Genomic DNA, 451,032 nt, shown 5'->3' on the forward strand with positions numbered 1-451,032 from the left:
TCGGCGTCGGCTATTGCCCGGAAGAGCGGGGCATTTTCTCCTCGCTGTCGGCCGAGGAAAACCTGCTGCTGCCGCCGGTGCTGCCGAAGGCAGGCACCGCGATGTCGCTGGACGAAATCTACGAGATGTTCCCGAACCTGTACGAGCGCCGCCACAGTCAGGGCACGCGCCTGTCGGGCGGCGAGCAGCAGATGCTGGCGGTGGCGCGCATCCTGCGCACCGGCGCGCGCTTGCTGCTGCTGGACGAAATCTCGGAAGGCCTGGCGCCCGTCATCGTGCAGAGCCTGGCGCGCATGATCACCACGCTCAAGGGCAAAGGCTACACGATCGTCATGGTCGAACAGAATTTCCGCTTCGCCGCGCCGCTGGCGGACCGGTTTCACGTGGTCGAGCACGGGCAGATCGTCGAGACGATCGCTGCCGCGGAGCTGGAAACCCGCATGCCGGTGCTGACCGAACTGCTCGGCGTCTAGACGCTTTTTCATGCGCTGTTTTTCCAGGCGCACCAGGTTCACGCTTTCACGCTTCACATACAACAACGGAGACAAGATGAAACGCACAACCCTCGCCCTCGCCACCGCCGCCGCATTCGCCGGCTTCGCCCTGCCTGCGCACGCCCAGATCAGCGGCGACACCATCAAGATCGGCATGATCACCGACCTGTCCGGCGTCTATTCCGACGTCGACGGCAACGGCGGCGCCGAAGCCGTGCGCATGGCGATCGCCGACCTGGGCGGCGCCGTCAACGGCAAGAAGATCCAGTTCATGGTCGCCGACCACCAGAACAAGCCGGACATCGCCGCCTCCAAGGCGCGCGAATGGTTCGACCAGCAGGGCGTCGACATGCTGATCGGCGGCACCAATTCCGGCGCCAGCCTGGCCATGGCGAAAGTCGCGGCCGAGAAGAAGAAGGTCTTCATCTCGATCGGCGCCGGCACCGCGCAACTGACCAACGAACAGTGCTCGCCCTACACCGTGCACTACGCCTACGACACCGTGGCGCTGGCGCGCGGCACCGGTTCGGCCGTGCTGAAGCAGGGCGGCAAGAGCTGGTATTTCCTGACCGCCGACTATGCCTTCGGCCAGTCGCTGGAAAAGGACACTTCGGACGTCATCAAGAAGAACGGCGGCACGGTGCTGGGCAGCGTCAAGCATCCGCTGTCGGCCTCGGACTTCTCGTCCTTCCTGCTGCAGGCGCAGTCCTCGAAGGCGCAGGTGCTGGGCCTGGCGAACGCCGGCGGCGACACCATCAACTCGATCAAGGCCGCCAACGAATTCGGCCTGACCAAGAAGATGAAGATCGCCGGCCTGCTGGTGTTCATCAACGACGTCCACACCCTCGGCCTGAACACCACCCAGGGCATGTACCTGACCGACGGTTGGTACTGGGACCAGAACGCCGACACCCGCGCCTGGTCGAAACGTTATTTCGCCAAGATGAAGAAGCAGCCGTCGATGCTGCAGGCGGCCGACTACTCGGCAACGACGAACTACCTGAACGCGGTGAAAGCTACCGGCACCGACGACGCGACCAAGATCATGGAGCACCTGAAGGCCACCAAGATCAACGACATGTTCGCCAAGAACGGCGTGATCCGCCCGGACGGCCGCATGGTCTACGACATGTACCTGATGCAGGTCAAAACGCCGAAGGAATCGAAGGGACCTTGGGACTACTACAAGGTCGTGGCCACGATCCCGGGCGAGCAGGCGTACACGACCAAGGCCGAGACGAAGTGCGCGGCGTGGAAGTGATTCAAGACGTTTGATTTAACCGCCGAAAATGCGGGCGTGATTTGAACGCGTGGACGGCGAAGCCGTCCACCCTACATCCCTCGCATACCAGTAGGGTGGACGGCTCTGCCGTCCACGCGTTCAACCAGTTTTCGCTTCATCGCGGCGCCATTTCTTCTCCGTCTCACCGGCGCCCGCATTACCGCCTTCCGACTTAACCCTGGTGCCTATGGAAATCTTCGGAGTCCCCCTGCAAGCCCTGATGAGCCAGCTCCTGCTGGGCCTGGTCAACGGTTCCTTCTACGCGATGCTTTCGCTCGGCCTGGCCGTCATCTTCGGCCTCCTGAACGTCATCAATTTTTCGCACGGCGCCCTGTACATGATGGGCGCCTTCATTGCCTTCATCGGCGTCAGCACATATGAACTGAACTACTGGATGATGCTGGTGCTCGCGCCGCTCGTGGTCGGCGCCTTCGGCATCGCGGTCGAGAAGACCATGCTGCGCTGGCTCTACAAGCTGGATCACCTGTACGGCCTGCTGCTGACCTTCGGCATCACGCTGCTGCTCGAAGGCGTGTTCCGCTCCTTCTTCGGCGTCTCCGGCCAGACCCTGGACGTGCCGGAACAACTGTCCGGCGCCACCGACCTCGGCTTCATGATCCTGCCGAACTACCGCGCCTGGGTCGTCGTCGCCTCGCTCATCGTCTGCCTCGGCACCTGGTTCGTCATCGAAAAGACCCGCCTCGGCGCCTACCTGCGCGCCGGCACCGAGAACCCGAAACTGGTCGAGGCCTTCGGCATCAACGTGCCGCGCATGGTCACGCTGACCTATGGTTTCGGCGTCGCGCTGGCGGGACTTGCCGGCGTGCTGGCGGCGCCCGTCATCAACGTCACGCCGCTGATGGGCTCGAACCTCATCATCGTCGTGTTCGCCGTGGTCGTGATCGGCGGCATGGGGTCGATCCTCGGTTCCATCGTCACCGGCCTGATGCTGGGCGTGATCGAAGGCCTGACGCGGGTCTACTACCCGGAAGGCTCGGAAGTCGTCGTGTTCGTGGTCATGGTCATCGTGCTGCTGCTGCGCCCGGCCGGCCTGTTCGGGAAGGAGAAGTAAGCATGAACAAGAAAATTGGTTACGGCATTGCACTCGCGCTGGCGCTGGCCGCGCCGTTCTTCGGCTATCCGGTGTTCCTGATGAAGCTGCTGTGCTTCGCCCTGTTCGCCTGCGCCTTCAACCTCCTGATCGGTTTTACGGGCCTGCTCTCGTTCGGCCATGCCGCCTTTTTCGGCAGCGCGGGTTACGTCACGGGCCACCTGCTGGCCAATATCGGGCTGCCGACCGAACTGGGGATCCTGGCCGGCGTCGCCGCCAGCGCCGTCCTCGGACTGGTGATCGGCGCGCTGGCGATCCGCCGCCAGGGCATCTATTTTTCGATGATCACCCTGGCCCTGGCCCAGATGGTGTACTTCGCCGCGCTGCGCAGCCCCTATACCCATGGCGAGGACGGCCTGCAGGGCGTGCCGCGTGGGCGCCTGTTCGGCGTGCTCGACCTGGGCAACGATCTGACCCTGTACTACGTCGTGCTGGCCATCGCCGTGCTCGGGTTTGCCCTGATCGTGCGCACCGTGCACTCGCCCTTCGGCCAGGTCCTGAAAGCCATCAAGGAAAACGAACCGCGTGCGATCTCGCTCGGCTACGACGCCGACCGCTACAAGCTGCTCGCCTTCGTCCTGTCGGCCGCGCTGACCGGGCTGGCCGGCGCCACCAAGACCGTCGTGCTCGGCTTCGAGACCCTGACCGACGTGCACTGGACCATGTCGGGCCTGGTGGTCCTGATGACGCTGGTTGGCGGCATGGGCACCATGGCCGGACCGATCATCGGCGCTTTCGTCATCGTGGCGCTGGAAAACAAGCTGGGCGACCTCGGCATGTGGCTGGCCGAGACCACCGGCATCAACTGGTTCTCGACCCTGGGCGAATCGGTCGGCATGGTGACCGGCCTGATCTTCATTGCCTGCGTGCTGCTGTTCCGCCGCGGCATCGTCGGCGAGATCGGCGCCTTGCTGGAGCGTCGCGCGCGCGCCCAGCCCGGCGCCGGCGCTAGAATGGCCGTGAACAAGGAGCGGGAGGCCGCGTGAAGGAAACATCGGCGATTCTGAGCGTCAATGGTTTGCGCATGCATGTGATGAGCGCGGGGGAGGGGCCGGCGGTCTTGCTGCTGCACGGCTTTCCCGACACCCACGTCGTCTGGCGCAAGCAGGTCGGGCCGCTGGTGCGCGCCGGCTATCGCGTGATCGCACCCGACCTGCGCGGCTATGGCCAGACCGACGCGCCGGAAGCCGTGGCGGCTTATCGCACCGAGCACCTGGTTGCCGACGTGCTGGCGCTGCTCGACGTGATGGGGATCCCGAAGGCGCGCGTCGTCGGCCACGATTGGGGCGCGCTGATCGGCTGGGTGCTGTGCATGGATGCGCCGCAGCGCGTCGAACAGTATGTCGCGCTCTCGGTCGGCCATCCTGCTGCGTTTGCCCGCGCCGGCATCATGCAGCGCCTGCGCAGCAGCTACATGCTGTGGTTCATGACGCCGGTGCTGGCCGAGAAATCCTTGATGGCTGCGGACTTCTACGCCATGCGCCACTTCACCACCGATCCGACCCAGCTGTCGCACTGGCGCCGCGACCTGCGCGAGCCCGGCCGCATGACTGCGGCCCTGAACTATTACCGCGCGAATGTGCCGCACGGCTTTCACCTGGGCGGCAAGACCGAGCCGGTGAAGGTGCCCGTAATGGGGGTGTGGAGCGAACGCGACCCGGCCCTGACGGAGGAGCAGATGCGCGCCTCTTCGCAATACGTGGCCGACACCTTCCGCTACGAGCGCATCAATGGCGCCGACCATTGGCTGCAATTGACCGCCGCCGATCAGGTCAATGCGCTGCTGCTCGATTTTTTCGCAAGCCAGCCCCAGGCCACTGCCGCAAGGGCAGAGCCGGCCTGAGCGTCTACTACAAAGCGGCGGCGTAGATCGCGCGGGCGTCCGCCCGCGTCACTTCCCTAGGATTGTTCCCGAGCAAGCGGGTCTGGAGCATGGCGTCGTCCGCCAGCCGGTCGAGATCGCTTTCCCTGATGCCGACCTGTTGCAGCGTGGTCTGGATGCCGGTGATCCGGGCCGTATGCTGCATGGCGGCGATGAGCGCCTCGGTGCGGGCCTCGGTGCTGCCGCTGGCCTGGGGCACCGCGATGGCCGCCAGTTCCGCATACAGCGGCGCGGCCTCGGGCGCATTGAAGCGCAGCACATGCGGCAGCACCAGCGAATTCGACAGCCCGTGGGCGACGTGGAAGATGCCGCCGACCGGATAGGCCAGCGCGTGCACCGCCGCCACCGGCGCGTTCGAAAAGGCCTGGCCGGCCAGGCAGGCGCCCAGCAGCATCGCCTGCCGCACCTCGAGACGGCTGCCGTTTTCGCAGGCAGGGATCAGATTGCGCGACAGCAGCTCGAGCGCCTGGCGCGCCAGCGTGTCCGAAACCGGGTTCTTTTTATGCTTGCTGGTATAGGCCTCGATCGCATGGACCATGGCGTCGATGCCCGTCGCGGCCGTCACCATTGGCGGCAGGCCGAGGGTGAGGGCGGCGTCGAGGATCGCCAGGTCGGCGTAGAGCTGGGGTGCGACCACGCCCATCTTGGTGGTCGCGCCGGTGGTGACGATCGCGATGTTGGTCACCTCGGAACCGGTGCCGGCCGTCGTCGGCACCTGTACCAGCGGCAGGCGCGTGCCCTTGACCTTGCCGATGCCGTAGATCTCGGCCAGCGGCTGTTCGCTCCCCGCCAGCACGGCGATCAGCTTGGCCACATCCATCGAGCTGCCGCCGCCCAGGCCGATGACCAGGTCGGCCTCGTTGTTGCGGGCAAAGCCCAGCGCGTCCAGCACCACGTCCTCGGGCGGATCGGCCACCACCCCGGAGTACACGCTGACGGTAAAACCGTGGCGCTTGAGGTCGAGGCAAGGCATCTCGGCCAGGCCGGTGCGGAGAAAGCCCGGGTCGGTGACGACGAGCGCGCGGCGGGAGGAGGGGAAGCGCTCGCGGATGATTTCCCCGAGGCGGCTGGCGGCGCCGGGTTCGGAAACGATGTGGGCGACGGTGCTGAAGGCAAAGGCGGTCATGTTTTTTTCCCGTGCGTTTGGACCGATAAAGAGTACACCAGAATGGCCGGGCTGCGGGAAAGTCAGCGGCTGCGTCATGGTCCGAACCTGCGTACAATTTCGTCTCTTCAATGTACCGAAAGCAGTAGATGATTGACTTCGTATGGCTCGGCGGCGCAGCCTTCCTCGCCGGCTTGGTGGACGCCGTGGTCGGCGGCGGCGGGCTGATCCAGGTTCCCGCGATTTTTTCCGTGTTACCGAAAGAAGTGCCGGCAACTCTGCTCGGCACGAACAAGCTGGCGAGCATCTTCGGCACCAGCGCGGCGGCGGTGAATTACAGCCGGCGCGTGCGGGTCGCCTGGAGCGCAGCCGCGCCGGCGGCGCTGGCGGCCTTTGCCCTGTCCTTCGTCGGCGCCTGGACCGTGACCCGGGTGCCGGGCGACTTCGTGCGCAGCCTGCTGCCGCTGATCCTGCTGGCGGTCGCCATCTATACCTTCCGCAAGAAGGACCTGGGTGCGGTCCACGCGCCGGTGCACAGCGGACTGGCCGAGCGCTGGTGGGCCATCGGCATGGGGGCGGCCATCGGTTTCTATGACGGCTTCTTCGGCCCGGGCACCGGCAGCTTCCTGATTTTCCTCTACGTGCGTTTCTTCGGTTTCGATTTTCTCAGCGCCTCGGCGGCAGCGAAGATCGTCAACGTCGCCTGCAACCTGTCGGCCCTGATGTGGTTCGGCTACAGCGGCCATCTGTTGTGGCAGCTCGGTCTGCTGATGGCCGGCTGCCAGATCGCCGGCTCGCTGGTCGGTACGCGCCTGGCGCTCAAGCATGGCAGTGCCTTTGTGCGCAAGTTGTTCCTGGTGGTGGTGTCGACCCTGATCATCAAGACGGGGTTTGATGTGATCGTCCGTTGGGCGAGTTAAGCGCGATGCGCTGTTTCACGTGAAACAAGAGCCGGGTCCGCCCGGCTTTTTTCATGCCTGCACAGTTGAGAATAGCGAAATTGTTCCACGTGGAACAGGGATAACGGCCTGATAAGGTCGCCGCGCTGCTGTGTTCCACGTGAAACAAAAACCGTCGCCTTTTCGGCTGATGGCGAGTCCACGCAGGAAAATGCTTCTATAATCGTGAATTAGTCTCCTCGCTCCACACTTCTATCATGCTATTTCCAACTGAATTCGACGTGATCGTCGTCGGTGGCGGCCATGCCGGCACCGAAGCCGCGCTCGCGTCCGCGCGCACGGGGCAGAAGACACTGCTCCTGACTCACAACATTGAAACCCTGGGCCAGATGTCGTGCAATCCGTCAATCGGCGGCATCGGCAAGGGTCACCTGGTCAAGGAAGTCGACGCCCTCGGCGGCGCGATGGCCATTGCCACCGATGAATCGGGCATCCAGTTCCGCATCCTGAACTCGTCCAAGGGCCCGGCCGTGCGCGCCACACGCGCCCAGGCCGACCGCATCCTGTACAAGCAGGCCATCCGCTCGCGCCTGGAAAACCAGCCGAATCTGTGGCTGTTCCAGCAGGCCGTCGACGACCTGATAGTGGAGGGCGACCGTGTGGTCGGTGCCGTCACCCAGATCGGCCTGCAATTCCGTGCCCGTGCCGTCGTACTGACGGCAGGCACTTTCCTGGACGGTAAGATCCACGTTGGCCTGCAGAATTACTCGGCCGGCCGCGCTGGCGACCCGCCGGCCCTGTCCCTGTCCGCGCGCCTGAAAGAACTGAAGCTGCCGCAGGGCCGCCTGAAAACCGGCACGCCGCCGCGCATCGATGGCCGCAGCATCGACTTCTCCGTGCTCACCGAGCAGCCGGGCGACCTCGATCCGGTCCCCGTGTTCTCGTACATGGGCAAGGCCAGCATGCACCCGCGCCAGGTGCCGTGCTGGGTCACGCACACCAATGCCCAGACCCACGACATCATCCGCAACGGCCTGGACCGCAGCCCGATGTACACCGGCGTCATCGAGGGTGTCGGTCCGCGCTACTGCCCCTCGATCGAAGACAAGATCCACCGTTTCGCGTCGAAAGAGTCGCACCAGATCTTCCTCGAGCCCGAAGGCCTGACGACCAACGAGTTCTACCCGAACGGGATCTCGACCAGCCTGCCGTTCGACGTGCAGCTGGCGCTGGTGCGCTCGATGAAGGGCATGGAAAACGCCTTCATCCTGCGCCCGGGCTACGCCATCGAATACGACTATTTCGACCCGCGCGGCCTGAAAGCCTCGCTGGAAACCAAGGCGATCCGCGGCCTGTTCTTTGCCGGCCAGATCAACGGCACCACCGGCTACGAGGAGGCGGCGGCCCAGGGCCTGCTCGCCGGCCTGAATGCGGCACTGCAGACCAGGGGGCAGGAAGCCTGGACCCCCGGCCGCTCGGAAGCCTATCTCGGCGTGCTGGTCGACGACCTCACCACCCAGGGCGTGGCCGAGCCCTATCGCATGTTCACCAGCCGCGCCGAATACCGCCTGTCGCTGCGCGAAGACAACGCCGACATGCGCCTGACCGAGATCGGCCGCAAGCTCGGCGTGGTCGGCGACGCGCAGTGGCAAGCGTTTGAACAGAAGCGCGAAGCCGTGGCGCGCGAGCTCGAGCGCCTGCGCTCGACCTGGGTCAATCCGCGCATCCTGGCAGCCGCCGAATCCGAGCGCGTGGTGGGCCAGGCGCTCGAACGCGAGTACAACCTGGCCGACCTGCTGCGCCGTCCGGGTGTCGACTACGACACCCTGGTGACCATGACCGGCGTCGAAGGCCAGCCCCTGGGCGGCCCCGGCGTGGAAGATCCTGCCGTGAAGGAACAGGTCGAGATCCAGCTGAAATATGCGGGTTACATCGACCGTCAGGCGCGCGAAGTGGAGCGCCATGACCACTACGAGAACCTGAAACTGCCGGAAAACCTGAACTACCTGGAGATCGCGGCGCTGTCGATCGAGGTGCGCCAGAAGCTGGATAAACAGCGTCCGGAGACCCTGGGCCAGGCCTCGCGCATCTCGGGCGTGACCCCGGCGGCCATTTCCCTGCTGCTGGTGCACCTGAAAAAACGCGGCGCCAAGGGCTTCACGTCGGCCCCGGCAGCGGACGCGGAGGCCGCGCAATGAGGGGTTTTGACCGCGAAAAACTGATGCAGGTGCTCAATGACGGCATCGACGCGCTGGACCTGCCGCTGTGGGCGGCGCAGCGCGAGCAGTTGATGGACTACCTGGCCCTGATGGCCAAGTGGAATGGGGTTTATAACCTCACCTCGCTGCGCGACCCGATGCAGATGGTGACCCACCACCTGCTCGATTCGCTGGCTGCGGTATCGGCGTTCGAGGGCGTGAAAAGCGTGCTCGACGTCGGGGCAGGAGGCGGCTTGCCGGGCCTGGTGCTGGCCATTGCCCGGCCGGACATGCAGGTGTCCCTGATCGATACCGTGCACAAGAAAACCGCCTTCCTGACCCAGGTGAAGGCGGAACTCGGCCTGGCCAACGTCACCGTGTACACGATGAAGGTGCAGGATTTGAAGGCCGGGCCGTTCGAGGTCATCACCTCGCGTGCGTTTGCCGACCTGTCGGATTTCGTCAACTGGTCCGGGCACCTGCTGGCCGAGGGCGGCAGGTTCATCGCCCTGAAAGGGACGGCGCCGGCCGAGGAGCAGCAAAGGCTGCCCCAAGAGTGGAAGGTGCAGGAATTGCGGCCTTTGCGGGTGCCCAAGCTGGAGGCGGAACGCCACCTGGTGTTCATCGAGAGGGCGGCGTAAAAAGACGCAAACGCCAGAGGCAAAATGAGAGAGGCAAAACAAAGCCGATCGAAAGCAGATGACAGGGGCCAGGAGCGCTCTTTCATCAGCTAACAATATAAACGGTTTATACTGTTTAAACTGAATAAACCGTTTATACGGTTTAAAAGGTATGAACGGTATAACCTAATGTAGTCGTGTCCGGATAAGATAGATGGCAAAGATTTTTTGCGTTGCAAACCAAAAGGGGGGAGTCGGCAAGACGACCACCAGCGTCAACCTGGCCGCGGGACTGGCCAAGCTGGACCAGCGCGTGCTGCTGGTCGACCTCGACCCGCAGGGCAATGCGACCATGGGAGCCGGCATCAACAAGGCCGAGCTGGAAAGCTCGACCTACGAGGTGTTGCTGGGCGAGGCCGAGGTAAGCGTCGCGCGCGTGCGTTCCGAAGCCGGGCGCTTCGATGTGCTGCCGGCCAACCGCGAGCTGGCCGGCGCCGAAGTCGAGATGGTCGAACTGGACAGCCGCGAGCGCCGCCTGAAGCACGCGCTGGCCAAGGTGGATGCCGACTACGACTTCATCCTGGTCGACTGTCCGCCGGCATTGTCGATGCTGACCCTGAACGGCCTGTGCGCCGCGCACGGCGTGATCATCCCGATGCAGTGCGAGTACTACGCACTGGAGGGCCTGTCCGACCTGGTCAACACGATCAAGAAGGTGCACGCCAACCTGAACACCGACCTGAAGATCATCGGCTTGCTGCGCGTAATGTTCGATCCGCGCATGACCCTGTCGCAGCAAGTCTCGAAACAGCTCGAGCAGCATTTCGGCGGCAAGGTTTTTAAAACCATCATTCCGCGCAACGTGCGCCTGGCCGAGGCGCCGTCGTATGGCGTGCCTGGCGTGACCTTCGACCCGTCCTCGAAAGGGGCGCAGGCCTACATCGCGTTCGGGGCCGAGATGGTCGAGCGCATCAAGACGATGTAATCAGGAGTTATCCACAATGGCGACGAAAAAACTCAAGGGCCTCGGCCGCGGTCTCGATGCATTGTTGGGCGGAGGTCTCGAGGATGCACCCGCTACCGCGGGCGCGCCCTCGGCCTTGCCGATCTCCCAACTGCAGGCGGGCAAATACCAGCCGCGCACCCGGATGGACGAGGGGGCACTGAATGAACTGGCCGCCTCGATCAAGAGCCAGGGGGTGATGCAGCCGGTGCTGGTGCGCCCGGTCGAGGGCGGGCGCTACGAGATCATCGCCGGCGAACGCCGCTTCCGCGCCGCCCAGCTGGCCGGACTGGACGAGATCCCGGTGCTGGTGCGCGAGGTCGACGACCAGGCCGCCGCCGCGATGGCGCTGATCGAGAACATGCAGCGCGAAGACCTGAACCCGCTGGAAGAGGCGCAGGGCATCGCGCGCCTGATCTCGGACTTCAACTTCACCCACGAGCAGGCGGCCAGTGCGGTCGGCCGTTCGAGGAGCGCGGTGTCGAACCTGCTGCGCCTGGTGAACCTGGCGCAACCCGTGCAGACCATGCTGATGGCCGGCGACATCGACATGGGCCACGCGCGCGCGCTGCTGTCCGTGGACAGCGCCAGCCAGATCGCCCTGGCCAACCAGGTGGTGGCGAAGCGCCTGTCGGTGCGCGAGACCGAGAAGCTGGTGGCGCGCGCGATCGAGGAACAGAACAGCCCGGCGGCGCAGGCGCGCCAGAAGGACAAGTCCGGCGACATCGTGCGCCTCGAAGAAGAGCTGTCGGACCGGCTGGCGACCCCGGTCGTGTTCAAGATGGGGCCGAAGGGCAGGGGACAGATGATCATCGACTTCCAGAACCTGGATGTGCTCGAGGGTGTCCTGGCCCGATTGCGCGCCTGACCGCTGACACGCAGGGATGGAGTGGGCCGGGTCGCGCAGGCCGTTTGCCGGCCGCGCGTTCAACCGGCGCCTGCGCACACGCTCCGTGCGTCTGCTTTCGCATGACGACGCACCCCCGACGCCGGTCCCGGACCAGACAACTGTCGTTATTTCCCAACAATAGTTTAGGAATGTTCTTTTTCTAACACCGGCGAGCCGGGCTCCGGCCAAATCGATTGCCCGGCGACCGGCCTTTTCTTGAACGCGTGGACGCGAACCCCGTCCACGCCGTCTCCCTGCGCCCACCTTCCGCGGCAATTCCTCATCAAAATCTTCTGCTACACATCTGCATTTCGACACGCGAACTGCATCGAAAACTGAGCTTACTGTCAATATTTATGTCACATTTCGACCCCTCCGGCCACGGTACGGAAGAGGCGGAATCGTTTGACTCAAATGCACTAACGAACTTATAATCCCGCTGATTCATGTAATTACCACACCGTAACTCGGTTCTCATGGCTAAGGCGAAAGAATAAAAATGTTGCGCCTGGTCTCCCTGCAATTGATCGCAACAGTAGTCGCTGGCCTCATCGCCGCACTGCTGGGGGGATGGCCTGCGATGTTGTCGGCGGTACTCGGTGGAATCTGTTGTGTCTTGCCCAACGGCATTATGGCGCTGCGCTTGTTCGCCGCCGCACAAAAACCGGGCGGGGCTAACCCGTTCTCGTTTTTCATTTGGGAATTTATAAAGATTGCATTAACGCTTGCCCTGCTGGGAGCAACTGCGTGGCTGTACCGCGATCTGAACTGGCTGGCGCTCCTCGCCGGGTTCATCGTGGCACTGAAGAGTTACATATTCTTATTATTTAGGCACTGAAAATGGCGACGACAACCGTAGAAGGCGCACACCACGCGCCCACCGCATCAGAGTACATCCGGCACCACCTGGGCCACCTGTCGAACACCCACCAGCAGGGTCCGGTCGACTTCAGCGTCCTCCACTACGACACCATCTTCTGGTCGATCGCAATGGGCGTCATCGGCTGCCTGATCATGTGGATGGCCGCGCGCAAGGCGACCTCGGGCGTGCCGGGCCGCTTCCAGGCTGCCGTCGAGATGCTGGTCGAGATGGTCGAGAACCAGTCGAAGACCATCGTCCACGGCGACCGCAGCTTCATCGCCCCTGCCGCGCTGACCGTGTTCGTCTGGGTCGCCCTGATGAACTCGCTGGACTTCCTGCCGGTCGACATCTTCTCCGAGGCCTTCAAGTGGTTCGGCGTCGAGCACCTGTTCCCTTACCACCGTGTGGTCCCGACCGCTGACCTGAACGGCACCATCGGCATTTCGCTGGGCGTGCTGATCCTGATGCTCTACTACGGCATCAAGATCAAGGGCTTCGGCGGCTGGCTCCACGAACTGTTCGCAGCACCGTTCGGCATCTACATGGCGCCGTTCAACCTGCTGCTGAACATCATCGAATACGCAGCAAAAATGGTGTCGCTCGGTATGCGACTGTTCGGCAACATGTTCGCCGGCGAGCTGCTGTTCCTATTGATCGCTTTGCTTGGCTCGACCGCTACCGTCTTCGGTTTCGCAGGCCAGGTGATTGCCGGCTCGATCTGGGCGATCTTCCACATCCTGATCGTGTTCCTGCAGGCATTCATCTTCATGATGCTGACGCTGGTGTACCTCGGTCAGGCTCACGAAGGCCACTGATCGGCGCCGCAAGCATCGAACAAGATAGTGGTTGTAACGAAGTTGTAGTTTTTAATCTGGTTTTTAAATTAACTTTTTGGAGTAATCATGACTGACGTTTCTTTTGTTGCACTGGCTTGCGGTTTGATCATCGGCCTCGGCGCTATCGGCGCATGTATCGGTATCGCTCTGATGGGCGGTAAGTACCTGGAAGCCTCGGCACGTCAGCCTGAACTGATGAACACCCTGCAAACCAAGATGTTCCTGCTGGCCGGTCTGATCGACGCGGCATTCCTGATCGGCGTCGGTATCGCCATGCTGTTCGCGTTCGCTAACCCGTTCACCGGCTAAGACGACGCATCTCGTTTTCAAGGGCCGAACCACTACGGTTCGGCATCCGTTTTTGTGAGAAGGGAAAAACCGTGAACCTTAACGCAACTCTGTTTGCACAGCTCGCCGTCTTCCTCGTCTTGGCGCTCTTCACGATGAAATTCGTGTGGCCGCCGCTGATGAAAGCGCTCGACGAGCGCGCCGAGAGGATCGCGAATGGTCTGGCAGCCGCCGACCGTGGCAAGGCCGACCTGGCAGCCGCCGAAAAGCGCGTGCAGGCCGAACTGGCCGGCGCCCGTGACGAAGGCCAGAAGCGCATCGCTGACGCCGAAAAGCGCGCCCAGCTGATCATCGATGAAGCCAAGAAGACCGCCGCTGAAGAAGCCGCCCGTATCGTCGCCGCCGCCAAGGCCGACGCCGAGCAGCAGGTAACGCGCGCGCGCGAAGAACTGCGTGGCCAGGTGGCCGCACTGGCAGTCCAGGGCGCCGAGCAGATCCTCAAGCGCGAAGTGAACGCAGAAGCGCACGCCGCGCTGCTGTCGCAACTGTCGACCGAGCTCTAATCATGGCTGAACTCGCAACCGTCGCCCGTCCCTACGCCGAAGCGCTGTTCCGTGTCGCCCAACAGGGCAACATGGCAGCCTGGTCCGAACTCGTGTCCGAACTGGCACAAGTCGGCGCCAACCCTGATGTGCAGGCGTTTGCCGCCAACCCGAACGTGTCCGCCGCCGATATCACCGGCGCCCTGGCCGCGCTCGTGAAGTCGCCGATGACCCCGGAAGCGTCGAACTTCCTGACGATGCTGGCCGAAAACGGCCGCGTCGCACTGCTGCCGGAAATCGGCGCGCAGTTCCAGGTGCTGAAGAACGCGCAGGCAGGTGCTGCCGACGCGACCATCTACAGCGCGTTCGACATGACCGACGCCCAGGTGGCGCAACTGGTCGCAACGCTGGAAAAGAAATTCGGCCGCAAGCTCAACCCCACGGTCACTGTGGACCCGTCGCTGATCGGTGGCGTGCGCGTGGTGGTCGGTGATGAAGTGCTCGATACCTCGGTACGCGCCAAGCTGCAACAGATGCATGTTGCGCTGGTCTCGTAAGCGAACTTCGCAGGAACTTAGCACTTCGGCCGGCATCTCACGTCCTTGCCCTACGCATCAAGAAACTATTAGGAGTTAGCACTCATGCAACTTAACCCATCTGAAATCAGCGAACTGATCAAGAGCCGGATCCAGGGCCTGGAAGGTTCGGCTGACGTTCGCAATCAAGGCACGGTGATCTCCGTCGCCGACGGTATCTGCCGCATCCATGGTCTGTCGGACGTGATGCAAGGCGAGATGCTGGAATTCCCTGGCAACACCTTCGGTCTGGCGATGAACCTCGAGCGCGACTCGGTCGGCGCCGTGATCCTGGGTGCTTACGAGCACATCTCCGAAGGCGACACCGTCAAGACCACCGGCCGCATCCTGGAAGTGCCGATCGGTCCGGAACTGCGTGGCCGCGTCGTCAACGCACTGGGTCAGCCGATCGACGGCAAGGGTCCGATCGCTACCTCCCTGACCGCGCCGATCGAAAAGATCGCGCCGGGCGTGATCGCCCGTGAATCGGTCTCGCAGCCGATGCAGACCGGTATCAAGTCGATCGACGCGATGGTGCCGATCGGCCGTGGCCAGCGTGAGCTGATCATTGGCGACCGCCAGACCGGCAAGTCGGCCGTGGCAGTCGATGCGATCATCAACCAGAAGGGCCAGGGCGTTACCTGCGTGTACGTCGCAATCGGCCAGAAGGCATCGACCATCAAGAACATCGTGCGTTCGCTGGAACAGCACGGCGCGATGGAGTACACCATCGTTGTCGCCGCTTCCGCTTCGGAATCGGCTGCGATGCAGTACATCTCGGCCTACTCGGGCTGCGCGATGGGCGAATACTTCCGCGACCGCGGCGAAGACGCGCTGATCGTGTACGACGACCTGTCGAAGCAGGCAGTTGCTTACCGCCAGATTTCGCTGCTGCTGCGCCGTCCGCCGGGCCGCGAAGCGTATCCGGGCGACGTGTTCTACCTGCACAGCCGTCTGCTCGAGCGCGCAGCACGCGTGAACGCCGACTACGTCGAGAAGTTCACCAACGGCGCCGTGACCGGCAAGACCGGCTCGCTGACCGCACTGCCGATCATCGAAACGCAAGCAGGCGACGTCTCGGCCTTCGTTCCGACCAACGTGATTTCGATTACCGACGGCCAGATCTTCCTGGAGACCTCGCTGTTCAACGCCGGTATCCGTCCTGCGATCAACGCCGGTATCTCGGTCTCGCGCGTCGGTGGCGCCGCCCAGACCAAGGTCATCAAGGGCCTGTCCGGCGGTATCCGTACCGACTTGGCGCAGTACCGTGAACTGGCTGCGTTCGCGCAGTTCGCATCGGACCTGGACGAATCGACCCGCAAGCAGCTGGACCGCGGTGCACGCGTGACCGAACTGCTGAAGCAGCCGCAGTTCTCGCCGCTGTCGACCTCGCTGATGGCCGCATCGCTGTTCGCCGTCAACAAGGGCTACCTGGACGACATCGAAGTCAAGCAAGTGCTGCCGTTCGAGCACGGCCTGCACAACTTCCTGAAGGCGAGCCACGCTTCCCTGCTGTCGAAGATCGACGAAACCAAGCAACTGGACAAGGACGGCGAAGCTGCGCTGGCCGCCGCCATTGCTGATTTCAAGAAATCCGGCGCATTCTAATAAATGAGGAAGAATCCAGCATCGCATGTGCAACATGGCGATGCTGGTGACCGGAAGGAGTAAGGACTCATGGCAGTAGGCAAAGAGATTCGTGGCAAGATCAAGAGCGTAGAAAATACGAAGAAGATCACCAAGGCGATGGAAATGGTCGCCGCATCGAAAATGCGCAAGGCGCAGGATCGCATGCGCGCCGCCCGTCCCTACAGTGAAAAGGTTCGTAACATCACCGCCAATCTTGCCGGCGCAAACCCGGAGTACACGCACGTCTTCATGGCGCAAGCCAAGCACGTGCAGGCAAAAGCTGTCGGCTTCATCGTCGTCACGACCGACAAGGGTCTGTGCGGCGGCATGAACACCAACATCCTGCGCCAGGTGACGCAGAAGTCGCGCGAACAGGAAGCGGCGGGCAACCGCATCGAGGCCGTTGCCATCGGCAACAAGGGCCTGGGCTTCCTGAACCGCATCGGCGTCAAGGTCGTGTCGCACGCCACGCAAATCGGCGACACCCCGCACCTGGAAAAGCTGATCGGCCCGATCAAGGTCATGCTCGACGCATACCAGGACGGCCAGCTGGACGCTGTGTACCTGTGCTACACCAAGTTCATCAACACGATGAAGCAGGAACCGGTCGTCGAGCAGCTGCTCCCGCTGCCGGCCAAGCACCTGGAACAGGAAACTGGCGGCATCTCGTGGGATTACATCTACGAGCCGGAAGCGCAAGTCGTGATTGACGAGCTGCTGGTGCGCTACGTCGAGGCCCTGGTGTACCAGGCCGTCGCCGAGAACCTGGCGTCCGAGCAGTCGGCGCGCATGGTGGCGATGAAGGCGGCAAGCGACAACGCAGGTAATGTCATCGGCGAACTGAAGCTGGTCTACAACAAGACCCGCCAGGCAGCGATTACCAAAGAACTCTCCGAGATCGTCGCCGGCGCGGCAGCGGTCTAAATAAAGAATTTAACTATATCTGAAGGAACGAACATGGCTGATGGCAAAATCGTTCAGTGTATCGGCGCAGTGGTTGACGTGGAATTCCCGCGTAACGCCATGCCGAAGGTTTTCGATGCACTGAAAATGGAAGGCTCCGAACTGACGCTGGAAGTGCAGCAGCAGCTCGGCGACGGCATCGTCCGTACCATTGCTCTGGGCAGCTCGGAAGGCCTGCGTCGCGGCATGACCATCCAGAACACCGGCGCACCGATCATGGTCCCGGTCGGCGTCGCGACCCTGGGTCGCATCATGGACGTGCTGGGAAACCCGATCGACGAGTGCGGTCCGGTCAGCCACGAGCGCATGGCCTCGATCCACCGCTCGGCTCCGGTGTACGACGAACTGTCGCCATCGACCGACCTGCTGGAAACCGGTATTAAAGTGATTGACCTGGTCTGCCCGTTCGCCAAAGGCGGTAAGGTCGGCCTGTTCGGCGGCGCCGGCGTCGGCAAGACCGTCAACATGATGGAACTGATCAACAACATCGCTAAAGCGCACTCGGGTCTGTCCGTGTTCGCCGGTGTTGGCGAGCGTACCCGTGAAGGCAACGACTTCTACCACGAAATGGCGGACGCCAAGGTCGTCGACCTGGAAAACCCGACCAACTCGAAAGTGGCGATGGTTTACGGCCAGATGAACGAACCGCCGGGCAACCGTCTGCGCGTCGCACTGACCGGCCTGACCATGGCCGAAGCCTTCCGTGATGAAGGCAAGGACGTTCTGTTCTTCGTCGACAACATCTACCGCTACACCCTGGCCGGTACCGAAGTGTCGGCACTGCTGGGCCGTATGCCGTCCGCGGTGGGCTACCAGCCGACCCTGGCCGAAGAAATGGGCCGCCTGCAAGAGCGTATTACCTCGACCAAGACCGGTTCGATCACCTCGATCCAGGCCGTGTACGTCCCTGCGGACGACTTGACCGACCCGTCGCCGGCAACCACCTTCGCCCACCTGGACTCGACCGTCGTTCTGTCGCGTGACATCGCTTCGCTGGGTATCTACCCGGCAGTGGACCCGCTGGACTCGACCTCGCGCCAGCTGGACCCGCTGGTCGTCGGCCAGGAACACTACGAGACCGCGCGCGCCGTGCAGGGCACCCTGCAGCGCTACAAGGAACTGCGCGACATCATCGCGATTCTGGGCATGGACGAACTGGCGCCGGAAGACAAGCTGACCGTGGCACGCGCTCGCAAGATGCAGCGTTTCCTGTCGCAGCCTTTCCACGTCGCTGAAGTGTTCACCGGTTCGCCAGGCAAGTACGTTTCGCTGAAAGACACGATCAAGGGCTTCAAGATGATCGCGTCGGGCGAACTGGACCACCTGCCGGAACAGGCGTTCTACATGGTCGGCACCATCGAAGAAGCGATCGAAAAAGCCAAGAAACTGGCTTCTTAATCGGTTTCTTCAACCTGAAGGACACACATGGCAAACACTATTCACGTTGACGTGGTATCGGCCGAAGAGCAGATCTTTTCGGGCGAAGCAACTTTCGTCGCGTTGCCGGGCGAAGCGGGTGAGCTGGGTATCTACCCGAAGCACACCCCGCTGATCACGCGGATCCGTCCGGGTGCCGTGCGCATCCAGACGACTAATGGTGGCGAGGAGTTCGTCTTCGTCGCCGGCGGTATCCTCGAGGTGCAGCCGAACGGCGTGACCGTGCTGGCCGACACCGCGATCCGTGGTGGCGACCTGGACGAAGCGAAAGCCCAGGAAGCCAAGCGCCAGGCGGAAGAGCTGATGCAGAACCAGGACTCGACGATCGACTACGCGAAAGCCCAGGCGGAACTCGCCGCGGCGATCGCGCAGCTGGCGGCGATCCAGAAGCTGCGTTCGAAGGGTCGCTGAGCCTTTCCTTCGGTAGCACACAAAAGGCAGAGCTGTGGCTCTGCCTTTTTTTATGGTTCATCACGGATTTCCGGGAAATGCGGCTTTGATCTTCAGGAAGAAGAAGTCGCTATCGCGGTAGCCGTAGGCCATCCGCTTCATGACCTTGATGCGGTTATTGATGCCTTCGAGCTGGCCGGTATGCATCGGCCAGCGCAGCCGTGCTGCAATGCCCCGCCAGTAAGGCTTGAGCTTGGCAGCGAATCTCCTGAGCGGCTCGATTCCGCTGTCGCGCGCCATCCTGAGCCAGTTCCGCCAGGCGAGAAGCCATTGCCATCCGCCTGATGTCTGCCAGAGTTCCTTAAGTGTCGTCTTCATCACGTACACCGTCATCAAAGCCTGGTTGGCGGCTAGCAGCTCATCCAGATTCGCCTGCTGCGTCGGCGGGACGTTTTCCCGGTTGCGCAGCAACAGCCAGCGGGAGCGCTTGACGACTTTACGCTGTGGACGATCGTCTCGCAGACGATTGGCCTCGTCGACGCGTACCCGGTCGATGACTTCACGGCCATACTTGGCGATGACGTGAAACAGGTCGTAGACCACGCGCGCTTTCGGACATTGCCGCCGCACTTCCAGGTCGAACGCGGTATTCATGTCCATCGCTACGGCTTCGATCCTGGCGCAGCGTTCAGGGCCGAGCCATTCGAAGAACGGCCGGATGGCCTCGCGGCTGCGGCCTTCGCCGACCCAGAGCACCTGCCGGCTGTCGGCATCGAGCACGACCGTGGCATAGCGATGGCCTTTGAACAGCGCAAACTCGTCCATGACAAGCCGGGTTGGCTGTGCTGCAGGCAAGGTAGCCAATTCACGTTCCAGCTTGGCACGCTCGATATTGCGCACCGTCTCCCAGTGCAGCTGCGCCAGCTTGCACACATGGGCTACCGGCAGCTTCTCGCACCACAAGCCTACAAATTCAGCCAAGGCGCGGGTCACTCGGGCGTGCCGGTCGAGCCAGCTCACGCGCTCAGTACGGGTGCCGCATTGACCACACCGAAGCCGTCTGAGAGGCACACGCAGCTGTAAGGGCAAAGTAGAAATGTCCGGTTTGGGCAAAGTAGAAATGTCTGCTTTTGCGCGATAGCTCATGCTGTCGACTCTGAACAGTTTGGAGTCCAGCGTGAGCAAAACCGGGAGCATGACGATGCAGGAGTGGAACCGTGCCGAGATCATCGGTGCATGCACACGCGGCGAGATAACGGTCGCCATTGCAGCTCAGCGGCTGCAGATTACGTCCCGCCAGGTACTGCGACTGCTGCGACGGTTTGCCGAGGGTGGCGCCAACGCGATGGCCGCCAGGAACAGGGGCAAGCCTAGCAATAACCAGCTCAAGGCAGACGTGGCAAAGAGAGCACTGCAGCTGATACGCGACCATTACATGGGCTTTGGCCCGACGCTGGCGTGTGAGCAATTGCAGGAGCGGCACGCGCTGACCTTGTCGAAGGAAACACTGCGCAAGCTGATGATCGGCGCGGGCCTTTGGTCCCCAAAGGGTGTGCAGCGCGCAGCGCTGCATCAGCCGCGGGAGCGACGTTCCTGCCGTGGTGAATTGGTGCAGATCGACGGCAGCCGCCACGACTGGTTTGAAGGACGCGGCGCCGTTTGTACGTTGCTGGTGTACGTCGACGACGCGACAGGAGAACTGCTGCAGCTGTATTTCGCCGACACCGAGTCAACCATCAGCTACTTTGAAGCGACCCGGCGCTACATTGCTCAGCACGGCAAACCACAGGCCTTTTACTCTGACCGTGCAGCCGTCTTTCGCTCGCCATCGGCCACCAGCGACACCTGTACCCAATTCCAGCGTGCGCTCGACCAGCTCGACATCGAACTCATCTGCGCCAAGACGCCCCAGGCCAAAGGCCGAGTGGAACGGGTCAACCGCGTTTTGCAGGACCGCCTGGTAAAGGAGCTGCGGTTGGACGGGATCGACAATATCGAGGCGGCCAACGCATGGTGCGAGCAGTATGTCCTGCGCTACAACGAACGGTTTGCCTGCGCCCCATCGAGCGAACTCGACAAGCACACGCAACTGCATGTCAGCGACGACTTGGACCTCATCCTCACTATCCGCGAGACCCGCAAGCTGAGCAAGCAACTGACGCTCAAGCACGGCAGTTGCCTGCTCGTGCTGAACGATACGCTCGATGCACGCAGCCAGGTTGGTCAACCCATCGCCATCCATACCTACGCCGATGGACGCGTCGAGCTACGGGCAAACAGACTGGTACTCGGACACACCAGCATGGCCGTATCGCGACCAAAAAACCGTATCGATACCGATGCAAAATCGCTCCATGCAACGCTCGACAAGAGGCAGCGTGCTCGTCATCATCGCGCCAACCTACCCGGCTCTGTCATTGCCCAGGGCACGACGGCAGCGAAGAAAGCGTCCGCGCAAAAACGAGTGTGACATCCAGATCGCGGACATTTTAACTTTGCCAAAAGCGGACATTTCTACTTTGCTGCTACACGCAGCCACACCGGCAAACCGAACATGGGCAGCTCGCGGATAGTGCGTAGGCCTGTTTCGTGTATCTGATGACAGTGATGGCCGCAGCCGCCGCATACCATCGGCGCCCCAGGATCGCGTCGCAGGTTGATCCACACTGCGTCAGGTCCGCGTTCCAATTTAGATGCAATGAACCCTTCCCAGAACGGGAGGTCAAGATTATGATTCGTCATGAAAGCGGTGAGTTGAGTCAGCTTTGTTGGTCGCACAACAAGTCTAGCTCTTCTTCACCGCTTTCTTGTTTTTAGCATTGCTTCCCGCTAATCCGTGAAGAACCTTTTTTATTGCATGTCCCGTCCCGATGCAGTCGACAGGGGCAGCATCGGCCAGCCGGCAGGCGCTCGTTTGCTAGTTGCCGGATGCCCCGTCCATGTCCGTCAGCTTCGCCGCGACCTGTTCGCGAAACCAGCCGCTCTGCACGTAGCGGTACAGGTTGGCGCCCGGGCAGACGGTCTTGTCGGAGTGGTCGCGGTGGCTGGCGATGCGATCGAGCGGCACATTGTATGTGTTGGCCAGCATCGCCATCAGGTCCACCACGGCGTCGAGCTGGGCCTGGTTCGGCTCGACTTCCTCGAAATTGCCGACCACTTCGATCAGGGCATGGCCCTTGGGGTCGTACTCGGTGTTGGTGTCGCCGGCAAAGGCGATGTCGCGCGCCGCGTAGATCTTCCCTTCGAGGTCGATCACGTAGTGGTAGGGGATGTCGAGCCAGCCTTTGGTCGCGCGCGACCAGGTCTGCAGATTGCGCAGGTACTGGCGCGCGTCGGTGCCGGGCCGGAAGGGCTCGCCCTGGTGGTGCAGGGTGATGTGGGTGATGTCGTGGCGCCGCGCACGGGTGGCGTCGGCCGGGGTGCCGCCCCAGTCGGCGACCGGCACGATCGCCGGCACGTTGGCTGCGGGTAGTTGCACGGCGCAGCTGGCACAGGCCAGGGCGACACAAAGGGCGGCAAGGGTGCGCGCGGCGCGGAGTCGGAAGCTCATGGATGGGTTCGCTGTGGAAAACACGCCATCTTTCCACAGGCGGACACATGGATGCAAACTGCGCGTGAACGCTTGTGCAAGCGTGCTCGCAGCACGCAATGCTTTCCTGTTAAGCTAAGTGCCACATCGTCAAATTCGGCCACCCATGAGAACCATTGCCCAGATCCTCAACGACAGCAAGACCATCGCCATCGTCGGCCTGTCGAACAAGCCGGACCGCGCCAGCTACGGCGTGGCCGAATACCTGCAGCAGCAGGGTTACCGCATCATCCCCGTGAACCCGGCCTATGACGGCCAGGAAATCCTGGGCGAACGCGTCCATCCCGACCTGCAGGCTGCCGCCGACGCGCTGGCGCCCAGCGGCACCCGCATCGACATCGTCGACTGCTTCCGCAAATCCGAGGACATTCCGCCGCTGGCGCGCGACGCGATCGCGATCCGCGCCGGCTGCCTGTGGATGCAGCTCGAGATCGAGAACCAGGCCGCCGCCGACCTCGCGCGCGCCGCCGGCCTGGACGTGGTGATGAACCACTGCCTGAAAATCGAACACCGCAAGCTCAACGCCTGACATCCCTCGCCATGCTGAAACCCGCCTTCCTGTTCTTCACCCTGGCCGCTGCCGCCGCTTCGTCCATGGCGCAAGGCCAGGCCACGCCGGCGCACGCCGCGGTCCCGGCGCCTGCCGCCGCGCCTGCTTCCTGCCCGGCCCTGCTCAACCAGAACTTCAAGCGCTTGCAGGACGAGGCGCCGCAGAACCTGTGCCAGTACGCCGGCAAGGTGGTGCTGGTGGTGAACACCGCCAGCTACTGCGGCTACACCAAGCAGTACGAGGGCCTGGAAAAGCTCTATTCGAAGTATGGCCCGCGCGGCCTGGTGGTGTTGGGTTTCCCCTCGAACGATTTCAAACAGGAAGCCGAGAACGCCAAGGAAATCGCCGACCTCTGCTACAACACCTACGGCGTGAAGTTCCCGATGTTCGCGAAAACCGTGGTGTCCGGCCCGAACGCCAATCCCCTGCACGCCAGCCTGGCGAAGCAGACCGGCAAGGAACCGAAATGGAATTTCACCAAGTACCTGATCGGGCGCGACGGCAAGGTCATCGAGCACTTCCCGAGCAAGGTGGCGCCCGAGGATCCGCAATTGGTGAGCAAGATCGAAGCGGCGCTGTAAAGCGGTATCGTCTGTCCCGATCGTTGGTGGGCGCTCCGTGCCCACCGGTCAAACGCTGCCGGCGCTTGTATCCAGCACCGCCAGCAGCGGTCCGCGCAGGGCATTGCAGACCATGATGCCCTCGGCCCGCTCCAGCATCGCGCGCGTGATGATGCGCTCGCTCGCCTTCCACGCCGGCGCGGCCAGGATCACGGCCCGCGTCACTCCCGGCAGCAGGCCGCAGGACAGGGGCGGCGTGTACCAGCGTCCGTCGATGTGCACGAACACATTGCTGCGTCCTCCCTCGGTCAATTCCCCGCGCTCGTTGAAGAACAGGGCGTCGAAGGCCCCTTGCGCCTCGGCTGCGCGCCAGGCTGCGTCGTAGCGCTGCCGCACCGAGGTCTTGTGGCGCAGGAAGATGTCGCTTGATTCGACCGGCGTGCCGGCCAATACCAAGCGTACCGGTTCGCGCAGGGGCGCGAGCGGCGCCGCCGTGATCGACAGGGCGCCATCCGCGCCGCTCGCCAGGCGCAGCCGGTGCAGGCCTGCCTGGGGCAGGGCCAGGCAGGTGTCCACCAGCAGCGCGTGCGCGGCCGCCATGTCGAAGGGGCGCCCGAAATACGCGCAGGAGGCGGCGATGCGCGCCAGGTGCGCGTCCAGGTGGCGCGGCCCGTCTTCCCACGAGGCCTTGATGGTCTCGAAGATCTCGACGTCGTTCTGCAGCCCGGTGAGAAAACGCGCCTTCAGCCGGCACTCGGCATATTCGGCCTGGGCGTCGCTGTCGAACACGATGCCTGCGCCCACGCCCAGTTCGCCGCGCCGCAGGTGCTCGCCGGGGCCCAGGGCCAGGGTGCGGATCGGCACGGACAGGCAGAAGTCGCCCACAGGTTGCCCGCCTGCGGGCGGATCGAACCAACCGATCGCGCCGGTATAGACGCCGCGCGCATCGGGCTCGAGTTCGTCGATGATTTCCATCGTGCGCCGCTTGGGCGCGCCCGTAATCGAGCCGCAGGGATACAGCGCACTAAACACCTCGGCCAGGCCGGCGTCCGGGCGCAGTTGGGCGCGCACGGTGGAGGTCATCTGCAGCACGGCGCCGAAGCGCGTCACCTCGAACAGTTTTGGCACCGCCACGCTGCCCGTCTGCGCCACGCGCCCCAGGTCGTTGCGCAGCAGGTCGACGATCATCAGGTTCTCGGCGCGGTTTTTCGGATCCTGCGCCAGCTCGGCCGCGCGCTGCGCGTCGGCCTGGGCATCGTCGCTGGCAGGCGCGGTGCCCTTCATGGGCCGCGCCAGCAGCGTACCGGCTTCATGACGCACGAACAGCTCGGGCGAGAACGAGAGCAGGGCACCGCCGTCCGGGAGCGTGATCAGGGCACCATATGGCACCGGCTGGCGTGCGCGCAGGCGTTGATAAAGCGCAAAGATCGAACCGTAGGCGTCGAAGCGCAGCCGGTAGGTGTAGTTGACCTGGTAGGTGTCGCCGGCGGCGATGTAGTCGCGGATGCGGCCGATGGCGTCCACGAACTGCGCCTCGTCGACGTTCGCCTGCACGCCGGCGATGCCGGCCGAAGAAGCATTAAGGCCGGTACCGGCGCGGGTGGCGACCCAGCGCGCGGCCTGCTCGGCCGTCATGCGCTCGCAGCGTTCGAACAGCAGCACCTGGGCCAGCGGGGCGTCCATGGGCCGGGCGTGGATGCCGAGCAGGTGGGCGCCGAGCTCGTAAGTGAGCACTGGCACCGCGTACAGGCCGCGCCTCAGCGCCGCTTCCATCTCCCGCAGCACCTCATCCCAGCCTGCAGCGTCGGTGCAGGCGAGGGTGCCGGCGTGGCCGCTGTACAGGCGCGACAAGGCCTGCGCATGACCGTCCGCGCTCGCGTCGTCGAGCAAGGCAAAGACTGCCGAGTGCATGATGAAAGCCTCAGGCTGCCAGCAGGAGCGACAATTGTACGCCCGTTCCATCCGACGGATGCTGGCGGAAACCGCTCTTGGCGTAGCGGTGCCAGCGGCCGGTGACGTAGCTCACCAGCAGGCTGGCGCGGGCGGCGACGTCGTCTTCCACGCCGTGGCCCTGGCTGACTGCCAGGCGCAGCGCGCCCTTGCAGGCCAGCTCGATGCGGTCATAAAACCCGTTCATGCGCAGTTGCAGGCGCTCGTCCTCGCCCACCAGGGCGTCGCCGATCAGCACGCGCGTCATGCCCGGGTTGTTCGCGGCAAAGGCGAGCAGCATCTGCAGGATCGCGTAGGCCTGGTCGACGCCGCGCTCTTCCTTTTCCACGATCTGGTTGATGACGCCGAACACGCTGGACTCGATGAACTCGATCAGGCCCTCGAACATTTGCGCCTTGCTGGCGAAATGCCGGTACAGCGCCGCTTCCGACACCGACAGGCGGGCCGCCAGCGCGGCGGTGGTGATCTTCTCGCCCTTGGGCTGCTCGAGCATCGAGGCCAAGGCCTGGAGGATTTGCAGCTTGCGCTGGCCTGGCTTGGTACTTGCCATTGGAGTTGTGTTTTCTAGTGATGGATGAGCTGGTGCAGCTGCTTCGGCAGTTGCCGCACGGATTTTACTTTGACATCGACATAGTTGGGGTGAATCAACATCTTCGGCCGGGCCGCGGCCAGGGTGCTGCGCTCGCCACGGCGCAGGTAGCCGGTCACCCAGACCGTGCGCAGGCCGAGCTGCTTGGCGCTTTTCAGGTTGGCCAGCGTGTCCTCGACCAGGATGCAGTCGCGCGCAGCCACGCCATGGCGGCGCAGCACGCGCTGCAGCATCAGCTTCGAGGGCTTGGGACGCAGCTGGCCGTGCACATGCATCTGCTCGATCGCGATGTGATGGGCGAAATGGCGGCCCAGGCCCAGGTGGCGCACCACTTGCGTCGAATAATCGGTGGGACCGTTGGTAAGCAGGATCTTGCGCCCCGGCAGGCGCAGCAGCAGGCGCCCGAGGCCGGTCTCGGCGCGCATCATCTGGCGCAGGTCGCCGATGTCGTGGGTCTCGCGCAGGAAGTCGGCGGCGCGCACGCCGTGGTGCCGCATCATGCCGAGCAGGGTGGCGCCGTAGCGCTTCCAGTAGCCGAGGCGCGCCGCATCGACCTGGGCCTGGCTGACCGTGCTGACACCGTCGCTGAGCACGCGCGCGATATAGGTGTTCATGTTGGCGCTGATCGCCGGAAAGATTGCGTGCGATGCGTCATGCAGCGTGTTGTCAAGATCAAACAGCCAGACGGGAGAGGAAGAGTTATGATTTGGCAAGATTTCTGACATGGAGAGAATAAATGCGACGTCCGATTATAGTGGTGTTCCTCAGCCTCTTCCTGATGGCCTTCCAGGCGTTTGCCGCCGAGCGCGGCGCGCTGTTCAAGGCAACGGGCAAGGGCAATACCTTGTACCTCTACGGCACCATCCATGCGGGCAAGCCCGATTTCTATCCGCTCGAGCCGCGCATCCGCGCGGCGATGGCGGCCGCGCCCACGCTGGCGCTGGAGGTCGACGCGGCGCGCGACCCGGGCGCCGTGATGGCGGCGTTCCAGCAACACGGCATGTTCCCGGCCGGCAGCCCCGGCATCGCGGGCCTGCCGGCCGAGCGCCGCCAGCGCATCGAGACCGCCCTCAAGAAGCAGGGCGTCGACCCTGCCGCCGTGGTCCAGATGAAGCCGTGGCTGGTGGCGACGATGCTGGCGATCGTCGATCTGGGCAAACTGGGCTACAACCCGGCCCTGGGGGTGGACGCCCACCTGGCGCACCTGGCGCGCGGCGGCAACACCCGCATCGCCGAGCTCGAATCGGCGCAGTACCAGGCGGCGCTGCTGAACCGCCTGCCCGAAGACGACCAGTGGCGCCTGCTGGAGGAAGCACTGGAGAACATGGCATCGGGCCGCCAGCTGCGCGAGGCGCGCGAGATCTTCGACGCCTATGAGCAGGCCGACCAGGCGGCGCAGGAACGGATCGCGCGCCGCATCGACGAGGACACCACGGTGACCGGCAAGTTCACGCGCGACGTGGTGCTGAACGAGCGTAACGGACCGATGGCGGACAAGGTGGCTTCACTGCTGGCGCAAGAGAACAATGCGGTGGTGGCGGTGGGCCTGCTGCATCTGCTGGGGAAAAACGGATTGCCCGAACTGCTGCGCCAGCGCGGCATCACGGTGGAGCGGGTGTATTGAGGATTTGCTGCGTGGAGGGTACTGCTGGGAAGTGGTGCCCTTGACGTGGATTGAACACGTGGCCTCTCCCTTACCAAGGGAGTGCTCTACCACTGAGCTACAAGGGCTGGTAGAAACATAAGATGACGGCGGGCGGGACCCGCCGTTACGGCAACTTCTGTCGCCGAAAATCTTAGTGCGACCGGATCATAGTGCCAAAAGCCTGTTCGGTCAAGACTTCCAGCAACAAAGAGTGCTCGATGCGGCCATCGATGATGTGCACGGTGTTCACGCCCGACTTGGCCGCGTCCAGCGCCGACGAGATCTTCGGCAGCATGCCGCCCGAGATCGTGCCGTCCGCGAACATCTCGTCGATCTCGCGCGCCGACAGGTCGGTGACCAGGTTGCCCGCCTTGTCCTGCACGCCGGCGATGTTGGTCATCATGATCAGCTTTTCGGCCTTCAGGATCTCGGCGATCTTGCCGGCGACGACGTCGGCATTGATGTTGTAGGCCTGGCCGTCCTGGCCGAAGCCGATCGGCGAGATGATCGGGATGAAGGCGTCGTCCTGCAGCGCCTTCACGACCGCCGGATTGATCGCTTCGATCTCGCCGACGAAACCGATGTCGAGGAATTCGCCCGGCTTGTCCTTGTCCGGCATGCTCATCTTGCGAGCGCGGATCAGGCCGCCGTCCTTGCCGGTGAGACCGACCGCCTGGCCGCCGTAGTGGTTGATCAGCATGACGATGTCCTGCTGCACTTCGCCGCCCAGCACCCACTCGACCACTTCCATGGTCTCTTCGTCGGTGATGCGCATGCCCTGCACGAAGGTGCCCTGCTTGCCGATTTTCTTGAGTGCGTTGTCGATCTGCGGACCGCCGCCGTGCACCACGACCGGATTCATGCCGACCAGTTTCAGCAGGATGACGTCGCGCGCGAAGCCGTGCTTCAGGCGCTCGTCGGTCATCGCATTGCCACCGTATTTGATGACGATGGTCTTGCCGTGGAAATTGCGGATGTAGGGAAGCGCCTCGGCCAGGATCTGTGCCTTGATCTGCGGCGAGACCGCAGTCAGGTCACTGGATTGGTCCTCGGTCTTCAGGCTGGTCAACTGAGCGTTCATGGAGAGTCCGAAATAAATGTGGCGGAGATTTTACAGGCAACACGCCCACCCCTGTGGGCATTATATGGCGGTCTTGTTGTATTTTACGGTGTGACCCGGCCGGGGATGGCCGCCGATGGATGCTTGGACGATATTACACATGACAAAAGAATCCTGTCGCGAGGCAGCACGATGAGTACCTGCAGCCGCTGCGGCGCCAGCTTCGGCTGCGCCATGGTCGACGGCAGCACAGGCCCTTGCTGGTGCACCGAATTGCCGCCGGCAGTGCCGGTGCCCGGAACCGACGCGAGCTGCTGGTGCCCGGCCTGCCTGCGTGCGCACATCGAAGAGCGTGCACGTACCGGCGGCCAGGCGCCTGGCGGCGGCGACCCGCTTACTTCTGGGTCCTGAAGAAGCGCATCATCTCGCGGCTCGCGTCCGGCCCCTTGCCGTCGGTATAGCTGCCTTGTGCGCTGCCGCCGGACCAGGCATGGCCGGCGCCGTGGATCAGCCAGTGCTCGGCATGCACGCGGCCATCGGCGCGCTTGTGCGTGGTGCGGGTGTAGGCGTGGCCGTTCGGCACGCGGCCCGGTTCCACCGCCATCGCCTCGGCGCTGTCGCGCGCGGGCGCCACCAGTTCGTCGCTATTGGCCGGGTGCACGGTCTTGTCCTGGTCGCCGTGGAACACGATGATCGGAATCGAACGGCCGGGCTGGTGCCGGCGCTTGAGGTCGCCCTTCATGGCCGCCAGCGCCGACGGCAAGTCGTGCGCCGAAGCGAAGGGCAGGCCCGAGTGCACGCCGACCGCCGCGTACAGGTCGGGGTAGAGCGTGCCCATGATGGTCGCCATCGCGCCGCCGGCCGACAGGCCCGCCACATACACCTGGGACGCGTCGACCGCGTACTCCTGCATGATGGAGCGGGTGATGCCGGCGATGATCGAGGGCTCGCCTTGGTCGCGCTGCTGGTCGACGTTGTTGAACCAGTTCCAGCAGCGCGAGGCGTTGGCCTGGCGCGACTGGGCCGGATACACGACCAGGCAACCCATTTCCTCGGCCAGCACGTTCATCTGCGTGCCTTTGGCGAAATCGTCCGGGTCCTGGGTGCAGCCGTGCAGCATCACGACCAGCGCCGCCGGCTTGCCGGCGCTATAGGTGCTGGGGACATACAGCTTGTAGGCGCGGGTGCCGGCTGCGTTGCTGAAGCTGCCGTCGCTGAAGCTGCCCGGCAGCAGTTGCGCCGGCTCGTTGGCGGCGACGCCGGTGCTGAAGCCGCTGCCCAAGCCCCGGCTGAGCTCGGCAAGCATGTCGTGCATGTCGGGGGCCTGCGCGCCGGGCTGGCCGCCGCTGCGCAGCTGCGACAGGTTGCGCATCTGTTCCTGGGCCGCCTGGGTCATGGCCGAGGCGTTTTTCAGCGCATCCTCGATGACTTTGCTGGTATCCACCGAAGGCCGGTGCAGCAGGTTGCGGGTCGCGGCACGCATTTGCGCCAGCAGTTTGTTGTTCAGTTTCATGTAGTTCCTTTCCGTTCGCCTTGCAGCGCTTGGCAGGCTCCTTAACGGATGCGCTCTGCCAGTGCGGCTTTCAGGGTATTGCTTGCGTGGAGCACCCCGAGCACCGTGATCGATTCGATGGTGGCCAGGGCCAGTTCGACGGACACGTCGCTGGCGATGCTGGCCATGCCGAGCACCTGGATCTGCAGGCGGTGCCCGGCCTGCTGCGCCGCTTCGAGGTCGGCGCGGGAATAGTGGTGCATCCCGAGCACGAGACTGCGGCGGGCCACGGTTTGCCGGACCACATCGGCATGTGCGTTGAGCTGGTTGCGGATTGCGGTGCGGATCAGGTCGGTGCGGTTGCTGTAAAAGCCTTCACTGACCAGGAGGTCGATCTGGCCCAGGTCGATCATGCCCAGGTTGATCGTGATTTTTTCCGTCTCCGCCACCTTCGACTTTGACTCATTGGTGCTGACAATTTGGCCGCCCATCCTTACACCATCCTTTCGTGCGATATCTATTTACCATCCCTCTACCATCCATCTGGATGGTGAGACAGGCGCCCAGTCTACGCCCCTGAGCCTGAGGGTCAAGCACAATTCGATTGAATCGGGTAATCTCTTCGCTCATGAGTCCAGAATTGCAACCCGGCCTGCGCTTCGAATGGCGCTATACCGTGCCGCCGCGCGCCACCGTGCCCGAGCTCTACCACGACACGCCTTTTTGCCGCGACATGCCCGATGTCCTCGCCACCGGCTACATGGTCGGCATGATGGAACTTGCCTGCCTGAACGGCATGCTGCCCTACCTCGACTGGCCGAACGAGCAGAGCCTGGGCACCATGGTGAGCTTCCGGCACCTGGCGCCGACGCCGCCCGGCATGACCCTTACCATCCGCGGCGAAGTGACAGAGGTGGAGGACCAGCGCGTGCGCTTCAAGGTCGAGGCCTGGGACGATCTCGAGCGCATCTGTGAGGGCACGCACGAACGTTGCGTGATCGATACGGAACGTTTCAATGCGCGGCTTGCACGCAAGCGCACGGGAGGTGCGGCATGAGCCTGGCGAACCCCGAGCTGCAGACGCCGGTGCCGTCTCCCTGCATCAACGTGTGCGAGATGGACAAGGCAAGTGGCCTGTGCCGTGGCTGCATGCGCACGATCGACGAGATCGTCGCTTGGGGCAGCGCGAGCGATGACTACAAACGCGCTGTCTGGAAGGAAATCCGCCGCCGTGAATCGGAACTGGATTTCGGCTCATGACGGTGCACCTGCCCGCCACCATGCAGGTTTTCGAGCGCGGCTGGCTGTCGTCGAACAACATACTTTTTACCGGACCCGACACCGCCCTGGTCGACAGCGGCTATGTCACGCATGCGCCACAGACGCTGGCGCTGGTCCGCCACGCCCTCGGCGGCCGTCCGCTCGATCGCCTTTTGAACACCCACCTGCATTCGGACCACTGCGGCGGCAACGCGGCCCTGCAGGCCGAATACGGCTGCCGGACGGCGATTCCGGCAGCCGAAGCGGCCAGGGTCGCGGCCTGGGATGAAGACCTGCTCAGCTACCGCGCCACCGGCCAGCAATGTCCGCGTTTCGGCGCCGATGGCGTGCTGGCGCCGGGCGATGCGCTGGAACTGGGGGGCATGCGCTGGGAGGTGCTGGGCGCGCCGGGACACGACCCGCATGCACTGCTGCTGTTCTGCCCGGACGAAGGCATCCTGATCTCGGGCGACGCCTTGTGGGAGAACGGCTTCGGGGTGATCTTCCCGGAGCTGGCGGGCGAACCGGGCTTCGACGAGGCGCGCGCGACCCTGGACCTGATCGGGACGCTCGATGCGCGGCTCGTCGTGCCGGGACACGGGCGCATGTTCACCGATGTGCCCGAGGCGCTTGCGCGGGCCTATTCGCGGCTCGACTATTTGTCGGCCGATCCGCGGCGCAATGCGGAGAACGCGGTCAAGGTGCTGGTGAAGTTTTTACTATTGGAGCGGCAGCGGATTGCATTAGCGGAGTTACCGGGCTTGCTGGCGTCGATACCCGTTGTCGCGGCTGCGCTGGAGCTGCTTGGACGCGTGGGCGGGGAACCCGCTCACCCTACGGGTCTACGCCCGCATATCGACGGCGATACCTGGACCGGTTCGCATGCATTGCAGCGTAGGGTGGACGGGTCTCCCGTCCACGCGTTCAATGCACATCTGCATACCGATACACCAACGAACGACGCCTGGCACGAGCTCGCCACCTGGGCCACCCACTCCCTGGTCCGCGCCAGGGCCGCCCGTATCGACGGCACATTCCTGGTCGACGCCTGAATTAGAGCGCAAAATCTAGCACGACCGTGCTTTTTTAACACTATAATCGACCAGCTTGTCCAATCAACCTAGCCGAGAGCCGCCCATGACGCTGCCCACCGTACTGCAAAACCTGTCCCTTCCCGTCATCGCTTCGCCGATGTTCATCGCCAGCGGTCCGGCCCTCGTCGCCGCCCAGTGCAAGGCCGGCATCGTCGGTTCCTTCCCGGCGCTCAACGCGCGCCCGGCCGAGCTGCTCGACACCTGGCTGACCGACCTGCAGCGCGAGCTGGCCGAGTACAAGGAAGCCAACCCGGACGCCATCGTCGGTCCGATCGCGGTCAACCAGATCGTCCACGCCTCCAATGTGCGCCTCGAGCAGGACGTTGCGGTCTGCGTCAAGCACCAGGTGCCGATCATCATCTCCTCGCTGCGTGCGCCGCCGAAAGAGATGCTGGACGCCGTGCACGGCTATGGCGGCATCGTGCTGCACGACGTAGTCTCGATCCGCCACGCGCAAAAGGCGCTGGAAGCGGGCGTCGACGGCCTGATCCTGGTGGCGGCCGGCGCGGGCGGCCACGCCGGCGCCCTGTCGCCATTCGCGCTGGTCGGCGAGGTCCGCAAATTCTTCAAGGGCCCGATCGCGCTGTCCGGTTCGATCGCCACCGGCGACGCCATTCTTGCCGCCCAGGCCATGGGCGCCGACTTCGCCTACATCGGCTCGCGCTGGCTGGCGACCAAGGAATCGAACGTCAGCGAGGACTATCGCAATGCCATCGTCGAGTCGAGCGCGGCCGATATCGTGTACACCAACCTGTTCACCGGCGTGCACGGCAACTACCTGAAGAAATCGATCGTCAACGCCGGCCTCGATCCGGACGCGCTGCCGGAATCGGACAAGAGCAAGATGAGCTTCGGCGACGGCAGCTCGAAAGCCAAGGCATGGCGCGACATCTGGGGCGCCGGCCAGGGCGTGGGCCTGATGGACGACGTGCCGAGCGTCGCCGAGATGGTCGAGCGCCTCAAGGCCGAGTACGGGGCGGCGCGCGCGCGCCTGGGGATTGCTGGCTGAGAAACGCAGGCGAATAGCGGGCGTCACGCGTGGGCACGGGCGCCCACCCTACGTCACGCGTCGGGCTTGGCGTCCGGCACCGGGTAGGGCGGGGCCGGTTCCACGCTCAGGTCTTGCGGACGGATCGACCACAGGCCCGGCAGGTTGCGCCAGTAGCCATAGACGTCCATGCCGAAGCCGACCACGAATTCGTTCGGCAGGGTCAGACCCGTGATGTCGGCCTGGATCGGCTTGGCGCGGCCGATATTCTTGTCGGCGAACACGACGACGATGACTTCGGCCGCGCCCATGTCGAGCAGGCGCTGCTTCACGTGGGCCAGGGTTTCGCCCTCGTCGAGGATGTCGTCGACCACGACGATGGTCTTGCCGGCTACATCCTTGCGTGGAATGACTTTCCACTGCACCTCGCCGCCGCGGTCGTCGTCGCCGTAGCGGCTCACGTGGATGTAGTCGAATTCGAGCGGGAAGCGCAGCTGCGGCAGCAGGGTGCCGGTGAAGACGACGGCGCCGCCCATCACGCCCAGCACCAGCGGGAAGCTGGGGTGGTCCGGATTGCCGAAGCGCTCGTTGAGCACATCGGCCACTTGCCGCACGGCGGCTTGCACTTCTTCGGGACTGACGATCTGGCGCGCATTGGCAAGCAGGGCGCGGGCACGGGCGTGGTGATAGTCTTGCATGGTCGTTCCGGTCAAAAAAATTTCTTGATGATTATGCGATAAAGGCAGGGGCGATGCGGTTTCAGTTGGAAACGGTTTCGCCTGCAATCTCGCGCTGCAGCTTTTTCGTGAGTTTCGCGAACACCAGCTCCCAGGAGCGGCGCAGCAATTGCGCGGCTTCCTCGTCGGAGAGGTCGGCGCTGGCGTCGACCTGCACCCATCTGGCGCGCGCGAGGTAGGGCGCCGGGATGATGCCGGGGCGGTCCGTCAATTCCAGGAAGCGCTCGTCGTCGACCTTGAAACTCATGGCCTGCGCGGGCACCGCGTTGCCGGTCACCGCGAACATTTTTTCTCCCACCGAAAACACGAGGTCGGCGCCCCATTTGATGTCTTCAGTACAGCCGGGGAAGCTGCGGCACAATGCCTTGGCGGCCTCGAAATCCATGTTGTCGTCTCCCTCGCGCCGTGTCCTTGCACGGCTTGTTCGTTGTTCGTTCCTCCGAGTTTACCGCGCCCGGGACAGGGCGGACGACTTTTGATGTTTTAACGCAAGATTCGTCTGCGCCATTGTCTCGGTTTGCGGCGTATCATACGTGGCTTGTCTAACATCCAAGCACGCCATGTCCATCAATGACTTCACGCTCCAGCGCGCCGCCCGCCTGGAACAGCTGCGCGCCGCCATGGCGCGCCACGGTATCGACGCCTTCATCGTGCCGTCGAGCGATCCGCACCTGTCCGAATACCTGCCGCGCCGCTGGCAGGGCCGCGAATGGATGTCGGGCTTCACCGGCTCGGTCGGCACCTTCATCGCCACCGCCAGCTTCGCCGGCGTCTGGACCGATGGCCGCTACTGGACCCAGGCCGAAACCGAACTGGCCGGCAGCGGGATCGCGCTGATGAAGATTCCGTCGGGCGCCAGCCTGCTGCACATCGACTGGCTGGCGGCCAACATGCAGCCGGGCCAGACGGTCGCGGTCGACGCGCGCGTGCTGGGCCTGGCCGTGGCGCGCCTGCTGGGCGATGCGCTGGGAGCGCGCGGCGTCACCCTGCGTACCGACATCGACCTGCTCGACGAGATCTGGCTTGATCGTCCCGGACTGCCGCTCGACCCGCTGTACGAGCACGAAGCGCCGTATGCGACCTTGTCGCGCGCGGATAAACTGGCCGCGACCCGCGCCGAGATGGAGAAACTGGGCGCCGAGCGCCATTTCATCTCGACCCTGGACGACATCGGCTACCTGTTCAACCTGCGCGGCTCGGACGTGAGTTTCAATCCGGTGTTCGTGGCCCATGCGCTCATCGAACGCGAGGGCGCGACCGTGTTCGTGGCCGAGGGCAAGGCATCCGATGCACTGCGCGCGCGCCTGGCTGCCGACGGCGTGCGCCTGGCCCCGTACGCCCAGGCCGCCGAAGCGCTGGCGGCCCTGCCGGCAGGCAGCACCCTGCTGGTCGACCCGCGCCGCGTCACCGCCGGCATGCGCGGCGCCGTGCCGGACACGGTGCGCGTGGTGGAAGCGATCAATCCGACGACCTTCGCCAAGTCGCGCAAGAGCGAGGCGGAAGCCGCGCACGTGCGCGCCACGATGGAACAGGACGGCGCAGCGCTGTGCGAATTCTTCGCCTGGCTGGAAGCGACGCTGGCGGACCCGAACCGTACCCCGATCACCGAGCTGACCATCGACGAGCAGATCACCGCGGCGCGTGCGCGCCGGCCCGGTTTCGTCAGCCCCAGCTTCAACACGATCGCCGGCTTCAACGCCAACGGCGCGATCATGCACTACCGCGCCAGCCAGGCTTCGCATGCGGTCATCGAGGGCGACGGCCTGCTGCTGATCGACTCGGGCGGCCAGTACCTGGGCGGCACCACCGACATCACGCGCGTGGTCCCGGTGGGGCACATCACGGCTGACCACAAGCGCGACTTCACCCTGGTGCTGAAAGGGATGATGGCGCTGTCGATGGCCCACTTCCCGCGCGGCACCCGCGGACCGATGCTGGATGCGATCGCGCGTGCCCCGATCTGGGCCGCCGGCGTGGACTACGGCCATGGTACCGGCCACGGCGTCGGCTACTTCATGAACGTGCACGAGGGCCCGCAGGTGATCTCGCCTTCGGCCTCGCCCGACCCGCACACGGCGATGGAGCCGGGCATGATCACTTCGAACGAGCCGGGCATTTATAAACCGGGCCGCTGGGGCATCCGCATCGAGAACCTGGTGCTCAACGTGCCCGCCGCCAGCGGAGAATTCGGCGAATTCCTGCGCTTCGAAACGCTGACCCTGTGCCCGATCGACACGCGTTGCCTGGACATGGCGCTGCTGCAGCCGCACGAAGTGCAGTGGCTGAACGACTACCACGCCACCGTGCGCGAGCGCCTGCTGCCGCATGTGCAGGGCGCGGCGCGCGCGTGGCTGGAATTGCGGACGAGGGCCGTCTGATGGCCTCCGCCCGTTCCACCCGCGCCAGCTCCGCCGTCGAGCGCCTCAAGAAACGCACCGGCAACACCGCCTACTCGATGGCGCGCACCGGCGACGGCCTGTTTTACCTAGCAGAGTCGCCGGGCGCGCTGCCGCTGTGTGCCCCGCTCGAGCTGGATGAATTCGTCGCCTTCGTGAACGGCCTCGGACCGCAGGAGGTCAAGCGCATCAGCAAGCATGACGCCGCCTTCGAGAAGCAGCTGGTCCGGAAGAACAAGCCCTGAGCTGCTCCGCGCAGTATTACGAAAGACTGTCATGACGACGTGGGAACTGCTGGCCCCGTACTGGTCGCCTTCCGAGATCGCCACCAACGGCGTGATCCTGCTGCACCTGGCGGGCGCGCTGTTGCTGGGCCTGCTGGTCGGCTACGAGCGCTCATACCACGGCCGCGCCGCCGGCATGCGCACCTATGGCCTGGTGTGCATGGCCTCGGCCGCGCTGACCATCGTCAGCGGCTATCCGGAGATGTGGTACGGCGGCAGTGTCGGCGCCATCGGACCGGTCGATCCGACCCGCGTCATGCAGGGCGTGGTGACCGGCATCGGCTTCCTCGGCGCCGGCGTCATCATGCGCGAAGGTTTCAATATCAGCGGATTGACCACGGCGGCCTCGATCTGGGGCTCGTCGGTGATCGGCATCCTGGTCGGCGTCGGCTTTTATCTGGCGGCGATGGGCCTGGCGTTTTTCGCGGCCATGATCATGATCTACCTGAACCGGGTGGAGGCGGTGCTGCCTTCGCGGCGCGCGGTGGCGGTCATGCTGCGCTTCAAGGAAGACTTCCTGCCGAAGGAAGACGCGCTGCGCGAAGCGGCGCTCGAGCGCGGCTACCAGATCGCCGGCAGCTCGCTGACCATCCTGGCAAGCAACGGGCGCCAGGAATGGCGTTTCGTGGCGCTGGCGCTGTCGCGCCACAACCGCGCCACGCTGACCGAACTGGCGGCCGAACTGGCCGCCTTCGAAGGCGTCGAGGGCTTCCAGCTCTCGCACGCGCGCAACTGAAAACAAACAATCAAAAAGAACCTGATGGGACACACCGATATGAAGGCGCAAGACGTACTCGATTTCTGGTTCCTGCCGCGCAATGACGCCGGCTACGGCAAGGCACGGCCCGAATGGTTCCGCAAGGACCCGGCATTTGACGCGCAGATCCGCGAGCGCTTCGGCGCGGCGATTTCGCAGGCGATCGCCGGCGGCCTGCGCGAATGGGACATCGACCACGGCGCCGAAGGCACGCTGGCGCGCATCCTCGTGCTCGACCAGTTCACCCGCAACGCCCACCGCGACACGCCCGGCGCCTTTGCCGGCGACACGCTGGCGCTGGCGGCGGCGCAGCAGCTGGTCGACAGCGGCGCCGACCGCACGCTCGATCCGCAGCAGCGTGCCTTTGCCTACATGCCCTTCGAGCACGCCGAGGACGCGCGCATGCAGCAGTGCGCGGTCGACCTGTTCACGCAACTGGCCAGCGAACACGAAGGCTTTGCCGAGATGCTCGACTATGCGCATCGCCACCGCGGCGTGATCGCGCGCTTCGGCCGTTTCCCGCACCGTAACCCGATCCTGGGCCGTGCTTCCACCCCTGACGAGCTGCAATACCTGGGCCAGCCCGGCGCCGGCTTCTGATGACGGCCACGCTGAACATCGTCGGCGCGGGGCACGTCGGCCGCACGCTGGGCCGGCTGTTCGCGGCGCACGGCGTGTTCGCCGTGCAGGACGTGCTGACGCGCTCGATCAGGAGTGCCGAGGCGGCGGTCGCCTTCATCGGCGCCGGCCGGGCGGTGGCGCAGGCAGCAAGCCTGCGCCCGGCTGCTGTCTGGATGCTCGCCGTGAGCGACGACCAGATCGCGCCGGCCTGCGCGGCGCTGGCCGCTGCCGGCCTGCTGGACGGCGCCATCGTCTTTCACTGCAGCGGCGCCAAGGCCTCCGGCGAACTGCAGGCGGCCACCCAGGCCGGTGCAAAGGTGGCGAGCGTGCACCCGGTGCGCAGCTTCGCCGATCCGGCAGCGGTGGCGGCTGCCTTTGCCGGCACCTGGTGCGGCGTCGAAGGCGACGCGCACGCGCTGGCGCGGCTGGCGCCGGCCTTCGAAGCGATCGGCGCGCAGCTGGTGACAATCGACGCCACGGCGAAAACGCTCTACCACGCCGCTTCGGTGTTCGCCTCGAACTACCTTGTCACGGTGCTCGACGCCGCGCTGCGCGCCTATACTGCCGCCGGCGTGCCGGTGGAGGTGGCGCGCGAACTGGCGCGGCCCCTGGCCGGCGAGACGCTGGCGAATGTGTTCCGGCTCGGTCCGGCGGCCGCGCTCAGCGGCCCGGTGGCGCGGGGCGACCTTGCCACCGTCGCGCGCCAGCAGGCGGCGGTGTCAAGCTGGGATGCGCCGACCGGAGGCCTGTACGAGGCCCTGGTCGAGGCCACGACCTTGCTGGCCGAACGCAAGCGGCGCGGCGAGCGCTGAACTTTTCCCCTGCGCCCGTGCGCGCATTTGCATTTACCAATTGAACGATTGAGGAGTACCGATGTACCTGAGCGCCTGGGCCACGCTGGCTGTCCTTGGAGTGTATTTCTGGACCGGCGTGGTCGCCGGCATGGCGCGCGTGCGCTATAAAGTGCCGGCGCCGTCGATGGAGGGGCCGGAAGCCTTCCAGAGCCGCCAGCGGGTGCAGGCCAACACGCTCGAGCAGTTGCCGCTGGTGCTGGCGCCGCTGTGGCTATGCGCCTGGTACCTGGGCGACACCTGGGCGGCCGCCGGCGGCCTGCTGTGGTGTGTGGCGCGGGTGCTGTATGCGCTGGGTTACTACCGCGATCCAGCCAAACGCGAACTCGGCTTTATTATTGGCATGATTGCATGCGGCGCCCTGGTGGCCGGTGCCAGCATCGGTTTATTGATGCATTGGTGATGCATTAGAGCAAGTTATCTGCATCAATACGTCGACAAAGTTCCCGAACGGCAATAAGCTTTCCTGCGGAATCCCTCATATCCCGGCGCCTGGCGCGCGTCGCGCCCGGGCCGGTTCGACGCAGGAGGCAGCATGTTGTTTTTGAAGAGTACAGCAGCGACCAAGGCCCCGGGCATCTACGAAGTCGATATCGCCGCCAAGCCGCCCGGCAAGACCTTTGCCGTGTATCTGGCGACCGACCCCGACAACCCGCCCCACTCGGTGCTGGCGGCGCTGGCCGAGCTGGGCTTCAAGGGTTCTTACCAGAAGAGTTATACGCACCGCGACGGCGGCCGCGTGCTCGACCTGCACTTCGAGAAGGACGGCACCGACCTGTTCAAGGGTTGGAAGGCCGAGGAGCGCAGCGCCAACCTGGCGGCCATCGACACGCTGTTCGGCCATGTCGGCATCGGCGTCACCCCGCGTGTGATGACGATGGCGGAAGCCTACGCCTGAGTTTCAGGCATTTATTTCGATGTGGTAGAGCGCCCAGGGGCAGGCGCCGAAGCGCTGGTTCAGCGGTAGCGCCGCCATGTCCGGCACCCGGTCGGCATCGTAGACGGCCCACAAGGGGCCCAGGCCGCCGAGCGCCATCGGCTGGCCGTCCAGGTGGGTCGCGACGATGAAACGCTGGGCCCGCGCCTGCTTCAGGGGAATCACCGCCGCGTAGCCGTCGACCGCGCGCAGCGCCAGGCGCGTGTCCGGGGCGGTGCGCGCGCCGGCCAGCGCCAGCACGTCCAGCAGCAGCGGCCCACGCAGGGCGTGCGGCTTGCCGTCGTATTCCAGCGTCGGCCGGATGGTCTGCGCCGGCAGGCGCGTGAGCGCCGCAAAGTCGAGCGCGCAGGCGCTGCTGAACGCCAGCTTGTGCTTGGCCATCATCTGGTCAAGCGCGGGGTCGAGCGCGCCGCGGTTCGGCCGCGTGATCGCTCCCGTGATGGTCAATAGCGCCGGGCCCTTGCCTGGCTGGGCCCTGGGTGCCGCCGTGGCGGGCAGGGCGGCCGTTGCCAGCGCCGCGCCGAAGAACTCGCGTTTGTTCATGCGTATTGTCCGCGTGTCGTGGATGTAGGGGAAACCGCATGATAAGCGGTAAAGTTGCTGAATGGACCTGTTTGACGCTCCCGGCACGCTGCTGCCGATTCCCATCGAAGATGGTGCGCTGGCCTTGATGGCGCGCCTGCCGCTGCCGTATTCCACCGAGGAAGTGTTCGCGCGCCTGCGCGCCGAAACGCCCTGGCGCCAGGACAGCATCGTCATGTTCGGCAAACGCCACCTGCAGCCGCGCCTGACCGCCTGGTACGGCGACGCCAGCTATACCTATTCGGGCCTGCGCCTGGATCCCTTGCCGTGGACGCCGCTGCTGGCGGAGCTGCGCACGGCGGTGGAGCAAGCCTGCGGCCGGCGCTTCAATAGCGTTCTGCTGAACTATTACCGCAATGAACGGGACAGCATGGGCATGCACAGCGACGACGAACCCGAACTGGGGCCGGAACCGGCGATCGCTTCCCTGAGTTTCGGAGCGACACGCGGCTTCGTACTGCGGCATAAACGCAACAAACGTACGGTCAAGCTCCTGCTGAACGATGGCAGCCTGTTATTGATGAGTGGAACACTGCAGAGTCACTGGCTTCATGGCATCAATAAAGCCACGCGCGCCCTAGGAGAACGCATTAATTTAACCTTCAGGTACATCGCTTAATGTGACGTCTTCACACGTCAATTTGATGGAAAAAATAACTGAACCATAAGTCATTTATGTTACGTTTGCTTACAGTTCTTACGGAATCGGCACTGCCTTATCCTTTTGACCAGTGCTATCTTGGACTCATCGCGATTCACTAAGGAATGGCGAGCCAGTCTAAAAACGTTGAAAAAGGATTCCGCAATGAAAAAGCTCATTTTTGCACTGATCGCAGGTAGCGCCCTCATGACCGCCGCCCAGGCCCAGACCACCATCACCCCGCGTGCCTATGTCGGCGTTGGTGCTTCCGGTGCCGATCGCGAGTACAACGTCCCGGGCGCCACCATGGTCGATAACGACGGCTACAAGTTTTCGGGAAAAATCTTCGGCGGCGCCGAACTGACCGACAACTTCGGCATCGAGGCCGGCTACACCGACTTCCGCAAGGCTGGCGGCACCTACAACCTGAACGGCACCACCGCCTCCACCGAGTCGGATGGCTATGGCGCCTACATCGCCGGCAAGGCACGCGCCTCGCTGAACGACAAGACCTCGGTCTACGGCAAGCTGGGCGTGACCCACACCAAGGCTGAAATGGATTCGGCTACCGCCGGCCTGAGCCGCAGCGAAAGCGACAACGGCGTCTACGGCGCGGTCGGCATGCAGTACAACGTGAACGAGCAAGTCGCCCTGATCGCCGAGTACGAGCGCTACGGCAAGAAAAAAGACTTCGGTCCGAAGCCGGACGTCTTCACCATCGGCGCGAAGTACCAGTTCTGATCGACGCGTCGCGAATGACAAAGGGCCCTGCGGGGCCTTTTGTTTTGGTATTGCACGGTGGATGCGACCGGTAGCGTAGGCGGGGTGTCCCTTGCCCACCGACCCTATGCCACCGTGGGCCACGGCTGAGGTATCAGGGGTACGCCCCCAGATGCAGCGGCGCCGCAGACGCCAGGTGCGGGCGCCGCCAGGGCGGCAGCACCAGGGCCTCGGGCGCGCCGAAGCCGGACGCGATGAAACGGTGCAGCGAGGACCAGGGCCACTCGCAGGCGCCCTGGCACAAGCCGTGGCGTACCGGATCGGTGTGCATGTAGTCGATCAGGGTCGCATATTCCTGTTCGTCCTGGATGCGGTATTGCTGGTACTGGCGCTCCCAGACGGCGCCGTCGGGCGCACCCGTCACGAGCGACTTGCGCAGGGCTTTCGAGAAGGCGATCTTCACCGCGCGCCAGCGGCTCGAGCAGTCGTGGTCGCCCGGCGGCAGCGTCCACATCGCGTGGGCATGGTCGGGCAGGACGACCCAGCCGTCGACATGGAAGGGCCGGCGCACGCGCGCCTGGCGGATCGCGTCGCCGAAGGCCGAGATATGGTCCGTCAACAGGGAACTGCCACGGTCGAGCAGCCGAACCGTGAAGAAGAAGGTCCCACCGGGGACCCGGTTGTCGCGGTAGTCTGTCATGGGCAAAGTGTGCCGATCGAGGATGGAGGCCATGTCGATTGGCGCAAATGGGAGGCGGGAACTCTCAGCCTCATCAACCGGCGATTCTACACACGCTCTGCCGTCGACCACGATCCATTTCCGCGAATAAAAAAACGCCCGGCACTGCAAGCACAGTACCAGGCGTTTCTTGTCTCTGCTCAAGCTCCCGCAGGAGCATGACAGCCGATCAGGTCGTCAGCGGCTTGTAGCGAATCCGCTTCGGCTTCGCGCCTTCCTCGCCCAGGCGCTTCTTCTTGTCGGCTTCGTATTCCTGATAGTTACCGTTGAAGAAGGTCACCTGCGAGTTGCCCTCGAAGGCCAGGATGTGGGTTGCGATACGGTCGAGGAACCAGCGGTCGTGCGAAATGACCATCACGCTGCCGGCGAATTCCAGCAGGGCGTCTTCCAGCGCGCGCAGGGTTTCCACGTCGAGGTCGTTCGACGGTTCGTCCAGCAGCAGGACGTTGCCGCCTTGCAGCAGGGTTTTCGCCAGGTGCAGGCGGCCGCGTTCGCCGCCCGACAGGTTGCCGACCACCTTCTGCTGGTCCGAACCCTTGAAGTTGAAGCGGCCGAGGTAGGCGCGCGACGGCATCTCGAAGCGGCCGACGCTGAGCATGTCGGCGCCGCCGGTAACGTCCTCGAACACGGTCTTGTTGTTCGACAGCTCGTCGCGGCTCTGGTCGACCAGCGAGATTTTTGCGGTCTGGCCGATGATGACTTCGCCGCTGTCCGGCTGTTCCTTGCCGGCGATCATCTTGAACAGGGTCGACTTACCGGCGCCGTTCGGGCCGATGATGCCGACGATCGCGCCCGGCGGAATCGTGAACGACAGGTTGTCGATCAAGAGGCGGTCGCCGAAGGCCTTGCTGACGTTCTTGAACTCGATGACGTCGTTGCCCAGGCGCTCGGCCACGGGGATGAAGATCTCCTGGGTCTCGTTGCGCTTCTGGTATTCGTATTCGGACAGTTCGTTGAAGCGGGCCAGGCGCGCCTTCGACTTGGCCTGGCGTGCCTTCGGATTCTGGCGCGCCCACTCGAGTTCCTTGGCCAGCGCCTTCTGGCGTGCCGATTCGGTCGCTTCTTCCTGCTTCAGGCGCGCTTCCTTCTGCTCCAGCCAAGACGAGTAGTTGCCCTTCCAGGGGATGCCGTGGCCGCGGTCCAGTTCCAGGATCCACTCGGCGGCGTTATCGAGGAAGTAGCGGTCGTGGGTGATGCCCACCACGGTGCCCGGGAAGCGCAGCAGGAACTGCTCCAGCCACTCGACCGATTCGGCGTCCAGGTGGTTGGTGGGTTCGTCCAGCAGCAGCATGTCCGGCTTGCTCAGCAGCAGCTTGCACAGCGCCACGCGGCGCTTTTCGCCGCCCGACAGCACGCCGATCTTCTGGTCCCAGGGCGGCAGGCGCAGCGCGTCGGCGGCCATTTCCATCTGCAGGTTCAGGTTGCCGCCATCGGCCGCGGCGATGATCGATTCCAGGCGCTCCTGCTCTTTGGCGAGGGCGTCGAAGTCCGCGTCTTCTTCCGCGTAGGCGGCGTACACGGCTTCCAGCTTGGCCTGCGCCTCGAAGGCTTCGCCCAGGCCCGATTCGACTTCCTGGCGGACCGTCTTTTCCGGGTCGAGCTGCGGTTCCTGCGGCAGGTAGCCGATGTTCAGTCCCGGCATCGGGCGCGCTTCGCCCTGGATGTCGGTGTCGATGCCCGCCATGATCTTCAGCAGGGTCGATTTACCGGAGCCGTTCAGGCCCAGCACGCCGATCTTCGCGCCCGGGAAGAACGACAGCGAGATATCCTTCAGGATCTGGCGTTTCGGCGGGACGATTTTGCCCACGCGGTTCATGGTATAGACGTAATTTGCCATCTTAAGTAACTGTTATGTAAATCAAGGTGCACAGGATACGATAGAAGGGCGCCAAAGACACCCTTTATCGCGAAATGTTCAGGCCTGGTTGCGCGTCTGCCGCGACCGGATCAACCCTTCGCCCGCAAACAGGATCAGCGCCGCCCAGATCAGCGCGAAACCGACCAGGCGGTCTGCAGTGAAGGCTTCCTTGAACAGCAGCACGCCGAGCAGGAACTGGATGGTCGGCGCCAGGTACTGCAGCAGGCCGAGGATCGACAGCGGAATCTGGCGCGCGCCGCTGGCGAACAGCAGCAGCGGGATCGCCGTGATCGGACCCGCCGCGATCAGGAGCCAGCGCGTGGCACTTGACGCGGTATTCACGAAGGCATTTTCGCCATGCAGCGTGAGCCAGCCGACATAGACGGCCGCGATCGGGAACAGGACCATGGTCTCGAAGGACAGCCCCTCGAGGGCGCCGAGCGCGGCGGTCTTGCGCAGCAGGCCGTAGGCGCCGAAAGAGGCGGCCAGGCACAGGGCGATCCAGGGCACCGAACCGGACTGCCAGGTCAGCCAGGCCACGCCCAGGGCGGCGATCCCGATCGCGATCCACTGCACGCGGCGCAGGCGTTCCTTCAGCAGCAGGTAACCGAACATGATGTTGACCAGCGGATTGATGAAATAGCCGAGGCTGGCCTCGATCACGTGGCCGTTGTTGACCGCCCAGATATACAGCAGCCAGTTCGCGCTGAGCAGCAGGGCCGAGGCGACGAAACTCCAGAACACGCGCGGCTGGCGCACCTGGTTCAGCCAGCGCCACTGGCGGCGCAGGGCGAGCACGATCAGCAGGAAGGCGAGCGACCACAGCATGCGGTGCGCCAGGATCTGCATGGCAGGTACTTCCTTGACGGCGTGAAAATATAGAGGAAACAAGCCCCAGCACAGGAAGGCCAGGGCGGCGGAAATGATGCCGGTACGCATGGGAAATGGGATGAGGAGAGTTGCCAGTGCAGCATTATCGGCGAAGTGGCGAGCTCTTGCCGGAGGCGCCCCGTTTTGGCGCAGGAAGACAAGCCCGCAGGGCTAACGCGCGACCTTCCGCGGCCTCTTCGGGCAAACTTGCAACACTTTCTGCCATGGTGCGCCGGGCCGCCGAATACTGCTTGCAATTTTCTTGTCGTTATTTTATGGTGCGCCGCACCAGAACAACAATATGGTGCAATCTTGACGTCGCAAAATAACAAAAGCAGCCTGGCGGCCATGACGCTGGCTGCCGTTGGCATCGTCTACGGCGATATCGGTACCAGCCCGCTGTACACGCTCAAGACCATCTTCGACCCCACCCACGGCCTCGCCCTCAATACTCCCAACCTGCTCGGCATCGTGTCCCTGATCTTCTGGGGGCTGACGCTGATCGTCTCGCTCAAGTACGTCACCCTGGTGCTGCGCGCCGACAACCGCGGCGAGGGCGGCATCATGGCGCTGATGGCGCTCACCCTGAATTCGGTCACGCGCACCTCGCGCTGGCACTACCCGCTGATGGTGGTGGGCGTGTTCGGCGCCACCATGTTCTACGGCGACAGCGTGATCACGCCGGCCATTTCGGTGCTCGGCGCGATCGAGGGCCTGGAAGTGGCCACGCCGGCGCTGTCGCATTACGTGGTGCCGATGGCGGTGGTCGTGCTGGTCGGCCTGTACAGCCTGCAGCGCCACGGCACGGCCGGCATCGGACGCTGGTTCGGGCCGGTCATGATCGTCTGGTTCGCAGCGCTGGCGATCATGGGCGTGATCAATATCGCCAAGGCGCCGGTGATCCTGCAGGCGCTCAACCCGCTGCACGCGGCGCGCTTCATCATGGAAAACCAGTTCGTCGCCTTCGTCGCGCTGGGCGCGGTGGTGCTGGCGCTGACCGGCGCCGAGGCGCTCTACGCCGACATGGGCCACTTCGGCAAGAAGCCGATCCGCGTGGCCTGGTTCATGATCGTGTTTCCGGCCCTCGCCCTGAACTACCTGGGCCAGGGCGGCCTGCTCATTACCGATCCGACGGCGGTGGAAAATCCCTTCTTCCACCAGCTCGGCACCTGGAGCGTGTATCCGCTGGTGGTCCTGTCGACCATGGCGGCGGTGATCGCCTCGCAAGCCACGATTTCCGGCACCTATTCGATGACCAAGCAGGCGATCATGCTGGGCCTGCTGCCGCGCATGCGCATCCTGCACACCTCGGAAAGCGAGATCGGCCAGATCTACATCCCGGCGGTGAACTGGTTGCAGCTGGTCGTGGTCCTGATCGCCGTGATCGGCTTCGGCTCCTCGGACCGCCTGGCCGGCGCCTACGGTATCGCCGTCACCGCGACCATGCTCGCCACTACGCTGCTGACCTTCTTCGTCACCCGCTACCGCTGGCACCTGCCGCTGGCGGTATGCCTGGGCGCCACCGGCTTCTTCATGCTGATGGACATTGCGCTGTTCTCGGCCAGCACCCTGAAGCTGCTGCACGGAGGCTGGTTCCCGCTGTTGCTGGGCGCGGTGCTGCTGACCGCGATGCTGACCTGGAAGCGCGGCCGCGAACTGGTGTTCGAGAACCTGGAAAAGCACGCCATCCCGCTCGACGCCTTCCTCGCGTCCCTGTTCGTGGCGCCGCCGGCGCGGGTGCCCGGCACCGCGATTTTCCTGCGCGGAGAGAGCGACGGCGTGCCGCATGCGCTGCTGCACAACCTGTCGCACAACAAGGTGCTGCACGAGCGCGTGGTGTTCCTGACCGTGCACATCCGCGAAGAGCCCTGGGTGTCCCTGCCCGAGCAGGTGCAGGTGGTCGAGCTTGGCCACAACTGCTTCCAATTGAACATCCACTACGGCTTCAAGGACGAACCGGACATCCCGGCCGTGATGGGCTACTGCGCCACGCTCGGCCTGCCTTTCGAGATGATGGAGACCTCGTTCTTCATCGCGCGCCAGACCGTGATCTCGACCCCGGGCCGCGGCATGGCGCCCTGGCGCGAGCACGTGTTCGCGACCATGTCGCGCAACGCGCGCGCTGCCGCCGACTATTACCAGATCCCGCCGAACCGCGTCATCGAGCTCGGCACGCAAGTCGAAATTTAAGTACTCGCCCGGCCAAGTACTTATACAAAAACGCTACAAAAAGCGGACAAACTCCGTTCAGCCCTCGGGGTAAGGTGCAATGTTTCCTCACATACATATGCATCTATCTGGGAGAAGAGCATGCGATTCACGTTTCCGCTGATGGCTGCCGCCTGCGCGGCCGTACTGAGCCTGACAGCCTGCGGAGGGGGCGGCGCTGACGAGCCGGAAGTCATCAGCATTCCGGCAGCCCTGAAGACCATCGACAACGTGGTCGGCACCGGCGCCGAGGCGGCCAACGGCAGGAAGCTGACCGTCAACTACACCGGCTGGCTGTACAGCACCACCGCCGCCGACAACAAGGGCGCCCAGTTCGAGACCGGCACCTATACGTTCACGCTGGGTGTCGACTCGGTGATTGCCGGCTGGACCCAGGGCCTGCCCGGCATGAAGGTCGGCGGCAAGCGCACCCTGCACATTCCGGCCAACCTCGCTTACGGCGCGAGAGGCCGCGGCCCGATTCCGCCGAACAGCGGCCTGGTGTTCGACGTCGAGCTGCTGAAGGTCGAGTAAGCCCCGGGGTCCGCCGGGCACGGGCGCCGCACGGCGTCCCGTCCTACGACGTGCCGTGCGCACCTTTCCCTTGTGTAGGATGTAATCGCGGCGCCAGCGGCGCACGCGTTCGTCGAACCAAGGAGCACAAGAGCATGTCGCAACACGTCACCCCGCATGAAATCGAAGAACTGACCCCCAGCCAACGCATCTACGCCATCGTCGGCGCATCGTCGGGCAACCTGGTCGAATGGTTCGATTTCTACATCTATTCCTTCTGCGCGCTGTACTTTTCCGCCGCCTTCTTCCCGTCGGGGAACCCGACCACCCAGCTGCTCAACACCGCCGGCATCTTCGCGGCCGGCTTCCTGATGCGTCCGATCGGCGGCTGGATGTTCGGCCGCATCGCCGACCGCTACGGCCGCAAGAACTCGATGCTGATCTCGGTGCTGATGATGTGCGGCGGCTCGCTGATGATCGCGGTGCTGCCGACCTATGCCCAGATCGGCACCGCGGCGCCGGCCCTGCTGCTGCTGGCGCGCCTGTTCCAGGGCCTGTCGGTGGGCGGCGAGTACGGCACCAGCGCCACCTACATGAGCGAAGTGGCCCAACGGGGCCGGCGCGGCTTCTTCGCGTCCTTCCAGTATGTGACCCTGATCGGCGGCCAGTTGCTGGCGCTGCTGGTGCTGGTGGTGCTGCAACAGCTGCTGACCGAGGCCGAACTGAAGGCCTGGGGCTGGCGCATCCCCTTCGTGCTGGGCGCCTGCGCGGCCCTGGTCTCGCTCTACCTGCGCCGCTCGCTGACCGAGACCACGAATGCTGCCGAGCGCAAGCGCAAGGAAGCCGGCAGCGTCGCCGCGCTGCTGAAGGACCATCGCCGCGCCTTCATCACCGTGCTCGGTTTCACCGCCGGCGGCTCGCTGATCTTCTACACCTTCACCACCTACATGCAGAAATACCTGGTCAACACGGTCGGCATGGATACCAAGACCGCCAGCGCGATCATGACCGTGGTGCTGGTGGTCTACATGTGCCTGCAGCCGGTGTTCGGCGCGCTGTCCGACCGCATCGGCCGCAAGACCTCGATGATGTGGTTCGGCGGCCTGGCCGCGATCGCCACGGTGCCGATCATGACGGCCCTGCGCGGTGTCGCCAGCCCGATCATGGCCGGCGTGTTGATCGTTTGCGCGCTGGCCATCGTCAGCCTGTACACCTCGATCAGTGGCCTGATCAAGGCCGAGATGTTCCCGGTGGAGGTGCGCGCCCTCGGCGTCGGCCTGTCGTACGCGGTGGCCAACGCCATCTTCGGCGGCTCGGCCGAATATGTGGCGCTGTGGTTCAAGCAGGCCGGGGTGGAATCGAATTTCTACTGGTACGTCAGCGCGATGTGCGCGATTTCCTTCATCGTGTCGCTGAGGATGCCCGACCCGACCAAGTCGGGCATGCTCAAATAAGGCGCTCCGGAAGCCGAAGGATGCTGCGCCTCAGCGCAGCATATCGATGTGCATGATGCCGTCTTCGTCGTAGGGGGCGGAGACGGTCTCGAAGCCGAAGCCCTGGTAGAACTTCTCCAGGCGCTGTTGGGCGCCAATACGGATGCGGTGCCCCGGGTGCAGCTGCTCGGCGTACTGGATGCCGTGCGCCACCAGCTCGCGTCCCACGCCCGAGCCGCGCACGTCATTCGTCGTGAGGATGCGCCCAAGGCTCATCTCGTCGTACTTCGCGCCCGGCGCCAGGCAGCGCAGGTAGGCGACCAGCACGCGCCGTCCGCCGATGTCGCGCCAGCCCAGCAGGTGGTGGGCGTCGAGGTCGTAGCCGTCGATGTCCGGATACAGGCAAGTCTGCTCCAGGACGAAAACCTGCTGGCGCTGGGCCAGCACTTCGTACAGCTGCGCGTTGGTCAAATCGGCGAAGCTGCACCACTGCCATTCGATCATGTGTGTTCCAATCAGGTGAAAAAGAATCAGGCCGCCGTCTCGAAACCTTCGAGCACGTTGACCGTGTTGATGCCGATATCCGGCCCCAGCCCGCCTTCGAGCACGAAGGCGGTCGGCAGGCCGAGCCAGGCGATGCGTTCGCCGATGCGCAGGAAATCCCCGCCCTGCAGGCCGAAGCCGGCATCGAAGGCGGCGCCGACGCCCAGCGAGACCACCAGCGCCTCGGGCGCGAACATGCCCAGCCTGATGCAGGCCGTCTCCAGCGCCGCCATCCACTGCTGTGCGTGCGCCGCGCGCGGCAGCGGCAGGTTCATGTTGTAGCCGAGTCCTTCGCCGCTGCCGGTTTCGTCGGCGTGGCCGAGGTAGAAGGGGTAGTCGCTGCGCGGGTCGGCGTGGAGCGAGACGAACAGCACGTCGCTGCGGCCATAGAAGATGCCCTGGGTGCCGTGGCCGTGCTGGTAGTCGATATCGAGGATCGCCACGCGTTTCAAGCCATCGTCGAGCAGGTGCTGGGCCGCCAGCGCCGCGTTATTCAGGAAGCAGCCGCCGCCGAAGAAATCGGCCCCGGCGTGGTGTCCCGGCGGGCGGGTCAGCGCAAAGCTGCCGCGCTCGCCCAGGCGCAGGGCATGGGCCGCGTTGATGGCGCAGTCGGCGCCGGTTTTCGCGGCGTTCCAGGTGCCGCTGGTGAGCGGCGTGCCGCTGTCCATCGAGTACAGGCCGAGCCGGCCGTGAAAACTGTCCGGCTCGAGGTCGGAGCGCATGCCGCGGATCGGCCAGCTCGCGGGCAGGGCGTCGGTGTCCGTATTCGCCGGATCGAGGGCCAGCCATTCGCTCCAGGCGTTACGCAGAAAGTGCAGGTAGCGCGGGCTGTGGATGCGTTCGAGCGAGACCAGCGGCACCCGGTGCGGGGTGACGATCTCGCCTAGTCCGCGCCGCTGCAGTTCGGCCAGCACCAGGTCGATGCGCTCGGGCTCTTCACGACAGGGCACCACGTCGCCGCGCCGGCTTGCGCGCCGCGCGCGGTGCTGGCCGTGGTGTTCGTTGTAAAAAGTGAGCAAGGCATCCCCTGAGGTTCCTAGTGATTACCGCACAGTGTACTGCTGTTATAGGCGGCGACGAAATCGTCGAAGCTGCCCGTGTCCGACTGTTCGATGATCGCCTGCTCGGCCAGCGAAGCGGCGGCCTGCTCGGCGAACGCGGCTTCCTCGGCCGGCATCAGCGGGCTTTCGCGGAAGTAAGCCGCGTGCAGCTGGCTCTGGCGCAAACCGAAGGCGGCGGCCGAACCGAGCGCACGCACTTCCTCGAGCACGCGCGCCGACGGCGTCTTGTCCGGGTCGGCGATCTTCGCCTTCTGCAGCGCCAGCGAGGCTTGGTGCACGCCCGGTTCGTTGTGCTCCGCATCGAGCAGCTGCGCCACCGGGCGGATGCGCTCGATGAGTTCGTCGGCCCAGGCCTGCAGCGTCACTTCCGCGCCGTCGCGCGTCAGGGTCAGGCCCGGCTTGCGGCCTTCTTTCACAGTGCGGGCGAAGTTGCGCGCATGGATCTCGCCTTCCGCGGCGCTGATCAGGGGGCTCTCGTCGAGCGCGCAGAACAGCAGGAAGGCGTCCAGGAAGCGGCCGGTCTCGATGCCGACGCCGACCGGCTCGAACGGGTCGACGTCGAGGCAGCGCACCTCGATGTACTGGACGCCGCGGTTGCACAGCGCTTGCACCGGACGCTCGCCGGTACGGATCACGCGTTTCGGGCGGATCGTCGAGTAGTACTCGTTCTCGATCTGCAGCACATTGGTCGAGAGCTGGATCCACTCGCCGTCCTTCTTGGTGCCGATCGCCTCGTACGGGGCATACGGACGGTTGACGGCGTCCATCAGGCTCGTCACATAGCTTTCCAGGCTGTTCTCGTGTGGACGCAGGCCGGACTGGGCATCGTTCTGGTAGCCCAGGTCGCTCATGCGCAGGCTGGTGGCCCAAGGCAGGTAGAGCGTGTCGGGCGACAGCTCTTCGAGCCCGTGCGCGCGGCCGCGCAGGAAGCTCTTGGTCAACGCCGGCGAGGCGCCGAACAGGTACATCAGGAGCCAGCTGTAGCGGCGGAAGTTGCGGATGGTGGCGATGTAGCTTTCGGACTGGAAGTCGCGCAGGGCGTTGCGGCGCTCTTCCTGCACGCCCTCGTTGGCCAGGATCAGCTGCCACAGTTGTTCCGGCAGCGAGTAGTTGTAGTGGATGCCGGCGATGCACTGCATGGCTTTGCCGTAGCGCAGCGCCAGGCCGCGGCGGTAGACGTGCTTGAGCATGCCGATGTGCGACTTGCCGTACCAGGCGATCTCGATCTCTTCTTCCGGCGGCAGTTCGCCCGGCATCGATTCGCTCCACAGCATCTCGTCGCCCAGCTTCGAGTAGGCGAAGCGGTGGATCGCGTCGAGGCGGTGCAGGGTCAGGCCGATGTCGTGCTCGGCCGGCGTGATGAACTCGAGCAGCGCTTCGGCGTAGTCGGTGGTGATCTGCGGGTGGGTGAGCGCCGAGCCGAGCTGGACCGGGTGGGGCGTGCGCGCGAGCTGGCCTTGGCTGTCGATGCGCAGGGTCTCGCGTTCGATGCCGCGCAGACCCTGGCCGAGCAGGCCGCGGTGCGCGTCGTCGTCCAGCAGGGCCAGGCGGCGGGTCAGTTGGTTCGACACAGTGTTTCCTTTCTTATACTGCCTATTCGATTGGTGCAGAGAGTAACCGAAAAACGGACTGCGCGTCGGCGGCCGGTCCATTTCCGGCCGGCGACATTGGCCTGCGGGGCAAACGGCCCTGGCTACCGGGACGGGCTCTTAGCCTGTGGTGCTTTCCGGCGCCGCACCGGCGCCTGCGGCCGGCCTGGCGGGCGGCGCGGCAGCAGGTGTCGAAGCGGGTTTTTTGGCGGGTGCGGCAGCTGGAGGCGTGCCGGGCGCGGCGCCTGGTTCGGCGGCCGGCTTGGCGGCTGGCTCAGTGGCTGGCTTCGTGTCCGGCTTGGTGTCCAATTCGGGCGCTGGCTGCGCCGGCGCCGGTGTGGCGGACGCGGGCGGCTGGGCTGGCGGGGCAGGCAGGAGGATGGGACCTGGCCCGGCAGGCGTGGGTGGGGTCAGCGGGAAGGGACCCGGTCCAGGAGCCGCCGGCGCCAGCTGGGCGGCCAGCCAGCGGCCCATTTCGCGCTCGAGCAGCGGCAGCGGCAGCGAACCCTTGCCCAGCAGGGCGTCATGGAAGCGGCGCAGGTCCATGCGCGGCCCGAGCGCGGTTTGCGCCTTCTCGCGCAGGGCGCGGATGCGCAACTGGCCGATCTTGTAGCTCAATGCCTGGGCCGGCTGGGCAATGTAGCGGTCGACCTCGACCTCGTTGTCGGCGCTGGCATTGGCGGTCTGCGCATTCAGGTAGTCGATCGCCTGGCGGCGCGACCAGCCCTGGGCGTGGATGCCGGTGTCGACCACCAGGCGGGCGGCGCGGAACATCTCGTCGTTCAGGTAGCCGAAGCTGGAGAACGGATCCTTGAAGAAGCCCAGTTCCGGTCCCAGGCTTTCGGCATAGGTGGCCCAGCCTTCGCCGAAGGCCTCGTCCCAGCGGTGGCGGCGAAAGGCGGGCAGGTCCGCCAGTTCGTGGGCGCGCGCCACCTGCAGGTGGTGCCCGGGCAGGGCTTCGTGCAGGGTCAGCGTCTCGACTTCCCACAGCGGCTGGGTGTCCAGGCGTGCCGTGTTGACCACCAGCGCCGCGCTGCGGCTTGGGGTGCCGGCTTCGTAATAGGCGGCGACCTGGCCGGCCGCGCCCTGCTGGCCCAGCGGCTTGACGCCGATGCTTTCCTCCGGAATGGTGCCGAACAGCGCGGGCAGGCGCGCTTCGGCGCGCGCGATGGTGCGCCGGTAGCGCGCCAGCAGGCTGTCCGCGCTGGTGGCAAACAAACGCTTGTCGCTGCGCGCGAAGACCAGGAACTGCGCCAGCGTGCCGCGAAAACCGGTGCGCTTGACCGCAGCTTCCATCGCGCTGCGGATGCGCGCCACTTCCTTCAGGCCGATCGCGTGCACCTCGGCCGGCGTCAGGTCGGTACCGGTGGCGTTCCGGACCAGGAAGGCGTAGTAGCCGGGCCCGCCCGGCAGGCTGCTGGCGGCCAGGGACTCGCGCGCGGCCGGCAGGTACTCGAGGCGGATGAAGTCTTCCAGCCTGCGCAGGGCGGGGGCAGCGCTGGACTCCAGGGCGGTATTCCCGGCGTTGAGAAGTTCCTCGCGCAGCGCGGCATCGATGGTGGCGGGAATGCGCCGCAAGGGCGCCGACAGCGGCCCGTCGGCCAGGCGTTCGCGCATGGCGCGCAGCAGGTCCGGCAGCGCGCGCACGCTGGCTTTCGGCGCGGTCCAGCCGGTGCGCATGCCTTCGCGCATCTGGGCGATCAGGCCGTCGACGTGGGCAGGCAGCGCAGTCAGGCGCGCGATGTAGTTGCGGTAGTCTTCCTCGGTCGCGAAAGGCATCTGCGCGACCAGGCGCGGCAGGCGCACGTGCAGGCCGTCCCAGGCGCTGATCGGCTGTGGATCGAAGGGGTGGAAGGCGTAGCGGGCGAGCTGGCGCTCCTTGTCGAAGACGAACAGGTCGAGCGAGAGGCGTTCCTCCGGGCTCAGGCTGGCGCGGTCGAGGGCGCGGGCGTCTTCGAGCGCCTGGCGGACGTATTCGATGTTGACCCGGCTGGCGGCCAGGCTGGTGTCGGTCAGGCGCGCATTGAAGCGACTGTCGCCGACCGTGGTGGCGTATTCGGGATAGGTCTGCAGCTGCCACTCCCAGTCGCGCTCGAACAGCGCTTTGGCTTCCTCGGACGCGCCGCGCGCCACGCCGTGGAAGAGCGCGGTGAGCAGGACGAGGAGGGAGAACAGGCGGCGCATGGGGTCAGGGTGGTGGCGGTGTGAGCATTGTAGCAATGCGTGGAAGAAGGGCGGCGCACCATGGCTTCGCGGAACATTGCGGTTTGCATGCGTTGTACCGCGTGGACACAGGTGTCCACCCTACGAAACCCTCGCCGTTGTAGGGTGGACTCCCGAGTCCACGCGGTACGACGTGTCGGAAGCCGGCGGCTGGATTCGAGCCCGCGCTCAAGAGATCGCGACCGAACCCGTTATCCGCGCCGCCCGCCGCTGACCCGCTCGATCCCCGCCAGGTCGCGCCAGCTCTGCGCTTCCAGGTACCCGGCTTCGGCCAGCAGAGCGCGCACCGCCGCCGCCTGGTCGTAGCCATGCTCGAGCAGCAGCCAGCCGCCCGGGGCCAGGTGCCGGGCCGCGCTCGCGATGATGGTGCGCAGGTCCGACAGGCCATCGGCGTGATCGGTCAGCGCGTCGACCGGTTCGAAGCGCAGGTCGCCCTGCGCCAGGTGTTCGTCGCCCGAGGCGATGTAGGGCGGGTTCGATGCGACGACGTCGAATACTTCCTCGTCTCCCAGCGCGGCGAACCAGTCGCTGCGCAGGAAGCGCACCCTGGCGCCGTTGGCGCCGGCGTTCGCGCGCGCCACCGCGAGCGCGTCCTCGCTGACGTCGAGCGCGGTGACCTGGGCGTCGGGCCGCGTATGGGCCACCGCCACGGCGATCGCGCCGCTGCCGGTGCCCATGTCGAGCAGGCGCGCGCGCGGCGCCAGGCGTTCGAGCGCCAGTTCGACGATCAGTTCGGTGTCGGGACGGGGAATGAGCACCGCCGGGCCGACCTGGAAGGGCAGGCCGAAGAATTCGCGCTGGCCGACGATGTAGGCGATCGGCTCGCCATCGAGCCGGCGCTGCACCAGGCCCGCCAGGCGCTCTGCCTCGTCGGCGCTCAGCTCGCGTTCGGACTGCGTGATCAGGCCCACGCGCGAGATGCCCAGCGCGTGGCACAGCAGGATGCGGTTTTCCAGCGGATCGAGCGGCAGGCTGGCCTGCAGCGACCCGATGCTGGCGCCGGCGGAGATAGTCATCGCGCGCGGCGCGCCAGCACCCAGACCAGGGTCAGCGTCAGCAGCACGAACCACACCGCCGACCACTGCGGGATCGACAGGCCGAACAGGCCGTCGGTGGCGTTCTCGCACAGGCCGTCGGCCTGGAACAGCCAGGGCATCAGGGTCGCCGTGGGAATTTTGTTGAGCATGGTCTCCATCGGGTCGATCCCGCAGGAGAAGCCAGGATTCGCCAGCACATATAAATGCTTGCCGACCACGCCCAGGCCGCCGAGCGCCGCCAGCAGGGCCACGCCGGCGCCCGCCTTGATCTTGCCGGCGAAGGCGCCGGCCAGGCTCGCGATGCCGACCGCCAGGAACAGGTAGCGCTGGATCACGCACAGCGGGCAGGGCAGCATGTCGTGGGCGTGCTGCAGGTACAGGGCGACCCCGATCAGCGCGAAGCTGATCGCGGCAACGATCAGGAGAACGGTACGGGAAGCGGGCATGCGGTTGGGCTCTCGTTAGTCAGGAAAAACACGGGCGATTCTCGCACGAAGGCCAGGACCGCGCACCCGTATTTTCACATTGGCAACTTAATGCAGACTTAGCCTGCTCTTAATCCCCCAGTGCCGCGAGCAGCTCGGCCTGATGCTCGGCGGCCAGCGCATTGGTCAGCTCCGTCAGGTCGCCATCCATGATGAAGTCCAGTTTATACAGCGTCAGGTTGATGCGGTGGTCGGTCAGGCGCCCCTGCGGGAAGTTGTAGGTGCGAATGCGCTCGCTGCGGTCGCCCGAGCCGATCAGGCTCTTGCGGGTGGCCGCTTCCTTCGATTGCTGTTCGCGCAGTTGCACGTCCTTGATGCGCGCGGCCAGCACCTTCATCGCCTGCGCCTTGTTCTTGTGCTGGCTGCGGTCGTCCTGGCACTCGACCACGATCCCGGTCGGCAGGTGGGTGATGCGCACCGCCGAATCGGTCTTGTTGATGTGCTGGCCGCCGGCGCCCGAGGCGCGATACGTGTCGATGCGCAGGTCGGCCGGGCTGATGTTCACGTCCTCGACCTCGTCCGCCTCCGGCATCACGGCGACAGTGCAGGCCGAGGTGTGGATGCGGCCCTGCGTCTCGGTGGCCGGCACGCGCTGCACGCGGTGGCCGCCCGACTCGAATTTCAGTTTCGAATAGGCGCCATTCCCGACCACGCGCACGATCACCTCGCGATAGCCGCCCAGGTCCGAGGGCGATTCCGACACCATCTCGACCTGCCAGCGGTTGCGCTCGGCGAAGCGGGTGTACATGCGCAGCAAATCTCCGGCGAACAGGGCCGACTCGTCGCCGCCGGTGCCGGCGCGGATCTCGAGGAAGATGTTGCGCTCGTCGTTCTCGTCCTTCGGCAGCAGCATCTTCTGCAATTCGAGATCGAGGCCGGCCAGGCGCGCCTTGGCCGATTCGATTTCATCCTGGGCGAATTCCTTCATTTCCGGGTCGGCCAGCATCTCCTGCGCCGCGGCGATGTCGCCGTTCGCTTCCTGGTACTGCTTGTACAGGGCGACCAGCGGCGAGAGCTCGGCGTGCTCGCGCGTCATCTTGCGGTAGGTGTCCATGTTGGCGGTGGCGCCTTCATGCATCAGGAGTTCGTCGAGTTCGACCAGGCGGTTCGCCAGTTGGTCGAGCTTGGCCAGCATCGATGGTTTCATGGGCTTATGCGTAAAAGAGGTGACAGGTGGCGCGAACAAGCGCCCGGAAGCGCCCATGGAGGGGCGCGCAGCGGGGACGCGCCGCTAACGGCGGCCGCGGAACAGCTGGGGCAGGAGATTGGCCAGGCGCGCGCGTTCGTCGCCCTCGGCGCGGTGCAGGGCCTGCTGCGGGCCATGCAGGAATTTCGCGGTCAGGCCTTTCGACAGCGCTTCCAGCACGGCGTCGACATCCTCGCCCTTGGCAAGCAGGCGCCGCGCGCGTTCGAGTTCGGCCAGGCGCAGGGCCTCGCTGGCTTCGTGCAGGTCCTGGATGACGGGCACCATGGCGCGGTCGCCGATCCAGTGCATGAAGGACTGGACGCGGTTCTCGATGATGGCTTCGGCCTGGGCCACGGCGGCTTGCCGGCTTTCCATCCCGGTCTGCACGACCTGCGCCAGGTCGTCGACGGTGTACAGGTACACGTCGTCCAGGCGCGCGACTTCCGGTTCGATATCGCGCGGCACGGCCAGATCCGCCATGAAGATCGGACGGTGGCGGCGCGCCTTGATGGCGCGCTCGACCAGGCCGAGGCCGATCAGCGGCAGGGTGGACGCGGTGCAGGAAACCACGATGTCGAACCGCGACAGCTGCTCAGGCAAATCGGCCAGGCGGATCGCGCGGCCGTTCAGGCGCGTGGCGAGCGATTCGCCGCGCTCCATGGTGCGGTTCGCGATCGTGATCGACTTCGGGTTCTGCGCCGCGAAGTGGGCCGCGCACAGTTCGATCATCTCGCCGGCGCCGATGAACAGCACGTGCTGGTCGGCGATGCGGTCGAAAATGCGCTGCGACAGACGCACCGCGGCGGCGGCCATGGAGACACTGTGGGCGCCGATTTCCGTGGTAGTGCGTACTTCCTTCGCCACCGCGAAGCTGCGCTGGAACAGCTGGTGCAGGTAGGTGCCGAGACCGCCGGCTTCCTCGGCGGTGCGCACGGCGTCCTTCATCTGGCCGAGGATCTGCGGTTCGCCCAGCACCATCGAGTCGAGCCCGGAGGCGACGCGGAAGGCGTGGCGCACGGCGTCGTCCTGGGGCAGCATGTACAGGTGCGGACGCAGCTCGGCGTAGTTCAGCGCGTGGTAGTGCGCCAGGAACTGGGCCGAGGCGTCGAGCGGGTCGGGCACGCCGCTGGCGGCGTACAGCTCGGTGCGGTTGCAGGTGGAGAGGATTGCGGCTTCGTCGCTGGCGCGGCGCCCGGCCTGGCCGAAGCGGCCGAACCATTCGCGCGCCGACTGCACCGCGCGGCCGAGCTGCTCCGGACCGAGCGCGAGCTGTTCGCGCAGCGCGACCGGTGCAGTCGTATGGTTCAGGCCAACGGCGAGCAGTTGCATTCTGGGAAAAGACGGTGGGAATCGTATGGGGGAATTATACCCTCATGCGCGCAGGGTTTCAGGGGACCGGCAGATCGTTAACGATGCTTCAAGGTAGGGTGGGCACTCTGTGCCCACGCGGAACGGTGAGCAGTGTTGGCAATATTTGCATCGCGCTTGACGCTCCTAGCAAGCGTGTGTGGATGATCATCAGGACACAATTGCCATGATTTGCTGTCGTGTCATCGTCCCGCGATGACGTTGTGCCGGCGTGCGCGTGGGCACAGTGTGCCCACCCTACGAGCGCCTGAAAAAATCGCCCTACCTCAAGCGCCGAGCTTTTCCAAGCGATAACCGTAGCTATACACCGGCACCAGACGGAAACCGTTCTCCGGACGCAGGCTCAGCTTGTTGCGCACGCGCGAAACGTGGGTGTCCATGGTGCGCGAGGGCACGGCGGTATCGCGTACCCAGACCGACTCGTGGATGTAGGCACGCGACAGGGGACGGCCGATATTCCGGAAGAACAGCAGGGCCAGGTAAAACTCTTTCTGGGTGACGTCGATGACGTTGCCATCCTTCAGCAGGCGGCCCGGACGCGTTTCGAACACGTAGGGACCGAACTGCAGCTGCTCGGTGCCGGTCTGCGCCGGATAGGCGCGGCGCAGCAGGGCCGAGACGCGCGCCACCAGCTCGCCGCGGCGCAGGGGCTTGACCAGGTAGTCGTCGGCGCCGGCTTCCATGCCGGCCACGATGTCGTCCTCGGCGCCGCTGCCGACCAGGAACATGACGGGCGCGTCGGGCCCCATCTTTTCCTTGGCGCGGCGCAGGATGTCGGCGGCGTCGCCGTCGCCTGCCGGCCAGTCCATGATCAGGAGATCGGCGCTGTCCTTGCGCATCTGGGTCAACAGCTCCTTGCCGCCCTCGAAGGATTGGCAGCTATGTCCGGCGGAGCTGAGCACCTGGCAAATCAGGTCTGCCTGACTACGTTCATTATCAAGGACAGCTATTCTCATGGCGGCACGCTATTGTCAAAAATAACCTGTAGGATCAATCCTACAACGTTAAACTGACTATAGCAGACTTTGACAAAATAATGCTACTCGTAAACTTCCGATTTTTTATCGAAAGGAATAGCCGGGCAAGAACGGGGACAATGTTTCACTCCTTCCTCACTCGGTAAACCCTCAATTTCGACAGTTTTACGTGTTGGCGCGAAAAAACCACAACATGCGGCGGAAACGCAACATCTTGATGCAGCGAGCACGCTGTCTGGCCGTTTTTTGGTAGCAAAAACACGCATTGGCGTGAGACCGGCGCGACAGCTGGCCAGCGTCGAACAGGCGTCGGTCTGGTTGTGCTTGGACGGCGGGAACACGCGTCCGGTTCCGGAAAGGGAGGAAAGGCGGCACGCCAGGCGTGCGGGAGAAGGAGGGGAAGCAGCCCGCCGCGCGTGCGGACGGGCTGCGCTGGCCGCTCAGGCGTCCGGCAGCACCACGTTGACGTCGAGCACTTCCAGGTTGCCCTGGCGGTCGAGCGAGATCTTGATGTCGTCGGCGTTGACCTTGGTGTACTTCGAGATCACCTCGATCAGCTCGCGGTGCAGGGCCGGCAGGAAATCCGGGCCGGTACGGTTGGTCCGCTCACGGGCGATGATGATTTGCAGCCGTTCCTTGGCCGCGTTCGCGCTCTTCTTCTTTTCGGGGAACAGGAATGAGAGCAATGCCATGTCACTTGGTCCCAAAGATGCGTTGCAACAGACCCGGCTTTTCGTAGGTCGTGAAGCGCAGCGGGCGGTCTTCGCCCAGGAAACGCGCGACCACGTCCTCGTAGGCCTCGGCCACGTCGGTGCCCTTGAAGTGGATCGCCGGATTGCCCTGGTTCGAAGCGTGCAGCACCGATTCCGATTCCGGGATGATGCCCAGCAGCGGAATGCGCAGGATTTCCTGCACGTCCTGGTAGGACAGCATTTCGTCGTTCTCGACGCGGCGCGGCGAGTAGCGGGTGATCAGGAGGTGTTCCTTGACCGGTTCGCCGCCGCTCTGGGCGCGGCGCGACTTGGCCTGCAGGATGCCCAGGATGCGGTCCGAGTCGCGCACCGACGACACTTCCGGGTTGGTCACGATCAGCGCTTCGTCGGCGAAGGTCAGCGCCATCAACGCGCCATGCTCGATGCCGGCCGGCGAATCGCAGACGATGTATTCGAAGCCCATCTTGACCAGTTCGTTGAGCACGCGCTCGACGCCTTCTTCGGTCAGGGCGTCCTTGTCGCGCGTCTGCGAGGCCGGCAGGATGAACAGGTTGTCGCAGTGCTTGTCCTTGATCAGGGCCTGGTTCAGCGTCGCTTCGCCGTTGATCACATTGACCAGGTCGTACACCACGCGGCGTTCGCAGCCCATGATCAGGTCGAGGTTACGCAGGCCGACGTCGAAGTCCAGCACCGCGGTCTTGTGGCCGCGCAGGGCAAGGCCAGTGGAGAAACTCGCGCTCGAGGTGGTTTTGCCCACGCCGCCCTTGCCGGACGTCACAACAATAATTCTTGCCACAAAAAGGTCCTTTACAGTATCTGGTCAGAGTCTGATTACGCGCGGGCCGGAGCCGGACTCAGTGATGATATATCGATCCGGTCGCCGACCAGGCGAATTTGGGCCGGCTGGCGCGCCAGCTCGGCCGGGAAACCTTCGTCGAATGTGCGGTAGACGCCGGCGATCGACACCAGCTCGGGCTGCAGCGACAGCCCGAAGATGCGCGAACTGGCATTGCCCGACGCGCCGGCCAGGGCACGCCCGTGCATCGGTGCATAGACGTGGATGCTGCCGTCGGCAATGATCTCGGCGCCGTTGTTGACGACCGCGGTGATGATCAGGTCGCAGCCGCGCGCGTAGACGCGCTGGCCGGCGCGCACCGGGGTGTCGACGATCATGGCGGGCAGCGGCGCGGCCGGGACCGGTGCGGGCGCAGGGGCCGGCGCGGGTGCCGGTGCGGGAGCGGCGGTCGCGGCCGTGGCGGCGGCGACATCCTCGCGTGCGCGGTCGGCGCCGGCGCCGTCGTCGAGCGCCAGGCCGAGCGCCTTGACGGCCTCGGCCATCTCGGGCGTGGCGCCGCGCACGGCGACCGCGTTCAGGCGGTATTTCTTCAGCAGGTCGACCAGTGCGCGCCAGTCGATATAGGCGGTCCCGGCGGCAATCGCGCCGACGTCGATGACGGCGAATTCATCCTCGAAAAAGTCCGACACCCCGCCGGTCATCTGCTTCAGCGCCGCATCGATGGCGATCGGATCGGACGAATGCAGGATCGCCGAGATCGCGACAACCGTGGAGATCTTGATTTCGATGGGCAGGCTGGACGGACTTTTCGACATAAACAGTTCTGGTTGGCTATAGCCCGTGCATTCTACTGTGAAATTTGCTGAAAAGGGCAGCGTTTCCAGCATCATTCCGAACGGCAATTTTTGATGCTTGTCTGTTCCAAAATTTGCCTTCCTTCATGGGAAAAAACTGACTTTGTACCTACTGGTCAATACAGGTTGTTTTCCGTGAATAAGCTGATAAGATTGATCTCGATCAAACGCAAACCCGGGTGCGAAATTAACATGCGAGGTTTCCGCCGGACCGTACCGGCGGCGATGCGAAGGCGCGGCCCTCTTTTTTTGCGGCCGGGTCTGCCACCGACCCGCACGCGCCCATCAACCCTGGCCCAGCCAGTTACCGGAGACAAGCATGGAAGACGTCGTCATCGTAGCAGCCGGCCGTACCCCGGTCGGCAAATTCGGCGGCTCGCTCGCCAAGATTCCCGCCGCCGAGCTCGGCGCCCACGTGATCCGCCAGTTGCTGGCGAAAACCGGCATCGATCCGGCCAGCGTCAGCGAAGTGATCATGGGGCAGGTGCTCACCGCCGGCGCCGGCCAGAACCCGGCGCGCCAGGCCGCGCTCAAGGGCGGCCTTCCCGACATGGTGCCCGCGCAAACCATCAACATGGTCTGCGGCAGCGGCTTGAAGGCCACCCACCTGGCGGCCCAGGCCATCAAGTGCGGCGACGCCCAGGTCGTCATCGCCGGCGGCCAGGAAAACATGAGCGCTTCGCCGCACGTGCTCCCGAATTCGCGCGACGGCTTCCGCATGGGCGACACCAAGCTGGTCGACACCATGATCGTTGACGGCCTGTGGGACGTGTACAACCAGTACCACATGGGCGTGACCGCCGAGAACGTGGCGCGCAAGTACGAGATCTCGCGCGCCGAGCAGGACGAATTCGCGCTGCAGTCGCAGCTCAAGGCCGAGGCCGCCGTGAAGGAAGGCCGCTTCAAGGACGAGATCCTCCCGGTGGACATCCCCTCCAAAAAGGGCGTCACCGTGTTCGACACCGACGAATACCCGAAGCACGGCAGCACCATCGAAGCGCTGGCCAGCCTGCGCCCGGCCTTCAACAAGGAAGGGACCGTGACCGCCGGCAACGCGTCCGGCATCAACGACGGCGCCGCCGCCGTCATCATGATGAGCGCCTCGAAGGCGCGCGAACTGGGCTTGCAGCCGCTGGCGCGCATCAAGGCCTATTCGTCGGCTGGCCTGGACCCGAGCATCATGGGCATGGGCCCGGTGTCGGCCTCGCGCCTGTGCCTGCAGAAGGCCGGCTGGACGCACGAGGACGTCGACCTGATGGAAATCAACGAGGCGTTTGCCGCACAGGCGATCGCCGTCAACAAGGAAATGGGCTGGGATACGTCGAAGATCAACGTCAACGGCGGTGCGATTGCGCTGGGGCACCCGATCGGCGCCTCGGGAGCACGCGTCCTGGTCACCCTGCTGCATGAAATGGTGCGCCGCGACGCCAAGCGTGGCTTGGCCAGCCTGTGCATCGGTGGGGGGATGGGGGTGGCGCTGGCGGTCGAACGCGACTGAGCGCGGCCGGGCAGCAGCTGTAGGTTCTGAAAAGTGACGGACAAAAACTAGGAGAAGACGATGGCTAGAGTAGCATTAGTGACCGGCGGCATGGGCGGCCTGGGCGAAGCGGTCTGCATCAAGCTGGCCGCTCTGGGATACACGGTCGTCACGACTCACTCGCCGGGCAACACCAAGGCCGAAAGCTGGCTGGCGGCGATGCGCGAGCAGGGTTACAACTTCAAGGCCTATCCGTGCGACGTGGCCGACTACGATTCGGCGCAAGCCTGCGTCAAGCAGGTCGAGCAGGAAGTCGGCCCGGTCGACGTGCTGGTCAACAACGCCGGCATTACGCGCGACATGACCTTCAAGAAGATGGACAAGGTCAACTGGGATGCGGTCATCAAGACCAACCTGGACTCGGTGTTCAACATGACGAAGCCCGTCTGCGACGGCATGGTCGAGCGCGGCTGGGGACGCATCATCAACATCTCCTCGGTCAACGGCCAGAAGGGCGCCTTCGGCCAGACCAATTACTCGGCCGCGAAAGCCGGCATGCACGGCTTCACGAAGGCCCTGGCCCTGGAAGTGGCGCGCAAGGGCGTGACCGTCAACACCATCTCGCCGGGCTACATCGGCACCAAGATGGTGATGGACATCCCGAGCGAAGTGCTGGAAACCAAGATCATCCCGCAGATCCCGATGGGCCGCCTGGGCAAGCCGGAAGAAGTGGCCGGCCTGGTCGCCTACCTGGCGTCGGATGAAGCCGCTTTCGTCACCGGCGCGAATATCGCGATCAATGGCGGGCAGCATATGTACTGATTGATGGTCGAGCGCCCAAGCAAAGGCGCTTGAGCTGCAACAACAGGCCCGGACGAGCAATCGTTCGGGCCTTTTTTCTGAATGCTACCGTTATCAAGCCGCCTGCTTGTCTTCAGGTTCCGGTTTAGTGAGATCCTGGCCAACCTGACCGTTGTGCAAGACAATTACCCGCTCCGCCATCTGGATCGTTTCCGGACGGTGCGCGACGATGATGCGGGTCAGTGGAATTTTTTGGATGGCCTGGTTGACGGCCTGTTCATTCCATACATCGAGGTGGCTGGTCGCTTCGTCCAGGACCAGGATTTTCGGATTCTTGTACAGTGCCCGCGCCAGCAGGATGCGCTGTTTCTGTCCACCCGACAGGCCGGTCCCGATATCGCCGATCAGCGTGTTGAAGGCCATCGGCATGGCGGCGATCTCGGGCGCGATGGCGGCGAGCTCTGCGCAGCCATAGACCCGCTGCATATCAACCATCGGATCGAAGAAACTGATGTTGTCCGCGATCGATCCGGCAAACAGGGTGTCGTCCTGCATTACCGTACCCAGCATATGGCGATAGTTCGCCAGGCCGAGCGTACCCAGGGGCATCCCACCGATACGAATTTCGCCTCCGGTTGGCGTGAGCAGGCCAAGCAGCAGCTTCATTAGGGTCGTCTTGCCACAGCCCGAAGGTCCGGTGATCGCCACGCATTGCCCGGCAGGAATGCTGAGGTTGAGCTCGCGGATGACCTCGGGCTCGCTGTCGGAATAGCGGAAACTCAGGTTGTTGATCTCGATGGAGGGCGTGATATGGCTCGCGTCGATCTCGGCTGCATCATCATCCCGTTCCGGTTCGGCCAGCACGATGTCGGCCACGCGCTCCCCATGTAGGCGCATCATCCGAAATTCGAATAGCTTGTCGATCAGGCTGGCCATGCGCTGGCTGAACTGGTCCTTGTAGCTGATGAAGGCGAACATCATCCCGACCGAGAACTCATTGCTGAGCACAGCGAGGGCTGCGAGCCAGATCACGATCACGCGCTCGCCGCCGAACAGCAGGGTGTTGGCGGTCTGGTAGGAAACCGCTAGCCTGGCGATGCGCAGCTGGGCATTGAATTCGTCGGTCAACGAGTTCATCCAGCCCGAACGGCGTTCTTCGCTGCGCCCGAACAGGCGAATACTTTGCATGCCGCGTACCGTCTCCATGAAGTGGCTCTGCTGTTTCGCGGCGTGGATGATTTCCTCGGAGTTCGCATCGCGCAGGGGACGGAATATCGCCCAGCGCAGCAGCGCGTAAAGCAACACGGCGACGCAGGCCACGGCTGCCAGCGTAGTGCTATACAGAAGCATCATGACCAAAGTGCCCAGTACCAGTACACCGTCGATAATTCCTTCGACGAATTGGGTCGTCAGGCTGGTCTGGATCTGCTGGATCGAACCGAAGCGCGACACGATGTCGCCGGTATGGCGCTTCTCGAAGTAGGGTAGCGGCAATTTCAGAAGATGAACGAAGGCATTGCCCAGCCATTGCAGGTTCAGGCTGGTGGACAGCACCGTAGTGACCCAGGAACGCACGGCGCCGATCGCAGTCTGGAGCAGTACCAGCAGCAGGAAGCCGCAACCGAGCACCGTGATCAGGTCGCGGTCCGACGCCAGCAGTGCTTCGTCCACGATCCACTGCATGTAAAAGGGAGCGATCAGGGCGCAGACCTGCAGGGCCAGGCCGAGCGCGAGCAGCTGGAACAGACCGCGGCGCAGGCCGATCACATGTCCCATGAGGGACACCAGGGAAAACTGCTGGCGTTCTTCCTTGGGCCTGAATTGCGCGGTTGGCGTCAGCTCGAGCGCAATGCCGGTAAAGTGCTTGCCGAACTCGGCCAGTGTCGTACGACGTTCGCCGACGGCAGGATCGTGTACGACGACATGGGTGGCCGAGATCGACTTGAGCACCACGAAGTGGTTCAGGTCCCAGTGCAGGATACAGGGTAGCTTCAGTTCGGGCAAATGTTGGATGTCCAGCTTGAGCGGGCGTGTTTGCAAGGACAGACCGCCTGCCATCGCCATCAGGCCCTTCAGATTTACGCCTTTCATCGACACGGAGAAGCGGCGGCGTATGCTCGGGATATCGGTCCGATGACCCCAGTAGCTGGCGATCATCGCCATGCATGCCAAGCCACATTCGGCCCCTTCAGTTTGCAGCAGGACGGGCAGCCGGCGGTTGTTCCAGAAAGCTAGCTGGGAAAGAACAGAAAGTTGCATAATTCAGTCGCCATCACAGGGTTGGGATAGCCACACGAACTAACTGCGGCCGGCGGAATGGTGAGAATCAACCCGTCTCTGCTTAGAGGCGGCCCGAGATACTGAACAGGGGTTCCAGTATCCACTCGTAGAGCTTGCGGCGCTCGAGCATGACGCTAGCGTCGACCAGCATGCCGGAGCGCAATGGCATTGCCGCGCCGTAGGCCCGGACCGTTTGCTGGTCGAGCTCTAGCCGGATACGATAGACTGGCTCTGACTGGGCCGCGCCCGGCATTGCCGCCGCTGAAGTAGGCAGCTCTTCGGGACGCACCGAAGTCGTGGCGACCTCGCGCACGCGCGCTGGGTGCTGGCCGAACTTCTGGTACGGGAAAGCCCGGTAGCGCAGCATGGCCGTCATGCCCGGCTTAATGAAGCCGACGGCATGCGACGGCACATACATTTCCGCTTCCAATTTGTGCCCTTCCGGCAGGATCGATGCCAGTGAAGTCGCGGTGCCCACGGTCTGACCGAGATTCGCGGCAATCGCCGTGATCGTCCCGCTTTGCCGTGCTCGAACAGGAATTTCACGCCGCGCCTCGTTCTCGGTCAGGTCCTGCTCGAGCGTTGACGCATTGCGGCGCAAGGCATTTTCGTCGCGCAGCGCCTGCACCGCAATATCCTGCTCCTCTGCCCGGGTACTTGCCAGCTCGCGCCGGGTCGCGGATCGGATACGTTCGATCTCGAGCAGTCGCTGGCGTTGATCGAGCAGCTCGGCTTCGCGCTCCTGCAGTTGTGCGGCCGAGATGTAATTCGTTGCTTTCAACTGCGCGAAGCGTGCCACGGTGTGCTCAGACAGGGTAATGCGCTGCTGTTGCATGAGCGCCTGATTGTCGAGTCGCCTGATTTCACTCTGTAGATCCTGCGCACGCTGCTGCAGTGCTGCCCGGCGCTGTCCGGCCTGTGCCTTTGCCTGCTGTAGCTCGGTATGAAAGCTGTCGCGACGCTGTGCCAGCAGTTCGGAAATCAGCGCTTCCGTGGAGCGCGGATCAGAAGTGCTCCGCTCGCTGGACACGACAAACAGGACTTCGCCTTCGCGCACGAATTGGCCTTCTTTGACGCGAATGTCCCTGATGACACCGACTTGGTTGGAAAAAACCCGGATCACCCCGGTCGTAGGAACTAGCATACCTTGGATCGGCGCCTTGCGGATCGTCTCGAAAAAGGCGAAGAACGCGATGAGCAACGATACCAACGTCACGAATACGCAAGTGAGAACAACATGACTGACAGGACGGGTCAGGATCACAGTCCCGTACTGGCGGACCGTTACATGGTTGATAGCCTCCTGACGAAACAAGGTTTTTGGTCTCGGATCGGAAGACTGCTTGGGAAGCATCTTTTCCGCATTCTTGTCCGATGCTGTAACGTCGTCGCGCAAGTTAATGTCTCCCAAAATCGCGTAAGAATCCTTCAATGCTACATTGTGTAGAGGAAAGGCCCCAAGGATAGGCGTAGTTATCGAAAAAAAATTGAGGTATGTTAACAATGAATCTAATAAGCGATTAGACGTTAATAACGTCGTTAGGGGGCCTTGCTTGCCGCATCAGCAATATTTGCTAAGGTATGAGCATTGGTAGTCTTGTTATAAGCCTAAAACAAATATGACCTTAGACTATCGATATGCCGCGCAGCGGCCGTTTTCGTAACATCAATTCACAATTGAGATTTCTCACATTGACAGGGGGCAAGGAGGAAATATTTCCTTGTGGACGCATGAATTTCCATCTCATATAGTGGCTACATCGGCGCTGGCCAGCAAGTCGATGAACCCAACTATATGGAAAAGGAGAAAATCATGTATGAACTCAGTCTTAATGAAATTGATCAAGTCGCGGGTGGGGAGAAAAAGTCTAAGGAAAAGACGCCCCCGAAAAGTGGGACTCTACCACGTCCTACGCGCGGCGAATCCGAAGCAGGTAGAGAGTTTAATGATTTGATGGGCATGTTAGATGCCCTTGGATCGTGGATTGGGATTAGCATCTATGATGCAGTCCACAAACAACAAAAATAAGTGAGGCGAATCTGCCATCATTGTAATGATGGCAGATTCGATTATCAATGTTAAAACCAATACGCACTTTGCTCATTGTGCTTATCTTCGCATTTGGAATGCGAAGTCTATACTCTACTTTAATTAATTTTTTTGTTCCGCTCTCGGTGCTGAGAGAAAGTGAGCTTTTATTTCGTTTTATAGGAAAGGTAATACTTTATTCTATTTTAATAATTGTTCCTATATGTCTATACCGCATAAAAAAACCCGAAGCAACCAAAATATTGGGGGGGAAGCCAAAATCATTACACGTCATAATTGCAAGCCTTTTGGGCCTATCTTTGCTTGCATTTGCATATGGTGAAGATGGAATCGAAACCTTCCTTCTGGCTCAAGTCGATGTAGACTTAGCCTATTCGTTTTGGGCGTATCCGCCAAATCTTACTAGACCGGAGTATAACTTTGCCGAGTGGCTTTTGCTGTGCTTGGGCTCCGTTATAATTGCGCCATTTGCAGAAGAATTTTTTTTTAGAGGACTTTTGCTTTCAGAGTTAAGCCGACGATTCGATAAGCGCAGCGCAGCGTTTTATAGTAGCTGTCTTTTCACTTTGCTACATTATTCGAATTTACATGTAATTAGCACAATGGTTTTCTCTCTCGCACTCTGTAGGATATACATAACAACAAGTTCTCTATGGCTCTGTGCAGTTGTCCATGGTATATTTAATTTCGGCGCTTTGTTAATTGAGAATTTTGCTTTAAACAATATTGTTCAGTCTTACGAAGAACTTCCGATTTTTTCCAATTGGAAGCTGATGTTTATTTTATTTTTGACAAGTAGCTGTATTTTAATATATGCTCGGTGCTGGGTTAAGGAGGGAGTGAAATTATTGCCTGAAGAAGACTTTCACGAATCATGAGCCGGGTTTTATGCCTATTGATAATAACTACTACCTACACGCAGGTGAGCTCCTACGCTGTTATTTATTTGCGGTCATCGACCGAGTTATATATTCTCCTCATATGGTAGGGGTTCATACATATTTATGACGACATGACCGACGAGCAGCGCCGATTCGTGCGTTGGCTTGAACCTGCATCACCTATTAAGCTTGCTAATCGCTTACTCGAAAATTGTGATGTCTCAATAGGATGCGCAAGAGCGCGTCCCATCAGCCCCGTTTTTTGTATCCTGCACCTGTCCCCACAGCCAGGCCACAAACAATGGATGCCAGCGACACCTCTTCCGTCATCGTTCTCCCCAAGCAGCTGCGCTACGAACACTTCGTACGCCGCGTCGCCGCCACCGGCGAAGTCTGGGGCCTGTACTGCGATGGCTGGGCAATCGGCAAGACCGACGACGGCGCCCTGGTCTTCCCGCTCTGGCCTTCGAGCGAGCTGGCGCAGCAGTGCGCCGTGCTCGAGTGGGAAGGCTACGAGCCGCATGCCTTTGCCTTGCAGGAGCTGCTCGATGAGTTGTTGCCCCAGCTCGAGCACGATGGCGTGCTGCCTGGTATCACGTACACGCCGGACGAATACGGCCTGACTCCGAGCCACGAGGGACTGCGCGCCGACCTCGAATGGCGGCTGAGCCAGCATCGCGCGCAAGCCGGCCATAGCGAATAACACCGACGAGACCTCCATGCATCCACTGCCGCAAGATGGGCTGGCCCTGGCCTGCCTCGATGAACAATTGTTGGTTCCGGGCGTCAAAGGTTTGCCGATTGCCGAGCCGCTGCGCCAGGGGGCGATCGCCGTGCAGGGCTGGAACGTGCTCCATGCCGACACCAGCTTCCCGGTGGCGGTACTGAAGACTTCCGCCCTGAAGCACAACCTCGACTGGATGCGCCGCTTCTGCGAGCGTCACGGCGTGGCGCTGGCGCCGCACGGCAAGACGACGATGAGTCCGCAGCTCTTCGGCGCCCAGCTCGCCAACGGTGCCTGGGGTATCACGCTCGCCAATGCGACCCAGGTGCAGGTGGCCCACCGTTTCAATGTGCGGCGCGTGTTAATGGCGAATCAGCTGGTGGCCCCGGCCGACATCAAGGCCATCCTCGCGCTGCTGCACGGCGATCCCGACTTCGAGTGCATCGTGCTGGCGGACTCCCTGGCCGGCGTCGCTCGCCTGGCCGAGGCCGTCGCCGCCCATCCTCTACGGCGCCCACTGCCGGTGCTGGTCGAGCTGGGGCTGGCGGGAAAACGCGCCGGCTGCCGCACGCCCGAGGAAGCATTGACGGTGGCGCGTGCGGTCGAGGGCGCGCCGGGCCTGCTGCTGGCCGGTTTCGAAGGCTACGAAGGCCTGCTGGTGACGGATGACCGCGAGGCCGACCTGCGCGCGGTCGACGCTTTCCTCGCCCAGCTGGTTCTACTCGTGCAGAGCGCCGACGACGAAGGCCTGTTCACGGGGCAGGAAATCCTGCTGTCGGCCGGCGGCTCGTCCTACTTCGACCTGGTCGCGCGCGGCTTCGCGAACGTTGGTGGTCTGTCGCGCCCCGTGCGCGCGGTGCTGCGCAGCGGCTGCTACCTGACGAGCGACCATGGCCTGTACCAGCGCCATCTCCGCGAGCTGAATGCGCGCGAAGACGAGGCTGACGGGCTGCTTCCGGCGCTGGAAGTGTGGTCCATGGTGCAGTCGCGTCCGGAGCCGGATCTCGCCATCCTCACCATGGGCAAGCGCGACGCATCCTACGACGCCGACCTGCCCGCGCCGCTCTGGCACCACCGTCCCGGCCCCGGGGCCCCGGGCGCGCTGCCGCCCGGCTCGACGATCGTCAAGATGAACGACCAGCACGCTTATTTGCGCCTGCCCGAGGCGCATCCGCTGTGCAGGGAACTGGCGGTGGGCGACTTGGTCGGCTGTGGCATTTCGCACCCGTGCACGACCTTCGACAAGTGGCAGCTGCTGCTGGCGGTGGACGACCATTACGTCGTGCGCGGCGCCTTCAATACCTTCTTCTGAAAGGAGGGGGCGGTAGGCTACAATTCTTGCTCGACCTTCAAGAGAGCCGCCATGCCTGCCACCCCGCCGTCGCTGTTCCCCCCGATCCAGCCCATCCGCCAGGGCATGCTTGCCGTCGATGAGCTGCACACGATCTACTGGGAGGAGGTCGGCAACCCGAACGGCATCCCGGTCCTGTTCCTGCACGGCGGCCCGGGCGCCGGCCTGTCGCCCCAGCACCGCCGCTTCTTCGACCCGCACGCCTACCGCGTGATCCTGTTCGACCAGCGCGGCGCCGGCAAGTCGACGCCGCTGGGCGAGTGGCGCAACAACACGACGCAACTGCTGATCGAGGACATCGAGCGCCTGCGCGTCATGTTCGGCATCTCGCAGTGGCTGGTGTTCGGCGGCTCCTGGGGTTCGACGCTGGCGCTGGCCTATGGCCAGGCGCACCCGGAACGCTGCCTCGGCTTCGTCCTGCGCGGGATCTTCCTGTGCACGCAAGCCGAAGTCGACTGGTTCCTGCACGGCGTGCAGTGGTTCTATCCCGAGCTGTACGAGGAATTCATCGCGCCGATTCCGCCCGCCGAGCGCGGCGAGCTGCTGCAGGCCTATGCCCGCCGCCTGCTGTGCGACGACCCGGCCGTCTACTGGCCGGCGGCGCGTGCCTGGAGCCGCTTCGAAGGCCGCCGCGTGTTCCTGCTGCCGCAGGAAGAAGAGCAGTCCTCCGATACGCTCGACCTGGGCGTGGGCCGGCTGGAGGCGCACTACATGGCCAACGGCGCCTTCCTCTCGGAAGACCAGCTGGTGCGCAATATCGGACGCATCGCCCACCTGCCGGCCGTGATCGTGCAGGGCCGCTACGACGTCATCTGTCCGCCACTGTCGGCGCACCGCCTGCACGCGTCATGGCCGGGCGCGAAGCTGCGCATGATCCCGGATGCCGGGCATGGCGCGCTGGAGACCGGCATTGCGCGCGCGCTGGTCGGCGCCACCGAACAGTTCAAGCGCCACAGGCGTTTCGATTGACGCCGGCGCGCTTTCTGCGCCGCGCGTGCGGCTGCTACACTACGCCTGACACACCCACAAAGCCAAGAAACGTGTTCTCATGAATATCCAGATTAGCGACATCGGCCACATGATCCAGCTGGCGATCGCGCCCGTGTTCCTGCTGACCGGCGTGGCGACCAAGCTGACGGTGCTGACCAATCGGCTGGCGCGCATCATCGACCGTACCCGCGTGCTGGAAGACCGGCTGCACATCGCCGCCAACGAAGAGTACACCGAGGAACTCGAAGTGCTGTACCGCCGTTCGCACCTGATCAACTACGCGATCACCTCGAGCACGGGTTGCGGCTTCCTGGTCTGCCTGGTCATTGCCATGCTGTTCCTGGGCGACTCCACCAACATCAAGCTCGACAAGTACATCGCCGCCTCCTTCGTGCTGGCGATGCTCGGCCTGATCTTCAGTTTCGTCTTTTTCCTGCGCGAGATCTTCATCTCCTCGCGCTTCATGCGCATGCGCCACGACGTCAGCCTGGCGCCGCCGGCGCGCCGCACCTAACCCAAGAATCGAGTACCCCATGCACGACTACCAGCGCCCTCCCACCCTGCACCGCTACGGCATGCGCAGCGACCTCGAGCAGGCGCTCACGGCCGGACAATTCCGGCTCGTCCCGACCGGCGGCTTCCTCACCGTCTCGTTCTCGCGCGCCTGGAACAAGACCCTGTTCGACGTGCTCGCGCCGGCCGACTGCTGCCTGGTGATCCACAACACCGAGGAATTCGGCGAGCGCTTGCACCGCGCGGTGCAGCGCGCGCTGCCCAACTGGGCCGGCATCGACGGCGCCGTCGAATACGGCAGCCGTTCGCCGCTGGGCGCTGCCTTCACCAAGAGCGCGGCCCAGGCGCGCGAACAGGAATGGCAGTTCGCCTGGCGCTCGCTGTCGCCGAACGCGAGCCTGAATCCAGTGGTGGTGCGGATCGGCAGCATCGAGCAGTTCGCGGAGTTGCGGGCGCCGGAGAGTCATCTCGTTTGATTGGTTTTTTGCGTACCGTGGTGGTTTGCCACGGTACGACCGCGTGGGCACAGGTGCCCACCCTACAAAGGCGGTTTTCGTAGGGTGGACACCTGTGTCCACGCTGTAGAGCGCCTGCATGTCGAAACGTTTGCGATCGCGGCGACCCCCACGTTTAGAACCCCCGCTCCACGATTTCACGGTTTAATGCCGTGATGACAAACACCGCCTACCCCCATCTCCTCGCACCGCTCGACCTGGGCTTCACCACGCTGAAGAACCGCGTGATCATGGGCTCGATGCACACCGGGCTCGAAGACCGCTTCTACCACTACGGCCAGCTGGCCGCCTTCTACCGCGAACGCGCGGCCGGCGGCGTCGGGCTGATCGTCACCGGCGGCATCTCGCCGAACCGCCAGGGCTGGCTGCTCCCGATGGGCGGCACCCTGAATTTTCTCGGCGACGTGCCGAACCACCGCCGCGTCACCCGCGCCGTGCACGAGGAGGGCGGCAAGATCCTGCTGCAGATCCTGCACGCCGGCCGCTACGGCTATCAGCCCTTCGTGGTTTCGGCGACCGCCACCAAGTCGCCGATCTCCCCTTTTAAACCGCGCGCGCTGACCGAGCGCGGCATCGAGGCCACCATCCGCGCCTATGCGCGCTGCGCGAAGCTGGCGAAGCTGGCCGGTTACGACGGCGTCGAGGTGATGGGCAGCGAGGGTTATCTGCTGAACCAGTTCCTGTGCGCGCGCGTGAACACGCGTACCGACCAATGGGGCGGCCCGATCGGGAACCGCATGCGCCTGGCGCTGGAAGTGGTGCGCCGCATCCGCCAGAGCGTCGGTCCCGACTTCATCATCATGTACCGCCACTCGGTGCTCGACCTGGTCGAGGGCGGCAACACCTGGGACGAAGTGGTCACCGTCGCCCGTGCACTGGAAGACGCCGGCGTGAGCATCCTGAACACCGGCTACGGCTGGCACGAGGCGCGCGTACCGACCATTGTCACCTCGGTGCCGCGCGCGGCCTTTGCCAGCGTGGCGGGGCGCCTGCGCAAGGAAGTGGGCATTCCCGTGGTGGCCTCGAACCGCATCAACATGCCGCAGGAAGCCGAGAGCCTGATCGCGCGCGGCGATGCCGACATGGTCTCGATGGCGCGGCCCTTCCTGGCCGACGCCGCTTTTGTCGCGAAAGCGGCGAGCGGACGCGTGGACGAGATCAACACCTGCATCGGCTGCAACCAGGCCTGCCTCGACCACACCTTCTCGAACAAGCGCGCCAGCTGCCTGGTCAACCCGCGCGCCTGCCACGAGACCGAACTGGTGTACGCGAAGACGAACACGCCGCGCCGCATCGCGGTCGTTGGCGCCGGCCCGGCCGGCCTGTCGGCGGCGACCGTGGCGGCCGAGCGCGGCCATCAGGTGACGCTGTTCGAAGCCTCGAGCCGCATCGGCGGCCAGTTCAACGTGGCCATGCAAATCCCGGGCAAGGAGGAATTCGCCGAGACCATCCGCTACTTCGGCCGCAAGCTGCAAACGAGCGGCGTACGGGTCGAACTGAACCGGCGCGTCACGCGCGAGGAACTGCTGGCGGCCGGCTATGACGAGGTCATCGTCGCCACCGGCGTGCGCACGAGGAAGCCTGCGATTCCCGGCATCGATCACCCGAAGGTGCTGTCCTACCTCGAGGTCCTGCGCGACAAGGCGCCGGTGGGCAAACGCGTAGCCATCATCGGCGCCGGCGGCATCGGTTTCGACACCGGCGAATTCCTGCTGCACGATCCCAAGCACCCGCTGCCCCAGCCGGTGTCCACCTGGACCGGGGAATGGGGCGTCGACCTGGAGGTCAAGACGCCTGGCGGACTGGTGCAACCCGTGCCGGCCCACCCCTACCGCCAGTTGTGGCTCCTGCAGCGCAAGACCACGCGTCCGGGCGCGGGACTGGGTAAAACCTCGGGCTGGGTGCACCGCGCGGCGCTCTCCCGTGGTGGCGTCAGGATGATGGCGGGCGTGCAGTACGACCGCATCGACGACGCCGGCCTGCACATCACGGTGGGCGGCAAGCAGCAGCTGCTGGAAGTGGACAACGTGGTGATCTGCGCAGGGCAGGAGAGCCTGGACGAGCTGACGATCGCGTCGGCAAGCGCTGCGGCTGGCGGCCCGCGCTTCCACAAGATCGGCGGCGCCGCGCTGGCGTCCGAACTCGATGCGAAACGCGCGATCCGGGAGGGCGCGGAACTGGCGGCGCGCTTGTAACGCGGTCGATGCATCAACCCGTAGGGTGGACGGGTCTCCCGTCCACGCGTTCAAATCACGTTAGAACGTGAGCGCGACACTTTCAAGCGCTGGTTGAACGCGTGGACGGCGAAGCCGTCCACCCTACGTTCCTCCGGCGCGCGTCCCGAGTACCTCAGTAGCTCAGGCGCAGGTACAAACCGCGGTGATACTCGTTGATATAACGGAGCACGAAGTACTGGAAGTAGAGGATCGAGAAGATTTCCATCGTCTCTTCCGCCGTCACCATCAGCATGAAGGCGACGTCGCGCACGCCGCCGGTCTGCGCGACATGGTGGCCCTCGATGGTTTCGAAGCCGATGGCCGCGAACACGAAGGCCGCGCCGGCCAGCGCGAAGTTGAACATGTAGACCTTCTTCAGGCGCAGCAGGAAGGGGATCATGTACAGCGCTACCGCCACCACGATTGCCGCCACCGGTATCGTCCACGCCACCGACAGCACCGGCACCGCTTCGAAGTGGGCGCCGGCCACGGACTTGACGATCTTGCTCAGGATGATGCGCAGGTCGGCGAATTCGTCGACCGACATGAACAGGAAGCCGGCCGCCAGGATGCGCCAGGCCAACACGTCCTTGTGGCCGGCCTCGCGCGCCAAGTGGGCGGTTGCGAACAGCAGGCAGGACGTGAGCAGCAGGTTCAGGGAAGAGAAGTAGGTCGGGACGTTGTGCTCCTCGTAGAAGTCGAAGAGCGGCACCAGGCCGAGCGCCATGTCGTTGCCGGCGTAGTACTTGAGCGCCATCGCCGCGCCGTGGGCCAGCACCAGCAGCAGCGCAACGAAGAGAAGCTTGCGGTGCAGGCTGTACAGGTCAGGTGGGCCGATGACGAGTTGACGCGCTTCCGCGCGTAATACCTGCGAATCGCTGATCTCTGCCATGACATTCACCTTTTATTATTGATGGAAATTTAATTTTCAGGCGGATATTAGCAGAAATAATATAAATTATTTAATGTTTCGATACCGCGGCGCAGCAGAAGTTGCGCTGTAACGACAGAGTAGACAAAAAAGAAGGGTCCGCCGAAACGGACCCCTTGTCTTGCTGCCCGATGGGCGGAAATACTTATTTTTTGCGCACCACGACGCAGCCGATCGAGTAGCCGGCGCCGAAGGAGCAGATGACGCCGTTCGCGCCTGCGGGCAGGTCGTCCTGGTACTTGTGGAAGGCGATGATCGAACCGGCCGACGAGGTGTTGGCGTAGGTGTCGAGGATCACCGGCGCCTCGTTCGGCTCGGCGTCGCGCCCGAGCAGGGTGCGTGCGATCAGGAGGTTCATGTTCAGGTTCGCCTGGTGCAGCCAGTAGCGCGACACCTGCGGGATCTCCAGGCCGGCGGCTTGCACCGTGTCGCGGATCATCTCGGCGGCCATCGGGCACACTTCCTTGAACACCTTGCGGCCCTGCTGGCGGAACAGTTTGTCCGCCTTGCCCACGCCCGACTCGTCGAAGCGGTTCATGAAGCCAAAATTGTTGCGGATGTTGTTCGAGAACTTGGTCTTCAGTTTCGAATCGAGGATCTCGAACTGGTGCTCGCTGACGGCGGTGTCGGCCGCTTCGATGACCATCGCGGTGCAGGCGTCGCCGAAGATGAAGTGGCTGTCGCGGTCGCGGAAGTTCAGGTGGGCGCTGGTGATTTCCGGGTTCAGCACCAGCACGGCGCGCGCCTGGCCGGTCTGGACGGCGGCCATCGCGGTCTGGATACCGAAGGTGGCCGAGGAGCAGGCCACGTTCATGTCGAAGCCGAAGCCTTCGATACCCAGCGCTTCCTGCACCTCGACCGCCATGGCCGGGTAGGCGCGCTGCATGTTGGAAGCGGCGACCAGCACCATGTCGATGTCGGCAGCAACGCGCCCGGCGCGCTTCAGCGCGTCGGTCGCGGCAGCGACACAAATTTCCGCCTGCAGCGACAGCTCCTCGTCGGCGCGCTCGGGAATGCGCGAGGTCATGCGCGTCGGATCGAGGATGCCTTCCTTTTCCATCACGTAGCGCGACTTGATGCCGGATGCTTTTTCGATGAAGGCGCTGCTCGACGGCTCGAGCGCGGTGACGCTGCCCTCGGCGATGGCGGCGGCGTTTTCAAGGTTGAACTGCTCGACGTAGGCATTGAACGCCGTCACCAGCTCGTCGTTGGAGATGGAATACGGAGGCGTAAACAGGCCGGTGCCGCTGATGACGACAGTTTTCATATCAGGACTTTCAAAGGAGATAAGGGGGAGCTTCCCCCGAGACTGAAGGCGATTCTACACAAACGACGAGGGCCTGGGAATTGTCGGGCTGTCTATTTTGTAGGCAGTTTCTTCGGTTCAGCGTGGCGCTTTGCCATAGCGATATTGCGTCCGTAGGGTGGGCACCCGTGCCCACGCGAAACGATGCGTCGTGTTGGCTCCTTTTCGAGCTGCGTGGTGCGCATTGAGACGCACGGTCCCGGAGCAAACCTTGACATGCAAACGAAGCCAACATGCGCTGGCGTCCGCGTGGGCGCGGGGCGCCCACCCTACGGGCGTGCAGCGACTAAACTAGCGCGCGTGCCTGGCCAGCTTCGCGCCTTCCTGCCGTTTCGACAGCTGCATCGGTTCGCCCTTCAGGTGCCTGACCGCCTGGGCCAGCTGGAAGTCGGTGGCGCTGCCGTAGGCGAGCGGCTTGCGCTGGCGTAGCGCTTCGAGCAGGGCCATCTGTTCCTCGATGTCGTCCTGGCGCGTGGCTTCCTCGGCGTCGCCCGACAGGTGGTGTTCGAGGTCGGCTTCGCGCATGCGCAGCGCGTTCAGGCCGTCGTCCTCGGCGGTTTCGTCGACGGCGAAGTCGGGCACGATGCCGCGCGCCTGGATCGAGCGCCCGGCCGGGGTGTAGTAGCGCGCCGTGGTCAGCTTGACCGCGGCGTCGCCGCCGATCGGGCGGATGGTCTGCACCGAGCCCTTGCCGAAGGTCTGGGTGCCGACGATGACGGCGCGCTTGTGGTCCTGCAGCGCGCCGGCGACGATTTCCGAGGCCGAGGCCGAGCCGGTGTTGACCAGTACCACCAGCGGCAGGGTCTTGAACTGGTGCGGCACCAGCGACAGCGGATCGCGCCCGCTGCGCAGCATGTAGTACTCGGGCCGGCCGTAGAAGCGCTGGCGCATTTCGGCCAGCTGCCCGTTGGTCGAGACGATTTCCGCACCCTCGGGCAGGAAGGCTGCCGCCACCCCGATCGCGCCCTGCAGCAGGCCTCCCGGGTCGTTGCGCAGGTCGAGCACCAGGCCCTTCAGTTGCGGCTCCGTGCGCGCCAGTTCCGCCAGCTTGGCCGCCATGTCGTCCACCGTCGGCTCCTGGAACTGGGAGATGCGCAGCCAGGCATAGCCCGGCTCGACGATCTTCGCCTTCACGCTTTTCTGCACGATTTCCTGGCGCTCGACGGTCACCACCAGCGGCTGCGGCGCGCTTGCCCGCGCAATGGTGAGCGTGACGCGGGTGCCGGGCGTGCCGCGCATGCGCTTGACCGCTTCCTCCAGGCCCAGGCCGCGCACATCAAGGCCGTCGATGCGGGTGATCAGGTCGCCGGCCTGGATGCCGGCGCGCTCGGCCGGCGAATCCTCCATCGGCGCGACGATCTCGACATAGCCCTCGTCGCTCTGGCCGATCTCGATGCCCAGGCCGACGAAGCGGCCCTCGGTGCCTTCACGCAGCTCGCGGTAGGCAGCCGGGTCGAGGTAGCCGGAATGCGGGTCGAGCGAGCCGACCATGCCGTTGATGGCCTCGGTCAGCAGCTTGCCGCCTTCCACCGGCTCGACGTAGTCGGACTGGATGACGCCGACCACCTGCGCGAGCTGGCGCAGTCCGTCGAGCGGCAGGCTCGGCTCGACCGGCTTGTAGGCGAGCGCGGAAAACTGCATCGTGACCGCGACGCCGGCGGCGACGCCGACAGCCAGCAGGCCGGTGTTCTTCAGAGTGGAGCCCATAGATCGTCGTTTGCTGCGCGTTATTTGCTGCGCGTTGTTTGCTGCGGCACGGCCGCGTAGTCACGCATGAGGTAGCGCGTGACCAGTATAAACCCGATTCGCCCGGGGACGCCGTGGCGCCGGCGCAAATGCGGTGCATCGCCTCGAAGTCCGATGTTTGTAAAGCCGTTTGGCCTTCCAGTAAGCAATTGTAAGAATCGGCGCGGCGTGCGTAGCGTGGTCTTATAGTCAATTGCAGTTTTTCTCTCTCTCCACTTTCCCCAGTGGACTTTTGCCCACGGCCCTGTCGTGGGCTTTTTTACGTCCGGCGCGTGCAGGCATGGCGGCGGGGCGCGCGACGGCGGAGCGGTTTCTGACGATGTGGCGGGCTGTTGTATCGAAAAGTAAAAAAACGGTCCCGACCGTAACGGTTTTCCCGGCAGCCGCTAGAATGGCCCGACAAGAAATGATCACGGCCGCGCCGCCAAGACGCGCGGTCCTATAAAAAATACAAGAGATGAAGACGCTGAACCCGCGCCTGCGTCGCCCTGACGGGCGCGGCGTGCAATCCTGCCCTGGCATTCGCCGGGCGCCGCCGCTTCCCTGGACACGTTTTTCTCCCCCGGCTCCCCGCGCCGGCGCCACTGCCATGCGCCGGGGATCCGTCGCCGCGCCCACGCCGCATCGGAGAAGCACATTGAACCCTGGGACGGGGCTTACCCGCCGCGTCCCGTTTTTTCGTGGCCATGCGCCGCTTTTTCCGCAACCAAGGACTTTCCTGTGAAACGCACCCTTCTGAGCACCCTGACCCTGTCCGTGCTGGCGGCTTTCGCCCATGCCGGCGACACCCCAAGCGCTACCGCCCCATCGGGCGCGCCGATCTCCGGGATCGACGTCCAGTACATCGACACCTCGGTGCGTCCGCAGGACGACTTCTTCACTTACCTGAACGGCAAGTGGCTGAAGTCGACCGAGATCCCGGCCGACAAGGCCAGCTGGGGCACCTTCATGCAGTTGCGCGACGACGCCCAGGCTCACCTGCGCGAGATCATCGAGGCGGCGCAAAAGGACACGGGCAAGAAGGCCGGCAGCGACGAGCAGAAGATCGGCGACCTGTACGCCAGCTTCATGGATGAAGCGAAGCTCGAAACCCTGGGCGTGAAGCCGCTGGCGAGCGAACTGCAGCGCATCCGCACCCTGAAGGACAAGAAGGGCGTGCCGAACCTGGTCGCCCACCTGTCGAAGATCGGCGTGGCGACCCCGTACGGCATCCGCGTCGGCCAGGATGCGCGCGCTTCCACCAAGTACGCGACCTACATCGGCCAGAGCGGCCTGGGCATGCCGGACCGTGACTACTATCTGAAGCTCGACGACAAGCGCATGGCGGAAACGCGCGCCAAGTACGAAGCGCACGTGGCCCGGATCCTGAGCCTGGCCGGCGAAAAGAACGCCGCCGAGCAGGCCAAGGCCATCGTCGCCTTCGAAACCGAACTGGCGAAGGTGCAGTGGACCAAGGTCGAGAACCGCGACCCGGTCAAGCGCTACAACAAGATGAGCGTGGCCGAGCTGGCCAAGCTGACCCCGGGCTACGACTGGAACGCGGCGCTGGCCGCTGCCGGCGTGGGCAACAAGCTGGACTACGTCATCGTCGCCCAGCCGAGCTACCTGACCGGCTTCAACGAGGTACTGGCCAAGACCGACCTGGCGACCCTGAAGTCCTACTTCGAATGGCAGCTGCTGCGCGAATACTCGCCTTACCTGTCGAAAGCCTTTGTCGACGCCAACTTCGCCTTCTACGGCACGACCCTGACTGGCGTGACCGAGAACCGTCCGCGCTGGAAGTCGGGCGTGTCGCTGGTCGAAGGCGCGCTGGGCGAAGCCGCCGGCAAGCTGTACGTGGCCAAGTACTTCCCGGCCGAGCGCAAGGCGCGCATGGAAGAGCTGGTGAAGAACGTGACCGCCGCCTACAAGGAAAGCATCGACCAGCTCGACTGGATGACCCCGGCCACCAAGGTCGAAGCCCAGGCCAAGCTGGCGAAATTCGTGCCGAAGGTCGGCTACCCGAACAAGTGGCGCGACTACTCGAAGCTGGCGATCCGCTCCGACGACCTGGTCGGCAACGTGAAGCGCGCTTCCGAGTTCGCCTACGACCGCAACATCACCAAACTGGGTAAACCGATCGACCGCGAAGAGTGGGGCATGACGCCGCAGACGGTGAACGCCTACTACAGCAGCTCGATGAACGAGATCGTGTTCCCGGCCGCGATCCTGCAGCCGCCATTCTTCGACATGCGCGCCGACGACGCCGTGAACTACGGCGCGATCGGCGCCGTGATCGGCCACGAGATCGGCCACGGCTTCGACGACAAGGGCAGCCAGTCCGACGGCGAAGGCAACCTGCGCAACTGGTGGACCAAAGAGGATCGTGATGCCTTCCAGAAGCGCACCGACATGCTGGTCAAGCAGTACAACGGCTACAGCCCGATCCCCGGCTACAACGTCAACGGCGAACTGACCCTGGGCGAGAACATCGGCGACAACTCGGGCCTGGCCATCGCCTATAAAGCCTACAAGATCTCGCTGAAGGGCAAGCCTGCTCCGGTGATCGACGGCCTGACCGGCGACCAGCGCTTCTTCATGGGCTTCGGCCAGGTGTGGCGCTCGAAGATGCGCGAAGCGCAACAGATCGTGCAGGTGAAAACCGACCCGCACTCGCCGGGCCAGTTCCGCGCCAACGGCACCGTGATGAACCATCCGGCCTTCTATGAAGCCTTCGGCGTGAAAGAAGGCGACAAAATGTACCTGGCGCCGAAAGATCGCGTCTCGATCTGGTAAAGTCGTCAGTCTGGTCATGCATAACGCCCGTACCTAAAGGACGTATGCATATGTGACCGCGTTGACAGATACGGGCCGGCGTCCTTGTGCGCCGGCCTCTTTCATTCCCACAACATCCAAGACAGTGGAGAGACAGATGAAGAAACACATGCTGAGCGCCCTGACGCTGGCCCTGATCGCCGGCTTCGCCCAGGCCGAAGGCGCTGCCGGTGCGGCTGCCAAGAACGCGAAAGCGCCGGTGCTGTCGGCCGGTATCGCAACCGAATACATCGAACCGTCGGTGCGTCCGCAGGACGACTTCTTCGAATACCTGAACGGCAAGTGGCTCAAGACCGTCGAGATTCCGGCCGATAAGTCGAGCTGGGGCTCGTTCATGAAGCTGCGCGACGACACCCTGCCGCAGCTGCGCGCGATCATCGAGCGCTCGGCCGCCGACAAGAACGCCGCCGCCGGCAGCGAAACCCGCAAGATCGGCGACTTCTACGCCAGCTTCATGGACGAAGCAAAGCTCGAGCAGCTGGGCATCACCCCCTTGAACGACGAACTGGCGAAGATCGCCGCGATCAAGGACAAGTCGGAACTGCCGGCGGTGCTGGCGCGCATGGTCAAGCTGGGCCTGGAAGTGCCGGTGGTGTTCTACATCCACCAGGACGCCAAGGACTCGACCAAGTACGTGGCCGACCTGTACCAGGCCGGCCTGGGCATGCCGGACCGCGACTACTACCTGAAGGCGGACGACGCCAAACTGGCCGACGCGCGCGCCAAGTACCAGCAGCACATGGAGAAGATGCTGGCGATGGCAGGCGACAAGAACGCCGCGGCCAACGCGAAAGCCATCCTCGATTTCGAGACCGAGATCGCACGCGTGCAGTGGACCAAGGTCGAGAACCGCAACCCGGTCAAGACCTACAACAAGGTCGAGCTGGCCAAACTCGCCGAAGTCGCGCCCGGCTTCGACTGGAAAGCCTGGCTGGAAGGCGCCGGCATCGCCGGCAAGACCTCCTACGTCATCGTCAGCCAGCCGACCTACCTGAAGGGCTTCGCCGAGGTCGCGAACAAGACCTCGCTCGAGACCTGGAAGGCCTACCTGCAGATGCACCTGATCGACGCCTACGGCAGCTACCTGTCGAAGAACTTCGCCGACCAGCGCTTCGCCTTCTACGGCACCACCCTGTCGGGCGCGCCGCAGCAGGAACCGCGCTGGAAGCGCGGCGTCGGCGCGGTCGAGCGCAGCCTGGGCGAGGCAGTCGGCAAGCTGTACGTGGCCGAACACTTCCCGGCCGAACGCAAGGCGCGCATGGAAAAGCTGGTGGCGAACCTGCTGGCCGCGTACAAGGAGTCGATCAACACCCTCGACTGGATGAGCCCGGCGACCAAGAAGGAAGCGCAGGCCAAGCTGGCCAAGTTCACCCCGAAGATCGGCTACCCGAACAAGTGGAAAGACTACACGGCGCTCACCGTCTTGCGTGACGACCTGGTCGGCAACGTGATGCGTTCGCGCGTGGTCGAAGCCGACCGCGAGCTGAACAAGCTGGGTAAGCCAATCGACCGCGAAGAGTGGGGCATGACGCCGCAGACCATCAACGCGTACTACAACCCGGAGATGAACGAAATCGTGTTCCCGGCCGCGATCCTGCAGCCGCCGTTCTTCGACGCCAACGCCGACGACGCGGTCAACTACGGCGGCATCGGCGCCGTGATCGGCCACGAGATCAGCCACGGCTTCGACGACCAGGGCGCCCAGTACGACGGCGACGGCAACCTGCGCGACTGGTGGAGCCCGTCGGACCACAAGAACTTCAAGGCCAAGACCAAGATGCTGGTCGACCAGTACAGCGCCTACGAGCCGCTGCCGGGTTACCACGTCAACGGCGAGCTGACCCTGGGCGAGAACATCGCCGACAACTCGGGTCTCGCCATCGCTGCGAAAGCCTACAAGATCTCGCTGAAGGGCAAGAAGGCGCCGGTGATCGACGGCCTGACCGGCGAACAGCGCCTGTACATGGGCTGGGCCCAGGTGTGGCGTTCGAAGATGCGCGAGCCGGCGCAGATCGCCCAGGTGAAGACCGACCCGCACTCGCCGGGGCAGTTCCGCGCCAACGGCACCCTGAAGAACCAGCCGGGCTTCTACGAAGCCTTCAAGGTGAAGCAGGGCGACAAGATGTACCTGGCGCCGAAGGACCGCGTGATTATCTGGTAAGCACCGGCTTTCCGCTGCAAAAACTGCCCCGCGCAAGCTGGGCGGTTTTTTTTCGTCCGGCGGGTCGGGGCAATAAAAAAAGGTTCATCACGGATTTCCGGGAAATGCGGCTTTGATCTTCAGGAAGAAGAAGTCGCTATCGCGGTAGCCGTAGGCCATCCGCTTCATGACCTTGATGCGGTTATTGATGCCTTCGAGCTGGCCGGTATGCATCGGCCAGCGCAGCCGTGCTGCAATGCCCCGCCAGTAAGGCTTGAGCTTGGCAGCGAATCTCCTGAGCGGCTCGATTCCGCTGTCGCGCGCCATCCTGAGCCAGTTCCGCCAGGCGAGAAGCCATTGCCATCCGCCTGATGTCTGCCAGAGTTCCTTAAGTGTCGTCTTCATCACGTACACCGTCATCAAAGCCTGGTTGGCGGCTAGCAGCTCATCCAGATTCGCCTGCTGCGTCGGCGGGACGTTTTCCCGGTTGCGCAGCAACAGCCAGCGGGAGCGCTTGACGACTTTACGCTGTGGACGATCGTCTCGCAGACGATTGGCCTCGTCGACGCGTACCCGGTCGATGACTTCACGGCCATACTTGGCGATGACGTGAAACAGGTCGTAGACCACGCGCGCTTTCGGACATTGCCGCCGCACTTCCAGGTCGAACGCGGTATTCATGTCCATCGCTACGGCTTCGATCCTGGCGCAGCGTTCAGGGCCGAGCCATTCGAAGAACGGCCGGATGGCCTCGCGGCTGCGGCCTTCGCCGACCCAGAGCACCTGCCGGCTGTCGGCATCGAGCACGACCGTGGCATAGCGATGGCCTTTGAACAGCGCAAACTCGTCCATGACAAGCCGGGTTGGCTGTGCTGCAGGCAAGGTAGCCAATTCACGTTCCAGCTTGGCACGCTCGATATTGCGCACCGTCTCCCAGTGCAGCTGCGCCAGCTTGCACACATGGGCTACCGGCAGCTTCTCGCACCACAAGCCTACAAATTCAGCCAAGGCGCGGGTCACTCGGGCGTGCCGGTCGAGCCAGCTCACGCGCTCAGTACGGGTGCCGCATTGACCACACCGAAGCCGTCTGAGAGGCACACGCAGCCACACCGGCAAACCGAACATGGGCAGCTCGCGGATAGTGCGTAGGCCTGTTTCGTGTATCTGATGACAGTGATGGCCGCAGCCGCCGCATACCATCGGCGCCCCAGGATCGCGTCGCAGGTTGATCCACACTGCGTCAGGTCCGCGTTCCAATTTAGATGCAATGAACCCTTCCCAGAACGGGAGGTCAAGATTATGATTCGTCATGAAAGCGGTGAGTTGAGTCAGCTTTGTTGGTCGCACAACAAGTCTAGCTCTTCTTCACCGCTTTCTTGTTTTTAGCATTGCTTCCCGCTAATCCGTGAAGAACCTAAAAAAACCCCGGTCACCTTGCGGTGCCGGGGGCGGGTCTGCCTGCCGCCGCTTAGCGCGGGACGATGGCGAATTGCGGGCCGGTGCCGTAGTTCGGCTTGACGCTGCGGGCCATGAACTTGGCCCAGGCGGCGGCGCCGTTGCTCAGGCGGGCATCCACGGCATACGCCAAGGCTGGCTGCATGTTCGATGGGTAGCCGATCACGGTCGACGAATAACCGGTCATCTCTCCCACCTTCAGTTTCAGGAAGGAAGCCATCTCGGCGCTGCCGCAGCTCAGCGAGCGGAAAGTGGCCGTCTCGCTGGCGTCCGCCGCCTGTGCCATGCTGGTGTAGAACGGGCTGGTGGCCGAGTCACGGATGCTCATCGAGTACAGCGCGCCGTCGATCCAGCAGATGCCGGGGTCGGTCATGCGCATTGCCGGCGACTTGGCTTTCCAGGCCAGCAGGCCGCGCGCCTGTTCGAAGCCGAGTTCCACCGCGTGGCCGATGGCCGAAGTGAAGAAGTCGTCCTGCCACGGCGCCACGCCGCGCTTGCTGTTGTAGATAACAGCGCTATTCATGTCGAGCACACCGAAGAAGTTGGCGTTCGGATTGCTCGTGTACCTCGCGTTGTACCAGTTCAGGTTGCTTGCCATGATGCGCTGGAAGTGATCCTTCAGGCGGTCGCTGTCCGGCGTGATGTAAGCCGCTTCAGCCAGCGTACGCATGCTCCATGCCTGGCCGCGCACTTGGTCGTCGGCCACCAGGCCCTGAACGTTCTTGCGCCAGCCCGGGTTCGACTGGAACACGTTGTACGAAGCCCAGAACTGCAGCTCTTCCAGGTAGTAGTAGTCACCCGTCACCAGGTAAGGCAGGTAGGCGAAGGCCGGCTGGTGCGAGGTGTCGTGCTTGTTCGGCGTCGCGCAGCTCGTGCTCGGGCAGGCCGGGAAGGCTTCGTACTGCTTTGTCACAGGATTCTTGGTGTCGCCCTTGGTGCCGAGGATGGTCATGTACGGATAGTCGATCAGGCTGATCGGACGGTCCGTGTTCTTGTCGCGGTAGTGCGCCGACCAGCTACCGGCCAGGTCGGCCGTGCCCAGCGTGACAGCCTTGGCACGCGGGTCCATGGTCAGCAGGTAGGTCGCGGCCCAGCCCGGTAACAGGCCGATGTCGTTACGGCCACCGGTGCTCGGCATGTACGGATTGGCCAAGCCCACGCCCATCGGCTCGATGGCGCTGCCGGTCCATTTCGCCTTCAGGCCGTTCAGGGTCGCTTCCGAGGTGACGATGCTCTGGTCGTAGTTCGGCACCGCGCGGCTGGCGATCAGGTAGGCGCTGTTGTGGCGTACGTGGACTTGCGGCTCGTCGCCCCACCAGAACATCTTGCGCCAGCGGCTGTGGTGCAGGTGGGTCAGGGCCGGCTTCACATACACTTCCTGGCCGCGCACCACGACCTTGGCGTCATAGGTGATGTTGCTGGGGTTCAGTTCGTAGGCCCAGTTGTTTTCCAGGGTGACGTCGACGCGCGCCTTCTTGATGCTGTCGTACCAGCGGATCGCGAAGCGCGCCGTCAGGTGCGGGTGTTCCTGGCCGCCCTCGGTGCGCAGCGGCGCCGATACCTGCCATTCGTTGGCGACAGCGCCCGACAGCCAGGTGTTGTATTTCCAGCCGCTCTTGATCATGTCGTCGGCCGACGCCTTATACTCGACGCCGTTGATGGTGGCGTGCACCGAGGAGCTGAAGCCGTTCGACAGCAGCACTGTCGGCGACAGGGTGCCCGGGGTGATCGGCGCATTGGTCTTCATCAGCGACATGGCGCGAGTCTGCGAGGCGGCCAGGCCCGGCAGGATGCCTGACACGATGGCGTGGCGTACCGAGCCGTCGGGGTGCAGCGCCTTGACGTCGAGCTGCAGCGGCACCTTGGTGCCGTCGTCGAGGCGGCCGACCAGCGAATAGCCTTGCGGCAGGTCGCCCACGGCGAATACCTGGCCGAAGGTTACTGGCGTATTGACCTGGGCCACGCTGCTGGTGTTCTGGATGCGCACATCGGTTACGACGCCGTATACGGCGTATTCGCCCACTGGCGCGATGACCTCGGGCAGGGGCACGTTCGTGGTGCCCGAGATCGGCGCGGTCGACGGACCGGCAGGGGCAGCGCTGTCCGGCGTGACGGCAACGGCAGGGCCGCCGTCAGCCGGCGGGGTGGTGCCGGGGATAGCGGGGGCCGGCGCAGAGGCGCTGCTGCTGGCCAGGTTGTTGTTCGAACCCGCGCCGCCGCCGCCGCCGCAGGCGGCCAGGGTACTGCCGAATACCGCGATTGCGGCGATTCGCATTGCATGAGTGTGGAATGGGAGAGTCATGGCCGTCTTCAAGGAAGTTACTGAGAGGCACAAATTATTGCCCCTGGGAATTCCCTGAAGGTTACGCCAAAGCAAAACTCAGGAACAGCAAAATCAAGCTGTCTGTTCAAAATTTCGCCCAAATACAACACAAAATTAGTGCTTTTTCCACGAAGATTATTCAGCTTGAAAGCTTTTCCGGCTGTATTTATATTGCTGTTGTCGAAAGCACGGCAATAAAAAAACCGCCCCATGGGGCGGTTCGGAAGCGCATCGCCTGATTTCGCTCAGGTGCTCTGGCAGCAAACTTTGCGGCCTTGTTTGTAACTGGATGTCACCTTTATAACGGCATAGCCTGCTTAGCGGGCGGCTGCGACCATGAAGTCGACCGCTGCCTTCACGTCCGCGTCCGGAGCACTGGCGCCGCCCTTCGGCGGCATCACGCCGGCCTTGCCCTGGAAGCCCTTGATAGCGTGCTCGTACAGCACGGCGTTGCCTTGCTGGATGCGTGGCGCCCAGGCTGCCTTGTCGCCCACCTTCGGTGCGCCGGCAATGCCGGCCCCATGGCAGGCAACGCAGGCGCTGTTGTAGAGGGCCTTGCCGGTGTCGGCGCTGGCCACTGCCGGGGCAGCCGCGGCAGGGGCGGCCGGCGCCGCGGCAGGGGCCGCTGCAGCCGGTGCCGGGGTCGACGGGGTGCCGGCGATCGGCGAGGCGGTCGCGGCGTTCTGCGCCGCCGGGGCGGCAGCCACTTCGGTCTGCGCACCTGCGGCCGGTGCGGCTGCCGGCGCTGCGGGCGCGGCCGGCTCCTTGAACTTGGCGCCGCTCTGGTTGGCCATGTAGACGACGGCGCGTTCCACTTCCAGGTTATCCAGGTCCGGGTTGCCACCCTTGGCCGGCATCGCGCGGATGCCTTCGATGGCGTGTTTCACCAGGGTGTCGTAGCCCTGGGCCAGGCGTGCGGTCCAGTCGCCCGCGGCGCCGACTTTCGGCGCGCCGGCGGCGCCGCTGCTGTGGCAGGCCGCGCACACGGCGGTGTAGACGGCGTCGCCCGCCTGCAGCACCTTCGGTGCGTTGGCGTCGACCAGGGTAAAACCTTCCTCGGCCACCGGGCGTAGGCGCGCCGCGACCGCCTCATCGCTCAGGCTCTGGCTACCGGCGCCTTCGAGTTTGTCGGTCGTGACGAAGGCAACCAGCAGGATGATGCCGATGACGATTACCAGGAAGAAACCAGCGACCACCGCGATGAGCTGCTTGGGCGTCCGGATAAACGATTGTTCATTGTGTGCGTCGCTCATGATTTCCTTAATACGATTAAAAAAACCTGCCATCCGGCGCTTGCGCTTGCCCATCTTGCATGCATTTTTGCAAAGGCCGCCAATCGGCGATTATAGTCCCAAAAAATGCCCTATGGCACATCGTCCGCAAGCGCACCCACACTTTCCGTGGACGGCAGGCGCGAAAGAATGTATCCTTCGCATCGCTCAGGAGTTTCCCGTGCGGCTGTAGCTCAGTGGATAGAGTATTGGCCTCCGAAGCCAAGGGTCGCTGGTTCGATCCCAGCCAGCCGCACCACCTGACGCGTCTAACTCTTCATTTTCTCTGGTGAGCTTTACGCCAACGTTACCTTCTGCCTATAGGCGCAAGGTCTAGCTGTGTCAGCGCCCGTCATACAGCAACTCTCCAGTACGCTCTTACGCGTTTCGAGGGTTCTGCTCAAGTAGACGTCGTCGGACTAGATAACCACCTCCTTTGTGTCGGCGCGCATGTCTACGGCGTAACTTAGCAGGACGGCGATAGACAAACGCTGATCCCGACATTCGAGCGAATCCTTAACGTACTCAGATGGCTGGCTGGACGCAGAAAAATTGCATTTTTAACACTTGCGTCCCGGTATCTGTTGTGCTGGTTCGATCATATGGCGCTGTTAGATCACCCATGAAAAATTTGAGTTCACAGCGAAAGATTTTCGCTGACAGCGAAAATTTTGTTGACCGATACAGCTAAGCATCGCTATAGTATTACAGTGGTTTGGTAAACAGAGATGCCTCGGATGTAGTGTTGAGCGAAAGCTCGCGGTCGGCTGCAGTACGCTGACCAACATAATGCTTCGGTCTAGTCCCGCTCGTCTCGACGATGACTGTGCATACCTGCACGCGCGAGGGTGCGCGTGCAGTCACTAATGGATGAAGGGGAGTTTGGTTGTTTTCTCTGTCCTATGGAGGACGAGGGGGGTGAAAACCCACGTTGACTAATTCTGGTCAACGTCTCCATAAGGAAAATGCAATGGAAACACAAACTACAAATCAACCAACGTGTGACAAAGAACAGACCAAGAGACCTTGGTCGCAGAAGATTAAAACCGGTTGCGTATGGGTCGTGAAAGCGGCCTTGCGTCACCTTCTCATGCGACCTGCTACCTGGCGTTGGCTTCAGGTGCACTTGCCTGAAGCATTTGCCAAGTTGGAATTTTGGGTCAAAGAGTTCATCGAATTCTGTGCAAATCTGTTCTAAGTAAACACCCCCTTCCATTTTTGAGGACTTATCATGATTAACAATGCGTTAAGGCTTATTCGCCAGTACCATAATATTAATCAAACACAGCTAGCTGCTAAACTTTCAATTTCGAGCTCATACTTATCCGAGCTCGAATCGGGTAAGAAAGAGCCCACGCTGGATATATTGCATCGCTATGCAGATTGCTTTGATGTTCCACTTTCATCCTTAGTCGTGTTTTCTGAAACATTAGATGGTTCTCAAAGTAAGAGTAAGGCACGCTCCTTTATTTCCAAGAAAATGCTAAAGATACTTGAGTGGATTGCTGACAAAGATGAAGCCACCCCTGCAGTTAGAAAAGCGGTATGAGCTAGAGCAATCGCCACTATTCAAATTATCGAGCAAGCGTAAATTAGCTGAACTTTTAAGGATTGATCTCGCTGAGCTTGGTTCTGCGAAACTGCCAAATCTTATTTCGCAATACCGGATTTTTATTGAGCCTAACTCAGCGCGATTTATTACAGAACCGGTTCGTGATCTGCTGGCGGTTCATAAACGGTTGATGAAGTTGTTGATCCGTATTGCACCGAGGGATTACGTGCATTCCGCAACAAAAAAACGGTCGTATAGAACTAACGCTGAGCAGCACCGGGAATGTAAAAACGTAGTAAAAATTGATATAAAAAAATTTTTTCCTTCGGTAAAATTTTGCTACGTACATAATTTCTTTGCTAATGTTATGTGCTGTTCCAAGGACATTGCAACAATTTTGGCAAAGCTTTGTACCGTGAAGACCCACAAACATGGGGTCCACCTTCCCACCGGAAGTTGCATTAGTCCAATTCTGTCATTCTTAGTGAATCGCGATCTCTTCGATCGAATACATAATATGTGTTCAGAACAAGGTTGTGTTTTTACCTTGTATGTCGACGATGTTACTGTGTCAGGTGATAATGCGACTCGAGCACTGCTTTCTAAGATCGCCGCAGAAATTTTCAAATCAGGCTACGGGTATCACAAAATCAAGACTTTTTATGGTAGGCCTGCTGAAGTGACCGGGATTGTTGTGCATGGGGGAAAGCTCGCCCTCCCGTATGTACGACAAAAGAAAATCCGTGACGTTTCAGAGGCGCTTGCCCTCGCAACTGGTCCGCTGAGAGAAAAGCTCTTAGCAAGTTTGGTAGGAAGATTGTCTGAAGCTGAACAAATTGACCCTTCATATCGTAAACAGCGAACAGAAGTATTAAGGCGTTACTCTAGTGAGTGGAAAGGCGTGGTGGAGCAGCGAATAGCGAAAGCAAAATCCCTAGCGTTTAAGCGACAGCGTAAGCGGATATGATAAAAAGGGTTCCAGTAGAGAATTTATTGCCACGGATTATTGATCTTGGCAGTACTGTGAGCAGTAATTTGAAGCGAATATAAACCTCGGCATGTTTTCGCATCCTTCGCCGCAGGTGGAACGGCTGAAGTCGAACTGGCGCACGTTGTTCTCGCACAGATGCGATTGGATCGCCCAATACAGCAGCATATTTGAAGCCCGTGGGTTGTAGTTGGCCAGGGTTGAGGCCCCAGAGGATCACCGCCAGCAGCGTCCAGCCGGCTTACCTTAGTGGCGTACAATGACGATGAACATGTTCCTGTAGTGGCGATGGACCGCGTCAACCCAGCGCGGCTGTGCGGCGGTCACAAGCAGCGGACGTTACGAATTTAGACGTCATAGAACTCGGCCACCGCCGCTAGCTGTGCATCAAGGCCGCTGCACTACCGGGCAGGCCGAGCAGCATGTACCTTGCGGCCTTCCAGCACCGCCTCGTCGAGCGTTTCCTATGCCGAGCAGCGCAGTTCCAATCTGGTTGCGCTGCTGGCGCTCACATCCTTGTACGCACGTGTCGTCAGCGCTTACGCGACTTTGTTAGCAGCCAAATCCCAACCTCCAACAGTGGAACCACCAGAGCCGCCACCAATCTTCTGCTGGGTGTAGCGCCACCTAATCTTGCTGTACTTCAGGCTTACGTGCTCGTCGAGGATCGTCCCGGGTTCGATACTCGGCTCGACACCGCCGATGAGTACATTTTCCAGTTCGATTTCGAAGTACTTGATCGGATTGCCTTGGCCATCTGCCCGCATGAATTCGAACTTGGCTTTTGGGATGGTTTTTCCCATCGCGCAAGTCTGCATGAGGATGGGACTCGCCAAGTCAGCAATCTTCATGAACGTTACTTCCCTGAGTTCCGCACGTTCTGCAGTATGGCCGCCGCCTGTCGACGCGGTAGCACTACGTGGCTGACGAATTCCCCAGTTAACGGATTGGCACTCAATCCAGTCCTTGTGACCGGCATCCTGGGACTCGCCTTTGATGCCTTCGATTTGCAGATACACGTCGCTAGCCATTGATTTCTCCCGCGTAAAAGGTTGAGGTAACGCTGCCGCCATCATCTCCACATGACGGCTGTGCCTGCTTGCGTGCACTCAACAGTGCGCCAACTCAGCGGAGTAAATTGATGATTTGTGTGGATTCGCAGGGAGCGACCGATGTCGGGAAAAGGACAGGCAGCTAATCAAGCGGCGGCAGGGGCCAACGACCAACTGAGCATGACCCCAGAAGCGCGAGCCAGGATGCGCAAACACGAGAAGGATGTGTTCCGCTACTACGACGACATGGGGCCGGGTAAGGGGCATTGCACTTGGGGCGCAGGGATTCTGGCGCACCGTGGACCGTGCACGAAGGAAGAGCTGGCGAAGGAGGTCAGCCAAGCCGAGGTCGACGCCGAGTTTGCTCGACGCGTCTCTGTCGCTGAGAGGGGCGTGCGGCGAAACGTTAAAAAAACAGCGCTGACTCAGGATCAGTTCGACGCGCTGGTGAGCCTCGCATACAACGCAGGTGTAGGCGGCTCAGTTCACGTGTTCAGAAAAATAGAAAAAGGCGAATTGGCTCAGGCTGCCGACAGTATCAGTCGGATGACGTCAACCACAATCAAGGGGAAAAGAGTGCTTGCTCGTGGACTTATCACACGTCGTGCCGAGGAAAGTGCGCCGTTTCGCTCGGCCGAGGCCGTGGCCAAGAAGTGACCAGGGAGAATCTATGTTTCCACATATTGCTTCAGTATTGGCTCTCGTGGTGGCGGCACACACGCCGCTTGCAGACGCCGCCCAACCGAAGAACGCTGATGTTTTAGGGACCTGGACACTGAAAAAAGTACTCGATTCGGCCGAAATCACGTCGATGGATGACCAGGAAGCTGCGCAACTCGTCGGGAAAACGGTAGTCATCCAGCCTGATAAAGTTGTCGTGGCAGGTGAAGACTGCGACAAGGCAGATTTCGAGCGACATCACGAGCCAGCTCCAGAATATGTGCGCGAAAATTATCATGCGCCGATCGGTCGCCTCGGGTTGCCAGATCCGGTCACGGTCGTGAACCTCGGCTGCACGGAGGCTTTGCTGAAGGCCAGCAACCGGATGGTCATTTTCTGGAATGGTTTTTTTTACGAAGCGACCAGGCGGCCTGTCGTGCAGCCGCGCCAGGTCAAGCATTAATCAGACATACTTCAGCAGGCCGACGGTTACATTGTCGGCCAGATCGAAAGCAGTCGATCAACTTCTAGTCTGTTGTTAGCGGGCCGATGTGCAAATGCGGCCAATGTGCCACCCTGTACGCTATTTAGCAGTCACAGCGTGATGTAGCGCCGCAACCTCGGCCCCAAGCTGTTGGTCACCGCCAGCGGCAACTTCTGCCACGCACTCTCGACCAACGGCCGCAGGCTAGCTTTCGCTCCGCCCGACGTGGCCGGCGCCACAATCGGCTCCACCCCTTGCGCATCCCACTCTTTCCAGTCGAGCGCAACCGGCACCGCCCCCCACTGCTTCTTGAATTTATATGTGCCTTCGCCGTAGGTGGAACGGCCGAAGTCGAACTGGCGCACGCCGTTCTCGCACAAGTATGATTGGATCGCCCAGTACAGCAGCATGTTCGGCGCCAGCGGGTTGTAGTCGGCCAGGGTCGAGGCCCAGGGGATGACGGCCTTGTCGCCGCACAGCAGCACCCAACCCGCGCCGACCGGTTTACCTTCATGGCGCACGATGACGATGAACATATCGCCCACCGCGCTGTAGTGGCGGTGGATCGCCTCGAACCAGCTGCGGCTGTGCGGTGGGCTGCCCAGGCGGCGCATGTTGCGGCTGTAGACCTCGTAGAACTCGGCCACTGCCGCCGCGCTGGTGACCACTTCCGAAGTGAGGCCGTTCTTTTCCGCCTTGCGTACCTGGCTGCGCAGCTTGGGCGGGTAGCTCTGCATCAGGGCCGCCGCACTGTCGGGCAGGCCGAGCAGCATGCGCACCTTGCGCCCTTCGAGCGCCGCCTCTTCTATTGTTTCCTGTGCCGAGCAGCGCAGTTCCAGTCCGGTTGCCCCATGGGCGCCGACATCCTTGCGCGCACGCGCCGCCAGCGCCTCGGCCACCTCAAGCGACACCGCCAGCGGACCGCCCAGGTCGCAGAAGGGCAGCGAAATCCAGCGCGGTTTGCCGAGTGGCCTGGCCACCGCGGACAGCGGCAGCAGGCCCGCGACCTGGCCGGCCTGGCGCGCCACCAGTACCTGGCCGGGATAGCCATAGGCGCTCGCGACGGCGCGGCGCCAGGCGGCCAGGTGGTAGGCGCTGCCGCCCGGCTGGGCGCGGACAAAGGCGTCGAGCTCGTCGTTGGCGGGGGAATCGTTGTTCAGGTAGGCGAATTCGAGGTGGTTCAAGCGCTGCTCCTGCGGTGCACACCGGCATTTGCCACCGATGCATGATTGATCGCGCCAAATTGTAAACGATTGACAACATCCTCCGTGTCGCATCCATCCAAAAGTGTGAGGCGCGCACGATTCATTTTCTGGCGGAACTTGTATTTCAGAAAATGCTAATATTGCACGGTGCCATGCAGGAAGCGTGACGGCAAGACCGCTGTCCACGCCCCATGGGAGCACGATATGAGCGTGATGTGAGCGCGGGTCATGGGCCTGTCATCATCGCGTGGCAAAAAGCAAGCAGGCCCTTCGCACATGTTGGCGGGGTCATCCGAAGCTTGCATGGAACCGAAGGCATCGGAAGCGCTCCGATGCAAATACAACATTAAATTTCTAAGCTTGTTGTTGGCGTTTCACAAACGGAGTAGCGAGATTGAGCCGCCTCCTGTTTCCATGCTATATTAAAAATTAGCATAATAGCAAAACTTTATTCGATAACGGAAGCTGATAATGAAAGCAGATCAGGTCGTCGCGGTAGTTGGACTGGGTTACGTCGGGCTGCCGCTGGCAGTGGAATTTGGCAAGAAGGTAAGGACGATCGGTTTCGATTTGTCGACCGCCAAAATCGAGAACTACAAGAAATTCATTGATCCGACCGGCGAAGTCTCCACCGAGCAGCTGCAGGCCGCGCGCCAGCTGGAAGTGACGACTGATCCAGCCATGCTGGCCCAGGCCGACTACGTCGTGGTCGCCGTGCCGACCCCGGTCGACATCGCCCACAATCCGGACTTCACCCCGCTGGCCGGCGCCAGCACCACGGTCGGCAAGCACATGAAGAAGGGCGCCATCGTCGTCTTCGAATCGACCGTGTACCCGGGCGCCACGGAGGAAGTCTGCATCCCGCTGCTGGAGCAGCACTCGGGCATGAAGTGGAAGGAAGACTTCCACGTCGGCTTCTCGCCGGAGCGCATCAATCCGGGCGACAAGGAACACACCCTGACCACGATCCTGAAGGTCGTGTCGGGCGACGACGCCGAGACCCTGGAAAGCATCGCCCAGCTGTACGAATCGGTGGTCACCGCCGGCGTGCACCGCGCCTCGAGCATCAAGGTTGCCGAAGCGGCGAAGGTCATCGAGAACACCCAGCGCGACCTGAACATTGCGCTGATGAACGAACTGGCGATCATTTTCGACAAGATCGGCATCGACACGCTGGAAGTGCTGAAAGCAGCCGGCACCAAGTGGAACTTCCTGCCCTTCCGTCCGGGCCTGGTCGGCGGCCACTGCATCGGCGTCGATCCCTATTACCTGACCCACAAGGCCGAGATGGTCGGCTACCACCCGCAGGTGATCCTGGCGGGCCGCCGCATCAACGACGGCATGGCCAAGTTTGTCGCGGAAAAGACCGTCAAATCGATGATCTCGTCGGGCTTCCAGGTGAAGGGCGCGAAGGTCAACGTCATTGGCCTGACCTTCAAGGAAAACTGCCCCGACCTGCGCAACTCGAAGGTCGCCGATATCGTCCACGAGCTGGAAAGCTACGGCGTCGATGTCCACGTCTGGGATCCGCTGGCGGAAGCCGACGAAGCCCAGCACGAGTACGGCATCAAGCTGGAATCCTGGGACAGCCTGCCGAAGGCCGACGCCCTGATCGCCGCCGTGCCGCACAAGGAAGTGCTGGCGCTGTCGCTGACCGATTTCCAGTCCAAGCTCAACGACGGCGGTTGCTTCATCGACGTCAAATCGCAATTCGATCCGGAAGCGTTGAAAGAAGCCGGCTACTGCGTCTGGCGCCTGTAAGGCGTCGACGGTCCGGGGCCGCCGCTTGCGGCGGCTTTGCCGTCCCTGGACCCACTGGTTTTTTGCATCGCGCAATCGAGAAAGTGTCCCGAAACTGTGAATAAGATTCAAGACGTAAGGCAGCATCTGGGCCAGCACAGTCATCATTGGCTGGTCACCGGCGCCGCCGGCTTCATTGGCTCGAACCTGGTCGAAGCGCTGCTCAAGCTCGGCCAGCGTGTGACTGGCCTCGACAATTTCGCGACCGGGCATCGCCGTAACCTCGAGCAGGTGAAAGAATCTGTCACGAACGATGCCTGGATGAAATTTAATTTCATCGAAGGCGATATCCGCAACGAGGCCGACTGTGCGCGTGCCTGCGCGGGTGTCGACTTCGTGCTGCACCAGGCCGCGCTCGGCTCGGTGTCGCGCTCGATCGACGATCCGATCACGACCAACGCCACCAACGTCACCGGCTTCCTGAACATGCTGGTGGCCGCGCGCGATGCGAAAGTGCGCCGCTTCGTCTACGCCGCCTCGAGCTCGACCTACGGCGACCATCCCGACCTGCCGAAGGTGGAAGCGGTGATCGGCAATCCGCTCTCGCCGTATGCGGTGACGAAGTACGTCAACGAACTGTACGCGAACGTGTTTGGCCGTACCTACGGCATGGAAACGATCGGCCTGCGCTACTTCAACGTGTTCGGCCCGCGCCAGGATCCGAACGGCGCCTATGCCGCCGTGATCCCGCAGTGGGTGGCCGCGCTGATCCGCAATGCGCCGCTGCGCATCAACGGCGACGGCGAGACCAGCCGCGACTTCTGCTACATCGACAACGTGGTCCAGGCCAACCTGCTGGCGGCGATGGCGCCGCAGGAGGCGGTGAACCAGGTCTACAACGTGGCGCTCAACGAGCGCACCAGCCTGAACCAGCTGTACGGCATGATGCGCGATCTGCTGCGCGAACGCTTCCCGCACGTGGAGGCGCACCAGCCGCAGTATGTCGATTTCCGCCGTGGCGACGTGCGCCACTCGCAGGCGGATATCGGAAAGGCCGCGACGCTGCTGGGCTATGCGCCCACGCACCGGATCGGCGAAGGCCTGCGCCAGGCCATGGACTGGTATGTCCATGACCTGCAGGGCCAGGGTTCGCATGTGGTATCCGAGTAAGAAAAAGTAAGAAGAATTCAGGAGGACTGACGTGTTTAGAATCTCTAACCACTACGTGTCGAAGATCGTTTCCGTGCTGCTGGTCGTCGAGGTGCTGGTGCTGCTCGGCGCCGCCTATGCCGGCGTGGCCCTGCGCTACATGGAGGTCGGCAATGGCGTGAGTCTCCCTCCGCTTGACCATTTCTTCACCTCGGCGATCGCGTTCGCGCTGGCCATCGTGTTCAGCATGAGCGCGATGGGCATGTACCAGCTCGATTTCGAAGATGGCCTGCGCCACCCCTTCCTGATGAAGCTTCTCCCCTCGTTCGTGATGGGCTTCCTGATCCTGACGCTGGTGTTCTACATCGCGCCGGAACTGTCCCTGGGCCGCAGCATCCTGCTGTTGGTGTTCGGGCTGTCGGCGGTCGGCATCTACGTGGCGCGCATGGTCTTCTTCAAGACGTCGGAGGCGCGCTTCCTGCAGTCGCGCATCATGTTCCTCGGCGGCGGTCCGCTGGCCAAGGAATGCAGTGACCTGGCCGAACGCGCCGCCCGTTATCACCGCTACGACGTCGCCGGCTTCATTCCGGCCGACGGCGAGGAACTGTGCGTGCCGCAGAACAGCCTGCTGAAGGTGCGCGACGGCGATTCGCTGGTCAAGCTGGCGCGCCAGTACAACGTCCAGGAAATCGTGGTGTCGGTGCAGAACCGCCGCGGCGGCTTCCCGATCAAGGAACTGCTGGACTGCAAACTGCAGGGCGTGAAGGTCACCGACGCCGCCACCTTCTTCGAGCGCGAGACCTGCCAGATCCGGGTCGACTCGATCCAGCCGAGCTGGCTGGTGTTCGGCGGCGGCTTCGACCAGAGTTTTGTCCGCACTTTCATGAAGCGCAGCTTCGACCTGGTGTGCAGCACCGCGATCCTGGTGTTCACCTTCCCGCTGATGCTGCTGGCGGCGCTGGCCATCTGGCTGGAAGACCGCGGTCCGATCTTCTATTCGCAGGAGCGCGTGGGCAAGGACGGCAAGAGCTTCTTCGTCCATAAATTCCGCAGCATGCGCACCGACGCCGAGAAGGCTGGCAAGCCGCAGTGGGCGGCGCAGAACGACCCGCGCGTCACCCGCTTCGGCAACTTCATGCGCAAGACCCGGATCGACGAACTGCCCCAGATCCTGAACGTGTTCAAGGGCGAGATGTCCTTCGTCGGCCCGCGCCCGGAGCGCCCGTATTTCGTCGAGCAGTTGATCGAGGTGGTCCCGTACTACAATGTCCGCCACAGCATCAAGCCGGGCATCACCGGCTGGGCCCAGGTGCGCTACGGCTACGGTTCCTCGGCCGAGGACGCGCTGCAGAAGCTGCAGTACGACCTGTACTACGTGAAGAACAACAGCCTGTTCCTCGACTTCCTGATCCTGATCGACACGCTCAAGGTGGTGTTGTTCCGCAGCGGCCGCTAAACGTCTTCACCGAATTGTCTTAACCGTCATTACATTGCCTGATCCTGGCCGCGGCCGGGATCAGACATTTCCCGGGCCGGCGCGCCCGGTTCAAGATCCATGGATAGTGTTCCCCTGACCAGTATCGCCGCCTACAGCTATGGGCTTGCCGCCCTCGGCTTCGTGGTGCTGGGCGTGCCCCTGCTGGCAGGCTGGCGCGGCCGCGCCTATGGGCCGGTGCTGATCCTGGCCTGCCTGGCCTCGGCGCTGTGGGCCGGCGCGCTGGCCTCGGCCGCGCTCGACCGCATGCTGTGGACCGATTTGAGCGACGCGATGGAGGTGGCGCGCAACGCCGCCTGGTCGCTGTTCCTGGTCGTGCTGCTGGGCGACTACCACAAGCCGGGCAGCCGCCTGCCGTTCGGCCTGCGCCCGGTGCTGTTCGTGGCCGCCGTGTGCTATCTGCTGTCCCTGGCCGCCGCCTTTGCCGGCCACTGGGACCTGGCCCTGCTCGACTCGGTCCTGCCGGTGACGGCGCGCGTGGCGCAGGCGGTGGGCGGCATGCTGCTGGTCGAGCAGGCTTACCGCAACAAGACCGCGCAGGAGCGCTGGGCCATCAAGTTCGTCTGCCTGGCCATCGGCGGCATGTTCGCCTACGATTTTTATCTGTACAGCCACGCGATGCTGTTCCGCGAGGTCGATCCCGACATCTGGGCCGCGCGCGGCGTCGTCAATGTGCTGACCGTGCCCCTGATCGCGGTGTCGATGACGCGCGCCAAATCCTGGAGCTCGCCGCTGGCGGTGTCGCGCCGCGTGATGTTCCATTCGGCGGCGCTGTTCGGCTCGGCCATCTACCTGCTGGCGATGGGCTCGGCCGGCTACTACCTGCGCTACTTCGGCGGCAACTGGGGCACCGTGATGCAGGTAACTTTCCTGTTCGGCGCGCTGCTGCTGCTGGCCGGGATCCTGTTCTCGGGCACCTTCCGCGCCTGGCTGAAGGTCTTCATCAGCAAGCATTTCTACAGCTACGGCTACGACTACCGCGAGGAATGGATGCGTTTTACGCGCACCCTGTCCGAAGGCGGCGACAACCTGGGCGAGCGCGCCATCCAGGCGGTGGCGGCGCTGGTCGAAAGTCCGGGCGGCGCGCTGTGGCAGCGCCGCGAGTCCGGCGTCTTCGAGCCGCTGGCCGCCTGGCAGGTGCCCGCGATCGACACCGTCGAGCCGGGCGACTCGGCCCTGTGCCGCTTCCTGGAGAGCACGCAGTGGGTGATCGACCTGGGCGAGGTCGTCACCGAGCCGGAAAAATACGACGGATTGGCGCTGCCGCAGTGGCTGCGCGAGTACCCGCGCGGCTGGCTGGTGGTGCCGCTGATGATGGGAAGCAGGCTGTTCGGCTTCGTGGTGCTGCAGACCGCGCGCAGCCCGATCAAGCTGAACTGGGAAGTGATCGACCTGCTCGACATCGCCGGCAGCCAGGCCGCCAGCTACCTGGCCCAGCAGGAGGCGGCGAATGCGCTGATGGTGGCGCGCCAGTTCGAGTCCTTCAACCGCATGTCGACCTTTGTCGTGCATGACCTGAAGAACCTGGTCTCGCAGCTGTCGCTGATGAACGCCAACGCCGAGAAGCACAAGCACAATCCCGAGTTCCAGGCCGACATGCTGGAAACGGTGTCGCTGTCGGTGCAGAAGATGAAGCTGATGCTGCAAAAGCTCAGCCGCATCGACATCGAGGAAAAGCCGGCGCCGCTGGCGGTGGACGCCGTGGTGCGCCAGGCGATGGCGCAAAAGGCCGCGTTCGAACCGCGTCCGCAGCTCGACGTACGCGACAATGGCCTGCGGGTGCTGGCCGACCGCGAGCGCCTCGAGCGCGTGGTGGGCCACCTGATCCAGAACGCGATCGAAGCCACGCCGAAGGACGGCAGCGTGAAGATCACCCTGGCGCGTGCCGGCGAAGCGGTGCGGATCGAGATCGCCGACACCGGCGAGGGCATGAGCGAGGAGTTCATCCGCGAGCGCCTGTTCAAGCCCTTCGAGTCGACCAAGTCGGCCGGCATGGGCATCGGCGTGTTCGAAAGCCGCGAATACATCAACGAGCTGGGCGGGCGCCTGGAAGTATCCAGCAGGCCCTCGCACGGCACCACTTTCAACGTCATCCTGCCCCTGTACCGGCAGGATGCGCTGCTCGTCGAACGGGCAGCCTGACGCGAGGAACACCGTGACACAGAACAAACCGAAACTCCTGATCATCGAAGACGACCCGGGCCTGCAAAAGCAGCTCAAGTGGAGCCTGGACGCCTATGAAGTCGTGGTCGCCGGCGACCGCGAAGCCGCGCTGGCGCAGATCCGTCGCCACGAGCCGGCCGTCGTCACCATGGACCTGGGCCTGCCGCCCGACCCGGACGGCTCGACCGAGGGCCTGGCGACCCTGCAGCAGATCCTGGCCCTGGCCCCGGACACGCGCGTGATCGTCCTGACCGGCAACCAGGACCATGCGAACGCCGTGAAGGCGATCGGCCTGGGCGCCTACGACTTCCACCAGAAGCCCTGCGACCCCGAGGTGCTGAACCTGGTGATCCAGCGCGCCTTCTTCCTGCACAACCTGCAGCAGGAAAACCGCCGCATGCAGAGAGAACAGGCCGACTCGCCGATGTCGGGCGTGATCTCGCGCGCGCCCTCCATGCTCAAGGTCTGCCGCAGCATCGAGAAAGTGGCGCCGACCTCGGCCTCCGTGATGCTGCTGGGCGAATCGGGCACCGGCAAGGAGGTGCTGGCGCGCGCGGTGCACGCATTGAGCCCGCGCGCCAAGGAACGCTTCATGGCGATCAACTGCGCGGCCATTCCGGAAAACCTGCTCGAATCCGAACTCTTCGGCTACGAGAAGGGCGCGTTTACCGGCGCGGCCAAGCAGACCAAGGGCAAGGTCGAACTGGCCCACGGCGGCACCTTCTTCCTCGACGAGGTGGGCGACCTGCCGATGCCGCTGCAGGCCAAGCTGCTGCGCTTCCTGCAGGAGCGCGTGATCGAGCGCATCGGCGGGCACGAGGAGATCCCGGTCGACGTGCGCATCGTCTGCGCGACCCACCAGAAGCTGAAGGAACTGTGCGCGACCGGCCGCTTCCGCGAGGACTTGTACTACCGCCTGTCCGAGATCGTGGTGACAATCCCGCCGCTGCGCGACCGCGAGGGCGACGCCGCCCTGCTGGCGCACCACTTCAAGAATAAATTCTGCGCCCAGGAGTCGCGCGGCACGCTGCACTTCGCGCCGGACGCGATCGCCGCGATCGAAGGCTACAACTGGCCGGGCAATGTGCGCGAGATGGAAAACTGCATCAAGCGCGCCGTCATCATGGCCGACGGGAACACGATTGTCGCCGACGACCTCGGCCTGCCGGGCGAGGGCCTGGAAGAAGAGCCGATCAACCTGCGCCAGGTGCGCGACGAGGCCGAGTACAAGGCCATCATCAAGGCCCTGGCCCGGGTCGATGGCAACATCGTCAAGGCCTCCGAGATCCTCGGCATCAGCCGCCCGACCATGTACGACCTGATGAGCCGCCACAACATCAAGACCGGTACGTGAGGCGTGCCGTCGGCGCGCTGGCCCTGCTGGCGCTGCTCGGGCTGGGCGCCGCCGCCGGCGGCCTCGCGTACCTGCAGTCGCAGGGAGCGACGCCGCGCGCGCTGGCGCCTTACCTCCTGCACCGCACCAGCGGGCACAACGGCCTGATCACGGGCGCGGGCCGGATCGCGGCCGACATCCTGCTGCGGCTCGACCGCCCCGAAGGCGAAGCCTACGCGCTGCCGCCGCTGGTGGTCGGCGCCCAGCCGGCGGCGGCCACCAGCGCCGGCGGCAAGGAGCGCCTGGTCGCCAGCGTTGAGGAGGCGCGCCGCGCCCTGGCCACGGCCTTGCCTGGCGACCTGATCACCTTCCTGCCCGGCAGCTATGCGGTGAAGGGCACGCTGTTCGCGAGCCGTCCCGGCCTGGAAGGCGCGCCCATCGTGGTGCGCGCCGCGCATCCGGGCACGGTGACGATTGCCTTCAACAGCGCCGAGGGCTTTACGGTGTCGGCGCCTTACTGGCGTTTCGAAAACCTCGACCTGCGCGGCGCCTGCCGCTACGACGACAGCTGCCAGCACGCCTTCCACGTGGTCGGCCGGGCACATCACTTCGTCGCCCGCAACAACACGCTCCGCGACTTCAACGCCCACTTCAAGATCAATGGCCAGAAGGGCATCTTCCCGGACCACGGCCTGATCGAAGCGAATACCCTATCCAACGGCGGCGCGCGCCGCACCGCGCGGCCGGTGACGCCGATCGACCTCGTTGGCGCCAGCGACTGGCTGATCCGCGCCAACCTGATCCGCGACTTCGTCAAGAAGGGCGGAGACGGGATCAGCTACGGCGCCTACGCCAAGGGCGGCGCCCGGCGCACCGTTTTTGAACGCAACGTGGTGCTGTGCGAGCAGGCCCTGGTCGGCGCCAGGGGCAAGCGCGTGGGCCTGTCCTTCGGCGGCGGTGGCACCGGCAAGCGCTATTGCCGCGACCGGCAATGCATCACCGAGCACGACGAGGGCGTCATGCGCGCCAACCTGATCGCCGGCTGCTCGGACGTCGGGATTTACCTGAACAGCGCGGCCGGCACGCGCATCGTGGAGAACACCATTCTCGACACCGCCGGGGTGCAGGTGCGCTTTCCCGAAAGCGGGGCGACCATCGAGGGCAACCTGATCGACGGTCCGATCCGCAGCGATGAAGGCGGCGTCCTGCGCCTGGGCGACAACCTCGCCACGCCGATCTGGCAGCTCTACCTGGGACACCATCCGCATCGCACGCTGTTTGCCGATCCGGCGCGACTGGACCTGCGCTGGCGCGACGAAGCGCCGCGCCGTGGCGGCGCCGGCATGGGGCCGGACCTGTGCGGTGCGGCGCGCGGCGCCCATGCAGCCTATGGCGCGTTCGAGGATTTTGCGGCTTGCCGGCGCGGCGGTAACGGAATCGGCGCAGGCTGACGACGCTCGCGGCGCCCGGCCCGGGCTGCAGTTGCCAGCCCGGCTCAAGATCGCTTTATGCCAGCGGCCTGGCCGCGAGCTGTTCGGGCGTCGAATAGATCGTGATGTCGTCGGCGGCCAGGCGCCGCAGGTGCTCGAAGAAGCCCTGGGCCGGGATGAACCAGGCCTGGGCCTCGCCGACCTTGCCGTTCACGCGTAGCCCGGTGCGCTCGAACTCCTCGCGAAAGTATTCGCGCAAGTCCTCGCGCGCCGCGTAGTCGATCCGGCGCGCCGCCACTTCGCGCGCGAAGGGGCGGACCGGCACGTCCCAGCGCCGGCCTTCGCGGTCCAGGCAGGGCAGGTGGTAGGTGCGCTCTTCCCAGACCGGTACCGGGAAGGCGTCGCCGAGCGCGTCTTCGAGTACGTGGTAGAAGGTCACCGGTCCCATCGACACGCCCAGTCCCAGCACCTTGGCGCCCTCGATGCCGACGAAGCGTTGCCAGGGCGAGCCTTCGCCGAAGATCGAGGGCGCCTGGTGGTGGCCCTCGGTGAGGTGGTGCGCATGACGGCCCCAGGCCGAGACCGAATGCGTCGGATGCACGCTGCGGTGGGTCGCCGCCTGGGTCAGGAAGGCTTCCGGGAGCCGGCCCATGTTGGTGCCGTGGCGGTTCGGATCGAACACATAACCCTGCATCTCGCAGGTGGCCTTGACGGTGCCGGCCGGCAGGTAATAGGTCGGCACCAGCAAGGTGCCTTCCGGCCCGACGGCATCCTGCAGCGCCCCGACCACCGCCGCCGCGCCGCCGTCCACATAGCCCAGGCTCTTGAGCGAAGAGTGAACGAAGACCGTGTCCCCGCGCACGATGCCCATCCGCGCCAGGTCACGCGCCAGCTCGGCGCGCGTGACGTGGCGGCCCGAGCGGCGGATCTGCTGCTCGTTACGGCGCCGGCGCGTGCTTTCCAGCACGGCCTTGACCATGCGCTTGAGCGGCTTAAGCATGGCCGTTGCTGCCGGCCAGATCGACGTCCATCAGGTCGGCCTCCGCCAGTTCGGCTTTGGCCAGCTGGACTTTCGGGCGCTCGACTTTCGCCAGACCGGCTGGCGCCACGTCGGCGTCCTCCAGCCCGGCTGCCGCCAGCTCGACTTCGAGCAGGTTGGCGTCGATGCAGAATTTCGCGGCCCAGTTCAGGTACTGCCACTGGCCATAGGCGCCATTGACCGGGAACGAGCCCTTGACGCCGCCGACCCTGTCGTCGTGGCCGTCGAGGCGCACGGTGCGGCGCACGAACGCGTTCAGCTTCTGGCCGGCGGCCAGGTAGCGCGCCTCGCCGGTCAGGCGGTACAACAGGAACAGGCAATGCGCGATCTGCACCGAACCGGTGAGACAGGCGTAGTCCGCGGCGGGGCCGAACTGGCGGTCCAGGCGGCCGGCCATGTAGCCGCCCGGCCCGATTGCGCCGATGAGGCCGTTGGCGGTACGGATCGCCGCCTGCAGCAGGTCGGCGCGGCCGGACAACAGGTGACCCTCGAGCACGCCGCGCAGCACATAACCGATGGTGTGGGTCAGGGGATGCTCCGCGTCGGTCAGGCAATTCGACGCGAACCAGCCGTTCGGCTGCTGCTTGGTCAGCGCCCAATCGACCTGGCGCAGGCCGGCAGCTCCGTAGCCGTGGCCGGGAGCGATGCGCTCGGCCTCGAACAGGCCCCAGGACACATGGGTTTCATAGGCCTTCTCGCCCGGTTTGGCGAAGGGCGTCGCGAACTTGCGCCAGCAGCCGTCGTCGTCCAGGCTGTCGCGCAGCCAGGAGGCGGCGCGGTGCATGGCATCCAGGTAACGCGGGTCACTGTATTCGGCGGCGCCGGCCGCGAGCCCGATCAGGATCTGGCCCGTGTTGAAGGTCACCGGCACGCGCGGCATCGCGTCGATCTTGCCGCCCTGGAAGCCACCTTCGGCGAACTGGATCGCGACGCACCAGTCCAGCATGCGCCGTGCGCGCTCGTGCAGACGGGCGTCGCCGTTGCGGTGCGCCATGGCAATCATGGTCGGGATGATGTAGCCAGTCGTTTCCGGATAGGAAGTAGCCCAGCCGTGCAGCAGGGAGAAGTCGCGCGCCACGCCGCCATCGTTCGAGGCCGACTTGTCCTGCGCCAGGCATAGCCACGTCGTACAGCTGGCGATCACGGCTTCGGGACCGGGATCGTGGGCCGGGAGGCCCCGCATGTCCGCCTTCAGCTCGTTCTTGGCGGTGCCGTTCAGCAGCCGCTGCGGAGAAAACTGGTTCTTGACCGATTTCAGTAAACGTAACACTGGCGTCCTCGCATGCAAGTTAGTGCCGTTCAGCCGGCACGGGCATCCCGAGGTCTATTTTGCCATGAATGGATTACTAAAAATCAATGCGATGGGGATATTTTTAGTTAGGGAAATAATGATTATTTGAATTGCTAAGTGTCTTTACGCGCGACGGCGCACGGGTCCGTCCGCAGCGTTGCGGCCGTGCCCGTTCCTGGTACAGGCTTACCAAGAACGCAGCCAGTCGCGCGTCCAGTGCGATACCTGGTCCTGCCAGGGACGGCGCGAGAAGGTGTGGTCGGCCTTGTCAATCTTCTGCCGGGTGAAGCGCGGCGCTCCCAGCAGGCGCTGCCAGGCGCCGGGGCGCGCGGACAGGTCGGCAAATTCCTGGGCCGTCAGGTCGGCGCCGCTGAGCACCACCAGCACGCGGCCGCCGAAACGGGTCAGCGCCGCCTGCATGCGTTCGGGCAGGGGCGCATCGCTGCCGATGGGCTCGCCAGCGCCGCCGGATGCGGGGCGCGGCCTGAAAGCCTTGCCCAGGTCCTGCCACAGCGAACGCACCGAAGCTTTCACGTCGAACTGGCCGCCGGCGATCTTCTTCCACAGGCGCGCGTCGAACAGGCGCGCGCGGTAGTAATGCTTGATGGTGGCGCGCGCCGCGCCTTCCTCGGTGCGCACCCAGGGGTTGAGCAGCACCAGTCCGGCCACGCGCGGGTCCTTCGGCGCGTACATCGCGGCCGCCGAAGCGCCGTCGCACAGGCCCCAGAGCACGACTTCGCGCAGGCCCGGGCATTCCAGGAAAAAGCGGTCGATCGCGGCGCGCAGGTCCTCGTCGACGTTCTCGAAACTGCGCAATTCTCCTTCGCTGTCGCCCATGCCGCGGTAGTCGAAGCGCATCGCGGGAATCCCGGCGGCGGCGAGGTCGCGCGCGAGCAGGGTGAACTGGCGATGGCTGCCGGCGCGGTATTGCGGGCCGCCGACGACGATCAGGACGCCGCGCGGATGGGGCGCGGCGGGCAGGCTGAGGATGCCGTACAGCCAGGCGCCGCGGCAGGCGAAGGATAAGGCGCGTTCTTCAGGCATGGGCAGGATGGGTCAGGGCGGCGGCGGTGGCCGCAAGCAGGTTGGGGCAGTCGATCGTCTCGGGAGCGGTCCAGAACTGCGGGCCTTCGGCCAGGTGCACCTCGACCCGGCTGCCCTGCAGTTTCCAGGTGTCGACCACGCGCGCGGCGGCCGGCGGCAGCGGGCGACCGGGGGCGGCGACCACTTCGCACCAGTGGATGGGGCAGCGCGGCGCCAGCGCGCGCGCATCGGCCGCGTCGATGCCCTCGGCCAGCGCCGGCGAAAGCGTATAGCCGGCGATCTCCAGAGGCTCGCCGGCTTTCAGCGCCGCGCGCAGCGCCTCGGTGCCGCCGGTGTCGCTGCCGCCGGCAAGCAGTTCGCCCGCCAGGCGCAGGCGCAGGAACTGGTTCAGGTAGCCCGAGCCCAGGGTGACGGGTTGCCACAGCAGCAGGCGTTCCGGCGGCGTGGGCGCGCGCTGGGCGTGCGCGACCGCCAGCAGGGCGCCCAGGCGCAGGCCCCACAGGCCGGCGGTGCGTCCGAGCTTTGCTTCGATCCAGGCGCGCGCTGCCGCGATGTCGCGCAGCCAGCCGTCCCACGAGGCGTCGCCGAAGTCGCCGGCGCTGTCGCCGCAGCCGTGCAGGTCGAGCAGCAGCACGCCGATGCCCTGGGCCGCGAGCGCGCGCGCCTGCAGCGCGGCCATGCGGCGCGAACGGTTCATTTCCTCGGCAAACGGATGGATGTAGACCAGCGCACCGCGGCATTCGCCGCTGGGGGCATGGAACAGGCAAAAGCGCGGGCCGTCCGCGGTATCCAGGAAAAAAGCGTCGGCGGGAGCGTGGCTGGGCGGCGTCATGGCGGCGTCGCGGCAGCCTTACTCGGCGCGCTCGGCCACGAACTGGGCCAGGCTGCCGAGCGTCGCGAAGGTACTGGCGCTGATGTCGTCGTCGTCGATGGCGATGCCGAAATGCTCGTCGAGCGCGCCGATCAGGGTGACCACGGCCATCGAGTCGAGCTCGGGCAGGCTGCCCAGCAGCGGCGAATCGGCAGTCAGGGCCTGGCCGGCCGGACCCAGGTTGAGCACATCGATCAGGAGGGTTTTGACTTCTTCAAGGTACTTCATAAGCTCGTCGTCGGTGTTGGTGCCGGGCGGGAGCGCGCATCCAGCAGCGCGTGCAGGCGGCGCAGTCCCGGCCAGCGGTAATAGTTGACATGGTACATAGTGCGTACCTCGTCCGTCCAGCGCAGGTGCCATTCCATCACGCGGCCGTAGAACTCCAGCCGCGCGAAGCGCCCCTCGTCGAACAGGCGGCGGCAGGCTTCCTCGCGCATCAGGAGCGTGGGCGACAGGTTGCCGGGCACGCTCTCGTCGTAGCTGGTCTTCAGGACCACGATGCTCTCGTTATCCTCGACGCACAGGTCCATCGCGACCAGCTGCTCGCCGAAATAATAGCGGTAAACGCTGGCGGCGTTGCGGCTTGCCAGCGCTTCGAGCATGGCGCGGTAGTAGCGGCCCTGGGCGTTCTCGGCGTGCACCGCCGTGCCTTTATTCGCTTTCCAGCCCGAGCTTTCCAGGCGGCCGTAGTCGACCACCGCCTGCGCCATCGCTTCCGGGGCGCGGTCGACCTGCAGGCGCGTCGCCACGCCTTCGCGCTCCAGGCGCGCGCGCTGCTTCTTGAGGTTGCCGCGCAAATTCTTGCCGCGTTCAGCCCAGTAATCCTCGAAGGAACCCGACAGCGTCACGCGGGCCGTGTCGATGTAGTCGAGGGTGCGGGTGCAGGGGCCGTCGGGCGGGCGCGGCATCAGCATCGGGTCCATTTGCGTCAGCGCGAAGATCAGCGGGAAGCCCGGCAGGGCGCCCAGCAGGCTGCGCGCCAGCGCTTCGGTGTCGAGGCCGGGCTGCTGCAGCCACAGGCCGAGCGGCGCCTGCGCCGGCTGGAAGGTGGCCCAGGCGCCGCGCCGGGTCGGGCGCACGATCGCCATCGCGCGCAGCGTCGCGCCTTTTGTTTCGATGGCGAGCAGGTCGCCGGCGCGTCCGAACTGTTCGACCAGGGGCGCGACGAAATCGAAGGCCAGCAGGCTCGACGCGGGCCCGTCCGCATGCAGCCGGGTCCAGGCCTCGGCGTGGCGCGGGAGTTCGCGCGCGGGAACGACGGTCCAGCTCATGCCAGCACCTCCTTGCGCACGGCTTCGACCATCCAGTCGAGTTCGTCCTCGCGCAGCTCCTGGTGGCAGGGCAGAGACAGCACCCGGCGCGACAGCATCGCCGCGTTGGGGCAGGTTCCCGCGTCCATGCCCTGCCACAGCGGATAAGCGAAGCGCGTCAGCGGCACCCCGCGCGCTTTCAGGCGCGCGAACAGGGCTTCGGGTTCGTCCGCCAGCAGCGGGAATACCCAGGGGCAGGCGCCGTCCGGCAGGCGCGGATGCAGGGCGCGCACGCCGGGCAGGCCGCGCAGGGCTTCGTCCAGGCGCTGGTAATGGCGGCGCCGCAGCGCCTGGATGCGCGCCGGCGACGCGGCTTTCAGGAGCACGCGCGAAAACAGGGACGAGCGCTTGTCGAGCCAGCGCGGGTCGAAATCGAAGCTGCTGTCGGACGAAGCGGGCGCCAGCGCCGGCTGCGGCGTCTTGCTGCCGCGCTTGAGCAGGCCCTGCTTGAGCATGCCCCACAGGGCGCTCTTGGCGCGCAGCGGCAGCCACAGGGCGGCGCGCACCGCGGGCAGGCGGCCATAGGCGAAACCCCGTTCCAGGGAATTGAGTGCAACCTTGGCCTCGAAGCCGGAACCGGCCGAGCGCAGGGTCACGTTCCTTAAATCGTGGCGGCTGGACACCAGGGCCCCGCCTTCGTAGATCGGTAAGAATTTCATGCTGCTGGCAATTGCATAATCTCCCCAGCTGCCCAGCGGGCGACCGGCGTGCTCGCCGATGAAGGCGTGGGCGCAGTCTTCGATCAGGGCCACGCCGCGCGCGTCGCACAGGGCGCGGATCGGCGCCAGGTCCTGGGCGAAGCCGAAGTAGTGGGTCACCATCACGGCGCGCGTATGCGGGCCGATGTTTGCAGCGAGGTCCTCGAGGTCGACGCGGGCGTCCGGGTCCACGCGGTAGAACACCGGCGCCGCGCCGCGCCACAGCACCGGCGGGATCATCGAGGGGCTGTGGTAAGCGGGCACCAGCACCGTGTCGCCGGCCTGGACGCCGAGCTCGCGCAGGGCCAGGGCGATGGCGACGCGTCCGCTCGTCACCAGCCGGTATGCTCCGGCGTCGAGCACGGTGCGCGCAGGCGCGGCGGCTGCGCGGCGGAACGAGGAAGCGGACAGGACCGGTGCCAGGGGAATCGCGGGACCGGCGCGAGGCGCGGTGGTCGGCGCGGTGGACGCGGTGTTGGACGAAGATGCAAGCATTGGGCCAGTATAAACCTTGTGTTGAAAAATTTGCCACGAGACATGTCGAAAACAAAATTGCGTGCTGCGGTCAAAAGCTGCAAGCTGTTAAGATTGCGGGCTGCGCCATCCACGAACCCCTTTTGCCATGGCTGACCTGATCCACGATTTTCTGTTCGATTCCGCGCGCCGCACGCCCGGCGCCGAGGCGCTCGCCTATGGCCCGGCGCGGCTCGACTACGCGGCCCTGGCCCGCGCCGTCGAGCACGCCGCCGGCGCCTTGCTCGAGGCCGGCGTGCAGCCGCGCGAGCGCGTCGCCGTGTTCCTGGAAAAGCGCATCGAGAACGTGGCCGCGATGTTCGGCGCTGCGCTGGCGGGCGCCGTGTTCGTGCCGGTGAATCCGCAACTGAAACCCGAGCAGGTCGCCCACATCCTGGCCGACTGCAACGTGCGCGTGCTGGTGACCTCCACCGAGCGCCTGGCCCAGCTGGGCGAGGCGCTGGCGGCCTGTCCCGACCTGAACACCGTGTTCGTTACCGGCGCCGCTGCGCCACAGGCGCAGTCGCCGCTGCACTACGAGGTTCGCGCCTGGGAGCCGGCGCAGGCAGCACCGGAGGCCGCCGTGCTGGCCGCGCGCCGCCCGATCGACGCCGACATGGCGGCCATCCTCTACACTTCGGGCAGCACCGGCAAGCCGAAGGGCGTGGTGCTGTCGCACCGGAACATGGTGGCCGGCGCGCGCAGCGTCGCCAGTTATCTGAACATCACGCCGCACGACCGCATCCTGTCGGTGCTGCCGCTCAGTTTCGACTATGGCCTGAGCCAGTTGACCTGCGCCTTCCTCGCCGGCGCGACCGCCGTGCTGCTGAACCACCTGTTCGCGAAAGACATCCTGAAGGCGGTGGTCGAGGAGCGCATCACGGGCCTGGCCGCGGTGCCGCCGCTGTGGTTCCAGCTGTGCACCTTGCCCTGGCCGCAGGACTGCACGCTGCGCTACCTGACCAATTCCGGCGGCGCCATGCCGAAGACGACGGTGGCCGCCCTGCGCGCGGCCCTCCCCAAAGCCGAGCTGTTCCTGATGTACGGCCTCACCGAGGCCTTCCGCTCCACTTATCTGCCGCCGGCGGAGCTGGATCGCCGTCCCGACTCGATGGGCCGTGCGATTCCGAACGCCCAGGTGATGGTGGTACGCCCGGACGGCACGCCCTGCGAACCGAACGAACCGGGCGAACTGGTGCACCGCGGCGCGCTCGTTTCCCTTGGCTACTGGAACGACCCGGCCAAGACCGCCGAGCGCTTCAGGCCGGCGCCCGGCCAGGACCCGGCCCTGCCCCTGGTCGAGATGGCCGTCTGGTCCGGCGACACCGTGCGCATGGACGAGGAGGGCTATTTGTACTTCATCGGCCGCAGCGACGACATGATCAAGGTGTCGGGCTACCGCGTCAGCCCGAACGAGGTCGAGGAAGCGGTCCACGCGACCGGGCTGGTGAGCGAAGCGGTGGCCTTCGGGGTGCCGCATCCGCAGCTGGGCCAGGCCATCGTGCTGCTGGCGCTGCCGAAGGATGGCGAGCTCGCTACCGCCGCCCTGCTAAAAGAATGCCAGCGCCGCCTGCCGGCCTGGATGGTGCCGGCCCATGTGGCGCTGAGCCGCGAACCCTTCCCACGCAACCCGAACGGCAAGATCGACCGCAAGACGCTGCGCCTTGATTACCTGACGATGTTCGAAACGATCTCCGAGAACAAGCAATGAACGCCAAGCCCGTCCACGCCGCCCAGACCCTGTTCCCGACCGTCGACGACTGCCTGCAAGTCGGCGGCATTCCGCTCACCCGCCTGGCCCAGCGCGTCGGCAGCACGCCCTTCTATGCCTACGACCGCCGCCTCCTGACTGAACGCGTGGCCCACGTGCGCGCCCACCTGCCGCGGGCGGTCGAACTGCACTTCTCGATGAAGGCCAACCCGATGCCGGCCCTGGTGCAGCACATGGCGGGGCTGGTCGACGGCATCGATGTGGCGTCAAGCGGCGAACTGAAGGTGGCCCTGGACACCGGCATGGAACCCGGCCGCATCAGCTTTGCCGGCCCCGGCAAATCGGACGCCGAGCTGACCCGTGCGGTGGCCGCCGGCGCCGTCGTGCATGCCGAGTCCGAGCGAGAAATTCGCGCGCTGGCGCGCATCGCTGAGGAACTGGGTATTGCGCCGCTGCTGGTCCTGCGCATCAACCCGGACTTCGAACTGAAGGGTTCGGGCATGCGCATGGGCGGCGGCGCCAAGCAGTTCGGCATCGACGCCGAGGAAGCGCCGCGCATGCTGGCGCTGGCCTTTGAACTCGGCCTGACGGTGCTGGGTTTCCACATCTTCAGCGGCTCGCAAAGCCTGAAGGCCGAGGCCATCGTCGAGACCCAGGCCCAGACCCTGCTGCTGGCCGAGCGCCTGGCGCAAGACGCGCGCGACCCGGTGCGCATCCTGAACATCGGCGGCGGCTTCGGCATTCCTTATTTCCCGGGCGAGGCGGCGCTCGACCTGGCGCCGATCGGCGCCGCACTCGAGGCAGCCCTGCCGCGCGTGAAGGCGAGTCTCCCCGACGCGCAGTTGTCGATCGAGCTGGGCCGCTACCTGGTCGGCGAAGCCGGCGTGTACGTGGCGCGCGTGGTCGACCGCAAGGTCTCGCGCGGCCAGGTCTTCCTCGTCACCGACGGCGGCCTGCACCACCACCTGGCCGCTTCCGGCAACTTCGGCCAGGTGATCCGCAAGAACTACCCGGTCGCCATCGGCAACCGCATGAGCGCGACCGGCGCAATGGAGACCGCCTCGGTGGTCGGCCCGCTGTGCACCCCGCTCGACCTGCTGGCCGATCGCATCGAGCTGCCGCAGGCCCAGGTGGGCGACCTGGTGGTCGTGTTCCAGTCGGGCGCCTATGGCCGCTCGGCCAGCCCGCAGGGCTTCCTCAGCCATCCGGACGCGCCCGAAGTGCTGGTCTGAACAGCTCTGGCACCCCCTCTACGGTGCTGGCCGTGCCTTGTCCCGGGGGTGTGAGGGCGCATCAGGGTTGTCGCGGTGGCGTCACAGCGGTGCCGCAAGTGTTCAATCGTGCGAGCAGGTTTATTGGATTTGCGATAAATTAATTGTTGCAGGAAAATAAACGGAGCAACATACTCCCTGCGGCGGCTCAAGGCGTTCTCGTACTGCGTGCGCCCGCCCGGAACAGCCCCGGCTGCGGCCACCCAGGACCAACACCATGCTAGCGCAACACACTTCCAGCCTTGAATCCCGCTTGTCCGACCAGTTGCAGCGCGCTCTCGCGCTGTGTGCGGTCCACTTGCCCGACGCGGGCCAGCGCGTGCATGCCTTTCTTGCGCAATTCGCCGCCCCTCCGCCGTATCGCGGCTTCAAGTCCATTCCGCCGGCTGCGCGCGCCATCTACCAGGGCGTGCTGGAGTGCGGCGAACAGGCCGGCGCCTGTTTTCTGCTTGCGGCGGTCCTGATGGGCGTACGCCAATCACTGGACAGCACGCTGCTGGCGCGCCTGCCGGCGCGGGTACGTGCGCATCAGCTGCGCCAATTTGCGCGCATCGCGAGCCATGACGAGGCTTTCTTGCCTTACTGCAGGCTCGATGCCGACGTGTATCTGAAAGAGTTTGGGCTGGCCACGCTGCGCCTGTATGCAGGTGCTTCAAGCGTGATCGATCCGCGCTCGGGCGTGGGCCGCTCGATGTTGTGGCAGGGCGGCCTGATGCAGCTGCCCGGGCGGGCGCTGCTGTTTGCGCGCGCCGGCGGTTTCAAGCCATATTTCGAGATCCACGTTAACCGGCTGTACCAGGACGAATTCAATGAAGAAGGACGCGACGAGTGCTATCGCTGCTGCGTCGATTTGTACGAGCTGCACCCGGAAGCCTTGGGCATGATTGCCGGCAGCTGGTTCTACGATCCCGTGGTCGAGATCATCAGCCCGCACCTGGCCTACCTGCGCAAGGTGCCAGAAGAGGGCGGCGCGCGCGCGCTGTTCGTTTCGCACGACGAACAGGCCGTCAGGAACGCCACGGCGACCTCGGAAAAGCGGCGCGCGCTGCATGCCGCCGGCCAGTACCGGCCGGCGTCGTGGGCGCTGGTGTGGCCGCGACGTGCGCAGATCGCATGGGCGCGGCGGCACGAGGCTCAGAATAGGGAATGATATGGGTTTGAAACACACCGTCCTGCGCGCCGCCAAGGCCGCTGGCCTGTTCGCACTGATGCGCACGCTCACGCGCAAGTATCCGCGCATCCTGTGCTACCACGGGGGCAATCTCGGCGACGAACGCCTGTACAACCCAAAGCTGTTCTGTACGCCGGGTCAATTGCGCGAACGGCTGGACTGGCTGCGCAGCAAGGGTTTCGTACCCGTGACGCTCGACCAGGTCGTCGATCCGGCCAGCCTGCCGGCGCGCGGCATCCCGGTCGCGATCACGCTCGACGACGGCTGGTATTCGTCCTGGCACGACCTGCTGCCGCTGCTGGCCGAATACGGCCACCGACCGGCGCTCTACCTGCACACCGAAGCCTATCAGGCTGGCGCGCCGATCATCGCGGTCAGCCTGCGCTACCTGTTGTGGAAGGCAGGAGCGCGCCGGGTCACCGTGTCCGGCATCGACCCCGCCGTCGACGGCAGCTTCGACCTCGCCAACGCCGCCCAGCGGGCGGGCTTGTGCGCCAGGGCCGAGAACTGGCTGGCGCGCCAGCCACGCGCCGAGGTCGCCGCCAACCTCGAGCGCCTCGGCAATGCCGTGGGTGTTCCGCCGGCGCAGCTCGACCTGGCCTCGCGCCGCTTCAGCTACATGACGACCGAGGAACTGCATGCCGCCGCCGCGGGCGGCTGCAGCATCGAACTGCATGGCCACCTGCACGAATACCTGCCGGGCGAGGACGGACGCAATCGCGCCAACATCGAACAATGCCGCGCGGTGATCGAAGCGGCCGGCCTGCCGCGCCCGACGCACTATTGTTATCCGAGCGGAGCCTTCGATGCGCGCGCGCCGGGCGTCATGCGCGCCGCCGGTGTCGCCACCGCGACCACCTGCCTGCCCGGACTGGTCGGCTGGGGCGACGAGGACGCCCGCTTCTTCCTGCCGCGCTTCCTCGATGGCGGCAACGTTTCGATGCTCGAGTTCGAAGCGGAAATGAGCGGCGTAACGCAGCTGCTGCGCTCGCTGCTACGCCCGAGCAGCCTGATGGACCATGCTTTGAAACCGCACGCGGCCTAATGTACGAAAACGACGCGGCAGGGTGCGCACAATTGTTGTAATTATTGACACATCCAGTGTGTTCAACTACGCTGCATTGCTAATTTTTCTACTAGCCAAAAATCCATGATACAAGTTCAAGAACGGATATTGGTTAGTCCCGGCCGGCGCCCAGGCGCCGCGCGCGAGCCCCGATTTCACTCGCACCGGCAGGCCTGTCTGCCGTCGCCTTAAGGTAGTTGTAGAATGTTCCATAAAAAGAATCACAGTCTCACCAGCGGCGCGGTCATCATGATCGCGATGCGTTGGATCGACCGGTTGATCGGCATCACAAGCACGTTCATCCTCGCCCGCATCCTCGTCCCGGACGACTTCGGCATTGTCGCAATGTCTTCGGTGGTGGTGGCATTTGCCGACATCATCTTCGACCTCGGCATCAATATTGCTCTCATCCAGCGCAAGAATCCGAGCCAGGCCTACTACAACACGGCCTGGACGCTGCGCATCATCCAGGTTGGTTGCGTCGCCAGCTTCCTGATGATCCTGGCGCCTTTTGCCGCCGACTACTACAAGGATCCCCGCGTCACCTCCGCCGTGCAGATTATGGCGTTGTCGCTGATGGTGTCCTCGTTCGAGAACGTCGGCATCGTCAACTTCCAGAAAGAACTGCGTTTCATCGACGACGCCAAGTATGTGTTGTTCAAGCGTCTAGTGATGTTCATGATGACGATTACCTTGACCTTGATCCTGCAGAGCTACTGGGGCATGCTGCTCGGCGCCCTGTGCGGCCGGCTGACGGCAACAATCCGGAGCTACATGGTGCATCCGATGCGCCCGCGCTTCGCGTTGTCGGAATTCCGCTCGATCTTCGGCATCTCGCAGTGGGTGATGGTCAAGAACATCAGCTCCTTCCTTGACCGTAAGCTGCACATTTTCCTGGTCGGCGGCCTGGCCAAGACCAGCGTGACCGGCGGTTATACGTTGGCCAGCGAAATTTCCGACGTGCCCGGCAGCGACCTGCTGGCGCCGATCAACCGAGTGCTGTTCCCGGCCTTCGCGCGCGCCAAGGATAACCTGCGCGAGCTGACCAACCTGCTGCTGCGTGCGCAGTCGATCCAGGTAATGGTGACGTTTCCGGCCTGCGTCGGCTTCGTGCTGACCGCGCACGAGTTCGTCCCGGTGGCGCTCGGCGAGAAGTGGAGTTTCATCGTGCCCTTCATCCAGGTGCTGGCGCTGTCGAACATCATCCAGTCGATCAACAGCAGCGCCAACTACGTGCTGACCGTGATCGGCAAGATCCGCCTGCTGGCGCTGACGAGCTGGATCCAGATCGGCGTTTTCAGTATCGGCGCCATGCTGTTGCGCACCGATCTGACGCCGGAGCGCATCGCCCAGCTGCGCTTCGGCTCGATCGTGCTGACCTTTGGCGTGTCCTACAGCCTCTTGATGCGCAATATCCCCGGGTTGTCGGTGCGCATGCTGGCGCGCGGCACCGGCCGTCCGGTGCTGGGCTGCCTGGCGATGGTGGTGGCGCTGATGCTGCTGGAGGCCGAGCTGGCGGTGCCGAACTGGCTCATGCTCGCGCTCAAGGTCGTTACCGGTGTGTTCGTTTACTGCGCGGTCGTGCTCGGCCTGTGGCACCTGGTCGGGCGTCCGGATGGCGCCGAGTCCTATTTCCTTAACAAGCTCAAACGGTCGACGCCTCCGGTCGTTGCCGCACCTAGCGAGGTCAAATGAAGATCGACCTGAACCTGATGTCGCGCCAGTTCGCCGACGTCGAGTTTTTCCTGGCCTGCGTATTCCCCGACAGCGCCCCCGAATTCAGCGGCGCCCCGACCAGCCTGGCCGTCGTCAACACGCCGCAGTTCTGGGCCGTAAGCTCGCGCTCGCCATCCAATGGTCTCGGCCTGCTGCATGAGGTGGCTGGCAGCCAGCTGGTGTTTCGCGGCTACGAGGCAGTCCTCGGCGTGCACTCGTATTCGAAGCCGGATGCGCTCGAGTGCATCGCCGGCCCGGAAGTGCTGGAAAACGGCGCCTTTGCCTACCTGAAATTCGACCCGCAACTGCAGCAGGCCACCGTCAGGAACGATGCTTTCGGCTTCGGTCCCCTGTACTACCGGCGTCACGGCGGCGCCTGGCTGTTCGCCTCGCATCCAGTGCTGATCCATTTCGCCGACGACGCACCCGACCTGCTCTCCTGGATCACCCTGATGCAGAGCGGCCATCCGATGGCCAACCGTAGCTTTTACTGCGACATCGAGCGCTTCCGATCCGGCGCCCAGATGACGATCCGGCGCGACCACGCCCAGACCGTGCAGTGGTTCGACTTCGCGCAGCTACCGCCGGGCGAAGAGATGATCGGCGACGAAGCCTTCCGCATCGTCGAGGATGCCTACCTGGCGGCGATGGAGCGCTGCCTGAAGCTCGACGCGGGCGACGTCACGCTGCCGTTCTCGAGTGGCTTCGACTCGCGCCGCTTCTTCGCCACGCTGTTCAGGAAAAAAGTGCCGTTCAAGGCCGTGACCTGCCAGACCTTCCATCGCAAGAATGGGCGCGACTACGACATCGACGCGTTCTTCGCGCCGAAAATCGCCGCCGCGTTCGGCGTCGATTGCGAACTGGTGCGCGCATCCACGCCCGCTGCGCTGGAGGCCGACACCGCGCGCCGCCAGGCCTTGATCGGGACCGAGTCCTTCATGCACGGCTGGGCGCTGCCGTTCATGCGCTGGCTGGCCAAACGGCCGCCCTCGCTGGTGCTGGACGGCCTGGCCGGCGACACCTTCGGCAACTCCGGCTACGAGATCGACGGCCTGCACGAAACCCCGGAAAAGGATACCGAACTGGTGCTCAAGCGTACATCGAATCCGAAGGCGCTGCGCTGCCTGTCGGGACTGTTTCCGCGCGTGGAGACGTTGCGCCAGCACTATCGCGACTACCTCGGGAAGTTCGCGGCGAACATGAACCGCGCCGAGATGGCTTTTCTGCAGTCGCGCACGCGGCGCTGCATCAGCCCATGGCTGACGATGATGCATCCGCCCGGCCATGTAGTCGTGTTCCCGTACTGCGACCTCGAGTTCGCGCTGGCGACGCTGCGCTACCACCCGGCCGAGAAATACCGCTACTTCTTCCAGAAGGAGTGCCTGCGCCGCTTCTATCCCGAGTTCTACGATTTCCCGGGCTCGCGCAACCTGCCGGCCGACCATCAGCCGATCGACGAGCAGACCAGCCGCGCCTACGAAGAGGTCGAACAGCGCTACGCCTACGACAACCCGGCCGCGACGCGCGCCGCGCTGACATACCTGAATTGGCCGAACCGCCTGCTGCTGCTGGCCTCGCGCATCGCGCCGAGCCTGCGCCAGCGCCGCGACTGGCTGTTCCGGCCCCTCCTGTTGCTGGTACGTACGCAGAGGGAGGCGCCGGTGTTTATCGATGCCGGTCCGGTTGCGCGCAACACGCAGCGCGCTGGCGTTACTGAATTGACCGAGGTGAAAACTGCAAAAAGGGGGATGGCATGAAAACAGTCGGATTGATGATCAGCACCAAGGAGAACGAAAAGCGCAGGGCGATGCTGCCGAAGCACATTGCACGCATCCGCAACCGCGACCAGTTGTACTTCGAAACCGGTTACGGTGCCTCGTTCGGCCACAAGGACGAGGAATACATTGCCGCCGGTGCGAACGTCGTGTCGCGCGAAGAAGCACTGAGCAAGGACGTGATCGTGGACCCGAAGATCGGCGACGCCACCTACCTGTCCGAGCTGCGCAGCGGCCAGACTGTGTTCGGCTGGGTGCACGCGGTGCAGAATCGGCCGATCACCGACAAGATCGTGGCCAAGGAAGTCACCGCGATCGCCTGGGAAGACATGTTCGAGGGCGGCCGCCACGTGTTCTGGCGTAGTAACGAACTGGCCGGCGAGGCGGCGATCATGCACGCCTTCACCCTGTACGGCAAGCTGGTCTACGAATGCAAGGTCGCGCTGATCGGGCGCGGCAACGTCGCGCGCGGCGCGCACCGCGTGCTCTCCTGCATGGGCGCGCACATCAACGTCTACGAGCGCAGGACCGAGAAGCTGCTGCGCCAGGAACTGGACAAGTACGATGTTGTCGTCAACGGCCTGCTGTGGGACGTCTACCGCAAGGACCACATCATCTACCGCGAGGACCTGCCGAAGCTGAGGAACCCGGCGATGATCATCGACATCAGCTGCGACCGCGCCGGCGCGATCGAGACCAGCCGCCCAACCACGATCGAGGACCCGGTTTACATGGTCGATGGCGTGCTGCACTATGCAGTGGACCACACGCCGGCCCTGATCGGCTATTCGGTGACCGACTGCCTGGGCGAGGAAATGGTGAAGTACCTCGACATCATCATCGAGGACCGCGCGGAAGAAGATCCGGTGCTGGCCCCGGCCATCTGCATCCGTAACGGTAACATTGTCGACCAGCGCATCATCGACTTCCAGAAGCGTTGAGCGCAGGAGCGGCCTGACCATCGGCCGCACCGCCAGGAAAGCGAAAGGATGTAAAAAACGGCGTGCATGGCACGCCGTTTTCCTATTCTGCGATCCGGCTTCAGCCGCCGGTCACGCTGTCGAATACCGTCGCCAGTTCGCTGGCGCGGTGCGCGCGCGAAGAGGCCGCCACCAGCGCTTCGCTGGCGATGTGCGCCTGCCCGCTGCGGATACGCGTGGTGAAGCCGTCGAGCACGCGCGCGACGTCGGCGCTGTCGTCCATCTGCGCCAGGTCGTGGAAGCCGCCGGCGCGCAGCACGCGCGCGGTCTCGCCGGCCGTGTCAACCAGGCCGAGGATCGGCTTGCGTGCGCGGAAGTACTCGTAGATCTTGGCCGGGATCTGGTTATTGAAAGGCGTGCCCTGGAAAATCATCAGGCCGTCGGCGCCCAGCATTTCCTTGAGCGCCTCGCTGTAGGGTACTGGCGGCGCCACCTCGACCAGGTCCTCGACGCCGTAGCGCGTCACCAGCTTGCGCGTGCCGTCCATGCTGCCGGGTGCACGCAGCACGACGCGCACCTTGCTGCTGTCGATGCGGCCGGCTTCGCGCAGCTGCGCCAGCGCCTGCAGGAAGGCCGAGGGATCTCGCCCGTTCTGGTAGAGGACGCCGCTGTGCAGCAGCGTCAGGCGCTGAGGCGCCGCGGCGGGCGCCGGCAGCGCTTCGCCGCGGAAGCCATCCTCATCGTAGCCGTTCTCGATCACGACGAATTTTTTCTGCGGCAGCTCGGGATAGCGTTCGCGGTACACCTGCATCGCGCTGTGGGTCGTGAATACGGCGCGGCTGCAGCGCTGGATCGTCTGGCGCTCGATCCAGGCGAATATTTTCCGCTGCAGTTTCTGGGTTGGGTAAGACGGCTGCAGCATCGGATCGCGGAAGTCGGCGACCCAGGGCAGGCCGGTCAGGCGGTGCAAGGTCAGTCCGATCAGGTGCGCAGTGCCGATCGGGAAGGTCGACCAGATCAGGCGCGGTTTGTGGCGGCGGATCAGCCCCAGGCCTGAAGGAACGGCAGCGAACCACCACGAGACCCAACGGTCGGGCAGCGCCAGTGCGTCCGGATAGCGGCCCTTGTAACCCATGTGCGTCTTGGCGTCGAGCGCGAAGGCGCGCTTGACCACCAGGCTGGGTGGCACGCTTGCCAGCTGTGAGGGGTTTTGTGCGGAATAGGCGCGCGGGTGGGCCGACAGGACCAGCGGCTCCCAGCCGTGCTTGCCGAGATTGCGCGAAAAACTCAGGGTGCGCTGGATGCCGCTGCTGGCCGCCTGAGGTGGAAAATGAAATGCGATCATCAGTGCACGTTTGTGCATGGTGTGTTCCTTGTTACTCATCGTGGTTGCCGGTTGCCGAGCGCCATCCAGCTCAGGAGGCGCAGGCCGAAGCGGAAGGGGATACGGTCCCAGGGCCGGCTGCGCGGCAGCTGGAACCGGTCCTGGTCGCCCGTGATTGCGCCCACGGCGGTGGTGAAAGCGGCGAAGAAGCCGGCCTGCCGCACCATATCGACATGGCGAGCGTCGAAGTCCTTGCCGACCTTCCCGTTGGGGTAGGCGAACAGACGCACTGGCTTGCCGATGAGTTTTTCCAGCTGGGCCTTGCCGGCGGAGATCTCGAAGCGTGCGCTGTCATCGTCCAGGCTGGTGAGAATCGGATGCGATACTGTATGCGCGCCGATCTCGACGCCGTTGGCATCGAGATTGGCCAGCATGTCGGGCGTGAGCATGAGCGCGTTGTGGTCGATCCCGCTCATGCGGTCGAGGCGTTCGACCAGCGCTTCGCGCGCATCGGGAGGCAGGTACTTGCCGGTCTCGATCAGGCGCGCGGTGGTCTGCTTGCGCAACTGTGGCGAGCTCAGTGGATAACGCTCCAGGCCGAGCTCCGTCAGGTCCAGCGTCCCGGCCGGTAGCGCTTGCACCGCGTGGATGATGCGGTCGTTCCACATGTTGCCGGCATCGGCGCCGACGTAGCCACTGGTGACGAACACCGTCGCCGGCAGGTTGAATTCGCGCAGGATCGGCAGCGCCAGGTCGTGCACCGAGCGGTAGCCGTCGTCGAAAGTGATGCAGACGGTGCGCGGCGGCAGCCGCCCCTCGTCGAGCGCGCGCAGCGCGTCATACAGGGGCATGACGTTGAAGCAGTCGGCCAGCAGCGCCATCTGCCAATGAAAGGTCGCGACGTCGGGCTCGCTCTCGAGCACGGGGTCGGGACGGGCCAGCACGCGGTGATAATTGACGACCGCAAGGCTGCGGTGCTTCGAGAGGCCGGCGATGACGCTGCCGGTGGCGCGCAGCAACGCCGCGCTGAGCCAGTTATGTTGTTTTGGTCGCTTCATCAGAACTGCCGCGCTCCTTCTGGGTACGGGGCCAGTGCGTCGCTCGGCCGAACAGTGCGCACCGCGGTGGGCGCTGCGGCGCGTACGGCTTGCGGCACGAAGACGGGTAGCAGGCGCGTTTCCATCACCACTATCAGGCCGAACAGCGCGAACAGCAGGTCGAAGTAGGCCAGGCTGAGCGCGGCGCCACCGACGGCGAACGCGAAAAGGCTCAGCTGCAGCATGGTGGCCGCGGTTGGCAACCAGTCCGGCGCGCCGATCTTGCGGGCACGGCGGGCAACCGATCCAGCTTTCAGGAAGCCGCCGACCAGGCAGCTCAGGTATAGCGCCAGGCCGCCGAACCCGTGGTCGCCGAGCACCTGGAAGTAGATGCTATGGGCGGCGCGGCCGACCGTGCCGTTCGGCAGCGCGTGACCGGTATAGAACCAGGGATAGGAGAAGAAATCCTTCGACAGCTGCGACCAGACCGGGAAGTACTCGAGCGACTTGAAGCCGCCCCCGAAGAATGGATGCTGCATGGCCATGATGAAGCTGAGCTTCCACGCCACCACCCGGGTCATGAAGGAGTTGTCCTCGTCGGCTGATTGGATCGTTTCCATACGAGCGGTCCAGTTGTCGGAAACCATGTACGACATGCCGATGGCGAGCAGGATGATCAGGACCGTCAGCAGCACCTTGCGGTCGCTCTTCAAGTACATGTAGCCTCCGAGCACCAGCAAGGCAATGAAGCCGCCGCGCGACTGTGTGCCGATGACACCGATGACCAGCATCGCCATGGTGCCGAGCAGACCCAGGCTGAGGATGCGGGACTGCTTGCCATACTCGGTCCAGAGGTAGTAGCAGATCGGCAGGGTCATGACAAAGGCCAGCGACAGTTCGTTGCGGTCGCCCAGGACATGACCGGGCAGTCCGACGATGTTATGGCCGCCGCCGCTGACTAGGAACTTCAGCGCTTCCAGGTCGGCATAAAAACCGACCGAGAACACGACACACCAGAGAACGAAGTCCAAGTGCAGCTTGTCCTTGATGACCATGACGATGATGACGAACAGCGCGATCATTTTCCAGAAACGTTGCCAGATCATCCACGACCAGTCGGGGTTGCCGATCGAGGTCGTGGTACTGATGGTCGCCCAGGCGAAGAACAGCAGGATGGCGGCGCCCAACCTGGTCAGTTTGATCTTCGGCTTTTCCTTCCAAGCGAGGTAGCCGAGGATGGCCACGGCTGCGAACAGCAGGTTATAGCGCGGCACTTTGGCGATGCTGTAGACCCAGGCGTTGGGAAAGAACAGCGCGGTCCAGAGCCACATGCCGACTGCGATAAAGGGCCGCTGCACCATCGCATACAGCATCGGGACCAGCACCAGGAGCATAAACACGTCACGCATGGTCGCGTTCTCCTTCCCGTTTTTCCTTCGCTTTCAATTTGTCTTTCCGGACGGCCCAGAAGCAGAGATAGACCACCGCCATCAAGTTAAGCGCCCACAGTAAGGATTCCATTGTGTTGAACCTGTCAAGTTAAGCGAGCGACGGGTGCCCGCAGGGTACGCTCAGCAGCGACTCGAACAGGCGGATCTGGCCTTCGGTCGTGTCATCCCAGCTGAAGCGCTCGGCATAGCGGCGCGTCGCCGCGCGGTCCGGGTAGTTGGCGCGGAGAAGCGTGACGGCGTCCGCCACGCCCTGGTAGCTGCGTTCGCGCATCAGCACGCCTGCTTCCGGCGCGGCCACCACTTCCGGCGTGCCGTAGACGCGGCTGGCGACCACCGGGGTGCCGCAGGCCATGGCCTCGAGCAGCACGTTGGCCCAGCCTTCGCGGCTGGACGAGAGCACCAGCGCGTCGGCGGCGCCGTAGTGGCCGCGCAGCTGGGCCTGCGGCACCGCGCCCAGGAAGGTCACGCGGTCCGTCACCTTCAGTTCGCGCGCCAGGTTTTCCAGCTTGGCGCGGTCCGGGCCGTCGCCGGCCAGCACCAGGCGCACGCCGGGCAGCAGCGGCAGGGCGCCGATGATCAGGTCCTGGGCCTTGACCGGCACCAGGTGGCCCACCGCCAGCAGCGTGAACATCGGGTTCGGGCTGCGCTCGATCGGGCGGAACAGTTGCAGGTCGACGCCGTTGCGCAGCGAGACCACGCGCTCGGCGGCTATCCCCATCGTCACCACTTCGTCGCGCAACGCATTGCAGACCGTGATGATGGCGTCGGCACGGCGCGCCGCCCACAGGATCTGGCGGCGCGGCAGGGCGTAGCTCGGGAACAGGGTGATGTCCGAGCCGCGCGCGGTGATCACCAGCGGCTTGTTGAAGTGGCGCGCCAGCATGGCGGCGGCCACGCCGTCGGGGTAGAAGTAATGGGCGTCGATCAGGTCGAAGTCGTAGCCCTCGTCGATCAGGCGCCCGATCGCCGGCTTCACGGCCTGGGCCAGCAGGAAGGGCGCGATGCTCATGCCGACCTTGGGCAGCACCGGATAGCGCGGATGGTCCACGGCGATCCCGTGGCGCACTTCATGGCGCGGCGCTTTCGCGAAGCGCGCGTAGTTGCCGAAGCGCGGATTGGTCGAGGGGAACCAGGGAATCGGCGCCACTACGCGCGATTGCACCCGGCCGCTGGCGACCAGGTGGCGCAGGCGCGTTTCGACGAAAATGCCGTGTCCGGGCTTTTCGCTGTTCGGGAACAGGGTACTGAAGGTCAGGATCTTCATGCAGCCTTCAATCCGGTGACCTGGCCGTAGATGTTCTTGTAGCGCGACACGCTTACCGGCCAGTTGCGTTCGGTTTCCACGTAGGCGCGTCCGGCCGAGCGCAGCGCCGGCCACAGCATCTGCGCGTCGAGCAGGTCGCCGACCTTGGCAGCCAGGGAGGCCGGGTCGTCCGGTGCGAACAGCACACCGGTCTTGCCATCGACGATCAGCTCACGGTGGCCGCCCACGCTCGAGGCCGCCAAAATACGGCCCTGGGCCATCGCTTCCAGGGGTTTCAGTGGGGTGACCAGGTCGGTCAGGCGCATCGACAGGCGCGGATAAACCAGCACGTCGAGCAGGTCGTAGTACCTTTGAACCTGGTCGTGCGGCACGCGGCCGGTGAACACGACCTTGTCGGCGATGCCCAGGTCTTTCGCCTGCTGGCGCAGGTTGGTGTCCTGCGGACCGCCGCCGACCAGCAGCACGCGCAGGTCGGGGTGGCGCTGGGAGAGCGCCGGCACCGCGCGCAGCAGCACGTCCAGCCCCTCGTAGGCGTAGAAGGAACCGATGAAGCCGATCAGGCGGTTCTGTTCCAGGCCGAGCTTGCGTTTGAGGTCCATGTCGGCCTGGCCGCCGACGGCAAACTTGTCGATGTCGACCGCGTTCGGGATCACCGTTACTTTTGAAGCCGGGATGCCGCGCGCGACGATGTCGCCGCGCAGGCCTTCGCAGATCGTGGTGACGGCATCGGCGCGCTTGAGGGCATAGGTTTCCAGGCCGCGCGTGAGCTTGTAGCGCAGGCCGTTCTCGGTGCTGGTGCCGTGGTCGACCGCGGCGTCTTCCCAGAAGGCGCGCACCTCGTAGACCACCGGGATGCCGAACTTGCGGCCGGCGCGCAGGGCGGCGATCGCGTTCAGGCAGGGCGAGTGAGCGTGCAGGACATCGGGCTTGATCTTGGGGATGATCTCGAGCAGGCGCTTTTCCAGGCCGCGGATGACCTCCAATTGGTTCAGCACCGGCATCTTCGCCAGCGCGCTGTTGGACCTTGGCGTGCGGTAGAAGTGCAGGCCATCGGCGGTTTCTTCGAGCAGGTCGTTGCCGCCCTGGTGCTTGGCGCCGGTGACGTGGAAGGTTTCCCAGCCCAGCGCGCGCTGCTCGCGCAGGATCGAGGCGGTACGGAAGGTATAGCCGCTGTGCAGCGGGATCGAATGGTCGAGGACGTGAAGGACACGCATGTATTGCTCCGTTATGCTGCGCTGGCGATCAGGGGGCTGGCCGCGCCGATGCTGCTGTTGGTACTGGTGGCGCCGGTGGCGCCGTTCTTGCGCAGGAAGGCTTCGAACATCAGCACGGCCCACAGCGCGGTGCTGTGGTCCTTGGTGCCGGCCAGGTGTTCGTCGACCATGCGCTGCAGGTAGTGGCGGTTGAAGATGCCGGTGTCGAGCAGCATCGGGTTCAGCACCGCGGCCTTCATGGCGTCGCGCAGCGGACCGCGCAGCCAGGAGGCAAGCGGGATCGAGAAGCCCATTTTCTTGCGGTACAGGATGTCGTGCGACAGGTAGGGCTCGAGCGCCTTCTTGAAGATGTGCTTGCCTTCGCCGTTGCGCAGCTTGGAGGACGACGGCAGGCCCGAGACCCACTCGACGAACTTGTGGTCCAGCAGCGGCACGCGCACTTCGAGCGCATGCGCCATGCTGGCGCGGTCGACCTTGGTCAGGATGTCGCCCGGCAGGTAGGTCTTCATGTCCACGTACTGGGTGATCGAGAGCGGATCGTCGGTCGGCGCATTGGCGGCGTGGCCGCGCATTACCTCGACCGCGCGATAGCCCTGCAGCTGGCTGCGGAAGGATTCCGAGAATAACTGATCCCGCACACGGTCGACCAGGATCGACACGCCGTGGAAGTAGCCGTCGACCAGGTCGCGCGCCAGCGCTTCGAATGTCGTCTTGGCGCGGAAGATGCGCGGCGCCCAGTCGGCCTTGGGATAGGCTTTGCCGAGGAAGCCGAATACGGGTTTGCGCAGCGCGAGCGGCAGCATCGAGCGTACCTGCTGCTCGCCCATCGCCATGCGGTAGCGGCGGTAGCCCGCAAAATTCTCGTCGCCGCCGTCGCCCGACAGGGCCACGGTCACGCGTTTTCTCGCCAGCTCGCACACCCGGTAGGTCGGGATCGCCGAGCTGTCGGCATAGGGTTCGTCGTACAGGCCGGCCAGCAGGTCGACCAGGCCGTAGTCGTCCTTGTCGACGGTCTCGCACTGGTGGCGGGTCTTGTACTGCTCGGCCACCTGGCGCGCATAGGTCGATTCGTCGAAGGCGGGGTCGTTGAAGGCGATCGAGCAGGTGTTCACCGGCTCTTTCGACAGGCCGGCCATCATCGCCACGATCGCGCTCGAGTCGACGCCGCCGGACAGGAAGGCGCCCAGCGGCACTTCGGCTTCCATCTGGCTCTCGACCGATTCGCGCAGGCGCACGATGAGTTCTTCTTCCATCTGCTGTTCGCTCATCGCGCCGTGCGGCGTGAACGGCACGTCCCACCAGCGCCGCGGCTTCGCGTTGGCGGCGTTGGAACCGACCTTCAGCGTCAGCGAGTAACCCGGCTCGAGTTTGAAAGCGTCCTTGAAGATGGTGCGCGGTTCCGGCACATAGCCGTAGGCAAAATATTCCTCGACAGCGCGCGGCTCGATCACGCGCGGCAGTTCCGGGAAGGACAGCAGGGCTTTCAGTTCCGAGCCGAAGATAAAGGTGCCGTCCGGCAGGAAGGCGTAGTGCAGCGGCTTGACGCCGATGTGGTCGCGCGCCACAAAAAAGACCTTCTTGTTGCGGTCCCAGATCGCAAAGGCGAACATGCCGCGCAGGTGCTTGACGCAGTCTTCTCCCCACTGCTCCCAGGCGTGCACGATGGTCTCGGTGTCCGAGTGCGTGCGGAAGGTGTGGCCCAGCGCCGTGAGCTCTTTTGTGAGTTCGCGGAAGTTGTAGATCTCGCCGTTGAACACGACGACGACCGTGTGGTCTTCGTTGAACAGCGGCTGCTGGCCGGCCGCCAGGTCGATGATCGACAGGCGGCGGTGGCCGAAGCCCACGCCCGGTTCCAAATAGACGTCGCCCTCGACCGGACCGCGGTGGAACTGGGTCTGGTTCATCCGTTCGAGGACGCCGCGGTCGAATGCGCGCGTGCCGCGCGGGTCAAAAATGCCAACTATTCCGCACATGGTTCAGTAATTCCTCTGGGGGTTGTCTTGGTGTTGCTCAGGCGGTCGTACAGCGCCGTGTAGGCACCGACCATCGCGGCAACGCTGTAATGGCGTTCGATGTTGAGACGGGCCGCCGCGCCATGCGCGCCGACGCGGGCAGGATCTGCTGCGTACAGGTCCAGCGCCTCGGCCAGCGCCTGCGGATTGCTGGCCGGGACCAGGGCGCCGTTGACGCCGTCCTGCACCACTTCCGGGATGCCGCCGACTTTCGTCGCCACCACCGGCAGGCCGCAGGCCATGGCCTCCAGCAGCGTGACCGGCGTACCCTCGGCGATCGAGGACAGGGCGAACACGTCGAAGGAGCGCATGAGTTCGGGGATGTCGTTGCGCGCGCCGGGGAACCAGGTCAGCTCAAGCACCCCGGCGTCCTGCGCTTTCTGCGCCAGCTTGTCGCGTAGCGGACCGTCGCCGACGATCGCCAGGCGCAGGCGCGCACGCTGTTCGGGACGGCGCGCGCACAGCAGCGCGAACGCTTCGATCAGCGAGGCCTGGTCCTTCACGTCCTGCAGGCGGCCGACGGTGCCGATGACGAACACATCCTCGCCGGCCCACGGCGTTGCCGCCGCCGGCAGCTGCGGTGCGAAGCGCACCGTGTCGACGCCGTTCATGATCAGTTCGGCCTTTGGCGCCGGGATTCCGACCACGTCCTTCAGCCAGCGGTGCAGGTCGTGCGAGACCGGCACGTAGCGGTCGATGAAGGGGACCAGGGCGCGGCGCAGGAAGTTGTGCTTGCGGTTGAGGCCCTGCGGGTCGCTGGCGTCGCGTCCGTGCTCGGCGTGCACGCGCACCGGCACGCCGGCCAGCCAGGCCGGCGCGGCATACTCGGCGCAGGCGAAGTTATAGGTGTGCAGCACGGCCGGGCGCAACTGGCGCAGCAGCTTGAACAGTTTGACGTGGATGCCCAGCCCCAGGCCCGGCTGCTTGTCGAGCGCATACAGTGCGACGCCCGGCCGCGTGATCTTGTCGGCAAAGTCCGTGTAGCCGGTCAGGCAGACGATGGCGTGGCGGTAGCGCTCGGGCGGCATGTGGTTGATGCAGTCGACCAGCAGGGTTTCCAGCCCGCCGAAGTCGAGCCGGTAGATCAGGTGCACGACCAGCGGAATGTCCGCCGGCCGGTTCTTCGTTACTGCCATCTTACTTACCCCGTGCCGCCTCGAGCGTTGCTTCCAGCGGCGCCAGGTTGGCGCCGAGGAAGGCGCGCAGCGCGGCGCGCGCGGTGTCCGGATGTTCGCCGACCGGGGTGGCCACCATCAGGGCCGCGCCGTCGTCGCCGTGCATCATCAGTTTGGCCTGGGCCTGCCACAGCTTGCCGATGTAGTCGTTGGCCGTGAAGCGGCCGTCGACCCAGTTCCAGTGCCAGACCAGGTAGTTGCCCTGCGGGCCCTTGACGCGGGTCTCGCGCAGTTTCAGCTGGCGGCCGCCGATCTCCTCGGTGCGCACGCTCGAAGCCACGTGCTGGAAGCCCTCCTTGCGGTTGTCGACGCGGTTCACGGAGCTGATCAGGCGCTTGTCCGGACCCTGGTTGCGGTAGTACAGCACGTTCAGCTCCACGGGGGCGCCGGCGGCCGTGTAGGCGCCCTTCAGGGTGGCGTCCGGGGCCATGTAGTTCGGGCTCCAGGTCGGCATGCCGGTCGGGCGCGACACCAGGCCCTTGCCGTCCAGTTCGACCGGCGCCGGGTTGTGGGCCGCCTTGTCGCTGAGGATGGCCAGTGCCGGCCAGGCCGCGCAGACCAGCACGGCGGCGATGGCGGCGCCCAGGACCGGGCGGGAAGGCGTGGGCGAAGTGGAAACCGCGCTGGCAGCCGCGGAGGCCGGGACCGCCGGCACTTCGTCCTCTCTCCAGTAGCTGCCGATCCAGAACATGATGAACATGACCAGGCCGAAGAACAGCCAGCCGTAGATCAGGTGGTCGACGCCGGTGGCCAGGGCCATGTCGCTGGTGTGGCCGATCATCACGATCATGTAGGCGCGCAGGCCGTTGGCGATGATCGGCACCACGATCGACAGGCCGATGAACAGGGCGCGGCGCCAGAAGGAGCGGTAGCTCAGGTAGGCGTACAGGCAGCCCAGGGTGATCGAGGAAATCAGGTAGCGCACGCCGCTGCAGGCTTCGACCACCGACCAGTTCCCGGTCGGCAGCTCGAACATGGTGCCATTGCGCAGTACCGGGATGCCGGTCGCGCGCACCGCGGCGACCGTGAAGTCGGCGGTGAAGTTGATCAGGGGCTGGACGAAGACTTCACCGAAGGGCACGGCGAACAGCAGGAACAGCAGCGGGAAGGTCAATGCGCCGGCCAGCCGGCGTCCCAGCAGGGCCAGGGCCAGCACCGGGAACATCGCGACAAAGGCATACTGCATCACGACCTGGACTTCGCCCGCGCGCGCCACCAGCCAGCCGGCGCCGCACAGGGCCAGCAGGACCAGGGCCGGCCACCAGGGCGCGACCGGGATGCGCGAGAAGACGTCGCGCCGGCGCCAGATCAGCCACAGGCTGATCGGTGCGATCGCGTAGCCGTGGGCGAAGGTTTCCGAGCTGTTCCACACCGAGACGATCGAGGCGGCAGTGCTCCAGTACAGCAGGAGCGGGGCCAGCAGGGCCGCGACGATGATGGCCACGGTCGGAACCGACATGCGCTCGCGCGCAGCGCCAGAGAGCGCCTGGGTATCGTTCATCAGCATTCGAACCTCGTTTCGATCTGGGACAAATGGGCCGGCCAGCTGTAGCGGCGCTCGACGCTGGCGCGCGCGGCGCGGCCCATGGCCGGGTGGGGCGAACGCAGCAAGCCAATCACGCTGTCGGCGTAGTCGTTCGGGGCGTCGGCCACCAGCAGCTCGCGGCCTTCGACGGCGTCGATGCCCTCGAAAGCCTGGGGAGATGCGACTACCGGCCTGGCCATCGCCATCGCTTCCAGCACCTTGTTCTGGATGCCGCGCGCGATGCGCAGCGGCGCCACCGCGACCTTGCAATGCGCGAGGTAGGGCCGCACGTCGGGCACGGTGCCGGTGACGACGATGGCGTCGCTCGCCAGCGCCTGCACTTCCGGCGCGGGACGGGCGCCGACGATGTAGAAGCGCGCCTGCGGCACGGCCTCGAGTACGCGCGGCAGCACGTTGGCGGCGAACCACTTGACGGCGTCGACGTTCGGCCAGTAATCCATCGCGCCGGTAAACACCAGCGCCTGCTCGCCTTCTTCGAAGGGGTTGTCGTAGGCGCGGTCCGGGCTGAAGTAATCGGTGTCGACGCCGTTGTTGAAGAAGCCGATCTTGGCGCGGCTTTCCGGCGCCAGGGTGCGGAACAGCTCGGCTTCCGGGTCGGACACGAACAGCGAGGCGTCGAACTGGTCGGCCACGCGGCGCTCGTAGTCGAGCAGGTGGCGCGCCTCATGGCGGTAGACCCAGCTCATCGGCCACTTCTTCTTTTCGGCGTACTGGCGCCATTTGTCCGAGTCGACGTCGCAGAAGTCGATCACGCGGCGCGCCGCCGGATAGTCTTCGGCGTATTGCGCCATCACCGACGAGAACATCATGATACGGGCGATGCCGTGCTCGCGCATGGTCTTCGCCACCCAGGCCTTCATGTCGGCGTCGCGGTAGTAGCCCAGCGACAGCGACTTGCCGCTGGCAAGCGCCTTGGCGCTGCGGATCTTGCCCTGGGTCGGATTCAGGCGCACGAAATGGCTGCTGGCGCACAGGGCCTCTACCGTCGGCACGTACTGCCAGTCGTCCTCGTCGTCCACAAAAGTGGCCAAGTGCACGCGGTACTTGCCGGCCAGGTGCTTCAGCAGGTGATACGAGCGGATCTTGTCGCCCTTGTTCGGCGGGTAGGGGATGCGGTGCACCAGCAGCAGCAGGTCCGGCTTGGCTGCCTCGGCAATCGCCGCCGCCTTCTTTTGCAGTACGCCCTCGATGATCGAATTCATGGCCGTTCCAGGAAAATGCGGTCCATGCGGTCCCACGCGAAATCGCGGGCGAGGGCGGCAATGCGCCCTTCCATGCGCTCGATGTTGATGTAGTGGCGGAAGCGCGCCTTGGCGCCGAGTCCCTCCGGACGCGGCTGGCCGGGATCGACTTCCCACGGGTGGAAGTAGAACAGGGCCGGCTCCTTATCCATCTCGTTGACGCGCTTGACCATCCAGCGCGACAGCGCGTAGGGCAGCAGGCGGAAGTAGCCGCCGCCGCCGGCCGGCAGCTTCCTGCCTTTCAGTTCCACGGTCGTGATCGGGATTTCCAGCAGGCCGTCCGGACCGTTCGGATAGAACGCGAAGCGCGGCGCGTCGGGCATGCCGTAGTGGTCGTGGCGGATCGGGTAGATGCTCGAGCTGTAGCGGTAGCCCGCTTCGGTCAGCGCTTCCAGCGCCCACAGGTTGCCGTGGCCGATCGAGAAGCTCGGCGCGCGGTAGCCGATCACTTGCTGGCCGCCGATGTCTTCCAGCAGGGCTTTCGAGGAACGGATGTCGTTGTCGAACTCGGCGCGGCTCTGGTCCGAGGCGCGCAGGTGGCCGTAGCCGTGGCTGGCCAGTTCGTGGCCGGCGGCGACGATGCGGCGCACCATCGCCGGATAACGCTCGGCGATCCAGCCGAGGGTGAAGAACGTCCCTTTTACGTCGTGCCGCTCGAACAGCGCCAGGATGCGCTCAATGTTGGCTTCGACGCGGCACTCGCGTTTCGGCCAGCTGTCGCGGCTGATGTAGGGCGCAAAGGCCGAGACCTGGAAGTAGTCCTCGACGTCGCAGGTCATGGCGTTGCGGATGCGCTCGCCCGGCTGGCGCTGCGGCCGGGCTGCGGGAGTCTGCATTCTCATTCCTGGGTATCCACGTGTTGGGCCGCCTGCGCTCCTTGCGGAGTGGCGACGATTTTTTTCAGGATCGACAGTACCGAAACGATCGATTTTTCGAGGCGCATCATGCGTTCGTCCAGCATCTCGGCGCTGTCGCGGCGCCCGGGCAGTTGGCCCAGGCCGTCGTCGCCCAAGGATCCACCCAATGAGCCCCCCAGCGTGTCGGCAGCCGGCGTGCCGACCGCGGTCGGCAGCTGGAATTCCTCGCTGATGTCGCTGATGACGGTCTTGATGTGGGCCTCGTTGAACTCGTGCAGCTCTTCCAGGTAGCCCATCAGCAGAACGCGGTCGAGCAGGGTGTTGGTCTTGCGCGGGATGCCGCCGGTGTGGGCGAAGATCGCCGCATGGGCGCCGTCGTCGAAGGCCGGGTCACCGTTCCAGCCCACCGTGTGCAGGCGGTGCTCGATGTAGGCGCGGGTTTCCTGGGCGTCCATCGGGCCCAGGTGGTAGCTGGCGATCACGCGCTGGCGCAGCTGCTGCATGGTCGGGCTATGCAGGGTGGCGCGGAACTCCGGCTGGCCGAGCAGGAAGGTCTGCAGCAGCGACTTGTCGTCGGTCTGGAAGTTCGACAGCATGCGCAGTTCCTCGACCGTCTGCGGCTTCAGGTTCTGGGCCTCGTCGATGACCAGCAGGGCGCGCTTGCCCTGGCGGTCGACCGCGCGCAGGAACTGCTCGAGACGGGTCAGGAGGTCGGTCTTGCTCGCGCCTTCGTACGGCAGGCCGAAGCCCGAGACCACCATGCGCAGGGTGTCGTCCGGATCGAGGTGGGTGTTGACGATGTGGGCGGCGACGATCTGGTCCGATGGCAGCTTGTTGAACAGGTTGCGCACCAGCGTGGTCTTGCCGGCGCCGACTTCGCCGGTGATGACGATGAAGCCTTCACCCTGCGACAGGCCGTATTCCAGGTAGGCCATGGCCCGCTTGTGGCCCTTGCTGCCGAAGAAAAAATGGGGATCGGGGCGCAGCTGGAAGGGCTTGGCCGAGAGTCCGTAATAGCTTTCGTACATCGTGTCACTCCGTATTTAGAGCTGCACCGTCAGGGTGGCTGCGACGGCGTTCTCGGTGTAGTCGCGGCGCCGCACTTCGCTGTTGCCGTCCGTGCGGCGCAGTTCGAGGGTGCCGCGCACCGAGCGGCCAAAGCTGTGCGTCAGTCCGAGTCGCAGCGAGTTCTGTTTGCTTTCGAGGTCGGTATCGATCGAGCGCGCCCGGGTCGCCGACAGCGAAACGAGCGCGTTAGAGCGCGCGCTCAGGCGGTAGGTATAGGCCGCAGTCAGGCCGTACTGGCGCACGTTGTCGTTCAGTGCGCTGAGCTGGCTGCCGAGTAGTTCGCTGTCGCTTTCCGCCGACGACAGGGCGGTACGCCCGCTGGCGTAGGCCGACAGCACGGCGTTGCTGTGACGCCAGTTGAACGCGGCCGAACCCTGCAGCAACTTCTGGCGCATGTAGCGGTTGGTCAGGTAATTGATGGTATCGGCCAGCGTCGGCGGCAGTCCGGCGGCGCGTATATAGCCCTCGATCGCCTGGCGTCGCAATACCGGATCGGGGATCGACGACGCGAACAGCGAGTCGAGCATCGATGCGGTGTCGATCGCCGCCGGCAGCGAGAACTGCGAGCGGGTAGTGGTAACGGCGTCCGAGTAGCCGAGCCGCCAGGTGCTGTGGCGGCTGCGGTGCAGGGCCATGAGCGAGCCTGTATTGCCGAGATAGTGGCGCCCGACCGACATCTGCACGCTGGTGCGCGCCGATGGCGCCCAGGCGAAGCCAGTCGACCAGCTAACGCCCGAGGTGCGTCCGCCCAGCGCCTGGTAGTCGTACTTGTCGTGGCCGACGTTGGCTGTCAAGCCCAGCGTCGGAGCCACGCGGTAGTTCAGGCCCAGCATCGCATTCTGCATCGAGGAGTCGCCGAAGCCTTCGTTGTCGATTTCCTGGCGCGCGTAATGCAGGGTCCAGCCGACATTGCGAAAGCCTGGGCCGCTGATCAGGTCGAAGGCGACGCCATCGGACGTGCTGTCGCCAAAGATGCTGCGCGAACCGGTGTCGACGCTGTCGTGGCTGTAGCGCAGCGTGCCGGAGGCGAAGCTGCCGAAACGGTGAGTCAGGTAAGGGCTGATGCGCCAGGTCTTGACGTCGGTGGTGTTGTCTTCGCTGTAGCGGTTGCCGTTGGCGTCCTCGATCAGCGGACCGAAGGCCGAGATGCTGCGTGCGCTGGCGCCCGCGCTGGCGTCCACATAGAACAATTCGTCGATCACGTTGACGCGGCCGTTCGCATCGTAGCGCTTCTCGCTGGTGCGCAGGCCGGGCACGTTTTTCTCGCTATAGTCGTAGTAGAACAGGCGCGCCTTGGCGGTGAAGTCCACCCGTGCGCTTTTCGCCTTCACGTCGATTCCCGGCACCGCTTCGGTCACCCAGGACGAGCGCTTGTTGCCGTCGTCACGCAGGTTGACGTTGTCGGTATAGGATTCGCTCAGGCTGAACGTCGGGGTGACGGTCAGTTCCGCGTGGGCGGGAAGCGCCGCCAGTAGCGCCGCCGCCATCGGTGCCAGGCACAGCGGGCGCGGCAGGCGCGAGCGCTTAGCCGTAGTGATAGTCATACGTCTCTTCGATGCCGGGGATGTCCCGGGCCTTGTTGTAGATGAGGTTGACGTTGCTGCAGCCTTCCAGCTGGCGCAACGATTCCTTGACCGCGTGCTGGGTCGTGGTCTGGGCCTCGACCACCACCACGATCTGGCCCATGTGGCCGGCCAGCACGCGCGATTCGCTGGTCAGCAGCAGCGGCGGCGAATCGAAGATGATGACGCGGTCCGGATAGCGGTGCGCGATCTCGGTGACCAGGTTGCTCATCGTCGAGCTGGCCAGCAGCTCGGTGGCGCGCGGCGTGCTGGTGCCGGCCGGCAGGATGCTGAGGGTGTCGACGTTGGTGCGCAGCATGACGTCGGCCAGGTCGAGCTTGTCGTCGAGCAGGATGTCCATCAGGCCGCGCTGGGCCGGCAGGCCGAGCGTGCGCAGCACCGAGGGACGGGCGACGTCGGCGTCGACCAGCAGCACGGTGTGGTCCAGTTCCATGGCGATGCTCATCGCCAGGTTGATCGCGCAATAGGTCTTGCCTTCGCCCGGCAGCGAACTGGTGATCATGATCAGGTTGTTCGGACGGTCCGGCGCCGAGGTTTCCCCAAAAGCACGCTTGAGCAGCGGACGCTTGATGACGCGGAAGTCCTCGAGCAGGCTGGTGCGGCCGCTGGCGGCGGTCACCATGCCGGCTTCGCGCATGCGCACCAGGTCGAGGTCGACCTTGCGCGCGTTCGGCTTCGGCGCCGCGCCGCGGGTGGCGCGTGCCTGGGCCGCAGCCTGCGTCGAGGCGGCAGGCGCGGCGGAAGCCATCGTGGGGGCTGCCGCGCCGGACGAAGTACCCGACGCAAGGGCCGCAGCCGCGGCTTCGGCCGGGGTCGGCGCGAAGGTCTCGATCGGCGCCGGACGCGGCGCTGGCGCCGGGCTGGCGTGCGGCGCAGCCTGCGGGCTCAGGGCGAGGATCTCGGCTTCGAGGTCGGCCGGGAGCTGCGCCGGGATGTTGGCCGGGGCATGCTCCGGGGTGGCCGGCGCGGTGTTGCGGGTGTGGTCAATGCGGCTTGCCGCTTTTTCGATAATGCTCACATTCGCTCCTAGAATTCTTACAGGCCCGGGCGGGCCACCATCGTCGCCACGCCGACGCCATACACGCCGATCAAGAGCAGCACGGTGGCGGCCAGGCCGTACAGGCGCTTCTTGCGGCGCACCTTCTGGTCATCGGTCCAGTGCATGTTGATGGTGCCGAGGATCGGCACGCCGGTCACTTCACGCAGGGCCGCCTGGCTCAGGAAGGTCGGGCGGAACTGGCTCATCAGGAAGGCGCTGGCCAGGCCGGCCAGCAGCGCAACGATGAAGGCGGCGGTGAACAGCACCGGACGGTTCGGACCGGTCGGCACCAGCGGCGCCGTCGGCGGCTCGATCACGCGGAAGCTCAGGATGTCGGTGGCCGAGGACAGGTCGCCCGACAGGCGCGCCTGCTCGCGGCGCTCGACCAGGCGCTGGTAGTTCTCGCGGTTGACCTGGTAGTCGCGGTTGAGCTGGGCCAGCTGGGCTTCGACTTCCGGCGCGGTGGTGCTCTGGTTGCGCAGGGTGTTGACGCGCTGCTGGTATTCGTTGACGCGGGCACGCAGCGAGGCAACACGCGATTCGGCGTCCGACAGCGACACGTTCAGCTGCTGCATCATCGGGCTGGCGGCAAGGTTCGGGTCAGGGCGGCCCTTCTTCGCGTCTTCCTTCTTGCGCTCCTCCAGCTGCTCGAGCAGGCGCTTGGTGGCGATGATGTCGGGATGCTGCTCGGTGTACTGCAGGCGCAGGGTGTCGAGGTTCTTCTGCGTGGTAGCGATGCGTTCCGCGAGTTCCGGGTCGACCGGGCCCGCGCCGTCCTTGCCGCCACCGGTCATGCGGCGGCGGATCGCATTGCGCGCCTGCTCGGCCTCGGCCAGCTCCAGGCGGGCCTGGCTCAGGGCGTCGTTGGCGCTCGCCACCTTGCTGCCGAAGTCTGCGCCTTCGCGCGGCAGCAGGCCCATGTTCTTGATCTTGAACTCTTTCAGCGTGTTCTCGGCGGCGGCCAGCTTCTCTTCATAGCTGCGGATCTGGTCGTCGATGAACTGGACAGCTTTGTCCGATTCCTGCTTCTTGCCGCCGAAGCTGCCTTCCATGAAGATGCTCAGCAGCGACTGCACCACATCCTTGCCCAGCTTGGGATCGGTCGCCTTGTAGCTGATGGTGTAGATGTCGTCGCGCTCGGTGCCGGCCAGGGTGATCTTCGACATCAGGTTGTCGATCATCTTTTCCTTTTCGTCGGCGGTGCGCGCCTTGACGTCGAGGTCGGTCATGCGCATGACCTTCTCGATGTTCGGCCGGCTGATCAGGGTCTGGCGCATGAACATCACCTGCTGGTCCAGGTTCGGCAGCGAGGTCATGCCCGACAGCAGGGGCTTGAGCATGCTCTGGGTATCGACGTAGACACGGGCGGTCGTCTCGTACTGGTTGGGCATCCTGAGCACGATTGCCCAGCCGATCAGCGCCACCACCCAGGTGATGATCACTGCGTGCCAACGGTATTTACCGATGGCCTTGAGGAAATTCAGGATAAGGGCTGTTATTTCTGCCATCTCGTCAGTCTCGCCATGAATACCCGACGCAAGCGCGCCAGGCACAACAATCAAAACAAAGAACCCGCATCATCGCTTGTTGTTTGTGCAATTGCAATTGCGTGTCGGAAAAGCGTGCTAATAAACGCGCCAAGTGGCATCGCTTACAACACAAATTCCTATCTGCAACGCATAAAAAACCGGTTTAGGGGTGCCTGACACTGTATTATTGTCGTCAAGCAAACTTCAGCGGGCTGCAAATGTTGCACTAGTTCAACCGTGAAAGTTCCGGGAAAAGTCCTATGGGTCGCTTTGCTCAACATCAAGCTGATGTATTGTAATGTTTAAAATACAAAAGGGTCTGCACGATTGATTCCTATTCGAAATAATGAAATTGCAAGCCCGGCAAGGGCTGTACGGACGCGCCGCCGCATGCTCGGCACCATGTTGCTGGGCCTGGCCGGCACGCTGGTCCTGCCATTCGCGCCGGCGCGTGCCGACGGCCTGGTGCGCACGATCGCCGCGGTCAAGCCTTCGGTAGTCGGGGTCGGCACCTTCCTCAAGACACGCAGTCCTGCGGTGATGTTTACGGGCACTGGCTTCGCCGTCGGCGACGGTCTGAGCATCGTCACGAATGCCCATGTGGTGCCGGACCGGCTCGACGGCGCCAAGATGGAGCAGCTCGGTGTAGTGGTCGGCAGCGGCCAGGAATTCAGTTTCCGCCCGGCCCAGTTGGTCGCGCTGGACCGCGAGCACGACCTGGCTCACCTGCGCCTGGAGGGCGGCCCGCCGCTGCCGGTGCTGGCGCTGGGTGACTCGCGCGCCGCCGCCGAAGGGCAGGCGCTGGCGTTCACCGGCTTCCCGCTTGGCATGGTGCTGGGCCTGAACCATGTGACCCACCGCGCCACGCTGTCGGCCATCACGCCGATCGTCATGCCCTCGCTGAGTTCGCGACGAATCGACGCGCGTGCCATTGCCCAGCTGCGCCGTGCGCCTTTCAGCATCTTCCAGCTCGACGGCACGGCCTACCCGGGCAACAGCGGCAGCCCGGTCTACAACCCTGATACAGGCGAGGTGCTGGCTGTTATTAATATGGTGTTCGTCAAGGGACTGAAGGAAACAGCGATCTCCGCCCCCAGCGGCATCACCTACGCGGTACCGGCGCAGTACGTACACGAACTCCTGCAACGGAAGTAAAAAAAGAAAAGTATTTCAATCGTGCACGCCTTTTTCAAAAGCACGATTACGATACAATACGCCGGTTTGATGGCTAAATAACAATTTTGTGGCATTCATAACAGCGGGGCGCTGTCGGTCGCTGCATGCCGGGAAAGGAATTGACGTGAGCAAGATCATGACGAATCTGACGAAACTGGCGCTGGTCGCCGCCTGTGGCCTGGCCCTGGCCGGCTGCGCAAGCAAGCCGCCGGCGCCTTCGGCCGCCGCGATGGCCCAGGCCGCACCGGCCGACTACCTGATCGGACCGGGCGATGCCGTCAACATCATCGTCTGGCGTAACCCGGAGGTGTCGATGTCGGTGCCGGTGCGCCCGGACGGCAAGATCACGACCCCGCTCGTCGAAGACCTGCCCGCTGCCGGCAAGACCTCGACCGAACTGGCGCGCGACATCGAAAAGGCGCTGGCCAAGTTCATCCAGCAGCCGGTCGTGACCGTCGTGGTCACCGGCTTCGTGGGCAATTACGGCGAGCAGATCCGCGTGATCGGCCAGGCCGCCAAGCCGCAAGCGCTGGCCTACCGCCGCGACATGTCGCTGATGGATGTGCTGATCGCCGTCGGTGGCGTCACCGAATTCGCATCGGGTAACAAAGCCAGCATCATCCGCACCATCGACGGCCGCCAGGAAAAGCTGAACGTGCGCCTGGATGACCTGATCAAGGAAGGCGATATCTCGGCCAACATGCCGATGCGCCCGGGCGACATCCTGGTGATCCCGGAAAGCTTCTTCTGATTCGCTTCTGTTGACCTGATTGATTGTCGGGTTTTCTTACAACGACGCCCTGCTGGCGTCGTTGTGTTTTGGTCCTTGCCGTTGCCTCGTCAGGCTAAGTACTTGATTCATTGTTGCATTTGGTCAATTTCACTCCGCTGGTATGGGGCTTGCTTCAACGGTAAACGAGGCGCGTCACCGGACGCGGCTATGGCATACTTTCGATGAATCAGGAAAACGTCGATATGGAACATCAAGCAGACCACAGTGTGAATCCGCCCCAGGCACATGGGCCCCACGATGTGCCGCAGCTCGACGCCCGCGGCGCGGCGCGGCGCCGCTTCACGCGTGCCGGCGTTGGTGCGGCCGGTGTCATCCTGACCCTGCACAGCCAGCCCGGCATGGCAGCGGAGCAAGTTCTCACCTGCGCGACGCCGTCCGGTTTCATGTCGATCAAGACCGCCAGCCATAATCCGCAGAATTCGTGCACCAACAACCGCTCGCACGGCTATTGGAAGAACCATGAAAGCGCCTGGATAGCGAGTGCCGGCACCAGTCCGGATACCAAGTTCGGGGATGTGCTGGCGGCGCGCGGCGATTATGTTGGCCTGGCAAGCTACACCCTGATGCAGGTCATTGCCCGTCCGAAGGAGGCGAAGGAGGTCAAGGAGATCGATCGCAACAATGTGGCGATGCAGATCGTCACTGCGCTGCTCAATGCGCGCTCCTCGGCCCGCGCCGGCATCCCGAGCGTGCTGCCGGAAGACAAGGTCGTCGCCATGTGGGACGAGTTCACCCTGACCGGCGGCTACAAGCCGACCGGCAGCGCCACCCCCTGGACCGGCGCCGAGATCGCCGGCTACCTCGAGACCACCTTCCGCTAGGATGGGCGGCCCTTCGTGACGCATGCGTAGTTCGCCAATCTGGCGCCTGGCCCCCGGGCAGCGCCTGGTGCACCGCTGCCACGGCGGCGAATGCGTGCTCTTCAATGACCTCTCGGGCGACACCCACCTGCTGGACGAGCTCACCCTCGGCCTGCTGCAGACGCTCGGCGAGGCGCCTCAGTCCGCCAGTTCCCTGGCGGGCGGCGGCGCCGATTCGCTCGACCCCGACCCCGACACCCTCGCTGAGCTCGACGAGCTGCTGGCCAGCCTCGCTGCCCTGAACCTGATCGAGGCGGTGCCATGCTGACCGTTGCCAGTCTCGGCCGCCGTGAACTCGGCGCGCGCCTGCGCGGACCTGGCCTGCGCCTGCAGACCGGTCCTTTCGTGACCTGCGTGAAAAGCGCGCTGGCGCCGCTGGCCGATGCCCTTGCCGCCATGTACGCCGACTATCCGGTGCTGGAAGAGGGCACGCTGGCCGACTTCCACGTGCGCCTGTCCGGTTCGCGCGGCCTGCGCCGCCTGGTCCGGCCCCAGGTCCACTTCCACTACGACGGCATGATGCCGTTCCAGCCGCTGCCCCTGGACCAGACTTTCCCCATGTTCGAATGGGCGATGAACTGGTGCGTGTCGAGCCAGGCCCATTCCTGGCTGGTGATCCACGCGGCCGTGATCGAGAAGGGCGGGTGCGCGGCGATCCTGCCCGCGCCGCCCGGTTCCGGCAAGAGCACCCTGTGTGCGGCCCTGGTCAACCGCGGCTGGCGCCTGCTGTCCGACGAACTGACCCTGGTGCGGCTCGACGACGGGCGGATCGATCCGCTGCCGCGCCCGGTGAGCCTGAAGAACGCTTCGATCGGCATCATCCGCGACTTTGCTCCCGCGGCCGCGTTCACGCGCCCGGTGGCCGACACCATCAAGGGCACCGTGGCCCACATGCGCGCGTCCGGCGAGAGCGTCGCGCGCGCGCTGGATCCGGCGATCCCGGCCTGGATCGTGTTTCCGCAGTGGCGCGCCGGCGCGCCGGCCACGCTGTGCGAGGTGCCGCGCGCACGCGCCCACCTGCGCCTGGCCGAGAACGCCTTTAACTATAGCCTGCTCGGCGAGGCCGGTTTCCAGGCCGTGGCGCGCCTGGTGGAACAGGTGCGCACCTTCGACTTCAGCTATGGCGTGCTGGACGACGCCGTCGCCGTCTTCGAGCGCCTGCTGGAGCAGGGCGCGTGAAGGCGCCGCTGCTGTTGCGCGCGCTGCGCGAACCGGCCGCGATGGCCGCTTTCAGCGAGCGCGACTGGGATCTGCTGCTGCGCCAGGCCAGCGCCGCCAATCTCGGCGCCACCCTTGGCCTGCTGGCCGAGGAGCACGGGGTGCTGGCGGCCTTGCCGGCGCGCGCACGGCGCCGCCTGGGTTGGGAGCGCACGGTATGGGAACGCCACCTGCGCGCGGTGCGCTTCGAGCTGCGGCAGGTGCGGCGCGCGCTGGCCACGACTGGCCTGCCGCTGATCCTGCTCAAGGGCACGGCCTACGCGGCCGCCGGTCTTCCCGCCGCCGCCGGCCGCCTGTTCTCCGACATCGACATCCTGGTGCCGAAGGAGCGCCTGGCCGATGTCGAAAGCGTCCTGATGCTGCACGGCTGGGCCGGCACCCACCACGACGAGTACGACCAGCGCTACTACCGCGAATGGATGCACGAGCTGCCGCCGCTGCAGCACATGCGGCGCAGCAGCGTGATCGACGTCCACCACGCGATCCTGCCGGAAACGGCGGCGGTGCGCCCTGACCCGGCGCGCCTGCGCGCGAGTGCGCGTCCGATTCCCGGCGCGGACGGCCTGTATACACTGGCGCCCTGCGACATGGTGCTGCACAGTGCGGCTCACCTGTTTTCCGAAGGCGAGTACCATCATGGCCTGCGCGACCTGTTTGACCTGCACCGCCTGCTGCGTCATTTCGGCGCTCAACCCGGCTTCTGGGCGACGCTGCCGGCGCGCGCCCGGGAACTGCAGCTGGCGCGTCCGCTCTTTTATGCGCTGCGCTACTGCACCGGCCTGCTCGGCACCCCGGTGCCGCAGGCGGTGCTGGAGGAAGCAAGAAGCACCAGCAATGGGGCGCCGAGCGCGCCTTTGCTGATGCTGATGGACGCGCTGTTCGGGCGCGCGCTGCTGCCGCCGCACCCAAGCTGCGCCGATGCGTTCGACGGCGCCGCCCGCGGTGCGCTCTACATCCGCGGCAACTGGCTGCGCATGCCGCCGCTGATGCTGTCGCGGCATCTGTTTCACAAGGCATTCCTGTCCCCGAAGGCCGAGCCGGCACGCTAGCGGCGCCGCCGTCGGGACGCAACCGTCGACGACGAGGTGACACATGAAAGCGGACCACGGCCTGATGCGCCTGCACGACCTGCAGCATTTCCTGTCCAGCGGTAGCCTGGAAGACAGTTTACAAGGCCAGGCCCAGCAATGCGCCCACATGCTGGAAGCGGACAGCTGCTCGATCATGCTGCTCAGCGGCGGCAGCGGCGAAGACCTGCGCCTGCGCGTGCACGCGCGCACCGGCGACCTGCCCGAGGCCGTGCTGGCGGCCGACATCGGTCGCGGCGAAGGCATCAGCGGCCAGGTATTGGCCAGCGGCGAGGCGCTGCTGGTCGAGGACATCGGCAACTCGGCCTATGCCCTGCTGGCGCGCCGGCCGCGCATGGCCGGCCGCAGCCTGATGTCGGCCCCGATCCGCATCGAAGGACGCATCGTCGGTATCGTGAATGTTGCCGGCAGCACGTTTGTGCGGGACGACCTGGTGTTGCTCGAGGTGATCTGCCTGTTCATCGGCAAGAGCATCCAGGTGGTGCAGTTGCAGAAGCTGCTCGATTCGCGCTTTGCCCAGCTAGCCCTGGCCCACGAGACCGAGGAGGCAGGGCGTACCGCCTACCGCAATCCGGAAGAGGTGGCGCGCATTTTGGCGCGATCCTTCTTCAAGGAACTAGTCAAGGCAGGTTTCGAGGCGCCCCAGATCGTCGGTGCGGCCAGCGAAATCATCGACCAGCTCAACAACAAATTGCATCAAAAAAAGTAACAATGCCTATTGACATTTTCTAAAAAGAAATGTATGTCGATATACTTTACACAATTGTTGGGGGAAGTTTAACACCTTGTGCTAAGTGGTTGATTTCAAAAGAAACACAAGAGCTGGCACGACCATTGCTAATAGATGGGTGTGTTTGCCAAAAACCGATCAACCACAGAACGAGGATACCAATCATGAAATTTCTGAAGAAACTGACCTGCGCAGCAGCTGTAGCAATGTCGATGGCTGGTGCCGCTCACGCCGGCCCGGTCCTGAATGACTGGGTGTTCAACCCGACCGGCGGTGGCTACGAAAGCGGTCAGGTCATCAACGAATACCTGGACGTCAACGGCAACGCGTTCATCGAGCTGACCCCGACCGGCGGCACCAGCTTCTCGTTCCGTGAGCACGCTGTGTTCAACATCGTCCAAGCCGACTCGAACGGCATGCTGTTCCCGCAAAACTTCGCTGGCGGCAACATCACCGCGACCTTCGAAGCTTTCGGTACCGGTAACTTCAGCGGCGCCTTCTCGTTCACCGGCGGCACCATCCGCATGTACCAGAACCCGACCGACGGCCAGTACGCCGGCACCGAAGGCTACTACGGCGCCAACCTGGGCAACCTGATCGCCGAGTTCAACGTGCTGGCTGGCGGCGGTGGCCTCGTCGATGCAAGCGGCTCGCCGGTCAACAACGGCCAGGTGACCGTCAACGCCAAGGCAATGCCGGGCATGCTGGAAGCTGGCTACTTCTTCAACGCCAACGGTGAAGACCTGTCGATGGAATCGATCCTGTCGTTCGCCTTCACCAACGCCAACACCGTCGGCGAGCCGACCAACCGCCTGGTGAGCGAAGTGGCCTGCCAGTTCGCCGGCTTCGGCGGCGCCGGCTGCAACGGCGAAGCTTACGCCAACGCTCCAGGCCAGTACTTCTTCGTCTCGAACAACGGTCAGTTCAAGCTGGCTGAAGTTCCAGAGCCGGGCTCGCTGGCACTGTTCGGCATCGCCATGCTGGGCGCCGGCGTCGCTGCACGCAAGCGCGCCAAGAAGGCCTGATTCGGGCTTTAGCGCATGAGAAAGAGCGGGCTTGCCCGCTCTTTTTCTTTTCCGCTTCCCTTTTCGCTTCTTCGCTGGTGCGGCATTGCACAAGCTGGGATCAGTGGCAGGGATAAAAAAACGGCAAGCATTGCTTGCCGTTTCTTTTGCGACTGAACTGATCGGTTCAACGCTTCATGAGTTCCGCCACCGGACGGCGCACCGAGCGCGAGGTCGGGCGCGGCCCATAGCCCATTCGTCCCATGTAGACCGGATGCCCGGCGCCGTCGAAGATCAAGGCCTCGGTCTGGCGCTGGAGGTCGCGCGCGGCCTGTTCCAGGCGCGCGTTGGACGTGAAGCGCGTGCGCTCGCGCGCATACTTGGAGAAGATCAGCGGCGTCATTTCCGGCTGCATGTACAAGCCGAGCGTCGTCATCGTCAGCCAGAAGCGCTGCAGGCTGCGGCCGGCGGCCACGTAGTCGTCGATCGATTCCGGTTGGCGTTTCGCTTTCAATACGAAGTGGGCGGCGCAGGCCATGCCGGGCGCCAGGTCCATCTGCAGTCGCGGCGCCCAGGTGCCCATCAGCGTGTTTACGGTCGACATGCGGCGCCAGCTGACCATTGCCCATTTCATGAGATGCAAGGTCATGGCGTCGACCCCGAGCGCGTTGGCCGGCACTTTGTCCGGGCTTTCGACGCGGTTCTCCCAGTCGATGATGCTGCGGTGGGTTTCAAAAGCTTCCGGCATCGTCAGGCGCAGCTTGGCGTTGTTGTACATCAGCCGGGCCGCCTGCCACTTCTGTTCGCGGCTCTCGAGCCAGGACAGGGTGTAGTCGGGCGCCACCGTCGCTTCCAGCAGGCGCTTGTGCTCGGCGCTGAGCGGCGTGGTCTTCATCGGGCGGCGTTGCACACGGCGTTCCTCGATCGCCGCCAGCAGCGGACTCGGTTTCAGTGCCGGGTCCGCATGGAAGCGCACGTCGAATTCCGGATGGGTCTCGCGTCCGGCCGGACGGCGCGTGATCTCGGCGCGCAGGCCGTGGGCGCTGGCGGCGATCGCGATGGTTTCGAGCAGCGTTCCGAAGGCGATCTGGCTCGGATGGCCGTCGAGGTCGTAGACGCAGTGGTCGCGCGTATCGTAGGCGTGCACCACCAGGTGGTCGGGCGCCGCGATCTCGAAGCGCCAGGTCTGCATGTTGTCGCCGCTGGGCGCCCAGCGCGCCAGGTCGAGGATTTTTTCAACGGTCGTGCTCATTGCTTTACTCCGGCGGCTGCCAGGTCCTTGGCCAGCTGCTTCTTGCCGATCGAGATCATCAGGCGGTGCAGGGGATTTTTGTTGCCGCCCGGGCGCCAGGTGCGCACCAGCTTGTTGCGGTAGGCGTCGAACTGCACGCCCCAGGGCGCGGCCAGCACCTTGCCGCGCCCGAGCAGGATCTTGAGCGCCTCGGTGCCCATCACGCCGGCGCACAGCTGGCAGGCCATGATGGTCGAGGGACCGCGCCGCTCGACGAAATTGACCGCTTCCGGCACTACCAGGTAGGGCCGGTGCAGGCCGGCCGGCGCCAGGCCGACCACGAAATGCACCGCCTTGTCGGTTTCCGGCAGGTCTCCCCACTGGAAGTATTCCTCGAAAGTCATTCTCCCCGGCATGAAGTTCAGCAGGGCCGCGCCCATGCCCAGCGGCGCCACCGTGCTGGCGGGAATGCCGAGCCTGGCGCACAGGGCGAAGGTCTGCTGGCGGATGTCGAAGGCGAAGAAATCGAGGGCGTCGACGTACATGTCGACGCCCTGCAGGAAGGCGTCCAGGTTGCCGGCATTGATGCCTTCGCCGAAGACCACGACCTCGCACTCGGGATTCACGTCGAGCAGCATGCGGCGGATCACCTCGGCCTTCGGCTGGCCCAGGGTCGAGACCATGGCGCCGACCTGGCGGTTGAAGTTGGGGACGTCGAAAATGTCGAAGTCGGCGATGTGGAATTTCGTCACGCCCAGGCGCGCCAGGGTCATTGCGTGCACGCCGCCGACCCCGCCGCCGCCTGCGATCGCGACACGCTTTTGCCGCAATCTTGCCTGCTCCTCCTTCGTGACCCAGCCAATATTTCGGGAAAACGCCTGCTCGTAGGGGAAAGGAGTGCTCATGTGCGGAAAAAGAATACGGCGGGAGGAAGAATGGGCGCCCATGGCGCCCGAATGGATGGAATTACGCGACCTGCTGTTCGTCGATACGGCGCAAACGGTTGATAATGCCCTGTTCCTCGCGTGGCGAGAAGAAATACGGATAGAAGGAACGCTCGTTGGTATTCGTGCTCCAGGTGCCGCCGAGATTCTTGATCTGCTCCGTTACATATTCGAGGCTGATACGCAGGAGGTAAGCCGGCGCATTCACGCGCGGATTGGTCTTCAGGTCGCCGACGCGTTCGAAACCGAGCATGTGCTCGTAAAAGCGCCGGTGGCGCGGATTGACTTCGATGACGATATCGGTGCAGTCGTGGATATCGCGCGCATAAATCACGGCCAGGTGAAACAGGTTGGCCAGCGAGGTTTTCGAGCGTACCGTCGGATCGAATGCCAGCTTGGTGAATTCACACAGCTTGGCGCCCCGGCCACGGTACACGTCGAGTTCTTCCTTGAAAATCTGGTCGGCCATCAGGCCGATCGGCGAGTCGATCCCCAGCGTCAGCGTGCCCACCACATCGCCCTTGTCGGTGGCGGTGAGGGTGATGCGGTTGGGATCGTCCGTGAACTGGTGCGTCCCCGCGTAGCCGCGCCAGGCGTACATTTTGTTGACCAGCATGCTGGCCGAATTGCGTCCTTTCGCCGTATCGGTAAGCCGGATTCCATATGAATCTTGGTTCACGATAACATCCTCTAATCCTGAGTTCGCCATATTATCGCGATCCTCGGAAACATGAGCGTTCGATAGAATTTCGACGGAAACTTCCCCGTTTTCCTTCACATCTTCGGAATTTGTCATCGCGGACACCTTCGTTTTACGGCGCCGCCGCTGCTGCGGCGAGGCCCCGTTCTGGCCCAATGCCGCGCTCCATCCGGTGCCGGAAAAAGCGCGGTCCTCTCGGTTTTTATTCGCTCAAATAGTAGAGCGTTATAGGGTTTTTAGCAACGAACGCGCTTCGTCCAGCTGGGCGAATGGCTTGTTCTGGGCGAGCAGGGTTTCCAGTTCCTTGCGTGCTCCTTTCTTGTCGCCCGATTTATGCAGGCCGACCGCCAGGTGATAACGGATTTCCGGCGCATTCGGATTGGTGCCGACCGCTTTTTGCAGCAAAGGCAGGCCGCGTTCGACATTGCCCTGTTCAATCAGCATCCAGCCCAGCGTGTCCATGACCGACGCATTGTTCGCCGCGATCTTGTAGGCCTGTTCGGCGGTCGCCAGTGCGCGCGGATCCTTTTCCTGCTGGTAGGCCCAGGCCAGGTTGTTCAGCGCCGCGCCGTTGTTCGGGTTGCGCTTGACCAGGGCCTCGAGGATGGCGATGGCCGGCTTGTACTGCTTCTCGGCCATGTGCGACTCGGCCAGGTACATCTGGACCGTCGCGTCTTCCGGGTTCTGCTTGGCCCAGGCCGCGATGCGCTGCTGCGCTTCCCTGGTCTTGCCCATCTTGCGCAGCGTCTCGGCGCTGCGCATCAGGATCGCGCCCGACTTGGTGATTGCGAGCGCCTTGTCGTAGGCGGCCACGGCCAGTTCCGGTTTCTTCAGCGCCTGCTGCAGGTCGCCCTCGAGCAGGAAGCCGACCGGCGAACCCGGGGTCTTCTGCTGCAGGTCGCGCGCCATCGCCAGCGCCTCGTCATGGCGGCCGCGGCGCATCGCCAGTTCGACCTGGGCCACGCGCGCCTGCAGCAGGTCAGGCTGCAGTGAGACCGCGCGCTTGAGCGCATCGGCGGCGGCGCTGTCGTTCTTCAGCTTGACGTGGGCGCTGGCCAGGCGCATTTGCGCCAGCGCCGATTTCGGCAGCACGTTGACCAGCTTGCTGTAGCTGTCGAGGGCGCCTTGCGCATCGTCATTGGCCAGCTGGGCCTGGCCGAGCAGGTCGAGCAGGTCGGGGTTGCTCGGGTTCGAGGCCTGGAACTTGCGCGCCAGCGTCAGCGCCTTCTGCTCCTGCTTCGTGCCGAGGTAGTGGCTGCCCAGTTTCAACACGGCCGGGATCGCATCCGGGTTCTCGGCCTGGGCCTTTTCCAGCCAGGTCGTCGCTTCGTCCGGCTTCTGCTGCAGCATGGCCAGGTCGGCCAGCGCGGCCATTGCGCCGAAGTTCTTCTTGTCCTTTTCCAGCAGCGCTTCGAAACGCTTGCGGGCGGCGTCGGGCTTCTGTTCGCGCAGGTCGAGCTGGGCCAGGTTGGCGGCGGCCGGGAAGAAGGTCGGCTGCAGCTGCAGCGCCTTCTCGAAGGCGGCGCGCGCGGCCGGCACGTCGCCCTTGGCCAGGTGCACCGAAGCCTTCAGGTTCTGGGTCTGCGGATTGTCCGGCTGCGCCTGTTCGAGCTTGGCGACGGCGGCCAGGGCCTTGTCGTAGTGCTTCAGGCCGAGTTCGGCCTGCACCAGCGCGGTCAGCGCGCGCGGGGATTTCGGATCGAGTTCGGCGGCGCGTTCGAGTTCGTCGATGGCCCTGGCGTTGTCGCCCTGGCTCAGGCGCGACAGGCCGAGCGAGGTGTGTACTACGGCGGCGTCCGGCGCCAGCTTGGCGGCCTTCTCGAACAGCGCCGTGGCCTTGCCGAAGTCGCGCGCCTGCATGTAGGACTCACCGGCCAGCGCCAGCAGCTGCGGGTCGTTCGTGTTGTCCAGGGCCGGGGCCAGCGCGGCGACCGCGTCGCCCGGCTGCGAGCCCTTGAGCAGGGCCTGGGCCAGCAGCTTGCGCGCATACAGATTGTTCGGGTCGGCCGCCAGGTATTTGCGCAGGTAGGCTTCGGCCTGGCCGTTCGCACCCAGGTTCAGTTCGACCGCGCCCGACAGCAGGATGCTCGGCAGGTGTTCCGGCGCGCTCTTGAGGATCTTCTGCAGCGATTCGCGCGCTTCCGGATACTTGCCCTCGGTGTAGTCGACCAGCGCCTGCGCGTGGAGCACGCTCAGGCTGTTCGGCGCGGCCTTGCGGCCGGCTTCGATCTCGGCACGCGCTTCGGCGTACTTGCCCTGCTCGATGCGGATATACGCCTTCTCGACGTTGGCATTGCGGTCCTGCGGACGCAGCGCCAGCACCTTGTCGAAGGCTTGCACGGCCTCGTCCGCCTTGCCGGTGGCGCGCAGCATGCCGCCGCGGAACATCCAGACTTCGGGGTTGTTCGCATCCTTGGTGGTCGCCTCGACGGCGTAGCGCTCGGCGGCTTCGCCGTCGCGGTTCACCAGCGCGTGGCGCGCCAGGCCGGTCAGTGCCGCGCCGCTGTTCGGCTGCAGCGCCAGCGCTGCCTCATACGCTTTCTTGGCGTCGGCCTGCTGGTTCTGCGCCAGCAGGGCGTCGCCGCGCAAGGCCAGCAGCGGCGCCGACTTGGCGACCAGCTCGGGCTTGAGTTCGTCGAGCGCTTCCTTGAACTTGCCTTGCATCTGCAGGGCGCGCGCCAGCTCCGGCAGCACGCGCTCGGCGGCGCCGCCCAGGCTGGCGGCCTTGCGCAATTCCTTTTCGGCCGACACCGGGTCGCCGGTCTCGACATACAGGGTGCCGAGCGCCATGCGCGCTTCGACATCTTCGGGGCTCTTCGCGACCGCGTTCTTCAGCTGGATGAGGGCGGCCTTCTGGTCGCCTTTCTGCTGGTACTGCTTGGCTTCGGCGAGCAGGGTGGCGGTCGATTCGTCGCGGCTGCAGCCACCCAGACCGGCGAGCAGCAACGCGCTCGTCACGACGGCGGTGGTGAGTTTGATCTTGGAGACTTTACGGGACATGGGTTCCTCAAGGTGTGTGCTGACGCCGTCCGGAAGCCGGTCGACGAGTTTCCTAACTATTAATAATACCTCAAGGAATGGCTTGTATCCCGCACAATGGGAATCGTGTTGCGTAAGCGCGATTTCTCCTCGGAACGAAGCGGCGTACGGCCGCGCACGCTCGGCCAGGCCAGGCGGCGCGTGCGTATGGACGGCAGAACGGGAAAAAAAGAGGCTTATTCGGACTCGCCCTTGCGCAGGCGGCTCAGCAGGGCCTCGACGTTGTCGCCGACCGGCAGGCCATGACGGCGCAGCAATTGCACATGCAGCACCAGGTTCTCCAGCACCAGCTTGGCCGACACCGCGAGCAGCGTCATCAGGCGGTCTTCGGTGCTGAAGTTTTCCATCGCCGCGGCCATCTCGCACAGATGGCTCGCCACCAGCTGGCGCAGGTCGTCCTCGGCAAAGGGCAGGTCGGCAAAGTCGATCGGGTCATCCTGTTCGACTTCGCGCATCAGTTCCGCAAGGTGTTCGGGCTTGATCGGCATGCGTGGCTCCGCAGGTGGTGGTGAGGCCATTGTAGGGGAGGCGGCGCGTCCGTGGCCACGGGACTGGTATGAATGCGCCGCGCATGCAGTGCGTGCGCAGCCGGGACGCGGGGGCGGCCGAGCATTGCGGGCGACGCAGGCAAAAAAAATCCCTCCGGACGCGCTGGCGTTGCGGAGGGATTTGAGCTGCCGGCGCGTGGCCGGCCGCACAGGTCTTCTTACATATTGCGGCGATACTGCCCGCCGACCTCGAACAGGGCAGTGGTGATCTGCCCCAGCGAGCAGACGCGCACGGCGTCCATCAGCTTCTCGAACACGTTCTGGTTATCGATCGCGGCCTGCTGCAGGGCGGCCAGGGCGGCCGGGGCCTCATTGGCGTGGCGCTGGTGGAAGTCTGCCAGGCGCTTGAGCTGCGACTGCTTTTCGTCGTCGGTCGAACGGGCCAGCTCGATCGTGGCCGGGGCGCCGGCGCCCTTCGGGTTGCGGAAGGTGTTCACGCCGATGATCGGCAGCGAGCCGTCGTGCTTCTTGTGCTCGTACAGCATCGACTCTTCCTGGATCTTGCCGCGCTGGTAGCCGGTCTCCATTGCGCCCAGCACGCCGCCGCGTTCGGCGATGCGTTCGAATTCCTGCAGCACCGCTTCCTCGACCAGGTCGGTCAATTCGTCGATGATGAAGGCGCCCTGGTTCGGGTTCTCGTTCTTGGCGAGGCCCCATTCGCGGTTGATGATCAGCTGGATCGCCAGCGCGCGGCGGACCGATTCATCGGTTGGCGTGGTGATTGCCTCGTCGTAGGCATTGGTGTGCAGCGAGTTGCAGTTGTCGTAGATCGCGATCAGCGCCTGCAGCGTGGTGCGGATGTCGTTGAAGTCGATCTCCTGCGCGTGCAGCGAGCGGCCCGAGGTCTGGACGTGGTATTTCAGTTTCTGCGAGCGGTCGTTGGCGCCGTACTTGTCGCGCATGGCCACGGCCCAGATGCGGCGCGCCACGCGGCCCAGCACCGTGTATTCCGGGTCCATGCCGTTCGAGAAGAAGAACGACAGGTTTGGCGCGAAGTCGTCGATGTGCATGCCGCGCGCCAGGTAGGCTTCGACGAACGTGAAACCGTTCGACAGCGTAAAGGCGAGCTGCGAGATCGGGTTCGCGCCGGCCTCGGCGATGTGGTAACCCGAGATCGACACGGAATAGAAGTTGCGCACCTGGTGGTGGACAAAATATTCCTGGATGTCGCCCATCACCTTCAGCGAGAACTCGGTCGAGAAGATGCAGGTATTCTGGCCCTGGTCTTCCTTCAGGATGTCGGCCTGCACCGTGCCGCGCACGTTGGCCAGCACCCATTCCTTGATTTTTGCCGCTTCGTCGGCGGTCGGCTGGCGGTGGTTATCGGCCACGAACTTGTCGATCTGCTGGTCGATCGCCGTGTTCATGAACATGGCGAGGATGGTCGGCGCCGGGCCGTTGATGGTCATCGAGACGGAGGTACTCGGGCTGCACAAATCAAAACCGTCGTACAGCACCTTCATGTCGTCCAGCGTCGCGATCGAGACGCCCGAGTTGCCCACTTTGCCGTAGATGTCCGGACGCAGCGCCGGGTCGGCGCCGTACAGGGTCACGGAGTCGAAGGCGGTCGACAGGCGCTTGGCGTCCATGCCTTGGGAGACCAGCTTGAAGCGGCGGTTGGTGCGGAAGGCGTCGCCTTCGCCGGCGAACATGCGGGTCGGGTCTTCACCCTCGCGCTTGAACGCGAACACGCCGGCCGTGAACGGGAAGGAGCCCGGCACGTTTTCCAGCATCAGGAAGCGCAGGATCTCGCCGTGGTCTTCGTACTTCGGCAGGGCGACCTTGCGGATGGTGGTGCCGGACAGGGTTTTTTGCACCAATTTGGTGCGAACTTCCTTGTCACGGATTTTGACCACGTAGTCGTCGCCGGCGTAGGCTGCCTGCATGTCCGGCCACATGGCCAACAGTTTTTTCGCGCCGCCGTCCATGGCGTTTTCGCGCTCGGTGATCAGGTCGTCCAGGATCACTTCGCGGTTGGCAGCCGCCAGCATGCGTTTCGTTTCGCTGAGCTGCTGGCGCTCGCGCGCCAGTTTGACCTGTTTCGCGGTGTTCTTGTGGTAGCCGCGCACGGTGTCGGCAATCTCGGCGAGGTAGCGTGCACGGGCCGGGGGAACGATCACGTTCTTGCCGCTCGAGTGTTTCTGCGATGGGGCAGCCAGCTTCGAGGGCTCGACTCGCAGGCCCAGCTCCGCCAGCTTCGGCAGCAGGCCGTGGTAGAGGGCGGTCACGCCGTCGTCGTTGAAGCGCGAGGCCTGGGTGCCGAACACCGGCATCTCGTCGGGCGACTTGCTCCACAGTTCGCGGTTGCGCTGGTACTGCTTCGCCACGTCGCGCAGCGCGTCCTGGGCGCCCTTGCGGTCGAACTTGTTGATCGCGATGAAGTCGGCGAAATCGAGCATGTCGATCTTTTCCAGCTGCGAGGCGGCGCCGAATTCCGGGGTCATCACGTACATCGAGGCATCGACATGCGGGACGATCGCCGCGTCACCCTGGCCGATGCCCGAGGTTTCGACGATCACGAGGTCGAAACCGGCGACTTTACACGCGGCGATCACGCTGGGAAGCGCGGCCGAGATTTCCGAGCCGGCTTCGCGGGTAGCGAGCGAGCGCATGAAGACGCGCGCCTGGCCGTTCCACGGATTGATCGCGTTCATGCGGATGCGGTCGCCCAGCAGGGCGCCGCCCGACTTGCGGCGTGACGGGTCGATCGAGATCACCGCGATGTTCAGGCGGTCGTTCTGGTCGAGGCGGATGCGGCGGATCAGTTCATCGGTCAGCGAGGACTTGCCGGCGCCGCCGGTGCCGGTAATGCCCAGCGTTGGCACCTTCATGGTGTCGGCCGCTTCCAGCACCTGCTTGCGCAGGCCTTCGTCGGCCTTGCCGTTCTCCAGCGCGGTGATGAGCTGGGCCAGCGGGCGGTGGCGTTGTTCGATGCTGCCAGCCTGCAGGACATCCAGCGAGGTGGGGGCATAGGTCGACAGGTCGATGTCGCAGGCTTCGATCATCGAGCGGATCATGCCCACCAGGCCCATGCGCTGGCCGTCTTCCGGGCTGAAGATGCGCGCCACGCCATAGGCATGCAGTTCCTCGATCTCGTGCGGGACGATGACGCCGCCGCCGCCGCCGAAGACCTTGATGTGGGCGCCGCCGCGCTGCCTCAAGAGGTCGATCATGTACTTGAAGTACTCGACGTGGCCGCCCTGGTAGCTGGAGATGGCGATGCCTTGGACGTCTTCTGCCAGCGCCGCGGTGACGACTTCGTCGACCGAGCGGTTGTGGCCAAGGTGGATGACCTCGACGCCGTTGGACTGCAGGATGCGGCGCATGATGTTGATCGAGGCGTCGTGGCCATCGAACAGGGAGGCGGCGGTGACGAAGCGCACCTTGTTGGCCAGCTTGGGCTGTTCAGGCAGATCGAGCTTGGCGGCGGGGGTGATGTCGTTCATGGTGTTCCTTCTGGAATCGGAAGCGGACAGGTTCGATTTGTACGGTATATGACGTTAACGTTAACGTCAAGCTTGAGCTGTGGGGATGCTCAACGGGACCGGTGGGCACGGGGGCGCCCACCCTACGAATTCGACCGATAACAATGGACGGATGCGTACGTAGGGTGGGCGCCCTGTGCCCACCGGTCCGTCATCAATGATCAGGCAGCGCGTTTCTTGATGTTGCCGCTGAGCAGCTCCGCTTTGCGCAGACGGAAGTTCTCGACCGCCTTCTCCTTCACGTGGCCGAAGCCGCGGATCTGCTCCGGCAGGCTGGCCAGCGCGACGGCGTCGGCGTAGGAGGCGCCGCTCAGGGTCGGCAGCAGCGCTTCGATCATCTGGCGGTACTCGACGATCAGGGCGCGCTCCATCTTGCGCTCGGCGGTGTAGCCGAACACGTCGAAGGCGCCACCGCGCAGGCCTTTCAATTTCGCCAGCAGCTTGAAGGCGCCCATCATCCACGAGCCGAACTCGGCCTTCACCAGTTCTCCCTTGGCGTTCTTCTTCGCGAACAGCGGCGGCGCCAGGTTGTACTTCAGCTTGAAGTCGCCTTCGAACTGCGATTTGACCTGCTCGAGGAAGCGGCCGTCGGTGTACAGGCGCGCCACTTCGTATTCGTCCTTGTAGGCCATCAGCTTGAAGTAGTACTTGGCTACGGCCGTCGACAGCTTGTTGCCGAGACCAGCGGCGGTTTCGGCCGCGCGCACTTTCTCGACCAGTTCGGCGTACACGCCGGCATAGGCCGCGTCCTGGTAGCCGGTCAGGAACTCGATGCGCTTCTTGATGATCGTCTCCAGGCTCTGCGGCATCTGCACCAGCACGGCCTGGGTTGGCGCAGCAAGCTTCTCGACGCGCTTGAAGTCGACGGCGGCACGGCGGCCCCACAGGAAGCTCTTCTTGTTCGATGCGACCGCAACGCCGTTCAGCTCGATGGCGCGCAGCAGGGCGGCTTCGGTCAGCGGAATGCGGCCCTTCTGCCAGGCATAGCCCATCAGGAACAGGTTGGTCGCGATCGAGTCGCCCATCAGCGCGGTGGCCAGCCTGGTGGCGTCGATGAAATCGGCGCCATCCGCGCCGCCCACGGCTTCCACGATCAGGCCGCGCACGTCCTCGGCCGGGAACTGCCAGTCGGCGTCCTGGGCAAAGGTGCCGGTCGGCTGCTCGTGCAGGTTGACGATGGCCAGCGTGCGGCCCGGACGCATTTTCGACACCGCGTCGGCAGCGCCCGTGGTCAGCATGTCGCAGCCGAGGATCAGGTCGGCCTCGCCGGTGGCGATGCGCTGCGCGCGCAGGCGCTGCGGCGACATCGCGATCTTCACGTGCGAGGTGACGGAACCGTTCTTCTGGCTCATGCCGGTCATGTCCAGCACCGAGGCGCCCTTGCCTTCGAGGTGGGCGGCCATGCCCATCAGCGCGCCGACGGTGATGACGCCGGTGCCGCCGATGCCGTTGATGAGGATGTTGTACGGGTGTTCCACGGACGGCAGCACCGGTTCGGGCAACGCGCCCCAGCCGTCGTCATCGCCCTTGCTGACGCCGGCCTTGCTCTTCTTCAGGGTGCCGCCTTCGACGGTAACAAAACTCGGGCAGAAGCCCTTGGCGCACGAGTAGTCCTTGTTGCAGGAGGACTGGTCGATCTGGCGCTTGCGGCCGAACTCGGTTTCCTTCGGCAGGATCGAGACGCAGTTCGACTGGATGCCGCAGTCGCCGCAGCCTTCGCAGACGGCTTCGTTGATCACCATGCGCTTGGGCAGGTCGGGGAACTCGCCTTTCTTCCTGCGGCGGCGCTTCTCGGCGGCGCAGGTCTGGTCGTAGATGATGACGGTCACGCCCGGCAGCTCGCGCAGTTCGCGCTGGACGTCGTCCATGTGCTTGCGGTCGTGCAGGGTGACGATGGCCGGCAGCAGCGAACGGTCTTCGTAGCGCGACAGGTCCTCGGTGACAAGCGCGATGCGTTTGACTCCCTCGGCCGCCATCTGCTGGGCGATCATCGGCACGGACGTCGTGCCGTCGACCGGCTGGCCGCCGGTCATCGCGACCGCGTCGTTGTACAGAATCTTGTAGGTGATGTTGACCTTGGCCGAGACGGCGGCGCGCACGGCCAGGTAACCCGAGTGGAAGTAGGTGCCGTCGCCCAGGTTCTGGAACACGTGCGGCACTTTCGAGAACGCGGCCTGGCCGATCCAGGGCGCGCCTTCGCCGCCCATGTGGGTGGTCAGCTTGTTCATCTCCGGGTAGATCGAGGTCGCCATCACGTGGCAGCCAATGCCGGCCAGCGCGAAGGAACCTTCCGGCACCTTGGTCGAGGTGTTGTGCGGGCAGCCGGAACAGTAGAAGGCCGGGCGGAACGGCGTGGTGATCGCCTTTTGCAGCACGGCGTCCTTCGCGTCGAGGAAGGCCAGGCGGGCCTTGATCAGGTCGCGCGTGGTGTCGTCGGTGACGAGGCGTGCAATCCGACCGGCGATCACGCGTGCGACCTGCGCAACTGAAAAATCGGCCTTGGGGGGCAGCAGCCAGTCGCCGCGCGGGGCAACCCATTCGCCCTTGTCGTCGAACTTGCCGATGATGTGGGGACGCACGTCGTCGCGCCAGTTGTAGAGCTGTTCCTTCAGCTGGTATTCGACGACCTGGCGCTTTTCCTCGACCACCAGGATTTCGTCCAGTCCCTGGGCGAATTCGCGCACGCCTTCCGGCTCCAGCGGCCAGATCATCGCGACCTTGAACAGGCGCAGGCCGACCTTCGCGGCCATGGCTTCGTCAATGCCCAGTTCTTCCAGCGCCTCCAGAACGTCGAGGTAGGATTTGCCGGACGCGATGATGCCGAGTTTCGCGTTCGGGCTGTCGATCGTGGTGTGATTCAGCTTGTTTTCACGGGCATAGGCCAGGGCTGCGTAGATTTTATAGTCCTGCATCAGCGCTTCCTGGGCGCGTGCCTGCTGACCCAGCGGGACCGAGGACAGTTTCGTGTTCAGGCCGCCTTCGGGCATGACGAAGTCCTGCGGGATCTTCACCTGCACGCGATGCGGGTTGGCGTCGACCGAGGCGCTCGATTCGACCGTGTCGGCCAGCGCTTTAAAAGCGACCGCGCAGCCCGAGAAGCGCGACATGGCCCAGCCGTGCACGCCGAGGTCCAGGTATTCCTGCACGTTGCAGGGGTAGAGCACCGGGATCATGCAAGCCGAAAAGATGTGATCCGACTGGTGCGGCAGGGTCGAGGAATACGCGCCGTGGTCGTCCCCGGCGACCAGCAGCACGCCGCCGTTCTTCGACGTGCCGGCATGGTTCATGTGTTTAAAAACGTCGCCGCAGCGGTCCACACCAGGGCCCTTGCCGTACCACATGGCGAACACGCCGTCATATTTCGTCGGGCCGATCAGGTCGACCGTCTGCGTGCCCCAGACGGCGGTCGCGGCCAGGTCCTCGTTCACGCCCGGCACGAACTGCACGTGGTTCGCTTCCAGGTGGTGCTTCGCCTTCCACAAGGTCTCGTCGAGGCCGCCCAGCGGCGAGCCGCGGTAGCCCGAGACGAAGCCGGCCGTGTTCAGGCCGGCGGCGGCGTCGCGCTCGCGCTGCATCATCGGCAGGCGCACCAGGGCCTGGATGCCGGACAGGAAGATGTTGCCGGTCTTGGCGGTGTATTTGTCGTCGAGGGTGACCGCAGTTAAAGCTGCGTTATTCAGGCGGGAAGGAAGATCCTGCGCGGGCTCGCGCGGCGCGACGGTATCGGGCATACGTGTCTCCAAGCTGGTAGTTGGTGGTTCCCGCCATCCGGACGCCGGGTAGGCGCTTGTCGTGGCGGGTTGGCGTCGCGGTGGCGACTTGGAGCGCCTAACAAAAGCTTCATGGCTGCGTTGCACCGTCTCGCCGTACAGCCGTACTGTCTTCGACGCTGCGCCTTGCCCTGAAGCTTTGTTAGACGCTCCTTATTTTTTGCTGAACAACCGCAGGGTTGTTCGGTCGCGTGGAGTGTATGGCCTTACCGGCGGAAGGGGGAAATACGGAATCGGGATGGGGGTATAAGAAAAACTGATAGCAGTTATTCAATAAGCTGAGCGCCGGGCCACTGCCCATTCGAGCACAGCATTTCGGTAACCTGGCGCACCAGGCGGCTGATCGCGGCGGCCGCGTTCGTCAGCGGGATATTGCGCGAGGCGCAGAGGGTGACGTTGCGCCGGATCGCCGGGCTGTGCACCGGCCGGGCGATCAGGGCGTTGCTGTCGATCTCGGCGCGCAGCGGCGCCAGCGGCAGCAGGGTCGCGCCCATGTCGGCCAGCAGGGCCGATTTCAGGATGGCGATCGAATTGATCTCGATGATGTTGGCGAGCGCCAGGCCCGCGCTGCCGGCGGCCTGCTCGATCAGCGGGCGCACGCCATGCTGCCGGGCCGGCAGGATCAGGGTGGTGGCCAGCGCCGCGCCCAGGGTGATGGCCGGGCCCGGCGGCACCCAGATGGAGCCGGCGCGGCAGATGTACATCAGGTCTTCCTCGACCAGTGGCGTGGTCTCGAAACCTGTCAGCTGGCCGTCGTCGAACAGCACGGCGAGATTCAGGCGCCCGGACTTGAGCTGCTCGATCAGGTTGCCCGAAATTTCCTCGGTCAGCTGCAGCGTGATCTCGGGATAGGTCGCGCGCGCAGCCGTCAACAGGGGCAGGGCGAGGGCGCCGGAAATACTGTGCGGCAGGCCGAGCGTGACGCTGCCCGAGGGCCGCGTGGTCGACTGCGTGACGGCCGATCGGGCGTCGGCCACCTGTTTCAGGATAGCCTGAGCGTGCTCATAAAAAATCTTGCCGGCGTCGGTGCTGAGCACCCCATGCGCCGAGCGGTGCAGCAACTGCGCACCGAGTTCCTCCTCCAGCTGGCGCAGCTGTTGCGTAAGCGCCGGCTGCGCCACGTGCAGCACCAGGGCGGCACGCGAGAGCGATCCATGGTCGACGATGGCCACAAAATAGCGGAGCTGGCGCAGTTCCATAAGGAATTATTTTGTGTTTAGTTGCAACATTTAATGGATGGAAAGTTTATTCGAGGAAAGTACGTTGTTATACTGCATGCTCCGTCACGGTGGCGGAGATTAACACATCGTCAGGCCCTAGCATGCTCAAGAAAATCGATTCGTCCCAGCTGCGCGTGGGCATGGCCATCCATGATCTGGACTGCGGCTGGATGGAACATCCTTTCATCCGCGCCAGGTTTGTCCTTACCAGCGGCGACGATATCCGCAAAATCCGGCATGCCGGTATTCGCAGCGTGATCATCGACTGCTCCAAGGGACTCGACGTGGCCGAGGCGCCGACTCTGGCCGAGGTCCAGGCCCAGACCGAAAAAGAGCTCGTGGAGATCGCGGCCAGGCCGGTCAGGCCAGTACGTACCTCGCTTGCAGACGAGATGCAGCGTGCGGTCAGCATCCGGCGCCAGGCCGTCGGCCTGGTGCGCACGGTGATGCAGGATGCGCGCCTGGGCAAGGCGGTCGAGCTCGAAAATGTGTCGCCGGTGGTGCAGAACATCACCGAATCGATCCTGCGCAATTCCGGCGCGCTGCTAGGGCTATTGCGCATCAAGACCAAGGACGACTACACCTTCCTGCATTCGGTGAGCGTGTGCACGCTGCTGGTGGCGTTCTGCCGCTCGCGCGGCATGGACGACGAGACGATCTACCAGGCCGGCATCGGCGGCCTGCTGCACGACACCGGCAAGGCGCTGGTGCCGGATCACATCCTGAACAAGGCCGGACGCCTCACCGACGAGGAGTTCGCACTCATCAGGAAGCACCCGCGCGACGGTTACGACATCCTGCGCCAGACGCCGGAAATAGGCCAGATCCCGCTCGACATCACGCTGCACCACCACGAGCGGCGCGACGGCAGCGGCTACCCGGACAGGCAGGCCGAAAACCAGATCAGCGACCTGGCGCAGATGGCGGCGATCGTCGATGTTTACGACGCCATCACCTCGGACCGCTGCTACCACAAGGGCATGCCGGCGGCTGATGCGCTGCGCAAGATCTACGAGTGGAGCAAATTCCACTTCAATCCTTCGCTGACCCAGGAATTCATGCGCTGCGTCGGCATCTACCCGGTCGGCACCATGGTGATGCTCGAGTCGGGCCGCCTGGGCGTGGTGGTCGAGCCGCACGAGACCAACCTCCTGACGCCCAAGGTCAACGTATTCTTCAATACCCGCACCCAGACCTATATCCGGCCGGAGCTGCTCGACCTGTCGCGCGCGCTGGGCTTCGGCGGCGGCGACAAGATCGTGCGTCACGAGTCGCCCGAGAAGTGGCGGGTCGACCCGAGCCGTTTTCTTTTGGTAACTTAAAAGAACTCGGCGGTGTCGTTCGAGGCGACGGCCTGGAGCAGGCCGCGCTCGATCAGTTCGCCGTAGTGGCAGACCTGGTTACGGCCATGGGTCTTGGCGTAGTACAGGGCCTGGTCGGCATGGCCGAGCGTGACCACCGGTGAATCGAAGGCGCTGATGCTGACGAAGCCGATGCTTACCGTCACCCGGCCCACCTGCGGGAAATCATATGCTTCAACGTTCGTGCGGAAGCGGTCGATGATACGGCGCGCATTGTCCAGCGTGCTCGAACGCAGCAGCACCACGAATTCCTCGCCGCCGAAGCGGAACACGCGATCCTGGGCCCGGAACGAGGCCTGCAGCTGGTTGGCGATCAGGATCAGCACCTCGTCGCCGTACAGGTGGCCAAAGGTGTCGTTCACCAGCTTGAAGTGGTCGACGTCGACCACGGCCAGCCATTGTTTTTCCTGTGCATGAGACTGACGCCGCTCGGGCTGGCCCGGCAGCGGCGGCTCGTGCTCGCCCGGGCACTGGAGCATGCGCGCGAGCTGGTCCTCGAAGGTCTTGCGGTTCAGCAGGCCGGTGAGCGAGTCGCGTTCGCTGTAGTCGAGCAGGTTCTGGAAATTGCGGTAGACACCGACGATGCCGGCGATCATGTGGATGGTCTGGTCCGGGAAGGGCGCGCCGCGCACGATCTCCAGGCAGGTATCGGCCTTGTCGCCAAACCAGATTGGCAGCCATAGAGTGCGCTGGCCGTCGGGAGCGATGGCTTCGGCGCTGGTCTCGCGCGCCGCCAGGCAGGCCGCCAGTTCCGGCATGCTGGATAAGGGCTGGCCTGGCGTGGCGCTGTCGAGTGCTTCGTGGACCTGGGCGCGGCCGCCGGCGTCGATGCTGGCCCGTGGGCGTACGTAATGCTGGCCGCCGAAAGTAGAGATGGATAACACCCGCGTCTGTGCGGCGGCGGCCAGTTCCTGCACTGCCGCGATCACCGAGATGTCGAGCATCGCGTGGTCGCGGTGGCCGGTCATGTCCACCATGTGTTTCAGAAGGGAATCCATGTCATTCTCAGAATGTAATCAACCCACTTGTCGCTTCTCGGCCTTTCATTGCTTCCATGGGAAGCCGAAATTTCCGAAAAGCAAGCGAAACAGCATAATCTGTTTTTGCATTTACAGCAATAATCTCGCCCAGCTTTTTAGGACTATGCGTGGCGGGTTAGCCTCACCTTTGCGCCTTCTCAAAAGTTTCACTAAGCAAATAATTCCCATGGGAAAACTTGCGTACAGTCAACTTGCCGTGCGGCATCAAAACGTATGATGAACTTACTGAAACGGAAACGACAAAGCAGAGGCAGCCGAGTCAGGGAACTCCCACCGTTTCGGGGTTGTTCTTATAAACCACCATATGGAGTTTGTCATGAAAACGATCTTTACCGCTATCCAAGCTTTCGTTGCTGACGAAGACGGTGTGACTGCCATCGAGTATGGCCTGATCGCTGCGCTGATCGGTGTCGCGATGGCAACCGCGGCAGTGACCGTGGGCCAGGAGGTGAAGGATGCTTTCACCAGGGTTGCAACGGCGCTGACCACCGCTCTGCCGGATTAACCCCAGTAATCGCGTGACCTCACCCTCTGGACTCCGGTCCGGAGGGTTTTTTTTGGGGACTACCACCATGCCTATCGCTACCTGGCTGGATTTGTTACTGCTCGTTCTCGTCGTTTCCGCCGCGGTCATCGACCTGGCGATACGAAAAATCCCGAATCGCTTGCTGCTGGGCGGGTGGTGCGCCGCGCTTGTCCTGCATTGTTACGCTGCCGCGCCGGCCACCGCTATCGGCCAGGCATTGGGCGGCGCTGCCGTCGGCTTCGCCATGTTCCTGCCCTTGTATGCACTGCGCGGCATGGCCGCCGGCGACGTCAAACTGATGGCTACCGTCGGCCTCTTCCTTGGCCCATCCGAGACTTTCCACGCCTGCATCCTGGCCTGGTGTGCCGGCGGCCTGATGGCGCTCGTCGTCTTGCTGGCAACCGGGCGCTGGCGCATCGCCTATACGAATATGCGCAACCTGTTGCTGCCCTTGTTGCTGCGCATGGCACCGATCTCGCCGGACGACGCGTCGGCACGGCCGAGTGCGGGATCCATGCCTTATGGTCTGGCCATTGCCCTCAGTACGCTCTGGCTACTGGTACAGCGCCATCACGCTTGAGCCGCCGGCTTGCTTCATCTCAAGGGTGTCCGGAGGGGCCATCGCTAGAATCAATTCAATGTCGTCAGGAAATATTTTTACTGTCTGCAAGGAGGATGCCATGATCGAAACGCTGTCGTTTGGCTCGGGCGGGCATGGCGCCGCGACGCCGGCCGGCATGGCCGGACGGATGCCGCCGCCGGGCGAGCTGGAGGTGGCGGCACTCCTGCCACGCCAGGCCAGGTCCATCGGTGACACCGGGCTCGATGCGCGTCTGCTGGTCGCGCTGACGCTCAAGACGCTGCACGCGACCGGCCGCGCGCCGTTGCCGCTGCTTGCAGGCAAACTCAAGCTGTCATTGAGCGTGCTGCGCGAAGTACTGGCCAGCCTGATGGCCGAGCAGCAGGTCGAAGTGGCCTGGTGTGGCGACTCCGACATCGACGTGCAGTACCAGCTGACCGCGATTGGCCAGCGCGCCGCGCTCGACTGCCTGGCCGAGTGCCGCTACGTCGGGCCGGCACCGGTGACGCTCGCCGCCTGGCGCGCGATGGTCGAGCGCCAGGCGCTGCGCCAACCCGGGGCCAGCCGCCCGACTGCCGCCGAGGTCGCGGCTGTGCTGGCTGACGATGGTCTGGATCCGGGCCAGCGTGCGCTGCTCGGCGCGGCCCTGCAGGCGCAGCGTGCGCTGCTCTTGCACGGTCCCAGCGGCAGCGGCAAGACCACGCTCGCGCGCAAGCTGGCACGCCTGTTGTCCGGTGCCGTCGCGGTGCCATACGCCATCCTGATCGAAGGAGGCACCATGCGCTTCTACGATCCGCTGCGCCATCCGGCGCCGCTGCCGCTGGCACGCCAGCAGGAGGAGCGGCGCAGCTGCGATACGCGCTGGGTCATCTGCCAGCGCCCGCTGGTGCATGTCGGCGCCGAGCTCGAGCCGGAAGCCCTCGAGCTGCGCTACGACGCGGACAAGGGCGTATACCAGGCGCCGCCGCAGCTGCAGGCAAATAACGGGATATTCGTCATCGACGACCTTGGCCGTCAGCGCACGCCCGTGTCCGAGCTGCTCAGGCGCTGGGCCGATATCCTCGACGGTGGCGTCGCTCGCGTCATGCTCGGCGGCCAGGCCGAGACCCTGCCTTTCGAGGCCATGCTGGTCTTCGTCACCGACCAGGCGCCGAGCAGCGTGTTCGATCCGGCCCTGCTGCGCCGCATCGGCTACCGCATCGCGCTCGGGCCCCTGGCCGAGCCGGCCTACCGCGCGCTCTGGCGGCGCCAGTGCCGGCTGCGCCGCCTCGACTGCGACGAGACCTTGCTCGATCACCTCATCGGGAGCCTGCACCGCGCCAGTGGCACGCCACTTCTGGCCTTCCACCCCCAGGAACTGCTGGGTCGCCTGCATGACTTCGCCAGCTTCGCCGGCACCGAGCCACAGTTGACGGCTGCCGCGCTGGAGCAGGCGTGGAACAGCATGGCCGCCGGCACCGGCACCTCGAACCCTGTCCCAGGAATCGCATCATGAAGAACAAGCGCGCCCTCGTCGTGATGGCCGTGGCCATCCTGTTCGGCCTGACGGCCGTGATCCTGGCTTCGCGCTGGCTGCTGCAGCAGCCGGGAGCCAGCACCGGACACATCGTGGTTGCCGCGACCGATATCAATCTCGGGCAGCGGCTCACGCCGGAAATGTTCAAGCTGGCCGAGTGGCCGGCCGACAGCGTGCCCAAGGGTTCATTCACCGATCCCCAAAAACTGGCCGGACGGGTGCTCAAGAGCAGCGTGCTGGCCGGCGAACCGGTCAGCGAAGCCAAGCTGGCCCCGAACGGGACGCTGGGCGGCCTGTCGGCCCTGATCGCCGAAGGCAAGCGCGCCATCACGGTGCGTGTCAACGATGTCATCGGGGTGGCCGGGTTCACCCTGCCGGGCAACTACGTCGACATCATCGTCAGCACCCAGAAGGAGCCGGTGCCGGGGTCGGGTGGACGCGACCAGGACATCTCGAAGATCGTGCTCGAGCGGATTCTGGTGCTGGCCGTGGCCCAGGAGGTCAACCGCGACGAAACCAAGCCGCGCGTGGTCAACGCCGTCACGCTCGAGGTCACGCCAGAGCAGGCCGAAAAGCTCGACCTGGCGCGCAGCGTCGGCACGCTGTCGCTGGCCCTGCGCAACCAGGTCGATCCGCAATCGGCCCAGACCGACGGCGCCACCAAGCTCACGCTGCTGCCGGGCACGGCGCCGCTGCCGGTGAAACCGTCGCCGGCCAAGCCGGCCGCCACGGCACGCCGTCCCGACAAGCCGGCTGTGCACCGTGTCGCCACGCCGCCGGTACGGCGCAACTGTGTCAGCGTCATCAACGGCCTGCAATCCTCGCAGGAATGCTTCTGATCCCTTTTGCGTGCCAGGTGAAACCATGAACACGAGTTCCAACAAACCCCGCCTCGCTTGCCGCGTCGCATTTGGCGGTCTGGCGCTGGCATTGGCGGGCGCCGCCCAGGCGGCCCGTCCGGCGGCGCAGTCCGAGACACCTGTCACCGCCGGCGATCGCGCCGAAGTCGGTCCGCGCTGCAAGGGCGAGGCTGCACGCCCGGCCCAGGTTGCGCTCCAGATGGGCAAGTCGACCCTGATGCGCCTGCCCGAGCCGGTGCAGAACCGCAGCGTCGGCAACCCTTCCGTGGTGCAGGCCATGCTGGTGGCGCCCGACACGATGTACATCGCCGGCGTCGACGTCGGCACCACCAACATGATCATCCAGGGCCGCAGCGGTATGTGCAGCGTGCTCGACATCACCGTGGCCATGGATCCCACCGCGTTGCAGGCCATGCTGGCGGCGGTCATGCCGGAAGAGAAGGAGATCCGCGTGCTGGCCGCGGCCGACTCGCTGGTGCTCACCGGGAGCGTTTCCGACGCCGCCGCCGCCGCCCGTGCCGCCGAGCTGGCGCTGGCCTATGTGCGCAAGCCCTTGCGGCCAATGAGCGCGGTGCCGAAAGAGCTGGCTCCCGAGCAGTCCGCAGGCGGCGCCAGCGCGGCCGCCAATGCCGCCAACCTGCGCGTTGTCAATCTGCTGAGCGTCAGCGCGCCGCAGCAGGTGCAGCTCGAGGTGAAGGTCGCGGAGGTGTCGAAGAGCCTGATCGAGCGGCTCGAGGCCGGCGCAAGCTGGACCTTCAGTCCCGGCAGCTGGGCCGCCGCCCTGGGCTCGGACTTCCTGTCCGGGAAAGCTGGCGCCCGGCTCCTTGCCGGCCGCAGCAACGACAAGGGTTTCGCCTTGGACGCCGAGACCAAGGACAGCCTGGTACGCGTGCTGGCCGAGCCGAACGTGATGGCGATCAGCGGCCAGGAGGGCAGCTTCCTGGCCGGCGGCAAATTCTATATCCCGGTTTCGCAGGACAGGGACAAGGTCACGCTCGAGGAAAAGGAATTCGGCGTCGGCCTGCGCTTTACCCCGACGGTGCTCAGCGGCGGGCGCATCAACCTGCGCGTTGCGCCCGAGGTGTCGGAACTGTCGCGCGAAGGCATCGGCATCAGTGCGACCGGTTTGACCGGCAACGCCATCCTGCCGGTGGTGACGACGCGGCGCGCCAGCACCACCGTCCAGCTATACGACGGCCAGAGCTTTGCCATTGGCGGCCTGATCAAGAACAACCTGGTCACCAACCTGAAGGGCCTGCCGTTGCTGGGTGAGGTGCCGGTGCTCGGCGCGCTGTTTCGCAGCACGGACTTCCAGCAGGACCGCACCGAGCTGGTGTTCGTGATTACCGCGCGTCTGGTGAAGCCGCTCACGGCCACCGGTTATGCGCTGCCGACCGACGGCGTCGATGCACCTTCGCGCGCTGCCCTGATGCTCGGCGGGCGGCTCGAGGCCGGCCCCAAACTGCCCAAACGTAGTGCGCCGCCGGCCCAGAGCGTCGACGGTTTCGAACTCAAATAGGAGAAAGTCATGGTTACCCACAAGACGAGCGCATGTGTCGTGCTGCTGCTGCTGGTGCAGGGATGTGCGACCACTCCGCGGTTCGACCGCCAGTTCGGCGCGTCGGTGCGCGCCAACGTGGCGGCGCAGACGATCGATCCGCGCGGTGCTGCCAATGCCAACCCGGCCACTGGCATCGACGGTCCAGCCGCGCGCGCCGCGCATGCCCGTTACGAGCGCTCGTTCGCCCAGCCGCAGACCGAGGTCTCGCCACTGATCAAGACGCTCGGCAACGGGCAGTGAGCACCGTTGTCCCGCGACCGCATCCTGCCCGCCGCGCCCTGCGCGCCCATCTTCAACAACGATAACCTGAGCCTCGACGAGGAGCGTCATGAAAGCCCTTTTGATCAGCCGCGACAGCTTGCTGTATGCCGAAATCGCCTCGCAGGGCGCGGCACGCGTGCCGCCGCTGAACGTCGCCGCCAGCCGCGTGTCGATGCGAGAAGCACTCGACCGCCCGGTGGCCGATGCGCCGGGCCTGGTGATCGTCGACGCCGCCGCCGGCGCCCCCGAAGACGGCGACCTGATCGAGCGCCTGGCCCGCCAGTATCCGGAAGCGCATTTCATGCTGCTCACGGGCGAGCACTGTCCGGAGCTCCTGATCCGCGCGATGCGCGCCGGCGTGCGTGAAGTGTTGCAGCTGCCGCTGGTGCACCGTGCCTTCCACGAGGCGATGGACCGCATCGCCACCGCCGCCGGCGTTGCCCAGCTGCGCGACGGCAAAGTGCTGGCCTTCATCGCCTGCAAAGGCGGCAGCGGCGCGACCTTCATCTCGACCAACTTCGGCTATGCGCTGGCGACGCTGGCCGAAAAGAAGGTCCTGCTGATCGATCTGCACGGCCAGTTCGGCGATGCCGCGCTGTACGTCTCGGACCAGAAGCCGACCATGACCCTGTCCGACGTGTGCGAGCAGATCGCACGCATCGACGGTCCTTTCCTCGACTCCTGCCTGGTGCACGTCACGCGCGGCTTCGGGGTGCTGGCCGCGGCCGACGATCCCTCCCAGGCGAAGGAAGCCAAGCCCGAGCACATCGATGCGATCCTGCGCGTGGCGCGCCAGCACTACGACTTCATCCTGCTCGACGTCGGACGCCAGATCGACGCGGTGTCGCTGCGCGCGCTCGACAGCACCGACACCATTTATCCGGTATTGCAGCTGGCGCTGCCCGACATCCGCGACGCCCGGCGCCTGCTCGACATCTTCCGCTCGCTCGGCTACCCGAACGAGAGCATCCGCCTGATCGTCAACCGCTACGAGAAAGGCGGGCGCCTGCGCCTGCCCGACCTGCACGCGGCGCTCGGCTGCGAAGTCGTGCACACCGTACCCAACGATTACATCGCCGTCACCGACTCGGTGAACCAGGGCGTGCCGGTGATCGAGCTGTCGCGTGCGAGCGCGGCGGCGCGCAGCCTGGCCGACCTGGTCGAGCTTGTCACTGCGCGGCGCGCGCCGGAAAGCCGCGGACTGTTCAACCGCCTGTTCGGCCGCGGCGAAAACGATTACTGAAAGGAGAAGCCATGTCGCTGCGTGAACGCCTGTCCGTATCCGATGACCAGCGCCGTTCGAGCGTGATTCCTGCCGAGGCCAGCAACAGTGCCTACCAGGAGCTCAAGAAGACGATGCACCAGATGATCCTCGACCGGATCGATCTGGAGCGCCTCAAGCGCCTGACCGCCGAACAGTTCAAGCACGAGCTGGCGCTGCTGATCCAGCGCATCATCGAGGAAGAGCGCATCGTTCTCAACCAGCACGAGCGCCACAACCTGGTGCTCGACATCCAGCACGAGATGCTCGGTTTCGGCCCGCTCGAGCCGCTCCTGAACGACCCGACCGTTTCCGACATCCTGGTCAATACCGCCAACCGTGTGTATGTCGAGCGGCGCGGCAAGCTGGAGCTGACCGAGGTGTCCTTCCACGACAACGCGCACCTGATGAAGATCATCGAGAAGATCGTCTCACGCGTGGGCCGCCGCGTCGACGAATCGAGCCCGATGGTCGACGCGCGCCTGCCGGACGGCTCGCGCGTGAACGCGATCATTCCGCCGTTGGCGGTCGACGGCCCGCTGCTGTCGATCCGCCGCTTCGGCGCGACCCCGCTGACGGTACAGAACCTGCTCGACTACAAGAGCATGACACCGCCCATGATCAAGGTGCTGGAGGGTCTGGGCATCGCCAAGATCAACATCCTGATCTCGGGCGGCACCGGCAGCGGCAAGACCACGCTGCTGAACCTGCTGTCGGGCTTCATCCCGGCCAGCGAGCGCATCGTCACCATCGAGGACGCGGCCGAGCTGCAGCTGCGCCAGCCGCACGTGGTGCGTCTGGAAACGCGCCCACCGAACATCGAGGGCAAGGGCGAAGTCACCCAGCGCGCGCTGGTGAAGAACTCGCTGCGCATGCGGCCCGACCGCATCATCCTGGGCGAAGTGCGCGGCGCGGAAGCGCTCGACATGCTGCAGGCGATGAATACCGGTCACGAAGGCTCGCTCGCCACGATTCACTCGAACACCCCGCGCGACGCGCTGGCCCGGCTCGAGAACATGGTCGGCATGGCCGGCGTGAACCTGACGCCGCGTGCGATCCGCCAGCAGATCTGCTCGGCCGTGACCGTGGTGGTGCAGGCGTCGCGCCTGATCGACGGCTGCCGCAAGGTGGTCAGCATCCAGGAAATCACCGGAATGGAAGGCGACATCATCTCGATGCAGGAAATCTTCCGCTTCGAGCAGACCGGCGTCGACCGCGACGGCAAGGTGCTCGGTCATTTCAGCGCCACCGGGGTGCGCCCGCGCTTCGCCGACCGCCTCAAGATGTACGGCGCCGACATCCCCGACAACACCTTCGACCCCGACCGTATCTACCAATGAACCCACAGGCTACGCCTGCAGTGGAGCCGCGCAATGGATGTCCTTTTCTACAGCTTCGTCGTGTTCCTGTTCGCCGCCGTGATCCTGCTGATCGAAGGCGTCTGGCTGTGGTGGTCCAGCACCTATGGCAAGGCCGCGCAGCGCGTGGCGCGCCGGCTGCAGGTGATGTCGGATGGGACCGGGCGCTCGGGCGAACGCATCTCGATCCTGAAACAGCGCCGCTTCAGCAGCCATGACGGCCTGGACCGCCTGCTGCATCGTGTTTCGGTCCTGCGGCGACTCGACACGCTGCTGGTGCAGGCCGGCAGCGTGCTATCGGTCGACCGCTTCATTGGCTGCTCGCTGGCAGCGATGCTGCTGGCCCTGCTTGCGTCGGCGCGCTGGCCCATGCCCTTGCCGGTCCGGCTGGCGATCGCGCTGCTGGCGCTGGCGTCTCCCTGGATGCTGATGCGGCGCGCCCGCACGCGGCGCCTGCGCCGCATCGAACATCAGCTGCCCGACGCCGCCGACTTCATCGCGCGCGCCCTGCGCGCCGGCCACTCGTTTACCAACGTACTGCAGATCGTCGGCAATGAGCTGCCCGAGCCGCTCAGCGGGGAATTCCGTATCGCGCGCGAGGAAATCAACTACGGCGTGCCGATGGGCGAAGCGTTGCACAACATGGCTGCCCGCATTCCGCTGACCGACCTGCGCTACCTCATCATCGCGGTGCTGATCCAGCGCGAGTCCGGCGGCAACCTGGCCGAGATCCTCGGCAATATCAGTATGATCATCCGCGGTCGCCTGAAGCTTGCGGCCCAGGTCAGGGTGCTGTCGGCCGAAGGACGCATGTCGGCCTGGATCCTCGGGCTGCTGCCGCTTGCCGTCACCCTGATACTGATGGCGGTGAATCCGACATACGTAAGCATGCTGTGGACCGATCCGGCCGGCGTGCGCCTGCTCTGGTATGCGGCCGGGATGATCCTGTTCGGGGTGGTCTGGCTGCGCAAAATCATCCGCATCCGGATTTGAGGTACCGCCATGAATGCCGCCCAACTGTCCTTTCTCCTGATCGTCTTCGGGATCGTCTGCGCCCTGGCCTGGCTGGCAATGGCCTTGTTCGCCCCGGAGACCTTGCGCACCCGGCTACGCCGCTTCATCGGCAAATCGGAAGCCAGCCAACTCGAACCGAACGGTTGGGTCGAGAAGGTGGCCAAGGTCAGCCAGCCCCTGACCAAGCTGTCGATCCCGGAAGAAGGCTGGGAAAAATCGGCGCTGCGCACCCGCTTCATGAATGCCGGCTGGCGCAATCCCGTGGCGCCGACCCTGTTCTTCGCCTCGAAGACAGTGCTGGCCCTGCTCGGGCCGGCCATCGTGGGCGTGCTGACAGCGAGCTCCGTGATCGTGCTCTCGGGGGGCAAGCTGATGTTCCTGCTGCTGCTTACCGCAACGGTCGGCTACTACATGCCGAACATGATCCTCAGTCGCATTGCGGCGCGACGCAAGCGCGAAATCTTCGAGACGATGCCCGATGCCCTGGACCTCTTGACCGTATGCGTCGAGGCCGGTCTGAGCCTCGAGCGTGCCTTCGTCAAGGTGGCCGCCGAGATTCACATCAAGAGCCTGACACTGGCGCAGGAATTGCAGATCGTGCTGATGGAGATGCGAGCCGGCTTCAGCAAGGAAAAGGCGTTGCGTAACTTCGCCCTGCGCAGCGGCGTTGACGACGTCGACACGCTCGTGGCGATGCTGATCCAGTCAGAACGTTTTGGCACCAGCGTCGGCGACTCGCTACGGGTGTATTCAGAGAACCTGCGGACCAAGCGCCGCATGCTGGCAGAAGAATGTGCCGCCAAGATCGGTCTCAAGCTGCTGTTTCCCCTCATCTTTTGCATTTTTCCGACGCTGTTGATGGTGCTGCTGGGACCGGCAGTAATGCAGATCAGCCGTACGCTGGCCGCCGTCGCCGCGCGTTGACATCACGGGAGCATGACCATGAAACCACGCATACTTCTCAAGAAAATGTCGGTACTGTGCGCCGGTGCCCTGCTGCTGGCCTGCGCCGACATCACCCGTCAGCCGGACATGCCCCCGGGACCGGATGCCGAAGCCGCCTATGGCCAGGGCCGTACGCATCACCTTGCGGGCCGCTACGACGAAGCGGTCCAGGCCTATCGCGTCGCCCTGGCGGCCGATCCGCGTCATGTGCGCGCCCGCAATGCCTTGGCCGCCGCCTTCGCGCGCCAGGGTGACTTCGTCCAGGCCATCCCGATCTGGCGTGAACTGACCAAGGACGCGACACTGGCCTCCGGTCCCGGCAGCGCCTACCTGTTCGCCAATCTCGGCTATGCCTACTTGCTGGGTGGCGACTATGTACAGGCCATCGTCGCGCTGGAAAAGGCCTGCCTGCTCGACCCCCTGAACCATCGCGCCTGGCAAAACCTGGGTGAAACGCTGCGCCGGATGGGCCAGGACGATCGCGCCGAACTGATGTTCCGCCAGGCCAGCGCGCTGCGCGAACACGATTTCCGCAGCGACTACGCGGCCGCCGGCGGCAGCGCCGTGGCGGCGATCCAGGCCGCGGTCGAAGCGCCGCGGCCCGACCCCGAATGGGCCGAGACCCAGGTGCTCACTGGCGCCGACGGCAGCCTGACGCTGCGCCGCATTCCTTCTGCGCGCGCGCTGGCCCAGCAACTGCCGGCCGGCTTGCCGCCGTCGCCGCTGCCGCCGGTGCGGCGCGGCAGCCCGGAGCCGGTGCTGCTCGAAATTCGTAATGGAAATGGAGTGACGGGCATGGCACGCGCCCTGTCGCGCCAGGTCGGCGGCAATGGATTGCGCGTCACGCGGCTGAGCAACGAACAGGGTTTCAGTGTGCGCCGCACCCGTATCGAGCATGGTGCCGACTACCGCGGCGCGGCCGAGCGCCTGGCGGCGCGTTTCGACAGTGTGGCCTTGGTGCAGGTTGCCAGCACGCGGCCTGCCGACCTGCGCCTCGTCATCGGCCAGGATTTTGCGCGCGGCAAGATTGCATTGCGTCCGGCGCCGGCTGCCGAGGCGCCGGGTGTTGCGATTGCGTCACTCGCAAAGGCGCCCTGAGGCCGCGTACGCACAGACACCTTTGTTCCGTATCAAACGCGGTCGACAACCTCACCTGAAAATGTGACGATATCGTCTCATCTCAAGGGAGCGTTGCCATGAAAATTGCACAGCGTTTCACCGCCAGTTTCACTGCCATCCTCATTGCCGCCACCACATTGTCGCTGACCGCCTGCGGATCGACCGCTCAGCACCGGGGCACCGGCGAATATGTCGACGACGCCGTCATCACCAGCAAGGTCAAGGCCGCGTTCGCAGCCGATCCCGCCGTCAAGGCCACGGAGGTACAGGTCGAGACCTACAAGGGGACGGTTCAGCTGAGCGGTTTCGTTGAATCGCGTGAAAGCGCCCAGAAGGCCGTACAGCTCGCGCGTGAAGTCAAGGGCGTGAAGGAAGTGCGCAACAACACCATCATCAGGTAAGCGCGCCCATACCCGTCTCGGCAGAAGTAACGCAGTTCTACCGAGACAGGCTTTTATCGCCAGCTGACCTTGCCGAGTCCCTCGGTCGTGGCGCTGCGCTGCGCCGGCTTGCCGTACACCGTGGCCGAACCCATGCCGCTCAGGTTCAGGTTCGCCGCCGAGCTGGCATACACGGTGGCGCCGCCGAGGCCGCTCATGTCGAGGTTCACGACGTCGGCGCGCAGCTTCTCCGCGTCGAGATTGCCCACGCCCGCCAGCGTGGCGCGCAAGGTCTTCGTTTGGCCAGACACCGCCAGCCGGCCGGCGCCGCGCAGCGCCAGGTCCATGCGCTCGGCGCGGCCGGCATCGATCGTCATGCTGCCGACGCCACCCAGGCGCGCGTCGACGTGTCGGTAATTCCCGTTGAGGGTGACCGCCCCGGCGCCGTCGAGCGCAAGCACGATGCGCTCGCCGCCGAACCCGCTGACCGTGCTCGCACCCACGCCTTCGGACACGAATTCGGCCAGGTTCGGCACGGTCAGTTCGGCGCGCAATTTCGGTTCGTTGCGCCCACGAGTGACATTGCTGCGCTTTTCGGTATCGATTTCCAGCGTCTCGCCATGCTGGCGCGTGGTCACGCGCGCCACTTCCATGCGGTCGCCGGAAATCACGAGCGAAGGCTTGGCGCCCTGGCGCAGGACCAGGTCGACCACGCCATCGAGTTTGACGCGCGTTACGCGGGCGTCGACGGTACGCGCCTCGCGGATCACGTCGGCGGCAAAGGCCGGGCTTGCGCCAAGCATCAGGATGGATGCCGCGAGGGTAGTGCCGAGCAGTCTGGTCATGGTGGTCTCCGTGCTTGTTCGAATGGCTGCACTATATGCCGCGAGAGGCGGCAGGGAGCTGCCAATGCGACAGGCTGCGCAATACGAGGACCGAAGCGTCCGAAACGCCCGCAGACCAGCTTGGGAGAGCAGTCCCGGGACTCACGGGATTGGTGCGCAAGCCTTGACTACGTCTGCCGCGTAAAATGGTGCGTCCCGATGTTGATTCACTTATCCGATTCGAGCAGTGATCTGGGCAGCTCGAGCGCGCTCAGTTGCCAGCTCCAGAAGCCCGTTCGCTTGAGGATGAATCGGCCTGCATCCTGGCCCGGCTGGGAAACGGCCACCTTGCTCCAGCTCTGGTAATTCACCGAGTAATCGAGCTTGTCTTGTGGAGTGGCTGGATCCGCCTTCGGCGTCTGCTGAGGCGCGGGCTGCACCTTGCCCGACTCCATCATGGCCAGCACACCAGCAGGCGAGACGGCTGCATCGATCAGCGGATTGATGAGCGCGACGGCCATCATTTTCCCCACGCCGGAAAACGGATTATTCGCCATCTCGGTCGAGGACATCCGCTTGTTCATCATCGTCATCATCTGGCCCTTGAAGCTTTCGCGGAGGGCCGGGAAATCGATATGCTCGGACAGCTTGTCGGCATCCTTGTCCGCGATCGCCGTTTTCATCTGGTTCAGCGTCCAGTACGGACTTGCATAGCTGGTCAGGACCAGAGTGGCGGCGACAGCGGCTGCTGCGGCAACGGCGTGGGTTTTTTTCATGGACTCAGGAATCCGGATAAGGAGATAGACCAAGTATATCCATCAAGAAACGCCAAATGCTCACAGAAAATTGCATTAGTTGATATCGGCAAAAGCGGAAAACAAAAAGCCCAGCCATGGAGGCTGGGCTTTTTGCACTGACTGCTTTTTACGGATGTTTGGTGCCGGCTGCCGGTTTCGAACTGGCCACCTGATGATTACAAATCAACTGCTCTACCAAATGAGCTAAGCCGGCGTAATCTGTACGGCTGGGATTATACCGCTATTTAATCCGCGTCAGCGTTGGGCGGCCGCCTTTTTTCGGCGGTTCGTTGTCGCCATCGTCGGGGGAATGCGACACCTGCGCCGGCTCGGTTTCGCTGGCGCTGGCGGGCACGGCGGACAGGGTCGGAGCGGCGGTTTCCTCGCTCGGCGCCGGCATGTCGGCGGCGGTCACGCTCACGTCGAAGGCCATGCCTTGGCCGTTCTCGTTGGCGTAAATCGCCAGCACGTTCTGCACCGGGACGTAGATTTCGCGCGAGACGCCGGCGAAGCGGGCGCGGAAATGGATCGCGTCGTTGTCCATCTTCAGCCCCGAGGTGGCGCCGTAGCTGATGTTAAGGATGATCTCGCCCTTCTTGACGTATTCCATCGGAACCGTCGTGGCCGAGTCGACCTTCACCGCGAGGTAGGGCGTGTAACCGCTGTCGGTGCACCATTCATAGATAGCGCGCAGCAAATAGGGCTTGGTTGAAATCTCAGGCATGTGCAAATGAATTCTGGTTTGTCCGGCAAGGCGCGTCGCATGACGCCGATTCGGGCGCCGCTTGCGGCGCAGGCAGGCACGGGCGGCGGGCGCCTTACCCGGCGTGCATGCGCGAAGCGCCAGTTTACTGCGATTCGCCAAAAGGCGGCGCAAACTGGCGTGGGGAGGGTAGAGACCGCGGGACCCGCAGGGCACACGCATGCGCCCCGCTGCAACCGTTTAACGGCGCATCACCTTTTCCGACGGGGTCAGTGCTTCGATGTAGGCAGGACGCGAGAAGATGCGCTCGGCGTACTTCATCAGCGGCGCGGCGGTCTTCGACAGCTCGATGCCGTAGTGGTCCAGGCGCCACAGCAGCGGTGCGATCGCCACGTCGAGCATCGAGAACTCGTCGCCCAGCATGTACTTGTTCTTCAGGAACAACGGCGCCAGCGTGGTGAGACGGTCGCGGATTTCGGCGCGCGCCTTGTCGTGGGCCTTCTCGTTCGTCTTGTTGCGGTCGCTTTCCAGGACGTGCACGTGGACGAACAGCTCTTTCTCGAAGTTGAACAGCATCAGGCGGGCACGCGCGCGCATCAGCGGATCGGCCGGCATCAGCTGCGGGTGTGGGAAGCGCTCGTCGATGTACTCGTTGATGATGTTCGATTCGTACAGGATCAGTTCGCGCTCGACCAGGATCGGCACCTGGCCATACGGGTTCATCGTCGAAATGTCTTCCGGCTTGTTGAACAGGTCGACGTCACGCACCTCGAAATCCATGCCCTTTTCGAACAGGACCAGGCGGCAGCGTTGGGAGAACGGGCACGTGGTGCCGGAGTAGAGAACCATCATGGTTTATAGTTCCTTAAGAAACAAAGGGGTGAAGCGCCGAGCGACTCACCCCGAAAAATGATTGCCCGTATTATAGCCAAGCGGGCAATGAAAACGAATTACTTCACATCTTTCCAGTACGAAGCGTTCAAACGCCAGGCCAGGAAGGCGAAAATCGACAGGAAAATCAGGACGATAACACCGAGTTTCTTGCGGGTTCCTTGCGCTGGCTCAGCCATCCAGCTCAGGTAGGCCACCAGGTCAGCGGTCGCGGTGTCGAACTCTTGCGGACTCATCGTGCCCGGCGTCACCTGCTCGAAGCCGGCGAACTTGTGGATCGTCTTGCCGGCTTCGTGCGGATCCGGCGCATCGACCATTTTGGCCGTACGGATGCCCTGCAGCTGCCACATTGCATGCGGCATCGCCACGTTCGGCATGACCATGTTGTTCCAGCCGGTCGGGCGGGTGTCGTCCTTGTAGAAGGTGCGCAGGTAGGTGTACAGGTAGTCCGCCCCGGTGCCGGCCGGCGATGATTTCGCGCGGGCGATCACCGACAAGTCCGGCGGCACCGCGCCGAACCAGGCTTTCGCGTCGGCCGGGCGCATCGCCGTGGTCATCATCTCGCCCACCTTGTCGGCCGAGAACAACAGGTTGTTCTTGATCTGGTCATCCGACAGGCCCAGGTCGCGCAGGCGGTTGTAGCGCATGGCGTTGGCCGAGTGGCAGTTCAGGCAGTAGTTGACGAACAGCTTGGCGCCGTTCTGCAGCGAGGCCATGTCGTGGCGTTCCGGTGCGCGGTCAAGCGGGAAGCCGCCTTCGGCCGCGAATGCCAGTCCCGGCACCAGCGCCAGGACCGCGAGCAGTTTCTTCGTGAAGTTCATGGTTGTCCTTGGCTTGTCCGTTGATCAATGCGGATGGAAGGTCACGCGCTTGGGCACCGGCTTGAACCGGCCGGCGGCGCTCCACCATGGCATCAGGAGGAAGAAGCTGAAGTACAACAGCGTGCACACCTGGGAGATGATGCCGGCCGCCGGGGTCGGCAACTGGGTGCCGAGGTAGCCCAGCGTCACGAAGGCCAGGCCGAACACGGCGTACACCCACTTGTGCCAGTTCGGACGGTAGCGGATCGACTTCACCGGCGAGTGGTCCAGCCAGGGCAGGAAGGCGAGGATCACCACCGACGAGCCGAACAGCACCACGCCCCAGAATTTCGCGTCCAGCACCTGCGGCAGCATGCCGATGATCAGGAGCAGGGCGATGACCGCGATCGCGACCTTGGCCTTGAACGACAGGCGCGACTTCATCCAGATGAACACGACGTACAGGGCGATCGCCGCCATCAGCACGTACATGAAGTCGGCGGTGGTGGCGCGCAGCACCGAGTAGAACGGCGTGAAGTACCAGGTCGGCGCGATGTGCGGCGGGGTCTTCATCGAGTCGGCCGGGATGAAGTTGTTGTACTCGAGGAAGTAGCCGCCCATCTCAGGCGCGAAGAACACGACCGCCGAGAAGATCAGCAGGAACACCGAGACGCCGAAGAAGTCCTTGGTCGTGTAGTAGGGGTGCGAGGGAATCGCGTCGAGCGGATGGCCGTCCGGGCCGATGCTGTCCTTGACTTCGATGCCGTCCGGGTTCGAGGAGCCCACTTCATGCAGGGCGATCAGGTGCGCCGCGACCAGGCCCAGCAGCACCAGCGGCAGGGCGATGACGTGGAAGGCGAAGAAGCGGTTCAGGGTCGCATCCGAGACCACGTAGTCGCCGCGGATCCACAGCGACAGGTCCGGTCCGATGACGGGGATCGCGCCGAACAGATTGACGATCACCTGGGCGCCCCAGTACGACATTTGCCCCCAGGGCAGCAGGTAGCCGAAGAAGGCCTCGGCCATCAGGCACAGGAAGATCGCGAAGCCGAACAGCCAGATCAGCTCGCGCGGCTTGCGGTAGGAGCCGTAGAGCAGGCCGCGGGTCATGTGCAGGTAGACGATGATGAAGAAGGCCGAGGCGCCGGTCGAGTGCATGTAGCGCACCAGCCAGCCCCAGGGCACTTCGCGCATGATGTACTCGACCGAGCCGAAGGCGAGATTCGCGTCCGGCTTGTAGTGCATCGTCAGGAAGATGCCGGTGACGATCTGCAGCACCAGCACCAGCATCGCCAGCGAGCCGAAGATGTACCAGACGTTGAAGTTCTTCGGGGCGTAGTAGCGGCCCCACTGTTCGTACCAGAGTTTCGACAGCGGAAAGCGGTCGTCGATCCAGGCCAGCGCGCGGTGGCCGGCCGGCGCGGTGGCCGGCAGCTTCGTTTCCTTGAATGGGCCGCCCATGTTATGCCTCCCCTTTTTCGTCTTTGCCGATCACGATCTTGTTATCGGACAGGTACATGTACGGCGGGATATCCATGTTCGTCGGCGCCGGCTTGTTCTGGAACACGCGGCCGGCCAGGTCGAAGGTGGAACCGTGGCAGGGGCAGAGGAAGCCGCCATGCCAGTTGTCCGGCAGGTTCGGCTGCGGACCTTCGGCGAAACGGGAAGAGGGCGAGCAGCCCAGGTGCGAGCAGATGCCCACGGTGACCAGGACTTCCTTGTGCTCGGGACGGGCGCGGAATTCGTTCTTCGCGTACTCCGGCATCTCGAGCTGGTAGATCTTCTCGGAGTTCGGGTCGGCAAGCAGCGGATCGTTCTTGGGGAGGCTGGCCATCATTTCCGGCGTGCGGCGCAGGATCCAGACCGGCTTGCCGCGCCATTCGACGACCTTCATTTCGCCCGGCTTGACGTCGGAAATGTCCACTTCGACCGGAGCGCCGGCCGCCTTCGCCCGCTCGGATGGCTGGAACGTGCTGACCAGGACGCCTGCCGTGGCTACACCGACGACCCCGCCCGCCGCGCATGTAGCGACGAGCAAGCCGCGCCGGCCTGTATCGACCTGCTTTTCATTACTCATACCAACCCCACTCCGTGAAATTACGAAACTTTAGAATCAATAAAGAGCTTGCAGCAACACAAAATTATATGTGAATGGCAATCTTTATTGGAGAAAAAATATTACGTGCGCGGCAATAAACGGACGGGCGTCCCGTTGGCAGCCGATGCTGCAGTGCAGTTCAGCCATCCTGCATGACGCCATGGGTGCGGAACCCGGGCGTGCGTACGGCATCCAAGGCCTTGCGGTATCATCGCATTAGCTATTTCAACAAGAACCTTAATCAAAACTGGAGGAAACGCAATGTCGATGATGGAAGAGTTTAAAAAATTTGCCATGCGCGGCAATGTGGTCGATCTGGCGGTCGGCGTGATCATCGGTGGCGCCTTCGGCCGCATCGTCGATTCGCTGGTGCAGGACGTCATCATGCCGCCTATCGGCCGCATCTTCGGCGGTCTCGATTTCGCCAGCTACTATATTCCCCTGAATGGCCAGGCATATGGGCTGGCGCTGGTGGAAGCGAAAAAAGGTGGCGCCGTCATCGCCTACGGCAACTTCATCACCATCCTCCTGAATTTCATCATCCTGGCCTTCATCATTTTCCAGATGGTGCGCCTGATGAACCGCCTGCGCCAGCGCATGGTGCCCGAGGAAGCGGCCAAGGCGCCGGCCACCCCGGAAGACATCCTCCTGCTGCGGGACATCCGCGATTCCTTGCGTAGCACACCGAAGCAGTGAAAGACATCGCCAACACATCGACCCCGAGCACGGCACGCCGGCTGTGGCTGCTGTTTGCCCAGGCGGTCACGATCGTGCTGGCGATTTATTTTGTCCTGATGGTATTCCGCCCCGACTGGCTGGGGGGCACACCGGTCCAGGTGCCGGTTGGACCCAAGGCGAGCACGGTGCCGGTGCTGCAGGCGCAGTCGGTGCCGGCCGCCGGCAGCTACCGCGAGGCGGCCGGGCGCGCCATGCCGGCGGTCGTCAACATCCTCACGAGTAAAGCGTCGCGCGAAGCGCACCCGATCCTGAAGGACCCGTTCTTCCGCCGCTTCTTCGGCGACCGCATGCCGCCCCAGGAGCAGCTCGCCAGCCTCGGCTCGGGGGTGATCGTCAGCGCCGAGGGCTACATCATCACCAACAACCACGTGGTCGAAGGCGCCGACGCGATCGAGGTGGGGCTCGCCGACGGCCGCAAGGCCGCCGCGAAGATCGTCGGCACCGATCCCGAGACCGATCTGGCCGTGATCCGCATCAAGGAGGACAAGCTGCCGGTAATGGTGCTGGGCCAGCCGGACGAAGCGCGCGTCGGCGACGTCGTGCTGGCGATCGGCAATCCCTTCGGCGTCGGCCAGACCGTCACCATGGGCATTATCTCGGCGGTGGGGCGCAACAACCTGCACATCAACCACTTCGAGAATTTCATCCAGACCGACGCCGCCATCAACTTCGGCAACTCGGGCGGCGCCCTGGTCGACACCCATGGCAACCTGCTCGGCATCAATTCGGCGATCTACTCGCAGACCGGCGGCTCGATCGGCATCGGCTTCGCCATCCCTGTTTCGACGGCGCGCACGGTGCTCGAATCGATCATCAAGCACGGCCAGGTGGTGCGCGGCTGGATCGGCATCGAATCGCAGGACATCACCCCCGAATTGGCCGACAGCTTCGGCCTGGCGCGCCAGAGCGGCGCCATCATTGCCGGCGTGGTGCGCAACGGCCCGGCCGACCGCGCCGGTGTGCGCCCGGGTGACATCCTGCTCGCGGTCGAAGGCAAGCCGGTATCCAGTACCGGCGACATGCTGAACCTGGTCGCCCAGCTCGAACCGGGCGCCAAGGCGCGCCTCACGCTGATGCGCCAGAACCGCGAGGCGACGGTAGACGTCCTTGTGGGCAAACGGCCGCGCCAGAGCGAATAAAATCCTTACACTTTTCCGGACCCTCCATGCACCTGCGTGACCTGACGCAATATCTGACCGAGCTCAAAGAGAACAACACCCGTCCCTGGTTCATCATGAACAAACCGCGCTACGACATCCTGCGCGAGGAGTTCCATGCCGTCGTCAGCGACCTGATCCGCGAACTGGCCAGGTTCGACAAACAGGTCGCCGCCTGCGACCCGAAGAAGGCGATGTTCCGCATCAATCGCGACATCCGCTTTTCCAACGACAAGACGCCTTATAAAACGCGCTTCTCGGCCGGCATCGCGCCGAACGACAAGCGCCGCCCGAGCGCAGGCGCGGGCCCGACCTATTACTTCCAGATCGAAGGCGACGGCACCCTGGGCTTCGGTGCGGGCGAATACCTGCCCCCGCCGAAGCGCCTGAAGGCGATTCGCGAGCACATCGTCAACGATGCGACAGGATTCGCGAAAATATTAAAGAATAAACACCTGCGCGCGACCTACCGCAGCCTGCTCGAAGAAGACCGCTTGCAGCGGCCGCCGAAAGGCTTCGATGTGGACCATCCGCACATCGAATACATCAAGCTGAAGAGCTTTTTTGCCTGGAACGAGGTACCGCTGGCCCTGAACAAGCCGGAGGAGCTGGTGCCGCGGCTGGCGCGCGGATTCGAGGATGCGTTTGCGCTGGTGACCTGGCTGCGCAGCGTGCCCTATACCAACGAAGAGTAGAAAGGAGGCGACATGGCCTTGCAACACGCAGCATCGGGCGAACGGATCGCCTTGCACCGCGGCGAAGATGACATCGCCAATTTCACGTCGATTGCCCTGGCCAAGACCGAGCACATGGAATTGATCCGGCTGGTCGTGCCCAAGGACAAGCCGATGCCCGAGCACCGGGTCGAAGGAGAGATGACGCTGCTGTGCCTGGAAGGAGAAATCGCTTTCGACGCCCACGGCCGCACCATCGTCCTGCGTCCGAACGAGATGGTGTATCTCGCCGGCGGCGAACCGCACGCGATCCGCGCCAACGTCGACGCGGTGGCCCTGATGACCATCCTGCTGGGTCCAGTCCGCACCGGTGGCCCGACCAGGGACCCGCGCGGGCAGGGCGGCTGAACCGGTAGTGTGTACCGAAGGGACGTAGGATGGACCGGGCCGCGCAAGGCGGCTATGCCGTCCACGCGTTCAACCCACGCTGGAGCACCCGCCAGCAATCGTTTGACGCGACGTCGACAGTAGGGTGGGCACGCTGTGCCCACGCGAAACGTCGAGCCGCGTTAGCTCAACTTTTGTTGCCGCCTTCGGTATGTCGAAACGCCTCCGAATGATCATTCGGAAGCGCTGACTTTAAACATGTAGCGCGGCGCGAATCGTGCCAACACCGCTCACGCTTTCGCGCGGGCACGGTGTGCCCACCCTACAGGTCGCCGCTGCGTCATTGAACGCGCAGCGACTGAACAATCGGCTTTACGCCAGCTCATTCCTCGGATCACGCGCCAGCAACTGCGCCACCATTTCTTTCGCGTCGTAGCCGTCGAACAGCACCGCCGCCACCGCATTGGTGATCGGCATGTCCACGCCCAACCTGGCCGCCAGGTCGCGCACCGCCTTCGAGCACGGTACGCCTTCGGCCACGTGGCCGAGCTCGGCGACGATGGTGGCTAGCGGCTTGCCCTCGGCCAGCGCCAGGCCGACACGGCGGTTGCGCGAAAGGTCGCCGGTGCAGGTCAGGATCAAGTCTCCCATGCCGGTCAGTCCCATGAAGGTGCTGGCCTGTGCGCCCAGTGCCTCGCCCAGGCGGGTGATCTCGGCCAGGCCGCGCGTGATCAACGCCGCGCGCGCATTCAGGCCCAGGCCGAGCCCGTCGGCGGCGCCGGTCGCGATCGCCAGCACATTCTTCACCGCACCGCCCACTTCCACGCCGATCAGGTCGTCGCAGGCGTAGACGCGCAGGTTGCCGCCATGGACGGCGCCGACGACACGCTCGCGCAGCGCGCCCGAGGTCGAGGCCACGGTCAGGGCGCAGGGCAGGCCGCGCGCCACTTCCTGGGCGAACGAGGGGCCCGACAGCGCCGCGCCCGGCACGGCGTCGCCCAGCACCTCGCGCACCACCTGGTGCGGCAACAGGCCGCTGCCGTACTCGAAACCCTTGCACAGCCAGACCACGTTCGGGATGGTGCGGCCTTTCAGGCTCTCGAGCAGGGGGCGCAGGCCCGCCACCGGACAGGCCGCGATCAGGAGCGGCGCCTCGTCTTCACACGCATCCGTGACGTGCGCCAGCGCCGCCTCGAAGTCCGCGGTCACGCGCAGCGATGCCGGCAGCGGCTGGCCCGGCAGGTAGGTCGTGTTCTCGCGCGCGGCTTCGGTGGCGGCCATCTGCTCGGGATTGCGGCCCCACAGCAGCACATCGTGGCGCGCGGCCACGGCGATCGCAACCGCGGTGCCCCAGGCGCCTGCGCCCAGGACGGTAATCTTGTTCATCTTCTTCATTTCTTGCATGGGATAGCCTCAGAAACCCCAGACCTCGGCGGCGCGCACATAGCCGACGATGCCGTCGCGGTGGCGTACCTGTGCCCAGCCGTTGGGGGAGGGAGCGACCAGTTCCAGCAGCACGCCCTTGTCGGCGGTCATCACGACCGTCGCGTTGTCGTCGGGCGCGGCGCGTACCCGCGCCAGGGCGGTCTTGACGACGACATTCCGGCTCGCCGCCAGGCCCTTCGCTTCGGTCCAGGCCAGCGCCCCGTCGGCATCGCGCACCTTGACCCAGTCGCCGTAGCGCGCCACGACTTCGACCAGCATGCCGCGTGGCGCGACAAACAGCTTGGTGCCGCGCGCGGACGGCGCGTCGTAGAGCACCACCGAAGGCGCACCGACGGAGCGGAAATCGAAGGCGGAAACACTGCCGCATGCCAGCATCAGCAGCAGGCTTGCGCTCAGTCGGGAACAGGTCATCGCGGGCCCCGGGTTGGTAAAACCAGACGCCAATATGGCAGGAAGGGCAGGCGCCGCGCACAGTGCGTGACGTCTGCCCGTCGAGATATTGCTTGGCAGGACAGGAACCCGCATGGGTGCCTGCCCTTGCAGCCACCCATGCGGGCGGCGCACGAACTGCTTAGTTGGCCGGTGCGGCAGCGGCGGCTTCGGCCATTGCCTGGCGGCGCTGCTGGTAGAACACCTCGAAGTTGATCTCGGCCAGGTGCACAGGCGGGAAGCCGGCACGGGTGATCACGTCGGCGATGTTGCTGCGCAGGTAAGGGTAAACGATGTTCGGGCAGCCGATGCCCAGCAGCGGATCCATCTGCTCGGCCGGGATGTTGCGGGCTTCGAAGATGCCTGCCTGCTTGCCTTCGACCAGGAAGGCAACCTTGTCCTTGACCTTGGCGGTCACGGTGATGGTGACGGTCGACTCGTAGATGCCATCGGCAATTGCTTCGGCGCCGACGTCCAGCGAGACCTCGATGGTCGGGGCTTCCTGCTCGAGGAAGATTGCCGGGGAGTTCGGTTGTTCCAGCGACATGTCTTTCAGATAGACGCGTTGGATTTGGAATACTGGTTGCAGGTTTTCGTCAGACATGGAACGCTTTCGTTATGAAGTAGAAGGGACGGCAAGCGCCGCCCCCGATGGGCTTGGAGTCAAACGCACCGGCAATTGTATCAAAATCAATTTGGATGCAATAGCTCCGGCGAGGGCCTCCGCCCGGACCCGTCAATCCGCCTTATTCGCCCTTGAGCAGCGGATCCAGGCGGCCTGCCTGGTCCAGCGCATACAGGTCGTCGAAGCCGCCGACGTGGGTTTCGCCCACGTAGATTTGCGGCACGGTGCGGCGGCCGGTCTTTTGCATCATGATCTGGCGCTGTTCCGGGTCGAGGTCGACGCGGATGCGCTCGATGTCGGTCACGCCCTTGGCTTCGAGCAGGCGCTCGGCGCGCACGCAGTAGGGGCAGCTGGCGGTGTGGTACAGGACAACATGGGCAGTCATCATTCTTCCTTCCGATTCTGGGTTACTTGGTCACCGGCAAGCCGGCTGCGGTCCAGGCGTTGATGCCGCCTTCGAGGCTGAGCACGTCTTCGAAGCCGGCCGCTTTCAGCTGGCGCACGGCCTTGTCCGAGCGGGCGCCGCTCTGGCAGACGACGACGACGGTGCGGGTTTTCGATTTTTCCAGCTCGCCGATCCGATTGCCCAAGTCTGCCAGCGGAATGTTTTTCGCGTCGCGCAGATGGCTTGCCGCGAATTCGTCGGCGCTGCGCACGTCGAGGACCAGGGTCTTGCCGCGATTGATGAGCTGGGTTACCTGCAGCGCGGTGGCGCGGCGGCCCTTCGGCGCCAGGGCTGGCCACAGCAGCGCACCACCGGAAATGGCAGCAATTGCAACAATGAAGATATTATCGAGGATGAATTTCACAAGGCTTCCAATGGTTGAAGTCAATCCGAGCATTATAAAATAGAAGCTGGACCGGATATCTCTGGGGCTTCGAGAAACCCTTTCGCAGACTTTTTCAAAGAGTAAAGAAGAGCTTATGTACAAAATCGTATTCATGCGCCACGGCGAATCCACCTGGAACCTCGAGAACCGCTTCACCGGCTGGACCGATGTCGACCTGACCGAGAAAGGCATCAACGAAGCGCGCACCGCCGGCCGCGTGCTGCGCGAAGCCGGTTTCAGGTTCGACGTGGCCTACACCTCGGTCCTGAAGCGCGCCATCCGCACCCTGTGGCTGGCATTGGACGAGATGGACCAGATGTACCTGCCGATCAAGAACGACTGGCGCCTGAACGAGCGCCACTACGGCGCCCTGCAGGGCCTGGACAAGGCAGAGACCGCCGCCAAGTTCGGCGACGAGCAGGTCCTGGTCTGGCGCCGCAGCTACGACACGCCCCCGCCCGCCCTGGACGCGTCGGACGACCGCGTCTCCTTCGACGACCCGCGCTACGCCGGCCTGGACAAGTCGCAGATCCCGCTGACCGAATGCCTGAAGGACACCGTGGCGCGCGTGATGCCGGCCTGGAACGAAGAGATCGCCCCGGCCATCCACGCCGGCAAGAACATCCTGATCTCGGCCCACGGCAACAGCCTGCGCGCCATCATCAAGATGCTCGACAACATCAGCGACACCGACATCGTCGGCCTGAACATCCCGAACGGCCAGCCGCTGGTCTATGAACTGGACGAGAACCTGAAGCCGATCCGCCACTACTACCTGGGCGACCAGGAAGCGATCAATGCCGCCATGGCAGCTGTCGCCAACCAAGGGAAGGCGAAGTAAGTCTTGCGTTTTCCAGTCAAGAAGTCGGCCGGCAGCGCCCTGCTGTGCGGCCTGCTGGCCTGCGTGCTGGCAAGCACCGCCCTGGCCGCCAAGCCCACCGAGCGCAGCCGCCAGAAAGCGGCTGCCGAGGCCAAGCGCGCCGGCATCCAGCAAAAGCTCTCCGAGCTGAAGAAAGAGATCAGCCGTACCGAGGACCAGAAGGAGGACGTCGCCGACGACCTGGCCGAGTCGGAAGCGGCGATCTCGAACGCGAACCGCGCGCTGCGCGACCTCGCTAACGAGCAGCAGGAAACCAATGCGCGCCTGCAGGACCTGGCAACCGAGCACGAGCGTCTCGAAAAAACAATTGTTGGACAGAAAAAACAATTGTCCGGCCTGCTGCGTGAGCACTATGTCGCCGGCAACGAGGACCGCATCAAGCTGCTGCTCTCGGGCGACAACCCGAACCGCATCAACCGCGACCTGCAAATGATGGCCTATGTATCGCAGGCCCAGGCGCGCCTGATCGCCTCGCTGAACGCGAACCTGGCGCAGGTGCAGGAAAACCGTGACAAGGTCGAGAACGCCAAGACCGAACTGGAAGAAATTGCACAGGAACAGCGCGATCAAAAGGCTGTCCTGGAGAAGGAAAAAGTGCGCCGTGCCGCACTCTTGAACAGCCTGTCGAGCAAGCTGGTGGCCCAGCGCAAGCAGGCGGACACCCTGCAGCGCGACGAGCAGCGCATGAGCGGCCTGGTCGATCGCCTGACGCGCCTGATCCGCGAGCAGGCCGAGGCCGAGCGCAAGCGCCAGGAAGCGCTGGCCGCCGCCCGCGCAAAGGCAGCGGCGGAAGCGAAGGCCCGGGCCGAGGCGCGCGCCGCGGCGAAAGCCGAACGCGAACGCCTGGCGCGCGAAGCGGCGAAAGCCGGCAAGCCGGCGCCGAAACCCCTGCCCGAGCCGGAAGAGCCGAAGGTGGCCGAGCAGCCGGCGCAGGAAGAACGCACGCCGGACATCTCGCTGGCGCCGGCCGCGCCACCGGGCGCCTTCGCCAAGATGAAGGGACGCCTCACGGCGCCGGTCAACGGCACCATCGCGGCGCGCTTCGGTGCCAAGCGCGGCGGCGACGGCCCAAGCTGGAAAGGCATGTTCATCAAGGCGCCGGAAGGCACCGAGGTGCGCTCGGTCGCGGTCGGCCGCGTCGTGCATTCGGGCTGGATGCGCGGCTTCGGCAACCTGATCATCATCGACCACGGCGGCGATTACCTGTCGATCTACGCGAACAACCAGACGCTGCTGAAACGCCTGGGCGACGCGGTGCGCGCTGGCGAGCCGATCGCGAGCGCGGGCAATACCGGCGGTAACGAGGAATCGGGTCTATACTTCGAGCTCAGGCATCTAGGCAAGGCTTTCGATCCGGCGAGCTGGATCAACTTCTAGGGGTAGCAATGGGCAACAAAGCAAAGAACGCGGGACTGGTCGGCCTCGGCCTGGTGGCCGGGGTGGCCTTGGCGGTGCAGGTCTCGGCCTGGGCGCAGAAGGGGGCGGACAGCCCGCTGCCGCTCGAGGAGCTGCGCCAGCTGGCCGACGTGTTCGGCCTGATCAAGAGCGACTACGTGGTGCCGGTCGAGGACAAGAAACTGCTGTCCGAAGCCATTTCCGGCATGGTCGCCTCGCTCGACCCGCACTCGGTCTACCTCGACCAGAAGGCCTACCGCGAGATGCGCGAAAGCGTGCAGGGCAAGTTCGTCGGCGTCGGCATCGAGGTCGCCAGCGAAGACGGCTACGTCAAGATCGTCTCGCCGATCGAGGATTCGCCGGCCTACCGCGCCGGCATCAAGGCGGGAGACTTGATCACCCGCATCGACAACGTCCCGGTCAAGGGCCTGTCGATCGACGACGCGGTGAAAAAAATGCGCGGCAAGCCCGGCACCAAGGTCACCCTGACCATTGCTCGCCGCGGCGACGACCGCCCCTGGGTCGTGCCCGTGATGCGCGAGGAAATCCGGGTCCAGAGCGTCAAGGCGAAAATGGTCGAACCGGATTACGCCTGGGTGCGCATCAGCCAGTTCCAGGAAGCGACCCTGGACGAACTGGCGAGCAAGACCGCCGCCCTGTACAAGGACAATCCGAACATCAAGGGCCTGGTGCTCGACCTGCGCAACGACCCGGGCGGCCTGCTGCCGGGCGCGATCGGCGTCTCGACCGCCTTCCTGCCGAAGGAAGAGCTGATCGTCTCGACCAAGGGGCAGATCGCGGACTCGAACCAGGCGTATTATGGCCGGCGCGAATTCTACGCGCCGCGCGGCGCGGACCCGCTGGCGAAGATGCCGGCGCAACTGAAGACCGTGCCGATGGTGGTGCTGGTCAACGGCGGCTCGGCCTCGGCCTCGGAAATCGTCGCCGGCGCCTTGCAGGACTACAAGCGCGCGATCATCATGGGCAGCCAGACCTTCGGCAAGGGCTCGGTCCAGACCCTGCGCCCCCTGTCCGCCGATACCGCCATCAAGCTGACCACGGCGCGCTACTACACGCCGAAGGGCCGGCCGATCCAGGCCACCGGCATCGCGCCGGACATCGCGGTGGAAGAAACCGCCGAGGGCGACGGCCTGAACGCGCTGCGCGTGCGCGAAGCCGACCTGCAGCGCCACCTCACCGGCGAGAACGAACAGCCGAACGCGGCCAAGGCGCGCGACGAAGCCGAGCAGCGCCAGAAGGCCGTGGCCGCGCTGAAGAACCGCCAGCCGCTGGAACTGGGCGGCAAGGACGATTTCCAGTTGGCGCAAGCGCTGAACCACTTCAAGGGCTTGCCCGTGAAGACGGCCAAGGCGGAAGCGGTGGAAGTCCAGGTCTCGCCCGAGGCCAAGGCCTTGCCGGGCGCGGAAACGAAACCGCCGGAGTTGAAGGGCTCGAAGAAATAAACGGCCGCTATTCCGGCCTGCTGCGTGAACCGTAGGGTGGGCACTCCGTGCCCACGCGAAAGCATATGTGGCGTTGGCTGACTTAGTACTGCAGAGCCGCCTGGCGGTAGCGCCTCCAAATGATCATCTCGGACACGTTTCGATGTGCTCCGAGATAGCGATAAAGACTGTGCCAACGCTGCTCGACATGTCGCGTGGACACAGAGTGCCCACCCTACGGTCACTGCTGATGCTACTCGGCGGCAGCGTGTAGGATATCCCCATGAACGACACCCAACTCCTGCGCTACTCGCGCCACATCCTGCTCGACGAGATCGGCATCGAAGGCCAGGAACGCCTCCTGAACGCGCACGCCCTCGTCATCGGCGCCGGCGGCCTCGGCTCGCCCGCCGCGCTCTACCTGGCCGCCAGCGGCGTCGGCCGCATCACCCTGGTCGACGACGACGAGGTCGATCTGACCAATCTGCAGCGCCAGGTCATGCACACGACCGAACGCATCGGCAGCCCGAAGGTCGAGTCCGGCCGCACGGCGCTGCAAGCGATCAATCCTGAAGTCGAGGTTCTTGCCCTGCGTGAACGCGCCGGACCCGAAAGACTACGGGAACTTGTGCGCTCGGCCACGGTCGTATTAGATTGCAGCGATAACTTTGCCACCCGTCATACCCTCAACCGCGCCTGCGTCGCAGCCGGGGTGCCCCTGGTGGCGGGCGCGGCGATCCGCTTCGACGGGCAATTGTCGGTGTTTGACATGCGTCAAGAAAATTGCCCATGCTACGCCTGCCTCTTCCCCGAAGACAGTGGTTTTGAGGACGTTGCCTGCAGTACCATGGGTGTGTTCGCCCCGCTGGTCGGCATTGTCGGCGCCATGCAGGCAGCCGAGGCGCTCAAGCTGGTCATGCATGTCGGGCAAACGCTGGCCGGGCGCCTGCTGCTGCTCGACGGCCGCGCAATGGAATGGACCAGCATCGCCGCAGCGCGCAACCCGGCCTGTCCCGTCTGCGCAGAAAGAGGCGCGCACGCTTGAGCAGCGTTTTGGCCAGCTCTGCCATACAATGCTCCACCTTGGTGTCGCACCCATGGCAAGTGGCCGCTGTCACAATTCGGCCTTATACTAAGTCGATTGTTCCGATCCACCTATCAAGATTGACTATGCAGAACGTATCGCACCGTGCAGTTGGCCGCCGTTTCGCGCGCGGCTTCACCCTCGTTGAAATCATGGTTGTCGTGGTCATCATCGGCATCCTCGGCGCGCTTGTGCTGCCGAAAGTGCTGGGCCGTACCGGCGAATCGCGCGTGGTGGCCGCCAAGACCGACATCGCCACCCTGATGCAGGCCTTGAAACTCTACAAGCTGGACAACCAGCGCTACCCGACCACCGAGCAGGGCCTGCAGGCCCTGACCACGCGCCCGACCTCGGGCCCGGCCGCCAACGGCTGGAAGGAAGGCGGCTACGTCGAACGCCTGCCGAAGGACCCGTGGGGCAACTCCTACCAGTACCTGTCGCCGGGCCTGCACGGCGAGGTCGACGTGTTCTCGTTCGGCGGCGACGGCCAGGCCGGCGGCGAGGGCGAAGACGCCGACGTCGGTTCCTGGCAGCAGTAACGTCCTGTCATGGCTGCCGTCGCGGCGCCGCGTAGAACCACCGGCTTTACGCTGGTGGAAATCCTGGTCGTGATGGTCATCATCGGCATCACGCTGGGCATGGCCTCGCTCAATGCGATCCCGAGCCCGCGCCAGGACCTGGAAAACGAAGCCAAGCGCCTGACCCTGCTCCTGCAGCTGGCGCGCGACGAGGCCATCGTGCGCAACCGCGAGGTCGCCTTCGAGGCCACGCCGGAGCGCTACCGCTTCATGGTGCGCAATGAAACTGGCTGGACCGCCATGAACCAGGACGACCTGCTGCGCGAGCGTCCTTTCCGCAATGCGCCGCTGCGCCTGCTGCTCGATCCGCCGCTCGCCGGCAGCAGCGGCAGCAGCGGTGACCTGCTGCGCGTGACCTTCGGGCGCGAGCCGGTGCATAAACCCTTCCGCCTGACGCTGGCCAGCGGCAACGTCAGCGTGGCGATCAGCGCCGACGGCGTCGGCCACTTCGTCGTCGTCGATCCATCCACGGAAAACGTCCAATGACACCCCGCCTGTCCCGCTCCCGCGGCTTTACCCTGCTCGAGGTGCTGGTGGCCCTGGTCATCGTCGGCACCGCGCTCGGCGCCGGCCTGCGCGCCGTCGGCAGCCTGGCCTCGAACAGCGCCGGCCTGCGCGCTTCGATGATGGCGACCTGGTCGGCCGAGAACCGGCTGGTACAGATCCGCCTGGGTCGCGAATTTCCCGAGATCGGCAAGCGCAGCTTCGCTTGCGGCCAGGGCGACCTGCGCCTGATGTGCCAGGAAGAAGTGCTGGTCAGCCCGAACCCCCAGCTGCGCCGGGTCGAGGTCTCGGTGTTCGACATGGACAATCCCGACCGCCGCATCCTGAAGCTGGTGCAGCTGGTATTAAGGCCGCGATGAGGAGGCCGCGATGAGAACGGTCAAGACAAGCGCGCGCGGCTTCACGCTGATCGAGCTGCTGGTGGCGATCGGCATCCTGGCGATGGTGGCCGTGCTCGGCTGGCGCGGCCTGGACGGCATCGTACGCGCCCGCACCGCCCTGACCGACCAGATGGAAGCCACGCGCGGCATGCAGCTCGCTTTTGCCCAGTTGCAAAGCGACTGCGAACACGCGGCCAACGCCAGCATCCTTGGACGCCGGCCCTTCCTGCAGCAGGAAGATGGCCGCATCACCCTGGTACGCACCGTCTTCAACGAGAACGAACCGGCGCGCCTGCAAGTGATCGCTTACCGGCTGGTCAATGGACAATTGCTGCGGCGCGAATCGATCGCCACGCGCGACCTGGCCCAGCTCGACGCGCTGTGGCAGGCCGCCATTTCCGACATGGACAGCACGCCGCCGGTGGTGCTGCAGGGCGGCATCCAGGCGATGGGCGTGCTGGTCTGGCAGAACGGCGCCTGGCGTCCCCAGGTCGAGTCGAATCCGCAGGCGCCGGTCACTACCGCGTCGGCGCTGTCCGTCACCGGCCTGCAGGTGGTGCTGCGCGCGCGCAACTATCCGCAGCCGCTGACCAAATCCTTCCTGCTGGGGAGCATCTGATGCGCCCACGCCAACCCCGTCCACCGCGCCGGCAGCGCCAGCGCGGCGTCGCCGTGATCACCGCGCTGCTCCTGACCACGCTTGCGATCTCGATCGTGGCCAGCCTGTTCTGGCAGCAGCAGGTCGAGGTGCGCTCGATGGAGAACCAGCGCCTGAACCTGCAGACGCGCTGGATCCTGCGCGGCGCGCTCGACTGGGCCTCGCTGGTGCTGCGCCAGGACGCCATCGACAACCGCGATTACACGGCGCTGAACCACGTCTGGGCCACGCCGCTGGCCGAGACCCGCCTCGACCAGTACATCGAGCGCGAACGGGTCGAGGGCGAAGTCTTCGATGCGACCCTGTCGGGCACCATCTCGGACGCCACCTCGCGTTACAATCTCAGCAACCTGGCAAGCGGAGGACAGCTCGACCTGGCGCAGGTGGACATTTTCGCGCGCCTGCTGAGCAACCTGCAGCTCAACCCGGCTCTGGCAAAGACGGCGGCGAACATGGTTGCCGCCGGCGCGCCGCCGGTGGCGACCGGGGCGGTCGATCCGGTCACCGGGCAGGAAATCGACGGGGCAGGCGGCAAGCAGGACGACCCCGGCGCCGTGCCCGGCGGCAGCAGCGTGCCGATCCAGGAAGGCGCGGACGAGGGCGGCGGCAGCGACGCTGGCGGCGTGCGCTTGCAGGCAGTGTCGCGCGAAGGCATCGGTACGCCGATCAAGTTCCTTGAAGTCGATGATTTGCTTGCCGTAAAAGGATTTACGCCAGAGATCGTGAACAAGCTGCGCCCCTTCGTAACGGTGCTGCCGGATCCGACGCCGGTGAACGTCAACACCGCGCCGCCCGAGGTGCTGGCCGCGGTGGTCCCGAATTTCTCGCTGTCGGAGGCCAATGCGCTGGTGCAGCGGCGCCGCAATGTACCCTGGCGCGGCATGCAGTACTTTATTGCCGATATCGGCGGACGCACGTTGACGGGCAATTCGCTGGACGTGCACAGCAATTATTTCATCGTGTCCAGCCGTATCCGGCTGGACCGGGCCGCCCTGAACGCCGAAGCGCTGATCAAGCGCGCCGCCACCATGGGGCCCGGCAGCATCACGGTGGTCTGGGTTCGTCAAAACTAGAAGAAAGCGAGACGGTTTGACTACACTTTATATCCGGCATCCCGCACGCGCCGAAGGCGAGGGCGCCCCATGCCGCTTTGCCGCGGTCAGCGACGCCGGCTCAATCGAGCAGCAGGGCGAAGGCGCGCTGCGCAACCTGACCGACCTGGTCGCCGCCAGCCGCCGCGTGGTGCTGCTGCTGGCTGGCGCCGACGTCAACCTGATTGCCGTGCAGGCGCCTCCGCTGGTCGGCAACAAGCTGCGCGCCGCGCTGCCGGGCCTGGTCGAGGAACATATTTTGGGCGACCCGCTCGATTGCGTGCTGGTGGCCGGCCCGCAAGGCGCTGACGGCATCCGTCCGGTGGCCGTGGTCCAGCGCGACTGGCTCGAGCCGCTGGTGCGCACCCTGCTGGCGCAAGGCGCGCGCGCCGTGGTGGCGCTGCCCTCGCAGCTGTGCCTGCCTCTGCAGCCGGGGGGCGTGTCGGCCGCGATCGGCGGCGCCGAACTGCTGCTGCGCCAGAGCCAGTACAGCGGCCTGGGCCTGGCGCTCGACGCCAATCCGGCCACCGCCCTGCAGACCGCGCGCGCGCTGGCCGGCGACGCCCCATTGACCCTCTACGTGCCGCGTGAGCAGCTTGGCGAATACCAGGTGCTGCTGGCCGAGGCCGGTCCCGGAACAGGGCTCGAAGCCGATGACTGGGCGCACTGGATCAACGGCGCCAAAAGCACGACCCTCGACCTGGTCCCGGGCCTGGGCGCGGCCGGCGCCCGCCAGCGCGACTGGCGCCGCTGGCGCGTGCCGATCGCGCTGGCCTTCCTGGCCGTGGTGGTCAACCTGGCCGGCCTGAACATCGAATGGCTGCGCCTGCGCGGCGAATCGACGGCGGTGCGCCAGCAGATGGAGCAGACCTACCGCTCGGTATATCCGAACGAGCCGGTGTCCGATCCGGTGGCGCAGATGCGCATGCACATCCAGCGCGCCCAGGCCGGCAGCGGCCAGATCGCGCCGGACGAATTCCTGTATCTGGCCGGCGCGCTCGGCGACGCAACACGAGAACTGCCGCGTCCGCCCGGGATTACATCAATGGAGTACAAGGAACGCTCGTTGCGAGTACGCGTCCAACCGGAGACGGTAGACCCCGCCGCGCTGCGGCAGCTGCAGGCGTCCTTGTCCGCACGTAACTTGAGTCTGGAAGAAACCGCGCCCGCCAACTGGACGGTGCGCAGCACGGGAGCCAAGCCATGAGTCTGGGCAGCACAATCGGGCAGGTGCGCGAGCGCGCAATAGCCTACTGGATCGCGCGGTCCGACCAGGAGCGGCGCTACCTGACGGTCGGCTTCGGCGTCGTGGTCGTGGCGCTGGTCTACATGGCGCTGGTCGAACCGGCGGTCGAGGGCCGTGCACGCCTGGAGCGTTCGCTGCCGGCCCTGCGCCAGCAGGCCGCCGAACTGTCGGGTCTCGCCGAGCAGGCGCGCGGCCTGGTGGGCCAGGCGCCGGTGCCGGTCACGCCCATGACCCAGGAAAGCCTCAGCGCTAGCCTCAACGCGCGCGGCATCAAGCCGGCCTCGCTCACGCTCACCGGCGAATATGCGCGCATGCAGGTCAACGGCACCTCGTTCGCCAACCTGCTGGTCTGGCTCGACGCCCAGCGCCGCGAGAACCGTATCGCAGTGCAGGAAGCCACGTTCACGGCCCAGGACCCGGTGGGCCAGGTCGACGCCAGCCTGACGCTGCGCCAGGACACCGGGACTGGTGCCCGATGAGGCGTGCGTTGTTGTGGGTGGGCGTCGTCGCGCTCGCGGTGGCACTGACGGTGCTCGCTTTCCTGCCGGCCAGCTGGCTCGGCAACTTCGTGGAACGCCAGACGGGCGGCCGTTTGACTCTGGGGGATGCGCAGGGTACGCTCTGGAACGGCTCAGCTTTCGTGGGTGGTGCGCCAGGCGAAGGCGGGGCGGTCACCCCGCTGCTGCCGGGACGTTTTAAATGGCGTCTGTCGCCGCTGGTGCTGTTCGGCCAGGTGAACATGACGCTGGAAAACCAGCAGGCCTTGTCGCAGCCGGTGTTGATCGAAGGCAGCTGGTCGCAGTGGCAGGTCAGCGCCGGGCAGTTGCTGCTGCCGGCCGAAGGACTGGCCGGCCTGGGCGCGCCGCTCAACACGCTGGCGCCGTCGGGAGTGATTCGCCTGAGCTGGAACCGGCTCGATCTCGTGCGCCAGGCGAACAACGTCGCGGTCACCGGACGCACGGTCCTGAGCCTGGCCGACATGGGTTCGCGCATGGCGCCGATCCGGCCGCTGGGCAGCTACGAGATGGCGATGGACTGGCGCGGCCAGCAGGCCGACCTGGTCCTTTCCACGGTGCGCGGCGCGCTGCTGTTGTCGGGAACAGGGAAATTGCAGAACGGACGCCTGCGCTTTTCGGGGCAGGCGGCGGCCGCGGACGGCTACGAAGACACGCTGGGCAACATGCTGAACCTGCTGGGGCAGCGCCGCATGGTGAACGGTAAAAACATAATCGCACTTGAGTTCAGATAATGAAAACATCCTTCCGTAGCACCCCCGAATTCCCGGCGCTGCGCCGGATCGCCGCCGGCGTCATGCTGTGCTGCGCATTCGCCACGGCGCTGCCGCCGGCGCCGGCCTTTGCCCAGGAAAATGCCGCCGCGCTGAGCTTCGTGAATGCCGACATCGAATCGGTCATCAAGGCGGTCGGCCACTATACCGGGATGACCTTCATCGTCGACCCCCGCGTCAAGGGCACGCTGACGCTGCAGTCGGAAAAGGCGCTGACCAAGTCCCAGGCCTTCGGACTGCTCACCTCGGCGCTGCGCCTGCAAGGTTATGCGGTGGTCACCACCGGCGAAGGCTATGCGAAAGTGGTGCCGGAAGCCGAGGCCAAGCTGCAATCTTCGCCAACCCAGGTCGGCACGCGCGGTTCGCGCGCCCAGGGCGACCAGATCGCCACCCAGATTTATCATTTGCAATACGAATCGGCTGCCAACCTGACGGCCGTGCTGCGCCCGCTGATCTCGCCAAATAACTCCATCATGGCGAACCCGGGCAACAACAGCCTGGTCATCACCGACTACGCCGACAACCTGCGCCGCCTGTCGCGCATCATCGCCGCGCTCGACGCGCCGGTGGCGGCCGACCTCGACGTGGTGCCGATCCGTAACGGCATTGCCAGCGACATCGCTACCCTGGTCGGGCGCCTGATGGAGCCTGCCGCCGGCGGCGACTCGGGCCGCGTCACGGTGCTGGCCGATGCCCGCACCAACTCCATCGTCGTGCGCGCGCCCTCGCAGGCACGGGCGAATCTCGCCAAGTCGCTGATCGCCAAGCTCGACCAGCCGACCTCGGAAAAAGGCAACATCCACGTCGTCTACCTGAAGAACGCCGACGCCACCCGCGTCGCGCAAACCCTGCGCGCCGTGGTGTCGCAGGACGCCTCGGCGGTGCCGGTGCAGCAGCAGGGCACCTCGGGCGGCGCGATCCAGGCCGGTACGACCGGCGGCGCCGGCGGCACCGCCGGCAACATCGGCGGCCAGCAGGGCCAGCAGAGCAGCATCGGCATGGGCGGCACCGGTAACACCTTCGCCCAGCAGGGCCAGGCGACCTCCGCCGGCGGTGGCGGCGGCCAGGGCTCCGGCTTCATCCAGGCCGACGCCTCGACCAACAGCCTGATCATCACCGCGCCGGACGCGATCTACCGCAACCTGCGCGGCGTCATCGACCAGCTCGACGTGCGCCGCGCCCAGGTCTATATCGAGGCCATGGTGGTGGAAATGAATGCGCAAAAGGCGTCGGAATTCGGCGTCCAGTGGCTCGGCCTGTCGGGCGACGATGCCAGCCGCTACCGCATCGGCGGCGTGCAATCTTTCAATTCGGGCAGTGCCAACAACCTGATCAACCTGGCCGCCGCCGCGCGCTCGGGGATAGGCGGCACGAACGGGACGGTGCCCTCACTGCCGGGCTTGACGCTGGGTATCTTCCGCCAGGTCAATGGCGAGCTGGGCCTGGGCGCGGTCGCCAGCGCCCTTGAAAACGACGGTGCCGCCAACATCTTGTCTACTCCAAACATGATCACCCTCGACAACGAGTTGGCGACGATCAAGGTGGGCCAGAACATTCCGATCATCACAGGTTCGTTCACGACCGGCACCAGCGGTGCGAACAACCCCTTCCAGACGGTGGACCGCAAGGACATCGGCCTGCTGCTGAAGGTGCGTCCGCAAATTTCCGAGGGTGGCGTGATCAAGCTGTCGGTCTACCACGAGAATTCCGGCATCGATAACTCCGTGGTCCGGAGCGAGGGCATCGTGACCACCGTGCGCGCGATCGAAAGCAATATCCTGGCCGACGATGGCCAGATCATCGTGCTTGGCGGCCTGATCCAGGATAACGAAGACCATGGAGAAGAAAAAGTCCGTGGTCTGGGCGATATCCCGGTGCTGGGCAACCTGTTCAAGTACCGCTCGCGCACGCGCAACAAGACCAACCTGATGGTGTTCCTGCGCCCGGTCGTGGTGCGCAGCAAGGAACAGAACAACAGCATTTCGCTGGACCGCTACGAATACATGCGCGCGCTTGGCGAGGTGAACCGCGCGAAGGACGACACCATCCTGCTGCGTGATCTCGGCGCGCCAGAACTGCCAGCCCTGAGCAATGGCCAGCCGGCCCCGGGCGGCACGCTGGCGACGTTGCCCCCGCCAGCGCCGGCGCCGGCGCGTCCAGGCGCCGCCACCGGTCCCGGCACCCAGCCGTCGCCATCCGCACAGCCCAACGCGGCGCCCGTGCCCGAATACCGCCCGGTGCAGCCGCAGAATCGGAATTGATGAACCATGAATAATTTGTTGCCTTACGCCTTCGCCCGCGACCACGGCGTGCTGGCGCGCGCCGGCGACGATCCGGCGCAAAGCGTCGAGGTGCTCATTTCCGGCAGCACGTCGCCGGCGGCGATTGCCGAGGTGTCGCGCCGTTTCGGCCGCATTGCACTGCGCCGCATCGACCGGGGCGAACTCGACGATGCGATCGCCAAGGCCTATGCCGGCGCCGGCGGCGACGCCTCGCAGGTGGCCGACGAGTTCGACGCCGACCTCGACCTGACCAAGCTGCTGCAGGACGTGCCGGCCATCGAAGACCTGCTCGAGTCCTCCGACGACGCCCCGGTGATCCGCATGATCAACGCGCTCCTGACGCAGTCGCTGCGCGAAGGCGCGTCCGATATCCACATCGAGCCTTTCGAGCAGACCTCGGTCGTGCGTTTCCGCATCGACGGCGCGCTGCGCGACATCGTGCGTCCCCGCAAGGGCATCCATGCCTCCCTGATCTCGCGTATCAAGATCATGTCGCAGCTCGACATCGCGGAAAAACGCCTGCCCCAGGATGGCCGCATCACGCTGCGCATCGGCGGCAAACCAGTCGACGTGCGCGTGTCCACGCTCCCGACCGGCCACGGCGAACGCGCCGTGCTGCGTCTGCTCGACAAGGAAGCCGGCCGCCTCGACCTGTCGCACCTGGGCATGAGCCCGGAGATGCTGCCGCAGTTCGACAAGCTGATCAACCAGCCGCACGGCATCGTGCTGGTCACCGGCCCGACCGGTTCGGGTAAAACCACCACGCTGTACGCCGCCCTGTCGCGCCTGAACGCCTCGACCACCAACATCATGACGGTGGAAGACCCGATCGAGTACGACCTGAACGGCGTCGGTCAGACCCAGGTCAATGCCCGTATCGACATGACCTTCGCCAAGGCCCTGCGCGCGATCCTGCGCCAGGACCCGGACGTGATCATGATCGGCGAGATCCGTGACCTGGAAACGGCGCAGATCGCCGTGCAGGCTTCGCTCACCGGCCACCTGGTGCTGGCGACCCTGCACACCAATGACGCGGCCTCGGCCGTGACCCGCCTGCTCGACATGGGCATCGAACCGTTCCTGCTGTCCTCGTCGCTGCTGGGCGTGATGGCGCAGCGCCTGGTCCGTAAACTCTGTCCGCACTGCAAGAAGAGCGATGGCGTGCAATGGCACGCGGTCGGCTGCGAACGCTGCGGCCACACTGGCTATCACGGCCGGGTCGGCGTCTACGAGCTGCTGGAAACGGACGAGCGTATCCGCGCCCAGATCCACAACCAGGCCTCGGAAGCCGAGATCCGCGACACGGCGCAGAAGAGCGGCATGAAGACGATGCGCGAAGACGGCGAGCGCTGGCTGCGCGAGGGTGTCACCACGCAGGCCGAACTGCTGCGTGTGACCAAGGACTAAACCATGCCGGCATTCCGTTACGAGGCCGTCGATGCGGGCGGCGCCACGCGCAAGGGCGTGGTCAATGCCGACAGTCCGCGCGCCGCGCGTGCCGACCTGCGCGTCCAGGGGCTGACCCCGCTCAACGTCGAGGCCATCGCGGCCCAGGTCGACGCTTCCGGCGCGACCCGTGCGCGCGGCATCGGCGAGCGCCTGTCCCAGGTCGAGCTGGCGCTGTTCACGCGCCAGCTGGCCAGCCTGCTGGAAGCCGGCCTGCCGCTGGAGCAGGCGTTTACGGCGCTGCTGGAACAGGCGGAAAAACCGTATCTGCGCGACCTGATCGCCTCGATCCGTTCCGAGGTGATGGGCGGCATGCCATTCTCGGAAGCACTGTCGCGCCACCCGCGCGATTTCGCCGAGATTTATCGGGCGCTGGTGGCCTCGGGCGAACAGATCGGCCAGCTCTCGCGCGTGCTGTCGCGCCTGGCCGACTACATCGAGCGCCGCAATGCGCTGGTGCAAAAGGTGCGCCTGGCCTTCACCTATCCGGCGATCGTCACCGTGGTCGCGTTCGCCATTGTGATCTTCCTGCTCACCTACGTGGTGCCGCAGATCGTCTCGGTGTTCGCCAACACCAAGCAGCAATTGCCTTTCCTCACCGTGGTGATGCTGGCAGTGTCGGATTTCACGCGCGCCTGGGGTATTCTCGTGGCGATCGTGCTGGTGGCGGCCTGGTTCGCCTGGCGCCGCGCGCTGCAGAATCCCGTGCTGAAACGGCGCTGGCACACCTGGCTGCTGACCGCGCCCATTTACGGCAAGTTCGAGCGCAGCCTGAACACGGCGCGCTTTGCCAGCACGCTGGCGATCACGACCGGTTCCGGCGTGCCGATCCTGCGCGCGCTCGACACCAGCCGCGAAACTTTATCGAACGTTGCGATGCGCGAGCTGGTCGAACAGGCGACGGGCAGCGTGCGCGAAGGCGTCAGCCTGGCGCGGGCCTTGTCGGCGCAAAAGCATTTCCCACCGATGCTGGTACACATGATCCGCGCCGGCGAGATCACCGGCGAACTGCCAGCAATGCTGGAGCGCGCCGCCAACTCGCAGCAGGCCGACCTCGAGCGCCGCACCCTGACCATTGCCGGCCTGCTCGAGCCGGTGCTGATCCTGGCCATGGGCCTGGTCGTGCTGCTGATCGTGCTGGCCGTCCTGATGCCGATCATTGAAATCAACCAGCTGGTGCGCTAACAAGGACATCATGAAGCGTTTGCCTCTTCTTCTCACCCTGCTTGCCCTGGTCTTCCTGGCGGTATCCGTCACCTACTGGGGCATGCAGCTGTACAAGCCGCAGCAGCGCCCGATTGCCGCTGCGCCGCCGGCCGGCATTCCCGAGCCGACAGCCGAGGCCGCCGCGACCCTGTTCGGCGGCCAGGCCGCCACCGCCGTCGTCACCAACTACCAGTTGACCGGCATCGTCGCGGCCGGCCGCGACAGCGTGGCCATCCTCGTCGCCGATGGCCAGCCGCCCAAGGCCCTGAAAGTAGGCAAGGAACTCTCCCCCGGCGTGACGATCAGCGAAGTGCATCCGCGTTATGTGATGCTGTCCGATGGCGGCGTCATGAAGCGCATCGAGCTGGCCGCCGACACCAAGCCAGCCGTGCCGCTGTCCGGCGCCGCCATGCCGCCGGCGCCGCCGCCGATGCAGGCCGCTCCGGTGGCCGAGATGCCGGCCACAGAGCCGCAAACCGCCCCAGGCGCCGTGCGCCCGCCGCCGCCGCCGGGCGAAGTCGATCCCGTGGTCGGCCCGAACGAGGAGCCGCCCCAGGAAACCCCGCCGTCGCCGGCCGCCGCCAACTATAACGGCGCCGTGCAGGGCACGCCACAGGGCAATCAGGCCCCGCCCCCGCCGGCCCAGCCGCAGATGCCGCCGCCGACCCGCGTGATGGGTGGCCCGGCCGCCGGCCAGCCGGCGACGCAATAAACACCGTACACTTCACACCGCACACGTCGCGTCATGCCTTTGCATGGCGCTATTTTTTTACCGCCGCAGCGCGGTGAACGCCGCGAACTCCCAGGACCGGAACCCCACCACCAGGCTCATCCCGTCGCGCTCTTCGGGCGGCAGGCGGCGGTCGTGCTTGTGGAGGCGCGCCAGATCGGCCGCAAGCTGGGCGATCTTCTGCGCCATTTCCGCGGCGCTGGCCGCGGACAGGCGGGCCGGCAGGCACATCAGGGTTTCGCCCGGCCCGTCGAAGCGGCCTGAAAAATAATCCGGCACCATGTGCTCGCGAAAGAAACGCTGCACCGGGCCGTCCGGCAGCCAGTGGAAGGCATGCGACACCCGCAGGCCGTAGCGGTTCAGCGGCCGCAATTCGATCAGCCCCAGCCGGTCGAGCTCGGCCAGGTAGCCGATGCATTCGGCCGTCGTGAGGCGGTAGTTCTCGACGATCTGCTCCAGGCTCCAGTGCCCCAGGCAGGAGATCGCCACCAGCAACAGGCGCGGCTTGGCGACCAGTGCGGTTTCCTGCGTCAGGGTAAGGGCGTCGGCCTGGGGCCGGGCGTCCGCCGCGCGCCGCAGCACGTCCTCGAAGGCGATCCCGGCCGCCTGGCAGATCTGCGCCAGGCGCGATAGCGGCATGTCCTTCTGGCCGAACAGGCGCTTGACGCTCGACTCGCTCATGTCGATGCGCTCGGCCAGGGTTTTATAGGTGAGATTCGCCGCGCGCAGCTCGGCGCGCAGCACGTCGACGATCAGCTCGGGTGAGCTCATGGGGCTCCTGTCAGTGGCGGTTGGCGCCGCACAATGTACAGGTGAACGGGGGAGGGGGCAAGACGGGGAACGTCGGCGAAGAAGCCTTGGGGATCAAAGGCCCGGTGCGCCGCTGCTCAAGCGATGAAACCGCGTGGGCTCGAGAGCCCACCCTACGTGAATCGGTTTTCGCAGGGTGGGCACTTGTGCCCACGCGGTCTTTCGTGTCGATGCGCACCCGACGCTAGGCAAAGAAAGTTCGGGGGCGGCCGAAACATGAAAAAGGGAGCCGCAGCTCCCTTGCTTCACTCGTCCTCGTCGGCCGTCAGCTTGGCCTTCTTGAGCAAACGCTTGGCGGCCTGGCGCTCGCTCGACAGCGGCTTGGCGTGCGGCCCGGCCGAGCGGGCCTTGGCCAATGCCGCGAACGGGTTGCGCGGCTTGCCGAAGTTTTGCGAAGGCTCGACGCGCAGGCGCATTTTCTGCCGGGTTGCGAGTGCCTTGTTCGCCATCGTTTTTCTCCTTACTCCTTACAGGACGTAGCGCGACAGGTCTTCGTTGGCCGACAATACGTCCAGGCGCGCGTTGACGTAGGCCGCGTCGATCGTCACCAGCTTGTCCTGCCTGTCGCTGGCGTCGAACGAAACTTCCTCGAGCAGCTTTTCCATCACCGTGTACAGGCGGCGCGCGCCGATGTTCTCGGTGCGCTCGTTGACGGAGAAGGCGATCTCGGCCAGGCGGTGGATGCCGTCATCAAGGAAATCGACCTTGATGCCTTCGGTCGCCAGCAGCGCTTCGTACTGGGTGGTCAGACAGGCGTCGGTGCTGGTCAGGATCCGCTTGAAGTCGTCGATCGACAGCGATTCCAGTTCGACGCGGATCGGGAAGCGGCCCTGCAGCTCGGGGATCAGGTCCGAAGGCTTCGACAGGTGGAAGGCGCCCGAGGCGATGAACAGGATGTGGTCGGTACGGATCATGCCGTATTTCGTGTTCACTGTCGTGCCCTCCACCAGCGGCAGCAGGTCGCGTTGCACGCCGGCGCGCGAGACGTCGGCGCCGCCGTGTTCGGAGCGGGTCGCGATCTTGTCGATCTCGTCGAGGAACACGATGCCGTTGTTCTCGACGTTGTGGATCGCCTTCTGCTTCATCTCGTCTTCGTTGATCAGGCGCGCCGCTTCTTCCTCGGCCAGCACCTTCATCGCGTCCTTGATCTTCATCTTGCGCGGCTTCTTGCGCGCGCCGCCGACGCCGGCGAACATCGACTTGATCTGTTCGGTCATTTCTTCCATGCCCGGCGGCGCCATGATTTCCATCTGTGGCGGGGCGTCGGCCACTTCGATCTCGATCTCGCGCTCGTCGAGCGAGCCTTCGCGCAGGCGCTTGCGGAAGGTCTGGCGCGTGCTGTCGCCTTCCTTGGCTTCGGCCGATGCGCTGACGTTGAAGCCGAAGTCGCGTGCCGGCGGCACCAGGATGTCGATGATGCGGTCTTCGGCCGCGTCCTCGGCGCGCTGGCGCACCTTCTTCATTTCGCTGGCTCTCGTCTGTTTGACGCCGATGTCGATCAAATCGCGGATGATGGTGTCGACGTCGCGGCCGACATAGCCGACCTCGGTGAACTTGGTCGCCTCGATCTTGATGAAGGGCGCGTCGGCCAGTTTCGCCAGGCGGCGCGCGATCTCGGTCTTGCCGACGCCGGTCGGGCCGATCATCAGGATGTTCTTCGGGGTGATCTCGTGGCGCAGCGGCTCGGCCACCTGCTGGCGGCGCCAGCGGTTACGCAGGGCGATGGCGACGGCGCGCTTGGCCTTGCCCTGGCCGACGACGTGCTTGTCCAGTTCCGAGACGATTTCAAGGGGTGTCATGTTCATGGTGTGCGCGCCGGATCAGTCCAGCGTTTCGATGATGTGGGACAAATTGGTGTAGATGCACAGCTCGCCGGCAATCGTCAGCGCTTTCTTGACGACCTCGGCGGGCGGCAGCTCGGTGTTTTCCTGCAGCGCCTTGGCGGCGGACTGGGCGTAGATGCCGCCCGAACCGATCGCGCCGATGCCGTCTTCCGGTTCGAGCACGTCGCCATTGCCGGTGATGATGAGGGTCGTTTCCCTGTCGGCCACCAGCAGCATTGCTTCGAGCTTGCGCAGCATGCGGTCGGTGCGCCAGTCCTTGGCCAATTCGACCGAGGAACGCAGCAAATTGCCCTGGTGCTTTTCCAGTTTCGCTTCGAAGCGGTCGAGCAGGGTGAAGGCGTCGGCGGTGGCGCCGGCGAAGCCGCACAGGACCTTGCCCTGGTAAAGCTTGCGCACCTTGCGGGCCGAGCCCTTCATGACGACGTTCCCCAGGGTGACCTGGCCATCGCCGCCCAATGCGACTTGCGAGCCGCGACGCACACTCACAATGGTGGTGCCGTGAAATTGTTCCATATCTGCCTCATGGTTAACTAGCCCTCCGCAAGTGGGGCTGTTGCACAGAATTGCAAGACAAGGCGACGCGAAAGCTCAGCAGGAAATGCAGAGCGCCTGACGATACCCATGGCGGCGTTGCGTCGTCTCGCCGTGCATGTGTACTGTCGTCGGCGACGCGCCGGGTGGCCGTATCCCTTGTCCTGCGTGTTCCTGGACGTTCTGACTAAACAGTTCAGTATTTATGTGCGTACAGGCGTGCGCAGTCGCCGTAGTTCAGCAAACGCAGCAGGGCTGCAACCATGTGGTTCAGTTCGCGCAGTTCGACCTGGCGCCCGCCCGCGGCCAGCGCGCGCAGGCGCCCGTGCAGGGCGTTGGCAGCAGCGAAGCCGATGCGCGCCAGGCGCGAGCAGTCGAGCACGATGCCCGGCGCAGCGGCTCCGGCCGTTCCAGTATCGGACGGCGTGCCCCCTACCTGGGTGGCGGTGGCATAGGCTTCGATCGCGGCCAGCAGCGGGGCGATGTCGCCGTCCACCACCGGCGGCAACAGAAAACGCTGGCCGGCGGCCCCCGGCGGGGAGGGGGGGGCGATGGCGGCTGTTGCGGCGGGAACGCTGCGCAGCGGCGCCTCGAACGAGGGTGGCGACACCTCGAAGGTGACGCAGTAGTCCATCGCGGTTTCCTCGAAATCCTTCTCGCGGTCGAGCAGTTGCAACAGTTCGAGCAGGAGCAGCCAGGGTGCTTCGCCGCTGCCGCGGTCGCCGATCGCGAGCATGGGGCGCAATACCGCCAGCAAGGCGTCGGCGCCGGCCAGGTCGACTTCGCGCTTGTCGGCGCGCAAGGCCTGCAGGCCGGCCAGCAGGGAGGCGCAGCCTTCGATGCTGGCGCTGCCCACCGCGCCGAAGTCCAGGCGTACCGGCTTGCCGGCGCTCGCCGGTGCGCGCAGGGCCTGCAGCTGGGCGGTGACGCCCGCGTCGAGCATGGCGCCGATGCGCACGGCCGGCGCCACGCCGCTAAAAGCCGGTTGCGGCGCGGCGCGCGGCAGGCGTTCGGTGTAGGCGGGTGGGGAAGCTTCGAAATGGCTGGCGTAGTCGATCGCGATGCTCTCGAAGTCCCCTTCGCGGCCCTGCGCCTGGTAGAGGTCAAACAGCATCCACCAGGGCAGGCGTTCGGTGCGGCCGAGCTCGCCCAGCGAATCGCGCAGCATCTGCTCGGCCAGGTCGGCCTGGCCATTGGCGTACAGGATCGCGCTTTCCTCGACCACCGGGGAGCTGGCCGGCGCAGCGGCCGCGTCGGGCTGGTCGGTGAGCGGGCCGATGAGCGGGCCGAGTTCGGTGTCGCCGCCGGACGCCAGCGGCATGGCGGCCGCGGCCGGGGGACGGTGGCCGCTGCCCCAGCCGCTTTCCGGGTCCTCGAACAGGTCGGTGGTCATGGCCAGTTCGATGGCATCGATCTTGGCGGCGGTGGCGCGCGCAATGTCGCGCTGGCGCTCGCGTTCGGCTTCGCTTGCCAGGCGTGACGGTTCGCCCGCGCGCAAGCGCGTCGCCGGCGCCTCGGGTGGCACTTCATTCTTTTTCTTCAAGAAAGAAAATAAGCCCACGTCGTTTCCGTCTGTCGTTTGTCCACTGTTATTGCCAGCTGCGCCGCTACGCCTGGCGGCGCTCATCCATGACGGTAGCACGGACGCCCGCTCCGCACCCTGCGCGCACATGCGCATGCGCAAACACATCGCGGGCGAGCGCTAGTGTATCTGATGGGAAAGATTTTGACGGTACGCCAGAATGGGCTGGACGTGTAAAAAAGAAAAAAGCATGCGGGAATGCATGCTTTTTTCGTTAGGGGCAGGCTGGGGATCAGTCGCCGTAGAGTTTCTGCTTCAGTTCGCGGCGCTGCTGGGCTTCCAGCGACAGGGTCGCGGTCGGGCGGGCGATCAGGCGCGGGATGCCGATCGGCTCGCCGGTTTCCTCGCACCAGCCGTATTCTCCGGCTTCGATGGCGGCCAGCGATTGCTGGACCTTCTTGAGCAGCTTGCGTTCGCGGTCGCGGGTACGCAGTTCGAGCGCGTGCTCTTCCTCGATGGTTGCACGGTCGGCCGGGTCCGGAACCAGGACGGTCTCGCGCAGGTGCTCTGTGGTCTCACCGGCGTTTTTCAGCAGCTCTTTTTCGAGCTGTTGCAGGCGGTCCTTGAAGAACGCGAGCTGGGCCGGGTTCATGTAGTCCTCGTCGCCCATCGCCCGAATTTCTTCTTCCGTCAAGAGTCGGTCTTCGGCCTGCGCGGCGGTATTCGGTTTCGTTGTTTTAGTCATGACTTCACTTACCTTCGATACGACAGAGGTTTTCATTTTATCAGCTGGCTCAGCAGCAACCCCGGATGCACCAGGGTGTGCGCTTCGCTTCGCTGCCATGACGGCCATTGCCGCTGCCGTCTTCGCTGCCGCCGGGCGGGCCGGCAGCGCTTACTCAGGTGCCTGTCACGCCGCAGGGAAGGGCGCGACGGGTACCGCAAAACCGGGATAGTTTATACCAAACACTGTTCCAATCCGCGGATAAATACGTCTTTTGGTAAATTTTTACCAATAAACACCATTTTGCTGCCGCGCGTCTCGCCGTCTTCCCACTTTGCGCCCAGGTCGCTGCCCATGATTTGATGCACGCCTTGGAATACGACTTTCCGGTCGGCGCCTTGCATGGACAGCACACCCTTGTAGCGCAGCATGTTCGGACCGAACACCTGCACCAGGCTGCCGAGGAACTGGTCAAGGCGCTCCGGGTCGAATGCGCGCTCGCTCTTGAACACGAAGGCGGCGATGTCGTCGCTGTGGTGTGCATGGTGGTGGTCGTGGGTGCAGGCTTCGCCGTGCGCATGGTCGTGACCGCAATGCGCGTGATCGTGGTCGTGATCGTGGTGTTCGTGCTCGTCGGTGCGCAGGAAGTCGGGGTCGAGCTCGAGCTTGTCGTTCAGGTTGAAGCCGCGCAGGTCGAGCACGTCGGTCAAGGGCGCGCGGCCGAAGTCCGAGGTCGAGATGGGTGCGCGCGGGTTGATGCGCGCCAGGCGCGCTTTCAGGGTCTCGACGGCGGCGGCGTCGACCAGATCCGTCTTCGAGAGCAGGATCTTGTCGGCAAAGCCGACCTGGCGCTGGGCTTCCTCGTGGCGGTCCAGCTGGTCCATCGCGTGGCGGGCGTCAACCACGGTCACCACGGCGTCGAGCAGGTAGTGAATGCCTACTTCCTCGTCCACGAAGAAGGTCTGCGCCACCGGGCCCGGATTGGCAAGGCCCGTGGTTTCGATGACGACGCGATCGAAAGCGATCTCGCCGGCCTCGCGCTTTTGCGCCAGGTTGGTCAGGGCAACGATCAGGTCGCCGCGCACGGTGCAGCAGATGCAGCCGTTGTTCATTTCGACGATCTGTTCGCCGCTGTCCTGCACCAGGATTTCGTTGTCGATATTTTCCTGGCCAAATTCGTTCTCGATAACGGCAATGCGCAGGCCGTGCTCCTCGCGCAGGATGCGGTTGAGGAGGGTGGTCTTGCCGGCGCCGAGGAAGCCGGTCAGGATGGTGGTGGGGATCAGTGACATGGTCTTTGCTGGTTCTGGTCTGCCCGGATCGGGCCCGGGGAATCGAAAGATTATGCCGTAATTTGCAATCTGCCACCATCAACCGTACGCGCCTTTGCGCCAGCTCAGGCGAAGCCTTGCTCAAGAGCCTTCCCGGCGGGAAGAAGTCGTTCTCCGGAACCCGAAGGCGCCTACTTCGCTTTCGCCCGCGGATGGGCCTTGTCGTACACCGCGGCCAGGTGCTGGAAGTCGAGCGCAGTGTAGACCTGGGTCGAGGTGATGCTGGCGTGGCCGAGCAGTTCCTGCACGGCGCGCAGGTCGCCCGAGGATTGCAGCAGGTGCGAGGCAAACGAATGGCGCAGCACGTGCGGGTGCACGTGCACCGGGGCGCCGGCCTTGATCGCATGCTGCTTGAGGCGCTGCTGGACCACGCGCGGGGTGATGCGGGCGCCGCGGCTGGACAGGAACAGGGCCGGGCTGCCGTCGGCGGCCGGCGGACGCACCGCGAGCCAGGCCGCCAGGGCCTCGCGCGCCGGGCCGCCGACCGGCACGCGGCGCCTCTTGCCGCCCTTGCCGGTGACCACGACTTCGCCCGCCTCCAGGTCGAGCCAGCCGAGCGAGTTGCCGTTCTTGCCGTCGGTATAGGCCAGGTCGAGACCGGCCAGCTCCGACACCCGCAGCCCGCTCGAATACAGCAGTTCGAACATCGCGCGGTTGCACAGTTCGGCCGGCTCCGGATGGCCGTGGCGGTTCGCTTCCAGCAGCTGGACGGCGTCGTCGACGGCCAGCGCCTTGGGTAGACTCTTGGCGCGGCGCGGCGCGCGGACACCGTCGACCGGATTGGCCGGCAGGGACATTTGCAGAGACAGCCACTGGTAGAAGCCGCGCCAGCCCGAGAGTTTGCGTGCGATCGAGCGGGGATTCTGTCCGGCCGCGTGCAGGCGCGCGGCGAAGCGGCGCATGTCGGCGTGCGACAGGCGCGCCCAGTCGCCGTGGCCGGCCAGTTCGGCCAGCTCGGCGAGGTCGCGCCTGTAGGCCGCGACCGTGTGCGGCGACAACTGGCGCTGGGTAACGAGCTCGCCCAGGTAGCGGCTGGCCCAGTCCTGCGCCGTGTTCATGTTCAGGCCCGCAGCGGCGCCAGCGCGGTGCTGGCGGACTGGCCCAGCTGGACCAGGAAATCGGTCGCCATCGCCGGGCTGAAGCGCTCATTGTCCGGCGAGCCCAGCACCAGCAGGCCGAAGGTCCTGCCCTCGGCAACCAGCGGCAGCAGCACGATCGAACGCACGGCGTCGGCATTGTCGAGCCAGCGCACGGCCTCGAACTCCTTGTTCGGACCGCAGTAGGGCGCGCGCAGGCTGGCAGCGAACAGCCGTGCATCCTCGGCGACGCCGGCGGCGAACCAGCTGTCGGCATATTCCGGCGCCACGTTCCACAGGCGCAGCGTGGCCTGCGGCACGCCGAAGTGTTGCACCAGGCCGTCGACCAGGTCGCGCGCCATCGCCGCGCCGCCTTGCGAACGCAGCAGCGCCAGATGCCAGGCGTGGAAATTGTTCAGAATCGTCGTGTTCTCGCTGGCGGTACGCAGCAGCTCGGCCATGCGCAGCTCGAGCGCCTTGTATTTGGCGCGCATCACTTCCATTTGCCGTTCCTGGAGCGAGACCGCTTTGCCGGTCAGTGGGCTGGACAGCTTGACTTCGCCCAGCAGGCCAGCGTGTTCTTCGAAAAAGCGCGGGTGGTCGGCCAGGTATTGGGCGACAGCGGCGGAGTCCAGGGTGACGGTCATTGGCTGAGCTTGCAGAAATGTGGTGTGCGCAATTTTACCCGAGCAGGGGAAGTGGGCGGACAGAAAAAAGGGCGCCCGCAGGCGCCCTTGCCGGGAAGCTCTGGCCAGTCGGACGCGCGCATCCGGCCAGCCAGCCTCTCCTCTTGCTTCAGAAACGGTGACGCACGCCGATCTGGAAGGCGCGGCCGTCTTCGCCCGGCGCGCGGGTGAAGCCGCCCGGCGAACCGGCGGTGCCCGGCGCGTACTGGCCGTCGTTCTGGTTCTTGATGAAGCCGGCGACGGTGTACAGGTCGGTGCGCTTGGACAGGAAGTAGTTGTAGCCGATCGCGAACAGGTCGGCATCGCTGTCCGAGCTGGCGATGCGGTCGTCCTGGTGCGCGTAGGAGGCCATGATGCGGCCGCTGCCGATCTTGTAGTGCAGGCCGATCTGGTAGCTGCGCGCGTCCTGCTCGGTGTTGGCGGTGATGGCGTTGACGAACACGGTGCGCAGCGCCGCCTGCTGTGCGGCAGGTACGCCCAGGCCGGTCAGGGCGGCCGGCACGGCGCCGTCCCAGCCGCCGATGTAGTCGCGCAGCAGGGCCGAGTTCTTGTTGCGTTGCGCGTGGTAACCGGCGAAGAACTTGAAGTCGTCGATCGCGTAGGAGCCACCGAGGGTGATGGTGCGCAGGCTCGGACGGCCTTCCTGGTTATAGCCGTGGTTGTAGCCGATACCGACGTCGAAGCCGTTCGCCTTGTAGGTCACGGCGCCGGCACGGAACTTGTTGTAGCGGCCGAGGTAGCCCGAACCGCGCGAGCCGTACATCAGCGAGCCGCCCCAGCCCGAGGGCAGGGCGATGCGGTACTGGATCGACTTTTGCGAGCGGATGTCCGCGCCCAGCGCGGTGAAGCCGGCGGTGCCGCCGGTGATGCCGCCCCAGGTGCCGGCAGTACCCGATTCGAACACGTCGGCCGCATTGAACACCTCGTAGCCCGGGGTGTACATGCGGCCCAGCAGGATGGCGCCGACCGGGGTCACCAGGCCGACCATCGAGGTACGGTCGAACAGGGCGCGTTCCTGGTTGACGGCCGGGGCGCCCGGCGGCTGGATCAGGCTGCGCAGGCGCGCCACGATCGGCGCCGGAATCGCTTCCATGCCGCGCGTCAGGTAGAGTCCGGGATTGTCGTTGATCAGGGTCGGCTGCTGGGTGCCGGTGTCGAGCTCGACGCGCGCTTCCAGGTTGAAGATCGCCTTGTAGCCGTTACCGATGTCTTCGGTGCCCTTGAAGCCGATGCGTGAACCGTCGGCGCCGCCGCTGATGATGCGGGTCGGGCCGCCTTTTTGCCACATGATGCCGGCATCGGCGATGCCGTAGATCTGGACACTGGATTCGGCCAGGGCCGGGGCGGCGAAGCAGGCGCCGAGCACGCCGGCGATCAAACATTTGTTCATTGTATCTCCACTATTGTTTAGGTTCGAAAGCGCATGCGTTTCGCTCTGCGAATATGCCATTGCTGCAACACGCTGTATATACGGTGAACAATTGAACCGTTAACAATGTTGAGTAAATACAACGATAGAAAGTAAAAGGCGGACACCGTTGCCGGTGCCCGCCTTCTGGCTTGCTGACGGGCCAAGGCCCGCGTCAACTTAGAACGAGTGGTTGATGCCCAGGTCGTAGTAGTTGACCGAACGCTCGTTGCGCAGGGTGTTCAGGTTCTGCGGACCCTTCTTGCGCGATGCGTCGACGTACAGGTAGGTGCGCTTCGACAGGCTGTACTCGTAGCCCAGCGACAGCTGCTTGGTCTTGACCCAGTTGTCCGGATCCTTCTGGCCGTAGCCGACCAGGAACTTGCCCGGGCCCATGGTGTAGTTGGCACCCAGCACCCATGCGTTGGTCTTCGCGCCCGGCAGCAGCAGGGCGGCGGCGGTGTTGTCCTGGTCTTGACGGGTGAACAGGGCCGTCAGCTTCAGTTCCGGGGTTGCCATGAACGAACCGGCGAGCGACCAGACCTTGGTTTCGACAGCGTTACGCTCGTAACCAGCCATCAGGGCCGCAGGGCCGTTGTTGTAGGTTGCCGAGATCGAGAACGGGTTGGCCGAAGCTTCGGCACCGGCCGCGTACTGGCCGACAGCCTGGCCGTTGGCGCCTGCACCTTCCTTGGTGGCGATAGCGGCGTTCACCTGGAAACCACCGGTGACCGGCGAGTTGTACCAGAAGGCGTTCGACCAGCGGTTGTTCGACGAACGTGCCGGCTCCAGCGGTGCCGAGTTGTAGCCAGCCACTGCCAGGTCGGTGTAGAAGCCGCCAGCGAACGGCAGTGCGTGGAACGGCTCGAAGGCGCCGATGGTTTCCTGGTACGGGGTCAGGCCGCGACCGATGCGGACCATACCGAAGTCACCCTGCAGGCCGACGCGGCTCTGGCCCTGGAACAGCGGACGCGAGCCGTTTTCGACGGTGCCGGTGTCCGGCTCGTAGCGGATTTCCAGTTGGAACAGGGCTTTCAGGCCGTTGCCCAGGTCTTCGGTGCCCTTGAAGCCCAGGGTGTTGGCGGCGCGCTTGCCGATGCTCAGGGTGTTACCGCTTTGCTTGACCAGACCGGCGTCGAGGGTGCCGTAGATCTGAACGGAGGTTTGTGCGTGGGCAACGCCGGCGAAAGCGCCAACAAGAGCGACTGCCATCAGTGACTTTTTCATTTATTCGTATCCTTCTTATGAGGTGAATCGGGATCCAGAGAGCATTGAGACTTTATTGGTTTGCTGAACACTCGGACGAGTGAACCTTAATTGCTTAATGCGTCAAGATTGCCGGATTGGTTAATTATGCGTGCTCGACTTGGTGGAAAGCCAATTTAAGCAATCGTGCTGTTGTATTTTCGAAACGTCGAGACCGCCTTTTCGCACCAACGGTGTGCTTGTTGCACTGCAATGTGGCTGAGTTCCGTTCCGTTTCGGTGCCCTTGTTCGATGTCAATCATCAGGCTGTTCGGCACGTGAGCCCTGCGGGGCTGGCTTAGACTTTCCCCGAACCGCAGCGGTGTGGGCGTGATCTTCGCAGTTCTTGTATATTGGCAACTTTGGCCGCGGCAACGTGCTGCCATCCTCCTGCCGATTCCATCGCGCCACGCTGCCCACCCCCACTAGTAAAAGATTCGACCGATGGCTAATCGTGAAGAACTGGCGATCATCCGCGGCGCCCGTGCCGGCCGCGCCGACGCCCAGCTCGCCCTGGGCAAGCGCTACCTGTTCGGCAGTGCCGGCCTGCCGCAGAGCCTGCCGACCGCGCTGCACTGGCTCGACCGCGCCGCGCACCAGGGGTGCCTGGAATCCTGCCAGCTGATCGGCAATCACGTGCCGCTCGAGCTGGCGCGCCAGCATCCGGGGCCGCTGGCGCCCTGGTACGAACGTGCCTACGATGCCGGCAACACGCGTGCCGGACTGGTGCTGGCCCAGCTGCTGCTTGCGGACGCGGGCGCGGCGCCGGCGCCGGCCCTGCGTGCGAAAGCGCTGCGCGCCCTCGAAGACGCGGCCCGGGCCGGCTTTGCCGAGGCCCAGTGGCTGCTCGCGCGCCAGCCTGAAGCGGCCGCATCCGCGTCCAGCCCGGCAGGCGCCGCCGCCGCGAGCCGCGCCGCGCCGCGCCCGGCTATCCACGGCGCCGAGGGCGCCACGACGACCCCAGGCCAGCCCTGGCTGCGCCGCGCCGCCGACAACGGCCTGCCCGAAGCGCAGTTTGCCCTGCTCGAACAGAGCTGGGAAGGCGGCCAGTGGGACGACTACCTCGAGCGCGCGCTGCCGCTCGCGCGGGCGCTCGCCGAGGACGCCGCCGCCAAGCACACCCAGCGTCTGACGCCGGGCGAAGTCGGTTTGCTGTCGCGGGTTGCGCGCCTGCTCGAACGCGGCGCCGCCGATGTCGATCCTGTCGAACTGCACACTTTCTGGGAACTGGCTGCGGCCGAGAACGACCGCCATGCCCAGCTTGCCATGGGCCTGTGGTATGCGCGCATGCAGGTCGACGGCACCCGGGTTGCGGGCGGCGCCGGCGCGGCGAATTTCAAGAAGGCGATCCGCTGGCTGCTGCTGGCCGGCGAGCAGGGCCTGGCCGAGGCCTGGTACGCGCTGTCGCGCATCTATGTGAAGCCCGAGTTCTCCCAGCGTAACGTGGCCGATGCCCAGCGCTACCTCGAACGGGCGGCGGACATGGGTTACCGGGTGGCGCAGCTCGAATGCGGCAACAATGCCTGGCGCGCCCGCCGCGAGAACGAAAACAACGACGTACGCGCGGTGTACTGGCTGCAACAGGCGGCGGCAGGCGGCTGCCCCGACGCCGCTGCGGCGCTGCACAAAATTGCGCCGCGCCTGCTTGACGCGCTGCACACCGAAACCGGGGCGCTGCTGGGTTGCGGCATCGACCTGTCGGCCCATCCGCTGCTGGCGGCCAGGCTCGAGCTGGCGGCCCTGTTCGGGCTCAGCCGCGCGGAGGCCCTGCTGCTCGACGTGCACGCGGCCGACCAGGGCCACTGCCTGGTGATCGACATTCGCGCCAGCTATGGGCGCAGCAAGCGGCGCCTGGTCATGATCGAGACCGCGCACGAGCGCCAGGCGCTCGACCGCATCGTGCAATTGTTCGAGAACGTGGATTGCGGCCCGGGTGGACCGGAAGGAAATTACCGCCAGCGTCTGTACCGCCTGCGCACGGTGGTGGCCGATATCGCCCAGCCCATCAAGCCGGCTGGGCCGCCGTCGCCGCCGCGCGGCCGCGCCTCCTACGGCCTGGCAGCCTGAGGGACGCGGGCCGTAGCCTGGCGGCGCAGGTTCACCGCATTACAGCTCGATCTCGCCTTCGAACACGGTGACGGCCGGGCCGCTCAGGTAGACCGGTTCGCCTTCGCCAGCCCAGGCAATCGACAATTCTCCGCCGCGCGCCGAGACCCGCACCGGCGAGTCGAGCAGGCCGCGCCGGATGCCGGCCACGACCGCGGCGCAGGCGCCGGTGCCGCAAGCCAGGGTTTCGCCGGCGCCGCGTTCGTACACGCGCAGCTTTACGTGCTGGCGATTCACCACCTGCATAAAGCCGGCATTCACCCGCTTCGGGAAACGCGGATGGTGTTCGACTTGCGGACCGAGTTCGGCCACCGGCGCCTTGTCGACATCCTCGACCGTCTGCACCGCATGCGGGTTGCCCATCGAAACCACCGACACCAATACAGTGTGTTCGGCGCCTGCCAGGTTCAGCGACAGCGGCCACAGCGTGTCGCGTCCCTCGGGCTGGCCAGGCAGGCCCGCGCTGTCGAAGGACACGGCGGCCGGCTCGAGCACCGGCGCCCCCATGTCGACCGTCACGCTGCCATCTTCCTCCAGGCGCGGCTCGATGATGCCGGCCATGGTCTGGACGCGGATGCTGCGTTGATCGGTCAAACCTTTCTCGCTGACGAAACGGACGAAAGCGCGCGAACCGTTGCCGCACTGCTCGACCTCGCCGCCGTCGCTATTGAAGATGCGGTAGCGGAAGTCGCAACCGGGTTCGGTCGGGCGCTCGACGACCAGGATCTGGTCGGCGCCGACGCCGAAGCGGCGGTCGCCCAGGTGGCGCCACTGCTGCGTATTGAAGTCGATCTGCTGGTTGATGGCGTCGATCACGACGAAGTCGTTGCCCGCGCCGTGCATCTTGGTGAACTTGAGTTTCATTTTATAAATCAGTCGTACAGGGAAGGCTCGCCCGGGGGACGGGTCTTGAAGCGTTTATGCGTCCAGAAGTATTCGGCCGGCGCCTCGCGCACGCGCTCCTCGATGAAGGCGTTCATGCGGCGCGTGGCCTCGACCATGTCGGTACCCGGATAATTTTCCCAGGCGGGGTAGAAGCGCACGCGCCAGCCCTGGTAGTTCGGCAGGAAGGTGGCCACCACCGGGATGACTTTCGCACCGGTCGTCGCGGCGATGCGGCCCAGGGCCGTCAACGTCGCCGCCGGCACACCGAAGAAGGGCACGAATTCGGCATCCTTCTCGCCGAAGTCCATGTCCGGCAACATGAAATAGGGCAGGCCGTCACGCAGGGCGCGCAGGATGGGCTTGATGCCTTCCTTGCGCGTGACCAGGCGCACCGGGCCATATCGCTCGCGGCCGTGGCGCAGCAGCTTGTCGAAGGCTTCGTTCTTTTGCGGCACGTACATGCTGCACACCGGAATCACGCGCGAAGCGACACCGGCCACGTCCAGGCACACGAAGTGCGGACACAGCAGGATGGTGGGGCCGGATTCCATCTCGGCTTGCGGCACCGCCGGCTCGACCTGGATCAGGCTGCGCACCCGTTCTTCCGGCGCCCACCACAGGATGGAACGCTCGAAGATGCTGCGCGAATAGCCCTGGAAATGACGGTAGGCGATGTCGCGCCTTTCCTTTTCCGACAGTTCCGGCATGCACAGGCGCAGGTTGGTGAGGGCGATCTTGCGGCGCTTGCCGAGGATCAGGAACATCAGGCTGCCGACGGCTTCGCCGAAACGCCCGAGCACGGGCAGTGGCAGCCAGTGCAGCAGCCACATGAATGCAATGGCGATCCTCATGCGACGGCCTCGGTTTGCGGCGCGTCCACGCCCTGCGGTTGCTTGTAGCGGTTGTAACTCCAGAAATACTGGGCCGGACAACGCGCAATCAATTGCTCCATCGCGCGGTTGATGCTGGCAGCCTGTTCGGCCGGGCTGCCCGCCAGTTCGCCTTCGAAAGGCACGAAACGCACGACATAGCCGCGGCCCTGCGGCAGGCGCTCGGCATAGACCAGCAGGATGTCGGCCTTGCCAAGTTGGGCCAGCTTGGCCGGCAGCGTCATGGTGTAGGCGTTGCGTCCGAACCACGGCGCCCAGACGCCTTCGCCTTCCTGCGGCACCTGGTCGGGCAGCAGGCCGATCGGCTGGCCGCTTTTCAGGGTCTTGGCCAGGATGCGCACGCCCGACAGATTGGCCGGCGCCAGGTGCAGATTGTGGCGGGCGCGAGCGCCTTCGACCAGCGGTTTGAGCGCGCTCTTGCGCGGCGGACGGTACATGACGGTGAGCGCCGTGTGCAGTGCAATCTGCTGGGCGGTCATCTCGAAACAGCCCAGGTGTGGCGTCAGGAACACAATGCCGCGTCCCGCATCGAGGACGCGTTGCACCATCTCCCAGTTCTCGACGGTGGCGTGGCGCGCCACGCGTTCTGGTTTGCCGCACCAGACGAAGGCCAGTTCGACGATGGCCTTGCCGGCCTCGGCGACGGCGGCGCGGCGGTAGGCGCTATAGCCGGCCTGGGCCAGGTTGGCGTCGAGGCGCCGGCGGTAGGAAGGGGACAGCAGGTAGACCAGCCAGCCCAGCGCGCCGCCGAGGGCGTGCAGCAGGCGCAGGGGAAATACGGAGAGAACTCTGAATAAAATAACTAGCATGCGATTGATCGGGTTCAGGAAGAGCTGGCCTGCTCTGCCAAAAATTTCTTAAAGGAGCGTAAAATACCACTTTACGCAGGATCCGCCGAGTTAATAGACAACTTGCGAAGCGGAATATAAATGTCGCTAAAGCGTCGCAGGCACATGTTGCTGCGGCAGTTTTTTGAACAGTAACAGGAGCCTTCATGTCTAACGACTACCTCTTCACTTCCGAATCCGTCTCGGAAGGCCATCCCGACAAAGTTGCCGACCAGATCTCGGACGCGATCCTCGACGCGATCCTCGAGCAGGATCCGCGCGCCCGCGTCGCCGCTGAAACCTTGTGCAACACCGGTCTGGTGGTGCTGGCCGGCGAGATCACGACCCACGCGAACGTCGATTATATCGGCGTCGCACGCAATACCATCAAGCGCATCGGCTACGACAACACCGACTTCGGCATCGACTACAAGGGTTGCGCCGTCATGGTCTGCTACGACAAGCAGTCGCCGGACATCGCCCAGGGCGTCGACGAAGGCGCCGGCCTCGACCTCGACCAGGGCGCGGGCGACCAGGGCCTGATGTTCGGCTACGCCTGCGACGAGACCGCCGAGCTGATGCCGGCCGCGATCCACTACGCGCACCGCCTGGTCGAGCGCCAGTCGCAGCTGCGCAAGGACGGCCGCCTGCCATGGCTGCGCCCGGATGCGAAATCGCAGGTCACGCTGCGCTACGTCGACGGCCGCCCGGTCGCGGTCGACACCGTGGTGCTCTCGACCCAGCACCATCCGGACGTCACCCACTCGCAGATCGAGGAAGCGGTCATCGAGGAAATCATCAAGCCGATCCTGCCGCGCGAATGGCTGCAGGGCACGAAGTACCTGGTCAACCCGACCGGCCGCTTCGTCATCGGCGGTCCACAGGGCGACTGCGGCCTGACCGGCCGCAAGATCATCGTCGACACCTACGGCGGCGCAGCCCCGCACGGCGGCGGCGCGTTCTCGGGCAAGGATCCGTCGAAAGTCGACCGTTCGGCCGCCTACGCCGCGCGTTACGTGGCCAAGAACATCGTCGCCGCGGGCCTGGCGCGCCAGTGCCAGGTGCAGGTCAGCTACGCGATCGGCGTGGCGCGCCCGATCAACATCACCGTCTACACCGAAGGCACGGGCGTGATCCCGGACGAGAAGATCGCCCAGCTGGTGATGGAACACTTCGACCTGCGCCCGAAAGGCATCGTCCAGATGCTCGACCTGCTGCGCCCGATCTACCAGAAGAGCGCTGCCTACGGCCACTTCGGCCGCGAAGAGCCGGAGTTCACCTGGGAGCGCACCGACAAGGCCGCGCTGCTGCGCGCCGAAGCGGGCCTGGCGTAAGAGGATGAAAAGCGGCCATCAGCCTGAAGGCGGATGGCCGTTCGTAGGGTGGACACCTGTGTCCACGCTGTATGGTGCTGCTGCGTATTACTAGCGTTGGCGAAAGCCGATACGTTGGACTTTCAGCTTAGAAGGCTGATGCTCCGACGACTTCGGTCATGTCCGAACGTTCAACCGTCCTATACCGCGTGGACACAGGTGTCCACCCTACGAAACCCGACGTCCATGTTGCAGGTGCAGCAAATCCAGCACCTGCGAAGCCATTCGCACCTTCAGTCGTGCTAAACTACCCCGTTCCGAGGAGCGTTGCGACGAAAAGATTCCTTTTCGCCAGGCTCGGATATCAAGCAACCGCGCTCACGTTACTTTTTTCTATTGAAAGGAGGGCGTGATGAGCGCCGTACTGAAAGAAACCCAAGACTTCCACATTGCCGACATCTCCCTGGCTGCCTGGGGCGAGAAGGAAATCCGCATCGCCGAAACCGAGATGCCGGGCCTGATGGCAATCCGCGAAGAATACGCCGCAGCGCAGCCCCTGAAGGGCGCGCGCATCGCCGGCTCGCTGCACATGACCATCCAGACCGCCGTGCTGATCCGCACGCTGGAAGCCCTCGGCGCACAGGTGCGCTGGGCGTCGTGCAACATCTACTCGACCCAGGACCACGCCGCCGCGGCCATCGCTTCGGTCGGCACCCCGGTGTTCGCCGTCAAGGGCGAGACCCTGGACGAGTACTGGGAATACACCCACCGCATCTTCGAGTGGCCGGGTGACAACCACGCCAACATGATCCTCGACGACGGCGGCGATGCGACCCTGCTGCTGCACCTGGGCACCCGCGCCGAGAAGGACATCTCGGTGCTGGCCAATCCGGGTTCGGACGAAGAAATCTGCCTGTTCAACGCCATCAAGGGCCGCCTCGCGCGCGATCCGCAGTGGTATTCGAAGCGCCTGCCGTGCATCCTCGGCGTGACCGAGGAAACCACCACCGGCGTGCACCGCCTGTACCAGATGCACCAGGAAGGCAAGCTGGCCTTCCCGGCGATCAACGTCAACGATTCCGTCACCAAGTCGAAGTTCGACAACCTGTACGGCTGCCGCGAGTCGCTGGTCGACGGCATCAAGCGCGCCACCGACGTGATGGTCGCCGGCAAGATCGCCGTCATCGCCGGTTACGGTGACGTCGGCAAGGGTTCCGCCCAAGCCATGCGCGCCCTGTCGGCGCAAGTCTGGGTGACCGAGATCGACCCGATCTGCGCACTGCAGGCGGCGATGGAAGGCTACCGCGTCGTGACCATGGACTACGCTGCCGAACACGGCGACATTTTTGTCACCTGCACCGGCAACTACCACGTCATCACCGAAGAGCACATGCTCAAGATGAAGGACCAGGCGATCGTCTGCAACATCGGCCACTTCGACAACGAGATCGAAGTCGCTGCACTCAAGAAGTACGAGTGGGAAAACATCAAGCCGCAGGTCGACCACGTGATCTTCCCGTCGGGCCGCCGCATCATCCTGCTGGCCGAAGGCCGCCTGGTGAACCTGGGCTGCGGCACCGGTCACCCGTCGTACGTGATGAGCTCGTCGTTCGCGAACCAGACCATCGCCCAGATCGAGCTGTTCGCCAACACCGACAAGTATCCGGTCGGCGTCTACACGCTGCCGAAGCACCTGGACGAGAAGGTCGCACGCCTGCAACTGAAGAAGCTCAACGCCCAGCTGACCACGCTGACCGATGAGCAGGCCGCCTACATCTCGGTGCAGAAGGAAGGCCCGTACAAGCCTGACCACTACCGCTATTAACAGGCGGTAAGCGGGCACCCAGGTGCCCACAGGCATGGGCGCTGATCGGCGTCCGTGCCGGCTCCGGCTGCGTGCGGCAATGCGCCGCAAGAGACACGCGGCCTTGCATGAACGGAGCCTTGGGAAGTACTGACTTACAGTGCTTCCCCAGCTGCGATCCAACAACAAGAAACGCACCACGAAAGAAGCTGAACATGCGCCTGCTCCTGACCTGGCTGATCAACGCCGCCGCGCTGATGGCCCTGCCTTACCTGATGCATTCCGTCGCCGTCAGCAATGTCGGCACCGCCCTGATCGCCGCGCTGGTGCTGGGCCTGGTCAACACCCTGATCCGCCCCGTGCTGGTCCTGCTGACCTTGCCTGTCACGCTGCTGTCGATGGGGCTGTTCATCCTGGTGATCAACGCCTTTCTGTTCTGGCTGGTGTCGCACTGGGTGGAGGGCTTCGAGGTGGCGGGATTCTGGTCGGCCTTCCTGGCGGCGATCCTGTACAGCGTGATTTCGTGGGCGCTTTCTACCTTGCTCCTGAAAGACGATGGAAACTCCTAATTTCAGCATCGAGTTCTTCCCGCCCAAGACGCCCGAGGGCGCGGAAAAACTGCGCGCCACGCGCCGCCAGCTGGCTGAACTTTCGCCGACGTATTTCTCGGTGACCTTCGGCGCCGGCGGCTCCACCCAGCAGGGCACGCTCGACACCGTGCTCGACATCATGGCCGACGGCCACCCGGCCGCGCCGCACCTGTCGTGCATTGGCGCCACGCGCGAGTCGATCCGCGCCCTGCTCAAGCAGTTCCAGCAGCACGGCATCCGCCGCCTGGTGGCCTTGCGCGGCGACTTGCCGAGCGGTTATGGCGGCGCCGGCGAGCTGCGCTACGCCAACGAACTGGTCGAGTTCATCCGCGCCGAAACCGGCGACTGGTTCCACATCGAAGTGGCGGCCTATCCGGAAATGCATCCGCAGGCCCGTTCGCCCCAGGACGACCTGCAGAACTTCGCGCGCAAGATCCACGCGGGCGCGAACGGTGCGATCACCCAGTACTTCTACAATGCCGACGCCTATTTCCAGTTCGTCGACAACGTGCGCAAGATGGGGATCGAGGTGCCGATCGTGGCTGGCATCATGCCGATCACGAACTACACGCAACTGATGCGTTTTTCCGACATGTGCGGCGCCGAGATTCCGCGTTGGGTACGCCTCAAACTCGCCAGCTTCGGCGACGACAGCGCCTCGATCAAGGCCTTCGGGCTGGATGTGGTGACTGGCCTGTGCGAACGCCTGCTGGCGGGCGGCGCGCCAGGGCTGCACTTCTACAGCATGAACCAGGCGGCGGCCACCACCGCCATCTGGAAACGCCTGACTGGCCAATAAGCAGTCAAAAAGCCAGCGGCGGCAACAAGAGTAAACATCCCGGCAGCGCAGGCGCGTTGCCGGGATGTTTTTTATTCCACTGTCGTTTCCTCGGTAACGATGAGGTCGAGCGGCACGTCGTGCGCATCGGCATCGAAAGCGGCTGCCTGGCAGGCGTAGGCGATGCCCAGCGTTGCCGGCCGCACGCCGCCGGCCAGGGTGCGGTCGTAGAAACCGCCGCCATAGCCGAGCCGGTAGCCGTGCTCGTTGAAGCCCAGGCAGGGAACCAGCAGGGCCGGCGGACGATCGACCGTGCGCAGGACGGCCGGTACCGCCACGCCCATCGGATCGCTCACCATGGCTTCGCCCGGCGACCAGGCGGCGAAGGCCAGCGGCGCGTGGCGCTCGAGCACCACCGGCAGCGCCAGCGCGGCGCCTTCCTGGACCAGGGCGCGGTAAGTCTCGCTCAGGTCCGGTTCGCCGCTCAGAGGCCAGTACACGGCCAGCAGCGGTGGGCGGGTGCGGCGCCACCAGGCCAGCACTTGCGCGCCGATGCGGCGGTCGCGCTCCGGTTTGCTGCCGTCGTCGAGGGCGGCGCGCTGGGCCTTGAGGTGTTTGCGCAACGCCGCCTTTGCCGCCGCGCTCACTCCTGCACCAGAGCCTGTTACGCTTGAGACGTTCTCTGGCGGCACGATTGATGCGCATGGTATTCTTGATTCGCCGGTCATGATATCGAATGAAGGGTAGAAAAGCTGTGTTGTTGTTTCCGTGGAAATTGATAGCCGGCGCAATCCTTGCCGCCACCAGCATCTCCGTCATGGCCGAGGCCCCGCAGGCGCCACCGCCCGTGCCCGGAGCCTCGTCGGTGCCAGCCGCCCCGGGCGCCACCCCGGCCGTGGACGCCGCCAGCGCCGAGGATGACACCTTTCTCCTGCTGCGCGAAGCGGCGCGCCAGAACGATGCCGCCCGCGCCAATGCGCTGGCCTCGCGCCTGCCGAACTACGCGCTGCCTGGCTACGTCGACTATTATCGTCTCAAACCGCGCCTGCGCGACGCCACGCCGGACGAGATCCGCGCCGTGCTCGGCCGTTACGAGGGCAGCGCCATCGCCGAACGCCTGCGCGCCGACTGGCTGCTCGAACTCGGGCGCCAGCGCGACTGGAACAGTTTTGAACATGAAATGCGCCTGCTGGCCGGCACCCCCGAGCTGCAGCTGCGCTGCTATGCCCTGCAGGCGCGCGCGCTGCGCGGCGAACGCGTCGCGCCCGAGGCGCGCGTCCTGCTGACCAACCCGCCGGCCTACGGCGAAGGCTGCGCCGCGCTGATGACCCAGCTCGTGCAGCTGGGCCAGCTCGGCCAGGACGACCTGCTGGTGCAGTTGCGCCTGGCCGGCGAGATGGGCGCCACCGGTCCCTCGCGCCGCATCGCCCAGCTGCTCGGGGCCTCCGATACCCGCGCGGCCCAGGCCGTGGACGTGCCGGCGGTGGCGATGGCGCGCGGCATCGGCGTGAACCGCGCCGAACACGAGATCTACCTGGTCGCGCTGGGCCGCATGGCGCGCACCAGCCTGAAGCTGGCCGTGGTCGCGCTCGAAAAGAACAGCGGCAAGCTGAACCAGGAAGAACGCGCGATCGGCTGGGCGAATATCGCCCTGGCCGCCTCGATCGCGCTGGCGCCGGAAGCCCACGACTACTGGAAGCGGGCCGAGGGCGCGCCGCTGACGAATTTCCAGCTCGAATGGAAGACCCGCATGGCGCTGCGCCGCGGCGACTGGAAGACGGTGGCCGCCACCATCGACGCGATGCCCCCCGGCCTGGCCGCCGAGTCCGGCTGGATCTACTGGCGCGGCCGCGCCTATGCGGCGCAAGGGCGCAAGGAAGACGGCGAAGCGCTGTTCCGTCGCATTGCCACCCAGAACAATTTCTACGGCCAGCTGGCGATGGAAGAGCTGGGCGAGCTGGTGACGATCCCGCCGGCGGCCGCCGCGCCCACGCCGGGCGAAGTAGCCTATGTAGCGGCGCTGCCGGCGATGCGCCAGGCGATGAAGTTCTATGCCTTGCGCCTGCGCGCCGAAGGCAATCGCGAATGGGGCTGGGCGCTGCGCGGCCTGTCGGATCGCCAGCTGATCGCCGCCGCCGAATACGCGCGCCGTAACGACCTGCTCGACCGCATGGTCGAGACCTCGCTGCGCACCCGCAACGAGCTCGATTTCAACCAGCGCTTCCCGGCCCCGCACAACGACATCCTGCATCCCACGGCGAAAGACCTGTCGCTCGACACCGCCTGGGTCTATGGCCTGATCCGCCAGGAATCGCGCTTCATTTCCGACGCCCGCTCGGGCGTGGGCGCTTCCGGCCTGATGCAGGTGATGCCGGCCACCGGCAAGTGGGTGGCGGCCAAGATCGGCCTGACCGACTTCGTCCACGAGATGCTCAATGACCTGCGCACCAACATCACGCTCGGCGCCAACTACATGAACATGGTGCTGGAAAATAATGGCGGCTCGCAGGTGCTGGCCACCGCCGCCTACAACGCCGGCCCGGCGCGCTCGCGTACCTGGCGCGGCCGGCTCGAAGCGCCGATGGAAGGGGCGGTGTTCGTCGAGTCGATCCCGTTCTCCGAGACCCGAACCTACGTGCGCAATGTGATGTCGAACGCAACGAACTACGCCGCGCTGTTCGAAAAGCGGCCGCAGTCGCTCAAGGCGCGCCTGGGCACGATCGACCCGCGCGGCGCATCGAGCGGACTCCCCTGACACCCTGTATCGAGGACCCCATGCGCGACCTGTCGGTGGTGGTATTTGGCGGTTCCGGTTTCATCGGCAGTCATTTGCTGGCGCTGCTGGCCCAGGAAAGCATTCCGGCGCTGGTGCCGACGCGCCACGCGGCGCGCGTGCGCCACCTGACGACCCTGCCCGGGGTCGACGTGGTCGAGGCCGACATTCACGATGACGCCACCCTGCGCACCTTGTTGAAAGGCCATACGGCGGCGATCAACCTGGTCGGCATCCTGCACGGCAGCCGCGCCCAGCCCTACGGTCCGGAGTTCCGGCGCGCCCATGTCGACCTGCCGCGCCGCATCGTCGAGGCCTGCGCCGTCATGGACGTCGAGCGCTACCTGCACATGAGCGCGCTCGGCGCGGACATCGAGGGGCCGTCGATGTACCAGCGCTCGAAGGCCGACGGCGAACTGGCCGCGCGCAGCCGGCCCGAGGTGGCGGCGACGATCTTCCGGCCCTCGGTCGTGTTCGGCCCGGGCGACCATTTCCTCACCGTGTTCGCGCGTTTGCAGCGGCGCTTTCCCGTCATCCCGCTGGCCTGCGCCTCGGCGGTGTTCCAGCCGGTGTATGTCGGCGACGTCGCCCAGGCCTTCGTCAATGCCTTGCACAACCCGGCATCGCGCCACCAGGTCTACCAGCTCGGCGGGCCCAACGTCTACACCCTGGCCGAACTGGTGCGCCTGGCCGGACGCTACGCCGGCTGCGAGCGGCCCATCGTCGAACTGCCGCCGCGCCTGGCCCGGCTGCAGGCGCGCCTGTTCGAGTCGCTGCCGGGCGAGCCCATCATCACCCGCGACAACCTCGACTCGATGAAGGTCGATAACGTGATCGACCCGGCCATCCAGGACTTGACAGCCGCCTCGCTGGGAATCAAGCTCACTGCGCTCGAAGCGGTGGCGCCGCACTACCTGGCGCCCGACGAGCCGCTCGACCGCCTGCGCGCCCGCGCCGGCCGCTAACCCCTCGACAGGAAGCTTATGCAGACCACGGAACTCGACCCGACCCTCTCGAATACCCTAGAGCAGGCACGCAAGCCCGGCCTTACCCTCGTCATCGGCAACAAGAACATCTCCTCGTGGTCGATGCGGCCCTGGGTGGCGGCGGTCGCGTTCAACATCCCGTTCACCGAAGTGCGCCTGCTGCTCGACCAGCCCGATACCGCCGCCAACATCGCGCGCTACTCGCACGCGGGCCGGGTGCCGGTGCTGCTGGCCGGCGAGATGACGATCTGGGACAGCCTCGCCATCTGCGAATACCTGGCCGAGCAGTTCCCCGACAAGCACATGTGGCCGCAGGACGTGGCCGCGCGCGCGCTGGCGCGCTCCATCGTGGCCGAGATGCACTCGGGCTTCCAGGCGCTGCGCAACGACATGTCGATGAATATCCAGGCCAGCCTGCCGGGCCGCGGCCGCACGCCGGGCGCCCAGGCCGACATCGGCCGCATCTGCGAGATCTGGGAAGAGTGCCTGGCGCGCTTCGGCCACCGCGAATTCCTGTTCGGCGATTTTTCCATTGCCGACGCCTTCTACGCGCCGGTGGTCACCCGCTTCAAGACCTATGGCGTGGCGCTGGCGCCGGCGCTGCAGGCCTATTGCGACCGTGTGCTGGCCCATCCGGCGGTGGCGCGCTGGGTGCAGGAAGCGATGCGCGAAACCGACCCGACCCCCTTGCACGACGCGGACCTGCCGCAGGGTTGATACTGGCGATGAGCATGAAGACCTATGTTGTCGGCGGCGCCGTGCGCGACGAGCTGCTCGGCCTGCCGGTGCAGGACCGCGACCACGTCGTGGTCGGCGCCACCCCGGACGAGATGGTCGCCGCGGGCTTCCGCGCGGTCGGCAAGGATTTCCCCGTTTTCCTGCATCCCGAGACGCAGGAGGAATACGCGCTGGCGCGCACCGAGCGCAAGACCGCGCCCGGCTACCACGGCTTCGTGTTCCATACCGCGCCCGACGTCACCCTGGAAGACGACCTGGTGCGGCGGGATTTGACCATCAATGCGATGGCGCGCGCCGACGACGGCAGCATCGTCGATCCCTACGGCGGCAGGCGCGACCTGGAAGCGCGCCTGTTCCGCCACGTGTCCGAGGCCTTCGCCGAGGACCCGGTACGCATCCTGCGCGTGGCGCGCTTTGCCGCGCGCTTTGCCGAGTTCCGCGTGGCCGAGGACACGAATGCGCTGATGCGCAAGATGGTCGAGGCCGGCGAGGTCGACGCGTTGGTGCCCGAGCGCGTCTGGCAGGAACTCTCGCGCGGCCTGATGGAACGCCGTCCCTCGCGCATGTTCGCCGTGCTGCGCGACTGCGGGGCACTGGCGCGCATCATGCCCGAGCTCGACGCCTTGTGGGGCGTGCCCCAGCCACCGCTGCACCATCCGGAAGTGGACACCGGTGTCCACATGATGCTGGTGATCGACTATGCCGCCGAACGCAATCACACGCTGGCGGTGCGCTTCGCCGCGCTGATGCACGACCTCGGCAAGGGCATCACGCCGGAAGACAAATGGCCGTCGCACCATGGCCACGAAGGCATGGGCGTGAAGCTCATCGCCAATCTGTGCAAGCGCCTGAAGGTGCCGAACGACTGCCGCGACCTGGCCATCATGACGGCGCGCGAACATGGCAACGTCAGCCGCGCCGAGATCCTGCGCGCCGCCACCATCGTCACCCTGTTCGAGCGCTGCGACGCCTTTCGCAAGCCCGAGCGTTTCGCCGACATGCTGCTGGCGGCCGAGTGCGATGCGCGCGGCCGCGGCCATGCAACCCACGAGATGCGCAGCCGCGCCTATCCCCAGGGCCCTTATCTGCTGGGCGCCCTGGCGGCGGCGCGTGCCGTCAACGCGGGCGAAGTCGCGGCCCGCTTTGCCGAGGACAAGGCGAAGATACCGGAGGCGGTGCACGCCGCCCGGGTTGGCGCTGTCCAGCGCTGGATGGCGCAGCCGCGGGCGCCGGCCTAGTCCAGTCGTTGTCGTAAATACCACGTGCGCGATCGCAGCCGCCGTTTTGATATGCTCCTGCAACTATGAGTAGATTGTTACGTTGGTCGGACAGCGTGTTTGCGGGATGGATGCGTCGTATCGAAGCCTTGCACCCGCGGCGGCGGCTGCAGTATGTCGGCGCTGCGGCGCTGCTCCTGATTGCCTTGCTGGCGGTCCTGTATACGCGCACCACCGGGGTCGATGTCGATAACCAGAACCGGGTGATGTTCGACCTGCACGAGCTGCAGCAGCTCGACGCCGAATGGGACGCGAACCTGCTGCGTGCCCACATCGGCAACGGCACGGCCGATGCGCGCCTGGCGGCGCCCGTCACCCAGATGCGCCAGCTGATGGACAGGCTGGAGGCCGCACTGCCGATGACGCGCGAGCGCGGCGCGCGCCAAGCGCATACCGAGCTGGCCGGCGCACTGCGCATGAAGACCGAGCTGGTCGCCGAGTTCCGTACCCTGAATCCTCCGCTGCGCGCGGCGCTGCAGTCGCTGCCGCCGGCGCTGGCCGACCTCAAGACCGAGCTGGGCGGCATCGAAGGGGCGCTGGCGCCGGGGCGCGTGGTGGTGCGCCTGGATGCCTTGCTGAACGACTTGTTGGCCGATACGCTGCGCTACAATCTCGCCCCGGCGCCGGCGCTGGCACGCCGTATCGAGAGCAACCTGGCCCAGATCGAAGACCAGAAATCGCGCTTCTCGCAGGCCGTGGTCGATCAGATCGACGCGCTGGCGCGCGATACCCGCATCATCCTGGCCAACCGCCCGCGCGAGAACGAGGTCGAGACCCAGATCGCCGCGCTCGGCACGGGAGAAATGATGGCGCGCCTGGGCCGCGAGTTCGACCGCTCCTTCCAGGCCGAGGTCCTCGAGCGCCAGCGCTACCGCGGCTTCCTGTTCGCCTACTCGATCCTGCTGCTGGCGCTGCTGGCCTATGCCGGCTGGCGCCTGCGCCGCAGCTACCGCATCATCAACGACGTCAACCACCGCCTGCAGGCGGCCAACGACACGCTCGAGCAGCGCGTGGCCGAGCGCACCGCCGAACTGGAAGAGCAGTCGAAGAAGCTGGCGCGCCTGGCCCAGCACGACAGCCTGACCGGGCTGGTCAACTACGGCCAGCTGACCCGCCTGCTGGAGCTGGCGCTGGTGCGCGCGGCGCGCCGCGACAGCGTGGTCGCCGCCATGTTCATCGACCTGGACGGCTTCAAGGGCGTGAACGACACCTGGGGCCATGCCACCGGCGACCTGGTGCTGCAACTGGTCGCGCGCCGCGTGCAGAAGGTACTGCGCGCCGAGGACGTGCTGGCGCGCCTGGGCGGCGACGAATTCGTCGTCATGCTCGAAGGCGTGGGCGCGCCGGAAGGGGCGCTGCGCGTGGCCAGGCTGGTCCTCGAACAGATCGAAGGCATCGTGGAAGCGGACGGCAATCCGGTGACGATCTCGGCCAGCATCGGCATCGCCAGCGCGCGCGGCCGCGCCGGCGCCGAATGGGGCGCGGCCGCCTTGCTGGCCGACGCCGACAAGGCGATGTATGCCGCCAAGCAGGCCGGCAAGGGCACCTTCATCATCAGTCCGAACGCGCAGTGGGGCAGTCCGGGGACGGAGGTGCCTGGTGCCGTGCCGGCCGGCACGGCGCCGCGCGCCCAGGACGATCCGGCCTGAGGCGTATCCACCACAGCCGGCCGCGCACGGGAGAGCAGCCCCGGCAGCCAGCGCGCGCGATCCGCTACAATATACCCATGGTGCAGTGCACAAAAACGAACAGCGAGCCCGAATCCGTATGCGCGACAATCCGCTAACCCACTGGCTTGCCAGCCTGGCCGGGAAGACCGACCGCCCGGCAGTGCTGGTCAAGGAACTGGGCAAGCGCGACCGCCGCCGCATGCTCAAGCACTTCCTGGCGCTCGACGACGGCGACCGCCTGCTGCGCTTCGGCACCGTGCTGCCGGACGAGCAGGTCCACGCCTACGTGAACAAGATCGATTTTTCGCGCGACATCGTGTTCGGCGTGTTCAGCCATGTGTTCCAGCTGGTCGGCGTCGGCCACCTGGCCTTCGCTCCCGCCGAGCCGGGGCGCGCGGCCAACACGACCAAGGAAAGAGTGGCCGAGTTCGGCGTTTCGGTCTCGAAGTCGGCGCGCGGGCAGGGTGTCGGCACCCGCCTGTTCCAGCGCGCGGCCATCCACTGCCGCAATTCCGACATCGACACCCTGTACATGCAGTGCCTGTCGACCAACCGGACCATGATGCACATCGCCAAAAAGGCCGGGATGGAGATCAAGCGCGAATACGGGGAAGCCGACGCCTACCTGCACCTGCCGCCGCCAAGCCCGGGCAGCGTGATGCGCGAAGCGCTGGAAGAACAGTTTGCCGTGATCGACTACACGGTGAAGGCGAATGCGCGCGCGGCGGTGAAGTGGTTTACGCCGCGCAAGCGGGCAAAATAAGGTCGCGCCGGATCGGGTTTCGTAGGGTGGACACCTGTGTCCACGCGGTACAACAGGTGCACATCGAAAGGTATCCCGGCAAGACAACGGAGATGCTGCTTCGCCACGCTTTTCGGCAAATCACGCGCTCTACCGCGTGGAGTCATTGAAGCTGGGGGCTTCAATGACGTGTCCACCCTACAAAACCCAAGACTACCGCGCCGCCGGCGCCTCGATCGGCAGCGCCGTGGTCTCCTTGATCCGCTGCAGTGCAAAGCTCGACTTCACGTCCAGCACGGAAGGATGGCGCAGCAGCGTGGCCATCATGAAGCGCGAGAAGTGATCCATGTCTTCCACGTGCACGCGCAGGAGGAAATCCATCTCCCCCGTCATCGCATAGCAGGCCACCACTTCCGGCCAGCCCGCCACCGCCTGCGCGAACTCGAAGCGCGGGGAAGTCGCCGGCACGCGCGAGTTGGCCGGGCCTTCGCTGTGCTTTTCCAGACGCACGTTCACATAGGCCAGCAGGCCCAGCCCGATCTTGTCGGGGTCGACCAGGGCCACGTACTGGCGGATCACGCCGGCTTCCTCCAGCCGCTTGATGCGGCGCAGGCAGGGCGAAGGCGAGAGATTCACCCGCTCGGCCACGTCCTGGTTCGACAGGCGCCCGTCGGCCTGCAGGATTTCCAGGATTTTGCGGTCGGTTTTATCCAGCTCAATCTTTGACATAAATTTCCTTACTACGGTTTGAGGCCGCAATTTTATTGCGCAATTGCCTCGGTGTGGGGAATTGATTGGTATTTAATGCCGGGTGCACAAGACTATACTGTCGCAAATCACGGAGGAGACATCTCCGTCGCGGCGTAATCAATAAAAACAAGGCGCCAACACCCTGGGACGACAAGAAATATCTGTATAGATAGTGCGGAAACGCCGCCTCACAAGGGCTGGGCTGTCCGCTGTCTTGCGTCCGGCTCAACACAACGGAGACGACAATGAACGCACCCTTGGACCGTTCCCAACTGCAACCATCGCAGCCGGAGCACGAGATCACGCTCGACGACAAATGGACGCTCGAACGTGGCCGCGCCTTCATGACCGGCACCCAGGCGCTGATCCGCCTGCCGATGCTGCAGCGCGAGCGCGACCTGAAAGCCGGCCTGAACACCGCCGGCTACATCACCGGTTACCGGGGTTCGCCCGTCACTGCCGTCGACCAGACCGCGATGAAGGCGAGGAAGCACCTCGAGGCCCACCACGTCAAATTCCACCCGGGCATGAACGAGGACCTGGCGGCGACCGCGGTCTGGGGCACCCAGCAGACGAACCTGTACAAGGATGCGAAGTACGACGGCGTGTTTGCCATGTGGTACGGCAAGGGCCCGGGCGTGGACCGCTGCGGCGACGTTTTTAAACACGGCAATAATGCCGGCTCCGCGAAACACGGCGGCGTGCTGGTGCTGGCGGGCGACGACCATGCGGCGAAATCCTCGTCCACCGCACACCAGTCCGACCACATCCTGACCCACTGCGGCATCCCGGTCCTGTACCCGTCGTCGGTGCAGGAATACATCGACTTCGGCCTGCACGCCTGGGCCATGAGCCGCTATACCGGCCTGTGGGTGTCGATGAAGTGCGTCACCGACATCATCGAGTCCGGCGCCGTGGTCGACCTCGACCCGGACCGCGTGCAGATCGTGACCCCGACCGACTTCGAGCTGCCCGAGGGCGGCCTGAACATCCGCTGGCCGGACGCCGTGCTGGACCAGGAAGTGCGGATGAGCAACTACAAGTGGTACGCCGCGCTGGCCTATGCCCGTGCCAATAAACTCAACAAGATCATCTGGGACAGCCCGCAGCCAAAGATCGGCATCATCACCGCCGGCAAGAGCTATGTCGACACGCGCCAGGCGCTGGCCGACCTCGGCATCGACGAGCAGGCGGCGCGCGACATCGGCCTGCGCCTGTACAAGGTCGGCATGACCTGGCCGCTCGAGTCCGAAGGCGTGCACGAATTCGCGCGCGGCCTGGACGAGATCCTCGTCGTGGAAGAAAAGCGCCAGGTGATGGAATACGCGCTGAAGGAAGAACTCTACAACCTGCCGGACGCGGAACGTCCGCGCGTGGTCGGCAAGTTCGACGACACCGGCGAGTGGCACAACAAGAACCGCACCGGCCACGGCGACTGGCTGCTGCCGGCCACCTACGAGCTGAACCCGGCCCAGATCGCGCGCGCGATCGCTTCGCGCATCTCGCACTACTGCTCTGGTCCTTCGGTCGATCAGCGCATCATTGAGAAAATACGGGAACGCATCGCCTTCCTCGAAGCGAAAGAGCTGGTGCTCAAGAACATCCCGGCCAAGGGCAATCCGGAAACCGACCGCATCCCCTATTTCTGCTCGGGCTGCCCGCACAACAGCTCGACCAAGGTGCCGGAAGGCTCGCGTGCGATGGCCGGCATCGGCTGCCATTACATGGTGCTGTGGATGGACCGCGAGACCTCGACCTTCACCCACATGGGCGCCGAGGGCACGACCTGGATCGGCCAGGCGCCGTTCACGAACGAAAAGCACGTGTTCGTGAACCTGGGCGACGGTACCTACTTCCACTCGGGCATCCTGGCGATCCGCGCGGCGGTGGCCGCCAAGGTGAACATCACCTATAAAATCCTCTACAACGACGCGGTCGCCATGACCGGCGGCCAGAACGTCGACGGTCCGCTCGATCCGGGCATGATCACGCGCCAGATCGCCGCCGAAGGCGTGAAACCCATCATCGTCGTCACCGACGAACCGGATAAATATCCGAGCGACTACGCATGGGCCGAAGGCGTCACCGTGCGTCACCGCTCCGAGCTGATGGACGTGCAAAAAGAGCTGCGCGAAATGCCGGGCGTGTCGGCCGTGATCTACGACCAGACCTGCGCCTCCGAGAAGCGCCGCCGTCGGAAAAAGGGCGAGTTCCCCGACCCGGCGAAACGCGCCGTCATCAACGAAGCAGTCTGCGAAGGCTGCGGCGACTGCTCGGTGCAGTCGAACTGCCTGTCGGTCGAGCCGCTGGAAACGGAACTGGGCCGCAAGCGCCAGATCAACCAGTCCTCGTGCAACAAGGATTTCTCGTGCGTCTCCGGCTTCTGCCCGAGCTTCGTCACGGTGGAGGGCGGCGGTTTGAAGAAGCCGAAGAAAGCGGCGAGCACGGAGAACGTTCCCCCGAGCCTGCCGGCGCCCGCGATTCCGGCGATCGATGCGCCCTTCGGCATCCTGGTGGCCGGCATCGGCGGTACCGGCGTCGTCACCGTTGGCCAGATCCTGGCGATGGCGGCCCACGTCGAAGGCAAGGGTGCGATCGTGCTCGACCAGTCCGGCCTGGCCCAGAAGGGCGGCCCGGTGATGTCGCACGTGCGCCTGGCCCAGCACCAATCGGACCTGCACTCGACCCGTGTCGGCACCGGCAGCGCGGATCTCGTGATCGGTTGCGACCAGATCGTCACCGCCAGCCGCGACGCCTTGAGCCGCATGGGCGAAGGACGCACCTGGGCCGCGGTGAACGGCACCGGCGCCACTACGGCGGCCTTCGTGAAAAACCCGGACTGGCAATTCCCGGCCGAAGGTTCGCGCGGCGCCATCGTGCAGGCCTGCGGCGAGGGCAAGGTCGATTTCATCGATGCCGGCCGCATCGCCACCGCCCTGATGGGCGACGCGATTGCCACCAACATGTTCATGCTCGGCTACGCCTTCCAGAAAGGCCATGTGCCTTTGCTTGAGGCGTCACTGATGAAGGCGATCGAACTCAATGGCGTCTCGGTTCCGTTCAACAAGGCGGCCTTCAACTGGGGCCGCACCGCCGCGCACGACCTGGCGTCGGTGACGAAGCTGGCCACGCCCGCCAAGGTAGTCGAGTTCAAGCGCACCCAGACGCTCGACGAGTTGATCAACCGCCGTGTCGAGCTGCTCACCGCCTATCAGAACGCCGACTACGCCGCGCAGTACAAGCGCTTCGTCGACCAGGTGCGCGCCGAGGAATCCAAGCTGGGCAAGGGTACGCGCCTGACGGAAGCCGTCGCGCGTTACTACTACAAGCTGATGGCCTACAAGGACGAGTACGAGGTCGCGCGCCTGCATACGGATCCGGCCTTCCGCGAGAAGATTGCCAACATGTTCGAAGGCGACATCAAGCTGAAATTCCACCTGGCGCCGCCGCTCCTGGCCAAGCACGACAAGGAAGGCCGCGCGCTCAAGCAGGAATACGGTCCGTGGATGCTGAAAGCCTTCGGCGTGCTGGCCAGGCTGAAGGGCCTGCGCGGCACTCCGTTCGACGTGTTCGGCTATACCGAGGAGCGCAAGATCGAGCGTGCGCTGATCCAGCAGTACCGCGACACGGTGGCCGGCCTGCTGCCGAAGCTCACGGACGAGAACCTGGCGCAGGCGGTGGCGATCGCCAGCATCCCGGAAGACATCCGCGGTTACGGTCACGTGAAGGCGCGCCACCTGAAGGCGGCGAAGGAAAAAGAGGCGAACCTGTTGTCTGCTTTCCACACCCCGGGAGGCGTCACGCGCGCCGCCTGAAGACCCTTTGTGCGGTATCTCCCGCGCCGGGACTGGCTTTGCGCCGGCCCGGCGCTTTTTTTCGCCCACAGAAGAAAACTTATCAAAAAAAAATTTAATAAATGCAATCGTGCGGGGCTTCTCAAAGTGACGAGCTTGGCATACTCTTTCCTGACAAACTTGTCCTTTATTTAACGAATGCCATGAAGACGCCAACTACTTCCAAGGGTCAGATGACCACTTCGCTCCGCTTGATCTGCGCCGCCGTCGTGGCCGCATCCGCGCTTGCCGCCTGCGGCGGTGGTGGCGGTGGCGGTGGTGGCAGCGGCCCGGTTGCAACGACGCCGCCGCCGGCGACGACGCCACCAACGACGACGCCGCCGACCGATCCGAACGCGGCGCCGGACCCTGACGTCAATACCCTGGGCGATGCCTTCGCCACTTACTGGAACCGCTGCGAAACCCCGCGCACCGGCATTGATCCCTACACCGGCAAGGCCTACCCGGACAAGCAGGGTACCCTGCGCGACGAGCTGACCTTCCTGCGCGCCTGGTCGAACCAGTACTACCTCTGGTACAACGAGATCCCGACCGATTTCAAGATGGCCGACTTCACCGATCCGGTGGCCTACTTCGAGAAACTCAAGACCAACCAGGAAATCGCCCCGGGTGTGCCGAAGGACCGTTTCCACTTCACGTATGACACGGCGGAGTGGGACAAGCTGAGCACCGAAGGCATCGAGATGGGCTATGGCGTCACCTGGTCGAGCAGCGGCCCGACCGCGCCGCGCACCTGGTATGCGACGACCGTCGAGCCCGGCTCGCCGGCCGCGCTGCAGGGACTGCGCCGTGGCGACCGTCTGACCATGGTCGATGGCGTCGACTTCGTGAACGCCACCGACGAGGCTTCGGTTGCCAAGATCAATGCCGGCCTGTTCCCGGCCGCGGCTGGCGAGCAGCACAGCTTCACCGTTACCCGCGCCGGCATTGCGGTGCCCGTGACCCTGACCGCGCAGGACGTGAAAGCGACCCCGGTCAAGAACGTGAAGACCTTCGACATCGCCGGCGGCCGCCGCGTCGGTTACCTGACCTTCGACAACCACACCGCGGTTGCCGAGCGCCAGCTGATCGATGCCTTCAGCACGCTGAAGAGCCAGAACGTCAACGACCTCGTGATCGACATGCGCTACAACGGCGGCGGCCTGCTGTACATGGCGGCCGAACTGGCCTACATGGTCGCGGGCCCGAATTCGAAGGGCAAGGTCTTCGAGCGCCTGCAATACAACGGCAAGGTCCAGCCGCCGGCGCCGGTCCTGTTCGAGTCGACCGCCTACGGCTTCGATGCGCCGAACAAGGTCCCGTCGGGCACCGCGCTGCCGACCCTGAGCCTGCCGCGCGTGACGATCCTGACCACCGAAGGCACCTGCTCGGCGAGCGAAGCGGTGATCAACGCGCTGCGTGGCGTCGACGTCCAGGTCGACATCGTCGGCAGCCAGACCTGCGGCAAGCCGTATGGCTTCACCCCGGTACCGAACTGCGGCACGACCTACTTCTCGATCGAGTTTGCAGGCGTGAACGCGAAGGGTGTGGGCGACTACGCACAAGGCTTCGCGCCGACCTGCCCCGTGGCCGACGACCTGACCCGCGAGCTGGGCGACCGCAATGAAGCCCTGCTGGCCACCGCGCTGAAGCACCGCGAAACCGGCGCCTGCCCGACCCAGCCTTCGTCGATGGCCATGTCGCTGGCGCAGCCGAAGGTCCTGGTGCGCAAGCACGTGTCGGAACTGAAGATCTACGGCCGTCCGCGCTGAGCGCCGACCGGTCGATAGATAAAGACGCCACCTTCGGGTGGCGTTTTTTTTGATGGGCTGCCGGCACGCAAACCCGACTATAATTTTCCGCTTTGCCTCTTTCCCACTGCCGGAGCTTCATCGATGATTCGTTCTGCGTTACTGCTTGCGCTGCTTGCCGCCTTGCCGCTGTCCCATGCCGCCCCTGATCTCACGACCGTGTCCGAGCGCTCGGGCTTCCAGGCCACCGGCCGCTACGACGAAGTCATCAAGCTGTGCGGCGAATTCCAGAAGGCGTACCCGAAGGACGTCAAATGCATCGAATTCGGCCGCACGCCGGAAGACCGCCCGATGCTGGCGCTGGTCGTCACCCGCGCTGGCGCTTTCACGCCGCAGGCGGCCGCGAAGAAAGGCCTGCCGGTCACGCTGATCCAGGGCGGCATCCACGCCGGCGAGATCGACGGCAAGGACGCCGGCTTCCTGGCGCTGCGCGAAATGCTGGATGGCCGCCTGGCCAAGGGCGCGCTGGACAAGCAGGTGCTGCTGTTCGTCCCGGTCTTCAACGTCGACGGCCACGAGCGCTTCCAGAAGTGGAACCGCCCGAACCAGCGCGGTCCGGTCGAGATGGGCTGGCGCACCACCGCCCAGAACTTCAACCTGAACCGCGACTACGTGAAGGCCGACGCGCCCGAGATGCAGGCCATGCTGGCGCTGGTGAACGCCTGGGACCCGCTGACCTACGTCGACCTGCACGTGACCGACGGCGCCAAGTTCCAGCACGACGTCTCGATCCAGGTCGAGCCGGTCTATTCCGCCGACCCGGACTTCCGCAAGGCCGGCCTGCAATTGCGCGACAACGTGATCGCCGACATCAGCAAACAGGGCTCGAGCCCGCAGTCCTACTACATGTCCTTCGCCAGGACCGACGACCCGATGTCGGGTTTCGTCGACGGCGTGTCGGACCCGCGCTTCTCGACCGGCTACTTCCCGCTGCGTAACCGCATGGCGATGCTGGTCGAGACCCACTCGTGGAAGGACTATCCGACCCGCGTGCGCATCACCCACAACAGCTTCGTCTCGGTGCTGGAACAGGTCGCGAAACACGGCAAGCAGTGGCAGCAGGCAGCAGCCGCCGCCGACGCGCGTGCAGCAAAGCTCGCGGGCACGCCGGTGGCGTTGACGTATAAAACCACCGAGAAGTCGAAGATGGTCGACTTCAACGGCTACGCGTACACGCGTACGCCGTCGGATGTCTCGGGCATCCTGATGACGCGCTACGACGAGACCAAGCCCCAGGTATGGCGCGTGCCGCTGCGTGACGAGGTAGTGGCCGACCTCGAGGTGGCGGCGCCGCGCGCCGGCTACATCGTGCCCGCCGCGCACGCGGCGATGGTGGCCGCCAAGCTGACCCAGCACGGCATCGCTTTCCGCAAGCTGGACAAGGCCCTGGACCGCTTCGACACCGAGACCTTCCGCGCCGACAAGGTGACGTTCGGCGCCAAGTCCTTCGAATCGCACCAGCGCCTGACGGTCGAGGGCGGCTGGAAGAGCGAGCCGCGCAGCATCGGCCGTGGCGCGCTGTTCGTGCCGATCGCACAGCCGAAGGCACGCCTGGTGATGGCGATCCTGGAACCGCAGGCGCCGGACTCGCTGCTGGCCTGGGGCATGTTCAACAATGCCTTCGAAGCCAAGGAATACATGGAGGAGTACGTCGCCGAAGACGTGGCGCGCGAGCAGATGGCCGCCGATCCGGCGATCGCCGCCGAATTCCAGCGCCGCATCGACACCGACCCGGCTTTCGCGAAGAGCGCCCACGCCCGCCTGGAATTCTTCGCGCGCCGCCACGCGTCCTGGGACGAACGCCTGAACCTGTATCCGGTACTGCGCACGAACGTGGCGCCGTAAGCCGGGTCACCGCATGTGAGAACGGCCGGGACTTCCCGGCCGTTTTTCGTAGGGTGGACACCTGTGTCCACGCTGTATGGTACCGATGTTATTCGCGGCGCGTCTCCAGACTCATCCGAAAAAATCTCCTGACTAAACGTTTCGATTACTCAACCGTGCCATACCGCGTGGGCACAGGTGCCCACCCTACAACACCAACACCGACGCACATCACGGCGCTGCACCCGTCTCCGGCAGCGACGTGAACACCACCGTCGTCACGCTCCCATTCGCCCCCGGAATCAGCTGGTACACCCGATCGAACTCGTTATCGGTAATCTCCTCCCCGGCCTGTCCGCCAAACAGGCGCACCAGCTCCGGCAGCGTGTTCGAATGCCCGACCACGAGCACCGGCCCGCTCAAGCCCTTCACCTTCGCCACCAGCGTCTGCGGCGTGCGCGGATCGTAGAGTTCGACCTTCAGCCCGCTACGATCGGCCAGCGGCTGCGCGGTCTGGCGCGCGCGCGTGGTCGGCGTGGCAAAGATGTACTGGATGCCGGCCTTGCCCAGCATCGTCGCGATGTTACGGGCGCGCTGCAAACCCTGCGCGGTCAAGGCCGGATCCTTGCCGATCGATTCTTTCTCTCCGTGGCGCACGAGGTAGATCATGGCGGGATCAGCGAGGGCGGCGCAGGGCGCCAGCATGGCAAGCACCAGGGCGCAGGCAGCGGACAGGCGGGGCAGCAGGGGCATCATGGTCTTTCATGGCGGTGGCAAGGATGGCTTCGGAAGGCCCGGATGCAAAAGTATCACAATGTTAAGGCTTGACGTAAACTACACGCACCATGTCATCGCCAGGAAGCATTGTGATCGCCCATCCTCCCGCCAGCGCACCAAGAATCGTCCTCCAGACCGAGCGGCTGCTCATCCGCCACATGACGCTTGACGATGCGGCGTTCATGCTGGAGCTACTGAACGGCGATGCCTGGCTGCGCTTCATCGGCGACCGCGGCGTCAGGACCTTGACTGACGCGCGCCGCTACATCCTCGACGGCCCGGTCGCGATGGTGGACCGGCTCGGCTTCGGCTTTTATGTCGTCGCATTGAAGGAGAACGGCTGCCCGATCGGCGTGGCCGGCCTGGCCAAGCGCGACTTCCTGGACGACGTCGATATCGGCTACGCTTTCCTGCCCGCGTATTGGGGGAAGGGCTACGCCTTCGAGGCGGCCAGCGCGGTACTGGCGCATGCGGTGGAAGAACTGGGGCTCAGGCGCATCGTCGCCACCGTGCGCGCGGAGAATGCCTCGTCGATCGGCCTGCTGAACAAGCTGGGACTGCGCTTCGAGCGTGCGATCGCGCCTCCGGACGGCACGCGCGACCTGCAGCTGTTTTCCGTCGCGTTCCCGTAAGCGGCGGAGCGGGAATGGACAGTCATTCGAAAGCCGTACTGGGTACACTGCCGGGCCCGCGCTCCCTGGCCGCGCGGCGCCCGTTTCTCACTGCATGCGCCCTGGCGCTGGGGGCCGCCATTTCGCTGGGACTGACGCGCTTTTCCTATGCGCTGCTGCTGCCGCCCATGCGCGCCGACCTGGGCTGGTCCTACCTCCTGTCCGGCGCGATGAATACGGGAAATGCCCTGGGCTATTTTCTGGGCGCCCTGGCGACACCTGCCCTGATGCGCCGCTACGGCGCACATGCGGCCCTGGTCGGCGGGGCCATTCTCGCTGGCCTGTTCATGATGCTGTCCGGCTTCGTGATCGATGCCGACCTGCTGATCGGCCAGCGTGTGCTGGCGGGAATCGCAAGCGCCTTCATCTTCATTTCCGGGGGCCTGCTGGCGGCCCGGCTGGGTCTGCTGCACCCGGAGCGCTCCGGCCTGCTGCTCGGCATTTATTACGGCGGCACCGGCCTGGGGATTGTTGCCTCCGCCCTGCTGGTGCCCCTGGCCCTGGACGCCGCCCATGCCCACGACGTGGCGCATGGCTGGCAATGGGCCTGGATCGCGCTCGGTGCGCTCTGCCTGCTGGCGACGCTGGCGATGGCCGGGCCGGCGCGCCAGGTCGATGGCGCCGCGTCAAGCGCGAACGGGCAGGGAGGCTTCCGGCCGCGGGACTTCGCCTTCGGCTTGCTGGGCTACCTGATGTTCGGCGTCGGCTATATCGGTTACATGACCTTCGTGATCGCTTTGCTCCGCGAGCAGGGGATGAGCGGCGCCACCGTTACCCTGTTCTATGCGGCGCTGGGCCTGGCCGTAATGGCCTCGTCGCGGATCTGGGCGCGCATGCTGGACCGCTACAAGGGCGGCCAGTCGATGGCCATCCTGAACGCCCTGCTGGGCGTGGCGACGATCCTGCCGGCCCTGACAGCCGCACCGCTCCTGATGTTCGTCTCGGGCCTGCTGTTCGGCGGGATTTTCCTGTCGGTCGTGGCCTCGACCACGGCCCTGGTGCGCCACAACCTGCCCCAGCACGCCTGGTCGTCCGGCATCAGCGCTTTTACCACGGTGTTCGCGCTGGGCCAGATCGTCGGGCCGTCGGTGATCGGCTGGATCGCCGACGGGCCCGGCGGCCTGCAGCGCGGGCTGGTGTATTCCGCGCTGGCGCTGTTCATCGGGGCGCTGCTCGCATCGCGCCAGCGTGCGCTGGCCCGCGCTCCGGTTTGATCAAAGCTGGGTCAACGAAATCGTGCCCGTCGCCGGCGTCGAGCACGGCTCTTCGTCGAAGGCGATGTCGCCGTTCGGATTCGGCACGCCGTCCGTCTTGAGGTCCGTAAAACCGAACAGGTCGCGGTCCATCAGGTGCGAAGGTACGACGGTCGTGAGCGACGAGAAGATGTTTTCCACGCGGCCCGGGTGTTTCTTTTCCCATTCGCGCAGCATGGCCTTGATCTGTTTCCTCTGCAGGTTTTCCTGCGAGCCGCACAGGTCGCAGGGGATGATCGGGAAACCCTTCACCTCGGCATAGCGCTCGGTATCGGCTTCCTTCACGTAGGCCAGCGGGCGGATCACCATGTGCTTGCCGTCGTCCGACACCAGTTTCGCCGGCATGCCCTTGATCTTCGCGCCGAAGAACATGTTCAGGAAGAAGGTCTCGAGGATGTCGTCGCGGTGGTGGCCGAGGGCAATCTTGTTGCAGCCGAGTTCGTCGGCAACGCGGTACAGGATGCCGCGGCGCAGGCGCGAGCACAGCGAGCAGGTGGTCTTGCCTTCCGGGATCAGGCGCTTGACGATGCTGTAGGTGTCCTGGTTCTCGATGTGGTAGGGCACGCCCAGCTTATCCAGGTAGGCCGGCAGCACCTCGGCCGGGAAGTTCGGCTGCTTCTGGTCGAGATTCACCGCGACGATGTCGAAGTGGATCGGCGCGCGCTCGCGCAGGGTCATCAAGATGTCGAGCAGGGCGTAGCTGTCCTTGCCGCCGGACAGGCAGACCATCACCTTGTCGCCGTCTTCGATCATGTTGAAGTCGCCGATCGCCTGGCCTACCAGGCGGCACAAGCGCTTGTGCAGCTTGTTGTTCTCGTGCGCGATCTTTTCAAGTTTCTTGGTGTCCGTTGCTTCTGCGGAGACCTCATTCATTACTGCACTCATGCTTCATCCTTGATCTGGAATACTTCCACGCCGACGCCTTCGCAGTCGGGATACACGTCCGGCTTCATGGTCGACACGCAGGCCGCGCGCACGCGCGGGTGCGCCAGCATGGCGCGCACGACGTCGTCGCACAGGGTTTCCTGCAGGTGCACGTGGCCTTGCGCCATGCGGCGCGCGATGGTCTCGCGCATGAAATCGTAGTCGACCACTTCATCGAGCTGGTCGGCCTTCGGGGTCGATTCGGCCAGCGGGATGTAGAGGTCGACGTTGATCAGCACGCGCTGCTCGCCCTTCTTCTCGAAGTCGTGGACGCCGATGTTGATCATCACTTCGTAATTGCGCAGGAACAGCCGGCGGCAATCGCGCAAGCTCGGGTGGGACAGGGCGGACAGCATAACAAGCCTTAATAAGTTATTTGGTAAGGAACATCACGTCGCGCGCCAGCGGCACCAGGTGCTGGCCGCCATCGACCACCAGCGTGGTGCCGGTGAGCGCGCGCGCCGAGGCCGCATATACGACGGCGTCGGCAATATCCTGCGGGGTCGAGGAGCGTCCCAGCGGCGTCACCGTGTGCGCCTGCCTGAAACCTTCCTCGCTCTGGTCGCCCGACACCATGGTGATGCCGGGCGCCACGCCAACGATGCGTAGCGTCGGCGCCAGCGCCTGGGCCAGCATCCTGGTGGCGGTATCCAGCGCCGCTTTCGACAGCGTGTACGACAAAAAATCCGGGTTGAGATTGTACAGTTTCTGGTCCAGCAGGTTGATCACCACCGCCTGGCTGTTTTCCGGCGTCGCCGCATGCAGGGCCTGGGCCAGCAGCAGGGGCGCGGCCAGGTTGGCGCTCATGTGGGCAGAAAGCAAGGCCGGCGAAAACGTGGTCGCGCTGTCGTATTCGAACAACGAAGCGTTGTTGACGATGCAAGTCACACGGCCCAGGGCCTCGGCTGCGCGGCCGGGGAGGGCGCGCACCGCCGCTTCGTCGCCCAGGTCGCAGGCGAGCAGGGCAGCGCGCCGGCCCAGCGCGCGGATGGCATCAAAGGTCTCGATCGCCTCGCGTTCCGAGTTGCGGTAGTGGACCGCGACGTCCCAGCCGGCTTGCGCCAGGCCAAGCGCGATCGCGCGGCCGAGACGGCGTCCGGCGCCGGTGACGAGCGCGACGTTTGGCTTGTCATGCGGCGGTGTGTCTTGCGTCATAACAGAATGTGAGTTGCCTGAAATTGTTGATCCCTGCCGTTCTGGCTACAATGCCGGGATGTCCCTACCCCTTCCCGACAGCGACGCGCTGGCCGCGTCCCAAGCCTTGCAGCAATTGATTGCCGCCGAAATCGAACAGCAGGGCGGCGCGATCGCGTTTTCGCGTTTCATGGAGCTGGCGCTGTATGCGCCCCGGCTCGGCTACTACAGCGGCGGCGCGGCCAAGCTGGGCAGCGACGGCGACTTCACCACCGCGCCCGAGATCACCTCCCTGTTCGGGGCGGCGCTGGCGCGTGCGGCAGCCGCTATTATCGCCCAAAGCGCGCCCAACATCATCGAATTCGGCGCCGGCACCGGCAAGCTGGCGCGCGACGTGCTGACCGCGCTGGCCGAGGAAGGCGTGCAGGTCGACAGCTATACCATCATTGAACTGTCGGGAGAATTGCGCGCCCGGCAGCAGGAAGCGCTGAAGGATTTCCCCCAGGTGCGCTGGCTCGACGGTTTTCCGGAAGCATACAGTGGCGTGGTGCTGGCCAACGAGGTGCTCGACGCCATGCCGGTCGAGCTGGTGCTCAAGACGCCGGCCGGCTGGCGGCGCCAGATGGTGACCGTCGAGGACGGCCGTTTTACTTACGTGCAGCAGGAGCTCGACGCGGCGCTGTCCGAACAGCTGGCGCGCCAGGTTCCCGCTGCCGACACGCTGCCCGAAGCTTACCTGACCGAGATCCACCCGGTCGCCTGCGGCTTCATGGCTTCGCTGGCGCGCATGTTCGAGGGGGGCAAGGGCGCGGCGCTGCTGTTCGACTACGGCTTCCCGGCCCACGAATACTATGTCGACCAGCGCACGGGCGGCACCTTGATGTGCCACTACCGCCACCATGCCCATCCCGAACCCTTCTATCTGCCGGGCCTGCAGGACATCACCGCCCACGTCGACTTCACGGCGATGGCCCTGGCCGCCCAGGATGCCGGCCTGGAAGTGCTGGGCTACATGAGCCAGGCCGGGTTCCTGCTCGGTTGCGGCATCGGCGAACTGCTGCTCAGGACCAGCCCGGAAGACGCGGTGCGCTACCTGCCGCAGTCGAAGGCGGTGCAGAAACTGGTGTCCCCCGCCGAGATGGGCGAGCTGTTCAAGGTGCTGGTGGTGGGGCGGGAGGTCGAGCTGCCGGATGCAATCGTGCGCGCGGATCGCAGTCATCGATTGTAAGATTGAAATCTTGCGCTGTGGATACAAACCCGGCTATGCTGTACCGATTGCACCGCCCGTATGGCCTGCGGGATCGGCTATTATCCAGAACAGAACAGGCGCCAGAATGAGCGATCCTCGCTGACACAGACCATGGCCAAGATCCACACCCATTATGACAACCTGAAAGTGGCGCGCGGTGCGCCGCAGGAAGTCATTCGTGCGGCCTACAAGGCTCTGAGCCAGAAGTACCACCCCGACAAGAATCCGGGCGACGAAAAGGCCGCCCGCATCATGGCGATCGTTAACACCGCCTACAACACCCTGTCCGACCCGGTGCGCCGCAAGGAGCACGACGAATGGATCGCGGCCGAGGAGTGGGAAGTCGAGTGGCTGGAAAGCAGCGGCGACGAGGGCGGGCGCACCCGCAGCGACAGCGGCTGGGAAGCGCCGCCGGCGCCGGCCCTGCCACGTCCGAGCCTGCTGCGCGATCCGAAATGGTGGCTGGGCGTCCTTGGCGGCGTGACCGCGGGCGCGGTGGCCGTGGTATTGCTGATCCAGCCGCCACGCCTGCTGCCGGCGGCCCTGGCCTTCAACGGCAAGCCGCCCGCCGCCAGGACCGAAACCCCGACGCCGGTGCGCGATGGCGAACCCGACGTCTGGGCCGGCCTGGACGGCGCGCGCATGCCGGCCAGCCAGGTCAAGGCGCTGGCCGTCACCCAGTTGGTGGTGCCGCCGCGCAAGCCCGACTGCGCTACCGACATGGCGACCCCGGCCGCGCCGAACGGCGAACCCTGGCCGGCCGACTCCGGCTACATTGCCGGCTACCCGGTCGGCAATCTGGGCAAGGAGATGTCGGTCGTGGTGGACAACGGCGCCAACGAAGCGCCGGTATTCGTCAAGATCCACGACCTCGACCGCCGCTCGAACGTGCGCCACGCCTATGTCGAGGCGCACGCCACCCTGACGATCGACCAGCTCGCCGCCGGCCGCTACGAGGTGCGCTATCAGAACATCGTCACCGACGCGGCGCGCGCCGCATGCGCGAATGTGACACCGCTGCGCCAGGCCGCCAGCTTCTAAACATCCCTCTGTCGTTTTTCCCCATCGGCGCGCCGTTTTTGCGCAAAGCCGCTATTCAATTTAAGTAATTTTTTTTCCTCGCCGTAATATACTCAAAGTGCAGCGGCCAACGTAGCCGCGCCGGTTTGCCGGCATGCGGACAGGTCACCCCGGGGCCAAAGGAAAAAAATCGCCATGAACGAATTAGACGGCCTCAGCGCATTGCTCATCGAGCCCCATTCAGGGATGCGGGCGAGCATCCACGGCATGCTCACCATGTGCGGCCTGACCCGGATCGACCATGCCAGCAGTGCCAACCAGGCCGTCAAGCAGCTCGGCCTCAAGCCTTTCGACCTGGTGCTGTGCGAGTACGACCTGGAAGGCGGGCAGGATGGCCAGCAACTGCTGGAAGACCTGCGCCACCACAAGCTCATCACGCTCTCGACCATGTTCTTCATGGTGACCGCCGAGGGCGACTACGGCAAGGTGGTCAGCGCCGCCGAGCTGGCCCCGACCGACTACATCCTCAAACCCTTCACCGCCGATCGCCTGCTCGAGCGCATCGCCCGCGCGCTGGAGCGGCGCAACGTATTGCTGCCGGTGTACCGGCTGATGGAGGCCGGCGCCCAGCACGAGGCGGTTCAGCTCTGCATCGAGGGCGAGGTGGCGCATCCGCGCTACGTCGTCGACTTCCTGCGCCTGCGTGCGGAACTGCACCTGTTCCTGGGCGAAGCCGAACGAGCCGAGCCGATCTACCGGCGCCTGTCCGAGACCCGCGCGATCGCCTGGGCGCGCCTGGGCCTGGCGAAGACGCTCTACCTGCGCGAGCAGTACGACCAGGCCGAATCCCTCCTGACCGAACTGGTGCAGACCAACACCAACTTCGTCGACGCCTACGACTGGCTGGCGCGCACCCATACGGCGATGGGCGAACTGGACAAGTCGCAGGACGTGCTGGCGAAGGCGGTGGCGGTGTCGCCGCATGCCGTACGGCGCCTGCGCACGCTGGGCGAAGTGGCGTTCGAGACCGGCGACCACGACACCGCCGAAAAAGTGTTCAAGCAGGTGGTGGCGAAGGCCAAGTATTCGGAATTTCGCGACCCCGAGGATTATGTGAAACTGGTGCGCACCCTGGTGCGCAAGGGCGACCCGGTGGCTGCCGCCGCCGTGATCCGCGAGCTGGAGCGCTCGATGGGCGGACGCCAGCACGCCGACGCCTGCAGCGCGATCTCATCGGCCCTGCTGCACGAATACACCGGCAACGAAGAGCGCCTGGCCGAAGCCTTGACCACGGCGGTGGCTGCCAGCCGGGACATCCCGGCGATGTCCGCGGATGTGAAGCTCGAACTGGCGCGCAGCTGCCTCGCGCACGACATGGCCGAGGGCGCCGTCAGCATCGTGCGCGAGGTGATGCGCAACGCCAGCGACGCCTCGAGCATGGACCGCGCCATCAGCGTGATGGCGCAGGCGGGTCACGCCGAACTGGGCGCCAGCCTGGCCCAGGAAGCGCGCCAGCACGTGGTCGACCTGGTCGCCGGCGGCGCCGAGCGCGCCAGGAGCGGCGACTACCACGGCGCCGTCACCCTGATGCAGGAAGCGGCGCAGCGCATGCCGGGCAACCCGCAGGTCGCCTTCAACGCCGCGCTGGCGCTGCTGCGCTGCCTCGAGCACACCGGCTGGGACGAGAAGCTGGGCCAGCAGGCCCTGGTCCAGCTGGCCGCGGTGCGCCGGCTCGATCCACGCAACCCCAAGCTGCCGGCGCTCACCGCGCTGCACCAGGCGGTCCTGAAAAAATACGACAAGGGCGCGCGTGCCAGGAAAGCCGGATAAGCGATGGCAGAAGCAGGAAACTCCTCTTTGACTTCGTCATCGACAAGCTCGCAGTCCGACGAGCAGGCGACGCGCCGCGTGCGCGCGGCCCTGATGCAGAAGGTGAACGGCGACGAGGAGATGTTCGCCCTCGGCAGCGCTGTCGCGCGCGTGGTCGAACTGGCCTCGTCGGACGACCAGGGCACCCACGAGCTTGCCTACTTCGTGCTGTCCGACGTCGCGCTCACCCAGCGCATCCTGCGCCTGTCGAACACGGTGCAATACCGCACCGCGGCCGGGGTCGCGGTCACCACCGTGTCGCGCGCCATCGCGCTGCTCGGCTTCGACAACGTCAGGACCACGGCCCTGGCGATGCTGCTGGTCGACACCCTGGACAACGGCACCCACGCCGGCAGCGTGCGCGTCGAGCTCGAGGCGGCCCTGTGCGCCAGCCTGGTCGGGCGCGAGATGGCGCGCCTGTCGTTCTACCAGGGCGCCGAGGAAGCGGCGATCGGGGCGCTGTTCAAGAACCTGGGCGCGCTGCTGGTGGCTTCGCACGAGCACGCACGCTACCGCGAGATCAGGCAGCTCGCCGCCGGCGGCAGGCATTCCGTCGCCCAGGCTTCGCAGATGATCCTCGGCTGCAGCTACGACACCCTGTCGGCGGCGGTGCTGGCCGAATGGAAGATCCCGGACCTGATCGTGCGCGCCCAGGTCCCGCTGCCGCCGGGCGCCCTGAAGGCCGCGGCCAACCGCGGCGAATGGATGCGCCAGGTGGCCTCGTTCAGCCTGGAGGTGGCGCGTCTGCTGGTGCGCATGCCCGAGCCCGGCGGCTCGCCTGAAGCGCGCGCGCTGCTGGCGCGCTACGGCGCCGCCTTCGAGCTCGATGCGGCGAAGCTCGACACCCTGTTCGCGAACGTCGCCGGGGGCATGCAGGCCCTGATGGAAAGCATGAAGCTGCAGCCGCTGGCGCCGCCCGAACCGGAGGATGGCGACGGCCTGCCCAACGTGCTGCTGCTGGCCACGCTCGACGCCGGCCAGGAGGACGGAGGGACCCACCCGAGCGGCAAGCCGAAGAACGCGCGCGACCTGCTGCTGGCCGGGGTGCAGGACGTGACCCAGTTGCGCGCAGGTGGCGCGCGCCTGAACGACGTGATCCTGGCGATGCTCGAGACGCTCTACCGCGCGCTCGGCTTTCGCTTCGCCACCGTGTGCCTGAAGGACGCGCGCCGGAACCAGTACCGCGCCCGCGTCTCGTTCGGCGAGGAGCACGCGCGCGTGCAGGCCGGTTTCAGCTTCCCCGTGGCGGCACACGGTCCGGGCCGCGATGTGTTCCTGCTGGCGCTGGAGAACGACGCCGACCTGATGATTTCCGATGCCGCCACCCCGAAGATCCGCGAGCTGCTGCCCGCCTGGCACCGCACGCTGCTGCCGGATGCCAGGAGTTTCATCGTCCTGCCGCTGGTCGTCGGCAAGGCCCGGCTGGGCTTCTTCTACGCCGACCGCAAGGTCACTGCGCCGGAAGGCGTGCCGCCCGACGAGACCGCGCTGATCCGCACCCTCAAGCGTCAGGTACTGTCTGCGCTTGCCGCCGGATGAACTCGCGGAACTCGGCGGCCGGCATCGGCCGCGCGAACAGGTAACCCTGGGCCTCGTCGCCGCGCTTGTCGCGCAGAAAGCCCCACTGGGCCTGGGTTTCCACGCCTTCGGCCACCACCGTCAGGCCCAGCGAGTGCGCCAGGCCGATGGTGGCGGCAACGATCACCGCGTCGTTCGGGTTGTGCTCGATGTCCTTCACGAAGCCGCGGTCGATCTTGATGCGGTCGATCGCGAACAGCTTCAGGTAAGCCAGGGATGAGTAGCCGGTACCGAAGTCGTCGATCGCCAGCTTGAAGCCGCGCGTGCGCAGCTGGCGCAGCAGCTGGCGCGTGTTTTCCGGGTCGCGCATCGCGGCCGATTCGGTGATCTCCAGTTCCAGCAGCGCCGGATCGATGCCGTAGTGCGCCACCAGCTCGTCCAGGCGTTCGATCAGGGAGCCGCCCGAGAACTGGCGCGCCGACAGGTTCACCGCCAGGCGCAGGTGGTCCAGCCCCTCGCGCTGCCATTCGGCCAGCAGGGCCATGGTGCGCGCCAGCACCCAGTCGCCCAGCGGCACGATCATCCCGCTTTCCTCGGCCACCGGAATGAAGCGGCTCGGCTCGACCGACCCCAGTTCGCTGTCGTGCCAGCGCAGCAGCACCTCGGCGCCGATCACGCGCCCGGTCTGCAGCGAGACCTGGGCCTGCAGGTGCAGCTCGAAGTCCTCGGCGCTGAGGGCGCTCCACATGCGGTTCTCCAGCAGCAGGTGCTCGTGGGTGGCCGCGTTCATCGCCGGCGAGAAGAACTGGAAATTGTTGCGCCCCTCGCGCTTGGCCGCGTACATCGCCATGTCGGCATGGCGCAGCAGGGTGCCGGCATCCTCGCCGTCGTCGGGGAACAGGGCCACGCCGATGCTGGCGCCGCTGTGCGCCGTGTGCCCGCCGAGCTGGTAGGGTTGCGACAGCGACTCGACCAGGCGCACCGCCACGCCGCTGACGCTGTCGGGCGTGAGCGGGCCGGCCAGTACGATGATGAATTCGTCGCCGCCCAGGCGCGCCAAGGTGTCGACGTCGCGCAGCAGGTCCTTCATGCGCGCGGCCGCGCCGATGAGCAGCTTGTCGCCGGCCGCATGGCCGAGCGAATCATTGATCTTCTTGAAGTGGTCGAGGTCGATGAACAGCACGGCCGCCGGCTCGTTGTGGCGGCGCGCGCTGGCCAGCTGCTGCTCGAGCCTGGCGTTCAGCGCGACCCGGTTCTCCAGCCCGGTGAGCACGTCGTGGTGGGCCAGGCGGTAGATGTGCTCCTGCGAGCGCTGCTGCTCGGTCAGGTCGCGCAGGATGCAGACGAACAGCGCCTCCTTCCCGATCTGCACCGGCGCCACCGAGACCGACAGCGGGAAGATCTCGTTGCGCGCGTTGCGGCCCTCGAGCACGCATTCGTCGGGTGCGGACTGGGACAGGCGGGTCAGCTGGGCCCTGGCGTCGCCGTCGACCCCGGCCGGCACCAGGGAGCCGAAGGGCAGGCCGACCAGGTGCTGGGCCGGGTAGCCGAACAGGCGCGCGGTGGCGGCGTTCGCGGACACCACCATGCCGTCCGCGTCGATCGTGAGGATGGCGTCGGCCGCATTGTCGAGGATGGCTTCGAGGCGCGCCTCGCGGTCGCGCAGGCGCGCGGTGCGGTCGCGCACCTGGGCTTCGATGGCGGCGCGTTCGCCGCTGACCAGGAGCAGCAGGGCGCCCAGCAGGCCAGTGAGCAGCAGGCCGGCCGAGAGCACGGTCCAGCTGGCCACGCCGCGCTCGGCGGCGGCATACGCGGCGGTGGGCTGGAAGGCGACCAGGTAGCTGCGTCCGGCGAAGGACAGGCCGATGCGGTGCTCGTCGGGATGGCGCGGGCCGAACGTGCCCACCACCGGCAGCGCGGCGCCGTCGGTGACGTCGACCAGGGCCGCCTGGAAGCCGTCGAAGCCGGCGCGCGCGATCGTCTGCTCGAGCAGGATATCGGCATCGAGCACGAACACGACCACGCCGGCGGTCGGCAGGTTCGGGTCGCCCACCGAGCGGAACAGGCTGATCCCCATGTCGCCGCTCGTCATCAGGCGAAACGGCTCGGTGGCCAGCGGCGTGCGTACGGTGAGCGAGCGGGCGGCAACCGCCGCGCGTCCGGGCGCGGTGAGGAAGTCGACTCCGCGCAGCTCGCTGTTCGAGGGCGGCCAGGTGTAGAGCACCGGCAGGTAGCGTTCGCGCATGCCGGCCGGCGCCAGGCGCAGGCTGGCGTCGATGTCCTGGATGCCGGCGAAGGGCGCGTCGAGCGTGCGCCGCACCCAGTCTTCGAAGCCGGCGCGCTCGCCGTCCAGCACCGGGACCGCCCAGTTCACGCCCTGGATCTCGGGCCGGCCGTCGACATAGCCGCTGGCGACCAGCAGGAACTTGTCGCGCGCCAGGATGTGCTCGGTGTCCGCGAGGGTACGGGCAAAGGTGCCGACGAAGCGCACGTGTTCGTTGAATTCGGCTTGCAGCATGTCGGCGGTCTGCTGCGCCTTCAGCCGGTAGGGCTGCAGGTGCTGCTCGTGCTCCCAGCCGACGGTGAACCGGTAGATGGTCAGCACTGCCGCACTGGCCAGCAGCAGGGGCAGCCCGACGATAGGGGCGCGCTGGCGCCACAGGCGACGCGGTTCGCCGCAGACGATCCAGCACAGGGGCGCGGCCAGCAACACGCCGATGGTATCGCCGGCCCACCAGGCCAGCCAGCTGCGCACAGGATCGGGATAATGCGCTGCTCCCAGGCCGTGCAGGGCCGGCACCGAGATGCTGGCGCTCATCAGGCAGACGAGCGGCGAAAGTACGAGGAAGGCGACGACGTCGCGGCCGGAATCGATGGCCGGGCGCAGCCAGCGCCGGAACTGGCGCGCGCCGAGCCAGGCCTGGAGCAGGGCGCCGAGCGCGACCGCCGCGGTCGCCAACACCGCAAGGCCGGGCGCCATCTCCGTGTTGCGCAGGTACCAGGGCAGGTTGACCACCACCACGCCGATCACGACGCCGGGCAGGACCCGCACGCCACCCACGGTTGCCAGCGCGAGCGCCACGCCGGCCGGCGGGAACAGCGGCAAGACGTAGTTTTCTCCGCGCGACAGGGCGTCCGCCGCCAGCCGCGTGCCCAGCTGGACCGCGATGATCGCCAGGTTGGCCAGCAGCAGCGACTGCCAACCCCAGCTGGGATATCCTGGCTTCCTGATCTCCATCTGCCCCGTATTTACATACACTCGAGGCGTACAGTAACCCACTACGCATGGGCGCAGCGCACCGCTTGCAAAACAACCCTTGCAGGTTTGTACGAGGTACGGTTACAATCACGCCCCGAAGCAACGCTGCTATTGAGCCAGGTTCGTAGTGATGGCAAAAATAGTTGACAGCATGTTGAGCTTGCTTCATACTCTGCGGTTCTTCGCGGTGGGGTGGCCGAGTGGTTAAAGGCAGCAGACTGTAAATCTGCCCTCTCTGAGTACGCTGGTTCGAATCCAGCCCCCACCACCAAAAGAAGAAGTCGTGAAGTCGAATTGAAGTTGTACCTCGCGGGTGTAGCTCAATGGTAGAGCTGAAGCCTTCCAAGCTTACGACGAGGGTTCGATTCCCTTCACCCGCTCCAGTTATTGTGATGCAGTCTGTGCATCGCAAACAAATAAGCCCTTGTAGCTCAGTGGTAGAGCACTCCCTTGGTAAGGGAGAGGCCACGTGTTCAATCCACGTCAAGGGCACCAGAATTTAGCACGGCAGTCCGCAGTACTCGTCCGTCAGGTGTGCCTGGTAATTCTCAAAAAATCGTTAGGATCGTTAGGAGTCTCAAATGGCAAAGGAAAAATTCGAACGGACCAAGCCGCACGTGAACGTCGGCACCATTGGTCACGTTGACCACGGCAAAACCACCCTGACGGCTGCGATCGCAACCGTTCTGTCGAAGAAGTTCGGCGGTGAAGCCAAGGCGTACGACCAGATCGACGCGGCTCCGGAAGAGAAGGCACGCGGCATTACCATCAACACCGCGCACGTCGAGTACGAAACCGCTACCCGTCACTACGCACACGTTGACTGCCCAGGCCACGCCGACTACATCAAGAACATGATTACCGGTGCTGCGCAGATGGACGGCGCGATCCTGGTGTGCTCGGCCGCTGACGGCCCGATGCCACAGACCCGCGAGCACATCCTGCTGGCGCGTCAGGTTGGCGTTCCGTACATCATCGTGTTCCTGAACAAGTGCGACCTGGTCGATGACGCTGAACTGCTGGAACTGGTCGAAATGGAAGTCCGCGAACTGCTGTCGAAGTACGAGTTCCCAGGCGACGACCTGCCAATCATCAAGGGTTCGGCACGTATGGCCCTGGAAGGCCAGCCGGGCGAGCTGGGCGAAGACTGCATCATCCGTCTGGCTGACGCACTCGATTCGTACATCCCGACCCCGGAACGCGCTGTTGACGGCACCTTCCTGATGCCAGTCGAAGACGTGTTCTCGATCTCGGGCCGTGGTACCGTCGTGACCGGTCGTGTCGAGCGTGGCGTGATCAAAGTCGGCGAAGAAATCGAAATCGTCGGTATCGTTGACACCGTGAAGACCACCTGCACCGGCGTGGAAATGTTCCGCAAGCTGCTGGACCAGGGTCAAGCTGGCGACAACGTCGGCCTGCTGCTGCGCGGCACCAAGCGTGAAGACGTCCAGCGTGGCCAGGTTCTGGCCAAGCCGGGCTCGATCAAGCCGCACAACCACTTCACCGGCGAGATCTACGTGCTGTCGAAAGACGAAGGTGGCCGTCACACCCCGTTCTTCAACAACTACCGTCCGCAGTTCTACTTCCGTACCACCGACGTGACCGGCTCGATCGAGCTGCCAGCGGACAAGGAAATGGTCATGCCAGGCGATAACGTGTCGATCACCGTCAAGCTGATCAACCCGATCGCGATGGAAGAAGGTCTGCGCTTCGCAATCCGCGAAGGCGGCCGTACCGTCGGCGCCGGCGTGGTTGCCAAGATCATCGCCTAAGCAATAAGTAGTTTGTAGTACCGAAGAGGCGAAAATGTTTCGCCTCTTCAAAAAACATTCCCCGCCATGCGCGCGCATGGTGTAGAATGTGTGATTCAGCTGAAGTCTTCGTAGGGGTGTAGCTCAATTGGCAGAGCGTCGGTCTCCAAAACCGAAGGTCGCGGGTTCGATTCCCTCCGCCCCTGCCACCGAATTCTGGTGCGCAGCACCGAAAGTAAAGAAGAATGTCTAATCAATCCGTGCAAACCGTTAGCACCTCGAATGACAAGTTCAAGGTAGCCCTGGCGGTGGTTGCTGCGATTGCAGGCGTAGTCGGGTTCTTTTACCTGAAAGGCCAGAACAAACCAGCCTTGGTCGCCGCCGGCGCCCTCGTGGCTGGTTTAGTTTTTGCTGTCCTGCTTTTGTGGACGTCCACCACCGGCCGTGAGTTCCTGAACTTCGCCAAAGAGTCCGTTCGCGAAACCAAGAAGGTTGTTTGGCCGAGCCATAAGGAAGCACGCATGATCACCATGATCGTGTTTGCCTTCGTCGTCGTGATGGCGATCTTCCTCTGGGGCACGGATAAGATTCTGGAATTCCTGTTGTACGACCTGATCCTGGGGTGGAAACAATAATGAGCGAAAACGTACAAGACAACGTGCCGGGCGATGCTCCGGCACAAGACGCTGGTGCGCCGCTGAGTGTCCCGGTCAGCAACAAGCGCTGGTACGTCGTACACGTCTACTCCGGCATGGAAAAGAGCGTCATGCGCGCTCTCACCGAGCGCATCGAGCGCGCGGGCATGCAGGAACAGTTCGGCCGCATCCTGGTCCCGACCGAAGAAGTCGTGGAAGTCAAGAATGGCAGCAAATCGGTTTCCGAGCGCCGCTTCTTCCCTGGCTACGTGCTGGTCGAGATGGAAATGACCGACGAGACCTGGCACCTGGTGAAGAACACCAGCAAGGTCACCGGCTTCATCGGCGGCAAATCGAACAAGCCGACCCCGATTCCGGCGCGCGAGATCGACAAGATCATGCAGCAGGTTCAGGAAGGCGTCGAAAAGCCAAGGCCGAAAGTGCTGTACGAAGTGGGCGAGCAAGTCCGCATCAAGGAAGGCCCGTTCACCGACTTCAACGGCAACGTCGAGGAAGTCAACTACGAAAAATCGAAGGTGCGTGTCACTGTCACCATCTTCGGCCGCGCAACTCCGGTGGAGCTGGAGTTCGGGCAGGTAGAGAAAGTCTAAAACGCTTACATCGGAGCGTCGCAGCAGCAAGGCGGAATCCGGTAAGAGGAGCCCCGCCGAGCCGCAGGTACCAGAGCGTAGCGGTGGGGCGCTACTACTCAATGCCAATCTAGGAGCCATTCATGGCAAAGAAAATTATTGGCTTTATCAAGCTGCAAGTCCCGGCTGGTAAGGCAAACCCATCCCCACCGATCGGTCCTGCACTCGGTCAGCGCGGCCTGAACATCATGGAATTCTGCAAGGCGTTCAACGCCCAGACCCAAGGTTTCGAGCCAGGCATGCCGATCCCGGTCGTGATCACCGCGTTCGCCGACAAGTCCTTCACCTTCGTGATGAAGACCCCGCCGGCAACCTACCTGATCAAGAAAGCCGCTGGCATCACCAAGGGTTCCGCCAAGCCGCACACCGACAAGGTGGGCTCGCTGACCCGTGCTCAGGCTGAAGAAATCGCAAAAACCAAGCAGCCGGACCTGACCGCCGCCGACATGGACGCCGCAGTGCGTATCATCGCTGGCTCGGCACGTTCGATGGGCATCACGGTGGAGGGTGTGTAATGGCTAAGCTGTCCAAGCGCGTCAAAGAAATGAAAGCGAAAGTCGACCGTAACAAGGTCTACGCCTTCGACAACGCAGTGTCGATCGTCAAGGAATTCGCAACCGCCAAGTTCAACGAGTCGATCGATGTCGCCGTTCAACTGGGCGTGGATCCGAAGAAGTCGGACCAGGTCGTTCGTGGTTCGGTCGTCCTGCCAGCAGGCACCGGCAAGACCGTGCGCGTCGCCGTGTTCGCTTCGGGCGACAAGGCTGAAGCTGCCCGTGCAGCAGGCGCCGACATCGTCGGTATGGAAGACCTGGCAGAGCGCGTCAAGGCCGGCGACATGCCGTTCGACGTCGTCATCGCTTCGCCGGACACCATGCGTATCGTCGGTACCCTGGGCCAGATCCTGGGCCCGCGCGGCCTGATGCCGAACCCGAAGGTTGGCACCGTGACCCCGGACGTGGCTGGCGCCGTGCGCAACGCCAAGGCCGGTCAGGTCCAGTACCGTACCGACAAGGCAGGTATCATCCACGCGACCATCGGCCGCAAGTCGTTCTCGGACGCAGATCTGAAGGCCAACCTGGCCGCTCTGATCGACGCCCTGAACAAGGCCAAGCCGGCTACCTCGAAGGGTGTGTACCTGCGCAAGGTCGCGATCTCGTCGACCATGGGCGCTGGCGTCCGTGTCGACCACGCTTCGGTCGCTGCTGCTTAATTAAGCAAAGAATCAAGTCCCCGCAGAACAGCGCGGGGCGCATCTTTGGGCTGTCGGGGCAAGAACACCGCTCCGGCAGGCAATCAAAGACCGTTGGGCCGAATGCAGAGGTTGGGCAGGAGGTTAAAAGCAAACCCAACGCAGATGGTGTACCCGAACAAGTTTTGTAGTCCACGCTGCGTGAATTCATCCGCGTTAGATTGACTTCTTAACTTCGGACGCCGTGTTCGAACCGATGTGAACATGTTGTTCGCATCATTTAAGGAGATTGACCGTGGGTCTTAATCTGAATGACAAAAAGGCCGTCGTCGAAGAGGTAAGCGCTAAAGTTGCAACCGCGCAAACCATCGTCGTGGCTGAGTACCGTGGCATCCAGGTTGCTCACTTGACCAAACTCCGTGCAGCCGCACGTGCCCAGGGCGTCTACCTGCGTGTTCTGAAGAACACGCTGGCTCGTCGCTCGGTTGAGGGCACGCAGTTTGCCTCGCTGGCTGATTCCATGACCGGTCCGCTGATCTACTCGATCTCGGACGACGCCGTTGCAGCAGCGAAAGTCATCAACGACTTCGCCAAAACCAACGACAAGCTGGTCGTGAAAGCCGGTAACTACGCTGGTAAGGCACTGGATGTCGCCGGCGTGACCGCGCTGGCAAGCATCCCGAGCCGTGAAGTCCTCATCGCCCAGCTGCTGGGCGTCATGCAGGCACCGGTGTCGGGCTTTGCACGAGTTCTGGCTGCAGTCGCAGCACAAAAAGGCGAAGGCGCCGCTGCTCCGGCAGCGGAAGCCACCGAAGCGTAATCGCTTCGCGACTTTCTGTTCAAGTAGAACCAAACCTGTACTACACACACACAATATTTGGAGTTTCAAATGGCAATTAGCAAAGAAGAGTTCCTGGACGCAGTTGGCGCAATGTCGGTCATGGAACTGAACGACCTGGTCAAGGCTTTCGAAGAGAAGTTCGGCGTGTCGGCAGCTGCAATGGCAGCACCGGCAGCTGGCGGTGCCGCTGGCGGCGCAGCTGCTGCTGAAGAGCAGACCGAGTTCAACGTTGTTCTGGCCGAAGTCGGCGCGAACAAGGTCGGCGTCATCAAGGCCGTCCGCGAAATCACCGGCCTGGGCCTGAAGGAAGCCAAGGACCTGGTCGACGGCGCACCGAAGACCGTCAAGGAAGCCCTGCCGAAAGCTGACGCTGAAGCCGCTAAGAAGAAGCTGGAAGAAGCTGGCGCCAAGGCCGAGCTCAAGTAATAAAAACGCAAAGGGCGTCAACCTGGCGCCCCGAGCCGGAGTCAAAGCTTGCACACCCCTGCCGGAAGGCGGGGGCTGCGGCTTTGGCTCTTTTGTCGTCCCTGCGGCAAACGCAATACCCCTGCAGTACCGGCGTCACGCAATACAGAATAAATCGTAACACAGCAGTACGGTTGTCCTTTTCATCTTGCAGAACAAGAAGAGACTTGAGGCCTTGTATGTGGTGACCGCCACTGGCAATCCCTGAATTCTCATCCTTTCTGTCACTCACGGAGTGTCCATGCACTACTCATTTACTGAGAAGAAACGCATTCGCAAGTCGTTCGCGAAGCGCGCCAACGTTCACAACGTTCCATATCTTCTGGCTACCCAGCTTGAATCCTACGAGAATTTCCTGCAAGCGGATGCCGTCCCCTCCGTGCGCAAGAACGAAGGCCTGCAATCGGCTTTCACCTCGATTTTCCCGATCGTGTCGCACAACGGTTTTGCGCGCCTCGAGTTCCTGTCCTACGTGCTGGGCGACCCCGCATTTGACGTCAAGGAATGCCAGCAGCGCGGCCTGACCTTCGCCTCGCCGCTGCGCGCCAAGGTGCGCCTGGTGATCCTGGACAAGGAATCGCCGACCAAGCCGGTCGTCAAGGAAATGAAAGAGCAGGAAGTGTACATGGGCGAACTGCCGCTCATGACCGCCAACGGTTCGTTCGTCATCAACGGCACCGAGCGTGTGATCGTCTCCCAGCTGCACCGTTCGCCGGGCGTGTTCTTCGAACACGACCGCGGCAAGACGCACTCGTCCGGTAAACTGCTGTTCTCGGCCCGTATCATTCCTTACCGCGGCTCGTGGCTGGACTTCGAGTTCGACCCGAAGGACATCCTGTTCTTCCGCGTCGACCGCCGCCGCAAGATGCCGGTGACGATCCTGCTGAAGGCCATCGGCATGACGCCGGAACAGATCCTGGCGAACTTCTTCGTCTTCGACAATTTCACGCTGCGCTCGGAAGGCGCCGAGCTGGAGTTCGTGTCCGAACGCCTGCGCGGCGAAGTCGCGCGCTTCGACATCGTCGATCCGAAGACCGGCAAGACCATCGTGACGAAGGATAAGCGCATCAACGCCAAGCACGTGCGCGACATCGAGGCGGCTGGCATCAAGGCCATCTCGGTACCGGAAGACTACCTGGTCGGCCGCGTGCTGGCGACCAACGTCGTCGACGGCGACACCGGCGAGATCATCGCGTCGGCCAACGACGAGCTGACCGACGAACTGCTGGGCAAGCTGCGCGACGCGAATATCGAGTCGATCCAGACCCTGTACACCAACGACCTGGACCAGGGCGCCTACATCTCGCAGACCCTGCGCACCGACGACACCGCCGACCAGATGGCCGCGCGCGTGGCGATCTACCGCATGATGCGTCCTGGCGAACCGCCGACCGAAGAATCGGTCGAAGCCCTGTTCAACGGCCTGTTCTACAGCGCCGAGCGCTACGACCTGTCGGCTGTCGGCCGCATGAAGTTCAACCGCCGTATCGGCCGTGACGAACTGACCGGCGACATGACCCTGTCGAACGACGACATCCTGGCCGTGATCAAGATCCTGGTCGAGCTGCGCAATGGCCGCGGCGAAGTCGACGACATCGACCACCTGGGTAACCGCCGCGTGCGTTGCGTCGGCGAACTGGCCGAAAACCAGTTCCGCGCCGGCCTGGTGCGCGTCGAGCGTGCAGTGAAAGAACGCCTCGGCCAGGCCGAAGCGGACAACCTGATGCCGCACGATCTGATCAACAGCAAGCCGATCTCGGCCGCGATCCGTGAATTCTTCGGTTCGTCGCAGCTGTCGCAGTTCATGGACCAGACCAACCCGCTGTCGGAAATCACGCACAAGCGTCGTGTTTCCGCCCTGGGCCCGGGCGGCCTGACCCGCGAACGCGCCGGCTTCGAGGTGCGCGACGTGCACCCGACCCACTACGGCCGCGTCTGCCCGATCGAAACGCCTGAAGGCCCGAACATTGGCCTGATCAACTCGCTGGCTCTGTACGCCCGCCTGAACGAATACGGTTTCCTGGAAACCCCGTACCGCAAGGTCGAAGGTTCGAAGGTCACCGACAAGATCGATTACCTGTCGGCAATCGAAGAGGGCCGTTACATCATCGCCCAGGCAAACGCGAAGATCAACGAAGAAGGCCAGCTGATCGACGAACTGGTGTCGGCGCGTGAAGCCGGCGAAACCATCCTGGTCTCGCCAGAGCGCATCCAGTACATGGACGTGGCCCCGGGCCAGATCGTGTCGGTCGCAGCCTCGCTGATTCCGTTCCTCGAGCACGATGACGCGAACCGTGCACTGATGGGCGCGAACATGCAGCGTCAGGCGGTTCCTTGCCTGCGTCCTGAAAAGGCCGTGGTCGGCACCGGTATCGAGCGCACCGTCGCGGTCGACTCGGGTACCACCGTGCAGGCAGTCCGTGGCGGCGTGGTGGACTACATCGATGCGGGCCGTGTGGTTATCCGTGTCAACGACGACGAGGCGCAAGCCGGTGAAGTCGGTGTGGACATCTACAACCTGATCAAGTACACCCGTTCGAACCAGAACACCAACATCAACCAGCGTCCGATCGTGCAGGTGGGTGACCGTGTCGCCCGTGGCGACGTGATCGCCGACGGCGCATCGACCGACCTGGGCGAACTGGCACTGGGCCAGAACATGCTGGTGGCCTTCATGCCGTGGAACGGCCTGAACTTCGAGGACTCGATCCTGATCTCGGAAAACGTGGTCAAGGACGATCGCTACACCTCGATCCACATCGAAGAGCTGTCGGTCGTCGCTCGCGACACCAAGCTCGGTGCGGAAGAGATCACCCGCGACATCTCGAACCTGGCAGAGAACCAGCTGGCTCGCCTGGACGAGTCGGGCATCGTCTACATCGGCGCGGAAGTGACCGCCGGCGACGTGCTGGTCGGTAAGGTGACCCCGAAGGGCGAAACCCAGCTGACGCCGGAAGAGAAGCTGCTGCGCGCAATTTTCGGTGAGAAAGCATCGGATGTAAAAGATACCTCGCTGCGCGTGCCCTCGGGCATGGTCGGCACCGTCATCGACGTGCAAGTGTTCACCCGCGAAGGCATCCAGCGCGACAAGCGCGCCCAGCAGATCATCGACGACGAGCTGAAGCGTTTCCGCCTGGACCTGAACGACCAGATGCGTATCGTGGAAGGCGACGCCTTCCAGCGTCTGGAGCGTATGCTGGTCGGTAAAGTCGTCAACGGCGGTCCGAAGAAGCTGTCGAAAGGCGCTGTCATCACCGCCGAATACCTGGCCGACCTGGACAAGTTCCACTGGTTCGACATCCGTCCGGCCGACGACGAGACCGCCAACGCACTGGAAGCGATCAAGGAGTCGATCAACGAGAAGCGTCACCAGTACGACCTGGCCTTCGAAGAGAAGCGCAAGAAGCTGACGCAAGGCGACGAGCTGCAGCCTGGCGTGCAGAAGATGGTCAAGGTCTACCTGGCCGTCAAGCGCCGCCTGCAGTCGGGCGACAAGATGGCGGGCCGCCACGGTAACAAGGGTGTGGTCTCGCGTATCGTGCCGGTGGAAGACATGCCGTTCATGGCGGACGGCCGTCCGGCAGACGTCGTGCTGAACCCGCTGGGCGTTCCGTCGCGTATGAACGTCGGTCAGATCTTGGAAACCCACCTCGGTTGGGCGGCCAAGGGCCTGGGCTGGCGCATCGGCGAAATGCTGGCGGCGCAAGCGAAGGCAGCGGATCTGCGTACCTTCCTGGGCAAGATCTACAACGAAACCGGCCGCAAGGAAGACCTGGACAGCTTCAGCGATGAAGAAATCCTGAGCCTGGCGCACAACCTCAAGAACGGCGTGCCGTTTGCGACCCCGGTGTTCGACGGCGCCCACGAAGAGGATATCCGCCGCATGCTGGACCTGGCCTTCCCGGACGACATCGCCGCCAATCTCGGCATGACCCCGTCGAAGAACCAGGTCACGATGTACGACGGCCGCACCGGCGAAGCATTCGAGCGCAAGGTCACCGTCGGCTTCATGCACATGCTGAAGCTGCACCACCTGGTCGACGACAAGATGCACGCCCGTTCGACCGGTCCGTACTCGCTGGTGACGCAGCAGCCGCTGGGCGGTAAAGCCCAGTTCGGTGGCCAGCGCTTCGGTGAGATGGAGGTGTGGGCACTGGAAGCGTACGGCGCATCGTACGTGCTGCAGGAAATGCTGACTGTCAAGTCGGACGACGTGAATGGCCGTACCAAGGTGTACGAGAACCTGGTCAAGGGTGACCACGTGATCGACGCTGGCATGCCTGAATCGTTCAACGTGCTGGTCAAGGAAATCCGCTCGCTGGGTATCGACATCGACCTCGAGCGTAACTAAGAAGCAGGACGGAGCGGCAGGGCAAAGAGCCCTTGCCATCCGGGCGGGAGCCCCAAAGTACTCCTGTCCGACTCCTGAATTGCCGCTTGGTTTGAGGCGCTTCGCAAGGAGCGCCTCGCAATGAAATTTAGTCACCTCTGGAGTGATACATGAAAGCACTGCTCGATCTATTCAAGCAAGTACAGCAAAATGAAAGTTTCGACGCCATCAAGATTGGCCTGGCGTCGCCCGAGAAAATTCGTTCGTGGTCGTTCGGTGAAGTCAAGAAGCCCGAGACCATCAACTACCGTACCTTCAAGCCGGAGCGTGACGGCCTGTTCTGCGCCAAGATCTTTGGACCGATCAAGGACTACGAGTGCCTGTGCGGCAAGTACAAGCGCCTGAAGCACCGTGGTGTCATCTGCGAAAAGTGCGGCGTCGAAGTGACGCTCGCCAAAGTGCGTCGTGAGCGCATGGGCCACATCGAGCTGGCCTCGCCGACCGCGCACATCTGGTTCTTGAAGTCGCTGCCGTCGCGTCTGGGCATGGTCCTGGACATGACCCTGCGCGACATCGAACGCGTTCTGTACTTCGAAGCATACGTCGTGACCGATCCTGGCATGACCCCGCTGAAGAAGTGCCAGATCATGTCGGAAGACGATTACGCCGCCAAGTACGAAGAGTACGGCGACGACTTCACCGCCTACATGGGCGCCGAAGGCATCCGTGAACTGCTGCGCTCGATCGACATCCACCGCGATGCCGAAGCCCTGCGCGTCGAGCTGAAGGAATCGAAGTCCGAAGCGAAGATCAAGAAATACGCCAAGCGCCTGAAAGTGCTCGAGGCGTTCCAGCGTTCGGGCATCAAGCCTGAGTGGATGATCATGGAAGTGCTCCCGGTCCTGCCGCCGGAGCTGCGTCCGCTCGTCCCGCTGGATGGTGGCCGTTTCGCCACCTCGGACCTGAACGACCTGTACCGCCGCGTCATCAACCGTAACAACCGTCTGAAGCGCCTGATGGAACTGCGCGCTCCGGAAATCATTACGCGTAACGAAAAGCGCATGCTGCAGGAAGCAGTGGACTCGCTGCTGGACAACGGCCGTCGCGGCAAGGCGATGACCGGCGCCAACAAGCGTCCGCTGAAGTCGCTGGCTGAAATGATCAAGGGTAAGGGCGGCCGTTTCCGTCAGAACCTGCTGGGCAAGCGCGTCGACTACTCGGGCCGTTCGGTCATCGTGGTCGGTCCGCAGCTGAAACTGCACCAGTGCGGCCTGCCGAAGCTGATGGCCCTGGAACTGTTCAAGCCGTTCATCTTCAACAAGCTGGAACTGATGGGTCTCGCGACCACCATCAAGGCCGCCAAGAAGCTGGTCGAAGTGCAAGAGCCGGTCGTCTGGGACATCCTGGAAGACGTCATCAAAGAACACCCGGTCATGCTGAACCGTGCACCAACCCTGCACCGTCTCGGTATCCAGGCGTTCGAGCCGGTCCTGATCGAAGGCAAGGCGATCCAGCTGCACCCGCTGGTCTGCGCGGCGTTCAACGCCGACTTCGACGGTGACCAGATGGCAGTCCACGTCCCGCTGTCGATCGAAGCGCAGATGGAAGCGCGCACCCTGATGCTGGCGTCGAACAACATCCTGTTCCCGTCGAACGGCGAACCGTCGATCGTGCCGTCGCAGGATATCGTGCTGGGTCTGTACTACGCGACCCGCGAGGCGATCAACGCCAAGGGCGAAGGCATGATGTTCCCGGACGTGTCGGAAGTCATCCGCGCGTACGACAACAAGGAAGTCGAACTCGCGACCCGCATCACCGTGCGTATCGTCGAGTACCCACGCGTTGCCGGCAGCGATGAATTCGAGCGCACCGTCACCCGCTACGAGACCACCGTCGGCCGCGCCATCCTGTCCGAGATCCTGCCGAAAGGCCTGCCGTTCTCGGTGCTGAACCGCGCGCTGAAGAAGAAGGAAATCTCGAAGCTGATCAACACGTCGTTCCGCAAGTGCGGCCTGCGTGCGACCGTCGTCTTCGCGGACAAGCTGATGCAGTCGGGCTTCCGCCTGGCGACCCGCGCCGGCATCTCGATCGCTGTCGACGACATGCTGATCCCGGACGTCAAGAAGGGCATGATCGCGACCGCCGAAGCGGAAGTGAAGCAGATCGAGCAGCAGTACGCTTCGGGTCTGGTCACCGCCGGCGAGCGTTACAACAAGGTCGTCGACATCTGGGGCAAGACCTCGGACGAAGTCGGCAAGGCGATGATGGACCAGCTGAAAGTGGAGCCGGTCACCAAGCGTGACGGCACCGAAAGCACCCAGGAATCGTTCAACGCGATTTACATGATGGCCGACTCGGGCGCCCGTGGTTCGGCAGCCCAGATCCGCCAGCTGGCCGGTATGCGCGGCCTGATGGCGAAACCGGACGGCTCGATTATCGAGACGCCGATTACCGCGAACTTCCGCGAAGGCCTGAACGTTCTGCAGTACTTCATCTCGACGCACGGCGCCCGTAAGGGTCTGGCGGATACGGCACTGAAGACCGCGAACTCGGGTTACCTGACCCGCCGTCTGGTCGACGTGACCCAGGATCTGGTCGTCACCGAAGACGATTGCGGCACCACCAACGGCACGCACATGAAGGCGATGGTCGAAGGCGGTGAAGTGATCGAGCCGCTGCGCGACCGTATCCTCGGCCGCGTTGCCGGTACCGACATCGTCAATCCGGAAACCCAGGAAACCCTGTACGAAGCCGGCACGCTGCTGGACGAAGACATGGTCGAAGAGATCGAACGCGTCGGCATCGACGAAGTCAAGGTCCGCACTCCGCTGAACTGCGACACGCGCTACGGCCTGTGCGCCAAGTGCTACGGCCGTGACCTCGGCCGCGGCATGCTGGTCAACAGCGGCGAAGCAGTCGGCGTCGTGGCAGCACAGTCGATCGGTGAGCCGGGTACCCAGCTGACCATGCGTACCTTCCACATCGGTGGTGCGGCATCGCGTGCAGCAGTGGCCTCGTCGGTGGAAGCCAAGTCGAACGGCACCATCCGCTTCACGGCAACCATGCGTTACGTGACCAACGGCAAGGGCGCCCAGATCGTCATTTCGCGTTCGGGCGAAGTGCTGATCACGGACGACCACGGCCGCGAGCGCGGGCGTCACAAGGTGCCGTACGGCGCGACCCTGATCGTCAAGGACGGCATGGCTGTGAAGGCCGGTACCGCCCTGGCAACCTGGGACCCGCTGACCCGTCCGATCATTACCGAGTACGCAGGTACCATCAAGTTCGAAAACGTGGAAGAGGGCGTCACCGTCGCTCGCCAGGTGGACGAAGTGACCGGCCTGTCGACCCTGGTGGCAATCGATCCGAAGCGCCGTGGTTCGGGCAAGGTCCTGCGTCCGCAGGTCAAGCTGCTCAACGAGCAAGGCCAGGAAGTCAAGATCGCCGGCACCGAGCACGCCGTGACGATCGGTTTCCAGGTCGGCGCGCTGATCATGGTCAAGGACGGCCAGGCAGTGTCGGTGGGTGAAGTGCTTGCACGTATCCCGACCGAATCGCAGAAGACCCGCGACATTACCGGTGGTCTGCCGCGCGTTGCCGAGCTGTTCGAAGCACGTTCGCCGAAAGACGCGGGCATGCTGGCGGAAGTCACCGGTACGGTGGCCTTCGGTAAGGAAACCAAGGGCAAGCAGCGTCTGGAAATCACGGACATGGACGGCAACAAGCACGAGTTCCTGATCACCAAGGACAAGCAAGTGCTGGTGCACGATGGCCAGGTGGTGAACAAGGGCGAGATGATTGTCGATGGTCCGGCCGATCCGCAGGACATCCTGCGCCTGCTGGGTATCGAAGCGCTGGCCCGCTACATCGTCGACGAAGTGCAGGACGTCTACCGTCTGCAGGGCGTGAAGATCAACGACAAGCACATCGAGGTGATCGTTCGCCAGATGCTGCGCCGCGTGCAGATCACCGACGCCGGCGACACCGACTACATCGTCGGCGAGCAGGTGGAGCGTTCGGAGCTGCTGGAAGAGAACGACCGCATGGCCGCTGCGAACAAGCTGCCGGCACAGTACGAAAACGTGCTGCTGGGTATTACCAAGGCATCGCTGTCGACCGACTCGTTCATCTCGGCCGCATCGTTCCAGGAAACCACCCGCGTCCTCACCGAAGCGGCGATCATGGGCAAGCGCGACGGTCTGCGCGGCCTGAAGGAAAACGTCATCGTCGGCCGCCTGATCCCTGGCGGTACCGGTCTGGCATTCCACCGCGCCCGCAAGGAAAAGGAAGTGTGGGAAGCGGAAGAGCGTCAGGCACTGCTGCAGCAGGAGAAGGCCAACATGGCTGCCGAGCTGCAGGCGATGGAAGATCAGGCGCAGGCGCAAACCACGGAGCACCACGGCGACGCCGAGTAAATCGGTTAGTTGCTAAGCTTTGCTAGCGAAAACGGCACCCCTCGGGGTGCCGTTTTTTTTTGCTGTACCAGCTCAACAACTTCCGCCAGCAATGCTTTCCCCGGTTCGGAGATTGAAACCGACGAAGCAACGATAACCCCCACTCGGCGAGTACGCGCACCACACTCGCCCCTTCCTCCGCAGGCGCTCGCCCTTCTCATCGCTGCAACTGACGCCTTGCACGTCCGGGTACAGCGACTCGAAGATATCCTTCGCTGCCTCACCAGTAATTTCGATGGCAAGTTTGCGGTCGGTTTCGGTCGGCGCCCGTTCGTCGCCGAGGCTGCCCGAATAAATCGTGTATTCGGCAGTAAGCGGCTTCGCAGGAGCAGGGTAGACCGTTTTAGCCTGACCGCTGGCACTGGAGCAGAAGACAAGCGCCGTCACAAACAGGGGAACGAAGCGTTTGCTCATTTGGTCGCCGCCCGAATGCTGACATGGAAATGATCATCGTGGCCTTCCCACGGTATCACTCCAGGTATGCCCGTGTCATTGAAGAGAATCGAGCGTACCGATGGATGAGTGCGGAAGATGGCGACCAATCTCGCTGTCGCATCCTTATCGTAGAGGTCGCGCTGGAAGATCGTGACCCCGGCCTGTGCCCCGTCACGCCGCAGGGCACGAACGTCCACCTGGAGACCATCCTTGTGGCTCTGGTGTTTTGGATACGGCGTGCCGCCAGCCAGACTGATGTTGCCGATCCCGATCTTGCGGTGGTCGATGGCTTGCCACTCCCTTTCGACAAAGAAGAGCAGCGAGAGCATCGCCGGATGCGAATAATGTCCGGCTCCTTCGCCCGGTGTGCCGTAGACGTAATAGCCCGCGCCTTCGGGCCGCTGGGGCAGCATGAAATAGCCGCGCGAGTCCTTGGGTTGAAATCCAGCCATGGGCGACCCTCTCATGCGCAACGATTGGTTGCGAGATCCCAGCCGCCCGATGTATTACCCCCGGCGCCGCCGCCGATCTTTTGCTGCGTGTACTTCCACTTCACTTTCGAGAATCGGAGTCCGATGGCGTCGTGCAGGATGGTCCCGTCGTGCACAGCCTGATCCATGCTGGCGATCAGGACGTTTTCCAGTTCGACTTCATAGTACCTCACCGGCTTGCCGTCGCTATCGGCGCGCATGAACTCGAGCTTTGCCCTAGGAATCGTCTTGCCCATGGAGCAGGTCTGCATCAGGATCGGCGAGGACAGGTCGGCGAGTTTTGTCAGTGCCAAGGTGCGATGTTCGCAGCGTTCCGCCGTATGGCCGCCGGCAGTGGAAGCGGTCGCGCTTCTTGGCTGGGTGACGCCCCAGTTTGCCGACGTGAGTTCGATCCAGCCTTGATGATTCGAGTCGGCTGATTCGCCTTTGATGCCGTCGATCTGAAGATAGACATCGATTGCCATGGTCTTGCTCTCCTTGGTAACAAAGCACAAATGCCGATTCTGGCTCGCCGCAGCCAGGACCGATTTGGCGAGGCGCAAGAAGCTGCCCGCAAGCATCGCCATTGGATCGATGTCGGCGTTGGCCGTTCACACTGAATTAATCGCGCTGCAGAGCGCGGTTCGATGCCGGACCGAATCCTGCGTCATGGACGTCGGGAAGCCCCTACAATGCCTTTCAGACTCGGGGGGAGGGCAGCATGAACGAACGTGGTCACCTCAACGTCCGGCCGCCCGCATCGGGCACGGCGGCCACATCGAATGCCCCTACCGGCCTGCAAAAGCTCGACGTCGGCAGCCGGCGCGACAGCTATATTTACGTGCCCGATCAGTACAACGCAAGCCAGCCCATGCCGCTGGTCGTGCTGCTGCACGGCGCCGGCGGCCACGCCCACGACGGGCTGCGCATCCTGCTGCACCTGGCCGACCGCGCCGGACTGATCCTGCTCGCACCAGCCTCCCACGCATCCACCTGGGACATCATCGCCCGGCGCGGCTATGGCCAGGACCTGGCCCTGGTCGACCGCGCACTCGAGCACGCGTTCGGGCAGTACGCGGTCGACACCGGCCACCTGGGGATCGGCGGCTTTTCGGACGGCGCCTCGTATGCGCTGACGCTCGGGCTGGCCAATGGCGAACTGTTCACCCATGTGCTGGGCTTCTCTCCCGGCTTCATCGGCCCGATGGAACAGCAGGGTGCGCCCGAGGTGTTCATCTCCCATGGCGATGAGGACCGGGTGCTGCCGATCGAACCCTGCGGCCGCACCATCGTCCGCCAGTTACGCGCCGCCGGATACCCGCTCACATACCAGGAATTCCACGGCGAGCATGTGATTCCGCCCGATGTCGCGGAGGCGGCCGTCAGCTGGTTCACCGGCAAACCGTAGCCGCTGTCGGGCTACGTTTACTGTCGGGGAACTTTACACATGAGCATATGCAATAAGGATTGCTGGTTGTAACTTATTGACTCACATAACTATTTACTATTAGGCATAACTATTGCTTTCTGTCCGTTGTCCAAAACAGAAAGCAATCAAATGAAAACCAAACTCATCGCAGCAGCCGCTTTCGCACTCTTCGCCAATACCGCTTCCGCCGGCGTGATCGTCAACGGCGATTTCGGCACCGGTGACTTCACCGGCTGGGAAACCGAAGGCGACGTCATGGTCACCGGCACGGTCGAGACCAAGGTCGCGGCCCTGTTCGCCGGCCGCGGCACGGGTCTCTACACGACGATTTCGCAGGCGATCGAACTCGATGCCGGTGAGGTGCTGACCGGCTATGCCGAGTTCTACGCCGTGGACTATCTGCCCTACAACGACACCAGTTTCGTGTCGATCGGCGGCGTCACGCTGTTCGCACGCGATGTGGCGAACACCGGGCAGTCGAACAGCACGGGCCCGGTGAAATTCAGCTATACCGCCGCCACCGCCGGCGTGTACCAGCTCGTGGCCGGCGTCGCCAACATCGGCGACAACGTGAACAACAGCCGCCTGAACGTGTGGGATTTCGCGATCGCCAATGCCAACCAGGTGCCGGAGCCGGGCAGCGTCGCCCTGTTCGGCCTGGGCCTGTTCGGCGCCGCCGCCGCACGCCGCAAGCTCGCCTCCAGGCGCGGCTGAGCCGCCGCTAGCGGGACGCCGCTTGCGCGTCCCGTTCGCTCTTCCGCGCCGCCTCGCGCAAGCCGCGCAGCGCCGACTGGACGGCTGCGCGCGCCCCGCCGTAGTCTGGCCGCGCCAGTTCCTGCATGGCGTGGCGCTTTCCCGCTTCCTTCGCCACCAGATAACCCAGGTAGTAATGCGCAGTCGACCGGGGACGAGCCGAACGGCCCTGTTCGGACGGATGTTCTACACTGATGCGCGTTGTCTCGTTCAATAACTTCCAAAGAAAGGGATAGGCGATGAAAGCTCAATGGATCTGCGCGGCGCTGCTGTGCTCCACCTACGCGGGGGCGGCCGTGCATGCCGCCGAGATGCGCGCGACGATGCATGCGGTGTCGGATGCCGGCGTCGGCAAGTCGACGGGCACCGTCACCATCAGCGAAACGAAATACGGCCTGGTGTTCACGCCCGCCCTGACCGGCCTGCCGCCGGGTGTGCACGGCTTCCATGTCCACGAGAACAATAGCTGCGCAACGAACCAGAAGGATGGCAAACCGGTGCCGGCCGGCGCCGCGGGTGGTCACCTGGACACGACCGGCAGCAAGAAGCACGGACTGCCCTGGGGCGACGGCCATATCGGCGATTTACCGGCGCTGTACGTCGAGAGCTCGGGGGCGGCGAACAATCCGGTGCTGGCGCCGCGCCTGAAGCTGTCCGATGTGAAGGGCAAGGCCTTGATGGTGCATGCGGGTGGGGATAATCACTCGGATCATCCGGCGCCGCTGGGTGGCGGCGGGGCGCGGATCGTGTGCGGGATTATTGAGTGAAATAAAATTTCATCGAATTGAGGTGCGTGAAATAGTATTTCATGGTGCGTAATTCCAGTCAGACGTGCGCCATCTGCATGGGCCGTACCGCGTGGGCACAGGTCCTGCGCGGCCCGGCCCACCCTACGCCAGCGCATTGGCTGTCGATCATAACGGCGCCGATAATCCACAAACAAAAAACGCCCGGCCATTCCTGACCGGGCGTTTTGTATTCAGCGCTAATTACTTACTTGGCGGCGGTACGCGCTTTGCCGAAAGGATCACCAGCCTTCCAGGCCGGCATCTTCGGCGAGTCGGCGACCATGCGGCCCAGGTTCAGCGTGAACTGCGCCTGCTGCACCATGCCCGACAGGTCCCAGCTCGGATCGTATTCGTCGTTCGCCTGGTGGTACTTGGCGCGGTAGGTCTTGGCTTTCGCGCTGTTCGCTTCGGCATCCTTGGCCCAGGTGCTGCCGGCGCCGACCGAGAAGGCCGGAACGCCGGCTTTCGCGAAGCTGAAGTGGTCGCTGCGGAAGTAGCCGCCGGCCAGGTCCGGCTTGGACGGCGCAATGGCCAGTCCCATGGACTTGGCGGTGGCGGCGGCCATGGCGCCCAGTTCGGTGCGCTCGCTGCCCGGCACGCTGACGTCCTTGACCAGGCCCACCCAGTTCAGGCTGTCCAGGTTCAGGTTGGCGGCGGTCTTCTCGATCGGCCACAGCGGTTTCGCCGCATAGGCCGCGCTGCCCAGCAGGCCTTGTTCTTCGGCCGCGACCCACAGGAACATCTGGCTGCGCTTGCTTGGCGCGCGCGCCGCTTCCTGGGCCATGGCCAGCAGGCCGGCGGTGCCCGAGGCGTTGTCGACCGCGCCGTTGAAGATGGTGTCGCCCTGGGTGCCCTGCTTGCCCATGTGGTCCCAGTGGGCCGTGTAGATGACGACTTCGTCCTTCAGCTTCGGGTCGGTGCCCGGGACGACGCCGGCCACGTTGTATTCGTTCAGGGTGCGCACGCTAGCGCGGGTTTCGCCCTTCACGCGCGCGTTCAGCGCGACCGGCTTGAAGTTTTTATCCTCGGCGGCGGCGCGCAGCTTGTCGAGGTCCTGGCCGGCGGCGGCGAACAGCTTGCGCGCCGTGCCTTCGGTGATCCAGCCCTGCATGCCGGTACCGAGGTCGGCGTCGGCCAGCTGGAAGCGTTCCGCGGCGGCCCAGCTGTTCTGCACCACGCTCCAGCCGTAGGAGGCCGAGGCGTCGGTGTGGATCAGCAGCACGCCGGCCGCGCCCTGGCGCGCCGCTTCGGCCAGTTTATAGGTCCAGCGGCCATAATAGGTCAGGCCGGCGCCGTTGAAGCGCTTCGGCTCGGCGGCGGTCGGCGCAGGGTCGTTCACCATCATGACCAGCACCTTGCCCTTGGCGTCCAGGCCCTTGAAGTCGTCCCAGCCTTCTTCCGGCGCGCTGATGCCGTAGCCCACGAAGACCAGCTCCGCGTCCATGCTGTGGTCCGGCCTGGCGTCGCCCGGACCCCAGACCCAGTCGGCGCCGAACTGCAGCGGCAGCGCCTGGCCGCCGGCGATGATGCCGACATTGCTCTGCTCGGGCAGCGCGCGCACGCCCGCGATCTTGACCTCCTGGCGGTAGCTGTTGCCGTTGGCCGGCTGCAGGCCGGCGGCCATGGCCTGGGTCTCGAGATAGGTGACGGTCAGCTCGCCGCCGCGCTGGCCGGTGCCGCGGCCCTCCAAAGCGTCGGAGGCGAGGAAAGCCAGGTGACCGCGCAGCGGCGCTTCCTTGACGGTGGCGGCTTGCGCCTTGCCGGCGGCGTGGGCGGGATAGGCCAGTGCGAGGCTGCTGGCGAGGGCGGTAACGACAACGGAGGAGACGATCTTGTGCATGGAATCCTGCTGCGATGGTTAGTGGAAACGCACTGCTGAGTGCGCGCCACATTGTAGGGCATCCCTGTCTCTAGTAGAACCACAGCGTGTCCGCAGCGATCGATGTTCCGCTCAGCGGAATCAGCGGCGTGCCATCCCCCGGCCGCGGCGGCAGCAGGTGCTCGGGCAGGCCCGGCACGACCTCCTCGACCCGCACGCCGAAGATCGGATCGCCCAATACGTCGATCCGGAAGTGCAGCAGCTCGTCCTCCATCCCGTAGGCGATGATCTTCAGGGTCTTGGCTTCGGTATCGAGCAGCACGCGGCCGTTCACCGTGGCGCGCAGCGCACGCGCGCCGATCACGTCCAGGCGGATCTCGGGCGCGCGGTTCTTCGAGACCAGCGTAAAGTCGGCATGGCGGTCGGGCGCCTTGCCGTTCTTGAGCACGCGAATGAAGGGGAACTCCAGGCCGGTGCGCGGCGCCCAGGCATACCACTGCGCGGGCCGCTCCCAGCCGAACACGCTCACGAAATGGTAGGGCCGCGTCAGGTTGGCGAACAGCCGGCGCTCCCATTCGTCGAGCGGCCCGGCGGGTTTCAGCCAGTAGGCGTCCCAGGTCGGCATGTCCTTGTAGTAGACCAGCCGGTTCACGCGCGCGCCCGGCGCCCCTGCGGTTTCCTCGGCCGCTTCTTCCGCAGTCCCGGCCAGCGCCAGCGAGCCCAGTCCCAGCAGCAGCAGGGCGCGCGCCACATAGCGCCGCGCGTGCAGGGCCAGCAGCGCCGTCGATACGCCGAGCAGCAGCGCCAGCATCGCCACCGGCAGGTTCATGCGCTGGGGCGAGAGTACCAGGAAGCTGTCGCGCAGCGCCGGCAGCACCAGCACGATGGCGGGCGCGCTGCCGGCCAGCAGCAGGGCCAGCCGCGCACCCGCAGGCCAGGCCGCCACGCGGCGCGCATGCAGGGCGGCGAAGCAGGCCAGCGCCGCCACCAGCGGCCAGGCCACCAGGTAGCTCGCGCCCGGCGCCAGCCAGCTCGCCAGCAGCAGCACGAAGCACAAGGCCACCAGCGCGGCCAGGGCCGCCGCCGTGGTGCCGGTCAGGCGCTGCACCTGGCGCTGGGCGACGATGAAGACGGCCGCCGCCAGCGCGCACACGCCGAACAGGTAGGCCAGGGCCGGGCGCGCATGCGGCGCGGCCGGGTTCCAGGCGCGGTGCAGCTCGGGCACGTGCATCCACAACTGCCAGGCGCCGATGCCCAGCGCCACCGCGAGCGCGGGCACGATGAAGGCCGCCTGCAGGAAGGGGCCGTAGCGCAGCCCGGCCCGTTGATAAGCAAGGCAGGCCGCGCCGAACAGCAGCAGGCAGGTCAGGCGCGCGACCGGCCACACCACTTCGCCGTTGTAGTGCGCCATCGCCCCGAAGGGCAGCTCGAAATGGACCTGCGCGCTGGCCAGGCGCGGGTCCAGCACCTGCATGCCGAAGTGGCGCACCAGGCGCAGCATGGCCTCGCCCGTGTGCTGGACGGTGGAGCGGTCCAGGCGCGCGACCGTGTCGAGTTCTCCCTCGCGGTCCAGCGGCAAGCCCCTGTTCGCGAAGTGCAGGACCGGCGCGTCGAGCCTATCAAGCGCGCCGATGCGCAGCGCACCCGGGGCCAGCTGGTAAATCTCGTGCATCAGCGAGGAGCCGCGCACATCGGGCGCCGCCCGGCGCCAGCCGTCAATGGCGGCGACGCCTGCGCCGCGCGTGTTGTACAGCACCAGCGGACCGCCGCTGCCACCGGCATCGAAGCGCAGCGCCAGGCCGACATCGCGCGCCCACGGATGCTGCTCGACGAAGGCCTGCATGCCCAGGCTGCCCACGCGTTCACCGTCGGCGAACAGCAGCACCACGTCGTTCGCCAGCGGCGGCCCGCTGCGCAGCGCGCGCAGCATCTCCAGCGCCGCCGCGACCGGCGCGCCGCCGCGCGCCGCGCCGAAGGTGGCGGGACCGCTGTCGTAATGCACCGCGACCAGCAGGGCGGGGCGGCGCAGCCGCTCGCCGCCGGCGCCCGGCACCCGCACCAGCACGTTGTGCACCACGCCGACGATGGCTTCGTAGTTGGCGTTGTAGTCGACGTAGTTCTTCTGCACGGTTGCACGCTGCACTTGCGGCGCCAGGCCGAGCGCCTGCAATTGCGCCACGAGGTAGCCGCGCGCGGCGCGGTTCGCCTCGCTGGCAATGGGCCGCGGCGTCTTCGCCAGCACCGCCAGGTGATCGAAGGCGCGCCCGGCCGAGAACTGCGAAGCAGGCGCATCGCGTGGCGCCGGCGGCGGTCGGGGAGAATCCTGCTGGCGCAGCGCCAGCCAGGCGAGCAGCACGACGAACACGAGGGCGGCGGCAATGCCGGCCGGCTTGCACGGCGCGGGCCGGTCTGGATCGGGAATCATGGGGTGGACCTCCTGTTCTTGTCGCGTTCTTGTCGTTATGGTGGGCGCAAAAAACCCGCCAGGCTTCAGGGTGGCGGGCAAAACGGGGGAGAAATTTTTGCTAGTCCTGGAGCTTCCAGACATAGGCGATCTGCCCCCAGCCGGCTTCCGGCACGCCGTTGTTCATGCCGGGCTTGAACTGGCACATGCTCAGGGCGTTCAGGGCAGCCTTGTCGAGGTCGCGCGAGCCGCTCGACTTCTGCACGCGGGCGTTGGCGACGCGCCCGTCGGTGCCGATCAGCAGGGCGAGCGTGACGGTGCCGCTTTCGTTGTTGCGGGCGGCGCGGGCCGGGTACTCGGGCGTCGCGCAGCCGCTCGCTTCGGCCAGGGCGATGCTGCGCATCGCGCCGCTGTTCGAAGATGTGTTCGAGGACTGAACCGGCGCCTCGGCTTGCGCCGGCTGGGCCGGCTGCGGCGCCGGGGCGACCTCGGTGGTGGTCTGCACCGGATTCTCGATCGGGGGTGGCGGCACCTCGACTTCGACTTTCGGCACCACGATCTCGGGCGGCGCGACCTGCGGCAGCGGCCGGGGCGGCTCGGGCGGAGGAAGAGGGGGCGCGGGCGGCTCGGGCGTCATGAAGACGGTGAGGTCCTCGGGCAGCCTGGGCAGCGAGATGACTTTCGCATTCATCATGTTGACGACGCCAATCGCGATCACGGCGTGCAGCCCGGCGACCAGCGCGAACTTGCCGGCCTTGCTGCCGCTGTCATGGTGCAGATGAGAGAAATGCATGGCTATCTCCTTTCTTGGTGCCCTGGAAGCCCAGCGGCCGAACGGGACTTTGACTGCGGAAAGAACAGCATGTTTCTAACTTGTAGAATCAATATATGCCAACAGATAGCAACTCGTAAAGCGTTTTCTTGGTAATCGTGCATGCCGCATCGCGCCGGCATGCGCCCTGCATCATGGAAAGTACTGGCCGCTCGCCACCCGTGCCTTTGTATGAAATAATCAAGCCCCGGAGCATGGTTATTCTGCTTATTGGTACACATCGCTTCCACCGGCAGGTAAGCGAATGCAAGAAATTCAAGGAGACCTAGCGTGCAGACAAAAGCAATCCGCGTGATGCTGGCCGACGACCATCCGATCGTCATGACCGGCTTTGCCATGTCGCTGGCGGCCGAGGGCATGGACGTGGCGGGCCAGGCGCGCACCCCGAGCGAGGCGGTGGCGCTGTATGCCGAATGCAAGCCGGATGTCGTCATCCTCGATATCCGCTTCGGCACCGAGCTGACCGGCCTGGACGCGGCCCAGAACATCCTCAAAAGCGACCCGCGCGCGAAAGTCGTCTTCCTCAGCCAGTTCGACCAGGACAGCCTGATCAAGGAGACCTACCGCATCGGCGCCCACGCCTTCGTGACCAAGGACTGCGATCCGGCGGACCTCGCCACCGCGGTGCGCCAGGCGCATGCGGGCAAGCTGTACTTCCCGCCGCAGATCGCCGAACGCCTGGCCAGCATCGCGGTGCGCGGCGACGTCTCGCCGCAGTCGCAGCTCGACGAGCGTGGACTCGAGATCTTCAAGCTGATGGCCGAAGGATTGACCAACGCCGAGATCGCCGAACGCCTGAACCTCTCGACCAAGACCATCAGCAATACCAGCCAGTCGATCAAGGAAAAGCTGGGCGTGGAGCGCCAGGCCCACATCACGCGCCTGGCCGTGAAATACGGTCTGATCGAGCCGTAAGGCCCGATGCGCTGCGCCGCGCAAGCAATGCGCCGCCTGGCAGCCGGCCTGGCCTTGTGCCTGGGCCTGGGCGCCTTCGGGGCACAGGCAGCCCCACGGGACAAGGCGCAGGGCTACCGCTTCGAGATCGTCACCGGCGACGATGGCAGCGCCGTCACCGCGCGCATCGCGGACGACCTGTACAAGCGCCTGGTGCCGACCTTCGCCGCCTTCCGCACCGAGCTGGCCCAGCGCCGTCGCATGGTCACGATCGCGGTCGGCCCGGACGCGCTGCGCAAGGTCGCCGCGCGGCGCTGCGACTGCGTGGTGATCGCGGCCTTCACTTCCAGCCAGGTGTGGCGCTCGGTGCTCAAGAAACTGCCGCCGGCGCGCGCTAGCGCGATGACGGCGGTGTATGCCGAGCCGGCGCCGCTGGACCAGCTTCAACTGGCCAGCCTGTTGTACCGGCGCCCGGTGCGGGTCGCGGCGATTCTCGGCCAGCACGGCGACTTCTTCGCGCCCGGCCTGCAGGGGCGGGTCGAGGTGGTGCAGGCCGGGCCGGAGGATGACATCAACTACCTGCTGGGGCGTCTCGGCCGCAGCGAGGTGCTGCTGGCGCTGCCCGACAGTTCGGTCTACACGCCGGAGAACGTGCGCAGCATCCTGCTCTCGACCTACCGGAGAAAACAGGCGGTGATCGGCTTCTCCGCCGACATGGTGAAGGTCGGCGCGCTCGCTTCCACCTATTCCGAGGTCGAGGACATCAATGCCCAGGTGGCGGAGATCGCGGCCAGCTTTGTCGCCACCGGCGAGCTGCCGGCGCCGCAGTTCCCGCATTACTTCCGCACCGCGATCAACGAGGGCGTGGCCTCCTCGCTCGACATCGTCGTGAGCGAGGACGCGCGCCGCTTCGCGCGGCCGCGGCCATGAACCTGCGGCGCATCCTGCAGCCCTGGCGCAGCTGGAGCATCGGCCTGCGCATGGCCTTCATCACCATGCTGCCGGTGGTGTTCCTGTTCACCTCTTTTGTGTGGTACTCGTGGTACGCGCACCGCGCCCAGGTGGCCGAGGAGCTGGCCGAGCGCGGCCGCATCCTGGCGCGGGCGCTGGCCGAGACGAGCGAATACAACGTCATCTCCGGCAACCTGACGGACCTGCGCCTGACCATCAACGGCCTGGTCCAGTCCGACAAGAGCATCTTCCGCGTCGACGTGGTGGACGCCAGCGGCAAGCGCGCAGTGCGCGTGACCTCCGAGACGGCGCAAGACGCCGAGCCGCACTACTACGAGGCGCCGATCCGCAAGCAGGTGGTGTGGATCAACCTGTTTTCCGACAACGGCATCCCCCACGTCTCGGCCTCGAGCGACACGCGTCCGCCAACGCTCACCACCGAAGTGGTGGGCGCGGTGCGCGTGACCATGTCGCCGGCGCACATGCTGGCCAAGCAGACCCGCCGCTTCCAGGTCGAGGTGGCGATCGCCGCGCTGGCGCTGGCGGCCAGCGGCGTGCTGGCCTGGGTGCTGGCGCGCTCGCTGACCCTGCCGCTGCGCGACGCGATTGGCGCCCTGCGCCAGATCCGCGGCGGGAACTACCGGGTTGAACTGCCGGTGACGACCGGCGGCGAAGTCGGGGAACTGCAGGCGTCGATCGGCGAGATGTCGGTGGCGCTCGACCAGTCCAAGCAGGACCTGGAAAACAAGGTGGCCGAGCGCACGCGCGAACTGCTCGCATCGCGCAACGAGGCGCTGCGCGCCGACGCCGACAAGCGCAAGCTGATCCAGAAGGTGAACAGCATCATCGAGGACGAGCGCAAGAGCATCGCGGTCGAGATCCACGACGAGCTGAACGCCTCGCTGATCGCGGTGCGGCTGGAAGCGCAGAGCATCGGCACGCTCACCGCGAAAGCCGGGTCCAGCCCCGAGGTGGAAGAAATCCGCGTCAAGGCGCAAGCGATCACGCGCCTGGCGCTCGATTTGTACGCCAACGGCCGCCGCCTGGTGCGCCGCCTGCGTCCCGAGGTGCTGGACATGCTCGGCCTGCACGGGGCAGTGGAGGAGATGCTGCGCCACTACGACAGCGGCTCGGGCTGCCGCTTCGCCTTCCATTCCGAGGGCGATTTTTCACGCCTCGGCAACGAGCTCGCCATCTCCGCCTACCGCATCGTGCAGGAAGCGCTGTCGAACGTGATGAAGCATGCGGGCGCCTCGAATGCCCAGGTGACCCTCGTGCTGGACGACGAACACGATGTGCTGCGCATCGCGGTCGAGGACGACGGCCAGGGCTTCGATCCGGCCGTCAGCTCGGAAGGCATCGGCATCATCGGCATGCGCGAACGCGTGTATGCGCTGCACGGCACGATGGCGGTGCGATCAAAGCCGCAGCGCGGTACCACGGTCGAGATCACGCTGCCACTCTCCGCCGCAAGTACTGTATCGTAACGTTTTGGCTCAACCTCCCTGTCGAAATCCCATGTCGAACGAATTGAAGACCCCCTACGAGCTGGGCAACCAGAACCAGACCACCACCTGGAGCGACTGCGTCGCCTGGTACGAAGAGCTGGCGCGCCGCTACCCGAGCGTGCTGCGCTTCGGCGTAATCGGCACCTCCGACGCCGGCGTGCCGATCCACGCGGGCGTGGTCAGCAGCGACGGCGTGTTCAGCCGCGAGGCGATCAAGCAGAGCGGCCGTCCGGTCTTCTTCAACAACAACGGCATCCACCCGGGCGAGCCGGAAGGCGTGGATGGCTGCATGGCGCTGGTGCGCGACTTCTGCACGCAACCATCGCGCCTGGCCGCGCTGGGCGAGACCGTGTTCATCTTCATCCCGCTCTACAACGTCGACGGCAGCCTGAACCGCGCCAACACCTCGCGCGTGAACCAGGACGGACCCGAGCAGTTCGGCTTCCGTGGCAACAGCCGCCACCTCGACCTGAACCGCGACTTCGTCAAGTGCGACACCCTGACGGCCCAGGTCTTCAACAAGTTCTTCACGTTCTGGGATCCGGACGTGATGGTCGACACCCACACCTCGAACGGCGCCGACTACAGCTACACCATGACCCTGATCCACACCCAGCCCGACAAGCTGGGCGCGGAGCTGGGCGGCTTCCTGCGCGACACCATGCTGCCGGCGATGTACGCGCAGATGGAAGCGCGCGGCTGGCCGACCTGCCCCTACGTGAATCCGGTCAAGGACAGCCCGGACCATGGCATCGCCGACTTCCTGGAGACGGCCCGCTTCTCGACCGGCTACGCGGCCCTGCACCACACCATCGGTTTCATGCCCGAGACGCACATGTTGAAACCGTTTGCGGACCGCTACGAGTCGATGCGAGCCCTGGTCGAGACCGCGCTCGATTTCACGGTGAAGCACGCCGCGCAGATCCAGTCGCTGCGCCGCGCCGCCAGGGAAGCGGGCCGCACCCGCGCCGAGTGGCCGATCCACTGGACCATGGACGAGGAAAACACGGGCAGCTTCCGCTTCAAGGGCTACGAGGCCGGCTACAAGCCGAGCGTGCTGGGCGATTATTCCCGCCTGTACTACGACCGTTCGAAACCCTGGGAACGCGACATCACCTGGTACAACCGCTTCAACGCCGACATCACCGTGCCGGCGCCGAAGGCTTACCTCATCCCGCAAGCCTGGCGCGAAGCCATCGAGCGCCTGCAACTGAACGGCGTGAAGATGGAGCGCGTGGCCGAGGACCGCATGGAGGAGGTGGGCTACTACCACATCGTGTCGGTCGCCTCGCGCCCGAACGCCTACGAAGGCCACATGTTCCACGACGACGTGCAACTGGAAAAACGCCGCGGCCAGGTGCTGCTGCGTGCCGGCGACTACATCGTCCCGCTCGACCAGGACAAGGCGCGGTACATCGTCGAGACCCTCGAGCCCCTGGCCCACGACAGCTTCTTCCGCTGGGGCTTCTTCAACAGCGTGCTGGAAAAGAAGGAAGCGTATTCCGACTACGTGTTCGAGGACGAAGCCGAGCGCCTGCTGAACGAGGAACCCGAGCTGGCCGCGAAGTTCGCCACCTGGAAGGCCGCGAATGCGTCGCTGCTGGCCAACCAGGAAGCCGTCCTCGACTTCATCTTCGCCAACTGCGCCAGGTACCGCGAACCCGAATGGCGCCGCTACCCGGTCTTCATGCTGGGCTGACCAAAAACGCCTGAACCGCCGCGTTCCAGACACGCGGCGCTTCCTTATGGAACGCGGCTTGCCATTTGATACGCGGCGCTTCCCGTAGGGTGGGCACCCCCGTGCCCACGCGGATCGAGCGCACCACGAACAGAGCAGGCAACAGCCCCGCTAGCCCCTGCACACCGAACAACACCAACACAGAACAAGATCAATGAGACACACCACCCACGCCGCCATCGCCGCCGCCTGCCTGACCCTGACCGGCCTCGCACAAGCCGCCCCAGCGACCGCAAGCGCCGGCCAAACCTACTTCAACCAGAACTGCGCCAGCTGCCACACCGTCGACAACAAACTGTCCTCGCGCGCCGGCCCCGGCCTGTTCAACGTCATCGGCCGCAAGGCCGGCGCCGTCCCCGGCTACAACTACACCGACGCGCTGAGCAAGGCCGGCGCCGCCGGCAAAACCTGGACCCGCGAAGAACTCGACGTCTTCCTGCGCGACCCGAACAAGGACGTCCCCGGCACTTCGATGCCGATCGGGATCGCCGACGCCAGGCAGCGCGCCGCCGTGATCGACTACCTGGCCACGCAAAGCGGCAAGGCCGCCGCTCCGGCCGCAGCCGCCATCACGAAAGCGGGCACCGACAAATCCGGCGCCTGGCTTGATGACAAACCCGGCGACCTGCACCACATCAAGCCGACCGAACTGGTCAAACCTTACGCCAGCGAGAGCGCCGGCAACGGTCCCAAGCTCGCGCCGCGTCCGGACGGCGTCATGCCGGCCGTCCCGCCAGGCTTCAAGGTCGGCATCTACGCCGACGGCCTGGGCAAATCGCGCCTGCCGCTGCGCGCACCAAACGGCGACATCATCCTGTCGGAAGCCGCCAAGGGCCAGATCACGGTCCTGCGTTCCAGGGATGGCGAGAAGGCCGAAACGGTCAGCGTCTACGCCACCGGTCTGTCGCGCCCCTACGGCCTGGCCCTGTGGCCGGCCGACAAGCCGCAATACCTGTACGTCGCCAACGTCAACTCGGTGGTGCGCTTCCCCTACAGCGTGGGCGACCTGAAGGCCAAGGGCGAACCGGAAGTCGTGATCGAGAAGATCAGCGACACCAGCGGCGGCCACGTCACGCGCACCATTGCCTTCTCGAAGGACGGCAAGACGATGTTCCTGTCGGTCGGCTCGGCCACCAACGTCGCCGCCAGCATCGGCTTGAGGCCGCCGCAGCCGCTGGCGCAGTGGGAAGCGAAGTACGGCGTGGGCGCCGCCTGGGGCGAAGAGACCGAACGCGCCGCCGTGCTGGCTTTCGATGCGGACGGCAAGAACCGCCGCGCCTACGCGAATGGCCTGCGCAACTGCGTCGGCATGATCGTGCACCCGACTACCGGCGACCTGTTCTGCAGCGTGAACGAGCGCGACGAACTGGGCGACAACCTGCCGCCCGACTACATCACGCGCGTGCAGCAGGGCGGCTTCTACGGCTGGCCGTGGTACTACATCGGCGCCAACGAAGACCCGCGCCTGAAGGGCATCCGCCCGGACCTGAAGGACAAGACCATCGTCCCCGACACCCTGATCCAGTCGCACTCCGCGCCGCTGGGCATGGTCGTGTACCAGGCGCCGCAAGGCGCGAAACATGCCTTCCCGAAGGAGTACGAGGGCGACATCTTCCTCGCGCTGCACGGCTCCTGGAACCGGGGCATCCGCACGGGTTACAAGGTCGTGCGCGTGTTCATGAAGAACGGCGTGCCGACCGGTCAGTACCAGGACTTCATGACCGGCATGGTGCTCAGCGACCGCGATGTGTGGGGGCGTCCGGCTGCCGTGGAGGTGGCGGCGGATGGGGCGCTGCTGGTCGTTGATGACGGCGGCGGCGTGGTGTGGCGGATCGTGCCGGCCCGCTGAGGTTCCGGGCGCAGCGCGCGGCGCCCTTGCCTGAAATTGTCCAAGTGATAATGCGTGAGTTTTCCGGGCAGTATCTCAAGGCATAATGCGCGCTCAAACGCTTGCCGGACTGCGGGAGAGGGCGAGCCGGTCCCGGCTGCCGCACTTCCGCGCTTACCTCTTTCGGAGAACATCATCGTGTGCCCACTTCGTGTCGATCGCCCGCGTACCCGCCACCGGCAGCCGTGGACGCAGCGCCTGCCGCGCATGCTGGTACTGGCCGGCGCGCTGCTTGCCGCCGGTTGCGCGGTACAACCGAACAACCGCGGTGGCCTGATGATCGGCGTCGATACGGCCGAACTCTTCGGCCGGCAGATCGGCGGCTTCCGCCTGGCCGACGGCACGCCGGGATCGCTGCGCCACGACCCTTCCACCGGCGCCTTCTCGGTCAAGATCGGCAGCTACCGGGTGGTTCCGATTCCGAATGCGGTCTCGGCGCGCATCGCCATGGTGGCCCAGGTGGAATCACGCCTGGTCGTGATTGTCGAAACCCAGGAGCGCAACTGCAACTATAAATATACGCTGATGGCCATCGAAGGCACCGACGTGCTGCAGTGGGACTTCGGGAATTGCCGCGACCGGCCCCAAGCCAGGTTGGACGAAGACGGCCGAGCGATCTATATCGACTTCCCTGAGCACAATAGCCTGAAGCGCTACAGCTACATGGACCAGCGCCTGTACTCGGGGCGTGCGCCGGCGCCGGCCGGCGTCAACCTGGCGGCACGTCCCTTCGCTGACGAGAATTTGCGCCCGGCCTTTCCAATGCCGCCGGCGCGGGGCGATGGCCGCCCCCATTCAGGCATGGCCGGGCCTGGCCGCCCGAACGTGGCCGGTAGCGGCGGGCGCGTGATTCCGGCGCCGCCGCAGCGCGCCGCTGCCCTGACCACCACCCCCCCGGCCACGCCGCGCGAAACCCCGGCTGCGCGTGAAACAGTCGCCGCGCGCGACAACCCGGCGACGCGCAAACGCAATGACGAGCTTCCGCGCGCGCGCCTGACCATTCCGGACGAGGAAATCAAGCCGGTCCGCATCGACCTGCGGAAGTAAATGACGATGCGCGCCCTCCAACTCAAGCAACTGGTCTTCCTGATCCTGCTGACGCTGATCTACCTCTGTTTCGAGCTGGGCTTCAATGCCCGCCTGCTCGACGTGGTAGGCGGGAACGCGAGCCCGGCGGATGTCGAGCACCTGGAAGTGTATGGCCGTACCCTGTCCGGCGTGGCTGCCGCGCTGGTGCTGCTGCAGGTGCTGCTGCGCCGGCGCCTGCGCAGTCAGGCCCGGCGCCCGTCGCTGCTGCGGATCGCCTTCGGCTGCCTGCTCGTGGCGGCCGCGGTGTTCGGGGCGATCAAGATCTTCGTCGACGTGCTGGTGGCCACGCGCGACGCCGAATTCCGGCGCGTCGCCTACAACACCATCCTGCTGCAGCGCTCCCTGGTCAACGGCCAGGCCGAACTCGACGGCCTGGTGGACGACAAGCTGCTGTTCGCCCAGCCCGAGGGCAAGGCTTTCCTGGCGCTGTTCCCTTTCCTGGCCTTGTCCAACGAGACCCTGGACGAGCGCATGAAAGGCATCAAGGACCAGGTCATCGGCAACATCGTGCGCAGCTCGAAGAGCGGCCAGCAGTACTACGAAGACTATCTCGAGGCGATCAAGCGTACCCACACCAGTTGGCAGAAGTATGCGCGCATCCCTTCGGCCTCGAACGACGACCTGCAGCGTGAGCAGGACAAGGCGTGGGACGACTACCTCGCTTCGCTGCGCAAGCATGGCTGGACGCCGTACACGGTGCCAGGTTACCGCCGCGCGGCCGTGGTGAAAAAGGTGCGCCAGAAGGTACCGGTGAGTTCGCGCTGGGACCCGTCCGACGAAGTCGCCTTCCGCGAAGCCGTCGAGCAGCGCTACCGCAAGTCGGTCAGCGGCATCGTCGTGGGGCGCGACCGCATTCCGCCCGGCCTGTCGTTCGCGCAGTTCGTGCTGCGTCCCGGCGTGCAGGCCCAGCTGCGCGAGGCACTGGCGCTGCCCTCCGGCGTGACGGTGGCGCACGCCTACGGCAGCGCAGCCGAATTCAAGCGCCTGTACGAGGCGATGGTCGGCAAGGCGGTGCGCGACAAGCGCGCCAGCTATGATTCGGAAGCGGCGCAGTTCGAGCACGGCGCGCGCCTGTTCGAGGACGGCAACGAGGCCGCGCGCGCCGCCATCGTGCCGCCGGTGGCGCTGGCCTTCTCCCTGCTAGGGGCGATCGGCCACTTCTCCAAGCTGCTCTACCTGGTCGCCACGCTGGTGCTGCTGCTGCGTGCGCCCGGCCAGGACACGCTCGGCCGCCGCTCCGCCTGGATCGCCACCTCGGTGCTGCTGGCCGCGTTTGCCGGCGTCTGGGCGGTCCTGACGTTCGCCGACAACCGCGTCACGCGCAGCGAGCTGTTCGCCCAGATGCTGGATCAGGTACGGGCGGTGGAAGAGGGCGACACGGGCTGGACCCGAGTCCGCAAGGCCATGATCGGCAACCTGACCCATGTCGTGGCGGTGGGGCAGGGCTACAGCTATCCCGTCAACGAAGCGATCCGCGTCAATCTTTTGCAGGACCTGAAATATGGCTATGAGAATGGCAATGAAGCACAACCGTAAATCCGCGCTCGGCGTGGGGCCGTCGCTTGTGCTGCTCGGCGCGCTGCTTGCCGGCGAGCCGGCGCTTGCGGCCTGCCTTGGCATGCAGATCCATTCGCACCGCGGCAATGGCCTGGCGCCGGAGAATTCGCTGCAGGCCTTGGGCGCAGCCTACCAGGGCGGCTTCGACGGTGTGGAAACCGACCTGCAGATGCTGGGCGACCGCGAATGGGTGGTGCACCACGACCAGGCCACCGGCCGCGTGGTGCGCACGGCAGCGCCGGTGCCGGTGAACAGCCTGCGCAGCGCCGACTGGCGCGCGGCGCGCATGACGCTGCGCGGCGCCGTCATCGACGATGCGCCGCCTTTCGCGAGCGACCTCGCCAGCCTGGCGTCGACTTACCCGCAGGCTACCCTGAACGCCGAGATCAAGACCGTGGCGGCTTGCCAGGACATCGGTGCACTGGTGCGCCAGCTGCAGGGCGAAGTCGCGCACGGCAATTGGTTCCTTACCTCGCCGCTGGAAGCCAACCTGCGCTGCGCGCGTCAGGCCGACCGCGAAGGCTACCTGGGACTGGTCGTGCTCGATCCGCGCAATGCGCAGGCGCTGGGCAATTCGCGTGCGACGCGCTTCATTGCCAGCCGCGCCCGGGCGCCGCGCCTGGACCGCAACTGGCTGAACGGGCTGCAGCAGCGTATCGGCGCGCCGGTGGGCGTACACGTCGATGCGCGTACGCTCGACGCCAACGCCAAGCTGCTCGTCGATGCGACGGCGCTGTCCATGCCGGTGTTCGTGTATGCGGTGGATGGGGACAGCGCGCTGGCGGCAGCCTTGCAACGCGCGCGCCGTGCCACCGGACTGTGGCCGAGCGGCGCCATCGTGGACGGCAGCGCCGAGGCCTTCTGTTCGAAGCTGAGATAAGGATGTGGAGTGGGCGGCAATGCCTCCCACTCCAGGCTTACATCTCGGCCAGCACGTTGCCGCGCGCATCGAGCAGCCGGACCTTCATTACCTGCAGCTTGATGCGGCGCTTGCTCGGATCGGCATCCTGGGCGAAAGCATAGGTTTCCAGGCGCAGCGGCTTGTAGGAACTCAGATAGGACTCGATTTCGCGTGCCTTTGCTTCGTCGGTCACCTTGAACGCGGCAAAATCAGCCGCGTTGGTGGTGGCCAGCGTGTATTGGCTGTTGTCGTTGAAGAAAGTGTAGCGGTCGTCCGAGAAGTCGTTGATCGCGAACGCCTTCTTGTCGAAGTCATAGCGCTGCAGAAGGCGGCTGTCCTGCTGGTCCACCACGATGTAGCGGCCGTTCCTGGCCCCGAGGATTTCCTGGTCGATGCGCGGCTGCAGCGCCTTGAGGATGTCGCGCTGCTTGAAGCTGTCGTTGGTGCGCCGGTACTCGTCCGAGTAGGTCTGGGCGATCTCTTCATAGGGCGCCGGCATGTTCGACAGCGCGTAGTACATGAACATGACCTGGTGGCCGCTGTCGACCTTGCGGTAGGCATTCAGGGGCGTGGCCGGGTCGCCTTTCGGCAGCGTGGCGGCCACTGCCTTGTTGACGGCTTCCGGATTCTGCAGGTCGGCAAGGCTGGGCGCGGCGATTGCTGCGGCAGGGACGGCGGCGGCGGGCGCGTCGTCCGGCTTTTTCGAGCAGGCGGCGAGGTTGCATGCGAGGGCGATCTGGACGGCGAGGAGAGTGGTCTTTTTCATGGGAGTGCTCACAATGGTGGAGGTAAATCAGGATTGACGGACAGCGCGCAGGCCGATCCAGGCCAGGTAGAGGGCGGCAATCAGCGAGACGTAGGCGCCGAAGCCAACGGAGACGGCTTGCATCACCTGCTTCATCATGGCGCCGATGACGTCGCCCATCTGGCTGCCGCCGAAGCTGCGCATCTGCTCGCTGGCGGCGCTGGCCATGGCATTCATCTTGACGTAGATACCAAGGGCGACTGCGGCGAGGAAGGCCAGCGGGGCGAAGTAGCCAAGCGGCGCCAGGCGGTGTTTCCACAGCGCCGGCAGGGCTGGAGCGGCCATGGCCAGAATGCACAGCAGGCCGTAGATGCCGGCGCTGCCGTCGCGGCCGAAGTCCTGCAGGCTGGCGCCCGCGTTCACCATGCGCAGCACGTCGAACATGGTGGCGCTTTGCGCCATGCCGGCCATGATCTGGACCGTTACCGCAGGAAGCCAGATCCAGCCGATCGCGATGATCGCCATGGCGACCAGCACCGGCGTGCCGATCTTCTGCACGGATGCGCGCAGCACTGGCGCGCCTTTGCCGAGGGCCTGGCGCGCAAGCTCGCCGGCAATCTCGAGTTCTTCCTTGCCGACGCCGACCGGGTTCACCGTGCGCAGCTGGCCGAGCTCGTCGAAGCCGATGTCGACCGCGCCGCCGGTCTGCGGTGGCGTGTTGCCGGTCCAATGCTCTTCGAGCGTGAAGGGGATCTTGCTCCCGTCGACCGCGAGCAGGCCGGGGCCGGCCTGGGTGTCGCGCAGGATTTTTCCGCGCACGGTGCGGGAGGAAGTCGTCAGGGTATTCATGGGTAGCTCCTTGGGTGAGAGTAGGTCGGTGTCAGCATGTCTGCCCCCGTGTATCGCCGCCGAGTTCGAAACGGTTCAATCTTTTTGAAAAATTTTCTGGAACAAAATGCGAAACCTTCCCCGCCATGAAGTGCGGATGCTGTTGAACCAGATCGCGCGTGGCGACGATACAGCGTCGGCCAGGCTGTATGCGGCCTACCAGTCCGGCTTGTATGGTTTCGTGCGTTCGCAGATATGGGACGACCCTCACGCGGTCGAGGAAATCGTCAGCGACACGCTGCTGGTGGCGTTCACGAAGACCGATGCCTACACCGGCCTGTCGGAGTTTTCGACCTGGTTGTGCGGCATCGCGCGTAACAAGGTAGCCGAATGGCGGCGCCGCAAAGGACGGCGCGAGGACGTGATCGTCGAGGACCCTGACGCCGTCGACGGCGCCGCCGCACCGGGTTGGGGCGTGCTGGAATTGGTCGAGGAGCGCGAGCGCGGCGCGGCGCTGGTCGAATGCATCGACCGGCTGCCGGACAGCCAACGGGAAGCCCTGTACTGGAGCGCGGTGGAGGAGTGCGGCCTGGACGAGGTCAGCGCGCTGGCCGGGGTGCCGGAAGGGACGGTGAAATCGCGGCTGTTCCATGCGCGGCGCCGCGTGCGCGAGTGCCTGGAGCGGGCCTTCGGTGGCGACTTCAGAGGAGGACGAAATGGATGACAAGGAACAGGCACGCGCCAGCTTCCGGGCGGCGCTGCCCTTTTATATCAACGGTACCCTGCCGCCAGGCGAGTGCGCCGAGGTCGAGGCATTCCTGGAGAGGGAGCCCGAGGCGCGGGCCGAACTGGCGTTTGCGGGGGAGCTCGCCCGCGCGGCGCGCAAGCATGTGGAAGAGCGCGAGCCGATGGCCGGTTTTGAACAGTTCCGGAAGCGCCTGGCTGGCGCGCGCGCCGAGCGGCAGAAGCCGCAGAAGCGCGGCTGGCGCGAATGGGCATCACGCTGGGGCTTCTCGCCGGCGCTGGGCTTCGTCATCGCCTTGCTGGGTCTGCAGACGGTGATGAATCTCGGAGTCATGAGGCATTCCGTCGACCAACCGGTGACCCGGTCGCTGTCGGCTTCGCAGCGCGCGGCTAACCTGAAGATCGTAGTGAGCCCCTCGGCCGAACTGGCGCAGCTGGTCGAGCTGCTGCAGCAGCAGCGCTGTCAGATCGTCTGGGGTCCGGGCAGCGGCGGCGAATTCTGGCTCGTCGTCGACGACCGCAAGCGCATCGAGGCGGTGCGCGCCGCGCTGCTGCGCTCGAAGCTGGTCGACGACGTCCTGGTACTGGAGCCGCAATGAGGCCGCGTCTCGTCGGCATGTTCCTACTGCTGCTGATGCTGAGCTGGACGCCGGCGTGGGCGCAGCTGAAGACGCAGCCACCGGCAAGCATGACGAACCGCTACGCACTGGTGATCGGCAACGGCGACTACGGCGCGAACAGCCTGCCGAACACGCGGCCCGACGCCCGGCTGATCGCCTCCAGCCTGCGCCAGGCCGGATTCGAGGTCACGCTCAAGACGGACCTCACGCGCAGTGCCATGTTCGAGGTCACGCGCAGCTTCGCCGAGCGGCTTCCGCCCGGTGCTGCGTCGGTGGTCTACTACGCCGGCCACGGCATGCAGATCAGGGGCGAAAACTATCTGCTGCCGGTCGACATGGTCGTCACCGGCGAAGAGGGAGTCCGGCAACGCGCCTTTCCGCTGCAGGCCTTGCACGAAAGGCTGGCGCTGTCGAAATCCTCGGTCAACGTCATGATCCTCGACGCCTGCCGCAACAATCCCTTCCAGCCGGTGAAGGCGGTCAGGCTGCGCAGCTTCGAGAACCTGGGCCTGGCTCCGTCCAGCGCGGCGCGCGGCACCCTGGTGGCCTATTCCACGGCGCCGGGCCAGCTGGCCGATGACGGCACGGGGCGTCGCCACAGCATCTATACGGAAACCCTGGCCAGATTGCTGACCCAGCGCGGGCTGGCTGCGGAGACGCTGTTCCGGACGCTATCTGACCAGGTGCGGCGCCAGACCCGCGAAGACCAGCAGCCCTGGTTCGAATCTTCGCTGGCCGGCGATTTCTATTTCCTGCCGCCGCCGGGCTGGCGTCCCGGCGCGGCGCCGTTGACTGCCCGTCCAGGCATCGGCAGCGGCCGTTCACGCGGCATCGGTTCGATCGGCAGTACCGGCAGCGACGCCTGGTACCGCGACATGGACGAGTCGGACTGGACCCAGTTGGATCAGGAGCTGGCGGCGCGCGCCACGGCTGCGGACGGCAAGGAGTTGGTGGCCTTGCGCCGCCAGGCCGGCAAGGGCAATGTGGTGGCGATGACCACCCTGGGCCTGGCTGCGCTGCAGGATGCGGACAGAAGCGGCCCTGAACGCCGGCAGGCCATGGCAGAGGCCAGGCAGTGGTTCCTGAAGGCCGCGCGCCTGGGCTTCCCGGTGGCGCAGACCGAACTCGGAGAGATGCTCTACGCGGACCGCACGGCACGGTCGCGCGACGAGGCGATCGGCTGGCTGGAGAAGGCCGCGCAGGCGCGCTACCCGCGTGCCCGCATCGACTTGGCCCAGCTACGCATGCAGCAAAACCCGACAACGGAGTCGGCCAAGGCACTGTGGGACACGATCATGGACAGCAACGCGACGATGATGAAGCAGGGCAAGATGGTGCCGGGGCGGTGAACCAGTCCAAAGGCGGAAGCTGGGGTCATTAGCAAGAAGCCGGGGTCAAGTCTGGCATTCGGACACGAGCTCTGCCTTAGCGCCCAATACGCGATCGGTGACATGGCTGAGGCCGTGTCCGAATGTCAGACCTGACCCCAGCTTTTCAGCTTTTGAGCTGCATGGGCAGATGATTACTTACTCGCCGCAATCCACCGATCCACCTTCGCCTCCAGCAGCGACAGCGGCAGCGTCCCTTCACCCAGCACGATGTCGTGGAACTTGCGGATGTCGAACCTGTCACCGAGCGCGCTTTCGGCGCGGCGGCGCAGTTCCATGATCTTCAGCGAACCGATCTTGTAACCCAGTGCCTGGCCCGGCCACACCATGTAGCGCTCGATCTGCGCGCGGGAATCGGCTTCGCTGTAGCCCAGCGTCTCCGAGAAGTACTTGATGCCCTGTTCGCGCGACCAGCCCTTGGTGTGCATGCCGGTGTCGACCACCAGGCGCGCAGCGCGCAGCATTTCGTCGTTCAGGTGTCCAAAGTAATCTTCAGGCTTGTCGAACAGCCCCATGTCCTTGCCCAGGGTCTCGGCGTACAGCGCCCAGCCTTCGGTGAAGGCGTTGTTGCCGCCGAACTTGCGGAAGTTCGGCAGGCCCAGTTCCTGCACCAGGGCGATGTGGAAGTGGTGGCCCGGCTGGCCTTCGTGCAGGAAGAGGGTGACCATGCCGGTGCTGCCGTATTGGCGCGGATCGTTCACGACCGACCAGAACACGCCCGGACGCGAACCATCCACCGCCGGCGGGGTGTAGTGGTCCGATGCCGTGGCGCGGCTCAGTTCGGGCTCGAGGCGCAGGTCGAGCGGGGACTTCGGCATCAGGTTGAACATCGAAGGCAGCTTGGTGCGCAGCTCGGCGTCGAGCTTGCGGTAGACGTCGATGACTTCCTGCTCGGTCTTGAACGGCTTGTATTTCGCCTGCTGAGAGACCCAGGCCGGCAGGCCGGCGGCCGGGCCGTTGTAGCCCATCTTCGGGCCGATGCGGCCGTATTCGCCCTGGATGCGCGCCACTTCCTTCAGGCCGATCTCGTGGATCTGCTCGGGCGTGAGCTTGGTCGTGGTCTGGCTCGCCACGCGCACCTTGTACCACTCGGCGCCGTTCGGCAGGGCATTCCAGCCGGTGCTGGTGCGGGCGGCCGGCAGGTATTCCTTCTCGAGGAAGGTCGACAGGCGCGCCAGCGCCGGGTTCAGCTTGCCGGCAATGGTGTCGCCATACAGCTTGGTGAGACTGCGCTTGTCGGCGTCCGAGAAAGCGGCCGGGAAGTTCTTCACCGGCGTGTAATAGATGCTTTCCTCGGTCGAGGTGGCGACCAGCTGCCTGAACTGGGGCAGGGCGGAGCTCATGACCGACTTAGGATGCACGATGCCGCGCTTGATCCCTTCGCGCATGTTGGCGATCGCCTGGTCGATCCAGGGGCCGAGCTGGGCCAGGCGGCTGGCGTAGGCGCGGTAATCCTTCACGCTGGAGAGCGGCTGGGCGCCCTGGCCGCTGGCGTAGTTCGCCAGCGTCACCGGCAGGCTGTCCATCTGGTTGATCGGCAGCAGGTGCTCGGGGAAGGGCTCGAAGCGCAGCGCCGTGCTCAGCTCGTAGTCGAGGATGTCGTAGCTGGTCTGGTCGCGGCTGTTGAGCTGATCGCGCTTGATCGCGTGCAGGCGCTTCTGGAACGATTTATACCGTGCAAACTGTTTAGCCCGTTCGCTCGGCGCGATCGACATGCCGATCTGGTCGACGAAGCGATTGTCGCCGCTTTCGCTGGCGGACACCGGGTCGAAGCGCGCCAGCGCGTCGTAGTATTCGTCGGCGAGCTTGTTGAGGGCCTTGCCGGCCTGCGGGTTCACGGCGGCCTGCTTGGCCGGCGTGCTGGCCGGCTGATCGGCGGCGAGCGCCGGGGCGCAGGCGATGAGGGTCGCTGCGGCGAGGGCGCCGAGCTTGAAAAGCGGGGTCATGTCGGTGTTTCCTTAATACTCAATAACTAGCCAGTGGCGCCAGTGCGCCGTTCTTGAAGGTGTAGACGGTGACGGTGGTCTTCTTGAGGTTGCCCTTGTCGTCGTAGCCGTAGGTGCCGACCACGCCCTGGTAGCTCTGCGTGCGCAGTTGCTGCGCCACCGCGGCCGGATCGAGGCTGTTCGCGCCCTTGATCGCCTGGGCGATGAACATGGTCTGGTCGTAGAAGGACGGGGCGTAGACGTCCGGGTCGCGCTTGAAGCGCGCCTTGTACTTGCTCAGGAAGGCCGGGCCGTTCGGCTGCCTGGCGATGATGGCGCCGGCCTGGGCGCAGCGCACGTTCTCGCCGACCGCCGGGCCGCCGAGCTTGGCCATCTCCGGGCTGCACAGGGTGTCGCCGCCGAGCAGCGGCACGTTCAGGCCGAGCGCCTTCATCTGGCGTGCCATCGGGGCGCCTTGCGGCGCATAACCGCCGAAGAAGATGGCGTCGACCTTCTTCGCGCGCAGCGAAGTCAGGATGGCGGCGAAGTCGCTAGCCTTGTCGTTGGTGAACTCGTGGCCGGCGACCTTGATGCCGGCGGCCTGCGCCTGGCGCTTGAATTCGGTGGCGATGCCGGTGCCGAAGGCGGTGCGGTCGTCGATCACGCCGACGTTCTTCAGTTTCAGTTCCTTGGCCGCGTAGTTGGCCATCGAGCCGCCCACCTGCGAGTCGCTGGCGACGATGCGGAACACCGTCTTGTAGCCGCTTTGGGTGATCTTCGGATTGGTGCCGACGGTGGACATCAGCGCGCCGGCGTCGTTGTAGACGCGCGAAGCGGGAATCGCGACGCCCGAGTTGTACGGGCCGAGCACGAACTTCACGCCGCCGTCGACCAGTTTTTGCGCCACCGTCACGCCCTGTTTCGGGTCGCCGGCGTCGTCTTCGGACTGCAGCTCGAAGCGCAGGGTTTTACCGGCCACCTTGATCTTCTGGACGTTCAGGTCTTCGACGGCGAGACGCACGCCGTTTTCGTTGTCCTTGCCGGCAAAGGCGTTGGCGCCCGACAGCGGGCCGGTCACGCCAATTTTGACGACCTGTTCCTGCGCGAGCGCAGTGCTTGAAACGCACAGCAGCGCGGCCAGCGCCAGCGGCGCCATGTTCATTTTCGATGGCATCAGCCTGTCTCCGTTAATTGCGAACGGCCGTCATCATCGCATAAATCGGCGCGCTGGTAGCCGGCAGATCAGGCTGCAGCTCAGGCCGCCAAGCCGTGCGCGATCAGCTCCAGCGGCAGGGCGGTGGTGCACTTGATCTGTTCCATCGAGAAGGCCGAGGACACGCCGGTCAGTTGCGCGGTCTTGATCAGCTTCTTGTAGAAGCGGTCGTAGCCCTCGATGTCGGTGGTGGCCACTTTCAGCAGGTAGTCGACGTCGCCGCTCATGCGGTGGAACTCGAGCACTTCGGGCAGGGCGGTGACGGCGGCCGCGAAGCGCTCGAGCCACTTTTCGTCGTGTTCCCGGGTGCGCACGCTGACGAAGACCGTGACCGGCAGGCCGACCTTGTGGCGGTTGACGATGGTGACGCGGCTTTCGATATAGCCCTCTTCCTCCAGGCGCTTGACGCGCTTCCAGCATGGGGTGCTGGACAGGCCGACCTTCTCGCTCAGGCCCGAGATCGACAGCGTCGCGTCTGCCTGCAACGCGGCGAGAATGGCGCAATCAAATTTGTCTAGTGAATTCATTCTATTTATAGCTCACTATTAGAACAAACATGCTTTGTTTTGGATTTAATAAAACGAATTTAGAACGTGTGCTTCGATGCAAATTCGTAACATATTGCTGAACAATAACACGATCCGTGCCGCATTTTTCAGTTTTCTTATGGACGAAGAAATCTACCTCGACGCCAACGCCACTTCTCCGGTCCTGCCGGCCGCCATCGAAGCGGCGCAGGCCGCATTGCAGGTCGATTTCGGCAATCCAAGCAGCAGCCACGGCGCCGGCCTGCGCGCCCGCGCCATCCTCGACGCTGCCCGGGCCAGTGCGCGCCGCGTGCTGGGCGCGGCCACGGGACGGGTGATATTCACCAGCGGCGCCACCGAGGGCATCCAGACCGCCGTGCTGTCGGCCCTGTGCGCGCTGCGCGAACGGCGCGCGGCGGGCCAGGCCTGCGGCGAGCTGCTGCTGTACGGCGCGACCGAGCACAAGGCCGTGCCGGAAAGCCTGGCGCACTGGAACCGCATCCTCGGCACCGGCTTCACCCTGCAGGCCTTGCCGGTCGACGCCACGGGACGCCACCGGCTCGACCTGCTGCGCGAACTGGCGCCGCGCGCCGCCTTCCTGTGCACGATGGCGGCCAACAACGAAAGCGGCGTGGTGTCCGACCTGGATGGCATTGCGGCCGTGCTCGAACAGACCGGCAGCCCCGCGCTGTGGATGGTCGACTGCGTGCAGGCGCTCGGCAAGCTGCCCCTGGCGCTGGAGCGCACGCGCATCGACTACGCACCCTTCTCGGGCCACAAGCTGTATGCGCCGAAGGGCATCGGTCTGCTCTACGTACGCGCGGGCGCGCCTTTCACGCCGCTGATCTGCGGCGGCGGACAGGAGGCAGGGCAGCGCTCGGGCACCGAGAACATGGCGGGCATCGCCGCGTTCGGTGCGGTGCTGCGGGCGCTGGAAGAGGGGAACGCCTTCCGTTCGCACAGTCAGTTGGCGCAAATGCGCGAACGGCTGGCGGCGGCGCTGCGCGCGGCCTTCCCGGACATCGCATTCAACACGCCCTTCGGGCACGCGCTGCCGACCACGCTCAACTTCGCCGTACCCGGCCTGTCGGGCAAGGAGCTGCTCGACCTGTTCGATGCCGCCGGCGTGCGCGTCAGCGCGGGTTCGGCCTGTTCGGCGGCGAAGTCCGCGCCCAGCCATGTGCTGCAGGCGATGGGACTGCCCGACTGGCGCTGCGCCAACGCGGTGCGCCTGTCCTTCGGGCCGCTGGCCGACGAGGGCTTCATCATCGAGGCCTGCCGGCGCATCGCAGGCTGCGCCGAAGCCCTGCGCAGGCTGCCCCTGTCGGCTTCGCGCTGCGGCGCCGGGCGTGCCGGCGTCTACCAGTTCGTCGGCGAGGGCGGCTGGCTGGTGTTCGATCCGGACCGGCGCGAATGCGTGGCGATCGACGTGGCGCCGGCCCAGGCCGGGCGCGTGAGGGCATTGATGCGCCAGCACGGCTACCGCCTGCGTGCAGCGCTCTCCACGGGGCATGACGAGGAGGGTTGCACGGCCTTGCGCGAACGCCTCGACGCCGGCGGCTGGCCGGCCTGCTGCGATGCGGTGCGCATGGACGACGGCGCGGTTGCCGAGGCGATCCGGGTGGGAGGCGAAATGCTGGTGCGCCGTGCAGGTCATCCCGGCTATCTGCTCGGCAGCCTGGAAGACGGCGTGCTGCGGCAGGTGCGGCTGGTGTTCGGCGACGTGCCCGCGCAGGCGGACGCGGTCCTGTGCCGGGCGGTGGGCATCGACGCCGGCGCCAGTGAACATCAGGAAGCGGCCGGGCTGCGCGGCGCGGAGCTGGCGGCGTTCTTCGGCCGGCATCCGGACGCGCTCCTGATCGACGTGCGCGAAGCCTGCGAGCACGAGGCGGGTACGCCGCTGCTGCACGGTCGCGCGGCCTACAGCCTGCCGCTGTCGCGCCTGGCCGATCATGCGTCCTGGCTACGCGACGAGGCGCGGCCGCTGCTGTTCTTCTGCCGCAGCGGGAACCGCAGCCTGAAGGCGGTCCAGACCCTGCAGGGGCTGGGACGCGCGCAGGTGTGGCACCTGGCCGGCGGCCTGGCGCTGTACGAGCGCTGATCAGTCGCCAGGCAACGACGGTCCACCCCCACGTCTGCGCAGCGCCGCTGCAACACCTGCGTTCGTTAGCGCACGGTCTCTCATCCGATGAGGTCTTAGCATGGCGCGAGTCGTGCATCATGCTGCGTTCCAGGCCGGGAAGGCTGCGCAGGAGCGGCATGCACGCTCATCGTCGAGGCCCTGTTGAACGAAGAACCGCATCTTTCGCCCGGCGCACGGCGTGTGGGGCACCAGCCTGTCCGCGCACCTGGCGCCGCGGACGAGGCGCCGCTGCGCGCTGAACCGTTCAGCGCCGCGCAGATGGCGGTGCATGGACGCCAGCTCGCCGCCCGCCACGAGCTGGTGCGGGACGCGCTCCCCGAACGCCTGCTGGCGCGCCTGGCCGTCAATACCGAGCTCATCCATCATGCCTGCGCTTCGCTGATGCGCGCGGCCGGGGCCGGACAGCAGCTCACGCCCGCTGCCGAATGCCTGCTCGACCATTTCCGCCTGATCGACGAGCATATCCGCATCGCGCGCCATGACCTGTCCCCGGGCGAGAGCCGCGCGCTGCCGCGCCTGGCCAACGGGACCGCGCGCATCTACCAGCTTGCGCTCGAAGCCGTGTCCCACGGCGACGGCCGCATCGAGCGGGAGAGCCTGGCGCGCTTCCTTGCCGGCTACCAGGAGGGCGCGCCTTTGACGCTGGCCGAACTCCGGGCCATCCCGGTCATGCTGCGCCTGGCGCTGGTCGAGAACCTGCGCCGCCTCGGCGCGCGCCTGGACCGGCAGCAGGTACAGCGCGCGCTGGCCAGGGACTGGGCCGGCCGCATGATCGAGACGGCCGAACAGCGTCCCGGCGACCTGGTGCTCCTGATGGCCGACGTGGCGCGCGCCGTGCAGCCGATGGACGCCTGTTTTGTCGCCGAACTGGCGCGCACCCTGGAGGGCCAGGGCGGCGCCCTGACCCAGGTGCTGCAGTGGCTGGGCACGCGCCTGGCCGACGAGGAGTCCAGCGTCGAGGCCGCCGTGCAGTCCGACAGTGCCGGCCGCGCCGCCGACCAGGTCTCGATCGGCAACAGCATCGCCAGCCTGCGCCTGCTCGCCGCGATCGACTGGCGCGACTTCCTGGAAACCATGAGCGCAGTCGAGCAGGCGCTGCGCCTCGATCCCTGCGGCGCCTACGGCCGCATGGACGCCGCCACGCGCGCGCACTACCGCCGCGCGGTCGAGCGGCTGGCGCGCCAGTCCGGCCACGGAGAGAACGAAGTAGCCGCCGAGGCGCTGGCGCTGGCCGGGGCACACGGAGCGCCGGCCGCGGCGGATGGCGACGCGCGCATGCGCCACGTCGGCCATTACCTGGTCGGCGCAGGGCTGCCGATCTTGCGCGACAAGCTGGGCACGCGCGTGTCGCCGCCCGGCGCGCTGCGCCGGGCGGCGCGGCGCAGGCCGCTGCTGTCCTGGCTGGGCGCGACCGGCGGCTTCACGCTGCTGTTCACGGCGGCGCTGCTGGTGCACGCCTGCCTGGTCGGCGCCGGCGCCCCGCTCCTGATCATCCTCGGCTTCCTGGCCGCATTCGGCGCCAGCCAGCTCGCGCAGGCGCTGGTGGCCCTGATGGCCGGGCGCCTGGTGGCGCCGCGGCCCTTGCCGCGCATGGACTTCAGCGCCGGCATTCCGGACGACGCGCGCACGCTGGTCGTGGTGTCCGCGTTGCTCGACGGCCAGGAGCAGGCCGCGGCCTTGTGCAAGACCCTGGAGGGGCACTACCTCGCCAACCGCGATCCCCAACTGCGCTTTTGCCTGCTGACCGACTTCGCCGACGCGCCCCACGAAACCATGTTCGGCGACGCCGAGCTGCTGGCCTGCGCACGCGCGGAGGTCAAGGCCCTGAACGCGCGTTATGGTCAGGAACATGGCGCCGGGCCCTTCCTGCTGCTGCATCGTCCGCGCACCTGGAGCGAGGGCGAAGGCGTGTGGATGGGGCGCGAACGCCAGCGCGGCAAGCTGGCCGACCTGAACGCTTTCCTGCGCGGCGGCGCGCGCGAGCGCTTCTCCCTGGTCGAGGGTAGCCTCGACGGCCTGGCGCCGGTCCGCTACGTGATCGCGCTCGACGCCGGCGCCCGGCTGCCGCGCGACGGCGCGCGCGCGCTGGTGGCGGCGCTGGCTCATCCGCTGAACCGTCCCGTGCTCGATGCCGCGGGCAGCCGCGTGGTTGCCGGCCACGGCCTGCTGCAGCCACGCCTGCGCGCCGCGCTGCCCCGTGAGGAGGCCTCGCGCTACCAACGCCTGTGCAGCGCCGGCCCATCCGGACGTATCGCGCCCGAACTGGAACAGGACCTGTTCGGCGACAGCGTCTTCGCAGGGCAGGGCATCTACGAGGTCGATACCTGCATGCGCGTGCTGGACCAGCGCCTGCCGGAGGGGCAGGTGCTGTCGCACGCCCTGCTGGCGGGCTGCTACCTGCGCGCCGGGCTGCTGGACGATGCGCAACTGGTGGTGGACGTCCCGGCGCGCTACAGCGACGCGGTCGCGCGCCGCCACCGCTGGATCCGCGGCGACTGGCAGCTGGCCGGCTGGCTGCGGTCGCGCATCCCGGGTATGGGCGAACAGCGCGAACCGCACCCGCTGCCGCCGCTGGCGCGCTGGCGGCTGTTCGACCGCCTGCGCCGCAGCCTGGTCGCGCCGGCCCTGCTCGGGGCGCTGCTGCTGTGCTGGGCGCTGCTGCCCGAGCCGGCCTTCTGGAGCGGCGCCGCGCTGGCGGTGTTCTTCCTGCCGGCCTTCCTCGGCATGTTCGTCCGCCTGGGCGACAAGCCGCACGACATGCTGTGGCGCCAGCACCTGGCCAACTGGTCGCGCGATGCCCGCATCGCACTCGGCCACGCGGTGCTGGACACCGCCTTCCTGCCGCACCAGGCCTGGTACAGCCTCGACGCCATCCTGCGCGCCGGCTGGCGCATGCTGGTCTCGCGCCGCAAGCTGCTGCAATGGCGCTCCACCAGGCTGGTGCGCTCGAGCACCGACGTGGAATCGAACTGGCGCAGCATGTGGTTCGCGCCCGCGCTGGCGGTGGGCACGGCGGTGCTGCTGACTTTCCTGCATCCCTTCGCCCTGTTCGCGGCGGCGCCCCTGTTGCTGCTGTGGTTCCTGTCGCCGCTGCTGGCCTGGTGGATCAGCCTGCCGCAGCCGCGCAAGGCGCCCCAACTGTCCAGCGAGCAGACACTGTTCCTCACGGCGCTGGCGCGGCGCACCTGGCGCTTTTTCGAGACCTTCGCCGGCCCGCAGGACAACTGGTTGGCGCCGGACAACCTGCAGGAGCATCCGCGCGAAGCGCTGGCCCACCGCACCTCGCCGGCCGGCATCGGCATCGGGCTCTTGAGCACCTTGAGCGCCTGGGACTTCGGCTTCATTGCGCAGTCGGCGCTGCTGGCGCGCCTGCGGGCCGCTTTCGACAGCATGGCCCTGCTCGAACGTCACCGCGGCCACTTCTACCTGGGCTACGACACGCGCACGCTCGCGCCCCTGGCGCCGCTGCGGATCGCGACGGGCGACAGCGGCAACCTGGCCGGCCACCTGCTGACCCTGGCCGCCGGCCTGGAGCAATTGGCGGACCAGCCGATCGCCGACACCCGGCCGCTGGCGGGCATACGCGCCACGCTGCACCTGGTCGAGGAACATGCGGCGCAGGCGCCGCCGGCAGTGCGCGCGGCGCTGGCGGCATGTGCCCAGGCGCTCGGCCCCGACAGCTTGCGCAACGCCGCCACGCTGCCGGGCCTGGTCGACTGCCTGCAGGCGGCCAGCACCGCCGCCACGGCGCTGCTGGAAGTCCTGCCCGAGAACGGCGATCCGGAGCTGCGCGACTGGTGCGCGCGCCTGGAAGAGGGCTGCCGTGCGGCGCATGCCGACCTGCTGGCGCTCGCGCCGTGGATGCGCGCCGTGCACGAGTACGTGCTGGACGCGAGCCTGACGCGCATCCCGACGCTGCGCGAGCTAGCCGCGTTCGCGCCGCCGGCCGGCGACGACGAATCGGCGCGCTCGCTGGCGGCGCTGGTGGAAGAGGGCGCCGCCAGCGCCCGTGCGCGCCTGGACGAGATCGCCCGGCTGGCGCAGCAGGCGCGCGCATTCGCGGAGATGGACTTCGGCCTGCTCTACAACCGCGATACGCAGCTGCTGGCAACGGGCTACGACGTTGCCGGGCACCGCCTGGACGCCGGCGCCTGCGACCAGCTCGCCTCGGAAGCGCGCCTGGCGAGTTTCATCGGGATCGCCCAGGGCCAGCTGCCGCTGGAGCACTGGTCCGCCCTGGGGCGCCAGCTGGGCATTGTCGGCGGCGAGCAGTTGCTGCTGTCGCGCGGCGGGGCCATGCATGAATACCTGATGCCGCTGCTGGTGATGCCGACCTGGCGCGGCACCCTGCTCGACCAAACGTATGCAGCGTTCATCCGGGTGCAGATGGACCATGCGCGCCGGCACGGCATTCCCTGGGGCTTCTCCGACTGCGCCTGCAATACGGTCGACGCGGACCTGCGTTACCAGACCCGCACCTTCGGTATGCCGGGCGCGGGCTTGCAACGCGGCCTGGGCGACGAGCTGGTGGTGGCTCCCTATGCAGCGATGCTCGGCCTGATGGTGGCGCCGGAAGCGGCGTGCGCCAACCTGCAGCGCATGGCGCAGATGGGCGCCGTCGGCCGCTACGGCATGTACGAGGCCATCGACTTTACCGGCGCGCGCCTGCCGCGCGGCGAGAAGCATGCCGTGGTGCGCGCCTTCATGGCCCGGCACCAGGGAATGGGCCTGCTGGCGCTGTCCGACCTGCTGAACGGGCGCCCGATGCAGCGGCGCTTCGAAGCCGACCCGCACCTGCAGGCCGCGCTCCTGCTGCTGCAGGAGCGGGTGCCGCGCGCGGGCGCGTTCGAGGTGGCCGCCATCGAGGCCGGGGCGGGGCGCGCCGCGCCGCCCGAGGCGCAGCCGGCAGCACGCGCGGCGGCACGGCCGGGCAGGTCGCAGCCTGACGTGCAGCTGCTGTCGAACGGCCGCTACCACGTGATGGTGAGCAGCGACGGCGGCGGCTACAGCCGCTGGAACGATCTCGCCCTCACGCGCTGGCGCGAGGACCCGACCAGCGGCGACGCCGGCCTGTCCTGCTACCTGCGCGACCTCGACAGCGGCGCCGTCTGGTCCGGCGCCTGGCAGCCGACCCTGGCCGAGCCCGAGCAGTACGAGGTCGCGTTCATGGAAGGACGCGTTGAGTTCCGCCGCCGTGACCACGGCATCGCGCTCGCCACCGACATCGTCGTGTCGCCCGAGGATGACATCGAGCTGCGCCGCATGCGCATCAGGAACCTGTCCGGCCGCCCGCGCACGATCGAGCTGACCAGCCATGCCGACCTGGTGCTGGCCCCGACCGCCTGCGACGCTGCTTGCGACGACACGCACCCGGCCGCGCGCAGGCAGGCGCTGCACACCGAGTTCCTGGCCGAACACGGCGCCATCCTGTGCACGCGCCGTTCGCGCGCCCAGGGCGGGTCCGCGCCTGTCCTGCTGCACCTGATGACGGTCCACGGCGGCAAGGCCGATGCCCTTTCCTTCGAGACCAGCCGCGCGCGCTTCCTCGGCCGCGGCAACGGCGCGGCGCTGCCGGCGGCGCTGCGCACCCCGGGGCCGCTGGGCGGCACGCAGGGGGAGGCGCCCGATCCGGTGGCCGCGATCCGCCGCGTGCTCACCCTCGCGCCCGACGAGGAGGCGGTGGTCGACCTGGTGCTGGGTGTGGCGGGCGAGCGCGAAGACGCCTTGGCGCTGGCCGCGACCTACCATGACCGCCTGGCCGCCGACCGCGTGTTCGAGCTGGCCTGGACCCATGGCCAGGCGCTCCTGAGCCAATTGGACGCCGCCGAGGCCGACGCCCGGCTCTACGGCCGCCTGGCCGCTCACGTGCTCTACCCGCAGCGCGGGCTGCGCGCCGACCCGGACCTGATTGCGCGCAACCGGCGCGGCCAGTCGGGCCTGTGGCCCTACGCGATCTCGGGCGACCATCCGATCGTCCTGCTGCAGCTGCGCGCCGCCGCGCATCTCGCGCTGGCGCGCCAGCTGGTGCAGGCGCATGCCTGGTGGCGCCTGAAGGGGCTGGTCGTTGACCTGGTGATCTGGTGCGAGGAGGGCGGCGAAGGCCAGGCGCTGTACGACCGGGCCGTGGAGCTGGTCGCGTCCAGCACCCGGGCGCAGGCGGTCGACCGTCCGGGCGCCGTCTACGTGCTCGCCCTGGACGAGGTGTCTTTTGATGACCGGGTGCTGATGCAGGCGGTGGCGCGCGTGATGCTGCTGGACGAACGTGGCAGCCTGTGCGAGCAGCTGCGCCGTGCGGCGGTCTCGACCCCGGCGCCGCCGGTCCCGTATCCGGATGAGCTGTCCGAGACCTGGGAGCTGGCCGCGCCCGCGTCCGCATCTGCGCCGCGCCCGCTAGTACTGGAAAACGGCATCGGCGGCTTCAGCGAGGATGGCCGCGAATACCTTATCCGCACCGGCCCCGGGCAAGCCACGCCGGCGCCCTGGTCCAACGTGCTGGCCAGCCCGGTCTTCGGTTCGGTAGTGTCGGAAAGCGGCCAGGCCGCGACCTGGAGCGAAGATGCGCAGGAAGGCCGCCTGACGCCCCCGTGCGAGGACCCGGCGGGCGACCTGGGGGGCGAAGCCTTTTACCTGCGCGACGAGCACAGCGGCCTGTTCTGGTCGCCGACGGCTCTTCCGGCGCCCTCCGGTGGCAATTACACCACGCGCCACGGCTTCGGCTACAGCGTGTTCGAGCACACGGCGCACGGCATCCAGTCCGAACTGACCAGCTTTGTCTCGCTCGACGCGCCCGTGAAATACACGGTCCTGCGGGTGCGCAACGACAGTACCGGGCCGCGGCGCCTGTCGGGCACCGGCTACGTCGAGTGGGTATTCGGCGCGTCGCGCGCCGGCGCCGCCATGCACGTGGTGACCGGGCGCGACCCGGCCAGCGGCGCGCTGTGCGCGCGCAGCGCCTGGAATGCCGGCTTCTCGGACCGCGTCGGCTTCTTCCACGTCGATGCCGAATCCGCCGCCTTCACCTGCGACCGCCTGGAATTCCTCGGCCGCGGCCGCACCCCCGCGAATCCGGCGGCGCTAGGCCGGTCCTTCCTGTCGGGTGCGCTCGGGGCAGCGCTCGACCCGTGCGCGGCGCTGCAGGTGGCGTTCGAGCTGCAGCCGGGCGAGCAGAAGGAACTGGTCTTCATGCTCGGCGTCGGGGAAGGGGAACACGGCGCCGCCGACGTGGTGCAGCGCTGCGGTGGCCTGGCTGGCGCCGGCGCCGCCCTGGAGCGGGTGCGCCAGTACTGGAACGAGACGCTGGGCGCGGTGCGCGTGACGACGCCCGATCCGGCGCTCGATGCGCTGGTCAACGGCTGGCTGCTGTACCAGGCCATCGCCTGCCGCATGTGGGCGCGCAGCAGCCATGGCCGCTCGGGCGGCGCCATGGTGTTCCGCGACGGCTTGCAGGATGCGATGGCGCTCGTGCACACCTGTCCGTCGTTGCTGCGCGAGCAGTTGCTGCTGTGCGCGGCGCGCCAGTTCGTCGAGGGCGACGTGCAGCGGTGGTGGCATCCGCCGTCCGGGCGCGGCCTGCGCACGCGCAGCGGCAGCGACATGCTGTGGCTGCCGTTCGCGGCCTGCCGCTACATCGCGGCGACCGGCGACCTGGGCGTGCTGGGCGAGCCCCTGCCTTACCTGGAAGGGCGCGTCCTTGAGCCCGGCGAGGAGTGCTGCGTCGACCAGCCGGCCGTATCGACCCGGCGTGGCGACCTGTACGAACACTGCGTGCGCGCGCTGCGCCATGGCATGCGCTTCGGGGCGCACGGCCTGCCCCTGGCCGGCGGCGAAACCGGCCGCGAGAGCGTGTGGCTGGGCTTTTTCATGGCCGACGTGCTGGGATGCTTCGCCGACCTGGCCGAGCGCCGCGCCGACTACGGCTTCGCCACCACTTGCCGCGCGACGGCCCAGGTGCTTGCCGCCCAGCTCGAAGAACACGCCTGGGACGGCGAGCGGTATCGCCACGCCTTGCCTGGCGCCGCCGCGCCCGGACCGACCGGGAACGACGCCGACCTAGCCGGCGCCACCGTGCAGAGCTGGAGCGTGCTGTCCGGCGTGGCCGGCCCCGAACGCGCGGCCGCGGCGATGGCGGCCGTGGATGTATCCGAGGATGAGGGACTGGACGTCCAGGCCGCGATCTGGGCCGCCATGGCGTATGCGCGCCTGGGGCAGGGCGAACGCGCCTGGGAACTGGCGGACCTGGTCAATCCGGTGCGCCGCGCCCTCACGCCGAAGGCCTGCGCGCGCTACGGGGCCGAGCCCTACGTGATGGCGGAACAGCTACATGCAGCTCATCCGCACGTTGGTCGCGGCGGCGGGAGCTGGTACACTGGCTCGGCTGGCTGGATGTACCGGCTGATCGTCGAAACGCTGCTCGGGATCGAGCGGCAGGGCGAGCGCCTGGTGCTGTCGCCGCAGCTGCCCTGCGGGTGGCCGGGCTTTCGCCTGGAATACCGCTACCGCAATACCCTGTACGAGATCGAGGTGCGCTTCGCCGAGGCGGGCGCGCTGCTGGTCGACGGCCGGGCTGCGGAGGGCAACCGGGTGGAACTGGTCGACGACGGCCAGCGCCACCGGGTCGAGCTGCTGGTCGCGCGCCGGCATGGGACCGCCATTGCGGCGGCGAGCGAAGAACCTCAGTCGAAGTCCATTACATGAAGAAAATCACGCTGGCGGCCAGTGCCGCCTTGTTGCTGTCCTGCGGCGCCGCACAAGCCGCCGACTGGAGCGATACCTCGGTCAGCTGGCGCTACGGCACCCGCTTCGCCGAGCCCTACAATCCGGAACACATCAAGAAGCACATCTTTGCCCTGACCCACGCCAGCGGCTACAAATACGGCAGCAACTTCTTCAACGTCGACCTGCTGCAGTCGGACAAGAACGATCCGGCCTCGCTCACCCAGTCCGAGGGCGCCCAGGAAGCCTACATCGTCTACCGCCACACGCTCGACATCGGCGCGCTGCGCGGCACCGAGATGCGCTATGGCCCGGTCAAGGGCGTGGGCGTGACCTTCGGCTTCGACTGGAACACCAAGAACGACGTCGGCTACAACTCGCGCAAGCGCATGCTGGTCGCCGGTCCCACCCTGATGTGGGACGTGCCGGGCTTCCTGAACACCAGCATCCTGCTGCTGCGCGAATCGAACGCCCCGAGCGGCGCCTTCCCGCCGATCTCGACCGTCAACGGCCGCTACACCTATGACACCCACGCCATGCTGTCGGCGACCTGGGGCATCCCGGTGGCCGAGCGCCTGTCCTTCGAGGGCTACCTGAACTTCATCGCCGCCAAGGGCCGCGACGAGGTCGGCAACGGCACCGGCGCCGAGACCAACCTCGACATGGCGCTGATGTACGACATCGGTTCCCACTTCGGCCAGCCGAAGAACCGCTTCCGCCTCGGCGTCGAGTACCAGTTCTGGAACAACAAGTTCGGCAACACGCGCAAGACCACGGGTGGGCAGGGCCAGCGCGCCAGCACGCCGATGGTGCGCGCCGAATACCACTTCTGATCCACTTCTGATCCCGCCGCTGATCCGCTGTTGATCCGTAGCCAGGATGAGGAACACGCTGCAGGGGCTTGCCGGCCCCGGCAGCGTGTTTTTTTCCGGCTATGCGAACCGTACGCTACTTGCACGCCGGAATCGAATAATATATTGGCAATTTTGCGGCCGCGCATAGGCGAGCGATGCGGCCAGCTCCTGACGCCGACGTAGACGAACACTGGATTGTGAATGCAAGTCATCAAAGACATACAGCGCGCCTGGGCGCAACTGCGCGCCGGTAAGGCGGACCAGCCTTACCTGCCGTTCTGGCGCCAGCTCGCCGAGATGAGTGCCCTGTTCCTGGTGCGCCGCATCGGCCCCGGCTACTACCTGCAGGCGCGCTGGTGGCGCACCTCGGTCCCCTTCGCCGACAAGTGGGCGCACGTCAACAAGAAGGAATACAACGAATTCATCGACCGCTGGAACCGCCGTCCCTACCAGAAGAGTTCCCAGCACAAGGTCATCGAAAAGGCGATCCTGCAACTGGTCGGCGTGCCGACCCCGGAGTTCATCGGCTTCATCCATCCCCAGCGCGGCGCGCGCGCCGACGGCCGCGCCTTGCGCAGCCTGGCCGACCTCGAGGCGCTGTGCCGCGAGCTGGCCGGTAAAAAGATCTGCTTCAAGCTGGTGGAGGGTTACGGCGGCGCCGGCTTCTTCGCGTTCCAGGTCGAGGAAAGAGAAGGGCGGCCAGTCTTCGTCCATCCCTTCAGCGGCGAAGTGACGACGCTGGCCGCATGGTGGGACAAGGCCGGCAACAACCGCGACGGCTACATCGTCGAGCACTACCTGCCGCAGCATCCGGTGCTGGCGGCGATCCACCCGAATTCGCTCAACACCCTGCGCATCTGGCTCTACCAGGCGCGCGGCGAGTGCCGCATCGCCGGCGCTTTCCTGCGCGTGGGGCGCAAGGGCAGCCTGGTCGACAACACCAGCAGCGGCGGCATCTTCTGCCCGGTCGATCTGGCGACCGGCACCCTGACGCATGCGGCCAACGCCAAGAATCCGCTCGACACGATGGACGCGCATCCGGACACCGGCGGGCGCATCAGCGGCGTGCAGTTGCCTTACTGGCGCGAATGCCAGGAAGTCGCCATGCGCGCGCTGCAGGCATTCCCGCACGTGAACGTGGCCGGGGTGGACGTGGCGATCGGCGTCGACGGCCCACGCATGATCGAGCTGAACGTGCGCCCGGACCAGATCGGCTGCGCGCGGATCAACCTGCCGCTCAAGAAAGTGGATCGGTGGATGAGTGCGGCCTGAACATTGCCCGATTGCTAAGATTGTATTTTTGTCAAATATAGTGCAATAAGTAGCGCCGGTTGTTATTGCTGGCGCAAGGGGCAGAAGTGATGCAATTGCAAAAATTGCATCATGAAAACCTCATTCCTTCCCCCATCCCTGCTCGCACTGCTCCTCCTGTCGGGTTGCGCTTCGGCGCCGGCCGCGGTCGACGAACACAGCGAGTTCGAAGCCACCCTGCACGCGCCTTACCGGGCGCCGGATCCCGCGCGCCCCGATGCGCGTACCTTCACCCTGACCTTCGACTATCCGAACGCGCGCCGCGCCCAGCTCGTCGACTGGCAGCTGGAACTCATCCACCCGGGCGGACGCGTCGTGCGGCGCTGGCAGGGTAGCACGCGCATGGACCGTGGCCCGGTCTCGGTGCCGGTCGCCTGGTCGGGCCAGGACGCCGGCCCGCTGGCGGCCGGCGTCTACCAGGTGCGCCTGCGCGCCGGCAGCCGCGACGCCGAGGCGCTGGCGCCCTCGGCCGATGTACACGAGCAAAGCTGGCAGATCGAGGTCGGTCCGGCGCAAAGCCCGGCGACGCCGCGTTTTGCACCGCTGCCCGTGGGGCGTGGAACCCTGCAGGCCGCACCGGCGACCGGGGCGCTGCCCTACACGGTTTACCTCGGCAACCTGCACAGCCAGACCAACCACAGCGACGGCGGCGCCGAGCTCGACAACTGCAAGGGCGCGCAGGATCCCTTGACGGCGAAATACGGTCCGGACGCCGCCTTCGCCTACGCCCACAAACACGGGCTGGACATCCTGGTCGCCTCGGAGCACAACCACATGTACGACGGCTCGGACGGCACCAACGCCAATGCGGACCCGGCCACGCCCAGCGCGCTCTACCGCAAGGGCCTGGAGACCGCGGCCGCCTACAATGCCGCCAATCCGGGCTTCCTCGCGCTGTACGGGATGGAGTGGGGCGTCATCAACAAGGGCGGGCACGTCAACATCTTCAACAGCGACCAGCTGCTGGGCTGGGAAAAGAACGGCAAGGGCGAGCTGCTGGCCGACATCGCCACGCCGCGCAGCGACTACGCGGCCCTCTACACCCTGATGCGCGAGCGCGGCTGGATCGGCCAGTTCAACCACCCGTCCACCAGCGGCCAGTTCGCCATCGATGGCCAGGCGCTCGGCTATACGGCCGACGGCGACGAGGCGATGGCGCTGTGCGAGGTGGCCAACAGCACCGCCTTCTCGACCAACGACCGCGAGGGCGAGACCAGGCGCAGCAACTACGAGGCGGCCTGCAACATGCTGCTGGAGGCGGGTTTTCACGTGGCCTTCAGCACCAACCAGGACAACCACTGCGCCAACTGGGGCACGGCCTATACCAACCGCACCGGCATGCTGATCCCGAACGGCGTGCCCCTGAGCCGCGGCAGCTTTGTCGAGGCATTGAGGGCGCGGCGCGTGTTCGCGACCATGGACAAGGGCTCGCAACTGGTCCTGACCGCCAACGGGCGCCTGATGGGCGAGCGCTTCACCAACAGCGGGCCCTTGACCCTGGTGGCGAATTTCGCCAGCACGGCCGGCAAGCAGGTGGCGGCGGTGGCGATCATGGAAGGCGTGCCGGGGCGGGGCGGCACGGTGACACAGTTGTCGGGCGAGGCGACGACGACTTTTACGCCGGCGCCGGGGGCGCACTTCTATTATGCGAAGGTGACGCAGTCGGACGGCAACGTGGTGTGGTCGGCGCCGGTGTGGGTGAACCAGGTAGAGGCACCGTAGTCGGTGGCCGAGACAGTAGGGTGGGCACCCCGTGCCCACGCGAATGCGTGCGCGGTGTTGACTGAAGCCGCGGTGTTAGCGGAAGCGGACCGCGACAGTACGAAATGATCGGCTGCGCATTTGCCGAAGCCGCGTTTGTGCCTGTTGTCGAGTTGGCGGCATGGCCGCTGGCCTGCATGCTTTCGCGTGGGCACGGGGTGCCCACCCTACGGTCCTTGCCGACGAGTCAGGGAGCAGACGTGAGCGCCCAAACAAAAACGGCGGGCTCATCGCCCGCCGCTTTGGCAAAACAGCAGGAGGCTTATTCGCCCATCTGGCTCTGCAGGTAATTCTGGATGCCGACCTTGACGATCAGGTCGAGCTGGGTCTCGAGCCACTCGATGTGCTCTTCGGTGTCTTCGAGGATTTCCAGCAGCAGGTCGCGCGAGACGTAGTCGGCGGCGGTTTCGCAGGCGGCGATGCCTTCCTTGACGGTCAGCTGGGCGGCGCGCTCGAGCTTCAGGTCGCATTCGAGCATTTCCTGGGTCGATTCGCCGATCAGGATCTTGTGCAGGGCCTGCAGGTTCGGCAGGCCGTCGAGCATCAGGATGCGGTCGATCAGCTTGTCGGCGTGCTTCATCTCGCCGATCGATTCGTCGTATTCCTTCTTGCCGAGCTTCTCGAAGCCCCAGTGGCGGTACATGCGCGCGTGCAGGAAGTACTGGTTGATCGCGGTGAGTTCGTTGGTCAGCTGTGCGTTGAGCAGCCGGATGACGTTGGGATCGCCCTTCATGATTGTTTACCTTGTTGTGGTGGGGTTGACGCAATCATAGCAAAGGGCGCGTCAAGACGTGCCGGAAAGCCGGCGAGTGCCGGCCCGGCAGCGGAGAGGTCCAGCTCAGGCGAGCTGGGCCGGACGGAAACTCAGTTCGGTAACGGTCGTCTTGCTGTCGATGGCTTCATGGAGCACCTCGCGGGCGTAGCTGACGCATTTGCCGCAGCAGGTGCCCAGGCCCAGTTCCTTGCGCAGCTCGGCTACCGAGGTAATGCCGAGGTCGACCGCCTGGCGGATTTCACGGTCGGAGATGTTGTTGCAGACACAGACGATCATCGAAGTTCCTTGGTACCGTATTAAGCTTGCTTGTCTAATAATGAGAATCGTTCTCATTCGTGTTCTATTTTGATGAAACTCGGCGGCGAAAGCAAGCAGATTTGTTGTGTATCGGCCCTGCAAATAGAAATAATTCGCATTTAGGTTTATGATGCTAGTATCTGTCTCATCAGCGCTACATATGGTGCGCTACATCAACGGACCCGCCATGACTCTTGCTCCCACTCTGATCACACTCGATGCCCTGAAGGTCGGGCAGAGTGCCACCGTGATCCACCTCGCGCCGACCGCGCAGGGCGGCGCCGACGTGCCGCGTCGCCTGATGGAACTGGGCTTCGTGCCGGGCGAACGCATCCGCATGCTCAAGCGCGGCCTGCCGGGCGGCCCGGTGGCGGTCAAGGTCGGCGAGTCGACCTTCGCCCTGCGCAAATTCGAGGCCGCACTCGTATCAATTCAGCCGGAATAATCGATGGGTGTCATGGAACAACAGGTGGCGACACGCGCGCCCCTGATCGCATTGCTGGGTAATCCGAACTGCGGCAAGACCGCATTGTTCAACCGTCTCACCGGCTCGCGCCAGAAGGTCGCGAACTACGCCGGCGTCACCATCGAACGCAAGGAAGGCAGCTTCACTTCGCCTGGCGGGCGGGCGCTGCGCGTGCTCGACCTCCCGGGCGCCTACAGCCTGTCGGCCCAGACGCCGGACGAAGCGATCACGCGCGACGTGGTGGCCGGCCTGCGCAAGGGCGAAAGCGCGCCCGACGCCATCGTCTGCGTGGTCAACGCCACCAACCTGCGCCTGAACCTGCGCCTGGTGCTGGAGATCCAGCGCCTCGGCCTGCCGATGGTGCTGGCCCTGAACATGGTCGACGTCGCCAGGAAGCGCGGCATCGAGATCGATACCGCGCGCTTATCAACAGAACTCGGCATGCCGGTGGTGGAAACCGTCGCCATCCAGGCCGGCGGCGAACGCGCGCTGCTCGAGGTGCTCGACCGCATCGACCTCGACGCCGGCGTCAAGCCGCAGCCGCTGGCCGCCATCGACGCGGTCCCGGTCGAACAGACCCAGCGCGAAGTGCGCCGCATCGTCGACGCCTGCGCCAGCCATGCCCACGACAAGGGCAACCTGTCCGAGCAGATCGACAACGTGGTGCTGCACCCGGTGGCCGGCCCGGTGATCCTGGCGGCGATGATGTTCGTGATCTTCCAGGCCGTGTTCAGCTGGGCCGAAGCGCCGATGGACTTCATCACCGGCACGGTCGAGGGCATCGGCCAGTGGATCGGCGCCGGCATGGCCGAAGGCCCGCTGCGCAGCCTGCTCGTGGACGGCATCATCGCCGGCGTCGGCGGGGTGCTGGTGTTCCTGCCGCAGATCCTGATCCTGTTCTTCTTCATCCTCATTTTGGAGGACATCGGCTACCTGCCGCGTGCGGCCTTCCTGCTCGACCGCATGATGGGCGGCGTTGGCCTGTCGGGGCGCGCCTTCATTCCGCTGCTGTCCTCGTTCGCCTGCGCCATTCCCGGCGTGATGGCCGCGCGCACCATCCAGAATCCGCGCGACCGCCTGGTGACGATCATGATCGCGCCCCTGATGACCTGCTCGGCGCGCCTGCCGGTGTATGCGCTGATCATCGCCGCCTTCATTCCCGACCGCGCCGTCGGCATCTTCAACCTGCAGGGCCTGGTGCTGTTCGCGCTGTACGCGCTGGGCATCGTCAGCGCGATGGGCGTGGCCTGGTACATGAAGCGCCGCAGCGGCAGCGGCCAGCATCCGCTGATGATGGAACTGCCCGCTTACCACTGGCCCCAGCTGCAGACGCTGGCGATCGGCCTGTGGGAGCGCGCCGTGATCTTCCTGCGCCGCGTCGGCACGCTGATCCTCACGCTGATGGTGCTGGTCTGGTTCCTGTCGAGCTTCCCGGGCGCGCCGGAAGGCGCAACCCAGCCGCCAATCTACTACAGCGTGGCCGGCATGCTGGGCCGCGCCCTGTCGGTGATCTTCGAGCCGATCGGCTTCGGCTGGCAGATCTGCATCGCGCTGGTGCCGGGCATGGCGGCGCGCGAAGTCGCCGTCGGCGCCCTGGGCACCGTGTACGCCCTGGCCGGCTCGGGCGACGACGTCGCCAACACCCTGGGCCCCTTGATCGCCGGTTCCTGGTCGATGGCGACCGCGCTGTCGCTGCTGGCCTGGTACGTGTACGCGCCGCAGTGCCTGTCGACCCTGTCCGTGGTGCGCCGCGAAACCGGCAGCGCCAAATATGCCTGGATGATGGCGGGCTACATGTTCGCGCTGGCCTACGTGGCGTCGTTCATCACCTACCGCGTCGCGCTGGCGCTGGGCGGGGGCTGATCATGTGGCAGGAGCTGGTCGTCGGCCTGTTCGTCCTGGTGGCGGCGGTGTACGTCGGCGCCAAGTACCTGCCGGCCGCCTGGCGCATCCGGATCGTCAACCGCCTCTCGCGCGGCGGCGCCGACTCGAAGCTGGTGCGCTGGCTCGATACCGGCGGCAGTTGCGGGAGCGGGTGCAATAGCTGCAATACCTGCGAGACCCCCGGTCCGTCGCCACGGGCCGAGCCGACGCCGCCGGCGGGCAGCAAGCATCGCGTCATCAAACTCCATAAAAAGTAGGGTGGACACCTGTGTCCACGCGGTCTCACCTGTGGCATATGTCAACATATCCGGCACGGCCCGCGCCCGTCGCATACGATTGACCCAACACCTACAACGGACACGACTGGCGGCCTACGATGCCGCACCATGTCCCGCTACCGCCGCCTCCTGACCGGTCCCACCTACTTCTTCACGGTCGTCGCTTACCGCCGCCGTCCCATCTTCTGCGACCACGCGCTACGTACAGCCTTGCGTGACGCCATCCACACGGTACGCCAAACGCGTCCGTTCTCCATCGACGCCTGGGTGCTGCTACCGGACCACATGCATTGCATCTGGACCCTGCCGGAAGACGATCATGCTTATTCGATACGTTGGGCCGAAATCAAGCGCTATGTCTCGAGCTGGTGCCGGCCGGCGCTGCGCGATCCGACGTTGTTGACGCAGGCCGCGCTACTGCGGCGGGAGTCGAGCATCTGGCAGCGCAGGTTCTGGGAGCACCAGATTCGTGATGAGCGTGATTTCGAGAAGCACATGGATTACATCCATTTCAATCCGGTCAAGCACGGGTATGTGAAACAAGTAAAGGAATGGCCGCATTCGACTTTTCATCGGCACGTACTGGATGGGATTTATCCACGGGATTGGGGCGGGTCATTGGAGATCGAGGGCCTCGACTTTGAGTAGCGGTCGGGTGTGCATGGGCATGACCGCGTGGACACAGGTGTCCACCCTACGAAAGGCCATTGCCAGGTTGATCCAAGCCCAAGGCCTCGATCAGGCGCTTCGCATCGTACGGCGCATGCACCTTGATATCGTTATCGAAGTAGCAGTACACATCCCGGCTCGCCCGTTTCGGCGGCGGTGTCGGAGACACGTTCCGGCATTCGTCCGGTTCCCCGCCCGTGCTCCAGGCCCGGATCCGTTCGGCCCAGCGTTCGATCGCATCGTCATCGTAGCCGCTGGCGTACAGTTCCTTGTCGCCGTGCAGGCGCAGGTACATGAAGTCGGCGGTCACGTCCTCGATATACGGCCACCTGCCGGCCGTGTCGGCCACCACCAGGGCGATGTTGTACTTGCGCAGCAGGGCGATGAAGCGTTCGTCGCGAAAGCTCTCGTGGCGCACTTCGACCGCGTGGCGCATCGGGCGTTTCGCATCGAGCGCCAGCGACACCTTGCCCTCCATGCGCGGCTGGTGCTGGCGCGCGCGTTCCAATGCCGCCTCCGTGTCGTGCGGCAGCAGGCTGAAGAAGTGCTCGAAGCGTTCGTGGTCGAACTTCACCATCTCGGGGAACTGCCACAGGAAGGGGCCGAGCTTCTCGCGCAGCTCGAACACGCCCGAGGCCAGCACGTTGGCCAGCGGCCCCTCGATGTCCTTCAGTTTCAGCATGTGGGTCAGGAAGCGGTTGCCCTTGACCGCGAACAGGAAGCCCGGCGGCGTGGCCGCATACCAGGCGGCGTAGCTTTCCGGACGCTGCAGCGAGTAGAAGGAGCCGTTGATCTCGATCGTCGGCAGCTGGCGCGACGCGTAGTCGAGCTCGCGCGCCTGCACCAGCCCCTTCGGATAGAACACGCCGCGCCAGGGCACGTAGCGCCAGCCGGAAATGCCAATGTAGATCGCCATGCAGCGATCATAGATGGCTTGCCTGGCCGCGCTCGGTGCGGTGCCGAACGCGGCGGGCCAGCCTGGGGCGCGGCGCGGCCGCGGCAAAAGGGGCCGATGTCTTTTTGTACTGGCGCAACAGTGCTAAGCTAGCGGTCCCTTCACACCCGGCCATCGCCATGATCACCGTCCATCACCTGAACAATTCGCGCTCGCAGCGCATCCTCTGGCTGCTGGAGGAACTGGGCCTGGAATACGAGATCAAAAAATACCAGCGCGATCCAAAGACAATGCTGGCGCCGCCGGAGCTGAAGGCCGTGCACCCGCTGGGCAAGTCGCCGGTGATCAGCGACGGCGACACCGTGGTGGCCGAATCCGGCGCCATCATCGAGTACCTTGTCGAGCGCTACGGCAATGGACGCCTGGTGCCGGCAGCCGGCACGCCGGAGAAGCTGAAGTACACCTATTTCCTGCACTTCGCGGAAGGCTCGGCCATGTCGCCGCTGTTGATGAAGCTCGTGTTCGACCGTGTCGAGAACGGCCCCATGCCTTTCTTCGTCAAGCCGGTTGCGCGCGCCATCGCGCGCAAGGTAAAGGACGGTTTCGTCAACCCGAACATCCAGGCCCAGCTCGACTACCTGGAAGCGGAGTTGGCGCAGCGTCCCTGGTTCGCGGGGCAGGAATTTTCCGCTGCCGACATCCAGATGAGTTTTCCGCTGGAGGCAGCCACCGCGCGCGGCGGCCTCGGCGCGCAGTACCCGAAGCTGCTCGGCTTCGTGCAGCGCATCCACGCGCGCCCGGCCTACCAGCGCGCCCTGGCGCGCGGCGGCAAGTACGACTACGCAAGGTAAATCGATGGGAAAGCTGCTCGCGATCGACGGACTGAACATCGTGCGCCGGGTCTACGAAGCCAGCCCGGAGCCGGACTCCGACCTGAAGGCCAGCATCGCGCTGCGCCACGCGTTTTCGTCGTTTCGCAACGTGCTCGAGGCGCACGCGCCGACCCACGTGCTGGCCGCCTTCGACTACGGCGGCCAGACCTGGCGCCATGCCTTGTACCCGCGCTACCGCGAGCACCGCGCGCCGATGCCCTCGGTGCTGCGCGAGGCGCTGCCGGAATTCCAGGAACGCCTGGTCAAGGCCGGCGTGCACGTCGCGATGCTGCCCGAGGTCGAGGCCGACGACGTGGTCGCGACCTGCGTGATGCGCTGGCTGCAGGAAAACCGGGGCGAAGCCATCGTCGCCACCACCGACAAGGACCTGCACGCCCTGATCGCGCACGGCGCCCTGGTGTGGGACCATTTCAAGAACGAGTGGCATGACGACGCCTGGGTGCGCAACAAGTTCGGCGTCGCGCCCGAGCTGCTGCACGATCTGCTGGCGCTGATGGGCGACGCCACCGACGGCGTGCCGGGCGTGTCGAAGATCGGCATGAAGACCGCGGCGCGCCTGCTCACCGCCTACGGCAGCCTGGATGCGGTGATGGCCGGCGCCGGCATCCTCAAGACACCGCTGGGCGAGCGCCTGCGCGCCGAACGCGAGATACTTTATTTGTCGCGCCAGCTGGTCGAGCTCAAGACCGACGTGCGCCTGGGCGTCACATGGAAGATGCTGGCCTACGACGCGACCTGAACGGACAAGGACAAGGAATGCTCAAGGCAGTACTGGTGGATTCGAACGCGATCTCGCGTGGACTGTTGAATACGGTGCTGACCGACGGCAGCTACGAAGTCGTCGGCCAGACCCACACCGCCCACGGCGCGCTGCTGTTGGCGACGAAGTTCCGTCCGCAACTGATCTGCATCGCGCGCGAGCAAGCCGAGGAGGGCGACGTCGTCGAGCAACTGCGCGCCGCACTGCCCAAGACCTTCATCTTCATGGTCTCCGGCACCCTCGACGCGCCAACCATCCAGGCCGCCCTGGCGCGCGGCGTGCACGGCTTCATCGTCAAGCCCTTCAAGGCCGACGCCGTCCTGAAAACCATCCGCAACACCGTCATCGCCGCCGTCAGGAAGCAGCAGGCAGGCGGCGGCGCCTGATTTCCTCCATCGCAATCTCGGCCAGCTCGCACAGGGCGCGCAGCTCGCGGTCGCGCAGCCGGCGCGGCTCGCGGTCGAGCACGCACAGTGTTCCGAGCCGGTAACCCTGGGCATCGACCAGCGGCACGCCCGCGTAGAAGCGGATGTGCGGTGCCTCCGTCACCAGCGGGTTGTCCTGGAAGCGCGGGTCCTGGCGGGCGTCGAAGACCAGCATCGGTTCGTCGCACAGGATCGCGTGGCTGCAGAAGGCCAGCTCGCGCGGGGTTTCCTCCAGAACCAGGCCGACGCGCGACTTGAACCACTGGCGGCGCTCGTCCACCAGCGTGAGCAGGGCCATCGGGCTGTCGGTGACCTGGGCCGCCAGCCAGGTCAGGCGGTCGAACACGGCCTCCGCTGCGCTGTCGAGCAGGCCCGTGGCGTCGAGCGCTGCCAGGCGCGCCGCTTCGCCTTCCGGCAGCATGCAGGGGCTGCCCTCGCCCGCGAAGGCGCCGATCGCGCTGCCCGGGAGTGCGGCCGGCGGCAGCCCGGCGCGCTCGCGCAGCAGCGCGCTCACCGCGCTCAGGCGCACGCGGCGGTGTCCGCCCGGCGTCTTCCACGCGGGCAGCAGGCCGTTTTCGATCCACTGCTGGGCCGTGCTGACCGCGATGCCGAGCAGCCCGGCCGCTTCTCGGGTGGTCAGGATCGGATCGTCCGAGGCGTCGTAGGAGGGCGCAGACATGGCAGGGATTCTTTCACGGATGAATGACGGAACGGCACTATTTTACTTTAGGAAATACAGAATATATCGGATTTGATGACTCGAGTTGCCATAAAACATCACGCATCGTCTTCGCTTCCCCACTTTCGTTAGATGTTCACGAAATTTTTGTTGACGTCTAGAAATTTGACGACCAGAATGTCTCTCATCGTCATTTTCGTCATTTGAGCTGTTGTCCGGCCCAGTTGTCAAGGAATCCACATGTCCCACCACGCCCCGTCCGCGCAGCAGGAAGCCGAACGCCTCGATGCCCTGCGCAAGCTGGAGCTGCTCGACACGCCGCCCAGCGAGGCGTTCGACCGCATCACGCGCATGGCGGCGCAGCTGTTCGACCTGCCGGTGGCAGCGGTGTCGCTGACCGATGCCGATCGCCAGTGGTTCAAGTCGCGCGTGGGCATCGAGCACAGGACGATTCCGCGCGACCGCGCGCCCTGCGCCCAGGTGGCTGAGAGCGGCGAACTGCTGGTGGTGCCGGACATGCAGGGCGACGCCTGCTTCCATGACAGCCACCTGGCCAATACCGGCGTACGCTTCTATGCCGGCGCGCCCCTGATGACGCGCGACGGCTACTGCCTGGGAGCGATGTGCGTGCTGGGACCGGAGCCGCGCCAGATTACCGACGCCGAGCGCGCCGGGCTGGCCGACCTGGCCTCGATGGTGATGGCCCAGATCGAGCTGCAGCACGCGATCGGCCGCATCGATCCGACCAGCGGGCTGCCGAACCGCAGCCAGTTCATCGAAGACCTGGCCGACCTGGCCAACGACCGTGCGCCCGGCGAAGCGCGCCTGGCAGCGCTGGTGAACCTGGCCACGCCCGAGCAGCTGAGCGACGCGGTGCGCGCGCTGGGCGCCGGTTATCTCGACGAAATCGTCGGCGAAGCGGTACGCATGCTGCGCGCCGCCATCGGGCCCTCGCGCAAGCTGTACCACGTGGCGACGACCCAGTTCGTGTTCCTGGCCGAGCCGGACGCCGACGTCCAGCGTTTCTGTGACTGGCTCGGTCGCTGGCTCGACCTGCGCGCCGACGCCATGGCGGCGCGCTTCATGACCACTACCACGATCGGCGTCGCGCCGTTCACGGTGGGCCGCAGCGGCCCGCTCGACGTGCTGCGCGACATGCACAGCGCCGCCCACGACGCGCTCGAAGGGGCGCGCCGCGTGCGCGTGTTCTCGGCCGAGCAGAACGCGGTGTTCCTGCGCCGCTTCTACCTGGTCAACGAATTCGGCGCGGCGCTCGAGAGCGACAGCCAGCTGCGCCTGGTGTTCCAGCCGAAGGTCGAGCTGGCGACCGGCCGCTGCATCGGCGCCGAGGCCCTGCTGCGCTGGAACCATCCGGTGCTGGGCGAGGTGTCGCCGGGTGAATTCTTCCCGATCATCGAGCAGACCTCGCAGGCGCGCGCGACCACGCGCTGGGTGCTGGCGCGCGCGCTGCGCCAGCTGGCGGCATGGCGCGCCGCGGGCCTGGCGCTGCAGATGGCGGTCAACGTGTCGGCCGTGAACCTGCTGGAGGCCGACTTCTGCGCCCACGTGGTCGAGCAGCTACGCCTGTACGGCCTGCCGCCCGAGGCGCTGGCGCTGGAGATCACGGAAAGCGCGCTGATGAAGAACCGCGCGCTGGCGATGAGGACGCTGCGGGACCTGGCCGGCGCCGGCGTGCACCTGGCGATCGATGACTTCGGCACCGGCTACAGCAGCCTGGCCTACCTGCAGAGCCTGCCGGCGCAGGTGGTCAAGATCGACCAGAGCTTCGTGCGCGACCTCGACGCCGACAGCCACAAGCGCTCGCTGGTGAGCACCATGATCAAGCTGTCGCACGACCTCGGGCACAAGGTGGTGGCCGAGGGTGTCGAGACCGCGGCGGTGGCGGGCTACCTGCGCGCCGCGGGCTGCGACCAGGTGCAGGGCTACCTGTATGCGCGTCCGCTGGCGGCCGAGGATTTCGAGCGCTGGATCTGTGCCGAGTGGACGCTGCCGCGGCTGCGCGCGGTCCGGCCGGCGCAGGAGATGGCGGAGCTGAGCTGCGCGTGATCGAAGGGCGTAGGGTGGCACTTGTGCCCACGCGGTGGGAACCAAGATCAGCCCCGTCAACAATCAATATGGTCGATCATGCGCACCGGGTGGATTTTTAAGGCGCATGTTGGCAAGCGATGAGACCGCGTGGGCACGAGTGCCCACCCTACGAAAAACGGCGCACCGGATTTCCCGGGGCGCCGTTTTTTTCACGTAAGGCGAAAACTCAGGCCTTGATCGCGCCGTCGATGATGCCGCCGCCCAGGCAGATGTCGCCGTCGTACAGCACGGCCGACTGGCCGGGAGTGACCGCCCATTGCGGGTCGTTGAAGTGCAGGGCGAAACGCTCCATGCCGTCGGCGATGACTTCGCAGGCGACGTCCTGCTGGCGGTAGCGCGTCTTGGCCGACAGCATGCCCGCCGGCGGTTCGCCCGCGATCCAGCTGGCCTGACCCGCTTCGAGACGGGCCGACAGCAGCCACGGATGGTCGTGGCCTTGCACGATATACAAGGTGTTGGTCGCGATGTCCTTGCGCGCGACGAACCACGGCTCGCTGGTGCCGTCGGCGTTCTTGTGCGACTTCAGGCCGCCGATGCCGATGCCCTTCCTCTGGCCCAGGGTGTAGAACGACAGGCCGATGTGTTCGCCCACCGTCTGGCCGTTGTCGAGCTTGATCGGGCCCGGCTTGTGCGAGAGGTAACGGTTCAGGAATTCGCGGAACGGGCGCTCGCCGATGAAGCAGATGCCGGTCGAGTCCTTCTTCGCCGCGTTCGGCAACTGCAGCTTCTCGGCGATCTTGCGCACTTCGGTTTTCGGGATCTCGCCCAGCGGGAACAGCGACTTCGACAGCTGCGCCTGGTTCAGGCGGTGCAGGAAGTAGCTCTGGTCCTTGGTGTGGTCGAACGCCTTCAGCAGTTCGAACTTGCCGGCTGCGTTCTCGCGTACGCGCGCGTAGTGGCCGGTCGCGATCAGGTCGGCGCCCAGCTTCATGGCGTGGTCGAGGAAGGCCTTGAACTTGATCTCGGCATTGCACAGCACGTCCGGGTTCGGCGTGCGGCCGGCCTGGTATTCGCGCAGGAACTCGGCGAACACGCGGTCCTTGTATTCGGCGGCAAAGTTCACCGCTTCGATGTCGACGCCGACCACGTCGGCCACGCTGGCCGCGTCGATCCAGTCCTGGCGCGACGAGCAGTATTCGGAGTCGTCGTCGTCTTCCCAGTTCTTCATGAACAGGCCGACCACGTCGTAGCCCTGTTCCTTCAGCATCCATGCCGCGACCGAGGAGTCGACTCCGCCCGACATCCCGATCACGACTTTTTTCTTGCTCATGTTACGTCCGTTGTTGATAGCCCGCCCTCGAACACCGAAGGGTGGGTGTGCAGCAGCGCCAGTTCGGTGCGCTTGCCCGCCAGGTAATCGTCCACGCATTGCAGCACGATCGGGCTGCGGTGGCGTTCCGGACAGGCGGCGATTTCGTCGCGCGTCATCCACAGTGTGCGCAGGATGCCGTCGTCGAGCGGCTGGTCGTACTGCCTGCCGGCCTTGCCGCAGAAGGTGAAGCGCAGATACGTGACGTCGGCATTGCGCGACTTCGAGTGGTAGCGCGACATGTACATGCCGACCAGCGCCTCGGGAATGAATTCGTGCGCCGTTTCTTCCAGGGCTTCGCGCACCACCGCCTGTTCGAGCGACTCGTGCGGGTCGAGGTGACCCGCCGGCTGGTTCAGCCTGATCCCTTCGCTTGTTTCCTCTTCGATCAGCAGGAAACGGCCATCGCGTTCGATGATTGCGGCAACGGTGACTGACGGTCTGAAGGTATGGGTCATGCGCGTCCTCGGAAATGAGCCGGTATTTTACAGTGCTGCGCAAACCGTTGCTCGCCGGTACGTGTGCAGTGCAGCAAAAAAGCGCCAATTGCGTTGATTTGATACAAAAAACCTGTGCATCGTGCCCCAGCTGTATCGTATTTACCTCGAAAATGACCGGTCGGCGGGGATTGCCATTTTTAGTAGAAAAAATCCAATGTTTACGTGTTAGATTTCATATAGAAAACAAACAACCAGGGAGGCATGCATGAGAATCGGCATACCGGCCGAGACAAGGCCCGGAGAAACCCGCGTAGCAGCAACTCCGGAAACAGTGAAGAAACTGGCGGCCCGGCACCAGGTGGTGGTGCAGGCCGGCGCCGGCATCCATGCCGCCGCCCTCGATGACGCCTACGTCGCCGCCGGCGCCATGATCGGCAGCGCGGAGGACGCCTTCGGCGCCGACATGGTGCTGAAGGTGCGCGCGCCCAGCGAAGCTGAACGCGCCCGCATGAAGCCGGGCACGGTCCTGGTCGGCATGCTCAATCCTTTCGATAGCGAGAACCTGGCCGCCATGGCCGGCGCGCGCCTGACCGCCTTTGCGCTGGAAGCGGCGCCGCGCATCACGCGCGCGCAGTCGATGGACGTGCTGTCCTCGCAGGCCAACATCGCCGGCTACAAGGCGGTCATGCTGGCGGCGAACACCTACCAGCGCTTCATGCCCATGCTGATGACCGCCGCCGGCACCGTCAAGGCCGCGCGCGTGCTGATCATGGGTGTCGGCGTGGCCGGCCTGCAGGCGATCGCCACCGCCAAGCGCCTGGGCGCCGTGATCGAGGCCTCGGACGTGCGCCCGCCGGTGAAGGAACAGGTCGAGTCGCTCGGCGCGAAGTTCATCGACGTTCCCTTCCTCACCGACGAAGAGCGAGAAATTGCGCAGGGCGTGGGGGGCTATGCGCGGCCAATGCCGGCCGACTGGATGCGGCGCCAGGCCGAACTCGTGCACGAGCGCGCGAAACTGGCAGACATCATCATCACCACCGCCCTGATCCCGGGCCGCGCGGCGCCGGTGCTGATCAGGGAAGAAACGGTGCAGGCCATGAAGCCCGGCTCGGTGATCGTCGACATGGCGATCGAGCAGGGCGGCAACTGCCCGCTGACGGAACTCGGCAGGACAGTGGTGAAACACGGCGTCCACATCATCGGCGAGCCGAACCTGGCGGCGCTGGTCGCGGCCGATGCCTCGGCCCTGTATGCGCGCAACGTGCTCGACTTCCTCAAGCTCGTGTTCGACAAGGAAGACAAATTCGTCATCGACCGCGAAGACGAGATCGTGCGCGCCACGCTGCTGTGCGCCGATGGCGAAACGCTACGCAAATGACAAGGAGAGGGCCATGGACATCAGCCACACCATCATCAACCTGATCATCTTCGTGCTGGCGATCTACGTCGGCTACCACGTCGTCTGGACCGTCACGCCGGCGCTGCACACGCCGCTGATGGCGGTGACCAACGCGATCTCCGCCATCATCATCGTCGGCGCCATGCTGGCCGCCGCCCTCACCGAAGGGGCGCTGGGCCAGGTCATGGGCACGGTCGCGGTGGCGCTCGCCGCCGTGAACGTGTTCGGCGGCTTCCTCGTCACCCAGCGCATGCTGGAGATGTTCAAGAAGAAGGAACCGAAAGCCGCAGCGAAAGCCGCGCCGGAAGCGTCAAGCACCAAGGAGGCCGCATGAACCTCATCAGCATGAACATGGTGACGCTGCTCTACCTGGTGGCGTCGGTCTGCTTCATCCAGGCCCTGAAGGGCCTGTCCTCGCCAAGCTCGGCGCGCGCCGGCAACGCCTTCGGCATGACCGGGATGGCGATCGCGGTGGTCACTACCATCGCCCTGATCTTCAAGCTGCAGGCCGAATTCGCCGAGCGTACCGGCGGCGGCATGGGTTTTACGCTGGTGCTGCTGGGTGTGGTAGTGGGCGGCGCGATCGGCGCCTACGCCGCGAAAAAGGTCGAGATGACCAAGATGCCGGAACTGGTGGCGGCCATGCACTCGCTGATCGGTCTCGCCGCGGTGTGCATCGCGATCGCCGCCGTATCCGAACCCTGGGCGTTCAATATTGCCGAACGCGGCGGCGCGCTGCCCTTCGGCAACCGGCTCGAACTCTTCCTCGGCACTTTCGTCGGCGCCGTCACCTTCTCCGGTTCGGTGATCGCCTTCGGCAAGCTGTCGGGCAAGTATAAATTCCGCCTGTTCCAGGGCGCGCCGGTGCGCTTTGGCGGCCAGCACATCCTGAACCTGGTGCTGGCGCTGGCCATCATCGCGCTCGGCCTGGTGTTCTGCTTTTCCGATGCGGTGGAGCCGGCCTGGACGCCCTTCGTCATCATGGCCGTGCTCTCGTTCGTGCTGGGCGTCCTGATCATCATCCCGATCGGCGGCGCCGACATGCCGGTGGTGGTGTCGATGCTGAACTCGTACTCGGGGTGGGCCGCGGCCGGCATCGGCTTTTCGCTGAACAACTCGATGCTGATCATCGCCGGTTCGCTGGTGGGCTCGTCGGGCGCGATCCTCTCCTACATCATGTGCAAGGCGATGAACCGCTCCTTCTTCAACGTGATCCTGGGCGGCTTCGGCGGCGAGGCAGCAGCCACCGGCGGCGCCGCGCAGGAACAGCGCCCGGTGAAGTCCGGCTCGGCCGAGGACGCGGCCTTCATCCTGCAGAATGCGGAATCGGTGATCATCGTGCCGGGCTACGGCCTGGCCGTGGCGCGCGCCCAGCACTCGGTGAAGGAACTGGTCGACAAGCTGACGGAACACGGCGTCACCGTGCGCTACGCGATCCACCCGGTGGCCGGCCGGATGCCGGGCCACATGAACGTGCTGCTGGCCGAAGCCGAGGTGCCCTACGACCAGGTGGTCGAGATGGAAGACATCAACGGCGAATTCGGCCAGACCGACGTGGTGCTGGTGCTGGGCGCGAACGACGTGGTGAACCCGGCGGCCAAGGACCCGAAGTCGCCGATCGCCGGCATGCCGATCCTCGAAGCCTATAAAGCCAAGAGCATCATCGTCAACAAGCGCTCGATGGCCTCCGGTTACGCGGGCCTGGACAACGACCTGTTCTACCAGCCGAACACGATGATGGTGTTCGGCGACGCCAAGAAGGTGATCGAGTCGATGGTCAAGGCCGTCGAATAGACCTGTAGGGTGGACGGCTTTGCCGTCCACGGTTCAAATCACATCGGCGCCAGGACTGCATTGACGTTGTGGCGAACTACACGCCGCTTTCACCAGCAACCACAGGAAACCCGTGCTCGCCATCAGCCCCATCCAGTTCCGTGTCCTCGTCATCGTCTCCGCGGTCCTGCCTTTCGTCGGCCTGCTGCTTAACGCTTTGTTCCTGCCCCAATTGCCGGTGCCGCGCAGTACGTTGCTGCCGCTCATGGGGCAGAGCATGTTCGACTTTCTGGCGGGAGCCAACCTGGTTACAGGCATTGTTGCGACGATCGGCTTATGCCTGTTCCGGCCCTGGTCGCGCTCCCTTTCCTTGCTGAGCATCGCAGTGAGCGTGCTGCTGTATGCGATGGCTGCCTATTTCGTCGATTCCGGCCCCAAGGTCGCCATCGACTGGCTGGCGACCCTGCTCGGTGGCGCCGTGCTGGCCCTCGCTTACTGCTCGCCCATCGCGCTGCGCTTCGCGCCGGCACCGGTCGCATCGCCCGCGCTTTGAAGAGAGGGCCTCAGAACACCTCGCCGCCGACCTGCTTGCCGTTGACGACGATCTTCACGCTGACCGAGAACAGGGCATAGGCAAACACCTCGACCAGGAAGGGCTTGCCGGAGGCCGGTGTGCAGGTCGCCGACAGCAGCGGCTTGTTCTTGTCGAGCGAGAACAGCGTGCGGTTTTCCGCTATCTGCTGCTCGTCGACGAAGAGCCGGATGCCGCCGTTCCAGGAATTGCGCACCAGGATCTCGTGACCCTCGTGGGCGGCCACCCATTCCTGCACGAACCACTCCTTCGATGCCGATGGCGCGAAGCGCTGCTGCGCCGCCTGCCGGGTGATCCCCATCAGTGCACCGAGCTCGGCCCAGGAACGGCCGGCGCGGCGCGCGTTCTGCACGGCTTCCTTCTGCAAGGCTTCGCAAATCTGCACGCCGGCGCTGCTCGCCGCAGCCAGGCGCAGGGCGTTGTCGGGGGCGGCGTCGGGCGTCTCGCTCAGCCCGGCGTGGGCGATGATGGCCGATTCGATCGCCTGCTGCAGGCTGGTGCGGTGTTCGGGCGAGAGCGGGCCGGGCTGGGTGGGCGTTGCGGTGTGCATGGGCTTCTCCATGGTGAGTGATATGTCAAGATTAATTGACGCTCGGGAGTGATGTCAAGAAAAATTGACGCTCATGGGAGAAGGGGTGGTGCAGGGTCAGCGTCTGTGTTCATGTGCCCAGCTCTTGCATGGAACGGTAGGGTGGGCGCCCCGAGCCCACCGAAAGCATGTTCGCCATGATCCATGCTCAGCGCGTGGGCACGGGGCGCCCACCCGACGTCAATGCCTCCGCCGCGGGCGCCTGCTGGTACGGCAACTCACGCCTGCCGGTGCGGCAGGAACGACGAGCCGCCGCGGCGGCCGTACATCATGACTTCGGCCAGCAGCGTGCGCGCCGGTTTCACGGCGTCGAGCGTGGCCAGGCCCAGGCCGAGGACCGTCTGCAGCGGACCGCTGCCGACAAAAGCGCGCGCCATGGCGTCGGTCAGGGCGATGGTGAGCTTGCGGTCCTGGGCGCGTTCGTCGAGGAAGCGGCCGATGCCTTCCGGTCCCGGGCAGCGCGCCAGCAGCCGCGCCAGCACGGCGGCGTCGCGCAGGCCGAGGTTCAGGCCCTGGCCGGCCACCGGATGCAGGGTCTGGGCCGCGTTGCCGATGGCCACCGTGCGCGTGCTGGCATGGGCCTCGGCGTTCAGGCCGAGCGGGTAGCTGGCGCGCGGCGACACTTTCGTGAAGCGTCCCAGCCGGCCGCCGAAGGCCTCGTTCAGCTCGAGCAGGAAGCGCTCTTCCTCCATCGCCTGCAGTGCCGAGGCGCGCTCCGGTTTCACGCACCAGACCAGCGCATACTGGTGCCCGTCGGCGCCTTCCTGCGGCAGCAGCGCCAGCGGTCCCTCGTCGGTGAAGCGCTCGAAGGCGCGGTGCGGGATCGGGTTGCTGCACGAGACGCGCGCGATCACGGCGCTCTGGCCATAGTCGCGCGTCTTCGCTTTGTCTTCCTGCTGGCCGAACACGCCGCCCTCGGCGCCAACCGCGACCTGGGCCGTGAGCGTGCGGCCGTCGTCGAGCGTGAGGGTGACGTGGTCGCTGCTTTCGTCCAGGCTGGCCACGCGCGCCGGGCGGATCACCTCGACGCCCGCGCGGTCCACCGCGCGCGCCAGCGCGTCGACCACCTCGCCATAGCGCGTGACGTAACCGAGCGCGTCCAGGCCGTGTTCGTCGCGGTCCATCAGGCTGCGCCCGAGGTGGCCGCGGCGCGAGACGTGGATGCTGTGGATGGGTGTGGCGGGGAAGTGTCCGGAGGCGGGCCAGGCGCCCACTTCCTCGAGCAGCATGCGGCTGCCCCAGGCCAGGGCGATCGAGCGCGGGTCGGAAATCGACTGGCCGAGCGCGCGCGCGTCGATCAGGGCGATGCGGCGGCCCTCGATGCCGCGCCGCGTCAGCAGGGCGGCCAGCGCCAGGCCGACCGGGCCGGCGCCGCAGATCGCCACGTCATAGGTGTCGTGATGCTGTTCCATCTTCAAGCTCTCATCAGGGCCTCGATCTCGGCCACCGTCTTCGGCGCCGCGCCCGTGAGCACGCGCGCGCCGCCGTTGTCACCATGGCCGACGATCACGTCGTCCTCGATGCGGATGCCGATGTTCCAGAATTGTTCGGGCACGCCCGGCGCCGGGCGCACGTAGATGCCCGGTTCCACCGTCAGCGCCATGCCGGCCAGCAGCGGCCGCGAAGGCTTGTCTTCCAGTGTCAGGTCGCGGTAGGCGCCGGCGTCGTGCACGTCCAGGCCCAGCCAGTGGCCGGTGCCGTGCATGTAGAACTGGGTGTGGGCGCGCTCGGCCAGCACGTTCTCGACGCTGCCGAATTTTGCCTTGTCGAGCAGGCCGAGTTCCAGCATGCCTTCGGCCAGCACCCTGACGGCGGCGTCATGGAAATCGCTGTAGGGGCGGCCAGGAACGATGGCGGCCAGCGCCGCGTCCTGGGCGCGCAGCACCAGTTCGTACAGGGTCTTCTGCGGCGCGCTGAAGCGGCCGTTCACCGGGAAGGTGCGGGTGATGTCGGAGGCGTAGCTGTCGAATTCGCAGCCGGCGTCGATCAGGACCAGGTCGCCGTCCTTCGTCTGCGCGTTGTTGGCGTTGTAGTGCAGGATGCAGGCGTTGGCGCCGCTCGCCACGATCGGCGTGTAGGCCGGGAACTGGGCGCCGTTACGCCGGAATTCGTAGAGCAGCTCGGCCTCGATCTCGTACTCGAACATGCCGGGTTTGGCCGCGCGCATGGCGCGCAGGTGGGCCGCGCCGGCGATGTCGGCGGACTTCGCCATCAGCGCCTGTTCGACGTCGTCCTTCAGCAGGCGCATCTCGTCGAGCAGGGGCAGCAGGTGCTCGATGCGCGCCGGCGCCACGATGCCGCTGCGCGACTGCCCCCGCACTGCCTTGATCCAGCCGGCGACCTGGGCATCGAGCGCCGCGCTGTGCGCGTTGGCGTAGTACAGGGCGGGGACGTCGGCCAGCAGGCGCGCCATCTGCGCGTCGAGTTCGCCGATCGGATAGCCCTCGTCGAAGCCGAAGGCCTCGCGCGCCGCGGCCGGGCCATGCCGGAAGCCTTCCCAGGTTTCGCGCTCGACGTTCTTCTCGCGGCAAAACAGGATCGAACGGGCAGGTGCGTCACCTTTCGCGGCAACCAGTACCAGCACGCTTTCCGGTTCGGCAAAGCCGGTCAGGTAATAAAAATAGCTGTCGTGGCGGTAGGGGTACTCGCTGTCGCCGTTGCGCAGCGTTTCCGGCGCGGTGGCCAGCACCGCCACCGCGCCCGGCGCCATGCCTGCTGCCAGGCGTGCGCGGCGGGCACAATAGGGGCTCACGCGCCGGCCCTCTTGGCCAGCGGCGCGTTCAGTTCTTCGAGCTGGCGCACGGTGCCGACGTTGACCCAGGGGCCGTTGTAGATTTCGCCGCCCACGCGTCCTTGCGCGATGAACTTGCGCATCAGCGGCCCGAACTTGACGAACTCGCCAGGAGCGATGCCGTCGAACATTTCAGGACGGTAGACGCCGATGTTCCCGAAATTCCATTTTGGATCGCCGTCGTTGGTAAGCGAGTACATGTTCATGCCGAAGTCGCCCTCCGGGTTGTGCCAGGGGTTGGGCGTCAGGTACAGCCAGGCGATGTCGCGCTTGTCCTGCGGGATCGGCTGGCCCAGCATATCCCTGTCCGGCAAGGCCTCGAATACCTGGGTGAAGTCGAAATAGGGCGCATAGATGTCGCCCGACAGCGCGACGAAAGGCTCGTCGCCCAGCAGGTGCAGCGCGTTGGCGATGCCGCCCGCCGTTTCCAGCGGGGCCGGTTCGTGCGAATAGGCGATGCGCGCGCCATACTTGCTGCCGTCGCCCAGTTCGTCCTCGATCATGTGGCCGAGGTAGGAGTGGTTGATGACGATCTCGGTAATTCCCGCACGCACCAGGTTCAGGATGTGCCAGACGATGAGCGGACGGCCGCGCACCTTGAGCAGGGGTTTCGGGCAGCTGTCCGTCAGCGGACGCATGCGCTCGCCGCGGCCGGCGGCCAGGATCATGGCTTTCATGGGCTTCTCGACAATCGGCTCAGAAGGTATAGCCGACCTGCGGCGCCTTGTCCTCGAAGGAGTCGAGCAGGCGCGCCAGGGGCTTCAGTTCGGTGTAGCGGTTGGCGGTCTTGCGCACGTAGTCCATCACGGTCGGCAGGTCGCCCATGTAGATCGGCTTGCCGTCGCGGTAGTTCAGGCGGCAGAAGATGCCCAGGATCTTCAGGTGGCGCTGCAGCGCCATGAATTCGACGTCGCGGTAGAAGCTGTCGATGTCGGGGTTGACCGGCAGGCCGACCTGCTTGGCGCTCTGCCAGTAGCGCACGACCCAGTCGAGCACGATCTCCTCGTCCCACTGGATGTAGGCGTCGCGCAGGAGCGAAGCCAGGTCGTAGGTGACCGGGCCGTAGACGGCGTCCTGGAAATCGAGCACGCCCGGGTTGCCCTGGTCGAGGAACATCAGGTTGCGCGAATGGAAATCGCGGTGCATGAACACCTGCTGCTGCGCCAGCACGTTATTGGTGATGGTCTCGAATACCTTGTCGAGCTGGGCCTGCTGGGCATCGGTCATGGTGACGCCGAGGTGGCGGCCGAGGAACCATTCCGGGAACAGGTTCATCTCGCGCAGGACGAAGGCGCGGTCGAACTCGGGCAGCACGCCGGGCTGGCTGTGCAGCTGGAACTTGATCAGGGCATCGACCGCGTCCGAATACATGAAGGCGGCGTTGTCGGAGTCCAGGCGCTGCAAATAAGTCGTGGTGCCCAGGTCCGACAGCAGCAGGAAACCGCGCTCGACGTCGCGCGCGACGATCGCCGGCACGGTGACGCCGGCTTCCTGCAGCAGGCCCTGGACGTGGATGAAGGCGGGGACGTTCTCGCGCTCGGGCGGCGCGTCCATGGCGATCAGGGTGTCACCCAGCTTCTCGCGTAGCGCCGGCACCACATCCAGGCGGAAATAGCGGCGGAAGCTGGCATCCGACGAGGCCGGGCGGCTTGACGCGACTTCCACCAGGTCGAGCGAGCCCAGCCATTCGGTGAGCAGCGCCAGGCGTGCATCCTGCTCGGCGGAAGTGGGGGTGTTTTGATACAAAGAAGACATGAAACGTCCAGGGGAAACCGGTTGAGAGAGACAATTCCCATATAATAAGGGATTCAATCCAAAAAATCGCCCTTTATGGTGCAGCCCAAGATTCCATGAGCTGGTTTACGGCCCTACCATTCCCGCAGCGGCGGGCAGTTGCCCTGTCCGCCCTCGTCACCGTGGCCTCGGGGCCTTTGCACGCGCAAGTTGCGCCAGCGCCGTCCCACGCCGACGAACAGGATCTTCCCGTTACCGTGCGCGCCGAGGAAATCGGCGGCCGACCGGACCGTGAGATCAACCTCAACCGCAACGTCGAAATCACCCGCGGCCAGACGAAAATGACGGCCGACACGGCCTGCTACCGCCTGGTCGAGGACGAGGTCACGGCCAGCGGCAATGTCAACATGTGGCGCTTCGGCGACCGCTACCAGGGCGATTCGCTGCAGCTGAACCTCGAAACCGGCCGCGGCTGGGTGCTCAACCCGCAGTACCGCCTGCAGGTGAACAATGCCCAGGGCCGCGCCGACCGCATCGACTTCCTCGGCGAGGACCAGGCCCTGGTGGTCGACGGCACCTACAGCACCTGCGAGGGGCCCGATCCCGACTGGTACCTGAAGTCGAGCACCCTGCGCCTGGATTCCGGACGCGACGTCGGCACCGCCGGCAAGACCGTCATCTATTTCAAGGACGTGCCCATCCTCGGCACACCTGCCATGTCGTTCTCGCTCTCGGGCGCGCGTCGCTCGGGCTGGCTGCCGCCCTCGATCGGCTTCGGCTCGAAGGGCAAGTCCGAGATCATGGTGCCGTACTACTTCAACATCGCCCCCAACCGCGATCTGACGGTGTTCCCGCGCATGATGTTCGACCGCGGCCTGCAGCTGGGCGCGACCGGCCGCTACATCGGCGCGACCGGGCGCGGCACCTATGGCGGCGAAACCCACTTCGAGGGACTGCGCAACGACCGCATCACCAAGACCGACCGCTGGCTGGTCGACTCGCTGCACAACCAGCAGCTGAGCCCGAACTGGTCCTACGGCTGGAACCTGCACGCGGCCTCGGACGACCAGTACCTGAGCGACTTCTCGCGTTCGGTGTCGACCAGCGCCGAGCGCCAGCTGGTGCGCGAGCTGTACACCAGCTACGGCACCCAGTACTGGAACCTGACCGCGCGCGCCCAGAACTTCCAGGTGCTGCAGGAGCCGGCGGCGGCGGCCAATCCGGCGCTGACGATCCCGAAACCGTATGCGCGCCTGCCGCAGATTAACTTCCATACGGGCCGCTTCGACGTCAACGGCTTCGACTGGGCCATCGACGCCGAGGCGACCCGCTTCTCGCACTCGACCTGGGACAGCGGCAACCGCGCGGTGATGATCTCGCAGGTGAGCTACCCGTGGGTGCGCCCGGGCTATTACATCACGCCCAAGGTGATGCTCCATGCGAGCAAGTACGACATGGACAGCAATGCCGGGCGCCGCACCAGCCTGTCGCGCACGCTGCCGATCTTCTCGCTCGACGCCGGCATGGTGTTCGAGCGCGAGACGAGCCTGTTCGGCACCGCCGCCACCCAGACGCTCGAGCCGCGCCTGTTCTACGTGCGCACGCCCTACAAGAACCAGGACGACTTCCCGATCTTCGATACCGGCGAGGCCGGCTTCAGCTACGCCCAGCTGTTCAGCGAAAACCGTTTCGTGGGCAATGACCGCGTTTCCGACGCCAACCAGCTGACCGCGGCCGTGACCTCGCGCTACATCGAGGGCAGCGGCGCCGAGCGCCTGCGCCTGGCCTTCGGCCAACGCTTCTACTTCACCGAGCCGCGCGTGCAGCTGCCGGGCCGTCCGATCCTGGACCGCAAGAACCGCTCCGACCTGCTGCTGGCGGCGTCGGGCCGCATCGTCGAGAACTGGAACATCGACGCCAGCGTACAATACGACGCGACGAGTTCGAGCGTGTACAGCCGCAACTATGGCGTGCGCTGGACCCCCGGCCTGCTGAAAGTGTTCAACGCCGAGTACCGTTACGTGCGCGACAGCTTCCGCAACGCCGACATCTCGGGCCAGTGGCCGCTGTCGAAGCGCTGGTTCGGCGTGGGCCGGGTCAGCTATTCGCTGCAGGACCACAAGGTGCTCGAGAGCCTGGTCGGGCTCGAGTACAAGGCCGACTGCTGGGTGTTCCGGATGGGCGCGCAGCGCTTCGTGACGGCGGCCCAGTCGACCTCGACGCCGGTGTTCTTCCAGCTCGAGCTCAACGGCCTGTCGCGCTTCGGCATGGGCAACCCGCTGGATTCGTTTTACAAGAGTATTCCCGGCTATACGCGGTTAAATACCAACGTTGGCCGCCCCTAGCCGGGCGCCCTTGACCAGAACCATGGATGTTTTTTGACCTGAATGAGTGCTTCCCAGATTATGCGTACTACCCGTTTGCATCACCTTAAGCTCGCAGCGGCGCTGCTGTGTGCGCTCACGGCCGGCGCCGCGTTCGGCCAGGCCACCCCGGCAAGCTCCACGCCAGCGGCCGGCACCGCCCCTGCCAATCCGGGCAGCGGCTTCCTGCCGCCCGCCTCGAGCAACGCCAACGTCGTCGACGCCATCCGTGTCGTCGTCAACGACGAGGTCATCACCCGTAACGAAGTGCGCAACCGCGTCGAACAGATCGTCCAGCGCCTGCGCGCCCAGAATACCCAGCTGCCGCCGCGGGAAGACCTCGAGCGCCAGGTGATCGAGTCGATGATCGTCGAGCGCGCCCAGGTGCAGCTGGCCAAGGAGATGGGCGTGCGCGTCGACGACCGCATGCTCGACGCCGCCATCGGCCGCATCGCCCAGGATCAGAAGATGTCGGTCCAGGAAATGCGCAACCAGATGGAAAAGGAAGGCATGGCCTTCGCCGCCTTCCGCGAAGAGATCCGCAACGAGATCATGATGCAGCGCCTGCGCGAGCATGAGGTCGACAGCAAGATCCAGGTCTCGGACGCCGAGGTCGACACCTATCTCGCCGCCGAAAAGGCGGCCGCCGCCGACCGCATCGAGGTCGACATCGCCCAGATCCTGGTCGGCATCCCGGCCAACGCCACGCCCGAGCAGATCGCTGCGCGCCGCGCCCGCGCCGACGAGGTGATGCGCCAGCTGCGCACCGGCGCCGACTTCGCCAAGATCGCCGCCACCTATTCCGACGCATCCGACGCCCTGAAGGGCGGCGCGATCGGCTGGCGCGAGGCCGACCGCCTGCCGCCGGTGTTCGCGAACGAACTGCGCAAGCTGAACCCGGGCCAGGTCACCCCTGTCATCAGGAGCAGTACCGGCTTCCACATCCTGAAGCTGAACGACAAGCGCAGCCTGGCGAAAAACACGCCGGAGCAGACCGTCATCGAGCAGACCCACGCGCGCCACATCCTCATGAAGCCGACGCCGGCCATGTCGGTCGACGAGGTCAAGCGCCGCCTGGAAGAGATGAGGGCCAAGATCGAGAGCAAGACCGCTACCTTCGAGGACCTGGCGCGCCAGAACTCGCAGGACAACAGCTCGGCCGTCAAGGGCGGCGACCTGGGCTGGCTGTATCCGGGCGACGTGATGCCGGAATTCGAGACCGCGATGGCGACCCTGAAGCCGGGCGAGGTATCGGGCGTGGTGCAGACGCCATTTGGCTTCCACCTGATCCAGGTGCTGGAGCGCAAGAGCGAAGACGTCACCCTGCAGAAGGAGCGCAACCGTGCGCGTGCCATCATCCGCGAGCGCAAGCTGGTCGAGGCCTTCGAGGACTGGGCGCGCCAGGTGCGCGACCGCGCCTACGTCGAATACCGCGAGGAGCAGTAAGGCCGTGGCCGCGCCACAGGCAGTGCGCCCGACCCTGGCGCTCACGGTCGGTGAGCCGGCCGGCATCGGCCCCGAGATCTCGATCCGCGCGGCCTGGGCGCTGCGCGAGGTCGCCAACTGCGTCCTGGTCGGCGACGCGGCCTTCCTGGCGCTCACCGCCAGCCTGGTCGATCCAAGCATCCGGCTGTCCGCCCTGTCGGTCCAGGCGCTGAAGAATGGCGGCCTGCCGCATTTCGGCAGGGACCGCATCGCGGTGGTCGACGTGCCGCTCGCCGCTCACGTCGTGCCCGGCACGCTCGACCCGGAAAACGGGCGCGCGGTGCTGGCCACGCTCGACCTGGCGGTCGCGGGCGTGCAGGCCGGCTGGTTCGACGCCATCGTCACCGCGCCATTGCAAAAGAGCACCATCAACCAGGCCGGGGTCGCGTTTTCCGGCCATACCGAATACCTCGCCGAGAAGACCGGCACGCCCCGGGTGGTCATGATGCTGGCCGGCCAGCCAAGCGGTGGCCAGCCCTACCTGCGGGTGGCGCTGGCGACCACCCACCTGCCGCTCAGGGATGTGCCCGGAGCGATCACGCAGGAAGGCCTGGGCCAGGTGCTCGACATCCTCTACCATGACCTGCGCGCGAAGTTCGGCATCGCCGCGCCGCGCATCCTGGTCACCGGCCTGAACCCGCACGCGGGCGAGAACGGCTACCTGGGACGCGAGGAAATCGAGGTCATCGAGCCGGCCCTGGCGGCAGCGCGCGCACGCGGCATCGACGCGCGTGGCCCTTACCCGGCCGATACCCTGTTCCAGCCGAAGTACCTGCAGGATGCCGACTGCGTGCTGGCGATGTACCACGACCAGGGCCTGCCGGTCCTCAAGCACGCCACCTTCGGGCGCGGCATCAATGTCACGCTCGGCCTGCCGTTGATCCGCACCTCGGTCGACCACGGCACCGCGCTCGACCTGGCGGCGCAGGGCCTCGGCCACGCCGACTGCGGCAGCATGGAAGAGGCGATCCGCGCCGCCATGCACATGGTAACGGCCAGCAAGGGCGTCAACGGCGCCAACCCCATCTAACGAAAGCACCAATGAAACACGTAGCACGCAAGCGCTTCGGCCAGAACTTCCTGACCGACGACCATGTCCTGAACAACATCATCGATGCGATCGGTCCGCGCCGCGGCCAGGCGATGGTCGAGATCGGCCCGGGCCTGGCGGCGATGACGGCGCTGCTGTTGAAGGGGCTGGACCACATGCACGTGGTTGAACTCGACCGCGACCTGGTGGCGCGCCTCGAAAAAGCCTATCCGCGTGAAAAACTCACGGTCCATTCCGGCGACGCCCTGAAGTTCGACTTCGCTTCGATTCCTGTGCCGGAAGGGCAGAAGCTGCGCGTGGTTGGCAACCTGCCATATAACATCTCGAGCCCGCTGCTGTTCCACCTGGCCGAATTCGCCCACCTGGTCGAGGACCAGCACTTCATGCTGCAGAAGGAAGTGGTCGAGCGCATGGTGGCCGAGCCCGGCACCAAGGCCTACAGCCGCCTGTCGGTGATGCTGCAGTGGCGCTACGACATGGCGATGCTGTTCATCGTGCCGCCCACCGCCTTCGATCCGCCGCCGCAGGTCGATTCGGCGATCGTGCGCATGGTGCCGACGCGCAGGAAACTCCCGGCCGACGGCCCGACCCTGGAAGCGGTGGTGCAGAAAGCCTTCTCCCAGCGCCGCAAGGTGATCCGCAACTGCGTGGCCGGCATGTTCACCGAACAGCAGCTCATCGATGCCGGCATCGATCCGGGCGCCCGTCCGGAAGCGGTCGGCCTCGAGCAGTACGTGGCGCTGGCCAACATCCTGAAACCCGTCTGATTCACCCCGGCGGCCGCCTGTGCCGCCGCCTTTGCCGTTCCCCCGGGCCGCCAGCCGCGCGGCCCCTCATCCCGCCCCGCATCTCCCTTCATCAGTCCGCTTGCGGCACCGCACAAACGCGGTATGTCGCCGCCAGGCGCGCTTCGGCGCCCACTTATTGCAGTTCGTCGCAGGCCGATGGAAGGGGGGAAGGGGGCTTGCTAAAGTACTCCCATCGAAAGCCGCAACGCAGTACGAAACGGCCCACCACTCAACCGAAGGGAGTATCAAAATGAACGTCCTCAAGCACATGGAAGCCATCTTCGTCGTCGCCGCTCTGCTCGTCGGTGTCAGCACCTACGCCAGCGCCGAGAGCTACAAGGCCGAGGTTCGCGCCGCATCGATGGTGACGGTGGGCACGGAGAAAATGGCGGTCGTGAAGGTCGTCGGCAAGCGCCTGGCCCCGGTCACCAAGCTCGGCTGAGCCGCGGCAAAAAAAAAGCCCACCGTTGCGGGTGGGCTTAAATCCAATTCTTTTCTGAGGAGAGTTGGAGGAGACAGGTAGGATTATGCTGCGCTACAACATATAAAGCCAATTTTCTTTTGGAATGATCGTCATAAGCGCAGCATATGTCTCCATCAGGTCGGATTGGCGGCGCAGTTGATTTCGATGTTGGTCACGTTGTTGTCGCCCATGGTGCCGGTACCGTTGCTGACGGTGCAGCTCACCTTGTCGGCGCTCAGGACCGTGACGCCATAGGTCTGGCCCCAGGTGACCGGCGTGCTGAAGACGAAGTTGACGTCGCCAGCGGTTTCCGGAGCGGAAATCGTGACAGAGCCGCCGGTGCTGCCGTTGATCAGCGTGACGCTGCCGACCGTCAGGCCCTTGACGACGCCGCCGATGCTCGGTGCGACCAGCGAGCAGCTGTAGTCGGCGCGGATTTCCGACAGGCGCCCGGCCGTGTCGTTGGTGCGGCCCGAGGCCACGCAGGTCTGGTGCTCCGGCATCTGGTAGATCGGGCTGTCGTCGGCATTCTTGCCGATCTGCTTCGGCAGCACGTTATAGACTTCGCCGTACTCGAGCTGCTGCGGGAAGGAATAGGACACGTCGGGGATCTGGCCGTTGACCAGCGGCTTGCCCTCGACGGTCGTTTCCATGCCGTTGGTGGTCAGGACCAGCTTGGTGCCCGGCTGCAGGCCGCTGACGACGCCGCCGATGGTGTAGTTCGAGGAACCGCCGCAGGAGGCGAGCGTCGCCACCAGGGCCAGTGCCGCGGCCGGGCGGATCAGTTTCGTTTTCTTCAAGGTGTTCTCCAGGGTACGTCGGCTCAAGGCGTGGTCGGGGTGCAGTTCACCTGCACGTTACCGATATCGGTCTTGAGCATGGTGCCCGTGCCGTTGGTAATGGTGCAGTTGCGCTCGTCCGGCTGCTTCAGGACAGTGATGCCGTAGGGCGAGTCCTCGGGAACGTCGGCCATGGCGAAGGTGGTGGCGCCGGCCGGCACTTCGACGCGATTGTTGCCGTTGACCAGCACCAGCCCCGACTTGTCGTCCAGCCCGGTGATGTTGCCCGTCAGCTTGTGGGTGTTGATCGTGCAGACCACCACGATGGTGTTGATGTTGAACGTGGCCTTGCCCTTGCCTTTGGTAACCGTGCATGCTTCTTTGCCGGCGATGTTGTCAGGCACGGAGTCGACCACGACGTTGTAGTCGGAATCGGCCTCGACGAGGTCCGGGAAGAAGAAGCTGCCTGGCTGGGTGAGCGTCACCGTGGCGCCATTGCTTTCATTCTTCAGCACCAGGTTGCCCTTGTTGATGCCGTAAACATTACCGCCCAAATAGAACTCGCCGTCGCCGCCGCCGCAGGCGGACAGGCTCAGCGCGCATGCCAGCGCGATGCCGGCACGCAGGGGGGAACGAATCATAATTTCTCCAAATAAAAGGGAACTGGACAAGACGCGCTACGGCGTCCGTGCCGCGTCGACGCTAAGAGCGCCTGAGAAAATTCCTATGGCAAGGGATGCGGCCGTCCGACGCGTCGTCGAAGACAGTACGAGCATACGGCGATACGATGCAACGCCGCCATGGGTTTTTGTCAGGTGCGTCAAGTTTGCCCATCATTTTAGAGCATTTGACAAGGCCCAGGCTCATCGCCGTTTGTATCACGGTGTAACGGCAGCGCTGCATGCCGGCGTGCGTTTGCATTTCGCCGCTGGCCTCGCTATGCTTGGCTCGCCCTCTCACCCATGCGACCCAGATGACGACCACGCCCCGCCGCCCCTGGCCCCGAGCCGTCCTGTTCGATCTCGACGACACGCTGTGGCCGATCGCCCCCGTGATCCTGCAGGCCGAACAGACCCTGTTCGCCTGGCTTGCCGACCACGCGCCGCGTGTGGCGGAACGCTTCACCATCGACAGCCTGCGCCAGGCCCGCCTGGAGCTGCTGGCCCAGCGCCCCGAATTCCAGCTCGACCTTGGTGCGCTGCGCCGCGCCGGGCTGGAGGCCGCCTTCGCGCAGGCCGGCGAAGATCTTTCCAAGGTGGAGCTGGCGATGGTCGAATTCTTCGCCGCGCGCAATGCCGTGATTCCCTACGACGACGTGCTGCCGGGCCTGTTGCGCCTGAAAGGCAAGGTGCTGATCGGTTCGATCACGAATGGCAATGCCGACCTGCAGACGATCGGCCTGGCCCACCATTTCAAGGCCTCGGTGGCGGCGCCGCAGTTCGGCCGCGCCAAGCCCGATCCGGCGATCTTCCATGCGGGCTGCGATGCCCTGGGCGTGGCGCCGCAGGAAGCCGTCTACGTCGGCGACGACCTGATCCTCGACGTGCAGGGCGCCCAGCGCGCCGGGATGCGCGCCGTCTGGATGAACCGCACCGCCAGCCGGCGCCACCTGGAAGTGGGTGTGCAGCCCGACGCCATCGTTGCCGATTTCGACGAACTGCTGGCCTGGCTCAGGCAAGAGCACGGCTGACTGCACAGCCTTCAGCCGAAGGTGCATAATAGGAGCGGAACCATTTTCCGCTTCTCCCCATGCAACTTGATACCCGTGCCCAAACCCTGCTGAAAGCCCTGGTCGAGCGCTACATCGCCGATGGCCAGCCGGTCGGGTCGCGCGCGCTGTCGAAGATTTCGGGCCTGGACCTGTCGCCGGCCACGATCCGCAACATCATGGCCGACCTCGAGGAAATGGGTTACGTCGCCAGTCCCCACACCTCGGCCGGCCGCGTGCCCACGCCGCGCGGCTACCGCCTGTTCGTCGATACCCTGCTCACCGTGCAGCACCTCGACGAGCAGGGCGTCGACGCCGAGCGCATGCGCCTGGCCGCCCAGCAGCCGCAGAAGATCATCGCCAACGCGGCGCAGATGCTGTCCTCGCTCACCCAGTTCGCCGGCGTGGTGCAAAGCCCGCGGCGCGAATCGGTATTCCAGCAGATCGAATTCCTGCGCCTGTCCGAGCGCCGCATCCTGCTCGTCATCGTCGACCCGCGCGGGGACGTGCAGAATCGCCTGCTGCTCACCGAGGTCGACTACACGCCGGCCCAGCTGGTGCAGTCGGCCAACTACCTGAACCAGAACTACGCCGGCCTGACTTTCGACGAGGTGCGCGCGCGCCTGACCGGCGAGCTGCGCCAGCTGCGCGAGGACATCGGCGGCCTGATGCAGGTTGCGGTGGAGGCCGGCAGCGAAGCGATGTCCGAAGGCGAAGACATGGTCATTGCCGGCGAGCGCAATCTGCTGTCGGTGTCGGACCTGTCGTCGAACATGAGTTCGCTGCGCCAGCTGTTCGAGATGTTCGAGCAGAAGACCGGACTGATGCAATTGCTCGACGTCTCCAGCCGCGCCGGCGGCGTGCAGATCTTCATCGGCGGCGAATCGAACCTGGTGCCGATGGACGAAATGAGCGTCGTCACCGCACCTTACGAAGTGAACGGCAAGATCGTCGGCACCCTGGGCGTGATCGGCCCCACACGCATGGCCTACGAGCGCGTGATCCCGATCGTCGACATCACGGCCAAGCTGCTGTCGAATGCGCTGAGCCATTCCTGACGGGGTGGCGGACCTTCTGCCGATGCGCTTGCATCGATATCCGTAGGGCGGGCGCCCCGTGCCCACGCGTAAACGATGAGCAGACGCAGCGCTTTATGAACGCCAACGCGACGCAGACTTCACGCGTGGGCACAGGGCGCCCACCCTACAGGTAACAACAAAAAACGGCGCCGCGGCGCCGTTCTTCATTGCAGCGGAAAATCCCGCTTCAGTTATTGCCGCGATGCGGACACGCCGTCTTGATGCAGTTGCCGTAGATTGCCAGCGCGTGCTCGGCGATCTTGAAACCGCGTTCGACGGCGATCCTGTTCTGGCGCGATTCGATCTCCTCATCGAAGAACTCTTCGACGTGGCCGCAGTCCAGACAGACGAGGTGGTCGTGGTGCGAGCCCGCGTTGAGCTCGTAGATAGCCTTGCCGGTTTCGAAGTGGTTGCGGTTCAGCAGGCCCGCCTGTTCGAACTGGGTCAGCACACGATAGACCGTCGCCAGGCCGACGTCCATGTTGTCGGCCAGGAGGATTTTGTAGACGTCTTCCGCCGTCAGGTGCCGCACTTCGCTGTTCTGGAAGATTTCCAGGATCTTGAGGCGTGGCAGGGTGGCCTTCAGGCCGCTCGCCTTCAGGTCGGTGGGTTTGTTACTCATGTTTGTTACTCGTAGATGGGCGGAGTGCTTTATGATATAGCGTTTTGGAAGCTCCCGCTAAACGTTTTGAGGTTACATATGCGCGTCACCCATGCCGTAGTTCACCGTCCCTATGCCCGGGCTGCACTCGCCGCGGGCCTCGCATGCACGCTGCTGCTGTCCGGTTGCGCATCCTGGCGCAACCAGACCAAGCCGGCCGCGCCGGCGAGCACCGACGCGGCGGCGGTGGCAGCCGATGCCGACAAGGCGGCCGCGCTGGCCAATTCGGGTGCGCAGACGACCAAGGTGACCAAGCTGCAGAAATTCCTGTGGATCTTCTCGCCCTACCGTCCGGACATCCAGCAGGGCAACTTCGTGTCGCAGGAAATGCTGAACCAGCTGAAGGTCGGCCAGACCCGCGACCAGGTCCGCTTCATCCTCGGCACGCCGATGCTGGCCGACATGTTCCATGCCGACCGCTGGGACTACCCGTTCTACCTGGCGCGCGGCAACGGCGAACTGACCACCAGCCGCGTTACCGTCTACTTCAAGGACAATGTCGTCGAACGCTTTGACGGCGGCAACCTGCCGACCGAGCGCGAGTACATCGACCGCATCGCCGGTCCGACCCAGTTCCCGTCGAAGAATGCACCGACCCGGCCGGTCGCCCCGGTGACCAACGCCGCCCCGGCCAATACCAATATCCAGTAAGACTGTCATGACGCAACTGAAAATCGCGGTCGCCGGCGCCAGCGGGCGCATGGGCCGCATGCTGATCGAGGCGATCGCCGCCTCGCCCGATACCATCCTGTCCGGCGCGCTCGACGTCGCCGGTTCGCCCTTCATCGGCACCGATGCCGGCGCCTTCTCGGGCCAGCTGACCGGTGTGATCATCCAGTCGGACCTCGACCGCGCGCTCGCGGGCGCCGACTGCCTGATCGACTTCACCCGTCCGGAAGGCACGCTCGGGCACCTGGCCTACTGCGCCGACCACGGCATCAAGATCGTGATTGGCACCACTGGCTTCGACGAAGCGGGCAAGGAGGCGATCCGCGCCGCCGCCGGGAAGATCGCGGTGGTCTTCGCTCCCAACATGAGCGTGGGCGTGAACGTCACCCTCAAGCTGCTGGAGATGGCGGCCAAGAGCTTTGCCGAAGGCTACGACATCGAGATCATCGAAGCCCACCACCGCCACAAGGTCGACGCGCCCTCCGGCACCGCCCTCAAGATGGGCGAAGTCATTGCCGACGCCCTGGGCCGCGACCTGAAGGAATGCGCCGTCTACGGCCGCGAAGGCGTGACCGGCGAACGCGATCCGTCGACCATCGGCTTTGCCACCGTGCGCGGCGGCGACATCGTCGGCGACCACACCGTGCTGTTCGCGGGCACCGGCGAGCGCATCGAGATCACGCACAAATCGAGCAGCCGCGTGACCTACGCCCACGGCGCGCTGCGCGGCGCCCGCTTCATTGCCGACAAGGCGAACGGCCTGTACGACATGCAGGACGTGCTGGGCCTGAAGGACTGACATGGCCAGCGTTCAATTGAACGGCGCCGCCATCGTCGACGAGGCGGCCTTCCACGCCGAGAGCCGCCGTGCTTTCGGCTTCCCGGATACCTACGCCAACACCATCGACGCCTGGGTCGACTGCCTCAGTTACCTGCGCGACGACGAGAACATGACCAAATTCCGCCTCAAGCCGAACGAGGTCCTGGAAATCGTCATCACGGACGGTGAAGCGCTGCAGCAGCGCCTGCCGGACCTGGTCGAGGAAATCGCCTACTGCGTCGGCGGCATCAACGAGCGCTACGAGGACTACGGCGAAAAGCCGGCCCTGAAGCTGGTGCTGCGCTAGAAAAGCGGCACCGCCTCGGGCCTTTTGCCGGCAAACGGCCCGGAACGTCACGCTTTTTGCTTGCAAACGGCCCGGAACCTCACCCGTAGGGTGGGCTCTCGAGCCAGTCCTTTAAAGGTGGGCTTCCCTGAAGCAATCGCAATAGCGTGGCACTATTATCTGCAGATTCCGTCCAAGTGGTACAGGAGGAATGTGCCATGTTGATGAACGAGGTGATAGCGCACTGCGCCAAGGGAAGTCCAGTCACGGTGATGACACGACTGGCGCTCCAGCATGCATTGGAGCCGGCTTGGCTCGACAAATTATTTAACGGCAAGCGCGGCAAGCAATATGAAAGGGAGTTGCTGTTCTCGACGACAGTAGACCTGATGTCGCTGGTAGCAGTTGGGTTACGTCCATCGCTGCATGCTGCTGCGCGAGAGTGCCCAGACTTAGGCGTGTCGGTGCAGGCACTGTACGACAAGATCAACCATACCGAGCCAAATCTGGTGCGTGCCCTGGTCACCGAAAGCGCAACGCGCCTGGACGCGGTGCTGGCGCCGATGATCATAGACGAGCCGCTCACAGTGCCGGGATACCGAGTACGGATCGTCGACGGCAGCCACCTGGCAGCGACCGAGAAGCGGCTCAAGCCATTGCGGGGTTTTGGCGGCGCACCTCTGCCGGGCCACTCCTTGGTCGTCTACGATCCGGACCGGAAACTGGTCATCGATATCGAGCCGTGCGAAGACGCTTATACACAGGAACGGGCGGTGATGACGTCGTTGCTCAAACGCGCCATGCCGGGCGAGCTATGGATCGCCGATCGCGCTTTTAGCACACGTGCCATCCTGGGCGAATGGAGCCGCCGCGGCTGCCATTTCATCGTGCGTGAGCACAGCAGCACGCCGAATCCAGCTACGCTCGGCGATCTGTCTTCTCAAGGGATTGTGGAAACGGGAGTCGTGTTCGAGCAGACAGTCGAGTTTGAGGGGGAAGCCGGGGAAACGATCGCGCTGCGGCGTATTGAACTGCGCCTGAACGGGGAGACCGACAGTGGAGAGAAAGTCATCCGGATCCTGACGAATCTGCCCAGCCAGGAATTCGAGGCTCCTGCAATAGCGCGTCTCTATCGGCAGCGCTGGAAAATCGAGACGCTGTTCCAACGCCTCGAATCTGTTTTGCACAGCGAAGTGAAGACGCTTGGTCATCCGCGCGCGGCCTTGCTCGCTTTCGGCATCGCCGTCATGGCCTACAACATCCTCAGCGTCATCCAGGCAGCCGTCTCGGCGGCGCATCATTTACGTGACAGCGGCATCGAGCTGTCGCCATTTTATGTCGCGCTCGAAGTGAGAAGCTGCTATGCAGGCATGATGCTGGCGACAACGGCAGACGCCTGGGCGCCTTACGATGCCATCGACGCCCCGCAGCTAAGCTGCCTCCTGCTGGAAATCGCCGTCCATGCACGGCTCAAGGCGCTGCGCAAGAACCCCAGTGCCCCCAAAAAACCGAAGGAGAAAACTACTGTGTCAGCTGCAGAAAAGCGCCGTCACGTATCGACGGCGCGTGTGCTCAAGGCAGGGTCCGTCAGCTGACACCTTTAAAGGACTGGCTCTCGAGCCCACGCGGATCGCGCCCACCAATAACAGGGCAGCCGCAGCTCCACATGCTACCGCATCCCCGACGAGGTAGCGCAACAACGCACACGACCATGACCGCCGACGACCTCCTGCGCATCTCCCGCTACGTCATGCCGGCCGTGCCGGCGCAGCCATCTAGCCTCGGCTTCCTGTTCGGCACCCGCCACGGCGTCGAGGAGTTCTGCCAGGAGACCTGCGCCCTCTGGCAAGCCGGCATGTTCCGCAAGCTGCTGGTCTCGGGCGGCGCCACCGCCGGCAATCCCCAGCCTGAAGCGCTCGCGATCGCCGAACGCCTGATCCAGTTGGGCGTGCCCGAATCCATCCTCATCCTCGAAACCGAAACCACCAACACCGGCGAAAACGTCATCCTTGGCCGCCGCCGCGTGGCCGACGCCATGGACGTGAACCAGGTCGACAGCGTGCTCGCGATCGGCAAGGTCTGCGCGATGCGGCGCTACCTGATGACCCTGGCGCGCCACTGGCCGGAAGTGACGGTGTCGGCCTGCGCGGTCAATTATTTCGGCCTGCCGGTCGAGCGCTGGCACGAGCACGAGGAATTCCGCGCTCGCGTGCTGGCCGAATTCGGCAAGATCCCGGACTACCTGGAGCGGGGTTTTCTTCGCGAACTCGACGGACATGCGCCTTGCCCGGTGCTTGGCGCCAGAGACTGAGGCGGCCGACTCACGCCAATTTCGTCGCGGTTCGTATTTCTTGTACACGCCGGGGACGACACATCGCCGCCTCTGACTACCGGCGAAGTGCGCAAAGCGTGGGCACGGAGTGCCCACCCTACGTGGCCGCCCATCGCTCCCGTCCCGCTTCGCCGCAGTGCAAGATGAACCAGTATAATGTCCCGTTCCACCTCCAAATTTCGTCCGCAGAACATCATGCAAGATAAATATAGTCCAGCCGAAGTTGAACAGGCCGCCCAGGCATACTGGAAGTCGATCGACGCCTATAAAGCCGTCGAGAACGACCCACGTTTCCCGAAGGGCAAGTACTACGCCTGCTCGATGCTGCCTTACCCGTCCGGCAAGCTGCACATGGGCCATGTGCGCAACTATACGATCAACGACGTGATGTACCGCTACCTGCGGATGAACGGCTACAACGTACTGATGCCGATGGGCTGGGACGCCTTCGGCATGCCCGCCGAGAACGCGGCGATGGCGAACAACGTGCCGCCGGCCGAATGGACCTATTCGAACATCGCCCACATGCGCGGCCAGATGGAGTCGATGGGCCTCGCCATCGACTGGTCGCGCGAGATGACCGCCTGCAAGCCGGAATACTACAAGTGGAACCAGTGGATGTTCCTGAAGATGCTCGAGAAGGGCATCATCTACCAGAAGACCGGCACCGTGAACTGGGACCCGGTCGACCAGACCGTGCTGGCCAACGAGCAGGTCGTGGATGGCCGCGGCTGGCGTTCGGGCGCGCTGATCGAAAAGCGCGAGATCCCGATGTACTACGTGCGCATCACCGAGTATGCCGACGAGCTGCTGGACTTCGTCGACAACAAACTGCCGGGCTGGCCCGAGCGCGTGCGCATCATGCAGTCGAACTGGATCGGCAAGTCGACCGGCGTGCGCTTCGCCTTCCCGCACGTAGTCATGGACGACGCGGGCGAACTGATCAACGACGGCAAGCTCTACGTCTTCACCACCCGCGCCGACACCATCATGGGCGTGACCTTCTGCGCCGTGGCGCCGGAACACGCGCTGGCCCAGCACGCGGCCAAGAACAATCCTGAACTCGCCGAGTTCATCGCCGAGTGCAAGAAGGGCTCGGTCATCGAAGCCGACATGGCGACGATGGAGAAGAAGGGCATGCCGACCGGCCTGACCGTGACGCACCCGGTGTCGGGCGAGCAGATCCCGGTCTGGGTCGGCAACTATGTCCTGATCACCTATGGCGACGGCGCCGTGATGGGCGTGCCTGGGCATGATGAACGCGATTTCCAATTCGCGAAGAAGTACGACCTGCCGATCAAGCAGGTGGTCGACGTGCCGGGCCAGGAATTCTCGCTCGAGGCCTGGCAGGAGTGGTACGGCGACAAGGAAAACGGCAAGGTTATCAATTCGGGCAAGTACGACGGGCTGGACTACATCGCCGCGGTGAATGCCGTCTCGGGCGACCTGGCCGCGCAAGGCCTGGGCGACAAGAAGGTCACCTTCCGCCTGCGCGACTGGGGCATCTCGCGCCAGCGCTACTGGGGCACCCCGATCCCGATGATCCACTGCGGCGACTGCGGCGCGGTGCCGGTGCCGGAAGCCGACCTGCCGGTCGTGCTGCCCGAGCACCTGGTCCCGGACGGCACCGGCAACCCGCTGAACAAGGACGAAACGTTCCTGGCCTGCTCCTGCCCGAAGTGCGGTAAACCAGCGCGCCGCGAGACCGACACCATGGACACCTTCATCGACTCGTCCTGGTACTACATGCGCTACACCTCGCCGGGCTCGAACGACAGGATGGTCGACGAGCGCAACGACTACTGGATGCCGATGGACCAGTACATCGGCGGCATCGAGCACGCTGTCATGCACCTGCTGTACGCGCGCTTCTGGACGAAAGTCATGCGCGACTTCGGCCTGGTCAAGTTCGACGAACCCTTCGTCAACCTGCTCACGCAAGGCATGGTCCTGAACGAGACCTACTACCGCGAGGACGAAGCGGGCAAGAAGACCTGGTTCAATCCGGCCGACGTGGAACTCGTCTTCGACGACAAGGGCCGTCCGCAGAGCGCGACCCTGAAGGTCGACGGCCAGCCGGTCCACATCGGCGGCACCGAGAAGATGTCGAAGTCGAAGAACAACGGCATCGACCCGCAGGCCCAGATCGAGCAGTACGGCGCCGACACCGCGCGCCTGTTCACCATGTTCGCCTCGCCGCCGGAACAGACCCTGGAGTGGTCGGACAGCGGCGTCGAGGGCGCGAGCCGCTTCCTGCGCCGCGTGTGGGCCTATGGCTACGCGCAGTCGGGCCGCATCGCCGCCGCGCTGGCCAACCAGGACGGCGCCGCGACCCTGGACGAAGCACACAAGACCCTGCGCCGCGAAGTACATAAACTGCTGCAGCAGGCCGACTACGACCTGAAGCGCATCCAGTACAACACGGTTGTCTCGGCCTGCATGAAGATGCTCAACACGCTGGAATCGAGCAAGCTGGCCGAAGGCGCGGCGGGCGACGCGGTCATCGCCGAAGGCCTGTCGATCTTCCTGCGCATGCTCAACCCGGTGGCGCCGCACATCACCCACGTGCTGTGGCAGGAACTCGGCTATGCCAAGGCCTACGGCGACATCCTCGACGTGCAGTGGCCGCAGGTGGACCCGGCCGCGCTGGAGCAGGCCGAGATCGAGATGATGATCCAGGTGAACGGCAAGCTGCGCGGATCGGTGAAAGTGCCGAAGGAAGCCGATAAGGCGGCAATCGAGGCGGCCGCGCTGGCCTCCGAGTCGGCGCAGAAGTTCATCGAAGGCACGCCGAAGAAGATCATCGTCGTGCCCGGCAAACTCATCAACATCGTGGTGTAACCCATGCGCGCCTCTTACCCCCTCATGACGCGCTTCTTCAGCGCGCTGCTGCTGGCGACCATCCTGGCCGCCTGCGGCTTCCAGCTGCGCGGATCGAACGGCTCGTACAACTTGCCGTTCAAGAGCATCTACCTGGCCTTCGGCGAGACTTCGCCGCTGGGCAATGAGCTCAAGCGCAACCTGCGCGCGATCGATAACGTCAATGTCGTGAACAAGCCGGAAGGCGCCCAGGCGCGTTTCGAGGTGGTTTCCGAGGCGCGCAACAAGGCGATCCTGTCGCTGAACAACCTGGGCCGGGTGCGCGAGTACCTGCTCAGCTACACCCTGGTGTTCCAGGTGCGCGACGCCAGCGGCAACCTGCTGCTGGGGCCGACCGAGATCACGCTGCGCCGCAACCTGACCTTCAGCGAGGAAGCGGTGCTGGCGAAAGAGGGCGAGGAAGCGCTGCTGTACCGCGACATGCAGTCCGACCTGGTGCAGCAGATCATCCGCCGCCTGGCGGCGATCAAGGCCTGATTGGCAGAGCAGGATTGAACGATGCAATTGCGGCCTGAGGCGCTCGAAGGCCACCTGGCGAAAGGCCTGGCGCCGCTGTACGTCATCACCAGCGACGAGCACCTGCTGGCGCTGGAAGCGGCCGACAGGATCCGGCGCGCCGCGCGCGCCGCTGGGCACACCGAGCGCGACGTGCTCACCGTCGAACGCAGCTTCAAGTGGGGCGAGCTGCTGGCCGCGAACCAGGCGCTGTCCCTGTTCGGCGACAAGAAGCTGATCGAGCTGCGCATCCCGAGCGGCAAGCCCGGCAAGGACGGCAGCGCCGCCCTGCAGGCCTACGCCAAGGACCTCAGTCCCGACAATCTCACCCTGATCACGCTGCCCAAGCTCGACTGGCAGACGGCCAAGGCCTCCTGGGTCGCCACGCTGCAGCAGGCGGCGGTCTACATCGAGATCCCGAACGTCGAACGCGCCCAGCTGCCGGGCTGGATCGGCATGCGGCTTGGCGCCCAGAACCAGAGCGCCGACCGCCAGAGCCTGGACTTCATCGCGGACCGCGTGGAGGGCAACCTGCTGGCGGCGCACCAGGAGATCCAGAAGCTGGGCCTGCTGTACGAGCCGGGCAAGCTCAGTTTCGAGCAGGTGCACGACGCCGTGCTGAACGTGGCGCGCTACGACGTGTTCAAGCTCTCGGAAGCCATGCTGTCCGGGGATTGCTCCCGCCTGGCGCGCATGCTCGACGGCCTGAAAGGCGAGGGCGAGGCGCTGCCGCTGGTGCTGTGGGCTGTCGGTGAAGAAATCCGCACGCTGCTAAAATTGAAGTCGGGGATGGCGCAGGGACGCCCGCTCGGCGCGCTCATGAAGGAATACCGGATCTGGGGGCCGCGCGAGCGGATGATGGAACCGGCGCTGCGGCGCGTCTCGCTGGCCACGCTGGAAGCCGCGCTGCAGGATGCGGCGCAGGTCGACAGGATGGTCAAGGGCCTGCGCGCGAAGCAGTTCGCGGGGGATGCGTGGGATGCGATGCTGCAGCTGGCGTTGAAGGTGGCGCGGTAAATCGTTCGTCGCGCGTTGGCGGTGATATTACGTAGGGTGGGCGCCCCCGTGCCCACGCGTGAACGATGAGCAGACGCGACGCCCGATAAGCGTCAACACGGCGCATGCTTTACGCGTGGGCACGGGGCGCCCACCCTACGATCCTGCCTCATCCCCTACTGTTTGAACGCAACTGGAACCAACACGATGGACATCACCGACTACATGCACACGCTGGGCCGCAATGCCCGGGCCGCGTCGCGGGCGATGGCGCGCGCCGATGGCGCGACGCGCAATCGCGCGCTGCTCCTGATCGCCGACGCCATCGAACGCGATGCCGCCGAACTCTCGGCCGCCAACGGACGCGACCTCGAGGCAGCGCGCGCCGCCGGCCTGGCGCCGGCGCTGCTCGACCGCCTGGCCTTGTCGCCCGCCGCGATCGTCACCATGGTCGACGGCCTGCGCCAGATCGCGACCCTGCCGGACCCGATCGGCGAAATCTCGAACATGAAATCGCGCCCGAGCGGCATCCAGGTCGGCCAGATGCGCGTGCCGCTGGGCGTGATCGGCATCATCTACGAGGCTCGTCCGAACGTGACGGTGGACGCCGCCGGCCTGTGCATCAAGAGCGGCAACGCGGCCATCCTGCGCGGCGGCTCGGAAGCGATCCACTGCAACCGCGCGCTGGCCAGGCTCGTCACCGAAGGCCTGACCAAGGCCGGGCTGCCGGTCGACGCCGTGCAGGTGGTGGACACGACCGACCGCGCCGCCGTCGGGACGCTCATCACGATGCCGCAATACGTCGACGTGATCGTGCCGCGCGGCGGCAAGGGCCTGATCGCGCGGCTGATCGAGGAAGCCACGGTCCCGATGATCAAGCACCTGGACGGCATCTGCCACGTCTACATCGACGGCAAGGCCGACATCGAGAAAGCATTGCGGATCGCCTTCAACGCCAAGTGCCACCGCTACGGCACCTGCAACACCATGGAGACGCTGCTGGTCGCGCGTTCGATCGCGCCGGCCGTGCTGCCGCAACTGGCGGCGCTCTACCAGGAAAAGCAGGTCGAGCTGCGCGCCGACGAGGAAGCGCGCGCGATCCTGGCCGGCTACCCGCACCTGGCGCAAGCAACGGACGAAGACTGGAGCACCGAATACCTGGCGCCCATCCTGGCCGTGAAGGTCGTGGCAGGCATCGACGAGGCCATGGACCACATCGAGCGCTATTCGTCGAAGCACACCGAGGCCATCGTCACCGAGGACTACAGCGCCGCGCTGCGCTTCCTGCGCGAGGTCGACTCGGCCTCGGTGATGGTGAACGCCTCGACGCGCTTTGCCGACGGTTTCGAATATGGCCTGGGCGCCGAGATCGGCATCTCGAACGACAAGCTGCATGCGCGCGGCCCGGTCGGACTCGAGGGGTTGACCTCGCTGAAATACGTGGTCTTCGGCCACGGCGAAGTGCGTACCTGATAACAAAGCTGACGGAACAGCAACCACAAGGACCCGCATGCTCTACCTCTGGATCAAAGCCTTCCACATCGTCTTCATCGCCTCCTGGTTCGCCGGCCTGTTCTACCTGCCGCGCATCTATGTGAACCTGGCCCAGGAAACCAACAACGTCGCCACCGCGCGCCTCCTGCTGATGGCGCGCCGCCTGTATCGCTTCACCTCGATGCTGGCGGTGCCGGCGCTGCTGCTGGGTATCTGGCTGTGGCTGGGCTTCGGGATCAAGGGCGGCTGGCTGCACGCCAAGCTGGCGCTGGTGGTGCTGACGATCGGCTACCATCATGCATGCGGTTCGCTGCTGAAGAAATTCGAGGCGGGCGTGAACAAGCGCAGCCATACCTGGTATCGCTGGTTCAACGAAGTGCCGGTGATCCTGCTGCTGCTGATCGTGATCCTGGTGGTGGTGAAGCCGTTCTGATTTTTGGCCGGCAGGTCATCCGTGGGACGCGGTCGCGCGTTGAACAGCCTGCGCGGTAGTGCGGACGGCGGTTGAACGCGTGGACGGCAGAGCCGCCTTTCGTGGCCCGGTCCACCCTACGGGTCTGCCGTTGTAGGGTGGGCACCTGTGCCCACGCGGTCTCACCGGCTGACCAGCGTTAGCCTCAAAAGAAACACCGAATCAACACGTGGCTGCAAGCGATCGGCGCTTCCAGCCACATTATTTTTTATTAACGGACAAAGGGTACCCCCATGACGTCATACTTTTGCCCATGCCCGCGCGGCATGGAAGCGGCGCTTGCCGAAGAACTCCTTGAGATCGCCCAGGCCCACAGCCCCACGCTGAAGGTGCACAACCAGGTGCCGGGCGGCGTGCACTGCTCGGGCACGCTGCTCGACTCCTACCGCATCAACCTGCACTCGCGCATTGCCTCGCGCGTGCTCATGCGCATGGGCCAGCGCAGCTACAACAACGAGAACGACATCTACGACCTGGTGCTCGAGCAGCCCTGGGAAGACTGGTTCGGCTATCACCACACGATCCGCGTCGACGTCACCGCCGTCAAGTCGCCGCTGAAGAGCCTGGAATTCACGACCCTGAAGATCAAGGATGCCGTCTGCGATCGCTTCCGCGACCAGTTCGGCAAGCGTCCGTCGGTCGATACCCGCGAGCCGGACATGCGCATCGTTGGCTTCCTCGACCAGCGCAACTTCATCATCTACCTCGACACCTCGGGCGAGGCCCTGTTCAAGCGCGGCTGGCGCGAAGAGACGGGCGACGCGCCGCTGCGCGAGAACCTGGCCGCCGGCATGCTGCGCGTGTCGGGCTGGAAGCCGGGCGTGCCGCTGTTCGACCCGATGTGCGGCTCGGGCACGATCCTGATCGAGGCGGCCCAGATGGTGCAGGGCATTCCGCCGGGCGCGCGCCGCCGCTTCGCTTTCGAGAAATTCGCCGACTTCGACCGCGAGGCCTGGCAGGAGATGAAGGCCGCGATCAAGGCCAATCCGCTGCCGAGCGAACCGACCATCTTCGGTTCCGACATCTCGGGCGACATGGTGGCCATGACCCGCCACAACCTGAAAATCGCCGGCGTCCTGTTCGAGGTGCCGCTGAAGCAGATCGAGGCCCAGCACGTCTCGCCGCCGACCACCCAGCCCGGCATCCTGCTGACCAACCCGCCCTACGGCGAGCGCATCGGCGTGCGCGGCGATTCCACCATGCCGCAGGACGAGATGGCCGTCTCCTTCTACGCGGCGCTGGGCACCACGCTCAAGCAGCGCTTCGCCGGCTGGACCGTGTTCCTGTTCACCGCCGACCTGTCGCTGCCCAAGCTGCTGCGCCTGAAGGAGGCGCGCAAGACCCCGTTCTTCAATGGCGCCCTCGAGTGCCGCCTGTTCCGCTTCGACATGGTAGCCGGCTACAACCGCCGCGAGGAAGCCAAGCCCAAGAGCGTATGAAAAAAACCTCCATGGCTGCGTTGCATCGTCTTGCCGTACATTCGTACTGTCTTCGACGACACGTCGGTGGGCCGCATCCCTTGCCCTGGAGGTTTTTTCAAACGCTCGAAACCCGACACGAAACCGGACACAGACGCTAACTGACCCATGCTGCCGCCCACAGAACCCGACGAACTTCCCAAGGACCCGGTGATCCCGGTTCCGCTCCCGGAACCGCACAAGATCACGATGCTGTCGGCCGGCGGCCTGGCCACCCTGCTGGCCGGGCTGTCGATGCTGGGGCCGTTCTCGATCGACGCCTACCTGCCGGCCTTCCCGCAGATCCAGGCGACCCTGCATGCGTCAAGCCTGGAGGTGCAGCAGACCCTGACTGCCTACATGCTGGCCTTTGCCGGCATGGTGCTGTGGCACGGCGCGCTGTCGGATGCCTTCGGGCGCCGCAACGTGATCCTGGTGGCGCTGGTGGTGTTCGCCATCGGCACCTTCGGCTGCGCCGCCGCGTCCTCGGTCCATTACCTGTGGGTGTTCCGCATCATGCAGGGCGTCTCGGCCGGCGCCGGCGTCGTGGTCGGGCGCGCGATCATCCGCGACCTGTATTCCGATACGGCGGCCGCGCGCCTGCTGTCGATGGTGACGATGATCTTCTCGATCGCGCCAGCCATCGCGCCGGTGCTGGGCGGCTGGATCGTGATCTTCTTCGGCTGGCGCGCCATCTTCCTGGCGCTGTGCCTGTTCACGCTGGTGCTGGGCTGGGTGTGCTGGCAGCACCTGCCCGAGACCGTGCCGCGCGAGCGGCGCCAGCCCTTCAATCCGCGCTTCCTGGCGGGCAGCTATGGCGCGATCTTCAGCTCCTTCCTGTTCCACATGAAGGCCGGGATCACGGCGCTGAACTTCGCCGGGCTGTTCCTCTACATCACGGCCTCGCCGGTGATGCTGCCGCAGCACCTGCACCTCGGCCCGTCGGGCTTCGCCTGGCTGTTCGTGCCGACCGTGAGCGGGATCTTCCTCGGCTCGATGGCGGCCAACCGCATGGCCGGCAAGCGGAGCTTCGTCAACCAGATCTGGATCGGCTTCGGCTTCATGCTCAGCGCGGTGGCGTTCAACGTCGGCTACCACCTGTTCCTGCCGCCGGCGCTGCCCTGGACCGTGCTGCCGATGTTCTTCTTCACCTTCGGCAGCTCGATCATCGCACCGGGCGCGACCCTGCTCGCGCTCGACCTGTTCCCGCATATCCGCGGCACCGTGGCATCCTGCCAGTCCTTCGTGTCGACCCTGCTGGGCGCGATCGTGGCGGGCCTGATCGCGCCGGCGCTGTCGCATTCGGTACTGGCGTTGGCGCTGGGGCAGGCGGGGTTTGCGCTGGCGGCGCTGGCTTGCTGGGTGATCTCGCGCCAGTATCGGCGCAGGTTGGCGCGCAACGGGGTGTAAGCCATCGGCAGCCCTCGGGCGGATACGTTCCGGGGGCTGTTGCCTGCTTCTTTCGTGGTCTTCATCATCCGCGTGGGCACAGGTGCCCACCCTACGGGATACGTTCCGGACTGCGGTCGCGGAACCCTGACCATTCCAGGAACAGCGCATAGCTCATGCGTTCAATTGCAACACGGCAATAAATAGCCGTGGAATTCAACATTCAGCCTGGAAAAACTCACACTTTTAACAGAAAGTATTGTTCCCGATCAGAAATGTATATATGCTAAGACCCTTGATCTAGCGTTGGAACAACAGTGGAAATGCTGTCCTGCTCCGACGATGCATAAATACCATGTTGTGGTAGCTCAGGAATGGAGCAGCCACCCCGCAACCCTAGTGGCGTCCTCGATCGAGAAATGCACCAACCAGACCAGGATATTCGCAATCGCCTGCTCGTTGCCCGGCTGCCGGCGATGCCACAGATTCTCGTCAAGCTGCTCGGGCACCTGCAGGCCGATGACCTGGGGATGGAGGAGCTGGCCGACCTGATCGCCAAGGACGCGGGCATGACCGGCAAGCTGCTGGCTGTCGCCAACAGCTCGGCCTACCACCGCGGCAGCCGTACGGCCAACCTGAGGCAGTCGCTGGTGTCGCTTGGCACCGACATGATCAAGACCCTGGTCATCAGCGACTCGGTATTCCAGACCTTTAACAATTTCCCCCATTCCGGCAGCACCGACCTGCGCGCGTTCTGGAAGAACTCGCTCGTCGCGGCCGTGATCGCGCGCGACGTCGCGCGCCGCATCGAGTACCCGCACCTGGAAGAGGCCTACCTCGCCGGGCTGCTGCACAACGTCGGCCGCCTGGCGCTGCTGGCGACCGCGCCCAAGGAATACGGTTTCAACTTCACCGCGCTCGACGACGAGGACCTGTGCGCGGTCGAGCAGCGCACGCTGCAGATCACCCATGCGGAAGCGGGCGCCTGGCTGATCGAGCGCTGGCAGCTCGACTCCTTCCTGGCCGACGCCGTGCTCTACCACCACGAGTCGAGCGGCCGCCTGGAGGCGGCCCATCCCCTGATCCGCATCGTGCGCCTGGCGCACCTGATGTCCGGCCACCCGGACGATACGGACGCGCTGGCCGAAGGCGCGGCGCTGTGCGGCCTGGCCCCGGGCGAGATCGGCGAGATGCTGGACGCCGCCGCGCGCCAGGTCGACAAGGCCGCCGTCCACCTGGGCATCGACCTGACGGGAGCGGAGGATATCCCGGCTCCGCCGGCCTATGCTCCGCAGGCCTACGCTCCCCCTGGCGTCGACCCGGTCCAGCAGCGACTGTCGGAAGAAGTGCGCAACCTGGTGCTGGTGTCCGAGGTCGGCCAGACCTTCGCGCGCCAACAGGGCGAGGGCGCGCTGCTCGAATCGATGACGCGCAGCGCGCGCATCCTGTTCGACTTCGACAACACCGTGGTCCTGCTCGAGAACCCGACCGGCCAGATGCTGGTTGGTGCGCCGGGCGTGGCCACGGCCCGCATCGCCGAATTCGCGATCCCGCTGTCCAAGGGCGGACCGATCGCCACCGCCGCACTGGAGCGCAAGCCGGCCTACCTGCAGCACGGCAGCGAAGCGCTGGGCCTGCCGGAAGAACAGCTGCTGCGCATGCTCGGCACCGACAGCCTGGTCTGCCTGCCGCTGGTGGCCGGCGCGCGCTGCCTGGGCGTGCTGGTGGGCGGCGTGGCGTCCTGGCAGCTGCCGGCCTGCCAGAAGCGCGAACGCTTCCTGCAGTCCTTCGGCACCCAGGCCGCGACCGCACTGGAGACCGCGCTGCTCGAGCGCGGCCAGGCGCGGCGCCAGATCGCCAGCGTCGCCGAGGAATACCGCGAGGCCTCGCGCCGCGTGCTGCACGAGGTGAACAACCCGCTGTCGATCATCAAGAACTACCTGAGTGTCCTCGACGGCAAGCTGGCGCGCCAGGAACCGGTGGCCAGCGAGATGTCGGTGCTGAACGAAGAAATCGACCGCGTCGGCCAGCTGATCGGAACGCTCGCCGACATCAAGCCGCCCGAGACCGGCCCGCGCCCGCTGGACGCCGTGAAGGTGGTCGAGGACGTGGTGCGCCTGTTCCGCGCCGGCCACTTCGTGCCGGCCAACGTACAGATCGCCACCGCCCTGCACGACGAAGCGCGCCTGGTCGCGGGCGACGCCGACGTGCTCAAGCAGATCCTGGTCAACCTGGTCAAGAACGCGGTCGAGGCCCTGGGCGGCAGCGGCGGCGGACGCATCGAGATCGCCACCCGCGGCCACGTGCACCGCGAGCGCAAGCTCTACCTGGAGCTGACGGTCTCCGACACCGGCCCCGGCCTGGCGCCCGAGGTGATGGCGAACCTGTTCTCGGCGGTGAAGAGCACCAAGGATGGCGCGCACCGCGGCCTCGGCCTGTCGATCGTGCATGGCCTGGTCAAGCAACTGAACGGCCAGATCGCCTGCCGCAGCGGCAAGGGCGGCACCGCATTTGAAATTCTGCTGCCGGCATGGTCCGGCGCCAGCGCCGCGCCGGCCCTGCCTGCGCGCGCCCTGGGTTCTGTATAAGGTATGACGAACGTGTACTCAGCCAGCGCTACTTCAGCCATGTCCCAGGGTGCGGACGCTCCGGCCGGAATGCCTGACACTCCGGCGGGGCTGCCCGGCATCGCCGACCAGCCCCGCCTGCTGCTCGTGGACGACGAGCCGCGCCTGCTGGCCTCGCTCTACGAACTGCTGCGCGACCGCGGCTACCACTTGACCACGGCCGGCTCGGGGAGCGAGGCGATCGCCCACCTGTCGACGCTGCGCTTCGACCTGGTGCTGCTCGACCTGCGCCTGCCGGACATCGGCGGCCACGAGATCATGGACTTCATCAATGCCAAGGGCATCGATGCCGACGTGATCGTGATGAGCGGCGAAGTCGGCATTGACGCTGCGATCGGCGCCCTGAAGCGCGGCGCCTACGACTACCTGCGCAAGCCCTATGCGCGCGAGGAACTCCTGACCACCGTCGGCAACGCGCTCGAACAGCGCCGCCTGGCCACGGCCAATGCGCGCATCGCCAACCAGCTGGAAAACTCGGAGAAGATGTACCGCTACCTGGTCGACAGCTCGCCGGACATCATCTACACGCTGAACCACGAAGGCCGTTTCACTTTCGTGAACGACCGCGCCTACCAGTTGCTGGGCTTCTCGCGCGACGAACTGATCGGCAAGCATTACTCGATCCTGGTGCACGACGAGGACCTGGAGCGCGCCCGCTACGTGTTCAACGAGCGCCGCGTCGACGAACGCGCCTCGCGCAACGTAGAGCTGCGCCTGAAGTGCCGCGGCGCGCGCAACAACAGCGGCGACCGCACCTTCAACAACACCCTGATGACGATCTCGCTGAACTCGATCGGCATGCACGTGCCCGACCAGGAGGTCAAGAAGCTCGAGTTCTTCGGCACCTATGGCGTGGCGCGCGACATCACCGACAGGAAGCGCGCCGAGGAAGTCATCTCCTACCAAGCCTACCACGACATCCTGACCGACCTGCCGAACCGCATCCTGTTCAAGGACAGGCTGGGACTGGCGGTGATCCAGGCCAAGCGCAAGCAGACCGAGCTGGCCGTGATGTTCATCGACCTGGACCGTTTCAAACTGGTCAACGACACGCTCGGCCATGTGAAGGGCGACGAGCTGCTGCAGCAGGTCGCGGTGCGCCTGAAGGAATGCCTGCGCAAGGGCGATACGCTGGCGCGCCAGGGCGGCGACGAATTCACCATCGTGCTGCCGGAACTGCGCGACCGCGACGACGCGCGCATGGTGGCCGACAAGTTCCTCGAATGCCTGCACAAGCCTTTTGACCTCGACGGCCACGAAGTGCATATCTCGGCCTCGATCGGCATCGCGATCTACCCGGGCGACGGCGAATCGATCGACGAGCTGCTGCGCCATGCCGACATCGCGATGTACCAGGTAAAAGCCCTGGGCAAGAACGGCCACAGCTTCTACCACGACTCGATGCTGGACGTGTCGCACCAGAAGATCGCGCTCGAGCAGGCGCTACGCCGCGCGCTCGAGCACAACGAGCTGGAGATGTACTACCAGCCGCAGATCGACGCCGCCACCGGCCGCATCGTCGGCGCCGAGGCGCTGATGCGCTGGAACCACCCGACGCGCGGCCTGCTGTCGGCCGGCGAATTCCTGCCCTTCGCGGAAGAGAACGGCCTGATGCTGCCGATCTCGGACTGGATGATCGGCGCCCTGTGCCGCGACATGCTGCAGTGGAACCTGGCCAGCGGCCAGGCGGTGCGGCTGTCGCTGAACCTGTCGCCGCAATACCTGGACCGCGGCGACTTTTTCGAGAAGATGCGCGGCGCCCTGGTGCGCTACGGGATCTCGCCCGGCCAGATCGAGGTCGAGATCACCGAGAACATCTGCATCCGCAACCCGCAGTACGCGATCGAGCAGCTGAACAAGCTGTGCCAGCTCGGCGTGTCGGTCGCGATCGACGACTTCGGCACCGGCTATTCGTCGCTCTCCTATCTGCACCGCTTCCCGATCCACACGATGAAGATCGACCAGTCCTTCGTCAAGGAGATCCACGACGAGAACGGTCACTACCCGGTGATCCTGGCGATCATCTCGATCGCGCGCGGGCTCGGGCTGCACCTGATCGCCGAAGGCGTCGAGACCGAGGTCCAGGCCAACTACCTGAAGGCCAACGGCTGCGAGACCATGCAGGGCTACCTCTACTACCGCCCGATCTCGCTGTCGAACTTCATCGGCGTGCTGCGCGCGCAGGCGCTGGCCGCCCCCCAGGGGGCGCCTGGTTCCACGGCCCAGGTGCGCGCGATCCGCGCCTGATCCCGGCGCCTCCTTCCCATGGATACCGCGACGACCGCGCCCGCAGCAGGGGAACGCCACACGGCCGAGTTCCTGCGCGTGAAGGGCCTGGCCGAGCGCGGCGTCGCCAGCGCCCAGCACAGCCTGGGCTTCATGTACGTGAACGGCCAGGGCGTGCCGCAGAACTACGAGCTGGCGGTCGCCTGGTACCGCATGGCCGCCGCCGCCGGCCTGGAGCAGGCCCAGTACAACCTCGGTGTGATGTACCAGAAGGGCCAGGGCGTGGCCCAGGACCACGAACAGGCGCTGTACTGGTACGGCTGCGCGGCCGAGCAGGGTTACGCGCCGGCCCAGTACAACCTGGGCTGGCTGTATGCCAAAGGGCAGGGCGTAGCAAGCGACGTGCACAAGGCGCTGCACTGGTTCCGGCGTGCCGCCGACCAGGGCGACGCCGGCGCCCAGCACAACCTGGGCATGATGTACGAGGGCGGCAAGGGCATCGCCCAGGACCAGGAAGAAGCCTTGGCCTGGTACCGCCGCGCCGCCGGCCAGGGCTATGCGCGCTCCCAGTTCGCTCTCGCGCTGCGCTACGACAGCGGCCAGGGCGTGGCGCGCGACCCGTCCCAGGCGCTGGACTGGCTGCGCCGCGCCGCCGAGCAGGGGCATGCGCCGGCCCAGTTCAACCTCGGCCTGCGCTACGACAAGGGCCAGGACGTCGAGCAGGACAGTGCCCAGGCGATTGCCTGGTACGAGCGCGCCGCGCGCCAGGACCACCTCAGTTCCCAGTTCAACCTCGCGCTGATCTACGACAGCGGCCATGGCGTGGCGCGCGACGAGGCGCGGGCGCTCGAATGGTACCGCCGCGCGGCCGAACAGGGCCATGCGGGCGCCCAGGACAACCTCGGCCTGCGCTACGAGCACGGCCAGGGCGTGGCGCGCGACGCCGGCCTGGCCGCGCACTGGTACCGCAAGGCCGGCGAGCAGGGCCTGCCGGCCGCGCAATACCACCTGGGCCAGCTCTACGACGCGGGGCAGGGCGTCGAGCACGACCCGGCCCAGGCGGCGGCCTGGTACCGCAAGGCGGCCGAGCAGGGCCACCTGCGCGCCCAGTTCGACCTCGGCCTGCGCCATGAGAGCGGCAACGGCGTGGCGCAGGATGCCGCGCTCGCGCTCGACTGGTACCGGCGCGCGGCGGCCCAGGAATATGCGCCGGCCCAGTACATGGTCGGCGTCCTGATCGACCGCGAGGACATGGGCGACCCGCGCGAGGCGACCGACTGGTACCGCAAGGCGGCCGAGCAGGGCCACGCGCTGGCCCAGTTCGCCCTCGGCCTGCGCTACGACAGCGCACATGGCGTCGAACGCGACTACGAGGCGGCCCACTTCTGGTACCTGTGCGCGGCGCGCCAGGGCCATGCGCGGGCCCAGTTCAACCTCGGCGTGATGTATGCGACCGGGCAGGGAACGCAGCGCGACCCGGTCGAGGCCTATGGCTGGCTGCACCGGGCGGCGGCGGGCGGGATCGCGGCTGCTGGACCCTACCTGAAGCGGCTCGCGGCGCGGATGGCGCCGGTGCAGCTGGCGCAGGCGCAGGTGTATACCGAAAACGCGTAGTGCCCGACAGCTCAGGGGGTGGTTGAACGCGTGGGGCGATTGTGACTCGCGGCGGTGTTTGCGGGCGATGCGTCGCCGCCGCAGGTTAATGCATGAACACGTAACGCGTGGGCACGGGATGTGCCCACCCTACGGTCGGCGTTCTGGCCACAATAGCGATAACACTGCATGGCTTCCTGTAGGGTGGGCACCCCGTGCCCACGCGAAACGCCGCGTTGTGACACCGTTTTTTGAAACCGACCGTACGCCATTCGCCGACGCATCGAACGGCAAACCCGCGCCTTTTCAACAACCTGTTGTCCCCCAACCTCACCCGCGCGCCGTGCAGCAAGCGACTGGTATATACTGTATGCCCATACAGCTCCACCTTTCGCGATGGAACTCACCGACAAGCTCGAAATCCTGGCGGACGCCGCCAAATACGACGCCTCCTGCGCCAGCAGCGGCGCGCCCAAGCGCGCCTCCGACGGCAGCGACGGCGGCATCGGCGCCACCACCGGCATGGGCATCTGCCACAGCTACACGCCGGACGGGCGCTGCGTGTCGCTGCTGAAGATCCTGCTCACCAACTTTTGCATCTACGACTGCCAGTACTGCGTCAACCGGCGCAGCTCGAACGTGCCGCGCGCCCGTTTTGCGGTCGAGGAAGTGGTCAAGCTCACGCACGACTTTTACCTGCGCAACTACATCGACGGTCTGTTCCTCAGCTCCGGCATCATCCGCTCGAGCGACTACACGATGGAGCAGCTGGTGGAAGTGGCGCGCCGCCTGCGCGAAGAACACAACTTCCGCGGCTACATCCACCTGAAGACCATTCCCGACGCCGACCCGGCCCTGATCGCGCAGGCCGGCCGCTATGCCGACCGCCTGTCGGTAAACATCGAGCTACCCACCCACGACAGCGTCACGCGCCTGGCGCCGGAAAAGAACGTCCACACCATCAAGCTGGCGATGGGCTCGATCCGCCGCAAGCTCGACGAAAAGGCCGAGGAACCGAAGGCGCCGAGCTTCGCGCCGGCCGGCCAGAGCACGCAGATGATCGTCGGCGCCGATGCCAGCGACGATCACACCATCCTGAACACCGCCGAAACCCTGTACGGCAGTTATAAACTCAAGCGCGTGTACTACTCGGCCTTCAGTCCGATCCCGCAAAGCCCGAAGAGCGTGCCGCTGGCCCCGCCGCCGCTGCTGCGCGAGCACCGCCTGTACCAGGCAGACTTTCTCCTGCGCGGCTATGGCTTCACGGCAGGGGAGTTGATGCCGAAGGCCGGCAATCTCGCCCTCGACGTCGACCCCAAGCTGGCCTGGGCGCTGGCCAACCGCGAACACTTCCCGATGGACCTGAACCGGGTAGACGCCGAGATGATCGCGCGCATACCCGGCATCGGCCTGCGCAACGCCAAGCGCATCGTCGAGCTGCGCCGGGTGCGGCGGGTGCGCTGGGAAGACTTGTCTCGCCTGCGCTGCAGCATGAAAAAGATCGCGCCTTTCGTCGTCACGGCCGACTACAAGCCGGCCCAGGGGCAATCCAGTTCCGACCTGCTGCGGCGCCACCTGGCCGACGCGCCCCAGCAGATGAACCTCTGGCCGGAATTGCAGGCGGCATGAGCGCGGCCGCAGCGGTTGCCGCCGGCCAGCCGCTGGCGGTCTTCAGCTTCGCCGAATGGCGCGACGCCGCGCGCGACCTCCTGATCCACGCTGTCCCGCCCGAGCTCGTTACCTGGAACCAGCCCGACGCTCCGGACCTGCTCTCGGCCGATCTGTTCTCGGGTGCGCCGGCGCCAGCCGAGCCCACGCATAATGCCTCCATCCGATTCAATGACTTGAGACCGGCGCCGCATTTGCCGCGCTCGCTGATGGACATGCTGCAGACGGCGGCCTGCTGTCGCATGCCGGACCGCTGGGCCTTCCTGTACCGCGTCATCTGGCGCTGGACCCAGGGCGAGCACGACGTGCAATCCGCCGCCGACGCCGACGGCGCGCGATTGCATGCGATGGTGAAGGCGGTGCACCGCGAGGAGCACGACATGCATGCCTACATCCGATTCCGCGAGCGTCCCGAGGCTGCCGGCCCGCCGCGTTTCGTCGCCTGGTTCGAGCCGCGTCACGACGTGCTGCCCCGGGTCGCCGAGCATTTCGTCAACCGCATGGGTAATGTGAGCTGGATGATCGCCACGCCCGAGGCCAGCGTGCTCTGGGACGGCCACACCCTGCACAACACCGGCCCCCTGATGTCCAGCGCGGCCGAACTCGACGACGCCGGCGAAGCGCTCTGGCTGACCTATTACCGCAGCATCTTCAATCCGGCGCGCCTGAACACCCAGGTCATGCAAAGCCACATCCCTTCGCGCTTCTGGAAGAACCTGCCGGAAGGGGCGATCGTGCCCGACATGGTGACCAACGCCGCGCTGGGCGCGCGCCGCACCGGCCAGGCCCAGGCGGTCGGGCGCAAGAGTGGCGCCACGATCCCGATCGCCCCGGCCGACGCCCAGCCCGAACGCCAGCAGCCCTCGAAACTCGACGAGTGCCGGCGCTGCGACCTGTGGCAGTACGCGACCCAGGCCGTGGGCGGAGAAGGCTCGAAAAAAGCGCCCATCATGCTGGTGGGCGAGCAGCCGGGCGACCAGGAAGACCTCGCCGGCCATCCCTTCGTCGGCCCGGCCGGCAAGCTGCTCGACAAAGTCTTCGACGCCGCCGGCGTCGAGCGCCGCGAGGTCTATCTCACCAACGCCGTGAAGCATTTCAAGTGGGAGCCGCGCGGCAAGCGCCGCCTGCACAAGACCCCGGCCCAGCGCGAGATCGAGGCTTGCAGCTACTGGCTGGAAAAGGAGCTGGCCGCGATCAAGCCGAAGGTCATCGTGGCGCTGGGCGCCACGGCGCTCAAATCGGTGCTGGGCAGCGGTAGCGTGACGCTGAAGGACAAGCTCGGCAAGCCGATCCGGCACGATGGGCGCTGGGTGGTGACGGTCTACCACCCCTCGTATATCTTGCGCGTGCCCGACGAAGAGGCCAAGCGGCAGGCGTTCAAGGTCATGGTCGACGGCCTGAAGCTGGCGCACGCGCTGCTGGACAGGCCGCCGGAAGAGCCGCCGGCGTGACATGGTGTTGGCTTTTGTAGGTTGGACACCTGTGTCCACGCGGTACAGCAGTGGCAAATGTACGAAGGCGATCCCGCATGCGGCGTCAGGCGTAGGGTGGGTTCTCGAACCCACCGGATACGGCATCGGCAAGCGTTTGCGGATGGTCTTGCCGATGGCTGCGCATCGCCGCGTGCCGATAAAAATGAATGTTCGACTCGGAGCCGGTGCACCGCGTGGACACAGGTGTCCACCCTACGACATCAGCGCTCCGCCCCCTTCTCCGCCGGCGCCAGCGCCACATCGAAGCGCACCAGGTCCCCCGCGCTGACCTGCTTCGCCGCGGCCGGCGGATCGATCTTCCCGATCGCGAAGCCCGGTTGCACCTGCACGATCGACACCGTGCCGAGCGGCGCTTCGACGGTGCCGAGCGGCGTCAGCGGATCGCTGCCGTAGACCTGCTGGCGCGGGTCGGCCCGGTAGACCACGAGCTGGTCGCCGGGCGCCACCGAGGAGGTGCTGCCGGCGTCGATGAAGATGCGTTCGCCCTGCACCTGCACGACTTTCGCCATGAAGGGCAGCGGCCCCAGGTCCTGGGCAATCTGGGCGGCGCCCTCGTCGAGCGCGCGCAGGATCGCGCCGCCGAACGGCGTGGCGGCGAAGCTGGCGCTGCCGAAAGGCTTGTCGCGCCCGACGCGCTGCTCGCCCACCCCTTCGGCCATAGCCGTGCGGCGCGCGATCAGGGCGCCGGACAGGCCGTCGTAGACGTAGAAGGCGATCTCGATGCGGCGCGCATCCTTCCTGATCAAACCGTAGTACGCCGGCTTGCCGAACTTGCCGGCGTCGACGATCTCGCCGGCGATGACGAACTGGGCGTCGTGCATGGAGGCGATGCGGCGCACTGCGGCAAGGTCGGTGGCCGGACCGCTGGCGCCCGGGGCGATCACGTAGGGGCTGTCCTTGCCGAGGAATTTGCCGCTGCCGGTCATGCGGCGCAGCAGTTCCTGCGGCAGGCGGGTGGCGATGTCGTCGACGTCGTCGAGTTGGGGCGAGCTGCGCACGTGGAAGGGGGTGACGACGATCTTCTTGCGGTAGGCGAGGTTGACGTTGCCGCGCGGGCGGGCCTCTTCTTCCTTGACCTGGACGCGCACGTGCAGCAGCTGGCCGGTCTGCCATTCGCGCACGATGCGGTAGCGGTCGAATTCGGCGGCCGGCTGGACGCGGCTGCTCTCGAGAAGCTTGCCGCGCGTGCTGGCGCCCGCGGCGACATCGACGCGGGCCGCGCTGCGCAGGCCGAGCTGATCGAGCGCGTCGCGAATTGCCACCTGGCGCGCGCGTTCGACGCCGCCTTCGGCCACCAGGGCCACGCCTTCGGCTTCGGCCGGCGCGGCGTGGACGCCGGCGCCGGTCAGCGCGAACAACAGCGCCAGGGCGGCGCCGCGCAGGAACCGTGCTGCCTTATTGCGCATGGTAGAACGACGCGCCATAGGCAGCGCCGGGACCGGCGTTGCCCAGCATGGTGCGGGCGTTCTTCGCCGCTGCCGGCGGTGCGCTGCTCTGGGCCTGGTACTGCGCTGCATGCGGGTCGAAATCCATCTCCACGGTCGTCTCGTAGGTGCCGTCCTCGCGCTGGGCGGTATTCGTCACGCGCGCGCCACGGATGAAGGCGTCAATATACACCTTGAAACTGTCGTCCTTGAGGGCAAGCGAGCCAACCGTGCTGCCGCCTTCGACGCGCACGCCGTACACCTGCTCGGCCATGGCGCGGTAGGCATCCAGGCGCGAGGCGCGCATTGCCAGCAGCTTGCGCTGGGCCGGCGAGACGCGGTCGCATTCGCCCTGGCAGGCGGCGGTGTTGACGGCGCCGTAGCCGGTGGCGGTGAGGGTGATGACGGCGCTCTGCGCATGCGCCGGCTGGGCGGCGGAGGTGGGCATGCGCACGGTGCCGCATGCGGTCAGCAGCGTGGAAGCGGCAAGGGCGAGGACAGCGACGAGTTTCATAACGGATCCGGTAGTGGGTACTGTGCGCAAACGGGCGCGGTATCAGACTGGATAACGGACGCTGACGCCGGATCTTGATGGATTTGGGAAATATTTGTACCGAAATGGCGCAAAAAAGCGTTGTACTTGACGGTTCGGCAAGAAAGCCCGGCGGGTCGGTGCAGGACTGGCCGGGCCGGGAATCGGGCCGAAGAAGGCTCTACCGATCAGGACGAGGACAGCACGAACTGGTTGCCGTCCGGGTCCTTCATGATGGCGAACGTGCCCCAGGGCTGCTTCTGCGGTTCGGAAATATCCACGCCGCGCGCCGACAACTGGCGATAAGTCGCCTCCACGTCGTCGCAGGCGAGCGAACCGTTGAAGGCGCTGCCGATGCGTTCTTCCTGGCCTTGCGGCGTGAACAGCACGAAGCGGGTCTCCGAGCTGCCCACGCGCAGTTCGATCCAGCGCTGCTTGCCGTCGAAAGGCTGGTCGGTGATCACGCGAAAGCCGAGCTTTTCGGTATAGAAGGCGAGGGCCGCGTCCTGGTCGCGGGTCGGGATGCTGACGAATTTGATGTGGGTGATCATGCTGTCTCCTGCGTGGTGGGTCCGGCATTCTCCCATGAGGACGGCCCCGGCTATAATCACCATGACTATATTCTTGGTGAGTACAGTGACCGCCTTCGATCCCTATGTGCTGGATGTGCTGATGCCCGACCTCGTCGGCCATGAGCGCTCGCCCGCCGCCTTCCTCATCTATGCCTACCTGTGGCACCGCATCGAGGCGAACGCCGGCCGCGCCGTGCAACTGAGCTATACGGCAATCGCGCTCGATACCGGCCTGTCGCGCGTAACCGCACAGCGCGCCATCGCCTTGCTGTTGCGCCGCCAGTTGATCAGCGCCAGCAGTGAATCGCGTACCGCCGTGCCAAAATATCTGGTGCTGCGCCCTTGGGCGGCGCGCAAGCGGCAGGAGTAAAAGCGGGCAGAGATATCAGGCATGCATATGCCTCTTGTAACAACTTGTTTCTTGCTTATATTGCTTGACGCTATGACAATGCTCCCATCAACGAAAAGAAAAGGGATGTCACGATGTTGCAACGCGCCTTGCCCGCACTGACCCTGTGTTTCCTGACCCTGCCGGCCCTGGCGCAGACCGCGCCCGCCGAGCCGGCGCAGCCCGTGGCCGACACGGCGCCGCTGGCGGCGGATGGAGAACCGCTCCCGCAGACCATCCTCGTCTCGGGCCAGCGTCCTGGCCCTGGCTTGTGGAAGGTGTCGAAGGGCGAGCACGTGATGTGGGTGTTCGGGATCCATGAACCGCTGCCGAAGGACATGGAATGGCGCTCGAAGGCCGTCGAACGCAAGATCGCGCAATCGCAGGAATACCTGGGCGCGCCGACGGCCAGCGTCAGTGTCGGCTGGGGCGGCGTGACCGCCTTGCCTTTCCTGGTCGGCATCAAGAAGAATCCGGATGGCGCCACCTTGAAGGAGGTGCTGCCGCCCGAGCTGTACGCGCGCTGGGTGCCGCTGAAGCAGAAGTATTTCGGCAAGGACGACGATATCGAGCGCGAACGTCCGGTGTTCGTGGCGCAGGAACTGTACCGCCGTGCCCTGGCCGAGGCCGGCTTGCACAAGGGCCCGGACTTGCGCCAGGTCCTCGGCAAGATGGCGAACAAGCACAAGGTCAAGTACACCTCGAACACGGTCGAGGTCGACCTCAAGGAACCGGGCAAGGCGGCGCGCGAGTTCAAGAAAGGCGCGATGGAAGACATCCCTTGCCTGGCCGCGACGATCGATCGCCTGGAAACGGACATCGAAGCGATGCGCGTGCGCGCCAACGCCTGGGCTGTCGGCGAGCTCGACGCCATCGAAAAGCTCAGTTTTGCCGACCGCGAAACGGCCTGCAACAACGCCTTCCTCAGCAGCGCCCTCACCAGGCTGCAGCCGGAGCTGCTGACCATGAAGCAGCGCGCCCTCGACGGCTGGCTCGCGGCCGCCGAGAAAGCGCTGGAAAACAACACCAGCACCTTCGCCGTCCTGGGCATGAAGGAAGTCCTGTCGCCGCAAGGTGCGCTGGCGAAGCTGAAGGCGAAAGGCTACACGGTTGAAAAGCCGAACTGAGCGGCACGGATCGGGCAAACCCGTAGGGTGGACGGCTTCGCCGTCCACGCGTTCAACAATCTTATGATTAGCAGCACCGCGCAACGGAAGCACGAAGCGACCACGATTCCGAAACCGTCCCCATCCCACCACACTTTCCCCCGCTAGCGCCCCGCAGGCCTACCGTGCACCTGAAATACTTGCCATTGCGCTATCATTGCTGACGAGGCGACATGGATTCCCGACATTGCACGCATGTCCGGGACCGCCTCGCGTCATCAGAACAACCAGTGGAAAAGGGTAGAGCATGAAGTTATCCCGTGTCGCCGAGGTCCTCTCGGATTACGCACGCGCCGAAATGTACGCGCTGTCGTCGATCCGCAAACTGTCGGACGTGCACCTGATCTGGGGACCGATCTACGCCCGCTCGGCCTATGGGATCGGCGCCAAGGACTTTTCCCTCTACCGCCTGGCCAGCACGCCGAAGAAGAGCTGGTCCGACTACCTGATCAACGAACCGCTGAAGGCGAAATACGCGGCCATCACCTCGAAGGAAGCACGCCAGATCGCCGACGACAAGTCGCGCTTTTTCGAACACTGCCATGCCCACGGCATCCGCACCATCCCGATCCTGGCGCTGGTGACGAAGCAGCCGTCGAACGGCGGCATCATTCCCCACCTGCATTCGCCCGGGGAGCTGGCGCGCGTGCTGGTGCCAGGCCAGTATTTCTTCAAGCCGAGCAATGGCTCGCACGGCAAGGGCACCTTCTCGCTGCGCGTGGACGATTTTGGCCTGCACTGGGCCGGCAACAGCGGCACCTACGCGGAATTCTTCGACTACTGCCAATCGGCCCTCGAGTACACCCGGGCGTTGATCGTGCAGCCGAAGATGTTCAACCACCAGGTGATCCGCAACATCACCCAGGCCAAGGGCCTGTCGACGGTGCGCATCTGCACGGTGAGGAAGGGCGGCGACATCAAGGTCATCGGTTCCTGCCTGCGCATCATCGTGGGCGACAGCGAAACCGACAACTTCACCCATGGCTCGAGCGGCAACCTGGTCGGCGCCATCGATTCCGACACGGGCGAATTGATCGGCGTGCGCGGCTCCCGCTCGCGCACCTGGCCGAAGATGACCGACGTGCTGGCCCATCCGCGCACGGGTAAAACCATCGTCGGCGTGCAGTTGCCCTACTGGCGGGAAGTGGTCGAACTGGTGACCAAGGCGCATCACTCGATCGAGAGCCTGCACACGGTCGGCTGGGATGTGGCGATTACCGACGACGGCCCGGTCATCGTCGAAGCGAATTGGCGCTACGACATCGACATCCTGCAGGTCGCCTACAAGAAGGGGTATCGCCAGGTCATCGCCGACAACCTCGTGGTCTGAGCGGCGTCAGCCTGAACATTTGTCAACGCGGCGCAAGCTCGCGTAGAATGCAAGGCGATGCGGGTGTAGTTCAATGGTAGAACGGAAGCTTCCCAAGCTTCATACGAGGGTTCGATTCCCTTCACCCGCTCCAGTACTCTTCCTTCCGCTGTCTTCCCCGCATTTCCACTTCTATCCAAACCGCGCCTGCCTGTCGGCGAGCACCACGCGTATCTGTTCGACCAGCTCGGCAACCAGGCCCGCGCTCTCCCAGGCATAGATGGACACGGCAATCGCCGGCTCTTCGGGAAAATGGGCATACTGCCGCACGCGGTAGCCGCCAGCCGCAGCCCTGGGCAGGAGCGACAGGCCGAGCCCGGCCTCTACTGCCACCAGGACGTTGTGCAGGCTGCTGCCCGAGAAGGCGATGTACCAGCGCAGCCTTTCATGCTCGATGCGTTCGAACATGGCTTCGCGATACAGGCCGCCCGGCGGGAAGGCGACCAGGGGTACCGGATTCGGCCAGGCCTGCGGGGCATCGGCGCTTTCGAACCAGGCCAGGGCCTCGGGGAACGTGGCGCGGCAGTCGGGACTGGCTGTCGGCTCCTTGGCGACCAGGATATCGAATTCGCCGGCGCGGTAGCTGCGCGTCAGCTCGCGGCTCAGGCCGGCCGTCACGTCGAGGTGGACTTCGCGGTGGCGCCGGGTAAAGTCATGGAAGACCTGCGCCATCGCGCTGCTGACGACGTCCTCGGGCACGCCGATGCGGATCGAGGCAGTGCCGGCCGGATCGCCCAGCGCCGCCTGCGCTTCCTCCTGCAAGGCGAGGATTCTGCGGGCATAGCCCAGCAGCCGCTCGCCCGCCGGCGTAGACCTGATCGGCCGCGCGGTGCGGTCGACCAGCACCGCGCCCAGGCTCTCTTCGAGCCGGGCAAGCTGCTGGCTGATGGTCGACTGCGTCATCGCCAGGCGCTCTGCCGCGAGCGTAAAACTGCCTGTCTCGACGATGGCGGCAAAGGAGCGGAGCAGGCGTGGGTCGAGCATGGGATCTCGCTGGGATAGACGGTAATCATGCGGGAAATGAATGAATTCTATCTGAATATTTAATTTTCAAATATCGGGCAGGCTGGCTATAGTCGACGGCATGCAGCAAGAGGAAAGGAAGAGATCATGAGCGACGAACAAACCTATCTGGGTGAAGCCATCGCCCTGGCCCGCGCGAACGTCGGCAGGGGCGGACGTCCCTTCGGCGCCCTGGTGGTGCGCGACGGCGCGGTCATCGCCACCGGCGTCAACGAGATCCATGCCACCGGCGACCCGACCGCCCACGCCGAGATGAGCGCCCTCCGCGCCGCCAGCCGCGCACTCGGCTCGCCCGACCTGGGCGGCTGCGCGGTCTACGCCAGCGGTCATCCCTGCCCGATGTGCATGGCGGCCATGCGCCTGGCCGGCGTCAGCACGGTTGCCTACGCCTATTCGAACGACGACGGCGCCCCCTTCGGCCTGTCCACGGCGGCGCTCTACGAGGAACTTGCCAGGCCGTTTGCCGAGCAAACCATGGACATCCGCTACCTGCCGGTGCGACCCGAGGGCGAGCCCGACCTGTATGCCGAGTGGGCACAGGCGCGGGCCCGGCAGGCCTGATCCGTGCAGCCGCCACGCCGCGCACCGACCCCGCTGTTGCTGGCGGCCGTCGCCCTGATCGCACTCAACCTGCGGCCCTTCATTACCGGCATCGGACCGCTGGCAGCCGATATCGGCCTGCACACCGGGCTCGATCTGCAGGGGATGGCGCTCCTGACCCTGGTGCCCATGCTGCTGATGGGGGCGGTCGCCTTTGCCGGTCCCTTCCTGCAGGCGCGCTTCGGGGCGCGGCGCTGCGTGATCGGGGCGCTGTTCCTGCTCGCCACGGGTTCCTTCCTGCGCCTGTTCAGCACCAGCGGCTGGCAACTGGTGGGCACCGCCGCCTTGCTGGGGCTGGGGGCCGCGGTGGTGCAGGCCATGCTCCCGGGCGTCATCAAGCGCCAGTTCCCGCGCCATGTGGGCGTCGTCATGGGCCTGTATTCGGCGATGCTGATGGCGGGCGGCGCGCTCGGCGCCCAGGTGGCGCCGCTGGCCGCGGCAGCCGGCGGCAATTGGCATGCCGGCCTGGCCTGGATGGTCCTGCCGGCGGCGCTGGCCCTGGCGCTGGCCGCATCCAGCCTGCCGCGCGACCCGCTCACGCAACAGAACGGGATGGCGCTGGCGGCCTGGTTGCGCCGGCCGCGCGTCTGGCTGCTGATGGCCTGTTTTGGCCTGATCAACGGCGGCTATTCGACCGTAGTGGCCTGGCTGGCGCCGTTCTACCGCGAGCACGGCTGGAGCGCCGCCGCCAGCGGCAGCCTGCTGGCGCTCCTGGCGGTGAGCCAGGCGGCGTCGGCCCTGCTGCTGCCTGCGCTGGCGGGCAACAGCAGGGACAGGCGGCCCTGGCTCTGGTTCACCCTGGCCATGCAGGCCGCCGGTTTCGGCGCACTGGCCCTGCGGCCCGACGCGGCGCCGTTCGCCTCGGCGATGCTGCTGGGCGCAGGCCTGGGCGGCTGCTTTGCATTGACGCTGATCGTCGCACTCGACCACTTGCCCGATCCGGCGCAGGCAGGCACCCTGTCCGCCCTGATGCAGGGCGGCGGCTTCCTGATCGCCGCGCTGCCGCCCTGGATCGTCGCCCTGCTGCGCGAGTCGCTGGGCGGGTTCACGGCGGGCTGGCTGCTGCACCTCGGCTGTGTGGCGGCCGTCGCGATGCTGTTCTGGCGCCTTGCCCCGGCAGGCTACGCCGGCGCGATGCGAGCGGCAACGCCGCAGCCCCGCGCCCGGATGGCGGAGCAGGAACCCTAGTACGGCAGCAACCGGCAAGGACACGGCACAGCCGGCGTGCGCTGCTTGAAGACCTGGGCAAACTGTGTTGACATGCAGGCTAGACCGGTCCACCCCTTGCTGGAGCAACGTATGCCGATGCTGTCCCCGGAACGCAGGTTCGTTTTGCAGGCCATGCTGGCGGCCGGCGGCTGCACGCTCGTCACTCCGCTCGCCGCCGCCCAGCAGCCGCTGCTCACCCGCCCGGTTCCCTCGTCCGGCGAACAGCTTCCCGTCGTCGGCCTGGGCAGCTGGATCACCTTCAACGTCGGCAAGGACCCGCAGGAACGCGCCGCCTGCACCGAAGTCGTGCGCGCCTTCTTTGCCAATGGCGGGCGCCTGATCGATTCCTCGCCCATGTACGGCTCGGCGCAATCCGTCATCGGCGAGGCGCTGGCGCGCATGAAGCATCCGACAAGCGTGTTCTCGGCCGATAAGGTCTGGACCGGCAGCCGTGGCGCGGAACAGATCGAAACCTCGCGCACATTGTGGCGCATCCCGCGCTTCGACCTGCTGCAAGTGCATAACCTGCTGGCCTGGGAAGACCATTTGCCTCTCTTGCTGCGCATGAAGGCGGAGAAACGCCTGCGCTACGTCGGCATCACCACGTCGGAAGGCCGGCGCCATGGCGAGATCGTGAAGATCATGGCAAGCCAGCCGATCGACTTCGTGCAGGTCAGCTACAACGCACTCGACCGCGAGGTGGAGAACCGCATCCTGCCGCTGGCGCGCGAGCGCCGCATCGGCGTCATCGTCAACCGGCCCTTCCGCCAGGGAGAATTGACCCAGGCGCTGGCCGGCAAAGCGCTGCCGGGATGGGCGCGTGACATCGGGTGCAGCAGCTGGGCCCAGGTGCTGTTGAAATTCATCGTGTCGCATCCGGATGTCACCTGCGCGATTCCCGCCACCTCGAAGCCGGCGCACGCGCGCGAGAACATGCTGGCCGCGCGCGGACCCTTGCCCGACGCGGCCCTGCGCAGGCGCATCGTGGCGGAAGTCCAAAAGCTGACCTGAGTGGCTGACATGAGCGAATGGTGGACCTACACCCTGTCCGACCTGCTGATGTTCTCGGCGCGGACCTATTTTCGCCAGTTCGCCCTGCTCAACGAAGCCCTCTGGCCGGCCCACATCCTGGCTGCCGCGGCGGGGCTGGTGCTGGTCGGCTGCATCGTGCGCGGTGCGGGCAAGGTGGGCCGGCTGGCGGCGGCGCTGCTGGCCGCAAGCTGGCTGTGGGTGGCCTGGGCCTACCACGCCCGGCGCTATGCGGACATCAACCTGGCGGCGCCGTATTTCGCGATCGGCTTCGCGCTGCAGGCCGTACTGCTGGCCTGGCTCGCCAGCCGGCACCGGGCGCCGTCCATTGTGTCCTACCGCAGTCTGCTGGGCGCGCTCGCATTCGCGCTCGTGCTGCTGTCGCTGCTGCTGTATCCGCTGTTCGCCCTGTTCGAGGAGCACGGCTGGAGCCAGGCCGAAGTATTCGGCATCGCGCCGGACCCGACGGTGGCGGCCACGCTGGGCATGCTGCTGCTCTGGCGCGCGTCCTGGTTCCTGTGGCCGTTGCCGCTGCTGTGGTGCGCGATCAGCGGCGCCACGCTCATGGAGCTGGGCGTGGCCCAGGCCTGGGTGCTGCCGCTGGCCGGGGTGCTGGCGCTGGCGGCAGGCATCGTTTCGCGCCTGGGCTTGCGCGACACAAGGGCCGCGCCTGCGTGAGCCGTTTTACTGGCTCAGCAGGTTACCCTTGCGGTAACCGGTCTCGCCGGCGATCTTGCAGACGTGCATGCCGCGCAGCAGGTGGCGGTGGGCCGTGCTGGCGAAGAAGATGCCGGGGCGCTTGGGCTTGACAGGCGTCACCTGGCCCGTCACCGGATTGACGATCTCGGCCACCGTTTCCTCGGCCTCGACCCGGTCGCCCAGCTTTTTCAGGAACACCAGCACGCCCGAGTGGGGCGCGGCCAGGGGCTCGACCGCGTCGAGCGGCGTCGGCTTGCAGCGCGCCGCGGGCAGCGGCTCGACCGGAATGTCGACCACGCCGGCGCGCGCCAGGTATTGCAGCAGCGCCTGGGCGTCGGGCTGGGCCAGTTCGTAGCGCACGTCGTTCTCGCCGCGCAGCTCGACGGTGACGGCGACGCAGGCCGGCGGGATCGCGACCTGCGGGCCGAAGTGCTCGGCCAGGTCCCACCACAGGCGGCTGCAGGCCTCGTCGAACGGTTCGCCGCCGGACTCGCGCGCCAGCAGCAGCACGTGGGCGTCCATCAGCGCGGCCAGCGGCTGCACCGCCTCGGCCAGCGGTTCGCCCGCATACATGTGCAGCACCGACTCGTTGTCGCAATGCAGGTCGAGCATGATGTCGGCGTCGATCGCCATCGACAGCAGGGTCTTCTTCAGCAGGCCGCCGGCGGTGGGCGGCGACCACTGCTCGAGCGAGCGGCGTGCATGTTCGCGGATCAGGGCGACGTTCGCCTCGGCGTCCTGGCCGAGCTTGCCTGCCAGCGATTCCTTCAGGTCCTCGGCCACGTGTTTATACGCGCGGTTGAAATTCACCCCGGTCGACAGGTCGTAGCGGCCGAAAGGCGTGCCGTGGATGGTCTGGGACAGGCCGATCGGATTGGCCGCCGGCACCAGGATGATCTCGCCCCGGATTTTCCCCTCGGCGTCGAGGCGGTCCAGTTCCTGGCGCAGGAAGTGGGCGACCAGCATGGCCGGCACCTCGTCGGCATGCAGCGAGGCCTGGATATAGACCTTTTTTCCGCTGCCGGGCTGGCCGTAGTGGTAGGAGGTGAGCTGGAAAGTGGCGACATTGTCTTCGATCGCAATCGGGTGTTTGGTCGCATGCATCGGTGGGCCTCGGCGATATTTGGAAAGTGAGAGTCAGGAGATTTATTATCGCGTAGATTGCCTTTCTGATCACACATTAATTCGGCGTAGCAACAGCGTTTCTGCCATGCCATGGCCAGATTGCCGCGGTAATGACGGCGGGGCGGTGAGCTATAATGGCGGCCGTTCTTTCCTCATTACCCGATTCCCATGTCCGAAGAAAAGCCAAGCAACGGCCCGGCCCGTCCGATGCTGTACGACCCTACCGAACACCGCATCCGCAGTTTCGTCACGCGCGCCGGCAGGCTGTCGACCGGCCAGGCACGCGCGCTCGAGGAACTGGGCCCCAAGTTCCTGATCGAGTACAAGAAGGAGATGCTCGACTACGAGGCCGCTTTTGGGCGCAAGGCGCCGGTCATCCTCGAGATCGGCTTCGGCATGGGCGACACCACGGCCCACATCGCGCGCCTGATGCCCGAGAAGGATTTCATCGGCGTCGAAGTGCACACGCCGGGCGTGGGTAGCCTGCTCAAGCAGATCGGCGAGCAGGAGATCCAGAATTTGCGCCTGGTCCAGCATGACGTCTTCGAAGTGCTGAACCACATGATCCCGGACGGCTCGCTGGCCGGCGTGCATGTGTTCTTCCCCGATCCCTGGCACAAGGCGCGCCACAACAAGCGCCGCCTGATCCAGGCGCCGTTCGTGAAGCTGCTGTGCCAGAAGCTGGAGACGGGCGGCTATATCCACCTCGCGACCGATTGGGAAGACTACGCGGTGCAGATGCTGGAAGTGCTGGGCGCGGAAGAGATGCTCGCGAATACCGCCGAGGGCTATGCGCCGCAGCCGGCTTATCGGCCGCTGACCAAGTTCGAGAACCGTGGCCTAAAACTCGGCCATGGGGTCTGGGACCTGGTATTTACGAAAAAATAACCGACACCGGCTTTTCGTAGGGTGGGCACTCGGTGCCCACGCGGAACGATGCCAGGTGTGGGCCTGTTGTGACCGGCCGCACGCAAAAGGAAACGCCTCCAAATGATCGTTTGGAGGCGTTTGTTTTTTTCGAATGGCCTGTCAGGAATCGGGGCAACATGACGCCGATTTCCGCGTGGGCACGGAGTGCCCACCCTACCGGAGACGTTACCTGGCCCGCGGGCGCCGCGCAAACACCCCGAAGCACAGGATGATGGCATAGCAGATGGCCGGCACGATCAGCGCCATCTTGAGGCCCATCGCATCGGCCGCGTGCCCGGTAATCAGGGGCACGATCGCGCCGCCGACGATCGCCACGCAGATCAGGCCGGAACCTTCCGCCGCGCGCTCCTTCAGGCCTTCGCAGGCCAGCGAGAAGATGGTGGGGAACATGATCGAGTTGAACAGGCCCACCGCCAGCAGCGACCAGCCCGACACCAGGCCGGTGCTGTTCGCCGACACCAGCAGCAGCGCGATCGTCATGCCGGCCGCGCAGGCCAGCACTTTACCCGGCGAGAACATGCGCAGCAGGGCCGCGCCGATGAAGCGGCCGACCATTGCGCCGCCCCAGTACAGCGGCACGTGCTTGCCGGCGTCTTCCGCGTTCAGGCCCAGCACGTTCGCTTCCATCAGGTAGTTCACGATCACCGAGCCGACCGCCACTTCCGCGCCCACGTAGAGGAAGATGCAGGCCGCGCCGAAGGCGAAGCGCGGCTGGCGCAGCAGTTCGAAGGCTTTCATCATGCTGACCTTCGGGGCCGGCGTCTCCACCAGTTTCTTGCGGTTGTGCCAGACCAGCGCCGCCACGATCACCAGCGCGATCGCCAGGCCGATATAGGTCTGCACCACCACGCGCGTCTCCTCGGCGCGGAAGGCGTCGAGCGCGGCGCCCGACAGCGTGGCCGGGTCGACGGTGGCGAGCGAACCGAGGATCAGGATCGCGCCGACATAGGGGAAGACCGTGGTGCCCAGCGAATTGAAGGCCTGGGCGAAGGTCAGGCGGCTGTGCGCCGTCTGCGGCGCGCCCAGCAGGGAAATGAGCGGGTTGGCCACCACCTGCACGATGGTGATGCCGGAAGCCAGCACGAACAGCGCGACCAGGAAAGTGGCGAACACGCCCGAGGACGAGGCCGGAATGAACAGCAGGCAGCCCGCCGTCATGGTCAAGAGGCCGACCACGGCGGTGCGCATGTAGCCGATGCGGCGCACGATGGCGGCCGCCGGAATCGAGACGATGAAGTAGGCGGCGAAGAAGGCCGACTGCACCAGCATCGCCTGCGCATAGCTGAGCGTGAACAGGTCCTTCAGCTTGGGGATGATGACGTCGTTCAGGCTGGTGATGCCGCCGAAGATGAAGAACAGCGCGAACACGAAGGTCTGCAAACTGGCGGCGTTGGCAGGCACCTGATGGGCGCTGGAGGTGGCGGTAGAGGATTCGATCTGCATGATGTAAAGCTCTTGGTGAATCGTGCCGCGGCAGGGTGCTACAGCATCTCGTTGATGATACCGACGATGTCCTCGCCGTAGGAAACCAGTTTCTTTTCGCCGACGCCGGACACGCCGCGCAGCGCGTCGAGCGAGGTCGGCTTGGTCTTGGCGATCTCGCGCAGGGTCGCGTCCTGGAACACGACATAGGCCGGCACGCCGTGCTCGCGCGCGGCGCCCATGCGCCAGGAGCGCAGGCGCTCGAAAATCGCCTGTTCGGATTTCGACAGTTCCAGCTCCTCGTAGCCCTTCGACGAAGCAAAGCTGCGCTTGGGCTTGACCGGCTTCTGGTACTGGCGCAGCTGCACCTTCTGGCCGCCCTTGAGCACGGGGCGCGCCGCTTCGGTGAGCTTGAGCGAGCTGAAGGCGTCATGGTCGACCGCGACCAGTCCCAGGGCGATCACCTGGCGCACGATCGCGCGCCATTCCTGCTCGCTGCGGTCGCTGCCGATGCCGAACACGGACAGGCTGTCGTGGTGCCACTGGCTGATGCGCTCGGTCTGCACGCCGCGCAGCACGTCGATCACGTGGCCGGCGGCGAAACGCTGGTCGACCCGGTAGATCGCCGACAGCAGCTTTTGCACCGGCACGGTGGCGTCAAACGACACCGGCGGGATCAGGCAGGTGTCGCAGTTGCCGCAGGGGCCGGAGCGCTCGCCGAAATAGTCGAGCAGGCGCATGCGCCGGCAGGACAGGGTCTCGCACAGGCCGAGCATGGCGTCGAGCTTGATCGACAGCACGCGCTTGAAGGTCTCGTCGGCTTCCGACTCGTCGATCATCCGGCGCTGCAGCACCACGTCTTGCAGGCCATAGGCCATCCAGGCGCTGGCCGGCATGCCGTCGCGCCCGGCGCGGCCGGTCTCCTGGTAATAGCCCTCGATGCTCTTCGGCAGGTCGAGGTGGCAGACGAAGCGCACGTCCGGCTTGTCGATGCCCATGCCGAAAGCGATGGTGGCGACCATCACGATGTTCTCTTCGCGCAGGAAACGCGCCTGGTTCCCCGCGCGCAGGCTGTGTTCCATGCCGGCGTGGTAGGGCAGGGCGCGGATGCCGTGCTCGTTCAGGAAGTCGGCGGTCTCCTCGACCTTTTTCCTCGACAGGCAGTAGACGATGCCCGAGTCGCCCGGGTGCTCGGTGGTGATGAAGTCGAGCAGCTGCTTGCGGCCGTTGGTCTTCTCGACGATCGCATAGCGGATGTTCGGGCGGTCGAAGGACGAGACGAACTGGCGCGCTTCTTCCAGCTGCAGGCGCTGGGCGATCTCGGCGCGGGTCTGCTGGTCGGCCGTCGCGGTCAGCGCGATGCGCGGCACGTCCGGGAAACGCTCGTGCAGGATCGACAGGCGGATGTACTCGGGGCGGAAATCATGGCCCCATTGCGACACGCAGTGCGCTTCGTCGATCGCGAACAGCGAGATGCGCGAGGACTCGAACAGGTCGAGGCAGCGCTGGGTCATCAGGCGCTCGGGCGCGACGTAGACCAGGTCGATCTCGCCGGTGCGCACCAGGCGCTCGATGCGCAGCGTCTCTTCGAAGGTCTGGGTCGAGTTCAGGAAAGCGGCACGCACGCCGACTTCTTCCAGCGCGTCGACCTGGTCCTGCATCAGCGCGATCAGCGGCGAGACGACCACGCCGACGCCCTCGCGCAGCAGCGCCGGGATCTGGTAGCACAGCGACTTGCCGCCGCCGGTCGGCATCAGGACCAGGGCGTCGCCGCCATTGGCGACGTGCTGGACGATGTCGGCCTGGTTTCCGCGGAATGCGGGATAGCCGAAGACGGTCTGCAGCACGTGCAGCGCGCGCGCTTCGGTATCCTGGCCTTCGATCTCGGTATACATGGGAGTTTCCTGGCTTATTCCGCCCACTGCACCAGGTCGTAATGTGCGGTGACGAGGACGATCACGCCGAACACGATACGGTACCAGGCGAAGATCGTGAAGTCGTGCGAACTGATATAACGCAGCAGCCAGCGCACGCAGAGGAAGGCGGAAACGAAGGCGGCCAGGCCGCCGAGGCCGAACATCGGCAGGTCGGCCATCGACAGCAGCGCGCGCTCCTTGTACACCGAATACACCGTGGCCGACAGCAGGGTCGGGATCGCGAGGAAGAAGGAGAATTCGGTCGCCGCCTTGCGCGACAGGCCGAACAGCATGCCGCCGATGATGGTCGCGCCCGAGCGGCTGGTGCCCGGGATCAGGGCAAAGGCCTGGGCGCAGCCGACCTTCAGCGCGTCGAGCAGGGTCATCTCGTCCACGGTCTCGATGCGCGAGGCGTGCGGCAGGCCCTTGGGGCGGCGCTCGACCCACAGGATCACCAGGCCGCCGACGATGAAGGCGAGCGCTACCGGCACCGGCTTGAACAGCTCGGCCTTGATGGCGTTGGCGAAGATCAGGCCCAGCAGGGCCGCAGGCAGGAAGGCGACGACCAGGTTGGCAACGAATTTCTGCTGGCGCCGTTCGGTGAACAGGCCGCCCAGTACGCGTCCGATGCGCTCGCGGTATTCCCAGATCACGGCCAGCATGGCGCCGGCCTGGATCGCGATTTCAAAGACTTTGACTTTCTCGCCGGTAAAGTTGAGCAGGCTGCCTGCAAGGATCAGGTGACCGGTGGAGGAGATCGGCAGGAATTCGGTGAAGCCCTCGACCAGGCCCATGATGATCGCCTTGATGGCGAGAAGGATATCCATGAACGTTGCTATCTATTAAAGGGGAATACGGCGCGGAGGAACTGCGCGGGCATGCCGTAGGGGGCGAAGCTTACCACGAGCAGGGCGAATACCGTTGAGTCAGCCACAACGGCGAGGAAATTTTATGCGCCGCATATTGCAGTTCTGTTACGTAAATTTGTACGAACGGCAAGGCGCGCACGATATGGTCGCGTTGTGCCCCACGGCGCATGCAACGTGCTAGACTGGTTTGCATGAGTAACGCTGTCGTCTACCCATGAGCATCCTTGTGATCCTCGCCCTGCTGGCTATTGGCTGGGCAGTGCTGACATCAGGACAATTGCCCAACCTCTTCCGCACGCGCAGCTGCCAGGGCCGCCAGTGGCGCCGCACCTTCCCCAGTGCTTCGAAGAAGCAGATCCGCGAATTCCTTTCCGTGTTCATGTCGGCCTTTGCCTTCCGCGAGACTGACATGTTCAAACTCCGTCCCGACGATCAATTGCTCAGCATTTATCGTGCCCTGTATCCGTCGAAGTGGCTGGCCGATGCCATGGAATTCGAAACCCTTGCCGACGATCTGCGCACCAGGTTCGGCGTCGTGCTCGAAGACATCTGGGACGAGCGCATGACGCTCGGTGCGCTGTTCTCTTACGTGCAGCAGGCAGGGCGCCAGGCCGCCGCGCACTGAGGCGTTCTTGGGCGGCTAGCGCTTTTACCCGCACAGGATATTTACGCGCCGCCTCTTGAATCATCGTCGCCAAAGCTCATCTATTGGCAATGATGAAACAAAAGCTCAACTGGAAGCGTCCGCTCTTCTACCTGCTGCTGCCGGTCTTTTTCATCATGGTCTTCCTCGGCTTCCCGATCCCCGTGGCGCCGCCGCCGGCCACCAAGCCTGGCCAGGAAATTTCTACCACTGTCAAGAAGAAGAAAAAGGTGAGCTTGCTGGCGCCGGGCCAGGCCGAAGCGGACGACGAGGACGAATAGGCCTTGTTGCTTACGGCGCGGTGGCCCGCTCCAGTTCGTCCAGCCAGCGGATCGCCTCTTCGCGGCTGCTCCCGCACATTTCCAGCGACGGCTGCAGGCCGGCGCAGAAGGCCGGCCGGTCCGGATGCCCGAAAATGCGGCAGCGGTTGTCGTCGGCAAGCTGCACGCAGCGCATGCCCGCCGGCTTGCCGTTGGGCATGCCAGGAATCGGACTGGTGATCGAGGGCGCGGTGCAGCAGGCACCGCAATGGTCGCGGCAGTTCATCGTGTTCCTGGGGAGGGCGGGCCGGTAATCAACACGGCCGGGGCAGCCAGTATACCCGCCTGACGGCGGCCGGCAATGGCGTCTGCTCGCGGGCGCTGCACAGTTGGCATTCCTGCTATCGTGGACACAACAGATTACGCCAACCAGGGAGCGCAGTGCATGGCAAGTTCGCTCAAACCACTCGACCAGCAAGTCATGGTCATCACCGGGGCCTCGAGCGGCATCGGCCTGGCCACCGCCCAGGACGCGGCGCGGCGCGGCGCAAAATTGGTGCTGGTTGCGCGCAGCGGCGATGTGCTGGAAGCCATCGTCGGCGGCTTGCGCGCCAGCGGTCATGAGGCCATGCACGTGGTGGCCGACGTCTCGGACCGGGCCCAGGTCGAGAACGTGGCCGCGCAGGCGATCGCGCGCTTCGGGCGCATCGATACCTGGGTCAACGACGCCGGCTGCACCATCTACGGCCGGCTCGACGAAGTCAGCGAGGCCGACAGCCGGCGCCTGTTCGACATCAATTTCTGGGGCATGGTCAACGGTTCATTGACGGCGCTGCCGCACCTGCGCATGACGGGCGGCGCCCTGATCAACGTCGGCAGCGAGGCGTCCGAGGTGGCGATCCCGCTGCAGGGCATGTATTCGGCCAGCAAGCATGCGGTAAAGGGCTTTACCGACGCGCTGCGCATCGAGATCGAACAGGTCGACGGCGCGCCGGTGTCGATCACCCTGATCGAGCCGACCGCCGTCGACACGCCCTTGCCCCAGCACGCACGCAACTACCTGCGGCGCGAACCGAAGCTGCCCGGGCCGCAGCTCGACCCGCACCAGGTGGCTGCCGCCATCCTGCAGGCGGCAACCAGGCCGACCCGCAACCTGAAGGTCGGCGCCATCGCCAGCCTCGACGTGGCGGTGGGCAAATTATTGCCGGGTGTGGCGGACGTGCTCTCGGTCTTCCAGGTGCCGCGCCAGCAGACCGACCAGCCGGCGCAGCACCGCGAGGGTTCTCTTTATCAGCCCTGTAGCGAAGGGCGGATCTACGGTTGCGGTAACGGCAAGGCAAGCTAGCTTCACGGCTATGTTGCCAGTGTTGCAGCGGCGCGTAATGACGGTAAACACGGGGCTGGTTCCTTGTGGCGGCGGGCGCGTGTGTGCTTGACTGCCCTCGGACCGGGGTCTATATTCGATGACTCTTTGAAAGTTGTCGGACAGAAGCATGGAATGCCCATTTGACACCAAGCCGCGCTGGGAGCGCCGCAAGGATGCTCGTCCGCAGGAGCTGCTGGCGGCAGCCATCGACCTGTTCGTCGAACGGGGGTTTGCCGCTACCCGGCTGGAAGACGTCGCGCGCCGCGCGGGCGTCTCGAAGGGGACGCTGTACCTCTACTTCGAAAACAAGGAGGAACTGTTCAAGGCCGTGGTGCGCACCAGTATCGTGCCGGTAATCGGCGAGGCCGAGTCCTCGGTCGCCGAGTTCGACGGCCACAGCGCCGAGCTGCTGCGCAACGTCCTGCTGGCCTGGTGGGAACGGGTCGGTGGCACCAAGGTGTCGGGCATCGCCAAGCTCGTTACCGCCGAGGCGAACAATTTCCCCGAGCTGGCCAAGTTTTACCAGGAAGAAGTGATCAACCGTGGCACGCGCATGATTTCCAGCATGCTCGAGCGCGGCATCGCGCGCGGCGAGTTCCGCACCATCGACGTCACCCAGATGACCCAGGTCCTGATCGCGCCAATGCTCATGCTCGTCACCTGGAAGCATTCGGTCGGGCCCTGCGAGCGCGGCGCCCTCGAGCCGAAAGCCTTCCTCGACACCTTCCTCGACATGGCGCTGCACGGCCTGCTGCCTGCGGCCGCCGCCGTCAGCGGCGTGTGAACGGCGGCGTGAGCGGCCGTGAATGGCCGACCTCTTCAGGACGCCTTTTTCAGGCGTTCATTCCCTCCAAACTGCAGACTGTCGCAATTTCACGCGATCTCGATGCCATCCCGATAAGATGTGCGTCCTGAGGCAGTTCAACGATAAAATATCAGATTATTTCTTTTTCCACCGAGTATTAAGATGAATATCGAACAAGCCCGCTTCAACATGATTGAACAGCAGATCCGCCCCTGGAACGTGCTGGACCAGGATGTTCTCGACCTGTTGCACGTGGTCAAGCGCGAACAGTTCGTGCCGGAGGCCTACCAGAACCTGGCATTCGCCGATGTCGAGATCCCGCTGCCGGGCGGCGAAACGATGTTCAATCCGAAAGTCGAAGCGCGCATTCTGCAGGAACTGAACCTCAAGAAGCATGAGAAGGTGCTGGAAATCGGCGCCGGCTCGGGCTACATGGCGGCGCTGATGGCGCACAAGGCCCAGCACGTGACCACGGTCGAGATCTCGCCGGAACTCAAGGCGCTGGCCGAGCAGAACCTCAGGAAGGCCGGCATCGACAACGTCACCGTGGTCGAGGGCAATGGCGCAGCAGGCTGGCAGCAGGGCGCACCTTACGACGTGATCGTCATCTCGGGCGGCCTGGACAGCCTGCCGGAAGCCTTTCTCCAGCAGGTGAAGGTGGGCGGGCGCATCGCCGCCATCGTCGGTCAGTCGCCGGCGATGACCTGCGAGATCGTGACCCGTGTCTCGGAAAACGGCATTGATACGGTCAAGCTGTTCGAGACCAACGCCAAGCCGCTGGCAGGCGCGCCGGCCAAGTCGCACTTCGTCTTCTGATCGGACGCGCGATGCAACACATTACCGCTCCCGAGTTGGCCGCCTGGCTGGCCGACCCGGCGCGCCCGCGCCCGCTGCTGCTCGACGTGCGCGAGAACTGGGAATTCGAGACCTGCCACATCGCAGGCTCGACCCAGATCCCGATGCACCTGATCCCGATCCGCGCCGGCGAGCTCGGCGACGACCAGGAGATCGTCTGCATCTGCCACCACGGTGCGCGCAGCATGCAGGTCGCCGCTTTCCTCGAACGCAACGGGTTCGAGAACGTAACGAATTTGACGGGCGGAATACACGCCTGGGCCATGCAGGTCGATCCGGCGATGCCGAAGTATTGACCTGTTTTCCTAACTTTTGATGACTCCGACGGAGACCGCAATGCAGAAACCCCTCATCGCCATGCTGCTGGCCAGCGCTTTCGTGTCCTTCGACGCGAGCGCGATCGACCTGATCCAGGTGTACCAGCAGGCACTGGCCAACGACGCCACTTACGCCAGCGCGCGCGCATCGCTCGCCGCCGGCCGTGAACGGGTGACGCAGGGGCGTGCGGGTTTGCTGCCGACCGTCGGCCTGTCGGGGTCCTATTCCAGGAGCGACAGCGACTTCACCCCATTCAACGCAGGCCAGACCGGCGCCATCGCCGGCAACGGCCCGGCGCTGCGCACCAATGAGTACGGCCTGTCGCTGACCCAGCCGCTGTTCCGCTGGGACCGCTGGCAGACCTATGAGCAGAGCAAGCTGGCCCAGGCGATCGCCGAAGCCCAGTTCGCCCAGGCCCAGCAGGACCTGATCACGCGCGTGGCCCAGGCCTATTTCGACGTGCTGGCGGCCCAGGACACGCTGGAATCGACCCGCGCCCAGAAGAGCGCCGTGACCGAACAGCTGGCCTCGGCCAAGCGCAACTTCGAGGTCGGTACCCAGACCATCACGGACACGCACGAAGCGCAGGCCGCCTACGACCTGGTGGTGGCGCAGGAGTTCGCCGCTGTCAACGACCTGGAAAACAAGCGCAGCGCGCTGCAGGCGATCATCGGCACCGAGCCGGGCACCCTCGCTCCGCTGCAGTCGGGCATCTCGCTGGCGCCGCCGCAGCCGGCCAGCGTCGACCCGTGGGTGACGTCGGCCGAAACCCAGAACTATGGCGTGACCGTGCAGCAGCTGTCCCTGGAGTCGGCCAAGCGCGACATCTCGAAGAACCGCGCCGGCCACCTGCCGACCCTGGACCTGGTTGCCAGCACCGGCCGCAGCGACGTCAGCGGACGCACCGCCAGCTCGGGCGACGGGCGCAGCAATTCCATCGGTGTGCAGTGGTCGGTGCCGATCTTCAGCGGCTTCGCCGTGACCAGCCGCGTGCGCGAAGCGATCGCGCTGGAAGACCGCGCCCGCAACGACCTCGAAGCGACCCGCCGCAATGCCGCCCTGCAGGCGCGCCAGGCCTTCCTCGGCGTGAACAGCGGCCTGGCCCAGGTCAAGGCCCTGGAAGCGGCCGAAGTGTCGAGCCAGTCGGCGCTCGAATCGAACAAGCTGGGCTACCAGGTTGGCGTGCGCATCAACATCGACGTGCTGAACGCCCAGCGCCAGCTGTACTCGACCCGCACCGACCTGGCCCGTGCGCGCTACAACACGATCCTGAACGGCCTGCGCCTGAAGGCGGCCTCGGGCTCGCTGCGCGAGGCGGACCTGGTGCCGGTGAACAACCTGCTGCAGAAGTAAGCAGGTCGTTTCGGAGCAGGTCGTCCCGGCAATATGAAAAACGGCGCCGTGGCGGATGCCGTTCAGTTAGCCGTAGTCGTAGGGTGGGCACGGAGTGCCCACCCTACATTCACTTGCGCGGCCGCAGCAGCCCCAGCCCCTGGCTGTTGGTACGCACGACGATCGCACCGTCGTCGGCCACGGCCAGCGCCGCAACCAGCGCGACATCCTGGGGCAGGTCCTTGACCCGCTCGTTCAGGTCGACCAGGCCATAGCTGCTGGCCCAGGCGATCGCTCGCTCGGCAACGAGGTTCGGGTCGAACGACGAGCCCACCACCAGTCCGGAGGCATTGACCGCGACCGCACGCGAGTCGCGGCCGCCACCCAGGGTGCCGAGTTCGTGCAGGGTGGTGCCGTCGTGCAGGAAGGCGACCGTGCGGCCGTCGGGGTAGCCGACCGAGCCGACCACGTGGCCGGCGGCATTGATCGCAGTCGCTTCCGTATGCCGGGCGCCGGGCGGCAGGCCGAGATCGAGCAAGGTGCCGCCGCCATAGCGGTAGGCGCGCAAGCTGGTCGCGTCGCGCGACAAGATGGCGACCTGGCCGGCTTCGTTGATGTCGACCGCCCGCGAGTCCCGGTCCGGCGGGCCGATGTCCAGGAGCGGCGCGCCGGTGCGCGCGTCGTACAGGAAGGCGTGATACGTGGTGTTGTCCGGATAGAAGGCGTAGCCGACGACCTGCCCCACCGAGTTGAGTGCTTCCGCGGCCGAGGTCGTGCCACCGAAGGTGCCGAGGTCGCGCATGGTCCTGCCGTCATGATAGAAGGCATGCCACGGACCGCCGGTGCTGCCGGCCCAGCCGGCCACCTTGCCGCAAGTGCTGATCGCGTTGCCGTAGGAGTCGGCGCCGCCGAGCGTGCCGAGGTCGCGCATGGTGCCGCTGCTGTAGTGGAAGGCATGCGGCTGACCGGTCGCCGTGCTGGCCCAGCCGGCGACCTGGCCACAGCGGTTGATCGAGAAGGCGCGGGCGCTGCCGCCGCCGAGGGTGCCGAGGTCGATGCTCTTCTTGCCGTCGAACAGGAAGGCCCTGGCCTCGCTCCCGACCCAGGCGGTGCCCGCCACCAGGCCGCCATTGGCGATACCCTGGCGCACGACGGCGCCCAGACTCATGCCTGGCAGGCCGATCGGCGTGAAGTCGTAGAGCGGGCCGCGTGCCACCGGGGGCGGCGGAGGGGGTGGCGAAACCACAGGCGGCGCCGGCTGGCGGTCGGGGCCGTTGCCGCCGCCGCCGCCGCAAGCGGTCAGCAGGGACGCGAGTGCAAGCGATGCCGCCAGCGCCGCGCGTCGGCCCGGGTGGACTGTGACTGGAAGGGATGTGAACATGGCTGCCTCCATAGACGAGTTCACTTCCAGTCTAGGATCAGCTTGCCTGAGTGTTCAGTAAAAGAGCGGTTTGCTTAAGCGGGGTCAAAGCACTGGCTTGAGTTGCTGCAATAAGGAAATTTAGTTCCAGAATGAAAGAATGAAGTATAAAAGACGGCGCCGTAGCGCTGATGCCGTTCAGTTAAGCCGTAGTCGTAGGGTGGGCACCCCGTGCCCACGCGTTATGCACGTGGCCGTCAGTCACATGCGGCGACATTTCGCCCGCAACGTGTGCAATGGAAGCGGGCCAGGATTGACCTTAGCGGGCGAGAAGTTCCTGGCGGCAGACGAAGGAGGCGCACGTAACGCGTGGGCACGGAGTGCCCGCCCTACGATGCCTGCCCGAACCAAGCTATTTCCAGCTTAACTGAACGGCATTAGCGCCGTAGCGCCGTCCTTTATAGTTCCGCGCTTATTTGCCTTCGCGCGCCTTGCGCCATGCGATCATCTCGGCGATGGTCAGGATGGGAAAACCGCGTTCCTCGGCGAAGCGTTCGATGTCTTCGCCGCGCATCATGGTGCCGTCCGGATTCATCAGTTCGCACAGCACCGCGGCCGGCTGCAGGCCGGCCATGGTCGCCAGGTCGACCGAGCCTTCGGTGTGGCCGGCGCGGGCCAGCACGCCGCCCGGGGTGGCGCGCAGCGGGAACACGTGGCCCGGACGCACCAGGTCTTCCGGTCTGGCATCGGCCGCGATCGCGGTACGGATCGTGGTCACCCGGTCGGCGGCCGAGACGCCGGTGGTGACGCCGTGGCGCGCCTCGATCGAGACCGTGAACGGGGTGCCGTAGCGGCTGCCGTTCTCGATCGCCATCGGCGGCAGCTCGAGCGCGCGCACCTTATCGGCGGACAGGCAGAGGCAGACGATGCCGCTGCACTCGCGGATCATCAGGGCCATCGTTTCGACCGTGAGCTTGTCGGCGGCGACGATCAGGTCGGCCTCGTTTTCGCGGTCGAAATCGTCGAGCAGGATGACGGGGACGCCGGCCTTGGTCGCGGCCAGTGCTGCTTCGATACGGCCGTCCAGGTCGGTGCTGTGAAGGGAGTAAGTGTTGACTAACATGTGAAACGCTCCTCGCGTGAAGTTGGCGAAAAACGCATCAGGGCAAGCGAATGGACGCGAATGCCTGCAGGCCGTACGGGCGAGCGGAAGCAAACGCATTGCAGCGCACATCTTCTTTCATCCGGACTATGACCGTCGGCCCTGGATTCGCACCAGATCTGCTGACCCTGCTAAACACAGCAGGCGCTCGCGGGCTTGACCTCGGGAGGTTTTACCGCCGGTGGGGAATTCCACCCCGCCCCGAAGACGTATTGATTGCCTGCTTAGCAGACCTCTCAATTTTACTGGCGAAATTGGGTTTTTGCTTGCGGAAGGAGAGTTTGTTGGCCGGCAGCGCATGCATGTTCTTGCATACGCTGCCCGTATGTAGAGCAGGCAGCGCACTTTCCAGTATAGTCACAATAATTTGCGTGCATGCTATTGGGGCGGCATTCAGTCCGGCTGTCTCACTGTTTCGAGTGTTCCCTGATACCTGCCGCTAAGCTGGTCAGCCATTTGACATTGTATTTTGCCTTGCTGCCGTCGGGTACGTCATCCAGTACCGTCAGCGTGTACATACTCTTATTGGTGACCCACATCAGTTCAGAGGACAACCATCCAGCGGGCGATCTCTTGACGGAAAAACGCGCCGGGGCATTATTTACTTTCGTGTTCATCAATTCTTTGATAATCATGACACCGCCGCCATCGCCGACATAATTCCACTCATGCAACATTACCGCGACATTATCATCACGTTTAAAAATTCGTGTGACACTGCTCCAAGGGCCCTTCTGTGATGGACCTTCCGGAACAACACCTTCAAGCGTATATTTTCCGAGTTCTCCACGAGATATATCCGCCAGCTTGAATGTCAAGTTGTTCTCTACGTCGCGCAGCGACTTAAGTTGAGTGTGATAATTTTTTCTGTAGATAATAGCGTCGTCAGATATTTCCCCAAGTTTGCGGTTGGTGCCGAACGGCTGTTCGGCTAAATCCTCCTCAACCATTTTTTTTACGGTTGGGGTTAATTTATGAATGCTGGTAACGGTAACTTTTCCAATTTGAACACCAGGCACTGGACTGCTTTGCGGTAATTTTTCGTTGGAATTGTTGGCGAAAGCTGGATGCGTAGCGAAGGCAATTAGCAGACCAACGGCTAGATATATTTTCATGGTGACCTCGTAATTCTGGTGTCAAAATTAGCGGCCCCAATTGGCCAAGTTGCAATCTACAGCTGTACTATTTCCTAAAAAACGGATGAACCCCCCGTCGCTTTTCCAATGGTATCCGACGACCCTGCCGTACCAAAACTCCGAACCGAGGTGGCCAGCATAGGAGCGCCAAGTGTTTTCCCAGCCGCTCGTGGTGCCATTGCGTGTCGTATTGATGGTGTGAAGGAAGGCTCCATTCCGGTAATGTTCCGAGGCAGTCCACAACATTGAACTTTTAAACGACCAGTCGACAGTGATACTTTCCTGTGCTCCAGCGGCCAAACATGAACGACTGACAATGCCCAATGCACTAGCATTGGTGGCTGGAAGAAGTAGCGCCATCAGCGATGCAATGATGGGTAAACGGGCAACTTTTCCTATTTCTTTCATTTTATATCCCTTAAAGTTCGGTTTTTCAAGGTGTGTAAATGAGGCAGCAAGAAATATATTCCTTCATCCGCTAGGGTCCATATACTAGGCGGTTCATTTGAGATTTCATGAATGTAGCGATGGGGATAATAAAGCAAGTTGATTAGAGAATTTTTGACGACCATTAAGCTTCTGAGGTCGATGGCTGCAGTTGTTCTATTAATCAATTTCCTTGACTCATGAATTAAGGGTTGCTGAAATGCCTTTATGCAAGCTATCGCAAAAAAAGGCCGAGCTCCTGATGGAACTCGGCCCTTTGCAGAATTTTGCTGTTAAGTGGATTTCTTATAGTTAAATCAAATTGGCGGCGCCAGTTTCAATCGCTCTTACGCACTCAGGCCGCCGCCGCCTTCGTTGTCCTTGCGCTGGATGAACTCGATCTTGTAGCCATCCGGGTCGGTAACGAAGGCGATCACGGTGCTGCCGCCCTTGACCGGGCCCGGTTCGCGGGTGATGTTGCCGCCGGCCGCGCGCACGGCGTCGCAGGTGGCGTAGATGTCTTCGGCCGAGATCGCGATGTGGCCGTAGGCGGTGCCCATGTCGTAGCTGTCGACGCCGTAGTTGTAGGTCAGCTCGAGTTCGGCGTGGTCCGGGTTGCTGCCGTAGCCGAGGAAGGCCAGCTTGTACTTGTACTCGGGGTTGTCGCTGGTGCGCAGCAGTTGCATGCCGAGGATCTTGGTGTAGAAGTCGATCGAGCGCTGCAGGTCGCCGACGCGGAGCATGGTGTGGAGGAAGCGCATGGTCTTGTCTTTCTTGATGGTTCAGAAAGGGACAATTTTATGCGTTTGAGGCGAAGCTTGCCGGAGACGGCTGTGTGGGGGACTGGCTTGTCCGGCAGGGCGAGCGGAAGTTGAATGCGGCGCCTGAGCCAGTCCGGTGGACCGGATCACGCGCCGCTCGCCCCGCCTGCTGCGGCTCAGCTTTCCAGGCGCGAGCTCAGGGTGATCTTCGCGTTCAGCAGCTTCGACACCGGGCAGTTTTCCTTGGCCGTATTCGCCGCCTTGTCGAAGGCTTCCTGGCTGGCGCCGGGGATCTTGGCGACCAGGTCGAGGTGGACGGCGGTGATGGCGAAGCCGCCTTCGACCTTCTCCATCGAGACGGTGGCGGTGGTGCGCAGTTCCTGGGCCGTCATGCCGGCCTGGCCGAGCTGGCCCGACAGCGCCATCGTGAAGCAGCCTGCATGCGCGGCGCCGATCAGTTCCTCGGGGTTGGTGCCGGGGCCGTCCTCGAAGCGGGTGTTGAAGCCGTACTGCGAATCCTTCAGCACGCCGCTGCCGGTCGAGACCGCGCCCTTGCCGTCCTTCAGGCCGCCGCTCCAGACGGCGCTGCCATTGCGTTTGATGGTCATGTGGTTTCCTTTCAGCGGTTCTTGCCCGGCAGGGGCTCGCTTGAGTCGTGATCGCGCATCGAGCGATGGCGGTCGGGTTGTGGATTGGCCTGGCCGGTGGCGCCAGGGGCAGGTTCGACGGCTTCGCTCACGCCGGGGGTGGCGCGGGCGTCGGTGTCGACCAGGCCCTGGGCCAGGTCTTCGGCCGCCTGCTTGATGACGCCGCGCGGTTCAAGGTCCTGGCCGTCGGGCGACTCGTCGCGCTCGTGCGGCTCGCGCTTGACGCCGTCGTTCTCGATCTTCGCATCGGTGTTGACGAAGCGATCTTTGGTTTCGGTAACCATTGCATTCTCCTTCTGCAGTCTCTTGCAGGAATCCTAACGCGTCGAGCCTGTGGCAGTCGCGCAATTGGATGATGCTTTTTTGCAATTAAATCGATAACATGATGCTTTTTATATTCTTGCCGGAAAGTCAGCGTGAAAAGCGAAGTCCAATTGCATCAAGCCGCCGCCCATTGCCCGAATTGCGCTACCCAACTCGGCGGCAAGTTTTGTCAGGGCTGCGGACAGCCGGCCCACCTGCACGTGCCGAGCGCACGCGAATTCCTGCACGAGTTCATCGCCCATTACGTCGCGCTTGAAGGCAAGCTGTGGAAATCGATGGCGCTGCTGCTGTTCAAGCCGGGCAAGCTGACGGTCGAATACATCCAGGGCCGCCGCGTGCGCTACGTCGAGCCGCTGCGGCTCTACCTGAGCTTCAGCATCATCTTCTTTGCGATTTTCAAGCTGAGCGGAATGACGGTCGCGAACCTCGGCGAACCCGACAAGCCGGCCATCGCCGCCGCGCAGCCGGCTGCGAACGCGGGCGGAAACGACGGCGCGATGCCTGCGCCCGAAGCGCGCGAGGAGGCGCCGGCGGCGGCCGGCGATGCATCCATTGCCGGCAAGCGGCAGCCGGCGGAAGCGCGCGGCCAGGATGGCGACGTCGATCTGAATTTCTCGCTGCGCGAAAAGCTCGCTGCCCTCCACCCCACGCTCGGCGAGAAGTATGCGCACTTCCGCGAGCAGCCCGGCGAGGTCCAGGCCACGGCCCTGCGCCGCGCCTTCTTCGCCAACGCCCCGTACGCGATCTTCGCGCTGATGCCGCTGTTCGCGTTCTTCCTGAAGGTGCTCTACCTGGGTTCGGGGCGGCGCTACGGCGAGCACGTGCTGTTCGCCCTGCACAGCAATGCCTTTGCCTTCCTGATGCTCAGCGTGATGCTGGTGACGCCCGACTTCATCCCCTTCGTCGGGCCGGCAATGTTCCTGTGGCTGGTGTTCTACCTGCCGACCGCCATGCGCCGGGTCTACGGGGGTAGCCGCACCGTGACCGCGCTGCGCTGGATCGTGCTGATGAACCTGCACATGCTGAGCATCGCGACCGCCATCGCGCTGGCGACGGCCCTGGCTCTGGCCGGCTGATCTTGCTCTTCCGGCCCCTGCGCATCTATACTGTGATTTTGTACAGTATTCGATGTGCGGCCGGGTAGCAGGCGCTGGGATTATCGGTTAATCTCGCAGCGTGTTTTCCTATCGATGCCGAGAAACCTATGCCCTCTACGCCCGCCCCGCAACAAATCATCGCGCTCGTCGTACGGCAGAACACGGCCGGGATCGAAGAGCCGGTCGCGCGCATCCTCGGCTTCCTGCAGGGCTCGGGCTACCGCGTCGTGTTCGAGGCCGACACGGCCGCCCATCTCGGTATGCCCGGCGTCGAGCCGATGAGCGTGGCCGACATCGGTGAACAGGCCGACCTCGCGGTCGTCATGGGCGGCGACGGCACCATGCTCGGCATCGCGCGCCAGCTCGCCAAGTACGACATCCCGCTGATCGGCATCAACCTCGGCCGCCTCGGCTTCATCACCGACATCCCGGTCGAGCGCATGCTGCCGGCGCTGGCCGAAATCCTGCAGGGCAAGGCCACGGCCGAGAAGCGCACCCTGCTCGAAGGCCGCGTCATGCGCGGCGGCGAGATGATCTATTGCGGCGTGGCCGTGAACGACGTGGTGGTGGCGCGCGGCAGCGGCGCCGGCATGGCGGAATTGCGCGTGGCCGTCGACGGCCAGTTCATGTACAACCAGCGCTCGGACGGCCTGATCGTCTCGACGCCGACCGGCTCCACGGCCTATGCGCTGTCGGCCGGCGGCCCGCTGCTGCACCCGAGCCTGCAGGGCATCGTGCTGGTGCCGATCGCGCCGCACGCGCTGTCGAACCGGCCGATCGCCGTGCCCGACACCAGCGAGATCGTGGTCGAAATCGTCTCGGGCCGCGACATCTCCGTGAACTTCGACATGCAGACCTTCGCCAGCCTGCAGCACGGCGACGAGATCGTCATCTCGCGCTCGCCCAACACCATCACCTTCCTGCACCCGGAAGGCTGGAGCTATTACCACACCCTGCGCGAAAAGCTGCACTGGCACGAATACCCGTCCTACGACGGCAAACTCAAATAAAGAACCGACAGGAGACCTGTTTCTTCATGCTGCGCACACTGACCATCCGCGACTTCGTCATCGTCGACGCCATCGAACTCGAATTCGCCAACGGCTTTTCGGTCTTCACCGGCGAGACCGGGGCGGGTAAATCGATCCTGATCGATGCGCTGCAGCTGGCCCTGGGCGGGCGCGGCGAGGCAAGCATGGTGCGCGAAGGCGCGGCCAAGGCCGACATCACGGCCGATTTCGCGGTGACCGAGCAGGCCGCATCCTGGCTCGAGCAGCACGAGTTCGCCCTGGATGAGGGCGGGGCGCTGCTGCGCCGCGTGATCGACAACGCCGGCCGCTCGAAAGCCTACATCAACGGCATCGCCGCCACCGCCGGCCAGCTGCGCGAGCTGGGCGAAATGCTGGTCGACATCCATGGCCAGCATGCGCACCAGAGCCTCTTGAAGGCCGACGCCCAGCGCGCCCTGCTCGATAACCAGATCGCCGTGCGCGATCCGCAGGCCGCCGCCGAGGCGCAGGAAGTGGCCGTCGCCTACCGCGCCTGGCGCGCGCTGTCGCGCCAGCGCGAGGAATACGAAACCAACGCCAAGAACGTGCTGATCGAGCGCGAGCGCCTGGAATGGCAGGTGAGCGAACTCGACAAGCTGGCGCCGAAACCGGGCGAGTGGGTCGAGATCTCGAACGAGCACAGCCGCCTGTCGCACGCCGCCAGCCTGATCGAAGGCGCGCAGGAAGCGCTGGCCGCCATCTCGGAATCGGACCACCCGATCCTGTCGCAACTGTCGTCGCTGAACACCAAGCTCGGTAAACTGGTCGACGTCGACGCCGAGCTGCAGGCCGTGCTCGACTGCATGGAACCGGCGCGCATCCAGCTGCAGGAAGCGGTGTACGCCCTGAACAACTACATCGACAAGGTCGAGCTCGACCCGGACCGCCTGCGCGAAGTCGACGCCCGCATGGACGCCCTGCACAGCGCCGCGCGCAAGTACCGCGTCACGCCGGAAGAGCTGCCCGAGGAGCACGCGGCCCTGGCCGCGAAACTGCGCCAGCTGGCCGACGCCACCGACATCGAGGGATTGAAACGCCAGGAAGAAAAAGCGGAAAGCACCTACCGCAAGGTGGCGAACCGACTCTCGGCGCGGCGCGTAGTGGCGGCGAAGGCCCTGAGCGAGCAGGTCACGCTCGCGATGCAGGAACTGAGCATGAGCGGCGGGCGTTTCGAGGTGTCGCTGAACCAGTCCGAGCCCGGAGCGCACGGTCTCGAGCAGGTCGAATTCCTGGTGGCCGGCCACGCCGGCGTGGCGCCGCGTCCGCTGGCGAAAGTCGCCTCGGGCGGCGAACTGGCGCGTATCTCACTCGCGATCTCCGTCATCACCTCGCATGCGACCACCACGCCGACCCTCATCTTCGACGAGGTCGACAGCGGCATCGGCGGCGGCGTGGCCGAAGTGGTCGGGCGCCTCCTGAAACGCCTGGGCCAGCAGCGGCAAGTGCTGTGCGTGACCCACCTGCCGCAGGTGGCGAGCCAGGCCAACCAGCACTTCCAGGTGGCCAAGGGCACGACCAGCGAAGGCCGCACCGTCTCGCGCATCGAGGTGCTGAACAACCGCGCGCGCGTCGAGGAAGTGGCGCGCATGCTGGGCGGGATCGAGATCACGGAGACGACGCGCAAGCATGCGCGGGAGTTGCTGGCTTCGTGACAGCCCCCGCGTCTGCCGGCTTATCTCTCTGCGGTGGCTGGCTTGCGACGTACGAATAACTGGGCGGTACCCGTGGTCTCGTTCAGCGAGACGGCCTTCGTTTCCAGATAGGGCTGCGCGCGCACGAGTTCGCCCAGTTTCTCGAAGCCATAGTTGCGCGCGTCAAAATCTGGATTGGTCTTCGAGATCAAGGAGCCGACGGTGGACAGGAGCGACCACCCGTCGTCGCGCATTGCCGCGCTGACCGCGCTCAATAGCACTCCCTTGATGGGCTTGGCTGCCACGGACTCGGCGGTCTTCGGCAGCGCGGATGCCGGGTCGTTGACGCGCAGGATCTCGGTATAGACGAACTTATCGCATGCTGCGACAAAAGGTTGTGGGGTCTTCTCTTCGCCAAAACCATATACCACGAGGCCGGATTCGCGGATGCGCGTGGCCAATCGGGTGAAATCGCTGTCCGACGATACCAGGCAGAAGCCGTCGACCCGCCCTGAATGAAGCAGGTCCATCGCGTCGATGATCAGGCAGGAATCGGTCGCATTCTTGCCGCTCGTATAGCTGAACTGCTGAATGGGTTGCAGCGCGTTGGCGTTCAGCGTTTCTTTCCAGCCTTTGAGATTCGGGGTGGTCCAATCGCCGTAGACGCGTTTAACGGTTGCAATTCCGTATCGGGAAATTTCCGCTAAAAGCTGCGGAACAATTGAGGACTGTGCATTGTCCGCATCCACCAGTACCGCCAGCTTCGCGTTTGCAGGGGTTGCCATGATTCTCCTTTGTCATTGCAAGCGAGCATAATCCTTGTCACTGTAGCTGCCAATCAAGTCGAATTGTTGACTTTAATCAACGGTGACATTGTTTCTTCATGATTATGCAGCTTGGCTGGCAGCGCGCGTTGTGCTCTCTGTGCTTGCTACCGCCGAGTCCTGCAGCGCTATCACGCTCGCTCCTCTGCCACAATCTCCTGCGAGCCAAAACAGGGACGTTCACATGAACATCGAAAAAGGCCTGTGCCGCGCCAGGGCCGCCTCGCAGGTCGGCCGCGAAGGCGCCTCGTGCAGCGATAACGGCGTGCTCGACGTGAAGCTGACCACGCCGAAGGAGCTGGGCGGAAGCGGCGCGACCGGCGCCAATCCTGAGTAACTGTTCGCGGCCGGCTACTCGGCCTGCTTCCTCGGCGCGCTGAAGTCGTAACGCAGCACCAGGCTTTGGATGACGCTGGCAAATGCCGACACTGCCCAATACAGGCCGACGCCGGCCGCCAGCTTCCACAGGATGAAGGCGGTCACCAGGATTTGCAGGGCCATCATCACCATCGCCGTGTCGGCCGCTGTGGACGGTGCGTAGCAGGCCGCGACGGCGGTCAGCACGAGCACGATGACGGTCAGCGCGGCGTCGGGCGAAGCCAGGTTCCTGATCCACAAAAAGCTTCCCGAACTGGCGTTGGTGATGGCCTTGTACAGCAGGCCGAACACCGGCAACTGAACCAGGGCGCCCAACAGGCTGGAGCGGTCGAGAATATGCGCACCGTTTTCCTTGTACAGCGCCGAGATCGCCGCGAACATCGCCTTCGGATCTGATGCAAGGCGCGCCTTGATGGCGTCGACCTGAGGCTGCAGGGCTTTGATTTTTTCCTGGTTCGACAGCATCCGGCGCGACAGGTGCAGGGTCAGCGGGAAAAGCGCCAGCCTGACCACGAGCGCCAGGGCCAGAATGGTCCAGCCCATATTTCCATTGAACAGGATGGAAAGCTGCGTCATGGCTGAGGCCAGAATGTCGTTCATTTTGCTCTTTCGTTAATTGTTTAGGAAATATCAAACCTCATTGTGGTTTAGAGTTTCCTTAAGAAAAACATGTATTTCCCGATGCTTTACTTCGGTTTTTTGGAAGAATTGAAGACCTTGCGCACCGGGAGGCACAGGGTATCTGTCCCCTCTCCCTAACCGAGCGCTGTCTGCTGCGACGCTCTGCCACAATCTCCCTCCAACCAAAACAAAGGAGGTTCGCATGAGCATCGAAAAAGTCCTGTACCGCGCCAAGGCCACTTCGCAGGGCGGCCGCGAAGGCACTTCGCGCAGCGATAACGGCGTGCTGGACGTCAAGCTGACGACGCCGAAGGAACTGGGCGGCAACGGCGCGACCGGCACCAACCCTGAACAACTGTTCGCGGCCGGCTACTCGGCCTGCTTCCTGGGCGCGCTGAAATTCGTCGCCGGCCAGCAGAAGGTCAGCCTGCCGCAAGACCTGACGGTGACGGGCGAGGTCGGCATCGGCCAGATCCCGACCGGCTTCGGCATCGAGGCCGACCTGACCATCCACGGTCCGGGCATGGACCAGCAGCAGTTGCAGGAACTGGTCGACAAGGCCCACATCGTCTGCCCCTACTCGAACGCGACGCGCAACAACATCGACGTACGCCTGCATGTGACGACCTGAAGCACCACGAGCGGGAGCGCGGCGCGATGGCCGCGGAGGGCTGTCAAAGCCCACGCGGTCTCGCGGTCGATCGCGGCGCCATGGCCCACGGACCGCCGCGCGTCAAGGGGCGGTGCACAACTGTTGGGCTATCGCCGCGATCAAGAATATCTTCTCGAAGGCTGGACGGCACGCACCTATAATGGAGCCCCACGCGATCCTGTCCTCTTTATGCCCTTTCGAAAAGAACCGCCCCACACCCACGGCAACGTTGCCCAAAGCGCCATCGTCCTCGTCAACCTCGGCACGCCGGATGCGCCGACCCGTGCCGCGGTCAAGCGCTACCTGAAGCAATTTCTTTCCGATCCGCGCGTGGTCGAGATCCCGCGCCTGGTGTGGTCGTTCATCCTGAAACTGGTCATCCTGCCTTTCCGTTCGGGCGCGTCGGCCAAGAAATACCAGACGATCTGGACGAAAGAGGGCTCGCCGCTGAAGGTGCATACCCAGAAGCAGGCGCAGCTGCTGCAGGCGGCGCTCGAGCAGCGCGGCCACGAAGGCGTGCAGGTGCGCATGGCGATGCGCTACGGCTCGCCCTCGCTGCCGGAAGTGCTGGACCAGCTCAAGCTAGACGGCTGCGACCGCATCGCGATCCTGCCCTCGTACCCCCAGTATTCCGGCACCACCACGGCCTCGATCTGGGACGCGGTGTTCGACCACTACAGGCAGATCCGCAACGTGCCCGAGCTGCGCCTGGTGAAGCATTACCACGACCATGAAGGCTATATCGACGCGCTGTGCGACACCGTGCAGGCGCACTGGGACGCGCACGGGCGCGGCCAGAAGCTGGTGATGAGTTTCCACGGCGTGCCCAAGCGTACGCTGCTGCTGGGCGATCCGTATTACTGCGAATGCCAGAAGACCGCGCGCCTGCTGGCTGCACGCCTGCGCCTGACGCCGGACGAGTATCTGGTGACCTTCCAGTCGCGCTTTGGCAAGGCCGAGTGGCTGCAGCCCTACACCGCGCCGACCGTAGCCGAACTGGCGCGCCAGGGCGTCGGGCGCGTGGATGTGATCTGCCCGGGTTTCACCGCCGACTGCCTGGAGACGCTGGAAGAGATCTCGATGGAAGTGAAGCACGACTTCGAAGCGGCCGGCGGCAGGGAATTCCACTACATCCCCTGCCTGAACGAATCGCCGACCTGGATCGTCGGCCTGGCCGAGATCGCCGAACAGCACCTGATCGGCTGGCCGACCATGATGAGCCCGTCGCAGCGGGAAGCGGAGCGGCGCGATGCGGAGATCGCGCGCGAGCATGCCTTGCGTCTTGGGGCGTGAAACAAGTTCGTAAGTTCGTTACCGCCGGCCCGGTCTCGGCAATTCTGAAGATAACTATCGACGCGTGGACGGCGGAGCCGTCCACCCTACGGGGCAGCGCATACGCGTAGGGTGGACGGGTTCCCCGTCCACGCGTTCAACCCAGGCCCGCACACCGCGGCCCAAAATCCTCACGCCGGGCTCCCCACGGCCCAACCTGCTAAAATGCTATGTTTTACGGCTTGGCTCACACCCCGGCGTAGCAGATGCACACCACCGCAAGGGCGGTGTACACCACGACGGCGCTGCTGATCAACGGCAATCTCATGAGTCTCTCCCACGACTGGTTCTTGTTCTGGTGACGCAGCTTTCCAGCTCGTCAGGACCCGATCTTAGAACCTGCGGTCAAGGAAAGAATCACCTCATCGGTAAATGTTGTAACAAATGTTGTCAGTTCTACTGCTAACAGATGCGCAATTCCCCTTGAAAATGTAGGAGATCGCCCCATATGCGGCGCTGTACGACAAGCAGTACTGTCCAACCATTCAGCCAAGTCCTTGATTTCAGGAGTATTTTCGATGCAAGACCAAGAAAATCCAGAGGTGATTAAACAGCCCGAAGGCGAAGCCGACACGGCAACCGCCCAGGCCGCGAACGAAGCATCGCGCGAGGCCAGCCTCGAAGAGCAACTGAGCGCGACCGAAGCCAAGCTGGCTGAAATGCATGACGCGTTCATGCGCGCCAAGGCCGAAGGCGAGAATATCCGCCGCCGCGCCCAGGAAGACGTCAGCAAGGCGCACAAGTTCGCCATCGAAAGCTTCGCCGAAGCCCTGGTGCCGGTGCGCGACAGCCTGGAAATGGCCCTGAAGGTCGAGACCCAGACCGTCGAAGCGATCCGCGAAGGCGTCGAGATGACCCTCAAGCAGCTCACTTCCGCTTTCGAGAAGAACCGCCTGGTCGAAGTGATGCCGGCGCAGGGCGAGAAGCTCGACCCGATGAAGCACCAGGCCGTCTCGATGGTGCCGGCCGACCAGGAAGCCAACACCGTGGTCAACGTATTGCAAAAAGGTTACATGATCGCCGATCGCCTGCTGCGTCCGGCCATCGTCACGGTAGCACAGCCGAAATAAGAAAAAGTAACGTGCTGCTTGGCAAAAGGCCTTGAAAGCAGTCAGGTTTTTCCCCATATCCGAAACATCAGAACATTTCAGCATTCAAAGGAAAATAAATCATGGGCAAAATTATCGGTATCGACCTGGGAACCACCAACTCCTGCGTCGCGATCATGGAAAACGGCCAGCCTAAGGTGATCGAGAACGCCGAAGGCGCGCGCACCACGCCGTCGATCATCGCTTACCAGGAAGACGGCGAGATCCTCGTCGGCGCACCTGCCAAGCGCCAGGCTGTCACCAACCCGAAGAACACCCTGTTCGCCGTCAAGCGCCTGATCGGCCGCAAGTTCGACGAGAAGGAAGTCCAGAAAGACATCTCGCTGATGCCGTACTCGATCGTCAAGGCCGACAACGGCGACGCCTGGGTCGGCGTGCGTGACAAGAAGCTGGCGCCGCCGCAGATCTCGGCTGAAGTCCTGCGCAAGATGAAGAAGACCGCCGAAGACTACCTCGGCGAAGAAGTGACCGAAGCCGTCATCACCGTGCCGGCCTACTTCAACGACTCGCAGCGCCAGGCGACCAAGGACGCCGGCCGCATCGCAGGCCTGGACGTCAAGCGCATCATCAACGAGCCGACCGCGGCCGCGCTGGCATTCGGCCTGGACAAGACCGACAAGGGCGACCGCAAGATCGCCGTGTATGACCTCGGCGGCGGCACCTTCGACGTCTCGATCATCGAGATCGCGGACGTGGACGGCGAGAAGCAGTTCGAAGTGCTGTCGACCAACGGCGACACCTTCCTGGGCGGCGAAGACTTCGACCAGCGCGTGATCGACTACATCATCGACGAGTTCAAGAAGATCAACGGCCTCGACCTGTCGAAGGACCCGATCGCCCTGCAGCGCATCAAGGCCTCGGCCGAGCGCGCGAAGATCGAACTGTCGTCGTCGCAGCAGACCGAAATCAACGAGCCGTACATCGCCATGGCGAACGGCGCGCCGGTCCACCTGAACCTGAAGATCACCCGCGCCAAGCTGGAATCGCTGGTCGAGGAACTGATCGCCAAGACCATCGAGCCGTGCCGCACCGCGATCAAGGATGCGGGCGTGAAGGTCTCGGACATCGACGACATCATCCTGGTCGGCGGCATGACCCGCATGCCGAAGGTACAAGAGAAGGTGAAGGAGTTCTTCGGCAAGGATCCGCGCAAGGACGTGAACCCGGACGAAGCCGTGGCAGTTGGCGCGGCGATCCAGGGCTCGGTGCTGGCCGGCGACCGCAAGGACCTGCTGCTGCTGGACGTGACCCCGCTGTCGCTGGGTATCGAAACCCTGGGCGGCGTGATGACCAAGATGATCCACAAGAACACCACGATCCCGACCAAGTTCTCGCAGGTGTTCTCGACCGCCGACGACAACCAGCCGGCCGTGACCATCAAGGTCTACCAGGGCGAGCGCGAGATCGCCGCTGGTAATAAAGGTCTGGGCGAGTTCAACCTGGAAGGCATCCCGCCGGCACCACGCGGCACCCCGCAGATCGAAGTGACCTTCGACATCGACGCCAACGGCATCCTGCACGTGGGCGCGAAGGACAAGGCCACCGGCAAGGAAAACAAGATCACCATCAAGGCCAACTCGGGTCTGACCGAGGAGGAAATCCAGAAGATGGTGAAGGACGCCGAACTGAACGCGGAAGAAGACAAGAAGGTCAAGGAACTGGCCGAGTCGCGCAACCAGGCCGACGCGCTGGTCCACTCGACCCGCAAGTCGCTGACCGAGTACGGCGACAAGCTGGAAGCCGGCGAGAAGGAAAAGATCGAAGCGGCGATCACCGACCTGGAAGGCTCGATCAAGTCGGGCGACAAGGCCGACATCGACGCCAAGGTCGCAGCCCTGTCGACCGCTGCCCAGAAGCTCGGCGAGAAGATGTACGCCGACATGCAGGCGCAGCAGGGCGGTGCTGATGCCGCCGCCGGTGCGCAGGCTGCTGGTGGCGCCGACGCTTCGGCCAAGGCCGACGATGTCGTCGATGCCGACTTCAAGGAAGTCAAAGACGCCAAGTAAGCAACGCGACAGGGAACTGGAGAATCCACATGCAGCAGGCCTATCCAGTTCCCCGAACCTGCCGAGCCGATGGGACCGAATGGTTCGCGGCTCGGTTTTTTTGCTCAGACAGTTTCGTTCAGTAGATAACAGCAAGGTGCCAAATGGCAAAGCGTGATTTTTACGAGATCCTCGGGGTCGCGAAGAATGCTTCGGAAGAAGAGATCAAGAAGGCCTATCGCAAGCTGGCGATGAAATACCACCCCGACCGCAACCCTGACAACAAGGAAGCGGAAGAGAAGTTCAAGGAGGTGAAGGAAGCCTACGAGATGCTGACCAACCCGGAGAAGCGCGAGGCCTACGACCGCTACGGTCATGCCGGCGTCGACCCGAACATGGGTGGCGGCGGCGGCTTTGGCGCCGGCGGTTTCGGCGACGCCTTCGGCGACATCTTCGGCGACATCTTCGGTGGCGGCCGTTCACGCAGCGCGGGCCCCCAGGTCTACCGCGGCGCCGACCTGCGCTACAACCTCGAGATCACGCTGGAACAGGCCGCCAACGGCTTCGACACCACGATCCGCGTGCCGAGCTGGGACAAGTGCGACACCTGCCACGGCAGCGGCGCCAAGCCGGGCACGCAGCCGGTCACCTGCACCACCTGCCACGGCCACGGCCAGGTGCGCATGCAGCAGGGCTTCTTCAGCATCCAGCAGACCTGCCCGAAGTGCCACGGCAGCGGCAAGATGATCCCGGAACCCTGCCCATCGTGCAGCGGCGCCGGTCGCATCAAGCGCAACAAGACGCTGGAAGTGAAGATCCCGGCCGGCATCGACAACGGCATGCGTATCCGCTCGACCGGCAACGGCGAGCCGGGCACGAATGGCGGTCCGTCGGGCGACCTGTATGTGGAAATCCACATCAAGCCGCATCCGGTGTTCCAGCGCGAAGGCGACGACCTGCATTGCGAAATGCCGATCTCGTTCTCGAAGGCGGCCCTGGGCGGCGAAATCGAGGTGCCTACGCTCACCGGCAAGGTCTCGTTCACGGTGCCGGAAGGCACCCAGACGGGCAAGACCTTCCGCCTGAAAGGCAAGGGCATCAAGGGCGTGCGTTCGGGCTACGCCGGCGACCTGTTCTGCCACGTGGTCGTCGAGACCCCGGTCAAGCTGACCGAGAAGCAGAAGGACCTGCTGCGCGAGTTCGAACGCATGACGAACGAAGGCGGCGCCAAGCACAGCCCGCAAAGCAAGGGCTGGATGGACAAGGTCAAGGACTTCTTCGAGTAAGAAGCATCCAACCGCCGGGAGCGCGAGTTCCCGGCGGTTTTTTTTCGTCTGTACGCGGCTAGGCTTACAATACGGAAAACTCACGAAAAATCACGGGCTGGCGCCGTTCGCCGCGCCGCCCGCAGCAAGGGAGAAAATCAAGATGGCAAAAACGCCAACCGGCCTGACGGCCTCCGACCTGTTCGCACGCAACCGCGAATGGGCGGCCGAGATGGTCAAGGAAGACCCGGACTTCTTCAACGACCTGGCTTCGCAACAGGCCCCGGAATACCTGTGGATCGGCTGCTCGGACAGCCGCGTGCCCGCGAATGAACTGCTGGGCATGGCGCCCGGCGAGCTCTTCGTCCACCGCAACATCGCCAACGTCGTCGTCCATTCGGACCTGAACAGCCTCTCCGTGCTGCAGTTCGCGATCGACGTGCTGAAGGTCAAGCACATCATCATCTGCGGCCACTACGGTTGCTCGGGCGTGCATGCCGCGCTCACGAATACCCGCGTCGGCCTGGCCGACAACTGGCTGGGCCACGTGCGCGACGTGCGCGACAAGCACGGCAAATACCTCGGCAACGTGGCCGGCAAGGCCGCCAGCGACCGCCTGGTCGAACTGAACGTGGCCGAGCAGGTCATCAACGTGGCGCAGACGACGATCGTGCGCGACGCCTGGGAACGCGGCCAGCCGCTGACCATCCACAGCTGGGTCTACGGCGTGCACGACGGCCTGCTGCGCGACCTGGGCATCACGGTCAGCAGCTTCGCGGAAATCGCGCCCAAGCTCGAAGTCGTGCTGCAGGGCTACCTCGAAGGACAGGCGAAGTGAACCCCGACGGCGAACTGGCCCGGCTGCGCGGGATCGTCCGCGCGTTCGTGATTGAACGCGACTGGGACCAGTTCCACACGCCGAAGAATTTGTCTTCGGCCTTGAGCGTCGAGGCGGCCGAGCTGCTGGAGCACTTCCAGTGGCTGCAGACCGGCCAGCCCGAGGAGCTCGGTCCCGAGAAGCTGGTGCAGGTGCGCCACGAGATGGCCGATGTGCTGGTCTATCTCGTGCGCCTGGCCGACAAGCTCGACGTCGACCTGATGGCGGCGGTCGAGGAGAAGATGGTGCTCAACCGGGCGAAATACCCGGCCGATAAAGTGCGCGGGGATGCGCGCAAATACTACGAGTACAAAAGCGACGAGTCCAGGGACGCCTGACGGCGGCGCCGAACTCGTAGGGTGGGCACTCCGTGCCCACGCGTTACGTGCGTATCCGTTTTCGTTGGCCGTTGCTTATCGCCACGCAGCGCCAAGCTTGCCCGGCGCGCGAGCGTGCTTTTCTGGTCAAGCCAGGGTGATTATCGCTTTGAGCGGTGATAGCATGCGTTTGCGGGCGAAGCGTCACCATTTCTGGCCAAAAATGACGCCCGTAACGCGTGGGCACGGGGTGCCCACCCTACGATCCAAGGTAGTGCTCGATGACGCCGGACCTGTCCTCCACGCCGAGAATACCCATCAGCTCGTCGAGCGCCACGCGGAAATGCTTGCGCGCGGCGCCATCCTCATCCTTCACCACCTCCAGCGAACGCTGGAACTGCTTCATCACCCAGAACTTGGTCGGATGACCTTCGATCCCTTCGAGCAGCCGACTGCGTAAGCGGTCGATCTCGGCCGACAGGCGGGCACGTTCTGCGTCCGGCAGGCCGTCAAACGTGGGGCTGAACGCCCGCAAGCCATCGAGCACCCGCGGCACGACGAACAGCGGCGCATCCGCCATCGTGTCCAGCGGGTCGCGTCCCATCAGATGCCGCCCATGCAGATGTACTTGATGACCAGGTAATCCTCGATACCGTAGGTGGAACCCTCGCGGCCCAGGCCCGACTGCTTGACGCCACCGAAGGGCGCGACCTCGGTCGAGATCAGGCCGGTGTTCACGCCGACCATGCCGGTTTCGATCTGCTCGGCCACGCGCCAGACGCGGCCGATGTCGCGCGAATAGAAATAGGACGCCAGGCCGAACTCGGTATTGTTGGCCATGGCGATCACCTCGTCCTCGGTCCGGAAGCGGAACAGCGGCGCCAGCGGGCCGAAGCTTTCTTCCCGCGCGAGCTTCATGTCGGCAGTGGCGTCGGCCACCACGGTGGGCTGGAAGAAACTGTGGCCGAGCGCGTGGCGCTGGCCGCCCAGCATCAGGCGCGCGCCTTTCGACAAGGCGTCGGCGATGTGTTCCTCGACCTTCTGCACCGCCTTTTCATCGATCAGCGGTCCCTGGTTCACGTCCGGTTCGACACCATTGCCGACCTTCAGCTTGCCGACCGCCGCCACCAGTTTTTTGGCGAACGCGTCGTAGACGCCGTCCTGCACGTAGATGCGGTTGGCGCAGACGCAGGTCTGGCCGGCGTTGCGGTATTTGGAGGCGATGGCGCCCTCGACGGCGGCGTCGATGTCGGCGTCGTCGAAGACGATGAAGGAGGCATTCCCGCCCAGCTCCAGCGACAGCTTCTTGACCGTTGGCGCGCATTGCTCCATCAGCAGGCGGCCAACTGCGGTCGAGCCGGTGAAGCTGAGTTTTCGCACGATGGGGTTGCTCGTCATTTCGCCGCCGATGGCTTTCGAGTCGCCGATGACGACGCTGAACACGCCTTTTGGCACGCCGGCGCGCTCGGCCAGCACCGCCAGCGCGAGCGCCGAATAAGGCGTCAGCTCGGCCGGTTTCAGGACGATGGGGCAGCCCGCGGCCAGGGCCGGCGCCACTTTTCTCGTGATCATCGCCGCCGGGAAGTTCCAGGGCGTGATCGCCGCGCAGACGCCAATCGGTTCCTTGGTGACCACGATGCGGCGGTCGGGCCAGGGCGACTGGATGGTGTCGCCGGCGACGCGCTTGGCTTCTTCGGCGAACCATTCGAAAAAGGAGGCGGCATAGGCCACTTCGCCTTTGGCTTCCGTCAGGGGCTTGCCCTGTTCGGCGGTCATCAGGAGCGCCAGGTCGTCGGCGTTCTCCAGCATCAGGTCGTTCCACTTGCGCAGGATGAGGCTGCGCTCGCGTGCCGTTTTTTTGCGCCATGCCGGCCAGGCGGCGTTGGCGGCCTCGATCGCGCGGCGGGTTTCCTGGGCGCCCATGTGCGGCACGCTGCCCAGCTTCTCGCCGGTGGCGGGGTTGATGACGTCGACCGTGGCGCCTTCCAGGGCGTCGCACCACGCGCCGTCGATGTAGGCCTGCTGGCGCAGCAGGGAAGGGTCTTTCAGGTTCAGCATGAGGGACCTCGTTCATGTTCGGTGAAAGCGATCCCTCATGGTAGACCTTTTGCGCTTGCCCCCTTTTTCAGTTGCCGCGGTAGGTCGAGTAGCCGAAGGGGCTCAGGAGCAGGGGGATGTGGTAGTGCTGCGCCGGATTGTCGACCTTGAACTCGACCGGGATGCGCGGGAAGAAGGTGGCCTGGCCCTGGCGCGCGAAGTGCTCGCCGGTCTTGAAGACGATGCGGTATTCGCCGGCCGCGATCGGCTTGTTCTCCGGATAGAGGGCGGCGATGCGGCCCTGCGCATTGGTGACGCCGGAAGCCAGCTCGCGCCAGCCTTCGCCGGCGCGCTGTTCCAGCGTCACCCCGATGCCGGCCGTGGGCTGGCCGCTCTGCAGGTCGAGCACGTGGACGCTGAGCGGATTGGGTGCGGCGGCGGCGATGCCCGTGGAAAGGGCGAGGGCGCCGGCCAGGATCAGGTGTTTGAAAGCTTGCATGGTGTTCTCTTTCGATTAAGGGGATGGTTGGTCGAGTTCCGGCACGGCGCTCAATGCCGCCAGTGCGCAGGCGTGATCGTTGACGGCGCCGCCGCCGCCGGCCACGCCGATGGCGCCGGCCGCCTGGCCGCGCACCGTCAGCGGCACGCCGCCGCCCAGCAGCAGCAATTCGGGCAGGCTGGCGAGGTTGCGTGCATCCAGGTCGGCAGCCGCCTTGCGCGCCAGCGCCAGCGTCGCTGTGCGCGTCGACAGGGCGGTATAGGCCTTGCGCCGGCTTGCCTCGGTGTTGTGGGGACCGACGCCGTCGGCACGCTGCAGCGCGACCAGGTTGCCGCCGCGGTCGAGGACGGACACCACGATGTCGCGTCCCTGGCGCCGGCAGGCATCGATGGCGCCGGCGGCCAGGCGGTTGGCGGCGGCGAGCGTCAGCTCCGGTGGCTGGCGCAGCTGGGCGGCGGCCGGCAGGACGGTGCAGCCTGCCAGCAGGGCGGCAATCAGTTTGTGCATGTTTGTATCGGACGGGTTGGACAAGACCCCAGCTTAGCGGGCGCAGGACGACGCCAGCCTGACCGCCAGATGACAATCCCGTCATCTTCGGCGCGGTGCGAACGGCATAGAAGGCGGTTTTGCTGACCGCAACTCCCGTGGCCATCCTGGTGATCGAAGACGAGCCGAAGACCAGCGACTACCTGCAGCGCGGCCTGGGCGAATCCGGCTTTGCCGTGCGCCTGGCGCGCAACGGGCGCGACGGCCTGTTCATCGCGCGCGAGGAAGAGATCGAGCTGGTCGTGCTCGACGTGATGCTGCCGCGCATGGATGGCTGGCAGGTGCTGGAAGCCTTGCGCGCCGATGCGGCGACCGAGCAGATCCCGGTGCTGTTCCTGACCGCGCGCGACGAGGTCGAGGACCGCGTGCGCGGCCTGGAGCTGGGCGCCGACGATTACCTGGTGAAACCCTTCGCCTTTGTCGAACTGGTGGCGCGCATCCGCACCCTGCTGCGGCGCGGTCCGGTGCGCGAGGACGATACGATCCGCATCGGCGACATGGAAATCGACGTGCTGCGCCGCCGCGTGCGCCGCGGCACCCAGGCCATTGCGCTGACGGCCCAGGAATTCGCCCTGCTGCACCTGCTGGCGCGGCGCCAGGGACAGGTGCTGTCGCGCTCGCTCATCGCCTCCCAGGTCTGGGACATGAATTTCGACAGCGACACCAACGTCATCGACGCGGCGGTGCGCCGGCTGCGGCGCAAGATCGACGACCCCTTCCCGCAAAAACTGATCCACACGCGGCGCGGCATGGGCTATGTGTGCGAGGCCGAGCCGGTGGCGGCGCCGTGAGGGCAGCGTTGCGCCACTCGCTGGCCCTGCGCGCGACCGCCATGTTCACGCTGATCGTGGCGCTGGCGGCCTCCAGCCTGGGCATCTACCTGTACCGCGCTTTCGTCGGCGAGATCGCGCGCCGCGGCGACATCCAGTTGCTGGGCAAGCTGCGCCAGGTGCAGATGCTGCTCGGGCGGCCCGGCGCGGCGGAACTGCTGCGCAGCCAGCCGGATTACTTCCGCGACACGATGAGCGGCCAGGAGAATTCGCTGGTGCGCATTGTCGCCCCAGGCGGCGCGGTGCTGGCCGACATCAACGCCCTCGGCGAACGCTACCCGCTGCCTCCTTCGGCGGGCCCCGCGCCGGCTGCGGCGGCGATCGCCGGCTGGACCACCAGCGGCGGCGCGCCGGGCCGCGTCGTGGCCGGCAGCGCGCGCCTGGGAAGGGATACGGTGACGGTGGTCGTGGCCCGCGCCTACGGCGAGCGCAGCGCCATGTTCGCCCGTTACCGGCGCCAGATCGCCGCGGCCGTGGCAGTCAGCGCGCTGGCCGCGGCCCTGCTGGCGGCCCTGATGCTGCGCCGCGGCCTGCGTCCCCTGCGCACGGTGGCGGAGCACGCCGCCCTGATGCGCCCCGGCACGCTGGCGCGGTGCCTCGACGTCGAGGATGCCCCTGCGGAGCTGCGTCCGCTGATCGACGCCTTCAACGCCATGCTGGCCAGGCTGCAGGACGGGTATGCGCGCCTGTCCGGCTTTTCCGCCGACCTGGCGCACGAATTCCGCACGCCGATCGCCAACCTGCTGGGGCAAAGCCAGGTAGTGCTGGCCCAGCCGCGCAGCGTGGCCGAATACGAGCAGGTGATCGCCTCGAATATCGAGGAACTGGAACGGCTGGCGCGCATGATCGAGAGCATGCTGTTTCTCGCCCGCGCCGGGCAGGAAGAGGTGGTGCTGGCGCGCCAGCCCCTGGCGGCGCTGGACGAGCTGCGCAAGGTGGCGGATTTCTACGAAGGGATGGCCGAGGAGCGCGGCCTGGCGCTGGAATGCACCGGCGAGGCGACCGTGCTGGCCGATGCCGCGCTGTTGCGGCGCGCGCTGGCCAATTTGCTGTCGAATGCCATGCGGCATGCCGATCCGGGCAGCTCCATCGTCCTGCATGCCGCCCAGCGCGACGGCGCCGTCGAACTCGGCGTGACCAATACCGGCGCCGCGATCGGGGCGGCGCACCTGGCCCACCTGTTCGAGCGTTTCTACCGCGCCGATCCGGCCCGCAGCGAGGCCGAGGGATCGACCGGGCTGGCCTGGCGATCGTGCGCGCCATCATGGACCTGCATGGCGGCCAGGCAAAGGTGGACACCGAAGGCGGCCGTACCACCTTCACCCTGGTGTTTCCCGCCGACTGAGCCGGGCGGCGCGTGCAATATTTCTCGACAGTATGAGAGATTGCGGAGCCGCATGCGCCAGGCTGGCGCTGCCTATTCGTGTTGGCATCGATTCGCGCTTGCCGTTAAGCTTTTGCTATGGAAATCGCGTTTTATTAGCAGATCGGCGCACGTTGCGCGCAACAATACGCACAGCGTTTGATCTGGATTAACGGCCACTCGCGCCCGGACCAGATTGCTCGTATGATGGTCCTTGTGCGCTCACGACAAGGTAGAGACCCATGCGCCCCATCGTCATCGTTCCAGCATGCACGCGTGATTTCGGCGAACACCCGTATCACGCGGCCCAGCACAAGTATTGCGACGCCGTCGTGCTCGGCGCCGATTGCGCGCCCATGATCCTGCCCTCGCTCGGGCCGGCGCTCGACCTGGAAACCATGCTGCAACTGTGCGACGGAATCATGCTCACCGGGTCCGCCTCGAATGTCCACCCCAGCTATTACTCGGAAGAAGTGCTCGACCCCTCGCTGCCGCAGGATCCCGCGCGCGACGAGACCACGCTGCCGCTGATCCGGGCGGCGGTGGGGCGCGGCATTCCGATCATCGCCATCTGCCGCGGTTTCCAGGAGATGAACGTGGCCCTGGGCGGCAGCCTGCACCAGGCGGTGCAGTCCGTGCCCGGCAAGTTCGACCACCGCGAGAACCCCGAGCTCGGCATGGACGAGCAATACGGCGATGCCCACAAGGTGTCCATCGTGCCGGGCGGCTTCCTGCACGGCATCCTGGGCGCCGACGAAATTCCCGTCAATTCGCTGCATGGCCAGGGCGTCAACGAACTGGCGCCGGGCCTGGTGGTCGAGGCGACCGCCGAGGACGGGCTGGTCGAAGCCTTCTCGGTCGGCGCCGCGCCCGGCTTCACGCTGGCGGTGCAGTGGCACCCCGAGTGGCGCATCACGCACAACCCGTATTCCATGAAGATGTTCGGCGCCTTCGGCCAGGCATGCCGCGACTACCGCGCCAGGAAACAGGGACGCTTATGACCGCCTACGAAAAATGGGCGGCCCGGGCCGTCCCATAGCTTGCCTCGCTTCTCTCCCGCACTGCACGTGCAGGCGTGAACGCACGCCTGCGTCGACTGAACAGACAAAGAGGCAATCATGGCAATCCGCGAAAATTTTTCCTACACCGACATGGACGACTGGCTCAATGCCAAGCGCGTCACCGAAATCGAATGCCTGGTCCCCGACCTGACCGGCGTTGCCCGCGGCAAGATCCTGCCGCGCGTGAAATTCACCGAAGAGCGCGGCATGCGCCTGCCCGAAGCCGTGCTGGGCATGACCGTGACCGGTAACTCTCCCACCCACGACGACGCCTACGACCGCGCCATCTCGTCCACCGACCGCGACATGATCCTGAAGGCCGACCCGACCACCATCACCATGGTGCCGTGGGCGGTCGACCCAACCGCGCAGGTGATCCACGACTGTTATTTCGCCGACGGCTCCCTGGTCGACTTCGCGCCGCGCTCGGTGCTGCGCCGTGTCCTGAAACTGTACGAGAAAAAAGGCTGGAAGCCGCTGGTCGCGCCCGAGCTCGAGTTCTATCTCACCGCCAAGAACATCGATCCCGACCTGCCGCTCACGGCCCCGATCGGGCGTAGCGGCCGCTCGGAAACCAGCCGCCAGGTCTACAGCATCGACGCGGTCAACGAATTCGACCCGCTGTTCGAGGACATCTACGACTATTGCGACCTGATGAACCTCGACGTCGACACCCTGATCCACGAGATCGGCGCCGGCCAGATGGAAATCAACTTCCAGCACGGCGATCCCCTGGGCCTGGCCGACAAGGTCTTCTACTTCAAGCGCACCCTGCGCGAGGCCGCCCTCAAGCACGACATGTACGCGACCTTCATGGCCAAGCCGATGGCTGGCGAGCCAGGCTCGGCCATGCACGTGCACCAGAGCGTGGTCGACGCCAGGACCGGCCGCAACATCTTCAGCGACGAGGACGGCTCCCCGTCGAAGCTGTTCCACCAATACATCGGTGGCCTGCAGCGCTACATGCCGTCGGCCATGGCGATCGTCGCCCCGTATGTGAATTCCTACCGCCGCATCGTGCGCCACACGGCCGCGCCCATCAACCTGCAATGGGGCGTCGACAACCGCACCGTGGGCTTCCGCGTGCCGGTCTCGGGCGCCCAGGACCGGCGCATCGAGAACCGCATCATCGGCGCCGACGCCAACCCCTATCTCGCGCTGGCGGTCACGCTGGCCTGCGGCTACCTCGGCATGGTCGAGGCGAGCGAGCCTTCGCCCATCGTCGAAGGCAGCGCCTACAACATGCCGGTCGAGCTGCCGCAAGGCCTGCCGGAAGCCCTGACCCTGCTGCGCGGCGAAGCGTCCCTGCGCGAGGTGCTGGGCGAACGCTTCATCGACGTGTATTCGGCGATCAAGGAACTCGAACACCAGGAGTTCATGACCGTCATCAGTCCGTGGGAACGCGAACACCTGCTGCTGCACGTGTAATGACTAGGGATTTCCAACCAGGAGCGCCTGGGAAAGCCTTCAGGGCAAGAAGCAGCGTCGAAGACAGTACGCGGGTACGGCGAGACGATGCGACGCAGCCATGGAGGATTTCCTAGGCGCTCCCAAAAAACGAGGTGCCATCATGGCAACCGACGAAACGGCGGTCCTTGCCGCCAGCATTGCATTTCCGCGCGTACCGGACGTGGAAGCGTTCGACACGCGCGCCCTCCAGCAACTCGACGCGGCGCACTACCTGCACCCGTTCACCGACCACGCGGCCCTGAGGGACAAGGGCGCGCGCGTGATCGTGCGCGGGCAGGGCGTGTACCTCTGGGATTCCGAGGGCCGCCAGATCATCGACGGCATGTCGGGCCTGTGGTGCGTGAACGCCGGCTACGGGCGCACGTCGATCTCGCAGGCCGTGTACCGGCAGATGGAAACCCTGCCGTTCTACAACAGCTTCTTCAACACGACCAATGTGCCCGCGGTGCGCCTGGCGGCCGAGCTGGTCGACCTGGCGCCGTCGCAGTTCAGCCACGTGTTCTTCACCGGTTCCGGCTCGGAAGCGAATGACACGGTCGTGCGCATGGTCCGCCGCTACTGGGACCTGATGGGCAAACCCGGGCGCAGCGTCATCATCAGCCGCCGCAACGCCTACCACGGCAGCACCATGGCCGGCGCCTCGCTGGGCGGCATGGCCGGCATGCATGCCCAGGGCGGACTGCCGATTCCCGACATCGTGCACATCGGCCAGCCGAACTATGCCGAGCACGGTCACGGCATGAGCGAGAACGAGTTCGGCCTGGTTGCCGCCGGCTGGCTCGAGGAACAGATCCTCGCGAGCGGCCCGGAGCGCGTGGCCGCCTTCATCGGCGAGCCGGTCCAGGGCGCCGGCGGGGTCATCATTCCGCCCCAGACCTATTGGCCGGAAGTACAGCGCATCTGCGACAAGTACGACATCCTGCTGATCGCCGACGAAGTCATTTGCGGCTTCGGTCGCCTGGGCACCTGGTTCGGTTCCGAGCTGATGGGCATGCGGCCGGACCTGATCAGCTTTGCCAAGGGCGTGACCTCGGGCTATGTGCCCCTGGGCGGCGTGCTGGTGGGCCAGCGCGTGGCCCATGCGCTGGTCGAGAAGGGCGGCGACTTCAACCACGGTTTTACCTACTCCGGCCACCCGGTGGCATGCGCGGCGGCGCTGGAAAACCTGCGCATCCTGCGCGAGGAGCGCCTGGTCGAGAAAGTGGCGCTGGAGACCGGTCCGCACCTGAAGACAGCCTTCGCGGAACTGGCAACGCACCCGCTGGTGGGGCACGCCGAGACCTGCGGCATGGTCGCGGGCCTGAACCTGGTGCGGCGCAAGGGCACGGGGGCGCACGACTGCGAGCACTTCGCGCGCGAGCTGCAGGTGGGCATGCTGTGCCGCGGTCACATGTTCGACAACGGGGTCATCATGCGCGCGGTGGGCGACCGCATGATCGTCGCGCCGCCGCTGGTCATGAGCACGAAGGAAATCGACGAGATGGCCGAGCGGATCTGGGATTGCCTGGACCTGACGCTGGCGGATGTGTACCAGCGCGGGTGGATCTAGCTGGGGCGATGGCATGCGTAGGGTGGGCGCCCCGTGCCCACGCGTGAAGCCTGAATAGTGTTGGCTCTGTATTGCACCTAAGCCAACAATGACCGTCTTCCACGCGTGGGCACAGGGGCGCCCACCCTACGCGTTCACTAAACGACATCGAGCGGTGCAATAAAAAACGGCCCCGCGGGGCCGTTTTCATCTCAACATTTGTTGGATTGACTGAACAATTGTTCAGACGCTGGCCACGATGGTCTTCGCCGGCTCGGTCCGGTTCTTGAGCACCTGCGGCGCCAGCGAACCCACGAACATGCCGGCAAACGCCGCCAGCAAACCAGCCAGCTGGCCCGGGAAGTGTTCGCCCAGGGTCGAGATCTGCGGGAAGAACACGATCCAGACGAACAGGCCGGCCGCGATCGAGACGATTGCGCCCTGGGTGGTGGCGCGCTTCCAGTACAGGCCCATGACCAGCGGAACAAAAGCCGCCACCAGGGTCACCTGGTAGGCCGAGGACACCAGCTCATAGATCGAAGTGCCTTCCATCGCGATCGCGTATACCAGCACCAGCGCCGCGAAGATCACGATGGTGATGCGCATCGCGAGCAGCTGCTGGCGGTCGTTCATGCCCGGCACCAGGTTCTTGAGGATGTTCTCGGTGAAGCTGGTCGACGGCGCCAGCAGGGTCGCCGAGGAGGTGCTCTTGATGGCCGAGAGCAGGGCGCCGAAGAACAGGATCTGCATGATCAGGGGCATCTTGGTCATGACGAAGGTCGGCAGCAGCTGCTGGTAATCGTTGCGCGCGATTTCCATGGCGTTGTTACCCATGACCACGACGGCGGCGGCGACGATGAACATCGGCACGAAGCCGAACAGGATGTAGCTGGCGCCGCCGATGACCGCGCCGTTGCGTGCGGTCGGCGCGTCCTTGGCCGACATCACGCGCTGGAACACGTCCTGCTGCGGGATGCTGCCGAACATCATGGTGATGGCCGCGCCGATGAAGAACATGATGTCGGTGAAGTTCGGTTCCGGCAGCAGGCGCCACAGGTTGGCCTGCTGGGCCATGTTCAGCACCTTGTCGGCGCCGCCGGCCAGGTCCGCCGCGAAGAAGGCGATGATCGACATGCCGACCACCAGCACGATCATCTGGATGAAGTCGGTGAGCGCGACGGCCAGGAAACCACCGACCACGACGTAGATCAGCACCGCCAGGGTGCCGATCACCATGCCCACCGCCGGCGACATGGCGCCGCCGGTCAGCACCGAGAACACCAGGCCGAGCGCGGTGATCTGGGCCGCGACCCAGCCGAGGTAGCTCAGGATGATGGCCACGGAGCAGAAAATCTCGATGCCCTTGCCGTAGCGCTGGCGGTAATAGTCGCCGATGGTCAGCAGGTTCAGTTTATATAACTTGCTCGCGAAGAAGAGGCCGACTAGGATCAGGCAGGTGCCGGCGCCGAACGGGTCCTCGATGATCGCATTCAGGCCGCCCTGCACGAAGCGCGCCGGTACGCCCATCACGGTTTCGGCGCCGAACCAGGTCGCAAAGGTCGTGGTGATGACCATGATCAAAGGCAGGCTGCGGCCGGCCACGGCAAAGTCACTGGTATTCTTGATGCGCGAGCCCGCCCAAACGCCCAGCGCCAGCGTGCCCAGCAGGTAGAGCACGACACAAGTAATCAAGGTGTAGTTCATAAGGTGTGGATGCCTTGGAGGGGCCAGAAATTATCGGGCGGAAAATCGGCGATTATAGCGGCAGAAGTTAGCCGCTGGATCAAGCTTATTCGGATTTTCGTGGAGTTTTCTTTCACTTTGGGAGGAACGCTGGCATGACAACAACACCATGGCATGAACGTGCTGCCGCACTGCGTATTGACGGCCGCGCCGTCGTCAACGGCGAGCGGGTCGATGCGGCATCAAGCGCGCGCTTCGACTGCATCTCGCCGGTGGACGGGCGCAAGCTGGCGGAAGTGGCGCGCTGCGGCGAAGCCGACGTCGACGTCGCCGTCGACAGCGCCCGCGCGGCCTTCGAGGACCGGCGCTGGGCCGGCAAGGCGCCCGCCGAGCGCAAGCGGATCCTGGTGCGCTTCGCCGACCTGATGCTGGAGCACCGCGACGAGCTGGCGCTGCTGGAAACCCTGGACATGGGTAAGCCGATCCGCTACAGCCGCAGCGTCGACGTGCAACTGGCCCAGAACTGCATCCGCTGGTACGGCGAGGCGGTCGACAAGCTCTACGACCAGGTCGCGCCTAGCCCCGAGGACAGCCTGGCCCTGATCACGCGCGAACCGGTGGGCGTGGTCGCCGCCATCATTCCCTGGAACTACCCGATGCTGATGGCGGCCTGGAAGATCGGCCCGGCCCTGGCAAGCGGCAACAGCCTGGTGCTGAAACCTTCGGAAAAGGCGCCCCTGAGCTCGCTGCGCCTGGCCGAGCTGGCGCTGGAGGCCGGCGTGCCGCCGGGCGTGTTCAACGTGCTGCCCGGCTTCGGCGATGAGGCCGGGCGCGCGCTCGGCCTGCACATGGACGTCGACTGCATCGCCTTCACCGGCTCGACCCGCACCGGCAGGCAGATCGTGCAGATGGCCGGCCAGTCGAACCTGAAGCGCGCCTGGACTGAACTGGGCGGCAAGTCGGCGAACATCGTCTGCGCCGACTGCCCGGACCTGGACGCCGCGGTCAGCGCCGCCATCGGCTCCATCTATTTCAACCAGGGTGAAAGCTGCAACGCGCCTTCGCGCCTGTTCGTCGAGGCCTCGATCAAGGATGCCTTCCTGGACAAGGCCCTGGCCATGGTGCCGCAATTTGCCCCGGGCGACCCTCTCGACGAAAGCACGGTCATGGGTGCCATCGTCGATGGAGTCCAGATGAAGACCGTGCTTGGCTACATCGCATCGGGCAAGGAAGAGGGCGCGCGCCTGCTGGCGGGCGGCGCCGCGGCGCGGGCGGAGTCGGGCGGCCTGTACGTCGAGCCGACCCTGTTCGACGGCGTCGACGCCAGCATGCGCATCGCACGCGAGGAAATCTTCGGTCCGGTCCTGTCGGTGCTGTCGTTTACCGACCTCGACGAGGCGGTGCGCCAGGCCAACGCCACGCCCTACGGCCTGGCGGCGGCGGTCTGGACGGCCGACATGAGCAAAGCGATCCGCACCGCACGCGCCCTGCGCGCCGGCACCGTGCACGTGAACCAGTACGACAACGACGACATCACGGTTCCCTTCGGCGGCTACAAACAGTCCGGCAACGGGCGCGACAAGTCGCTGCATGCGTTTGATAAATATACGGAGTTGAAGACGACTTGGATCCAGGTGTGAAGCCAGCGGCGCGCGGACGGCATGGCGGCGGTGCTATAGTGGCCGCCTTCCGGCTGCGCGGGGATGGCGATGAGCGAGGCGATGCGGGCGTTTCTGCAGGAACACCAGATTCACGAGGTGGAATGCGTCATCACGGACATGACCGGCATCGCGCGCGGCAAGATCCTGCCGAAGGACCTGTTCCTGAACGGCGAGCACATGCGCCTGCCGAAAAGCGTGCTCCTGAACACCGTCAACGGCGAGCAGCCGAACAATTTACCTTACGTCGGCGCCACCGACCCCGACATGGTCTGCGTGCCCGACGAGGCGACCTTGCGCGTCGTGCCCTGGGCGGCGGAATCGGTGGCGCTGGTGATCCACGACTGCCAGGAGTTCGACGGCAACCCGGTCGAGCTGGCCCCGCGCGCCGTGCTGCGGCGTGTGCTCGCCCAATACGCCGAGCGCGGCTGGAAGCCGGTGGTGGCGCCGGAAATGGAGTTCTACCTCGTCGCGCGCAATGTCGACCCGCACGTGCCCCTGATGCCGCCGATGGGCCGCAGCGGAATGACCGAACTCGGCCGCCAGTCCTATTCGATCGACGCGGTCAACGACTTCGATCCCTTCTTCCTGGAGTTGTCCAGCTTCTGCAAGACCCATGAGCTGGGCGTGGAAACCCTGATCCACGAGGCCGGGGCGGGCCAGATGGAAATCAATTTCGCCCACGGCGACGCGCTCGAGCTGGCCGACCGGGTCTTCCTGTTCAAGCGCGCCGTGCGCGAGACGGCGCTGCGCCACGGCATTTTTGCCACCTTCATGGCCAAGCCCATGGAAACCGAACCGGGCAGCGCCATGCACGTGCACCAGAGCGTGGTCGACGCGGCGACCGGGCGGAATATCTTCACCGCCGACGATGGCGGGCCAAGCGAACTGTTCTTCCACTTCATCGGCGGCCTGGAACGCTACGTGCCGCCGGCTTTATTGATGTTCGCCCCGCACGTGAATTCCTACCGCCGCCTGTCGCGCTTCCAGTCGGCGCCGACCAATGTGCGCTGGGGCTACGACAACCGCACCTGCGGCATCCGCGTGCCGAATTCCTCGCCCGAGAACCGTCGCGTCGAGAACCGCGTGCCGGGCGTGGACGTGAATCCCTACCTGGCCATGGCGGCCACGCTCAGCTGCGGCTTTCTCGGCATGGTCGAGGGTATCGACCCATCGGAGCCGACGCCCGACAGCGCGGAACACATCCACGACGATTTGCCGCGCAACCTCGAGGACGCGATCCTGCGCATGCGCGGCTGTGCGCCGCTATCTCGGATGCTGGGGGAATTGTTCGTGCAGGCCTACTGCGAAGTGAAGGAACTCGAATTCGCCACCTTCAGCCGCGTCATCAGTTCCTGGGAGCGCGAGCACCTGATGCTGCTCGTCTAGGAATAGGTTTCCAGCACCGTATAGCCGCCGCCATTGCCCGGCTTCGATTCGACCAGGGCATAGCCGTCGATCTTCCACACCAGCGGCTCCGCCTCGGGCGGCACGAGGGCGCCATTCGCGCGCCGGGCGAAGGTCACGTGCGGCCGGTACTTGCGCGCTTCCGGCTGCAGGCCGAGCGCGACCAGGGCGGCCGACAGGCGGGCATGCAGGTCCAGCAGCGCGGGCGGCTCGCTCGCAGGCTCCAGCACGGCAATGCCGTTGTGCCAGAGCTTTGGCGGACCGAAGGTGAGTTCGAAGGGAGTGAAGGGAAGGGCGAGGCCGCGCCGCAGCTCCGGCACGCGTTCGGTCGGCACGCCGCCGAGGAAGTGCAGGGTCACGTGCAGCTTGTCGGGATGGACGGGACTGGCGCCGCGCGGCCAGTCCCAGGCGTCGCGCCGTTCGCACAACGCGTGCCGGATGGCAGGGTCCGGCCAGAGGGCGACGAACAGGCGGGTGCTTGAAACGCTGTCCATCGCATTCTCCTTGAGCTTAGAAGCAGTGTTCCGGCGCCGGGAAGCTGCCGTCCCTGACCGCGGCGACGTAGGCGCGCACGGCGGCGTCGATGCTGGTCTGGCCTTCCATGAAGTTCTTCACGAAGCGCGCCTTGTGGCCGGGGAAGACGCCCAGCATGTCGTGCATGACCAGCACCTGGCCCGAGGTGTCGGGGCCGGCGCCGATGCCGATGGTCGGCACCTGCAGCAGCTCGGTGGTTTCCTTGCCCAGGGCCGCCGGCACGGCTTCCAGCAGCACGATCGCCGCGCCTGCCGCCTGCAGCGCCAGCGCGTCGTTCTTCAGGCGCTCGGCGCCCTCGCTGGTCTTGCCCTGGACCTTGAAGCCGCCCAGCTGGTGCACGAACTGCGGGGTCAGGCCGATGTGGGCGCAGACCGGGATGCCGCGCTCGGACAGGAAAGCGACGGTCTCGGCCAGCCAGGCGCCGCCTTCGATCTTGACCATCTGGGCGCCGGCGCGCATCAGCGCGGCCGAGCTCTCGAAGGCCATTTCCTTGGTGGCGTAGGTGCCGAACGGCAGGTCGGAGACCAGCAGCGCATTCTTGTTGCCGCGCGCGACCGACGCGGTGTGGTAGATCATGTCGTCCAGGGTCACCGGCAGCGTCGACGAGTGGCCGGCGCAGACCATGCCGAGCGAATCGCCGACCAGCAGCATGTCGACCTCGCAGCGGTCCATCAGGGACGCGAAGCTGGCGTCATAGCAGGTCAGCATGCCGATCTTGGTGCCGGCCGCGCGCATTGCGTGCAGCGCGGGAATGGTGATGGGCTTGCGCGCAGGCCTGGATGGTGGTGGGGTATCGCCGCCAGTCATTTCCTTGCCCTGCAGATAAGCGCTCATAGTCATCCTTTTGAAAAACAAATAATTCGACGGCGTAGTGTAATGCCGTCCTCAAAATCTTGCCGAAGTGGCCTTGGTCCGTCAGCTGCGGAAAATGAAATACACGGCCCCGACCAGGCACAGCGCCGCCCACACGTAGTCGAGCTTGAACGGCTGGTTCATGTAGAACATGGCAAAGGGCACGAACACGGTCAGGGTGATCGCTTCCTGCATGATCTTCAGCTGGGCCAGGCTGTACTGGGTGGCGCCGATGCGGTTCGCAGGCACCTGCAGCAGGTACTCGAACAGCGCAATGCCCCAGCTGACGAAGGCCGCGATGTACCAGGCGCGCGAGTTCAGGGTCTTCAGGTGCCCGTACCAGGCAAAGGTCATGAAGATGTTCGACAGGACCAGCAGGCCCGCGGTCTGGACGAAAACAGGAATCTGCATGTCAGTCGAGACGTTCGATGGCTTGGTCGGCCACATTGGGGAGGAAGCTCGCGGCGCGGCCGCGTCCGGGAATGTTGGCGTCGGGCGCGATTTCCAGCAGCGGCGCCAGCACGAAGGCGCGCTCGTGCATGCGCGGGTGCGGCACGATCAAGGTCGGCGTGTCGATCACGGCGTCACCGTAGAGCAGCAGGTCGAGGTCGAGCGTGCGCGGCGCGTTGCGGTAGGGGCGTTCGCGGCCGTGGGCCTGTTCGATGGCCATCAGGGCTCCGAGCAGGGCGTGGGCGTCGAGTTCGGTCTCGACGGCGGCCACGGCATTGATGTAGTCGTCGCCCGAGGAATCGATCGGCGCCGTGCGCCAGCAGCCCGAGCTTGCGGCCAGGCGGCAGCCGGGGTAGGCGGCCAGGCGCGCCAGGGCATCGGCCACGTTGGCGCGCGCGTCGCCCAGGTTGGCGCCGATGCCGACGAAAGCGATCATTCCTCGGCCGGGCCCGAGCCGGCGGCAGCCGCGGCGGCCGGAGCGTTCGCACCGGCATCGGTGTTTGCGCCTTCGCCGCTGTGCTTGCGCGGGCCGCGGCGTGGAGCGCGCTTTTTCTTCTCGCCGCCGGCAAACGGGCGCGCGTTCGCCTGCGTCACCAGGCGTTCGCGTTCGCCCGATTCGGCCTCGTAGAAGGCGCTCCACCATTCGCCGAGTTCGGCGTCGAGTTCGCCCGAGGCGCAGCGCAGCAGCAGGAAGTCGAAGCCGGCGCGGAAGCGCGGATTTTCCAGCAGCTTGTACGGCGCGCGGCCGGCGCGGCGCTCGAAGCGCGGCTGCATGGCCCAGATGTCGCGCATGTCGGTGGCGATGCGGCGCTGCAGGGCCAGGTTCTCGGTCTGCGTTTCCAGCACGTCGTCGGCGGCCAGGTGCAGCGCGGGGATCGGCGCCTCGCCGGCGGCGCGGTAGGCGGTCCACTTCTCCAGCACCTGGTGCCACAGGAGCGAGGCGAACAGGAAGCCCGGCGAGACGCCCTTGCCGGCTTTCACGCGCGCGTCGGTCGATTCCAGCGCCAGGGTCACGAACTTCATGCCGATCGGCTGCTCCAGCACGACGTCGAGCAGCGGCAGCAGGCCGTGGTGCAGGCCGGCCGAGCGCAGTTCCTTCAGGCAGGCCAGGGCGTGGCCCGACAGCAGCAGCTTGAGCATCTCGTCGAACACGCGCGCGGCCGGCACGTTGTCGATCAGCGGCGCCATCACGGGGATCGGGGCGCGCGTGGTCGGCTCGATCGTGAAGCCGAGTTTCGCCGCGAAGCGCACCACGCGCAGCATGCGCACCGGGTCTTCGCGGTAGCGCGCTTCCGGCACGCCGATGATGCGCAGGGTCTTGTCGCGGATGTCCTCGATTCCGCCGTGGTAGTCCAGCACGGTCTGGGTGGCCGGATCGTAGTACATCGCGTTGATGGTGAAGTCGCGGCGCGCTGCGTCCTCGTGCTGCGGGCCGAAGTTATTGTCGCGCAGGACGCGGCCATGCTCGTCCTTCGGCGCGTTGGCGCTGCCGGCGCCGCGGAAGGTCGTCACTTCCAGTAGTTCCTGGCCGAACATCACGTGCACGATCTGGAAGCGGCGGCCGATGATGAAGGCGCGGCGGAACAGTTTTTTCACTTGCTCCGGCGTGGCGTCGGTGGCGATGTCGAAGTCTTTCGGCTTCACGCCCAGCAGCAGGTCGCGCACGGCGCCGCCGACCACGAAGGCCTTGAAGCCGGCCTCCTGCAGGGTCTGGGTCAGCCGGATCGCGTTCGGCGAGACCAGCTTCGGGTCGATGCCGTGCTGTTCGAAGCCGAGGATGACCGGTTCGGTGGGATTGCGCCCGTCTTTCACGCCAAGGATTTTACGGATGAATTTTTTAATCATTGAAGAGATGGAGTAAAGGCCAGCCGTTGGCGTGTGCGTGTTGGGCGAGCGCCGTGCTTGGGTTGGTCGCGACCGGATCGGAAACGACCGACAGCAGCGGGATGTCGTTGTGCGAATCGCTGTAGAAGTGGCTGCGCTCGAAGGATGCGAACGGACGGCCCAGGCCTTCCAGCCAGGCGTGCATGTGCGTTATCTTGCCCGGCCCGGAAGTTGGCGTGCCGGCCAGTTTCCCGGTCAGGTTGCCGGCCGCATCATATTCCGGCATGGCGGCGATGTGGTGCTCGACGCCGAAAGCCTGGGCGATCGGGGCGGTGATGTAGTGGTTGGTGGCGGTGATGATCGCCACCAGGTCGCCCGCGTCCAGGTGGCGCTGCACCAGGTCGCGCGCGGCGGGGCGAATCGCCGGCTCGATCACTTCGGCCATGTACTGCGCGTACATGGCTTCGAGCTCGCGGCGCGGGAAACGCGCCAGCGTGCCGAGGGCAAATTCGAGGTACTCGACCGGGTCGAGCACGCCCGCCTGGTACTGGGCAAAAAAGTCGTCGTTGCGGCGTTTGTATTCGTCGGCGTCGACAGCCTTGATTCGTACCAGGAACTGGCCCCACTCGTAATCCGAGTCGATCGGCAGCAGGGTGTGGTCGAGGTCAAACAACGCAAGGTTTTTCATTCTTTGGATTCCGACTGCGGGTTTCCCTGAAGCAGCAGGTCGCGCAGCAGCGGCAGCGTGACGGGGCGCTGGGTCTCGAGCGAATACTGGTCGAGGGCGTCCAGCATCGTCGACAGGGAGCGCATGTCGCGCTTGAAATGGGACAGCAAATAGGGTAACACGCTCGCCGACAGCGTCAAACCGCGCGCCTCGGCGGCTTGCGTGAGCGCCGCGATCTTCTGGTCGTCGGACAGGCCGTGGATCAGGTAGATCAAGCCCCAGCCCATGCGCGTGCGCAGGTCTTCGCGCACCGGCAGCACGGCCGGCGGCACCGGACCGGTCGAGACCATGTAGGCGCCGTGCTCGCGGATTTGATTAAACAAGGCAAAGGCGTCGATCTGGGCCTGGGGCGACAGGCGGTCGCAGTCGTCCAGCAGGTAGAGCGTGACCTCGGGCGTGAACACGAAAGCTTCGGCGGGCGCGTCGGCGGCGATGTAGCGCGAGGCGGGCGTGGCCGCCAGGCCCTGCAGCAGGTGGGTCTTGCCGGCGCCGGTGTCGCCCCACAGGTAGGCAAAATGCTCGCGCGAAGCGCGCTGCGCGAACTGGTGCATCAGGTGCGCCAGCTCGGCATTCTCCCCGACCTGGAAGGTATCGAGGCTCTGCGCCGGATCGGCGCCTAAATCGAGCACCAGCTGTTTCATGGCGTTCGTCTCATACGGGAATAGTCATACGCATCCGCCATTATAAAAGCTGCTGCGCTGACAATGGAATTCTGGCAAGCCGTGTGGGGCTTCGGTTTTCGTAGGGTGGGCTCTCGAGCCCACGCGGCATCATGGCGTGCACCCACGCGGCCCGAGGTCTTGTAGGGTGGACACCTGTGTCCACGCGGGGTCACGGGCTGCGTCGACGCGGCATTGAACAAAATAGGCATCGCCCGCGTCCTACTGGAGCGCCAACCAGGCGTCGGCTTCTGTTCTCCAGTTGACGGAAAGAATGGCATGTTTTTGTTGTTATCTCGGTTTAGCGGGTTGGGGCCGGGCCGTTTTGCTAGAATAGCGAATTGACCAGAAACAGGTCTACGCCTTCTATTTTACCGCCTCCGCTGCTAAATACCATGAGCCAACCATCTAATGTTTCTCTGTCTTACCGCGACGCGGGTGTCGATATCGACGCCGGCGATGCCCTGGTCGAAGCGATCAAACCCTTTGCCAAGCGCACCATGCGCGAAGGCGTGCTCGGCGGTATCGGCGGTTTCGGCGGCCTGTTCGAGATCAGCAAGAAGTACAAGGAGCCTGTGCTGGTCTCGGGCACCGACGGCGTCGGCACCAAGCTCAAGCTGGCTTTCGAGCTGAACCGCCACGATACCGTCGGCATCGACCTGGTCGCCATGAGCGTCAACGACATCCTGGTGCAGGGCGCCGAACCCCTGTTCTTCCTCGATTACTTCGCCTGCGGCAAGCTCGACGTGCCGACCGCGACCGCCGTGGTCAAGGGCATCGCCCAGGGCTGCGAACAGTCCGGCTGCGCCCTGCTGGGCGGCGAAACCGCCGAGATGCCGGGCATGTACCCGGACGGCGAGTACGACCTGGCCGGCTTCGCCGTCGGCGCGGTGGAAAAGTCGCAGCTCATCGACGGCAGCAAGATCGCCCCCGGCGACGTGGTGCTGGGCCTGGCTTCGTCGGGCATCCATTCGAACGGCTACTCGCTGGTGCGCAAGATCATCTCGGTTGCCAAGCCGGACCTGGAGGCCGACTTCCACGGCCGCAAGCTGGCCGACGTCCTGATGGCGCCGACCCGCATCTATGTGAAACCGCTGCTGGCGCTGATGCAGTCCATGGAGCTGAAGGGCATGGTCCACATCACCGGCGGCGGCCTGGTCGAGAACATCCCGCGCGTGCTGGCCGACAACCTGACCGCCGTCCTCGATGCCAAGTCGTGGACCATGCCGCCGCTGTTCCAGTGGCTGCAGCAGCACGGCGGCGTCGCTGACGCCGAGATGCACCGCGTGTTCAACTGCGGCATCGGCATGACCGTCATCGTGGCCAAGGACAACGCCGACGCCGCCATGGCCCAGTTGCAGGCGGCCGGCGAGACCGTCTACCGCATCGGCGAGATCCGCGCCCGTGAGGAAGGCCAGGCGCAGACCGTGGTGGTGTAAGCAGGTCCTCAGCTCAGCAAAAGAGGCGCCCCAAGGGGCGCCTCTTTTATTGCCGGGAACGGAAACCGTAGGGGCGAAGTTAACGGCTTCCCATTCCGCTGCCGATGTTCTGGTCCAGGAATTTCTCCACCCGGGTCCAGAAATCGATGCGATTCGCTTCCCGCGTCAGGCCGTGCCCTTCGTCCGGGTATTCGACCCAATCGACCGCGCTGTTGTGCTTCTTGACGGCATCGCGGAACAGGGTGCCGTGGTAGAGCGGCACGCGATGGTCGACGCCGCCGTAGGCCAGCAGCAGCGGCGCCTTGATGCGCGCTGCCTGCTGGATGGGGGAGGTGGCCTGGAGCTGGGCCGCGTCGCGGGCCTGGTCGCCCACCAGCACTGGCAAGCCGTATTGCAGGTAGGCGTCCGAGGCGTCCGAGACCGCGCTCCAATGGCCGTCATGCAGCAAATTGATGTCGGTAACACCCATCCAGTCGATCGCGCAGCGGTACAGGCCAGGGTCATTGACTACGCCCATCAGTGCGGCATAGCCGCCATAGCTGCCGCCGGCAATGCAGATACGGCCGGCGTCGGCATAACCCTGCTGGATGGCCCAACGCGCGCCGTCGGCGATGTCGTCCTGCATGCTCAGTCCCCATTGTTTCCAGCCGGCGCGGAAGTGGGCGTGGCCGTAACCGGTGCTGCCGCGGTACTCGGGCTCAAGCACCGCATAGCCGCGCGAAGCCAGGAACTGGGCTTGCGCCTCCCAGCCCATTTCGGTGCCGCGCACGAAGGGCCCGCCATGCACCAGCAGCACCAGTGGCAGGTTCTTCGGGGCGGCGCTTGCCGGCAGCGTCAGCAGGGCCGGAATCGCACGACCGTCGCGCGCCTTGTAGCGCACGAATTGCTGACCACTCATCTCGGCCGGCTTGATCGCGGCGTGCGATTCGCCGACCTTGTTCAGCTTGCCAGTCTTGATGTCGGCCAGCCAGAACACCGGGGGCTGGACGTCGGAATACGATTCCACCAGCACGTGGGCAGCCTGCGGATTGCGCGCTACCGTGATCAGGTTGATGGTGTTCGGCAGTTGCTGGTCGATCTTTGCTTGCACGGCCTTCATGCCGGCATCGAACCAGACGTTTTCGCGAGCATCGGTGAGGAGGTTCACGCCCAGCAGCTTGTCCTTGTTCGCCACCAAACTACCTTGAAAGTCGTAACCGGGCGCGTTCAGGACCGGTGCCGGGCTGAGCTTGCCGGTGGCGGTGTCGACCGTGTAGAGCGCGCTGGTATCGTTGCCGTTGTTGGCCTCCACATACAGCAGGCCGTCCGGGCCAAAACCAAGCGGCGTAAACGCGGCGTCGTCGCGCTGGAAGGCCACGGCCTGGTAGAGCTGGCGCCAGGACTGGCTGCCCGGCGCGCGGTAGTACAGGATCAGCCTGTCGTCCCTGAGCACCGACGCCAGGCGTGGCTCGCCGTCCTGGCCAAGTCGCCACTTGCTGACCTTGCCGGGACGGTCGACTAGTTGCGAGAGCCCGGTCACGGTATTCAGGCGCAGCAGATTATTGTTCACCACACGTCCCGCGTTGTCGAATTCAGGCGCAACCACGTAGATGTATTCCGAGTCCTGGCTGCCGGGCTGGGGCAGCATGAAGGTGTTCCAGGGAAGCATGCGTTTCTGCGCCAGCGTGCTGCTCTTGGTCACGCCACGGGCCACTCGACGTGCGGCCAGCTGGAGGAAACCTTCGCCGTCCCGGTTCACCGCGAACAGGCCGGCCGCAAAGTACATGTCGCCGGGGCCGATGTTCCTGTCCATCACGTCGAAAACCAGGCGTTCGTCGTTTACCCACTGGAAATCGCGGACATCGGAGTCGGCAAAGGTGGCGGCGACTTTGACGCTGTTGTCCTGCAAGTCGACCACCATCAGACGCATGGGCTTGCCCGGTGCGCCGCTGCGCGCGGCAAGATAGCGTCCGCTCGGCGAAAGCGTGGCGCCGCCGAATTCGGCGTTACCGAAGAAGGCCTCGACTGGCGGCCTGGATGCCTTCGCCGCGGAAGCCGACGGCAGGGCGCATGCGCATGAGAGGAGGACGCCGAGTACCAGGCTCAGTGGCAGGGAGGAGGAAACACGCATGAGAATGATGTTTTCAGGAAAAAGAATGGCCCGGAGCATAACAGTGCGCGACAGGCAAAAAGCTCTCCAATTGTCACTCTGCAATAAGGCGCGCAGTCCCGCGCGCCCCAGGCAAAAAGGCGTCCCGCAGGACGCCTGTGGCCATCGGATCGACTGGCTCAGTTTGCTTTCGCCCGGCTGCCGATGTGCTTGTCGAGAAACTTCTCGACCCGGCTCCAGAAGTCGACCCGGTTCGCCGGCAGGCGCCAGCCGTGGCCCTCGTCCTGGTATTCGATCCATTCGACCTGCTGGTTGGTCGGCTTGATCGCGTCCATGAACTTGCGCCCGTGGTACATCGGCACGCGGCGGTCGACGGCGCCGTAGGCGAGCAGCAGCGGCGCCTTGATGCGCGCCGCCTGCTGGATCGGCGAGGTCGCCTTCAGCTGCTCTGCATCCTTGACCTGGTCGCCGATCATGTCGGGCATGCCGTACTGCTTCCACTGCTCGGTCATGTCGGAAGTGAAGCTCCAGTGCCCGTCGTAGAGCAGGTTGATGTCGGTGACGCCCACCCAGTTGATGCCGCACTTGTACAGGTCCGGATCGTTGACCAGGCCCATCAGGGTGGCGTAGCCGCCGTAGCTGGCGCCTGCAATGCAGATGCGCTGCGGATCGGCGTAGCCCTGGGCAATGGCCCAGCGCGCGCCGTCGGCGATGTCGTTCTGCATCGCCAGGCCCCATTGCTTCCAGCCGGCGCGGAAGTGCCTGCTGCCGTAGCCGGTGCTGCCGCGGAAGTCCGGCTCGAGCACGGCATAGCCGCGCGAGGCGAGGAACTGGGTTTCCGGATTCCAGCCCCACTCGTTGCCGCGCACATAGGGGCCGCCGTGGACCAGCACCACCATCGGCGCATTTTTTGCGCCGCCAGCCGGCAGTGTCAGCAGGGCAGGAATCTCCATGCCGTCGCGCGCCTTGTAGCGCACCGGATCCTGGCGGCCCATGCGCTTCGGATCGATGCCGGGATAGGCTTCGCCGACCGGGTTGATGGCCCCGGTCTTGATGTTGTACAGGGTGTAGCGCAGCGGCCTGGTGTCCGAGTACGACCTGACCAGCGCCCATTCGGTATGGTTCCCCGAGGGGAAGGACATCAGGTTGATCGTGCCGGGCAGGGCCGCGTCGAGCTTCTTCTGGACTTCCTGCATGGCCGGATCGAACCAGACGATCGTTTCGGCATCGGTTTGCAGTTGGATGCCCAGCAGCCTGTCGCCGCTGAGCACCAGGTCGCCCGAGAAATCGTAGCCGGGCGTGACCACCAGCGGCTCGGCACTGAGCTGGCCGGTCGCCAGGTCGACGGTGTACACGCTCTGGGTGTCCTGGCCGTTATTGGCGACCGCGTACAGGGTGCCGTCGCTGCCGAAGCCCAATGGCGTGAAGGCGCCCTTGCCGCCCTTGTAGGCGTTGAATTTCACCAGCGCGCGCCACTGGTCGTTGTTGCGCGGGTCGCGGTAATAGATCGTGACCTGGCCCTTCTCGGACGCCCTGGCCAGGCGCGGCTCGCCCTTGTGGTCGAGCATCCAGCTGCTCACCGCGGCGGGCCGCTGCACGACCTGGGAAGCGCCGGTCACGGTATTCAGGCGCAACAGGTTCACGTGGCGCAGCTCGCCGTTGCGGCTGTCGACATCGTACTCACGGCTCTCGACATAGATGGTGTCGGAATCCTGGGCGCCGCGCTGGTCGAGCATGAAGGTATGCCATGGCAGCATCCTGCTGGCGATGTGCGAGCCTGTCGTTTCCTCGGCCTCGCCGCGGCGGCTGGCCAACTGGCGCAGCTTGCCGCCGTCGCGATCGACGGCGTACAGGCCGGCAGCCAGGTACTGTCCGCCCGGGCCGACCTGGCTGTCGGTCACATTGAAGACCAGGCGGCCGTCATTGACCCATTCGAAGTCGAGGATGTCGACATTGTTATAGCCGGCAACCAGCTTGGCGGTATGCTCTTTCAGGTCGATCACGACCAGGTAGTCGCGGCGGCCGGCTGCGCCCGAGATCGCCGCCAGGTAGCGCGCACTGGGCGAGAGCTTGGCGTCGGCCAGCACCGGATTGATGAAGAAACGCTCGATCGGCGGCAAGGCGGGATCGGGTGCGGCGTGCAGGGGAGCGCAAGCGCACAGGGCCAGCGCCAGCGCGACGCCGAGCTGGCGGAGGAGGGGGGGTGAAAGCATGGTTTCCCGTTCAGGTTTGTTATCGTCGTCCGCGTCCGTGCTGCGAACACTTTTGCTCGGAAGAATATCAGCTGAGTCCCTGGAAAAGCTCTCCAATTCTCACGACTGTCCTGACCCGCTCCGCCGCCAGGAAACGCTAGCGCCCGCCTTCCCGGTGCAGCACCTTCGCCACCCTGGCCCCGCGCAGGCGGAAGGCATCCGGCATGCCCGAGCCCAGCAGGGGGCGCAGGTAGAGCCGGAAGGCATCGGTGACGTCGGTGCCGCTGGCGCTGATGAACTCGTCCTCCATCGTGCGCGTCTTGCCGGCAACGAAGTCCAGGGGCAGCAGTTCGTAGTCGACGGAATAGAAGCCGGTGCGGCGGATCGCCACCGAACCGTCGGCGTCGCCCCAGAACGCGAACTGCACCGCCTTCTCGCCGACTTCGCGCGCCTCGCGCTGGTCGACGTCCGAGACGCAGCCGATGAAGGAGCGCTGCAGGTAGCCGAAGGTGTCGCCGCGCACGCGCTTGATGCCGAGCTTTGTACGGATCTCGTCGCACAGCAGGTCGGCCAGCGCGCCGGTGCCCGAGAGCTGGACGTTGCCGTGGGCATCGCGTTCGACCTCCTTCGCCAGCAGGGTGGCAACCGGTTCGCCCGAGGCGTCGTGGATGCCTTCCGAGACCGCGATCACGCAGCGCCCGTGCCGTTCATGCATGGCTTTGACGTCGTCGAGGAAGCGCGCCAGCTCGAAGGTGCGCTCGGGCACGTAGATCAGGTGGGGGCCATCATCGGGGAACTTCTTGCCGAGTGCGGAGGCGGCGGTGAGGAAGCCCGCGTGACGCCCCATCACCACGCCGACGTAGACGCCGGGCAGCGCCGCGTTGTCGAGGTTGGCGCCGGCAAAGGCCTGGGCCACGAAGCGCGCCGCCGAAGGGAAACCGGGTGTGTGGTCGCTGCCGACCAGGTCGTTGTCGATGGTCTTCGGGATGTGGATGCTGCGCAGCGGATAGCCGGCCTGGCGCGCCTGCTCGCTGACGATGCGCACGGTGTCGGCCGAATCGTTGCCGCCGATGTAGAAGAAGTGTTCGATCTCGTGCGCGCGCAGCACCTCGAAGATGCGCCGGCAGTAGGCGATGTCGGGCTTGTCGCGGGTCGAGCCCAGGCAGGAGGAGGGCGTGGCGGCCACCAGCTCCAGGTTGTGGCTGGTTTCCTGGGTGAGGTCGAGGAACTCCTCGTCGACGATGCCGCGCACCCCGTGCAGGGCGCCGTAGACCCGGGTCACGCCCGGGAAGCGGCGTGCCTCGAGCGCCACCCCGACCATCGACTGGTTGATGACGGCGGTCGGCCCGCCTCCCTGTGCAACAAGAATTTTCCCTGACGACATACGCACTCCTTTCGTGGGACTGCAGAAAAAACCTGTGTGACGCTTGAGGCGCTCCTATTCGGGGGCCCGGATGTAGTCGACCAGTCCATTGCTCGCGCGGCTGGGCGGCGCGGTAAGCAGGCTGACCAGCACCACGGCCGCGATTCCCGCGGGTACCCCGAAGATGCCGGCAGACATGGACGCGATATCGAACCAGGCCGCATCCATCCGACCGCCCAGGGCCGGATTGGTGCGCAACATATAGTAGAGACAGGTCAGGAAGCCGGCGATCATGCCCGCGATCGCCCCGGCCTGGTTGGCGCGTTTCCAGAACACGCCCAGCACCAGCGCCGGGAACAGGGTCGAGGCCGCCAGCGAAAAGGCGGCGCCGACCAGCGACAGGATGTCGGCCGGTTTCTGCGAGGCGGCGTAGGCGGCGATGAAAGCCACGGCCAGCAGGAGCAGCTTCGAGATCGTCACCCGCTTCTGGGTCGAGGCGCCGGGATCGACCAGCTTGTAGTAGACGTCGTGCGAGAGCGCATTCGAGATCGCCAGCAGCAGGCCGTCGGCGGTGGACAGCGCCGCCGCCAGACCGCCGGCCGCGACCAGGCCGGAAATGACATAGGGCAGGCCGCCGATTTCAGGAGTCGCCAGCACCAGCACGTCGCCGTCGATGGCGATCTCGGCCAGTTGCACCAGGCCATCGCCATTGATGTCGCTCACGCTGATCAGGGGATTGACCTTGTCGACGTTGGCCCAGTAGGAAATCCAGGTCGGCAGCGAACGGAAGTCGCTCCCGACCAGGCTCGTGTAGATATCGTATTTCGCCAGCACCGCCAGCGCCGGGATGCTCAGGTAGATCAGCAGGATGAAGAACAGGGTCCAGAACACCGACACCCGCGCCTCGTGCACCGAGGGCGTGGTGTAGGAACGCATCAGGATGTGGGGCAGGGCGGCGGTGCCGAACATCAGGCAGAACACCAGGGCGAGGAAATTGTTGCGACGCGCGTTCGATTCGGCCTCGGTGGCGCCGGGGAAGGGCGCCGCGTGCGGCTGCGGCGGCCTGGCCCGCGCCAGCAGGCGGGCGCGCTGCTCGCGCCACAGGCCTTCCGCGTCTTCCGGCGTCTTCGGGTAGGCCGCCAGCGCCCGTTCGGCGTTGCGCACGTCGGCCAGCGAGGCGTTGCGCAGGCGCGCCGCGTCGAGCTGGCGCTGGGCTTCCAGGCGTCCCTGTTCCCAGGATGCCGGCAGCGCCGCCAGCCGGGCGCCGTACTCCCCGGCTTCGCGCCGGAAGCGCTCGCGCACTTCGGCTTCGCGCGGGTCGTGCGCCAGCTGGGCTTCACGCTGGGCCAGTTTCGGCAGCACCGAACCATAGGCAACCTGCGGCAGGGGATTGTCGGCGTGCTTGGCCGACAGCCACATGGTCGGGATCAGGAAGGCCACCAGGATGATGATGTACTGCGCCACCTGGGTCCAGGTGATGCCGCGCATGCCGCCCAGGAAGGAGCAGACCAGGATGCTGGCGAGGCCAAGGAAGATGCCGACCGAGAAATCGACGCCGGTGAAGCGCGAGGCGATCAGGCCCACCGCGTAGATCTGGGCCACCACGTAGATGAAGGAGGCCATGATGGTGGCGCCGACGGCGATCGCCCGCACCGGCCCGCCGCGCCCGCCCGCACCGCCGGCGTAGCGCGCCGCCAGGAAATCGGGAATCGTGTACTGGGCGAACTTGCGCAAATACGGGGCGATCAGCAGCGCGACCAGGCAATAGCCGCCGGTCCAGCCCATGATGTAGGCCAGCGCGTCGAAGCCATATAAATAGAGCCCGCCCGCCAGGCTGATGAAGCTGGCCGCCGAGATCCAGTCGGCGGCGGTGGCCATGCCGTTGAACAGGGCTGGCACGCGCCGTCCCGCGACATAGTATTCGGTGACGTTCGAGGTGCGGCTGACCACGCCGATGGTGGCGTACAGCGCGATGGTGGCGAACATGAACAGGTGGCCGATCCACAGGCGCGGCATGCCCTCTTTCTCGAGCATCGTCAGCGCCAGCAGGAAGCCGGCGAAGCAGGCGCAGAACCAGGCGTAGTAGCCGGACAGGCGGCGGAAATAGCGCTTGTTGCCGCTCACGCGGTTTCCTCCAGCGCCCGCGCATAGGCCGCGTCGAGGCGGCGCATGCGCCAGGCGTAGAAGCCGATCATGGCCAGGCAGACCAGGGCGGCTCCCTGCGCCGCCATGTAGAACGACAATGGCCAGCCGAACACGGTGATGCGCGCCAGCTCGCGTGCAAAGAACACCGTGCAAAAGCCGGTGGCGACCCACAGCACCAGCAGGACGGCGGTCAGGCGGCGCGTCCGGCGCCAGTGAAAGGCGCGGGCAGCCAGCAACTGGCGCTGGCGCCGGACGTCGGAGTCGGGCGTGGAGGTGGGGTCAGTCGGCATCGATGGGTTCGGTGTCAGGTGGCGGGAAGGTCAGGCGGAACAGGCTGCCCGGATATTTCTTCGAGTGGCTACGCGGATTGTTGAAGATGTCCACTTCGGCGCCGTGCTGCTGGGCGATCTCGCGCACGATCGCCAGGCCCAGGCCGCTGCCGGTGGCGCTCGAGCCGAGGATGCGGTAGAAGCGCTCGAACACGTGGGCGCGCTCGGCGGGTGCGATGCCCGGGCCGGTGTCCTCGACTTCGAGCAGGGCGTGTTCGCCGTCGCGCCGCACGCGCACCGTGACGCTGCCGCCGGCCGGCGTGTAGCGCAGGGCGTTGTCGATCAGGTTCGACAGCAGCTCGCGCAGCATCATGGCGTTGCCGGCGATGATGACCGGCTCGTCGTGCGGCTCGTAGCCGAGGTCGATGTCGTGGGTGAACGAGGCCTGCACCCAGTCCTGCACCACGGCGCGCGCCAGGGCCCCGAGTTCCAGTTCCTCGAAGGCCAGGCCGGCGTGCGGCTGGTTCTCCGCGCGCGCCAGGGCCAGCAACTGGTTCACCAGGCGCGTCGCCGATTCCGAGCTCTTGGCCAATTGTTCCAGCGAGCGGTGGATCTCGTCCGGATCGACCTGGCGCAGGGCGAGTTCGGACTGCATGCGCATGCCCGCGAGCGGCGTCTTCATCTGGTGCGCGGCGTCGGCAATGAAACGCTTCTGCATGTCGATGGTCTGGGCCAGGCGCCCAAGCATTTCGTTGAGCGAGCCGACCAGCGGCGAGATTTCTTCCGGCACCTGGCGCGAGTCGATGGGCGAGAGGTCGTCCGAGGAGCGCGCGCGGATTCTTTCCTGCAGCTCGGCCAGGGGCGAAAGGCCGCGCGAGAGCGCGAACCAGACCAGGGCCAGGATCACCGGCAGGATGATGAACTGGGGCAGGATCACGCCCTTGATGATTTCGTTGGCCAGCAGGGCGCGCTTTTCCAGGGTCTCGGCGACCTGCACCAGGACCTTGCGCGGAGGCGGCGGATCGGGCGGCGTCGCGGCGTCGGCGATATGCAGGGGATCGAGGTTGACGTAGAGGTAGGCCACGCGCACCGGCGTGCCGTGCACGGCGTCGTTACGAAAGTGCACGGCGCCATCCCTGTCGCTCTCCTCCTCGCGCGGGCGCGGCAGCTCGCGGTCGCCGTCGACGTGCAGGCCGCGCGCGTCGATCACCTGGAAATACACGCTGTCGACGTCGTCGGCACGCAGGATGTCGCGCGCGCTGCCGGGCAGGCGCGTGGCGATCGCGCCGTCGACTTCGCGCACCTGCTGGGCCAGCACCGTGACCCGGTCTTCCAGGGCATGGTCGAAAGGCTGGTTGGCGATCGATTTCGCCACCAGGTAAGTGATGGCGATGCTCATCGGCCACAGCAGCAGGAGCGGCGCCAGCATCCAGTCGAGGATTTCGCCGAACAGCGAATGCTGGATGCTTTCTTCGGGCTCGGGATTCGGCGGGACGTACAGCGGCTCGGGCACGGCAGCGGGCAGGTCGCTGTCGGGCGGCGCGAGGCCGGCGTCGCGGTCGTTCACTTGTGTTCGGAGGCCTGTTCGGAGCTTGCGCCGGCGCCGGCACGGGAAGCGTCGGAGAATTTTTCGAGGCAGTAGCCGAGCCCGCGCACGGTGGCGATGCGCACGCCGCCGACCTCGATCTTTTTGCGCAGCCTGTGCACGTAGACCTCGATGGCGTTGTTCGACACCTCTTCTCCCCATTCGCACAGGTGGTCGACCAGTTGCTCCTTCGACACCAGGCGTCCGGTGCGTGCCAGCAGGATCTCGAGCAGGCCCAGTTCACGCGCCGACAGGTCGAGCATCTGCTCGTTGATATAGGCGCTGCGCCCGACCTGGTCGTAGGACAGCGGGCCGTGGCGGATCACGGCCGGGCCGCCGCCGGCGCCGCGCCGGGTCAGCGCGCGCACCCGCGCTTCGAGCTCGGACAGCGCGAAGGGCTTGGCCATGTAGTCGTCGGCGCCGAGGTCCAGCCCTTCGACGCGCTGCTCGACGGAATCGGCTGCGGTCAGGATCAGCACCGGCAGCAGGGAAGAGCGCGCGCGCAGGCGGCGCAGCACTTCGAGACCGGACATCTTGGGCAAACCGAGGTCCAAGATCAGGAGGTCGAACTCCTGGGTGGAAAGGGCGGTATCGGCGTCGGCGCCGTTGCGCACGCAGTCGATCGCATAGCCGGACTGGCGCAGCGAGCGCGTCAGCCCGTCCGCGAGTACGCTATCATCTTCGGCTAGTAGAATTCGCATGTTTCACCCTGTTTTTCGATTAAACCTCGCTGCTGCCTTCATTGTGTTTGATTTAGCGCAACAATGCGAGCTTTCTCAAACCGCGGGGCCGGGAAGCACTGATTTATTCTGACGGATGGGATTGGCCATGGAAAAAAGCGGCCGGCAAGGCGCAAACCGCAGCCATACCGCGTGGTATGGCGAGGATTTGCAACGCAGCAGGACGTTTTTTCTCCAGGCCAAGGCCGCCGTCACGAATAAATCAGTACTTCCCTAGATTGCGCTTGCCAAAACCACTGGATTTTTATACAGTACTAGGTATTGAAACGCGCGATGGCGCCCACACCTTGGTTACCTCCAAGACTGAAAGAAAATTATGGACGACAAAAAATCCGCAGTAAATGCCTCCGAAAAAGGCAAGGCGCTGGCTGCCGCCCTCGCGCAAATCGAAAAGCAGTTCGGCAAGGGCTCCGTCATGCGCATGGACACCAGCGCACCGGTCGAGGAAGTGCAAACCGTGTCCACCGGCTCGCTGGGCCTGGACATCGCGCTCGGCGTCGGCGGCCTGCCGCGCGGCCGTATCGTGGAAATCTACGGTCCGGAATCGTCGGGCAAGACCACGCTGACCCTGCAGACCATCGCCCAGATGCAAAAGCTCGGCGGCACCTGCGCATTCATCGACGCCGAGCACGCACTCGACGTCACCTATGCGCAAAAGCTGGGCATCAAGCTCGACGAGCTGCTGATCTCGCAGCCCGATACCGGCGAGCAGGCACTGGAAATCACCGACGCCCTGGTGCGTTCGGGTTCGGTCGACCTCGTGGTCATCGACTCGGTGGCGGCACTGACCCCGCGCGCCGAGATCGAAGGCGACATGGGAGACTCGCTGCCGGGCCTGCAAGCCCGCCTGATGTCGCAGGCGCTGCGCAAGCTCACCGGCTCGATCAACCGTACCAACACGCTGGTCATCTTCATCAACCAGATCCGTATGAAGATCGGCGTGATGTTCGGCAGCCCGGAAACCACGACCGGCGGTAACGCGCTGAAGTTCTACGCCTCGGTGCGCATGGACATCCGCCGTACCGGCTCGATCAAGTCCGGCGACGAGGTGATCGGTAACGAAACCAAGGTCAAGGTCGTCAAGAACAAGATTGCGCCGCCGTTCAAGGAAGCCCACTTCGACATCCTGTACGGAGAAGGCACCTCGCGCGAAGGCGAAATCCTGGACCTGGGCGCCGACAACAAGATCGTCGAGAAGTCGGGTTCCTGGTACAGCTACAACGGCGAACGCATTGGCCAGGGCAAGGACAACGCCCGTCAGTTCCTGAAGGACCGTCCAGCACTGGCGCGCGAGATCGAGAACAAGGTCCGCGCGGCGCTGGGTGTGCGCGAACTGCCGCCGGTCGCCGCCGACGGCGACGACACGCCGAAGCTGAAGGCCGTTTCGGAATAAGCTTGAGCGTGCTTTGACTGCGCTTTGACTGTTCTGATAGCAGCACCATGCCCGCGCCACCCTTGAGCCTGAAGGCCCGGGCCCTGCGCTTCCTCTCCATGAGGGAGCACAGCCGGCTCGAGCTTTCGCGCAAGCTGGCGCGTCATGCCGAGGAGGGCGACGACGTCGAAGCCCTCCTCGATTTCCTCGAAAAGAACAACTGGCTGTCGCAGGAGCGTTTCGCCGAATCGCTGATTCACCGAAAAGCTTCCCGCTACGGCAACAGCCGCGTCGTGGCCGAACTGCAGAGCCACGGCGTGAACGGCGAGGCGCTCGCCGAGCTCAAGTCCGAACTGGCCGAGAGCGAAACAGCGCGCGCCGTCGAAGTCTGGCGCCGCAAGTTCGGCACCGTTGCGCAGGATGCGCACGAACGCGCGAAGCAGATGCGCTTCCTGATGGCGCGCGGCTTTTCCCAACGCGCCGTGCGCGAGGCGCTCAAGGGCGCTCCGGACGACGACGACTTTTGATGTAGGGCGTCTGCCCGAGCGTCAAAGCAAGCGCATTGTCGAAGCCCGTACACAGCGACGGCGAGACAATGCAAGGCTGCCATGCAGGTTTTGTCAGCCGCCCCAGGCGCCAGCGCGGAGCGCCATTCGCCGATATGCCTCGCATATTCCTCAACGACGAATGGCGCTGCGCGCTGGCGTTTGTACGTACAGCGACAGAAACGCCCTCCAGTCCGGGCGCCTGCCGCACCACCCCGAGCGATCGAGAAGGGACAACATGAAAGCGTTGCTCGCACTAGGACTGGCTTGCGGCCTCATCGGCTGCGCCCAGGCGCCCAGCACCCCCACCGGCGTCTATATTCTCAGCACCGCCGACATGTCCATCGTCCTCGACGTGCGTGCCGGCGGCGACTACGTCCTGCAAACCAGCGGCCCGGGCCGCAATACCGACGAGATCCGCGGCTCCTGGCGCGAGGCCAGTGGCCCGGCCTTGTCTGTTTCGTTTTCCGGCATCGTCTGGCGCGGCATCGAGCCCGAGGCGGGCGAGGGGACCTGGTCCGCGACCATCGACAGCGACGCCCAGATATGCCTCGACGGAGAAGGTCTCCACTGCTTCTTCAGGAACGACGTTTCCTGACTTCGCCCCTCGCGGCAGACCTCCCACGCCTGCCTGGACAATATTGATAGGCTTGCCATCTTTTTACGATTTCCCGCCTTCCAATATGATCAATGGGTCATGTTGCAGTGCAACCGCTATCGGCCTGTGCTAAACTTTCACGGTTTAAGCAGCGCCGCATGAGCGGTTGTTGCCGCAGAAGCTGCGGCAACGTGCATCAGCACACCGGCTGCATACATTTACCGCCGCCCTATCGGCACCGTTTTTATGCCTTTGTCTTCTCCCGCTCCGCGCCAGCTCCGGCACACGCGCGCCATTACCGTCGAAGCGTACGCGCGCGACGATGGCCTGTGGGACCTCGACGCGCGCATCCGCGACATCAAGGCACAGGACATCCCGCTCGCTTCCGGCACGCGTCCGGCCGGCACCCCGGTGCACGACCTGAGCCTGCGCATCACCATCAATCGCGACCTCGAGATCGTCGACGCCGAAGCGGCGTCCGACTCGGTGCCGTATCCCGGCTATTGCGACACCATCGGCCCGGCTTACAAGAAGCTGGTCGGGCTGTCGCTCGCCAAGCATTTCCGGCTGCACCTGAAAGACCGCCTCTCGGGCGTGCTCGGCTGCACCCATTTGACTGAACTGGCGCAGGTCCTGCCCACCGCGGCAATCCAGGCCTTCGCCGATGATGCGTTCGAGACGCGCAATGTTGCCCAAGGCGACGCTGAGCGTCCTTACGAGATCGACCGTTGCCACGCGCTGCGCGCCGACGGTCCTGCCGTGGCACGGTATTACCCTCGTTGGGCGATCAAGGCCGTACCGGGTTAAACTCCGATGTCGAAGTTTTCTAATTAACTATCCATATCAGTAACAGAAGAAGGGAAGCCAGCATGAAAATCCATGAGTATCAGGGCAAAGAAATCCTCCGAAAGTTCGGGGTGACGGTACCGCGCGGCATTCCGTGCATGTCGGTGGAAGAGGCCGTCAAGGCAGCTGAAGAGCTGGGCGGCCCGGTCTGGGTCGTCAAGGCCCAGATCCATGCTGGCGGCCGCGGCAAAGGCGGCGGCGTGAAGGTTGCCAAGTCGCTGGAACAGGTCAAGGAATACGCCGACCAGATCATGGGCATGCAGCTCGTGACCCACCAGACCGGTCCGGAAGGCCAGAAGGTGCGCCGCCTGCTGATCGAAGAAGGCGCCGACATCAAGAAAGAACTGTACGTTTCGCTGGTCACCGACCGCGTTACCCAGAAGGTCGTCCTGATGGCCTCGTCGGAAGGCGGCATGGACATCGAGGAAGTCGCGCACTCGAACCCGGAAAAGATCCACTCGATCGCCATCGATCCGGCCATCGGCCTGACCGACGCGCAAGCCGACGACATCGCCGCCAAGATCGGCGTACCGGAAGGCTCGATCGCCGACGCGCGCGCCAACCTGCAAGGCCTGTACAAGGCATACTGGGAAACCGACGCTTCGCTGGCTGAAATCAACCCGCTGATCCTGACCGGTTCGGGCAAGGTCATCGCCCTGGACGCGAAGTTCAACTTCGACTCGAACGCCCTGTTCCGTCACCCGGAAATCGTCGCCTACCGCGACCTGGACGAAGAAGATCCGGCCGAAGTCGAAGCATCGAAGTTCGACCTGGCCTACATCTCGCTGGACGGCAATATCGGCTGCCTGGTGAACGGCGCCGGCCTGGCCATGGCCACCATGGACACCATCAAGCTGTTCGGCGGCGAGCCTGCCAACTTCCTGGACGTCGGCGGCGGTGCAACCGCCGAGAAGGTCACCGAAGCCTTCAAGATCATGCTGAAGAACCCGGGCCTGAAAGCCATCCTGGTCAACATCTTCGGCGGCATCATGCGCTGCGACGTGATCGCCGAAGGCGTGATCACCGCGTCGAAGGCCGTGTCGCTGCAAGTGCCGCTGGTCGTGCGCATGAAGGGCACCAACGAAGACCTGGGCAAGAAGATGCTGGCCGACTCCGGCCTGCCGATCATCTCGGCCGATACGATGGAAGATGCAGCCAAGGCTGTTGTCGCCGCTGCCGCTGGTAAAGCCTAATTCGAAGGAATAAACAAATGTCGATCCTGATCAACAAAGATACAAAAGTTATCACCCAGGGTATCACCGGCAAGACCGGTCAGTTCCATACCCGTATGTGCCGCGACTACGCGAACGGCCGTGAAGCCTTCGTCGCAGGCGTGAACCCGAAGAAAGCCGGCGAAGACTTCGAAGGCATTCCGATCTACGCATCGGTCAAGGAAGCGAAATCCGAAACCGGCGCAACCGTCTCGGTCATCTACGTTCCGCCGGCAGGCGCAGCCGCCGCCATCTGGGAAGCTGTCGAAGCCGAACTGGAACTGGCGATCTGCATCACCGAAGGCATCCCGGTCCGTGACATGATGGAAATCAAGGACCGCATGGCCAAGGCCGGCTCCAAGACCCTGCTGCTGGGCCCGAACTGCCCAGGCCTGATCACCCCGGACGAAATCAAGATCGGCATCATGCCGGGCCACATCCACAAGAAGGGCCGCATCGGCGTCGTTTCGCGCTCGGGCACCCTGACCTATGAAGCAGTCGGTCAGCTGACCGCGCTGGGCCTGGGCCAGTCGTCGGCAGTCGGCATCGGCGGCGACCCGATCAACGGTTTGAAGCACATCGACGTGATGAAGATGTTCAACGACGATCCGGACACCGACGCAGTCATCATGATCGGCGAGATCGGCGGTCCTGACGAAGCCAACGCAGCGCGCTGGATCAAGGACAACATGAAGAAGCCGGTCGTCGGCTTCATCGCTGGCGTCACCGCGCCTCCGGGCAAGCGCATGGGCCACGCCGGCGCGCTGATCTCGGGCGGCGACGACACCGCACAAGCCAAGCTGGACATCATGGAAGAGTGCGGCATCAAGACCACCAAGAACCCGTCGGAAATGGCGCGCCTGCTGAAGGCCATGCTGTAATCCCGGACGATTCTGTCTTGAAGAGGGGAGCCTGCGGGCTCCCCTTTTTGTTTGCGCGAGCGCATGCGCTTGTCGAGGCTGGTACGGCATCATCCCGGCGGCCGGGCCGGCAGGAACGAGATGACAATTTTTGCGTCATGGTGCGTTGCTCGACAGAAATTGCGCATGTGCTGACAAAATTTGTCACTCATTAAGCAAGCTCTGCCGTAAAACGTCGCATTTATTTCAAAGAAAATAACGATTCCATTAGGAAATTAGCTGGCACGGCGTTTGCAATAGATGAAGCGTGGCACCAAACATTGCAGCACCAACCAAACGCAGTACCAACCAAACGCAGCACCAACCAACTACCTGACCTGGAGAGAACCACCATGAAATCGATGAAAATCGTCAAGAAAGCCCAAGCCGGCTTCACCCTGATCGAACTGATGATCGTCGTTGCGATCATCGGCATCCTGGCCGCTGTCGCCATCCCGGCCTACCAGGACTACATCGCCAAGTCGAAGGCAGCTGCTGCCTACGCCGATATCAGCGGCGGCAAGACCGGCTACGAAATGGCCGTTGTCGAAGGCAAGACCACCACGCCGGAAGCCTACACGACCGCTTCGGGCCTGGCTGAGAACACCGGTAACTGCGAGGAAATCGCAGTCGTCGCTCCGCCGGACGAAGGTGGCGCTGTAATGACCTGCACCATCCGCACCCCGGGCCGTCTGGGCGCCGGCGCGACCATCGCCCTGCACCGCTCGACCGCAGGCGCGTACAGCTGCGTCGCCACCGGTTTCACCGATGAAAAATTCCTGCCGACCGGCTGCTCGCAAGTTGGCCTTGGCGGCGATGCTGAAGGCGGCGCAGGTGGCGAAGGTGGCGAAGGCGGCGCAGGTGGCGAAGGCGGCGCAGGCGGCGAAGGCGGCGCAGGCTAATCCAGGCATCGCTAGTAACACGGGTTGGCCGCAGGACCAGCCCAACAAAAAAGACCGCCTCGGCGGTCTTTTTTTGTTTTCCGGCCCAGCTGAAACCGCAACACCGCCCGGCAGGTATCAAACCTCAGACGATCTTCTGCCGATCCGCCAACAACGCCTCATACGTCATGTTCTGCAGCAGCGTGTAATGCACCGGATCGAGCTCGAGGAACTGCACGCCATAGGTGAACACCTCGGCATCCCCCGTCTGCACCACGTTGACGTTGCGGATCGAGGCCCGCGCGCTGACCTGCACTTCCTGGTCATCCGGCGGCGCCTTCAGGACGAACTGCAGCGTGAGCGCGTCGTCGTCCTGCGGCAGGCGGCGTGTCGATTCGACCAGCGCACCCGTCACCGACAGGTTGACGATGTTGCAGGCCTGGCCAGCGTCACCGCCGGCGGCCAGCCGGGCCGGCAAATCCACCTTGACCCGCATCGCCGCGCGCAGGCTGGTGCCTTGCACCGACCTCGGGAAGGAAACGTGCACATAGAACAACGGCCGCGCGAACACCCGCTCGACGGTGCAGGCGAACGAGCACACCTTCACGCCCGAGAACACGCGGATCGTCAGGCGTTCGCCCTCGGTCAGCGCGATCGGCGCGCCGTTTTCCATCGGGACCTTGAGGATGATGTAGTCGTCCTTCACGTAACCGATCAGGCTCGAGAAATGCTGGACCGGCTTGACGCGGCGGTGCGTGATGAACTGCAGGCGGGTGCCGACCTGCAGGTTCATGGTCTCGAAATCGTATTCATCGGGTTTCAGTTCGTGTGCCTGGCCGACATGCATGGTGGTCTTCCGGATAACTGACCCTCTGGCCAGCAATGGTGGAAATGATGCCAGTCGTAGTGCTTAAAGATAAACCATCTATTGACACACGCAACAAAAAAGCCCGCTGGTCAGCGGGCTTTGCCGGAAGGCGGAGACAGGCTCAGCGCTTCAGGTAGTGGTCGAGCCAATCGATCACGGTGTGGTGCCAGAGCACCGAGTTCGCTGGCTTCAGCACCCAGTGGTTCTCGTCCGGGAATACCAGCAGCTTGCTCTCGATGCCGCGGCGCTGCAGCGCCGTGAAGGTCGACAGCGCCTGGGCTGTCGGGATGCGGAAGTCGAGGTCGCCCTGGACCGCCAGCATCGGGGTCTTCCACTTGTTCACATGGTGCACCGGGTTGAAGCGCTCGTGCTTCTCCGGCACCATGAAGTAGGGGCCGCCGTTTTCCCAGTCGGTGAACCACTGCTCCTCGGTCGAGTAGGCCATGCCGCGCGTGTCGAACACGCCGTCGTGGTTGACGATGCACTTGAAGCCGTCCGGCCAGTTACCCTCGATCCAGTTCATCATGTAGCCGCCGTAGGAGGCGCCCAGCGCGCAGCTGCGCTCGCGGTCGAGCCAGGGGAACTGCTGCACCGCTGCCGCCAGCCCTTTTTGAAGGTCCTCGAGCGGCTTGCCGCCCCAGTCGCCGCTGATGGAATCGGTGAACTTCTGGCCATAGCCGGTCGAGCCATGGAAATCGATGAACACGGTGGCGTAGCCGGCGCCGGCATACACCTGTGGATTCCAGCGGTAGCTCCAGGCATTGCCGAAGCTGCCCTGCGGACCGCCGTGCACCAGGAAGGCGATCGGATACTTTGCGCCCGGCGTGGCGTTCCAGGGCTTCATCACGTGGCCGTAGACGGTGTCGCCGTTCGCGCCCTTGAACGAGAATTGCTCGAATTCGCCGAAGCGCACGTCGGCCAGCTTGTCGGCGTTGTTGTTGGTCAGCTGTTGCGGCCTGGCATCGGTGAGCTTCATCGAATACAGCTGGGCCGGCGAGGTCAGCGAGGCCTGGGTGAAGGCGACGGTATCGCGGCGCACGTCGAAGCCGGCGATCGAACCCTTGCCGGTGAGCGCATCGACCTTGCCGCTGGCGACGTCGATACGGAACAGGCGATGCTGGCCAATGTCTTCGGCGTCGACGATCACGGCCTTGCCGTCCGCGGTCCATTGCAGGGCGCCGGCCGAGCGGTCCCAGCTTTCAGCCAGCTTGCGCTTCTGGCCGCTCGCCACGTCCATCAGCATGATCTGGTAGCGGTCGGCCTCGAAGCCCGGACGCGCCATCGCCAGGTAGGCCAGCGTCTTGCCGTCCGGCGAGAACACGGCCTTGGTGTCCCAGGCCGGATTGTCCGCGGTCAGGTTGCGCGGCGCGCCGCCCGCGGCCGGGACCGAATAGACGTCGAAGTTGGTCGACCAGGCTTCGGTCTTGCCGGCGATACGGACCGAGAACACCACGGTCTTGCCGTCCGGGCTGAAGCGGTATTCCTCGCGGTCGCCGAAAGGCTTCGAAGGCACATCGCCGTCGAGCGAGCCGGACAGGCTGACCGGCGTACCGGCGACCACGCCCTTGTCGTTCAGCGGCGCCGAGAACAGCACGGCGTTGCGGCCATCGGCCCAGGTGTCCCAGTGGCGCACGAACAGGCGGTCATAGACGCGTCCGCTCGCCTTGTTCCTGGCCTGCTCATCCATGCGTTTTTTGGTGCAGGCCAGGTCGGCGCAGTCGCGAAACACGGCCATGCTCAGGGCGATGCGGTCGCCCGTGGGCGAGACGCGGAAGTTGTCGACGTCCAGCGGCAGCTTCGTCACCTGCACCGGCGCGCCGCCGCCAACCGGCTGGCGCCAGACCTGGGCGCTGCCCGAGCGGCTGGACAGGAAGTAGACGGCGTCGCCCTTCGGCGACCATTCCGGATCGGTACTGCTGCTGTCGTGGGAAACGAAGACCTTGGGCGCCGCCTTGGCATCGCGCAGGTCGACCATCCACAGCTTGGTGTGGCCACGGTTCTTGTCCATGTCGGTGCTGCGCACCGTGTAGACGACGCGGCTGGCGTCCGGCGCCAGCGCCGGGCTGCCGACGCGTTCCAGGTTGACCAGGTCTTCCACCGTGAAACCGCGCGGCGCGGCCACGGCGCTGGAGGCGGCAACGGCCGCGCCCAGCATCAACAAGCGTAATTTCATTCGATCCTCTTCAAGCGTGTCTCGGGTGTGTTCTCGCCCGCACGGCAGAGCTCGGCCGTGGGCAAACCAGCAATTTAACACGTCAAAGAGTTTGCCGGGCTGCTGCCGGCTGTGCATCATTTATTGCCGCAGCATCTACCCGCCACCCATCTGGCGCGAGTTGGCATCGGTCCGGAACAGGAGTGGACGCGCCTGCTGCGGTTCCTCTTGCGTACGCCGCGCATGCATCACGATGGTCTGCACTTCGGCATGCCGGGGGGACTTCGCGCAGACCGGGTCGGCGTTGTCGGCGTCGCCCGTCATCGCATAGGCCTGGCAGCGGCAGCCGCCGAAATCCTTGTCCTTCTCGGCGCAACCGCTGCACGGCGCCTTCATCCATGCATCGCCACGGTAGCGATTGAATGCGCCGCTGGCATACCAGATGTCCTTCACGCTGAACTCGCGCACGTTGGGGAAGGCGATCCCCGGCAGGGAGCGGGCGGCATGGCAGGGCAGGGCGGTGCCGTTGGGTGCGATGCCGAGGAAGACCGAACCCCAGCCGTTCATGCAGGCCTTCGGCCGCTCCTCGAAATAATCGGGCACGACAAAGAGGATGCGCATCGCGTTGCCGATGCGGGCGCGGTAGTCATTGACGACCGCTTCGGCCTGCACCAGCTGCTCGCGCGTCGGCATCAGCTGCGCCCGGTTGACCAGGCCCCAGCCGTAATACTGGGTGTTCGCCAGTTCCAGGTACTCGACACCCATCTCGAGCGCCATCTCGATGATCCGGCCCACATGGTCGAGGTTAAAACGATGCAGCACGACGTTCAGCACCATCGGATAGTCGTGCTGCTTGATCAGCCGGGCGACGCGCAGCTTGAGGTCGAAGGTCTTGGTGCTCGACAGGAAATCGTTCATTTCCCGGGTCGAATCCTGGAACGACAATTGGATATGGTCCAGTCCCAGTTCCTTCATGCGGCCCAAGCGTGCCTCGGTGAGGCCGATCCCGGACGTGATCAGGTTCGTGTAGAAGCCCAGCCGGCGGCCTTCGCCGACCAGTTCCTCGAGATCGTCGCGCAGCAACGGCTCGCCACCCGAGAATCCGAGCTGGGCCGCACCGAGCTGGCGCGCCTGGCGCATCACGCCGAACCATTCCTCGGTCGTCAGTTCGACGCGGTGCTTGGTGTAGTCGACCGGGTTGTAGCAGAACGGGCAATGCAGCGGGCAGCGATAGGTCAGTTCGGCCAGCAGCCAGAGCGGCGCAGCAATCGCAGGGTGGGACAGGGCCGGGCCGGGAGTCGGAGCGTTCATGGCGACAGGCTCAGGCAATCCAGCCGCGTTCGCCGGCGGCGCGCAGGAAGTCGTCGACGTCGCCCTGCAGGCCGCTGCAGTTGAAGGCTTGCTCGAGTTCGCCCACGATGGCCTGCGCGGTATGCTGGCCGTCGCAACGCTTGAGGATCTCGGCCGCGCTCTGGTTCAGCTTGACCATCCCTTCCGGATACAGCAGCACGTAGTTGCCTTGCGCCTCTTCCCACTGCATGCGGAACAGGCGGGACAGGGCGGGTTTGTCGGGGATCGGGTTCATGGAGCACCTGTGGGTCAGGGATAGGCTTTTTCGATGGCGTCGAGCATGGACCACAGGACGTCGAGCTTGAACTGCAGGATCTCGAGCGCGCGCTGCTGCTGGTCGCGGGTCGTGAAATGGTCGAGCGTCACCTGCAGGCCGTGTTCGACATCGCGTTCGGCCAGCGAGATGCGGCTGCGGAAATACTGCAGGCCCTCCGGGTCGATCCAGCCGTAGTGGATCGGCCAGTTGGCCAGCCTGTCCTTGTGGATTTTTGGAGCGAACATCTCGGTCAGCGAGGAGCAGACGGCTTCCTGCCAGGGGACGCGGCGGGCAAAGTTGACGTAGGCATCGACGGCAAAGCGCACCCCCGGAACCACGTGACGTTGCGACCACAGGGCCTGACGATCGATGCCGACCGCCTCGCCCAGCCGCACCCAGGCTTCGATGCCGCCTTCGTTGTCTTCCCAGCCGTCGTGGTCGAGGATGCGGCGCACCCATTTGCGCCGCGTCTCGCGGTCCGGGCAATTAGCGATGATGGCGCCGTCCTTCTGGGGAATGTTGATCTGGTAGTAGAACCGGTTGGCGACCCAGCCGCGGATCTGGTCCTCGCGCAGCAGGCCTTCGTTCATCTTCACGTTGAAGGGATGGTGGATGTGGTAACCGGCTCCGCGCTCGCGCAATTGCGCTTCGAACTCGGTGCGGCTCCAGGGCGCGGCGACACTCATATTGTGATCTCCATGCCGTCGAACGCGACTTCGATGCCGTGGCGCGCCAGGATGGCGCGTTGCTCGGAGTCCTCGTCCAGGATCGGATTGGTGTTGTTGATGTGAATGAGCACCTTGCGCCGCTCGCCGATGCTGTCGAGAACGGCAATCATGCCGGCTTCGCCCGATTGCGGCAGGTGCCCCATGTCGGCCGCGCTTTTCTTCGAGAACCCGAGCGCGGTCATTTCGTCCGCGCTCCAGAAGGTGCCGTCGACCAGCACGCAATCCGCGTGGCGCAACGCGGCCGCTACCAGCGGGTCGATCGCACCGAGACCGGGCGCATAGAACACCGATTTGCCGCTGGCGACGTCCTCGATCAGCAGGCCGATGTTGTCCCCGAGCTCCGGACGTTCCCGGTGCGGAGAATACGGCGGCGCCTTGCTGCTGAGCGGCAGTGGCGTGAAGCGGATGCCCTCGATGCCGGGCACCTGCGTGGATGGCATGCGGGCGATGCCTGTCGCGTCGTCCTCCACGGGTAGTTCATGCCAGCGCACGCCGCAATAGTGGGACAGTACCGGCGCCAAAGGCAGCGCACTGTTGAGTTCGCTCCAGACCGGCGCCGTACAGTAGAGAGGCAACGGTTGTCCCTCCCGTAGCATCAGCAGGCCGGTCACGTGATCGATCTGCGCGTCCATCAGCATCACGGCGGCGATGCCGGAATCGCGCCTGGCCCGCCCTGGCTGCAGCGCCGGCGTGGCGCGGATTTGCGCGAGGATGTCCGGTGAGGCGTTGATCAGTACCCAGTCCTGGCCATCGGCGGATACCGCGATGGAGGACTGCGTGCGCGCCGTGGCGCGGATGGCGCCGCTGCGCAGCCCGCTACAGTTGCGGCAGTTGCAGTTCCACTGGGGGAAGCCGCCTCCGGCCGCCGAGCCCAATACGATGATTTTCATAGGCTGATCGGTAAGCCGGCGCCGGCGCCCGGGATAGCGGCGCCCTTGCCGGCATCAAGGCTGGGCTAGCGGTTTGCGATATACAGCGTGATTTCGAAACCAAAGCGCCAGTCGATGAATTCCGGTTTGCTCCAGGTCATGGTCGATCTCCTCACGAATATTGAATTGGCCATCTCGATGTGCGCTGGCCGGTTGGCCGGCCAGTCAAAACGAAATAGGCAATACCCATGCCACCTGCGAGCCTGTGCCGCCGTGGCGGTGTCGCTAGCGTGGAAGGAAGGGATGGCGCCTTGCTCAGGTGTGCCAAAGTTGAACAGTGGTATTGCAATACTGACACACTGTGACACAGGCGTGATCAGCCATTTCTGCTCTGTGTCGGTGCAGCAGCGGTCGATGGAGCGCTTCGGCGCGGCGAACGGGAAGGCGGTTGGGATGATGGGGCAGGCATACACGCAGGCGTGGATGGGAAGCGTGCTGCCGGCGAAATGAAGCCGGCAGTCATCCATCAGCCCGGCACGCCGTTCAGGTGCAAGGAATAATCCTGGCCGTCGGCGCCGTGCTCAAGGGCTTGAAGCCTGCCGCGGCAGCTGCCTCGGCCTGAGAAGGCGAAATTTCGAAGATGCCGATTCTGGTATCCGGAGCACCGCATACCGCCGGAGGGAACATGCCATCCGTGCCGCATGCGGCAGAGCGCACCTCGACGTTGGCCGCCGTTAGCTGTGCTTGCAGGGCGGATAACGACAGGCCCCCACCGCTACACTGCAGCGAGCCCATCGATTTAAAAACCTTGGTGCTGGCCTCTTCGTCCTCCCCTCCTCCGCAAGCGGTCAACGATGCCAAAGCTGCCAGTGTCAGAACAAGGATACGCATGGATGGACTCCCCGGTGGCTACGATTGTGCGCGACGGCGGTATTGACGTCGCCACCAGA

Annotated in this window: 406 protein-coding genes, 8 tRNA genes, 2 pseudogenes and 2 riboswitches (1 of these 418 only partly in view); of the genes and pseudogenes, 243 read left to right on the forward strand and 173 right to left on the reverse strand. The window is 65.1% G+C overall.

Annotated features, from left to right (window positions below; translation table 11 throughout):
- From ACSUZJ_RS01265 to ACSUZJ_RS01285, 5 genes are all read left to right on the forward strand, one after another.
- Positions 1–473: the 3' portion of an ABC transporter ATP-binding protein gene (locus tag ACSUZJ_RS01265; protein ID WP_499412558.1), read on the forward strand. It extends 247 nt beyond the left edge of the window; the window shows 473 of its 720 coding nt (coding positions 248–720); the start codon falls outside the window, past its left edge; the stop codon is at positions 471–473.
- A gap of 76 nt (positions 474–549) precedes the next feature.
- Positions 550–1,755, forward strand: coding sequence for an ABC transporter substrate-binding protein (locus ACSUZJ_RS01270; protein WP_499412560.1), 1,206 nt, complete (start codon positions 550–552; stop codon positions 1,753–1,755).
- A 208-nt stretch (positions 1,756–1,963) separates the two neighbouring features.
- Positions 1,964–2,848 carry a branched-chain amino acid ABC transporter permease gene (locus tag ACSUZJ_RS01275; protein ID WP_499412562.1) on the forward strand — a complete coding sequence of 295 codons (885 nt, stop codon included), beginning with the start codon at positions 1,964–1,966 and terminating at the stop codon, positions 2,846–2,848.
- A 2-nt stretch (positions 2,849–2,850) separates the two neighbouring features.
- On the forward strand, positions 2,851–3,873 hold the full coding sequence (locus ACSUZJ_RS01280) for a branched-chain amino acid ABC transporter permease (RefSeq protein ID WP_499412564.1): 1,023 nt from the start codon (positions 2,851–2,853) through the stop codon (positions 3,871–3,873).
- The gene (locus ACSUZJ_RS01285) at positions 3,870–4,730 is read left to right on the forward strand and encodes an alpha/beta fold hydrolase (protein ID WP_499412566.1); all 861 of its coding nucleotides are present in this window, start codon (positions 3,870–3,872) and stop codon (positions 4,728–4,730) included. The genes ACSUZJ_RS01280 and ACSUZJ_RS01285 overlap by 4 nt, the downstream gene beginning before the upstream one ends.
- A gap of 7 nt (positions 4,731–4,737) precedes the next feature.
- On the opposite strand, the gene ACSUZJ_RS01290 is transcribed toward ACSUZJ_RS01285, so the two are convergent.
- Positions 4,738–5,895, reverse strand: a complete 1,158-nt coding sequence (locus ACSUZJ_RS01290) for an iron-containing alcohol dehydrogenase (protein WP_499412568.1) — start codon at positions 5,893–5,895, stop codon at positions 4,738–4,740.
- Between the two features lie 128 nt (positions 5,896–6,023).
- Here ACSUZJ_RS01290 and ACSUZJ_RS01295 point away from each other — a divergent pair, with 128 nt between their 5' ends.
- The 14 genes from ACSUZJ_RS01295 (at position 6,024) to ACSUZJ_RS01360 (ending at position 19,026) form a co-directional block, all read left to right on the forward strand.
- Positions 6,024–6,794: a sulfite exporter TauE/SafE family protein gene (locus tag ACSUZJ_RS01295; protein WP_499412570.1), complete on the forward strand. Its 771-nt coding sequence runs from the start codon at positions 6,024–6,026 to the stop codon at positions 6,792–6,794.
- A 236-nt stretch (positions 6,795–7,030) separates the two neighbouring features.
- On the forward strand, positions 7,031–8,971 hold the full coding sequence (mnmG, locus tag ACSUZJ_RS01300) for a tRNA uridine-5-carboxymethylaminomethyl(34) synthesis enzyme MnmG (protein WP_499412572.1): 1,941 nt from the start codon (positions 7,031–7,033) through the stop codon (positions 8,969–8,971).
- Entirely contained in the window at positions 8,968–9,612 is a 645-nt protein-coding gene (gene rsmG / locus ACSUZJ_RS01305) for a 16S rRNA (guanine(527)-N(7))-methyltransferase RsmG (protein ID WP_499412574.1), read from the forward strand. The genes mnmG and rsmG overlap by 4 nt, the downstream gene beginning before the upstream one ends.
- 193 nt (positions 9,613–9,805) lie before the next feature.
- Positions 9,806–10,576 (forward strand): ParA family protein, encoded by a 771-nt coding sequence (locus ACSUZJ_RS01310; RefSeq protein WP_499412576.1) that lies wholly within the window; start codon positions 9,806–9,808, stop codon positions 10,574–10,576.
- 16 nt (positions 10,577–10,592) lie between these two features.
- Positions 10,593–11,462 (forward strand): ParB/RepB/Spo0J family partition protein, encoded by an 870-nt coding sequence (locus tag ACSUZJ_RS01315; RefSeq protein ID WP_499412578.1) that lies wholly within the window; start codon positions 10,593–10,595, stop codon positions 11,460–11,462.
- 520 nt (positions 11,463–11,982) lie between these two features.
- Positions 11,983–12,321, forward strand: coding sequence for an ATP synthase subunit I (locus tag ACSUZJ_RS01320; RefSeq protein WP_499412580.1), 339 nt, complete (start codon positions 11,983–11,985; stop codon positions 12,319–12,321).
- A 2-nt stretch (positions 12,322–12,323) separates the two neighbouring features.
- Complete coding sequence (gene atpB, locus ACSUZJ_RS01325; RefSeq protein ID WP_499412582.1) at positions 12,324–13,160, forward strand: F0F1 ATP synthase subunit A; 837 nt, start codon at positions 12,324–12,326, stop codon at positions 13,158–13,160.
- A gap of 87 nt (positions 13,161–13,247) precedes the next feature.
- A complete protein-coding gene (atpE, locus tag ACSUZJ_RS01330) occupies positions 13,248–13,490 on the forward strand; it encodes a F0F1 ATP synthase subunit C (RefSeq protein ID WP_078035183.1) in 243 nt (80 codons plus the stop codon).
- Between the two features lie 71 nt (positions 13,491–13,561).
- On the forward strand, positions 13,562–14,032 hold the full coding sequence (locus ACSUZJ_RS01335; RefSeq protein ID WP_499412584.1) for a F0F1 ATP synthase subunit B: 471 nt from the start codon (positions 13,562–13,564) through the stop codon (positions 14,030–14,032).
- Between the two features lie 2 nt (positions 14,033–14,034).
- On the forward strand, positions 14,035–14,568 hold the full coding sequence (locus ACSUZJ_RS01340) for a F0F1 ATP synthase subunit delta (protein WP_499412586.1): 534 nt from the start codon (positions 14,035–14,037) through the stop codon (positions 14,566–14,568).
- An 84-nt stretch (positions 14,569–14,652) separates the two neighbouring features.
- Positions 14,653–16,194 (forward strand): F0F1 ATP synthase subunit alpha, encoded by a 1,542-nt coding sequence (gene atpA / locus ACSUZJ_RS01345; protein WP_499412588.1) that lies wholly within the window; start codon positions 14,653–14,655, stop codon positions 16,192–16,194.
- 69 nt (positions 16,195–16,263) lie between these two features.
- Positions 16,264–17,139, forward strand: a complete 876-nt coding sequence (atpG, locus tag ACSUZJ_RS01350; RefSeq protein WP_499412590.1) for a F0F1 ATP synthase subunit gamma — start codon at positions 16,264–16,266, stop codon at positions 17,137–17,139.
- A gap of 33 nt (positions 17,140–17,172) precedes the next feature.
- Positions 17,173–18,576, forward strand: a complete 1,404-nt coding sequence (gene atpD, locus ACSUZJ_RS01355; RefSeq protein ID WP_499412592.1) for a F0F1 ATP synthase subunit beta — start codon at positions 17,173–17,175, stop codon at positions 18,574–18,576.
- A gap of 27 nt (positions 18,577–18,603) precedes the next feature.
- Positions 18,604–19,026 carry a F0F1 ATP synthase subunit epsilon gene (locus ACSUZJ_RS01360; RefSeq protein ID WP_499412594.1) on the forward strand — a complete coding sequence of 141 codons (423 nt, stop codon included), beginning with the start codon at positions 18,604–18,606 and terminating at the stop codon, positions 19,024–19,026.
- A 60-nt stretch (positions 19,027–19,086) separates the two neighbouring features.
- Here ACSUZJ_RS01360 and ACSUZJ_RS01365 read toward each other — a convergent pair.
- Positions 19,087–20,082, reverse strand: a pseudogene (locus ACSUZJ_RS01365) (ISL3 family transposase); the annotation flags it as partial.
- A 67-nt stretch (positions 20,083–20,149) separates the two neighbouring features.
- On the opposite strand from ACSUZJ_RS01365, the gene ACSUZJ_RS01370 reads away from it, so the two are divergent.
- Positions 20,150–21,475: an ISNCY family transposase gene (locus tag ACSUZJ_RS01370; RefSeq protein ID WP_499410806.1), complete on the forward strand. Its 1,326-nt coding sequence runs from the start codon at positions 20,150–20,152 to the stop codon at positions 21,473–21,475.
- Positions 21,476–21,922: 447 nt separating this feature from the next.
- Here the strand turns inward: ACSUZJ_RS01370 and ACSUZJ_RS01375 are convergent, their stop codons facing one another.
- Positions 21,923–22,555, reverse strand: a complete 633-nt coding sequence (locus ACSUZJ_RS01375; protein ID WP_499412596.1) for a peptidoglycan recognition protein family protein — start codon at positions 22,553–22,555, stop codon at positions 21,923–21,925.
- Between the two features lie 145 nt (positions 22,556–22,700).
- Between ACSUZJ_RS01375 and ACSUZJ_RS01380 the strand changes: the two genes are divergently transcribed.
- On the forward strand, positions 22,701–23,123 hold the full coding sequence (locus ACSUZJ_RS01380) for a CoA-binding protein (RefSeq protein ID WP_499412598.1): 423 nt from the start codon (positions 22,701–22,703) through the stop codon (positions 23,121–23,123).
- An 11-nt stretch (positions 23,124–23,134) separates the two neighbouring features.
- Entirely contained in the window at positions 23,135–23,725 is a 591-nt protein-coding gene (locus ACSUZJ_RS01385) for a glutathione peroxidase (RefSeq protein WP_499412600.1), read from the forward strand.
- Between the two features lie 48 nt (positions 23,726–23,773).
- On the opposite strand, the gene pabB is transcribed toward ACSUZJ_RS01385, so the two are convergent.
- From pabB to ACSUZJ_RS01400, 3 genes are read right to left on the reverse strand one after another with little or no spacing between them, the layout of a single operon-like run.
- Positions 23,774–25,615 carry an aminodeoxychorismate synthase component I gene (pabB, locus tag ACSUZJ_RS01390; RefSeq protein WP_499412602.1) on the reverse strand — a complete coding sequence of 614 codons (1,842 nt, stop codon included), beginning with the start codon at positions 25,613–25,615 and terminating at the stop codon, positions 23,774–23,776.
- Between the two features lie 10 nt (positions 25,616–25,625).
- On the reverse strand, positions 25,626–26,204 hold the full coding sequence (gene slmA / locus ACSUZJ_RS01395) for a nucleoid occlusion factor SlmA (protein ID WP_499412604.1): 579 nt from the start codon (positions 26,202–26,204) through the stop codon (positions 25,626–25,628).
- A 14-nt stretch (positions 26,205–26,218) separates the two neighbouring features.
- Positions 26,219–26,968, reverse strand: a complete 750-nt coding sequence (locus tag ACSUZJ_RS01400) for a pyrimidine 5'-nucleotidase (protein WP_499412606.1) — start codon at positions 26,966–26,968, stop codon at positions 26,219–26,221.
- Positions 26,969–26,979: 11 nt separating this feature from the next.
- Here ACSUZJ_RS01400 and ACSUZJ_RS01405 point away from each other — a divergent pair, with 11 nt between their 5' ends.
- Positions 26,980–27,867, forward strand: coding sequence for a TraB/GumN family protein (locus ACSUZJ_RS01405; protein ID WP_499412608.1), 888 nt, complete (start codon positions 26,980–26,982; stop codon positions 27,865–27,867).
- 32 nt (positions 27,868–27,899) lie between these two features.
- Here ACSUZJ_RS01405 and ACSUZJ_RS01410 read toward each other — a convergent pair.
- A tRNA-Thr gene (locus ACSUZJ_RS01410) sits at positions 27,900–27,974 on the reverse strand.
- A 65-nt stretch (positions 27,975–28,039) separates the two neighbouring features.
- Positions 28,040–28,969 (reverse strand): acetylglutamate kinase, encoded by a 930-nt coding sequence (gene argB / locus ACSUZJ_RS01415; RefSeq protein WP_499412610.1) that lies wholly within the window; start codon positions 28,967–28,969, stop codon positions 28,040–28,042.
- Positions 28,970–29,140: 171 nt separating this feature from the next.
- Between argB and ACSUZJ_RS01420 the strand changes: the two genes are divergently transcribed.
- Positions 29,141–29,359 (forward strand): cysteine-rich CWC family protein, encoded by a 219-nt coding sequence (locus tag ACSUZJ_RS01420; RefSeq protein WP_499412612.1) that lies wholly within the window; start codon positions 29,141–29,143, stop codon positions 29,357–29,359.
- Here the strand turns inward: ACSUZJ_RS01420 and ACSUZJ_RS01425 are convergent.
- Both ACSUZJ_RS01425 and ACSUZJ_RS01430 read right to left on the reverse strand, forming a co-directional pair.
- The gene (locus ACSUZJ_RS01425; protein ID WP_499412614.1) at positions 29,343–30,461 is read right to left on the reverse strand and encodes an extracellular catalytic domain type 1 short-chain-length polyhydroxyalkanoate depolymerase; all 1,119 of its coding nucleotides are present in this window, start codon (positions 30,459–30,461) and stop codon (positions 29,343–29,345) included. The two genes, ACSUZJ_RS01420 and ACSUZJ_RS01425, sit on opposite strands and share 17 nt — an antisense overlap.
- A 41-nt stretch (positions 30,462–30,502) precedes the next feature.
- Positions 30,503–30,931: a CopG family transcriptional regulator gene (locus ACSUZJ_RS01430; RefSeq protein ID WP_499412616.1), complete on the reverse strand. Its 429-nt coding sequence runs from the start codon at positions 30,929–30,931 to the stop codon at positions 30,503–30,505.
- A gap of 137 nt (positions 30,932–31,068) precedes the next feature.
- On the opposite strand from ACSUZJ_RS01430, the gene ACSUZJ_RS01435 reads away from it, so the two are divergent.
- The 4 genes from ACSUZJ_RS01435 (at position 31,069) to ACSUZJ_RS01450 (ending at position 33,803) form a co-directional block, all read left to right on the forward strand.
- Positions 31,069–31,497 carry a thioesterase family protein gene (locus ACSUZJ_RS01435; protein ID WP_499412618.1) on the forward strand — a complete coding sequence of 143 codons (429 nt, stop codon included), beginning with the start codon at positions 31,069–31,071 and terminating at the stop codon, positions 31,495–31,497.
- Positions 31,494–31,700, forward strand: a complete 207-nt coding sequence (locus ACSUZJ_RS01440) for a DUF1289 domain-containing protein (protein ID WP_499412620.1) — start codon at positions 31,494–31,496, stop codon at positions 31,698–31,700. Before ACSUZJ_RS01435 ends, ACSUZJ_RS01440 begins: the two co-directional genes overlap by 4 nt.
- A complete protein-coding gene (locus ACSUZJ_RS01445; RefSeq protein WP_499412622.1) occupies positions 31,697–32,752 on the forward strand; it encodes an MBL fold metallo-hydrolase in 1,056 nt (351 codons plus the stop codon). The genes ACSUZJ_RS01440 and ACSUZJ_RS01445 overlap by 4 nt, the downstream gene beginning before the upstream one ends.
- Positions 32,753–32,837: 85 nt before the next feature.
- Positions 32,838–33,803 (forward strand): NAD(P)H-dependent flavin oxidoreductase, encoded by a 966-nt coding sequence (locus ACSUZJ_RS01450; RefSeq protein WP_499412624.1) that lies wholly within the window; start codon positions 32,838–32,840, stop codon positions 33,801–33,803.
- A 53-nt stretch (positions 33,804–33,856) separates the two neighbouring features.
- On the opposite strand, the gene ACSUZJ_RS01455 is transcribed toward ACSUZJ_RS01450, so the two are convergent.
- Positions 33,857–34,480, reverse strand: coding sequence for a hypoxanthine-guanine phosphoribosyltransferase (locus tag ACSUZJ_RS01455; protein ID WP_499412626.1), 624 nt, complete (start codon positions 34,478–34,480; stop codon positions 33,857–33,859).
- Between the two features lie 61 nt (positions 34,481–34,541).
- Positions 34,542–34,904: an MmcQ/YjbR family DNA-binding protein gene (locus ACSUZJ_RS01460; protein WP_499412628.1), complete on the reverse strand. Its 363-nt coding sequence runs from the start codon at positions 34,902–34,904 to the stop codon at positions 34,542–34,544.
- A gap of 175 nt (positions 34,905–35,079) precedes the next feature.
- Here ACSUZJ_RS01460 and ACSUZJ_RS01465 point away from each other — a divergent pair, with 175 nt between their 5' ends.
- The 7 genes from ACSUZJ_RS01465 to ACSUZJ_RS01495 all read left to right on the forward strand — a co-directional run bounded on the left by ACSUZJ_RS01465 (position 35,080) and on the right by ACSUZJ_RS01495 (position 40,326).
- Positions 35,080–36,897, forward strand: coding sequence for an aminopeptidase P family protein (locus tag ACSUZJ_RS01465; RefSeq protein WP_499412630.1), 1,818 nt, complete (start codon positions 35,080–35,082; stop codon positions 36,895–36,897).
- The gene (locus ACSUZJ_RS01470; RefSeq protein ID WP_499412632.1) at positions 36,897–37,160 is read left to right on the forward strand and encodes a hypothetical protein; all 264 of its coding nucleotides are present in this window, start codon (positions 36,897–36,899) and stop codon (positions 37,158–37,160) included. Before ACSUZJ_RS01465 ends, ACSUZJ_RS01470 begins: the two co-directional genes overlap by 1 nt.
- Positions 37,161–37,191: 31 nt before the next feature.
- The gene (locus tag ACSUZJ_RS01475) at positions 37,192–37,935 is read left to right on the forward strand and encodes an MgtC/SapB family protein (RefSeq protein WP_499412634.1); all 744 of its coding nucleotides are present in this window, start codon (positions 37,192–37,194) and stop codon (positions 37,933–37,935) included.
- A gap of 24 nt (positions 37,936–37,959) precedes the next feature.
- On the forward strand, positions 37,960–38,556 hold the full coding sequence (locus ACSUZJ_RS01480) for a DUF924 family protein (protein WP_499412636.1): 597 nt from the start codon (positions 37,960–37,962) through the stop codon (positions 38,554–38,556).
- Positions 38,556–39,389, forward strand: coding sequence for a Rossmann-like and DUF2520 domain-containing protein (locus ACSUZJ_RS01485; protein ID WP_499412638.1), 834 nt, complete (start codon positions 38,556–38,558; stop codon positions 39,387–39,389). The genes ACSUZJ_RS01480 and ACSUZJ_RS01485 overlap by 1 nt, the downstream gene beginning before the upstream one ends.
- A 61-nt stretch (positions 39,390–39,450) precedes the next feature.
- Positions 39,451–39,831 (forward strand): MAPEG family protein, encoded by a 381-nt coding sequence (locus ACSUZJ_RS01490; RefSeq protein WP_499412640.1) that lies wholly within the window; start codon positions 39,451–39,453, stop codon positions 39,829–39,831.
- A gap of 132 nt (positions 39,832–39,963) precedes the next feature.
- Positions 39,964–40,326, forward strand: a complete 363-nt coding sequence (locus ACSUZJ_RS01495) for a hypothetical protein (protein WP_499412642.1) — start codon at positions 39,964–39,966, stop codon at positions 40,324–40,326.
- Positions 40,327–40,329: 3 nt separating this feature from the next.
- Here ACSUZJ_RS01495 and ACSUZJ_RS01500 read toward each other — a convergent pair whose 3' ends face one another.
- Positions 40,330–40,908 carry a putative pterin-binding protein gene (locus ACSUZJ_RS01500; protein WP_499412644.1) on the reverse strand — a complete coding sequence of 193 codons (579 nt, stop codon included), beginning with the start codon at positions 40,906–40,908 and terminating at the stop codon, positions 40,330–40,332.
- 61 nt (positions 40,909–40,969) lie between these two features.
- Between ACSUZJ_RS01500 and ACSUZJ_RS01505 the strand changes: the two genes are divergently transcribed.
- A complete protein-coding gene (locus ACSUZJ_RS01505) occupies positions 40,970–41,566 on the forward strand; it encodes an alpha-ketoglutarate-dependent dioxygenase AlkB family protein (RefSeq protein ID WP_499412646.1) in 597 nt (198 codons plus the stop codon).
- A gap of 186 nt (positions 41,567–41,752) precedes the next feature.
- Positions 41,753–42,328: a porin family protein gene (locus ACSUZJ_RS01510; protein ID WP_499412648.1), complete on the forward strand. Its 576-nt coding sequence runs from the start codon at positions 41,753–41,755 to the stop codon at positions 42,326–42,328.
- Between the two features lie 133 nt (positions 42,329–42,461).
- Here the strand turns inward: ACSUZJ_RS01510 and ACSUZJ_RS01515 are convergent, their stop codons facing one another.
- The 3 genes from ACSUZJ_RS01515 to rarD form a co-directional block, all read right to left on the reverse strand.
- Complete coding sequence (locus ACSUZJ_RS01515) at positions 42,462–43,007, reverse strand: REP-associated tyrosine transposase (protein ID WP_499412650.1); 546 nt, start codon at positions 43,005–43,007, stop codon at positions 42,462–42,464.
- A gap of 208 nt (positions 43,008–43,215) precedes the next feature.
- Positions 43,216–44,883 (reverse strand): energy-dependent translational throttle protein EttA, encoded by a 1,668-nt coding sequence (gene ettA, locus ACSUZJ_RS01520; protein WP_499412652.1) that lies wholly within the window; start codon positions 44,881–44,883, stop codon positions 43,216–43,218.
- Positions 44,884–44,961: 78 nt separating this feature from the next.
- Positions 44,962–45,843 carry an EamA family transporter RarD gene (rarD, locus tag ACSUZJ_RS01525; RefSeq protein ID WP_499412654.1) on the reverse strand — a complete coding sequence of 294 codons (882 nt, stop codon included), beginning with the start codon at positions 45,841–45,843 and terminating at the stop codon, positions 44,962–44,964.
- A gap of 243 nt (positions 45,844–46,086) precedes the next feature.
- On the opposite strand from rarD, the gene ACSUZJ_RS01530 reads away from it, so the two are divergent.
- From ACSUZJ_RS01530 to ACSUZJ_RS01540, 3 genes are all read left to right on the forward strand, one after another.
- Complete coding sequence (locus ACSUZJ_RS01530) at positions 46,087–47,964, forward strand: potassium transporter Kup (protein ID WP_499412656.1); 1,878 nt, start codon at positions 46,087–46,089, stop codon at positions 47,962–47,964.
- A gap of 120 nt (positions 47,965–48,084) precedes the next feature.
- Entirely contained in the window at positions 48,085–48,516 is a 432-nt protein-coding gene (locus ACSUZJ_RS01535; protein ID WP_499412658.1) for an FKBP-type peptidyl-prolyl cis-trans isomerase, read from the forward strand.
- A 134-nt stretch (positions 48,517–48,650) separates the two neighbouring features.
- Positions 48,651–49,949 carry an MFS family transporter gene (locus ACSUZJ_RS01540; RefSeq protein WP_499412660.1) on the forward strand — a complete coding sequence of 433 codons (1,299 nt, stop codon included), beginning with the start codon at positions 48,651–48,653 and terminating at the stop codon, positions 49,947–49,949.
- 30 nt (positions 49,950–49,979) lie between these two features.
- Here ACSUZJ_RS01540 and ACSUZJ_RS01545 read toward each other — a convergent pair whose 3' ends face one another.
- The 12 genes from ACSUZJ_RS01545 to minC all read right to left on the reverse strand — a co-directional run bounded on the left by ACSUZJ_RS01545 (position 49,980) and on the right by minC (position 62,721).
- Complete coding sequence (locus ACSUZJ_RS01545) at positions 49,980–50,432, reverse strand: GNAT family N-acetyltransferase (protein WP_499412662.1); 453 nt, start codon at positions 50,430–50,432, stop codon at positions 49,980–49,982.
- A gap of 26 nt (positions 50,433–50,458) precedes the next feature.
- On the reverse strand, positions 50,459–51,490 hold the full coding sequence (locus ACSUZJ_RS01550; protein WP_499412664.1) for a histone deacetylase family protein: 1,032 nt from the start codon (positions 51,488–51,490) through the stop codon (positions 50,459–50,461).
- A gap of 17 nt (positions 51,491–51,507) precedes the next feature.
- Positions 51,508–53,103: a glutamate--cysteine ligase gene (gshA, locus tag ACSUZJ_RS01555; protein ID WP_499412666.1), complete on the reverse strand. Its 1,596-nt coding sequence runs from the start codon at positions 53,101–53,103 to the stop codon at positions 51,508–51,510.
- A 138-nt stretch (positions 53,104–53,241) separates the two neighbouring features.
- Positions 53,242–55,305: a DUF885 domain-containing protein gene (locus ACSUZJ_RS01560; RefSeq protein ID WP_499412668.1), complete on the reverse strand. Its 2,064-nt coding sequence runs from the start codon at positions 55,303–55,305 to the stop codon at positions 53,242–53,244.
- A gap of 230 nt (positions 55,306–55,535) precedes the next feature.
- Entirely contained in the window at positions 55,536–56,360 is an 825-nt protein-coding gene (gene prmC, locus ACSUZJ_RS01565) for a peptide chain release factor N(5)-glutamine methyltransferase (protein ID WP_499412670.1), read from the reverse strand.
- Complete coding sequence (locus ACSUZJ_RS01570) at positions 56,357–56,827, reverse strand: disulfide bond formation protein B (protein WP_499412672.1); 471 nt, start codon at positions 56,825–56,827, stop codon at positions 56,357–56,359. Before ACSUZJ_RS01570 ends, prmC begins: the two co-directional genes overlap by 4 nt.
- Positions 56,828–56,936: 109 nt before the next feature.
- Positions 56,937–58,013 (reverse strand): peptide chain release factor 1, encoded by a 1,077-nt coding sequence (gene prfA, locus ACSUZJ_RS01575; protein WP_499412674.1) that lies wholly within the window; start codon positions 58,011–58,013, stop codon positions 56,937–56,939.
- Between the two features lie 84 nt (positions 58,014–58,097).
- Positions 58,098–59,381: a glutamyl-tRNA reductase gene (gene hemA / locus ACSUZJ_RS01580; protein WP_499412676.1), complete on the reverse strand. Its 1,284-nt coding sequence runs from the start codon at positions 59,379–59,381 to the stop codon at positions 58,098–58,100.
- A gap of 305 nt (positions 59,382–59,686) precedes the next feature.
- A complete protein-coding gene (locus ACSUZJ_RS01585; RefSeq protein ID WP_499412678.1) occupies positions 59,687–60,376 on the reverse strand; it encodes a response regulator transcription factor in 690 nt (229 codons plus the stop codon).
- A gap of 461 nt (positions 60,377–60,837) precedes the next feature.
- Positions 60,838–61,089, reverse strand: coding sequence for a cell division topological specificity factor MinE (gene minE / locus ACSUZJ_RS01590; protein ID WP_056340553.1), 252 nt, complete (start codon positions 61,087–61,089; stop codon positions 60,838–60,840).
- A 1-nt stretch (position 61,090) separates the two neighbouring features.
- On the reverse strand, positions 61,091–61,906 hold the full coding sequence (gene minD, locus ACSUZJ_RS01595) for a septum site-determining protein MinD (RefSeq protein WP_499412680.1): 816 nt from the start codon (positions 61,904–61,906) through the stop codon (positions 61,091–61,093).
- Between the two features lie 35 nt (positions 61,907–61,941).
- Complete coding sequence (gene minC, locus ACSUZJ_RS01600) at positions 61,942–62,721, reverse strand: septum site-determining protein MinC (protein WP_499412682.1); 780 nt, start codon at positions 62,719–62,721, stop codon at positions 61,942–61,944.
- 358 nt (positions 62,722–63,079) lie between these two features.
- On the opposite strand from minC, the gene ACSUZJ_RS01605 reads away from it, so the two are divergent.
- Positions 63,080–64,258, forward strand: a complete 1,179-nt coding sequence (locus tag ACSUZJ_RS01605; protein ID WP_499412684.1) for an acetyl-CoA C-acetyltransferase — start codon at positions 63,080–63,082, stop codon at positions 64,256–64,258.
- Between the two features lie 60 nt (positions 64,259–64,318).
- The gene (phbB, locus tag ACSUZJ_RS01610) at positions 64,319–65,059 is read left to right on the forward strand and encodes an acetoacetyl-CoA reductase (RefSeq protein ID WP_499412686.1); all 741 of its coding nucleotides are present in this window, start codon (positions 64,319–64,321) and stop codon (positions 65,057–65,059) included.
- Between the two features lie 93 nt (positions 65,060–65,152).
- On the opposite strand, the gene ACSUZJ_RS01615 is transcribed toward phbB, so the two are convergent.
- Together ACSUZJ_RS01615 and ACSUZJ_RS01620 are read right to left on the reverse strand one after the other, a co-directional pair.
- Positions 65,153–67,297 carry a peptidase domain-containing ABC transporter gene (locus tag ACSUZJ_RS01615; protein ID WP_499412688.1) on the reverse strand — a complete coding sequence of 715 codons (2,145 nt, stop codon included), beginning with the start codon at positions 67,295–67,297 and terminating at the stop codon, positions 65,153–65,155.
- 82 nt (positions 67,298–67,379) lie between these two features.
- Positions 67,380–68,714, reverse strand: coding sequence for an HlyD family secretion protein (locus ACSUZJ_RS01620; protein WP_499412690.1), 1,335 nt, complete (start codon positions 68,712–68,714; stop codon positions 67,380–67,382).
- Between the two features lie 417 nt (positions 68,715–69,131).
- Between ACSUZJ_RS01620 and ACSUZJ_RS01625 the strand changes: the two genes are divergently transcribed.
- From ACSUZJ_RS01625 to ACSUZJ_RS01660, 8 genes are all read left to right on the forward strand, one after another.
- Complete coding sequence (locus ACSUZJ_RS01625) at positions 69,132–69,347, forward strand: hypothetical protein (RefSeq protein ID WP_499412692.1); 216 nt, start codon at positions 69,132–69,134, stop codon at positions 69,345–69,347.
- A gap of 47 nt (positions 69,348–69,394) precedes the next feature.
- Positions 69,395–70,246 (forward strand): CPBP family intramembrane glutamic endopeptidase, encoded by an 852-nt coding sequence (locus ACSUZJ_RS01630; RefSeq protein ID WP_499412694.1) that lies wholly within the window; start codon positions 69,395–69,397, stop codon positions 70,244–70,246.
- A 304-nt stretch (positions 70,247–70,550) separates the two neighbouring features.
- Positions 70,551–70,952 (forward strand): DUF2750 domain-containing protein, encoded by a 402-nt coding sequence (locus ACSUZJ_RS01635; RefSeq protein ID WP_499412696.1) that lies wholly within the window; start codon positions 70,551–70,553, stop codon positions 70,950–70,952.
- Between the two features lie 16 nt (positions 70,953–70,968).
- Entirely contained in the window at positions 70,969–72,285 is a 1,317-nt protein-coding gene (locus ACSUZJ_RS01640) for an amino acid deaminase (protein ID WP_499412698.1), read from the forward strand.
- A 51-nt stretch (positions 72,286–72,336) separates the two neighbouring features.
- Positions 72,337–73,293 carry a prolyl aminopeptidase gene (pip, locus tag ACSUZJ_RS01645; protein WP_499412700.1) on the forward strand — a complete coding sequence of 319 codons (957 nt, stop codon included), beginning with the start codon at positions 72,337–72,339 and terminating at the stop codon, positions 73,291–73,293.
- Between the two features lie 79 nt (positions 73,294–73,372).
- Complete coding sequence (locus ACSUZJ_RS01650; protein WP_499412702.1) at positions 73,373–73,828, forward strand: DUF2721 domain-containing protein; 456 nt, start codon at positions 73,373–73,375, stop codon at positions 73,826–73,828.
- 19 nt (positions 73,829–73,847) lie between these two features.
- A complete protein-coding gene (locus ACSUZJ_RS01655; RefSeq protein ID WP_499412704.1) occupies positions 73,848–74,303 on the forward strand; it encodes a hypothetical protein in 456 nt (151 codons plus the stop codon).
- A gap of 194 nt (positions 74,304–74,497) precedes the next feature.
- The gene (locus ACSUZJ_RS01660; protein ID WP_499412706.1) at positions 74,498–76,537 is read left to right on the forward strand and encodes a 2,4-dienoyl-CoA reductase FMN-binding domain-containing protein; all 2,040 of its coding nucleotides are present in this window, start codon (positions 74,498–74,500) and stop codon (positions 76,535–76,537) included.
- A 154-nt stretch (positions 76,538–76,691) separates the two neighbouring features.
- On the opposite strand, the gene ACSUZJ_RS01665 is transcribed toward ACSUZJ_RS01660, so the two are convergent.
- From ACSUZJ_RS01665 to ACSUZJ_RS01675, 3 genes are all read right to left on the reverse strand, one after another.
- On the reverse strand, positions 76,692–77,450 hold the full coding sequence (locus ACSUZJ_RS01665) for a DUF8692 domain-containing protein (protein WP_499412708.1): 759 nt from the start codon (positions 77,448–77,450) through the stop codon (positions 76,692–76,694).
- A gap of 184 nt (positions 77,451–77,634) precedes the next feature.
- Positions 77,635–78,756, reverse strand: coding sequence for a beta-ketoacyl-ACP synthase III (locus ACSUZJ_RS01670; RefSeq protein ID WP_499412710.1), 1,122 nt, complete (start codon positions 78,754–78,756; stop codon positions 77,635–77,637).
- 330 nt (positions 78,757–79,086) lie between these two features.
- Positions 79,087–80,502: a S41 family peptidase gene (locus ACSUZJ_RS01675; RefSeq protein ID WP_499412712.1), complete on the reverse strand. Its 1,416-nt coding sequence runs from the start codon at positions 80,500–80,502 to the stop codon at positions 79,087–79,089.
- A 759-nt stretch (positions 80,503–81,261) separates the two neighbouring features.
- Between ACSUZJ_RS01675 and ACSUZJ_RS01680 the strand changes: the two genes are divergently transcribed.
- A complete protein-coding gene (locus ACSUZJ_RS01680) occupies positions 81,262–83,316 on the forward strand; it encodes a M13 family metallopeptidase (RefSeq protein WP_499412714.1) in 2,055 nt (684 codons plus the stop codon).
- A 136-nt stretch (positions 83,317–83,452) separates the two neighbouring features.
- On the forward strand, positions 83,453–85,516 hold the full coding sequence (locus ACSUZJ_RS01685) for a M13 family metallopeptidase (protein WP_499412716.1): 2,064 nt from the start codon (positions 83,453–83,455) through the stop codon (positions 85,514–85,516).
- Positions 85,517–85,603: 87 nt separating this feature from the next.
- On the opposite strand, the gene ACSUZJ_RS01690 is transcribed toward ACSUZJ_RS01685, so the two are convergent.
- The gene (locus ACSUZJ_RS01690) at positions 85,604–86,806 is read right to left on the reverse strand and encodes an ISL3 family transposase (protein WP_499409742.1); all 1,203 of its coding nucleotides are present in this window, start codon (positions 86,804–86,806) and stop codon (positions 85,604–85,606) included.
- 157 nt (positions 86,807–86,963) lie between these two features.
- Positions 86,964–89,225, reverse strand: coding sequence for an RIFT barrel domain-containing protein (locus ACSUZJ_RS01695; RefSeq protein WP_499412718.1), 2,262 nt, complete (start codon positions 89,223–89,225; stop codon positions 86,964–86,966).
- Positions 89,226–89,239: 14 nt separating this feature from the next.
- Between ACSUZJ_RS01695 and ACSUZJ_RS01700 the strand changes: the two genes are divergently transcribed.
- A complete protein-coding gene (locus tag ACSUZJ_RS01700) occupies positions 89,240–89,512 on the forward strand; it encodes a hypothetical protein (RefSeq protein ID WP_499412720.1) in 273 nt (90 codons plus the stop codon).
- A 78-nt stretch (positions 89,513–89,590) separates the two neighbouring features.
- Here the strand turns inward: ACSUZJ_RS01700 and ACSUZJ_RS01705 are convergent, their stop codons facing one another.
- Entirely contained in the window at positions 89,591–90,526 is a 936-nt protein-coding gene (locus ACSUZJ_RS01705; RefSeq protein ID WP_499412721.1) for a c-type cytochrome, read from the reverse strand.
- Between the two features lie 201 nt (positions 90,527–90,727).
- Between ACSUZJ_RS01705 and ACSUZJ_RS01710 the strand changes: the two genes are divergently transcribed.
- From ACSUZJ_RS01710 to ACSUZJ_RS01725, 4 genes are all read left to right on the forward strand, one after another.
- Positions 90,728–90,803: transfer RNA gene (locus ACSUZJ_RS01710), tRNA-Arg, on the forward strand.
- Positions 90,804–91,514: 711 nt separating this feature from the next.
- Positions 91,515–91,742 (forward strand): hypothetical protein, encoded by a 228-nt coding sequence (locus tag ACSUZJ_RS01715; RefSeq protein WP_499412722.1) that lies wholly within the window; start codon positions 91,515–91,517, stop codon positions 91,740–91,742.
- 33 nt (positions 91,743–91,775) lie between these two features.
- The gene (locus ACSUZJ_RS01720; RefSeq protein ID WP_499412724.1) at positions 91,776–92,093 is read left to right on the forward strand and encodes a helix-turn-helix transcriptional regulator; all 318 of its coding nucleotides are present in this window, start codon (positions 91,776–91,778) and stop codon (positions 92,091–92,093) included.
- Positions 92,059–93,063, forward strand: a complete 1,005-nt coding sequence (locus tag ACSUZJ_RS01725) for a reverse transcriptase family protein (RefSeq protein WP_499412726.1) — start codon at positions 92,059–92,061, stop codon at positions 93,061–93,063. Before ACSUZJ_RS01720 ends, ACSUZJ_RS01725 begins: the two co-directional genes overlap by 35 nt.
- Before the next feature lie 560 nt (positions 93,064–93,623).
- Here the strand turns inward: ACSUZJ_RS01725 and ACSUZJ_RS01730 are convergent.
- Positions 93,624–94,115 carry an Hcp family type VI secretion system effector gene (locus ACSUZJ_RS01730; protein ID WP_499412728.1) on the reverse strand — a complete coding sequence of 164 codons (492 nt, stop codon included), beginning with the start codon at positions 94,113–94,115 and terminating at the stop codon, positions 93,624–93,626.
- 141 nt (positions 94,116–94,256) lie between these two features.
- Between ACSUZJ_RS01730 and ACSUZJ_RS01735 the strand changes: the two genes are divergently transcribed.
- Together ACSUZJ_RS01735 and ACSUZJ_RS01740 are read left to right on the forward strand one after the other, a co-directional pair.
- Positions 94,257–94,793 (forward strand): lysozyme, encoded by a 537-nt coding sequence (locus ACSUZJ_RS01735; RefSeq protein ID WP_499412730.1) that lies wholly within the window; start codon positions 94,257–94,259, stop codon positions 94,791–94,793.
- Between the two features lie 13 nt (positions 94,794–94,806).
- Positions 94,807–95,259 (forward strand): hypothetical protein, encoded by a 453-nt coding sequence (locus ACSUZJ_RS01740; RefSeq protein ID WP_499412732.1) that lies wholly within the window; start codon positions 94,807–94,809, stop codon positions 95,257–95,259.
- A 131-nt stretch (positions 95,260–95,390) separates the two neighbouring features.
- Here ACSUZJ_RS01740 and ACSUZJ_RS01745 read toward each other — a convergent pair whose 3' ends face one another.
- A complete protein-coding gene (locus tag ACSUZJ_RS01745) occupies positions 95,391–96,464 on the reverse strand; it encodes a GNAT family N-acetyltransferase (protein ID WP_499412734.1) in 1,074 nt (357 codons plus the stop codon).
- A 492-nt stretch (positions 96,465–96,956) separates the two neighbouring features.
- Between ACSUZJ_RS01745 and ACSUZJ_RS01750 the strand changes: the two genes are divergently transcribed.
- The 6 genes from ACSUZJ_RS01750 (at position 96,957) to ACSUZJ_RS01775 (ending at position 105,816) form a co-directional block, all read left to right on the forward strand.
- Positions 96,957–98,246 (forward strand): nucleotide sugar dehydrogenase, encoded by a 1,290-nt coding sequence (locus ACSUZJ_RS01750; protein WP_499412736.1) that lies wholly within the window; start codon positions 96,957–96,959, stop codon positions 98,244–98,246.
- A 96-nt stretch (positions 98,247–98,342) separates the two neighbouring features.
- Positions 98,343–99,395: an SDR family oxidoreductase gene (locus ACSUZJ_RS01755; protein ID WP_499412738.1), complete on the forward strand. Its 1,053-nt coding sequence runs from the start codon at positions 98,343–98,345 to the stop codon at positions 99,393–99,395.
- Between the two features lie 31 nt (positions 99,396–99,426).
- A complete protein-coding gene (locus ACSUZJ_RS01760) occupies positions 99,427–100,830 on the forward strand; it encodes a TIGR03013 family XrtA/PEP-CTERM system glycosyltransferase (RefSeq protein ID WP_499412740.1) in 1,404 nt (467 codons plus the stop codon).
- Between the two features lie 99 nt (positions 100,831–100,929).
- Positions 100,930–103,011, forward strand: a complete 2,082-nt coding sequence (prsK, locus tag ACSUZJ_RS01765; RefSeq protein ID WP_499412742.1) for an XrtA/PEP-CTERM system histidine kinase PrsK — start codon at positions 100,930–100,932, stop codon at positions 103,009–103,011.
- A 13-nt stretch (positions 103,012–103,024) separates the two neighbouring features.
- Positions 103,025–104,386, forward strand: coding sequence for a PEP-CTERM-box response regulator transcription factor (prsR, locus tag ACSUZJ_RS01770; protein WP_499412744.1), 1,362 nt, complete (start codon positions 103,025–103,027; stop codon positions 104,384–104,386).
- Positions 104,383–105,816: a right-handed parallel beta-helix repeat-containing protein gene (locus ACSUZJ_RS01775; protein ID WP_499412746.1), complete on the forward strand. Its 1,434-nt coding sequence runs from the start codon at positions 104,383–104,385 to the stop codon at positions 105,814–105,816. Before prsR ends, ACSUZJ_RS01775 begins: the two co-directional genes overlap by 4 nt.
- Positions 105,817–105,871: 55 nt before the next feature.
- On the opposite strand, the gene ACSUZJ_RS01780 is transcribed toward ACSUZJ_RS01775, so the two are convergent.
- From ACSUZJ_RS01780 to ACSUZJ_RS01810, 7 genes are all read right to left on the reverse strand, one after another.
- Positions 105,872–106,795 (reverse strand): AAC(3) family N-acetyltransferase, encoded by a 924-nt coding sequence (locus ACSUZJ_RS01780; RefSeq protein ID WP_499412748.1) that lies wholly within the window; start codon positions 106,793–106,795, stop codon positions 105,872–105,874.
- Positions 106,788–108,104 carry a hypothetical protein gene (locus ACSUZJ_RS01785; RefSeq protein WP_499412750.1) on the reverse strand — a complete coding sequence of 439 codons (1,317 nt, stop codon included), beginning with the start codon at positions 108,102–108,104 and terminating at the stop codon, positions 106,788–106,790. Before ACSUZJ_RS01785 ends, ACSUZJ_RS01780 begins: the two co-directional genes overlap by 8 nt.
- Before the next feature lie 207 nt (positions 108,105–108,311).
- Positions 108,312–109,169, reverse strand: coding sequence for a hydrolase 1, exosortase A system-associated (locus ACSUZJ_RS01790; RefSeq protein WP_499412752.1), 858 nt, complete (start codon positions 109,167–109,169; stop codon positions 108,312–108,314).
- Positions 109,162–110,001: a hydrolase 2, exosortase A system-associated gene (locus tag ACSUZJ_RS01795; protein WP_499412754.1), complete on the reverse strand. Its 840-nt coding sequence runs from the start codon at positions 109,999–110,001 to the stop codon at positions 109,162–109,164. The genes ACSUZJ_RS01790 and ACSUZJ_RS01795 overlap by 8 nt, the downstream gene beginning before the upstream one ends.
- An 18-nt stretch (positions 110,002–110,019) precedes the next feature.
- On the reverse strand, positions 110,020–110,268 hold the full coding sequence (locus tag ACSUZJ_RS01800; RefSeq protein ID WP_499412756.1) for an acyl carrier protein: 249 nt from the start codon (positions 110,266–110,268) through the stop codon (positions 110,020–110,022).
- Positions 110,265–111,311 carry a GNAT family N-acetyltransferase gene (locus tag ACSUZJ_RS01805; RefSeq protein ID WP_499412758.1) on the reverse strand — a complete coding sequence of 349 codons (1,047 nt, stop codon included), beginning with the start codon at positions 111,309–111,311 and terminating at the stop codon, positions 110,265–110,267. The genes ACSUZJ_RS01800 and ACSUZJ_RS01805 overlap by 4 nt, the downstream gene beginning before the upstream one ends.
- Positions 111,308–112,543 (reverse strand): DegT/DnrJ/EryC1/StrS family aminotransferase, encoded by a 1,236-nt coding sequence (locus tag ACSUZJ_RS01810; RefSeq protein WP_499412760.1) that lies wholly within the window; start codon positions 112,541–112,543, stop codon positions 111,308–111,310. Before ACSUZJ_RS01810 ends, ACSUZJ_RS01805 begins: the two co-directional genes overlap by 4 nt.
- A gap of 127 nt (positions 112,544–112,670) precedes the next feature.
- On the opposite strand from ACSUZJ_RS01810, the gene ACSUZJ_RS01815 reads away from it, so the two are divergent.
- From ACSUZJ_RS01815 to ACSUZJ_RS01845, 7 genes are all read left to right on the forward strand, one after another.
- Positions 112,671–114,272, forward strand: a complete 1,602-nt coding sequence (locus tag ACSUZJ_RS01815; protein ID WP_499412762.1) for an acyl-CoA ligase (AMP-forming), exosortase A system-associated — start codon at positions 112,671–112,673, stop codon at positions 114,270–114,272.
- The gene (locus ACSUZJ_RS01820) at positions 114,269–115,504 is read left to right on the forward strand and encodes a pyridoxal-dependent decarboxylase, exosortase A system-associated (protein WP_499412764.1); all 1,236 of its coding nucleotides are present in this window, start codon (positions 114,269–114,271) and stop codon (positions 115,502–115,504) included. The genes ACSUZJ_RS01815 and ACSUZJ_RS01820 overlap by 4 nt, the downstream gene beginning before the upstream one ends.
- A 292-nt stretch (positions 115,505–115,796) precedes the next feature.
- Positions 115,797–116,693 carry a hypothetical protein gene (locus ACSUZJ_RS01825; protein WP_499412766.1) on the forward strand — a complete coding sequence of 299 codons (897 nt, stop codon included), beginning with the start codon at positions 115,797–115,799 and terminating at the stop codon, positions 116,691–116,693.
- Between the two features lie 7 nt (positions 116,694–116,700).
- Positions 116,701–117,759 carry a polysaccharide deacetylase family protein gene (locus tag ACSUZJ_RS01830; RefSeq protein WP_499412768.1) on the forward strand — a complete coding sequence of 353 codons (1,059 nt, stop codon included), beginning with the start codon at positions 116,701–116,703 and terminating at the stop codon, positions 117,757–117,759.
- A gap of 225 nt (positions 117,760–117,984) precedes the next feature.
- The gene (locus tag ACSUZJ_RS01835; protein ID WP_499412770.1) at positions 117,985–119,475 is read left to right on the forward strand and encodes a lipopolysaccharide biosynthesis protein; all 1,491 of its coding nucleotides are present in this window, start codon (positions 117,985–117,987) and stop codon (positions 119,473–119,475) included.
- Complete coding sequence (locus ACSUZJ_RS01840; RefSeq protein WP_499412772.1) at positions 119,472–121,253, forward strand: hypothetical protein; 1,782 nt, start codon at positions 119,472–119,474, stop codon at positions 121,251–121,253. Before ACSUZJ_RS01835 ends, ACSUZJ_RS01840 begins: the two co-directional genes overlap by 4 nt.
- Positions 121,250–122,212, forward strand: a complete 963-nt coding sequence (locus tag ACSUZJ_RS01845) for a N(5)-(carboxyethyl)ornithine synthase (RefSeq protein ID WP_499412774.1) — start codon at positions 121,250–121,252, stop codon at positions 122,210–122,212. Before ACSUZJ_RS01840 ends, ACSUZJ_RS01845 begins: the two co-directional genes overlap by 4 nt.
- Before the next feature lie 100 nt (positions 122,213–122,312).
- On the opposite strand, the gene ACSUZJ_RS01850 is transcribed toward ACSUZJ_RS01845, so the two are convergent.
- The 14 genes from ACSUZJ_RS01850 to ACSUZJ_RS01915 all read right to left on the reverse strand — a co-directional run bounded on the left by ACSUZJ_RS01850 (position 122,313) and on the right by ACSUZJ_RS01915 (position 140,444).
- Complete coding sequence (locus ACSUZJ_RS01850; protein ID WP_499412776.1) at positions 122,313–123,554, reverse strand: glycosyltransferase; 1,242 nt, start codon at positions 123,552–123,554, stop codon at positions 122,313–122,315.
- Between the two features lie 17 nt (positions 123,555–123,571).
- Positions 123,572–124,573, reverse strand: a complete 1,002-nt coding sequence (locus ACSUZJ_RS01855; RefSeq protein ID WP_499412778.1) for a polysaccharide deacetylase family protein — start codon at positions 124,571–124,573, stop codon at positions 123,572–123,574.
- Entirely contained in the window at positions 124,573–125,961 is a 1,389-nt protein-coding gene (locus ACSUZJ_RS01860; protein ID WP_499412780.1) for a putative O-glycosylation ligase, exosortase A system-associated, read from the reverse strand. Before ACSUZJ_RS01860 ends, ACSUZJ_RS01855 begins: the two co-directional genes overlap by 1 nt.
- A gap of 130 nt (positions 125,962–126,091) precedes the next feature.
- Positions 126,092–127,267, reverse strand: coding sequence for a glycosyltransferase family 4 protein (locus ACSUZJ_RS01865; protein WP_499412782.1), 1,176 nt, complete (start codon positions 127,265–127,267; stop codon positions 126,092–126,094).
- Entirely contained in the window at positions 127,264–128,481 is a 1,218-nt protein-coding gene (locus ACSUZJ_RS01870; protein ID WP_499412784.1) for a TIGR04063 family PEP-CTERM/XrtA system glycosyltransferase, read from the reverse strand. Before ACSUZJ_RS01870 ends, ACSUZJ_RS01865 begins: the two co-directional genes overlap by 4 nt.
- Before the next feature lie 11 nt (positions 128,482–128,492).
- Positions 128,493–130,454 carry an XrtA/PEP-CTERM system amidotransferase gene (locus ACSUZJ_RS01875; protein WP_499412786.1) on the reverse strand — a complete coding sequence of 654 codons (1,962 nt, stop codon included), beginning with the start codon at positions 130,452–130,454 and terminating at the stop codon, positions 128,493–128,495.
- Entirely contained in the window at positions 130,442–131,629 is a 1,188-nt protein-coding gene (locus tag ACSUZJ_RS01880) for a TIGR03088 family PEP-CTERM/XrtA system glycosyltransferase (RefSeq protein ID WP_499412788.1), read from the reverse strand. Before ACSUZJ_RS01880 ends, ACSUZJ_RS01875 begins: the two co-directional genes overlap by 13 nt.
- 1 nt (position 131,630) lies before the next feature.
- Complete coding sequence (xrtA, locus tag ACSUZJ_RS01885; protein ID WP_499412790.1) at positions 131,631–133,175, reverse strand: exosortase A; 1,545 nt, start codon at positions 133,173–133,175, stop codon at positions 131,631–131,633.
- Complete coding sequence (locus ACSUZJ_RS01890) at positions 133,169–134,416, reverse strand: TIGR03087 family PEP-CTERM/XrtA system glycosyltransferase (RefSeq protein WP_499412792.1); 1,248 nt, start codon at positions 134,414–134,416, stop codon at positions 133,169–133,171. Before ACSUZJ_RS01890 ends, xrtA begins: the two co-directional genes overlap by 7 nt.
- A complete protein-coding gene (locus tag ACSUZJ_RS01895; protein ID WP_499412794.1) occupies positions 134,413–135,297 on the reverse strand; it encodes an XrtA system polysaccharide deacetylase in 885 nt (294 codons plus the stop codon). The genes ACSUZJ_RS01890 and ACSUZJ_RS01895 overlap by 4 nt, the downstream gene beginning before the upstream one ends.
- Positions 135,294–136,340, reverse strand: a complete 1,047-nt coding sequence (locus tag ACSUZJ_RS01900) for an XrtA/PEP-CTERM system-associated ATPase (protein WP_499412796.1) — start codon at positions 136,338–136,340, stop codon at positions 135,294–135,296. The genes ACSUZJ_RS01895 and ACSUZJ_RS01900 overlap by 4 nt, the downstream gene beginning before the upstream one ends.
- Positions 136,341–136,355: 15 nt before the next feature.
- Complete coding sequence (locus tag ACSUZJ_RS01905) at positions 136,356–137,924, reverse strand: TIGR03016 family PEP-CTERM system-associated outer membrane protein (RefSeq protein ID WP_499412798.1); 1,569 nt, start codon at positions 137,922–137,924, stop codon at positions 136,356–136,358.
- Entirely contained in the window at positions 137,905–138,981 is a 1,077-nt protein-coding gene (locus tag ACSUZJ_RS01910) for an XrtA-associated tyrosine autokinase (RefSeq protein WP_499412800.1), read from the reverse strand. Before ACSUZJ_RS01910 ends, ACSUZJ_RS01905 begins: the two co-directional genes overlap by 20 nt.
- A gap of 17 nt (positions 138,982–138,998) precedes the next feature.
- Positions 138,999–140,444: an XrtA system polysaccharide chain length determinant gene (locus ACSUZJ_RS01915; protein ID WP_499412802.1), complete on the reverse strand. Its 1,446-nt coding sequence runs from the start codon at positions 140,442–140,444 to the stop codon at positions 138,999–139,001.
- 477 nt (positions 140,445–140,921) lie between these two features.
- On the opposite strand from ACSUZJ_RS01915, the gene ACSUZJ_RS01920 reads away from it, so the two are divergent.
- The 8 genes from ACSUZJ_RS01920 (at position 140,922) to pepA (ending at position 147,421) form a co-directional block, all read left to right on the forward strand.
- Entirely contained in the window at positions 140,922–141,686 is a 765-nt protein-coding gene (locus ACSUZJ_RS01920; protein ID WP_499412804.1) for a S1 family peptidase, read from the forward strand.
- A 157-nt stretch (positions 141,687–141,843) separates the two neighbouring features.
- The gene (locus tag ACSUZJ_RS01925; protein ID WP_499416673.1) at positions 141,844–142,458 is read left to right on the forward strand and encodes an XrtA/PEP-CTERM system exopolysaccharide export protein; all 615 of its coding nucleotides are present in this window, start codon (positions 141,844–141,846) and stop codon (positions 142,456–142,458) included.
- A 224-nt stretch (positions 142,459–142,682) separates the two neighbouring features.
- The gene (locus ACSUZJ_RS01930) at positions 142,683–143,321 is read left to right on the forward strand and encodes a hypothetical protein (RefSeq protein ID WP_499412806.1); all 639 of its coding nucleotides are present in this window, start codon (positions 142,683–142,685) and stop codon (positions 143,319–143,321) included.
- Positions 143,322–143,343: 22 nt separating this feature from the next.
- On the forward strand, positions 143,344–143,628 hold the full coding sequence (locus ACSUZJ_RS01935; RefSeq protein ID WP_499412808.1) for an HPr-rel-A system PqqD family peptide chaperone: 285 nt from the start codon (positions 143,344–143,346) through the stop codon (positions 143,626–143,628).
- Positions 143,622–144,539 carry an HprK-related kinase A gene (locus ACSUZJ_RS01940; protein WP_499412810.1) on the forward strand — a complete coding sequence of 306 codons (918 nt, stop codon included), beginning with the start codon at positions 143,622–143,624 and terminating at the stop codon, positions 144,537–144,539. The genes ACSUZJ_RS01935 and ACSUZJ_RS01940 overlap by 7 nt, the downstream gene beginning before the upstream one ends.
- The gene (locus tag ACSUZJ_RS01945) at positions 144,536–145,627 is read left to right on the forward strand and encodes a nucleotidyltransferase domain-containing protein (RefSeq protein WP_499412812.1); all 1,092 of its coding nucleotides are present in this window, start codon (positions 144,536–144,538) and stop codon (positions 145,625–145,627) included. Before ACSUZJ_RS01940 ends, ACSUZJ_RS01945 begins: the two co-directional genes overlap by 4 nt.
- Before the next feature lie 43 nt (positions 145,628–145,670).
- Positions 145,671–146,375: a GAF domain-containing protein gene (locus ACSUZJ_RS01950; RefSeq protein ID WP_499412814.1), complete on the forward strand. Its 705-nt coding sequence runs from the start codon at positions 145,671–145,673 to the stop codon at positions 146,373–146,375.
- A gap of 185 nt (positions 146,376–146,560) precedes the next feature.
- Complete coding sequence (pepA, locus tag ACSUZJ_RS01955; protein ID WP_499412816.1) at positions 146,561–147,421, forward strand: flocculation-associated PEP-CTERM protein PepA; 861 nt, start codon at positions 146,561–146,563, stop codon at positions 147,419–147,421.
- A 166-nt stretch (positions 147,422–147,587) separates the two neighbouring features.
- On the opposite strand, the gene ACSUZJ_RS01960 is transcribed toward pepA, so the two are convergent.
- From ACSUZJ_RS01960 to ACSUZJ_RS01995, 8 genes are all read right to left on the reverse strand, one after another.
- A complete protein-coding gene (locus ACSUZJ_RS01960) occupies positions 147,588–148,652 on the reverse strand; it encodes a nitroreductase family protein (protein WP_499412818.1) in 1,065 nt (354 codons plus the stop codon).
- Positions 148,649–149,578, reverse strand: a complete 930-nt coding sequence (locus ACSUZJ_RS01965; protein ID WP_499412820.1) for a ThiF family adenylyltransferase — start codon at positions 149,576–149,578, stop codon at positions 148,649–148,651. The genes ACSUZJ_RS01960 and ACSUZJ_RS01965 overlap by 4 nt, the downstream gene beginning before the upstream one ends.
- A 19-nt stretch (positions 149,579–149,597) precedes the next feature.
- Positions 149,598–150,254, reverse strand: a complete 657-nt coding sequence (locus ACSUZJ_RS01970; RefSeq protein WP_499412822.1) for an N-acyl amino acid synthase FeeM domain-containing protein — start codon at positions 150,252–150,254, stop codon at positions 149,598–149,600.
- Positions 150,255–150,500: 246 nt separating this feature from the next.
- Positions 150,501–153,275: an XrtA/PEP-CTERM system TPR-repeat protein PrsT gene (gene prsT, locus ACSUZJ_RS01975; protein ID WP_499412824.1), complete on the reverse strand. Its 2,775-nt coding sequence runs from the start codon at positions 153,273–153,275 to the stop codon at positions 150,501–150,503.
- Between the two features lie 215 nt (positions 153,276–153,490).
- Positions 153,491–153,802 carry a hypothetical protein gene (locus ACSUZJ_RS01980; protein WP_499412826.1) on the reverse strand — a complete coding sequence of 104 codons (312 nt, stop codon included), beginning with the start codon at positions 153,800–153,802 and terminating at the stop codon, positions 153,491–153,493.
- 218 nt (positions 153,803–154,020) lie between these two features.
- Positions 154,021–157,308, reverse strand: a complete 3,288-nt coding sequence (gene icmF, locus ACSUZJ_RS01985; protein ID WP_499412828.1) for a fused isobutyryl-CoA mutase/GTPase IcmF — start codon at positions 157,306–157,308, stop codon at positions 154,021–154,023.
- 200 nt (positions 157,309–157,508) lie between these two features.
- Positions 157,509–161,078 carry an indolepyruvate ferredoxin oxidoreductase family protein gene (locus ACSUZJ_RS01990; protein ID WP_499412830.1) on the reverse strand — a complete coding sequence of 1,190 codons (3,570 nt, stop codon included), beginning with the start codon at positions 161,076–161,078 and terminating at the stop codon, positions 157,509–157,511.
- 305 nt (positions 161,079–161,383) lie between these two features.
- On the reverse strand, positions 161,384–162,316 hold the full coding sequence (locus ACSUZJ_RS01995; RefSeq protein WP_499412832.1) for a LysR substrate-binding domain-containing protein: 933 nt from the start codon (positions 162,314–162,316) through the stop codon (positions 161,384–161,386).
- Between the two features lie 122 nt (positions 162,317–162,438).
- Between ACSUZJ_RS01995 and ACSUZJ_RS02000 the strand changes: the two genes are divergently transcribed.
- Complete coding sequence (locus ACSUZJ_RS02000) at positions 162,439–163,659, forward strand: HD-GYP domain-containing protein (protein WP_499412834.1); 1,221 nt, start codon at positions 162,439–162,441, stop codon at positions 163,657–163,659.
- On the opposite strand, the gene ACSUZJ_RS02005 is transcribed toward ACSUZJ_RS02000, so the two are convergent.
- Positions 163,656–164,696, reverse strand: coding sequence for a GGDEF domain-containing protein (locus ACSUZJ_RS02005; RefSeq protein ID WP_499412836.1), 1,041 nt, complete (start codon positions 164,694–164,696; stop codon positions 163,656–163,658). The genes ACSUZJ_RS02000 and ACSUZJ_RS02005 overlap by 4 nt on opposite strands.
- A 358-nt stretch (positions 164,697–165,054) precedes the next feature.
- Between ACSUZJ_RS02005 and ACSUZJ_RS02010 the strand changes: the two genes are divergently transcribed.
- The 12 genes from ACSUZJ_RS02010 (at position 165,055) to ACSUZJ_RS02065 (ending at position 176,140) form a co-directional block, all read left to right on the forward strand.
- Positions 165,055–165,243 carry a Flp family type IVb pilin gene (locus ACSUZJ_RS02010; RefSeq protein ID WP_499412838.1) on the forward strand — a complete coding sequence of 63 codons (189 nt, stop codon included), beginning with the start codon at positions 165,055–165,057 and terminating at the stop codon, positions 165,241–165,243.
- 67 nt (positions 165,244–165,310) lie between these two features.
- Positions 165,311–165,844, forward strand: a complete 534-nt coding sequence (locus ACSUZJ_RS02015) for an A24 family peptidase (RefSeq protein ID WP_499412840.1) — start codon at positions 165,311–165,313, stop codon at positions 165,842–165,844.
- 100 nt (positions 165,845–165,944) lie between these two features.
- The gene (locus ACSUZJ_RS02020) at positions 165,945–167,339 is read left to right on the forward strand and encodes a DUF8689 domain-containing protein (RefSeq protein ID WP_499412842.1); all 1,395 of its coding nucleotides are present in this window, start codon (positions 165,945–165,947) and stop codon (positions 167,337–167,339) included.
- Positions 167,336–168,199 carry a Flp pilus assembly protein CpaB gene (gene cpaB, locus ACSUZJ_RS02025; RefSeq protein ID WP_499412844.1) on the forward strand — a complete coding sequence of 288 codons (864 nt, stop codon included), beginning with the start codon at positions 167,336–167,338 and terminating at the stop codon, positions 168,197–168,199. The genes ACSUZJ_RS02020 and cpaB overlap by 4 nt, the downstream gene beginning before the upstream one ends.
- Before the next feature lie 25 nt (positions 168,200–168,224).
- The gene (locus ACSUZJ_RS02030; protein ID WP_499412846.1) at positions 168,225–169,739 is read left to right on the forward strand and encodes a type II and III secretion system protein family protein; all 1,515 of its coding nucleotides are present in this window, start codon (positions 168,225–168,227) and stop codon (positions 169,737–169,739) included.
- Positions 169,740–169,748: 9 nt separating this feature from the next.
- The gene (locus ACSUZJ_RS02035; RefSeq protein WP_499412848.1) at positions 169,749–170,021 is read left to right on the forward strand and encodes a hypothetical protein; all 273 of its coding nucleotides are present in this window, start codon (positions 169,749–169,751) and stop codon (positions 170,019–170,021) included.
- 88 nt (positions 170,022–170,109) lie between these two features.
- Positions 170,110–171,285 (forward strand): CpaE/TadZ family protein, encoded by a 1,176-nt coding sequence (locus ACSUZJ_RS02040; RefSeq protein WP_499412850.1) that lies wholly within the window; start codon positions 170,110–170,112, stop codon positions 171,283–171,285.
- 11 nt (positions 171,286–171,296) lie between these two features.
- Complete coding sequence (locus tag ACSUZJ_RS02045) at positions 171,297–172,643, forward strand: TadA family conjugal transfer-associated ATPase (protein WP_499412852.1); 1,347 nt, start codon at positions 171,297–171,299, stop codon at positions 172,641–172,643.
- Positions 172,644–172,676: 33 nt separating this feature from the next.
- Positions 172,677–173,654 carry a type II secretion system F family protein gene (locus ACSUZJ_RS02050; RefSeq protein WP_499412854.1) on the forward strand — a complete coding sequence of 326 codons (978 nt, stop codon included), beginning with the start codon at positions 172,677–172,679 and terminating at the stop codon, positions 173,652–173,654.
- A gap of 9 nt (positions 173,655–173,663) precedes the next feature.
- Positions 173,664–174,599 carry a type II secretion system F family protein gene (locus ACSUZJ_RS02055; protein WP_499412856.1) on the forward strand — a complete coding sequence of 312 codons (936 nt, stop codon included), beginning with the start codon at positions 173,664–173,666 and terminating at the stop codon, positions 174,597–174,599.
- An 18-nt stretch (positions 174,600–174,617) separates the two neighbouring features.
- Positions 174,618–175,718: a tetratricopeptide repeat protein gene (locus ACSUZJ_RS02060; RefSeq protein ID WP_499412858.1), complete on the forward strand. Its 1,101-nt coding sequence runs from the start codon at positions 174,618–174,620 to the stop codon at positions 175,716–175,718.
- Between the two features lie 98 nt (positions 175,719–175,816).
- Positions 175,817–176,140, forward strand: a complete 324-nt coding sequence (locus tag ACSUZJ_RS02065; protein WP_499412860.1) for a BON domain-containing protein — start codon at positions 175,817–175,819, stop codon at positions 176,138–176,140.
- A gap of 53 nt (positions 176,141–176,193) precedes the next feature.
- Here the strand turns inward: ACSUZJ_RS02065 and ACSUZJ_RS02070 are convergent, their stop codons facing one another.
- From ACSUZJ_RS02070 to petA, 8 genes are all read right to left on the reverse strand, one after another.
- Positions 176,194–176,964 carry a GIN domain-containing protein gene (locus ACSUZJ_RS02070; protein WP_499412862.1) on the reverse strand — a complete coding sequence of 257 codons (771 nt, stop codon included), beginning with the start codon at positions 176,962–176,964 and terminating at the stop codon, positions 176,194–176,196.
- Between the two features lie 206 nt (positions 176,965–177,170).
- Positions 177,171–177,719 (reverse strand): DUF2939 domain-containing protein, encoded by a 549-nt coding sequence (locus ACSUZJ_RS02075; protein ID WP_499412864.1) that lies wholly within the window; start codon positions 177,717–177,719, stop codon positions 177,171–177,173.
- A 159-nt stretch (positions 177,720–177,878) separates the two neighbouring features.
- Positions 177,879–177,954 (reverse strand) — tRNA-Thr (locus ACSUZJ_RS02080).
- Between the two features lie 27 nt (positions 177,955–177,981).
- Positions 177,982–178,464, reverse strand: a complete 483-nt coding sequence (locus ACSUZJ_RS02085; RefSeq protein ID WP_499412866.1) for a ClpXP protease specificity-enhancing factor — start codon at positions 178,462–178,464, stop codon at positions 177,982–177,984.
- A gap of 219 nt (positions 178,465–178,683) precedes the next feature.
- A complete protein-coding gene (locus ACSUZJ_RS02090; protein ID WP_056342583.1) occupies positions 178,684–179,295 on the reverse strand; it encodes a glutathione S-transferase N-terminal domain-containing protein in 612 nt (203 codons plus the stop codon).
- A 98-nt stretch (positions 179,296–179,393) separates the two neighbouring features.
- The gene (locus ACSUZJ_RS02095) at positions 179,394–180,155 is read right to left on the reverse strand and encodes a cytochrome c1 (protein WP_499412868.1); all 762 of its coding nucleotides are present in this window, start codon (positions 180,153–180,155) and stop codon (positions 179,394–179,396) included.
- 24 nt (positions 180,156–180,179) lie between these two features.
- Positions 180,180–181,595, reverse strand: a complete 1,416-nt coding sequence (locus ACSUZJ_RS02100) for a cytochrome b (protein WP_499412870.1) — start codon at positions 181,593–181,595, stop codon at positions 180,180–180,182.
- Between the two features lies 1 nt (position 181,596).
- Entirely contained in the window at positions 181,597–182,211 is a 615-nt protein-coding gene (gene petA / locus ACSUZJ_RS02105) for a ubiquinol-cytochrome c reductase iron-sulfur subunit (RefSeq protein ID WP_499412872.1), read from the reverse strand.
- A 282-nt stretch (positions 182,212–182,493) separates the two neighbouring features.
- Here petA and mscL point away from each other — a divergent pair, with 282 nt between their 5' ends.
- Genes mscL through ACSUZJ_RS02125 form a run of 4 tightly spaced genes read left to right on the forward strand, consistent with a single transcriptional unit; the run spans position 182,494 to position 185,209 of the window.
- Positions 182,494–182,928, forward strand: a complete 435-nt coding sequence (gene mscL, locus ACSUZJ_RS02110) for a large conductance mechanosensitive channel protein MscL (protein WP_499412874.1) — start codon at positions 182,494–182,496, stop codon at positions 182,926–182,928.
- Positions 182,925–184,109: a Do family serine endopeptidase gene (locus tag ACSUZJ_RS02115; RefSeq protein WP_499412876.1), complete on the forward strand. Its 1,185-nt coding sequence runs from the start codon at positions 182,925–182,927 to the stop codon at positions 184,107–184,109. Before mscL ends, ACSUZJ_RS02115 begins: the two co-directional genes overlap by 4 nt.
- A gap of 26 nt (positions 184,110–184,135) precedes the next feature.
- The gene (locus ACSUZJ_RS02120) at positions 184,136–184,822 is read left to right on the forward strand and encodes a DUF2461 domain-containing protein (protein ID WP_499412878.1); all 687 of its coding nucleotides are present in this window, start codon (positions 184,136–184,138) and stop codon (positions 184,820–184,822) included.
- 12 nt (positions 184,823–184,834) lie between these two features.
- Entirely contained in the window at positions 184,835–185,209 is a 375-nt protein-coding gene (locus ACSUZJ_RS02125) for a cupin domain-containing protein (protein ID WP_499412880.1), read from the forward strand.
- 351 nt (positions 185,210–185,560) lie between these two features.
- On the opposite strand, the gene ACSUZJ_RS02130 is transcribed toward ACSUZJ_RS02125, so the two are convergent.
- The 5 genes from ACSUZJ_RS02130 to ACSUZJ_RS02150 all read right to left on the reverse strand — a co-directional run bounded on the left by ACSUZJ_RS02130 (position 185,561) and on the right by ACSUZJ_RS02150 (position 188,497).
- Positions 185,561–186,574 carry an NAD(P)H-dependent glycerol-3-phosphate dehydrogenase gene (locus ACSUZJ_RS02130; RefSeq protein WP_499412882.1) on the reverse strand — a complete coding sequence of 338 codons (1,014 nt, stop codon included), beginning with the start codon at positions 186,572–186,574 and terminating at the stop codon, positions 185,561–185,563.
- Positions 186,575–186,601: 27 nt separating this feature from the next.
- Positions 186,602–187,045, reverse strand: coding sequence for an SH3 domain-containing protein (locus ACSUZJ_RS02135; RefSeq protein ID WP_499412884.1), 444 nt, complete (start codon positions 187,043–187,045; stop codon positions 186,602–186,604).
- Between the two features lie 160 nt (positions 187,046–187,205).
- Positions 187,206–187,667, reverse strand: a complete 462-nt coding sequence (secB, locus tag ACSUZJ_RS02140) for a protein-export chaperone SecB (protein ID WP_499412886.1) — start codon at positions 187,665–187,667, stop codon at positions 187,206–187,208.
- 142 nt (positions 187,668–187,809) lie between these two features.
- Entirely contained in the window at positions 187,810–188,073 is a 264-nt protein-coding gene (gene grxC, locus ACSUZJ_RS02145) for a glutaredoxin 3 (RefSeq protein WP_182990218.1), read from the reverse strand.
- Between the two features lie 22 nt (positions 188,074–188,095).
- Positions 188,096–188,497, reverse strand: coding sequence for a rhodanese-like domain-containing protein (locus tag ACSUZJ_RS02150; protein WP_499412888.1), 402 nt, complete (start codon positions 188,495–188,497; stop codon positions 188,096–188,098).
- A gap of 115 nt (positions 188,498–188,612) precedes the next feature.
- Between ACSUZJ_RS02150 and gpmA the strand changes: the two genes are divergently transcribed.
- The 16 genes from gpmA to ACSUZJ_RS02230 all read left to right on the forward strand — a co-directional run bounded on the left by gpmA (position 188,613) and on the right by ACSUZJ_RS02230 (position 204,710).
- Positions 188,613–189,359: a 2,3-diphosphoglycerate-dependent phosphoglycerate mutase gene (gene gpmA, locus ACSUZJ_RS02155; protein WP_499412890.1), complete on the forward strand. Its 747-nt coding sequence runs from the start codon at positions 188,613–188,615 to the stop codon at positions 189,357–189,359.
- A 3-nt stretch (positions 189,360–189,362) separates the two neighbouring features.
- Positions 189,363–190,775 (forward strand): murein hydrolase activator EnvC family protein, encoded by a 1,413-nt coding sequence (locus tag ACSUZJ_RS02160; RefSeq protein ID WP_499412892.1) that lies wholly within the window; start codon positions 189,363–189,365, stop codon positions 190,773–190,775.
- Positions 190,776–190,783: 8 nt separating this feature from the next.
- Positions 190,784–192,256 (forward strand): S41 family peptidase, encoded by a 1,473-nt coding sequence (locus tag ACSUZJ_RS02165; RefSeq protein ID WP_499412894.1) that lies wholly within the window; start codon positions 190,784–190,786, stop codon positions 192,254–192,256.
- A 262-nt stretch (positions 192,257–192,518) separates the two neighbouring features.
- Positions 192,519–193,280 (forward strand): HesA/MoeB/ThiF family protein, encoded by a 762-nt coding sequence (locus ACSUZJ_RS02170; protein ID WP_499412896.1) that lies wholly within the window; start codon positions 192,519–192,521, stop codon positions 193,278–193,280.
- Positions 193,281–193,405: 125 nt separating this feature from the next.
- Positions 193,406–193,858, forward strand: coding sequence for a type II secretion system major pseudopilin GspG (gene gspG, locus ACSUZJ_RS02175; RefSeq protein ID WP_499412898.1), 453 nt, complete (start codon positions 193,406–193,408; stop codon positions 193,856–193,858).
- 9 nt (positions 193,859–193,867) lie between these two features.
- Entirely contained in the window at positions 193,868–194,383 is a 516-nt protein-coding gene (locus tag ACSUZJ_RS02180; protein ID WP_499412900.1) for a GspH/FimT family pseudopilin, read from the forward strand.
- Entirely contained in the window at positions 194,380–194,760 is a 381-nt protein-coding gene (gspI, locus tag ACSUZJ_RS02185) for a type II secretion system minor pseudopilin GspI (protein ID WP_499412902.1), read from the forward strand. Before ACSUZJ_RS02180 ends, gspI begins: the two co-directional genes overlap by 4 nt.
- Positions 194,761–194,770: 10 nt before the next feature.
- On the forward strand, positions 194,771–195,400 hold the full coding sequence (locus tag ACSUZJ_RS02190) for a PulJ/GspJ family protein (protein WP_499412904.1): 630 nt from the start codon (positions 194,771–194,773) through the stop codon (positions 195,398–195,400).
- Positions 195,400–196,512 carry a type II secretion system minor pseudopilin GspK gene (gene gspK, locus ACSUZJ_RS02195; protein WP_499412906.1) on the forward strand — a complete coding sequence of 371 codons (1,113 nt, stop codon included), beginning with the start codon at positions 195,400–195,402 and terminating at the stop codon, positions 196,510–196,512. Before ACSUZJ_RS02190 ends, gspK begins: the two co-directional genes overlap by 1 nt.
- 16 nt (positions 196,513–196,528) lie before the next feature.
- Positions 196,529–197,737: a type II secretion system protein GspL gene (gene gspL / locus ACSUZJ_RS02200; protein ID WP_499412908.1), complete on the forward strand. Its 1,209-nt coding sequence runs from the start codon at positions 196,529–196,531 to the stop codon at positions 197,735–197,737.
- The gene (locus ACSUZJ_RS02205) at positions 197,734–198,255 is read left to right on the forward strand and encodes a type II secretion system protein M (protein WP_499412910.1); all 522 of its coding nucleotides are present in this window, start codon (positions 197,734–197,736) and stop codon (positions 198,253–198,255) included. Before gspL ends, ACSUZJ_RS02205 begins: the two co-directional genes overlap by 4 nt.
- On the forward strand, positions 198,252–199,025 hold the full coding sequence (gspN, locus tag ACSUZJ_RS02210) for a type II secretion system protein N (RefSeq protein WP_499412912.1): 774 nt from the start codon (positions 198,252–198,254) through the stop codon (positions 199,023–199,025). Before ACSUZJ_RS02205 ends, gspN begins: the two co-directional genes overlap by 4 nt.
- Positions 199,025–201,325, forward strand: a complete 2,301-nt coding sequence (gene gspD / locus ACSUZJ_RS02215; RefSeq protein ID WP_499412914.1) for a type II secretion system secretin GspD — start codon at positions 199,025–199,027, stop codon at positions 201,323–201,325. Before gspN ends, gspD begins: the two co-directional genes overlap by 1 nt.
- Before the next feature lie 6 nt (positions 201,326–201,331).
- Positions 201,332–202,753, forward strand: coding sequence for a type II secretion system ATPase GspE (gene gspE / locus ACSUZJ_RS02220; RefSeq protein ID WP_499412916.1), 1,422 nt, complete (start codon positions 201,332–201,334; stop codon positions 202,751–202,753).
- A gap of 3 nt (positions 202,754–202,756) precedes the next feature.
- Complete coding sequence (gene gspF / locus ACSUZJ_RS02225; RefSeq protein WP_499412918.1) at positions 202,757–203,977, forward strand: type II secretion system inner membrane protein GspF; 1,221 nt, start codon at positions 202,757–202,759, stop codon at positions 203,975–203,977.
- Positions 203,978–203,987: 10 nt separating this feature from the next.
- On the forward strand, positions 203,988–204,710 hold the full coding sequence (locus ACSUZJ_RS02230; protein WP_499412920.1) for a type II secretion system protein N: 723 nt from the start codon (positions 203,988–203,990) through the stop codon (positions 204,708–204,710).
- Between the two features lie 57 nt (positions 204,711–204,767).
- On the opposite strand, the gene ACSUZJ_RS02235 is transcribed toward ACSUZJ_RS02230, so the two are convergent.
- From ACSUZJ_RS02235 to ACSUZJ_RS02285, 11 genes are all read right to left on the reverse strand, one after another.
- Entirely contained in the window at positions 204,768–205,499 is a 732-nt protein-coding gene (locus ACSUZJ_RS02235; protein ID WP_499412922.1) for a helix-turn-helix domain-containing protein, read from the reverse strand.
- Positions 205,500–205,783: 284 nt separating this feature from the next.
- A complete protein-coding gene (locus tag ACSUZJ_RS02240) occupies positions 205,784–205,987 on the reverse strand; it encodes a hypothetical protein (RefSeq protein ID WP_499412924.1) in 204 nt (67 codons plus the stop codon).
- Between the two features lie 18 nt (positions 205,988–206,005).
- A complete protein-coding gene (hslU, locus tag ACSUZJ_RS02245) occupies positions 206,006–207,343 on the reverse strand; it encodes an ATP-dependent protease ATPase subunit HslU (protein ID WP_499412926.1) in 1,338 nt (445 codons plus the stop codon).
- A gap of 15 nt (positions 207,344–207,358) precedes the next feature.
- Entirely contained in the window at positions 207,359–207,895 is a 537-nt protein-coding gene (gene hslV, locus ACSUZJ_RS02250; protein ID WP_499412928.1) for an ATP-dependent protease subunit HslV, read from the reverse strand.
- 214 nt (positions 207,896–208,109) lie between these two features.
- Positions 208,110–209,456, reverse strand: a complete 1,347-nt coding sequence (locus tag ACSUZJ_RS02255; protein WP_499412930.1) for an STAS domain-containing protein — start codon at positions 209,454–209,456, stop codon at positions 208,110–208,112.
- A gap of 271 nt (positions 209,457–209,727) precedes the next feature.
- Positions 209,728–210,180, reverse strand: a complete 453-nt coding sequence (gene dksA, locus ACSUZJ_RS02260) for an RNA polymerase-binding protein DksA (protein ID WP_312553169.1) — start codon at positions 210,178–210,180, stop codon at positions 209,728–209,730.
- 212 nt (positions 210,181–210,392) lie between these two features.
- Positions 210,393–211,451, reverse strand: coding sequence for a CobW family GTP-binding protein (locus ACSUZJ_RS02265; protein ID WP_499412932.1), 1,059 nt, complete (start codon positions 211,449–211,451; stop codon positions 210,393–210,395).
- Between the two features lie 170 nt (positions 211,452–211,621).
- A complete protein-coding gene (xerC, locus tag ACSUZJ_RS02270) occupies positions 211,622–212,548 on the reverse strand; it encodes a tyrosine recombinase XerC (protein WP_499412934.1) in 927 nt (308 codons plus the stop codon).
- 2 nt (positions 212,549–212,550) lie between these two features.
- Positions 212,551–213,213, reverse strand: a complete 663-nt coding sequence (locus tag ACSUZJ_RS02275; protein ID WP_499412936.1) for a DUF484 family protein — start codon at positions 213,211–213,213, stop codon at positions 212,551–212,553.
- Positions 213,214–213,361: 148 nt separating this feature from the next.
- Positions 213,362–214,642, reverse strand: a complete 1,281-nt coding sequence (locus ACSUZJ_RS02280; protein WP_499412938.1) for a porin — start codon at positions 214,640–214,642, stop codon at positions 213,362–213,364.
- Positions 214,643–214,840: 198 nt separating this feature from the next.
- Positions 214,841–215,887, reverse strand: coding sequence for a porin (locus ACSUZJ_RS02285; protein ID WP_499412940.1), 1,047 nt, complete (start codon positions 215,885–215,887; stop codon positions 214,841–214,843).
- Between the two features lie 462 nt (positions 215,888–216,349).
- Between ACSUZJ_RS02285 and ACSUZJ_RS02290 the strand changes: the two genes are divergently transcribed.
- Entirely contained in the window at positions 216,350–217,972 is a 1,623-nt protein-coding gene (locus ACSUZJ_RS02290) for an SEL1-like repeat protein (RefSeq protein WP_499412942.1), read from the forward strand.
- Between the two features lie 39 nt (positions 217,973–218,011).
- Here the strand turns inward: ACSUZJ_RS02290 and dapF are convergent, their stop codons facing one another.
- From dapF to ACSUZJ_RS02305, 3 genes are read right to left on the reverse strand one after another with little or no spacing between them, the layout of a single operon-like run.
- Complete coding sequence (gene dapF, locus ACSUZJ_RS02295; RefSeq protein WP_499412944.1) at positions 218,012–218,875, reverse strand: diaminopimelate epimerase; 864 nt, start codon at positions 218,873–218,875, stop codon at positions 218,012–218,014.
- Positions 218,876–218,883: 8 nt separating this feature from the next.
- The gene (locus ACSUZJ_RS02300; RefSeq protein WP_499412946.1) at positions 218,884–219,747 is read right to left on the reverse strand and encodes an LpxL/LpxP family acyltransferase; all 864 of its coding nucleotides are present in this window, start codon (positions 219,745–219,747) and stop codon (positions 218,884–218,886) included.
- Positions 219,744–220,595 (reverse strand): lysophospholipid acyltransferase family protein, encoded by an 852-nt coding sequence (locus tag ACSUZJ_RS02305; RefSeq protein ID WP_499412948.1) that lies wholly within the window; start codon positions 220,593–220,595, stop codon positions 219,744–219,746. The genes ACSUZJ_RS02300 and ACSUZJ_RS02305 overlap by 4 nt, the downstream gene beginning before the upstream one ends.
- Positions 220,596–220,780: 185 nt before the next feature.
- Between ACSUZJ_RS02305 and metK the strand changes: the two genes are divergently transcribed.
- The 4 genes from metK to metF all read left to right on the forward strand — a co-directional run bounded on the left by metK (position 220,781) and on the right by metF (position 225,119).
- Positions 220,781–221,947: a methionine adenosyltransferase gene (gene metK, locus ACSUZJ_RS02310; protein ID WP_499412950.1), complete on the forward strand. Its 1,167-nt coding sequence runs from the start codon at positions 220,781–220,783 to the stop codon at positions 221,945–221,947.
- Between the two features lie 292 nt (positions 221,948–222,239).
- Positions 222,240–222,313, forward strand: a riboswitch (S-adenosyl-L-homocysteine riboswitch).
- A gap of 25 nt (positions 222,314–222,338) precedes the next feature.
- Entirely contained in the window at positions 222,339–223,751 is a 1,413-nt protein-coding gene (ahcY, locus tag ACSUZJ_RS02315) for an adenosylhomocysteinase (RefSeq protein WP_499412951.1), read from the forward strand.
- A 194-nt stretch (positions 223,752–223,945) separates the two neighbouring features.
- Entirely contained in the window at positions 223,946–224,299 is a 354-nt protein-coding gene (locus ACSUZJ_RS02320) for a phage holin family protein (protein ID WP_499412953.1), read from the forward strand.
- Entirely contained in the window at positions 224,286–225,119 is an 834-nt protein-coding gene (gene metF / locus ACSUZJ_RS02325; RefSeq protein WP_499412956.1) for a methylenetetrahydrofolate reductase [NAD(P)H], read from the forward strand. Before ACSUZJ_RS02320 ends, metF begins: the two co-directional genes overlap by 14 nt.
- Before the next feature lie 71 nt (positions 225,120–225,190).
- Here the strand turns inward: metF and ACSUZJ_RS02330 are convergent, their stop codons facing one another.
- A complete protein-coding gene (locus tag ACSUZJ_RS02330; protein ID WP_499412958.1) occupies positions 225,191–225,721 on the reverse strand; it encodes a 5-formyltetrahydrofolate cyclo-ligase in 531 nt (176 codons plus the stop codon).
- Positions 225,722–225,915: 194 nt separating this feature from the next.
- On the opposite strand from ACSUZJ_RS02330, the gene ACSUZJ_RS02335 reads away from it, so the two are divergent.
- From ACSUZJ_RS02335 to ACSUZJ_RS02360, 6 genes are all read left to right on the forward strand, one after another.
- Entirely contained in the window at positions 225,916–227,853 is a 1,938-nt protein-coding gene (locus tag ACSUZJ_RS02335) for a lytic transglycosylase domain-containing protein (protein ID WP_499412959.1), read from the forward strand.
- Between the two features lie 20 nt (positions 227,854–227,873).
- Entirely contained in the window at positions 227,874–228,836 is a 963-nt protein-coding gene (locus ACSUZJ_RS02340; RefSeq protein WP_499412960.1) for a complex I NDUFA9 subunit family protein, read from the forward strand.
- A gap of 18 nt (positions 228,837–228,854) precedes the next feature.
- The gene (locus ACSUZJ_RS02345; protein WP_499412961.1) at positions 228,855–229,574 is read left to right on the forward strand and encodes a glutathione S-transferase family protein; all 720 of its coding nucleotides are present in this window, start codon (positions 228,855–228,857) and stop codon (positions 229,572–229,574) included.
- A 14-nt stretch (positions 229,575–229,588) separates the two neighbouring features.
- Positions 229,589–230,833: a multifunctional CCA addition/repair protein gene (locus ACSUZJ_RS02350; protein WP_499412962.1), complete on the forward strand. Its 1,245-nt coding sequence runs from the start codon at positions 229,589–229,591 to the stop codon at positions 230,831–230,833.
- Between the two features lie 110 nt (positions 230,834–230,943).
- Positions 230,944–232,521 (forward strand): DAHL domain-containing protein, encoded by a 1,578-nt coding sequence (locus ACSUZJ_RS02355; RefSeq protein ID WP_499412964.1) that lies wholly within the window; start codon positions 230,944–230,946, stop codon positions 232,519–232,521.
- A 118-nt stretch (positions 232,522–232,639) separates the two neighbouring features.
- Positions 232,640–233,305, forward strand: coding sequence for a GNAT family N-acetyltransferase (locus tag ACSUZJ_RS02360; protein WP_499412965.1), 666 nt, complete (start codon positions 232,640–232,642; stop codon positions 233,303–233,305).
- A 192-nt stretch (positions 233,306–233,497) separates the two neighbouring features.
- Here ACSUZJ_RS02360 and ACSUZJ_RS02365 read toward each other — a convergent pair whose 3' ends face one another.
- The gene (locus ACSUZJ_RS02365) at positions 233,498–234,013 is read right to left on the reverse strand and encodes an Lrp/AsnC family transcriptional regulator (RefSeq protein ID WP_499412966.1); all 516 of its coding nucleotides are present in this window, start codon (positions 234,011–234,013) and stop codon (positions 233,498–233,500) included.
- Between the two features lie 266 nt (positions 234,014–234,279).
- Between ACSUZJ_RS02365 and ACSUZJ_RS02370 the strand changes: the two genes are divergently transcribed.
- From ACSUZJ_RS02370 to ACSUZJ_RS02380, 3 genes are all read left to right on the forward strand, one after another.
- Positions 234,280–237,849 (forward strand): indolepyruvate ferredoxin oxidoreductase family protein, encoded by a 3,570-nt coding sequence (locus ACSUZJ_RS02370; protein ID WP_499412967.1) that lies wholly within the window; start codon positions 234,280–234,282, stop codon positions 237,847–237,849.
- Positions 237,850–238,061: 212 nt separating this feature from the next.
- Entirely contained in the window at positions 238,062–239,639 is a 1,578-nt protein-coding gene (locus ACSUZJ_RS02375) for a S41 family peptidase (protein WP_499412969.1), read from the forward strand.
- Between the two features lie 123 nt (positions 239,640–239,762).
- On the forward strand, positions 239,763–241,523 hold the full coding sequence (locus tag ACSUZJ_RS02380) for a M14 family metallopeptidase (protein ID WP_499412970.1): 1,761 nt from the start codon (positions 239,763–239,765) through the stop codon (positions 241,521–241,523).
- 210 nt (positions 241,524–241,733) lie between these two features.
- Here ACSUZJ_RS02380 and ACSUZJ_RS02385 read toward each other — a convergent pair whose 3' ends face one another.
- Complete coding sequence (locus ACSUZJ_RS02385) at positions 241,734–242,258, reverse strand: SixA phosphatase family protein (protein WP_499412971.1); 525 nt, start codon at positions 242,256–242,258, stop codon at positions 241,734–241,736.
- Between the two features lie 110 nt (positions 242,259–242,368).
- Between ACSUZJ_RS02385 and ACSUZJ_RS02390 the strand changes: the two genes are divergently transcribed.
- Both ACSUZJ_RS02390 and ACSUZJ_RS02395 read left to right on the forward strand, forming a co-directional pair.
- Complete coding sequence (locus tag ACSUZJ_RS02390; RefSeq protein ID WP_499412972.1) at positions 242,369–242,911, forward strand: GNAT family N-acetyltransferase; 543 nt, start codon at positions 242,369–242,371, stop codon at positions 242,909–242,911.
- A gap of 14 nt (positions 242,912–242,925) precedes the next feature.
- Positions 242,926–244,164 carry a YbfB/YjiJ family MFS transporter gene (locus ACSUZJ_RS02395; protein WP_499412974.1) on the forward strand — a complete coding sequence of 413 codons (1,239 nt, stop codon included), beginning with the start codon at positions 242,926–242,928 and terminating at the stop codon, positions 244,162–244,164.
- On the opposite strand, the gene ttcA is transcribed toward ACSUZJ_RS02395, so the two are convergent.
- From ttcA to ACSUZJ_RS02410, 3 genes are read right to left on the reverse strand one after another with little or no spacing between them, the layout of a single operon-like run.
- The gene (ttcA, locus tag ACSUZJ_RS02400; protein ID WP_499412975.1) at positions 244,165–245,076 is read right to left on the reverse strand and encodes a tRNA 2-thiocytidine(32) synthetase TtcA; all 912 of its coding nucleotides are present in this window, start codon (positions 245,074–245,076) and stop codon (positions 244,165–244,167) included.
- An 8-nt stretch (positions 245,077–245,084) separates the two neighbouring features.
- Entirely contained in the window at positions 245,085–245,483 is a 399-nt protein-coding gene (locus ACSUZJ_RS02405; protein ID WP_499412977.1) for a dihydroneopterin aldolase, read from the reverse strand.
- A 16-nt stretch (positions 245,484–245,499) separates the two neighbouring features.
- Positions 245,500–246,282: an SDR family oxidoreductase gene (locus tag ACSUZJ_RS02410; protein WP_499412978.1), complete on the reverse strand. Its 783-nt coding sequence runs from the start codon at positions 246,280–246,282 to the stop codon at positions 245,500–245,502.
- A 58-nt stretch (positions 246,283–246,340) separates the two neighbouring features.
- Between ACSUZJ_RS02410 and ACSUZJ_RS02415 the strand changes: the two genes are divergently transcribed.
- The 4 genes from ACSUZJ_RS02415 (at position 246,341) to ACSUZJ_RS02430 (ending at position 251,938) form a co-directional block, all read left to right on the forward strand.
- Complete coding sequence (locus ACSUZJ_RS02415) at positions 246,341–247,489, forward strand: class I SAM-dependent methyltransferase (RefSeq protein WP_499412980.1); 1,149 nt, start codon at positions 246,341–246,343, stop codon at positions 247,487–247,489.
- 132 nt (positions 247,490–247,621) lie between these two features.
- The gene (locus ACSUZJ_RS02420; protein WP_499412981.1) at positions 247,622–248,551 is read left to right on the forward strand and encodes a J domain-containing protein; all 930 of its coding nucleotides are present in this window, start codon (positions 247,622–247,624) and stop codon (positions 248,549–248,551) included.
- 174 nt (positions 248,552–248,725) lie between these two features.
- Positions 248,726–250,360: a tetratricopeptide repeat protein gene (locus ACSUZJ_RS02425; RefSeq protein WP_499412983.1), complete on the forward strand. Its 1,635-nt coding sequence runs from the start codon at positions 248,726–248,728 to the stop codon at positions 250,358–250,360.
- 93 nt (positions 250,361–250,453) lie between these two features.
- A complete protein-coding gene (locus ACSUZJ_RS02430; RefSeq protein ID WP_499416676.1) occupies positions 250,454–251,938 on the forward strand; it encodes an HDOD domain-containing protein in 1,485 nt (494 codons plus the stop codon).
- Here the strand turns inward: ACSUZJ_RS02430 and ACSUZJ_RS02435 are convergent.
- A complete protein-coding gene (locus ACSUZJ_RS02435; RefSeq protein WP_499412984.1) occupies positions 251,901–255,155 on the reverse strand; it encodes a bifunctional diguanylate cyclase/phosphodiesterase in 3,255 nt (1,084 codons plus the stop codon). The two genes, ACSUZJ_RS02430 and ACSUZJ_RS02435, sit on opposite strands and share 38 nt — an antisense overlap.
- A 207-nt stretch (positions 255,156–255,362) precedes the next feature.
- Here ACSUZJ_RS02435 and ACSUZJ_RS02440 point away from each other — a divergent pair.
- The 13 genes from ACSUZJ_RS02440 (at position 255,363) to rpoC (ending at position 269,455) form a co-directional block, all read left to right on the forward strand.
- Positions 255,363–255,447: transfer RNA gene (locus tag ACSUZJ_RS02440), tRNA-Tyr, on the forward strand.
- 38 nt (positions 255,448–255,485) lie between these two features.
- Positions 255,486–255,559, forward strand: a tRNA-Gly gene (locus ACSUZJ_RS02445).
- Positions 255,560–255,596: 37 nt separating this feature from the next.
- Positions 255,597–255,671, forward strand: a tRNA-Thr gene (locus ACSUZJ_RS02450).
- 86 nt (positions 255,672–255,757) lie between these two features.
- Positions 255,758–256,948 carry an elongation factor Tu gene (tuf, locus tag ACSUZJ_RS02455; RefSeq protein ID WP_499411986.1) on the forward strand — a complete coding sequence of 397 codons (1,191 nt, stop codon included), beginning with the start codon at positions 255,758–255,760 and terminating at the stop codon, positions 256,946–256,948.
- A gap of 112 nt (positions 256,949–257,060) precedes the next feature.
- Positions 257,061–257,136, forward strand: a tRNA-Trp gene (locus ACSUZJ_RS02460).
- 36 nt (positions 257,137–257,172) lie between these two features.
- Positions 257,173–257,562 (forward strand): preprotein translocase subunit SecE, encoded by a 390-nt coding sequence (secE, locus tag ACSUZJ_RS02465; protein ID WP_499412986.1) that lies wholly within the window; start codon positions 257,173–257,175, stop codon positions 257,560–257,562.
- Positions 257,562–258,173 carry a transcription termination/antitermination protein NusG gene (gene nusG, locus ACSUZJ_RS02470; protein WP_499412987.1) on the forward strand — a complete coding sequence of 204 codons (612 nt, stop codon included), beginning with the start codon at positions 257,562–257,564 and terminating at the stop codon, positions 258,171–258,173. Before secE ends, nusG begins: the two co-directional genes overlap by 1 nt.
- 122 nt (positions 258,174–258,295) lie before the next feature.
- A complete protein-coding gene (gene rplK / locus ACSUZJ_RS02475; protein ID WP_313704929.1) occupies positions 258,296–258,727 on the forward strand; it encodes a 50S ribosomal protein L11 in 432 nt (143 codons plus the stop codon).
- Positions 258,727–259,425, forward strand: a complete 699-nt coding sequence (gene rplA, locus ACSUZJ_RS02480; RefSeq protein WP_499412989.1) for a 50S ribosomal protein L1 — start codon at positions 258,727–258,729, stop codon at positions 259,423–259,425. Before rplK ends, rplA begins: the two co-directional genes overlap by 1 nt.
- Before the next feature lie 274 nt (positions 259,426–259,699).
- Positions 259,700–260,224: a 50S ribosomal protein L10 gene (rplJ, locus tag ACSUZJ_RS02485; RefSeq protein WP_312550424.1), complete on the forward strand. Its 525-nt coding sequence runs from the start codon at positions 259,700–259,702 to the stop codon at positions 260,222–260,224.
- 69 nt (positions 260,225–260,293) lie between these two features.
- Complete coding sequence (rplL, locus tag ACSUZJ_RS02490; protein WP_036245558.1) at positions 260,294–260,671, forward strand: 50S ribosomal protein L7/L12; 378 nt, start codon at positions 260,294–260,296, stop codon at positions 260,669–260,671.
- Between the two features lie 280 nt (positions 260,672–260,951).
- Positions 260,952–265,061, forward strand: a complete 4,110-nt coding sequence (rpoB, locus tag ACSUZJ_RS02495; RefSeq protein ID WP_499412990.1) for a DNA-directed RNA polymerase subunit beta — start codon at positions 260,952–260,954, stop codon at positions 265,059–265,061.
- Between the two features lie 149 nt (positions 265,062–265,210).
- Complete coding sequence (rpoC, locus tag ACSUZJ_RS02500; RefSeq protein WP_499412992.1) at positions 265,211–269,455, forward strand: DNA-directed RNA polymerase subunit beta'; 4,245 nt, start codon at positions 265,211–265,213, stop codon at positions 269,453–269,455.
- Positions 269,456–269,527: 72 nt separating this feature from the next.
- Here the strand turns inward: rpoC and ACSUZJ_RS02505 are convergent, their stop codons facing one another.
- The 3 genes from ACSUZJ_RS02505 to ACSUZJ_RS02515 are packed head-to-tail and all read right to left on the reverse strand — an operon-like array spanning position 269,528 to position 270,884.
- A complete protein-coding gene (locus ACSUZJ_RS02505; protein WP_499412994.1) occupies positions 269,528–269,908 on the reverse strand; it encodes a hypothetical protein in 381 nt (126 codons plus the stop codon).
- On the reverse strand, positions 269,905–270,381 hold the full coding sequence (locus tag ACSUZJ_RS02510) for a M74 family metallopeptidase (protein ID WP_499412995.1): 477 nt from the start codon (positions 270,379–270,381) through the stop codon (positions 269,905–269,907). The genes ACSUZJ_RS02505 and ACSUZJ_RS02510 overlap by 4 nt, the downstream gene beginning before the upstream one ends.
- 11 nt (positions 270,382–270,392) lie before the next feature.
- Complete coding sequence (locus ACSUZJ_RS02515; protein WP_499412997.1) at positions 270,393–270,884, reverse strand: Hcp family type VI secretion system effector; 492 nt, start codon at positions 270,882–270,884, stop codon at positions 270,393–270,395.
- 236 nt (positions 270,885–271,120) lie between these two features.
- Here ACSUZJ_RS02515 and ACSUZJ_RS02520 point away from each other — a divergent pair, with 236 nt between their 5' ends.
- Together ACSUZJ_RS02520 and ACSUZJ_RS02525 are read left to right on the forward strand one after the other, a co-directional pair.
- Positions 271,121–271,807, forward strand: coding sequence for an alpha/beta hydrolase (locus ACSUZJ_RS02520; RefSeq protein WP_499412999.1), 687 nt, complete (start codon positions 271,121–271,123; stop codon positions 271,805–271,807).
- Between the two features lie 150 nt (positions 271,808–271,957).
- Complete coding sequence (locus ACSUZJ_RS02525) at positions 271,958–272,542, forward strand: PEP-CTERM sorting domain-containing protein (RefSeq protein ID WP_499413001.1); 585 nt, start codon at positions 271,958–271,960, stop codon at positions 272,540–272,542.
- 7 nt (positions 272,543–272,549) lie between these two features.
- Here ACSUZJ_RS02525 and ACSUZJ_RS02530 read toward each other — a convergent pair whose 3' ends face one another.
- A complete protein-coding gene (locus ACSUZJ_RS02530; protein WP_499413003.1) occupies positions 272,550–272,795 on the reverse strand; it encodes a hypothetical protein in 246 nt (81 codons plus the stop codon).
- A gap of 25 nt (positions 272,796–272,820) precedes the next feature.
- Between ACSUZJ_RS02530 and sodC the strand changes: the two genes are divergently transcribed.
- The gene (gene sodC / locus ACSUZJ_RS02535; RefSeq protein ID WP_499413005.1) at positions 272,821–273,348 is read left to right on the forward strand and encodes a superoxide dismutase [Cu-Zn] SodC; all 528 of its coding nucleotides are present in this window, start codon (positions 272,821–272,823) and stop codon (positions 273,346–273,348) included.
- Positions 273,349–273,574: 226 nt separating this feature from the next.
- On the opposite strand, the gene ACSUZJ_RS02540 is transcribed toward sodC, so the two are convergent.
- The 3 genes from ACSUZJ_RS02540 to ACSUZJ_RS02550 all read right to left on the reverse strand — a co-directional run bounded on the left by ACSUZJ_RS02540 (position 273,575) and on the right by ACSUZJ_RS02550 (position 278,385).
- On the reverse strand, positions 273,575–275,209 hold the full coding sequence (locus tag ACSUZJ_RS02540; RefSeq protein ID WP_499413007.1) for a M28 family peptidase: 1,635 nt from the start codon (positions 275,207–275,209) through the stop codon (positions 273,575–273,577).
- Positions 275,210–275,279: 70 nt separating this feature from the next.
- On the reverse strand, positions 275,280–277,613 hold the full coding sequence (locus ACSUZJ_RS02545; RefSeq protein ID WP_499413009.1) for a M28 family peptidase: 2,334 nt from the start codon (positions 277,611–277,613) through the stop codon (positions 275,280–275,282).
- 100 nt (positions 277,614–277,713) lie between these two features.
- Positions 277,714–278,385 carry an energy transducer TonB gene (locus tag ACSUZJ_RS02550; protein ID WP_499413011.1) on the reverse strand — a complete coding sequence of 224 codons (672 nt, stop codon included), beginning with the start codon at positions 278,383–278,385 and terminating at the stop codon, positions 277,714–277,716.
- 309 nt (positions 278,386–278,694) lie between these two features.
- Here ACSUZJ_RS02550 and ACSUZJ_RS02555 point away from each other — a divergent pair, with 309 nt between their 5' ends.
- From ACSUZJ_RS02555 to ACSUZJ_RS02590, 8 genes are all read left to right on the forward strand, one after another.
- Positions 278,695–279,339: a response regulator gene (locus ACSUZJ_RS02555; protein WP_499413013.1), complete on the forward strand. Its 645-nt coding sequence runs from the start codon at positions 278,695–278,697 to the stop codon at positions 279,337–279,339.
- A gap of 27 nt (positions 279,340–279,366) precedes the next feature.
- Positions 279,367–280,248 carry a hypothetical protein gene (locus tag ACSUZJ_RS02560; RefSeq protein WP_499413015.1) on the forward strand — a complete coding sequence of 294 codons (882 nt, stop codon included), beginning with the start codon at positions 279,367–279,369 and terminating at the stop codon, positions 280,246–280,248.
- Positions 280,245–281,756 (forward strand): sensor histidine kinase, encoded by a 1,512-nt coding sequence (locus ACSUZJ_RS02565; protein WP_499413017.1) that lies wholly within the window; start codon positions 280,245–280,247, stop codon positions 281,754–281,756. The genes ACSUZJ_RS02560 and ACSUZJ_RS02565 overlap by 4 nt, the downstream gene beginning before the upstream one ends.
- 31 nt (positions 281,757–281,787) lie before the next feature.
- Positions 281,788–283,476: a M14 family zinc carboxypeptidase gene (locus ACSUZJ_RS02570; protein WP_499413019.1), complete on the forward strand. Its 1,689-nt coding sequence runs from the start codon at positions 281,788–281,790 to the stop codon at positions 283,474–283,476.
- Between the two features lie 193 nt (positions 283,477–283,669).
- Positions 283,670–285,364: a PQQ-dependent sugar dehydrogenase gene (locus ACSUZJ_RS02575; protein WP_499413021.1), complete on the forward strand. Its 1,695-nt coding sequence runs from the start codon at positions 283,670–283,672 to the stop codon at positions 285,362–285,364.
- A gap of 177 nt (positions 285,365–285,541) precedes the next feature.
- The gene (locus ACSUZJ_RS02580) at positions 285,542–286,450 is read left to right on the forward strand and encodes a hypothetical protein (protein WP_499413023.1); all 909 of its coding nucleotides are present in this window, start codon (positions 285,542–285,544) and stop codon (positions 286,448–286,450) included.
- Between the two features lie 6 nt (positions 286,451–286,456).
- Positions 286,457–288,028: a hypothetical protein gene (locus ACSUZJ_RS02585; RefSeq protein ID WP_499413025.1), complete on the forward strand. Its 1,572-nt coding sequence runs from the start codon at positions 286,457–286,459 to the stop codon at positions 288,026–288,028.
- A complete protein-coding gene (locus tag ACSUZJ_RS02590; RefSeq protein ID WP_499413026.1) occupies positions 288,012–288,929 on the forward strand; it encodes a glycerophosphodiester phosphodiesterase in 918 nt (305 codons plus the stop codon). The genes ACSUZJ_RS02585 and ACSUZJ_RS02590 overlap by 17 nt, the downstream gene beginning before the upstream one ends.
- Before the next feature lie 37 nt (positions 288,930–288,966).
- Here the strand turns inward: ACSUZJ_RS02590 and ACSUZJ_RS02595 are convergent, their stop codons facing one another.
- The gene (locus ACSUZJ_RS02595; RefSeq protein WP_499413028.1) at positions 288,967–289,716 is read right to left on the reverse strand and encodes a hypothetical protein; all 750 of its coding nucleotides are present in this window, start codon (positions 289,714–289,716) and stop codon (positions 288,967–288,969) included.
- Positions 289,717–289,743: 27 nt separating this feature from the next.
- On the reverse strand, positions 289,744–290,544 hold the full coding sequence (locus tag ACSUZJ_RS02600; RefSeq protein WP_499413030.1) for a hypothetical protein: 801 nt from the start codon (positions 290,542–290,544) through the stop codon (positions 289,744–289,746).
- Positions 290,545–290,650: 106 nt separating this feature from the next.
- On the opposite strand from ACSUZJ_RS02600, the gene ACSUZJ_RS02605 reads away from it, so the two are divergent.
- Genes ACSUZJ_RS02605 through ACSUZJ_RS02615 form a run of 3 tightly spaced genes read left to right on the forward strand, consistent with a single transcriptional unit; the run spans position 290,651 to position 293,236 of the window.
- Entirely contained in the window at positions 290,651–291,247 is a 597-nt protein-coding gene (locus ACSUZJ_RS02605; RefSeq protein WP_499413032.1) for an RNA polymerase sigma factor, read from the forward strand.
- A complete protein-coding gene (locus ACSUZJ_RS02610; RefSeq protein ID WP_499413034.1) occupies positions 291,240–291,866 on the forward strand; it encodes a hypothetical protein in 627 nt (208 codons plus the stop codon). Before ACSUZJ_RS02605 ends, ACSUZJ_RS02610 begins: the two co-directional genes overlap by 8 nt.
- Positions 291,863–293,236, forward strand: coding sequence for a caspase family protein (locus tag ACSUZJ_RS02615; protein WP_499413036.1), 1,374 nt, complete (start codon positions 291,863–291,865; stop codon positions 293,234–293,236). The genes ACSUZJ_RS02610 and ACSUZJ_RS02615 overlap by 4 nt, the downstream gene beginning before the upstream one ends.
- A 173-nt stretch (positions 293,237–293,409) precedes the next feature.
- On the opposite strand, the gene ACSUZJ_RS02620 is transcribed toward ACSUZJ_RS02615, so the two are convergent.
- From ACSUZJ_RS02620 to ACSUZJ_RS02630, 3 genes are all read right to left on the reverse strand, one after another.
- The gene (locus ACSUZJ_RS02620; protein WP_499413038.1) at positions 293,410–295,221 is read right to left on the reverse strand and encodes a DUF885 domain-containing protein; all 1,812 of its coding nucleotides are present in this window, start codon (positions 295,219–295,221) and stop codon (positions 293,410–293,412) included.
- Between the two features lie 19 nt (positions 295,222–295,240).
- Positions 295,241–296,374: a branched-chain amino acid ABC transporter substrate-binding protein gene (locus tag ACSUZJ_RS02625; RefSeq protein WP_499413040.1), complete on the reverse strand. Its 1,134-nt coding sequence runs from the start codon at positions 296,372–296,374 to the stop codon at positions 295,241–295,243.
- An 80-nt stretch (positions 296,375–296,454) separates the two neighbouring features.
- A complete protein-coding gene (locus ACSUZJ_RS02630; RefSeq protein WP_499413042.1) occupies positions 296,455–296,940 on the reverse strand; it encodes an Lrp/AsnC family transcriptional regulator in 486 nt (161 codons plus the stop codon).
- A 139-nt stretch (positions 296,941–297,079) separates the two neighbouring features.
- Here ACSUZJ_RS02630 and ACSUZJ_RS02635 point away from each other — a divergent pair, with 139 nt between their 5' ends.
- From ACSUZJ_RS02635 to ACSUZJ_RS02655, 5 genes are all read left to right on the forward strand, one after another.
- Positions 297,080–299,041, forward strand: coding sequence for an aminotransferase class V-fold PLP-dependent enzyme (locus ACSUZJ_RS02635; RefSeq protein WP_499413044.1), 1,962 nt, complete (start codon positions 297,080–297,082; stop codon positions 299,039–299,041).
- Positions 299,042–299,224: 183 nt separating this feature from the next.
- Positions 299,225–307,777, forward strand: coding sequence for a glycoside hydrolase family 94 protein (locus ACSUZJ_RS02640; protein ID WP_499413046.1), 8,553 nt, complete (start codon positions 299,225–299,227; stop codon positions 307,775–307,777).
- Positions 307,774–308,628 (forward strand): outer envelope protein, encoded by an 855-nt coding sequence (locus ACSUZJ_RS02645; RefSeq protein ID WP_499413048.1) that lies wholly within the window; start codon positions 307,774–307,776, stop codon positions 308,626–308,628. The genes ACSUZJ_RS02640 and ACSUZJ_RS02645 overlap by 4 nt, the downstream gene beginning before the upstream one ends.
- Positions 308,629–308,850: 222 nt before the next feature.
- On the forward strand, positions 308,851–309,921 hold the full coding sequence (locus ACSUZJ_RS02650) for a sugar-transfer associated ATP-grasp domain-containing protein (RefSeq protein WP_499413050.1): 1,071 nt from the start codon (positions 308,851–308,853) through the stop codon (positions 309,919–309,921).
- Positions 309,922–310,032: 111 nt separating this feature from the next.
- A complete protein-coding gene (locus tag ACSUZJ_RS02655) occupies positions 310,033–311,682 on the forward strand; it encodes a CehA/McbA family metallohydrolase (protein WP_499413052.1) in 1,650 nt (549 codons plus the stop codon).
- Between the two features lie 301 nt (positions 311,683–311,983).
- On the opposite strand, the gene bfr is transcribed toward ACSUZJ_RS02655, so the two are convergent.
- On the reverse strand, positions 311,984–312,454 hold the full coding sequence (bfr, locus tag ACSUZJ_RS02660; RefSeq protein ID WP_499413054.1) for a bacterioferritin: 471 nt from the start codon (positions 312,452–312,454) through the stop codon (positions 311,984–311,986).
- 105 nt (positions 312,455–312,559) lie between these two features.
- Complete coding sequence (locus ACSUZJ_RS02665) at positions 312,560–312,772, reverse strand: bacterioferritin-associated ferredoxin (RefSeq protein ID WP_499413056.1); 213 nt, start codon at positions 312,770–312,772, stop codon at positions 312,560–312,562.
- A 208-nt stretch (positions 312,773–312,980) separates the two neighbouring features.
- On the opposite strand from ACSUZJ_RS02665, the gene ACSUZJ_RS02670 reads away from it, so the two are divergent.
- From ACSUZJ_RS02670 to ACSUZJ_RS02685, 4 genes are all read left to right on the forward strand, one after another.
- Positions 312,981–313,238 carry a FeoA family protein gene (locus tag ACSUZJ_RS02670; RefSeq protein WP_499413058.1) on the forward strand — a complete coding sequence of 86 codons (258 nt, stop codon included), beginning with the start codon at positions 312,981–312,983 and terminating at the stop codon, positions 313,236–313,238.
- 3 nt (positions 313,239–313,241) lie between these two features.
- The gene (gene feoB / locus ACSUZJ_RS02675; RefSeq protein ID WP_499413060.1) at positions 313,242–315,122 is read left to right on the forward strand and encodes a ferrous iron transporter B; all 1,881 of its coding nucleotides are present in this window, start codon (positions 313,242–313,244) and stop codon (positions 315,120–315,122) included.
- Between the two features lie 2 nt (positions 315,123–315,124).
- Complete coding sequence (locus ACSUZJ_RS02680; protein WP_499413062.1) at positions 315,125–315,400, forward strand: DUF6587 family protein; 276 nt, start codon at positions 315,125–315,127, stop codon at positions 315,398–315,400.
- Between the two features lie 129 nt (positions 315,401–315,529).
- Positions 315,530–316,069, forward strand: coding sequence for an REP-associated tyrosine transposase (locus ACSUZJ_RS02685; protein ID WP_499413064.1), 540 nt, complete (start codon positions 315,530–315,532; stop codon positions 316,067–316,069).
- Between the two features lie 46 nt (positions 316,070–316,115).
- Here ACSUZJ_RS02685 and ACSUZJ_RS02690 read toward each other — a convergent pair whose 3' ends face one another.
- Positions 316,116–317,006 (reverse strand): DUF72 domain-containing protein, encoded by an 891-nt coding sequence (locus ACSUZJ_RS02690; RefSeq protein ID WP_499413066.1) that lies wholly within the window; start codon positions 317,004–317,006, stop codon positions 316,116–316,118.
- Between the two features lie 158 nt (positions 317,007–317,164).
- Between ACSUZJ_RS02690 and ACSUZJ_RS02695 the strand changes: the two genes are divergently transcribed.
- The 3 genes from ACSUZJ_RS02695 to ACSUZJ_RS02705 are packed head-to-tail and all read left to right on the forward strand — an operon-like array spanning position 317,165 to position 319,024.
- Positions 317,165–317,836, forward strand: a complete 672-nt coding sequence (locus tag ACSUZJ_RS02695) for a glutathione S-transferase (RefSeq protein ID WP_499413068.1) — start codon at positions 317,165–317,167, stop codon at positions 317,834–317,836.
- Positions 317,837–317,840: 4 nt separating this feature from the next.
- Complete coding sequence (locus ACSUZJ_RS02700) at positions 317,841–318,617, forward strand: 5'-3' exonuclease (protein WP_499413070.1); 777 nt, start codon at positions 317,841–317,843, stop codon at positions 318,615–318,617.
- Between the two features lie 17 nt (positions 318,618–318,634).
- Complete coding sequence (locus ACSUZJ_RS02705; protein ID WP_499413072.1) at positions 318,635–319,024, forward strand: response regulator; 390 nt, start codon at positions 318,635–318,637, stop codon at positions 319,022–319,024.
- On the opposite strand, the gene ACSUZJ_RS02710 is transcribed toward ACSUZJ_RS02705, so the two are convergent.
- Entirely contained in the window at positions 318,993–319,742 is a 750-nt protein-coding gene (locus ACSUZJ_RS02710) for a GAF domain-containing protein (protein ID WP_499413074.1), read from the reverse strand. The genes ACSUZJ_RS02705 and ACSUZJ_RS02710 overlap by 32 nt on opposite strands.
- Positions 319,743–319,982: 240 nt before the next feature.
- On the opposite strand from ACSUZJ_RS02710, the gene ACSUZJ_RS02715 reads away from it, so the two are divergent.
- Positions 319,983–321,809, forward strand: coding sequence for a putative bifunctional diguanylate cyclase/phosphodiesterase (locus tag ACSUZJ_RS02715; RefSeq protein WP_499413076.1), 1,827 nt, complete (start codon positions 319,983–319,985; stop codon positions 321,807–321,809).
- Between the two features lie 208 nt (positions 321,810–322,017).
- On the opposite strand, the gene mnmA is transcribed toward ACSUZJ_RS02715, so the two are convergent.
- Together mnmA and ACSUZJ_RS02725 are read right to left on the reverse strand one after the other, a co-directional pair.
- Positions 322,018–323,121, reverse strand: coding sequence for a tRNA 2-thiouridine(34) synthase MnmA (gene mnmA / locus ACSUZJ_RS02720; protein ID WP_499413078.1), 1,104 nt, complete (start codon positions 323,119–323,121; stop codon positions 322,018–322,020).
- Positions 323,118–323,618 (reverse strand): NUDIX hydrolase, encoded by a 501-nt coding sequence (locus ACSUZJ_RS02725; protein ID WP_499413080.1) that lies wholly within the window; start codon positions 323,616–323,618, stop codon positions 323,118–323,120. The genes mnmA and ACSUZJ_RS02725 overlap by 4 nt, the downstream gene beginning before the upstream one ends.
- Positions 323,619–323,865: 247 nt before the next feature.
- Between ACSUZJ_RS02725 and ACSUZJ_RS02730 the strand changes: the two genes are divergently transcribed.
- The 4 genes from ACSUZJ_RS02730 to ACSUZJ_RS02745 all read left to right on the forward strand — a co-directional run bounded on the left by ACSUZJ_RS02730 (position 323,866) and on the right by ACSUZJ_RS02745 (position 327,325).
- Positions 323,866–324,978, forward strand: a complete 1,113-nt coding sequence (locus ACSUZJ_RS02730) for a Re/Si-specific NAD(P)(+) transhydrogenase subunit alpha (RefSeq protein ID WP_499413082.1) — start codon at positions 323,866–323,868, stop codon at positions 324,976–324,978.
- Positions 324,979–324,991: 13 nt separating this feature from the next.
- Positions 324,992–325,333 carry an NAD(P) transhydrogenase subunit alpha part 2 gene (locus ACSUZJ_RS02735; protein ID WP_499413084.1) on the forward strand — a complete coding sequence of 114 codons (342 nt, stop codon included), beginning with the start codon at positions 324,992–324,994 and terminating at the stop codon, positions 325,331–325,333.
- Positions 325,330–326,793 carry an NAD(P)(+) transhydrogenase (Re/Si-specific) subunit beta gene (locus ACSUZJ_RS02740; protein WP_499413086.1) on the forward strand — a complete coding sequence of 488 codons (1,464 nt, stop codon included), beginning with the start codon at positions 325,330–325,332 and terminating at the stop codon, positions 326,791–326,793. The genes ACSUZJ_RS02735 and ACSUZJ_RS02740 overlap by 4 nt, the downstream gene beginning before the upstream one ends.
- A 112-nt stretch (positions 326,794–326,905) precedes the next feature.
- Positions 326,906–327,325, forward strand: a complete 420-nt coding sequence (locus ACSUZJ_RS02745; protein WP_499413088.1) for a hypothetical protein — start codon at positions 326,906–326,908, stop codon at positions 327,323–327,325.
- Between the two features lie 10 nt (positions 327,326–327,335).
- Here ACSUZJ_RS02745 and ACSUZJ_RS02750 read toward each other — a convergent pair whose 3' ends face one another.
- The 5 genes from ACSUZJ_RS02750 to ACSUZJ_RS02770 all read right to left on the reverse strand — a co-directional run bounded on the left by ACSUZJ_RS02750 (position 327,336) and on the right by ACSUZJ_RS02770 (position 332,499).
- Complete coding sequence (locus ACSUZJ_RS02750; protein ID WP_499413090.1) at positions 327,336–327,914, reverse strand: hypothetical protein; 579 nt, start codon at positions 327,912–327,914, stop codon at positions 327,336–327,338.
- 257 nt (positions 327,915–328,171) lie between these two features.
- Entirely contained in the window at positions 328,172–329,365 is a 1,194-nt protein-coding gene (locus tag ACSUZJ_RS02755; protein ID WP_499413092.1) for a UbiH/UbiF/VisC/COQ6 family ubiquinone biosynthesis hydroxylase, read from the reverse strand.
- Between the two features lie 2 nt (positions 329,366–329,367).
- A complete protein-coding gene (locus ACSUZJ_RS02760; RefSeq protein ID WP_499413094.1) occupies positions 329,368–330,705 on the reverse strand; it encodes an aminopeptidase P N-terminal domain-containing protein in 1,338 nt (445 codons plus the stop codon).
- Complete coding sequence (murU, locus tag ACSUZJ_RS02765; RefSeq protein WP_499413096.1) at positions 330,702–331,421, reverse strand: N-acetylmuramate alpha-1-phosphate uridylyltransferase MurU; 720 nt, start codon at positions 331,419–331,421, stop codon at positions 330,702–330,704. The genes ACSUZJ_RS02760 and murU overlap by 4 nt, the downstream gene beginning before the upstream one ends.
- A 19-nt stretch (positions 331,422–331,440) precedes the next feature.
- The gene (locus tag ACSUZJ_RS02770) at positions 331,441–332,499 is read right to left on the reverse strand and encodes an aminoglycoside phosphotransferase family protein (RefSeq protein ID WP_499413098.1); all 1,059 of its coding nucleotides are present in this window, start codon (positions 332,497–332,499) and stop codon (positions 331,441–331,443) included.
- Between the two features lie 95 nt (positions 332,500–332,594).
- Between ACSUZJ_RS02770 and ACSUZJ_RS02775 the strand changes: the two genes are divergently transcribed.
- From ACSUZJ_RS02775 to ACSUZJ_RS02795, 5 genes are all read left to right on the forward strand, one after another.
- Positions 332,595–334,823, forward strand: coding sequence for an LPS-assembly protein LptD (locus ACSUZJ_RS02775; RefSeq protein WP_499413100.1), 2,229 nt, complete (start codon positions 332,595–332,597; stop codon positions 334,821–334,823).
- A 60-nt stretch (positions 334,824–334,883) separates the two neighbouring features.
- Positions 334,884–336,287, forward strand: a complete 1,404-nt coding sequence (locus ACSUZJ_RS02780; protein WP_499413102.1) for a peptidylprolyl isomerase — start codon at positions 334,884–334,886, stop codon at positions 336,285–336,287.
- A gap of 4 nt (positions 336,288–336,291) precedes the next feature.
- Complete coding sequence (gene pdxA / locus ACSUZJ_RS02785) at positions 336,292–337,356, forward strand: 4-hydroxythreonine-4-phosphate dehydrogenase PdxA (RefSeq protein WP_499413104.1); 1,065 nt, start codon at positions 336,292–336,294, stop codon at positions 337,354–337,356.
- Between the two features lie 11 nt (positions 337,357–337,367).
- Positions 337,368–338,144, forward strand: coding sequence for a 16S rRNA (adenine(1518)-N(6)/adenine(1519)-N(6))-dimethyltransferase RsmA (gene rsmA / locus ACSUZJ_RS02790; protein ID WP_499413106.1), 777 nt, complete (start codon positions 337,368–337,370; stop codon positions 338,142–338,144).
- Between the two features lie 271 nt (positions 338,145–338,415).
- On the forward strand, positions 338,416–338,607 hold the full coding sequence (locus ACSUZJ_RS02795) for a hypothetical protein (protein ID WP_499413108.1): 192 nt from the start codon (positions 338,416–338,418) through the stop codon (positions 338,605–338,607).
- A 155-nt stretch (positions 338,608–338,762) separates the two neighbouring features.
- On the opposite strand, the gene ACSUZJ_RS02800 is transcribed toward ACSUZJ_RS02795, so the two are convergent.
- Positions 338,763–339,428: a hypothetical protein gene (locus ACSUZJ_RS02800; RefSeq protein WP_499413110.1), complete on the reverse strand. Its 666-nt coding sequence runs from the start codon at positions 339,426–339,428 to the stop codon at positions 338,763–338,765.
- 23 nt (positions 339,429–339,451) lie between these two features.
- Positions 339,452–340,048 carry a hypothetical protein gene (locus ACSUZJ_RS02805; RefSeq protein ID WP_499413112.1) on the reverse strand — a complete coding sequence of 199 codons (597 nt, stop codon included), beginning with the start codon at positions 340,046–340,048 and terminating at the stop codon, positions 339,452–339,454.
- Between the two features lie 332 nt (positions 340,049–340,380).
- On the opposite strand from ACSUZJ_RS02805, the gene ACSUZJ_RS02810 reads away from it, so the two are divergent.
- Together ACSUZJ_RS02810 and hrcA are read left to right on the forward strand one after the other, a co-directional pair.
- Complete coding sequence (locus ACSUZJ_RS02810) at positions 340,381–341,097, forward strand: HAD family hydrolase (protein WP_499413114.1); 717 nt, start codon at positions 340,381–340,383, stop codon at positions 341,095–341,097.
- A gap of 59 nt (positions 341,098–341,156) precedes the next feature.
- Complete coding sequence (gene hrcA / locus ACSUZJ_RS02815; RefSeq protein ID WP_499413116.1) at positions 341,157–342,173, forward strand: heat-inducible transcriptional repressor HrcA; 1,017 nt, start codon at positions 341,157–341,159, stop codon at positions 342,171–342,173.
- Positions 342,174–342,381: 208 nt separating this feature from the next.
- Here the strand turns inward: hrcA and fur are convergent, their stop codons facing one another.
- Positions 342,382–342,816 carry a ferric iron uptake transcriptional regulator gene (gene fur / locus ACSUZJ_RS02820; RefSeq protein WP_499413118.1) on the reverse strand — a complete coding sequence of 145 codons (435 nt, stop codon included), beginning with the start codon at positions 342,814–342,816 and terminating at the stop codon, positions 342,382–342,384.
- Positions 342,817–342,894: 78 nt separating this feature from the next.
- Between fur and ACSUZJ_RS02825 the strand changes: the two genes are divergently transcribed.
- The 17 genes from ACSUZJ_RS02825 (at position 342,895) to ACSUZJ_RS02905 (ending at position 365,710) form a co-directional block, all read left to right on the forward strand.
- Positions 342,895–343,506, forward strand: coding sequence for an outer membrane protein assembly factor BamE (locus tag ACSUZJ_RS02825; RefSeq protein ID WP_499413120.1), 612 nt, complete (start codon positions 342,895–342,897; stop codon positions 343,504–343,506).
- A gap of 7 nt (positions 343,507–343,513) precedes the next feature.
- On the forward strand, positions 343,514–344,323 hold the full coding sequence (dapB, locus tag ACSUZJ_RS02830; protein ID WP_499413122.1) for a 4-hydroxy-tetrahydrodipicolinate reductase: 810 nt from the start codon (positions 343,514–343,516) through the stop codon (positions 344,321–344,323).
- Between the two features lies 1 nt (position 344,324).
- Positions 344,325–344,651 (forward strand): barstar family protein, encoded by a 327-nt coding sequence (locus tag ACSUZJ_RS02835; RefSeq protein WP_499413124.1) that lies wholly within the window; start codon positions 344,325–344,327, stop codon positions 344,649–344,651.
- A 251-nt stretch (positions 344,652–344,902) separates the two neighbouring features.
- Positions 344,903–346,225, forward strand: coding sequence for an IS4 family transposase (locus ACSUZJ_RS02840; RefSeq protein ID WP_499416505.1), 1,323 nt, complete (start codon positions 344,903–344,905; stop codon positions 346,223–346,225).
- Between the two features lie 116 nt (positions 346,226–346,341).
- Positions 346,342–346,941 carry a YdcF family protein gene (locus tag ACSUZJ_RS02845; protein WP_499413126.1) on the forward strand — a complete coding sequence of 200 codons (600 nt, stop codon included), beginning with the start codon at positions 346,342–346,344 and terminating at the stop codon, positions 346,939–346,941.
- A 216-nt stretch (positions 346,942–347,157) separates the two neighbouring features.
- On the forward strand, positions 347,158–349,803 hold the full coding sequence (leuS, locus tag ACSUZJ_RS02850) for a leucine--tRNA ligase (RefSeq protein ID WP_499413128.1): 2,646 nt from the start codon (positions 347,158–347,160) through the stop codon (positions 349,801–349,803).
- Between the two features lie 3 nt (positions 349,804–349,806).
- Positions 349,807–350,319, forward strand: a complete 513-nt coding sequence (locus tag ACSUZJ_RS02855; RefSeq protein ID WP_499413130.1) for an LPS-assembly lipoprotein LptE — start codon at positions 349,807–349,809, stop codon at positions 350,317–350,319.
- 21 nt (positions 350,320–350,340) lie between these two features.
- Positions 350,341–351,354, forward strand: a complete 1,014-nt coding sequence (gene holA / locus ACSUZJ_RS02860) for a DNA polymerase III subunit delta (RefSeq protein ID WP_499413132.1) — start codon at positions 350,341–350,343, stop codon at positions 351,352–351,354.
- A 186-nt stretch (positions 351,355–351,540) separates the two neighbouring features.
- Positions 351,541–352,806, forward strand: coding sequence for a glutamate-5-semialdehyde dehydrogenase (locus ACSUZJ_RS02865; RefSeq protein WP_499413134.1), 1,266 nt, complete (start codon positions 351,541–351,543; stop codon positions 352,804–352,806).
- A gap of 37 nt (positions 352,807–352,843) precedes the next feature.
- Entirely contained in the window at positions 352,844–353,260 is a 417-nt protein-coding gene (locus ACSUZJ_RS02870; RefSeq protein ID WP_499413136.1) for a CopD family protein, read from the forward strand.
- Between the two features lie 272 nt (positions 353,261–353,532).
- Positions 353,533–354,738: a THUMP domain-containing class I SAM-dependent RNA methyltransferase gene (locus ACSUZJ_RS02875; protein WP_499413138.1), complete on the forward strand. Its 1,206-nt coding sequence runs from the start codon at positions 353,533–353,535 to the stop codon at positions 354,736–354,738.
- 147 nt (positions 354,739–354,885) lie between these two features.
- Complete coding sequence (locus ACSUZJ_RS02880; RefSeq protein WP_499413140.1) at positions 354,886–356,166, forward strand: multidrug effflux MFS transporter; 1,281 nt, start codon at positions 354,886–354,888, stop codon at positions 356,164–356,166.
- A 398-nt stretch (positions 356,167–356,564) separates the two neighbouring features.
- On the forward strand, positions 356,565–358,733 hold the full coding sequence (locus tag ACSUZJ_RS02885) for an HDOD domain-containing protein (protein WP_499413142.1): 2,169 nt from the start codon (positions 356,565–356,567) through the stop codon (positions 358,731–358,733).
- Positions 358,734–358,802: 69 nt separating this feature from the next.
- Complete coding sequence (locus tag ACSUZJ_RS02890; protein ID WP_499413144.1) at positions 358,803–361,019, forward strand: EAL domain-containing response regulator; 2,217 nt, start codon at positions 358,803–358,805, stop codon at positions 361,017–361,019.
- A gap of 18 nt (positions 361,020–361,037) precedes the next feature.
- Positions 361,038–362,612: an SEL1-like repeat protein gene (locus ACSUZJ_RS02895; protein ID WP_499413146.1), complete on the forward strand. Its 1,575-nt coding sequence runs from the start codon at positions 361,038–361,040 to the stop codon at positions 362,610–362,612.
- A 375-nt stretch (positions 362,613–362,987) separates the two neighbouring features.
- Entirely contained in the window at positions 362,988–364,220 is a 1,233-nt protein-coding gene (locus ACSUZJ_RS02900) for a putative DNA modification/repair radical SAM protein (RefSeq protein ID WP_499413148.1), read from the forward strand.
- Entirely contained in the window at positions 364,217–365,710 is a 1,494-nt protein-coding gene (locus ACSUZJ_RS02905) for a UdgX family uracil-DNA binding protein (protein WP_499413150.1), read from the forward strand. Before ACSUZJ_RS02900 ends, ACSUZJ_RS02905 begins: the two co-directional genes overlap by 4 nt.
- Positions 365,711–365,952: 242 nt before the next feature.
- Here the strand turns inward: ACSUZJ_RS02905 and ACSUZJ_RS02910 are convergent, their stop codons facing one another.
- The 3 genes from ACSUZJ_RS02910 to ACSUZJ_RS02920 all read right to left on the reverse strand — a co-directional run bounded on the left by ACSUZJ_RS02910 (position 365,953) and on the right by ACSUZJ_RS02920 (position 368,259).
- On the reverse strand, positions 365,953–367,158 hold the full coding sequence (locus ACSUZJ_RS02910; RefSeq protein ID WP_499413152.1) for a flagella assembly protein FlgT middle domain-containing protein: 1,206 nt from the start codon (positions 367,156–367,158) through the stop codon (positions 365,953–365,955).
- Complete coding sequence (locus tag ACSUZJ_RS02915; protein ID WP_499413154.1) at positions 367,148–367,690, reverse strand: LPP20 family lipoprotein; 543 nt, start codon at positions 367,688–367,690, stop codon at positions 367,148–367,150. Before ACSUZJ_RS02915 ends, ACSUZJ_RS02910 begins: the two co-directional genes overlap by 11 nt.
- A gap of 206 nt (positions 367,691–367,896) precedes the next feature.
- The gene (locus ACSUZJ_RS02920; protein ID WP_499413156.1) at positions 367,897–368,259 is read right to left on the reverse strand and encodes a VOC family protein; all 363 of its coding nucleotides are present in this window, start codon (positions 368,257–368,259) and stop codon (positions 367,897–367,899) included.
- An 85-nt stretch (positions 368,260–368,344) separates the two neighbouring features.
- Between ACSUZJ_RS02920 and ACSUZJ_RS02925 the strand changes: the two genes are divergently transcribed.
- From ACSUZJ_RS02925 to ACSUZJ_RS02940, 4 genes are all read left to right on the forward strand, one after another.
- Positions 368,345–368,650, forward strand: a complete 306-nt coding sequence (locus tag ACSUZJ_RS02925) for a hypothetical protein (RefSeq protein WP_499413158.1) — start codon at positions 368,345–368,347, stop codon at positions 368,648–368,650.
- Positions 368,651–368,763: 113 nt separating this feature from the next.
- The gene (locus ACSUZJ_RS02930) at positions 368,764–369,795 is read left to right on the forward strand and encodes a TraB/GumN family protein (RefSeq protein ID WP_499413160.1); all 1,032 of its coding nucleotides are present in this window, start codon (positions 368,764–368,766) and stop codon (positions 369,793–369,795) included.
- 286 nt (positions 369,796–370,081) lie between these two features.
- Entirely contained in the window at positions 370,082–371,164 is a 1,083-nt protein-coding gene (locus ACSUZJ_RS02935; protein WP_499413162.1) for a sugar-transfer associated ATP-grasp domain-containing protein, read from the forward strand.
- Between the two features lie 59 nt (positions 371,165–371,223).
- Positions 371,224–371,297: transfer RNA gene (locus ACSUZJ_RS02940), tRNA-Gly, on the forward strand.
- Positions 371,298–371,335: 38 nt separating this feature from the next.
- On the opposite strand, the gene ACSUZJ_RS02945 is transcribed toward ACSUZJ_RS02940, so the two are convergent.
- Positions 371,336–372,187, reverse strand: a complete 852-nt coding sequence (locus tag ACSUZJ_RS02945) for a LysR family transcriptional regulator (RefSeq protein ID WP_499413164.1) — start codon at positions 372,185–372,187, stop codon at positions 371,336–371,338.
- 126 nt (positions 372,188–372,313) lie between these two features.
- Between ACSUZJ_RS02945 and ACSUZJ_RS02950 the strand changes: the two genes are divergently transcribed.
- From ACSUZJ_RS02950 to ACSUZJ_RS02965, 4 genes are all read left to right on the forward strand, one after another.
- Positions 372,314–372,787 (forward strand): nucleoside deaminase, encoded by a 474-nt coding sequence (locus tag ACSUZJ_RS02950; RefSeq protein ID WP_499413166.1) that lies wholly within the window; start codon positions 372,314–372,316, stop codon positions 372,785–372,787.
- 3 nt (positions 372,788–372,790) lie between these two features.
- Positions 372,791–374,014, forward strand: coding sequence for a cyanate transporter (locus ACSUZJ_RS02955; RefSeq protein ID WP_499413168.1), 1,224 nt, complete (start codon positions 372,791–372,793; stop codon positions 374,012–374,014).
- A gap of 111 nt (positions 374,015–374,125) precedes the next feature.
- On the forward strand, positions 374,126–375,046 hold the full coding sequence (locus ACSUZJ_RS02960; RefSeq protein ID WP_499413170.1) for an aldo/keto reductase: 921 nt from the start codon (positions 374,126–374,128) through the stop codon (positions 375,044–375,046).
- Between the two features lie 9 nt (positions 375,047–375,055).
- Positions 375,056–375,742: a DUF6064 family protein gene (locus ACSUZJ_RS02965; protein WP_499413172.1), complete on the forward strand. Its 687-nt coding sequence runs from the start codon at positions 375,056–375,058 to the stop codon at positions 375,740–375,742.
- Between the two features lie 6 nt (positions 375,743–375,748).
- On the opposite strand, the gene ACSUZJ_RS02970 is transcribed toward ACSUZJ_RS02965, so the two are convergent.
- Positions 375,749–376,867, reverse strand: a complete 1,119-nt coding sequence (locus ACSUZJ_RS02970; protein WP_499413174.1) for a succinylglutamate desuccinylase/aspartoacylase family protein — start codon at positions 376,865–376,867, stop codon at positions 375,749–375,751.
- Positions 376,868–377,095: 228 nt separating this feature from the next.
- On the opposite strand from ACSUZJ_RS02970, the gene trmB reads away from it, so the two are divergent.
- Positions 377,096–377,776, forward strand: coding sequence for a tRNA (guanosine(46)-N7)-methyltransferase TrmB (gene trmB / locus ACSUZJ_RS02975; protein ID WP_499416678.1), 681 nt, complete (start codon positions 377,096–377,098; stop codon positions 377,774–377,776).
- A 207-nt stretch (positions 377,777–377,983) separates the two neighbouring features.
- Here trmB and ACSUZJ_RS02980 read toward each other — a convergent pair whose 3' ends face one another.
- Genes ACSUZJ_RS02980 through ACSUZJ_RS02990 form a run of 3 tightly spaced genes read right to left on the reverse strand, consistent with a single transcriptional unit; the run spans position 377,984 to position 381,983 of the window.
- Complete coding sequence (locus ACSUZJ_RS02980) at positions 377,984–379,261, reverse strand: sugar MFS transporter (protein WP_499413175.1); 1,278 nt, start codon at positions 379,259–379,261, stop codon at positions 377,984–377,986.
- 38 nt (positions 379,262–379,299) lie between these two features.
- Positions 379,300–381,135, reverse strand: a complete 1,836-nt coding sequence (recQ, locus tag ACSUZJ_RS02985) for a DNA helicase RecQ (RefSeq protein WP_499413177.1) — start codon at positions 381,133–381,135, stop codon at positions 379,300–379,302.
- 14 nt (positions 381,136–381,149) lie between these two features.
- Positions 381,150–381,983 (reverse strand): undecaprenyl-diphosphate phosphatase, encoded by an 834-nt coding sequence (locus tag ACSUZJ_RS02990; RefSeq protein WP_499413179.1) that lies wholly within the window; start codon positions 381,981–381,983, stop codon positions 381,150–381,152.
- A 268-nt stretch (positions 381,984–382,251) separates the two neighbouring features.
- Between ACSUZJ_RS02990 and ACSUZJ_RS02995 the strand changes: the two genes are divergently transcribed.
- Together ACSUZJ_RS02995 and ACSUZJ_RS03000 are read left to right on the forward strand one after the other, a co-directional pair.
- Positions 382,252–382,650 (forward strand): hypothetical protein, encoded by a 399-nt coding sequence (locus ACSUZJ_RS02995; protein WP_499413181.1) that lies wholly within the window; start codon positions 382,252–382,254, stop codon positions 382,648–382,650.
- Positions 382,651–382,739: 89 nt separating this feature from the next.
- Positions 382,740–382,949 carry a hypothetical protein gene (locus ACSUZJ_RS03000; RefSeq protein ID WP_499413183.1) on the forward strand — a complete coding sequence of 70 codons (210 nt, stop codon included), beginning with the start codon at positions 382,740–382,742 and terminating at the stop codon, positions 382,947–382,949.
- A gap of 10 nt (positions 382,950–382,959) precedes the next feature.
- Here ACSUZJ_RS03000 and ACSUZJ_RS03005 read toward each other — a convergent pair whose 3' ends face one another.
- Positions 382,960–383,214, reverse strand: a complete 255-nt coding sequence (locus ACSUZJ_RS03005; RefSeq protein ID WP_499413185.1) for a YkgJ family cysteine cluster protein — start codon at positions 383,212–383,214, stop codon at positions 382,960–382,962.
- A gap of 159 nt (positions 383,215–383,373) precedes the next feature.
- Here ACSUZJ_RS03005 and ACSUZJ_RS03010 point away from each other — a divergent pair, with 159 nt between their 5' ends.
- The 5 genes from ACSUZJ_RS03010 (at position 383,374) to ACSUZJ_RS03030 (ending at position 387,625) form a co-directional block, all read left to right on the forward strand.
- Complete coding sequence (locus tag ACSUZJ_RS03010) at positions 383,374–384,273, forward strand: SDR family oxidoreductase (RefSeq protein ID WP_499413187.1); 900 nt, start codon at positions 383,374–383,376, stop codon at positions 384,271–384,273.
- Positions 384,274–384,421: 148 nt separating this feature from the next.
- Positions 384,422–385,078 (forward strand): TetR/AcrR family transcriptional regulator, encoded by a 657-nt coding sequence (locus ACSUZJ_RS03015; RefSeq protein ID WP_499413189.1) that lies wholly within the window; start codon positions 384,422–384,424, stop codon positions 385,076–385,078.
- Positions 385,079–385,261: 183 nt separating this feature from the next.
- Positions 385,262–385,915 carry a protein-L-isoaspartate O-methyltransferase family protein gene (locus ACSUZJ_RS03020; RefSeq protein WP_499413191.1) on the forward strand — a complete coding sequence of 218 codons (654 nt, stop codon included), beginning with the start codon at positions 385,262–385,264 and terminating at the stop codon, positions 385,913–385,915.
- Positions 385,916–385,926: 11 nt separating this feature from the next.
- A complete protein-coding gene (locus ACSUZJ_RS03025; RefSeq protein ID WP_499413193.1) occupies positions 385,927–386,250 on the forward strand; it encodes a rhodanese-like domain-containing protein in 324 nt (107 codons plus the stop codon).
- 40 nt (positions 386,251–386,290) lie between these two features.
- Entirely contained in the window at positions 386,291–387,625 is a 1,335-nt protein-coding gene (locus tag ACSUZJ_RS03030; RefSeq protein ID WP_499413195.1) for a TolC family outer membrane protein, read from the forward strand.
- A gap of 109 nt (positions 387,626–387,734) precedes the next feature.
- Here ACSUZJ_RS03030 and ACSUZJ_RS03035 read toward each other — a convergent pair whose 3' ends face one another.
- From ACSUZJ_RS03035 to ACSUZJ_RS03065, 7 genes are all read right to left on the reverse strand, one after another.
- Entirely contained in the window at positions 387,735–388,985 is a 1,251-nt protein-coding gene (locus ACSUZJ_RS03035) for a hypothetical protein (protein WP_499413197.1), read from the reverse strand.
- A 451-nt stretch (positions 388,986–389,436) separates the two neighbouring features.
- Positions 389,437–390,087 carry a 3,4-dihydroxy-2-butanone-4-phosphate synthase gene (gene ribB / locus ACSUZJ_RS03040; protein ID WP_499413199.1) on the reverse strand — a complete coding sequence of 217 codons (651 nt, stop codon included), beginning with the start codon at positions 390,085–390,087 and terminating at the stop codon, positions 389,437–389,439.
- 105 nt (positions 390,088–390,192) lie between these two features.
- Positions 390,193–390,339, reverse strand: a riboswitch (FMN riboswitch).
- A gap of 194 nt (positions 390,340–390,533) precedes the next feature.
- Positions 390,534–391,241, reverse strand: a complete 708-nt coding sequence (locus tag ACSUZJ_RS03045) for a hypothetical protein (protein WP_499413201.1) — start codon at positions 391,239–391,241, stop codon at positions 390,534–390,536.
- A gap of 27 nt (positions 391,242–391,268) precedes the next feature.
- The gene (locus tag ACSUZJ_RS03050) at positions 391,269–391,670 is read right to left on the reverse strand and encodes a hypothetical protein (protein ID WP_499413203.1); all 402 of its coding nucleotides are present in this window, start codon (positions 391,668–391,670) and stop codon (positions 391,269–391,271) included.
- 365 nt (positions 391,671–392,035) lie between these two features.
- Positions 392,036–392,449 carry a lactoylglutathione lyase gene (gloA, locus tag ACSUZJ_RS03055; protein ID WP_499413205.1) on the reverse strand — a complete coding sequence of 138 codons (414 nt, stop codon included), beginning with the start codon at positions 392,447–392,449 and terminating at the stop codon, positions 392,036–392,038.
- A gap of 176 nt (positions 392,450–392,625) precedes the next feature.
- The gene (locus ACSUZJ_RS03060) at positions 392,626–393,057 is read right to left on the reverse strand and encodes an OsmC family protein (RefSeq protein ID WP_499413207.1); all 432 of its coding nucleotides are present in this window, start codon (positions 393,055–393,057) and stop codon (positions 392,626–392,628) included.
- Between the two features lie 11 nt (positions 393,058–393,068).
- Positions 393,069–393,380, reverse strand: coding sequence for a hypothetical protein (locus ACSUZJ_RS03065; protein ID WP_499413209.1), 312 nt, complete (start codon positions 393,378–393,380; stop codon positions 393,069–393,071).
- A 132-nt stretch (positions 393,381–393,512) separates the two neighbouring features.
- Here ACSUZJ_RS03065 and ACSUZJ_RS03070 point away from each other — a divergent pair, with 132 nt between their 5' ends.
- The 3 genes from ACSUZJ_RS03070 to recN all read left to right on the forward strand — a co-directional run bounded on the left by ACSUZJ_RS03070 (position 393,513) and on the right by recN (position 397,218).
- Positions 393,513–394,496, forward strand: coding sequence for a DUF3667 domain-containing protein (locus tag ACSUZJ_RS03070; RefSeq protein WP_499413211.1), 984 nt, complete (start codon positions 393,513–393,515; stop codon positions 394,494–394,496).
- A gap of 128 nt (positions 394,497–394,624) precedes the next feature.
- Entirely contained in the window at positions 394,625–395,527 is a 903-nt protein-coding gene (locus ACSUZJ_RS03075) for an NAD kinase (protein ID WP_499413213.1), read from the forward strand.
- Between the two features lie 26 nt (positions 395,528–395,553).
- Complete coding sequence (recN, locus tag ACSUZJ_RS03080; RefSeq protein WP_499413215.1) at positions 395,554–397,218, forward strand: DNA repair protein RecN; 1,665 nt, start codon at positions 395,554–395,556, stop codon at positions 397,216–397,218.
- A 20-nt stretch (positions 397,219–397,238) separates the two neighbouring features.
- On the opposite strand, the gene ACSUZJ_RS03085 is transcribed toward recN, so the two are convergent.
- On the reverse strand, positions 397,239–397,982 hold the full coding sequence (locus ACSUZJ_RS03085; RefSeq protein ID WP_499413217.1) for an NYN domain-containing protein: 744 nt from the start codon (positions 397,980–397,982) through the stop codon (positions 397,239–397,241).
- A gap of 223 nt (positions 397,983–398,205) precedes the next feature.
- Here ACSUZJ_RS03085 and ACSUZJ_RS03090 point away from each other — a divergent pair.
- Positions 398,206–398,355, forward strand: a pseudogene (locus ACSUZJ_RS03090) (organic hydroperoxide resistance protein); the annotation flags it as partial.
- Between the two features lie 17 nt (positions 398,356–398,372).
- Here the strand turns inward: ACSUZJ_RS03090 and ACSUZJ_RS03095 are convergent.
- The gene (locus ACSUZJ_RS03095) at positions 398,373–398,999 is read right to left on the reverse strand and encodes a YidC/Oxa1 family membrane protein insertase (RefSeq protein WP_499413219.1); all 627 of its coding nucleotides are present in this window, start codon (positions 398,997–398,999) and stop codon (positions 398,373–398,375) included.
- Between the two features lie 223 nt (positions 399,000–399,222).
- On the opposite strand from ACSUZJ_RS03095, the gene ACSUZJ_RS03100 reads away from it, so the two are divergent.
- From ACSUZJ_RS03100 to ACSUZJ_RS03130, 7 genes are all read left to right on the forward strand, one after another.
- The gene (locus ACSUZJ_RS03100; protein WP_499413221.1) at positions 399,223–399,651 is read left to right on the forward strand and encodes an organic hydroperoxide resistance protein; all 429 of its coding nucleotides are present in this window, start codon (positions 399,223–399,225) and stop codon (positions 399,649–399,651) included.
- Between the two features lie 210 nt (positions 399,652–399,861).
- Positions 399,862–400,965 (forward strand): ferrochelatase, encoded by a 1,104-nt coding sequence (gene hemH, locus ACSUZJ_RS03105; protein ID WP_499413223.1) that lies wholly within the window; start codon positions 399,862–399,864, stop codon positions 400,963–400,965.
- Positions 400,966–401,522: 557 nt separating this feature from the next.
- On the forward strand, positions 401,523–402,074 hold the full coding sequence (grpE, locus tag ACSUZJ_RS03110; RefSeq protein WP_499413225.1) for a nucleotide exchange factor GrpE: 552 nt from the start codon (positions 401,523–401,525) through the stop codon (positions 402,072–402,074).
- Positions 402,075–402,175: 101 nt separating this feature from the next.
- A complete protein-coding gene (gene dnaK, locus ACSUZJ_RS03115) occupies positions 402,176–404,119 on the forward strand; it encodes a molecular chaperone DnaK (protein WP_499413227.1) in 1,944 nt (647 codons plus the stop codon).
- A gap of 143 nt (positions 404,120–404,262) precedes the next feature.
- A complete protein-coding gene (gene dnaJ / locus ACSUZJ_RS03120) occupies positions 404,263–405,384 on the forward strand; it encodes a molecular chaperone DnaJ (RefSeq protein WP_499413229.1) in 1,122 nt (373 codons plus the stop codon).
- A 142-nt stretch (positions 405,385–405,526) separates the two neighbouring features.
- Positions 405,527–406,201 carry a carbonate dehydratase gene (gene can, locus ACSUZJ_RS03125; RefSeq protein WP_499413230.1) on the forward strand — a complete coding sequence of 225 codons (675 nt, stop codon included), beginning with the start codon at positions 405,527–405,529 and terminating at the stop codon, positions 406,199–406,201.
- Positions 406,198–406,578 carry a nucleotide pyrophosphohydrolase gene (locus ACSUZJ_RS03130; RefSeq protein WP_499413232.1) on the forward strand — a complete coding sequence of 127 codons (381 nt, stop codon included), beginning with the start codon at positions 406,198–406,200 and terminating at the stop codon, positions 406,576–406,578. The genes can and ACSUZJ_RS03130 overlap by 4 nt, the downstream gene beginning before the upstream one ends.
- Positions 406,579–406,816: 238 nt before the next feature.
- Here the strand turns inward: ACSUZJ_RS03130 and ACSUZJ_RS03135 are convergent, their stop codons facing one another.
- The 4 genes from ACSUZJ_RS03135 to ACSUZJ_RS03150 form a co-directional block, all read right to left on the reverse strand.
- On the reverse strand, positions 406,817–407,161 hold the full coding sequence (locus ACSUZJ_RS03135) for a DUF4844 domain-containing protein (RefSeq protein WP_499413234.1): 345 nt from the start codon (positions 407,159–407,161) through the stop codon (positions 406,817–406,819).
- Positions 407,161–408,615: an NADP-dependent succinate-semialdehyde dehydrogenase gene (gabD, locus tag ACSUZJ_RS03140; protein ID WP_499413236.1), complete on the reverse strand. Its 1,455-nt coding sequence runs from the start codon at positions 408,613–408,615 to the stop codon at positions 407,161–407,163. Before gabD ends, ACSUZJ_RS03135 begins: the two co-directional genes overlap by 1 nt.
- Before the next feature lie 67 nt (positions 408,616–408,682).
- Positions 408,683–409,093 carry a hydroxyisourate hydrolase gene (gene uraH, locus ACSUZJ_RS03145; protein ID WP_499413238.1) on the reverse strand — a complete coding sequence of 137 codons (411 nt, stop codon included), beginning with the start codon at positions 409,091–409,093 and terminating at the stop codon, positions 408,683–408,685.
- Positions 409,094–409,108: 15 nt separating this feature from the next.
- A complete protein-coding gene (locus ACSUZJ_RS03150) occupies positions 409,109–409,600 on the reverse strand; it encodes a GlcG/HbpS family heme-binding protein (RefSeq protein WP_499413240.1) in 492 nt (163 codons plus the stop codon).
- A gap of 137 nt (positions 409,601–409,737) precedes the next feature.
- Between ACSUZJ_RS03150 and ACSUZJ_RS03155 the strand changes: the two genes are divergently transcribed.
- The 5 genes from ACSUZJ_RS03155 (at position 409,738) to ACSUZJ_RS03175 (ending at position 415,912) form a co-directional block, all read left to right on the forward strand.
- Entirely contained in the window at positions 409,738–410,430 is a 693-nt protein-coding gene (locus ACSUZJ_RS03155; protein WP_499416420.1) for a heavy metal response regulator transcription factor, read from the forward strand.
- Positions 410,427–411,995 (forward strand): heavy metal sensor histidine kinase, encoded by a 1,569-nt coding sequence (locus tag ACSUZJ_RS03160; protein WP_499413242.1) that lies wholly within the window; start codon positions 410,427–410,429, stop codon positions 411,993–411,995. The genes ACSUZJ_RS03155 and ACSUZJ_RS03160 overlap by 4 nt, the downstream gene beginning before the upstream one ends.
- Positions 411,996–412,074: 79 nt before the next feature.
- Positions 412,075–412,833, forward strand: a complete 759-nt coding sequence (locus ACSUZJ_RS03165; protein ID WP_499413244.1) for a gamma-glutamyl-gamma-aminobutyrate hydrolase family protein — start codon at positions 412,075–412,077, stop codon at positions 412,831–412,833.
- Between the two features lie 117 nt (positions 412,834–412,950).
- On the forward strand, positions 412,951–414,321 hold the full coding sequence (locus ACSUZJ_RS03170; RefSeq protein WP_499413246.1) for a glutamine synthetase family protein: 1,371 nt from the start codon (positions 412,951–412,953) through the stop codon (positions 414,319–414,321).
- Positions 414,322–414,463: 142 nt separating this feature from the next.
- Positions 414,464–415,912 (forward strand): aspartate aminotransferase family protein, encoded by a 1,449-nt coding sequence (locus ACSUZJ_RS03175; protein ID WP_499413248.1) that lies wholly within the window; start codon positions 414,464–414,466, stop codon positions 415,910–415,912.
- Positions 415,913–416,134: 222 nt separating this feature from the next.
- Here the strand turns inward: ACSUZJ_RS03175 and ACSUZJ_RS03180 are convergent, their stop codons facing one another.
- Entirely contained in the window at positions 416,135–417,595 is a 1,461-nt protein-coding gene (locus tag ACSUZJ_RS03180) for a high affinity choline transporter 1 (RefSeq protein ID WP_499413250.1), read from the reverse strand.
- A 134-nt stretch (positions 417,596–417,729) separates the two neighbouring features.
- On the opposite strand from ACSUZJ_RS03180, the gene ACSUZJ_RS03185 reads away from it, so the two are divergent.
- Positions 417,730–419,214, forward strand: a complete 1,485-nt coding sequence (locus ACSUZJ_RS03185) for an aldehyde dehydrogenase (protein ID WP_499413252.1) — start codon at positions 417,730–417,732, stop codon at positions 419,212–419,214.
- Between the two features lie 69 nt (positions 419,215–419,283).
- Positions 419,284–420,621, forward strand: coding sequence for a glutamine synthetase family protein (locus tag ACSUZJ_RS03190; RefSeq protein WP_499413254.1), 1,338 nt, complete (start codon positions 419,284–419,286; stop codon positions 420,619–420,621).
- Here ACSUZJ_RS03190 and thpR read toward each other — a convergent pair.
- The 7 genes from thpR to hda form a co-directional block, all read right to left on the reverse strand.
- Positions 420,618–421,133 (reverse strand): RNA 2',3'-cyclic phosphodiesterase, encoded by a 516-nt coding sequence (thpR, locus tag ACSUZJ_RS03195; RefSeq protein WP_499413256.1) that lies wholly within the window; start codon positions 421,131–421,133, stop codon positions 420,618–420,620. The genes ACSUZJ_RS03190 and thpR overlap by 4 nt on opposite strands.
- A 16-nt stretch (positions 421,134–421,149) precedes the next feature.
- The gene (gene panB / locus ACSUZJ_RS03200) at positions 421,150–422,007 is read right to left on the reverse strand and encodes a 3-methyl-2-oxobutanoate hydroxymethyltransferase (protein WP_499413258.1); all 858 of its coding nucleotides are present in this window, start codon (positions 422,005–422,007) and stop codon (positions 421,150–421,152) included.
- 81 nt (positions 422,008–422,088) lie between these two features.
- The gene (locus tag ACSUZJ_RS03205; protein WP_499413260.1) at positions 422,089–422,436 is read right to left on the reverse strand and encodes a DMT family protein; all 348 of its coding nucleotides are present in this window, start codon (positions 422,434–422,436) and stop codon (positions 422,089–422,091) included.
- 1 nt (position 422,437) lies between these two features.
- Complete coding sequence (gene folK, locus ACSUZJ_RS03210; protein WP_499413262.1) at positions 422,438–422,911, reverse strand: 2-amino-4-hydroxy-6-hydroxymethyldihydropteridine diphosphokinase; 474 nt, start codon at positions 422,909–422,911, stop codon at positions 422,438–422,440.
- Complete coding sequence (pcnB, locus tag ACSUZJ_RS03215; RefSeq protein WP_499413264.1) at positions 422,908–424,320, reverse strand: polynucleotide adenylyltransferase PcnB; 1,413 nt, start codon at positions 424,318–424,320, stop codon at positions 422,908–422,910. Before pcnB ends, folK begins: the two co-directional genes overlap by 4 nt.
- Positions 424,313–424,987, reverse strand: coding sequence for an HAD family hydrolase (locus tag ACSUZJ_RS03220; protein ID WP_499413266.1), 675 nt, complete (start codon positions 424,985–424,987; stop codon positions 424,313–424,315). Before ACSUZJ_RS03220 ends, pcnB begins: the two co-directional genes overlap by 8 nt.
- Positions 424,984–425,667: a DnaA regulatory inactivator Hda gene (gene hda / locus ACSUZJ_RS03225; RefSeq protein WP_499413268.1), complete on the reverse strand. Its 684-nt coding sequence runs from the start codon at positions 425,665–425,667 to the stop codon at positions 424,984–424,986. The genes ACSUZJ_RS03220 and hda overlap by 4 nt, the downstream gene beginning before the upstream one ends.
- A gap of 413 nt (positions 425,668–426,080) precedes the next feature.
- Here hda and purM point away from each other — a divergent pair, with 413 nt between their 5' ends.
- On the forward strand, positions 426,081–427,124 hold the full coding sequence (purM, locus tag ACSUZJ_RS03230; protein ID WP_499413270.1) for a phosphoribosylformylglycinamidine cyclo-ligase: 1,044 nt from the start codon (positions 426,081–426,083) through the stop codon (positions 427,122–427,124).
- A gap of 79 nt (positions 427,125–427,203) precedes the next feature.
- Here purM and ACSUZJ_RS03235 read toward each other — a convergent pair whose 3' ends face one another.
- The 7 genes from ACSUZJ_RS03235 to ACSUZJ_RS03265 form a co-directional block, all read right to left on the reverse strand.
- Positions 427,204–429,234 carry a S9 family peptidase gene (locus ACSUZJ_RS03235; RefSeq protein WP_499413272.1) on the reverse strand — a complete coding sequence of 677 codons (2,031 nt, stop codon included), beginning with the start codon at positions 429,232–429,234 and terminating at the stop codon, positions 427,204–427,206.
- Positions 429,235–429,392: 158 nt separating this feature from the next.
- Positions 429,393–431,426 (reverse strand): alpha/beta hydrolase family protein, encoded by a 2,034-nt coding sequence (locus ACSUZJ_RS03240; protein ID WP_499413274.1) that lies wholly within the window; start codon positions 431,424–431,426, stop codon positions 429,393–429,395.
- Positions 431,427–431,562: 136 nt separating this feature from the next.
- Positions 431,563–432,789 (reverse strand): 6-phosphofructokinase, encoded by a 1,227-nt coding sequence (locus tag ACSUZJ_RS03245; protein WP_499413276.1) that lies wholly within the window; start codon positions 432,787–432,789, stop codon positions 431,563–431,565.
- Positions 432,790–432,843: 54 nt separating this feature from the next.
- Complete coding sequence (locus ACSUZJ_RS03250; RefSeq protein ID WP_499413278.1) at positions 432,844–434,892, reverse strand: sodium:solute symporter family protein; 2,049 nt, start codon at positions 434,890–434,892, stop codon at positions 432,844–432,846.
- Complete coding sequence (locus ACSUZJ_RS03255; RefSeq protein WP_499413280.1) at positions 434,889–435,203, reverse strand: DUF4212 domain-containing protein; 315 nt, start codon at positions 435,201–435,203, stop codon at positions 434,889–434,891. The genes ACSUZJ_RS03250 and ACSUZJ_RS03255 overlap by 4 nt, the downstream gene beginning before the upstream one ends.
- Positions 435,193–436,749 carry a sensor histidine kinase gene (locus tag ACSUZJ_RS03260; protein ID WP_499413282.1) on the reverse strand — a complete coding sequence of 519 codons (1,557 nt, stop codon included), beginning with the start codon at positions 436,747–436,749 and terminating at the stop codon, positions 435,193–435,195. The genes ACSUZJ_RS03255 and ACSUZJ_RS03260 overlap by 11 nt, the downstream gene beginning before the upstream one ends.
- Positions 436,746–437,468: a response regulator gene (locus ACSUZJ_RS03265; RefSeq protein ID WP_499413284.1), complete on the reverse strand. Its 723-nt coding sequence runs from the start codon at positions 437,466–437,468 to the stop codon at positions 436,746–436,748. Before ACSUZJ_RS03265 ends, ACSUZJ_RS03260 begins: the two co-directional genes overlap by 4 nt.
- A 355-nt stretch (positions 437,469–437,823) precedes the next feature.
- Between ACSUZJ_RS03265 and recA the strand changes: the two genes are divergently transcribed.
- From recA to ACSUZJ_RS03300, 7 genes are all read left to right on the forward strand, one after another.
- Positions 437,824–438,900, forward strand: a complete 1,077-nt coding sequence (gene recA, locus ACSUZJ_RS03270; protein ID WP_499413286.1) for a recombinase RecA — start codon at positions 437,824–437,826, stop codon at positions 438,898–438,900.
- 47 nt (positions 438,901–438,947) lie between these two features.
- Positions 438,948–439,406 (forward strand): recombination regulator RecX, encoded by a 459-nt coding sequence (gene recX / locus ACSUZJ_RS03275; RefSeq protein WP_499413288.1) that lies wholly within the window; start codon positions 438,948–438,950, stop codon positions 439,404–439,406.
- Between the two features lie 256 nt (positions 439,407–439,662).
- Complete coding sequence (locus tag ACSUZJ_RS03280; protein ID WP_499413290.1) at positions 439,663–440,022, forward strand: hypothetical protein; 360 nt, start codon at positions 439,663–439,665, stop codon at positions 440,020–440,022.
- Positions 440,023–440,268: 246 nt separating this feature from the next.
- A complete protein-coding gene (locus ACSUZJ_RS03285) occupies positions 440,269–440,829 on the forward strand; it encodes a DUF2889 domain-containing protein (RefSeq protein WP_499413292.1) in 561 nt (186 codons plus the stop codon).
- Between the two features lie 62 nt (positions 440,830–440,891).
- Positions 440,892–442,061, forward strand: coding sequence for an ADP-forming succinate--CoA ligase subunit beta (gene sucC, locus ACSUZJ_RS03290; RefSeq protein WP_499413294.1), 1,170 nt, complete (start codon positions 440,892–440,894; stop codon positions 442,059–442,061).
- 17 nt (positions 442,062–442,078) lie between these two features.
- Positions 442,079–442,960 carry a succinate--CoA ligase subunit alpha gene (gene sucD / locus ACSUZJ_RS03295; protein WP_313705001.1) on the forward strand — a complete coding sequence of 294 codons (882 nt, stop codon included), beginning with the start codon at positions 442,079–442,081 and terminating at the stop codon, positions 442,958–442,960.
- 371 nt (positions 442,961–443,331) lie between these two features.
- Positions 443,332–443,880, forward strand: coding sequence for a pilin (locus ACSUZJ_RS03300; protein WP_499413296.1), 549 nt, complete (start codon positions 443,332–443,334; stop codon positions 443,878–443,880).
- Between the two features lie 124 nt (positions 443,881–444,004).
- Here ACSUZJ_RS03300 and ACSUZJ_RS03305 read toward each other — a convergent pair whose 3' ends face one another.
- The 8 genes from ACSUZJ_RS03305 to ACSUZJ_RS03340 all read right to left on the reverse strand — a co-directional run bounded on the left by ACSUZJ_RS03305 (position 444,005) and on the right by ACSUZJ_RS03340 (position 450,973).
- Positions 444,005–444,706 (reverse strand): flagellar brake protein, encoded by a 702-nt coding sequence (locus ACSUZJ_RS03305; protein ID WP_499413298.1) that lies wholly within the window; start codon positions 444,704–444,706, stop codon positions 444,005–444,007.
- 142 nt (positions 444,707–444,848) lie between these two features.
- Entirely contained in the window at positions 444,849–446,900 is a 2,052-nt protein-coding gene (locus tag ACSUZJ_RS03310) for a S9 family peptidase (RefSeq protein WP_499413300.1), read from the reverse strand.
- A 135-nt stretch (positions 446,901–447,035) separates the two neighbouring features.
- Positions 447,036–448,190 carry a pyrroloquinoline quinone biosynthesis protein PqqE gene (gene pqqE, locus ACSUZJ_RS03315; protein WP_499413302.1) on the reverse strand — a complete coding sequence of 385 codons (1,155 nt, stop codon included), beginning with the start codon at positions 448,188–448,190 and terminating at the stop codon, positions 447,036–447,038.
- A gap of 10 nt (positions 448,191–448,200) precedes the next feature.
- Positions 448,201–448,464, reverse strand: coding sequence for a pyrroloquinoline quinone biosynthesis peptide chaperone PqqD (gene pqqD, locus ACSUZJ_RS03320; protein ID WP_499413304.1), 264 nt, complete (start codon positions 448,462–448,464; stop codon positions 448,201–448,203).
- A gap of 14 nt (positions 448,465–448,478) precedes the next feature.
- Positions 448,479–449,171 carry a pyrroloquinoline-quinone synthase PqqC gene (gene pqqC, locus ACSUZJ_RS03325; protein WP_499413306.1) on the reverse strand — a complete coding sequence of 231 codons (693 nt, stop codon included), beginning with the start codon at positions 449,169–449,171 and terminating at the stop codon, positions 448,479–448,481.
- Positions 449,168–450,103 (reverse strand): pyrroloquinoline quinone biosynthesis protein PqqB, encoded by a 936-nt coding sequence (pqqB, locus tag ACSUZJ_RS03330; RefSeq protein WP_499413308.1) that lies wholly within the window; start codon positions 450,101–450,103, stop codon positions 449,168–449,170. Before pqqB ends, pqqC begins: the two co-directional genes overlap by 4 nt.
- A 65-nt stretch (positions 450,104–450,168) precedes the next feature.
- Positions 450,169–450,609, reverse strand: a complete 441-nt coding sequence (pqqA, locus tag ACSUZJ_RS03335) for a pyrroloquinoline quinone precursor peptide PqqA (protein WP_499413310.1) — start codon at positions 450,607–450,609, stop codon at positions 450,169–450,171.
- 16 nt (positions 450,610–450,625) lie between these two features.
- Entirely contained in the window at positions 450,626–450,973 is a 348-nt protein-coding gene (locus ACSUZJ_RS03340) for a hypothetical protein (RefSeq protein WP_499413312.1), read from the reverse strand.
- Positions 450,974–451,032 lie beyond the last annotated feature (59 nt).

It is taken from the genome of Telluria sp. B2 (assembly GCF_051789535.1).
Taxonomy (GTDB): Bacteria; Pseudomonadota; Gammaproteobacteria; order Burkholderiales; family Burkholderiaceae_D; genus Telluria.

Excerpts from the sequence above, each read along its gene's own strand:
- ACSUZJ_RS01270 (WP_499412560.1), top strand. The coding sequence starts at position 550 with ATGAAACGCACAACCCTCGCCCTCGCCACCGCCGCCGCATTCGCCGGC.
- ACSUZJ_RS01275 (WP_499412562.1), top strand. The coding sequence starts at position 1,964 with ATGGAAATCTTCGGAGTCCCCCTGCAAGCCCTGATGAGCCAGCTCCTG.
- ACSUZJ_RS01280 (WP_499412564.1), top strand. The coding sequence starts at position 2,851 with ATGAACAAGAAAATTGGTTACGGCATTGCACTCGCGCTGGCGCTGGCC.
- ACSUZJ_RS01290 (WP_499412568.1), bottom strand. The coding sequence starts at position 5,895 with ATGACCGCCTTTGCCTTCAGCACCGTCGCCCACATCGTTTCCGAACCC.
- ACSUZJ_RS01295 (WP_499412570.1), top strand. The coding sequence starts at position 6,024 with ATGATTGACTTCGTATGGCTCGGCGGCGCAGCCTTCCTCGCCGGCTTG.
- mnmG (WP_499412572.1), top strand. The coding sequence starts at position 7,031 with ATGCTATTTCCAACTGAATTCGACGTGATCGTCGTCGGTGGCGGCCAT.
- rsmG (WP_499412574.1), top strand. The coding sequence starts at position 8,968 with ATGAGGGGTTTTGACCGCGAAAAACTGATGCAGGTGCTCAATGACGGC.
- ACSUZJ_RS01310 (WP_499412576.1), top strand. The coding sequence starts at position 9,806 with ATGGCAAAGATTTTTTGCGTTGCAAACCAAAAGGGGGGAGTCGGCAAG.
- ACSUZJ_RS01315 (WP_499412578.1), top strand. The coding sequence starts at position 10,593 with ATGGCGACGAAAAAACTCAAGGGCCTCGGCCGCGGTCTCGATGCATTG.
- ACSUZJ_RS01320 (WP_499412580.1), top strand. The coding sequence starts at position 11,983 with ATGTTGCGCCTGGTCTCCCTGCAATTGATCGCAACAGTAGTCGCTGGC.
- atpB (WP_499412582.1), top strand. The coding sequence starts at position 12,324 with ATGGCGACGACAACCGTAGAAGGCGCACACCACGCGCCCACCGCATCA.
- atpE (WP_078035183.1), top strand. The coding sequence starts at position 13,248 with ATGACTGACGTTTCTTTTGTTGCACTGGCTTGCGGTTTGATCATCGGC.
- ACSUZJ_RS01340 (WP_499412586.1), top strand. The coding sequence starts at position 14,035 with ATGGCTGAACTCGCAACCGTCGCCCGTCCCTACGCCGAAGCGCTGTTC.
- atpA (WP_499412588.1), top strand. The coding sequence starts at position 14,653 with ATGCAACTTAACCCATCTGAAATCAGCGAACTGATCAAGAGCCGGATC.
- atpG (WP_499412590.1), top strand. The coding sequence starts at position 16,264 with ATGGCAGTAGGCAAAGAGATTCGTGGCAAGATCAAGAGCGTAGAAAAT.
- atpD (WP_499412592.1), top strand. The coding sequence starts at position 17,173 with ATGGCTGATGGCAAAATCGTTCAGTGTATCGGCGCAGTGGTTGACGTG.
- ACSUZJ_RS01360 (WP_499412594.1), top strand. The coding sequence starts at position 18,604 with ATGGCAAACACTATTCACGTTGACGTGGTATCGGCCGAAGAGCAGATC.
- ACSUZJ_RS01370 (WP_499410806.1), top strand. The coding sequence starts at position 20,150 with ATGCTGTCGACTCTGAACAGTTTGGAGTCCAGCGTGAGCAAAACCGGG.
- ACSUZJ_RS01375 (WP_499412596.1), bottom strand. The coding sequence starts at position 22,555 with ATGAGCTTCCGACTCCGCGCCGCGCGCACCCTTGCCGCCCTTTGTGTC.
- ACSUZJ_RS01380 (WP_499412598.1), top strand. The coding sequence starts at position 22,701 with ATGAGAACCATTGCCCAGATCCTCAACGACAGCAAGACCATCGCCATC.
- ACSUZJ_RS01385 (WP_499412600.1), top strand. The coding sequence starts at position 23,135 with ATGCTGAAACCCGCCTTCCTGTTCTTCACCCTGGCCGCTGCCGCCGCT.
- pabB (WP_499412602.1), bottom strand. The coding sequence starts at position 25,615 with ATGCACTCGGCAGTCTTTGCCTTGCTCGACGACGCGAGCGCGGACGGT.
- slmA (WP_499412604.1), bottom strand. The coding sequence starts at position 26,204 with ATGGCAAGTACCAAGCCAGGCCAGCGCAAGCTGCAAATCCTCCAGGCC.
- ACSUZJ_RS01400 (WP_499412606.1), bottom strand. The coding sequence starts at position 26,968 with ATGTCAGAAATCTTGCCAAATCATAACTCTTCCTCTCCCGTCTGGCTG.
- ACSUZJ_RS01405 (WP_499412608.1), top strand. The coding sequence starts at position 26,980 with ATGCGACGTCCGATTATAGTGGTGTTCCTCAGCCTCTTCCTGATGGCC.
- argB (WP_499412610.1), bottom strand. The coding sequence starts at position 28,969 with ATGAACGCTCAGTTGACCAGCCTGAAGACCGAGGACCAATCCAGTGAC.
- ACSUZJ_RS01420 (WP_499412612.1), top strand. The coding sequence starts at position 29,141 with ATGAGTACCTGCAGCCGCTGCGGCGCCAGCTTCGGCTGCGCCATGGTC.
- ACSUZJ_RS01425 (WP_499412614.1), bottom strand. The coding sequence starts at position 30,461 with ATGAAACTGAACAACAAACTGCTGGCGCAAATGCGTGCCGCGACCCGC.
- ACSUZJ_RS01430 (WP_499412616.1), bottom strand. The coding sequence starts at position 30,931 with ATGGGCGGCCAAATTGTCAGCACCAATGAGTCAAAGTCGAAGGTGGCG.
- ACSUZJ_RS01435 (WP_499412618.1), top strand. The coding sequence starts at position 31,069 with ATGAGTCCAGAATTGCAACCCGGCCTGCGCTTCGAATGGCGCTATACC.
- ACSUZJ_RS01440 (WP_499412620.1), top strand. The coding sequence starts at position 31,494 with ATGAGCCTGGCGAACCCCGAGCTGCAGACGCCGGTGCCGTCTCCCTGC.
- ACSUZJ_RS01445 (WP_499412622.1), top strand. The coding sequence starts at position 31,697 with ATGACGGTGCACCTGCCCGCCACCATGCAGGTTTTCGAGCGCGGCTGG.
- ACSUZJ_RS01450 (WP_499412624.1), top strand. The coding sequence starts at position 32,838 with ATGACGCTGCCCACCGTACTGCAAAACCTGTCCCTTCCCGTCATCGCT.
- ACSUZJ_RS01455 (WP_499412626.1), bottom strand. The coding sequence starts at position 34,480 with ATGCAAGACTATCACCACGCCCGTGCCCGCGCCCTGCTTGCCAATGCG.
- ACSUZJ_RS01460 (WP_499412628.1), bottom strand. The coding sequence starts at position 34,904 with ATGGATTTCGAGGCCGCCAAGGCATTGTGCCGCAGCTTCCCCGGCTGT.
- ACSUZJ_RS01465 (WP_499412630.1), top strand. The coding sequence starts at position 35,080 with ATGTCCATCAATGACTTCACGCTCCAGCGCGCCGCCCGCCTGGAACAG.
- ACSUZJ_RS01470 (WP_499412632.1), top strand. The coding sequence starts at position 36,897 with ATGGCCTCCGCCCGTTCCACCCGCGCCAGCTCCGCCGTCGAGCGCCTC.
- ACSUZJ_RS01475 (WP_499412634.1), top strand. The coding sequence starts at position 37,192 with ATGACGACGTGGGAACTGCTGGCCCCGTACTGGTCGCCTTCCGAGATC.
- ACSUZJ_RS01480 (WP_499412636.1), top strand. The coding sequence starts at position 37,960 with ATGGGACACACCGATATGAAGGCGCAAGACGTACTCGATTTCTGGTTC.
- ACSUZJ_RS01485 (WP_499412638.1), top strand. The coding sequence starts at position 38,556 with ATGACGGCCACGCTGAACATCGTCGGCGCGGGGCACGTCGGCCGCACG.
- ACSUZJ_RS01490 (WP_499412640.1), top strand. The coding sequence starts at position 39,451 with ATGTACCTGAGCGCCTGGGCCACGCTGGCTGTCCTTGGAGTGTATTTC.
- ACSUZJ_RS01495 (WP_499412642.1), top strand. The coding sequence starts at position 39,964 with ATGTTGTTTTTGAAGAGTACAGCAGCGACCAAGGCCCCGGGCATCTAC.
- ACSUZJ_RS01500 (WP_499412644.1), bottom strand. The coding sequence starts at position 40,908 with ATGAACAAACGCGAGTTCTTCGGCGCGGCGCTGGCAACGGCCGCCCTG.
- ACSUZJ_RS01505 (WP_499412646.1), top strand. The coding sequence starts at position 40,970 with ATGGACCTGTTTGACGCTCCCGGCACGCTGCTGCCGATTCCCATCGAA.
- ACSUZJ_RS01510 (WP_499412648.1), top strand. The coding sequence starts at position 41,753 with ATGAAAAAGCTCATTTTTGCACTGATCGCAGGTAGCGCCCTCATGACC.
- ACSUZJ_RS01515 (WP_499412650.1), bottom strand. The coding sequence starts at position 43,007 with ATGACAGACTACCGCGACAACCGGGTCCCCGGTGGGACCTTCTTCTTC.
- ettA (WP_499412652.1), bottom strand. The coding sequence starts at position 44,883 with ATGGCAAATTACGTCTATACCATGAACCGCGTGGGCAAAATCGTCCCG.
- rarD (WP_499412654.1), bottom strand. The coding sequence starts at position 45,843 with ATGCGTACCGGCATCATTTCCGCCGCCCTGGCCTTCCTGTGCTGGGGC.
- ACSUZJ_RS01535 (WP_499412658.1), top strand. The coding sequence starts at position 48,085 with ATGCGATTCACGTTTCCGCTGATGGCTGCCGCCTGCGCGGCCGTACTG.
- ACSUZJ_RS01540 (WP_499412660.1), top strand. The coding sequence starts at position 48,651 with ATGTCGCAACACGTCACCCCGCATGAAATCGAAGAACTGACCCCCAGC.
- ACSUZJ_RS01545 (WP_499412662.1), bottom strand. The coding sequence starts at position 50,432 with ATGATCGAATGGCAGTGGTGCAGCTTCGCCGATTTGACCAACGCGCAG.
- ACSUZJ_RS01560 (WP_499412668.1), bottom strand. The coding sequence starts at position 55,305 with ATGCGCCGCCTGTTCTCCCTCCTCGTCCTGCTCACCGCGCTCTTCCAC.
- prmC (WP_499412670.1), bottom strand. The coding sequence starts at position 56,360 with ATGACTATCTCCGCCGGCGCCAGCATCGGGTCGCTGCAGGCCAGCCTG.
- ACSUZJ_RS01570 (WP_499412672.1), bottom strand. The coding sequence starts at position 56,827 with ATGCCCGCTTCCCGTACCGTTCTCCTGATCGTTGCCGCGATCAGCTTC.
- prfA (WP_499412674.1), bottom strand. The coding sequence starts at position 58,013 with ATGAAACCATCGATGCTGGCCAAGCTCGACCAACTGGCGAACCGCCTG.
- hemA (WP_499412676.1), bottom strand. The coding sequence starts at position 59,381 with ATGCAACTGCTCGCCGTTGGCCTGAACCATACGACTGCACCGGTCGCG.
- ACSUZJ_RS01585 (WP_499412678.1), bottom strand. The coding sequence starts at position 60,376 with ATGAGAATAGCTGTCCTTGATAATGAACGTAGTCAGGCAGACCTGATT.
- minE (WP_056340553.1), bottom strand. The coding sequence starts at position 61,089 with ATGGCATTGCTCTCATTCCTGTTCCCCGAAAAGAAGAAGAGCGCGAAC.
- minC (WP_499412682.1), bottom strand. The coding sequence starts at position 62,721 with ATGTCGAAAAGTCCGTCCAGCCTGCCCATCGAAATCAAGATCTCCACG.
- ACSUZJ_RS01605 (WP_499412684.1), top strand. The coding sequence starts at position 63,080 with ATGGAAGACGTCGTCATCGTAGCAGCCGGCCGTACCCCGGTCGGCAAA.
- phbB (WP_499412686.1), top strand. The coding sequence starts at position 64,319 with ATGGCTAGAGTAGCATTAGTGACCGGCGGCATGGGCGGCCTGGGCGAA.
- ACSUZJ_RS01615 (WP_499412688.1), bottom strand. The coding sequence starts at position 67,297 with ATGCAACTTTCTGTTCTTTCCCAGCTAGCTTTCTGGAACAACCGCCGG.
- ACSUZJ_RS01625 (WP_499412692.1), top strand. The coding sequence starts at position 69,132 with ATGTATGAACTCAGTCTTAATGAAATTGATCAAGTCGCGGGTGGGGAG.
- ACSUZJ_RS01630 (WP_499412694.1), top strand. The coding sequence starts at position 69,395 with ATGTTAAAACCAATACGCACTTTGCTCATTGTGCTTATCTTCGCATTT.
- ACSUZJ_RS01635 (WP_499412696.1), top strand. The coding sequence starts at position 70,551 with ATGGATGCCAGCGACACCTCTTCCGTCATCGTTCTCCCCAAGCAGCTG.
- ACSUZJ_RS01640 (WP_499412698.1), top strand. The coding sequence starts at position 70,969 with ATGCATCCACTGCCGCAAGATGGGCTGGCCCTGGCCTGCCTCGATGAA.
- pip (WP_499412700.1), top strand. The coding sequence starts at position 72,337 with ATGCCTGCCACCCCGCCGTCGCTGTTCCCCCCGATCCAGCCCATCCGC.
- ACSUZJ_RS01650 (WP_499412702.1), top strand. The coding sequence starts at position 73,373 with ATGAATATCCAGATTAGCGACATCGGCCACATGATCCAGCTGGCGATC.
- ACSUZJ_RS01655 (WP_499412704.1), top strand. The coding sequence starts at position 73,848 with ATGCACGACTACCAGCGCCCTCCCACCCTGCACCGCTACGGCATGCGC.
- ACSUZJ_RS01660 (WP_499412706.1), top strand. The coding sequence starts at position 74,498 with ATGACAAACACCGCCTACCCCCATCTCCTCGCACCGCTCGACCTGGGC.
- ACSUZJ_RS01665 (WP_499412708.1), bottom strand. The coding sequence starts at position 77,450 with ATGGCAGAGATCAGCGATTCGCAGGTATTACGCGCGGAAGCGCGTCAA.
- ACSUZJ_RS01670 (WP_499412710.1), bottom strand. The coding sequence starts at position 78,756 with ATGAAAACTGTCGTCATCAGCGGCACCGGCCTGTTTACGCCTCCGTAT.
- ACSUZJ_RS01675 (WP_499412712.1), bottom strand. The coding sequence starts at position 80,502 with ATGGGCTCCACTCTGAAGAACACCGGCCTGCTGGCTGTCGGCGTCGCC.
- ACSUZJ_RS01685 (WP_499412716.1), top strand. The coding sequence starts at position 83,453 with ATGAAGAAACACATGCTGAGCGCCCTGACGCTGGCCCTGATCGCCGGC.
- ACSUZJ_RS01690 (WP_499409742.1), bottom strand. The coding sequence starts at position 86,806 with ATGACGAATCATAATCTTGACCTCCCGTTCTGGGAAGGGTTCATTGCA.
- ACSUZJ_RS01695 (WP_499412718.1), bottom strand. The coding sequence starts at position 89,225 with ATGCGAATCGCCGCAATCGCGGTATTCGGCAGTACCCTGGCCGCCTGC.
- ACSUZJ_RS01700 (WP_499412720.1), top strand. The coding sequence starts at position 89,240 with ATGGGAGAGTCATGGCCGTCTTCAAGGAAGTTACTGAGAGGCACAAAT.
- ACSUZJ_RS01705 (WP_499412721.1), bottom strand. The coding sequence starts at position 90,526 with ATGAGCGACGCACACAATGAACAATCGTTTATCCGGACGCCCAAGCAG.
- ACSUZJ_RS01715 (WP_499412722.1), top strand. The coding sequence starts at position 91,515 with ATGGAAACACAAACTACAAATCAACCAACGTGTGACAAAGAACAGACC.
- ACSUZJ_RS01720 (WP_499412724.1), top strand. The coding sequence starts at position 91,776 with ATGATTAACAATGCGTTAAGGCTTATTCGCCAGTACCATAATATTAAT.
- ACSUZJ_RS01725 (WP_499412726.1), top strand. The coding sequence starts at position 92,059 with ATGAAGCCACCCCTGCAGTTAGAAAAGCGGTATGAGCTAGAGCAATCG.
- ACSUZJ_RS01730 (WP_499412728.1), bottom strand. The coding sequence starts at position 94,115 with ATGGCTAGCGACGTGTATCTGCAAATCGAAGGCATCAAAGGCGAGTCC.
- ACSUZJ_RS01735 (WP_499412730.1), top strand. The coding sequence starts at position 94,257 with ATGTCGGGAAAAGGACAGGCAGCTAATCAAGCGGCGGCAGGGGCCAAC.
- ACSUZJ_RS01740 (WP_499412732.1), top strand. The coding sequence starts at position 94,807 with ATGTTTCCACATATTGCTTCAGTATTGGCTCTCGTGGTGGCGGCACAC.
- ACSUZJ_RS01750 (WP_499412736.1), top strand. The coding sequence starts at position 96,957 with ATGAAAGCAGATCAGGTCGTCGCGGTAGTTGGACTGGGTTACGTCGGG.
- prsK (WP_499412742.1), top strand. The coding sequence starts at position 100,930 with ATGGATAGTGTTCCCCTGACCAGTATCGCCGCCTACAGCTATGGGCTT.
- ACSUZJ_RS01780 (WP_499412748.1), bottom strand. The coding sequence starts at position 106,795 with ATGCTTAAGCCGCTCAAGCGCATGGTCAAGGCCGTGCTGGAAAGCACG.
- ACSUZJ_RS01790 (WP_499412752.1), bottom strand. The coding sequence starts at position 109,169 with ATGCCTGAAGAACGCGCCTTATCCTTCGCCTGCCGCGGCGCCTGGCTG.
- ACSUZJ_RS01795 (WP_499412754.1), bottom strand. The coding sequence starts at position 110,001 with ATGACGCCGCCCAGCCACGCTCCCGCCGACGCTTTTTTCCTGGATACC.
- ACSUZJ_RS01800 (WP_499412756.1), bottom strand. The coding sequence starts at position 110,268 with ATGAAGTACCTTGAAGAAGTCAAAACCCTCCTGATCGATGTGCTCAAC.
- ACSUZJ_RS01805 (WP_499412758.1), bottom strand. The coding sequence starts at position 111,311 with ATGAGCTGGACCGTCGTTCCCGCGCGCGAACTCCCGCGCCACGCCGAG.
- ACSUZJ_RS01810 (WP_499412760.1), bottom strand. The coding sequence starts at position 112,543 with ATGCTTGCATCTTCGTCCAACACCGCGTCCACCGCGCCGACCACCGCG.
- ACSUZJ_RS01815 (WP_499412762.1), top strand. The coding sequence starts at position 112,671 with ATGGCTGACCTGATCCACGATTTTCTGTTCGATTCCGCGCGCCGCACG.
- ACSUZJ_RS01820 (WP_499412764.1), top strand. The coding sequence starts at position 114,269 with ATGAACGCCAAGCCCGTCCACGCCGCCCAGACCCTGTTCCCGACCGTC.
- ACSUZJ_RS01835 (WP_499412770.1), top strand. The coding sequence starts at position 117,985 with ATGTTCCATAAAAAGAATCACAGTCTCACCAGCGGCGCGGTCATCATG.
- ACSUZJ_RS01840 (WP_499412772.1), top strand. The coding sequence starts at position 119,472 with ATGAAGATCGACCTGAACCTGATGTCGCGCCAGTTCGCCGACGTCGAG.
- ACSUZJ_RS01845 (WP_499412774.1), top strand. The coding sequence starts at position 121,250 with ATGAAAACAGTCGGATTGATGATCAGCACCAAGGAGAACGAAAAGCGC.
- ACSUZJ_RS01850 (WP_499412776.1), bottom strand. The coding sequence starts at position 123,554 with ATGCACAAACGTGCACTGATGATCGCATTTCATTTTCCACCTCAGGCG.
- ACSUZJ_RS01855 (WP_499412778.1), bottom strand. The coding sequence starts at position 124,573 with ATGAAGCGACCAAAACAACATAACTGGCTCAGCGCGGCGTTGCTGCGC.
- ACSUZJ_RS01860 (WP_499412780.1), bottom strand. The coding sequence starts at position 125,961 with ATGCGTGACGTGTTTATGCTCCTGGTGCTGGTCCCGATGCTGTATGCG.
- ACSUZJ_RS01865 (WP_499412782.1), bottom strand. The coding sequence starts at position 127,267 with ATGAAGATCCTGACCTTCAGTACCCTGTTCCCGAACAGCGAAAAGCCC.
- ACSUZJ_RS01870 (WP_499412784.1), bottom strand. The coding sequence starts at position 128,481 with ATGCGTGTCCTTCACGTCCTCGACCATTCGATCCCGCTGCACAGCGGC.
- ACSUZJ_RS01875 (WP_499412786.1), bottom strand. The coding sequence starts at position 130,454 with ATGTGCGGAATAGTTGGCATTTTTGACCCGCGCGGCACGCGCGCATTC.
- ACSUZJ_RS01880 (WP_499412788.1), bottom strand. The coding sequence starts at position 131,629 with ATGGCAGTAACGAAGAACCGGCCGGCGGACATTCCGCTGGTCGTGCAC.
- xrtA (WP_499412790.1), bottom strand. The coding sequence starts at position 133,175 with ATGCTGATGAACGATACCCAGGCGCTCTCTGGCGCTGCGCGCGAGCGC.
- ACSUZJ_RS01890 (WP_499412792.1), bottom strand. The coding sequence starts at position 134,416 with ATGAATTCGATCATCGAGGGCGTACTGCAAAAGAAGGCGGCGGCGATT.
- ACSUZJ_RS01895 (WP_499412794.1), bottom strand. The coding sequence starts at position 135,297 with ATGAGAATGCAGACTCCCGCAGCCCGGCCGCAGCGCCAGCCGGGCGAG.
- ACSUZJ_RS01900 (WP_499412796.1), bottom strand. The coding sequence starts at position 136,340 with ATGTACGAAAGCTATTACGGACTCTCGGCCAAGCCCTTCCAGCTGCGC.
- ACSUZJ_RS01905 (WP_499412798.1), bottom strand. The coding sequence starts at position 137,924 with ATGACTATCACTACGGCTAAGCGCTCGCGCCTGCCGCGCCCGCTGTGC.
- ACSUZJ_RS01920 (WP_499412804.1), top strand. The coding sequence starts at position 140,922 with ATGCTCGGCACCATGTTGCTGGGCCTGGCCGGCACGCTGGTCCTGCCA.
- ACSUZJ_RS01925 (WP_499416673.1), top strand. The coding sequence starts at position 141,844 with ATGACGAATCTGACGAAACTGGCGCTGGTCGCCGCCTGTGGCCTGGCC.
- ACSUZJ_RS01930 (WP_499412806.1), top strand. The coding sequence starts at position 142,683 with ATGGAACATCAAGCAGACCACAGTGTGAATCCGCCCCAGGCACATGGG.
- ACSUZJ_RS01935 (WP_499412808.1), top strand. The coding sequence starts at position 143,344 with ATGCGTAGTTCGCCAATCTGGCGCCTGGCCCCCGGGCAGCGCCTGGTG.
- ACSUZJ_RS01940 (WP_499412810.1), top strand. The coding sequence starts at position 143,622 with ATGCTGACCGTTGCCAGTCTCGGCCGCCGTGAACTCGGCGCGCGCCTG.
- ACSUZJ_RS01950 (WP_499412814.1), top strand. The coding sequence starts at position 145,671 with ATGAAAGCGGACCACGGCCTGATGCGCCTGCACGACCTGCAGCATTTC.
- pepA (WP_499412816.1), top strand. The coding sequence starts at position 146,561 with ATGAAATTTCTGAAGAAACTGACCTGCGCAGCAGCTGTAGCAATGTCG.
- ACSUZJ_RS01960 (WP_499412818.1), bottom strand. The coding sequence starts at position 148,652 with ATGAGCACGACCGTTGAAAAAATCCTCGACCTGGCGCGCTGGGCGCCC.
- ACSUZJ_RS01965 (WP_499412820.1), bottom strand. The coding sequence starts at position 149,578 with ATGGGCGCCCATTCTTCCTCCCGCCGTATTCTTTTTCCGCACATGAGC.
- prsT (WP_499412824.1), bottom strand. The coding sequence starts at position 153,275 with ATGTCCCGTAAAGTCTCCAAGATCAAACTCACCACCGCCGTCGTGACG.
- ACSUZJ_RS01980 (WP_499412826.1), bottom strand. The coding sequence starts at position 153,802 with ATGCCGATCAAGCCCGAACACCTTGCGGAACTGATGCGCGAAGTCGAA.
- icmF (WP_499412828.1), bottom strand. The coding sequence starts at position 157,308 with ATGAACGACATCACCCCCGCCGCCAAGCTCGATCTGCCTGAACAGCCC.
- ACSUZJ_RS01990 (WP_499412830.1), bottom strand. The coding sequence starts at position 161,078 with ATGCCCGATACCGTCGCGCCGCGCGAGCCCGCGCAGGATCTTCCTTCC.
- ACSUZJ_RS01995 (WP_499412832.1), bottom strand. The coding sequence starts at position 162,316 with ATGGAACTGCGCCAGCTCCGCTATTTTGTGGCCATCGTCGACCATGGA.
- ACSUZJ_RS02000 (WP_499412834.1), top strand. The coding sequence starts at position 162,439 with ATGCTCAAGAAAATCGATTCGTCCCAGCTGCGCGTGGGCATGGCCATC.
- ACSUZJ_RS02005 (WP_499412836.1), bottom strand. The coding sequence starts at position 164,696 with ATGGATTCCCTTCTGAAACACATGGTGGACATGACCGGCCACCGCGAC.
- ACSUZJ_RS02010 (WP_499412838.1), top strand. The coding sequence starts at position 165,055 with ATGAAAACGATCTTTACCGCTATCCAAGCTTTCGTTGCTGACGAAGAC.
- ACSUZJ_RS02015 (WP_499412840.1), top strand. The coding sequence starts at position 165,311 with ATGCCTATCGCTACCTGGCTGGATTTGTTACTGCTCGTTCTCGTCGTT.
- ACSUZJ_RS02020 (WP_499412842.1), top strand. The coding sequence starts at position 165,945 with ATGATCGAAACGCTGTCGTTTGGCTCGGGCGGGCATGGCGCCGCGACG.
- cpaB (WP_499412844.1), top strand. The coding sequence starts at position 167,336 with ATGAAGAACAAGCGCGCCCTCGTCGTGATGGCCGTGGCCATCCTGTTC.
- ACSUZJ_RS02030 (WP_499412846.1), top strand. The coding sequence starts at position 168,225 with ATGAACACGAGTTCCAACAAACCCCGCCTCGCTTGCCGCGTCGCATTT.
- ACSUZJ_RS02035 (WP_499412848.1), top strand. The coding sequence starts at position 169,749 with ATGGTTACCCACAAGACGAGCGCATGTGTCGTGCTGCTGCTGCTGGTG.
- ACSUZJ_RS02040 (WP_499412850.1), top strand. The coding sequence starts at position 170,110 with ATGAAAGCCCTTTTGATCAGCCGCGACAGCTTGCTGTATGCCGAAATC.
- ACSUZJ_RS02045 (WP_499412852.1), top strand. The coding sequence starts at position 171,297 with ATGTCGCTGCGTGAACGCCTGTCCGTATCCGATGACCAGCGCCGTTCG.
- ACSUZJ_RS02050 (WP_499412854.1), top strand. The coding sequence starts at position 172,677 with ATGGATGTCCTTTTCTACAGCTTCGTCGTGTTCCTGTTCGCCGCCGTG.
- ACSUZJ_RS02055 (WP_499412856.1), top strand. The coding sequence starts at position 173,664 with ATGAATGCCGCCCAACTGTCCTTTCTCCTGATCGTCTTCGGGATCGTC.
- ACSUZJ_RS02060 (WP_499412858.1), top strand. The coding sequence starts at position 174,618 with ATGAAACCACGCATACTTCTCAAGAAAATGTCGGTACTGTGCGCCGGT.
- ACSUZJ_RS02065 (WP_499412860.1), top strand. The coding sequence starts at position 175,817 with ATGAAAATTGCACAGCGTTTCACCGCCAGTTTCACTGCCATCCTCATT.
- ACSUZJ_RS02070 (WP_499412862.1), bottom strand. The coding sequence starts at position 176,964 with ATGACCAGACTGCTCGGCACTACCCTCGCGGCATCCATCCTGATGCTT.
- ACSUZJ_RS02075 (WP_499412864.1), bottom strand. The coding sequence starts at position 177,719 with ATGAAAAAAACCCACGCCGTTGCCGCAGCAGCCGCTGTCGCCGCCACT.
- ACSUZJ_RS02085 (WP_499412866.1), bottom strand. The coding sequence starts at position 178,464 with ATGCCTGAGATTTCAACCAAGCCCTATTTGCTGCGCGCTATCTATGAA.
- ACSUZJ_RS02090 (WP_056342583.1), bottom strand. The coding sequence starts at position 179,295 with ATGATGGTTCTCTACTCCGGCACCACGTGCCCGTTCTCCCAACGCTGC.
- ACSUZJ_RS02095 (WP_499412868.1), bottom strand. The coding sequence starts at position 180,155 with ATGAACTTCACGAAGAAACTGCTCGCGGTCCTGGCGCTGGTGCCGGGA.
- ACSUZJ_RS02100 (WP_499412870.1), bottom strand. The coding sequence starts at position 181,595 with ATGGGCGGCCCATTCAAGGAAACGAAGCTGCCGGCCACCGCGCCGGCC.
- petA (WP_499412872.1), bottom strand. The coding sequence starts at position 182,211 with ATGAGTAATGAAAAGCAGGTCGATACAGGCCGGCGCGGCTTGCTCGTC.
- mscL (WP_499412874.1), top strand. The coding sequence starts at position 182,494 with ATGTCGATGATGGAAGAGTTTAAAAAATTTGCCATGCGCGGCAATGTG.
- ACSUZJ_RS02120 (WP_499412878.1), top strand. The coding sequence starts at position 184,136 with ATGCACCTGCGTGACCTGACGCAATATCTGACCGAGCTCAAAGAGAAC.
- ACSUZJ_RS02125 (WP_499412880.1), top strand. The coding sequence starts at position 184,835 with ATGGCCTTGCAACACGCAGCATCGGGCGAACGGATCGCCTTGCACCGC.
- ACSUZJ_RS02130 (WP_499412882.1), bottom strand. The coding sequence starts at position 186,574 with ATGAACAAGATTACCGTCCTGGGCGCAGGCGCCTGGGGCACCGCGGTT.
- ACSUZJ_RS02135 (WP_499412884.1), bottom strand. The coding sequence starts at position 187,045 with ATGACCTGTTCCCGACTGAGCGCAAGCCTGCTGCTGATGCTGGCATGC.
- secB (WP_499412886.1), bottom strand. The coding sequence starts at position 187,667 with ATGTCTGACGAAAACCTGCAACCAGTATTCCAAATCCAACGCGTCTAT.
- grxC (WP_182990218.1), bottom strand. The coding sequence starts at position 188,073 with ATGACTGCCCATGTTGTCCTGTACCACACCGCCAGCTGCCCCTACTGC.
- gpmA (WP_499412890.1), top strand. The coding sequence starts at position 188,613 with ATGTACAAAATCGTATTCATGCGCCACGGCGAATCCACCTGGAACCTC.
- ACSUZJ_RS02165 (WP_499412894.1), top strand. The coding sequence starts at position 190,784 with ATGGGCAACAAAGCAAAGAACGCGGGACTGGTCGGCCTCGGCCTGGTG.
- ACSUZJ_RS02170 (WP_499412896.1), top strand. The coding sequence starts at position 192,519 with ATGAACGACACCCAACTCCTGCGCTACTCGCGCCACATCCTGCTCGAC.
- gspG (WP_499412898.1), top strand. The coding sequence starts at position 193,406 with ATGCAGAACGTATCGCACCGTGCAGTTGGCCGCCGTTTCGCGCGCGGC.
- ACSUZJ_RS02180 (WP_499412900.1), top strand. The coding sequence starts at position 193,868 with ATGGCTGCCGTCGCGGCGCCGCGTAGAACCACCGGCTTTACGCTGGTG.
- gspI (WP_499412902.1), top strand. The coding sequence starts at position 194,380 with ATGACACCCCGCCTGTCCCGCTCCCGCGGCTTTACCCTGCTCGAGGTG.
- ACSUZJ_RS02190 (WP_499412904.1), top strand. The coding sequence starts at position 194,771 with ATGAGAACGGTCAAGACAAGCGCGCGCGGCTTCACGCTGATCGAGCTG.
- gspK (WP_499412906.1), top strand. The coding sequence starts at position 195,400 with ATGCGCCCACGCCAACCCCGTCCACCGCGCCGGCAGCGCCAGCGCGGC.
- ACSUZJ_RS02205 (WP_499412910.1), top strand. The coding sequence starts at position 197,734 with ATGAGTCTGGGCAGCACAATCGGGCAGGTGCGCGAGCGCGCAATAGCC.
- gspN (WP_499412912.1), top strand. The coding sequence starts at position 198,252 with ATGAGGCGTGCGTTGTTGTGGGTGGGCGTCGTCGCGCTCGCGGTGGCA.
- gspD (WP_499412914.1), top strand. The coding sequence starts at position 199,025 with ATGAAAACATCCTTCCGTAGCACCCCCGAATTCCCGGCGCTGCGCCGG.
- gspE (WP_499412916.1), top strand. The coding sequence starts at position 201,332 with ATGAATAATTTGTTGCCTTACGCCTTCGCCCGCGACCACGGCGTGCTG.
- gspF (WP_499412918.1), top strand. The coding sequence starts at position 202,757 with ATGCCGGCATTCCGTTACGAGGCCGTCGATGCGGGCGGCGCCACGCGC.
- ACSUZJ_RS02230 (WP_499412920.1), top strand. The coding sequence starts at position 203,988 with ATGAAGCGTTTGCCTCTTCTTCTCACCCTGCTTGCCCTGGTCTTCCTG.
- ACSUZJ_RS02235 (WP_499412922.1), bottom strand. The coding sequence starts at position 205,499 with ATGAGCTCACCCGAGCTGATCGTCGACGTGCTGCGCGCCGAGCTGCGC.
- ACSUZJ_RS02240 (WP_499412924.1), bottom strand. The coding sequence starts at position 205,987 with ATGGCGAACAAGGCACTCGCAACCCGGCAGAAAATGCGCCTGCGCGTC.
- hslU (WP_499412926.1), bottom strand. The coding sequence starts at position 207,343 with ATGAACATGACACCCCTTGAAATCGTCTCGGAACTGGACAAGCACGTC.
- hslV (WP_499412928.1), bottom strand. The coding sequence starts at position 207,895 with ATGGAACAATTTCACGGCACCACCATTGTGAGTGTGCGTCGCGGCTCG.
- dksA (WP_312553169.1), bottom strand. The coding sequence starts at position 210,180 with ATGACTAAAACAACGAAACCGAATACCGCCGCGCAGGCCGAAGACCGA.
- ACSUZJ_RS02265 (WP_499412932.1), bottom strand. The coding sequence starts at position 211,451 with ATGTCACTGATCCCCACCACCATCCTGACCGGCTTCCTCGGCGCCGGC.
- xerC (WP_499412934.1), bottom strand. The coding sequence starts at position 212,548 with ATGAACACGGCGCAGGACTGGGCCAGCCGCTACCTGGGCGAGCTCGTT.
- ACSUZJ_RS02275 (WP_499412936.1), bottom strand. The coding sequence starts at position 213,213 with ATGACCGTCACCCTGGACTCCGCCGCTGTCGCCCAATACCTGGCCGAC.
- ACSUZJ_RS02280 (WP_499412938.1), bottom strand. The coding sequence starts at position 214,642 with ATGAACAAATGTTTGATCGCCGGCGTGCTCGGCGCCTGCTTCGCCGCC.
- ACSUZJ_RS02285 (WP_499412940.1), bottom strand. The coding sequence starts at position 215,887 with ATGAAAAAGTCACTGATGGCAGTCGCTCTTGTTGGCGCTTTCGCCGGC.
- ACSUZJ_RS02290 (WP_499412942.1), top strand. The coding sequence starts at position 216,350 with ATGGCTAATCGTGAAGAACTGGCGATCATCCGCGGCGCCCGTGCCGGC.
- dapF (WP_499412944.1), bottom strand. The coding sequence starts at position 218,875 with ATGAAACTCAAGTTCACCAAGATGCACGGCGCGGGCAACGACTTCGTC.
- ACSUZJ_RS02300 (WP_499412946.1), bottom strand. The coding sequence starts at position 219,747 with ATGAGGATCGCCATTGCATTCATGTGGCTGCTGCACTGGCTGCCACTG.
- ACSUZJ_RS02305 (WP_499412948.1), bottom strand. The coding sequence starts at position 220,595 with ATGCTAGTTATTTTATTCAGAGTTCTCTCCGTATTTCCCCTGCGCCTG.
- metK (WP_499412950.1), top strand. The coding sequence starts at position 220,781 with ATGTCTAACGACTACCTCTTCACTTCCGAATCCGTCTCGGAAGGCCAT.
- ahcY (WP_499412951.1), top strand. The coding sequence starts at position 222,339 with ATGAGCGCCGTACTGAAAGAAACCCAAGACTTCCACATTGCCGACATC.
- ACSUZJ_RS02320 (WP_499412953.1), top strand. The coding sequence starts at position 223,946 with ATGCGCCTGCTCCTGACCTGGCTGATCAACGCCGCCGCGCTGATGGCC.
- metF (WP_499412956.1), top strand. The coding sequence starts at position 224,286 with ATGGAAACTCCTAATTTCAGCATCGAGTTCTTCCCGCCCAAGACGCCC.
- ACSUZJ_RS02335 (WP_499412959.1), top strand. The coding sequence starts at position 225,916 with ATGGCCGAGGCCCCGCAGGCGCCACCGCCCGTGCCCGGAGCCTCGTCG.
- ACSUZJ_RS02340 (WP_499412960.1), top strand. The coding sequence starts at position 227,874 with ATGCGCGACCTGTCGGTGGTGGTATTTGGCGGTTCCGGTTTCATCGGC.
- ACSUZJ_RS02345 (WP_499412961.1), top strand. The coding sequence starts at position 228,855 with ATGCAGACCACGGAACTCGACCCGACCCTCTCGAATACCCTAGAGCAG.
- ACSUZJ_RS02350 (WP_499412962.1), top strand. The coding sequence starts at position 229,589 with ATGAAGACCTATGTTGTCGGCGGCGCCGTGCGCGACGAGCTGCTCGGC.
- ACSUZJ_RS02355 (WP_499412964.1), top strand. The coding sequence starts at position 230,944 with ATGCGTCGTATCGAAGCCTTGCACCCGCGGCGGCGGCTGCAGTATGTC.
- ACSUZJ_RS02360 (WP_499412965.1), top strand. The coding sequence starts at position 232,640 with ATGCGCGACAATCCGCTAACCCACTGGCTTGCCAGCCTGGCCGGGAAG.
- ACSUZJ_RS02365 (WP_499412966.1), bottom strand. The coding sequence starts at position 234,013 with ATGTCAAAGATTGAGCTGGATAAAACCGACCGCAAAATCCTGGAAATC.
- ACSUZJ_RS02370 (WP_499412967.1), top strand. The coding sequence starts at position 234,280 with ATGAACGCACCCTTGGACCGTTCCCAACTGCAACCATCGCAGCCGGAG.
- ACSUZJ_RS02375 (WP_499412969.1), top strand. The coding sequence starts at position 238,062 with ATGACCACTTCGCTCCGCTTGATCTGCGCCGCCGTCGTGGCCGCATCC.
- ACSUZJ_RS02380 (WP_499412970.1), top strand. The coding sequence starts at position 239,763 with ATGATTCGTTCTGCGTTACTGCTTGCGCTGCTTGCCGCCTTGCCGCTG.
- ACSUZJ_RS02385 (WP_499412971.1), bottom strand. The coding sequence starts at position 242,258 with ATGATGCCCCTGCTGCCCCGCCTGTCCGCTGCCTGCGCCCTGGTGCTT.
- ACSUZJ_RS02395 (WP_499412974.1), top strand. The coding sequence starts at position 242,926 with ATGGACAGTCATTCGAAAGCCGTACTGGGTACACTGCCGGGCCCGCGC.
- ttcA (WP_499412975.1), bottom strand. The coding sequence starts at position 245,076 with ATGAATGAGGTCTCCGCAGAAGCAACGGACACCAAGAAACTTGAAAAG.
- ACSUZJ_RS02405 (WP_499412977.1), bottom strand. The coding sequence starts at position 245,483 with ATGCTGTCCGCCCTGTCCCACCCGAGCTTGCGCGATTGCCGCCGGCTG.
- ACSUZJ_RS02410 (WP_499412978.1), bottom strand. The coding sequence starts at position 246,282 with ATGACGCAAGACACACCGCCGCATGACAAGCCAAACGTCGCGCTCGTC.
- ACSUZJ_RS02415 (WP_499412980.1), top strand. The coding sequence starts at position 246,341 with ATGTCCCTACCCCTTCCCGACAGCGACGCGCTGGCCGCGTCCCAAGCC.
- ACSUZJ_RS02420 (WP_499412981.1), top strand. The coding sequence starts at position 247,622 with ATGGCCAAGATCCACACCCATTATGACAACCTGAAAGTGGCGCGCGGT.
- ACSUZJ_RS02425 (WP_499412983.1), top strand. The coding sequence starts at position 248,726 with ATGAACGAATTAGACGGCCTCAGCGCATTGCTCATCGAGCCCCATTCA.
- ACSUZJ_RS02430 (WP_499416676.1), top strand. The coding sequence starts at position 250,454 with ATGCAGAAGGTGAACGGCGACGAGGAGATGTTCGCCCTCGGCAGCGCT.
- ACSUZJ_RS02435 (WP_499412984.1), bottom strand. The coding sequence starts at position 255,155 with ATGGAGATCAGGAAGCCAGGATATCCCAGCTGGGGTTGGCAGTCGCTG.
- tuf (WP_499411986.1), top strand. The coding sequence starts at position 255,758 with ATGGCAAAGGAAAAATTCGAACGGACCAAGCCGCACGTGAACGTCGGC.
- secE (WP_499412986.1), top strand. The coding sequence starts at position 257,173 with ATGTCTAATCAATCCGTGCAAACCGTTAGCACCTCGAATGACAAGTTC.
- nusG (WP_499412987.1), top strand. The coding sequence starts at position 257,562 with ATGAGCGAAAACGTACAAGACAACGTGCCGGGCGATGCTCCGGCACAA.
- rplK (WP_313704929.1), top strand. The coding sequence starts at position 258,296 with ATGGCAAAGAAAATTATTGGCTTTATCAAGCTGCAAGTCCCGGCTGGT.
- rplA (WP_499412989.1), top strand. The coding sequence starts at position 258,727 with ATGGCTAAGCTGTCCAAGCGCGTCAAAGAAATGAAAGCGAAAGTCGAC.
- rplL (WP_036245558.1), top strand. The coding sequence starts at position 260,294 with ATGGCAATTAGCAAAGAAGAGTTCCTGGACGCAGTTGGCGCAATGTCG.
- rpoB (WP_499412990.1), top strand. The coding sequence starts at position 260,952 with ATGCACTACTCATTTACTGAGAAGAAACGCATTCGCAAGTCGTTCGCG.
- rpoC (WP_499412992.1), top strand. The coding sequence starts at position 265,211 with ATGAAAGCACTGCTCGATCTATTCAAGCAAGTACAGCAAAATGAAAGT.
- ACSUZJ_RS02505 (WP_499412994.1), bottom strand. The coding sequence starts at position 269,908 with ATGAGCAAACGCTTCGTTCCCCTGTTTGTGACGGCGCTTGTCTTCTGC.
- ACSUZJ_RS02510 (WP_499412995.1), bottom strand. The coding sequence starts at position 270,381 with ATGGCTGGATTTCAACCCAAGGACTCGCGCGGCTATTTCATGCTGCCC.
- ACSUZJ_RS02515 (WP_499412997.1), bottom strand. The coding sequence starts at position 270,884 with ATGGCAATCGATGTCTATCTTCAGATCGACGGCATCAAAGGCGAATCA.
- ACSUZJ_RS02520 (WP_499412999.1), top strand. The coding sequence starts at position 271,121 with ATGAACGAACGTGGTCACCTCAACGTCCGGCCGCCCGCATCGGGCACG.
- ACSUZJ_RS02525 (WP_499413001.1), top strand. The coding sequence starts at position 271,958 with ATGAAAACCAAACTCATCGCAGCAGCCGCTTTCGCACTCTTCGCCAAT.
- sodC (WP_499413005.1), top strand. The coding sequence starts at position 272,821 with ATGAAAGCTCAATGGATCTGCGCGGCGCTGCTGTGCTCCACCTACGCG.
- ACSUZJ_RS02540 (WP_499413007.1), bottom strand. The coding sequence starts at position 275,209 with ATGCACAAGATCGTCTCCTCCGTTGTCGTTACCGCCCTCGCCAGCAGC.
- ACSUZJ_RS02545 (WP_499413009.1), bottom strand. The coding sequence starts at position 277,613 with ATGATTCCCGATCCAGACCGGCCCGCGCCGTGCAAGCCGGCCGGCATT.
- ACSUZJ_RS02550 (WP_499413011.1), bottom strand. The coding sequence starts at position 278,385 with ATGCATTTCTCTCATCTGCACCATGACAGCGGCAGCAAGGCCGGCAAG.
- ACSUZJ_RS02560 (WP_499413015.1), top strand. The coding sequence starts at position 279,367 with ATGCGCCGCCTGGCAGCCGGCCTGGCCTTGTGCCTGGGCCTGGGCGCC.
- ACSUZJ_RS02565 (WP_499413017.1), top strand. The coding sequence starts at position 280,245 with ATGAACCTGCGGCGCATCCTGCAGCCCTGGCGCAGCTGGAGCATCGGC.
- ACSUZJ_RS02570 (WP_499413019.1), top strand. The coding sequence starts at position 281,788 with ATGTCGAACGAATTGAAGACCCCCTACGAGCTGGGCAACCAGAACCAG.
- ACSUZJ_RS02575 (WP_499413021.1), top strand. The coding sequence starts at position 283,670 with ATGAGACACACCACCCACGCCGCCATCGCCGCCGCCTGCCTGACCCTG.
- ACSUZJ_RS02585 (WP_499413025.1), top strand. The coding sequence starts at position 286,457 with ATGCGCGCCCTCCAACTCAAGCAACTGGTCTTCCTGATCCTGCTGACG.
- ACSUZJ_RS02590 (WP_499413026.1), top strand. The coding sequence starts at position 288,012 with ATGAAGCACAACCGTAAATCCGCGCTCGGCGTGGGGCCGTCGCTTGTG.
- ACSUZJ_RS02595 (WP_499413028.1), bottom strand. The coding sequence starts at position 289,716 with ATGAAAAAGACCACTCTCCTCGCCGTCCAGATCGCCCTCGCATGCAAC.
- ACSUZJ_RS02600 (WP_499413030.1), bottom strand. The coding sequence starts at position 290,544 with ATGAATACCCTGACGACTTCCTCCCGCACCGTGCGCGGAAAAATCCTG.
- ACSUZJ_RS02605 (WP_499413032.1), top strand. The coding sequence starts at position 290,651 with ATGCGAAACCTTCCCCGCCATGAAGTGCGGATGCTGTTGAACCAGATC.
- ACSUZJ_RS02610 (WP_499413034.1), top strand. The coding sequence starts at position 291,240 with ATGGATGACAAGGAACAGGCACGCGCCAGCTTCCGGGCGGCGCTGCCC.
- ACSUZJ_RS02615 (WP_499413036.1), top strand. The coding sequence starts at position 291,863 with ATGAGGCCGCGTCTCGTCGGCATGTTCCTACTGCTGCTGATGCTGAGC.
- ACSUZJ_RS02620 (WP_499413038.1), bottom strand. The coding sequence starts at position 295,221 with ATGACCCCGCTTTTCAAGCTCGGCGCCCTCGCCGCAGCGACCCTCATC.
- ACSUZJ_RS02625 (WP_499413040.1), bottom strand. The coding sequence starts at position 296,374 with ATGCCATCGAAAATGAACATGGCGCCGCTGGCGCTGGCCGCGCTGCTG.
- ACSUZJ_RS02630 (WP_499413042.1), bottom strand. The coding sequence starts at position 296,940 with ATGAATTCACTAGACAAATTTGATTGCGCCATTCTCGCCGCGTTGCAG.
- ACSUZJ_RS02635 (WP_499413044.1), top strand. The coding sequence starts at position 297,080 with ATGGACGAAGAAATCTACCTCGACGCCAACGCCACTTCTCCGGTCCTG.
- ACSUZJ_RS02645 (WP_499413048.1), top strand. The coding sequence starts at position 307,774 with ATGAAGAAAATCACGCTGGCGGCCAGTGCCGCCTTGTTGCTGTCCTGC.
- ACSUZJ_RS02650 (WP_499413050.1), top strand. The coding sequence starts at position 308,851 with ATGCAAGTCATCAAAGACATACAGCGCGCCTGGGCGCAACTGCGCGCC.
- ACSUZJ_RS02655 (WP_499413052.1), top strand. The coding sequence starts at position 310,033 with ATGAAAACCTCATTCCTTCCCCCATCCCTGCTCGCACTGCTCCTCCTG.
- bfr (WP_499413054.1), bottom strand. The coding sequence starts at position 312,454 with ATGAAGGGCGATCCCAACGTCATCCGGCTGCTCAACGCACAGCTGACC.
- ACSUZJ_RS02665 (WP_499413056.1), bottom strand. The coding sequence starts at position 312,772 with ATGATCGTCTGTGTCTGCAACAACATCTCCGACCGTGAAATCCGCCAG.
- ACSUZJ_RS02670 (WP_499413058.1), top strand. The coding sequence starts at position 312,981 with ATGACTCTTGCTCCCACTCTGATCACACTCGATGCCCTGAAGGTCGGG.
- feoB (WP_499413060.1), top strand. The coding sequence starts at position 313,242 with ATGGGTGTCATGGAACAACAGGTGGCGACACGCGCGCCCCTGATCGCA.
- ACSUZJ_RS02680 (WP_499413062.1), top strand. The coding sequence starts at position 315,125 with ATGTGGCAGGAGCTGGTCGTCGGCCTGTTCGTCCTGGTGGCGGCGGTG.
- ACSUZJ_RS02685 (WP_499413064.1), top strand. The coding sequence starts at position 315,530 with ATGTCCCGCTACCGCCGCCTCCTGACCGGTCCCACCTACTTCTTCACG.
- ACSUZJ_RS02690 (WP_499413066.1), bottom strand. The coding sequence starts at position 317,006 with ATGGCGATCTACATTGGCATTTCCGGCTGGCGCTACGTGCCCTGGCGC.
- ACSUZJ_RS02695 (WP_499413068.1), top strand. The coding sequence starts at position 317,165 with ATGATCACCGTCCATCACCTGAACAATTCGCGCTCGCAGCGCATCCTC.
- ACSUZJ_RS02700 (WP_499413070.1), top strand. The coding sequence starts at position 317,841 with ATGGGAAAGCTGCTCGCGATCGACGGACTGAACATCGTGCGCCGGGTC.
- ACSUZJ_RS02705 (WP_499413072.1), top strand. The coding sequence starts at position 318,635 with ATGCTCAAGGCAGTACTGGTGGATTCGAACGCGATCTCGCGTGGACTG.
- ACSUZJ_RS02710 (WP_499413074.1), bottom strand. The coding sequence starts at position 319,742 with ATGTCTGCGCCCTCCTACGACGCCTCGGACGATCCGATCCTGACCACC.
- ACSUZJ_RS02715 (WP_499413076.1), top strand. The coding sequence starts at position 319,983 with ATGTCCCACCACGCCCCGTCCGCGCAGCAGGAAGCCGAACGCCTCGAT.
- mnmA (WP_499413078.1), bottom strand. The coding sequence starts at position 323,121 with ATGAGCAAGAAAAAAGTCGTGATCGGGATGTCGGGCGGAGTCGACTCC.
- ACSUZJ_RS02725 (WP_499413080.1), bottom strand. The coding sequence starts at position 323,618 with ATGACCCATACCTTCAGACCGTCAGTCACCGTTGCCGCAATCATCGAA.
- ACSUZJ_RS02730 (WP_499413082.1), top strand. The coding sequence starts at position 323,866 with ATGAGAATCGGCATACCGGCCGAGACAAGGCCCGGAGAAACCCGCGTA.
- ACSUZJ_RS02735 (WP_499413084.1), top strand. The coding sequence starts at position 324,992 with ATGGACATCAGCCACACCATCATCAACCTGATCATCTTCGTGCTGGCG.
- ACSUZJ_RS02740 (WP_499413086.1), top strand. The coding sequence starts at position 325,330 with ATGAACCTCATCAGCATGAACATGGTGACGCTGCTCTACCTGGTGGCG.
- ACSUZJ_RS02750 (WP_499413090.1), bottom strand. The coding sequence starts at position 327,914 with ATGCACACCGCAACGCCCACCCAGCCCGGCCCGCTCTCGCCCGAACAC.
- ACSUZJ_RS02755 (WP_499413092.1), bottom strand. The coding sequence starts at position 329,365 with ATGGAACAGCATCACGACACCTATGACGTGGCGATCTGCGGCGCCGGC.
- murU (WP_499413096.1), bottom strand. The coding sequence starts at position 331,421 with ATGAAAGCCATGATCCTGGCCGCCGGCCGCGGCGAGCGCATGCGTCCG.
- ACSUZJ_RS02770 (WP_499413098.1), bottom strand. The coding sequence starts at position 332,499 with ATGTCTTCTTTGTATCAAAACACCCCCACTTCCGCCGAGCAGGATGCA.
- ACSUZJ_RS02775 (WP_499413100.1), top strand. The coding sequence starts at position 332,595 with ATGAGCTGGTTTACGGCCCTACCATTCCCGCAGCGGCGGGCAGTTGCC.
- ACSUZJ_RS02780 (WP_499413102.1), top strand. The coding sequence starts at position 334,884 with ATGCGTACTACCCGTTTGCATCACCTTAAGCTCGCAGCGGCGCTGCTG.
- rsmA (WP_499413106.1), top strand. The coding sequence starts at position 337,368 with ATGAAACACGTAGCACGCAAGCGCTTCGGCCAGAACTTCCTGACCGAC.
- ACSUZJ_RS02795 (WP_499413108.1), top strand. The coding sequence starts at position 338,416 with ATGAACGTCCTCAAGCACATGGAAGCCATCTTCGTCGTCGCCGCTCTG.
- ACSUZJ_RS02805 (WP_499413112.1), bottom strand. The coding sequence starts at position 340,048 with ATGATTCGTTCCCCCCTGCGTGCCGGCATCGCGCTGGCATGCGCGCTG.
- ACSUZJ_RS02810 (WP_499413114.1), top strand. The coding sequence starts at position 340,381 with ATGACGACCACGCCCCGCCGCCCCTGGCCCCGAGCCGTCCTGTTCGAT.
- hrcA (WP_499413116.1), top strand. The coding sequence starts at position 341,157 with ATGCAACTTGATACCCGTGCCCAAACCCTGCTGAAAGCCCTGGTCGAG.
- fur (WP_499413118.1), bottom strand. The coding sequence starts at position 342,816 with ATGAGTAACAAACCCACCGACCTGAAGGCGAGCGGCCTGAAGGCCACC.
- ACSUZJ_RS02825 (WP_499413120.1), top strand. The coding sequence starts at position 342,895 with ATGCGCGTCACCCATGCCGTAGTTCACCGTCCCTATGCCCGGGCTGCA.
- dapB (WP_499413122.1), top strand. The coding sequence starts at position 343,514 with ATGACGCAACTGAAAATCGCGGTCGCCGGCGCCAGCGGGCGCATGGGC.
- ACSUZJ_RS02835 (WP_499413124.1), top strand. The coding sequence starts at position 344,325 with ATGGCCAGCGTTCAATTGAACGGCGCCGCCATCGTCGACGAGGCGGCC.
- ACSUZJ_RS02840 (WP_499416505.1), top strand. The coding sequence starts at position 344,903 with ATGACACGACTGGCGCTCCAGCATGCATTGGAGCCGGCTTGGCTCGAC.
- ACSUZJ_RS02845 (WP_499413126.1), top strand. The coding sequence starts at position 346,342 with ATGACCGCCGACGACCTCCTGCGCATCTCCCGCTACGTCATGCCGGCC.
- leuS (WP_499413128.1), top strand. The coding sequence starts at position 347,158 with ATGCAAGATAAATATAGTCCAGCCGAAGTTGAACAGGCCGCCCAGGCA.
- ACSUZJ_RS02855 (WP_499413130.1), top strand. The coding sequence starts at position 349,807 with ATGCGCGCCTCTTACCCCCTCATGACGCGCTTCTTCAGCGCGCTGCTG.
- holA (WP_499413132.1), top strand. The coding sequence starts at position 350,341 with ATGCAATTGCGGCCTGAGGCGCTCGAAGGCCACCTGGCGAAAGGCCTG.
- ACSUZJ_RS02865 (WP_499413134.1), top strand. The coding sequence starts at position 351,541 with ATGGACATCACCGACTACATGCACACGCTGGGCCGCAATGCCCGGGCC.
- ACSUZJ_RS02870 (WP_499413136.1), top strand. The coding sequence starts at position 352,844 with ATGCTCTACCTCTGGATCAAAGCCTTCCACATCGTCTTCATCGCCTCC.
- ACSUZJ_RS02875 (WP_499413138.1), top strand. The coding sequence starts at position 353,533 with ATGACGTCATACTTTTGCCCATGCCCGCGCGGCATGGAAGCGGCGCTT.
- ACSUZJ_RS02880 (WP_499413140.1), top strand. The coding sequence starts at position 354,886 with ATGCTGCCGCCCACAGAACCCGACGAACTTCCCAAGGACCCGGTGATC.
- ACSUZJ_RS02885 (WP_499413142.1), top strand. The coding sequence starts at position 356,565 with ATGCACCAACCAGACCAGGATATTCGCAATCGCCTGCTCGTTGCCCGG.
- ACSUZJ_RS02890 (WP_499413144.1), top strand. The coding sequence starts at position 358,803 with ATGCCTGACACTCCGGCGGGGCTGCCCGGCATCGCCGACCAGCCCCGC.
- ACSUZJ_RS02895 (WP_499413146.1), top strand. The coding sequence starts at position 361,038 with ATGGATACCGCGACGACCGCGCCCGCAGCAGGGGAACGCCACACGGCC.
- ACSUZJ_RS02900 (WP_499413148.1), top strand. The coding sequence starts at position 362,988 with ATGGAACTCACCGACAAGCTCGAAATCCTGGCGGACGCCGCCAAATAC.
- ACSUZJ_RS02905 (WP_499413150.1), top strand. The coding sequence starts at position 364,217 with ATGAGCGCGGCCGCAGCGGTTGCCGCCGGCCAGCCGCTGGCGGTCTTC.
- ACSUZJ_RS02910 (WP_499413152.1), bottom strand. The coding sequence starts at position 367,158 with ATGCGCAATAAGGCAGCACGGTTCCTGCGCGGCGCCGCCCTGGCGCTG.
- ACSUZJ_RS02915 (WP_499413154.1), bottom strand. The coding sequence starts at position 367,690 with ATGAAACTCGTCGCTGTCCTCGCCCTTGCCGCTTCCACGCTGCTGACC.
- ACSUZJ_RS02920 (WP_499413156.1), bottom strand. The coding sequence starts at position 368,259 with ATGATCACCCACATCAAATTCGTCAGCATCCCGACCCGCGACCAGGAC.
- ACSUZJ_RS02930 (WP_499413160.1), top strand. The coding sequence starts at position 368,764 with ATGTTGCAACGCGCCTTGCCCGCACTGACCCTGTGTTTCCTGACCCTG.
- ACSUZJ_RS02935 (WP_499413162.1), top strand. The coding sequence starts at position 370,082 with ATGAAGTTATCCCGTGTCGCCGAGGTCCTCTCGGATTACGCACGCGCC.
- ACSUZJ_RS02945 (WP_499413164.1), bottom strand. The coding sequence starts at position 372,187 with ATGCTCGACCCACGCCTGCTCCGCTCCTTTGCCGCCATCGTCGAGACA.
- ACSUZJ_RS02950 (WP_499413166.1), top strand. The coding sequence starts at position 372,314 with ATGAGCGACGAACAAACCTATCTGGGTGAAGCCATCGCCCTGGCCCGC.
- ACSUZJ_RS02960 (WP_499413170.1), top strand. The coding sequence starts at position 374,126 with ATGCCGATGCTGTCCCCGGAACGCAGGTTCGTTTTGCAGGCCATGCTG.
- ACSUZJ_RS02965 (WP_499413172.1), top strand. The coding sequence starts at position 375,056 with ATGAGCGAATGGTGGACCTACACCCTGTCCGACCTGCTGATGTTCTCG.
- ACSUZJ_RS02970 (WP_499413174.1), bottom strand. The coding sequence starts at position 376,867 with ATGCATGCGACCAAACACCCGATTGCGATCGAAGACAATGTCGCCACT.
- trmB (WP_499416678.1), top strand. The coding sequence starts at position 377,096 with ATGCTGTACGACCCTACCGAACACCGCATCCGCAGTTTCGTCACGCGC.
- ACSUZJ_RS02980 (WP_499413175.1), bottom strand. The coding sequence starts at position 379,261 with ATGCAGATCGAATCCTCTACCGCCACCTCCAGCGCCCATCAGGTGCCT.
- recQ (WP_499413177.1), bottom strand. The coding sequence starts at position 381,135 with ATGTATACCGAGATCGAAGGCCAGGATACCGAAGCGCGCGCGCTGCAC.
- ACSUZJ_RS02990 (WP_499413179.1), bottom strand. The coding sequence starts at position 381,983 with ATGGATATCCTTCTCGCCATCAAGGCGATCATCATGGGCCTGGTCGAG.
- ACSUZJ_RS03000 (WP_499413183.1), top strand. The coding sequence starts at position 382,740 with ATGATGAAACAAAAGCTCAACTGGAAGCGTCCGCTCTTCTACCTGCTG.
- ACSUZJ_RS03005 (WP_499413185.1), bottom strand. The coding sequence starts at position 383,214 with ATGAACTGCCGCGACCATTGCGGTGCCTGCTGCACCGCGCCCTCGATC.
- ACSUZJ_RS03010 (WP_499413187.1), top strand. The coding sequence starts at position 383,374 with ATGGCAAGTTCGCTCAAACCACTCGACCAGCAAGTCATGGTCATCACC.
- ACSUZJ_RS03015 (WP_499413189.1), top strand. The coding sequence starts at position 384,422 with ATGGAATGCCCATTTGACACCAAGCCGCGCTGGGAGCGCCGCAAGGAT.
- ACSUZJ_RS03020 (WP_499413191.1), top strand. The coding sequence starts at position 385,262 with ATGAATATCGAACAAGCCCGCTTCAACATGATTGAACAGCAGATCCGC.
- ACSUZJ_RS03025 (WP_499413193.1), top strand. The coding sequence starts at position 385,927 with ATGCAACACATTACCGCTCCCGAGTTGGCCGCCTGGCTGGCCGACCCG.
- ACSUZJ_RS03030 (WP_499413195.1), top strand. The coding sequence starts at position 386,291 with ATGCAGAAACCCCTCATCGCCATGCTGCTGGCCAGCGCTTTCGTGTCC.
- ACSUZJ_RS03035 (WP_499413197.1), bottom strand. The coding sequence starts at position 388,985 with ATGTTCACATCCCTTCCAGTCACAGTCCACCCGGGCCGACGCGCGGCG.
- ribB (WP_499413199.1), bottom strand. The coding sequence starts at position 390,087 with ATGTTAGTCAACACTTACTCCCTTCACAGCACCGACCTGGACGGCCGT.
- ACSUZJ_RS03045 (WP_499413201.1), bottom strand. The coding sequence starts at position 391,241 with ATGAAAATATATCTAGCCGTTGGTCTGCTAATTGCCTTCGCTACGCAT.
- ACSUZJ_RS03050 (WP_499413203.1), bottom strand. The coding sequence starts at position 391,670 with ATGAAAGAAATAGGAAAAGTTGCCCGTTTACCCATCATTGCATCGCTG.
- gloA (WP_499413205.1), bottom strand. The coding sequence starts at position 392,449 with ATGCGCTTCCTCCACACCATGCTCCGCGTCGGCGACCTGCAGCGCTCG.
- ACSUZJ_RS03060 (WP_499413207.1), bottom strand. The coding sequence starts at position 393,057 with ATGACCATCAAACGCAATGGCAGCGCCGTCTGGAGCGGCGGCCTGAAG.
- ACSUZJ_RS03065 (WP_499413209.1), bottom strand. The coding sequence starts at position 393,380 with ATGGTTACCGAAACCAAAGATCGCTTCGTCAACACCGATGCGAAGATC.
- ACSUZJ_RS03075 (WP_499413213.1), top strand. The coding sequence starts at position 394,625 with ATGCCCTCTACGCCCGCCCCGCAACAAATCATCGCGCTCGTCGTACGG.
- recN (WP_499413215.1), top strand. The coding sequence starts at position 395,554 with ATGCTGCGCACACTGACCATCCGCGACTTCGTCATCGTCGACGCCATC.
- ACSUZJ_RS03085 (WP_499413217.1), bottom strand. The coding sequence starts at position 397,982 with ATGGCAACCCCTGCAAACGCGAAGCTGGCGGTACTGGTGGATGCGGAC.
- ACSUZJ_RS03095 (WP_499413219.1), bottom strand. The coding sequence starts at position 398,999 with ATGAACGACATTCTGGCCTCAGCCATGACGCAGCTTTCCATCCTGTTC.
- ACSUZJ_RS03100 (WP_499413221.1), top strand. The coding sequence starts at position 399,223 with ATGAGCATCGAAAAAGTCCTGTACCGCGCCAAGGCCACTTCGCAGGGC.
- hemH (WP_499413223.1), top strand. The coding sequence starts at position 399,862 with ATGCCCTTTCGAAAAGAACCGCCCCACACCCACGGCAACGTTGCCCAA.
- grpE (WP_499413225.1), top strand. The coding sequence starts at position 401,523 with ATGCAAGACCAAGAAAATCCAGAGGTGATTAAACAGCCCGAAGGCGAA.
- dnaK (WP_499413227.1), top strand. The coding sequence starts at position 402,176 with ATGGGCAAAATTATCGGTATCGACCTGGGAACCACCAACTCCTGCGTC.
- dnaJ (WP_499413229.1), top strand. The coding sequence starts at position 404,263 with ATGGCAAAGCGTGATTTTTACGAGATCCTCGGGGTCGCGAAGAATGCT.
- can (WP_499413230.1), top strand. The coding sequence starts at position 405,527 with ATGGCAAAAACGCCAACCGGCCTGACGGCCTCCGACCTGTTCGCACGC.
- ACSUZJ_RS03135 (WP_499413234.1), bottom strand. The coding sequence starts at position 407,161 with ATGGGACGCGACCCGCTGGACACGATGGCGGATGCGCCGCTGTTCGTC.
- gabD (WP_499413236.1), bottom strand. The coding sequence starts at position 408,615 with ATGCTGAACCTGAAAGACCCTTCCCTGCTGCGCCAGCAGGCCTACATC.
- uraH (WP_499413238.1), bottom strand. The coding sequence starts at position 409,093 with ATGCAAGCTTTCAAACACCTGATCCTGGCCGGCGCCCTCGCCCTTTCC.
- ACSUZJ_RS03150 (WP_499413240.1), bottom strand. The coding sequence starts at position 409,600 with ATGCACAAACTGATTGCCGCCCTGCTGGCAGGCTGCACCGTCCTGCCG.
- ACSUZJ_RS03165 (WP_499413244.1), top strand. The coding sequence starts at position 412,075 with ATGCGCCCCATCGTCATCGTTCCAGCATGCACGCGTGATTTCGGCGAA.
- ACSUZJ_RS03170 (WP_499413246.1), top strand. The coding sequence starts at position 412,951 with ATGGCAATCCGCGAAAATTTTTCCTACACCGACATGGACGACTGGCTC.
- ACSUZJ_RS03175 (WP_499413248.1), top strand. The coding sequence starts at position 414,464 with ATGGCAACCGACGAAACGGCGGTCCTTGCCGCCAGCATTGCATTTCCG.
- ACSUZJ_RS03180 (WP_499413250.1), bottom strand. The coding sequence starts at position 417,595 with ATGAACTACACCTTGATTACTTGTGTCGTGCTCTACCTGCTGGGCACG.
- ACSUZJ_RS03185 (WP_499413252.1), top strand. The coding sequence starts at position 417,730 with ATGACAACAACACCATGGCATGAACGTGCTGCCGCACTGCGTATTGAC.
- ACSUZJ_RS03190 (WP_499413254.1), top strand. The coding sequence starts at position 419,284 with ATGAGCGAGGCGATGCGGGCGTTTCTGCAGGAACACCAGATTCACGAG.
- thpR (WP_499413256.1), bottom strand. The coding sequence starts at position 421,133 with ATGGACAGCGTTTCAAGCACCCGCCTGTTCGTCGCCCTCTGGCCGGAC.
- panB (WP_499413258.1), bottom strand. The coding sequence starts at position 422,007 with ATGAGCGCTTATCTGCAGGGCAAGGAAATGACTGGCGGCGATACCCCA.
- ACSUZJ_RS03205 (WP_499413260.1), bottom strand. The coding sequence starts at position 422,436 with ATGCAGATTCCTGTTTTCGTCCAGACCGCGGGCCTGCTGGTCCTGTCG.
- folK (WP_499413262.1), bottom strand. The coding sequence starts at position 422,911 with ATGATCGCTTTCGTCGGCATCGGCGCCAACCTGGGCGACGCGCGCGCC.
- pcnB (WP_499413264.1), bottom strand. The coding sequence starts at position 424,320 with ATGATTAAAAAATTCATCCGTAAAATCCTTGGCGTGAAAGACGGGCGC.
- ACSUZJ_RS03220 (WP_499413266.1), bottom strand. The coding sequence starts at position 424,987 with ATGAAAAACCTTGCGTTGTTTGACCTCGACCACACCCTGCTGCCGATC.
- hda (WP_499413268.1), bottom strand. The coding sequence starts at position 425,667 with ATGAAACAGCTGGTGCTCGATTTAGGCGCCGATCCGGCGCAGAGCCTC.
- purM (WP_499413270.1), top strand. The coding sequence starts at position 426,081 with ATGAGCCAACCATCTAATGTTTCTCTGTCTTACCGCGACGCGGGTGTC.
- ACSUZJ_RS03235 (WP_499413272.1), bottom strand. The coding sequence starts at position 429,234 with ATGCGTGTTTCCTCCTCCCTGCCACTGAGCCTGGTACTCGGCGTCCTC.
- ACSUZJ_RS03240 (WP_499413274.1), bottom strand. The coding sequence starts at position 431,426 with ATGCTTTCACCCCCCCTCCTCCGCCAGCTCGGCGTCGCGCTGGCGCTG.
- ACSUZJ_RS03245 (WP_499413276.1), bottom strand. The coding sequence starts at position 432,789 with ATGTCGTCAGGGAAAATTCTTGTTGCACAGGGAGGCGGGCCGACCGCC.
- ACSUZJ_RS03255 (WP_499413280.1), bottom strand. The coding sequence starts at position 435,203 with ATGCCGACTGACCCCACCTCCACGCCCGACTCCGACGTCCGGCGCCAG.
- ACSUZJ_RS03265 (WP_499413284.1), bottom strand. The coding sequence starts at position 437,468 with ATGCGAATTCTACTAGCCGAAGATGATAGCGTACTCGCGGACGGGCTG.
- recA (WP_499413286.1), top strand. The coding sequence starts at position 437,824 with ATGGACGACAAAAAATCCGCAGTAAATGCCTCCGAAAAAGGCAAGGCG.
- recX (WP_499413288.1), top strand. The coding sequence starts at position 438,948 with ATGCCCGCGCCACCCTTGAGCCTGAAGGCCCGGGCCCTGCGCTTCCTC.
- ACSUZJ_RS03280 (WP_499413290.1), top strand. The coding sequence starts at position 439,663 with ATGAAAGCGTTGCTCGCACTAGGACTGGCTTGCGGCCTCATCGGCTGC.
- ACSUZJ_RS03285 (WP_499413292.1), top strand. The coding sequence starts at position 440,269 with ATGCCTTTGTCTTCTCCCGCTCCGCGCCAGCTCCGGCACACGCGCGCC.
- sucC (WP_499413294.1), top strand. The coding sequence starts at position 440,892 with ATGAAAATCCATGAGTATCAGGGCAAAGAAATCCTCCGAAAGTTCGGG.
- sucD (WP_313705001.1), top strand. The coding sequence starts at position 442,079 with ATGTCGATCCTGATCAACAAAGATACAAAAGTTATCACCCAGGGTATC.
- ACSUZJ_RS03300 (WP_499413296.1), top strand. The coding sequence starts at position 443,332 with ATGAAATCGATGAAAATCGTCAAGAAAGCCCAAGCCGGCTTCACCCTG.
- ACSUZJ_RS03305 (WP_499413298.1), bottom strand. The coding sequence starts at position 444,706 with ATGCATGTCGGCCAGGCACACGAACTGAAACCCGATGAATACGATTTC.
- ACSUZJ_RS03310 (WP_499413300.1), bottom strand. The coding sequence starts at position 446,900 with ATGAAATTACGCTTGTTGATGCTGGGCGCGGCCGTTGCCGCCTCCAGC.
- pqqE (WP_499413302.1), bottom strand. The coding sequence starts at position 448,190 with ATGAACGCTCCGACTCCCGGCCCGGCCCTGTCCCACCCTGCGATTGCT.
- pqqD (WP_499413304.1), bottom strand. The coding sequence starts at position 448,464 with ATGAACCCGATCCCCGACAAACCCGCCCTGTCCCGCCTGTTCCGCATG.
- pqqC (WP_499413306.1), bottom strand. The coding sequence starts at position 449,171 with ATGAGTGTCGCCGCGCCCTGGAGCCGCACCGAGTTCGAAGCGCAATTG.
- pqqB (WP_499413308.1), bottom strand. The coding sequence starts at position 450,103 with ATGAAAATCATCGTATTGGGCTCGGCGGCCGGAGGCGGCTTCCCCCAG.
- pqqA (WP_499413310.1), bottom strand. The coding sequence starts at position 450,609 with ATGGATGACTGCCGGCTTCATTTCGCCGGCAGCACGCTTCCCATCCAC.
- ACSUZJ_RS03340 (WP_499413312.1), bottom strand. The coding sequence starts at position 450,973 with ATGCGTATCCTTGTTCTGACACTGGCAGCTTTGGCATCGTTGACCGCT.